384 protein-coding genes, 10 tRNA genes and 1 rRNA gene are annotated in these 436189 nt (G+C 70.1%); 216 read left to right on the top strand and 179 right to left on the bottom strand.

All coding sequences use genetic code 11. The features are described from left to right. The first annotated feature begins 42 nt into the window (after positions 1–42). Both KLK06_RS29670 and KLK06_RS29665 read left to right on the top strand, forming a co-directional pair. Positions 43–1005, top strand: coding sequence for a carbohydrate ABC transporter permease (locus KLK06_RS29670; protein ID WP_214638914.1), 963 nt, complete (start codon positions 43–45; stop codon positions 1003–1005). Between the two features lie 53 nt (positions 1006–1058). After that, on the top strand, positions 1059–1823 hold the full coding sequence (locus KLK06_RS29665; RefSeq protein WP_374197161.1) for a carbohydrate ABC transporter permease: 765 nt from the start codon (positions 1059–1061) through the stop codon (positions 1821–1823). A 1-nt stretch (position 1824) separates the two neighbouring features. On the opposite strand, the gene KLK06_RS29660 is transcribed toward KLK06_RS29665, so the two are convergent. Then, positions 1825–3276 (bottom strand): MFS transporter, encoded by a 1452-nt coding sequence (locus KLK06_RS29660; protein WP_214638913.1) that lies wholly within the window; start codon positions 3274–3276, stop codon positions 1825–1827. A 122-nt stretch (positions 3277–3398) separates the two neighbouring features. On the opposite strand from KLK06_RS29660, the gene KLK06_RS29655 reads away from it, so the two are divergent. From KLK06_RS29655 to KLK06_RS29630, 6 genes are all read left to right on the top strand, one after another. Continuing rightward, the gene (locus KLK06_RS29655; protein ID WP_374197157.1) at positions 3399–4619 is read left to right on the top strand and encodes a cytochrome P450; all 1221 of its coding nucleotides are present in this window, start codon (positions 3399–3401) and stop codon (positions 4617–4619) included. A 2-nt stretch (positions 4620–4621) separates the two neighbouring features. After that, positions 4622–5266, top strand: a complete 645-nt coding sequence (locus tag KLK06_RS29650) for a TetR/AcrR family transcriptional regulator (RefSeq protein ID WP_214639022.1) — start codon at positions 4622–4624, stop codon at positions 5264–5266. Between the two features lie 54 nt (positions 5267–5320). Further along, positions 5321–6508, top strand: coding sequence for an NAD(P)/FAD-dependent oxidoreductase (locus KLK06_RS29645; RefSeq protein WP_214638911.1), 1188 nt, complete (start codon positions 5321–5323; stop codon positions 6506–6508). Positions 6509–6522: 14 nt separating this feature from the next. Next, entirely contained in the window at positions 6523–7734 is a 1212-nt protein-coding gene (locus tag KLK06_RS29640; protein ID WP_214638910.1) for a cytochrome P450, read from the top strand. Between the two features lie 36 nt (positions 7735–7770). After that, positions 7771–7965: a ferredoxin gene (locus tag KLK06_RS29635; RefSeq protein WP_214638909.1), complete on the top strand. Its 195-nt coding sequence runs from the start codon at positions 7771–7773 to the stop codon at positions 7963–7965. 109 nt (positions 7966–8074) lie between these two features. Further along, positions 8075–8515 (top strand): hypothetical protein, encoded by a 441-nt coding sequence (locus tag KLK06_RS29630; RefSeq protein ID WP_250906179.1) that lies wholly within the window; start codon positions 8075–8077, stop codon positions 8513–8515. A gap of 19 nt (positions 8516–8534) precedes the next feature. On the opposite strand, the gene rfbB is transcribed toward KLK06_RS29630, so the two are convergent. Further along, complete coding sequence (gene rfbB, locus KLK06_RS29625; RefSeq protein WP_214638908.1) at positions 8535–9509, bottom strand: dTDP-glucose 4,6-dehydratase; 975 nt, start codon at positions 9507–9509, stop codon at positions 8535–8537. A gap of 249 nt (positions 9510–9758) precedes the next feature. Between rfbB and rfbA the strand changes: the two genes are divergently transcribed. Together rfbA and KLK06_RS29615 are read left to right on the top strand one after the other, a co-directional pair. Beyond that, positions 9759–10661, top strand: a complete 903-nt coding sequence (rfbA, locus tag KLK06_RS29620; RefSeq protein ID WP_214639020.1) for a glucose-1-phosphate thymidylyltransferase RfbA — start codon at positions 9759–9761, stop codon at positions 10659–10661. A gap of 62 nt (positions 10662–10723) precedes the next feature. Next, positions 10724–10981 carry a DUF5988 family protein gene (locus KLK06_RS29615; protein WP_214638907.1) on the top strand — a complete coding sequence of 86 codons (258 nt, stop codon included), beginning with the start codon at positions 10724–10726 and terminating at the stop codon, positions 10979–10981. A 13-nt stretch (positions 10982–10994) separates the two neighbouring features. On the opposite strand, the gene KLK06_RS29610 is transcribed toward KLK06_RS29615, so the two are convergent. Further along, a complete protein-coding gene (locus tag KLK06_RS29610; RefSeq protein WP_214638906.1) occupies positions 10995–11705 on the bottom strand; it encodes a TetR/AcrR family transcriptional regulator in 711 nt (236 codons plus the stop codon). Between the two features lie 459 nt (positions 11706–12164). Here KLK06_RS29610 and KLK06_RS29605 point away from each other — a divergent pair, with 459 nt between their 5' ends. After that, on the top strand, positions 12165–13694 hold the full coding sequence (locus KLK06_RS29605) for an MFS transporter (protein WP_214638905.1): 1530 nt from the start codon (positions 12165–12167) through the stop codon (positions 13692–13694). Position 13695: 1 nt separating this feature from the next. Here the strand turns inward: KLK06_RS29605 and KLK06_RS29600 are convergent, their stop codons facing one another. Beyond that, positions 13696–16446 (bottom strand): LuxR family transcriptional regulator, encoded by a 2751-nt coding sequence (locus tag KLK06_RS29600; protein WP_214638904.1) that lies wholly within the window; start codon positions 16444–16446, stop codon positions 13696–13698. A gap of 449 nt (positions 16447–16895) precedes the next feature. Here KLK06_RS29600 and KLK06_RS29595 point away from each other — a divergent pair, with 449 nt between their 5' ends. After that, positions 16896–17675: a thioesterase II family protein gene (locus KLK06_RS29595; protein ID WP_214638903.1), complete on the top strand. Its 780-nt coding sequence runs from the start codon at positions 16896–16898 to the stop codon at positions 17673–17675. On the opposite strand, the gene KLK06_RS29590 is transcribed toward KLK06_RS29595, so the two are convergent. The 4 genes from KLK06_RS29590 to KLK06_RS29575 are packed head-to-tail and all read right to left on the bottom strand — an operon-like array spanning position 17672 to position 22368. After that, positions 17672–18532, bottom strand: a complete 861-nt coding sequence (locus KLK06_RS29590) for a 3-hydroxybutyryl-CoA dehydrogenase (protein WP_214638902.1) — start codon at positions 18530–18532, stop codon at positions 17672–17674. The two genes, KLK06_RS29595 and KLK06_RS29590, sit on opposite strands and share 4 nt — an antisense overlap. Further along, positions 18529–19554 carry a 3-oxoacyl-ACP synthase III family protein gene (locus tag KLK06_RS29585; protein WP_214638901.1) on the bottom strand — a complete coding sequence of 342 codons (1026 nt, stop codon included), beginning with the start codon at positions 19552–19554 and terminating at the stop codon, positions 18529–18531. The genes KLK06_RS29590 and KLK06_RS29585 overlap by 4 nt, the downstream gene beginning before the upstream one ends. A gap of 31 nt (positions 19555–19585) precedes the next feature. Next, positions 19586–20950 (bottom strand): crotonyl-CoA carboxylase/reductase, encoded by a 1365-nt coding sequence (gene ccrA / locus KLK06_RS29580; protein WP_214638900.1) that lies wholly within the window; start codon positions 20948–20950, stop codon positions 19586–19588. Between the two features lie 14 nt (positions 20951–20964). Then, complete coding sequence (locus KLK06_RS29575) at positions 20965–22368, bottom strand: acyl-CoA carboxylase subunit beta (RefSeq protein ID WP_214639019.1); 1404 nt, start codon at positions 22366–22368, stop codon at positions 20965–20967. A 500-nt stretch (positions 22369–22868) separates the two neighbouring features. Here KLK06_RS29575 and KLK06_RS29570 point away from each other — a divergent pair, with 500 nt between their 5' ends. From KLK06_RS29570 to KLK06_RS29555, 4 genes are read left to right on the top strand one after another with little or no spacing between them, the layout of a single operon-like run. Then, positions 22869–23480 (top strand): dTDP-4-dehydrorhamnose 3,5-epimerase family protein, encoded by a 612-nt coding sequence (locus KLK06_RS29570; protein WP_250906176.1) that lies wholly within the window; start codon positions 22869–22871, stop codon positions 23478–23480. Between the two features lie 5 nt (positions 23481–23485). Then, positions 23486–24601, top strand: a complete 1116-nt coding sequence (locus KLK06_RS29565) for a DegT/DnrJ/EryC1/StrS aminotransferase family protein (protein ID WP_214638899.1) — start codon at positions 23486–23488, stop codon at positions 24599–24601. Next, positions 24598–25503 carry a proline iminopeptidase-family hydrolase gene (locus KLK06_RS29560; protein WP_308168503.1) on the top strand — a complete coding sequence of 302 codons (906 nt, stop codon included), beginning with the start codon at positions 24598–24600 and terminating at the stop codon, positions 25501–25503. Before KLK06_RS29565 ends, KLK06_RS29560 begins: the two co-directional genes overlap by 4 nt. 10 nt (positions 25504–25513) lie before the next feature. Continuing rightward, on the top strand, positions 25514–26443 hold the full coding sequence (locus tag KLK06_RS29555) for an ACP S-malonyltransferase (protein WP_214638898.1): 930 nt from the start codon (positions 25514–25516) through the stop codon (positions 26441–26443). A gap of 34 nt (positions 26444–26477) precedes the next feature. On the opposite strand, the gene KLK06_RS29550 is transcribed toward KLK06_RS29555, so the two are convergent. Beyond that, positions 26478–26720, bottom strand: a complete 243-nt coding sequence (locus KLK06_RS29550; protein ID WP_214638897.1) for a phosphopantetheine-binding protein — start codon at positions 26718–26720, stop codon at positions 26478–26480. Positions 26721–26812: 92 nt separating this feature from the next. Between KLK06_RS29550 and KLK06_RS29545 the strand changes: the two genes are divergently transcribed. The 10 genes from KLK06_RS29545 (at position 26813) to KLK06_RS61725 (ending at position 67283) form a co-directional block, all read left to right on the top strand. Then, complete coding sequence (locus KLK06_RS29545) at positions 26813–28363, top strand: AMP-binding protein (protein WP_214638896.1); 1551 nt, start codon at positions 26813–26815, stop codon at positions 28361–28363. Between the two features lie 99 nt (positions 28364–28462). Beyond that, entirely contained in the window at positions 28463–29971 is a 1509-nt protein-coding gene (locus KLK06_RS29540; protein ID WP_250906175.1) for an AMP-binding protein, read from the top strand. Beyond that, positions 29968–31185 carry a type III PLP-dependent enzyme gene (locus tag KLK06_RS29535; RefSeq protein ID WP_214638895.1) on the top strand — a complete coding sequence of 406 codons (1218 nt, stop codon included), beginning with the start codon at positions 29968–29970 and terminating at the stop codon, positions 31183–31185. Before KLK06_RS29540 ends, KLK06_RS29535 begins: the two co-directional genes overlap by 4 nt. Before the next feature lie 12 nt (positions 31186–31197). Further along, the gene (locus KLK06_RS29530) at positions 31198–44055 is read left to right on the top strand and encodes a type I polyketide synthase (protein ID WP_214638894.1); all 12858 of its coding nucleotides are present in this window, start codon (positions 31198–31200) and stop codon (positions 44053–44055) included. 142 nt (positions 44056–44197) lie between these two features. Further along, a complete protein-coding gene (locus KLK06_RS29525; protein WP_214638893.1) occupies positions 44198–44977 on the top strand; it encodes an ABC transporter ATP-binding protein in 780 nt (259 codons plus the stop codon). Continuing rightward, positions 44977–47544 carry an FtsX-like permease family protein gene (locus tag KLK06_RS29520; RefSeq protein ID WP_214638892.1) on the top strand — a complete coding sequence of 856 codons (2568 nt, stop codon included), beginning with the start codon at positions 44977–44979 and terminating at the stop codon, positions 47542–47544. The genes KLK06_RS29525 and KLK06_RS29520 overlap by 1 nt, the downstream gene beginning before the upstream one ends. Before the next feature lie 42 nt (positions 47545–47586). Next, complete coding sequence (locus KLK06_RS29515) at positions 47587–48879, top strand: activator-dependent family glycosyltransferase (RefSeq protein ID WP_214638891.1); 1293 nt, start codon at positions 47587–47589, stop codon at positions 48877–48879. A 3-nt stretch (positions 48880–48882) separates the two neighbouring features. Further along, positions 48883–55284, top strand: coding sequence for a type I polyketide synthase (locus tag KLK06_RS29510; protein ID WP_214638890.1), 6402 nt, complete (start codon positions 48883–48885; stop codon positions 55282–55284). Further along, positions 55274–61678, top strand: coding sequence for a type I polyketide synthase (locus KLK06_RS29505; protein WP_214638889.1), 6405 nt, complete (start codon positions 55274–55276; stop codon positions 61676–61678). The genes KLK06_RS29510 and KLK06_RS29505 overlap by 11 nt, the downstream gene beginning before the upstream one ends. Before the next feature lie 22 nt (positions 61679–61700). After that, entirely contained in the window at positions 61701–67283 is a 5583-nt protein-coding gene (locus KLK06_RS61725; protein ID WP_214638888.1) for a type I polyketide synthase, read from the top strand. Here the strand turns inward: KLK06_RS61725 and KLK06_RS29495 are convergent, their stop codons facing one another. The 3 genes from KLK06_RS29495 to KLK06_RS29485 all read right to left on the bottom strand — a co-directional run bounded on the left by KLK06_RS29495 (position 67284) and on the right by KLK06_RS29485 (position 70921). Beyond that, positions 67284–68507, bottom strand: coding sequence for a cytochrome P450 (locus tag KLK06_RS29495; RefSeq protein ID WP_308168502.1), 1224 nt, complete (start codon positions 68505–68507; stop codon positions 67284–67286). Between the two features lie 28 nt (positions 68508–68535). Further along, positions 68536–70152, bottom strand: a complete 1617-nt coding sequence (locus KLK06_RS29490; protein WP_214638886.1) for an FAD-dependent oxidoreductase — start codon at positions 70150–70152, stop codon at positions 68536–68538. Between the two features lie 82 nt (positions 70153–70234). After that, positions 70235–70921 carry a hypothetical protein gene (locus KLK06_RS29485; protein WP_214638885.1) on the bottom strand — a complete coding sequence of 229 codons (687 nt, stop codon included), beginning with the start codon at positions 70919–70921 and terminating at the stop codon, positions 70235–70237. A 119-nt stretch (positions 70922–71040) separates the two neighbouring features. Here KLK06_RS29485 and KLK06_RS29480 point away from each other — a divergent pair, with 119 nt between their 5' ends. Further along, positions 71041–72747, top strand: coding sequence for an SMI1/KNR4 family protein (locus KLK06_RS29480; protein WP_214638884.1), 1707 nt, complete (start codon positions 71041–71043; stop codon positions 72745–72747). Here KLK06_RS29480 and KLK06_RS29475 read toward each other — a convergent pair. After that, a complete protein-coding gene (locus KLK06_RS29475; protein WP_214638883.1) occupies positions 72733–73632 on the bottom strand; it encodes a hypothetical protein in 900 nt (299 codons plus the stop codon). The genes KLK06_RS29480 and KLK06_RS29475 overlap by 15 nt on opposite strands. A 130-nt stretch (positions 73633–73762) precedes the next feature. After that, the gene (locus KLK06_RS29470; protein ID WP_214638882.1) at positions 73763–74548 is read right to left on the bottom strand and encodes a DeoR/GlpR family DNA-binding transcription regulator; all 786 of its coding nucleotides are present in this window, start codon (positions 74546–74548) and stop codon (positions 73763–73765) included. A gap of 97 nt (positions 74549–74645) precedes the next feature. On the opposite strand from KLK06_RS29470, the gene KLK06_RS61715 reads away from it, so the two are divergent. Next, positions 74646–76577 carry a DUF5107 domain-containing protein gene (locus KLK06_RS61715; protein ID WP_214638881.1) on the top strand — a complete coding sequence of 644 codons (1932 nt, stop codon included), beginning with the start codon at positions 74646–74648 and terminating at the stop codon, positions 76575–76577. Here the strand turns inward: KLK06_RS61715 and KLK06_RS29460 are convergent. The 3 genes from KLK06_RS29460 to KLK06_RS29450 are packed head-to-tail and all read right to left on the bottom strand — an operon-like array spanning position 76564 to position 79248. Further along, positions 76564–77412 (bottom strand): hypothetical protein, encoded by an 849-nt coding sequence (locus tag KLK06_RS29460; RefSeq protein ID WP_250906173.1) that lies wholly within the window; start codon positions 77410–77412, stop codon positions 76564–76566. The genes KLK06_RS61715 and KLK06_RS29460 overlap by 14 nt on opposite strands. A 46-nt stretch (positions 77413–77458) precedes the next feature. Further along, entirely contained in the window at positions 77459–78070 is a 612-nt protein-coding gene (locus tag KLK06_RS29455; RefSeq protein ID WP_214638880.1) for a VC0807 family protein, read from the bottom strand. Further along, the gene (locus KLK06_RS29450; protein ID WP_214638879.1) at positions 78067–79248 is read right to left on the bottom strand and encodes a S9 family peptidase; all 1182 of its coding nucleotides are present in this window, start codon (positions 79246–79248) and stop codon (positions 78067–78069) included. Before KLK06_RS29450 ends, KLK06_RS29455 begins: the two co-directional genes overlap by 4 nt. 86 nt (positions 79249–79334) lie before the next feature. Here KLK06_RS29450 and KLK06_RS29445 point away from each other — a divergent pair, with 86 nt between their 5' ends. Beyond that, positions 79335–79892 (top strand): TetR/AcrR family transcriptional regulator, encoded by a 558-nt coding sequence (locus tag KLK06_RS29445; protein WP_214638878.1) that lies wholly within the window; start codon positions 79335–79337, stop codon positions 79890–79892. A gap of 3 nt (positions 79893–79895) precedes the next feature. Here the strand turns inward: KLK06_RS29445 and glgC are convergent, their stop codons facing one another. Next, complete coding sequence (gene glgC, locus KLK06_RS29440) at positions 79896–81131, bottom strand: glucose-1-phosphate adenylyltransferase (protein ID WP_214638877.1); 1236 nt, start codon at positions 81129–81131, stop codon at positions 79896–79898. A gap of 95 nt (positions 81132–81226) precedes the next feature. On the opposite strand from glgC, the gene glgA reads away from it, so the two are divergent. Further along, positions 81227–82405, top strand: coding sequence for a glycogen synthase (glgA, locus tag KLK06_RS29435; protein WP_214638876.1), 1179 nt, complete (start codon positions 81227–81229; stop codon positions 82403–82405). Positions 82406–82415: 10 nt separating this feature from the next. On the opposite strand, the gene KLK06_RS29430 is transcribed toward glgA, so the two are convergent. Beyond that, positions 82416–83717: a hypothetical protein gene (locus tag KLK06_RS29430; RefSeq protein ID WP_214638875.1), complete on the bottom strand. Its 1302-nt coding sequence runs from the start codon at positions 83715–83717 to the stop codon at positions 82416–82418. Positions 83718–83796: 79 nt separating this feature from the next. Further along, on the bottom strand, positions 83797–84165 hold the full coding sequence (locus KLK06_RS29425) for a PH domain-containing protein (protein WP_214638874.1): 369 nt from the start codon (positions 84163–84165) through the stop codon (positions 83797–83799). 102 nt (positions 84166–84267) lie between these two features. Here KLK06_RS29425 and KLK06_RS29420 point away from each other — a divergent pair, with 102 nt between their 5' ends. After that, on the top strand, positions 84268–85746 hold the full coding sequence (locus tag KLK06_RS29420) for an Nramp family divalent metal transporter (RefSeq protein WP_214638873.1): 1479 nt from the start codon (positions 84268–84270) through the stop codon (positions 85744–85746). Positions 85747–85888: 142 nt separating this feature from the next. Here KLK06_RS29420 and KLK06_RS29415 read toward each other — a convergent pair whose 3' ends face one another. Next, positions 85889–86359 carry an OsmC family protein gene (locus KLK06_RS29415; RefSeq protein WP_214638872.1) on the bottom strand — a complete coding sequence of 157 codons (471 nt, stop codon included), beginning with the start codon at positions 86357–86359 and terminating at the stop codon, positions 85889–85891. A gap of 80 nt (positions 86360–86439) precedes the next feature. After that, positions 86440–86847, bottom strand: a complete 408-nt coding sequence (locus tag KLK06_RS29410; RefSeq protein WP_214638871.1) for a nitroreductase family deazaflavin-dependent oxidoreductase — start codon at positions 86845–86847, stop codon at positions 86440–86442. Positions 86848–86992: 145 nt separating this feature from the next. Here KLK06_RS29410 and KLK06_RS29405 point away from each other — a divergent pair, with 145 nt between their 5' ends. Genes KLK06_RS29405 through KLK06_RS29380 form a run of 6 tightly spaced genes read left to right on the top strand, consistent with a single transcriptional unit; the run spans position 86993 to position 94332 of the window. Then, entirely contained in the window at positions 86993–87991 is a 999-nt protein-coding gene (locus KLK06_RS29405) for a LacI family DNA-binding transcriptional regulator (RefSeq protein WP_214638870.1), read from the top strand. Continuing rightward, complete coding sequence (locus KLK06_RS29400) at positions 87988–89250, top strand: sugar ABC transporter substrate-binding protein (protein WP_214638869.1); 1263 nt, start codon at positions 87988–87990, stop codon at positions 89248–89250. Before KLK06_RS29405 ends, KLK06_RS29400 begins: the two co-directional genes overlap by 4 nt. A 2-nt stretch (positions 89251–89252) precedes the next feature. After that, on the top strand, positions 89253–90131 hold the full coding sequence (locus KLK06_RS29395) for a carbohydrate ABC transporter permease (protein ID WP_214638868.1): 879 nt from the start codon (positions 89253–89255) through the stop codon (positions 90129–90131). Continuing rightward, positions 90128–90949, top strand: a complete 822-nt coding sequence (locus KLK06_RS29390; RefSeq protein WP_214638867.1) for a carbohydrate ABC transporter permease — start codon at positions 90128–90130, stop codon at positions 90947–90949. The genes KLK06_RS29395 and KLK06_RS29390 overlap by 4 nt, the downstream gene beginning before the upstream one ends. A gap of 12 nt (positions 90950–90961) precedes the next feature. Next, entirely contained in the window at positions 90962–92485 is a 1524-nt protein-coding gene (locus KLK06_RS29385) for a glucoamylase family protein (protein WP_214638866.1), read from the top strand. A gap of 26 nt (positions 92486–92511) precedes the next feature. Further along, a complete protein-coding gene (locus KLK06_RS29380; protein ID WP_214638865.1) occupies positions 92512–94332 on the top strand; it encodes a hypothetical protein in 1821 nt (606 codons plus the stop codon). 179 nt (positions 94333–94511) lie between these two features. Here the strand turns inward: KLK06_RS29380 and KLK06_RS29375 are convergent, their stop codons facing one another. From KLK06_RS29375 to KLK06_RS29355, 5 genes are all read right to left on the bottom strand, one after another. After that, positions 94512–94967, bottom strand: a complete 456-nt coding sequence (locus KLK06_RS29375; RefSeq protein ID WP_214638864.1) for a hypothetical protein — start codon at positions 94965–94967, stop codon at positions 94512–94514. An 86-nt stretch (positions 94968–95053) separates the two neighbouring features. Further along, entirely contained in the window at positions 95054–96421 is a 1368-nt protein-coding gene (locus tag KLK06_RS29370) for a glycoside hydrolase family 5 protein (protein ID WP_214639013.1), read from the bottom strand. Positions 96422–96423: 2 nt separating this feature from the next. Continuing rightward, positions 96424–97242, bottom strand: coding sequence for a carbohydrate ABC transporter permease (locus KLK06_RS29365; RefSeq protein WP_214638863.1), 819 nt, complete (start codon positions 97240–97242; stop codon positions 96424–96426). Continuing rightward, positions 97239–98201 carry a carbohydrate ABC transporter permease gene (locus KLK06_RS29360; RefSeq protein ID WP_214638862.1) on the bottom strand — a complete coding sequence of 321 codons (963 nt, stop codon included), beginning with the start codon at positions 98199–98201 and terminating at the stop codon, positions 97239–97241. Before KLK06_RS29360 ends, KLK06_RS29365 begins: the two co-directional genes overlap by 4 nt. Further along, positions 98198–99478, bottom strand: a complete 1281-nt coding sequence (locus KLK06_RS29355) for an extracellular solute-binding protein (protein ID WP_214638861.1) — start codon at positions 99476–99478, stop codon at positions 98198–98200. Before KLK06_RS29355 ends, KLK06_RS29360 begins: the two co-directional genes overlap by 4 nt. A gap of 147 nt (positions 99479–99625) precedes the next feature. Between KLK06_RS29355 and KLK06_RS29350 the strand changes: the two genes are divergently transcribed. Then, positions 99626–100648 (top strand): LacI family DNA-binding transcriptional regulator, encoded by a 1023-nt coding sequence (locus KLK06_RS29350; protein ID WP_214638860.1) that lies wholly within the window; start codon positions 99626–99628, stop codon positions 100646–100648. Between the two features lie 2 nt (positions 100649–100650). Here KLK06_RS29350 and KLK06_RS29345 read toward each other — a convergent pair whose 3' ends face one another. Both KLK06_RS29345 and KLK06_RS29340 read right to left on the bottom strand, forming a co-directional pair. Then, positions 100651–101199: a GNAT family N-acetyltransferase gene (locus tag KLK06_RS29345; RefSeq protein ID WP_214638859.1), complete on the bottom strand. Its 549-nt coding sequence runs from the start codon at positions 101197–101199 to the stop codon at positions 100651–100653. Between the two features lie 44 nt (positions 101200–101243). Next, complete coding sequence (locus tag KLK06_RS29340; protein ID WP_308168501.1) at positions 101244–101951, bottom strand: hypothetical protein; 708 nt, start codon at positions 101949–101951, stop codon at positions 101244–101246. Positions 101952–102209: 258 nt separating this feature from the next. Here KLK06_RS29340 and KLK06_RS29335 point away from each other — a divergent pair, with 258 nt between their 5' ends. Next, entirely contained in the window at positions 102210–103511 is a 1302-nt protein-coding gene (locus KLK06_RS29335) for an MFS transporter (protein ID WP_214638858.1), read from the top strand. On the opposite strand, the gene KLK06_RS29330 is transcribed toward KLK06_RS29335, so the two are convergent. From KLK06_RS29330 to KLK06_RS29300, 7 genes are all read right to left on the bottom strand, one after another. Beyond that, entirely contained in the window at positions 103491–104186 is a 696-nt protein-coding gene (locus tag KLK06_RS29330; RefSeq protein WP_214638857.1) for a hypothetical protein, read from the bottom strand. The two genes, KLK06_RS29335 and KLK06_RS29330, sit on opposite strands and share 21 nt — an antisense overlap. Beyond that, positions 104177–105577 (bottom strand): hypothetical protein, encoded by a 1401-nt coding sequence (locus tag KLK06_RS29325; RefSeq protein WP_214638856.1) that lies wholly within the window; start codon positions 105575–105577, stop codon positions 104177–104179. The genes KLK06_RS29330 and KLK06_RS29325 overlap by 10 nt, the downstream gene beginning before the upstream one ends. Continuing rightward, a complete protein-coding gene (locus KLK06_RS29320; protein ID WP_214638855.1) occupies positions 105574–106410 on the bottom strand; it encodes an ATP-binding cassette domain-containing protein in 837 nt (278 codons plus the stop codon). The genes KLK06_RS29325 and KLK06_RS29320 overlap by 4 nt, the downstream gene beginning before the upstream one ends. After that, a complete protein-coding gene (locus tag KLK06_RS29315) occupies positions 106410–107198 on the bottom strand; it encodes a zf-HC2 domain-containing protein (protein ID WP_214638854.1) in 789 nt (262 codons plus the stop codon). Before KLK06_RS29315 ends, KLK06_RS29320 begins: the two co-directional genes overlap by 1 nt. Next, positions 107195–107851 carry an RNA polymerase sigma factor gene (locus KLK06_RS29310; RefSeq protein WP_214638853.1) on the bottom strand — a complete coding sequence of 219 codons (657 nt, stop codon included), beginning with the start codon at positions 107849–107851 and terminating at the stop codon, positions 107195–107197. Before KLK06_RS29310 ends, KLK06_RS29315 begins: the two co-directional genes overlap by 4 nt. 35 nt (positions 107852–107886) lie before the next feature. Next, positions 107887–108828 (bottom strand): SPFH domain-containing protein, encoded by a 942-nt coding sequence (locus tag KLK06_RS29305; protein ID WP_214638852.1) that lies wholly within the window; start codon positions 108826–108828, stop codon positions 107887–107889. Positions 108829–108962: 134 nt separating this feature from the next. Then, on the bottom strand, positions 108963–110264 hold the full coding sequence (locus KLK06_RS29300; protein WP_250906171.1) for an MFS transporter: 1302 nt from the start codon (positions 110262–110264) through the stop codon (positions 108963–108965). Positions 110265–110361: 97 nt separating this feature from the next. On the opposite strand from KLK06_RS29300, the gene KLK06_RS29295 reads away from it, so the two are divergent. The 6 genes from KLK06_RS29295 to KLK06_RS29270 all read left to right on the top strand — a co-directional run bounded on the left by KLK06_RS29295 (position 110362) and on the right by KLK06_RS29270 (position 114957). Further along, entirely contained in the window at positions 110362–111042 is a 681-nt protein-coding gene (locus tag KLK06_RS29295; protein ID WP_214638851.1) for a GntR family transcriptional regulator, read from the top strand. A 9-nt stretch (positions 111043–111051) separates the two neighbouring features. Beyond that, the gene (locus KLK06_RS29290; RefSeq protein WP_214638850.1) at positions 111052–111414 is read left to right on the top strand and encodes a DUF2203 domain-containing protein; all 363 of its coding nucleotides are present in this window, start codon (positions 111052–111054) and stop codon (positions 111412–111414) included. A 94-nt stretch (positions 111415–111508) separates the two neighbouring features. Next, positions 111509–112510 carry a hypothetical protein gene (locus KLK06_RS29285; protein ID WP_214638849.1) on the top strand — a complete coding sequence of 334 codons (1002 nt, stop codon included), beginning with the start codon at positions 111509–111511 and terminating at the stop codon, positions 112508–112510. 4 nt (positions 112511–112514) lie between these two features. Further along, positions 112515–113486: a hypothetical protein gene (locus KLK06_RS29280; protein WP_214638848.1), complete on the top strand. Its 972-nt coding sequence runs from the start codon at positions 112515–112517 to the stop codon at positions 113484–113486. Between the two features lie 88 nt (positions 113487–113574). After that, positions 113575–114138: a CGNR zinc finger domain-containing protein gene (locus KLK06_RS29275; protein WP_308168499.1), complete on the top strand. Its 564-nt coding sequence runs from the start codon at positions 113575–113577 to the stop codon at positions 114136–114138. A 204-nt stretch (positions 114139–114342) separates the two neighbouring features. Beyond that, on the top strand, positions 114343–114957 hold the full coding sequence (locus KLK06_RS29270) for an alpha-ketoglutarate-dependent dioxygenase AlkB (RefSeq protein WP_214638847.1): 615 nt from the start codon (positions 114343–114345) through the stop codon (positions 114955–114957). A gap of 11 nt (positions 114958–114968) precedes the next feature. On the opposite strand, the gene KLK06_RS29265 is transcribed toward KLK06_RS29270, so the two are convergent. After that, entirely contained in the window at positions 114969–116030 is a 1062-nt protein-coding gene (locus tag KLK06_RS29265) for an oxidoreductase (protein WP_214638846.1), read from the bottom strand. A 239-nt stretch (positions 116031–116269) separates the two neighbouring features. Here KLK06_RS29265 and KLK06_RS29260 point away from each other — a divergent pair, with 239 nt between their 5' ends. After that, entirely contained in the window at positions 116270–116572 is a 303-nt protein-coding gene (locus tag KLK06_RS29260) for a hypothetical protein (protein WP_214638845.1), read from the top strand. 51 nt (positions 116573–116623) lie between these two features. On the opposite strand, the gene KLK06_RS29255 is transcribed toward KLK06_RS29260, so the two are convergent. After that, positions 116624–117130: a GNAT family N-acetyltransferase gene (locus KLK06_RS29255; RefSeq protein WP_214638844.1), complete on the bottom strand. Its 507-nt coding sequence runs from the start codon at positions 117128–117130 to the stop codon at positions 116624–116626. A gap of 149 nt (positions 117131–117279) precedes the next feature. On the opposite strand from KLK06_RS29255, the gene KLK06_RS29250 reads away from it, so the two are divergent. Continuing rightward, complete coding sequence (locus KLK06_RS29250) at positions 117280–117432, top strand: hypothetical protein (RefSeq protein ID WP_214638843.1); 153 nt, start codon at positions 117280–117282, stop codon at positions 117430–117432. Here the strand turns inward: KLK06_RS29250 and KLK06_RS29245 are convergent. Both KLK06_RS29245 and KLK06_RS29240 read right to left on the bottom strand, forming a co-directional pair. Next, the gene (locus KLK06_RS29245) at positions 117429–118991 is read right to left on the bottom strand and encodes a phospholipase D family protein (RefSeq protein ID WP_214638842.1); all 1563 of its coding nucleotides are present in this window, start codon (positions 118989–118991) and stop codon (positions 117429–117431) included. The genes KLK06_RS29250 and KLK06_RS29245 overlap by 4 nt on opposite strands. Before the next feature lie 10 nt (positions 118992–119001). Then, positions 119002–120345 (bottom strand): amidase, encoded by a 1344-nt coding sequence (locus tag KLK06_RS29240; protein ID WP_214638841.1) that lies wholly within the window; start codon positions 120343–120345, stop codon positions 119002–119004. A gap of 152 nt (positions 120346–120497) precedes the next feature. Between KLK06_RS29240 and KLK06_RS29235 the strand changes: the two genes are divergently transcribed. Then, positions 120498–120839 carry a PadR family transcriptional regulator gene (locus KLK06_RS29235; protein ID WP_214638840.1) on the top strand — a complete coding sequence of 114 codons (342 nt, stop codon included), beginning with the start codon at positions 120498–120500 and terminating at the stop codon, positions 120837–120839. Further along, positions 120836–121303 (top strand): hypothetical protein, encoded by a 468-nt coding sequence (locus tag KLK06_RS29230; protein ID WP_214638839.1) that lies wholly within the window; start codon positions 120836–120838, stop codon positions 121301–121303. The genes KLK06_RS29235 and KLK06_RS29230 overlap by 4 nt, the downstream gene beginning before the upstream one ends. Positions 121304–121311: 8 nt before the next feature. Here KLK06_RS29230 and KLK06_RS29225 read toward each other — a convergent pair. The 5 genes from KLK06_RS29225 to KLK06_RS29205 all read right to left on the bottom strand — a co-directional run bounded on the left by KLK06_RS29225 (position 121312) and on the right by KLK06_RS29205 (position 123198). Continuing rightward, positions 121312–121390: transfer RNA gene (locus KLK06_RS29225), tRNA-His, on the bottom strand. A 2-nt stretch (positions 121391–121392) separates the two neighbouring features. Beyond that, a tRNA-Arg gene (locus KLK06_RS29220) sits at positions 121393–121465 on the bottom strand. Positions 121466–121469: 4 nt separating this feature from the next. Then, positions 121470–121542, bottom strand: a tRNA-Met gene (locus KLK06_RS29215). A gap of 172 nt (positions 121543–121714) precedes the next feature. Further along, positions 121715–122590, bottom strand: a complete 876-nt coding sequence (locus KLK06_RS29210) for an ADP-ribosylglycohydrolase family protein (RefSeq protein ID WP_214638838.1) — start codon at positions 122588–122590, stop codon at positions 121715–121717. A 56-nt stretch (positions 122591–122646) separates the two neighbouring features. Then, positions 122647–123198, bottom strand: coding sequence for a TetR/AcrR family transcriptional regulator (locus KLK06_RS29205; RefSeq protein WP_214638837.1), 552 nt, complete (start codon positions 123196–123198; stop codon positions 122647–122649). A 101-nt stretch (positions 123199–123299) separates the two neighbouring features. Between KLK06_RS29205 and KLK06_RS29200 the strand changes: the two genes are divergently transcribed. Next, the gene (locus KLK06_RS29200; protein WP_214638836.1) at positions 123300–124292 is read left to right on the top strand and encodes an aldehyde reductase; all 993 of its coding nucleotides are present in this window, start codon (positions 123300–123302) and stop codon (positions 124290–124292) included. Here KLK06_RS29200 and KLK06_RS29195 read toward each other — a convergent pair. Both KLK06_RS29195 and KLK06_RS29190 read right to left on the bottom strand, forming a co-directional pair. Next, positions 124289–125206 carry a cation diffusion facilitator family transporter gene (locus tag KLK06_RS29195; RefSeq protein ID WP_214638835.1) on the bottom strand — a complete coding sequence of 306 codons (918 nt, stop codon included), beginning with the start codon at positions 125204–125206 and terminating at the stop codon, positions 124289–124291. The genes KLK06_RS29200 and KLK06_RS29195 overlap by 4 nt on opposite strands. A 10-nt stretch (positions 125207–125216) precedes the next feature. After that, the gene (locus KLK06_RS29190; RefSeq protein WP_214638834.1) at positions 125217–126110 is read right to left on the bottom strand and encodes a LysR family transcriptional regulator; all 894 of its coding nucleotides are present in this window, start codon (positions 126108–126110) and stop codon (positions 125217–125219) included. A 70-nt stretch (positions 126111–126180) separates the two neighbouring features. On the opposite strand from KLK06_RS29190, the gene KLK06_RS29185 reads away from it, so the two are divergent. From KLK06_RS29185 to KLK06_RS61710, 3 genes are all read left to right on the top strand, one after another. After that, positions 126181–127068 carry a PhzF family phenazine biosynthesis protein gene (locus tag KLK06_RS29185; RefSeq protein ID WP_214638833.1) on the top strand — a complete coding sequence of 296 codons (888 nt, stop codon included), beginning with the start codon at positions 126181–126183 and terminating at the stop codon, positions 127066–127068. A 102-nt stretch (positions 127069–127170) separates the two neighbouring features. Continuing rightward, on the top strand, positions 127171–127530 hold the full coding sequence (locus KLK06_RS29180; RefSeq protein ID WP_250906170.1) for a hypothetical protein: 360 nt from the start codon (positions 127171–127173) through the stop codon (positions 127528–127530). Next, positions 127515–127646 (top strand): hypothetical protein, encoded by a 132-nt coding sequence (locus KLK06_RS61710; RefSeq protein ID WP_284735158.1) that lies wholly within the window; start codon positions 127515–127517, stop codon positions 127644–127646. Before KLK06_RS29180 ends, KLK06_RS61710 begins: the two co-directional genes overlap by 16 nt. Before the next feature lie 76 nt (positions 127647–127722). Here the strand turns inward: KLK06_RS61710 and KLK06_RS29175 are convergent, their stop codons facing one another. Then, complete coding sequence (locus tag KLK06_RS29175) at positions 127723–127944, bottom strand: cold-shock protein (RefSeq protein WP_214638832.1); 222 nt, start codon at positions 127942–127944, stop codon at positions 127723–127725. Between the two features lie 62 nt (positions 127945–128006). Next, positions 128007–129266: an MFS transporter gene (locus KLK06_RS29170; protein WP_214638831.1), complete on the bottom strand. Its 1260-nt coding sequence runs from the start codon at positions 129264–129266 to the stop codon at positions 128007–128009. A 116-nt stretch (positions 129267–129382) separates the two neighbouring features. Between KLK06_RS29170 and KLK06_RS29165 the strand changes: the two genes are divergently transcribed. Both KLK06_RS29165 and KLK06_RS29160 read left to right on the top strand, forming a co-directional pair. Then, complete coding sequence (locus KLK06_RS29165; RefSeq protein ID WP_214638830.1) at positions 129383–129883, top strand: hypothetical protein; 501 nt, start codon at positions 129383–129385, stop codon at positions 129881–129883. A 187-nt stretch (positions 129884–130070) separates the two neighbouring features. Next, positions 130071–130874 (top strand): SAM-dependent methyltransferase, encoded by an 804-nt coding sequence (locus KLK06_RS29160; RefSeq protein ID WP_214638829.1) that lies wholly within the window; start codon positions 130071–130073, stop codon positions 130872–130874. Between the two features lie 211 nt (positions 130875–131085). Here KLK06_RS29160 and KLK06_RS29155 read toward each other — a convergent pair. The 4 genes from KLK06_RS29155 to KLK06_RS29140 all read right to left on the bottom strand — a co-directional run bounded on the left by KLK06_RS29155 (position 131086) and on the right by KLK06_RS29140 (position 131995). Next, positions 131086–131160, bottom strand: a tRNA-Val gene (locus KLK06_RS29155). A gap of 1 nt (position 131161) precedes the next feature. Next, positions 131162–131235: transfer RNA gene (locus KLK06_RS29150), tRNA-Cys, on the bottom strand. 14 nt (positions 131236–131249) lie between these two features. Next, positions 131250–131321: transfer RNA gene (locus tag KLK06_RS29145), tRNA-Gly, on the bottom strand. Between the two features lie 38 nt (positions 131322–131359). After that, positions 131360–131995 carry an ACT domain-containing protein gene (locus tag KLK06_RS29140; protein ID WP_214638828.1) on the bottom strand — a complete coding sequence of 212 codons (636 nt, stop codon included), beginning with the start codon at positions 131993–131995 and terminating at the stop codon, positions 131360–131362. Positions 131996–132076: 81 nt separating this feature from the next. On the opposite strand from KLK06_RS29140, the gene dusB reads away from it, so the two are divergent. Continuing rightward, positions 132077–133186: a tRNA dihydrouridine synthase DusB gene (gene dusB, locus KLK06_RS29135; RefSeq protein WP_308168498.1), complete on the top strand. Its 1110-nt coding sequence runs from the start codon at positions 132077–132079 to the stop codon at positions 133184–133186. A gap of 9 nt (positions 133187–133195) precedes the next feature. Here the strand turns inward: dusB and KLK06_RS29130 are convergent, their stop codons facing one another. Beyond that, positions 133196–133975 (bottom strand): phytanoyl-CoA dioxygenase family protein, encoded by a 780-nt coding sequence (locus tag KLK06_RS29130; protein ID WP_214638827.1) that lies wholly within the window; start codon positions 133973–133975, stop codon positions 133196–133198. 40 nt (positions 133976–134015) lie between these two features. Between KLK06_RS29130 and KLK06_RS29125 the strand changes: the two genes are divergently transcribed. Beyond that, positions 134016–134963 (top strand): helix-turn-helix domain-containing protein, encoded by a 948-nt coding sequence (locus tag KLK06_RS29125; protein WP_214638826.1) that lies wholly within the window; start codon positions 134016–134018, stop codon positions 134961–134963. Between the two features lie 3 nt (positions 134964–134966). Here KLK06_RS29125 and KLK06_RS29120 read toward each other — a convergent pair whose 3' ends face one another. After that, positions 134967–136118: an ROK family transcriptional regulator gene (locus tag KLK06_RS29120; protein ID WP_214638825.1), complete on the bottom strand. Its 1152-nt coding sequence runs from the start codon at positions 136116–136118 to the stop codon at positions 134967–134969. A 166-nt stretch (positions 136119–136284) separates the two neighbouring features. Here KLK06_RS29120 and KLK06_RS29115 point away from each other — a divergent pair, with 166 nt between their 5' ends. From KLK06_RS29115 to KLK06_RS29085, 7 genes are read left to right on the top strand one after another with little or no spacing between them, the layout of a single operon-like run. After that, positions 136285–137583, top strand: coding sequence for a glycoside hydrolase family 36 protein (locus KLK06_RS29115; RefSeq protein WP_214638824.1), 1299 nt, complete (start codon positions 136285–136287; stop codon positions 137581–137583). Continuing rightward, positions 137580–138455, top strand: a complete 876-nt coding sequence (locus tag KLK06_RS29110; protein ID WP_214638823.1) for a carbohydrate ABC transporter permease — start codon at positions 137580–137582, stop codon at positions 138453–138455. The genes KLK06_RS29115 and KLK06_RS29110 overlap by 4 nt, the downstream gene beginning before the upstream one ends. 8 nt (positions 138456–138463) lie before the next feature. Next, the gene (locus tag KLK06_RS29105; RefSeq protein ID WP_214638822.1) at positions 138464–139273 is read left to right on the top strand and encodes a carbohydrate ABC transporter permease; all 810 of its coding nucleotides are present in this window, start codon (positions 138464–138466) and stop codon (positions 139271–139273) included. 10 nt (positions 139274–139283) lie between these two features. Beyond that, entirely contained in the window at positions 139284–140624 is a 1341-nt protein-coding gene (locus KLK06_RS29100; RefSeq protein WP_214638821.1) for a sugar ABC transporter substrate-binding protein, read from the top strand. Then, on the top strand, positions 140621–142165 hold the full coding sequence (locus tag KLK06_RS29095; protein WP_214638820.1) for an alkaline phosphatase: 1545 nt from the start codon (positions 140621–140623) through the stop codon (positions 142163–142165). Before KLK06_RS29100 ends, KLK06_RS29095 begins: the two co-directional genes overlap by 4 nt. A gap of 10 nt (positions 142166–142175) precedes the next feature. After that, on the top strand, positions 142176–144113 hold the full coding sequence (locus KLK06_RS29090; RefSeq protein WP_214638819.1) for an NPCBM/NEW2 domain-containing protein: 1938 nt from the start codon (positions 142176–142178) through the stop codon (positions 144111–144113). Between the two features lie 11 nt (positions 144114–144124). Then, the gene (locus tag KLK06_RS29085) at positions 144125–145729 is read left to right on the top strand and encodes a beta-N-acetylhexosaminidase (protein ID WP_214638818.1); all 1605 of its coding nucleotides are present in this window, start codon (positions 144125–144127) and stop codon (positions 145727–145729) included. Here the strand turns inward: KLK06_RS29085 and KLK06_RS29080 are convergent. The 4 genes from KLK06_RS29080 to KLK06_RS29065 all read right to left on the bottom strand — a co-directional run bounded on the left by KLK06_RS29080 (position 145726) and on the right by KLK06_RS29065 (position 150812). Next, positions 145726–146223: a DUF2087 domain-containing protein gene (locus tag KLK06_RS29080; RefSeq protein WP_214638817.1), complete on the bottom strand. Its 498-nt coding sequence runs from the start codon at positions 146221–146223 to the stop codon at positions 145726–145728. The two genes, KLK06_RS29085 and KLK06_RS29080, sit on opposite strands and share 4 nt — an antisense overlap. A 178-nt stretch (positions 146224–146401) precedes the next feature. Continuing rightward, positions 146402–148909, bottom strand: coding sequence for an RNA helicase (locus KLK06_RS29075; RefSeq protein WP_214639008.1), 2508 nt, complete (start codon positions 148907–148909; stop codon positions 146402–146404). A 73-nt stretch (positions 148910–148982) separates the two neighbouring features. Next, the gene (locus tag KLK06_RS29070) at positions 148983–149480 is read right to left on the bottom strand and encodes a GNAT family N-acetyltransferase (RefSeq protein ID WP_214638816.1); all 498 of its coding nucleotides are present in this window, start codon (positions 149478–149480) and stop codon (positions 148983–148985) included. A 48-nt stretch (positions 149481–149528) separates the two neighbouring features. Beyond that, on the bottom strand, positions 149529–150812 hold the full coding sequence (locus KLK06_RS29065) for an acyltransferase (RefSeq protein ID WP_214638815.1): 1284 nt from the start codon (positions 150810–150812) through the stop codon (positions 149529–149531). Positions 150813–151009: 197 nt separating this feature from the next. On the opposite strand from KLK06_RS29065, the gene KLK06_RS29060 reads away from it, so the two are divergent. Both KLK06_RS29060 and KLK06_RS29055 read left to right on the top strand, forming a co-directional pair. Next, positions 151010–152245, top strand: a complete 1236-nt coding sequence (locus KLK06_RS29060; RefSeq protein ID WP_250906169.1) for a sensor histidine kinase — start codon at positions 151010–151012, stop codon at positions 152243–152245. Then, positions 152236–152883: a response regulator transcription factor gene (locus tag KLK06_RS29055; protein WP_214638813.1), complete on the top strand. Its 648-nt coding sequence runs from the start codon at positions 152236–152238 to the stop codon at positions 152881–152883. The genes KLK06_RS29060 and KLK06_RS29055 overlap by 10 nt, the downstream gene beginning before the upstream one ends. A 95-nt stretch (positions 152884–152978) precedes the next feature. Here KLK06_RS29055 and mihF read toward each other — a convergent pair whose 3' ends face one another. Next, positions 152979–153284, bottom strand: a complete 306-nt coding sequence (gene mihF / locus KLK06_RS29050; protein WP_214638812.1) for an integration host factor, actinobacterial type — start codon at positions 153282–153284, stop codon at positions 152979–152981. A 606-nt stretch (positions 153285–153890) separates the two neighbouring features. Then, entirely contained in the window at positions 153891–155150 is a 1260-nt protein-coding gene (locus KLK06_RS29045) for an ROK family protein (RefSeq protein WP_214638811.1), read from the bottom strand. 41 nt (positions 155151–155191) lie between these two features. On the opposite strand from KLK06_RS29045, the gene KLK06_RS29040 reads away from it, so the two are divergent. From KLK06_RS29040 to KLK06_RS61700, 11 genes are all read left to right on the top strand, one after another. Beyond that, complete coding sequence (locus KLK06_RS29040) at positions 155192–156406, top strand: MFS transporter (protein WP_308168497.1); 1215 nt, start codon at positions 155192–155194, stop codon at positions 156404–156406. A gap of 243 nt (positions 156407–156649) precedes the next feature. Then, positions 156650–157678: a LacI family DNA-binding transcriptional regulator gene (locus KLK06_RS29035; RefSeq protein ID WP_214638810.1), complete on the top strand. Its 1029-nt coding sequence runs from the start codon at positions 156650–156652 to the stop codon at positions 157676–157678. Then, entirely contained in the window at positions 157675–158586 is a 912-nt protein-coding gene (locus KLK06_RS29030) for a carbohydrate ABC transporter permease (RefSeq protein WP_214638809.1), read from the top strand. The genes KLK06_RS29035 and KLK06_RS29030 overlap by 4 nt, the downstream gene beginning before the upstream one ends. Further along, positions 158583–159401 (top strand): carbohydrate ABC transporter permease, encoded by an 819-nt coding sequence (locus KLK06_RS29025; RefSeq protein ID WP_214638808.1) that lies wholly within the window; start codon positions 158583–158585, stop codon positions 159399–159401. The genes KLK06_RS29030 and KLK06_RS29025 overlap by 4 nt, the downstream gene beginning before the upstream one ends. A 9-nt stretch (positions 159402–159410) precedes the next feature. Beyond that, positions 159411–160724, top strand: coding sequence for a sugar ABC transporter substrate-binding protein (locus KLK06_RS29020; RefSeq protein ID WP_214638807.1), 1314 nt, complete (start codon positions 159411–159413; stop codon positions 160722–160724). Continuing rightward, on the top strand, positions 160721–161773 hold the full coding sequence (locus KLK06_RS29015) for an ADP-ribosylglycohydrolase family protein (protein WP_214638806.1): 1053 nt from the start codon (positions 160721–160723) through the stop codon (positions 161771–161773). The genes KLK06_RS29020 and KLK06_RS29015 overlap by 4 nt, the downstream gene beginning before the upstream one ends. A gap of 6 nt (positions 161774–161779) precedes the next feature. Further along, positions 161780–162748 carry an ADP-ribosylglycohydrolase family protein gene (locus KLK06_RS29010; protein WP_214638805.1) on the top strand — a complete coding sequence of 323 codons (969 nt, stop codon included), beginning with the start codon at positions 161780–161782 and terminating at the stop codon, positions 162746–162748. Continuing rightward, the gene (locus KLK06_RS29005; RefSeq protein ID WP_214638804.1) at positions 162745–163893 is read left to right on the top strand and encodes an ADP-ribosylglycohydrolase family protein; all 1149 of its coding nucleotides are present in this window, start codon (positions 162745–162747) and stop codon (positions 163891–163893) included. The genes KLK06_RS29010 and KLK06_RS29005 overlap by 4 nt, the downstream gene beginning before the upstream one ends. Further along, complete coding sequence (locus KLK06_RS29000) at positions 163890–165245, top strand: ADP-ribosylglycohydrolase family protein (protein WP_214638803.1); 1356 nt, start codon at positions 163890–163892, stop codon at positions 165243–165245. The genes KLK06_RS29005 and KLK06_RS29000 overlap by 4 nt, the downstream gene beginning before the upstream one ends. A 23-nt stretch (positions 165246–165268) precedes the next feature. After that, complete coding sequence (gene rbsK / locus KLK06_RS28995) at positions 165269–166153, top strand: ribokinase (protein WP_214638802.1); 885 nt, start codon at positions 165269–165271, stop codon at positions 166151–166153. 60 nt (positions 166154–166213) lie between these two features. After that, a complete protein-coding gene (locus KLK06_RS61700) occupies positions 166214–166339 on the top strand; it encodes a hypothetical protein (protein WP_284735156.1) in 126 nt (41 codons plus the stop codon). An 11-nt stretch (positions 166340–166350) separates the two neighbouring features. On the opposite strand, the gene KLK06_RS61695 is transcribed toward KLK06_RS61700, so the two are convergent. Then, complete coding sequence (locus tag KLK06_RS61695) at positions 166351–166479, bottom strand: hypothetical protein (RefSeq protein WP_284735155.1); 129 nt, start codon at positions 166477–166479, stop codon at positions 166351–166353. Positions 166480–166723: 244 nt separating this feature from the next. Between KLK06_RS61695 and KLK06_RS28990 the strand changes: the two genes are divergently transcribed. Both KLK06_RS28990 and KLK06_RS28985 read left to right on the top strand, forming a co-directional pair. Beyond that, the gene (locus tag KLK06_RS28990; RefSeq protein WP_214638801.1) at positions 166724–167740 is read left to right on the top strand and encodes a proline racemase family protein; all 1017 of its coding nucleotides are present in this window, start codon (positions 166724–166726) and stop codon (positions 167738–167740) included. A 235-nt stretch (positions 167741–167975) separates the two neighbouring features. After that, complete coding sequence (locus tag KLK06_RS28985) at positions 167976–168341, top strand: hypothetical protein (protein WP_214638800.1); 366 nt, start codon at positions 167976–167978, stop codon at positions 168339–168341. A 67-nt stretch (positions 168342–168408) separates the two neighbouring features. On the opposite strand, the gene KLK06_RS28980 is transcribed toward KLK06_RS28985, so the two are convergent. The 4 genes from KLK06_RS28980 to KLK06_RS28965 are packed head-to-tail and all read right to left on the bottom strand — an operon-like array spanning position 168409 to position 172151. Then, the gene (locus KLK06_RS28980; protein WP_214638799.1) at positions 168409–169380 is read right to left on the bottom strand and encodes a PhzF family phenazine biosynthesis isomerase; all 972 of its coding nucleotides are present in this window, start codon (positions 169378–169380) and stop codon (positions 168409–168411) included. A 28-nt stretch (positions 169381–169408) separates the two neighbouring features. Continuing rightward, positions 169409–169675 carry a RidA family protein gene (locus KLK06_RS28975; protein ID WP_214638798.1) on the bottom strand — a complete coding sequence of 89 codons (267 nt, stop codon included), beginning with the start codon at positions 169673–169675 and terminating at the stop codon, positions 169409–169411. After that, positions 169672–171210 carry a leucyl aminopeptidase gene (locus KLK06_RS28970; RefSeq protein WP_214638797.1) on the bottom strand — a complete coding sequence of 513 codons (1539 nt, stop codon included), beginning with the start codon at positions 171208–171210 and terminating at the stop codon, positions 169672–169674. The genes KLK06_RS28975 and KLK06_RS28970 overlap by 4 nt, the downstream gene beginning before the upstream one ends. Then, the gene (locus tag KLK06_RS28965; protein ID WP_214638796.1) at positions 171207–172151 is read right to left on the bottom strand and encodes a DMT family transporter; all 945 of its coding nucleotides are present in this window, start codon (positions 172149–172151) and stop codon (positions 171207–171209) included. Before KLK06_RS28965 ends, KLK06_RS28970 begins: the two co-directional genes overlap by 4 nt. A gap of 45 nt (positions 172152–172196) precedes the next feature. Here KLK06_RS28965 and KLK06_RS28960 point away from each other — a divergent pair, with 45 nt between their 5' ends. The 4 genes from KLK06_RS28960 to KLK06_RS28950 all read left to right on the top strand — a co-directional run bounded on the left by KLK06_RS28960 (position 172197) and on the right by KLK06_RS28950 (position 177058). Beyond that, complete coding sequence (locus KLK06_RS28960) at positions 172197–173111, top strand: LysR family transcriptional regulator (protein WP_214638795.1); 915 nt, start codon at positions 172197–172199, stop codon at positions 173109–173111. Between the two features lie 277 nt (positions 173112–173388). After that, positions 173389–173514 carry a hypothetical protein gene (locus tag KLK06_RS61690; RefSeq protein WP_284735154.1) on the top strand — a complete coding sequence of 42 codons (126 nt, stop codon included), beginning with the start codon at positions 173389–173391 and terminating at the stop codon, positions 173512–173514. 191 nt (positions 173515–173705) lie between these two features. After that, entirely contained in the window at positions 173706–176237 is a 2532-nt protein-coding gene (locus KLK06_RS28955) for a lanthionine synthetase LanC family protein (RefSeq protein ID WP_214638794.1), read from the top strand. Continuing rightward, positions 176234–177058: a methyltransferase domain-containing protein gene (locus KLK06_RS28950; RefSeq protein WP_214638793.1), complete on the top strand. Its 825-nt coding sequence runs from the start codon at positions 176234–176236 to the stop codon at positions 177056–177058. Before KLK06_RS28955 ends, KLK06_RS28950 begins: the two co-directional genes overlap by 4 nt. An 89-nt stretch (positions 177059–177147) precedes the next feature. Here the strand turns inward: KLK06_RS28950 and KLK06_RS28945 are convergent, their stop codons facing one another. From KLK06_RS28945 to KLK06_RS28930, 4 genes are read right to left on the bottom strand one after another with little or no spacing between them, the layout of a single operon-like run. After that, entirely contained in the window at positions 177148–178413 is a 1266-nt protein-coding gene (locus KLK06_RS28945; protein WP_308168496.1) for an alpha-L-fucosidase, read from the bottom strand. 20 nt (positions 178414–178433) lie between these two features. Continuing rightward, a complete protein-coding gene (locus KLK06_RS28940; RefSeq protein ID WP_214638791.1) occupies positions 178434–179273 on the bottom strand; it encodes a carbohydrate ABC transporter permease in 840 nt (279 codons plus the stop codon). After that, positions 179266–180162 carry a carbohydrate ABC transporter permease gene (locus KLK06_RS28935; RefSeq protein ID WP_214638790.1) on the bottom strand — a complete coding sequence of 299 codons (897 nt, stop codon included), beginning with the start codon at positions 180160–180162 and terminating at the stop codon, positions 179266–179268. Before KLK06_RS28935 ends, KLK06_RS28940 begins: the two co-directional genes overlap by 8 nt. A gap of 8 nt (positions 180163–180170) precedes the next feature. Next, entirely contained in the window at positions 180171–181409 is a 1239-nt protein-coding gene (locus KLK06_RS28930) for an ABC transporter substrate-binding protein (RefSeq protein WP_214638789.1), read from the bottom strand. A 130-nt stretch (positions 181410–181539) separates the two neighbouring features. On the opposite strand from KLK06_RS28930, the gene KLK06_RS28925 reads away from it, so the two are divergent. Both KLK06_RS28925 and KLK06_RS28920 read left to right on the top strand, forming a co-directional pair. Next, complete coding sequence (locus KLK06_RS28925) at positions 181540–182709, top strand: ROK family transcriptional regulator (protein WP_214638788.1); 1170 nt, start codon at positions 181540–181542, stop codon at positions 182707–182709. Positions 182710–182894: 185 nt separating this feature from the next. Beyond that, positions 182895–184361 carry a sialidase family protein gene (locus KLK06_RS28920; RefSeq protein ID WP_214638787.1) on the top strand — a complete coding sequence of 489 codons (1467 nt, stop codon included), beginning with the start codon at positions 182895–182897 and terminating at the stop codon, positions 184359–184361. A 52-nt stretch (positions 184362–184413) separates the two neighbouring features. Here KLK06_RS28920 and KLK06_RS28915 read toward each other — a convergent pair whose 3' ends face one another. Continuing rightward, positions 184414–185109, bottom strand: coding sequence for a FadR/GntR family transcriptional regulator (locus KLK06_RS28915; RefSeq protein ID WP_214638786.1), 696 nt, complete (start codon positions 185107–185109; stop codon positions 184414–184416). A 205-nt stretch (positions 185110–185314) separates the two neighbouring features. Here KLK06_RS28915 and leuA point away from each other — a divergent pair, with 205 nt between their 5' ends. Then, complete coding sequence (gene leuA, locus KLK06_RS28910) at positions 185315–187000, top strand: 2-isopropylmalate synthase (protein ID WP_214639006.1); 1686 nt, start codon at positions 185315–185317, stop codon at positions 186998–187000. Here the strand turns inward: leuA and KLK06_RS28905 are convergent. Then, complete coding sequence (locus KLK06_RS28905) at positions 186997–187908, bottom strand: hypothetical protein (RefSeq protein WP_214638785.1); 912 nt, start codon at positions 187906–187908, stop codon at positions 186997–186999. The two genes, leuA and KLK06_RS28905, sit on opposite strands and share 4 nt — an antisense overlap. Positions 187909–188110: 202 nt before the next feature. Between KLK06_RS28905 and KLK06_RS28900 the strand changes: the two genes are divergently transcribed. Then, complete coding sequence (locus KLK06_RS28900; RefSeq protein ID WP_214638784.1) at positions 188111–188656, top strand: hypothetical protein; 546 nt, start codon at positions 188111–188113, stop codon at positions 188654–188656. 12 nt (positions 188657–188668) lie between these two features. Here the strand turns inward: KLK06_RS28900 and pyrF are convergent, their stop codons facing one another. Further along, the gene (gene pyrF / locus KLK06_RS28895) at positions 188669–189475 is read right to left on the bottom strand and encodes an orotidine-5'-phosphate decarboxylase (RefSeq protein ID WP_214638783.1); all 807 of its coding nucleotides are present in this window, start codon (positions 189473–189475) and stop codon (positions 188669–188671) included. Between the two features lie 135 nt (positions 189476–189610). Here pyrF and KLK06_RS28890 point away from each other — a divergent pair, with 135 nt between their 5' ends. The 6 genes from KLK06_RS28890 (at position 189611) to KLK06_RS62525 (ending at position 196401) form a co-directional block, all read left to right on the top strand. Beyond that, complete coding sequence (locus KLK06_RS28890) at positions 189611–190087, top strand: DUF2283 domain-containing protein (protein WP_214638782.1); 477 nt, start codon at positions 189611–189613, stop codon at positions 190085–190087. A 38-nt stretch (positions 190088–190125) separates the two neighbouring features. Beyond that, a complete protein-coding gene (locus KLK06_RS28885; protein ID WP_308168495.1) occupies positions 190126–190902 on the top strand; it encodes an HAD-IIB family hydrolase in 777 nt (258 codons plus the stop codon). A gap of 101 nt (positions 190903–191003) precedes the next feature. After that, on the top strand, positions 191004–192650 hold the full coding sequence (locus KLK06_RS28880; RefSeq protein ID WP_214638780.1) for a S8/S53 family peptidase: 1647 nt from the start codon (positions 191004–191006) through the stop codon (positions 192648–192650). Next, entirely contained in the window at positions 192650–193249 is a 600-nt protein-coding gene (locus KLK06_RS28875; protein ID WP_214638779.1) for an RNA polymerase sigma factor, read from the top strand. Before KLK06_RS28880 ends, KLK06_RS28875 begins: the two co-directional genes overlap by 1 nt. After that, complete coding sequence (locus tag KLK06_RS28870; RefSeq protein WP_214638778.1) at positions 193246–193728, top strand: hypothetical protein; 483 nt, start codon at positions 193246–193248, stop codon at positions 193726–193728. Before KLK06_RS28875 ends, KLK06_RS28870 begins: the two co-directional genes overlap by 4 nt. Before the next feature lie 18 nt (positions 193729–193746). Next, positions 193747–196401, top strand: coding sequence for a CHAT domain-containing protein (locus tag KLK06_RS62525; RefSeq protein ID WP_214638777.1), 2655 nt, complete (start codon positions 193747–193749; stop codon positions 196399–196401). Positions 196402–196417: 16 nt separating this feature from the next. Here the strand turns inward: KLK06_RS62525 and KLK06_RS28860 are convergent, their stop codons facing one another. Then, positions 196418–197461: a hypothetical protein gene (locus tag KLK06_RS28860; RefSeq protein ID WP_214638776.1), complete on the bottom strand. Its 1044-nt coding sequence runs from the start codon at positions 197459–197461 to the stop codon at positions 196418–196420. A 259-nt stretch (positions 197462–197720) separates the two neighbouring features. Here KLK06_RS28860 and KLK06_RS28855 point away from each other — a divergent pair, with 259 nt between their 5' ends. The 3 genes from KLK06_RS28855 (at position 197721) to KLK06_RS28845 (ending at position 199573) form a co-directional block, all read left to right on the top strand. Then, on the top strand, positions 197721–198137 hold the full coding sequence (locus tag KLK06_RS28855) for a hypothetical protein (protein ID WP_214638775.1): 417 nt from the start codon (positions 197721–197723) through the stop codon (positions 198135–198137). A gap of 52 nt (positions 198138–198189) precedes the next feature. After that, a complete protein-coding gene (locus KLK06_RS28850) occupies positions 198190–198561 on the top strand; it encodes a hypothetical protein (protein WP_214638774.1) in 372 nt (123 codons plus the stop codon). Positions 198562–199201: 640 nt separating this feature from the next. Next, positions 199202–199573 (top strand): hypothetical protein, encoded by a 372-nt coding sequence (locus tag KLK06_RS28845; RefSeq protein ID WP_214638773.1) that lies wholly within the window; start codon positions 199202–199204, stop codon positions 199571–199573. A gap of 54 nt (positions 199574–199627) precedes the next feature. On the opposite strand, the gene KLK06_RS28840 is transcribed toward KLK06_RS28845, so the two are convergent. The 3 genes from KLK06_RS28840 to KLK06_RS28830 all read right to left on the bottom strand — a co-directional run bounded on the left by KLK06_RS28840 (position 199628) and on the right by KLK06_RS28830 (position 201691). After that, a complete protein-coding gene (locus KLK06_RS28840) occupies positions 199628–200236 on the bottom strand; it encodes a hypothetical protein (protein WP_214638772.1) in 609 nt (202 codons plus the stop codon). Positions 200237–200317: 81 nt separating this feature from the next. Further along, entirely contained in the window at positions 200318–201019 is a 702-nt protein-coding gene (locus KLK06_RS28835) for an endonuclease V (RefSeq protein ID WP_308168494.1), read from the bottom strand. Positions 201020–201067: 48 nt separating this feature from the next. Then, positions 201068–201691: a hypothetical protein gene (locus KLK06_RS28830; RefSeq protein ID WP_214638770.1), complete on the bottom strand. Its 624-nt coding sequence runs from the start codon at positions 201689–201691 to the stop codon at positions 201068–201070. A gap of 215 nt (positions 201692–201906) precedes the next feature. Here KLK06_RS28830 and KLK06_RS28825 point away from each other — a divergent pair, with 215 nt between their 5' ends. Both KLK06_RS28825 and KLK06_RS28820 read left to right on the top strand, forming a co-directional pair. Further along, positions 201907–203553 carry an AMP-binding protein gene (locus KLK06_RS28825; RefSeq protein WP_284735153.1) on the top strand — a complete coding sequence of 549 codons (1647 nt, stop codon included), beginning with the start codon at positions 201907–201909 and terminating at the stop codon, positions 203551–203553. Positions 203554–203607: 54 nt separating this feature from the next. Next, positions 203608–204348: a sulfite exporter TauE/SafE family protein gene (locus KLK06_RS28820; protein WP_308168493.1), complete on the top strand. Its 741-nt coding sequence runs from the start codon at positions 203608–203610 to the stop codon at positions 204346–204348. Between the two features lie 125 nt (positions 204349–204473). Here the strand turns inward: KLK06_RS28820 and KLK06_RS28815 are convergent, their stop codons facing one another. Continuing rightward, positions 204474–204701, bottom strand: coding sequence for a hypothetical protein (locus tag KLK06_RS28815; RefSeq protein ID WP_214638769.1), 228 nt, complete (start codon positions 204699–204701; stop codon positions 204474–204476). A gap of 485 nt (positions 204702–205186) precedes the next feature. Between KLK06_RS28815 and KLK06_RS28810 the strand changes: the two genes are divergently transcribed. After that, positions 205187–206509, top strand: a complete 1323-nt coding sequence (locus tag KLK06_RS28810; protein ID WP_214638768.1) for a cellulose binding domain-containing protein — start codon at positions 205187–205189, stop codon at positions 206507–206509. Positions 206510–207262: 753 nt separating this feature from the next. Here KLK06_RS28810 and KLK06_RS28805 read toward each other — a convergent pair. Then, on the bottom strand, positions 207263–207925 hold the full coding sequence (locus KLK06_RS28805) for a TetR/AcrR family transcriptional regulator (protein WP_374197160.1): 663 nt from the start codon (positions 207923–207925) through the stop codon (positions 207263–207265). A 165-nt stretch (positions 207926–208090) separates the two neighbouring features. Here KLK06_RS28805 and KLK06_RS28800 point away from each other — a divergent pair, with 165 nt between their 5' ends. Further along, on the top strand, positions 208091–209314 hold the full coding sequence (locus tag KLK06_RS28800) for an oxygenase MpaB family protein (RefSeq protein WP_214638767.1): 1224 nt from the start codon (positions 208091–208093) through the stop codon (positions 209312–209314). A gap of 352 nt (positions 209315–209666) precedes the next feature. On the opposite strand, the gene KLK06_RS28795 is transcribed toward KLK06_RS28800, so the two are convergent. From KLK06_RS28795 to KLK06_RS28775, 4 genes are all read right to left on the bottom strand, one after another. Next, a complete protein-coding gene (locus tag KLK06_RS28795; RefSeq protein WP_214638766.1) occupies positions 209667–209963 on the bottom strand; it encodes a hypothetical protein in 297 nt (98 codons plus the stop codon). Between the two features lie 571 nt (positions 209964–210534). Beyond that, a complete protein-coding gene (locus KLK06_RS28785; RefSeq protein ID WP_214638764.1) occupies positions 210535–211293 on the bottom strand; it encodes a hypothetical protein in 759 nt (252 codons plus the stop codon). After that, the gene (locus KLK06_RS28780) at positions 211269–211712 is read right to left on the bottom strand and encodes a hypothetical protein (protein WP_214638763.1); all 444 of its coding nucleotides are present in this window, start codon (positions 211710–211712) and stop codon (positions 211269–211271) included. The genes KLK06_RS28785 and KLK06_RS28780 overlap by 25 nt, the downstream gene beginning before the upstream one ends. A gap of 427 nt (positions 211713–212139) precedes the next feature. Next, on the bottom strand, positions 212140–212772 hold the full coding sequence (locus KLK06_RS28775; protein ID WP_214638762.1) for a hypothetical protein: 633 nt from the start codon (positions 212770–212772) through the stop codon (positions 212140–212142). Between the two features lie 222 nt (positions 212773–212994). Here KLK06_RS28775 and KLK06_RS28770 point away from each other — a divergent pair, with 222 nt between their 5' ends. Continuing rightward, positions 212995–213267: a helix-turn-helix transcriptional regulator gene (locus KLK06_RS28770; protein WP_308168491.1), complete on the top strand. Its 273-nt coding sequence runs from the start codon at positions 212995–212997 to the stop codon at positions 213265–213267. 7 nt (positions 213268–213274) lie between these two features. Here the strand turns inward: KLK06_RS28770 and KLK06_RS62520 are convergent, their stop codons facing one another. Then, complete coding sequence (locus tag KLK06_RS62520) at positions 213275–215047, bottom strand: prolyl oligopeptidase family serine peptidase (RefSeq protein WP_214638761.1); 1773 nt, start codon at positions 215045–215047, stop codon at positions 213275–213277. Then, positions 215044–216324 (bottom strand): helix-turn-helix transcriptional regulator, encoded by a 1281-nt coding sequence (locus tag KLK06_RS28760; protein ID WP_308168508.1) that lies wholly within the window; start codon positions 216322–216324, stop codon positions 215044–215046. The genes KLK06_RS62520 and KLK06_RS28760 overlap by 4 nt, the downstream gene beginning before the upstream one ends. Before the next feature lie 249 nt (positions 216325–216573). On the opposite strand from KLK06_RS28760, the gene KLK06_RS28755 reads away from it, so the two are divergent. After that, positions 216574–216942: an ATP-binding protein gene (locus KLK06_RS28755; RefSeq protein WP_214638759.1), complete on the top strand. Its 369-nt coding sequence runs from the start codon at positions 216574–216576 to the stop codon at positions 216940–216942. A gap of 140 nt (positions 216943–217082) precedes the next feature. Next, positions 217083–217226 carry a hypothetical protein gene (locus tag KLK06_RS60220; protein WP_250906164.1) on the top strand — a complete coding sequence of 48 codons (144 nt, stop codon included), beginning with the start codon at positions 217083–217085 and terminating at the stop codon, positions 217224–217226. A 138-nt stretch (positions 217227–217364) separates the two neighbouring features. Here the strand turns inward: KLK06_RS60220 and KLK06_RS28745 are convergent, their stop codons facing one another. The 7 genes from KLK06_RS28745 to KLK06_RS28715 form a co-directional block, all read right to left on the bottom strand. Continuing rightward, positions 217365–217913: a 2'-5' RNA ligase family protein gene (locus KLK06_RS28745; RefSeq protein WP_214638757.1), complete on the bottom strand. Its 549-nt coding sequence runs from the start codon at positions 217911–217913 to the stop codon at positions 217365–217367. Further along, positions 217910–218587 (bottom strand): type 1 glutamine amidotransferase, encoded by a 678-nt coding sequence (locus tag KLK06_RS28740; protein WP_214638756.1) that lies wholly within the window; start codon positions 218585–218587, stop codon positions 217910–217912. The genes KLK06_RS28745 and KLK06_RS28740 overlap by 4 nt, the downstream gene beginning before the upstream one ends. A gap of 292 nt (positions 218588–218879) precedes the next feature. Then, positions 218880–219707 (bottom strand): bifunctional 5,10-methylenetetrahydrofolate dehydrogenase/5,10-methenyltetrahydrofolate cyclohydrolase, encoded by an 828-nt coding sequence (locus KLK06_RS28735; protein ID WP_214638755.1) that lies wholly within the window; start codon positions 219705–219707, stop codon positions 218880–218882. Positions 219708–220085: 378 nt separating this feature from the next. Beyond that, positions 220086–220691 carry a cyclodeaminase/cyclohydrolase family protein gene (locus KLK06_RS28730; protein ID WP_214638754.1) on the bottom strand — a complete coding sequence of 202 codons (606 nt, stop codon included), beginning with the start codon at positions 220689–220691 and terminating at the stop codon, positions 220086–220088. 35 nt (positions 220692–220726) lie between these two features. Further along, positions 220727–221221 (bottom strand): hypothetical protein, encoded by a 495-nt coding sequence (locus KLK06_RS28725; protein WP_214638753.1) that lies wholly within the window; start codon positions 221219–221221, stop codon positions 220727–220729. 32 nt (positions 221222–221253) lie between these two features. Beyond that, positions 221254–222258 (bottom strand): LacI family DNA-binding transcriptional regulator, encoded by a 1005-nt coding sequence (locus tag KLK06_RS28720; protein ID WP_214639001.1) that lies wholly within the window; start codon positions 222256–222258, stop codon positions 221254–221256. After that, on the bottom strand, positions 222258–223556 hold the full coding sequence (locus tag KLK06_RS28715; protein ID WP_214638752.1) for a rhamnulokinase family protein: 1299 nt from the start codon (positions 223554–223556) through the stop codon (positions 222258–222260). Before KLK06_RS28715 ends, KLK06_RS28720 begins: the two co-directional genes overlap by 1 nt. A 169-nt stretch (positions 223557–223725) precedes the next feature. Here KLK06_RS28715 and KLK06_RS28710 point away from each other — a divergent pair, with 169 nt between their 5' ends. The 9 genes from KLK06_RS28710 (at position 223726) to KLK06_RS28670 (ending at position 234640) form a co-directional block, all read left to right on the top strand. Next, complete coding sequence (locus KLK06_RS28710; protein ID WP_214638751.1) at positions 223726–225222, top strand: sugar ABC transporter ATP-binding protein; 1497 nt, start codon at positions 223726–223728, stop codon at positions 225220–225222. Between the two features lie 13 nt (positions 225223–225235). Beyond that, entirely contained in the window at positions 225236–226267 is a 1032-nt protein-coding gene (locus tag KLK06_RS28705) for an ABC transporter permease (RefSeq protein ID WP_214638750.1), read from the top strand. Continuing rightward, on the top strand, positions 226260–227216 hold the full coding sequence (locus KLK06_RS28700) for an ABC transporter permease (protein ID WP_214638749.1): 957 nt from the start codon (positions 226260–226262) through the stop codon (positions 227214–227216). The genes KLK06_RS28705 and KLK06_RS28700 overlap by 8 nt, the downstream gene beginning before the upstream one ends. Beyond that, positions 227213–228283 (top strand): rhamnose ABC transporter substrate-binding protein, encoded by a 1071-nt coding sequence (gene rhaS / locus KLK06_RS28695; RefSeq protein WP_214638748.1) that lies wholly within the window; start codon positions 227213–227215, stop codon positions 228281–228283. The genes KLK06_RS28700 and rhaS overlap by 4 nt, the downstream gene beginning before the upstream one ends. A gap of 309 nt (positions 228284–228592) precedes the next feature. Next, entirely contained in the window at positions 228593–228904 is a 312-nt protein-coding gene (locus tag KLK06_RS28690) for an L-rhamnose mutarotase (RefSeq protein WP_214638747.1), read from the top strand. Positions 228905–228916: 12 nt separating this feature from the next. Next, positions 228917–230062 carry an L-rhamnose isomerase gene (gene rhaI / locus KLK06_RS28685; protein WP_214638746.1) on the top strand — a complete coding sequence of 382 codons (1146 nt, stop codon included), beginning with the start codon at positions 228917–228919 and terminating at the stop codon, positions 230060–230062. Next, positions 230062–232104: a bifunctional aldolase/short-chain dehydrogenase gene (locus KLK06_RS28680; RefSeq protein WP_214638745.1), complete on the top strand. Its 2043-nt coding sequence runs from the start codon at positions 230062–230064 to the stop codon at positions 232102–232104. The genes rhaI and KLK06_RS28680 overlap by 1 nt, the downstream gene beginning before the upstream one ends. A gap of 76 nt (positions 232105–232180) precedes the next feature. Beyond that, on the top strand, positions 232181–233596 hold the full coding sequence (locus tag KLK06_RS28675; RefSeq protein WP_214638744.1) for an L-fucose/L-arabinose isomerase family protein: 1416 nt from the start codon (positions 232181–232183) through the stop codon (positions 233594–233596). Positions 233597–233671: 75 nt separating this feature from the next. Beyond that, positions 233672–234640, top strand: coding sequence for an SMP-30/gluconolactonase/LRE family protein (locus KLK06_RS28670; RefSeq protein WP_214638743.1), 969 nt, complete (start codon positions 233672–233674; stop codon positions 234638–234640). A 200-nt stretch (positions 234641–234840) separates the two neighbouring features. Here KLK06_RS28670 and KLK06_RS28665 read toward each other — a convergent pair whose 3' ends face one another. Further along, on the bottom strand, positions 234841–236295 hold the full coding sequence (locus KLK06_RS28665; RefSeq protein ID WP_214638742.1) for a carboxylesterase/lipase family protein: 1455 nt from the start codon (positions 236293–236295) through the stop codon (positions 234841–234843). A gap of 185 nt (positions 236296–236480) precedes the next feature. Between KLK06_RS28665 and bla the strand changes: the two genes are divergently transcribed. From bla to KLK06_RS28645, 4 genes are all read left to right on the top strand, one after another. After that, positions 236481–237431 carry a class A beta-lactamase gene (bla, locus tag KLK06_RS28660; RefSeq protein ID WP_214638741.1) on the top strand — a complete coding sequence of 317 codons (951 nt, stop codon included), beginning with the start codon at positions 236481–236483 and terminating at the stop codon, positions 237429–237431. Between the two features lie 777 nt (positions 237432–238208). Next, positions 238209–239249, top strand: coding sequence for a hypothetical protein (locus tag KLK06_RS28655; protein ID WP_214638740.1), 1041 nt, complete (start codon positions 238209–238211; stop codon positions 239247–239249). A gap of 578 nt (positions 239250–239827) precedes the next feature. Beyond that, complete coding sequence (locus KLK06_RS28650; RefSeq protein WP_308168489.1) at positions 239828–241225, top strand: MFS transporter; 1398 nt, start codon at positions 239828–239830, stop codon at positions 241223–241225. Between the two features lie 120 nt (positions 241226–241345). Next, positions 241346–241654 (top strand): cupin, encoded by a 309-nt coding sequence (locus KLK06_RS28645; RefSeq protein ID WP_250906161.1) that lies wholly within the window; start codon positions 241346–241348, stop codon positions 241652–241654. Between the two features lie 646 nt (positions 241655–242300). On the opposite strand, the gene KLK06_RS28640 is transcribed toward KLK06_RS28645, so the two are convergent. Together KLK06_RS28640 and KLK06_RS61685 are read right to left on the bottom strand one after the other, a co-directional pair. After that, the gene (locus KLK06_RS28640; protein WP_214638738.1) at positions 242301–243032 is read right to left on the bottom strand and encodes a hypothetical protein; all 732 of its coding nucleotides are present in this window, start codon (positions 243030–243032) and stop codon (positions 242301–242303) included. Positions 243033–244575: 1543 nt separating this feature from the next. Then, on the bottom strand, positions 244576–244707 hold the full coding sequence (locus tag KLK06_RS61685) for a hypothetical protein (RefSeq protein ID WP_284735151.1): 132 nt from the start codon (positions 244705–244707) through the stop codon (positions 244576–244578). A gap of 407 nt (positions 244708–245114) precedes the next feature. Between KLK06_RS61685 and KLK06_RS28635 the strand changes: the two genes are divergently transcribed. Further along, complete coding sequence (locus KLK06_RS28635; RefSeq protein WP_214638737.1) at positions 245115–246017, top strand: aminoglycoside phosphotransferase family protein; 903 nt, start codon at positions 245115–245117, stop codon at positions 246015–246017. A 386-nt stretch (positions 246018–246403) separates the two neighbouring features. Here the strand turns inward: KLK06_RS28635 and KLK06_RS28630 are convergent, their stop codons facing one another. The 4 genes from KLK06_RS28630 to KLK06_RS28615 are packed head-to-tail and all read right to left on the bottom strand — an operon-like array spanning position 246404 to position 250443. Then, on the bottom strand, positions 246404–247234 hold the full coding sequence (locus KLK06_RS28630; RefSeq protein WP_214638736.1) for a carbohydrate ABC transporter permease: 831 nt from the start codon (positions 247232–247234) through the stop codon (positions 246404–246406). Between the two features lies 1 nt (position 247235). Further along, a complete protein-coding gene (locus tag KLK06_RS28625; RefSeq protein WP_214638735.1) occupies positions 247236–248240 on the bottom strand; it encodes a carbohydrate ABC transporter permease in 1005 nt (334 codons plus the stop codon). Next, the gene (locus tag KLK06_RS28620; protein WP_214638734.1) at positions 248240–249466 is read right to left on the bottom strand and encodes an extracellular solute-binding protein; all 1227 of its coding nucleotides are present in this window, start codon (positions 249464–249466) and stop codon (positions 248240–248242) included. Before KLK06_RS28620 ends, KLK06_RS28625 begins: the two co-directional genes overlap by 1 nt. Positions 249467–249477: 11 nt before the next feature. Beyond that, complete coding sequence (locus tag KLK06_RS28615) at positions 249478–250443, bottom strand: LacI family DNA-binding transcriptional regulator (RefSeq protein ID WP_214638733.1); 966 nt, start codon at positions 250441–250443, stop codon at positions 249478–249480. A gap of 122 nt (positions 250444–250565) precedes the next feature. Here KLK06_RS28615 and KLK06_RS28610 point away from each other — a divergent pair, with 122 nt between their 5' ends. Beyond that, positions 250566–252872, top strand: a complete 2307-nt coding sequence (locus KLK06_RS28610; protein WP_308168488.1) for a glycogen debranching N-terminal domain-containing protein — start codon at positions 250566–250568, stop codon at positions 252870–252872. Positions 252873–253035: 163 nt separating this feature from the next. On the opposite strand, the gene KLK06_RS61680 is transcribed toward KLK06_RS28610, so the two are convergent. The 5 genes from KLK06_RS61680 to KLK06_RS28585 all read right to left on the bottom strand — a co-directional run bounded on the left by KLK06_RS61680 (position 253036) and on the right by KLK06_RS28585 (position 257428). Beyond that, positions 253036–254109, bottom strand: coding sequence for an SDR family NAD(P)-dependent oxidoreductase (locus tag KLK06_RS61680; RefSeq protein ID WP_214638731.1), 1074 nt, complete (start codon positions 254107–254109; stop codon positions 253036–253038). 36 nt (positions 254110–254145) lie between these two features. Beyond that, positions 254146–254907, bottom strand: a complete 762-nt coding sequence (locus KLK06_RS28600) for a chitosanase (protein WP_214638730.1) — start codon at positions 254905–254907, stop codon at positions 254146–254148. 116 nt (positions 254908–255023) lie between these two features. Continuing rightward, a complete protein-coding gene (locus KLK06_RS28595) occupies positions 255024–255629 on the bottom strand; it encodes an FMN reductase (protein ID WP_214638729.1) in 606 nt (201 codons plus the stop codon). Continuing rightward, entirely contained in the window at positions 255626–256702 is a 1077-nt protein-coding gene (locus KLK06_RS28590; RefSeq protein ID WP_214638999.1) for an LLM class flavin-dependent oxidoreductase, read from the bottom strand. Before KLK06_RS28590 ends, KLK06_RS28595 begins: the two co-directional genes overlap by 4 nt. A gap of 75 nt (positions 256703–256777) precedes the next feature. Further along, positions 256778–257428 (bottom strand): NAD-dependent epimerase/dehydratase family protein, encoded by a 651-nt coding sequence (locus KLK06_RS28585; protein WP_214638728.1) that lies wholly within the window; start codon positions 257426–257428, stop codon positions 256778–256780. Between the two features lie 178 nt (positions 257429–257606). Between KLK06_RS28585 and KLK06_RS28580 the strand changes: the two genes are divergently transcribed. Then, entirely contained in the window at positions 257607–258512 is a 906-nt protein-coding gene (locus KLK06_RS28580) for a helix-turn-helix transcriptional regulator (protein WP_214638727.1), read from the top strand. Positions 258513–258514: 2 nt separating this feature from the next. Here KLK06_RS28580 and KLK06_RS28575 read toward each other — a convergent pair whose 3' ends face one another. From KLK06_RS28575 to KLK06_RS28565, 3 genes are all read right to left on the bottom strand, one after another. Next, on the bottom strand, positions 258515–259336 hold the full coding sequence (locus tag KLK06_RS28575) for an SAM-dependent methyltransferase (RefSeq protein ID WP_214638726.1): 822 nt from the start codon (positions 259334–259336) through the stop codon (positions 258515–258517). Positions 259337–259417: 81 nt separating this feature from the next. Further along, entirely contained in the window at positions 259418–260431 is a 1014-nt protein-coding gene (locus tag KLK06_RS28570; protein WP_214638725.1) for a hemolysin family protein, read from the bottom strand. Next, positions 260428–261741 carry a hemolysin family protein gene (locus KLK06_RS28565; RefSeq protein ID WP_214638724.1) on the bottom strand — a complete coding sequence of 438 codons (1314 nt, stop codon included), beginning with the start codon at positions 261739–261741 and terminating at the stop codon, positions 260428–260430. Before KLK06_RS28565 ends, KLK06_RS28570 begins: the two co-directional genes overlap by 4 nt. 69 nt (positions 261742–261810) lie before the next feature. On the opposite strand from KLK06_RS28565, the gene KLK06_RS28560 reads away from it, so the two are divergent. Further along, positions 261811–262989, top strand: a complete 1179-nt coding sequence (locus tag KLK06_RS28560) for an acyltransferase (RefSeq protein ID WP_214638723.1) — start codon at positions 261811–261813, stop codon at positions 262987–262989. Positions 262990–263119: 130 nt separating this feature from the next. On the opposite strand, the gene KLK06_RS28555 is transcribed toward KLK06_RS28560, so the two are convergent. Genes KLK06_RS28555 through KLK06_RS28540 form a run of 4 tightly spaced genes read right to left on the bottom strand, consistent with a single transcriptional unit; the run spans position 263120 to position 264625 of the window. Then, complete coding sequence (locus tag KLK06_RS28555; RefSeq protein ID WP_214638722.1) at positions 263120–263863, bottom strand: FadR/GntR family transcriptional regulator; 744 nt, start codon at positions 263861–263863, stop codon at positions 263120–263122. 41 nt (positions 263864–263904) lie between these two features. Continuing rightward, the gene (locus tag KLK06_RS28550) at positions 263905–264093 is read right to left on the bottom strand and encodes an ACT domain-containing protein (protein ID WP_214638721.1); all 189 of its coding nucleotides are present in this window, start codon (positions 264091–264093) and stop codon (positions 263905–263907) included. A gap of 12 nt (positions 264094–264105) precedes the next feature. Continuing rightward, positions 264106–264318: a hypothetical protein gene (locus tag KLK06_RS28545; RefSeq protein ID WP_214638720.1), complete on the bottom strand. Its 213-nt coding sequence runs from the start codon at positions 264316–264318 to the stop codon at positions 264106–264108. Then, positions 264311–264625, bottom strand: coding sequence for a hypothetical protein (locus KLK06_RS28540; RefSeq protein WP_214638719.1), 315 nt, complete (start codon positions 264623–264625; stop codon positions 264311–264313). Before KLK06_RS28540 ends, KLK06_RS28545 begins: the two co-directional genes overlap by 8 nt. Positions 264626–264845: 220 nt before the next feature. Between KLK06_RS28540 and KLK06_RS28535 the strand changes: the two genes are divergently transcribed. Both KLK06_RS28535 and KLK06_RS28530 read left to right on the top strand, forming a co-directional pair. After that, positions 264846–265304, top strand: a complete 459-nt coding sequence (locus tag KLK06_RS28535; RefSeq protein WP_214638718.1) for a hypothetical protein — start codon at positions 264846–264848, stop codon at positions 265302–265304. 82 nt (positions 265305–265386) lie between these two features. Beyond that, positions 265387–265953 carry a dihydrofolate reductase family protein gene (locus KLK06_RS28530; RefSeq protein WP_214638717.1) on the top strand — a complete coding sequence of 189 codons (567 nt, stop codon included), beginning with the start codon at positions 265387–265389 and terminating at the stop codon, positions 265951–265953. A 23-nt stretch (positions 265954–265976) separates the two neighbouring features. Here KLK06_RS28530 and KLK06_RS28525 read toward each other — a convergent pair whose 3' ends face one another. Continuing rightward, complete coding sequence (locus KLK06_RS28525) at positions 265977–267548, bottom strand: membrane dipeptidase (protein ID WP_250906159.1); 1572 nt, start codon at positions 267546–267548, stop codon at positions 265977–265979. Between the two features lie 203 nt (positions 267549–267751). Between KLK06_RS28525 and KLK06_RS28520 the strand changes: the two genes are divergently transcribed. Beyond that, positions 267752–268084 (top strand): DUF4235 domain-containing protein, encoded by a 333-nt coding sequence (locus KLK06_RS28520; protein ID WP_214638716.1) that lies wholly within the window; start codon positions 267752–267754, stop codon positions 268082–268084. Here KLK06_RS28520 and KLK06_RS28515 read toward each other — a convergent pair. The 4 genes from KLK06_RS28515 to KLK06_RS28500 all read right to left on the bottom strand — a co-directional run bounded on the left by KLK06_RS28515 (position 268047) and on the right by KLK06_RS28500 (position 270900). Then, the gene (locus tag KLK06_RS28515; protein ID WP_214638715.1) at positions 268047–268436 is read right to left on the bottom strand and encodes a hypothetical protein; all 390 of its coding nucleotides are present in this window, start codon (positions 268434–268436) and stop codon (positions 268047–268049) included. The genes KLK06_RS28520 and KLK06_RS28515 overlap by 38 nt on opposite strands. 73 nt (positions 268437–268509) lie before the next feature. Beyond that, positions 268510–269580: a phosphate ABC transporter substrate-binding protein PstS gene (gene pstS, locus KLK06_RS28510; RefSeq protein ID WP_214638714.1), complete on the bottom strand. Its 1071-nt coding sequence runs from the start codon at positions 269578–269580 to the stop codon at positions 268510–268512. A 100-nt stretch (positions 269581–269680) separates the two neighbouring features. Next, positions 269681–270469 carry an SDR family NAD(P)-dependent oxidoreductase gene (locus tag KLK06_RS28505; protein WP_214638713.1) on the bottom strand — a complete coding sequence of 263 codons (789 nt, stop codon included), beginning with the start codon at positions 270467–270469 and terminating at the stop codon, positions 269681–269683. Positions 270470–270510: 41 nt separating this feature from the next. Further along, complete coding sequence (locus tag KLK06_RS28500) at positions 270511–270900, bottom strand: NAD(P)H-dependent oxidoreductase (protein ID WP_308168487.1); 390 nt, start codon at positions 270898–270900, stop codon at positions 270511–270513. A 2-nt stretch (positions 270901–270902) separates the two neighbouring features. On the opposite strand from KLK06_RS28500, the gene KLK06_RS28495 reads away from it, so the two are divergent. Then, positions 270903–271346, top strand: a complete 444-nt coding sequence (locus KLK06_RS28495; protein ID WP_308168486.1) for a MarR family winged helix-turn-helix transcriptional regulator — start codon at positions 270903–270905, stop codon at positions 271344–271346. A 13-nt stretch (positions 271347–271359) separates the two neighbouring features. Here the strand turns inward: KLK06_RS28495 and KLK06_RS28490 are convergent, their stop codons facing one another. Then, a complete protein-coding gene (locus tag KLK06_RS28490; RefSeq protein WP_214638711.1) occupies positions 271360–272238 on the bottom strand; it encodes an RNA polymerase sigma-70 factor in 879 nt (292 codons plus the stop codon). A gap of 155 nt (positions 272239–272393) precedes the next feature. On the opposite strand from KLK06_RS28490, the gene KLK06_RS28485 reads away from it, so the two are divergent. Together KLK06_RS28485 and KLK06_RS28480 are read left to right on the top strand one after the other, a co-directional pair. After that, on the top strand, positions 272394–272900 hold the full coding sequence (locus KLK06_RS28485; protein WP_214638710.1) for a carboxymuconolactone decarboxylase family protein: 507 nt from the start codon (positions 272394–272396) through the stop codon (positions 272898–272900). A gap of 27 nt (positions 272901–272927) precedes the next feature. Continuing rightward, the gene (locus KLK06_RS28480) at positions 272928–273716 is read left to right on the top strand and encodes an SDR family oxidoreductase (protein WP_214638709.1); all 789 of its coding nucleotides are present in this window, start codon (positions 272928–272930) and stop codon (positions 273714–273716) included. A gap of 109 nt (positions 273717–273825) precedes the next feature. On the opposite strand, the gene KLK06_RS28475 is transcribed toward KLK06_RS28480, so the two are convergent. Next, complete coding sequence (locus KLK06_RS28475) at positions 273826–275073, bottom strand: RNA-guided endonuclease TnpB family protein (protein ID WP_214638708.1); 1248 nt, start codon at positions 275071–275073, stop codon at positions 273826–273828. Between the two features lie 62 nt (positions 275074–275135). Here KLK06_RS28475 and tnpA point away from each other — a divergent pair, with 62 nt between their 5' ends. Both tnpA and KLK06_RS28465 read left to right on the top strand, forming a co-directional pair. Further along, positions 275136–275552, top strand: a complete 417-nt coding sequence (gene tnpA / locus KLK06_RS28470) for an IS200/IS605 family transposase (RefSeq protein WP_214638707.1) — start codon at positions 275136–275138, stop codon at positions 275550–275552. A gap of 171 nt (positions 275553–275723) precedes the next feature. Further along, a complete protein-coding gene (locus KLK06_RS28465) occupies positions 275724–276155 on the top strand; it encodes a GNAT family N-acetyltransferase (protein ID WP_214638706.1) in 432 nt (143 codons plus the stop codon). A gap of 58 nt (positions 276156–276213) precedes the next feature. Here the strand turns inward: KLK06_RS28465 and KLK06_RS28460 are convergent, their stop codons facing one another. The 9 genes from KLK06_RS28460 to KLK06_RS28415 all read right to left on the bottom strand — a co-directional run bounded on the left by KLK06_RS28460 (position 276214) and on the right by KLK06_RS28415 (position 280770). After that, positions 276214–276591: a hypothetical protein gene (locus tag KLK06_RS28460; protein ID WP_214638705.1), complete on the bottom strand. Its 378-nt coding sequence runs from the start codon at positions 276589–276591 to the stop codon at positions 276214–276216. A 215-nt stretch (positions 276592–276806) separates the two neighbouring features. Beyond that, positions 276807–277211, bottom strand: a complete 405-nt coding sequence (locus tag KLK06_RS28455) for a hypothetical protein (protein WP_214638704.1) — start codon at positions 277209–277211, stop codon at positions 276807–276809. Between the two features lie 90 nt (positions 277212–277301). Then, complete coding sequence (locus KLK06_RS28450; protein WP_214638703.1) at positions 277302–278144, bottom strand: helix-turn-helix transcriptional regulator; 843 nt, start codon at positions 278142–278144, stop codon at positions 277302–277304. Then, positions 278137–278664, bottom strand: a complete 528-nt coding sequence (locus KLK06_RS28445; protein ID WP_214638702.1) for a DUF6879 family protein — start codon at positions 278662–278664, stop codon at positions 278137–278139. Before KLK06_RS28445 ends, KLK06_RS28450 begins: the two co-directional genes overlap by 8 nt. 417 nt (positions 278665–279081) lie before the next feature. Beyond that, a tRNA-Val gene (locus KLK06_RS28435) sits at positions 279082–279156 on the bottom strand. A gap of 1 nt (position 279157) precedes the next feature. Next, a tRNA-Cys gene (locus tag KLK06_RS28430) sits at positions 279158–279231 on the bottom strand. 15 nt (positions 279232–279246) lie between these two features. Next, a tRNA-Gly gene (locus KLK06_RS28425) sits at positions 279247–279318 on the bottom strand. Positions 279319–279352: 34 nt separating this feature from the next. After that, positions 279353–279889, bottom strand: a complete 537-nt coding sequence (locus tag KLK06_RS28420; protein ID WP_214638701.1) for a hypothetical protein — start codon at positions 279887–279889, stop codon at positions 279353–279355. A gap of 131 nt (positions 279890–280020) precedes the next feature. After that, positions 280021–280770 carry an SDR family oxidoreductase gene (locus KLK06_RS28415; RefSeq protein ID WP_250906158.1) on the bottom strand — a complete coding sequence of 250 codons (750 nt, stop codon included), beginning with the start codon at positions 280768–280770 and terminating at the stop codon, positions 280021–280023. Positions 280771–281180: 410 nt separating this feature from the next. Between KLK06_RS28415 and KLK06_RS28410 the strand changes: the two genes are divergently transcribed. From KLK06_RS28410 to hutH, 3 genes are read left to right on the top strand one after another with little or no spacing between them, the layout of a single operon-like run. After that, positions 281181–281654, top strand: coding sequence for a DUF4383 domain-containing protein (locus KLK06_RS28410; protein ID WP_214638699.1), 474 nt, complete (start codon positions 281181–281183; stop codon positions 281652–281654). A 47-nt stretch (positions 281655–281701) separates the two neighbouring features. Further along, positions 281702–282415 (top strand): helix-turn-helix transcriptional regulator, encoded by a 714-nt coding sequence (locus tag KLK06_RS28405; protein WP_214638698.1) that lies wholly within the window; start codon positions 281702–281704, stop codon positions 282413–282415. 16 nt (positions 282416–282431) lie between these two features. After that, the gene (gene hutH, locus KLK06_RS28400) at positions 282432–283982 is read left to right on the top strand and encodes a histidine ammonia-lyase (RefSeq protein ID WP_214638697.1); all 1551 of its coding nucleotides are present in this window, start codon (positions 282432–282434) and stop codon (positions 283980–283982) included. A gap of 81 nt (positions 283983–284063) precedes the next feature. Here the strand turns inward: hutH and KLK06_RS28395 are convergent, their stop codons facing one another. Next, on the bottom strand, positions 284064–285218 hold the full coding sequence (locus tag KLK06_RS28395; protein ID WP_214638696.1) for a Rid family hydrolase: 1155 nt from the start codon (positions 285216–285218) through the stop codon (positions 284064–284066). A 57-nt stretch (positions 285219–285275) separates the two neighbouring features. Here KLK06_RS28395 and KLK06_RS28390 point away from each other — a divergent pair, with 57 nt between their 5' ends. Genes KLK06_RS28390 through KLK06_RS28375 form a run of 4 tightly spaced genes read left to right on the top strand, consistent with a single transcriptional unit; the run spans position 285276 to position 289693 of the window. After that, positions 285276–286193 carry a LysR family transcriptional regulator gene (locus KLK06_RS28390; RefSeq protein WP_250906156.1) on the top strand — a complete coding sequence of 306 codons (918 nt, stop codon included), beginning with the start codon at positions 285276–285278 and terminating at the stop codon, positions 286191–286193. Then, positions 286160–287173, top strand: coding sequence for a chorismate-binding protein (locus tag KLK06_RS28385; RefSeq protein ID WP_214638694.1), 1014 nt, complete (start codon positions 286160–286162; stop codon positions 287171–287173). The genes KLK06_RS28390 and KLK06_RS28385 overlap by 34 nt, the downstream gene beginning before the upstream one ends. Then, positions 287170–288000, top strand: a complete 831-nt coding sequence (locus KLK06_RS28380) for an aminotransferase class IV (RefSeq protein ID WP_214638693.1) — start codon at positions 287170–287172, stop codon at positions 287998–288000. Before KLK06_RS28385 ends, KLK06_RS28380 begins: the two co-directional genes overlap by 4 nt. 4 nt (positions 288001–288004) lie before the next feature. After that, positions 288005–289693, top strand: coding sequence for a serine/threonine-protein kinase (locus KLK06_RS28375; protein WP_308168485.1), 1689 nt, complete (start codon positions 288005–288007; stop codon positions 289691–289693). On the opposite strand, the gene KLK06_RS28370 is transcribed toward KLK06_RS28375, so the two are convergent. Continuing rightward, positions 289687–291051: an LVIVD repeat-containing protein gene (locus KLK06_RS28370; RefSeq protein ID WP_214638692.1), complete on the bottom strand. Its 1365-nt coding sequence runs from the start codon at positions 291049–291051 to the stop codon at positions 289687–289689. The genes KLK06_RS28375 and KLK06_RS28370 overlap by 7 nt on opposite strands. 36 nt (positions 291052–291087) lie before the next feature. Between KLK06_RS28370 and KLK06_RS28365 the strand changes: the two genes are divergently transcribed. Continuing rightward, complete coding sequence (locus KLK06_RS28365; RefSeq protein WP_250906155.1) at positions 291088–291747, top strand: DUF305 domain-containing protein; 660 nt, start codon at positions 291088–291090, stop codon at positions 291745–291747. A gap of 110 nt (positions 291748–291857) precedes the next feature. On the opposite strand, the gene KLK06_RS28360 is transcribed toward KLK06_RS28365, so the two are convergent. Together KLK06_RS28360 and KLK06_RS28355 are read right to left on the bottom strand one after the other, a co-directional pair. Further along, the gene (locus KLK06_RS28360; RefSeq protein ID WP_214638691.1) at positions 291858–293192 is read right to left on the bottom strand and encodes a hypothetical protein; all 1335 of its coding nucleotides are present in this window, start codon (positions 293190–293192) and stop codon (positions 291858–291860) included. A gap of 484 nt (positions 293193–293676) precedes the next feature. Further along, positions 293677–294093: an SsgA family sporulation/cell division regulator gene (locus tag KLK06_RS28355; RefSeq protein ID WP_020547189.1), complete on the bottom strand. Its 417-nt coding sequence runs from the start codon at positions 294091–294093 to the stop codon at positions 293677–293679. A gap of 425 nt (positions 294094–294518) precedes the next feature. On the opposite strand from KLK06_RS28355, the gene KLK06_RS28350 reads away from it, so the two are divergent. Then, a tRNA-Val gene (locus tag KLK06_RS28350) sits at positions 294519–294593 on the top strand. Between the two features lie 78 nt (positions 294594–294671). On the opposite strand, the gene KLK06_RS28345 is transcribed toward KLK06_RS28350, so the two are convergent. Together KLK06_RS28345 and KLK06_RS28340 are read right to left on the bottom strand one after the other, a co-directional pair. Then, positions 294672–294935, bottom strand: a complete 264-nt coding sequence (locus KLK06_RS28345; protein ID WP_214638690.1) for a hypothetical protein — start codon at positions 294933–294935, stop codon at positions 294672–294674. Positions 294936–294945: 10 nt separating this feature from the next. Then, the gene (locus tag KLK06_RS28340; RefSeq protein ID WP_214638689.1) at positions 294946–295137 is read right to left on the bottom strand and encodes a hypothetical protein; all 192 of its coding nucleotides are present in this window, start codon (positions 295135–295137) and stop codon (positions 294946–294948) included. Positions 295138–295670: 533 nt separating this feature from the next. Between KLK06_RS28340 and KLK06_RS28335 the strand changes: the two genes are divergently transcribed. Next, positions 295671–296183, top strand: a complete 513-nt coding sequence (locus KLK06_RS28335) for a hypothetical protein (protein WP_214638688.1) — start codon at positions 295671–295673, stop codon at positions 296181–296183. Between the two features lie 553 nt (positions 296184–296736). Further along, complete coding sequence (locus tag KLK06_RS28330) at positions 296737–297819, top strand: YncE family protein (protein WP_214638687.1); 1083 nt, start codon at positions 296737–296739, stop codon at positions 297817–297819. 145 nt (positions 297820–297964) lie between these two features. Here the strand turns inward: KLK06_RS28330 and KLK06_RS28325 are convergent, their stop codons facing one another. Both KLK06_RS28325 and KLK06_RS28320 read right to left on the bottom strand, forming a co-directional pair. Continuing rightward, positions 297965–300076 (bottom strand): hypothetical protein, encoded by a 2112-nt coding sequence (locus KLK06_RS28325; RefSeq protein ID WP_214638686.1) that lies wholly within the window; start codon positions 300074–300076, stop codon positions 297965–297967. A 27-nt stretch (positions 300077–300103) separates the two neighbouring features. After that, the gene (locus KLK06_RS28320; protein ID WP_214638685.1) at positions 300104–300892 is read right to left on the bottom strand and encodes a hypothetical protein; all 789 of its coding nucleotides are present in this window, start codon (positions 300890–300892) and stop codon (positions 300104–300106) included. Positions 300893–300904: 12 nt separating this feature from the next. On the opposite strand from KLK06_RS28320, the gene KLK06_RS28315 reads away from it, so the two are divergent. From KLK06_RS28315 to KLK06_RS28305, 3 genes are all read left to right on the top strand, one after another. Further along, positions 300905–301273 carry a DUF6221 family protein gene (locus tag KLK06_RS28315; RefSeq protein WP_214638684.1) on the top strand — a complete coding sequence of 123 codons (369 nt, stop codon included), beginning with the start codon at positions 300905–300907 and terminating at the stop codon, positions 301271–301273. A 94-nt stretch (positions 301274–301367) separates the two neighbouring features. Next, complete coding sequence (locus KLK06_RS28310) at positions 301368–301808, top strand: hypothetical protein (RefSeq protein WP_214638683.1); 441 nt, start codon at positions 301368–301370, stop codon at positions 301806–301808. Positions 301809–302234: 426 nt separating this feature from the next. After that, positions 302235–303899, top strand: a complete 1665-nt coding sequence (locus KLK06_RS28305) for a TROVE domain-containing protein (protein ID WP_214638682.1) — start codon at positions 302235–302237, stop codon at positions 303897–303899. A 19-nt stretch (positions 303900–303918) separates the two neighbouring features. On the opposite strand, the gene KLK06_RS28300 is transcribed toward KLK06_RS28305, so the two are convergent. From KLK06_RS28300 to KLK06_RS28270, 7 genes are all read right to left on the bottom strand, one after another. Beyond that, a complete protein-coding gene (locus KLK06_RS28300; RefSeq protein WP_214638681.1) occupies positions 303919–305226 on the bottom strand; it encodes a HAMP domain-containing sensor histidine kinase in 1308 nt (435 codons plus the stop codon). Continuing rightward, on the bottom strand, positions 305223–305912 hold the full coding sequence (locus tag KLK06_RS28295) for a response regulator transcription factor (RefSeq protein ID WP_308168484.1): 690 nt from the start codon (positions 305910–305912) through the stop codon (positions 305223–305225). Before KLK06_RS28295 ends, KLK06_RS28300 begins: the two co-directional genes overlap by 4 nt. Positions 305913–305985: 73 nt before the next feature. Further along, the gene (locus KLK06_RS28290; RefSeq protein ID WP_214638679.1) at positions 305986–307308 is read right to left on the bottom strand and encodes a cation:proton antiporter; all 1323 of its coding nucleotides are present in this window, start codon (positions 307306–307308) and stop codon (positions 305986–305988) included. A 28-nt stretch (positions 307309–307336) separates the two neighbouring features. Further along, positions 307337–308683 (bottom strand): cytochrome P450, encoded by a 1347-nt coding sequence (locus tag KLK06_RS28285; RefSeq protein WP_214638678.1) that lies wholly within the window; start codon positions 308681–308683, stop codon positions 307337–307339. Then, a complete protein-coding gene (locus KLK06_RS28280) occupies positions 308677–309714 on the bottom strand; it encodes an alpha-hydroxy acid oxidase (RefSeq protein WP_250906209.1) in 1038 nt (345 codons plus the stop codon). Before KLK06_RS28280 ends, KLK06_RS28285 begins: the two co-directional genes overlap by 7 nt. Further along, a complete protein-coding gene (locus KLK06_RS28275) occupies positions 309714–311282 on the bottom strand; it encodes an NAD(P)-binding domain-containing protein (RefSeq protein ID WP_214638676.1) in 1569 nt (522 codons plus the stop codon). Before KLK06_RS28275 ends, KLK06_RS28280 begins: the two co-directional genes overlap by 1 nt. 70 nt (positions 311283–311352) lie before the next feature. After that, positions 311353–312861, bottom strand: coding sequence for a class I adenylate-forming enzyme family protein (locus tag KLK06_RS28270; protein ID WP_214638675.1), 1509 nt, complete (start codon positions 312859–312861; stop codon positions 311353–311355). Between the two features lie 112 nt (positions 312862–312973). Between KLK06_RS28270 and KLK06_RS28265 the strand changes: the two genes are divergently transcribed. The 4 genes from KLK06_RS28265 to KLK06_RS28250 are packed head-to-tail and all read left to right on the top strand — an operon-like array spanning position 312974 to position 316200. Then, the gene (locus tag KLK06_RS28265) at positions 312974–313663 is read left to right on the top strand and encodes a sulfotransferase family protein (RefSeq protein ID WP_214638674.1); all 690 of its coding nucleotides are present in this window, start codon (positions 312974–312976) and stop codon (positions 313661–313663) included. Positions 313664–313684: 21 nt separating this feature from the next. Next, positions 313685–314095, top strand: coding sequence for a YchJ family metal-binding protein (locus tag KLK06_RS28260; RefSeq protein ID WP_214638673.1), 411 nt, complete (start codon positions 313685–313687; stop codon positions 314093–314095). After that, a complete protein-coding gene (locus tag KLK06_RS28255) occupies positions 314092–314511 on the top strand; it encodes a DUF6221 family protein (RefSeq protein WP_214638672.1) in 420 nt (139 codons plus the stop codon). Before KLK06_RS28260 ends, KLK06_RS28255 begins: the two co-directional genes overlap by 4 nt. 51 nt (positions 314512–314562) lie before the next feature. Beyond that, positions 314563–316200, top strand: a complete 1638-nt coding sequence (locus KLK06_RS28250) for an ATP-dependent DNA helicase RecQ (RefSeq protein ID WP_214638671.1) — start codon at positions 314563–314565, stop codon at positions 316198–316200. 10 nt (positions 316201–316210) lie between these two features. Here the strand turns inward: KLK06_RS28250 and KLK06_RS28245 are convergent, their stop codons facing one another. From KLK06_RS28245 to KLK06_RS28195, 12 genes are all read right to left on the bottom strand, one after another. Then, complete coding sequence (locus KLK06_RS28245; protein ID WP_214638670.1) at positions 316211–322666, bottom strand: tetratricopeptide repeat protein; 6456 nt, start codon at positions 322664–322666, stop codon at positions 316211–316213. Positions 322667–322766: 100 nt separating this feature from the next. Then, on the bottom strand, positions 322767–324080 hold the full coding sequence (locus KLK06_RS62515; protein WP_214638669.1) for an aminopeptidase P family protein: 1314 nt from the start codon (positions 324078–324080) through the stop codon (positions 322767–322769). Then, complete coding sequence (locus tag KLK06_RS28235; RefSeq protein ID WP_250906154.1) at positions 324073–325368, bottom strand: alpha/beta fold hydrolase; 1296 nt, start codon at positions 325366–325368, stop codon at positions 324073–324075. Before KLK06_RS28235 ends, KLK06_RS62515 begins: the two co-directional genes overlap by 8 nt. Next, complete coding sequence (locus KLK06_RS60200; RefSeq protein ID WP_250906153.1) at positions 325365–326189, bottom strand: ATP-binding cassette domain-containing protein; 825 nt, start codon at positions 326187–326189, stop codon at positions 325365–325367. The genes KLK06_RS28235 and KLK06_RS60200 overlap by 4 nt, the downstream gene beginning before the upstream one ends. After that, positions 326186–326998 (bottom strand): ABC transporter ATP-binding protein, encoded by an 813-nt coding sequence (locus tag KLK06_RS60195; RefSeq protein WP_250906152.1) that lies wholly within the window; start codon positions 326996–326998, stop codon positions 326186–326188. The genes KLK06_RS60200 and KLK06_RS60195 overlap by 4 nt, the downstream gene beginning before the upstream one ends. After that, the gene (locus tag KLK06_RS28225; RefSeq protein WP_214638668.1) at positions 326995–327990 is read right to left on the bottom strand and encodes an ABC transporter permease; all 996 of its coding nucleotides are present in this window, start codon (positions 327988–327990) and stop codon (positions 326995–326997) included. The genes KLK06_RS60195 and KLK06_RS28225 overlap by 4 nt, the downstream gene beginning before the upstream one ends. Continuing rightward, a complete protein-coding gene (locus tag KLK06_RS28220; protein WP_214638667.1) occupies positions 327990–328925 on the bottom strand; it encodes an ABC transporter permease in 936 nt (311 codons plus the stop codon). The genes KLK06_RS28225 and KLK06_RS28220 overlap by 1 nt, the downstream gene beginning before the upstream one ends. Before the next feature lie 6 nt (positions 328926–328931). Next, positions 328932–330617: an ABC transporter substrate-binding protein gene (locus tag KLK06_RS28215; protein ID WP_214638666.1), complete on the bottom strand. Its 1686-nt coding sequence runs from the start codon at positions 330615–330617 to the stop codon at positions 328932–328934. Positions 330618–330800: 183 nt separating this feature from the next. Continuing rightward, on the bottom strand, positions 330801–332783 hold the full coding sequence (locus tag KLK06_RS28210; RefSeq protein ID WP_214638665.1) for a beta-galactosidase: 1983 nt from the start codon (positions 332781–332783) through the stop codon (positions 330801–330803). 11 nt (positions 332784–332794) lie between these two features. Then, the gene (locus KLK06_RS28205; RefSeq protein WP_214638664.1) at positions 332795–333637 is read right to left on the bottom strand and encodes a carbohydrate ABC transporter permease; all 843 of its coding nucleotides are present in this window, start codon (positions 333635–333637) and stop codon (positions 332795–332797) included. Continuing rightward, positions 333634–334590, bottom strand: coding sequence for a carbohydrate ABC transporter permease (locus KLK06_RS28200; protein ID WP_214638663.1), 957 nt, complete (start codon positions 334588–334590; stop codon positions 333634–333636). Before KLK06_RS28200 ends, KLK06_RS28205 begins: the two co-directional genes overlap by 4 nt. A gap of 1 nt (position 334591) precedes the next feature. After that, the gene (locus KLK06_RS28195; RefSeq protein ID WP_214638662.1) at positions 334592–335803 is read right to left on the bottom strand and encodes an ABC transporter substrate-binding protein; all 1212 of its coding nucleotides are present in this window, start codon (positions 335801–335803) and stop codon (positions 334592–334594) included. A gap of 140 nt (positions 335804–335943) precedes the next feature. Here KLK06_RS28195 and KLK06_RS28190 point away from each other — a divergent pair, with 140 nt between their 5' ends. Next, a complete protein-coding gene (locus KLK06_RS28190) occupies positions 335944–337134 on the top strand; it encodes an ROK family protein (RefSeq protein WP_214638661.1) in 1191 nt (396 codons plus the stop codon). 19 nt (positions 337135–337153) lie between these two features. On the opposite strand, the gene KLK06_RS28185 is transcribed toward KLK06_RS28190, so the two are convergent. Next, a complete protein-coding gene (locus tag KLK06_RS28185) occupies positions 337154–338380 on the bottom strand; it encodes an alpha-hydroxy acid oxidase (RefSeq protein ID WP_214638660.1) in 1227 nt (408 codons plus the stop codon). 118 nt (positions 338381–338498) lie between these two features. Here KLK06_RS28185 and KLK06_RS28180 point away from each other — a divergent pair, with 118 nt between their 5' ends. After that, entirely contained in the window at positions 338499–339134 is a 636-nt protein-coding gene (locus KLK06_RS28180; protein ID WP_214638659.1) for a metal-dependent phosphohydrolase, read from the top strand. Here the strand turns inward: KLK06_RS28180 and KLK06_RS28175 are convergent. The 4 genes from KLK06_RS28175 to KLK06_RS28160 form a co-directional block, all read right to left on the bottom strand. Next, positions 339084–339347: a DUF4031 domain-containing protein gene (locus tag KLK06_RS28175; RefSeq protein ID WP_214638658.1), complete on the bottom strand. Its 264-nt coding sequence runs from the start codon at positions 339345–339347 to the stop codon at positions 339084–339086. The two genes, KLK06_RS28180 and KLK06_RS28175, sit on opposite strands and share 51 nt — an antisense overlap. Continuing rightward, entirely contained in the window at positions 339344–340096 is a 753-nt protein-coding gene (locus KLK06_RS28170; RefSeq protein WP_214638657.1) for an HAD family hydrolase, read from the bottom strand. Before KLK06_RS28170 ends, KLK06_RS28175 begins: the two co-directional genes overlap by 4 nt. A 19-nt stretch (positions 340097–340115) precedes the next feature. Then, positions 340116–341288: a cytochrome P450 gene (locus KLK06_RS28165; RefSeq protein WP_214638656.1), complete on the bottom strand. Its 1173-nt coding sequence runs from the start codon at positions 341286–341288 to the stop codon at positions 340116–340118. Positions 341289–341379: 91 nt separating this feature from the next. After that, a complete protein-coding gene (locus KLK06_RS28160; RefSeq protein ID WP_214638655.1) occupies positions 341380–341655 on the bottom strand; it encodes a hypothetical protein in 276 nt (91 codons plus the stop codon). A 188-nt stretch (positions 341656–341843) separates the two neighbouring features. Here KLK06_RS28160 and KLK06_RS28155 point away from each other — a divergent pair, with 188 nt between their 5' ends. Both KLK06_RS28155 and KLK06_RS28150 read left to right on the top strand, forming a co-directional pair. Then, positions 341844–343085 carry a hypothetical protein gene (locus KLK06_RS28155; protein ID WP_214638654.1) on the top strand — a complete coding sequence of 414 codons (1242 nt, stop codon included), beginning with the start codon at positions 341844–341846 and terminating at the stop codon, positions 343083–343085. A gap of 20 nt (positions 343086–343105) precedes the next feature. After that, positions 343106–343789 (top strand): DUF2786 domain-containing protein, encoded by a 684-nt coding sequence (locus KLK06_RS28150; protein ID WP_214638653.1) that lies wholly within the window; start codon positions 343106–343108, stop codon positions 343787–343789. A gap of 67 nt (positions 343790–343856) precedes the next feature. Here KLK06_RS28150 and pgm read toward each other — a convergent pair whose 3' ends face one another. After that, positions 343857–345494 (bottom strand): phosphoglucomutase (alpha-D-glucose-1,6-bisphosphate-dependent), encoded by a 1638-nt coding sequence (pgm, locus tag KLK06_RS28145; RefSeq protein WP_214638652.1) that lies wholly within the window; start codon positions 345492–345494, stop codon positions 343857–343859. 76 nt (positions 345495–345570) lie between these two features. Here pgm and KLK06_RS28140 point away from each other — a divergent pair, with 76 nt between their 5' ends. From KLK06_RS28140 to thrS, 3 genes are read left to right on the top strand one after another with little or no spacing between them, the layout of a single operon-like run. Next, complete coding sequence (locus KLK06_RS28140; protein WP_214638651.1) at positions 345571–346464, top strand: LLM class F420-dependent oxidoreductase; 894 nt, start codon at positions 345571–345573, stop codon at positions 346462–346464. 50 nt (positions 346465–346514) lie between these two features. Then, positions 346515–347120 carry a glycoside hydrolase family 25 protein gene (locus KLK06_RS28135; RefSeq protein ID WP_214638650.1) on the top strand — a complete coding sequence of 202 codons (606 nt, stop codon included), beginning with the start codon at positions 346515–346517 and terminating at the stop codon, positions 347118–347120. A 42-nt stretch (positions 347121–347162) separates the two neighbouring features. Next, the gene (thrS, locus tag KLK06_RS28130) at positions 347163–349127 is read left to right on the top strand and encodes a threonine--tRNA ligase (RefSeq protein ID WP_374197154.1); all 1965 of its coding nucleotides are present in this window, start codon (positions 347163–347165) and stop codon (positions 349125–349127) included. 57 nt (positions 349128–349184) lie between these two features. Here the strand turns inward: thrS and KLK06_RS28125 are convergent, their stop codons facing one another. Continuing rightward, the gene (locus KLK06_RS28125; RefSeq protein WP_138664761.1) at positions 349185–349388 is read right to left on the bottom strand and encodes a TM2 domain-containing protein; all 204 of its coding nucleotides are present in this window, start codon (positions 349386–349388) and stop codon (positions 349185–349187) included. A 403-nt stretch (positions 349389–349791) separates the two neighbouring features. On the opposite strand from KLK06_RS28125, the gene KLK06_RS28120 reads away from it, so the two are divergent. Further along, entirely contained in the window at positions 349792–350643 is an 852-nt protein-coding gene (locus KLK06_RS28120) for an LLM class flavin-dependent oxidoreductase (protein ID WP_214638648.1), read from the top strand. 151 nt (positions 350644–350794) lie between these two features. Here the strand turns inward: KLK06_RS28120 and KLK06_RS62510 are convergent, their stop codons facing one another. Then, positions 350795–351184 carry an Asp23/Gls24 family envelope stress response protein gene (locus tag KLK06_RS62510; protein ID WP_214638647.1) on the bottom strand — a complete coding sequence of 130 codons (390 nt, stop codon included), beginning with the start codon at positions 351182–351184 and terminating at the stop codon, positions 350795–350797. 982 nt (positions 351185–352166) lie between these two features. On the opposite strand from KLK06_RS62510, the gene KLK06_RS28110 reads away from it, so the two are divergent. Further along, positions 352167–352697 carry an HIT domain-containing protein gene (locus KLK06_RS28110; protein ID WP_284735149.1) on the top strand — a complete coding sequence of 177 codons (531 nt, stop codon included), beginning with the start codon at positions 352167–352169 and terminating at the stop codon, positions 352695–352697. Here KLK06_RS28110 and KLK06_RS28105 read toward each other — a convergent pair. From KLK06_RS28105 to KLK06_RS28095, 3 genes are all read right to left on the bottom strand, one after another. Continuing rightward, positions 352653–354698 carry a hypothetical protein gene (locus KLK06_RS28105; protein WP_308168482.1) on the bottom strand — a complete coding sequence of 682 codons (2046 nt, stop codon included), beginning with the start codon at positions 354696–354698 and terminating at the stop codon, positions 352653–352655. The two genes, KLK06_RS28110 and KLK06_RS28105, sit on opposite strands and share 45 nt — an antisense overlap. Positions 354699–354793: 95 nt before the next feature. After that, on the bottom strand, positions 354794–356374 hold the full coding sequence (locus KLK06_RS28100; RefSeq protein WP_214638646.1) for a glycoside hydrolase family 10 protein: 1581 nt from the start codon (positions 356372–356374) through the stop codon (positions 354794–354796). Between the two features lie 128 nt (positions 356375–356502). Next, on the bottom strand, positions 356503–358641 hold the full coding sequence (locus KLK06_RS28095; protein ID WP_214638645.1) for an elongation factor G-like protein EF-G2: 2139 nt from the start codon (positions 358639–358641) through the stop codon (positions 356503–356505). 166 nt (positions 358642–358807) lie between these two features. Between KLK06_RS28095 and pgsA the strand changes: the two genes are divergently transcribed. The 21 genes from pgsA (at position 358808) to KLK06_RS27990 (ending at position 381373) form a co-directional block, all read left to right on the top strand. Beyond that, positions 358808–359419 (top strand): phosphatidylinositol phosphate synthase, encoded by a 612-nt coding sequence (pgsA, locus tag KLK06_RS28090; protein ID WP_214638644.1) that lies wholly within the window; start codon positions 358808–358810, stop codon positions 359417–359419. Continuing rightward, positions 359416–360324 carry a phosphatidylinositol mannoside acyltransferase gene (locus tag KLK06_RS28085; RefSeq protein ID WP_214638643.1) on the top strand — a complete coding sequence of 303 codons (909 nt, stop codon included), beginning with the start codon at positions 359416–359418 and terminating at the stop codon, positions 360322–360324. The genes pgsA and KLK06_RS28085 overlap by 4 nt, the downstream gene beginning before the upstream one ends. Further along, the gene (locus KLK06_RS28080) at positions 360321–361451 is read left to right on the top strand and encodes a glycosyltransferase family 4 protein (RefSeq protein WP_214638642.1); all 1131 of its coding nucleotides are present in this window, start codon (positions 360321–360323) and stop codon (positions 361449–361451) included. Before KLK06_RS28085 ends, KLK06_RS28080 begins: the two co-directional genes overlap by 4 nt. Before the next feature lie 8 nt (positions 361452–361459). Beyond that, entirely contained in the window at positions 361460–361990 is a 531-nt protein-coding gene (locus KLK06_RS28075; RefSeq protein ID WP_214638991.1) for a hypothetical protein, read from the top strand. 77 nt (positions 361991–362067) lie between these two features. Further along, positions 362068–363075, top strand: coding sequence for a DUF3048 domain-containing protein (locus KLK06_RS28070; RefSeq protein ID WP_214638641.1), 1008 nt, complete (start codon positions 362068–362070; stop codon positions 363073–363075). A 108-nt stretch (positions 363076–363183) separates the two neighbouring features. Further along, entirely contained in the window at positions 363184–364104 is a 921-nt protein-coding gene (gene pdxS, locus KLK06_RS28065; RefSeq protein WP_308168480.1) for a pyridoxal 5'-phosphate synthase lyase subunit PdxS, read from the top strand. 663 nt (positions 364105–364767) lie between these two features. Further along, positions 364768–366450, top strand: a complete 1683-nt coding sequence (locus KLK06_RS28060; RefSeq protein WP_214638640.1) for an alkaline phosphatase — start codon at positions 364768–364770, stop codon at positions 366448–366450. A gap of 86 nt (positions 366451–366536) precedes the next feature. Next, positions 366537–366959 carry a MarR family winged helix-turn-helix transcriptional regulator gene (locus KLK06_RS28055; RefSeq protein ID WP_214638639.1) on the top strand — a complete coding sequence of 141 codons (423 nt, stop codon included), beginning with the start codon at positions 366537–366539 and terminating at the stop codon, positions 366957–366959. Between the two features lie 54 nt (positions 366960–367013). Continuing rightward, complete coding sequence (locus tag KLK06_RS28050) at positions 367014–368180, top strand: MFS transporter (protein ID WP_250906150.1); 1167 nt, start codon at positions 367014–367016, stop codon at positions 368178–368180. A 77-nt stretch (positions 368181–368257) separates the two neighbouring features. Beyond that, positions 368258–368836 (top strand): pyridoxal 5'-phosphate synthase glutaminase subunit PdxT, encoded by a 579-nt coding sequence (gene pdxT / locus KLK06_RS28045; protein ID WP_214638637.1) that lies wholly within the window; start codon positions 368258–368260, stop codon positions 368834–368836. Between the two features lie 3 nt (positions 368837–368839). Beyond that, positions 368840–369592, top strand: a complete 753-nt coding sequence (locus tag KLK06_RS28040) for a YebC/PmpR family DNA-binding transcriptional regulator (protein ID WP_214638636.1) — start codon at positions 368840–368842, stop codon at positions 369590–369592. Positions 369593–369634: 42 nt separating this feature from the next. Continuing rightward, positions 369635–371269, top strand: a complete 1635-nt coding sequence (locus tag KLK06_RS62505; RefSeq protein WP_214638635.1) for a carbohydrate ABC transporter permease — start codon at positions 369635–369637, stop codon at positions 371267–371269. Between the two features lie 11 nt (positions 371270–371280). Next, positions 371281–372438, top strand: a complete 1158-nt coding sequence (eis, locus tag KLK06_RS28030) for a GNAT family N-acetyltransferase (protein WP_308168479.1) — start codon at positions 371281–371283, stop codon at positions 372436–372438. A gap of 112 nt (positions 372439–372550) precedes the next feature. Then, a complete protein-coding gene (gene ruvC / locus KLK06_RS28025) occupies positions 372551–373108 on the top strand; it encodes a crossover junction endodeoxyribonuclease RuvC (protein ID WP_214638634.1) in 558 nt (185 codons plus the stop codon). Then, positions 373105–373710, top strand: coding sequence for a Holliday junction branch migration protein RuvA (ruvA, locus tag KLK06_RS28020; RefSeq protein ID WP_214638633.1), 606 nt, complete (start codon positions 373105–373107; stop codon positions 373708–373710). Before ruvC ends, ruvA begins: the two co-directional genes overlap by 4 nt. A gap of 37 nt (positions 373711–373747) precedes the next feature. Next, positions 373748–374779: a Holliday junction branch migration DNA helicase RuvB gene (gene ruvB / locus KLK06_RS28015; RefSeq protein ID WP_214638632.1), complete on the top strand. Its 1032-nt coding sequence runs from the start codon at positions 373748–373750 to the stop codon at positions 374777–374779. 218 nt (positions 374780–374997) lie between these two features. Then, positions 374998–375429, top strand: coding sequence for a preprotein translocase subunit YajC (gene yajC, locus KLK06_RS28010; RefSeq protein ID WP_250906149.1), 432 nt, complete (start codon positions 374998–375000; stop codon positions 375427–375429). Positions 375430–375471: 42 nt separating this feature from the next. After that, on the top strand, positions 375472–377274 hold the full coding sequence (gene secD / locus KLK06_RS28005; RefSeq protein WP_308168478.1) for a protein translocase subunit SecD: 1803 nt from the start codon (positions 375472–375474) through the stop codon (positions 377272–377274). A gap of 1 nt (position 377275) precedes the next feature. Then, a complete protein-coding gene (gene secF, locus KLK06_RS28000) occupies positions 377276–378268 on the top strand; it encodes a protein translocase subunit SecF (RefSeq protein WP_214638630.1) in 993 nt (330 codons plus the stop codon). Positions 378269–378486: 218 nt separating this feature from the next. After that, positions 378487–379005, top strand: coding sequence for an adenine phosphoribosyltransferase (locus KLK06_RS27995; protein ID WP_214638629.1), 519 nt, complete (start codon positions 378487–378489; stop codon positions 379003–379005). 175 nt (positions 379006–379180) lie between these two features. After that, entirely contained in the window at positions 379181–381373 is a 2193-nt protein-coding gene (locus tag KLK06_RS27990) for a bifunctional (p)ppGpp synthetase/guanosine-3',5'-bis(diphosphate) 3'-pyrophosphohydrolase (RefSeq protein WP_214638628.1), read from the top strand. On the opposite strand, the gene KLK06_RS60190 is transcribed toward KLK06_RS27990, so the two are convergent. The 3 genes from KLK06_RS60190 to KLK06_RS27975 all read right to left on the bottom strand — a co-directional run bounded on the left by KLK06_RS60190 (position 381354) and on the right by KLK06_RS27975 (position 384727). Then, positions 381354–382457: a cupin domain-containing protein gene (locus KLK06_RS60190; protein ID WP_250906148.1), complete on the bottom strand. Its 1104-nt coding sequence runs from the start codon at positions 382455–382457 to the stop codon at positions 381354–381356. The genes KLK06_RS27990 and KLK06_RS60190 overlap by 20 nt on opposite strands. A 95-nt stretch (positions 382458–382552) precedes the next feature. Continuing rightward, positions 382553–383782 carry a DUF349 domain-containing protein gene (locus tag KLK06_RS27980; RefSeq protein WP_214638627.1) on the bottom strand — a complete coding sequence of 410 codons (1230 nt, stop codon included), beginning with the start codon at positions 383780–383782 and terminating at the stop codon, positions 382553–382555. 60 nt (positions 383783–383842) lie between these two features. Then, positions 383843–384727: a peptidylprolyl isomerase gene (locus KLK06_RS27975; RefSeq protein ID WP_308168477.1), complete on the bottom strand. Its 885-nt coding sequence runs from the start codon at positions 384725–384727 to the stop codon at positions 383843–383845. 139 nt (positions 384728–384866) lie between these two features. Here KLK06_RS27975 and KLK06_RS27970 point away from each other — a divergent pair, with 139 nt between their 5' ends. From KLK06_RS27970 to aspS, 3 genes are read left to right on the top strand one after another with little or no spacing between them, the layout of a single operon-like run. Further along, on the top strand, positions 384867–385547 hold the full coding sequence (locus KLK06_RS27970) for an MBL fold metallo-hydrolase (protein ID WP_214638625.1): 681 nt from the start codon (positions 384867–384869) through the stop codon (positions 385545–385547). Positions 385548–385557: 10 nt separating this feature from the next. After that, positions 385558–386817, top strand: a complete 1260-nt coding sequence (gene hisS / locus KLK06_RS27965; RefSeq protein WP_214638624.1) for a histidine--tRNA ligase — start codon at positions 385558–385560, stop codon at positions 386815–386817. Continuing rightward, positions 386814–388550: an aspartate--tRNA ligase gene (aspS, locus tag KLK06_RS27960; protein ID WP_214638623.1), complete on the top strand. Its 1737-nt coding sequence runs from the start codon at positions 386814–386816 to the stop codon at positions 388548–388550. The genes hisS and aspS overlap by 4 nt, the downstream gene beginning before the upstream one ends. A gap of 56 nt (positions 388551–388606) precedes the next feature. Here aspS and KLK06_RS27955 read toward each other — a convergent pair whose 3' ends face one another. Further along, a complete protein-coding gene (locus tag KLK06_RS27955) occupies positions 388607–389500 on the bottom strand; it encodes a peptidylprolyl isomerase (protein ID WP_214638622.1) in 894 nt (297 codons plus the stop codon). A 167-nt stretch (positions 389501–389667) separates the two neighbouring features. On the opposite strand from KLK06_RS27955, the gene KLK06_RS27950 reads away from it, so the two are divergent. The 10 genes from KLK06_RS27950 (at position 389668) to KLK06_RS27905 (ending at position 399967) form a co-directional block, all read left to right on the top strand. After that, complete coding sequence (locus KLK06_RS27950) at positions 389668–390147, top strand: DUF2231 domain-containing protein (protein ID WP_214638621.1); 480 nt, start codon at positions 389668–389670, stop codon at positions 390145–390147. Positions 390148–390188: 41 nt separating this feature from the next. After that, entirely contained in the window at positions 390189–391490 is a 1302-nt protein-coding gene (locus KLK06_RS27945) for a replication-associated recombination protein A (protein ID WP_214638620.1), read from the top strand. 133 nt (positions 391491–391623) lie between these two features. After that, a complete protein-coding gene (locus tag KLK06_RS27940; RefSeq protein ID WP_214638619.1) occupies positions 391624–391845 on the top strand; it encodes an oxygenase MpaB family protein in 222 nt (73 codons plus the stop codon). A gap of 204 nt (positions 391846–392049) precedes the next feature. Continuing rightward, positions 392050–392424: a DUF948 domain-containing protein gene (locus tag KLK06_RS27935; RefSeq protein WP_214638618.1), complete on the top strand. Its 375-nt coding sequence runs from the start codon at positions 392050–392052 to the stop codon at positions 392422–392424. Beyond that, the gene (locus tag KLK06_RS27930; RefSeq protein ID WP_214638617.1) at positions 392421–392651 is read left to right on the top strand and encodes a hypothetical protein; all 231 of its coding nucleotides are present in this window, start codon (positions 392421–392423) and stop codon (positions 392649–392651) included. The genes KLK06_RS27935 and KLK06_RS27930 overlap by 4 nt, the downstream gene beginning before the upstream one ends. Before the next feature lie 17 nt (positions 392652–392668). Next, positions 392669–395341 (top strand): alanine--tRNA ligase, encoded by a 2673-nt coding sequence (alaS, locus tag KLK06_RS27925; RefSeq protein WP_214638616.1) that lies wholly within the window; start codon positions 392669–392671, stop codon positions 395339–395341. A gap of 1 nt (position 395342) precedes the next feature. Further along, positions 395343–395825: a Holliday junction resolvase RuvX gene (gene ruvX / locus KLK06_RS27920; protein WP_214638615.1), complete on the top strand. Its 483-nt coding sequence runs from the start codon at positions 395343–395345 to the stop codon at positions 395823–395825. A gap of 46 nt (positions 395826–395871) precedes the next feature. Next, positions 395872–397545: an endolytic transglycosylase MltG gene (gene mltG / locus KLK06_RS27915; protein ID WP_250906145.1), complete on the top strand. Its 1674-nt coding sequence runs from the start codon at positions 395872–395874 to the stop codon at positions 397543–397545. A gap of 241 nt (positions 397546–397786) precedes the next feature. Next, positions 397787–398926 (top strand): endolytic transglycosylase MltG, encoded by a 1140-nt coding sequence (mltG, locus tag KLK06_RS27910; protein WP_250906144.1) that lies wholly within the window; start codon positions 397787–397789, stop codon positions 398924–398926. 183 nt (positions 398927–399109) lie between these two features. After that, a complete protein-coding gene (locus tag KLK06_RS27905; protein ID WP_214638613.1) occupies positions 399110–399967 on the top strand; it encodes a shikimate dehydrogenase in 858 nt (285 codons plus the stop codon). Here KLK06_RS27905 and KLK06_RS27900 read toward each other — a convergent pair. Both KLK06_RS27900 and KLK06_RS27895 read right to left on the bottom strand, forming a co-directional pair. Then, a complete protein-coding gene (locus KLK06_RS27900) occupies positions 399939–400358 on the bottom strand; it encodes a type II toxin-antitoxin system VapC family toxin (protein ID WP_214638612.1) in 420 nt (139 codons plus the stop codon). The two genes, KLK06_RS27905 and KLK06_RS27900, sit on opposite strands and share 29 nt — an antisense overlap. Further along, positions 400355–400636 carry a type II toxin-antitoxin system Phd/YefM family antitoxin gene (locus tag KLK06_RS27895; RefSeq protein ID WP_214638611.1) on the bottom strand — a complete coding sequence of 94 codons (282 nt, stop codon included), beginning with the start codon at positions 400634–400636 and terminating at the stop codon, positions 400355–400357. The genes KLK06_RS27900 and KLK06_RS27895 overlap by 4 nt, the downstream gene beginning before the upstream one ends. 330 nt (positions 400637–400966) lie before the next feature. Here KLK06_RS27895 and infC point away from each other — a divergent pair, with 330 nt between their 5' ends. The 8 genes from infC to KLK06_RS27855 all read left to right on the top strand — a co-directional run bounded on the left by infC (position 400967) and on the right by KLK06_RS27855 (position 408430). Then, entirely contained in the window at positions 400967–401584 is a 618-nt protein-coding gene (gene infC / locus KLK06_RS27890) for a translation initiation factor IF-3 (protein ID WP_374197159.1), read from the top strand. Positions 401585–401709: 125 nt separating this feature from the next. Beyond that, positions 401710–401904 carry a 50S ribosomal protein L35 gene (gene rpmI / locus KLK06_RS27885; RefSeq protein WP_214638609.1) on the top strand — a complete coding sequence of 65 codons (195 nt, stop codon included), beginning with the start codon at positions 401710–401712 and terminating at the stop codon, positions 401902–401904. A 22-nt stretch (positions 401905–401926) separates the two neighbouring features. Beyond that, the gene (gene rplT / locus KLK06_RS27880; protein WP_214638608.1) at positions 401927–402310 is read left to right on the top strand and encodes a 50S ribosomal protein L20; all 384 of its coding nucleotides are present in this window, start codon (positions 401927–401929) and stop codon (positions 402308–402310) included. A gap of 112 nt (positions 402311–402422) precedes the next feature. After that, complete coding sequence (locus KLK06_RS27875; protein ID WP_214638607.1) at positions 402423–403226, top strand: RNA methyltransferase; 804 nt, start codon at positions 402423–402425, stop codon at positions 403224–403226. A 50-nt stretch (positions 403227–403276) separates the two neighbouring features. Continuing rightward, positions 403277–404365 carry a PAS domain-containing sensor histidine kinase gene (locus tag KLK06_RS27870; protein ID WP_308168476.1) on the top strand — a complete coding sequence of 363 codons (1089 nt, stop codon included), beginning with the start codon at positions 403277–403279 and terminating at the stop codon, positions 404363–404365. Positions 404366–404510: 145 nt separating this feature from the next. Then, positions 404511–405551, top strand: coding sequence for a phenylalanine--tRNA ligase subunit alpha (pheS, locus tag KLK06_RS27865; protein ID WP_250906189.1), 1041 nt, complete (start codon positions 404511–404513; stop codon positions 405549–405551). Next, positions 405551–408106 carry a phenylalanine--tRNA ligase subunit beta gene (locus tag KLK06_RS27860; RefSeq protein WP_214638604.1) on the top strand — a complete coding sequence of 852 codons (2556 nt, stop codon included), beginning with the start codon at positions 405551–405553 and terminating at the stop codon, positions 408104–408106. The genes pheS and KLK06_RS27860 overlap by 1 nt, the downstream gene beginning before the upstream one ends. A gap of 90 nt (positions 408107–408196) precedes the next feature. Beyond that, positions 408197–408430 (top strand): hypothetical protein, encoded by a 234-nt coding sequence (locus KLK06_RS27855; protein WP_214638603.1) that lies wholly within the window; start codon positions 408197–408199, stop codon positions 408428–408430. Positions 408431–408486: 56 nt separating this feature from the next. Here KLK06_RS27855 and KLK06_RS27850 read toward each other — a convergent pair whose 3' ends face one another. The 3 genes from KLK06_RS27850 to KLK06_RS27840 form a co-directional block, all read right to left on the bottom strand. Beyond that, entirely contained in the window at positions 408487–409779 is a 1293-nt protein-coding gene (locus KLK06_RS27850; RefSeq protein WP_308168475.1) for an MFS transporter, read from the bottom strand. Positions 409780–409887: 108 nt separating this feature from the next. Then, the gene (locus tag KLK06_RS27845; protein ID WP_214638602.1) at positions 409888–410247 is read right to left on the bottom strand and encodes a nuclear transport factor 2 family protein; all 360 of its coding nucleotides are present in this window, start codon (positions 410245–410247) and stop codon (positions 409888–409890) included. 44 nt (positions 410248–410291) lie between these two features. Beyond that, a complete protein-coding gene (locus KLK06_RS27840; RefSeq protein ID WP_214638601.1) occupies positions 410292–410690 on the bottom strand; it encodes a hypothetical protein in 399 nt (132 codons plus the stop codon). A gap of 282 nt (positions 410691–410972) precedes the next feature. Between KLK06_RS27840 and KLK06_RS27835 the strand changes: the two genes are divergently transcribed. The 6 genes from KLK06_RS27835 to KLK06_RS27810 are packed head-to-tail and all read left to right on the top strand — an operon-like array spanning position 410973 to position 418026. Continuing rightward, a complete protein-coding gene (locus tag KLK06_RS27835) occupies positions 410973–411410 on the top strand; it encodes an NADH-quinone oxidoreductase subunit B family protein (RefSeq protein WP_250906142.1) in 438 nt (145 codons plus the stop codon). Next, the gene (locus tag KLK06_RS27830) at positions 411407–413476 is read left to right on the top strand and encodes a proton-conducting transporter membrane subunit (RefSeq protein WP_214638599.1); all 2070 of its coding nucleotides are present in this window, start codon (positions 411407–411409) and stop codon (positions 413474–413476) included. Before KLK06_RS27835 ends, KLK06_RS27830 begins: the two co-directional genes overlap by 4 nt. A 5-nt stretch (positions 413477–413481) precedes the next feature. Next, complete coding sequence (locus tag KLK06_RS27825; protein ID WP_214638984.1) at positions 413482–414408, top strand: respiratory chain complex I subunit 1 family protein; 927 nt, start codon at positions 413482–413484, stop codon at positions 414406–414408. A gap of 5 nt (positions 414409–414413) precedes the next feature. Further along, positions 414414–415073: a hypothetical protein gene (locus KLK06_RS27820; RefSeq protein WP_214638598.1), complete on the top strand. Its 660-nt coding sequence runs from the start codon at positions 414414–414416 to the stop codon at positions 415071–415073. Continuing rightward, positions 415073–416557, top strand: coding sequence for a proton-conducting transporter membrane subunit (locus KLK06_RS27815; protein ID WP_214638597.1), 1485 nt, complete (start codon positions 415073–415075; stop codon positions 416555–416557). The genes KLK06_RS27820 and KLK06_RS27815 overlap by 1 nt, the downstream gene beginning before the upstream one ends. After that, positions 416554–418026, top strand: a complete 1473-nt coding sequence (locus KLK06_RS27810; protein ID WP_214638596.1) for an NADH-quinone oxidoreductase subunit C — start codon at positions 416554–416556, stop codon at positions 418024–418026. The genes KLK06_RS27815 and KLK06_RS27810 overlap by 4 nt, the downstream gene beginning before the upstream one ends. On the opposite strand, the gene KLK06_RS27805 is transcribed toward KLK06_RS27810, so the two are convergent. Next, positions 418023–419684 carry a class I adenylate-forming enzyme family protein gene (locus KLK06_RS27805; protein ID WP_214638595.1) on the bottom strand — a complete coding sequence of 554 codons (1662 nt, stop codon included), beginning with the start codon at positions 419682–419684 and terminating at the stop codon, positions 418023–418025. The two genes, KLK06_RS27810 and KLK06_RS27805, sit on opposite strands and share 4 nt — an antisense overlap. Positions 419685–419901: 217 nt before the next feature. Here KLK06_RS27805 and argC point away from each other — a divergent pair, with 217 nt between their 5' ends. From argC to KLK06_RS27760, 9 genes are read left to right on the top strand one after another with little or no spacing between them, the layout of a single operon-like run. Next, positions 419902–420924 (top strand): N-acetyl-gamma-glutamyl-phosphate reductase, encoded by a 1023-nt coding sequence (argC, locus tag KLK06_RS27800; protein WP_214638594.1) that lies wholly within the window; start codon positions 419902–419904, stop codon positions 420922–420924. A 58-nt stretch (positions 420925–420982) separates the two neighbouring features. Further along, positions 420983–422134, top strand: a complete 1152-nt coding sequence (argJ, locus tag KLK06_RS27795; protein ID WP_214638593.1) for a bifunctional glutamate N-acetyltransferase/amino-acid acetyltransferase ArgJ — start codon at positions 420983–420985, stop codon at positions 422132–422134. Further along, positions 422131–423003 (top strand): acetylglutamate kinase, encoded by an 873-nt coding sequence (gene argB / locus KLK06_RS27790; RefSeq protein ID WP_214638592.1) that lies wholly within the window; start codon positions 422131–422133, stop codon positions 423001–423003. The genes argJ and argB overlap by 4 nt, the downstream gene beginning before the upstream one ends. After that, positions 423003–424169, top strand: a complete 1167-nt coding sequence (locus KLK06_RS27785; protein WP_214638591.1) for an acetylornithine transaminase — start codon at positions 423003–423005, stop codon at positions 424167–424169. The genes argB and KLK06_RS27785 overlap by 1 nt, the downstream gene beginning before the upstream one ends. Next, entirely contained in the window at positions 424166–425137 is a 972-nt protein-coding gene (argF, locus tag KLK06_RS27780; RefSeq protein WP_214638590.1) for an ornithine carbamoyltransferase, read from the top strand. The genes KLK06_RS27785 and argF overlap by 4 nt, the downstream gene beginning before the upstream one ends. After that, a complete protein-coding gene (locus tag KLK06_RS27775) occupies positions 425134–425640 on the top strand; it encodes an arginine repressor (RefSeq protein WP_214638589.1) in 507 nt (168 codons plus the stop codon). Before argF ends, KLK06_RS27775 begins: the two co-directional genes overlap by 4 nt. A gap of 29 nt (positions 425641–425669) precedes the next feature. Then, positions 425670–426869 (top strand): argininosuccinate synthase, encoded by a 1200-nt coding sequence (locus tag KLK06_RS27770; protein WP_214638588.1) that lies wholly within the window; start codon positions 425670–425672, stop codon positions 426867–426869. A 32-nt stretch (positions 426870–426901) separates the two neighbouring features. Next, positions 426902–428323: an argininosuccinate lyase gene (argH, locus tag KLK06_RS27765; protein ID WP_214638587.1), complete on the top strand. Its 1422-nt coding sequence runs from the start codon at positions 426902–426904 to the stop codon at positions 428321–428323. Positions 428324–428330: 7 nt separating this feature from the next. Further along, a complete protein-coding gene (locus KLK06_RS27760; RefSeq protein WP_214638586.1) occupies positions 428331–429188 on the top strand; it encodes a DNA-3-methyladenine glycosylase in 858 nt (285 codons plus the stop codon). Here the strand turns inward: KLK06_RS27760 and KLK06_RS27755 are convergent. After that, entirely contained in the window at positions 429128–429529 is a 402-nt protein-coding gene (locus tag KLK06_RS27755) for a PH domain-containing protein (RefSeq protein WP_214638585.1), read from the bottom strand. The two genes, KLK06_RS27760 and KLK06_RS27755, sit on opposite strands and share 61 nt — an antisense overlap. A gap of 85 nt (positions 429530–429614) precedes the next feature. Between KLK06_RS27755 and tyrS the strand changes: the two genes are divergently transcribed. Next, positions 429615–430880 carry a tyrosine--tRNA ligase gene (tyrS, locus tag KLK06_RS27750; protein ID WP_214638983.1) on the top strand — a complete coding sequence of 422 codons (1266 nt, stop codon included), beginning with the start codon at positions 429615–429617 and terminating at the stop codon, positions 430878–430880. Positions 430881–430999: 119 nt separating this feature from the next. Here tyrS and KLK06_RS27745 read toward each other — a convergent pair whose 3' ends face one another. Beyond that, complete coding sequence (locus tag KLK06_RS27745) at positions 431000–432442, bottom strand: glycosyltransferase family 39 protein (RefSeq protein ID WP_308168474.1); 1443 nt, start codon at positions 432440–432442, stop codon at positions 431000–431002. Between the two features lie 31 nt (positions 432443–432473). On the opposite strand from KLK06_RS27745, the gene KLK06_RS27740 reads away from it, so the two are divergent. Further along, positions 432474–433070, top strand: a complete 597-nt coding sequence (locus KLK06_RS27740) for an HAD family phosphatase (RefSeq protein WP_214638584.1) — start codon at positions 432474–432476, stop codon at positions 433068–433070. Between the two features lie 451 nt (positions 433071–433521). Here the strand turns inward: KLK06_RS27740 and KLK06_RS27735 are convergent, their stop codons facing one another. Beyond that, positions 433522–433698 (bottom strand): hypothetical protein, encoded by a 177-nt coding sequence (locus KLK06_RS27735; protein WP_214638583.1) that lies wholly within the window; start codon positions 433696–433698, stop codon positions 433522–433524. 9 nt (positions 433699–433707) lie between these two features. Continuing rightward, on the bottom strand, positions 433708–434091 hold the full coding sequence (locus KLK06_RS27730) for a PPOX class F420-dependent oxidoreductase (protein ID WP_308168473.1): 384 nt from the start codon (positions 434089–434091) through the stop codon (positions 433708–433710). Between the two features lie 91 nt (positions 434092–434182). Between KLK06_RS27730 and KLK06_RS27725 the strand changes: the two genes are divergently transcribed. Next, the gene (locus KLK06_RS27725; protein WP_214638581.1) at positions 434183–434626 is read left to right on the top strand and encodes a MarR family winged helix-turn-helix transcriptional regulator; all 444 of its coding nucleotides are present in this window, start codon (positions 434183–434185) and stop codon (positions 434624–434626) included. Between the two features lie 1466 nt (positions 434627–436092). Then, positions 436093–436189, top strand: a 16S ribosomal RNA gene (locus KLK06_RS27720); the annotation flags it as partial.

The raw sequence follows: 436189 nt of genomic DNA, 5'->3' as shown, positions 1-436189 counted from the left end.
ACGACTTCCTGCGCTCCTTGCAGGTGTCGTGGGACGGACACCATGGCTCGTGATCTGACCACGTCCATCTCCCCGCCGCGGGCCACCTCGGCCCGCGGCGGGGAGCGGGCGGCCGGCAGCAGGCGCGTCCGCCGCCCCCACTGGCGCGGCGGACGGGCCCGCGGCTGGCTCTACGTGTTTCCCGCGCTCGCCGTGTATCTGGGTTTCGCCATCTGGCCGGCGCTGAACACGTTGCGCCTGTCCTTCCTGAACTGGGACGGCATCCTGCCGGCGACCTCGGCGGGCCTGGACAACTACATCAAGATTTTTCGGGATTCGGCGCTGTACGAGGCCATTCTGCATAGCCTCGTGCTGATCGTCTTCTTTTCGTTCATCCCCATCTGCGTCGGGCTGTTCATGACGGCCCTGCTGATGGGCAAGGTGCGGCGCGGGATGACGTTCTTCCGGATCGTCTTCTTCCTTCCCCAGGTGCTGCCGCTGGTGGCCGTCGGCATCACCTGGCGCTGGCTCTACAGCGACACCGGCGTCGTCAACCAGCTCCTGGACCTGGTGGGGCTGGGCGGGATCACCCGGGCCTGGCTGGGCGACTACCAACTGGCGCTGGTCGCGCTCGGGTTCATCGGGACCTGGGCGATGAGCGGGCTGTGCATGATGCTCTTCCTGGCCGGCGCGCAGAAGATCGACCCGTCTCTGTACGAAGCGGCGACGCTCGACGGCGCGAACTCGTGGCGGCAGTTCCTCCACGTCACCCTGCCCGGGGTGCGCAAGGAGATCACGATCGCCGGCGTCATCACCACGATCGCCGCGCTGGCCAGCTTCGACCTCGTCTTCACCACGACGAACGGCGGCCCGGCGGGTCAGACCAACGTGCCCGCCCTGCTGGTCTACCGGCTGGCCTTCAACGAGGGCGACATCGGCGGCGCGAGCGCGCTGGCGGTCGTGCTGACCGTGCTGGTGATCGCCGTGGTCAGCGCCATCCGATACTTCACCAGGGATGAGAGTTGAGCATGCGCGGCGGGGTCAGCATCCGGTATGGCGTACTTGTCCTGTTGGCGGTCATGGTACTGCTGCCGTTCGCCGGCATCATCCTGGCCGCCCTGCATCCGCCGGGCGCGCAGCTCAACGGGCTGAGCATCCCTGAGCACTGGTCGTGGCAGACCCTGGCGCTGGCCTGGGAGCGCGGCAACTTCACCGCCCTCATGCGGTCGAGCGTGCTGATCTCGGTGTGCGTGGTGCCGCTCGCGCTGGTGCTGGCCACGCTGGCCGGATACGGGCTGACGGTCCTGAAGGTCTGGGGCCACAAGACGGTGACGGCCGGCTTCGTGCTGGGACTCACGCTGCCGATCGAGCTCATCGTCGTGGCGCTCTACTTCAACCTGCGTGAGGTCGGCCTCACCAACTCCTACCTCGGCATCATCCTCGCCGAGGTGGCGCTGTTCATGCCGTTCGGCGTGTACTGGATGCGCTCGCACTTCTCCAACATCCCCGACGAGCTCGTCGAGGCGGCGCGCATCGACGGCGCCCGGGACATCGTCGTGCTGGCGCGGGTGCTGCTGCCGATCTCGTGGCCGGCGATCACCACCCTGTCGGTCCTGTACTTCATGTGGTCGTGGAACCAGTTCCTGCTGGTGCTGGTCATGATGCAGGACCCGGAGCGGCGCACCGCCCCGGGCGGTCTGGGACTCTTCGTCGGCCAGTACTCGACCGACATCCCGTTGCTGTCGGCGGCCGGCCTGATCGTCATCACCCCGATCGTGGTCGTCTACCTCATCTTCCAGCGCAGCTTCGTCAACGGCATCACCCAGGGCGCGATCAAGGGCTAGATCAGACCCGCGCGGCGGCGGGGTGCGTGGTCGGTGTGGCGGAAGCCGGGCGCCGGCCGGGCAGGAAGGCCGCGAAGGCGAGAGCGACGAGCGCGGCGCCCGCGCCGATGGCCATGACCAGGCGGAAGCCGTTCTGGGACGGGAGGGTGACCGAGCCGAGCGTGATGGTCATCTGGGCCAGGACCACGCCGGAGACCGCGCTGGAGATCGAGGTGCCGATGGCCCGCATCAGCGTGTTGAGGCTGTTGGCGGCGGCCGTCTCCGACACGGGCACGGCCGCCATGACGAGCGCGGGCATGGCGCCGTACGCGAGTCCGATCCCGGCCCCGATCACCGCGGAGACGAGCACCAGGTGCCAGATGGCGGACATCAGCGCGATGCTCAGGCCATAGCCGGCGGCGACCACGAGCGCACCGCACATCAAGGTCACCTTGGGGCCCCTGGCCTTCGAGATCCGCGCGGACAGCGGGGCCATGGCCATCATCACCAGGCCGGAGGGGCCCATCACCAGGCCCACGGTCAGCATCGACTCTCCCAGCCCGTAGCCGGTGGCCTTCGGGATCTGCAGGAGTTGCGGGAGCACCAGGGACATCGCGAACATCGCGAAGCCGAACACGGCGGAGGCGAGGTTGGTGAGCAGCACCTGACGGCGCGCGGTGGTGCGCAGGTCCACCAGCGGCTGCCTGTTCCGGAGCTCCCACCAGCCCCACAGCGCCAGCGCGACGACCGCCGCGCCGAACAGGCCGATGGTCAGGGCGCTGGTCCAGCCCCAGCCGGCGCCCTGGGAGATCGCCAGCAGCAGGCACACCAGCGCGATCGACAGTCCCGCCGCGCCCACCAGGTCGAAGCGGCCTCCGGTACGCACGCTGGACTCCGGCACGAGAGTCAGCACGAGCACGGTGGCGAGGGCGCCGAGGGCCGCCGCCGTCCAGAACAGCACGTGCCAGTCGGTGCGTTCGGCCAGGAAGGCGGCCGCGGGCAGGCCGAGCGCGCCGCCCACGCCCAGCGAGGCGCTCATCAGCGCGGTCGCCGAGCCGAGGCGCTCGGCGGGTAGTTCGTCGCGCATGATGCTGATGCCGAGCGGAATGACACCGGCGGCCAGGCCCTGCAGCGTCCGTCCGACGACCATGGGCGTCAACGTGCCGGCGAGAGCGCAGACGACCGAGCCGGTCACCAGCAGGACCAGGCTGATCAGCAGCATGCGTCGCTTGCCGTACATGTCGCCCAGCCGTCCCACCGTCGGCGTCGCGACGGCGCCGGCGAGCAGCGTGGCGGTGATCGCCCAGGTTGTGTCAGCGGCCGGGGCGCTCAAGAGCCTCGGGAGCTGGGGGATCAGCGGGATCACCAGGGTCTGCATCAGCGAGACCACGATCCCGGCGAGGGCGAGCACCACCACGACGGTGTTCGCCTGCGGCGGGCCGGATGCCCGGGCGTGAGCGGGGACAGCGGGCATGGGTGAAGCCTCCGTCAGAAGAGTTGGGGACGACTCGACAGGACTTAAATCAGTCGCTTGACTTAATCTAACAGTACGGGTTTACTGACCACGAACTGACCGTCGGTTCGGAGGAGGTCGTGGTGAGCCAAGGTGACGGCGAGCAAGTCCTGATCTACCCGATTCCCAGTGACGCGGCGCTGGAGCCGCCGGCGGAATGGGCGCGGCTCCAGCAGAAGTGCCCCGTGGCGCGGGTGACGCTGCCCAGCGGCGACGAGGCGTCGCTGGTGACGCGCTACGAGGACGTCAAGCGGGTGCTGTCCGACCCGCGGTTCACCCGGCCGACGCACATGGACGACGCGGCCCGGATCTCCGACAGCGAGTCGGGTGGCGTCTTCAACAGCGAGATGGCGACGGCGATACCGCAGTCCGGTGAGGCGCACCAGCGCTGGCGGCGGATGATCAGCAAGTGGTTCACCGTCAAGCGCATGGCCGCGCTGCGGCCGGGGATGGAGGCGATGGCCGAGCGGCTCATCGACGACATGCTCGAGCGGGGTCAGCCGGCGGATCTCAAGGCGAGCCTGGGCTTCCCGCTGCCGGTGTGGGTGATCTGCGATCTGCTCGGGGTGCCGGACTCGGACCGCGACCAGTTCGCGTACTGGTCTGACACGCTGCTCAACTTGACCCGCTACACGCAGGCGCAGATCGACACGGCGCAGGCCGAGTTCGTCCAGTACATGGCCGCCCACATCATCGCCAAGCGCGCCGAACCGGGCGAGGACCTGCTCAGCGAGCTCATCACGAACACCGACGCCGACGGCGGGCGGCTGTCCGACGCGACCCTGGTGGCCACCGGCATGGGTCTGCTGGTCGCCGGGCACGAGACCACGGCGAACATGATCGGCAAGATGGTGGCGATGCTGCTGGCCGACCGGAGCCGCTGGGAGCGAGTGCTGGCGGACCGGTCGCTCGTGCGCACGGCGGTGGAAGAGGCGCTGCGGTTCGACGCCAACGCGGGGTTCGGCATGCCGCGCTACCTCGGTGAGGACATGGAGGTCGCCGGGACCGTGCTGCCGGGCGGGACGACCGTGGTGTGCAGCATGGCCGCGGCCAACCGCGACGAGAACGCGTTCGAGGGCGCCGACGACATGGACCTCGGCCGCAGCCCGAACCTCCACCTGGCCTTCGGCGCCGGGGCGCACTCGTGTCTGGGACAGGCGCTGGCCCGCACCGAGTTGCAGGCGGTGCTCGAGGTGCTGCTGCGCCGGCTCCCCTCCCTGGAACTCGCCGTCCCGGTGGCGGACCTGCGGCGGGTCGAAGGACTCGCCGTCGGCGGGTTGAGCGAAGTCCCGGTGCGGTGGTGAGCGTGGCCGGCCGGACCGTCCGGGCCGATCGGGCCGGCGCGACCCGGGAGTCGATCCTGACGGCGGCGGAGCGGCTGTTCGCCGAGCACGGGGTGATGGCGGTGTCCAACCGTCAGGTCAGCGAGGCCGCGGGGCAGGGGAACAACACCGCGGTCGGCTATCACTTCGGCACGAAGACCGATCTCGTCCGCGCCATCGTGCGCAAACACGCCGAGCGGATCGAGCGGGTGCGTACGCGGATGCTGGCCGAGATCGGCGACAGCTCGGACGTACGGGACTGGGTGGCCTGCCTGGTACGCCCGAGCGCCGAGCACCTGGCCGCCCTGGGCAACCCCACCTGGTTCGCCCGGTTCGGCGCCCAGGTGATGACCGACCCCGCCTTCCGCGAGATCATGATCGAGGAGGCTCTCAGCTCGCGCGCGCTGCTCCAGATCCTCGACGGGCTCAACCGGTGCCTGCCCGAGCTGCCGGTCGCCGTGCGGGTCGAGCGCCATGACATGGCCCGTCAGCTCATGGTGCACGTGTGCGCCGAGCGCGAGCGCGCCCTGGCCGAGGGCACCCCCACACCCCGATCGAGCTGGCACGACGCCGCGACCGGGTTGATCGACGCCATCGTCGGGCTGTGGCTGGCACCGGTCACGCCGTGAAGAGGAGGAAGTCTCGATGAAGGTCAACCGCGCACTCACGCCGGGCGAGACCGCGTGAACGCTCCCTCCAGCGTCCTGGTGGTCGGCGCCTCCGCCGCCGGGCTGGCCACCGCGGAGGCGTTGCGGCGCAAGGGGTACCAGGGCGGCCTGACCGTCCTCGGTGCCGAGCCGCACCTGCCCTACGATCGGCCACCGCTGTCCAAACAGGTCCTCTCCGGCGCCTGGGACCCCGAACGGGTTCAGCTACGGCCGCAGACGGCTCTGTCCACCTTGGACGCCGAGTTCATCCTCGCCGACCCGGCCGTCGGCCTGGACGCGGCCGGACGCACCGTCCACACCGCGTCCGGGCGTGCCCTGCGGGCCGACGCCGTCGTGGTGGCCACCGGACTGCGGCCCCGGACGTTCGCCGGGCAGGCGGAGCTGGCCGGGGTCCACGTGCTGCGTACGCTCGACGACGCGGTGGCGCTGCGGGCGGATCTGCTGGCCTCCTCGCGGCTCGTGGTCGTGGGGGAGGGCGTGCTCGGCGCCGAGATCGCCGCCACGGCGCACGGCATGGGCCTTGAGGTCACGATGGCCGGTCCCCGGCCGGCCCCACTGGCCGGCCAGATCGGGCCTTCGGTCGCGGGGATGCTCGCCGACCTGCACACCGAGCGCGGGGTCCGCCTGCGCCTCGGCGCCGGGGTCAGCGGGCTGACCGGCCACCAGGGGCGGGTCACGGGTGTGCGCCTGGACACCGGCGAAGTGCTGCCCGCCGACGTGGTCGTAGTGGCGATCGGGGCCGACCCGGCGACCGAATGGCTCACCGGCAGCGGCCTGCGGCTGGACAACGGGCTGGTGTGCGACTCCCGCTGCCGCGCCGCCGAGGGAATCTACGCGGTCGGCGACGTGGCCCGGTGGCACCACGACAAACTCGGCGCGCTGCTGCGGCTGGAGAACCGGACCAACGCCTCCGAACAGGCCGGCATCGTCGCGGCGAACGTCCTCGGCGATGACCAGCCCTACTGTCCCGTGCCCTACTTCTGGACCGACCAGTTCGACGCCAAGATCCAGGTACATGGAGTGCTGCCCGTCGACGCCGAGGTGACCGTGGTGGACGGCGACCAGGCGGCCCGCCGCTTCGTCGCGCTCTACCGCCGCGACGGCAGAGTCACCGGCGTACTGGGCTGGAACATGCCCAAACAGACCCGCCTGCGCCGGCAGGACGTCGTCGACGCGCTCTCCGACCTCGTACCGGCTCCCTGACTTTGGAGGAATTCATGACAAGTACCTTGAATCCGGCTGAGATTCCGGAGTATCCGATGGCCAGGGCGAAGGGTTGCCCCTTCGATCCGCCGCCGGCTCTGCAGGCCAAGCAGGCGGAGGGCCCGCTCTCCAAGGTCCGCCTGTGGGACGGCAGCACCCCGTGGGTGGTGACCCGTTATGCCGAGCAGCGGGCACTGCTGGCCGACCCGCGGGTCAGCTCCGACATCACCCGGCCCGGTTACCCGAGCCCGGCCCCTCTCAACGGCTCGTCGCCCATCAGCTTCATCCTGATGGACGATCCCGAGCATGCGCGGCTGCGGCGGATGGTGACGGCGCCGTTCACCATCAAGCGGGTGGAGGCGATGCGGCCGGCCGTACAGAAGATCGTGGACGACCTGATCGACGATCTGCTGGCCGGCCCGAAGCCGGTCGACCTGGTGACGGCGTTCGCCTTGCCGGTGCCCTCGCTGGTGATCTGCGAGCTGCTCGGTGTGCCGTACGCCGACCACGACTTCTTCCAGGAGAACAGCAAGACCATCATCAACCGGGAGGCGAGCACCGAGCAGCGGGCGGCCGCCCTCGGCCATCTGGGCGGCTACCTGCACAACCTGCTGGACGAGAAGCTCGCCAACCCCGGTGACGACCTGCTGTCCGGGCTGACCGAGCGGATCAAGACCGGGGAGCTGTCCCAGCGGGACGCGGCCGGGATCGGGGTGCTGCTGCTGATCGCCGGGCACGAGACCACCGCGAACATGATCGCGCTTGGCACGCTCGCCCTGCTGGAGAACCCCGGCCAACTGGCCCTCCTGCGTGACACCGAGGATCCGAAGCTGGTCTCCTCGGCGGTCGAGGAGCTGCTGCGCTACCTGCACATCACGCACAACGGGCGGCGCCGGCTGGCGCTGGAGGACATCGAGCTCGACGGGCAGATCATCCGCGCCGGCGACGGGCTGATCATGGCCAACGACATCGGCAACCGCGACCCCGACGCCTTCCCCGACCCCGACCGGCTGGACATCCAGCGCGATGCCCGCCACCACGTGGCGTTCGGCTTCGGCGTCCACCAGTGCCTGGGCCAGCCGCTGGCCCGGATGGAACTGCAGGTCGTCTACAGCACGCTCTACAAGCGCATCCCCACCCTGCGACTGGCCGCGGATCTGGAAGAGATCCCGTTCAAGCACGACGGGTCCGTGTACGGGGTCTACTCGCTCCCCGTGACCTGGTGACTTTCCCCCCACTACGACGACAGGCAAGAGGATCTCATGAAGGTGACCATCGACCAGGACAAGTGTGTCGCTTCCGGACAGTGTGTGGTCGCCGCCGCGGACGTGTTCGACCAGCGCGACGAGGACGGCATCGTGGTGCTGCTGAACCCCGACCCGCCGGCCGAGCAGGCCGCCGACGTCCGGCACGCCGCGGTGGTCTGCCCGGCGCTGGCCATCCACATCGAGGACTGACGTCCACCTGAGGCCACCTCGACCGACCGAGGTGGCCTCCCCTGACCAGCAGGTTTATCCGGTTCGCCGTTCGGTAGACGACCCTGTGAAGAACGGGGGCCGACTCGTCATGAACCAGCCAATCCTGCGCGCCGGGGCTCGAGGCGCGATCGGTGCCATGGCGATGTCCGGTCTCAGGCAGTTCTCCACCGCGCTCGGCCTGGTGGAGAAGGTGCCGCCGGAGGCCGTGCTGGAACGCACCACGCCCCGGCTGTTCCGCCGCGTCCCGCCCGATCGGCGCCCCGCGGTCGTCGAGCTCATGCACTGGTCGTACGGGGCGGCGGGCGGCGCGATCTTCGGGGCGCTGCCCGAGTCCGTACGCCGCCGGCGGTGGGCCGGGCCCGCCTACGGCCTGTTGTTCTGGGCGGTCTTCCAGGCCGCCATCGCGCCCATGCTCGGCCTGCCGCACAAGGACAGGGCCCGTCTCACCGAACGCCTGTGGCTGCTCGGCGACCACCTGCTGTACGGGATCGTGGTGGCCGCCTCTCCCTGGCCGCACCGCGACCACTGACCGCGCGCGAGCATCCGGACTACGGGGTCAGGCTCTCGGCCTTGAGCGGCTGCCACCAGGCGCGGTTGTCGCGGTACCAGGCGACGGTCTCGGCCAAACCGGTCTCGAAATCCTTGCGGGGCCGGTAGCCCAGCTCGGTGCGGATCTTGGTGCAGTCGACCGAGTAGCGCAGATCGTGGCCCTTGCGGTCCTCGACGTACGAGACCTGGTCCCAGCCGGCGGCACATGCCTTGAGGAGCAGGTCGGTGAGCTCCCGGTTGGTGAGTTCGGTGCCGCCGCCGATGTTGTAGATCTCACCGGGACGGCCGCCGGCGCGGACCAGTTCGATGCCTCGCACGTGGTCGTCGATATGCAGCCAATCGCGGCTGTTGCCGCCGTCGCCGTACAGGGGAACCGGCCGGCCGTCGAGGAGGTTGGTGACGAACAGGGGGATGATCTTCTCCGGAAAGTGATGGTGGCCGTAGTTGTTGGAGCAGCGGGTGACGCGTACGTCGAGCTCGTGGGTGCGGTGATAGGCGAGGGCGAGCAGGTCGGAGGCCGCCTTCGAGGCTGAGTAGGGGGAGCTGGGCCGTAGCGGATCGGACTCCAGCGAGGAGCCCTCCGGGATCGAGCCGTAGACCTCGTCGGTGGAGACGTGCACGAAGGTCCCCAGCCCGCTGCGGACCGCCGCGTCGAGCAGGGTCTGGGTGCCGGCCACATTGGTCCGCACGAACTCGGTCGCACCCATGATGGACCGGTCGACATGGGATTCGGCGGCGAAGTGGACCACCTGGTCGTGTTCGGCGACGAGCGGGTCGACCAGTCGCTCGTCGCATATGTCGCCTTGGACGAAGGCGAATCTGTCGCTCGTGCGCACCTGGTCCAGATTCGCGGGGTTGCCCGCGTAGGTGAGTTTGTCGAGGACGGTGATCCGTGTGTCGCCGTCGGTTTCGAGCAGGGTGCGCACGTAGTGGGAGCCGATGAATCCGGCGCCCCCCGTGACCAGAATCCTCATCGCAAGATCTCCTACCTGATCCCGAGCGGAGTCGCCGTGCGTCGCTTCACGATCTGCCTTTCGCCATGGAAACCATATCGCCGGTAAACCGTGCGCAACCGTTTAGCGGCCGACATAGGGGGGCACCGGGGGCGGGGTAGGGGGCAAATGAGGGTTGTCTTGGAGTCCATTCTGATGTGATCCGGTGTGATGCTCAGGGAACGAATATCGATTCTGGCTACCCGGTTTTCCCCTGAGGAAGGGTATTTCGTGAAAGGCATAATTCTGGCCGGCGGGCACGGCACGCGGCTGTACCCCATTACCCTCGCGGTCTCGAAACAGTTGCTGCCCGTGAACGACAAGCCGATGATCTATTATCCCTTGTCGGTGCTCATGCTCGCGAATATCAGAGAGATCCTGGTGATCTCCACCCCGGAGGACCTGCCGAATCTGGCGCGCCTGCTGCGCGACGGCTCACACCTCGGACTCGACATCACCTACGCCCGCCAGGACGAGCCCGTCGGACTGGCCGACGCCTTCATACTCGGCGCCGACCATATCGGCGACGATTCGGTGGCGCTGGTGCTCGGCGACAACATCTTCCACGGATATTCGTTCTACGACATCCTCCAGGAGAACACCGCCGACGTGGACGGCTGCGTGTTGTTCGGCCATCCGGTCAGCGATCCCGAGCGCTACGCCATCGCCGAGATGGACTCGCTCGGCAGGCTCGTCTCCATCGAGGAGAAACCCGCGCATCCGCGCTCCAACTGCGCCGTCGTCGGCCTTTATCTCTACGACAACGACGTGATCGACATCGCGAAGAATGTCCAGCCGTCCGCCCGTGGGGAACTCGAGATCACCGACGTCAACCGGGTCTATCTCGACCGGGGCAAGGCGAAATTCGTCGAACTCGGGCGAGGGTTCGCCTGGCTCGACGCGGGCACGCCCGACTCCATTCTGCAGGCCAGCCAGTACGTGCACATGCTGGAGGGGCGGCAGGGCGTACGCATCGCCTGCATCGAGGAGATCGCGCTGCGGATGAACTACATCGACGCCGAGGCCTGTCACCGCCTCGGCGAGGAGTTGCTCCCGTCCAGCTATGGCCGGTACGTCTGCGCCCTCGCCGCCGAATTCGGCCACGCGCCGCAACCGGCCGGCGCATTCTCCTAGAGATCGTCCATCAGAGATCGTCGACGGCCGGCCGCCGGCCACGATCATCGGAGGTACCCGACATGACCGTTCCCTCCTTCAACGGCTCCTCGTCCGCCGTGCCGCCTCGCTCCCGGCGCGAACCCGTGGAGGTCGCGCTCGAGGGTGGCCCCGCCGATGTTCCGCGAACCCTCCACGTCATGCACGACGTGGTCTCAGCGGGAAAGATAAAGATTCCGCGCAATGGTGGATACGAGCATTTCGAGCGGGTCAGCGTATCCGTGGATTCCGCCGACCCGCCGATCTTCCGGTGGACCACCCGCACCAAAGTGGCCGAATGAGTATGGCCGTGTCTCACAGCGCCTTTCGCAGATCCGGCTCCTGTCCAGCCCGGCCGGCCTTCTCCCTCTCCTCAACGTCCCCCTCCTCGATGAAGACGGCGACCCCGTCGAGCAGGCGGCGAATGCTGAACCAGAGCCATTCGTCGATGTGGGCCACTTCCTCCTGCCTCTCCACCAGGCTCGACAGCATGGGGAAGTGGCCGGATTCGAGAATCTCCGACAGCATCGGCATCTTGGCCGCGCGCCACTGCCGCGTGGTGACTCCGGTCCGCCGTTCGGCCTCCCATTCGCTGACACGAAGCAGGGCGGCCCCTTGTACCTGAGCGCTTACCGCGATGGTCACCCAGTGCATCATCACCGGATCGAGACCGAGACCGTCCAGGGCGTCCATGGCCCGTTCGAGGTCGGCCAGAACGTTCGGCCCGAGCGGCGGCTGCGGGGTCGCGATGACCTGCAGCACCCACGGATGCCGGGAATAGAGCCGCCACTCCCGCAGCGCGGACAGTTCGAGCCGGGACCGCCAGTCGGCCGGGGCGGGCGTCAGATTCTTGTCCTCGCCGTGTACGCGATCGACCATCAATTCGATCAGCGCGTCCTTGCTCGTCACGTATCGGTACAGGGACATCGTGCCCACGCCGAGCTCGGTCGCCACCCGGCGCATGGACAGCGTCTCCAGACCCTCGGTATCGGCGATCTCGATGCCGGTGCCCACGATCCGTTCCAACGTGAGCCCTTCGCGAGGTGCTCGCGGAGCGGGTTCGGGCTTGGGTGGCCGGTTGTCTTCTCTGACGGGCTCGGGGAGAGGCGCTTCGGAACAGGGCCGTGCGCGCGCGGCCACACGCGCTCTATATGCCCGAGCCTGGCACGACCGCGAACAATATCGCGGTCGTCGCCCCCGAGGTGCGGCACACAGCGGGCTGCCGCATTCTGCGCAGGTGAGCATCTGGCCTCACAGATTTTGTCACGCGCATCTTGATATCTGGTGAAATTCTATCACATGAGTTCGTGATGAAATTGACCGCTAAGCGTGATGGAACGCGCGGAGGCTCCGCCGAAAAGGCGTGATATATATCCGCCAATGCCGCTTTGCCGGAATTTATTGCCCGGTTCGTGTCCTAAGTCCGGCCGGAGGCGGAGATGAGTACGTCGTATGCACTCATACACGGTATCTGAGGAGTGTGGGATGGAAACGGAGTCAAAGATCGCCGGACGACGAGAGTGGATAGGACTGTCAGTTCTTGTCCTGCCCGTCCTGCTGATCTCCATCACCGTCACGGTCCTCTACTTCGCGCTGCCGTTCCTCAGCGCGGATCTCCAGCCGAGCGGGGCCGAGCAGCTCTGGATCGTCGACATCTACGCCTTCTGGCTGGCGGGGCTGCTGATCGTCATGGGCACGCTCGGCGACAGGATCGGCCGCCGGCGCCTGTTGCTCATCGGCGCCGCCGTCTTCGGGATCACGTCCGCCGCGGCCGCCTACGCGCCCAGCGCCGAGATGCTCATCGTCCTGCGTGCCCTGCAAGGGGCGGCGGCCGCGACCCTCATGCCGTCCACCCTGGCGTTGATCCGCAACATGTTCCACCAGCCTCGGCAGCGCCGGCTGGCCATCGCGATCTGGGCCGCCGGCTTCTCCGGGGGCAGCGTGCTCGGCCCGATCGTGGGCGGGTGGATGCTGGAGAGATTCTGGTGGGGCTCGGTGTTCCTGATCAACGTGCCGATCATGCTCCTGCTGTTGGTGCTCGGGCCGATCCTGCTGCCGGAATATCGCGATCCGCAGGCCGGCCGGCTCGACATGGTGAGCGCCGCACTGACGCTGGTAGCCGTGCTCCCGATCGTCTACGGAGTGAAGGACATCGCCGAACAGGGCCTGAGCTCGACCGCCGTGCTCGGCGTCGTCGTGGGCCTGGCCGCCGGCGCCTCGTTCGTCTGGAGGCAGCGCACGCTGACCGACCCGATGCTCGATCTGCGCCTGTTCGCGGACAAGGGGTTCGGCATCTCGCTGATCACCAGCACGCTCGCCATCTTCGCCCTCATGGGGCTGTTCTACTTCATCGCGCAATACCTGCAACTGGTGCTGGGGCTGCGCCCGTTCGTCGCGGGGATACTGACGTTGCCCGCCGCGGGCATGGCCCTCGTCGGATCGATGCTGGCTGTGGTGGTGGTGCGATGGGCGCGCCCCGGGTTCGTCATCGGCGGCGGCATGCTGCTCGCGGGTGCGGGGTTCGCGGTGCTCTCACAGCTCGAAGGGGAACCGGGCATCCAGATACTGGTGATCGGCCTGGGGCTGCTGGGCGCCGGACTCGGCGCCGTTCAGGCGGTGGCCTCCGATCTGGTCGTCACGGTGGCGCCGGAGGAGCGGGCCGGCTCGGCGTCGGCGGTGCTTGAGGCCGGTACCGAGTTCGGCGCCGCCCTCGGCGTCGCGGTCCTGGGCAGCCTCGGGCTGGCGATCTACCGCTGGTCGTTCGACGTTCCGGCCGGGCTGCCCCCTGAGGCCGCCCAGACGGCGCGCGAAACGCTCGGCGGGGCGGTCGAGGTGGCCGCCCAGCTTCCGGAACAGGCGCGGGCGGCCCTGCTCCATACAGCGCGTACGGCCTTCACCGAGGGCATGCGGGTGGCCGCGATCTCGGGTGCGGTCGTCCTGGTGGCCACGGCCGTCATGGCCGCGATCCAGCTCCGGCACGTGACCATCGAGGAGAACGCCGATCAGGCGAGCTGAGTCAGCGTAGTTCCACATAGGAGAACTGCGCGGGCAGGTCCCTTCGGCCACGGACGTTGAGCTTGCGGTAGATCCGGGTCAGATGCTGCTCGACGGTGCTGACCGTGATGTAGATCTTCCGGGAGATCTCCCGGTTGGTGTAGCCCAGCGCCGCGAGGGAGGCCACGCGCTGCTCGGCGTCGCTCAGCAGGCCCATGCTCTCGGTGTCCTCCGTCTCCTGCTCGGCCGGATCGTCCTGCCGTACCGCCCAGCGCAGCGGTTCCGCCTGGCACTCGTCGGCCACCCGGTCGGCCCAGTAGCCGATCATCCGGGCCTTGTGGAGCTCGCCGATCTCGTTGAAGGCATGGGTCAGGTCGACGAGCGCGTAGGCCATCTCCAGCCGGTCTCCGGCGCTCTGGAGCATGTCGACGGCCTCCCTGAGCAGAGCCGGCCGCTTCTTGAGGTCGCCGGTGCCGGCCAGCAGTCGGAGTGTGGCCCCCTTCGCTCTGAGCGAGTCGGCGCCGGGCAGGTCGTACGGTTCCTCGAGGAGGGCTCGCGCCTGGTTCGGCTGGCCCATCTGCATGAGCGCGGCGGCCGCGCCCTGGCGCCAGGGCGCCAGCACGGGTGTGTCGAGGTTCCAGGCGCGCATGAGCCTCCCGCAGCTCAGGAAGTCGTTGAGAGCCGCGTGCGAAAGGCCCGTCGCCAGGTGGAAATAGGCCCGTGCCTGGAGATAGTGCAACCCGAACCGGCTCTGATAGATCGCCGCGGGGATGGGATGTCTGAGCAGTTGGGTCGCGACATCGAACTTCCCCATTTCGGTGTTGGTGCGGATCAAGGCGGCCAACGGCAAGCCGATATGAATCCCCATACTCCGACTCGGTAATACATTCAGTGCGATAGAGGCATATTTATGGGCAATCGCTAGATCCCCCTGGCGAATGGCGATGTGCGCTCGGAGGCCGGCCAGCACGGCCCGCCAGGTGGGGGAGCGTCGCTGGACGGCTTCTTCGAGCAGGACATCACAGAGTGGGGCCGCTCGATCCGCCTGATCGGAGTAGAGCAGGGTGAAAATGGAGGATTCCACGGCTTCAAGATTCGCATCGTCCAGCGTGGCGGACTGGAGGACGCGTTCGGCGGTCGCAATCTTATGCTCGTCCTCCTCCGTTCTCAGAAAACCGGACAAAAGGGCGGCTCCTTGCAGCTGCCATACGCCGGCTGCCGGTTTGGCGGTGTCAATAGAGGTGTCCGCCGCATCGAGCAGAAGCGGGGGAAAGGCCGAAGCCAGCCACTGATGAGCGACGCCGAGCCGGAAGAGGGTCTCCTTCTCGCCGGATTCGGCGGCCATGGCGTTCAGCCGCCGCAGCGCCTCTGCGGCCTCCTCGAGCCGCCCGTGCCACAGGAAGAACCTCAGCAGCATGCGGACGTCTTCGAACCCGAGGTGGCCCTCTCGCGCCATCGCCATGAGCGGGTCGAGGTGCTGGGCGGTGGCCGCGGGATTGACCAGCCACTCAGTCCGCGCGAGCGAGGCCCGCAGGGCCGCCCGCCGCGCGTCGTCGTGACACAGGTCGATCGCCAGTCTCAGGCATTGGATGGCGAACTCGTGCTCGTCGTTGAGCAGCGTCTGGTCGGCGGCTTCGCGCAGCTCCATCATCGCCCAGGGCTCCAGGCCGTCGGCGGCGTGGATGAGGTGCTCGGCGACCGCGGTGCTGGCCGCTCCCTCCGTGTGGAGGAGCTGGGCGGCGCGCCGGTGCATGTCCTTGCGCTGCTCGGGGTCGAGGTCGTCGAGAACGGCCGACCGGGTCTCCGGATGGCAGAAGCTCGCTCCATCGACGATACCGACGGCGGCGAGATAGTTGAGAGTCTGCTGAACGGTCGCCGGCGGAAGTTCCAGCAATTCGGCCAGCAGGTTCGGAAAAGCGAGATCGCCGAGTACGGCGAGGCCGCGGGCGGTGCGCAGCGAGGTCGGGTCGGTGCGATGCAGGAGGGCGCGCACCGACCGGGAGAAGGCATCTCCAATGACCAGCGAATGCGATTCGCCCGACTCGTGCAGGTAGTCCTCGACCAGCGCCTCGACGAGCAGCGGATTGCCACCGCCGGCCTTGTGGAAATCCGGGCCGAGTTTCTCCGCCGTCTCCTGGTCCATGGACTTGCAGAGCATCTTGGTGACGCCCTCCCGGGAAAGCGTGCCCAGTCTCATGTGCCGGCAGTGCGGATGGCGCATCAGGTCTATCTCAATAAGCGGATCCATCCCCTGTGGATTCTCGGTCGCCGTCACCACGACGAATACATTGGCATTGTTGAGCCGTTGTACGAAATTAAGCAGGAGCTGCCATGACAATGCGTCCGAATATTCGACGTCGTCGACGGTGATGAGCACCGGCGAGCTGGTGGAGAGCTCCAGGACTATCGACCACAGCCCCTGTACGGTGTGCAGCCAATCGGGATTGTGCGGCGACTCGCCGATCGACTTCGCGCTGAAGGCGGCCTCCTCGATCAGCCGGGCCGCCTCCGAGGCGTGCTCGATCGGCAAGGCCGCGCTGTGGAAGCTCTGACTGGCCATCCCGAGCGGAAGTGTGCGGTCGGTCCGTGAGCAGGTGGCGCTCAGCCAGGTGATGCCGGCCGCGGCCGCGCGCTGGCTGAAGGTGTAGGCCAGTTCGGTCTTGCCGACCCCGGTGGGTCCCGTGATCACCATGACCCGGCCTTTGCCGTGAATGCAGTCCCTTAGCAGATCGTCCAGATCTGTGATTTCGTGGTCACGCTCGATGAGGGTCATCGTCTTTCTCGTTCGCCCCCTTACGCCAGTATGAGGGGTCGTGCTCGTCTCAGGCCCTGGCACGAACCCTTTCTTATCATTCTCGTACCGCCGCCACGCCGCCTGTCAATACATTCGGACAAAACTCGGGAGTTTCGCGGATTTCATCACGTCGGGGTCCGCTATTTCATCACTTCGTCACGGATGCGCCTGCGGAAACGAAACCCCCCTTGGCGCCCCTTACCCGACGGGCAAAACCTAGGGGTGTGGCCTAGCCTGCGCGTCCGGACTGAATGAGTTATTCTCCTGTTCATCGTAAAGATAGCAGGGTGGAATGTGCACGGCTGTTGGCGGTGGGTAAGGGATTTCACACGCCGGTTCGGCCAAGGTGAATCAGCGAGTTCCCGCGGATATAGTCCACAGCTTTTCTTGGTTTAACCCGGTCCGAAACGATCGAGAAAGGGATTGCCGTGAGTGACGCGGTAAACACTGATGAGGCCTGGATCCGGCGTTATCATCCTTCGCCCGAGGCGTCGTCCGTACTCGTCTGCCTGCCGCACGCCGGCGGCGCGGCCAGCTTCTATTTCCCGGTCTCGGGGATGACGCCGCCGTCGGTGGAGGTCCTGGCGGTCCAGCTCCCCGGCAGGCAGGACAGGCGCGGTGAGCCCGGCGTCGAGAGCATCGGAGAACTGGCCGATCGCGTCGTGGAGACGTTGCGGCCGTGGACCGGTCTGCCCGTGGCGCTGTTCGGGCACAGCATGGGCGCGACCGTCGCCTTCGAGGTGGCCCGCAGGCTTGACCGGAGTGACACGGCCCTGCTGCTGGGGCTGTTCGCGTCGGGGCGGCCCGCGCCATCGGTGCTCCGCCCCGCCGGTCCTCAGCGGCGGTCGGACGAATGGCTGCTGGGCGAGGTGCGCACGTTAGGCGGCACCCACGCGCAGGTGCTGGGCGACGACGAGTTCGTCCGCGCGATACTGCCCGCGCTGAGGAGCGACTACCGGGCGCTGGACACCTATCGCTACCTGCCCGGGCCGAGACTGTCCTGTCCCATCTTCGCTCTCAGAGGCGAGGAGGATCCCAAGGTCAGTGTCGATGAGGCCCGGGCATGGCGCGACCACACCGCGGCGGGATTCGAGCTGCGTACCTTCCCCGGCGATCACTTCTATCTCGTGGATCACGCGAGGGAGGTCATCGCCCTCGTCGTCGACCGGATGCGCGGGGCGCTGCGAGCCTTCGATCAGCGGGTCTAGGAATAGTCGTAGAACCCGCGGCCGGACTTCCTGCCCAGCAGCCCGCCCTCCACCATGCGCAGCAGGACCGGTGGCGGTGAGTAGCTCGGCTCCTTGAACTCGTCGTACAACGCGTCGGCGATGGAGGCCACCGTGTCGAGCCCGATCAGATCGGCCAGGCTCAGCGGGCCCATGGGATGGGAGCAGCCCAGCACCATGCCGCGGTCGACGACCTCCGCGGAGGCGAACCCGGACTCCACCATTCTCATGGCCGCCAGGAGATAGGGGATCAGCAGGGCGTTCACCACGAACCCCGCGCGGTCGGCTGACTGGATCACCTGCTTGCCGAGCGTCGCGGTGACGAACGACTCGGTCCGGACCTTCGTCTGATCCGTCGTCAGCAGCGACCCGGTCAGCTCCACCAGCGAGAGCACGGGCACGGGGTTGAAGAAATGCACACCGATGACCTGGCCGGGCCGGCCGGTCGCGCGCGCGAGCCTGATGATCGGAATGGACGAGGTGTTGGACGCCAGGATGGCGTCGGGGAGTTCCACGATCTTGTCCAGCGCGCCGAACAGGTCGAGCTTGGTCGACTCCTGCTCGGGGACGGCCTCGAAGACGAGCTGCCGATCGCCGAGATCGTTGAGGTTGGCGGTGAAGACGACGCGTGCCATCGCCGCGTCCCGCTCCTCCTCGGTGATCGTCCCTTTGCGCAGGCCGCGGTCGAGTGACTTGAGCAGGCGACGCCGTCCCGGGGGCACGGACGCCTCTGTGGAGACCGCGATCCGCACGTCGAGGCCCGCGCGGGCGCACACGTCGGCGAGGCCGGAGCCCATCACCCCGCAGCCCACGATGCCGATCCTGTCGAACTGGGTCATCTCGCCTCCTGTGGCGCTCTGGCCGTCCAGCGGAGCAGGCAGGCGCCGACCGACATGCCGCCGCCGAATCCGGCGAGCAAGACGAGATCGTCCTGTTTGAGGATGCCTGACCGATTGGCCACGTCGAGCGCCACGGCCACCGAGGCGCTGCCCATGTTGCCGTACCGCTCGACTATGCGTGGGGTGTGCGTGCCGGTGAGGCCGCAGCGCTCGACCAGCTCCGTCATCAGGCGACCGTTCGCCTGATGGGGGAAGAACGCATCGATCTCGTCCAGCCCGAACCCGGTGCGGTCCACCAGGCTTTTCATCGCGGGCGGCACGTGCTCCAGCACGAACTCCGTGACGCCGCGGCCGTCCATTCTGAAGTAGTGCTCGCCGTCCGCGACGGTCTGGTGGGATGCCGGGTGCCGGCTGCCGCCCGCCTTGATGCCGATGAGCCGGTGGGCGGCGCCGTGGCTCGACAGCTCGAAGTCGATGAACCCCGACGGCTCGGGCACCGCGCCGACGATGGCGACGCCGGATCCGTCCCCGAACAGGACGGAGGTGCGGCGGTCGGAGAAGTCGAGCTGCCTGGAGTACAGATCGGCGCCGACGACCAGGGCGTAGGTGTCCGGGCGGCGCGCGATGAGACCGTCGGCGATGGCGAGGCCGTACACGAATCCGCTGCAGACGACGTTGATGTCGAAACAGGCGGCGGAGTGCGCGCCCAGCGCGTCCTGCACGAGATAGGACGTGGGCGGCTGGGGGGAGTCGCCGGTGGAGGTCGCCACGATGATGTAGCCGATCCGGCCGATGTCGATGTCGCTCCGCTTCAACGCGTCCAGGCAGGCCTGTACGGCCAGGTCCGAGGTCGCCTCGTGCGGCGCGGCGCGACGGCGGGACTCGATCTGCGTCTTGCGGAGGATCCACTCCGCGTCGACGCCCGCCTGGCTCGCCAGGTCCTCGTTGGCGATCTCTTCCGCGGGGAGATACGAACCGGTCGCCAGGATCCCGGTCGAGTGTGCGGCCGCTGTCTGAGCCACTGTCAGATCCGCCTTTTCCTGGAAGCCACGCCTATGCCGGCGTCGAGGAGGTGGGGGTGGCGTCCACCAGGTGGCGCAGCGGGTTGAGGCGGTCCGCGCCGACCTCGGCGCGCCGCGCGGGATCGGTGACGCCCATTCCGGGCTCCGGCGCCATGCAGAGCACGCCGACCTTGCCGATGTGGCCGTTGGTCTGCACCAGCCGGGTGGCTTCCGCGACCTCCTCCAGCGGGTAGACGGTGGACAGGGTCGGCACCACCTGCCCGAGGTCGAACAGCCGCACGCACTCCCGCACCTCCTCCAGGTTCGCCCCGTGGCTGCCGATGATGCGCTTGAGGTGCATCCAGAGGTACCGGTTGTCGTAGTAGTGCTGGTAGCCGGTGCTGGAGCCGCAGGTGACGACCGCGCCGCCGCGACGGACCACGAACACCGAGATGCCGAACGTCGCCTTGCCCACGTAGTCCATGACGATGTGCGGATCCTCCCCGACCGCCGAGCGGATGGCCTTGCCCAGCCGCTTTCCCAGCGTGATCGTCTGCTCGGGCGTCATCTCGACGTCGTCGGTCATGCCTATCTCGTTGCGGTTGATGACGACGTCGCAGCCGAGACTTCTCAGGACCTCGGCCTTCGACTCCGAGCCGACGACTCCGACGGGTATGCCGCCGCCGTTCTTGACCATCTGCACGGCGTACGCGCCGAGACCGCCGGCCGCGCCCCAGATGAGGACGACGTCGCCCTGCTTCATGCGGGCACCTCGGGGGCTGACCAGCATGCGGTAGACCGTTCCCGCGCACAGCGTGACGCAGGCGGCCTCCTCCCAGGTCAGGTGGGCCGGCTTGGCCGCCAACTGGCTGGCCCGGGCCAGGGTGTAGTGCGCCAGGCCGCCGAAGTTGGTCTCGAAGCCCCAGACCCGCTGCTCGGCGCCGAGCATGCCGTCGGCGTGCGTGGCCGGCTCCTGGTCGTCGGCCTGGATCGGGCTGATCACGACGTGATCGCCGACGCGCCAGCGTCGCACGCCCGCGCCGACCGCGACGATGACCCCTGCCCCGTCGGAGCCCAGCACGTGGAACGGCTGGTCGTGACGCGCCGCGAACGCGCTCGTCCGGCCGAACCGCTTGAGGAAGCCGAACGTGGGCAACGGCTCGAACGTCGCCGACCAGACGGTGTTGTAGTTGATCGAGCTGGCCATGACCGCCACCACGACCTCGTCCGGCGCGAGTTCGGGCATGGGCACCATGCCGACGCGCAGCGATTTGCGGACGTCCTTGTCGTCCATGCCGGTGAACATCTCGGTGTCCTCCACCCGGAGGTAGGAGGCCGGATACTCCTTGGGCAGCGGGATCTTCGTCAGCTCGCCGGGTGTGGCTCCGCCCAGCAAGGCGTCGGCCATGGGATCCATGTCACTCCTTAGTCTTAAAGCGGGATGTTCCCGTGACGGCCACGGGTCGCCGACGCCGCGGCGAGCGCCATGGCGAGCTTGGGCCGGGTCTGCGCGGGGTCGATCACTTCGTCGACGACGCCCAGGTCTACGGCGCGGGCGACGCCTCCTGCCACGCGGGTGTGCTCGGCGACGAGTTGCCGCCGAAGTTCCGCGCGCTCGTCGTCGTGCGCGGCGGCGAGCCGCTTCCGGTGCAGGATGCCCACCGCCGCCTCCGCGCTCATCACCGCGATCCTCGCCTCCGGCCAGGCGAACACCGCGGACGCGCCGAGCGAGCGGGAGTTCATGGCGATGTACGCCCCGCCGTACGACTGGCGCGTGACCAGCGTGACGCGGGGGACCGCCGCCTCGGCGAAGGCGTGCAGCAACTTGGCGCCCCGCCGGACCACGCCACCCCATTCCTGGGTGACGCCGGGCAGGTAACCGGGAACGTCGACGATCACGATCAACGGAATGCCGAACGCATTACACATGCGGACGAATCGCGAGGCCTTCTCGGCGCTCAGCGAGTCGAGGCAGCCGCCCATGCGCAGCGGGTTGTTGGCGATCACGCCGACGCTCCCGCCGCCCAGGCGGCCGAGGCCGACGACGATGTTGGCGGCCCAGCGCGGCTGCAGCTCCACGAAGGGAGTGCCGTCGTCGAGGATCTCGCGTAACAGCGGGCGCACGTCGTAGGCCCGCCGCGCCCGCTCCGGCAGCAGCGATCGCAGGTCCTTTCCGCCCAGCGCGGCGCGGGGGTCGACGCGGGAGCGGTGGGCCAGCAGCAGGGTCACCCGCCGGGCGGACTCGTAGGCGTCGCTCTCGGAGTCGACCACGATGTGCGCCACGCCCGACTTGCGGCTGTGCGTCTCGGCTCCGCCCAGCGACTCCATGTCGATCTGCTCACCGGTGACGGACCGCACGACGTCGGGGCCGGTCACGAACATCCGGCCGGCCTTGGCCATGATCACCACGTCGGTGAGCGCCGGACCGTAGGCGGCGGCTCCCGCGGCGGGGCCGAGGATGACCGAGATCTGCGGCACCCGCCCGGAGGCGCGGGTCATCGCGGCGAACATCCGTCCGACGCCGTCCATCGACTCGACGCCGTCCGCCAGCCGGGCGCCGCCGGAATGCCACAGGCCGATCACCGGGCAGCCTTCGCGCACCGCCATGTCGATGGCGGCCACGATCTTCTCGCAGCCCGAGGAGCCGAGCGCGCCGCCCATGATGGCCGGGTCGGTGCAGTAGGTGACCACCTGGTGGCCCGCGATGCGGCCCATGACCGCGGACACGCCGCTGGCGTCGGGGTCATGCAGTGGCGTCACCGAGTCGGCGTCGAGCAGCCGGGCCAGCCGTACGGCCGGCGCGCGCTGGTCGAGCGGAAAGTGTTCCTGGGTGATCGGCGGGGTGGCGGTCAACGCGGTCTTCCGTTCGCATTCAGGGTGGAAAAGATTGTTTCCCGCATGTTTCCTACCTCCAGCGCCAACGCTGAGGACTTATCGTATGGATTCCAGCAGAACTGCTGGAAAATAGGCTTATCCATGCTCTATCTCCACACAACCCTTACGAGTCCCCCTATGTGCCCTATAGCCTTGCCGAGGGAGGCAGAACGCCGGCCTCCCGGTGCCGTTCCCGGTCGCCGCGCCGGCGGGCGGAGCCGCCGTCGCGGCGCTCGCGTCCGCACGTCAAGCCCCGTGCCGCTCCGTATCCGGGTCGTCCCACCGGAAGGCGCCGACCCTGCGCAGGGGGAGTGAGTCGGAAAAGAATGGCTTTATCGCATATTGCGCCATAGTTGCCGCTAGGGGGGCCGGTAGGGGTTGATTCGCGCGTCTCCAGCGGCCAATCATGGTGCCGTCATTTCGACGTACGGCACCATTTCCTATGCCTGAAAGGTCAGCACATGGAGATAGCCGAGCTTGGAGTCGAGAGCGCCTTTCTGATCACGCCGGACGTTCACTCTGACCACCGGGGGCTTTTCCTCGAAGTGTTCAGCCAGCCGGTGTTCGAGCGGGCGGTGGGTCATCGGCTGTCTGTCGCCCAGCTGAACTGCTCGGTGTCCCGGCGCGGGACCATCCGCGGCATGCACGCCATCGCGCTGCCGGGCCAGGCCCGTTATGTCACCTGCGCCCAGGGGGGCATCGTCGACATCGTGCTCGACATCCGGGTCGGCTCGCCGACGTACGGCGCTCACGTCGCGGTAGAGCTGACCGCCGCGAACCGGCGGGCCCTGTATCTGGCGGAGGGGCTCGCGCACGGGTTCGCGCCGCTGACCGACGACGCCACCGTCGTCTACCTGTGTTCGAGCACCTGGTCTCCGGGCGCGGAGGTCATCATCAACGCGCTGGACCCGGAGCTCGGCCTGCCCTGGCCCACGGAGCCTGGCCCGGTGCAGTCGGACAAGGACGCGGCGGCGCCGTCCCTGCGGGAGGCCAGGGAGCTCGGGCTGCTGCCCACTCTGGCCGAGTGCCAGGCGCGGTACGCCGAACTCGCCGATCTCACGTTGGCGAGGTGACGGTGATGATCCCACTGTTCCGGGTGGCGATGTCTCCTGAGGCGCCGGCCAGGGCCGCCGAGGTCCTCGGCAGCGGCAGCATCGGCCAGGGAGCCAAGGTCGAGGAGTTCGAACGGGCCCTCGCCGGCCGGGTCGGCCGGGACGAGGTGGTCACGGTCAACAGCGCCACGGCGGGCCTGCACCTCGCCCTGCACATGGTCGCCCGCCAGGATGACGACGACGACGGCGAGGTGCTGTCCACGCCGTTGACCATGGAGGCCACCAACTGGGCGATCCTGGCCAACCGGCTGCGCATCAAGTGGGTGGACGTCGACCCGGCCACCCTCAACGTCGATCTGGACGACCTCGCACGCAAGATCTCGCCGAAGACGCGAGCCATCATGATCGTGCATTTCGCCGGTTATCCGGTCGACCTCGACCGTCTCCGCGCGATCATCGACCTGGCCGAGGCCAGATTCGGGTTCCGGCCACCGGTGATCGAGGACTGCGCGCACGCGTGGGGCGCGACCTACGGCGGCGCGCCCATCGGCAGCCACGGCAATCTGTGCGTGTTCAGCTTCCAGGCCATCAAACACCTGACCTGCGGCGACGGGGGCGCCCTCGTCCTGCCGAGCGAGGAGCTCCGGCGGCGCGCCACGCGGCTGCGCTGGTTCGGCATCGACCGGACGGCCGACCGGCTCCGCAACGCCCCGGACGTCACGGAGTGGGGCTTCAAGTTCCACATGAACGACATCAACGCCTCGATCGGCCTGGCCAACCTGCCGTGGGCGGACGACGTGCTGGCCCGGCACCGGGACAACGCCGCCTTCTACGACCGGGAGCTCGCCGGCGTCCCCGGCCTGGAGCTGACCGAGCGGGCCGCCGATCGCCGGTCCTCCTTCTGGATCTATCCGATGAAGGTGGAGGACCGCGACGGCTTCATCAAGCGCATGGACGAGGCCGGGATCATGACCAGCAACGTGCACGAGCGGAACGACCTGCACACGGCCGTGCGCCCGTACTCCGCCCTGCTGCCCGGCCTCGACCGGGTCGCTCCCCGCGTCGTGTGCGTTCCCGTCGGCTGGTGGGTCACCGAGGAGCAGCGCACGCACATCGCGGACACCATCAGGCGGGGCTGGTGACCTCGCCCGCCGCTCTCCAAACCAAGGGCACGGTGCCGTTCGGGGAGCACAAGACCTGGTACCGGGTCACCGGCACGCTGGGCGCGGGCCGGCCGGCCGTCGTCGTCCTGCACGGCGGACCCGGCAGCACGCACGACTACCTGGTCGGCCTCGCCGCGCTCGCCCAGCACGGCTGGCCCGTCGTGCACTACGACCAGCTCGGCAACGGCGGCTCCACGCACCTGCCCGACAAGGGGGCCGAGTTCTGGACTCCGCAGCTGTTCCTCGACGAACTGGACAACCTGCTGCTCAGGCTCGACCTCCGCGACGACTACGTGCTGGTCGGGCAGTCGTGGGGCGGCATGCTGGCCGCCCTGCACGCCTCGGCCAGACCGGAAGGCCTGCGCGGCCTGGTGGTCGCCGACGCCCCCGCCTCCTACCGGCTGTGGCTGCGGGAGATGCGGGTGCTGCGCGGCCGGCTGCCCGACGGCGTCGACGAGACGTTGCGCCGCCACGAAGCCGCGGGCACGACCGATTCGCAGGAGTACTTCGACGCGATGATGGTCTTCTACAACAGGCACGTCTGCACGCTGGACCCGTGGCCGCGCGAGTTCGTCGCCACGTTCATGGAGATCTACAACGACCCGACGGTCTACTACGCGATGAACGGGCCGAGCGAGTTCCACGTGATCGGCTCGCTGCGTGACTGGGGCGTGGAGGACCGCGTCGCGGACATCGAGGTGCCCACCCTGCTGATCTCCGGGCGGCACGACGAGGCCACGCCCGCCACCGTGCGACCGTACTTCGACCTCATCCCCGACGTGCGGTGGGAGGTCTTCGAGGAGTCCAGCCACACGCCGCACCTGGAGGAGCCCGAGCGGTTCAGGCAGGTGCTGATCGAGTTCCTGAAAGGTCTGGGTTAGTGAAGTGGACATGCGGACCGCGATCGTCTTCCCCGGCATGGGACCTACCCGGTTCTCCGATGTCGCCTCGTTCATGCTCGGTAACCCCGCCGCGCGGCGCCTGGTCGCGCTCGCCGACGATGTGCTCGGCTACTCGCTGGCCGACCGCTTCCGCGATTCCGGCGCCGACTACTCCGAGGCGGCACAGGTGGCGTTCCTGGTGAACTGCCTGGCCCTGGCGGAGTGGGCCGAGCAGACGCTGGACGTCAACCCGCACCTGGTCGCGGGCCCGAGCTTCGGCGGCAAGGCGGCCGCCGCCTACTCGGGCGCGCTGTCGTTCTCCGACGCCGTGCGCATGACCGCGGGTCTGGCGCGCTGCGCGGACGACTACTTCGCGCACGAGCACCGGGACATCGTCACCTGCTCCTTCGTCCGCGTGCCCGAGGCCCGGCTGGCGGACCTGCTGGCGGAGCTGCGCGAGCGGGGCGAATGGCACGACGTCTCCTGCTACATAGATCACGACTTCTTCATGGTCTCGCTGCGGGAGCGGCAGGTGGAGTGGCTGGAAGGGCGGGTCCGGGCGATCGGCGGGCTGCCGCTGTACACGATGCGGCCGCCCATGCACTCGGCCGCCTTCGGGCCGCTGCGCAGGAGGGCCGAGGAGGAGGTGTTCGGTGAGCTGCGCTTCACCGACCCGCGGCTGCCGGTCGTCGACGATCACGACGGGACGCTGCTGACCGGCGCGGCGGGGGTGCGAGCCATGGTGCTCGACGGCTTCGTCCGGCCGCTGCGCTGGCCCGAGGTGGTGGCCACGCTGCGGCGGCTCGGTGTCACGAAGCTCTGCGTCAGCGGCCAGGACGCCATGTTCGGCCGGGTGCCGATCACCACGCGGAACTTCACCGTGGTCCCGGTGAACCCGAGGATGGCGGTGCCGCCGCGGCCGTCGGTGCCCTCGGCCTGACGAGGCCCGCCGGGCCTCGTCAGGCGCCGGCCGGTCAGGCCGCGGAGATCCCCGAAAGGACCGTCCAGAGCGTGCCAGGAGTCTCGAACGTCTCCTTCGTCAGCGCGTCGTCCTTGAATCGCACCCCGTACGCCTCCTCAAGGGTGGCCAGGAGTTCGACGATGCCCAGCGAATCGAGGCCGAGGCCCGGCAGATCCGCATTTTCGAGGAGCTTCTCGGTGGCGGGCAGAAACGGCAGATGCGGCCGCAGGAGTTCTTCGAAGCGTGCATCCCACATGACAGTTGATTTCCTTTCTCAGTTTACCGAGAAAAAGCCTACGGCGCTGACGTTATCCGGCAACAATGTGAATGTCCATAATGGTGGATCAGATGAATGCAGATTATCCGCGACCCCTCTATGCGCAATTCCTGCGCGGCCTGGCCATGGCCCCCGACCGGCCCGCCTTCCGGGTCGGCCCGGACACGGCGACCTACGCGGAGCTCCCCCGGGCGGCCCTGCGCTGGGCGGGCTTCCTGCTGCGGTCGGCGCCGGGCCGGCCCGGCGCCGTGGGGGTCCTCGCGGACAAGGGGGGCACGGCGTACGCCGGCATCCTGGCCGGCCTCTACGCGGGAGCGGCGGTCGTGCCGCTCCAGCCGGACTTCCCGGCGTCCCGGACACGCCAGATGATCGAGGCCGCCGGGGTGTCGGCGCTGATCGTCGATGATCGCGGCCAGAAGCGGGCGGAGGACCTCCGCGCCCAGGGAGTGGACGTGCCGGTCCTTTCGCCCGACACGCTCGGTGGCGGGCGGGCCCTCGCCGCGCCGCGGCCGGTCGACGCCGCCGACGTCGCCTACGTGCTGTTCACCTCGGGGTCGACGGGCCGGCCCAAGGGGGTGCCCATCACGCACGGCAACACCGCGCACTACTTCCGGCTGCTGGCCGGACGCTACGACTTCACCCCCGATGACGTGTTCTCGCAGACCTTCGACCTGACCTTCGACTGCGCGATGTTCGACCTGTTCTGCGCCTGGGCCGCCGGGGCGACCGCAGTGGGGGTGCCGTCGCATGCGTACGGACACCTGCCGGAGTTCCTGGCCGAGCAGGGGATCACCGTGTGGTTCTCCACCCCCAGCGCGATCCCGCTGGTCCGCAGGACCGGTGGGCTGGCGCCGGGGGCGCTGCCGACCCTGCGCTGGAGCTTCTTCGCCGGAGAGGCGCTGAAGTGCGCGGACGCCGTCGACTGGCAGCGCGCGGCGAGCGACTCCGTCATGGAGAACCTCTACGGCCCGACCGAGCTGACGATCACGATCACCGGTCACCGCTGGTCCCCGGAGACCTCACCGGGCCGCTGCGTCAACGGCCTGTCCCCGATCGGCAGGGTGCATCCCGGCCACGGCCACCTCCTGGTCGACGACGCTGGCCGGCCCGTCCGCGACGAGGGCGAGCTGTGGATCACCGGGCCGCAGCTGACACCGGGATACCTCGATCCGGAAGACGACAAGGGCCGGTTCATCGAAGGGGACGGCCGTACCTGGTACAACACCGGCGACCGCGTCCGGGTCGCGGACAATGGCGAGCTCGTCTATCTCGGCCGCGCCGACGCCCAGGTGCAGGTGCACGGCTGGCGGGTGGAACTGGCCGAGATCGATCACGCCGTGCGCGGCGTGGCCGGCGTGGTGGACGCGGTGACGGTGAGCGCCGAGAACGACGGCACCGCCGTACCCGTCGTGTTCTACACCGGGAATCCGCTGGCGCCCACCGATTTCACCACCCGGCTCATCGAGACGCTGCCGGCCGGAATCGTGCCACGGCACTATCGCCATCTGGACGAGCTGCCGCTGAATCCCAACAGAAAAGTCGACCGGGCCGGTCTGCGCGCGCTCGCCGCGGGTCTGGTACAGAAACGCGGGCGCGCCCAGGAAGGGGGAGGGGCGCTTTAGGGGGGCGGTAGGGGTCTATTTGAAATAGGGATTCGAGATAACTTTTCAGTGATTCGATATTCGCTGATATTCCTTTCCCACATAGGCGGGAGGACGATATTGGACGGGACGCGGTTCCTTCGATCAGGCCTCATCCACGAGCTGCTCGACGAGGCCACCAACGCGAGACCGGAAGGGCTCGCGGTCCGCGACGCGCACGGTGCGTGGAGCTACCGGCGGGTCGACGAGCTCAGCCGCGCCGTCGTCGGCTGGCTGGCGGCCAACGGCGTCGGCCCGGGCGATCGGGTCATCGTTCAGCTGCCCAACCGGCGCGAGACGGTACCCATCGTCTACGGCCTCTCCCGGCTCGGCGCCGTCTTCGTGCCGCTGCACCCCGACATGAAGGCCTTCCATCTCCGCTCCGTGCTGGAAGACGCGGAGCCCAAGCTGATCATCGGTGGCGGCGAGACCATGCACGACCTCGCCACGGTGCCGGTGTACGACCTCGGCGACTTCTGGACCGAGGTCGAGGAGATGGCGGGGTGGCCGGACGCGTACGAGCCGGGCAAGATCCTGCCCTCGGACGTCGCCATCCTCATCTACACCTCGGGCAGCACCGCCGCCCCCAAGGGCGTGATGTGCCCGCACGCGCAGGTCACCTTCGCCGCCTCGGCCATCAACGCGGTGCTCGGATACGGCCAGGACGACGTGGTCTTCTGCCGGCTGCCCATGTCCTTCGACTACGGCCTCTATCAGATCTTCCTCGCCACGCTCGGCGGCGCCGAGCTGGTCCTGGCCGAGGAAGGAGCCGACCTGACCCTGCTCGGTCAGCTCCGCGAGTCCGGCGCGACCGTCGTGCCCGTCGTCCCCTCACTGGGCGGCATGATCGCGACTCTGGCCCGGCGGGCCAGCCAGGCCACGCCGAAGGTACGGATGTTCACCAACACCGGGGCCGCGCTGCCGGAGGCGACCATCCGAAGCCTCCGCTCCTGCTTCCCCGGGGCTCAGGTGGTGCGCATGTACGGCATCACCGAATGCAAGCGCGTCACGATCATGGAACCGGAGCTGGACCAGGAACGCCCCGGCGCGGTCGGCCGTCCGCTTCCCGGCACCCGGGTGGTGATCGCGGACCCCGAGGGCCGGTCACTGCCGGCCGGGGAGACCGGGGAGATCGTGGTGGCCGGTCCCCACGTGATGGCCGGCTACTGGCGCGACCCCGAGCTCAGCGCGCGCGCCTACCGCCCCGACAAGGCCACCGGTGAGATCCGCCTGCACACCGGCGACTACGGCCGGCTCGACCAGGACGGCTACCTGTACTTCGAAGGCCGCCGAGACGACATGTTCAAACGCAAGGGCACCCGGATGAGCACGGTCGAGATCGAGGCGGCCGCCATGGACATCCCGGGTGTACGCGCGGCCGTCGTGCTGCCCCCGGCCGAAGGACACGACCTCGTCGTGTTCGTCGAGGCCGACCTGACGCCCAATTCCGTGCTGCACGCGCTGAAGCAGCGGCTCGAACCCGCGAAGGTGCCCGCCGCCTGCCGCGTCCTGCCGCGCTTCCCGCTGACGCTCAACGGCAAGAACGAGCGGAAACAGATGGCCATGCTGCTCATTGGAGGCGACGCGTGAACTGGTACACCGAGCTCGTCGCCCGCTACGGCTCCCCGCTGTACGTCTACGACCTGGACCGCGTCACCGCCGCGCAGGCGGACCTGCGCCGCGCCCTGCCCGACGGGTTCTCGCTGTTCTACTCCTTCAAGGCCAACCCGCATCCGGAGATCGCGCGAGCGCTGCGCGACGGCGGAGCGCTCGCCGAGATCAGCTCGACCGGTGAGCTGAACGCGGCGTTCGCCGCCGGCTTCGACGGCTCCGAGGTGCTCCACACCGGACCGGGCAAGACCACCGAAGAGCTGGCGGTCGCCGTCGACGGCGGCGTCCGCATGTTCTCCGTCGAGTCACTCACCGACCTGTGGCACGTCGGCGAGGTCGCGACCAAGCGCGGCGTGATCGTGGACTGCCTGCTACGCGTCAACAGCGCCGAGCCCGGCGCCGCCACCAGCATCCGGATGACCGGCGCGCCCTCCCAGTTCGGCTTCGACGACGAGACGCTCCCCGGCCTGATGCCGCAGCTCCGGGCGGTGCCCGGCACGCGGCTGGCCGGAGCGCACCTGTTCTCGCTGAGCAACTCCAAGGACGAGGAGAGCCTCGTCGCCGAGTTCGCGCACACCATCTCGGTGGCCGCCCGCCTGAAGCGGGACACGGGCCTGCCGATCCGGTTGCTGGACATCGGCGGCGGATTCGCCGCCCCGTACCTCGCCTCGGGAGAGCGGCCCGTGTACGGCGGGCTCCGCGCCGGGCTGGAGACCGTCCTGGACGCGCGCTTCCCCGGCTGGCGGGCGGGCACGCCCGAGATCGCCTGCGAGTCCGGCCGCTACCTGGCCGGCGACTGCGGCCGGCTGGTCTGCACGGTGGTCAACGTCAAGGAGAGCCGCGGCCGCAGATTCGTCATCCTGGACGCCGGCATCAACACGCTCGGCGGCATGTCGGGCCTGGGCAGGCTGCTGCCGGTCTCGGTGGAGCTCGACGACGCCGCCTTCGACGGCGAGCGGCAGCCCGCGACCCTGGTCGGCCCGCTCTGCACCCCCGGCGACATCCTCGCCAGGAACGTGTCCCTGCCGCCGCTCGAACCCGGCGACGTCGTGTCCATTCCCAACGCGGGGGCCTACGGGATGACCGCGAGCCTGGTGATGTTCCTGGGCCACCCCGCGCCCATCGAGGTCGTCGCACGCGGTCACCAGGTGGTGTCCGTCTCCCGGATCGAATTCAACCGCAAGTACGAGTGAGCGGAGTGTGTCTTGAGCGAGCAGCGTCGCTTCCTCGCAGACCTGGTCAACGACCTGACGGTCGAGGTCCTGCGGACCGTGTTCCCCGATGCCCCCGACGCGGTGGACCCCCAGCGCGGCTTCAGGGAACTGGGACTCGACTCGCTGGCCGCCGTCGAGCTGCACGACCGTCTGGCCCAGGCGGTCGGCGCCGAACTGCCGATCACCATCGCCTTCGACCATCCCACCCCCGACGCGGTGGTCGACTACCTGTTCACCGAGGTGCTCGGGCTGGGCGACGCGGCGGCCGTAGAGGTCCACCCGGCCGTCGGCCGGGATGAGCCGATCGCCGTCATCGGCATCGGCTGCCGCTATCCGGGCGGAATCACCTCCCCGGAGGAGCTGTGGCGGCTCGTCGCCGAGAGCGGGGAGACCCTCACCGGGTTCCCCGTGGACCGGGGCTGGGACCTTGACCGGCTGTTCGACGACGATCCGGACGCGCCCAACTCCACCTATGTCCGGTCGGGGCACTTCCTGCACGACGCCGGTGAGTTCGACGCCGACTTCTTCGGCATCAACCCGCGTGAGGCCGTCGCCATGGACCCCCAGCAGCGCCTGGTGCTCGAGGCTTCCTGGGAGGCGTTCGAGCGGGCGGGCATCGATCCGCGCTCGCTGCGGGGCAGCCAGTCCGGCGTGTTCATCGGCGCCGAGCCGCAGGACTACGGTCCCCGGCTCGACAAGGCGCCGGAGGAGATCGAGGGCTACCTCGTGACGGGGAACGCCCCGAGCGTGGTGTCCGGCCGGATCGCCTACGCCCTCGGACTCGAAGGGCCCACGCTCACCGTCGACACCGCCTGCTCCGCCTCCCTGGTCGCCCTGCACCTGGCCTGCCAGGCGCTGCGCAACGGCGAGACCGACCTCGCGCTGGCCGGCGGCGTGACCGTGATGTCCACCCCCGGCACCTACACCGCGTTCAGCCGGCAGCGGGTGCTCGCCGCGGACGGCCGCTGCAAGGCGTTCGCCGCCTCCGCCGACGGCACCGGCTTCTCCGAGGGCGTCGGGATCCTCGCGATCGAGCGGCTGTCGGACGCGCGCCGCCGGGGCCACCCCGTGCTCGCGGTCATCCGGGGTTCGGCGATCAACCAGGACGGCGCGAGCAGCGGCCTGACCGCCCCGAACGGTCCCTCCCAGGAACGGGTGATCCGCCGGGCGCTGGCCGACGCGGGGCTGTCACCGGCCGAGATCGACGTGGTCGAGGCGCACGGCACCGGCACCAAGCTGGGGGACCCGATCGAGGCGCACGCGCTGATGGCCACGTACGGAAAGGACCGGGGCGAACGCGGGCCGCTGAGACTGGGCTCGATCAAGTCGAACATCGGGCACACCCAGGCGGCGGCCGGCGTGGCCGGTGTGATCAAGATGGCCATGGCCATGCGTCACGAGACGCTGCCCCGCACCCTGCACGTGGACGAGCCGTCGCCGTACGTCAACTGGTCGCTCGGCGCGGTCGAACTGCTCACCGAGAGCCGGCCCTGGCTCGCCAACGGTACGCCGCGGCGAGCCGGCGTCTCGTCCTTCGGCGTGAGCGGCACCAACGCGCACCTCATCCTCGAGGAGCCGCCAGTAGAAGCCACCCTGGACGGGGACGGCGGTCTGCCCCCGGCCGTCGTCCCCATGGTGCTGTCCGGGAAGGCGCCGGAGGCGCTGCGCGGGCAGGCCGCCCGGCTGGCCGCCCATCTGGCGGAACACGAGGACCTTGACCTGGCCGACGTCGCCCACTCGCTGGTGACCTCGCGCTCGACCTGGGAACACCGCGCGGTGGTCGTCGCCGGTGACCGGGCGGAACTGCTCGCCGGGCTGACCGCTCTGTCCGAAGGCGAGCCCGCCGCCGACGTGATCGAGGGCGAGGCCACCGCGGAGCGCCGCGCGGTCTTCATCTTCCCCGGCCAGGGCTCGCAGTGGGCGGGCATGGCCGTGGAGCTTCTGGACTCGTCCCCCGTCTTCGCGCGGCGCATGGACGAGTGCGCGGCGGAGATCGAGTCCTATGTCGACTGGCGGCTGCTCGATGTGCTGCGTGGCGAGCCGGGCGCCCCTTCGTTCGAACGGCTCGACGTCGTCCAGCCGGCGCTGTTCGCGGTGATGGTGTCGCTGGCCGCCCTCTGGGAGTCGCTGGGCGTGCGGCCGGCCGCCGTCGTGGGCCACTCGCAGGGCGAGGTCGCCGCCGCCTACGTGGCCGGCGGTCTGTCGCTGGCCGACGCCGTACGCGTGATCGTGCTGCGCAGCCGCCTGTTCGCCGAGCGCCTGATGGGCCGGGGCGGAATCGCCGCGATAGGCGCGTCGGCCGGTGCGGTGGAGGAGCGGTTGACCCGCTGGGAGGGACGGCTGTCCATCGGGGCGAAGAACGGCCCCTCGTCGTGCACCGCCGTGGGCGACGAAGCCGCCCTGGCCGAACTCGTCGCCCAGTGCGAGGCGGACGGCCTGCGGGCGCGCCTGCTGCCCACCACCGTCGCCTCCCACTGCGATCAGGTCGACCCGCTGCGCGAGCAACTGACCGAGATGCTCCGAACCGTGTCCCCGACCATGGGAGACGTGCCGTTCTACTCCACCGTCACCGGTGGTGTGCTGGACACCGAGGAGCTGACCGCCGACTACTGGTTCCACAACGCCCGTCAGCCGATCGAGTTCCAGGCCGTGATAGAGGGGCTGCTCGCGCGGGGACACGACGCGTTCCTGGAGATGAGCGCGCATCCGGTGCTCGTGATGAGCGTGCAGGACACGATCGAAGAGGCCGGGGCCGACGCGTTCGCCTCCGGCACGCTGCGCCGTGGCGAAGGCGATCTGCGGCGCGTGCTGGCCTCGGTCGCGCAGGCGCACGTACGCGGTGTGTCCGTCGACTGGGACAGCCTGCTCACCGGCGCGAAGCAGGTCGATCTGCCGACGTACGCCTTCCAGCGCAGGCACTACTGGCTGGAGAACCGGACCTCGGCCGGGGACGTCGCCTCGGCGGGACTGACCGCCCCCGGCCATCCGCTGCTGGGCGCGGCCGTGACGCTCGCCGAATCCGGCGGGGCGCTCCTCACCGGACGGCTCTCGCTCCAGCTCCACCCCTGGCTGGCCGACCACGCCGCCGCCGGCACGTTGCTGCTGCCCGGCACCGCCTTCGTCGAGCTCGCCATCCGGGCGGGCGACCAGGTCGGCTGCGGCCTGCTGGAGGAGCTGACGCTGGAGGCGCCGCTCGTCGTCCCCGAGCGCGGCGGCGTGTGGTTGCAGGTGTCCGTCGGAGCGCCAGAGGACGCGGGGCGCCGCCGGATCGGCGTGCACTCGCGGTCGGAGGACGCTCCGGCCGACGCGCCGTGGACCCGCCACGCGAGCGGGTACGTGGCCGTCGACGACGCGCCCGAGGTCTTCGACCTGGCCCAGTGGCCGCCGGACGGAGCCACCCCCGCGGACCTCGACGGCCTGTACGAACGGCTCGCCTCGGCCGGCTACGGCTACGGTCCGTTGTTCCAGGGGCTGAAGGCGGCTTGGCGGCGGGGTGACGAGGTCTTCGCCGAGGTCACGCTGCCCGAGCAGGCGCGGCGTGAGGCCGAGCTGTTCGGGCTGCACCCGGCGCTGCTCGACGCGGCGCTGCACGCGGGGTCGCTGCTGGACACCGCCGATGAGCGCCTGAGCCTGCCCTTCGCCTGGACCGGCGTGTCCCTCCGGGCCACCGGCGCCTCGGCCGTCCGAGTCCGGCTGTCTCCGGCGGGGCCCGACACCCTGTCGCTGTGGCTGGCCGACACCTCGGGCGTGCCCGTCGCCACCGTGCGCTCGCTGATCTCGCGCCCGGCCTCGGCACAGCAACTCTCCGCCGCTTCGGTCGCCCATGGCGACTCGCTGTTCCGCGTCGCATGGACCGCGGCGCCCGCGCTGCCGTCGGCGACAGCGGCCGGGGGTGCTGCGGTACTCGGGCCGGACCCGCACGGCTTGCGCCGGGCCGGCATCGCGAGCGCCGAGTTCGCCGACCTGACGGCGCTGACCACATCGGATCGGCTGCCCGACACGGTTTTCGTAACCTTCGGGTCGGACGGCTTCATGGAACAGGTGGGCGGCGACGTTCCGGACGGTGCGCGGGCGGCGACGCACCGGGCGCTGGGGCTCGTACAGGCTTGGCTGGCTGACGAGCGGCTGGCCTCGGTGCGGCTTGTCGTGGTGACCTGCGGCGCGGTGGCGGCGGGGACCGACGCGGAGGTGCGGGATCTGGCGAACGCGCCGGTGTGGGGCCTGTTGCGGTCCGCGCAGTCGGAGCACCCCGGCCGCTTCGTCCTGCTGGACCTCGACCACTCCGACGTACCGGTGCCCGCCGTGCTCGCGGCGCTCACCGAGCCGCAGCTCGCCCTGCGCGCCGGCGAGCTGCTGGTGCCCAGGCTGGCCCGCGCGGCCACCAACGACACGCTGACACCCCCCGCGGGCGCCCCGGAATGGCGCCTGGACGCGGCGATCAAGGGCAGCCTGGACGGCCTGTCACTGGTCCCGTGCCCGGAGGCGGCCCGCCCGCTCGGGCCGGACGAGGTGCGGGTGTCGGTACGCGCGGCCGGTCTCAACTTCCGGGACCTGGTCGTCACCCTCGGCATGGTGCCCGAACACGACGAGCCCATCGGCGGCGAGATCGCGGGTGTGGTGCTGGAGGTGGGAGCCGGGGTTGCCGATCTGGTGCCCGGTGATCGGGTGCTGGGGTTGCTGGATGGCGCGTTCGGTCCGGTGGGGGTGACGGATCGGCGGTTGCTGGCTCGTATGCCCGCCGGGTGGTCGTTCGCCGAGGCGGCATCGGTACCGGTGGCGTTCCTGACCGCCTACTACGGCCTGGTCGATCTGGCCGGGGTCCGGTCGGGCGACCGGGTGCTGATCCACGCGGCCGCCGGTGGGGTCGGGATGGCAGCGGTGCAACTCGCTCGCTGGCTCGGCGCGGAGGTCTTCGGCACGGCGAGCGAAGGCAAGTGGGGAGCGCTCGCGCTGGACGAAGACCATGTGGCCTCGTCGCGGACGCTGGAGTTCGCGGAGAAGTTCGGCCGGGTGGATGTGGTGCTCAACTCGCTGGCCGGCGAGTTCTTGGACGCCTCACTGGGACTGCTGTCCGAGGGCGGCCGGTTCCTGGAGATCGGCAAGACCGACGTCCGCGAGGCCGGCCAGGTCGCCGATGCCCACCCGGGCGTGCGGTACCTCCCGTACTCCCTGATGGAGGCCGGCCCCGACCGCCTGCGCGACCAGCTCGCCGAGGTGCTGGCGCTGTTCGAGAGGGGTGTGCTGGAGCTGCCGCCCGTCCGGGTCTGGGATGTGCGGCGGGCCGGGGAGGCGCTGCGGTTCATGTCGCTCGCCCGGCATACCGGGAAGATCGTGCTGTCGATGCCGCCCACGTTCGGCGGCGGCGGCGGGACGGTGCTCGTCACCGGCGGCACGGGCGGCCTGGGCGCGCTGGTGGCGCGCCATCTGGTGACGGTGCACGGGGTGCGGGACCTGCTGCTGGTGAGCCGGTCGGGGATGTCGGCCACGGGTGCGGCGGAACTGCTGCAGGAGCTGTCCGGACTGGGCGCGCGGGTACGCGTCGCGGCCTGCGACGTGGCGGACCGGGACGCGCTGGCCAAGGTGCTGGCAGAGGTCTCGGCACAGGCGCCGCTGCGCGGGGTGGTACATGCCGCCGGAGCGCTCGACGACGGGGTACTGGACTCGCTGACGCCGGAGCGCGTGGACGCCGTGCTGCGGCCGAAGGTCGCCGGGGCGTGGAACCTGCACGAGCTGACGCGGGAGCTGGATGTGTCGGCGTTCGTGCTGTTCTCCTCCGCGGCCGGTGTCCTGGGCGACGCCGGGCAGAGCAACTACGCGGCGGCGAACGTGTTCCTGGACGCCCTGGCGGCGCACCGGCGCGCGCACGGCCTCGCCGCGGTGTCGCTGGCCTGGGGCTTCTGGGAACAACGCAGCAACATGAGCGCCCACCTGCGCGAGGCCGACATAGCGCGGATGGAGCGGTCGGGCGCCCGTGGCCTCTCGTCCGAGGAGGGGTTGGCGCTCTTCGACGCCGCCCTGACGGTGGACGAGGCCCTGCTGGCGCCGATCCGCCTCGACCTCGCCGCGATGCGCCGCGAGTCCGCCTCGGTGCATCCGTTGCTCCGCGGCCTGGTCCACATGCCCGCGCAGCGGAACGTCGCCGCGAGCGCCGTACCCGCCGGTGCCGTCTCCGCTCTGGAGCGGCAACTGGCCGGGCTGCCCGAGACCGAACGCGACCAGGTGCTCGTCTCCCTGATCCGCGCGCAGGCCGCCACCGTGCTCGGCCACGCCGACGCCGCCTCGGTGGACGCCGGCCGGGCGTTCAAGGAGCTGGGCTTCGACTCGTTGACCGCCATCGAGCTGCGCAACCGGCTCAACGCCGCCACCGGGTTGCGGCTGTCGGCCACGCTGGTCTTCGACTATCCGACGCCCGCCGTACTCGCCCAGCACATCAAGGGCAAGCTGCTCGGCGCCGAGTCGCCGGCCGCGCCGGTCGCCGCGCCCGCCGCGCCGCTCGACGACGATCCGATCGCCATCGTCGGGATGAGCTGCCGCTATCCCGGTGGCGTCGACTCGCCGGAGGCCCTGTGGCGCATGCTGGTCGAGGGCCGGGACGCGATGGCGGAGTTCCCCGCCGACCGGGGCTGGGACCTGGAGCGGCTCTACGACCCCGACACCGAGAGCGCCGGCAGCAGTTATGCGCGGGTGGGCGGGTTCGTGTACGAGGCCGGAGAGTTCGACGCGGCCTTCTTCGGGATCTCGCCCCGCGAGGCCCTGGCCACGGACCCGCAGCAGCGGCTGCTGCTCGAAGCCTCCTGGGAGGCCCTCGAACGCGCGGGCATCGACCCCGGCGACCTCAGGGGCAGTCCGACAGGTGTGTTCGTCGGCGCTTCCGCCACCGGCTACGCCACCGGGCCCGCGCCGCTGCCCGAGGAGGTGGAGGGATACCTGATCACCGGCAATTCCAGCTCGGTGATGTCCGGCCGCGTCGCCTACGCGCTCGGCCTGGAGGGGCCCGCCATGACCTTGGACACGGCGTGCTCGTCGTCCCTGGTCGCCATGCATCTGGCCTGCGAGTCGCTGCGCCGCGGCGAAAGCACGCTGGCGCTGGCCGGCGGTGTGACCGTGCTGTCCACGCCCGAGATCTTCGTGGAGTTCAGCAGGCAGCGGGGGCTGGCGCGGGATGGGCGGTGTAAGGCTTTCGCCGAAGCGGCGGATGGTACGGCGTTCGCCGAGGGCGTGGGCCTGGTGCTGCTGGAGCGGTTGTCGGACGCGCGGCGCCTTGGCCATCAGGTGCTGGCGGTGGTGCGGGGCAGTGCGGTCAATCAGGACGGTGCGAGCAACGGGCTGACCGCGCCCAACGGCCCCTCCCAGCAGCGGGTGATCCGCCAGGCGGTGGCCAACGCCGGTCTCGGCCTGGCCGACATCGACGCGGTCGAGGGCCACGGCACGGGCACGACGCTCGGGGACCCGATCGAGGCGCAGGCGCTGCTGGCCACCTACGGACAGGATCGTCCGGAGGATCGGCCGCTGTGGCTGGGCACGGTCAAATCCAACATCGGCCACACCCAGTGCGCGGCGGGTGTCGCCGGTGTGATCAAGATGGTCATGGCGATGCGGCACGGCGTCCTGCCGAAGACGCTGCACGTCGACTCCCCGTCCTCGCACGTGGACTGGTCGGCCGGCGCGGTGTCGCTGGTGACCGAGCCGACCCCCTGGCCCGGCGGCGACCGTCCGCGCCGGGCGGGAGTGTCGTCGTTCGGGATCAGCGGGACCAACGCGCATGTGGTGATCGAGGGCGTTCCCGCCGAGGACCCGGTTCCGGATGACGCGCCGGCTCCCGCTGACGTGCCGGTGCCCGTGGTGGTCTCCGGTCGCGGTGAGGACGGCGTCCGGGCGCAGGCGGAGCGGCTGCGGGACTTCGTCGTGGGATCCGCGGCGGCCGGGCCGGCCGAGGTGGGTCATTCGCTGGTGCGAACGCGTTCACTGCTGAGCCATCGCGCCGTCGTGGTCGCGGCCGACCGGGAGCAACTGGTGGCGGGCCTGGCGCGGGTGGCCGCGGGGGCTGAGCCGGTCGACGTCGTGACCGGTCCGGAAGGACTCGGGGAGGGCTCCCGGGGCGGGCTGGGGTTCATGTTCACCGGTCAGGGAAGTCAGCGGACGGAGATGGGCCTGGAGCTGACCAGGGCGTTCCCCGCGTTCAAGGGACATCTGGAGGCGGTGGCCGCGGGCTTGGACCGCTACTTGGACGTGCCGCTGACCGAGGTGATGTGGGGGCGGCCGGAGCTCCTGGATCAGACGCTGTACGCCCAGACGGGGCTGTTCGCGGTAGAGGTGGCCCTCTATCGGCTGCTGGAGTCATGGGGCGTGGTGCCCGACTACCTGCTGGGTCACTCGGTGGGAGAGCTGACGGCCGCGCACGTGGCCGGGGTGCTGTCCCTGGAGGACGCGTGCGCGCTGGTGGCGGCCCGTGGCCAGTTGATGGGGAGCCTGCCCGCAGGCGGGGCGATGGTCGCGGTCGGAGCGGGAGAACGGACCGTGGCCGACCTGCTGTCCGAAATATCCGACCTGTCCGGGGTGGCGATCGCCTCGGTGAACGGGCCGGCTTCGGTCGTGGTCTCAGGCGACGAGCCCGCCGTGGAGCGGGTGGCGGAGGAGTTCGCCCGGCGCGGGGTGAGGTGCCGGCGGCTGCGGGTCAGCGACGGGTTCCACTCCCATCGCATGGAGCCGATCCTCGGCGCCTTCGGTGAGGTGGCCGGCGGGCTGGAGTACGGCGTCCCGGAGATCCCGGTGGTGTCGAACCTGACCGGCGAGCCGGTACGGGAGTTCTCGGCCGAGTACTGGGTGCGGCATTTGCGAGAGCCGGTGCGGTTCGCCGACAGCGTCGCCTTCCTGCGCGAACGGGGCGTGCGGACCCTTCTGGAGCTGGGTCCCGACGGCGTGCTGTCGGGGCTGGTGCAGGAGCAGGGGCCCGTGCCGGTGGCGCTGCCGGTGCTGCGGCGCGATCGGGACGAGGCCGGGCAACTGGTGACCGCCCTCGGCCGGGCGTACGCGCGCGGGACGGAAGTGAATTGGGAGGCGTTCTTCGACGGCGCCGGGCGGGCGGTGGACCTTCCCACCTACGCCTTCCAGCGTCGCCATTACTGGCTGCGGTCCTCCCACCACGGCGGTGATCCCGCCTCCCTCGGGCTGGAGGCCGCGGATCATCCTCTGCTGGGCGCCGCCGTCGAACTGCCCGACACCGGTGGATCGCTGTTCACCGGCAGGCTCTCGCTCGGCACCCACCCCTGGCTGGCCGATCATCGGATCCTCGACACCGTACTGGTGCCGGGCACGGCCTTCGTCGAGCTCGCCGTCGCGGCCGGCCACCAGGCAGGGTGCGACCTCGTAGAAGAGCTGACCCTGGAGACCCCCCTCGTGCTGGGGGAGCGGGACGCCGTCACGATCGAAGTGATCGTCTCCGGCGCGGACGACTCGGGCCGCCATACGCTGACCGTGTACTCGCGGGCCGCCGCGGGCGAGCGGCCCTGGATCCGGCACGCGACCGGGACTCTCGCAGTCGGAGCGCAACGGCCCGCCTTCGACCTGGCCGAATGGCCGCCACCCGGCGCCGAGCCCATCGACGTCGGCGGACTCTACGAGCGGCTGGCCGGCGAAGGCGTGGCGTACGGACCCGCCTTCCGGGGGCTGCGCGCGGCCTGGCAGCGCGACGGCGAGGTGTTCGCCGACGTCGAGCTGCCCGACGCCGTGGCCGCGGACGCCGGCCGCTTCGGTCTGCATCCGGCGCTGTTCGACGCCGTGCTGCACGCCATCGGGCTGGCCGAGCCGAGCGAGGACCAGCAGGTCGAGCTGCCCTTCACCTGGAGCGAGGTCAGCCTGTACGCGACCGGCGCCGCTGCCGCCCGCGTACGGGTATCCGCCGACGGCTCCGGCGCACCCCTGCTGACCGTGGCGGACGCCACAGGCGCGCCGCTGGCCACGGTGGGCTCGCTGGCCATGCGGCCGGTCTCCGGCGCCGGGCTCCGCGCCGGCCGGAACGGGACCGGCGCCTCGCCGTACCAGGTGACGTGGACACCGGTGACCACCGGCGCGCCCTGGGACGACTGGGCGGTGCTCGGCACCGAGGATGACGAGCTGCCCGGGGCCCTGCGTTCCGCGGGACTCCCCGTGCGCACCGCCGTGGGGCTGGCCGCGCTGAGCGTCACGCCGACGGTGGTGCTGGTCTCCGCCGGGTTCGCGTCCGCGTCGGCCGACCCTTCGGCGGCCGCCCGCGACGTGACCGGCCGAACGCTCGCCCTGCTGCAGGACTGGCTGGCCGACGACCGTTTCGCCGGCGCCAGGCTGGCGTTGGTGACCGGTGGCTCGGTGCGCGCCACCGCCGATGACGACGCCCCCGATCTCGTCCACGCGCCCGTCTGGGGTCTGGTACGCGCCGCGCAGGCCGAGAACCCCGGCCGGTTCCTGCTCATCGACGTGGACGGCACGGAGGCCTCCTACCGGGCGTTGCCTACCGTACTGGCCGGTCAGGAACCTGAGCTGGCCCTGCGCGAGGGCGAGGCCCGCGCGCCGCGGCTGACCAGGACCGACGACGACGGCCTGCTGAAGCCGCCGGCCGGTGCGGAGTCCTGGCGTCTGGAGATCACCGAGCCGGGCACGATCGACGCCCTGGAAGCGGCAGTCTGCGACGCGGCCCGACGGCCCCTGGGCGAGTTCGAGGTACGGGTGTCGGTGCGGGCTGGTGGACTGAACTTCCGCGATGTCCTGATGGCCCTCGGCATGTACCCCGGTGCGGCGTCCCTCGGGACCGAGGGCGCCGGCGTGATCGTCGAGGTCGGCTCCGGCGTCACCGCGTTCGCCCCGGGCGACAGGGTGCTCGGGCTGTTCGAGGAGAGTTTCGGGCCCTACACGACGACCGACCACCGGATGATCGCGCACATGCCGGCCGGCTGGTCCTTCGTGACCGCGGCCGCGATGCCGGCCGTGTTCGCGACCGCCTACTACGGCCTGGTCGATCTGGGCGGAGTGCGGTCGGGGGATCGGGTGCTGATTCACGCGGCTGCCGGTGGGGTGGGGATGGCGGCGGTGCAGCTCGCTCGCTGGCTGGGTGCGGAGGTGTTCGGCACGGCGAGTGTGGGCAAGTGGGGAGCATTGCCGCTGGATGCGGAGCATGTGGCCTCCTCAAGGACGCTGGAGTTCGCGGAGAAGTTCGGCTCGGTGGATGTGGTGCTCAACTCGCTGGCAGGCGAGTTCATCGACGCCTCGCTGGGACTGCTTTCCGAGGGTGGCCGGTTCGTGGAGATGGGCAAGACCGACCTCCGCTCCCCGGACACGATCGCGCCCGGGGTCCGCTACACGCCCTTCGACCTCTCGGACGCCGGGCCTGACCGGACCAGGGAGATCCTGACCGAGCTGGTGAAGCTGTTCGAGGGCGGCGTACTCGAACCGCTGCCGACCCGGGCCTGGGACGTGCGCCGCGCGCCGGAGGCGTTCCGCCACATGGCGCAGGCCCGGCACATCGGCAAGATCGTGCTGACCGTCCCGACGCCCCTCGACCGGCCCGGCACCGTGCTCGTCACCGGCGGCACGGGCGGACTCGGCGCGCTGGTGGCCCGGCATCTGGTCGCCGAGCACGGCGTGCGCGACCTGCTGCTCGTCGGCCGCAGAGGGCTCGAGGCCCCGGGCGCCGATCGGCTGCGCGCGGAGCTCACCGAGCAGGGCGCCCGCGTCGAGGTCGCGGCCTGCGATGTCGCCGACCGGGACGCCCTGGCCGCACTGCTCGGGAGGGTGGCGCCGGACCGGCCGCTGACCGCGGTCGTGCACACGGCGGGCGTCGTGGCCGATGGCGTCATCGACTCGCTCACGCCCGCGCAGGTGGACACGGTCTGGCAGCCCAAAGCCGAGGCCGCCTGGCACCTGCACGAGCTCACCGAAGATCTCGACCTGTCGGCCTTCGTGCTCTTCTCCTCCTCGGCCGGCACGCTCGACGCCGCCGGGCAGGGCAACTACGCGGCGGCCAACGCCTTCCTCGACGCGCTGGCCGCGCACCGCAGGGCGGCCGGTCTGCCGGCGGTCTCGCTGGCATGGGGCATGTGGGCGCCGGAGGTCGGCGGCATGACCGCCCAGCTCGGCGAGGCCGATCTGCGGCGGCTGCGCCGCTCTGGCCTGCTGCCGCTGTCGGCCGAGGCGGGGCTGGCCCTGTTCGACGAGTCGCTCGCGCGCGACGAGGCCACGCTGGTGCCGATCCGGCTGGATCTCGCGGCCATGCGGTCGCGGGAGGAAGGGCCGCCGGCGATGCTCCGTGGCCTGGTCACCGCGCCGATCAGCCGGGCGCCCGCCACCGCCCAGGTCACCGCCCCGGCTTCGCTGGCGGATCAGCTCGCCCCCCTGTCCAGGGCGGCCCGTGACCGCCTGCTGCTGACCCTGGTACGGACCCACGTCGCCGCGGTGCTCGGCCACGCCACCGGGGACCCCGTCGATCCGGTGCGGGGGTTCAAGGAGCTGGGCTTCGACTCGCTGACCGCCGTCGAGCTGCGCAACCGGCTGAGCGCGGCGGCGGACGTGCGCCTGCCCGCCACGCTCGTCTTCGACTACCCGACACCGTCCGCGGTGGCCGACTACATCAAGTCCGAACTGCTCGGCGACGACGAGGCGGCCGCCGAACCCCTGGAGGCCGAACTGACGGAGCTCGAGCACGCGCTGGACAACCTCGTACCGGACCCCGACGGGCACGCGAGGATCACCGCCCGGCTCAAGGCCCTCACCGCGAAATGGACCGAGGCGCACGGCCGGACGGCGGCCGACCCGGCGGAGCCGAGACTCGAATCGGCCAGCGCGGAAGAACTTTTCACCATTCTCGACAAAGAATTCTGAGGATATGTCACGGGCGCTGACAAAATACGAGATTTTCCGTCCCGAGTACCGTTCATGCCACCGAACCATCCCCGAAGAGGAGGGCCCGGATGGCCCTTCAGGCCGATGCGCCGAATATGAACGGGAGATTACGATCTGTTCTATGAGCAGACTGGGAGACAATCAGAGGAGCGGCGGAGACGACATCGTGCGGTTAACTTCCGTGCGAAAAACGTACAACACCCGGACGGGCAGTCTCGCGGCGCTGGAAGGCATCACCATCGGCTGCGGAAAAGGCGCGCTCACCGCGATCATCGGGCCGTCGAGATCCGGGAAGAGCACGCTGCTGCGATGCGCGTCAGGACTGGAACGGCCGACCTCGGGATCGGTGTTCCTCGACGGCGAGGAGCTCATGGACCTCGACGACGCGTCGCTGACCAGGCTGCGGCGAGACCGGCTCGGCTTCGTCTTCCAAGGGCCCAATCTGCTGCCCGCCCTGGACGTGGCGGAGAACATCGCGCTGCCCCTCCACCTGTCGGGCCGGAGCATGGACACCACGCTGTTCGACAGCGTGATCGCGCACATCGGTCTGGCGGACCGCCTGCACGACCTGCCGGACAAGCTGTCCTTCGGCGAGCAGCAGCGGGTGGCGGTCGCCCGCGCCGTGGTCGGCCGGGCGCCGGTGATCTTCGCCGACGAACCGACCTGCGCGCAGGACTCCCACGACATCGACCGGGTGCTCGGCCTGCTGCGCGAGTCGGCGCGGGCGGCCGGACAGACCGTGGTGGTGGCCACGCACGATCCGCGGATCGCGGCCTACGCCGACCACGTCTACTTCATCTCCCGCGGCCGGGTCGTGGACGAGTTGACGCTCCCGCCCAGCAAGGCGGTGGCCGAGCGGATGGCCCACCTGGCGCTGTGGGACAGGGGAGAGCAGTCCTGATGTGGCGTCTGACCCTGCGCACCCTGTCCCGTCGCAGGGGCGCGTACTCTGCCGTGCTCGCCACGGTCTTCGCCGCCGCCACCATCGTGGCGGCGTGCGGGGGGCTGATGGCGGCGGGGATCCGGGCCGCGTTCCCGCCCGAGCGGCTGGCCGGCGCCACGGTGGTGGTCGCGGGCGACCCGTCGTACCGGCTGCCGGACGCCGAGCCCGGCGGCGACGACGCCGAATGGGCGAGCCTGTCCGAGACAGTACGGCTGAAACGCTCCCTTGTCGCGACACTGCGGACGGTGCCCGGCGTCGCCGACACCATCGGTGACCTCTCCTTCCCCGTCACCCTGCTCGGCGGGGACGCGGGCGCGGGGCACGAATGGACGTCCGCGGGGCTGCTGCCCTACGAGCTCCAGGCCGGCACCGCGCCCGTGGCGGACGGAGACGTCGTGCTGGACGCGGCGCTCGCCGCGCGGTCGGGCAGCCGGGTGGGTGAGCAGGTTCAGCTCGTGGTCCACGGCACCGTCGCGGTCTTCCGGGTGACCGGTGTCGTCGCCCCGGCGGGGGGACGTACGGCCACGGCGGCCGCGCTGTTCTTCGCGCCCGCCGACGCGCGGCGGCTGTCCGGCCATCCCGACGCGGTGGACGCGATAGCGGTGATCCCCGTCGTCGGGACGGGCGAGAGGGTGCTCGCGGACCGGGTACGCGCCGCCCTGCGCGGCCAGTCCGCGGTGACGCTCACCGGGGATGACCGCGGACTCGCTGAGTTCCCGCAGGCGCGCGCCGGCCGGGACAACCTGATCACCGTCGCCGGCCTGATCGGCGGCACGACGCTCCTGGTCGGCATGCTCGTCCTGGTCAGCACCATGAGGCTGCTGGTGGAGCACCGGGCGCCGGAGACGACGCTGCTGCACGCGATGGGCACGTCTCGGCGGCGCATCCGCCTGATGATGCTCGGCGAGGTGACGACGGTCTCGGTGGTCGCGACGGCGGCGGGCTCCGTGCTCGGCTTCCATCTCGGCGGCTGGTTGCTCTGGCACCTGGTGCGCGACGGGGTCGTGCCCGCGGCCATGCGCTACGACCCGGGCCCGCTCCCGGCCGCGGGCGCGGCGGCGGTGTGCCTGTGCGCCGGGCTGGCGGCCGCGTCCTTCCCGGTCTGGCGGGCCGCGCGGCCCCGGCCCGCCACGGTTCTCAGCTCCCCGCCGCGCGACCACGGGCTCGACCGGGCGCGTTCGGCGCTCGCCCTGATCTGCCTCGGCGTGGTGGGCACGACGATCTGTTCGGGCATGCTGCTGATCCGGTCGTCCGCCGTGAGCATCACCTGCCTCGCCGCGATCGTGGTGATCCTCGGCGTGGCCGTGGTGGCCTCCAGGATGACGGAGGCGATGACCGGGCTGGTCGGCCGGATCGTGCGCGCGCGGCGCAAGACGATCGGCCGCCTGGCCCTGCTCAACAGCTGCGCCCGGCCGTTCGGCATGGCCGCCGCGGTCCTGCCCATCATGCTCGCGACCGGGATCAGCACGGCGAACATCTATCTCCAGATGACGCAGGCCGACCAGGCGCGGCAGGTCCGCATGGACGACCTGCGGGCCGATGACGTGATCACCGCCGGGCCGGGCGGGCTCGCCCCCGGCCTGCTCGGCCGGGTCCGCTCCGTCCCGGGGGTCATGGCCGCTTCGGAGCTGGCGAGCAGCAGCGGGTTCGTCGAGAGCCCGTACGACGGCTGGCAGGGCGAGCACGGCTGGCCGCTCCTGGGCCTCACGGCCGAAGGCGCGGCCGGGGTCACGGACCTCCCCCTCACCGCGGGCACGCTCACCAACCTGCGCGGCGACTCGGTCGCACTCACCCGGGAGCACGCCCGGCACCTCGGCCGGGGGCTCGGCGACGCGGTCACCATGCGGCTGGGCGACGGCGCCAAGACGGAACTCAGGGTCGTCGCGCTGCTCGCGGACAGACCCGGCGGCGAGGTGATCCTCATGCCCGCCGCGCTGCTCGCCGCCCACACGACCGCCGGGCTGCCGACCCAGATCCTCGTCCGTGCCGCCCCGGGCGGCGATCAGCGGAGGCTGAGAGCCGACCTGGCCGAAGCGGTGGGCCGCCTGCCCACGGTGCGCGTGAGCGACGCCGGCGGGCTGTCCACGACCGCGGCCGAGCAGCAGCGGACCCGGGCCTGGATCAACTACCTGTTCACCGGAGTGGTCATCATCTTCGCCGGCATCTCGGTGATCAGTGCCCAGGCGATGGGGGCCGCCTCGCGGCGCAGGGAGTTCCGCCTTCAGCGCCTGATCGGCTTCACCCGCGGACAGATCCTGCGGATGGTGGGGATCGAGGCCATGGTGGTCGCCGCGGTCGGCGTCGTGCTCGGCACGGCGGCGGTCGCCCCCATCCTGATTCCGTTCGCCATAGCGGTGAACGGCTCGCCGATGCCTTACGGGCCGGCGTGGGTCTATCTCGCCGTGATCTGCTCCGCGACGCTCTCCGCCCTCGTGGCGACGCTCTCGCCGGTGTGGGCGATGATCCGGCCCCGCACAGGGGAGCGTGAGGGGTCCCCTAGGGGTCGGGCGGTCATGCGCGCCTAGGTAGCGTCAAAATGACGCGATAAATCATTTGGAGGAATTGTCATGCGTGTTCTGTTCACTCAACACGCGGCAAACGCGCACCTTTTTCTCATGGTCCCCATCGCATGGGCGATGAAAGCGGCCGGCCATGAAGTAATCGTCGCCGGCCAGCCGGACATCGTCGACGCGATTACCCAGACCGGCTTGACCGCTTTATCGGTCGGCAGAACGGCCGATATGGCCGAGCGGCTGGCGGAAACACCCATGGATCGGCAGATCTACGGCTCCGGATTCGACATCGCGGAGGAACGGCCCGAGGTGCTCACGTATGAGTACGTCAGAGACTGTCTGGCCGCCTTCTGCTCGCCGCTCGCCCTGGACTTCATCACCGACGACGCCATGTACGACGACCTGGTCGCGTTCTGCCGCAGTTGGCAGCCCGACCTGGTGGTCTGGGACGCCATCACCTTCCCGGGCCCCGTGGCCGCCCGGGCCTGCGGCGCGGCGCAGGTCCGGACGACCTTCGGCAGAGATCACTGGGCGCGGATGCGCTCGCTGTTCCTCAAGTTGCGCGCACAGCAGGCGGGCGATCCGCGTGAGGACCCGGTGGCCGACTGGATCACGCCGAAGCTGGCGAAGTACGGCTGCGACTTCGACGAGGAGGTGATCCTCGGCCAGGCCACGATCGACTCCATGCCGGCCTGGCTGCGCTTCCCGGTCGAGCACGACTACCTGCCCATCCGATTCGTCCCCCACAACGGTCCCGCGACCTTCCCGGCCTGGCTCAAGGACGCGCCGACGCGGCGGCGGATCTGCTTCACCCTAGGGGTCTCCGGCAGGGAGGTCTGGGGTGGACGCGGCAGCGTCATGCCCAGCGAGCTGTTCGAGGCCGTGGCCGACCTGGACGTCGAGGTGGTCGCGACCCTGAACGCGAACCAGCTCGACGATACGAAGGTTCCGGACAACGTACGGATCGTGGACTTCGTTCCGCTGAACTCCCTGCTGCCCGGCTGCTCGGCCGTCGTCCACCACGGCGGCACGGGGACCACGGGCACGGCCCTCGTCCACGGTGTGCCCCAGCTCATCATCCCCGCCCAGCTCTACGACGAGGGGGGCATGGCCCAGCAACTGGCCCTGCAGGGAGTGGGTCTGCTCATCGAGCCTGAGGAGCTCTCGGCGGCGACGCTGCGCGCCGGGCTGCTGCGGCTGCTGGATGACCCGACATTCCGGGAGAACGCGGCTCGGATTCAGCGGGACATGGCGGAGACGCCGACCCCGCACGACGGCGTACGTGATCTCGAAGAGCTGGTCGCCCGCCACAAGGCGGCGCGGGCGGCCTCCCCGACCCGGAGGTAAGCCGTGGACAACGAGACCAGGCTGCTCGAATACCTCAGGCGGGCGACCGCCGACCTGCGGGAGACCCGCCGCCAGTTGCGGCAGGCCGAGGACCGGAACGCCGAGCCCATCGCGATCGTCGGGATGAGCTGCCGGTTCCCCGGTGAGGTCGGCACACCCGAGGAGCTGTGGCGGCTGCTGGCCGCGGGGACCGACGCGATCTCGCCGTTCCCCTCCGACAGGGGCTGGGACGTCGACCTCTATGACCCGGACCCGGACAGTCCAGGCAAGAGCCTTACGCGGTCCGGGGGATTCCTGCACGACGCCGCGCAGTTCGACCCGCACTTCTTCGGGATCAGTCCGCGGGAGGCCCTGGCGATGGATCCGCAGCAGCGCCTGCTGCTGGAGACCGCGTGGGAGGCGTTCGAAGGCGCGGGCATCGATCCGGCCTCCGCCCGGGGGAGTGCCACGGGCGTCTTCGCCGGCGTCATCTACCACGACTACGGATCCCGGGTCCGCACCGTGCCGCCGGACCTCGGCGGCTACATCGGCAACGGCAGCGACGGCAGCATCGCCTCCGGCCGGGTCTCCTATCTGCTGGGGCTGGAGGGCCCCGCCATCACGGTGGACACGGCGTGCTCCTCCTCCCTGGTGGCGCTGCACCTCGCAGTCCAGGCTCTGCGCCAGGACGAGTGCGCCATGGCGCTGGCCGGCGGGGTCACGGTGATGTCCACGCCGAGCACGTTCGTGGAGTTCAGCCGGCAGCGCGGGCTGTCCCCGGACGGCCGGTGCAAGGCGTTCTCGGCGGACGCCGACGGGACGGGCTGGGGTGAGGGCGCGGGCATGCTGCTGCTGGAGCGGCTCTCGGACGCCGAACGCCACGGTCACCCGGTGCTGGCCGTCGTCCGCGGCAGCGCGATCAACCAGGACGGCGCCAGCAGCGGACTGACCGTGCCCAACGGCCCTTCCCAGCAGCGGGTGATCGGCCAGGCGCTGGCGGCGGCGGGCCTGACGCCCGCCGAGGTCGATGTGGTGGAGGCGCACGGCACCGGCACGACGCTGGGCGACCCGATCGAGGCGCGGGCCCTGTTCGCCGCCTACGGTCAGGGGCGTCCAGAGGGCCGGCCCCTCTACCTGGGGTCGATCAAGTCGAACATCGGGCACACCCAGGCCGCCGCCGGCGTGGCCGGGGTGATCAAGATGGTGCTCGCGATGCGGCACGGCACGCTGCCGAAGACCCTGTACGCCGACGAGCCCTCGCCGAACGTGGACTGGTCGTCCGGCGACATCGCCCTGCTCACCGAGAACGTGGCCTGGGACACGGCGGCGGACACGCCGCGGCGGGCGGGCATCTCCTCGTTCGGAGTCAGCGGCACCAACGCGCACGTCATCATCGAGGAATTTCCGCGACCCGAGCCCACTGACGTGGAGCCGCCCCGGCTTGTCGTGCCGTGGGTGGTCTCGGCCAAGAGCGAGCAGGCACTGCGGGCCCAGGCCGGGCGACTGGCCTCCCGCGTCGAGCAGGACCCCCGGCTGTCGCCGGTCGACGTCGGCCACTCCCTGATCAGCTCGCGGACCGCCTTCCCCCATCGCGCGGTGGTGATCGGCGACGATCGTGACGCCCTCCTCGGGGGCCTGCGCGCCGTCGCGGACGCGGTCCCCGCGCCGAACGTCGTGTACGGCACGGCGACCGGCGACCCCCGAGTGGCCTTCGTCTTCCCCGGCCAGGCCGCCCTGTCCAAGGACATGACCCTCGGACTGCTCGACACCTCGCCGGCCTTCGCCGCCCGCCTGGCGGAGTGCGCGGACGCGCTGGAGAAGTTCGTGGACTGGAAGCTGATGGACGTGCTGCGCGGCGAGTCGGGCGCGTGGTCACTCGACCGGATGGACGTCAGCCAGCCCGTGGCGTGGGCGGTCATGGTCTCGCTGGCCCAGTTGTGGCGCTCCCACGGCGTGGAGCCCGAGGCCGTCGTGGGGCATTCGCAGGGCGAGATCGCCGCCGCCTGCGTGGCCGGGGGGCTGTCGCTCGAAGACGCCGCCAAGGTCGTCGCCCTGCGCAGCCAGGCCATCACCGAGGACCTGTCCGGCCACGGCGGCATGCTGGCCGTCTCGCTCCCGCCCGACCAGGCGCTCGACCGGCTCGCCCCCTGGGCGGATCACTTGTCGATAGCGGCGGTGAACAGCCCGAACGCGGTGGTGGTCGCCGGCGCCTCGGCAGCACTGAACGACCTGTTCGATCAACTGAAGGCCGAGGGCGTCCGGGCCAAGATGGTCCCGGTCGACTATCCCTCGCACACGGCCTTCGCCGAGCCCCTGCGTGACCGGCTGCTGGCCGACCTGGCCGGGATCGGCCCCTGGACGGCCGAGGTGGCGTTCTGCTCCACGGTGACCGGCGAGCTGATCGACACCGCGGAGCTCGACGCCGGTTACTGGTACACCAACCTGCGCCGGCCGGTGCGCTTCGACCAGGCGGTCCGGACCTTGGTCCAGCAGGGCTACGGAATGTTCGTCGAGGTCAGCCCGCATCCGACGCTGACCGGCGCGGTCCAGGAGACAGCCGAGGCCGCGGGCGGCACGGTGGTGGCCGTCGGCTCGCTGCGCCGCGACGAGGAGGAGACGACCAGATTCGTCACCTCACTCGCGGAGGCCCGCGCGCACGGCGCGCCGGTCGACTGGACGCCGATCTTCGCGCCGTCCCAGGCCCGGAAGGTGGACCTGCCCACGTACGCCTTCCAGCGCGAACGCTACTGGCTGGAGGCCACCGACTCGACCGACGTCGCGCACGCGGGTCTGACCGCGGCCGACCACCCCTTCCTCGGCGGCGCGCTGCCGCTGGCGGACTCCGACGAGGTCGTCTTCACCGGCCGGTTGTCGCTGCGGTCGCATCCATGGCTCGCCGGTCACGTCGTGTCCGGCACGGTGCTGTTCCCCGGTGCGGCGTTCGCCGAGCTGGCCGTCAGCGCGGGCCGCCAGGTCGGCTGCGCCCAGCTTGAGGAGCTGATCCTGGAGGCGCCACTGGCGCTGCCCGAGCAGGGCGCCGTGCTGGTGCAGGTGCGGATCGACGCGCCGGACGAGACCGGGCGGCGGTCGCTCGCGATGCACGCGTGCCCCGAGGGCGAACCGGACTGGACGCGGCACGCGACCGGCGTGCTGGCCGCCGCGCGTCCCGCCGCGGACTTCGATCTGTCCGCCTGGCCACCGCCCGGCGCCGAGGCCGTCGACGTGGCCGATCTCTACGACCGCCTCGCCGAGCGCGGGCTCGCGTACGACGGGCCGTTCCGCGGGCTCAAGGCCGCCTGGCGGCTGGCGGACGAGGTGTTCGCCGAGGTCACCGTGCCGCACCGGGAAGCGGGGGCCTTCGGTCTGCATCCGGCCCTCCTGGACGCCGCGCTGCACGCGGAGTCCCTGCTGGATCCCGCCGCCCAGGAGGTGAGCCTGCCCTTCACCTGGTCCGGCCTCTCGCTGTACGCCGAAGGCGCGTCCACCTTGCGGGTCCACCTGACCCGGTCCGGTCCCGACGAGCTGTCGCTGCGGCTGGCGGATCCCTCCGGAGCCCCGGTGGCCGCGGTGGAGTCGCTCCTGTCCCGGCCGCTCTCGACGTCGGCGCCGGACCCGCGCCGCGAGTCGATGTTCCGGATCGGCTGGATCCCCTCGCCGTACACCGGCGACCCGGCTCCGCCAAGCCGCTGCGCCGTGGTGGGCGCGGACGAGACCGGGCTCGCCGCCGCCCTGGGCGCCGCCGCGTGTCCCGACCTGGCCTCCGTGCCGTCGGCTCCCGAGCTCGTGTTCGTGACCTTCGCGGGCGGCGGCGACGTGCGAGTCGCGATCCATCGGGCCCTGGCCACGGTACGTTCCTGGCTGGCCGACGACCGGTTCGACGATTCCACGTTCGTCCTGGTCACCAGGGGATCGGTCGCCGTGGCCGGCGAGGACGTGACCGACCTGGCCGCAGCGGCGGTGCTCGGCCTGCTGCGGTCCGCGCAGTCGGAGCACCCCGGCCGCTTCGTGCTGCTGGATCTCGACGACTCCGAGGTGCCGGTGCCCGCCGTGCTCGCGGCGCTCACCGAGCCGCAACTGGCCGTGCGCGCGGGAGCGGTATGGGTGCCCAGGCTGGCACGGGCGACGACCGGCGAGGCGCTGCTGCCGCCCTGGGGTGGCGAGACATGGCGGCTCGACTCCACCGGCGGCGGCACGCTGGACCGGCTGGCGCTGGTGCCGTGTCCCGAGGCGAGCCGCCCGCTGGGAGCGGGCGAGGTGCGGGTGTCGATCCGGGCGGCGGGGGTGAACTTCCGCGACGTCGTGGTGGCGCTGGGGATGGTCCCGGAGCGCGATGTCCCGATCGGCGGCGAGGTCGCGGGTGTGGTGCTGGAGGTGGGGGCGGAGGTTGCCGATCTGGTGCCCGGTGATCGGGTGCTGGGGTTGCTGGATGGCGCGTTCGGTCCGGTGGGGGTGACGGATCGGCGGTTGCTGGCTCGTATGCCCGCCGGGTGGTCGTTCGCGGAGGCGGCGTCGGTCCCGGGCGTGTTCCTGACCGCCTATTACGGCCTGGTGGATGTGGCCGGGGTTCGGTCGGGGGATCGGGTGCTGATCCACGCCGCCGCCGGTGGGGTGGGAATGGCGGCGGTGCAGGTGGCCCGCTGGCTGGGGGCGGAGGTCTTCGGTACGGCGAGCACCGGCAAATGGGGTTCGCTGACCCTGGATGAGAGCCATGTGGCCTCGTCGCGGACGCTGGAGTTCGCGGAGAAGTTCGGCTCGGTGGATGTGGTGCTCAACTCGCTGGCCGGGGAGTTCGTGGACGCCTCGCTGGGGATGTTGCCGGCGGGTGGCCGGTTCGTGGAGATGGGCAAGACGGACATCCGGTCCGCGGACACGATCGCTCCCGGGGTCCGCTACACCGCCTTCGACCTGATCGACGTGGGTCCGGACCGGCTGCGCGAGCTGCTGGCCGAGGTCCTGGCGCTGTTCGAGGCGGGCGTGTTCGAGGCGCTGCCCGTGCGCGCGTGGGACGTGCGGCGGGCGCGGGAGGCGTTCCGGTTCATGTCGCAGGCCCGGCATGTCGGGAAGGTCGTCCTGACGATGCCGGTCGCGTTCGACGGGGACGGCACCGTGCTGGTGACGGGCGGGACGGGGATGCTGGGCGGGTTGGTGGCCCGGCATCTGGTGGCCGCGTACGGCGTCCGGGATCTGGTGCTGGTGGGGCGCAGAGGCGCCGCGACCCCTGGCGCGGAAGAACTGCGCGCCGAGCTCGTGGGGTCGGGGGCGCGGGTCGAGATCGTGGCGTGTGACGTCGCCGACCGCGCGGCGCTGGCCGGGCTGCTGGACCGCGTACGTGCCGATCGCCGGCTGTCCGCGGTGGTGCACGCGGCGGGGGCGCTGGACGACGGCATGGTGGAGTCCCTCACGGCCGAGCAGGTCGACGCGGTGGTGGGGGCGAAGGCGGAGGCGGCCTGGCACCTGCACGAGCTGACCGAGGGCCGGGATCTGTCGGCGTTCGTCCTGTTCTCCTCGGCGGCGGGCGTCCTGGGAGAGGCGGGACAGGGCAACTACGCGGCGGCGAACGCGTTCCTGGACGCCCTGGCGACGCACCGGCGCGCGCACGGCCTCGCCGCGGTGTCGCTGGCCTGGAGCTTCTGGGAACAACGCAGCGGTATGACCGCGCACCTGGACGACACCGCCCTGGCCGGCATGGCGCGGTCCGGTCTGGCCGCGCTCTCCTCCGCCGACGGGCTGGCGTTGTTCGACGCCGCCCAGACCGTGGACGAGCCCGTACTGCTCCCGATCCGGCTGGACCTCGCCGCCCTGCGGTCGAGCGCCACCCCGCCGCCGGCGCTGCTCCGCGGCCTGGTCCGCGATCAGGCCCGCCCCCACGTACGGCAGGCCGCCCAGCCCGGCGTCACCACGCTGAAAGACCGTCTCGACGGCCTGCCGGAGGACGAACGGAAGGCCGCGCTCGTACGGCTGGTCTGCGCCGAGGCGGCAGGCGTGCTCGGGCACCCCAGTCCCGACTCGGTAGCACCGGACCGGGCCTTCAAGGAGCTGGGCTTCGACTCGTTGACCGGCGTCGAGCTGCGAAACCGGCTCAGCGCCGCCACCGGTCTGCGCCTGCCCAGCACGCTCGTCTTCGACCACCCCACGCCGAACGCCCTCGCCGACCGGGTCAGAGCCGCCTTCCTCCCGGCCGCCGAGGACGCCTCCGCAGCCGTGTACGCGGAGGTCGACCGGCTGGAGGCCGCACTCGCCACGGTGACCGGCGACCGGGCCGGGATCACCGCCCGGCTGCGGTCACTGGTCCGCAAATGGAACGACCTGGAGGGCGAGGCGACCGAGGCCGAGGAGTACGAGGCGGCCACGGACGACGAGCTCTTCACGATGCTCGACAACGAGCTTGGCTCCTCGCGACGGAGGTCTGAGACTGATGGCGAATGATGACAAGCTCCGCGAATACCTGAGGCTCGCTACCGCTGAACTGCGGTCGGTCCATCGGCGGATGGACGAGATGGAGGCCAGGCGGCACGAGCCGATCGCGATCGTGGCCATGAGCTGCCGCCTGCCCGGCGGAGTCCGCGATCCCGAGCAGCTCTGGCGCCTGGTCGCCGAAGGGCGCGACGCGATGTCGGAGTTCCCCGCCGACCGGAGCTGGGACCTCGAGCGGCTCTACGACCCCGACCCCGAGCACGCCGGGACGTGCTACGTCCGCACGGGCGGATTCGTGCAAGACGTGGGAGACTTCGACGCGGGCTTCTTCGGCATGAGCCCGCGGGAGGCCCTGGCCACGGACCCGCAGCAGCGGCTGCTGCTGGAGACCTCATGGGAACTGCTCGAACAGGCCGGCCTCGACCCCGCCGCACTGAAAGGCACTGAGACAGGCGTCTTCGTCGGCGCCGCGTCCTCCGGATACGGCGTCGGCCCGGCCGGAACCCCCGACGGGGTCGAAGGCCATCTGCTGACCGGCGGCTCCACGGCCGTGATGTCCGGCCGCATCGCCTACGCGCTCGGCCTGGAGGGGCCCGCCGTCACCTTGGACACGGCGTGCTCGTCGTCCCTGGTCGCACTCCACCTGGCCTGCGAGTCGCTGCGCAGGGGCGAGTGCGCCATGGCCATCAGCGGCGGCGCCACCATCATCTTCACCCCCGAGATCTTCGTGGAGTTCAGCAGGCAGCGGGGGCTGGCGCGGGATGGGCGGTGTAAGGCGTTCGCCGAGGCGGCGGATGGTACGGCGTTCGCCGAGGGCGTGGGTCTGGTGCTGCTGGAGCGGTTGTCGGACGCGCGGCGCCTCGGTCATCGGGTGCTGGCGGTGGTGCGGGGCAGTGCGGTCAATCAGGACGGTGCGAGCAATGGGCTGACCGCGCCGAACGGTCCCTCCCAGCAGCGGGTGATCCGCCAGGCGCTGATCGACGCCGAGCTGTCCCCCGCCGACGTGGACGCCGTGGAAGCCCACGGCACCGGCACGATGCTCGGCGATCCGATCGAGGCGCAGGCGCTGCTGGCCACCTACGGACAGGATCGTCCGGAGGACCGCCCGCTGTGGCTGGGTACGGTCAAATCCAACATCGGCCACACCCAGGCCGCCGCCGGCGTCGCCGGAGTGATCAAGATGGTCATGGCGATGCGGCACGGCGTCCTGCCGAAGACGCTGCACGTCGACACCCCGTCCTCGCACGTGGACTGGTCCGCCGGGAATGTCCGGCTGCTGACCGAACCGGCCCCCTGGCCCGGCGGCGACCGTCCGCGCCGGGCGGGAGTGTCATCGTTCGGCATCAGCGGGACCAACGCCCACGTCGTCCTGGAAGGGGTCGAGGCCGAGCCCGCGGAGCCACGGGAGCTGTCACAGTCCGCCATGCCGATGCTGATCTCCGGCAGGAGCCCGGCGGCGTTGCGCGCTCAGGCCGGGCGGCTGACGACCTACCTGGAGGAGCGGGAGGACCTGGCCCTGCCGGATGTGGCGTACTCGCTGGCGACGACGCGGGCGGGTCTGGAACATCGAGCGGTGGTGACCGCGTCGGATCGCGCCGGACTGCTGGCGGGCCTGTCACAACTGACCGACGGCGTGGTGAGCGGCGGAAAGCTGGCGTTCCTGTTCACCGGGCAGGGGAGCCAACGGGTGGGGATGGGGCTGGAACTGGCCGCGGCCTATCCGGTGTTCGCCGAGCACCTGGCGGCGTCCTGCGCGCTGCTGGATCCGCTGCTGGAGCATCCGCTGATGGAGGTGATGGGGGAGCGGCCCGACCTGCTGGACCAGACGGGCTACACCCAGGCCGCCTTGTTCGCGGTGGAAGTGGCGCTGTATCGGCTGGTGGAGTCGTGGGGCATCGTGCCCGACTTCCTGCTCGGGCACTCGATCGGCGAACTGGCGGCGGCGCACGCGGCGGGAGTGCTGTCGCTGGAGGACGCGTGCGCGCTCGTGGTGGCCCGCGGCCGGCTCATGCAGGCGTTGCCGTCCGGCGGGGCGATGGTCGCGGTGCAGGCAGGGGAAGTAGAAGCCAGGCGGATCCTGGCCGAGAACCCGGACGTCGCCGATGCGGTGGTGATCGCGGCGGTCAACGGGCCGGCCTCGGTGGTCCTCTCCGGTGACGAGCAGGCGGTCACACGGGTGGCGGGCCTGTTCGCCAAGTCCCGCCGGTTGCCGGTCAGCCACGCCTTCCACTCCCCCCGGATGGAGCCGATGCTGGACGCCTTCCGCGAGGTGGCCGAGGGCCTGTCGTACGGGAGCGCGTCGATTCCGGTGGTGTCGAACCTGACCGGCGAGCCGGTACGGGAGTTCTCGGCCGAGTACTGGGTGCGGCATGTCCGCGAAGCGGTGCGATTCGCCGACGGCATCGCCTTTCTCCACGAGCAGGACGTACGTACCTTCGTCGAGGTGGGCCCCGACGGGGTGCTGTCGGGCCTGGGACAGGCGTGCGTGCCCGAGCCCCAGGACGGGCGCGGCCCGGTCTTCGTACCGTTGCTGCGCCGCGGCCGAGACGAGGCCGAGCAGGTGGTGACGGCCGTCGGGCAGGCGCACGCCGGTGGCGCGGCGGTGGACTGGGAGAGGTTCTTCGCCGGCACCGGCGCCCGCCGGGTGGACCTGCCCACCTACGCCTTCCAGCACCGGCGCTACTGGCTGAACCCCGCACAGCCGGGTGGCGATCCCTCCTCGATCGGCCTCGACGCCCCGGATCATCCGCTGCTGGGCGCCGCAGTCGAACTGCCCGACTCGGGCGGATTCCTGTTCACCGCCCGGCTCGCCCTCTCCTCGCACCCGTGGCTCGCCGATCACGCGATCGGCGAGGAGGTGGTCTTCCCCGGCACCGGCCTGGTGGAACTCGCCATCAGGGCCGCCGACCAGGTCGGTTGCGGGAAGCTCGAGGAGCTGACCCTGGAGCAGCCGCTGCTCCTCCCCGAACGCGGCAGCGTCCGGCTGCAGATCGTGGTGTCCGATCCGGACGACTCCGGCACCCGGACGATCAAGATGTACTCGCAGGCCGGCGACGCGCCCTGGGACAGGCACGCCACCGGCGCGCTCGCGCCGGCCGCCGCGCCCGCCGGATTCGAGCCGACCTCGTGGCCACCGTCCGACGCGCAGCAGGTCGAGGTGGACGGACTCTATGACCGGCTGGCCGATCTGGGACTCCGGTACGGCCCCGCCTTCCGCGGACTGCGTGCCGCCTGGATCCGTGGCGAGGAGGTCTTCGCCGAGGTCGAGCTGCCCGAGCACGTGGCGGCGGACGCCCCCCGCTTCGGCCTGCATCCCGCCCTCCTGGACGCCGCGCTGCACGCCTTCGGGTTCAGCTCCGCCTCGGCCGAACACACCGCGTTGCCGTTCACCTGGGCCGATGTTGAGCTGCACGCCGCCGGAGCGTCGAGCCTGCGCGTACGGGTGACCCCGACGGGAGAGGATTCGTTGCGCCTGGAGGCGGCCGACTCGCTCGGTCAGCCGGTGGTGTCGATCGGCTCGCTGGTGCTGCGCCAGATCACCCTCGACAAGCTCGCCAGTGCCCGCGGCGGCGCGGAGCGTTCCTTGTACCACCTGGACTGGACGCCGATCTCGGTCGAGCCGGCGTCCTCGACCCGGTGCTGGGCCATCGGCGGCGAGGTCGTCGGCGCGGAGCCGTACGACGACCTGTCCGCGCTGATCCGAGCCGTCGAGTCGGGGGCGAGCCCGCCCGAAATCGTCATCGTGCACCCCGCCATCACGGGCGGCGACGACTCCGTGGCCGTCACGGACACGGCCGACTCCGCGGCGGCTGCGGACACGGGCGACTCCGTGGCCGCCGCGGTCCACTCGGCGGTCCATCGGGCGCTCGACCTGGTGCAGGTCTGGCTGGCCGACCCCCGGCTCGCCGAGTCGCGGCTGCTCTTCCTGACCAGGAAGGCGATCGCTCCCGGCGACGGGCGCGACCTCGCGGGAGCCGCTGTATGGGGCCTGATCCGGTCCGCGCAGGCCGAGAACCCCGGCCAGTTCGCCCTGCTCGACCTCGACGACCACGTCCCCTCCGCCGACCTGATCGCCGCCGCGGCCCTCACCGGCGAGCCGCAGCTCGTCCTGAGAGAGGGGGCGGTGCTCGCGGCCCGGCTCGCGCATGTGCCCGACGTCGGCCTCACACCGCCGACGGACGCCGCCACCTGGCGGATGGACAGCCGCGCCAAGGGCACGCTGGACGGCCTGGCCTTCGTCGACGCGCCCGAGGCCGCCGCGCCCCTGAAGCCGGGAGAGATCAGGATCGCCGTACGCGCGGCCGGCATGAACTTCCGCGACGTGCTCAACGCCCTCGGCATGTACCCGGGCGAGAGCGGCGCGATGGGGCTGGAAGGCGCCGGCGTGGTCGCCGAGATCGGCCCCGGCGTCACCGGGCTCGCGCCCGGCGACCGCGTGATGGGCCTGTTCGACGGCGGCGCGTTCGGCCCGCTGATCGTCACGGATCACCGGCAGGTGGCTCGTATGCCCGCCGGGTGGTCGTTCGCGGAGGCGGCGGCGGTGCCGGTGGCGTTCCTGACCGCCTACTACGGTCTGGTCGATCTGGCCGGGGTCCGGTCGGGGGATCGGGTGCTGATCCATGCGGCTGCCGGTGGGGTGGGGATGGCGGCGGTGCAGCTCGCTCGCTGGCTGGGTGCGGAGGTGTTCGGCACGGCGAGTGTGGGCAAGTGGGGAGCATTGCCGCTGGATGCGGAGCATGTGGCCTCCTCAAGGACGCTGGAGTTCGCGGAGAAGTTCGGCTCGGTGGATGTGGTGCTCAACTCGCTGGCCGGGGAGTTCATCGACGCCTCGCTGGGGTTGCTGTCCGAGGGCGGCCGGTTCGTGGAGATGGGCAAGACCGACCTCCGCTCCCCGGACACCATCGCGCCCGGGGTCCACTACCGGCCCTTCGACCTCGTCGAAGCCGGTCCCGACCGGACCGGGCACATGCTGCGCGAGATTCTGGACCTGTTCGAGCAGGGTCAGATCCAGCCGCTCCCCGTCACGGCCTGGGACCTCCGGCGGGCCCCGGAGGCGTTCCGGTTCATGTCGCAAGCCCGGCATATCGGGAAGGTCGTGCTGACGATCCCGGCCCCCCTCGACCTTGACGGGACCGTGCTGGTGACCGGCGGCACCGGCGGCCTCGGCAAGCTCCTCGCCCGCCACCTCGTCGCCCGCCACGGCGTACGCGATCTGCTGCTGACCAGCCGTCGCGGTACCGCGGTCGAGGGCGCCGAGAAACTCCGCGCCGAGCTCGCGGAGCTCGGCGCGCGGGTCGAGATCGCGGCCTGTGACGTCGCCGACCGCGACGCGCTCGCCGCACTGATCGCGGGCCGGCCGCTCACGGCCGTGGTGCACGCCGCGGGCGTACTGGACGACGGACCGATCACCTCGCTCACCCCCGAGCGACTGGACGGCGTGCTGCGGCCGAAGGCGGACGCGGCGCTGAACCTGCACGCGTTGACGCGCGACCTCGACCTGTCGGCCTTCGTCATGTTCTCCTCGGCCGCCGGCACGATGGGCAGCGCGGGGCAGGGGAACTACGCGGCCGCCAACGCGTTCCTGGACGCGCTGGCGCACCGGCGACGGGCTCAGGGGCTACCGGCGACCTCGCTGGCCTGGGGGCCGTGGACGGGAAGCGGGGGCATGCTCGACACCCTCGCCGACGCGGAGATCGCCCGGATGGCCCGCGACGGCATCATCCCGTTCACGCCGGAGACGGGCTTGTCGCTGTTCGACACCGCCCTGCTCCGGCCCGAACCGGCCCTGGTGCCGATTCGCCTGGACACCAAGGCGATGAGCGCGCGCGGCGACTCCCTGCCGCCGATGCTCAGAGAGCTGGTACGAACCCGCCCACGCCGCGCCGCCTCCACCGACCGCGGCACCGGCCCGAGCCTGAAGGACAAGCTGGCCGGGCTCCCTGAGCCGGACCGGCGGAAGATCCTGCTCGATCTGGTGCTCGACCAGGTCACCGCCGTGCTCGGCCACACCTCCGCCGACGAGGTGGACCCGCACCGCCCGTTCGACGAGCTGGGGTTCGACTCGCTGACCGCGGTCGAGCTGCGCAACCGGCTGAACACCGCGGTCGATCGGCGATTGCCCACGACGGTGGCCTTCGACCACGCGACCCCGATCGCGCTGGCGGAGTACCTGCTCACGGAGATCGCGCCCGCCGACGGGCCGACGAACGAGCGGGCGCTGGAGGAGCTGGACCGGCTGGGGCGGCTGCTCGGCGCGCTCACGCCCGACGAGGAGACGCGGTCGACGGTCACCGCGCGGCTGCGCGGCCTCCTGGCGCAATGGCGCGGCGAACAGGCGGACCCTGGCCAGGCCGTGGACTCGGCGAGCGCCGACGAGCTGTTCGCGTTGATCGACAAGGGGCTCTGAGATTCCCGGAAGGTGGCATGACGTGGCGGACGAGCAGAAGCTCCTCGACTACCTCAGGCGGGTGACCGCCGATCTCCAGCAGACGAGGGAACGGCTCCGCGAGGCCGAGGCCCGCGAACACGAGCCGATCGCGGTGGTCGCCATGAGCTGCCGGTTCCCCGGGGACGTCAATGATCCCGAGGACCTCTGGCAGCTCGTGGCGGACGGCCGCGACGGTGTGTCGCTGTTCCCCGACGACCGGGGTTGGGACCTTTCCGCGCTGTACGACCCGGATCTGACCCGTCCGGGCACCACCTACACCCGCGAGGGCGGGTTCCTGCACGACGCCGCCGCCTTCGACGCCGGATTCTTCGGCATCTCGCCCCGAGAGGCGCTGGCCGCCGACCCTCAGCAGCGCCTGATGCTGGAGGTGGCGCTGGAGGCGTTCGAGCGGGGCGGCATCGACCCGCGGTCGCTGAAGGACAGCCAGGTGGGCGTGTTCGTCGGCGCCTTCGCCGACGGGTACGGAGGCAGCCTGGGCGTACCCGCGGAAGGCGCGGAGGGCCACCTGCTGACGGGCAACTCCACCGCGGTGATCTCGGGCCGGATCTCCTACGTGTTCGGGCTCAAGGGCCCCGCGGCCACCATCGACACGGCGTGCTCGTCGTCGCTGGTGGCGCTGCACTGGGCGTGCGAGTCACTGCGCGGCGGGGAGAGCACGCTCGCGCTCGCCGGCGGGGTGACCGTCATGCCCACCCCCGACATCTTCGTGGAGTTCAGCCGCCAGCGCGGCCTGGCGCCCGACGGGCGGTGCAAGGCCTTCTCCGATGACGCCGACGGCACCGGATGGGGCGAGGGCGCCGGCCTGCTGCTGCTGGAGCGGCTGTCCGACGCCCGCCGCAACGGTCATCCGGTCCTCGCGGTCGTGCGCGGGTCCGCGATCAACCAGGACGGCGCCAGCAACGGCCTGTCCGCCCCGAACGGGGTGTCCCAGCAGCGGGTCATCCGCCGCGCGCTGGCCGACGCCGGGCTCGCGGCGGCCGACGTGGACTTCGTCGAGGCGCACGGCACCGGCACCACCCTGGGCGACCCCATCGAGGCGCAGGCGTTGCTGGCCACCTATGGCGCCGACCGCCCCGCCGATCGGCCGCTGTGGCTGGGGTCGATCAAGTCCAACATCGGCCACACCCAGTCCGCCGCCGGTGTCGCCGGTGTGATCAAGGCGGTGCTGGCCATGCGGGCGGGCCTCCTGCCCAAGACGCTGCACGTGTCCGCGCCGTCGTCCCACGTGGACTGGTCCGCGGGGAACGTCCGGCTCCTGACCGAAGCCGTCGACTGGCCGGACAGCGGCGGCCCCCGCCGGGCCGGCGTGTCCGCGTTCGGCGTCAGCGGCACGAACGCGCACGTGATCCTGGAGCAGGCCCCGGCGGACGATGCCGCCCCGACCGGGACCGCGTCGTCGGCGGACGGCATCGCTAGCCGGCTCACGTCGCCAGCGAATGACGGCGCCCCGACACGACTCACGTCGTCGGCGGACGACGCGGCGACGGCCGGGTTCGTAGCGCCGGCCGCGGTCGCGTGGGTGGTGTCGGCCAAGAGTGCGGCCGCTCTGCGCGCTCAGCTCGATCGGCTCGGCGCGCATGTGGCGCGTCACCCCGGTCAGCCCGTCGCCGACGTCGGGTTCTCGCTGGCCACGACGCGTACGGCGTATCGGCATCGCGCCGTGGTCGTCGGCCGGGACCGTGCCGAGCTGCTGGCGGCCGTGCGTGGTCTGGCCGCGGGCGAACAGGTTCCCGGCGCGGTCGGCGGCGTGGCCGGAGTGCCGGGCAAGACGGTGTTCGTCTTCCCGGGCCAGGGCTCGCAGTGGGCGGGCATGGCCACCGACCTGCTCGACGAGTCGCCGGTCTTCGCCGAGCACTTCGCCGCCTGCGAGCGCGCTCTCACCCCGTTCGTGGACTGGTCCCCGGCCCAGGTGCTCCGCGGCGCGCCCGGCACGCCCCCGCTGGAGCGGGTGGACGTGGTCCAGCCGCTGCTGTGGGCGGTCATGGTGGCGCTGGCCGGGCTGTGGCGTTCGTACGGCGTGCGGCCCGACGCGGTGATCGGCCACTCCCAAGGCGAGATCGCCGCCGCCACGGTGGCGGGCGGCCTGTCCCTGGAGGACGGCGCCCGCGTGGTCGCCCTGCGCAGCCAGGCCATCGGCGCCGTGCTCGCCGGCCGGGGCGGCATGGCGTCCGTCGGGCTGCCCGTCGAAGAGCTGACCGCGCGCCTCGGCCGGCGACCGGGTGACTACTCCCTGGCCGCGGTCAACGGAGCACGCTCGGTCGTGGTCTCCGGCTCACCCGGCGCGCTCGGCGAACTGGTCGCGGAGCTCACCGCCGAAGGCATCCGGGCCAAGCTGATCCCGGTCGACTACGCCTCACACTCGGCCCAGGTCGACGAGCTGCGCGAGCGCCTGCTGCAGGATCTCGGGCCGATCAGGCCCCGCGCGGGCGAAGTGCCGATGATCTCGACGGTGACCGGCGACTGGATCGACACCGCCGGGCTCGACGCCGCGTACTGGCACGCCAACCTGCGGCAGACCGTGCGGTTCGACGCGGCCGTTCACGCGCTCGTCGCCCAGGGCCACGCGGTCTTCGTCGAGACCAGCCCGCACCCGGTGCTCACCATGGGCATCCAGGAGACCCTCGACGCCCTCGGCCGCGACGCCGTGGTCAGCGGCACACTCCGTCGCGAGGACGGCGGCCAGGCCCGCATGCTCACCTCGCTCGCCGAGCTGCACGTCCGCGGCGTCGACGTGGACTGGTCCGCCGTCTACCCCGGCGCCCGCCGGGTGGACCTGCCGACCTACGCCTTCCAGCGCGAACGCTACTGGCTGGAGCCCGCGAGCGCCGTCACCCCGAGCGCCGATTCCGACGAAGCCGACTTCTGGGCGGCGGTGGACCGGGGGGACGTGCCACGGTTCGCCGAGGTGGACCCGGCCGCCCTGGCCGCGGTGCTGCCGGCGTTGTCGGCGTGGCGCCGGCAGCGGCGGCAGGCGGCGACGCTGGACTCCTGGCGCTACCGGGTGGCCTGGCGGCCGGTACGGGAGGCGGCCGACGCGACGCTGACCGGGACATCATGGCTCGTCGCCCTGCCGGAGATCTACGGCGCCGACGCGCAGGCGGCTTCGGTCGTCAACGGGCTGGCCAAGGCGGGCGCCCACGTGGTGCCGATCCAGGTGGGGGACCAGGACCGGGCCGCGCTCGCGCGTACCCTACGCGACGCGCTCCCCGAGGAGCCGCTGACCGGCGTGCTCTCCCTGCTGGCGCTCGACGACCGCGCCCACCCGGCCCACCCCGTCCTCTCCCGCGGCTCGGTCATGACCGTCACGCTGGTGCAGGCGCTCGGCGACGCGGAGATCTCCGCGCCGCTATGGGCGCTCACCTCGGGCGCGGTGGCCGTGGAGCAGGCGGCCGAAGTCCGGTCCCCCTCCCAGGCGGTGGTGTGGGGCATCGGCACCGTCCTGGCCCTGGACCACCCCGACACCTGGGGCGGCCTGATCGACGTACCCGCCGAACCGGACGAACGTACCGTCGCCCGCCTGTGCGGCGCGCTGTCCGGGCGGGACAGCGAGGATCAATTGGCGGTACGGGCGGCGGGCGTCTTCGCCCGGCGGATGGAGCGGGCGCCACTGGGCGACGCGACGCCCGAGACCCCCTGGCGACCGCACGGCACGGTGCTCGTCACCGGCGGCACCGGCGGCGTCGGCGCGCACGTCGCCCGCTGGCTGGCCGCCCGCGGCGCCGAACACCTCGCGCTGATCAGCCGCCGGGGCCGGGCCGTCGAGGGCGTCGCCGAGCTGGAAGCCGAGCTGACGGCGCTCGGCGCCAAGGTCACCGTCGCCGCCTGTGACGTCGCCGACCGCGAAGGGCTGCGCCGCGTGCTCGACGCGCTGCCCGAGGGGCAACCGCTGACCGCGATCGTGCACGCGGCCGGGGTCGTACGCGACGACACGCTGCTCGCCGACAGCACGATCACGGAGTTCGCCGAGACGGCCGAGGGCAAGATCGCGGGAGCGGCGCTCCTCGACGAGCTGTCGATCGGTCATCCGGTGGAGCGATTCGTCCTGTTCTCCTCCGGCTCCGCGGTGTGGGGCCAGGCGGGACAGGCCGCCTACGCGGGAGCCAACGCGTTCCTGGACGCGCTGGCCCACTCGCGCCGGGCCCGCGGGCTCCCGGCCACCTCGGTCGCCTGGGGCGCCTGGGGCGGCGGCGGGATGGTGGACGAGTCGGTCGGCGCGCGACTGCGCCGGCTCGGCGTACGCGTCATGGAGCCCGACGCGGCGGTGGCCTCGCTGGAGAAGGTCGTGGACCACGACGAACCCCACCGCGTGGTGGCCGACATCGACTGGAGCCGGTTCGCCTCCGTGTTCACCCTCGCCAGGCCGCGGCCGCTGCTCCGCGCGCTGCCCGACGTACAGGCGATCCTGGACGCCGACGGCGAAGCCGCCGGTCAGGACGCCCACGAGCCGTCACTGGCGGCGGAACTGGCCGCACTGGCGGCGGACGAGCGCGTCGACCGGCTGCGCGAGCTGGTGCGGGCGCACACCGCGAAGGTGCTCGGTCACGCCGGTGCCGACTCGATCGACACCGACCAGAACTTCCTCGAAGCCGGATTCGACTCACTGACCTCGGTCGAACTGCGTAACAGCCTCGCCGGCGCCACCGGGCTGCGCATGCCGGCCACCGTGGTCTTCGACCACCCCAGCCCCTCCGCCCTGGCCCGGCACCTGTCGGACGAGCTGGGCGGCACGCGGACCGGCGATTCGCACTCGGGAGACGGTCTCAGCGCGCTGTTCGGGGAGGCGGCCCGCGCGGGCAAGACGCACGAGGGCCTGGCCGTGCTGCGGGCGGTGGCCGAGCTGCGGCCGTCCTTCGATGCGCCGGACGAACTCGCCGGCATCCCGTCGGCGCTCAAGCTGGCGACCGGTCCCGGCGAACCCGCCCTGTTCTGCTTCAGCACGCCCATGGCGCTGGGGGGAGCCGCCCAGTTCGCGCGGCTCGCGGCGAACTTCCAGGGGCTGCGCGACCTCTTCGCCCTGCCCGTCCTCGGCTTCGCGCCCGAGGAGAGCCTGCCCGGTACGGCCGAAGCCGCCGTACGCACCTGGGCGCGGAGCGTTCGCGACGCGGCCGACGGGAGACCGTTCGCGCTCCTCGGCTACTGCGCCGGCGGGATCTTCGCGCACGCCGCGGCCGGATACCTGGAGGAGCTGGGCGTCCACCCGGCCGGGCTGATCCTGCTCGACACCTTCCTGGCGGACAGCCAGGTGGTCGACGACCTCGGGGCGCAGATGGTCGAGGGCATGTTCGACCGAGAAGACTCCTTCGGGCCCTTCACCAACGCGCGGCTCTCGGCGATGGGCCGCTACTACAAGCTGTTCCGCGAATGCGAGCTGGGAGAGGTGACGGCACCCATCCTGTTCCTCCATCCGGACACGCCCCTGGCGCCCTCCCCCTCCGGGGAGTGGCGTGCCTCCTGGCACACGAAGCACATCGCCCAGGAGGTGAAGGGCGATCACTTCACGATGCTGGAGGATCAGGCGCCGTCCATGGCCCACACCATCGAAACCTGGCTCGAGTCCCTGTAGTCACGTGACCGGCTTGTACGGGAGCACCCGGTCGTACTCGATGACGAGGTGACGCGGACCTCTCAGGGTGGAGCTGGGACGGTAGGGCGGCGGGTCGGTGACCAGGCGCGGGTTCACCAGCCGGTGCGTGAGCTCGCGGAGCGCGATCTGGGCCTCGAGGCGGGCCAGCGGAGCGCCGAAGCAGTGGTGGACGCCGCCCCCGAAACCGAGGTGCTGGATGTAGGGGCGGTCGGGATCGAAGCGGTCGGGATCCCGTAGGTGCGCGGGGTCGCGGCTGCCCGAAGCCAGGGCGAGGACGATCGGTGAGCCCTGGGGGATGGTGACACCCGCGATGGTGATGTCGTCGAGGGCGACGCGCCGGGACAGGAAGTGCACCGGCGGCTCGTAGCGCAGCAGTTCCTCGACGGTGTGGACGACCAGGTCCGGCTCCTGGCGGAGCCGTTCGATCAGCCACGGGTTACGCAGCAGGGTGAGCATGCCGTTGGTGATGAGGTTGACCGTGGTCTCGTGCCCGGCGATCAGCAGCAGCGAGGCGGTCGAGATCACCTCGAGGTGCGACATCGATCCGTCGGGACCCTCATCGGCGACCAGTCCGGACAGGAGGTCATCGCCCGGGTTCTTGCGGTGGGCCTCGGCGAGCTCGCCCAGATACTGTCCCAGCGCGAGTACGGCGGCCTGGCGCCTCTTGACCCGCTCCGCCATGTCGCCCTCGCCGGGGCCGAGGGTCTCCACGACCTCGTCCGCCCACTTGTGGAAGCGTGGCTCGTCCTCCAGCGGCACGCCGAGCAGCCGGCAGATCACCGTGACCGGGAACGGGTAGGCGACGTCGTCGACGATGTCGGCCCGCGTCCGGTCCGCGATGCCGTCGATCAGACCCGTGACGATCTCCAGCAGCTCCCCGCGCAGGCTCTCGACCTTGCGCGGCGCATGGGGCGGCCCGAAATGACGCATGGCCAGCCGCCGGAGCCGGTCATGCTCGGGCGGATCGGTGGAGATGAAGGAAGGCGGCAGCCCCTCGTAAGGGGGCGGATCAGCGAGATTGCGGGGGTCCGAGCTGACCCGCGGATCGTGCAGCAGCGCGACGATCTCCTCGTACGTGCTGACGACGTAGCTGCCGTCCTCCTGCCGCGCCACGGGTGTCTTGCGCAGCTCGGCGTACAACGAGTACGGGTCGGCCCGGTTGGCGAACTGGTGAATCTGCGCGTAGATGCTGGCCGGCTCCACGAGGTTGCCTCCCTTTTCCGAGATGGTCTTACCGTTGGGGGCGTACGAGCGTGACGCGGCGTTCGGCCGGATCATGACCGGTCACGACCACGGTCGCTCCTTCGGCGGGCTTGATCCGCTGCGGGACCTCGGCCGGCACGGGCCGTATCCCGTCGCGCCGGTCGACCGTGCGGAAGTCCGGCGGGAACGGCGCGGCCTCTTCGATCAGGCGCCGGTAGAAGTCCAGCCACATCGCCTGGTCGAAGGTGACCGCCGCGGTGATCCGGCCCCGGTAGCCGTAGACGGCGACGAACCGGCGCTCGGCCACCGAGCCCTGCGCGATCACGAGCTCGTCGGCGAAGCTCGGTACGCCGACCGACTTGATGTTGGTGCCGAACTGGTTGGACCAGAACACCGGCAGCGACAGATGCGGCCAGCGATGAGCCTGGTCGCTGATCATGTTGTGCGCGGCGACCTCGGCCTGGGCGACGGCGTTGCCCCAGTGCTCCAGCGCGACGAACTGGTAGTGGTAGACCGGATGCGGGAACCGCGCCACGTCACCGGCGGCGAACACGTTGTCGGTGACCAGGCCGTTGATGTCGAAGGCGCGGCAGCCCGCGTCGGTGGCCACCCCCCACACGCCGGCCGCCAGCCCCGAGCCTCGCAGCCATTCCACGTTGCGGATCGCGCCGAGCGCGACCACCGCCATGTCGGCCTCGACGGTGCTGCCGTCGGACAGCCGTGCCCCGATCAGCCGCCCGTCCGCGTCTCCTTCGAGCGAGGCGACGGTGAGCCCGCAGCGCAGGTCCACGCCGGCCGCGCGCTGCATGTCCGCCGCGACCGCGCCGATCACCCTGCCCAGCGCGCCGCCCAGCGGAACGGGCCCGTGGTCGACGACGGTCACCGGCAGGCCGAGCTCGCGGCAGACCGACGCCACCTCCGACCCGGTGAATCCCGCCCCGATGATCAGCACCCGGTTGACCCCGGCGGCCAGCCGCTGCCGCATCCGCTGGGCCTCGTCCAACGTGCGCAGGACGTACACGCCGTCGAGCGCCGCCTCCGGCTCCGTCGGCCACGGCCTGGCACGTGCGCCGGTGGCGATCAGCACCTTGTCGAAGCCGATCTCCCGGCCGTCGGCGAGCCGCACCTGCTGGGCGGAGAGGTCCAGCCCGGTCGCCGTGGTGCCCGGCAGCCATTCGACGTCCGGTTCGCGAAGGTGGGGGAGCAGGGTGCGTTCGGCGGGCACCTTGCCGGACAGCACCTGCTTGGACAGCGGCGGCCGGTCGTACGGCTGGTACGGCTCGTCCCCGATCAGCGTCAGCGAGCCCGTGAAGCCGTCTCTCCGCAGCACCCCGGCGGCCCGGGCGCCGGCCAGGGAGGCGCCGACGATGACGATGCGGCCGTTGCGCTTGAACTCCTCGTCTCCACCCGTCGCGGCCGGGGCCATCTCGGGCCGCAAGGTTCGGTGCTGGGTGGTCATCCGGCCGACGTGAATGGCCTGGACCGGGCAGGCCGCGGCCGCCCGCAGTACGTGCTCGCGCTGGTCGTCGTCCGGGCCGGTGTCGTACATGAGCGCTTCCTGGCCGGGCATCGTGAACACGTCCGGCGCCAGGAAGACGCACTGCCCGTACCCCTGACAGCGCGTGAGATCAACGACAACTCTCACAGCAACACTCCCCGTCGAGCTGGGCGGTCATCTGCCGCCGGGCCGACCTGAAAGGCCCTACCCAGCTCCTCGTGGCCGAGGGTCATGAGGTGGGCATCTTGCCGGAGATCATCCGGAACCGGCCGTGGGCGACGATCAGGTAGCAGCCGACGATCAGGACCCAGACCGGGAACGCGAGCTCCGACCAGGCGACCCTGCTGACGACCAGGAGGAGCACCAGCCCGACGAGATAGCCGAGCCAGGACAGCCAGCGGGGAAGGAGGCCGAGGCGGGTGCCGATGGTCGTGGTCGTCAGGGTGAACACGGCGGCCATGCGCGGCGCGTACTCGGTGAGCAGCGACAGCGTGAGGTGCCGCCCGTAGGGCCAGAAGGCCGTGGGCTGGGGCGTGGCCCGCATCGTGTCGATCATGGCCAGATAGGCGCTCGCCGTCGCGCCGAAGACGAAGAGCATCGCCACGAAGAGCAGCCCGGCGCCGAAGAAGACCGTGGCGAAGAACCGGTCTTCCCGCGCTCCGATGGAGTCCCGTATGGCGCCCATGAACCACAGGAAGAAGATCCCGCCGAACGGCAGGAGGATCAGCGCCACCCGCAGGGCGTTGTGACTGGCGGTGTCGGCGAGATAGGCGGCCGCGTCGAGCGGCTGGGCCGGCACCGCCTTGCGCACCAGGATCATGGCACCGCCCAGCGGCAGGGCGGAGAGGATCCCCGCCGCGCCCGCGGCGCGCGGCGTCCGCAACGCCTTCGCCGGCGGTTCGGGAACGCCTTGCATGGGGCCCTTCTTCCGATGGTACGACATCTTGTATGACGCTACGTGTCCACTGGATACGCTCGGTAATCATCAAGCGCCATGTGGCAGAGGGGGGTGTTTCCGATGATTAGGTATGTCGTGTGACCGATGATCGTGACGCCGAGATCGCCGATGTGCTCCGTACCATGGCAGGGAAGATCGCGGCCGGGGCGCCCGCGGCGTGGCGGCGGGCCGAGCTGCGGGGGTTCGCGACAGGCTCGGACGGGTCCGGCCACCGCGGCTTGAGATTCGAGCCGAGCGGAGCCGGTGCGAGCGATATCGACCTGCATCCGGAGTTGTGTGCCATCTATGCCCTGACCGGGGCGACGGGCGATCACCTCACCATCGAGGTGACGGTCGAGGCCAAAGGGCGGTTCGAGGCGGTGATCAGCGAGTCGCTGGACCGCATGGATCACGAAGAGCGCGGCTTCCTCTACGTGCTTGATCGGAAGGTGCGGCCGGTCGAGCCCGCGGAGTTCCAGCAGGGCCGGCCGGATCGCCGGCCGGCGGGCGACCCGAAGGAGGCCGTCGCGCTGCTCGGCGCGTACTTACGCGAGCGCGACCGGGTCCTGGGCGGTCCGAGCGGGGACAAGTACGCGCCACCGCCCGCGATCCCCGAAGCGCGCCGCGCCTGGCTCGAGGCTCAGCTCCGGGTCCGGTACGGCGTGACGCTGCCCGACGACCTGCGCGCCCTCTACGAGCTGGTCGACGGCGACGGCGGTGAGGGCCTCCTGGACCGGCACCCGTGGTTCGGCCTCGAACAGCTGGAAAGCCAGAGCCGTCCGGAGAACCGCTGGTGGGCCGCCGGGCGGAGCTGGCGCCATCATCTGTTCCAGCCGCTCATCACTGAGGTGGGTCCCCCGCTGGCGATGCGGCGGGCGTCGGACCACCCGTGCTGGATCCCGTTCGCCACCAGCACCGGAGGCGACTTCCTGGCGGTGGACATGGCGCCCGGCCCGGCGGGGCGGCCGGGTCAGGTCATCCGCATGGGCCTGCACCACGACGAAGGCCCGGTCTACGTCGCCGACTCGGTGACCAGCCTGCTGCGGCGGCACGTCGCCGCCCTGGAGGCCGGCGCCTACTCGGCCGAGCACGGCGAGCTGTGGATCGACCTCGGCGACATGGAGCAGCCGAACCGGCACGCCTACGAGGAATCCCACTCACTGACGGTCGCCGGTCCCGACGCGGCCTCCATCCGGGGCTGGCACCCGCGGATCCGGCGCCTGTCGGTGGTCAACGCCCCCTGGGTCGACTTCGGGGCCGTGCGCGGCGCGCCGGTGCTGTGGAAGGTGACGGTGGACAACTGCCCGGGCGCCGACCTGACGCCGCTATGTGACACTCCGGTCGAGCTGCTCGACCTGGCCATGGACGGGATCGACCTCGCGCCGCTGGAGGGCCACGCCGCGCTGCGGTCGCTGACGCTGCGCACCGAGCGGCCCGTGGACCTGACGCCGCTGCTGTCCTGCCCGCGGGTGTACGCGCTGGATCTGTCCCGCGCCGCCGTACGCGATCTCGGCGTGGTCAGTGAGCTGAAGGGCCTGCTCTACCTGTGCCTGCGCCGGGGGCAGTGGGCGGAGCTCTGGAAGCGGGCCGGTCACCCGGCGGGGCTGGCGGCGGCCGGGCTGGCCGGCGAGCCGCGCCGGGAGAAGGCCTGGTGGTGGTCGGCCGACCGGGCCTATCACGCCCCTGAACCGTCACTGAAGACGGCGGTCAGATGGGCGGCCGACCTGGCCGGCGGGGCAGGGAACATGCGGGTCTTCACCGGCAGGTTCCCGCGACGCCGGGGCCGAAGCTCAGCCTCGGGTTGAGATCAACCGTAGGGCGCGCTCGTGCTGCTGCTGCGACGGGGGCCGGGTCCAGGTGATGCCGGGCCGCTGCTCGGCGAGCATCCGCGCCAGGGCGGCGGACATGACGTCCACGGGCTGGGCATGCGGCAGTTGCGGGCGAATCTGCTGATACTCGGCGAGCACTCGGCCGTAGTCGTACATCAGCGTGTTGGTGAACCGGCTCTGCTCGGCGTCGGCGCGCTCGAGCCCCGCGACGAACTCGGGCTCCGGCTCCTCGATCACCGCCTTGTAGACGTCGAGGCGGTTGCGGATCTCACTGGGCGCGGCGTGGCTGTGCGCGTCGTCGTACATGCGCCGCACATGCTCCGGCACCTCGGTCAGCACGGTGAGCATGCCGTAGCCGGAATCCTCGTCCCCATAGCCGCCGACGCCGCCGTCGACGCCCTGCGCGTGCGTGGCCATCCCCATCTCGCGGGTGAAGTCGTACTTGTCCATGCCGTCGACCGGCTCCTCGATCCAGTCGTCGTCGAGGTGCAGCACGCCCGCGATCTCCGCCTCCCCGGCGCGGCCGATCAGCTCTCGTACGGCGCCCGCCGGGTCCGCGAGCGCCCCCGGGCCCATCGCGGCGAACTGCTCGGTGAGCAGGAACAGCGAGACCATCATCGACGGGTGGTAGACGTGCAGCGCCCCGGCCTCCCGATGCGGGAAGACGGTGCTCTCGTCGTCATACGCCTCGAGCCCGGTCATGAAGGCCCGCTCCTGCTCCTCGGTGAGCACGAGTTCCCAGGCCCACCTGCGCTCCACGTGGAACTTGTAGAAGTCCTCACCTCTGAGCGGGTCGCGGAACTTCCACCACAGAACGACCCCGACGATCAGCGCGACGATCACGCCGAGCGCGATCAACATCCGGATTCCCCCTATCCCCTGACTTATCCCGTTTCTTGGCGTCAAGCACAGAGCGGGAAGCCTAGCGGTGAGAGTCCGCGGGGATGCGGGAAACGATCAGATCTCGGCGGGGGACGGCGTCGCGTCCGTCTCAGACCCGGATGACCCGGATGCCGACGTCCTCGAACCCGGCGGTCAGCTCGGCCGGGGCGGCGGAGTCCGTCACCAGGATGTTGATCTGCTTCAGCGGGCAGACCAGGGCGAACGCCCGGCGGCCCAGCTTCGAGCTGTCGGCCACCACGATCACCTGGCGGGCCTTCGCGGCCATGAGCCGGTTGACGGCCGCCTCGCCCTCCCCGTGGGCGCTGGCGCCGTGCTTCACGTCGAGCGCGTCGACACCGAGCACCGCCACGTCGAGCGCGACGTCCGCCAGCATGCCCGTCGCCACCGGGCCCACCAGCTCGTACGACTCGGCGCGGGCGGAGCCGCCCGTGGTGACCACGTGCAGATGCGGCCGCACGGCCAACTCGTGGGCGATGTTCAGGGCGTTGGTCACCAGGGTGAACGCCGGGCCGCGGCGGCCGGAGGGCGGGTCGGGGCGGTTGGCCAGCACCCTGGCCACCTCCGTCGTGGTGGTGCCGCCGTTGAGCCCGATCGTGGCCCCCACCGGCACCAGGGCCGCCGCGGCCGAGGCGATGCGCTGGTTGTCCGGCGCGTGCTGGGCGACCTTGTAGCGCTGCGGCAGGTCGTACGAGACGCTGTGCGCGATGACGCCGCCCCTCGTCCTGCTCAGCAACTGCTGGTCGGCGAGCTCGTCGAAGTCGCGCCTGATCGTGGCGGAGGACACGCCGAGCTTCCGCGCCGTCTCCGACACGTCGAGTCGGCCGGCCTCGGCGACGAGCTCTAACAGCAAGTTCCAGCGTTCGTACCGGTTCACTGTTCAATCATGCCCGAAACCCGACGGAAGCTCTTATAGGACGGTTTTATGGGAAAATACTCGCCAAATGCTACGGACATCCTCGGTTGTGCTCCCCGTGTCCCCGCTAGGCCCGGAGAACCCGCTGCCGCCGCTGCGCACGCTGCCCGATCCCCGCGGTGGGCTGAAGACGGCCGCGGCCGACGCCGAGATGGCGGCCCAGTTGGCTTATGGGCACGCCGACTCGCTCCTGCCGTACACCTTCCAGGACGGCTACGGCCGCGAGCGCGAGGAGCGGGAGCTGAAGACGGCGGTGCTGGAGAACTCGCTGCTGCGCGCGGAGTTCCTGCTGGAGTTCGGTGGGCGGCTGCGCTCGCTGGTGCACCTGCCGACCGGCCGCGAGCTCCTGCACAAGCCACCCCACCTGCAACTGGCCAACCTCGGGCTGCGTAACGCGTGGTTCGCCGGGGGAGTGGAGTGGAACCTTGGCACGTTCGGGCACACCGCCCTGGCCTGCGCGCCCGTCCACGCCGTCCGGGTGGACAGGCCCGACGGGGTGCCGGTGCTGCGGATGTACGAGTGGGAACGGATGCGGCGGCTGGTCTACCAGCTCGACGTATGCCTGCCGCCCGACTCGCCGGTGCTCCTGGTACACGTCCGGATTTATAACCCTTCGGCGGTCGATGCCCCGGTCTACTGGTGGTCGAACGCGGCGGTGCCGCAGACGCCGGGCAGCCGGGTGCTGGCGCCCGCCCGTCAGGCGTACCACTTCTCCTACGACGGGATGCTGCGGCGAGTGCCGGTGCCGCGCTGGCGCGAGGCCGACCAGTCCTACCCGGCCCGCAACGAACAGGCCGCCGACTTCTTCTACGAGCTGCCGCACGCCGCACGCCGCTGGATCGCCGCCCTCGACCAGGACGGCGGCGGGCTCGCGCAGGTCTCCACCGACCTGCTGCGCGGCCGCAAGCACTTCCGCTGGGGCACCGGCGCGGCGGGCCGCAACTGGCAGGACTGGCTGTCCGGCCCCGACCGGCCGTACCTGGAGATCCAGGCCGGACTCACCCGCACCCAGTTGGAGCACGTACGGCTGCCCGCCCGCTCCTCCCTCGCCTGGACCGAGGCGTACGGCCTGCTCCAGGGCGACCCCGCGCGCGTCCACGGCCCCTGGCCCGAAGCGCTCGGCCACGTGAGCCGGGCCGTGGACCGGCTGATCTCCCGCGACCGGCTCCAGGCGGCGCACGAGCAGGCCGTACAGCTGGCTTCGGCCGTGCCCGTGGAGGTCCTGCACGTGGGCAGCGGCTGGGGCGCGCTGGAGCGCCGGGCCCTGGCCAAGCGGCGCAGCCGGGTGCTCAACCTGCCGGGCACGCCCTTCGCCGACTGGACGATCGGCCGCGACCAGCAGTCGTGGCTCGCGCTCGTGCGCAAGGGTTCGATCCCCACACCCGCCCCCGCCCTGCCCCCCTCCTCCTACACCGTCGGCCCCGAATGGCGCGCGCTGCTGGAGAAGTCGGTCGCGGAGTCGGGCGGCACCTGGTTCACCCTGCTCCACCTGGGCGTGAACCTCTACCACGACGGCGACCACGCCGGGGCGCGGGCCGCCTGGGAACGTTCCCTGGCCTGCGCCGAGAACGCGTGGGCGCTGCGCAACCTGGCCGTGCTCGACCCCTCGCGGGCCGCGGACCTGTACGAGCGGGCCCATGCACTGTCGCCCCGGCTGCGCCCCCTCACCATCGAGACCCTCGCCGCCCTCCTCGCCGCCGGCCGCCCGGACGCCGCCCTCGTCCTGATCGACAAACTGGGCTCCAAGGACCGCTGGCACGGCCGGATCCGCCTGCTGGAATGCCGCGCGGCCCTGGACGCGGGAGATGTCGGACGGGCCGGACGGGTGCTGGAGACGGGGCTGGTGGTGGACGATCTACGGGAGGGGGAGGACACTTTGGACGAGCTCTGGTGGGATTACCACGAGCGGCTGAATCCGACGGGGCGGGCGCGGGTCAGGGCGGAGCATCCGTTGCCTTGCCGGTATGACTACAGCGTCAAGCAGTATTAGGGGGGAAGACTTCGCCGAGGGTTGTCGCGGTGGCTGCTCGGTCGATCCACTCTTCTATTTGGTCGCGGTCGGTGCATTGGGCGATGCGGTCGTGAGCGTCTTGGGGGACGCTGATGCCGCGCGCTTCGAGCACCCTGATCAGGGCGGTGAGTTCGCCTTTGCCGAAGTGCTCTTTGGCGAAGGGGCTGTATACCGGCCATGCGGCAGACGACATGATCTCCTCCATAATGCGCCGGGCGGGGAGTGAAGCTAGTCGGTATCCGTATTCATAATACTGCGAAGCGTGACCATCGGCGAGCTTGCCCACGGCCGTCATGAAGGCCTCCGTCACGACTCTTTGGTGGCCATGCATCATGACGGACATGGCGGCGAGTTCGAGACAGTCTGCTGCCTGGACGTGATCGGTGATCACGGGGATCCGGTCCGGGCCGAAGACGCTGGGCTGGAGGACGAAGCCGGGCAGGCTGGTGACGATCGGCTCCGTCGCCCACGTTGCGACGCGGGCATTAGGGCAGAGGGCCAGCACCACGACCGGACACTTCAGCTGCAACCAAAGCGCCGCCGCATAACGGGCCCAGGCCGTGCGTTTGTGTTCCTTGATGTCTTGCTGGATCTCGACGATCACCCCGAAGATCGGGTCCTGGCGCGGCCCCACGGTGATCACCGTGTCGGCCTGGAAGTCCAGGGAGGGGCGGTCGTTGAAGTCGCCTCCGGCGACCTCTATCAGAACGTCCGTGGGCAGGTCGACGTCGAAGACATCCCGGAGGATCTCGACGGCGAATGCCGGACGGCTGCGGAAGAGCGCATTGAGTGTGTCATGCGCAGGGGATGGCATGTCACGGAACGATATCGATCATGCGCATTCCGTGATCGGTTTTTGGTCAACTCGCGGACAAGGCCGCCTCGCCGCGCTTGCCGTACCAGGCGCTCCAGACCGCGATGAGCGCGAGGGTGCCGAGCAGCAAGGCCGTCGATAAGCCGGCCATCACGTCCACCGGCAGCAGATAGACGAGCGGGATTCGGATCACCGACTCGGCGAGGAAGGCCGCCGCCCAGGTCAGGGTCATGACGTAGTAGATGCGGCGGAACGCGGGCTCGGCCAGGTAGAGGGCGTCCCAGCGGGCGGCGGTGGCGGCGTCCTCGGCGCCGAAGCGTTTGGCGAGGGGGTAGCCGGCGGGGCGGCCCGCCACGCAGGTGGCGACGAGGACGGCGGCGATGACGGCCGTGGTGATCGACTTGACCGCCAGCAGGAGGCGCTCGTCCCCGGTGACGAAGGACAGGAGGAGGCCGAGGCCGAAGATCAGGCACATGAACGCCGCGTATCCGTCCAGGCGGCGTTCCCTGACGCCGACATAGGCGGTGCGCAGGACGCCGACGGCCGTGGCCGAGAGGAGGGCGGCGTACTCGCCCACGTTCAGCGCGCGCAGCAGGTAGTAGGCGGCGACGGTGGGGAGTACGTCCCAGAGCGCCACTTTCAGCACGGAGCGGTTCATGCGAAGGTCCTTTCCAGCCAGTCGGAGATGCGGGCCAGGGCCAGGCGCTGGGCGCCGGACTGGCAGTGCGCGTCGGCGCCCTCGGTCTCGGTGAACTCGATGAGCGTCTTGTCGCAGGTCAGGTGCTTGTAGAGGGCCTCGGGCTGGCCCTGGAAGGCGAAGTCGTCCGGTGCGGCGCAGACCAGTGTGGGGCAGGTGATCCGTTCGGCGATGCCGTCACGCAGGTGGTAGTCGAGCATCGCGGCCGAGTAGCCACGCGGGGAGGACGCGCCGGTGACCCAGGTGCCGTGGGTGATCGCCCAGCGGATGGTGGGGTTCTGGGTCATCAAGATGCGCAGGTGCTCGTCGGCCTGAGGGTCGGCGAGTGCCTGCCTGGCGGCCTCCCGGTCGCCGCCGAAAATCTCGGCGACGATCGCGCCCATGTCGTAGACGCCGTCCAAGGCGATGACCGCCTTGATCCTGGGGTCGAAGGCGGCGGCGCGGGGTGCGAGCAGCCCGCCCATGCTGGCGCCGAGCAGCGCCACCCGTGACGGGTCCACGAACGGCAGGGCGAGCGCGAAGTCGAGCACCGGGCCCACGACATGCTCCCAGTCGGGCCGGAACGGCAGTCCCTTGCGGATGGCGCCCGGCTGCCCGGGGCCGTCGAAGGTCAGCACGTTGTATCCGCGTTCGACCAGGGCGGCGGCCGCGTAGAAGTGCATCTCCTCGGCGCTGCCGTCGAAGCCGTTGTGCATGATCACGGTCGCGCCGCCGGTGCCCCGGTAGAGGTAGCCGGGCAGCGTGGTGCCCTCGTACGGGATCTCGACGGGCTCGATGCCCGACATTCCGGCGAACGTGCGGAAGCAGGCCACCTGGCGGTCGTAGGCCGAGTCGACGCGCGGGTCCGAAGGGTCGCCGTGCAGGAAGAACTCCGCCGAGCGGTAGTAGTTGGACGCGCGAAGAAAGCCATCGCGGGCGCTGACCTCATGCCCCGCTGCCAGGCTCCGCTCGGCCTCGGCCGCCACGCGGTCCGCCGTGACCAGCCACTCGTCGTGCCAGCTGTCGTAGTCGCTCTCGGTGATCCGCTGCGCGGTCACGAGGACCTCGCCGAAGTCGGCGCCGCCGTACGCGATGTGGCCGAAGGAGCGCAGCGTCTCGAACCAGAACGTGGGGTCCTTCTCGAAGATGATCGGGCGCATGCCCAGCTCCTTAATGCGAATAATTTCGCTTCAAAGTAACAGGGCGAGAGTGCTAACGCAAGAGAGTTCGCGTTAAGGTAGGTGGCATGGAACCTGCACGCAGACCGGGGGGCCGCAGCGCGAGAGTCCGCACGGCGGTGCATGAAGCCGTCCTCGACCTGCTGAGCAAGGAGGACTGGGGCAGCCTGAGCCTCGCCCAGGTGGCGGAGCGTTCCGGGGTGCACCAGGCGACCCTCTACCGGCGTTGGCGCACGCTCGGCGCGCTCATCGACGACGTGGTGACCGAGCAGCTTTCACGGGGTTCACCGGTGCCCGACACGGGCACGCTGCGCGGCGACCTGGAGGCCTACGCCGTCCAGGTCGCGGCGGATGTGGCGGGGCCGCTGGGGCCTCTTTACGTCAGGGCCGCCCAGGTCGGCACCCGGGTCCAGGATGACAACCAGCTGTACATGATGGACCGGGCCGTGCGGCTCCAGGGCATGCTGGAGCGGGCGGCGGCGCGCGGCGAGAGCCCGCCGACCCTGCTGGAGCTGATGGAGGTGGTGATCGCGCCGCTCTACTATCATGCGATCTTCTTCAACCGGCCGGTCGGCGCCGACCACGCCAGGACGCTGGTCGACCGGTTGCTCAGCCTGCCCCGGTGAGGGTCAGCGGTCGACGATCTCGTTCTTGCCGATGACCACGATGCCGCCCCTGGTCAGCGCGAACCGGGTGCGGTCATAGTCCAGGTCGAAGCCGATCCGCGCGCCGTCGGGGATCACCACGTTCTTGTCGATGATCGCCTTGCGCACGATCGCGCCCCGGCCGACCTTGACGTTCTCCATCAGCACGGAGTCCTCGACCAGCGAGTGCGAGTGCAGCACGACCCTGGGCGACAGGACCGACCGGTTCGCCGTGCCGCCGGAGACGATCACGCCGGGTGACACGAGCGAGTCGAGCGCCCGGCCCACCCGGTCGCCGTCGTTGTGCACGAACTTGGCCGGCGGCAGCGGGTCGTGCCCGGTATGGATCGGCCACTTGTCGTTGTAGAGGTTGAAGATCGGGTGCGCCGAGATGAGGTCCATGTGCGCCTCGTAGTAGGCGTCGAGCGTACCCACGTCGCGCCAGTAGCCCCGGTCGCGCTCGCTCGAACCCGGCACCACGTTGTTCGCGAAGTCGTACACGTCCGCCCCGCCGGACTTGACGAGCATCGGGATGATATTTCCGCCCAGGTCGTGCTTGCTCGTGGGGTCGAGGGCGTCCTCCCGCAGCGCGTCGATCATCGCCTGGGTCTTGAACACGTAGTTGCCCATCGAGGCGAACACCTCGTCGGGGGAGTCGGCGAGCCCCACCGCGTCCTTGGGCTTCTCCCGGAACGCGACGATCCGCCGCCCCTGAGGATCGGTCTCGATGACGCCGAACTGGTCGGCCAGCGACAGCGGCTGCCGGATCGCCGCCACCGTCACGTCCGCACCGGAGTCCTCGTGCTGCTCGACCATCTGCCGTGGGTCCATGCGGTAGATGTGGTCGGCCCCGAACACGATCACGTGCTCGGGCATCTCGTCGTAGATCAGGTTCAGGTTCTGGAACAGCGCGTCGGCCGAGCCGGAGAACCATCGCGGGCCCAGCCGCTGCTGCGCGGGGACCGGTGTCACGTAGTTGCCGAGCATCGCCGTCAGCCGCCAGGTGCGCGAGATGTGGCGGTCGAGACTGTGATTCTTGTACTGGGTCAGTACGACGATCTGCAGGTATCCGCCGTTGGCCAGGTTCGACAGCACGAAATCGATGAGCCGATACATGCCGCCGAACGGCACCGCCGGTTTGGCTCTATCCGCTGTGAGCGGCATGAGCCTCTTTCCCTCTCCACCTGCCAGTACGACCGCAAGAACCCTCCGGGACCTCATATCCGTGACGCTACCCTCAAAATGGCGATCTATCGACGAATCGCCCATCGAACACCGCACGTGCCTGAATCGTCCGGGGATCGTAAGGTCGTCTCATGCGCGTTGATCTGCTCACCCGGGAGTATCCGCCAGAGGTGTACGGCGGTGCCGGGGTGCACATGGAATATCTGGCCAGAGAGCTGCGGCGGCTGGCCGACGTCCGGGTGCGGTGCTTCGGGGCCGCACGGGACGAGCCGGGCGTCTCCGCCTACCGGGTGCCCGCCGGGCTCCAGGAGGCCAACGCGGCCCTGCAGGTGCTCGGGGTGGACCTGGAGATGGCCGCCGCGTGCGAGGGCGCCGGGGTGGTTCACTCCCATACCTGGTATGCCAACTTTGCCGGGCATGTCGCGAAGATGCTGCACGGAGTCCCGCACGTCATCACCACCCACAGCCTCGAACCACTGCGGCCGTGGAAGGCCGAGCAACTGGGCGGCGGCTACACCATCTCCTCCTGGGCCGAACGGACCGCCCTGGCCGGCGCCGACGCGGTCATCGCGGTCTCGGAGGGGATGCGGCGCGACGTACTCGCCGCCTATCCCGAGATCCCGCACGACCGGGTGAGCGTCATCCACAACGGCATCGACACCGCCGAATACGCCCCGGACCGGGGCGACGACGTCCTCAAGAAGCACGGCGTGGACCCGGCCAGGCCGTACGTCATCTTCGTCGGGCGCATCACCCGGCAGAAGGGGCTGGTCCACCTCCTGCACGCGGCGCGGTCCTTCGACGCCGGCGCGCAGATCGTGCTCTGCGCGGGCGCGCCCGACACGCCGGAGATCGAGGCCGAGGTGACGGGCCTGGTGCGCGACCTCGGCCGGGAGCGCGACAGGGTGATCTGGATCTCCGAGATGCTGCCCAAGCCCGAGGTGATCCAGTTGCTCACGCACGCGTCGGTGTTCGTGTGCCCGTCGGTGTACGAGCCGATGGGGATCGTGAACCTGGAGGCGATGGCCTGCGAGACGGTCGTGGTGGCGACGGCGACCGGCGGCATTCCCGAGGTGGTGGCCGACGGGGAGACGGGGCTGCTGGCACCGATCGACCAGGGGGCCGACGGGACGCCGCACGATCCCGGGCGGTTCGCCGCCGACTTCGCCGAGCGCGTCAACGAACTGCTGGCGGATCCGGAGCGGGCCGCGCGGATGGGGGTGGCCGGGCGGGCCAGGGCCGTCGAGCACTTCTCCTGGGGACGCATCGCCCAACGCACCATGGACCTCTACACCTCGCTGCGCACCTGAGAGAGCGGGGTCAGCGGGTGCGCCAGAGCATGGCGCGGGCCAGGCCTTTCTCGGGATGGGAGGAGCCGGCCGCGTAGACCTGGGTCGTGCCGGGGCGCTGGGCGAGGGCGTCGATCGTGCCGTCGAGGGTCTGCGACGTCCAGCGTCCGCCGGCGAAGTGCAGGATCCGCGACCCGGTCGAGTCGAGCACCCACATGCCGTCCCGGCCGTCCGGCTCGGCCTGGGTGAACGTGGAACCGGGCGCCCCCCACCGGCACTGCCACGTGCCGCCGTCCCAGTGCAGGGCGACCGGGCGGGAGCGCTCCAACGGCTCGTTGTTCTTGGTGAACTCATCGGGCACCAGCCACGACACCCCGCCGACCACCCACACGTCGGCCGGCCCGAGCACCACGACGTCGCTGAGCCGGACGCGCGGGGACTCCGACCTGGGCGGCAGGCCGAGCGCGGGCACGCCGACCTGCTGCCAGGCCGCGCCGTTCCAGTGGGCGGCCGGCCCCTGGTCGATCAGCGGCCCGCTGACCGTCCACACGTCGCCGCCGCGTTTGTCACCGCCACCGTTGCCCGAGCCGCCGCCGCTCCCGCTGCCACCGCCCACCGCACCGGCGGGGGCCGGCAGATCGTAGTGCTGCCAGGTGGAGCCGTTCCACCACAGCGCCGAGCGGCCGCTGACCGCCCACGCGCCGCGCGCCGCCGTGCCGCCCGCGCCGAAGGTGTCGCCGAGCCGCCCGGTGAGCCGCAGCGCCGCCCACGTGTCGTGCTGGAACGCGCCGACGAGCCCGGACCTGCCGTCCGCCAGGCCGAACACCCAGGCGTTGGTCGCGGACGTCGCGCTGAGCGCGGTGACCTGGACGCCCGGCAGCGAGTACGACGTCCACCGCGTGCCGTCCCACCGCCGCAGGCCCGCGAAGGTCGTCTCCACAGACTCGGCCGCCAGGCGCTGGGTGAGGTGGGTGGCCCAGACGGCGCCGTCCCGGCCGACGGCGAGATCGTGGAGGCTGCCGTACTCCCCGGCGGCCGACTCGTCGGTGGGCAGGGCGCGCCAGCCGGGCTCGGCCTGCACGGCGCGGATGTCGTCGGTGCCGGCCGGCGGCTGGGCGCAGCCGGCGGGCTTGGCGGGGAGCGCGGGCAGGCCGCCGCCGATCACCGGCACCGGCGACAGCGACGTGCCCGGGGTCGGGGAGGCTGTGCCGGGACGTGAGGTGGTGGCGGCGCCCGTGCCGGGCACCAAGGTCGGAGCCGGTGGGGTGGCGGTGCAGGCGGCGACCGCCAGCACGGCCAGGCTCGCCGTACAGGCACGTGCGACTCGGCTCACCCAGCCCGCCCCCTTCGCGTGACCCCGTGATCTCCGCAGGATAGGTCAGTCCGGGCCGCCGCGCCTCTTACGGCAACGGTCAGGTTCGCGATATGTGATGCAGGATCACGTTGTGTACGTGATGCGCCTTGTTGTCGCCGCGGAAGTCGACTTCGTACGTGTGCGTCCCGACGTGGATGGCGATCGCGCCCGAGGAGAAGAACCCGCCGGCGAACGACTTGTTGCTCACCACGCTCACCGCCGAGATCTTGCTGTAGGGGATGCTGGTGATCGCGACGCGCTTGCCTACGAACGACTTGTCCTGGACGATGACTCGCCGATCGGTCAGCCCCAGGAATCCCGTCCCCGCGCCGATGGCGTCGTACACCGCGATGATCTGTTCGCCCGGCATCAGCCCGCTCTCGATCTGCTTGAGCTGTTCTTTTCTGTCATAGGGGATGTCAGCCATGCCTGGGCAACGACCTGGGCCTACGAAAGCGTTCCGGATGCGTGGATTGGGTCTTGTAGCCGGTGGGGTTCTGGATCACCCTGAACGGCAGGAGGCCCTGACATGTCGCATCCACTCGGAGTAAGCCGCCCAGATCTCACCGTCACAGACCTGCCCACCCCGGAAGAGGTGTTCAAGGTCTCCAAGATCGGCCCGAAAGAGCTGGTCAAGTACGCGATCGGGCCCAGCCTGATCGCCCTCGGCATCTCCATAGGCAGCGGCGAGTGGCTGCTCGGGCCGCTGAACGTGGGGCAGTACGGTTTCGTCGGCGTCGGCTGGGTGATTCTGGTCTCCGCCCTCCTCCAGACGTTCTACAACGTCGAGTGCTCCCGCTACGTCGTCGCCACCGGCGAGACCCCTGTGGTCGGCTGGGGCCGGGTACCGCCGGGCTGGAAGCTCTGGGTCCCGTTATCCGTACTCGTAGTGATTTTTGCCTTCATCGCGGGCGGGTGGGCCGCCTCGGCGGGACAGGGCGTCTACGCGCTCGTCCACGGCACCGTCGCGCCCGCGGACGCCGAGGAGCCGCGGCTGTGGGCCATCGCGCTGCTGGTGCTGGTCTTCCTGATCACCGCGCTCGCCAAGCGGATCAGCCGCGTGCTGGAGCTGGCGAACTGGATGATGGTCAGCGCCATCCTCCTCGCCCTGCTGGCCGTGGACCTGCTCATCGTGCCGTGGAGCCAGTGGTGGGAGGGCATCCGCGGCTTCGTCACCCCGGCCGCCCCGCCCGCGGGCATCACGGCGACCCAGCTCGGCGGCCTGGCCGGGTTCACCGCCCTGGCCTCCGGCCTGAACTGGTACGTGATGGGCCACTACCGGGACAAGGGCTACGGCATGGGCTATCGCGCCGGATTCCTCTCGGGCATGCGCGGCGAGCGCAGCGAGATCCTGGCCAGCGGCGTCACCTTCCCCGACGACGACCGCAACCGCGGGCTGTGGCGCAGGTGGTACCGGCTGCTGCTCACCGACATGTGGGGCGTGTTCTTCGTCGGCGCCATCCTCGGCATGCTGCTGCCGACGCTGCTCATGTCGCAGGCGGTCACCATGTCGGGCCAGAAGCCCACGCGGGCGAACGTGCCGACGTTCGTGGCCGGGGTGCTCGGCGACGAGTACGGTCCGGCGCTGTTCTATGTGGCGCTGGTGCTGGGGGTGCTGATCCTCTTCTCCACCCAGTTAGGCATCTTCGAGGCCATGGTCAGGGTGACCACGGACGCGGCGCACGCCACCAGCCCCCGGCTGCGCGGGCTGATCGAGGGCGACCCGCGCCGCTTCTACTACCCGTTCATGATCGTATTGCTGGTGATCATCTCGGTCATCATCCACCTCTCGCTGCCGGTCGGGCTGGTGGAGTGGTCGGCCAACATGTCGAACCTGGGCGCGCTGATCTACCCGTTCCTGCTGATCTACCTGAACAGCAGGCTGCCCCGGCCCGCCCGTCCCCGGCCGTGGCACTACGTGATCCTGATCTTGAACTTCCTGTTCTTCGGCTTCTTCTTCATCAACTTCATCGCCGACTTCGTCGGGGATCCGTTGGTGACGTTCTAGGTTTTTTCGGATTTCTTTTACGGCCGGCATGGGCCGGCCCCACCCGCCGACCCGGGTGGCCGGCCCTCCAGGGACACGCTCCTCCGCCTCACCGGCTTGCCGCCGTTACGCGCGTCTCGTTGACCGTGGCTTCCGTGTGGGCTCAGGCGTCGAGGATCACCGGCTCGTGGTGGATGGGGAAGTTGGTCGAGTTGGCGATGAAGCACAGCTTGTTCGCCTCGGCGTGCAGTTCCATGGCCTTGTCGTGCAGGCTCCGCGTGGTGATCATGACCGTGGGGTGCAGGGTGACCTCGGAGAAGCGGCCGCCGCCGCTGGAGTCCACGACCATGGTGCCCGTCGGCTCGTCGACGTAGGAGGTCACGACGATGCCGTTGAGCGAGCACAGGTGGAGATACCACAGCATGTGGCACTGCGACAGCGACGCCACCAGCAGCTCCTCCGGGTTCCAGCGCGCGGGGTCGCCCCGGAAGGCCGGGTCGGCCGAGCCGTGCAGGGCGGGCTTGCCTTCGGCCGAGACCTCGTGGTCGCGGCCGAAGGAGCGGTAGCCGGAGGTGCCCTCGCCGCGGTTGCCGGTCCAGGTGACGGTGACGCTGTAGTGGTGTTCGCGACTCATGCGATCCATCATCGATCACGCCCCTTTCCGGCGGCCCACCCGCCCCGCCTCGCCGTAGGAGGACGGGGCGGTCTCAGCGGTCAGGTGGTGATGCGTTCGAGGACGACGATCGGGATCTTCCGATCGGTCTTCTGCTGGTAGTTGTCGTAGTCGGGCCAGGTGGCGGCCATCAACCGCCATAGTTCGGGCCGTTCCTCGTCCGTGGCCGTACGGGCGCGAGCCCTGAACTTGTCGGCCTTCACCTGCACCTCGACCTCGGGATCGGCCTGTAGATTCTTGTACCACTCGGGGTGGTCCGGATCGCCGCCCTTGGAGGCGACGACGATGTAGTCGCGTCCGTGCCGCTGGTAGATCAGCGGCGTCGTGTACGACTTACCGGACTTGCGACCCTTGGTGGTCAGAAGAAGGGTCGTCGTGTTGTTCCAGTCGTGTCCCTCGGCGCCGTCGGTCTCCTGATAGCGCTGGACATGTTCCTTGCCGTAGAGCATGCCTGCCGTCTACCCCACGTCGGCGTAACCTCACCGTTACCGGGCGGGGTCTGTACGAGATGTTGACACGCCTGACACACTGCCTTTCTGTAAGCGCTTACATAAGCTGGTTGTGGAAGCGCTTACAGAAAGTGGAGCAGCCTGGATGGACGTGACGATCTACGAGGTGGCGCGGCGGGCGGGCGTGTCGATCGCGACCGTGTCGCGGACCCTGCGCGGCACCGGGCCGGTGGCGCCCAAGACGCGGGAGAAGGTGCTGAAGGCGGTCGAGGAGCTCCGGTTCACGCCCAGCCGCCTCGGCGTCAGCCTGGCCGAGGGCCGCCACGCCGCCAACGGCATCGTCTTCCCCAACCTCTCGGGCCCGTACTACACCGAGGTGCTCCTCGGCTACGAGGAGGTGGCCTCCGAGCTGGGCCGGTCGGTGGTGATCCTGTCCACCAAGGGCCGCACCCGGGTGCACGACCTGGTCAAGGACCTCGCGGGGCGGGTGGACGGCCTGATGGTGTTCGGCCACACGGCTCCGGACGACCTGGTCGCCGAGCTGGTCCGGATGGGGATGCCGCTGGTGTTCGTCTCCCGCGAGCCGCTCGCCGGGGCCGACACGCTGCGCAGCGAGAACACCGAGTCGGCCCGCGCGCTGGCCCGGCACCTCCTGGAGCACGGCTACCGGCGCTTCGCCTTCCTCGGCGCGCCGATCGCGACCGGCGATGACGTGGACGAGCGCTGGCAGGGCGTCAGGTCGGTCCTCGGCGGCGCGATCGAGGCGGTGCCGACGGAGCACTACACGGTCGAGTGCGGCTACCAGGCCGCCAGGACCCTGCTGCGCGCCCCGGCCCGGCCCCAGGCGATCGTCTGCTCCGACGACGAGGTGGCGCTGGGCGCCCTGCTCGCCGCGGAGGAGCTCGGACTCGCCGTACCCGACGAGCTGGCCGTGACCGGGTGGGACGACATCATGGCCGCCCGCCACGCCCGCCCGGCGCTGACCACCATCCGCCAGCCGATGCGCGAACTGGGCGCGCGCGCCGCGCGGGCGCTCGACGAGCTGATCACCGGCGCCCGCGACACCCCGAGACACCTCGTCCTGACCACCGAGCTGGTGCTGCGCGCCAGCTGCGGTCACCACCCCCAGGAGGAACCCCGTTGAACACCTCGTCCCGGCGCTCCGCCGCCGGTCTGCTCACCCTCGCGATACTGGTCACCGGCTGCGGGCGCAGTGCCGACAAGGCGCCGGAAAAGGCGCAGGACGTCAAGTCCGGCGCGGTCTCCGGCGACATCACGGTCTGGGGGATCGGGGAGGAGGGCAAGGCGCTCGGCGCGTTCGCCAAGGACTTCGAGACCGCCAACCCGGGCGTCAAGGTGAACGTGACGCCCATGGGCTGGGACATCGCCCACGACAAGATCACCTCGGCCATCGCGGGCAGTGCCACCCCCGACATCAGCATGATCGGCTCCACCTGGGCGGGCGAGCTGTCCAAGACCGGCGTGCTCGACCCCACACCCGGCAACCTCATCGACAAGGCCGACTTCTTCCCCGGCGCCTGGCAGACCGTGGACGTGAACGGCACCGCGTACGGAGTGCCGTGGTACGTCGAGACCCGCGTCCTGTACTACCGCACGGACCAGGCCGAGAAGGCGGGCGTCAAGCCGCCGGCGACCTGGGCGGAGATCAAGACGTTCGCCAAGGCGCTGAAGGAGAAGGGCGGCGCCAAGAAGGGCTTCAACCAGGGCTACACCGAGGGCTCCTGGCAGGAGCTGGTGCCGCTCATCTGGCAGGCCGGCGGCGAGATCGTCAAGGACGGCAAGTACACCTTCGACACCCCCGAGGCGGTGACCGCGCTCAAGCAGTACGCCTCGCTCTTCCAGGAGAAGCTGGCCCCGAACGACACCCCCAAGGGCGCCTTCCCACAGAACTTCATCAAGGGCGAGGTCGGCGGCTTCTTCTCCGGCCCGTGGATGATCGGCGTGCTGGACAACGACGGCGGCGCGGGCTTCAAGGACAAGTTCGACGTCGCGCCCTACCCGAAGGGCCCGGTCTCGGCCACCAGCTTCGTCGGCGGCTCCGACCTGGTCGTCTTCAAGCAGGCCAAGAACCGCGACGCCTCGTGGAAGTTCATCCAGTGGCTCACCGACCCCAAGGTGCAGGCCAAGTGGTACACCACGGTGAAGGCGCTGCCCAGCGTGCGGTCAGCCTGGCAGGAGCCGGAACTGGCCGCCGACAAGCAGCTCGCGGTCTTCGGTGAGCAGCTCAAGGACGCCAAGACGCCGCCGCCGTACCCGACCTGGGAGCAGGTGTCGAAGGTGTTCGAGACCGAGCTGGAGAAGCTGGCGCTGGGCAAGCAGACGCCGGAGCAGACGGCCAAGGCCATCCAGGCGCAGGCCGACACGATCGGCACCGGCCTTTAGTGATGGGGCTCCTTCGCAGGGGCGGGCTCGGCTGGGTGTTCGTGCTGCCGTTCATCCTCATGTTCGTGGTGTTCTACCTCGGGCCGCTGCTGGCCGGGCTGGGCATGAGCTTCACCGACATGCGGAGTACGGACGTCGCCGATCCGCTGGCCGTCGACCTGGTCGGCGTCGAGAACTACATCAGGCTGGCCGGCGACGAGGCGATGCGCGAGGCGGCGGTGAACACCGCGATCTTCGTGGTCACCGGGCTGCCGCTGACCATCGGACTCGGCCTGGCCGCCGCCGTGACGCTGAACTCCGGCATCGCCCGGCTGCCCGCCGCGTTCTTCCGGCTCGGCTACTACCTGCCGCACATCACCAGCATCATCGGTGTCGCGGTCGCCTGGAAGTTCCTGCTGGAGCCGGAGGCGGGACTGGTCAACCGGCTGCTGGAGCTGGTCGGCCTCCAAGGGCCCGCCTGGCTCCAGGAACAGGCCACCGCGCTGCCGTCGATCATCGTGATGACCGCCTGGCGCAGCTTCGGGTTCGACATGGTGGTCTTTCTCGCGGCGCTCCAGGGGATCCCACGGGAGCTGTACGAGGCGGGGGAGGTGGACGGGGCCGGGCGGTGGGCGCGGTTCAGGTCGATCACGCTGCCGCAGCTACGGCCGGTGATCCTGTTCTGCACCGTCTACAGCTCGGTCGGGTTCCTGCAGTTCCTGGAGGAGCCGCTGATCATGACCGGTGGCGGGCCGCTGAACTCCACGCTGTCGGCCTCGCTGGCCATCTTCAAGCAGTTCGGGGTGGGCAACTACGGCTACGCGGGGGCCGCGGCGACCGTGCTGTTCACGGTCATCATCGCGTTGGCCGTACTGCAGCTCAGGATCGGGAGGGCACGGTGAGGCGGACCCGTGGGCAGCGCCTGATCACCTACCTCGGCCTGAGCGTCGGGCTGCTGCTGGTCGTCGGGCCGTTCCTATGGGCGGGGCTCAGCTCGGTCAAGCCGGAGGCGGAGATCCGGCGCGATCCGCCGACGTTCTGGCCCGAGACGTTCACGCTGGACAACTACACCGAGCTGCTGCACCGGGTGCACCTCGGGCAGGCGTTCGTGAACAGCGTGTCCGTGGCGTTGGTGATCGTCGCCGGGAACCTGCTCTTCTGCTCGATGGTCGGCTACGGCTTCGCCAAGCTGCGCTTCCGCGGCAGGGACGCCGTCTTCGGGCTGGTGCTGGTGCAGATGGCGGTGCCGGCGATCGTGCTGATGATCCCGCAGTTCGTGCTTATCGCGAAGCTCGGCATGGTGAACACGTTCCTCGGCATCATCCTGCCGGGGCTGATCACGCCGCTGGGCGTGTTCATGATGCGGCAGTTCATCGCGGAGCTGCCCGACGAGCTCATCCACGCGGCGCGGGTGGACGGGGCGGGGGAGTTCCGGATCTTCGCAAGGATCGTGCTGCCGCTCTGCAAGCCCGCGATGGCCACGCTGGGCCTGATCACCTTTCTCGGAGCGTGGAACAACTTCCTCTGGCCGGCCGTGGTGGCGCAGTCGGAGGACGTCTACACGCTGCCCGTGGCCCTGAACATCCTCAACGGCCACGAGGGCACCCACTACAACCTGCTCGTCGCCGGGGCGATGATCGTGGTCGCGCCGATCCTCGTCCTGTTCGTCTTCCTGCAGCGCTTCTTCATCCAGGGCATCTCCACGTCCGGGCTCAAGTAGAGGAGCACTCCCATGCGCAAGACCGCCTTGCTCGCCGGCCTGCTGGTGCTGGCCGCCGCTGTGCCCAGCCCGGCCAGCGCTTCATCCGGAAATGACACGTTATATCGGTACGCGAAGGACACGTGGCGGTCGATGGCCGCCATGGTCGACCCCGCCACCGGCATCCCGTCCGACAAGGTCACCGGTGACCTGAAGACCAGGGCCAAGGTCACCTCACCCACCAACATCGGCACCTACCTGTGGAGCACGCTCACCGCCCGCGACCTGCGCCTCATCGACTCCGGCGAGGCCACGGCCCGCGTCGGCAAGGTGCTCGACGCGCTGGAGCGGATGCGGCGCGACACCCCGACGGGCCAGTACTACAACTGGTACGACCCGGCGACCCTCCAGCTCGTCCGCACCTGGCCCGACAACGGCGACCCCGTGCAGCTGTTCGCCTCCAGCGTGGACAACAGCTGGCTGGCCACGGCCCTCATGATGGTCCGTACCGCCATGCCTCGCCAATCGGTGCGCGCGCAGCGGCTGGTCACGTCCATGAACTTCAAGTCCTACTACGACCCGGCCGCCCGCCCCGACGCGGGCACCGGGCTGATCCGCGGCGGCTTCTGGCCGGAGAAGCCCGAGGGCTGCTCGGTGGAGAGCGACTACGCGGGCACCGGCACCAAGGTCTGGTCCACCTGCCACCACTACGGCGCGCCCGCCGAGACCCGGATCGCCCAGTACGTGGGCATCGCGCTCGGCCAGATCCCGCGCGAGAGCTACTTCGGCCCCTACCGGACCTTCCCCGACAACGGCTGTGACTTCGGCTGGCAGGAGCAGAAGCCGGTTGGCGCGTGGAAGACGTACCTGGGCGTCAACGTCTGGGAAGGCACGTACGGCTATCGCGGTCTGCGATTCGTCCCCAACTGGGGTGGTTCGATGTTCGAAGCGCTGATGCCGGATCTGGTCGTCCCCGAGGCGTCATGGGCGCCCCGGAGCTGGGGCCGCAACCACCCGGTGTTCGTCAAGGCGCAGATCGAGCACGGCCTGAGCGAGGCGAAGTACGGCTACTGGGGCTTCTCGCCGTCCAACGACCCGCACGGCGGCTACCGCGAATACGGCGTGGACCCGCTCGGCATGGACACCCCCGGCTACACCTCCGACGAGGAGCGCACCAGCACCGATCCCGGCTACGAGGGCTGCCGCCCGGCCCAGCCCGAACCGACCGCCTACGGTGACGGAGTGGTCACTCCGCACGCCAGTTTCCTGGCTCTGCCGTACGCGCGGGCCCAGGCGATGGATAACCTGGCCAAGATCCGCAAGAACTTCGACGCCTACGGGCCCGGCGGTTTCTACGACTCCGTCGCGGTCCGCTCGGGCGCCGTGTCGAAGTGGTACCTCGCGCTCGACCAGGGCATGGTCATGGCCGCCCTGGGCAACGTGCTCGCCGGAGGCAACCTGCACCGTTACTTCGGCGGCGCCGGCGTCGAGGCCAAGCTCCGGCCGGTGATGGAAATCGAGGAGTGGGCCGTTCAGGGGGCTCCTCCCGCCAACTGATCCTCCAACAGATCGGGGAACCCTAGATGAGTACGGCTGATGCCGCACGCCGTGACTGGCAGGACCGGATCCACCAGGCGTCGGGGGAGGCGGTCCCGGCCGCCGAGCCGACCCTCCAGGCGCCGGCCGGGCTGCGGGCCGTCTCCGGCGTGGGCCACGTGACGCTGACGTGGGAACCCGTGCCGGAGGCGATCGGCTACCTGGTGCACCGGGACGGCGTGCCGGTGTCGCAGCCCGACGTGGACGTGCCGGCCGTACCCGAGTGCCGCTACGTGGACACGGGACACGGCGCGGCCTCGTACACGGTCGCGGCGATCGCCACCATGGAGACCGTCGGCCCCGCCTCGGACGCGGTGCCGGCGGCTCCGCTGGACGGCGGACCGGCGGCGGTCACCGTGCGGGTCGACGCCGCCGCGGTCGCCCGCGACCTGCCCCGGCCGTGGCGGTACATGATCGGCTCCGAGCACCTGTCGTACCTGCTGAGCAAGGACGAGACGGGCGGCCGGCCCATCGGCGCGGAGCTCACCGAGGCGCTGCGCACGGTGCGCGAGGAGTTCGGTGTCGAGACGGTCCGCGCCCACGCGATCCTGGGTGACGACCTCGGGGTCTACAAGGAGGTCGACGGTCAGGCGGTCTACGACTTCGCCAAGGTCGACGAGGTCTACGACACGATCATGGCGCTCGGCCTGCGGCCGATCGTCGAGCTCGGCTACATGCCGCGCGACCTGGCCGCCGACCCGTCCAGGACGGTGTTCGGCTACGAGGCGATCATCTCCCCGCCCAAGGACTTCGAGGCGTGGAGCGACCTGGTCAGGGCGCTGGTCGAGCACCTGGCCGAGAGGTACGGGATCCACGAGCTGATCGACAACTGGGCCTTCGAGGTGTGGAACGAGCCCAACCTCGCCGTCTTCTGGACGGGCACGCCCGAGGAGTACTTCCTGCTCTACGACGTCAGCGCCGCCGCCGTGAAGAACGTGCACCCCGCACTGCGGGTCGGCGGGCCCGCCTCGGCGGCCAACGGCTGGGTGGAGGAGCTGCTGGCGCACGTCGACGAGTCGGGCGCGGAGCTGGACTTCCTCTCCACGCACACCTACGGCAACGCCCCGCTCGACTGGCGTCCCGCCCTGGCCCGGCACGGCCGGCCGGACACGCCCGTCTGGTGGACCGAGTGGGGGCCCACCCCGACCCACTTCCACGGCATCGGTGACGGGCCGTTCGGGGCCGCGTTCCTGCTGCACGGCATGAAGTCGGCGGCCGGCCGGCTGGCCGCCGTGTCGCACTGGGTGGCCTCGGACCACTTCGAGGAGCTGGGGCGGCCGCCGCGGCTCTTCCACGGCGGCTTCGGGCTGCTGACGGTCGGCAACCTGCGCAAGCCCCGCTTCCACGCGCTCACCCTGGCCGCCCGCCTCGGCGACGCCGAGCTGGCGACCGTGGTCGAGGGCGACGCGGGCGGGGTCGAGGTCTGGGCGGCGCGGCACGAGGACGGGCGCGTCGGCGTGCTGGCCTGGAACGGCACGCTCAACCAGGCGCAGGCCGACGGGGCCCCCGAGCTGTCGCGGGCGGTCTCCCTGACCGTCGCGGGCCTCGTCGGAGACTACGACGGGGACTACACGGTCACCCATCACCGCATCGACGGGGAGCACTCCAACATCGAGGCGGGCTGGCGCTCGATGGGCGGCGGCGACTGGCCCGCCGACGGGCAGTGGGACAAGCTGCGCTCGGTCAACACCCTGGACGAGCTGACCCCGGCCGCCGTGCTCACGGCCGCGGACGGCACGGTGACGGTGGCCTTCGACCTGCCGATGCCGGGCGTGTCATTTGTCGAGCTGACCCCCATTCGGCGCTGACTCCAGCACGGCGCCGATCCCGTTGCGGCGCTCACGCCGGTGCCGCGCGCGCTGACCCCCGCTGCCTCTGACACACCGCTGGGTGTGACCCCCGTTGGGTGTAACCCGCGTTGGGTGTGACCCCGCGTTGGGTCTGGCGTCCGAGCCACTGGCGCCCGCGCCTTTCCCGGCGGGTGGTGTCAGAGGTAGGGGCGGGCGACCGTGACCAGGTCGGCGGCGGCGTCGCGGGTGTCGACGTAGACGGCAGTCTCGGGGGTGCGCTCGCGCACGTCGCGGTCGCGGATCGCGAACACCGCGGGCGCCGCCTCCACGTCGCCGTAGCGGGAGGTGACGGCGGCGCCGATCGCCCGGCGCACGTCGGCCACCACGTCGCGGGAGGTGTGCCCGGCCCCGGAGGCGGCCAGGTAGCCGAGCAGCGCCGCGAACCGCGGCTCGACCTCGGCCGCGGGCCGCTGCCGGGGCAGGACCGGGCGGTCGAGCCAGAACACCTTGCCCGCCAGGAACGCGGCGTAGCTCACGTCGTCATGGTCGAGCGTCCGCGCCGTCTCTGCCAGCAACTCCCCGAACTCGGCCAGCTCCGCCTCGGGCGGCAGGTCCGTGGTGACGAACAGGGGCACGATCAGCGAGTCGAGCATCTGGGTATCCCTCCGTGAGGAGCCTCATCGTAGGGTGCGCCACCGACAATTCCGCGTGACACCGCAGCCGTGTCGCCGAAGCCGGATCACCCGCCCAGGTTGTCGGCCAGCAGGTCGAGCAGCGGCTGCCGCCGTACGCACCGCTCCAGCGCGAAGGAGTCGGCCAGCTCGACCACGTCGTCGTCGGACAACCCCCTGAACAGCTCGGCGTACTCGGGCAGCAGCGCCTGCGCGATCAGGATGTGCCTGATCAGGTCGTCGGTCTGGTAGCGCGCCCCCCACGGGTAGGGGGCCCAGCCCGGGGCCTCGGCGTCGAGCATCGCGTGCAGCGGCGCCAGCACGTCGGCCGACTCCTCCATGGTCGAGCCCCACCGGTCCGCGCCGAGCCGCCGCTTCTTGCCGATGAACGCCCCGAACCTGTCGAGGTAGGGCCCGGCCGCGTGCACCAGCCCCTGCAGCCCCACGTCCTTGTACGTCCACAGCGACCAGCCGGCCCCATGGGCGTCGTAGATGTCGAGCTGGTCGCGCAGAATCCGGTAACGCTGCTCGTCGAGCTCGGGATGACCGGTGTAGACGGGCCCGAACTCGCCCACCCACAGCGGCGTGCCCGTCTCGCGCTGGAACCGCGACCGCTTCTCGAAGGTCCGCTCCAGCTCCCTCCGGTCGCACCACTCGCCCCGGGTGTAGCCGGGGTACGGCCCGCCGTGCGCGAACCCGGCCAGGGCGTAGTCGTGGCAGACGAACACCGTGTTCCCGTACACCTCGCGGAAGATCGAGAAGTCCGTGGCGTAGGTGTTGCCGTCGAGGAACAGCACGTGCCGCGGATCGGCGGCGCGCATCGCCTTCACCAGCCGGTCGTAGAACGGCCCGACCACCTTGCCGCTCGGGTCGCCCGGCTCGTTGACCGGGTTGTACCCGGCCACCCACGGGTGCTCGCGGTAGCGGTCGGCGATGGCCTCCCACAGGTGGATGGCCCGGTCCTGGAAGTGGCGATGGTTCCAGAAGGCGGCGACGTGGGTGGGGTTGTCGGAGTGCCAGTGCTGGTTCTGCGCGCCGGGCAGGGCGTGCAGGCCGATGACGCTGTACACGCCGTACGAGCCGAGCAGGTCGACGACCCGGTCGAGGTGGCGGAAGCCGTGCTCGATGACCTCGAAGGGCCGCTGGTCGGACTCGAGGTGGCGGTAGTTGACCGGGATGCGCACGCAGTTCACGCCCAGCCCGGCCAGCAGCGCCGCGTCCCGCTCGGTGAAGAACGAGGTCAGCAGCCGCTCGAAGAACAGCTCCGCCCGATCCTCGCCCAGCACCTCCCGTACGGCCTCGCGCATCGAGGTCTCGTCGGCGGGGTAACCGGTGATGAAGTTCTCCATGTTCAGCCAGCCCCCCAACCCCACCCCGCGCAGGCGTACCGGAGTGGAGTCGGCGGTGACGAGCTGGGTTCCGGACACCTGCAGCATGTTCACCCTTTCGTGGCTCCTGCGGTGAGGCCACCGATCAGGTGGCGTTCGGCGATGGCGTAGAACCCGAGGGCGGGCACCATTGCCAGGACGAGGTAGGCGAGGATCCGGGCGGTGTCGGAGCTGTACTGGCCCTGGAACTGCTGGATGCCGAGCGGCAGCGTCCACCCCGACTCGTCGCTGAAGACGACCAGCGGCAGCATGAAGTTGTTCCAGCTCCCGACGATCGCCAGGACGGACACGGTGGCCAGCGCGGGCCGGGCCATCGGCAGCAGGATCCGCCAGAAGAAGCCGAAGGCGGTGCAGCCGTCGAGGATGGCCGCCTCCTCGATCTCGCCGGGGATGCTCCGGAAGAAGCCGCGCAGGATGAGGATCGTCAGCGGCAGCCCGAAGGCGCCCTGCGTCAGGATCACGCCGAGGGGGCTGTCGAGCAGGCCGAAGGTACGCAGCAGCACGAAGATCGGCAGGATCGCCACCGCGAACGGGAACATCAGCCCCATCGTGAACAGCGTGAACAGCAGCTCCCTGCCGCGGAAGGCGAACCTGGCGAAGACGAAGGCGGCCAGCGCCGACAGCGCGACGACGAGCACGGTCGAGGCCAGCGCGATGAACGTGCTGTTCCACAGCTGCCGCCAGAACGGGCCGTCGGCGAGCACGTCGGTGTAGTTCGACGGAACCCATGGATCGGGCAGGCCGAACGGGTTGGTGGACAGCTGGGCGGTGCTCTTGAAGCCGCCGAGCAGGGCGTAGATCACCGGGATGAGGATGAAGGCGCCGACGATCCACGCGATCGCGTGCAGAGGCAGGGTCGGCCGTCTCATCGGTGGTCTCCCATTCTGGTGGTCGCGCCCTCCAGGTCGCGCCGCATCACGAAGCGCTGGTAGGCGAGGGCGAAGACGAGGCTGAGCGCGAACATCACCACGCTGATCGCGCTGGCGTAGCCGGCCTGGGAGCGCTTGAACCCGAACTCCAGCATCGTGACGGCCATCGTCTCCGAGGAGTGCGAGGGCCCGCCCTGGGTGAGGATCCAGACCAGGTCGAACAGCTGGATCGTGTAGATGACCGACAGGAACACGCTGATCCGGATCGTCGGCCCCAGCAGCGGCAGCGTGACGTGCCAGAACACCTGCCTCGGGGTGCCGCCGTCGATCTGCGCGGCCTCGATCAGCTCGTCGGGGATGTTCTGCCGCCCGGCCAGGTAGATCATCATGTGGAAGCCGAAGTACTTCCACGTCATGACCAGGAAGAGCGAGAGCATCACGGTGTCGGGGTCGGCGAGCCAGTCGGAGTTCAGCCCGACCACGCCCAGGATCCGGTTGGCCACCCCCGCCCCCGGCGAGAGGATCAGCGAGAACAGCACGCCGGTGATCACCTCGGAGAGCACGTACGGCGCGAAGAACACCAGCCGGTACACCGTCCGCCCGCGGATCCGCTGGTTGAGCAGCATGGCGATGCCCAGCGAGATGGGCAGTTGCACCACGACGGACAGGACGACGAGGACCACCAGGTGCCAGACGTCGTCCCGGAAGACCTCCGTGCCGAACAGCCGGGTGAAGTTGTCCAGCCCGATGAAGTTCTTCGGCAGCCCGCCGAAGCCGTTCCACTTGAACACGCTCGCGTAGAGGGCGATGAGGATCGGCGCCACGACGAGCAGCAGGAAGAGCACCAGCGCGGGCAGCAGGAACAGCCCGATGGTCACCCAGCCGCGCCGCCGCCCCCGGGAGGGGGACACGGGGGCGGCGAGCGCGGGCGCCTGCGGCCCCCGGGTCAGCGTCGTCATTCGCTCTTGGCCACTTCCGTGATGGCGTCGACGACCTGCTGGGGTGTCTTGGTGCCGCCGATGAGCTGCGCCACGCTGTCGTTGACCTCCTGGCCGACCGCGGGCGGGTACGCCTGGTCGAGGTAGAGCTGGAAGCCGGTGGCGGAGGCCAGAGACTGGGCCACGACCTTCAGGTTGGCGTCCTTGACCGCGCTCTCCTCGCCCTTCAGCACGGGAAGCACCCCGCCGGACTCGACGACCTTGGCGTGATTGCCCTTCTCGGTCATGAACTTCACGAACTCCACCGCCTCCGGCGGCGCGTCGGCGCCCACGGCGATCCCGCCGCCGCCGCCGAACGCCTCGGTGATCGCGCCTTTGCCGCCGTCGACCGTCGGGAAGGGGAAGAAGCCCAGGTCGTCGCCGAGCCCCTTGCCCGAAGAAGCCTGCACGTTCGGCGCCCACTGGCCCATCAGCTCCATCGCGGCCTTGCCGTTGGACATGGTCGCGGCCTGGCCGTCAGGGGTGGAGTAGGCGGCCCCGAGGAACCCCTTCTGGAACGGCTGCAGGTCGACCAGCGCCTTGAGCTGCTGTCCGGCGGTGACGAAGTCGGGTTTGGTGAAGTCGTGGTCCACCCCGGCCTGCTGCAGGGCGGGCAGCCCGCCGATGCGCATGGCCAGATAGGCCCAGTAGTAGTGACCGGGCCACTTCTCCTTGCCGGCCAGCGCGATCGGCGTGGTCCCCGACGCCTTCAGCTTCTTGACGTCCTCCAGGAACTCCGCCCACGTGGCCGGCGGCGCGGTGATGCCCGCCTTGGTGAAGAGCCGCTTGTTGTACCAGAATCCGACCATCCCGATGTCGGTCGGCAGCGCGAACGTCTTCCCGTCGAACTGGTAGGCCGCCAGCGCCGCCTTGGTGAAGTCGCCGAGAACCGGCGCGACGTCGTCGCTGATGTCCTTGACCAGGCCCGCGTCGAGCTCCTGCTTCAACACTCCGCCGCCCCACGTGGCGAACAGGTCGGGCGCCTTACCCGACTGCGTGAGCGTGGTCAGCTTGGCCTTGTACGCGTCGTTCTCCAGAACGGTCAGCTTCATCGTCACGTTGGGATGCGCGGCCTCGAACTCCTTGGCCCGGGTCGCCCAGATCGTCTTCAACGGATCAGCGGTCGACAGGTGCCACCATTCGAGCGTCACCTTCGCGGGCGAGGCCGGTTGACCGCTCTGGGCGGGCTCCGCGGTCCCGCCGCCGCCGCAGCCGGCGAGGAGTACGGCCGTGGCGATCAGTACGAGACTGCGCCTCATAGGGGATCCCTTCTCCGCTTCTGAAAGTTTCGTAAACCCCCCGATAATTTCGCTGCCCGGAGCATAAGTATCCTTCCTGTAATGCGTCAATAGCCGCCGTGGGAGCGATTCCAACTCGTCGCCGAAAGTTTCGATAGACTCCGGCTCATGCCAGCGAAGAGGCGGGTGACGATCGCCCTGATAGCCGAGGAGGCCGGGGTCTCGATCCCCACGGTTTCCAAGGTCATCAACGGCCGTCCCGAGGTGGCCCCGGAGACGCGCCACCGGGTCGAGCGGTTGCTGCACGAGCACGGCTACCAGCGGCGCACCAGCCAGGACGACACGCCCTCGGGCCTGGTGGACCTGGTGTTCGCCGAGATCGAGTCGCCGTGGGCGATGGAGATCGTCCGCGGCGCCGAGTCGGCGGCCCGCGAGGCGGGAGCCAGCGTCGTCATGTCGGTCCTGCACACCCACGCGGGTCCCGGCCGTGACTGGCTGGACCGCCTGGCCTCACGGCGGACGGACGGCGTGGTCGTCGTGGCCTCCAAGCTCTCGACCGGTGTCCAGGCGCAGCTCAGCGCCCGCTCGCTGCCGTTCGTCGTGGTGGACCCGGAGGGCGAGCCGGCACCCGGCGTGGTCTCGGTGGGCGCCACCAACTGGCACGGCGGCCTGGCCGCCACCCGCCACCTCCTGGAGCTGGGCCACCGCAGAGTCGCCATGATCAGCGGCCCGGCCGACATGCTCTGCAGCCAGGCGCGCGTCGACGGCTACCGGGCGGCGCTGGAGACCGCGGGCGTCGAGGTGGACCCCATGCTGATCCGCAGGGGCACCTTCCTGGTCGACTCGGGCCACGACCAGGGCCACGCCCTGCTCTCCCTGCCCGACCCCCCGACGGCCATCTTCGCGGGCAGCGACCTCATGGCCTTCGGCGTCTTCGAGGCCGCCCGCCAGCGCGGCCTGCGCGTCCCGGAAGACCTGAGCGTCGTCGGCTTCGACGACCTGCCCCTGTCGAAGTCGGCCTGGCCCCCGCTGACCACGGTCCGCCAGCCGCTCCAGGAGATGGCCGCCCTGGCGACGCGTACGGTCCTGGCGATGAAGCGCGGCGAGGCCCCGGAGAGCAGACGGGTGGAGCTGGCAACGGATCTCATAGTCCGGGAGAGCACCGCGGCGTTGGTCAAGCGCGAAGCCTGACCCTAACGGTCCGTCCAGTCGTCCTCGATGATCGAGTGGATGATCGAGTCGCGCCAGCCCGACGGTGTCAGCACGTGGTGGCGGACCCGGCCCTCCTCGATCATCCCGGCGGTCAGCATCGCCAGTTGGGCGGGCAGATTGCCGGGTGCGCGCGCGCCCCAGATCCGGTGCAGCCCCAGCTCCTTGAAGCCGAACGACTGCACCAGGCGGAACAGGTCCGTGCCGATGCCGCGCCCCCACTGGTCGGGCCGGAGCCCGAGGCCGATCTCGGCGCTGTGCGGGTGGTCGGCCTCGATGTGCAGCCGCGCCACCCCGACCACCTCGCGGGTCTCGGCGTCGGTCACCGCCAGCGCGTACAGCCGCCGCGGTTGGGCCGCGGCGGCCTGGATGGCGTCGTCGACGAGCGCGGCCACCTGCTCCAGTGTGCGCGGCTCGAACGGCATGTGCGCCGTGGCCTCCGGGTTGCCGTAGACGGCGTGCAGGGCGGCCACGTCGGCCTCCGTGACGTCACGGAGGCCCAGACGCGCACCTTTCCACTGCACGCGGGGCATGCGGAGAAAGGTAACGCGACTTCAGTGATCTCTACAAGCCCTTGTCAAGTCGCGAGTTGACTACCGTAAGCTCGCGCGACAAGTTCGGCCACCGCACTGTGCGCGCCGAGCGGCTCGGCGTAGCCCGCGCGGACCGCCGCGGCGGCCTGCTCGACGATCGACGCCGGGGCCTCGTGGCCGATCAGGCAGGGGGCGATGGCCAGGCGCTGGGCGCCGGCGGCCCGCAGCCGTTCGGCCGCGATCGGCACGCCCGGGTCGCTGTCGAGCGAGGCGGCGACCACGGGCAGCGTGAGCCGCGAGGCGAGCAGCACCGCCGTCGCCTGGACGGCGTGCACGGCCCGCTCGCCGCCGACCGTGCCCAGGATGATGGCGTCGACGGGGCTGGAGACGTTCAGCAGCCGGACCCGGTCGGCCCTGGCCAGGCCGCGCTCGGCCAGCCTGATGTGCAGCGCCTCGGCCAGCAGCGGGTGCGGGCCGAGCGCCTCCGTCACGACCGCGGTCGACCCCGCCGCCGCGACGGCCTTGCCGATATCGGCGAGGACGAGAGGATCGTCCCAGGTCAGCAGCGGCACCACGATCGCTTCGCGGCCCGCGGGCAACGAATCGGCGAGGTCCGTAACGGTGGTGAGGCGTACCTCGATCTGCGGGTTGTCGACGCGTACCACGGCCGCGATCTCCGCTGCCACGCCCGAGGTGCTGCCCGGCACCGCGAGGACGAGGACAGGGGCGTCCGGCGGCAGGGACGTGGGCACGGGACGGCGGTGTCGACCGCCACCCGGCCGGGGGGAACGTTCACGTACAGGCAGGCTCACAGGCGCGCAGTTTATGCCTATAAAGGGGCGCGTGTTCTGGGAAATGGCAGCGATTCAATCACAACGCTCCGCCTGTGATCGAGATCACATCGTGATAGCCACAAATCTTGACTTATCCGGATAAAACGGCAAACTCAACAGCAACTAGAAACGCGTTCTAGAGCGACAGTCAGGCACCGTCCCCACTAAGGATCGGTAATGAAGCCGTTCTATGTCCGCGAGTTGAGCGTGTACCCCGTCGGCCGCCGTCGGGTCTGGCTCCTGGCGATAGCCGTGCTGGCGAGTCTGATCGCCAACTTCGAGACGACGATCGCCACCATCTTGCCGTTGCTGCAGCGCGACCTGCACATGTCACTCGAGGTCTACGGGCTGATCGCGGCCGCGTCCGTGCTGGTGGGCGGGTTGTCGGCGGGGTTCGGCGGCATCCTGTCCGACCGGTGGGGCCGGGTCACGATCCTGGTGCCCACGCTGACCGTCACCGCCGCCTGCAACTTCCTGCTCGCCACCGTCGACTCGATCAGCGGGCTGTTCGTGGTCCGCTGCCTGATGCTGTTCATCGAGGGCGCCGGGATCACGATCACCGCGTCACTCGTCCGCGACTTCTCGCCGCGCCTGGGCCGGGCGCAGGCGTTCGCGTTCTGGACCTGGGGGCCGGTCGGCGCCTCGTTCCTCGCTTCGTTCATCGCCGGCTTCACGCTGCCGATGTTCGGCAACGCCTGGCAGTCGCAGGCGATCATCATGGGCATCGTCTCGCTGCTGCTGTGCGGGGTCATCATCTGGCAGATCGCCGAGCCGTCGGCGGCCCTGCGGGCCCAGGTCATGCAGCAGGAGGAGGCGGTGGTCTCCGAGGAGAAGATCGATCCGGGCAAGGTGAAGGAGCTGTTCCGGCACCCCCACCTCTGGGCCCACGTGCTCGGCAACACCGGCTGGCAGGTGCTCTACTGGACCTTCGCGATCTTCGGCCAGACGATCCTGGCCAGCAGCGCGTTCAGGATGGAGACCGCTCAGGCCAACCGCGTCGTCGCCCTGGGCATCCTGCTCAACGCGCTGGCCGTCATCGTGGTCGGCCGCATCTCCGACCGGTTGCGCCTGCGCAAGCCGTTCACGGCCGTGGGCATCGTGCTGACGATCGCGACGCTCGCCTACTTCATCAGCCTCGTCGGCACGGGCGCCACGATCGGCCGCGTCACCCTGGTCTACGCGATCCTGTTCCTGGTCCTGGGCGTCGCCTACGTCCCCTGGATGGCGAACTTCTCCGAGGACGCCGAGGACGTCGACCCCCGGCTCCAGGGCGCGGCGCTGGGCCTGTGGGGCATGGTCGTCCGAATCATGATCGTGGCCCTGCTGGTGATCTCACCGATGGTGGTGAAGGCCGGCGGGTGGGGGACATGGCTGTGGGTGGCCCTGGCCGGCCAGGTGGTCTTCCTGGCGTCGCTGGCCGCCTTCAAGGGCTCCTGGCGGCGCTCGCGCCTCGGCGACTCACCGAAGGTCCCGGCCTGAGACCACTAGCCACAGGTACGGCACGGGCAAGGCGAACAGCCAGAACCGGTGTGCCTCATCCCAATAACCGAACCCACATGTCGGCGGCCACAGCCTGACCTCCGGCGGCAGCAGGATGGTGGCCAGCACCAGGGCGAGCTGGACGACCACGGCGGCCATGGCGGCCTGCCGTCCGGGAGCGTACCGGACGGCGGTCGCCGCGGCGGCCAGCCCGATCCCCAGACAGACGCCCACCTCCACCAGCATGTCCCCCACGGGGAACAGGGCCCCGTCCGGCAGCCTCGACAGTACGTAGGCGAAGGCGCCCAGCCAGACCGCGACGGCTACGCCGCCGGCGAGCAGGCACCGCTCGGCCTGCCGCAGCCGGTGCGACACTGGCTCCGCGCCGCCGGACATGGCGTCGACCAGAGCGAAGGCGGCGGCGGAGCCCAGGAGCGTGCCTGAGATCCGCAGCAGAATGAGCCCCATGCCGGCGGTCAGCGGTTGCCCGAAGTCGGCCAGTGTGACCAGGGCCGCGGTGAAGAGCGTGACCACCGCCAGAGGGGCCCAGCTGATGGCCCGGACGAGCGGGCGCAGGAGCAGGAGCGGCAAGGTCCGCGGTGCCCTCGTCGGCGTGGTCGTCAGCGGGGTCGTCGCTATGACCCCGTACTCGGTTCGTTGCGCGGTTATGGGCATGGAGTCCCTTTCGGCGTGGACGTGGGGTAGCGCAGGGGGAGCCCGAGCAGGGGTAGTGCCTGCTCGACGGTGGTGGCGGGGCGCATGAGCGTGTCCCAGTTGGCCCAGACGCGTTCCCGGGCTGCGGGTGACTGGAGCAGGAGCTTGGCGTAGCCGACCTCGGTATCCCCGTAGTCGACGCCGGGTTTGGCGGCCATCTGCCCATCCAGGTCCAGCATTCCCGGACGGGCGATCGTCGAGGACTGCCCCATCAGCCACAGGGTGACGACCATGCGGGCCTGGCCGTGGGCGGAGCAGGCCTTGTTGAAGCCGCCGATGTTGAGCGCGAAGAACTGCGCCAGCAGCTTGCGCTGGTCATCCGCTCCCCACGCCATGGGTGCGATGGCGGCACCATCCTCGTACGTGTACGACCAGGACGAGGTGTACTGCTTCACCACGGGGACGCGATCGCGTGCGCTTGGCGGCATCGCGCGGACTATGGGCGCGACCACTCCGGCCCACAGCGAGATCCACGGTGTGTAGTCCGACAGAGCGCAGTAGCGAACTCCCTCGCGCTGCTCGCACCGGTAGGCGTCCCGGCCGAAGTACTTCTCCCGTACGCGCGCGTCGACGTCGTCGAGGGTCAGCGTCTTTCCGATCGGGAATCGGGCCGCTGGACGTACCGCCGCCGCGGTGGCCCCCGCGGGCACCGCCACGGCCAGCGCGACCACGGCCGCTACCAGGACGACCGGCCGTCGCCCGTGCCGCAGCAGCGCGGCGAGTCCCGCCAGCATGGCCAAGGCCAGCACGTAGACCAGGTGGGGGCCGGACGGCCGGTCGGGCCAGTCCATCCAGTGCGTCGGCACCACCGGCAGCCACCAGGAGCCGGGGTTGGTGTTGAACAAGGTGAGCAGTCCCAGCCCGCCCACGACCACCGGCCCCGCGATCAGCCATCCGGCCCACCGGCCCACGGCCACGCCGAGCGCGGCGCCCAGCGCGCCGACACCGAGCGCGGTCAGCGGCTCGAACACGTCCAGCCGCCCGCCCGCGGGCCCGCTCAGCACCCGGACCAGCAGGTAGCCCCCGACGACCACCGCCTGTCCCACCACGGAGACCACGACGGCCGCGAACAGCACCGCCCTGGTCCGCGCCTCGGCCCGCCCCGGCAGAGCCGCGAGGAGCTCCGGCATCCCGTGCCGCCCGTCACGCGACACGGCCAAGCTCGCCACGATGAGCAGCGCCCCGGCAAGGCAGGTGGCGATCCCGGTGGCATGGACCGGATCGACGGTGAGGTCCGGCTGCTGGTCACGGCTCAGGTGAATCTGCACGGCCAGCACCAGCGCCGCCATGCCCCACACCAGCGGATGCCTGACCATCCTGCGCAGCTCGACCCGGAACAGCTGTCCGGTCATGCCGCCTCCCCGACCAGCAGCAGGTATCCGTCCTCCACGCCTGGCTCGGCGGGCTCGGCCCCGGGCGGGCGGTCGCCGAGGGTGCGGTAGCGGCCGTTGGCGGTGCGCCAGAACAGCCGCGACTCCGCCGGCGCCTGGTCCGACAGCCACACCTGCCCGGCCGCGGTGGCGGCCAGCCCGCCCGGGGTCCCGTCGAAGACGACACGGCCGCGGACCATGGTGACCACGCGCTCGCAGAGCGCAGCGACGTCCTCCGTCTGATGGGTGGAGAGCAGCACCGTACGGCTCTCGCCGAGTCGCGAGACGAGCGCCCTGAACAGCATCCGCTGCTCCGGGTCCAGGCCCACGGTCGGCTCGTCCAGGATCAGCAGCTCCGGCTCGCCCAGCAGGGCCTGGGCCAGGGCCAGCCGCTGGCGCATGCCGCCGGACAGCTTGCGGACCTTCGTCCTGGCCTGGTCGGTGAGGTCCACCTCGGCCAGCACCCGCCGCACCTCGCTGTGGCGGTGCTTCCTGTCGGTCAGCTCTTTGAGTATCGCGACGTAGTCGACCAGGTCGAACGCGGTGAAGTGCGGGTAGTGGCCCGGGTCCTGCGGCAGGTAGCCGAGCCTGCGCCGCAGCGCGGTGCGCTGAGCGGCGTGCGCCGGGTCCAGGCCGAAGGCGTCGACGCGGCCGCCGTCGTACGAGAGCGTGGTGGCGAGGCAGCGCAGCAGCGTGGTCTTGCCCGCGCCGTTCGGACCGAGCAGCCCGGTCACGCCGGGCCCGACCGACAGGGTCAGCCCGTCGAGCACCTGCTTGCGGCCGTACTTCTTGGTCAGGTCATGGATATGGAGCATCAGGCGTTCACCTTGGAGTAGAGGCGTAGGGAGATCAGCAGGGCCGCGCAGCCGTACCCGATCTGCGCGGCGAGCCCGAAGGCGGCGAGCAGGTCACCGGTGGCGCCGCCGGCGGCGGCCACCCCCAGCAGCCAGAGGCCGCCCGTCGCGAGCGCGGACACCGGCACCGGCAGCCGCGACGACAGGAGGAGGCAGCAGGACGTCGTGGCGAGCGACGGCAGCAGCCAGGCGGCGCTCAGCCATGCGGGGGCGGGCAGGAGCGGCGAGGCCCCGGCGGCCAGCACCACGGCCACGGCCAGCGTGCCGGCCGCCCTGACCAGCAGCAGGCGCGCGCCCGACAGCGGGGTCGAGGCCAGCAGTTCGTGTACCGGGTCCACCCGCGGCCCGTACGCCAGGGCGATCCCGGCCAGCGGCAGGATCGGCGCGACGGCCAGGAAAACCGGCAGGTACGCGGCCGACTCTCTGGCCGCGAGCACCGCGAACGCCAGCGCCGCCACCACCGCGGCGACCCACGCCCCGCTCATTGTGGGCGTGGCGGTCAGCAGCCTGGCCACATGCTCGTGGACGCCGCCGGACCGCAGCAGCCGCTCCACCGGCGATGGGCGCGGACTGAGCACCTCGGCCTCCAGCCGCTGCCACGAGTCCCGCAGCCGGTCCTCCTCGTACGGCACCGCCGCCCGGCAGTCCGGGCAGCCGCCGAGATGCGCGTCCACCGACATGGCCCGGGCGGGATCGAGCCCGCCCGACAGATAGGCGTCCATGAGGTCGGCCGTGATGTGCCAGCTCATGCGAGTTCCTCCCTGAGCCGAGCCCGCGCCCGCATCGCCCGGGTCTTGATGGTTCCTTCAGGGACGCCGAGCAGCCGCGAGGCCTGCTTGACCGTCAGCCCGTCGAGGACGGTCGCCTGGATGACCGCGCGCAGCTCCGGCGAGAGGCGGTTGAGGGCGGCGCCGAGGTCCCCGTGCTCGACGCCGAGAAGCGCGACGTCCTCGGCCGACGCGTTGACCGGCTCTTGAACGGCCCGCTCTTCGAAACCCCGCCGCCGGCCGTCCCGCCTCCCGACGGCCTGCCTTTCGATGGCCCGCCGTTCTGCCGCCCGCCTCTCGACCGGATCGCCGCCGAGCCGGTGGGAGCCGCGGCCGCGCAGGGCCGAGACGAGGCGGCGCATCGCGATCGTCCACAGCCAGCCCGCCGGGTTGCCCCCGTCGAAGCGGCGCGCCGTCTTCCACACCGCCAGGAACGTGTCCTGCAAGGCGTCGTCCACCGCGTCAGGGTCGGCGCAGCGGCGGGCCAGCCGGGCCCTGAGCCAGGGGACGTGCCGGTGGTGGAGCAGGCGCAGCGCCGTCACGCTCTCCGCCGCGATCGCGGCGATCAGCTCGGCGTCCGTGCTGTCCGGCCCGACGTCCGGGGGCTCACGTCTGCTGAAGGGGAACCGTCTCACACCTCAGCTATCGCACAGAGGCCCGGGGACGGTTCTCACTTGGCCGGGATCACGATGGACTGCGGGTTTCCCGGGGCGTAGACGGTGATGCCCTGGGGGAGCGACTTGAGCTTGTCGATCTCGGCGCAGGCGGGGCACTTGTCGTAGCCCTCCTGCCGGGCCTGGTTCGCGGCCGACTCGGCCTTGGCCTGGGCCACCCGTGCCTGGGCCTCGGAGACGGCGGCGCCGGCGGCCAGCGATCTGTCGACGGCCTGCTGCACCTCGGCCGGCAGCGTCACCTTGGCCAGGGTGAACCGCAGGCCGGTGAAGAACTCGCCGCCCAGTGCCTGGGGCAGGTCCCGGGCCAGTGCGGCGTTGACGGCGTTCTGGACCCTGGTGATGTTCGTGTTGCTGTCCTGCGGCTTGAGCGCGCTGCTCTCCAGCAGCGAGCACGAGGGGACGAGCTCGGCGCAGCGCATGTTGCCGAGCTGGCTGCGCAGCGCGTTGTCGATCACCGGCCGGACGGCCTGGCCGAAGAACGCCGTCCAGCCGTCGTCGCCCTCCCACGCGGCCGGCGAGCTGTCGTCCTGGGCGCGGTAGGTGCGGGTGCCGTACTTGTCGTCGAAGCTCTTCAGCGTGTCGTGGTCGAGGTTGAGCGTGAAGTACAGGGTCCCCTCGATGCCCAGGTTCACGCCGTCGCTGCTCGGTACCGTCACCACGTCCACGCCGAGCCTGGTGGCGCGCTTGGCGTCGGCGGTGATCGTGTAGAAGCGCTGCTGGGCGGGGTAGGCGTGGACGGAGGACCACATGCCCGTCCAGGTCAGCCCAGAGCCCGGGTCGATGACCTGGCGGACCTGGTTGTCGTCGAACCAGCCGCCGTCGCGGACGACGGCGACCTCGCCGCCTTCGGTGCTCTCCAGGCCGCCGACGACGCCGATGAGGGTGGGGACCGCGATCAGCGCGGCGATGATCAAGGCGATCGACAGGGTGATGCGCATGGATGCCTTCCCGCGCGGGCGGCGGTGGCAGCCGCCGCCCGCGCTTTCGCGGCAAGACCTACGGGGGTACGGCCGATCACCGGCCGAGCGTGGGGCACTCGGGCCCCGTCGAATGACGTCGGAGTATGGCCTGCTCAGACCCGCTGCGGGAGCTCGGCGGCGATGTCCAGGTCGCGGGTCTCCGGCGCGATGGCCAGGCCGAAGGCCGTGACGGCCAGCGCGACCACCACGTAGATCGAGACCGCCGTCGTGGTGCCGTACGCGGTGAACAGCTTGAGCGCGATGATCGGGGCCAGCGCGCCCCCGACGATCCCGGCCACCTGGTATCCCATGGACGCGCCGCTGTAGCGGAGCCTGGTGCTGAACAACTCGGCGATGAAGGCGGCCTGCGGGCCGTACATCGCCGCGTGGGTGACCAGCGCGATGATCGCGGCGAGGGCGATCAGCGGGAACGACTTGGTGTCGAGCAGCGGGAAGAAGACGAACGCCCACACCGCCGCGCCGAGCACGCCCGCGAGGTAGACGGGCCGCCGGCCGACCCGGTCCGACAGCGCGCCGAACAGCGGGATCAGCGCCAGTTGCAGCGCGGAGGCGATCAGCACCGCGTTCAGCCCGACCGAGCGGTCCAGCTTCAGCGGGCCCGTGATGTAGACGAGGATGTAGGCGGTGAAGGTGTAGAAGGCCACGTCCACGCCGATGCGCGCGGTGAACGCCGACAGCAGCGCGCGCGGGTGCGTGCGCAGCACCTCCACCAGCGGCATCTTCGCCTTCGCGCCCTGCTGCGCCAGCTCCGCGAACAGCGGCGACTCCGTGATCTTCAACCGGACCCAGAGCCCGACCAGCACCAGCACGCCCGACAGCAGGAACGGCACCCGCCAGCCCCACGACAGGAACGCCGAGTCCGACAGCGTGAACGACAGGATCGCGAGCGTCCCGGTGGCCAGCACGTATCCGGCGGGCACGCCCACCTGCGGCCAACTGGCGTTGAAGCCGCGCCGGCGGTCGTCGCCGTGCTCCAGCGACATGATGACCGCGCCGCCCCACTCGCCGCCCAGCCCCAGACCCTGCACGAACCTGAGCGTGGCCAGCATGATCGGCGCGAGCGCGCCGACGCTGTCGTAACCGGGCAGCACACCGATGAGGAACGTCGAGACGCCCATCACCAGCAGCGTCACGACCAGCACGGTCTTGCGGCCGGTGCGATCGCCGAAGTGGCCGAAGACGATCCCGCCGAGCGGCCTGGCCACGAACGCCACGGCGTTGGTCGTCAGCGCCAGCAGGGTCGCGTTGAGCGGGTCGAAGGTGGGGAAGAACAACTTGCCGAAGACCAGCGTCGCCGCCGTGGTGTAAAGGAAGAAGTCGTACCACTCCAGGGAGGTGCCGATCAGGCTGGCGAGGATCACCCGCCGGGTCTGCCGCGTGGAGCCTGTCATCATCGCTCCTTCGATCAGGGGGTTCATTTCAACATAAGGATCGTTGAACAATTCGACAAGAGTTTTGTTGGATGATTCCCTGGGAAATGTGGAAGACGCGGTGGACAGTCCTCTCTCAGATCTTGAACACGACCGGTCCAGGCTGGGCCGCAGCAGCACGGCCGAGCGGGTGGCCGACATCCTGCGCGACCGCGTCACCGAGGGCTTCTTCGAGCCCGGCCAGCGCCTGTCCGAGGAGGCCATCGCGGACGCGCTCGGCGTGTCGCGCAACACGCTGCGCGAGTCGTTCCGGCTGCTCGGCCACGAGGGGCTGCTGGACCACCGGCTCAACAGGGGAGTGTTCGTGCGGGTCCTGTCGGCCGAGGACGTCGCGGACCTCTATCGGGTACGCCGGGTCATCGAGGGCGCGGCCGTCCGGCGCCGCCCGTCCGGCGAGGCGCTGACCGTGATCAGGGAGGCCGTGGCGGACGCCGAGCGGGCCGCCGCCTCAGACGACTGGCGCGGCGTGGGCACCGCCAACATCCGCTTCCACCAGGCCCTGGTGACGCTCAACCAGAGCCCCCGGCTCGACGAGTCGATGCGCCAGCTCCTGGCCGAGCTGCGCCTGGTCTTCCACGTGATGAAGAATCCCCGCGCGTTCCACGAGCCGTTCGTCGCCCGCAACCGCAAACTGCTCGCACTCCTCGAAGCCGACCGGCCGGAGGAGGCCGCCGCCTTCCTCGACGCCTATCTCGACGAGGCCGAGCAACTGCTCGTCCGCGCCTACGAGCCGAACCGGTAGCGTTCGGGCATGGCCAGGATGTTCAGCGCCGACGAGGCGCGCTCGCTCATGCCGTCGATCATCGTCGACGCCGGCGAGCTGATCGCCGCCCGTGCCGACCTGGCCGAGATCGCCTTCGACCGCCAGAGCGCCGGCGCCTCCGCGCTGGGCGGTATCCCCGAGATCAAGGGGCTCGAGGCGCGCATCGAGGAGATCGTGAGCGCCTGGGCCGAGCAGGGCATCGAGGTGAAGGGGATCGCTCCGGTCCTCGTGGACTTCCCCGCCGTGCTCGACGGGGTGTCGGTGCGGCTCTGCTGGATCGAGGGCGAGACCGCACTGGGCTGGTATCACCGTACGGACCTGGGCTTCCCCGGCCGCCGCCCGCTGCCCTGACCGCCCACACCGTCCAGGCCGCGTTTGTGGCTGACCTGTGATCAACCCCTTTCGCTCGGCCGGTATCTAACCGGACGAGTGAAAGGAATTCGCCATGAGGCACACCTCAGCGACCGCCGCCCTCCTCGCGACGGCGGTCATCGGCGGGCTGGGGATCATTCCCACCGCCGCCCACGCCCAAGCAGGCCCATCCGAGGCCAGGGCGGTCTGGATCAAGTCCTGCACCGACAAGAAGAACGACACCACCTACCCCTGCGGCCACTGGCAACTCATCCTGCGTGACGGCAGGAAGATCGCGGTCAAGGACGCCGCCGCCACCGGGGTCGACGGCAAGGGCAGGAAGGTCGAGGACGCCGGCCTGTTCGCGATCAGCGGCGACGGCCACGTGATCGCCTACGAGCGGGCCCGCGACCATCGCATCGTCGTACGGGGGACGACGGGCGGCCCGGTCAAGGTGCTGGCCGCGTCCCTGGTGCCGAAGCGGTACGGGACGGAACCGCTCGCCCTGTACCTGTCGCCCCAGGGAGACAGGCTGCTGATCGACTCCACCGACGATCGGGACCGCGTTCCCGGCAAGGTGGTCACGGTCGCCACCGGCAAGGTCGTCGAGCTGCCCGCCAAGGACACGCCCCAGGGCTTCAGCGGCGACGGGGGCGAGGTGCTGGTCCAGCACTCCGCGGGCGACAACACCTCCTCGCTGGTCGCGTACCGGGGCGACGGCACCTCGGTCAAGCGGACGCCGCCGCAGGTCGTGGCGAACGCGGCCCTCACGGCGCTGGCCGCGGACGGCAAGACGGTGGCCGCGATCGTCTCGGGGGACGAGGACGCCAAGAAGGCCCCGCGGCTGCGGATCTACGACCTGGAGACCGGGGACCTCTCCGCGGGCGTGGATCTCGCGCTGAAGCCGGGACAGACGCCGTCCTTCGTCCGGTGGACCGGGGACGGACAGCTCACGGCGCTCGTGCAGTCAGGCGACGACGGCTCGACGGCGGTGGTACGGGTGCTCACCGTCGACGTGGCGACCGGCGCCGTCACGCAGACGGACAGGTACTCGATCAGCAAGACCAGGTACGCCTTCGGCTCGGCAGGGGAGTGACGACATGAAGATCAGGATCGCCGTGGCGATCGCGGCAGGGCTGGCCGCCCTGATGACCGCGCCGACGGCCGCCCAGGCCGCGCCACATCACGAACACGACGGCATCCGCTACGCCTCGGTCAAGGGCTGCACGGTCAAGGGCGAGCAGCGGCCGTGCGGCACGTGGCGGCTGATGATGCACAGCGGGGAGAAGGGCTCCCTGCCCGACGCCGAGACCATCGCCCGCGAGGCGAACGGCAAGTCGTCGGTCACCCAGGTCGCGCCCATCGCCGTCAGCGGTGACGGGCAGCGCGTCGCGTACTTCACCACGTCCGGGCGGCTGGCCGTACGGACCATGGGCGGCAGGGTGAAGGTCTTCGCCAAGGACGCGCTGCCGCGCGTGGCCCAGTACAACGTGACGCTCAATCTCTCCGACGACGGCGGCCGGCTCGCGGCCGTCTTCAACACCGACAAGGCGGTGAAGACGCGGATCTTCGACACCGCCACCGGCACCCTGCTCGGCACGACGCCCGGCCACCAGACGATGCTCGGCTTCAGCGCCGACGGAGGCGAACTGCTCACCGACGTCGCCGGCGACGAGGCCGTCACGGACCTGATCGCCTACAGCGAGTCCGGCGAGCAGTTGTTCCGGGCCACGCCGCCGCAGATCGTCTCCTCGAACGCCCCGCAGGCCCTCGCGGGCGACGGCCGGACCACCGCGAACGTCGTCCTGGGCGCCAAGCCCCAGCTCATCCTGTACGACCTGCAGACCGACGAGGTCACCGCCCGCCGGAAGCTCAAGCTGCCGGCCGGCGAGCTGCTCATGATCGACTGGACCGGCGAGCAGCAGGTGACGCTGCACCTGGTGCAGTACCCCGAAGGCAAGGCGAACAAGATGACGATCGTCCAGATCGACACCGGCACCGGGGCCGTCAAGGTCAGGGACCACTACTCGCTCCTGAAGGACAGCTACGTCTTCGCGGCCTGCGGCGGCTGAGCTCCGTCCGGTTGGACACTGTTCGATACGGTACGGCGGGGCTGGGGGAGCCCCGCCGTACTCGTGTGTCCGGGCTTACGCTGCTGGGGTGGAGGTTCACTCGACCAAAGCGATGGCGGCGCGGGCCGTGGACCTGTGCGTGGCGCTGCTCCACGAGGAACCGTCACCGGAGTCGGTCACGCGGGTGCTGCGCGGCCACGGCGAAACCGCCGGCCCGGACCTGGGCGAGGCCGACCTGGCGGCGATGCGGGCCGCGGCGGAGCGGCTCGTCGCCGTCCTCGCCGCCGCCGACCCCGCCACGGCGGCCGCCCGGCTGAACGACCTGCTCGCCACGGTCGCCCGGGCACCCCGCCTCACCAGCCACGAGGGCACCACCCCGTGGCACCTGCACGTGGACGGCGACGACGACGCGCCGTGGGGGGAGTGGTTCCTGGCCTCCTCCGCGCTGGCGCTGGCCGTCCTGCTGGCCGATCATCAACGCGTGCCGGGCGGGCTGTGCGCCTCGGCCACCTGCCGCCGGCCGTACCTGGACCTGGGGGGCGGCAGCCCGCGGCGCTACTGCAGCACCCGCTGCGCCACCCGTGAGCGGGTCGCCGCGCATCGCAGCCGGACGTCGGCCGGTTCCGCCGCCGCAAAGGCGCAGCGTCAGTAACGGGCGTGACGGGCGGGAATGTCGGATACTGAAGGCGTGGGGATCGGCGGCCTGCGTGGCCGCCCCGGTCTGTACGGGCTGCGTGCCGTACAGACCGGGCGGGTGGGACGACGAGCCGCGCGCCCGGCCGCATCGGCGGCCGGGCGCAGCCGGTCTGCGGCGGCACTCGAATGGATGTTTGAACGATCGCCTACACTTGATGTCATGACGGCTGTTTTCCAAGCTTCTCTGCTCGGTGCCGATGAGATCGTCGGCTCGGCGATCCGCAGGACGCAGCTCGACCGCGGGGCGTGGATCGACGTCGGGCCCGGCTGGCTGGCGGGGGCGGACGAGCTGTTCTCCCGGCTGTCCGAGGTGGTGCCGTGGCATGCGGAGCGGCGGCGGATGTACGACAAGGTCGTCGACGTGCCGCGGCTGCTCGCCTACTACGACGAGGACGATCCGCTGCCCGACCCGGCGCTCGACGACGCCCTGCGCGCGCTCAACGACCGCTACGGGCCGGAGCTCGGGGAGCCGTTCCGTACGGCCGGCCTGTGCTTCTACCGCGACGGCCGGGACAGCGTGGCCTGGCACGGCGACACCATCGGCAGGGGCGGCACCGAGGACACCATGGTCGCGATCATCTCGGTCGGCTCCCCGCGCCCGCTGCTGCTCCGCCCGAGGGGCGGCGGCGCGTCGATCCGGCACGACCTGGGGCACGGCGACCTCATCGTGATGGGCGGCAGTTGCCAGCGCACGTGGGAGCACGCGATCCCCAAGACGTCCCGCCCCACGGGGCCGCGCATCAGCATCCAGTTCAGACCGCGCGGCGTCCGCTAGGGGCACTGCGGTCAGTGCCGGCGCACCGCCAGGCGTGCCACGCGTCCCTGCTCGCCGGAGGCCCAGCAGGCCAGGTCCGGTGCGCAGGACACGGTGTCGAACGAGCCCGTGTCGAACGTCTGCCACGCCGTCCCACCCGTATACGTGACATCACTCCCGGACGGCCCCACCGCGATCGCCGCCACCGGCAGGTACGGCACCCAGGCCACCCCCGACCGGTACGCGGGCGGCGGCGTAGCGGAGGCCCGCCAGGTCGCGCCGCCGTCCCCGCTCACCGCCGACGCGCTGGGCGACTGCTGGTCGGCCCGGTAGTCGCCGCCCACCGCGAGACCCTTGCGCGGATCGCGGAAGGCCAGCGCGAAGACGCCCCGCGCCGGGTCGCCCGCCGGGATCGGCGTGTCCGCGACGGTCCAGGTGCGGCCCCGGTCGGCGGAGTGGAACACCCGCGAGCGCTCCGCGCCGCCGGTGGCCAGCCGGGCGTCCCGGCCGCCCGCCGTGACCAGGCACTGGCCGCTCGCCGCGAACCCGGCCTCGCCCGGCAGGGCCGCCGGCATGCCGTCCGCCGGGAGCACCCGCCAGCTCGCGCCGCCGTCCTCGGTGGCCAGAATGCGGAACTTGCCGTCCACCGGGTCGCTCATCGCCAGCCCGTGCCGCCGGTCGAAGAACGCCATGCAGTCGTAGAACGCCTTCTGCTCGTCGTTCCTGAAGGTCTCGGTCCAGGTACGGCCGGCGTCCTCGGTCCGGTAGACCCGCGCGTCGGTGCCCTCGCCGATCGACAGCACCACGGCCCGGCGCGCGTCGAAGGCCTCCACGTCGCGGAACTGCAGGGCCGCCGTGCCGGGCGGGGAGACGTTCTGCCAGCTCCGCCCGCCGTCCACGGTCCGCAGCACGGTGCCCTCGCTGCCCGAGGCCCAGACCACGTCTCGGCTGACGGGTGACAGTCCGCGCAGCCGCGCGGTCACGCCCGTCTGCTTGAGCTCCCAGGAGAGTGCGGGCACGTCGGCGTGGGCGGGCAACGGGGTGGCGAGAACGCAGGCCGCCGACAGGGCGGACAGCGCGAATCGAAGCCTCATGCCGGGCAAACTAGCCCAATAGATCAAGCACCACAACGCTGGCGAACCGGTTAGTCCGCCTCGCCGGAACCTGGTGCCGTCTTGACCCGAATGTCCCTGGGCTATTGACGCGCACGTCCCACAAATTTACGTTCGCGGTAGTTACCCGGTTCAGTTCGGGACCCTCCGCCGCGCGCCGGCGGGGGAAGGAGGACCCGCGGCGCGAGCTGGTCGTCGCCCGGCTCGGCGACCGTCGCACGGTGTCGTTCTTCGCGGAGGACACGGAGGTCGCCTTTCCCGAGGCGGCCTGGGAGGCGCGCGCCGAACGCGGGGACTCCGGCTACCTGGTCACCGTGACGGCCCGTACGCTGCTGCGCGAGCTTGCCCTCTTCCCCGACCGGCTGGATCCGGCGGCGTCGGTGGACGACATGCTGGTCACGCTGCTCCCGGGAGAGACGGCGACCTTCCACGTCACCGGCGCCGCCGACCTGAACATCGAGGCGCTCACCCGCCACCCCGTCCTGAGATGCGTCAACGAGCGTCAGGCGGGCGGCCCGGAGTAGCGGAGCCGGCCGCGTCAGAGGCGCGACACGGAGTAGCGGAGTCGGCCGTGTTCACGGGCGCAGCACGGAGTAGAGGACCTGGTCGTGCCAGCACCCGCCGCGCCACTGGGCCCGCCGGATCACCCCTTCACGTTCGAACCCGGCATTGGCCAGCGCACCCTGTTCGGCGAGGTTGGTGACGTCGGTGATGGCCTCGATCCGTTCGGCCCGGGTGTGGGCGAACAGGTACTGCACGAGCTCCCGCTGCGCCCGGCTGCCGATGCCCTTGCCGCGGTGACGAGGGAACACCACGATGGCCAGCGTCCAGCACCAGGAGGTGTGCGCCGGACCCCAGAGCCGCTGAGACCAGCGCACCCACCCGGCCACCTCGCCGCGGGCGTCGACGGTGAGGTAACCGCCGTCGGGTCCCAGCAGCCCGTTCGCCTCGAAGTCGCGGCGCATCGCATGAAGGCTGCGATGGCCGAACCACTGCAGCTCACCGCCCCCCTTCGGGCCGGCCCCCTGCTCCTCGAACACATCCAGATCCACCTCGCGGACCGGACGCAGACTCACGTTCACTCGGCTTCCCTTTCCATGGTGCGAGCCGTACAGGATAGGGGAGCGCCCGGCCGGGTGATCAAGGAGGGGTGGCCTCCGGCGCAAGCGATCTTCAAGGCGATCGCAACCAGGGTCGTCGCATAATCAACGACCACTCCAAGGAGGCCTTCATGAGACGGAAGTTGTCCTACCTGTTCGGTGCTCTTACGTCGATCGTCTTGGCGGCCTTCGCCCTGGGCGACCCGGCGTCCGCCATGATCGCCACCGAAGGACCCCGTCCGGAGGAGCCGGACGCTCCGGCGACCGATGAGCGAGCCGCCTAGAAGGACTTGGATCGACGCAGTGACGCGGGGCGCCCGTCGGGATCGATCGCGACGCGGTAGAGCGGCGCGGCGAGCAGCCCGCGCACCAAGGGCAGCTCAGGGCGAGGATGCGGGCGCAGCCGCCCCGGCGGCCGCGGCCCCTCGCAGCCGCCGGCGTGCCAGGCCTCGAGCCGCGCCGCGGACTCGGTGAAGGCGTCGAACGCGGCCACGGGATCGCACAGCTCATCGCGCTCGGCGCCGTCCTCGGCCAGGTCCAGATGCTCGGCCATCAGCGCCAGGCGCAGTTCGCGGGCGAACCGCCCGGCGCCGTACGGCTCGCGCGGATCTTCCTCCTCATCGAGTACGGCACAGCTCAGCTCCGAGTCGTAGCTCCAGGAACGCAGGTTGACGTTGTCGGAGCCGACGCTCGCCCACACGTCGTCGACCACGCAGACCTTGGCGTGCACGTAGACGGGCGTGCCCTGATGGTTCTCCAGGTCGTACAGCGCGACCCGGTCGCCGCCCGCCTGCCGCAGCCGGTCCAGCGCGTGGACCCGGCCGACCAGGCTCGCCGGCCCGGCCAGCCAGCCGTCCTGGTCGGGATGGCGGGGCACCACGATGATCATCCGCAGGTCGGGCTCGCGTTCCAGCGCTTCGGCGAACGGCTCGACCACATCCGTGGACCACAGATACTGATCCTCCAGATAGACCAGCGAACGGACCCGCCCGAGCACCTTCTGGTACGCGTGTGCCACGCTCCGCTCGCCGTCCGGCGCGAACGGGTAGCCGTTGCGCCTGGCGGGATAGGTACGCAGGATCTGCACGGCGTGCGTGCCCGCCGGAGGCGGCGGCGGCCCCGGCTCGGGCAGCGGGGGAACGTCGTCCATCTTGGCGAAGTGGTCGCGCAGCCGCCTGAACGGATCCCTGGTCTCGGGCGCGGGGTCCTCCCACCGCTCACAGAACACCTTCTCCACCTCCGCCACCGCGGGGCCGTGGATGGCGACCTGGATGTCGTGCCACGGAGGCCGCCGGCCGTACTCGCGGGGCATCGGGCAGGCCTGCGGGTCGCCGAGGTGGGCGGCGGTGTCACGGCGACTGTGGCACAGGTCGATGCCGCCGAGGAACGCCACGTCGCTGACCGGATCCTCGTCATGGCGGAGAATGACGAACTTCTGGTGGTGCGAGCCGCCCGGCTTGGTCCGCGTGTCGAGGACGGCCTGCCCGCCCGCGGCCTCGATGTCCTCGCCCAGGTGCCGGTTCTCGGCCGAGCTGAAGCGCAACCGGTCCAGGTGCGAACGCCAGATGAGCCCCCTGACCAGCGCACCTCTGTGCGAGGCCGCCGCCATCGCGTCACCCAGGGAGGGCCCGTCGTCGGTGAGCCGCTCGTCGGGATCGCCGCGCCAGTCGGCGAACAGCAATAAGTCGTCCTTGTTCAGTGCCTCAAGGCAGGTCTTCAGCTCGGCGAAGTAGGTCGCGCCGTGGATGAGCGGGCGTACGTCATTGCCCGTGGACCAGGCGTCGAGCTTGGTCGCCGGATTGCCTCTTTCCTGGTCCGTGAGGAACCAGTCCTGGATCCGCATTCGCTCCCGGCTACCCGGACAGCGCGCCTCCATGCGTGGCCCGGGCTTCGAACAGCAGATGTTCCCGCCCAGGACGGCAGATGAGCTGCAGCCCGACAGGCAGGCCGTGCACCGTTCCGGCCGGGACGCTCAGCGCCGGAAAACCGAGCACGTTCCACGGACTGGTGAAGGCCAGCAGCGCGGCCCGCACGCCGACGGGCTCGCCGTCGACTTCGGTCGCGCGCTGACCGAGGAACGGGGCGGTGATCGGTACGGTCGGCAGCGCGACCACGTCATGCCGGTCGAACAGCGCACCGACGACCTCGGCGTGCCGGGGCCGGGCCCGCATGGCCCGCACATACCTCCAGCCCGGCATCTCGGCGGCGACACGCAGGCGTTCGAGCACCTCGGGATCGAACAGCTCGGGCGCCTCGGCCAGCCGGGCGGCATGCACCGCCGCCGTCTCGCTGCTCTGCAGGGCGACGTACGTCTCGCGCAGTTCGTCCGCCTCCTTCGCCGATATCCCGAGCTCCTCCAGCGGGCCGGTTCCCGCCTCCAGGGCCTGGCGGGCCGTCCGGGCCACCTGCGGGTCGCAGGCGAACAGGCCGGTGGGATCGAGCCAGGCGACGCCTCTCGACGGGCGGCCGTCCATCCGCGCGCCACCCGGAACCAGGGACCGGTAGGCGATCAGACAATCCTGCTCGTGGCCCGCGAGCAGGCCGACGTGGTCGAGCGTCTCCGCCAGGGGAAAGACACCGTCCGTCGGAATCGCCCCGTACGCGGGCTTGAAGCCGGCGACCCCGCACAGAGCCGCCGGAATCCGGACCGAGCCACCGGTGTCGGTGCCGAGGGCCAGCGGGACCATGCCCGCCGCCACGGCGACCGCGCTGCCGCCGCTGGAACCGCCCGACATGCGCGCGGGATCCCACGGATTGCGCGACGGCCCGGCCGCGGAGCGATCGCCGGTGGGACCGTACGCGAACTCGTGGGTGTTCGTCTTGCCGACGATGACGGCGCCGGCCTGACGCAGGCGCGCCACGCAGGCGGCGTCGGACACCGCGACGTGGCCGGCGAAGTGCCGCGAGCCCATGGTCGCGGGCAGTCCGCCGACCATGATGAGATCTTTCACCCCGACCGGCACACCGTGCAGCGGGCCGCGGTCGACGCCGCCGCCCAGCTCCTCGTCCGCCCGCCGCGCCGCGGCCCGCGCCCCGGCGGCGTCCACGGTGACGAACGCGTTGAGCAGCGGGTCCAGCTCGGCGATGGCGTCGAGCGCGAGCCGTACGAGCGCCGTCGAGGTGGTCCGGCCCTCGCGCAGGTCCCGCGCGAGGTCGGCGATGGTACGGCCGGCGAAGGGGCCGGGGGAGGTCGGCATGGGCGGCCCTTCCTGGAGAGGTCGGTCGGCGTCCAGCCTGAAGACCGACGGCCCGCTCAGGGCGGAAACTCGAAGATCGTGACAAACCGGTAGCCCTCGCCGCGGAGGGCCGCGCCACGCGGATCCTTGCTTCGCAAGGTAGCATGCACAGCATGGAAATCCCGACTGGTCTCGCCACGGCGCTCCGTCGCGGAACCCTGGAGTTCTGCGTCCTGGCCCTGCTCGAAAACGAGGAACGCTACGGCGTGGAGCTGGTCACCCAGCTCGGCGCGGAGACGGCCCTGACGACCAGCGAAGGAACGCTCTACCCCCTGCTGTCGCGGCTGCGCAGGACCGGCTTGGTGGCCACCACCTGGCAGGAGTCACCCGCCGGGCCACCCCGGCGCTACTACGCGCTGACCAGCCACGGAAAGGCGGCCTTGGCCCACTTCCGGTCCGAATGGGTCACCTTCCGCGACTCCGTGGACCACATCGTCGGAACGGAGCACCAATGACCTACTCAACCGATCCGTTGGACCGGCTCGTCGAGGACTACCTGGCCGAGGTCGCCCGCGCGACCGCCGCGCTACCCGCCGGACAGCGCGAGGACCTCATCGCCGACCTGCGCGAACACATCACGGTGGCCCGCGCCGACCTGGACCCCCCGACCCAGGCCGGAATCCGCACGATCCTGGACCGACTCGGCGAACCCGCCGCCATCGCCGAGGAGGCCCGCCAGGGCGAACCGGTCACGGCCGCTTCGAGCACCTATTCACCCGCGCCGCCCACGTTCTCCCAGTCCGCAGCCCCGCAGCGGAGCTCGCCGAGCACTCCGGCGCTGATTCTGGGCGTCGTCCTCGTCCTCATCGTGATCCTGGTCGGCGCCTGCGCGGTGACCCTTTTCGCGGACTCCCCGGACGACGACGCATTACCGGTGATCAACTCCCGGACTTCGCAGACAGCCCCCGCCCCCAGGTAAGGCCGACGTGGGGTGGCCGACGGGACTCGAACCCGCTTTTTTACCAAGATCACAACTTGGTCCCTCGATCGCTTCGGGATCGGCCACAGTGCCTTCGGCCGGATTCGAACCGGCGTCCTCCTGCTCCGCAAGCAGGTGCGCTCTCCGCTGCGCCACGAAGGCCCGGTAGCGGGTGTGGGGATCGAACCCACCTGGAGCGGCTTATGAAACCGCCGGGCACACCAGCACCCTCACCCGCCATCGGGGAAACAAAAAGCCGCCCAGACCGTGTGGTCCTGGGCGGCTCGCAGACTAAGACGTCAGTGACCCCAGGGCATACGGCCATGGCGGCGGACCATGTGTCGCATCTTGTCGCTCGTGAGGTTCTTCATGTCCTGAAGAATGCCGGACGGATCATCGTCGGGCAACACATTATTTACCGAGCCAGCTCGGCAGTGGCTCGCAGGAGTCCAGCCAGCCGCGCGGCAGCGGGGTGCGGGCGGCGACGATCCCGCCCACGATGGCGCAGGTGGTGTCGATGTCGCCGCCGGCTGTGGCCGTGGTCCAGAAGGCCTGCTCATAGTCGTCGAGGTGGCGGGCGGCGGACCACAGCGCGAACGGCACCGTGTCCTGGGCGGAGACGTTGCGGCCATTGCCCAGGGTCCGGGCGGCGAGCACCGGGTCGCTGATGGTCAGCAGGCGCCGGGCTTCGCCGATTCCGTAATGGACCAGGCTGAGCGGGGTGTGGTCGAGGATCTGGTCGAGGAATCGTCCGGGCGTGAGCTCAGGCTGGGTGGTGGCGACGGCGGTCGCGATGGCCACGGCGATGGCGCCCGCGACGGCTTCGGAATGAGTGTGCGTGACCTCGGCGGAGGCTCGCGCCTGCCGTACGACCTGCGGCAGGTCATCGCCGAACCACGCGCCCAGCGGGGCCACGCGCATCGCCGCCCCGTTGCCCCACGAGCCCTTGCCGTCGAACAACTCCCTGGCCAGTGTGCGCCAGTCGCCGCCCTCGCGTACCAGGCGCAGCATCCGGTTGGTGGCCGGGCCGTAGCCGCGGTCGAAGTCATGGCGGGCGGCGAAGCCGGCGGCGAGGTCGTCCTGGTCGATGGCGCCCCGGCCGGCCAGGGCCAGGTAGATGGAGCAGGCCATCTCGGTGTCGTCGGTCCATTGCCAGGGCGCGGGTGGCAGGGTCCGGTCAGTGAGGGCCTGGCGGTTGGCGGGGACGAAGAACTGGGAGCCGAGCGCGTCGCCCAGGGCCAGGCCGTACAGCGAGGCGGTCGCGCGAGTCCGGGAGTCAGACAGCATTACCGCCCATTGTGGCACCGATCGCCGCCTTGAGATCCATAGACGGGGAAGCGGTCTCAGGCCCGGAGCAGGCGCAGGCAGAGTCGCTTGAGGGTGGCACGCAACTCGTCGTCGGACAGGTGCGTGAGGGGCCGGATCGCCGGGCCCAGGTCGTTGGCCATGAAGTACGCCGCCTGCTCGTCCGCTGTCGGTTGTTCGCCGAACAGCAGGTGGAGGCCGCGTCGGGCCTGCTCGTCGAGCGTGCGCTTGATCCGGTCGTGCCGGCGCGTGCCCGGATCGGTCTGGCTCAGCGGCGCGATCGAGCGGTTGGCGATGACCTGGTCCACGAACCCGTCGACGAGGTACTCCATCCGTGCCCGCTTGCCGCGGATCGTTTCGGCTGTGTCCAGCATCGCGTCGAAGGCGGCGATGCTGACGTCGAGGAGCGCTTCCAGGATCTCGATCTTGGTGCGGAAGTAGTAGTAGACGTTGGCCTTGGTCACGCCCATCGTGTCCGCGATCATCTGCAACGACGTCGCGTCGAACCCGTGCTCGACGAACAGCCGCCGAGCGGTGTCGAGGACCGCCTGCCTGGTCCTCTCGGCCTGCTCGGCTCGGGTCGGCGACATGCGGCGATGTTAGCCCACCTGTTGACGGCCGCGCCGCTCTGTGTTGTCATCGATTTCATTAGCCGATCGGCTAATGAAATCGATGACAGGGGAGGGGAGCTATGACGGAGACCGTTCTGGTGACAGGTGGGACCGGGTTCGTCGCCGGCTGGTGCGTCGACGAGCTTCTGCGGCGCGGTTATGCCGTGCGCACCACCGTACGCAGCCCCGAGAAGAAGACGGCCGTTGCCGAGAGCGGCCGGTTGTCGGTCTTCGTCGCCGACCTGACGTCCGATGCCGGCTGGGACGCGGCGGTGGCGGGCTGCGACTATGTGCTGCACGTGGCCTCGCCACTGGGCGGGGGCGACTCCAAGGACCCGGACGAGCTGATCGTGCCCGCTCGTGACGGCGCGCTCCGGGTCCTGAAAGCGGCCACCAAGGCCGAGGTCAAGCGCGTGGTGATGACCTCCTCGTGCGCCGCCGCCACCCCGCCGGTCGCCGACGAGGGCGGCGTCATCGACGAGACCGTCTGGACCGACCTCGAAGGCGAGCGGCTCAACGCGTACCGGAAGTCCAAGGTGATTTCCGAGCGCGCCGCCTGGCGGTTCATGGAGACCTACGAAGGGCCCACCACGTTGACCACGGTTCTGCCGGGGGCGGTCTTCGGGCCGCTGTTGTCGGCGGACAACCTGGGTTCCGTGCAGGTGATCGGACGGCTCGTACGGAGGCGCCTGCTCGGCGTTCCCCGTCTGGGGTTCGACATCGTGGATGTCCGTGACCTGGCCGATCTGCACCTGCGGGCGATGGTCTCGGTGGAGGCGGCTGGACAGCGGTTCATCGCGGTCAGCGAGTTCATGTGGCTGGCCGAGGTCGCGAAGGAGCTGCGCTCGAAGCTCGGTACGCCGGCCGGCCGGGTTCCCACGCGAGTGCTGCCGGACGTACTGTTCCGGTTGATCTCGCTGGTCGATCCCGGGGTTCGGGCGGTGCTGCCGAACCTGGGCCGGAAACACGTACACACCTCGGAGAAGGCCCAGCGCCTGCTGGGCTGGCGCCCACGACCTGCCGCCACGACCGTTGTCGACTGCGCGGAGAGCCTGCTGACGTCAACGATTTAGGAAGCCCGGCGCGGCGGATTCGGCTGCAGGTACACCGCCGACGCGATCGACACCCGCTCCCTGATCCGCCGTTCCGTCTCCGCCAGCGCCTGCGCGGCGCCCTCCACGTCGTCCGACGGGTGCATCGTGACCCGGGCGGCCACCAGCAGGTCCTCCGGGCCCAGGTGCAGGGTGCGTACCTGGGTGAACTCCTGGATGGACGGGTCGCCGTCCAGTATGTCCTCGATGGCGTCCTGGACGGCGGGCGCGGCCGCCTCACCGATGATCATGCTCTTGGTCTCCCGGGCCAGCGTCACGGCCACCGCCACCAGCAGCAGCCCGATCGCGATCGAGCCGAGGCCGTCGAAGGCGGAGTTGCCGGTGATCACCGTCAGCCCGACGCCGATCAGCGCGAACACCAGCCCGGCCAGCGCCGCCGTGTCCTCCAGCAACACCACCGGCAGCTCGGGCGCCTTCGCCTCGCGGATGAACCCGGGCCATGACCGGCCACCGCGCACGCGATTGGAGTTGCGTACGGCGGTGCGCAGCGACAGGCCCTCCATGACGATCGCCGCCAGCAGCACCCCGATCGCCCACGGCCAGCTCTCCAGCGGCTGCGGATGAGCGATCTTCTCGTACCCCTCATACAGGGCGAACAGCCCACCGCCGAAGAACAGCACGAGCGACACCAGGAACCCGTAGAAGTAGCGCTCGCGCCCGTAGCCGAAAGGGTGGTCCGGACTGGGCCCGCGCCGGGCCCGCCGGCGGCCGAGCATGAGCAGACCCTGGTTGCCGGTATCGGCGATGGAGTGGATGCCCTCGGCGAGCATCGCCGAGGAGCCGGTGAAGAAGAATGCCACGAACTTGGTGACCGCCACTCCCACATTGGCGGCCAGCGCCGCGAGAGTTGCCTGATGTGATCCGTCGCCGCTCATGACGCCCCCTCTACCCCGTCAGAGGGAATCTCTCAGGCGCGTCTTGGGCGGCGGCCCGCCGCAGGAGGCGCTCCAAGCTGTTGAGGGCCTGATCGGTGTCGGTGCCGGCGCGCCGGGAGATCGCGATGTCGACCATGGGCACCAGCGGCAACCCGTGCTGCTCCGCCGGGCGTACAGCGCCCGCCGGCACGTTGCCCACCAGCAGCGCGCCGACGCCGATCCCGGCTGCGATGGCCGCCTGTACGGCATGCGCGCTGGTGCTCTGGAAGGCGATCCGCCATTGACGCCCATGGCGGCTGAGCGCGTCCAGGACGGGCTGGCGCCATTGGCAGGGCTGCGAGAACAGCACCAGCGGCAGCGGATCGGCGAGCGGGTCGAAGGCCGGCGCGTACGCCCAGGTCAGCGGGACCTGACGCTGCCAGCGTACGGACGCCTCGGGCATGACCGACGGATCCCCGAACACCAGGTCAAGACGCCCCCGGTCGGCGAGCCTGCGCAGGGGCGCCGCCGAGCCGACGATCACTTCGAGATCGACTCGCGGATGGAGTACGGCGAAGTCGGCGAGGGCCGCGGGAAAGGTGGTGATCGCCAGATCCTCGAGCAGCCCGATCGTGCGCCGGCCCGACGGCGCGGCGCCACGCCCGGCGATCGAGGCGCGGGCCTCGTCGTGCAGGGCCAGCATGCGTTCGGCGTAGGCGAGGAGCGTCTCACCCGCGGGCGTGAGCCTGGCACCCTGCGGGTCCCTGATGAGGATGCGCTCCCCGGCGGCCTGCTCCAGGCGCTGGATCCGCTGGCTCACGGCGGGCTGACTCACCTTCAGCGCCGCCGCGGCCCGCGTGATGCTCCCGGCGCGCACGGTCGCCGCGAACGAGCGCAGATCGGCGATGTGGAAATCCTTCTCCATAAGCGTTCATTATTCTGCCCACGCTGATATCGCCATTCTCAATGACGGATGCCGCTCCTAGGCTGGTCACATGGCTATTGGCTACCACCACGTGGACGTCTTCTCCGACCGCCCATTCAGCGGCAACAGCCTCGCCGTTTTCGTCGATCCTCCGCCGCTGGGGGAGGCCCAGATGGCGCGGCTGACCCAGGAGCTGCGGCATTTCGAGACGATCTTCGTCCGGACCACCGAGGAGCCGGACGTCGTCCACGCGCGGGTCTTCGACCTGATGGGGGAGCTCGACTTCGCCGGGCATCCGGTGCTGGGCGCGGCGGCCGTACTCCACGAACGCAGCGGGGCCGCGTACGGCGAAGCTCGGCACTGGACATTCTTGTTGGGCGCCAGGAAGGTTGACGTCACCACGCGCGGCGACACCGATGGCCAGGTATCGGCGTCGCTGGACCCGGGACGGCCCGAACTCGTGCGGACAACCGTCCCTCTGGAACCGGTCGCCGCGGCGTTGGGCCTCACCCCCGCCGACCTCGACGACACGTTGCCGCTGGAGATCATCTCCACGGGCCTGCGCTATCTCGTCGTACCGGTGCGCGACGGTGACGTGCTCGCCCGGGCCCGCATCACGCACCCCGACTTCGAGGGCTTCCTCGGCGGGCTCGGCGCGCAGTACGTCTACGTCCTCGACGCGGGAGCGCTCGAAGGCAGGCACTGGAACAACGACGGCGTGCTCGAAGACGTCGCGACCGGCAGCGCCGCCGGCTGCGTGGCCACCTACCTGATGCGCCACGGCCGGGCCCGCGACGGCGTGGAACTGTCGCTGGCGCAGGGCCGCTTCACCGGACGGCCCAGCAGGATCGCGATCACCGCCTACGGCACGCCCGACGCCGTGGAACGGGTCACCGTCGGAGGCGGAGTGTCGATGGTCGCCACCGGCACCCTGCGCGCCCTCCCCGAGACGTCATGAAGGGCGGCCGCGAGGTCTACCGCTACGGCGCCGGAGAACATGCACAAAACCTCGACAGTCACCCGTAGGGTTTGCGCACAATCCGTTCGTACGGTGAGTCGCATGAACGATGGTGCCGACTTCGCCATCTGGGTGGCGAGGTTCGAAGCGGAGGCCGTACGACGGCGCGCCGACGGCGATCCCGGCTGGGGGCGGGGTGCGTGTCTCCACCGGTCGGTGCTCGCGAGCATCCAGCGCTTCCAGGTCGGCGAGAGCGGCGACGGCGCCGATCTGATCGCCAAAGCGGACGAAGTCGGAGACGACGCCTACAGCGCGGCAGTCCGGCTGTTCGTCGGAGAAGAGCAGAAGGTGATCGCGCTGCGCTACTACCGGGCCCTGCGCGACGGCGCGGGCGATCCACTCGCCGCCGACGTCGCCGCCCGGATCCTGGCCGATGAGGAACGTCAATGCTCGGCACGGTGACCGTGGTCGCCGTCGATCACGCTCTGGCCCTGCGCTGCCTGGGCCTGTCTCGAAGCCGCTTCGTCCGCGACGTGTGCGCCTTGTTCAGGGCGGCGGTTTCGGCGTGCGTACGGTAAGGCGGCCTCGCCAGCCGATCAGGACTTGATCGCCTTCCAGATTTTGTCGGCGAGGTGTCCGTATCGGGGGCGGATGTCACAGCTTGCGGACGTTGCGGGCGCGGAACTGGAAGCTGTCCTGCTGGCCTTCCTCGATGTCGAATTCCACGACATCGCCAGGGTGGAGCTCCCGGAAGCCGTTGCCGACGACCTCGCTGAAGTGCGCGAAAGCGTCACCACGCCCCTCGGGGAGGTCAGGGGAGGAGATCGCCCCCCAGCCCTTCTCGGCCTTCCAGAACTTCACCGTCCCGCGTGCCATGCCCCCAGTGTGCCACCGGCCGCCTGATCCACTTGTGTTGTCGGGAATGTCGCCCGATGGAGTTAGCGCCTGGTGAGGGCGTGATGCTTGCCTTTTGGAGACGGCTGGCCGAGCAGCCGCAGCCGCTCCAGCAGCGTCATGGTCAGGGCGCAGCCGCCACCGATCACGACCAGGGCGGCCCAGGGCAGCCAGGCCAGGTCCCAGCGCAGGGCGGCGTCCCAGATCGTACCGGTGGCCAGGGTGCCGACGGTGACGCCGAGGCCGGACAGGGTCGCGTACACGCCGTAGTGGGTGGCGATCAGCCGTCCGCCCGACAGGGCGACGATCACGTCCATCTCCCACGGGCAGATCAGCATCGTGCCGAGGGCGAGCAGGGCGGCGCCGACCAGCATCGGCGCTGTGGCCAGGTGCTCGGCGAGTTCCTCGCCCATGCCCGCGAAGACCGGCGGCAGCGGGCTGGGCCAGACCACGAGCGGTGTGAACGCCAGCGCCATCACGGCCAAGCCGGCGGCCATCGAGCGCGGCGCCGTCATCCGGCGGGTCGCCCACGCGCTCACGCGGCCCTGCAGTGTGATGACGAGTAGCGCCGAGAGCGCGAACATCTCCCCGACGCCGAGATCCTGCTCGGCCCCCAGCGTCCGTCCCATCACCAGCGGCAGCGCCAGATAGACCTGGAACGACAGCACGTACGAGCCGGTCATCGCCAGCGCGAAGCACCAGAAGGGCCGGTTGCCCAGCACGATCCGAAACCCTGAGCGCTTCTGGCGCGGCTCGGGCGGCAGCGCCGGCAGCCCGATCCCCTGCAGGACGGTCAGCAGCACGAACACCCCGGCCGCGGCCAGCGCCACGACGCGGAAGTCCAGCCCCGACAGTGCGAGTCCGGCCAGCGGGCCGAGCAGCAGCCCCGCCTGCCCGGCCATGTTGAACCAGCCGAACGCCCGCACCCGGTCATCCGCCGTCACGGCCAGCAGCGAGCGCACGCCCGGGTCGAACAGCGCACCGGCGAACCCGGTCACCGCCGACGCCACCACCAACGCCGTGACCCCGTCGGCGAACCCGAGCAGCGCGAACCCGGCCGCCCGCAACCCGCATCCGGCCAGCACCGTGACCCGGCAGCCCAGCCGATCCGCCAGATAGCCGCCGACCAGTGCCATCCCGCGCTGGCTGGCGTTGCGCACCCCCATCACCAGGCCGACCGCCCAGGCCGCCAGCCCGAGCCCGTGGGTCAGGTGCACGGCGAGGTAGGGCATGAGCAGATTGAAGCCGAGCTTGATGGTGAACTGATTGAGCAGCAGCAGCCGCACGAGGTGTCGTTCGCTCATAGTGATGGACACAATACGGAGCGTCGCATGCCCGCCGACCTCACCACGGCGCCGAGTGAGACGCGTTCAGCATGCTCGCGCTCTCCGCGCTTGTTTCGCCGGCGGAGGTGGGAACGGTGATGGCCACGCTGGCCGACCTTCACGTACCGGACTGCGAAGAACTCGACGCGGACACCATCGTCGGGCGCCTGCTGGAGCAGGACGCCTTGATCGCACCAGGCGGCCTGGAGCTGCACGACCTCTCCACCGGTGTGACCATCATTCCCGGCTGCTGTTCGGGGCTGGAGGACTGGCGCGCCTGGTCGGAGGCGCTGAGCGGCGACGATGTGTGGCTGGGCCACGATCCGGCCCCGTCGATCGCGGTGAACGGCGATCGGATGCGGATCCGGCAGGACGGGGGGCTCGGTGAAGGCAGCGACTCCGTCGACGTGCCCGTCGCGCTGTTCCCCGCGCTTCTGCGGACCGTTCAGCAGGACCTGGTGGGCTTCCTCGGGCGAGTCGGGGAGTGGGCCGATGGCGTCACGCCGTCGCCGGCGGCGGCGTTGGTACGCAAACTGGATGAAGCGCTGAGCATCTCCGGACCGTTGAAGATATTCGGTCAGGAGTCGATCGGGTAGGCGCAGAGACGCCGCGGCGGACACTGGAGATCCATGTGCCGCGTAAAGATTTTTGTCAATGCCCAATACGCCCTGGTCGAAGCGTTTGTTCTGCCTCGCCGGAATCGCCCGTCGACCACCGCTTGATGCGCCATGTCCAGTGTTTGCGCTAATTTTAGAGAAATGATCTAGGTGATGGAGGTCGTTCATGACGGAGCAGGACGCAACCGGACCTAGCGGCATCGACGTCACCAGGCCGAGCGTCGCCCGGATGTACGACTACTACCTGGGGGGCAAGGACAACTTCGAGATCGACCGGGAAGCCGTCGGTCGAGTCGAGAAGGCCATGCCCGAGATCCGCCAACTGGCCCTGGAGAACCGGGCGTTCCTGCGCCGCGCCGTACGCCACATGGCAAGGCAGGGTATTCGGCAGTTCATCGACATCGGTTCCGGCCTGCCCACGGTCGGCAACACGCACGAGATCGCCCAGGAGATCATCCCCGACGCCCGCGTCGTCTACGTCGACAACGACCCCGTCGTGCTGCAACACGGCCGCGCCCTGCTCGCGACCGACGAGAACACCACCGTGGCCGCCGCCGACATGCGGCGCCCCATCGAGGTCCTCGAACACCCGCAAACCATCAAGATCCTCGACTTCAACCAGCCGGTCGGCGTCCTGATGATCGCTATGGTGCACTTCCTGACCATGGATGAGCGGGGCACGGTCATGACCCAGCTGCGCGACGCCCTGCCGTCCGGCAGCTACCTCACGCTGACGCACGTCACCCGCGACGGCCACCCGACGGATGCGGTGGACGCGATCGAGGCTGTCTACGCGGCCACGCCGACGCCGATCTACTTCCGCGAGCACGCGGAGGTCGCGCGCTTCTTCGACGGATTCGAGCTGGTGCCTCCCGGCCTGGTCACCATCGACACCTGGCACCCCGACCCGGACGACCTGGCCCCCGAGGCCACGCGATGGCTCTACGGAGGCGTCGGCCGCAAGCCGTGACCCCGGTTCCAGGCCGGCCCTCGCGGATATGCGTGTGATGAGGCCGGCGACGGTGCGGACGGTGCCCTCCGTGGTCAAGACCGACCACCGGGTGACCGCGCGGCGGTGACTGAGGTCCGGCGGTCGGCGCTCGCCTGGGCTGTCAAACAAGAAGCCCCAGACTCCCGGCATGTGCCGTGAGCTGGGGCAATGACTCCTGTTTGACCAGGTCTGGTGGACGATACTGGGATTGAACCAGTGACCCCTTCCGTGTCAGGGAAGTGCTCTCCCGCTGAGCTAATCGTCCTTGGAGGTGGAGACGGGATTTGAACCCGTGTGGACGGCTTTGCAGGCCGCTGCCTCGCCTCTCGGCCACTCCACCGAGTCGCCAATCCGAGCGGAAGACGGGATTCGAACCCGCGACCCTCACCTTGGCAAGGTGATGCTCTACCACTGAGCCACTTCCGCGTTGCCCCATAACTCTAGCGGGTTTTCCGACTGGATGCTTACTTGCGGAGCTGGCGAGCCACGCTCCGCTCTGTGGCGGGCAGGCTCAGGAAGATCTCCAGGATGCGGGTGAGGCGGTGTACCTCGATGCGGTGGAAGGCCGGGCCGTCACTCCTGGCCAGGATGAGGGTGAGAGCCAGGGGTGGTAGCGGGGCGTGGATGACGTGCAGGTCGCCGTCGAGCGTGATCGCCATGGGGCGCGCCGGTATGGCCTGCGGCAGTGCCACGTGCTGTGGCGCGCGCCAGCTCGCGTAGATGACGCCCTTTTCGGCGACCGTGGCCGCCCAGTCGGCGCTGAACAGCACCGGCAGCGAGTCGACCAGGGTGGTCAGCGCCCTGTCACCCGCCGTGGTGATGTATTTGAGAATTTCCAGCTCCGGGTAGGTGCCCGGGGCCTCGCGGGTGGTCCAGATGCCTTCGACTGTCACGTCGGCGACGCTCTGCAGGCTCTTGAGGAGCGTCTGCTTGGGGGTGCCTTCTGGGCAGAAGACCGTGATGTCGTCGACGGCCCGGCCCGCGCCCCTGTCGAGGACCGTGAACTGGGTGATGTCGGCTCCGACGCTGCCGAGGACGCTGGTGATCTGCGCCAGCGAACCTGGCCGGTCGGGCAGTGCGATGCGTACTCGCAGAAGCATCCGTCCCCTCCCCACTAGATGCCAGTTCACAGCCTATCCGCGAATACCCGTCAGGGCCTGACCTGCGCTACAACTGACTGAGTGAAGATTGGACCGATAGGCGTGTGGCCGCCGGTCGTGCTCGCGCCGATGGCGGGCATCACCAACGCGTCGTTCAGGGTGCTCTGCCGCGAGCAGGGCGCCGGGTTGTTCGTGTGCGAGATGATCACGACGCGGGCGCTCGTGGAACGCAACCCCAAGACGTTCAGGATGATCAGGTTCGCGGAGTCGGAGCGGCCGAGGAGCATCCAGCTGTATGGCGTCGACCCCGCCACGGTGGGGCGCGCGGCCAAGATGATCGCCGAGGAGGACCTGGCCGACCACATCGACCTGAACTTCGGCTGCCCCGTCCCCAAGGTCACCAGGCGTGGCGGCGGCTCCGCGCTGCCGTACAAGAGGAACCTGCTGCGGCGGATCCTGCACGAGGCCGTCGCGAACGCGGGCCCGCTGCCCGTCACGATGAAGATGCGCAAGGGCATCGACGACGATCACCTCACCTACCTGGACGCCGGCCGGATCGCGGTCGAGGAGGGGGTCGCGGCGATCGCCCTGCACGCCCGCACGGCCAAACAGCACTACGGCGGCGTGGCCGACTGGGACGCGATCGCCCGGCTGAAGGAGGCGGTGCCGGAGGTGCCCGTGCTGGGCAACGGCGACATCTGGTGCGCCGACGACGCGCTGCGCATGATGGCGGAGACCGGATGTGACGGCGTGGTCGTGGGGCGGGGGTGCCTGGGTCGGCCGTGGCTGTTCAGGGATCTGGAGAACGCGTTCAACGGAAGTTCGGAGCGGGTACGACCGAGCCTCGGCGAGGTGGCCGCGATGATGGCCAGGCACGCCGAGGGGCTCACCGAGTGCTTCGACATCGAGCGTTACGCGATCGCCGACTTCCGCAAGCACGTCGGCTGGTATCTCAAGGGGTTCACGGTCGGCGGCGAGCTGCGCCGCGAGCTGGCCACCGCCGAGTCGCTCGACGGGCTGCGCGAAGGGCTGGCCAGGCTGGAGCAGGACCAGCCGTGGCCGTCCAACACCGACACCCCGCGCGGGAAGTCGGGTGAGCGCGGCAAGGTGCAGCTGCCGGACGGCTGGCTGGACGATCCGTGGGACTGTGTCGTTCCTTCGGACGCCGAGTCGGATATATCCGGCGGCTGACCGCTTGCCTCAGTGTGGGCCGGTGGCCTCTGTGCCGCAGGGGCCGCCGCCGATGGCGGGCTGTAGCTGGACCGGGTCGCCCGACATCGTGAGCGTCGGGTAGTAGGCGGAGATGCGTTCGGCGGAACGGCCCGTGTAATGGCAGATGAAGCTGCGCCTGAACCGGTCGGCCGTGCTGTTCGGCTCGGAGCCGTGCACCAGGCTGCCGTTGAAGAACAGCACGTCGCCCGGGTCCATGTCGACCGGCACGCGTTCGAGGCCCGGCGGCGGCGGGACGTAATCCTTGGTGAAGGAGACGTCGCTGTCGGCCTCCTCGGGACAGAACAGGTCCATCAGATGCGTGCCGGGCACCACCTCCAGGCCGCCGTTGGCGCGGTCGACGCGGTCCAGCGCCATCCAGGCGGCCACGCACGTGCCCGGTTCGACGCGCAAGTAGAAGTTGTCCTGATGCAGCGCCTGCCCGCGCGCGCCGGGCGGCTTGAAGTAGAACATGCTCTGGGCTGCTATCGGCTCCTCGCCGAGCAGGTCGCGGAGTACGGCGGCGATCCTGGCGTCGAGCAGGTACCGTAGCGCCACGTCGTTGACCTGGTGAGGGTGCATGACGCGTGGATAGTCCCGCAGGATGTCGTACGGTCCGCCGGGTTCCTGCGGCTTCGGGGAGAAGTGGCCGGGGATCGGGCCGCGGGCATGCAACGCCATGAACTCCTCCCGCAGCTCCGCCACCTCTTCTGCGGCCAGGAGACCGGGCACCAGGACGAATCCTCGATCATGGAAGTCTGTGAGCCTCATACCTTCACGCTAAGGAGCCGGATCGGTGAAGGGTATGCCTATGACCGCTGAGGAAATGTCTGTTCCTGCTGCCGAGCTGACGATCGTGGGCCACTTCGACAACCGGCCCGGGTACGTCACGCGGCGCGTCACCGGGTCGCCGAGCTGGCTGCTGATGTGGACGCAGGACGGGGCGGGGCTGGTCGAGCAGGCGGGGGTGTCGTTCACGGCCGGGCCGGGGGATCTGGTGGTGCTCGGGTCCGGCGCCGCGCAGCACTACCGGGTGGCGCCGGGGGCGGAGCGGTGGTGCTTCTGGTGGGCGCACTTCCAGCCGCGCCCGGCCTGGCTGGGGTGGCTCGCGGAGTACGCCCGGGCGACGGGCTGCCACCTGGTCCACGGCGTTCCCGACCCGACCCGCGACCAGATCGACGAGGCCTTCGACCGCGCCTCCAGAAACGCCCGCTGGCTCCCGCCCGCCATCACCGCCGTCCGTCCCACCGCCACCCACACCCCGCCCGCCGTCGGCCCCGCCGCCGTCCGGCCCCTGCGCGAGTACGCGCCCGCCGTCGCCGTCTCAGGTCCCGCGCGGGACTTGGTGCTGAACGCCGTCGAGGAGGTGATCCTCCTGGCCACCGCCGCCGCTCGGCCGTCCGGGGACGCCCGGCGCGCCGAGGAGCGCGGGGACGCGCGGGTTCACCGAGCACTCGCCCTCATCGCCGCCGAACCGGGCGCGCAACACTCCGTCGCCTCCCTGGCCAGGGCCGTCGCCCTGTCGCCGTCCCGGTTCGCGCACCTGTTCACCGAGGAAACGGGCCACACGCCCATGCGGGCCGTCCGCAGGGCGCGGATCCAGCACGCGGCCCGGCTGCTGGAGGTGACGGACATGGACGTCGGCCAGGTCGCGGCGGCCTCGGGCTTCGTCAGCCCGTTCCACTTCAGCCGGGCCTTCAGTCACGAGTACGGCATGCCGCCCCGCGACTTCCGCTCCCGTCTGAGGCCGAACGCCTGAAGATCAGCGCATCGGAGTCAGGGGAGAGTCGGAGGTGAACAGCTCGCGGCTCAGGTGGTCGGCGGCGTAGTCGATGGCGCCCATCACCACGCATTCGTCCCCCAGCGTGGAAGCCCGGACCTCCGGCATCCGCATGCAGGTCCGCTCCAGCCGTTCCCGCAGCGGCGCCAGCAGGACGTCGGCCGAGCGGGAGAAGCCGCCCCCCAGCACCACCATCTGCGGGTCCAGCACCAGCACCATGGCCGCCGTGCCCACCGCGAGGTCGTCCACGTAGCGGTCGACGGCGGCCAGGGCGACGGGGTGGCCGTCGCGGGCCGCCGCCAGCGTGTAGCCCGCCGCGTCCTCGGGCGCCGTGCCCTCGGGCACGACCTCGCAGCCGTTCAGGTGTTCGGGGGCGTCGTACCAGCGGGCCTCCGGCAGCATGACGATCTCGCCGGCGGCGGCGCCGAAGCCTCTGTGCACCTTGCCGTCGATGATGAGCCCGGTGCCCATGCGCCGCCCGACGTGCAGGAACACCACGTCCCGAGCCCCCTGCGCGGCGCCGCGCCGGGCTTCGGCCAGTGCGGCCAGGCGGCTGTCGTTCTCGATCAGCACCTGGCACGAGAACATCTCGCGCAGCTTGCCCGCCAGGTCGAGACCCGTCCAGGCGGGGATCGCGGCCGAGAACGTGACGCGCCCCTCCGGCGTGAGCACGCCCGTGGTGCCGGCGGCCACCGTCCAGAGGTCGGCGGCCGTCCTGCCGCTGAGCGCCAGGCAGCCGGAGACCGCGCGGTCTATGGCGGCCAGGCGCTCCTCCAGCGGCGCGCCGGGCAGGACCGGCTGCCGGGTCTCGGCCAGGATCTCGCCGTCGAGGTCGGACAGCGCGGCCCGTACGTTGTGCCCGCCTATGTCGATGCCGACCAGGCAGCCGCTGTCGGCGCGGAACCGGTAGCGCCGGGCCGGTCTGCCCATCGTGCCCGGCGAAGGCGGCACCTCCTCCACCCAGCCCAGCTCCACGAGCTCGTCGGCGACCTCCTTCATGGAGGGCCGCGACAGCCCCGTCCGCTCGGCGAGCGCCGAGAGGGTGAGCGGACCGGCCCCGCGCAGCGCCCGTATCGCGGTCAGCGAGTTGAGCTGCCTGAGCCGGGACAGGTCGCCGCCGCGGAGGTTCGCCATCGCCGTCCCTAATGTAGGTGTCCTCTGTAACTCGCCATTATGCCAGCGTTCGTTTCTGCTTAAGCACCGGCACTTCCGCGCGGAACCGGGCATTGACCCCCGCGAACTCCTGATGCTACTAATGAAGCGCTCCTTCGTAAGTAGATCAACAGGAATAGAGGGTCTGATGTCGTTCGCAGACGTGGGCGAGGTCGTCCATCAGCCAGGGCAGGCCCGGGTCTTCGAGCACGGCTGGCAGTCGTGGAGCCCCACCGGCGCCTACCGCCTCGGCGAGACGCCGCCCAGGCCCGCAGACGGCAACATCCAGATTCTCGCCTACCGCCCCGAGACCCCGGTGCCCGCCGGTGTGTTCCAGGGCGAGGGCCTGCTCGCGATCGACCCCGGCGGCGGCGCGCCGATGGAGCTGTGGTCCGCGCCGAACCCCTTGGAGGTGCCCTCCATCCGGGCGCGCGAGGAGGGCGGCCGCCTGATCGTGAGCGCGAACGGGCCGGTACGCCACCTGATCGGTGCATCCCTAGAAGACTGGGCGGACGGCATGGCCGAGGGGTACGCGCCCGCCGCGTTCCCGGCGGTCCCGCCCATGTGGTGCACCTGGTACGGCTACTGGGGCAAGGTCACCGAGCAAGACGTCCTGGACAACCTCCACCTGTCGGAGCGGCACGCCCTGGGCGCCGACATGTTCCTCATCGACGACGGCTACGAGGCCGAGATCGGCGACTGGCTCGACCCGCGCCCCGGCTTCGGCTCCCTGCGCAAGCTGGCCGGGGCCCTGGGAGAGGCGGGCAGGCGGACCGGCGTGTGGACCGCCCCCTTCCTGGTCGGCCAACGCAGCCGGATCTTCCGCGAGCACCCCGACTGGCTGGTCGGCGGCGCCCACGCGGGCCACATGTGGGACCAGGAGCTGGCCGTCCTCGACGTCACCCACCCGGACGCCGCCGCCCACCTGATCGAGGTGTTCCAGACCTTCAGCGCGTACGGCATCAGCCACTTCAAGCTCGACTACATCTACGCCGGGGCGCTGGCGGGCAGCAGGCACGAGGACCTGGACCCGATCGCCGCCTACCGGCGCGGGCTGGAGCTGATCCGCGAGGGCGCCGGCCCGGACGCCACTCTGCACGGCTGCGGCGCGCCCATGCTGCCCAGCCTCGGCCTGGTCGACATCATGCGGGTCAGCCCGGACATCGCGCCCACGCTGCACCCCAAGTCGGGCGACATCAGCCAGCCGTCGCAGCTCGGCGCCAGGCTCACCGGCGCGGCCCGGGAGTTCCTGCACGCCCGCTGGTGGGTGAACGACCCCGACTGCATCATCCTGCGCCCCGAGGTGGAGGCCCGACAGGAGTGGGCCGACCACATCGAGGGCACCGGCGGCCTGCGCGGCTCCAGCGACCCGATCGCGGCGCTCGACGACTGGGGCCTGGAGACGACCAGGCGCCTGATGGTCCCCACCAGGACGGATCCGTCGTGAGGTGGCGGCGCGACTGGCACGCCTACCTGTTCATCGGCCCGAGCCTGCTGGGCGTGCTCGCCTTCCTGCTACTGCCGATGGTCATCGTCTTCGTGCTGAGCTTCTTCCACTGGGAGCTCCTGTCGCCCCCGACCTTCGCGGGGCTGGACAACTACCGCCGCCTGGCCGGCGACGGGGAGTCCTGGCACTCCCTGTGGATCACCGTCGTGTACGTGCTGCTCTGCATCCCCCTGCAGACGGTCCTGGCCCTGGTGCTCGCCCTGCTGCTCAACCAGCGGATCAAGGGCGTCAGGGTGTTCCGCTCGCTGTTCGTCGTGCCGTGGATGGCCACCCCGATCGTCATGGGCCTGGTCTGGAACTGGATCTTCGACCCGCGCGACGGCGCGATCAACAGCGCGCTGGCCGTGATCGGCGTCACCGGCCCCGACTGGCTGTCGGACGCCACCTGGGCGCTGCCCGCCGTCGCGCTGGTCAACGTCTGGCAGTACACCGGCTACAACATGCTGTTCTTCCTGGCCGGGCTGCAGGGCATCCCGCAGGAGCTCTACGACGCCGCCGCCACCGACGGCGCCACCCCGCGCCAGCGGTTCTGGCGGGTGACGCTGCCGCTGCTCAACCCCACGATGTTCTTCGTCATGGTGACGAACCTGATCGGCGCGTTCCAGGTCTTCGACACCGTCTTCGTGATGACCAACGGCGGGCCGAGCAAAAGCACCGAGGTCATCAACTTCAAGATCTTCGGCACCGCGTTCAGGGAGTTCGACTTCGGCTACGCCTCGACGCTGTCGATGCTGCTCTTCGCGGTCATCCTGGGCGTGACGCTGGTGCAGGTCAGGTTCTTCGGCAAACGCACCACCTATGACATGAGCTGAGGGACGACATGACCAAGCGCATCCTGCTCTACGGCACGCTCACCCTGGGCGCCTTCGTCGCCGTCTTCCCGTATCTGCTCGTGGTGTTGACCGCGTTCAAGACCCAGAGCCAGCTCAACTCGACCGAGCCGTGGGTGCCCGGCCTGCCGCCCACCACGGCCAACCTGACCAAGCTCCTCGGCGGCGACTTTCCCCGATATCTGGTCAACACGGTGCTGATGACCGCGCTGCTCACGCTGGGCCAACTGGTGTTCACCACGTTCGCCGCCTACGCCTTCGCGCGGCTGCGCTTCCGGGGGCGCGAGGTGCTCTTCTGGCTGTACGTGGCCACGATGATGGTGCCGAGCGCCGTCACGATGATCCCGCTGTTCCTGATCATGCGGGAGCTGCACCTGGTCAACACGTGGTACGGCCTGCTGGCGCCGTACGTGCTGGGCACGCCGTACGGGATCTTCCTGATGCGGCAGTTCTTCCGCGGGCTGCCCGCCGGGCTCGAAGAGGCGGCGCGGATCGACGGCGCCGGGCCGCTGAAGATCCTCACCCGGATCCTGCTGCCGCTCTGCCGTCCGGCGATCGGCACGCTGACGATCATCACGGTGATCTCGTCGTGGAACAGCTTCCTGTGGCCGCTGATCATCACCAGCGGTGACGACACCAAGGTGATGACGGTCGCCCTCGCCACCCTCAACCGCGGCATCGGCGTGGACTACAACCTCATCATGGCCGGCGGCCTGATCGCGCTGGTGCCGATGATCGCGATCTTCATCTTCTTTCAGAAGTACATCGTCCGGTCGGTGGTCCTCACCGGCCTCAAATAAGAGAGGTCATATGCGATCCCCCCGCATACGCGAGCTCCGCCATGCCGTGACACTGCTGGCCGCCGCCACGCTCACCCTGACCGCCTGCGGCTCGGGCGGCGACGGTGGCGACGGCGGAGGCACCGGCGGCGGCAAGGTCACCTTGACCTACCGGCTCTGGGACGACCAGCAGAAGGTGGGTTACGACAAGGTCATGGCGGCCTTCGAGAAGGCCAACCCGAACATCGACGTCAAGATCGAGCTGCTGCCGTACGACGAGTACTGGACCAAGCTCACCGCCGACGCGGTGGCCGGCACGGCGCCGGACGTGTTCTGGATGACGCCGTCGCAGTTCCCCGAGTACGTCACCAAGGGCGTCCTGGCCGACATGTCGCCCCTCAAGCTCGACACCACGAAATTTCATCCAACGGTGGTCGGGTCGTTTACCTACCAGGACAAGCTGTACGGCGTTCCCAAGGACTGGGGCATCGTCGGCCTGCTCTACAACAAGGATCTGTTCAAGAAGGCCGGTGTCGAGATGCCGGCCAGCCTCACCTGGAAGCCCGACGGCTCCGGCACCTTCCTGGAGACCGCGCGCAAGCTGACCGTGGACGAGGCCGGCAAGCACCCCGAGGACCCCGGATTCGACCCGGCCAAGGTCAAGACCTACGGCTTCGCCTCCTGGAACCACTACCAGACCCAGTGGATGAACTGGGTCAACTCCAACGGCGGCAAGCTGCTCGACAAGCCGTTCGGCAAGTACACCTTCAACGACGACGCCTCCGTGCAGGCCCTGCGGTTCGGCGTCGACCTGGTGAACAAGTACCACGTCTCGCCGCCCGCGACCCAGACGAACCCGCCCACCGGCAAGGTCACCGACATGTTCAAGGCGGGCGAGGTGGCGATGTTCCCGGCCAACAACGCGCTGCTGCCGTACGTCGCGCCGGAGGCGAACTTCGAGGTGGGCGTCGCCCTCATGCCCGAGGGCCCGGCCGGTCGCGCGGTCAACCTCAACGGCCTGTCGGAGGCCGTCTACGCCAAGAGCCAGCACCCCCAGGAGGCGATGAAGCTGGCCGCCTACCTCGGCACCGAGGAGCCGCAGAAGCTGATGGCCGCCGACGGCTACATCTTCCCCGCGCTCAACGGGCTCACCCAGGGCTACGTCGACTACTGGCAGAAGACCAAGAAGCTCGACGTCTCCCCGTTCGTCGAGGAATCGAAGGGCACCACGTTCCCGCTGCCCGTCACCACCGGGTTCACCGGCTTCGAGACCAAGCTCAACCAGATCTTCAACGAGATGTACCTCGGCAAGCTCGACCCCAAGCAGGCCGCGGACCAGGCCGTCACGGAAGGGAACGCGACCGTCAAATGATCAGCCGGCGCTCACTCCTCGCTGGGGGCGCCGGACTGGGACTGACCGCCGCACTGGGTGCCTCACCCGTGCGCGCGGTGGCCCGCCGTGCCCCGATCTCCGACCCCTTCCAGCTCGGCGTCGCCTCCGGCGAGCCGGCCCCCGACGGCGTGGTCCTCTGGACCCGCCTGGCCATGGACCCCGTGGCCCTCGACGGGCTCGGCGGCATGCCGTCGCGTCCGGTCCCCGTCGAATGGCAGCTCGCCAAGGACGAGAGCTTCCGCCATGTCGTACGACGCGGCGTCGAGACCGCCGGGCCGGAGGCGGCCCACAGCGTCCACGTCGAGCTCGACGGCCTGAACCCCGGCACCGAGTACTTCTACCGCTTCAAAGCGGCAGGCGAGATCTCCCCGGTGGGCCGTACCCTGACCACCCCCGCCCGCGGCACGCGCGGCCGCGCGCTCAACCTGTCGTTCACCTCCTGCGCCGACTACCAGACCGGCTGGTTCACCCCGTACCGCCGGATGGCCGAGGACCAGCCCGACCTGATCGCCTTCCTCGGCGACTACATCTACGAGTACGGCGACTACAAGTACCCGGTGCGCGACCAGGCCGGGGGAGAGTGCCTCGACCTGGCCGGATACCGGCTCAGGCACGCCCAGCACAAGGCCGACCCGGAGTCGCAATTAGCCCACGCCATCGCCCCCTGGGTGGTGGTGTGGGACGACCACGACATCGAGAACGCCTGGGCCGGCGACGTGCCCGAGCAGCCCGACCCGCCCTTCCTCAAGCGCCGGGCGGACGCCTTCCAGGCGTACTACGAGAACATGCCCCTGCGCCGCGCCCAGAAGCCGAACGGGGCCTCGCTCAAGCTGTACCGGAGCATCCGGTGGGGCGCGATCGCCAACCTGCACCTGTTGGACACCCGGCAGTACCGCGACATCTACGCCTGCACCGGCAAGAGCGGCACCGTCGGCGCCGACTGCCAGGAGCGCTTCGCCCCCAACCGGACCATCCTCGGCGCCGACCAGGAGGCCTGGCTCGACGGCGAGCTGCGCGGCTCCAAGGCCACCTGGGACCTGCTCGGCCAGCAGGTCTTCTTCATGGAGATGGACTGGACCAACGGCGAGGGCAAGGGCTACTCCAACGAGGGCTGGGACGGTTACGTCGCCTCCCGCAACCGCCTGGCCGCCGCCATCGACGACTACAAGCGCAACGGCGTCGTGCTCACCGGCGACGTGCACTCGCACTGGGCGGGCGAGATCAAGCGCGACTACCAGGATCCCGGGTCCAAGTCGGTCGCCGTCGAGCTCGTCACCACCTCGGTCACCAGCGCCGGCAACGGCCTGGACGAGTACCCGAACACGCAGGTGCTGCTCAACGAGAACCCGCACGTGAAGTTCTTCAACGGCCGCCGCGGCTATGTGCGGGCCAAGCTCACCGAGCAGGAGATGAAGGTCGACTTCCGCTCGCTCTCCCGCGTCACCGAGCCCTACGCCCCCGCCTACACCTCCGGCTCCTTCGTCATCGAGCCCGGCGATCCGGCGCTCCACCCAGCCTGACGGGACCCTCATGCGCACAACCACGGCCGCCCTCGCGGCGGCCCTCCTCACCCTGCCCTTAGTGCAGTTACCCGCCTCCGGTGACGCCGTGAGCGGGCCGCCGATGGGCTGGAGCAGCCGTTCGCTCGGCTGCTCGGTCTCGGAGGCGTCCGTACGGCAGGCGGCCGATGCCCTGGCCCCGCTCGCCCCGGCCGGCTACCGCCACGTCATCATCGACGACTGCTGGCTGGCCGCCCAGCGTACGGGCGGCGCGCTGGCCCCCGACGCCACCCGCTTCCCCTCCGGCGTCAAGGCGCTGGCCGACTACCTGCACGGCAAGGGGCTCAAGCTCGGCCTGAGCCTGTCGGCGGGCACCAAGGCGTGCTCCGGCGGCGGCCCCGGCTCCTACAAGAGCGAGACCGCCGACGCTGAGCAGGTCAAGGGCTGGGGCGTCGACTACGTCAAGTACGACTGGTGCAACATCCCGGCCGCCGACTTCCCCGGCCAGAACGTCCAGCAGATCGCCCAGACCCTCTACCCGCGCATGCGCCAGGCTCTCGGCGACGCGATCGCGTTCGCCATGAACAACGAGGACGGCAGCACCGTGCCGTGGCTCTGGGGCAAGGACGCGAAGGCCACCACCTGGCGGACCAACGTCTACAACAAGCCCATCTCCGATAGCTATTCGAACATGGTCGACATCTGGGAGTTCAACCAGCTCAGAGCCGAGTACGCGGGCCCCGGAAGCTGGGCGGACCCCGACCTGATCCAGGCGGGCCGGGGCGGCATGACCGACGCCGAGTACCGCACCCAGGTCAGCCTCTGGGCCGTCGGCGCCTCCCCGCTCATCCTCCAGGCCGACCCGGCCAAGGCGCCGCCGGCGATCGTCGCCAACCCCAAGGTGATCGCCGTCGACCAGGACACGCTGGGCGTCCAGGGCCGGTTCGTGACCTCCGACGGCTGGTACCACGTGCTGGCCAAGCCCCTGGCCAACGGGGATCAGGCGATCCTGCTGTTCAACGAGAGCGACCGGGCGGCGACGATCTCCACCCGGCTGAAGCCCGCCCGCTACCGCGTCGAGGAGCTGTGGACCGGCGCGGTCACCACCACGGCGGGCGACCTGGCGGCCCAGGTGCCCGCCCACGGATCCGTGCTGTACCGGGTGGGCGTGAGCCGGGAGCAGGCCCCGCCCGCCGTGCTGGTGGAGACGGACCCGGCCACCGGGCCGGGCGAGGACCACCTGTCCGTGCTGGAACCGGGCGTGGAACGGGAGGTCGTCACCAGGGTCACCAATACCGGGGGCACGGACCGGCTGCGCGACGTCGAGGTGGCGCTGGCCGTACCGGAGGGGTGGCGGGCCAGGGCGCGGACGGCCACCAGGACCGGGCGGCTGGACGGTGGCGAGACGTTCACCGTGAAGTGGGCGGTCACCCCGCCCGCCGCAGCGGAGCTCAAGGACTACGAGATCACCGCGACCGCCGCCAAGACCGCGGCCACCGCCGTCGTCAAGGTCGCGCGGGCGCCCGGATCCGGCCGTACGTACCTGAGCGACCTGCCCTGGACCCGCGTCGCGAACTACTTCGGCCCGGTCGAGAAGGACACCAGCAACGGCGAGAAGGCCGCCGGAGACGGCAAGCCGATCACCATCGAAGGGGTCAAGTACGCCAAGGGGCTCGGTGCCCACGCGCCCGCCGACATCGAGTTCTACACCGCCGGCCGCTGCTCGACCGTGGAGTTCCAGGCCGGGATCGACGACGAGGTGGGCACGGCGGGGTCGGCCGACCTCGAGGTCTGGGCCGACGGCGGCCGGGTCGCCCATTCGGGCGTCGTCACCGGCGCGCAGCCGGCCAGGAAGGTCACCGCGTCGGTGAAGGGCGCCACCTACGTCCGGCTGGTCGCGACCAACGGCGGCGACAACGCCACCTCCGACCATGCCGACTTCGCCGACGCCTCCATAACCTGCCAGTAGGAAGAGAGCTCATGATCGTTCCCAAGCCCGTCCGGTACGAGGTCCGGCAGGGGCGGTTCGTCCTCGACCGGGACACCGCTCTGACCGCGGAACCGGCGCTCGGCGGAGTCGCCTCCTGGCTGCGGGGCGAGCTGAGCCCGGTCGCCGGCGGCGAGCTGCTGCCGGGGCCGGGCTCGGGAACGATCACTCTCCGGCTCCGCGACGATCTGGCACCGGAGGCGTACCGGCTGAGCGTGGCCGACGACGGCGTCGTGATCGAGGGGGGCGGCCCGGCGGGGGCGTTCTACGGGGCGCAGACGCTGCGGCAACTGCTCCCGGCCGCCGCCTTCAGGAAGGCGTCAGCGGGCGGGCCGCTGGTGCTGCCCGCCGTCCTGATCGAGGACGAGCCGAGGTTCGGGTGGCGCGGCTGCATCCTCGACGTCGCCCGACATTTCATGACCAAGCATGATTTGCTGCGCTTCATCGATCTGATGGCGCTGCACAAGCTCAACATGCTGCACCTGCACCTCACCGACGACCAGGGCTGGCGCGTCGAGATCAAGCGCTACCCCCGGCTGACCGAGGTCGGCGCTTGGCGCAAGGAGAGCCAGACCGGCTGGAACGGCGCCATGGACGGCCGCCCGCACGGCGGCTACTACACCCAGGACGACCTGCGGGAGATCGTCGCCTACGCGGCACGCCGCTACATCACGGTCGTGCCGGAGATCGACCTGCCCGGCCACACCCAGGCCGCCATCGCCGCCTACCCCGAGCTGGGCAACCTCGACACCCCGCTGGAGGTGCGCACCACCTGGGGCGTCGGCGTGAACGTGCTGAACGTCGAGGACAGCACGGTCGCGTTCTTCCAGAACGTCTTCGACGAGGTGCTGGAGCTGTTCCCGAGCCCGTACGTGTGCGTCGGCGGCGACGAGTGCCGCAAGGACCAGTGGCGCGACAGCCCCGCCGCGCAGCGCCGCATCGGCGAGCTCGGGCTGCGGGACGAGGACGAGCTGCAGAGCTGGTTCATCCACCGCTTCGACGACTACCTGGCCGCGCGGGGACGCCGGCTGGTGGGCTGGGACGAGATCCTGGAAGGCGGCCTCGCGCCGGGCGCCGTGGTGGCCTCCTGGCGCGGCGACCTGGGGGCGGTGTCGGCGGCCCGCTCCGGGCACGACGTGATCACCTGCCCCAACACCTCCGTCTACTTCGACTACCGGCAGGGGCCGGGCGAGGACGAGCCGGTGCCGTTCGGGACCGTGCTGACGCTGGAGGACGTGTACGCCTTCGACCCGGTTCCGAAGGAGCTGCGCGACGATCCGGCCGGGGCGCGGGTCCTCGGGTCGCAGTGCGGTCTCTGGACCGAGCTGATCGACTCCAACCGGCGCCTGGAGTACATGGCCTTCCCGCGGGTGGCGGCGTTCGCGGAGACGGTGTGGAGCCCGGCCGCCCGGGACCTGGCCGACTTCCGCGTCCGGCTGGCGGCCCACCTGCCGCGGCTGGCCGCGATCGGGGTGGAGTACCGGCACGAGTCGGGGCCGCTGCCGTGGCAGACCCGGCCGGGCGTCCCCGGCCGGCCGGAGGACCCCGAGCGGTGGCAGGCCAAGATCGACGCCTGGACCAGCAACCTGCAGCGTTAGAGCTCCACCGGGCCGCCGCTGCGCCAGTAGACGTTGTCCTCCCTGGACAGCAGGCACTCGTCCACCAGATACCGCCGCAGAGCCGCGTAGTCATCGTGGAAGGCCCGCAGCGCGACGTTCACGTCCTTCTCCGGATAGCGGACACCGGGCTCGAACACCCGCGAGATGTACCGCAGCACCACGACCCGCTTCTCATGCTTCATCGGCATGGTCTTCAGCCGCCCGTCCACCAGGAACGTCTGCAGCAGCCGCTCCTCGGCGCTCACCTCGGGCTCGGGCTCGGCGGCCCGCGCCCGGAGCAGCTCGCGGAACTTCTCCGGCGTCGCCCGCCACTTGCCGTCCTCCTCCTGCACGGCCAGCCCGCCGGCGGCCAGCCGGGCCAGGACCTTGGGCGACAGCCCGTCGGTGACGCCGAGGACCAGGGAGGCGAATGCCCGCAACGTGTCGTCCTGGGCGAGCAGCCCGAGCACCCGCCTGTTCTCTCTGTCGCTCATTTGTATATTTTGTCCCATGATCCGTGAGCGAAGCGGGACGAGATCTCGGATAGCCCGCCAAATGTCCCGATCTTGAGACATTGCCATGACGGGATGACGAACTTAGCTATCGGAGACTTAGATAACAGGCGTGTGCCGGGGCGCCCTTGCCAGTCCGCTCCGGCACACGACTTATTTGTCAGAGCCTGTTGAGGCCCTGCACGTGCACCACCGCGCGGCCCTCCTCGTCGGAGCCGGCCAGGTCGATCTGCGCGTCGATGCCCCAGTCGCCGTCACCGGCCGGATCCTTGATGGTCTGGCGCACCTTCCACAGGCCGTCCTCCTCCTCGATGCGCAGCAACGCGGGACCCCGCGCGTCGGCGTCGGTGAAGATCTCCTCGTGGTCGGCGTAGTAGGCGTCGAGCGCCGCGCCCCAGTCGACGTCGGGCGCCAGCTCCGCCAGCTCGTCCTCCTTCTCGATGGCGCAGAGCTCGACCAGGCGGAACATCGCGTTGCGGACCAGCACCCGGAACGCCCGCGTGTTGGCGGTGACCGGGCGGACCTTGGCCTCGAGCTGGTCCTTGCGCTCCAGCGCCTCCTCGGGGTTGGCCAGCTTCTCCCACTCGTCGATGAGCGAGGAGTCGACCTGCCTGACCAGCTCGCCCAGCCACTCGATCAGGTCGATGAGGTCCTCGGTCTTGAGGTGCTCGGGGACCGTGCGTGACAGCGTCCGGTAGGCGTCGGCCAGGTAGCGCAGCACCGTGCCCTCCGACCTGGCCAGCTCGTAGAACTGGATGTAGTCGGCGAACGTCATCGCGCGCTCGTACATGTCGCGCACCACGCTCTTGGGGCTGACCGTGTAGTCGCCCACCCACGGATGCCCGCGCCGGTAGGTCTCGTACGCCCCGAGCAGCAGGTCTTCGAGCGGCATCGGGTACATGACCTCGGCGAGCTGCTCCATCCGCTCCTCGTACTCGATGCCGTCGGCCTTCATCTGCCCGATGGCCTCGCCCCTGGCCTTCTTCAGCTGGGCCGACAGGATCTGGCGCGGGTCGTCGAGGATGGACTCGACGATCGACACGATGTCGAGGGCGTAGCTCGGCGAGTCGTGGTCGAGCAGGTCGAAGGCGGCCAGCGCGAACGTGGACAGCGCCTGGTTGAGCGCGAAGTCCTCCTGCAGGTCGATCGTCAGCCTGGCCCGCCGGCCCTGCTCGTCGGCCTCGGCGAGCTGCTCGACGATGCCGCCCGCCAGCAGCGACCGGTAGATGGCGATGGCCTGGCTGATGTGCCGCCGCTGCCACTTGCGGTCCTCGTGGTTGTCGGTGAGCAGGTGCTTCATCGCCTGGAAGCAGTCGCCGGGCCGGTTGATGACCGCCAGCAGCATGGCGTTGGTGACCTTGAACCGGGAGTTGAGTGGCTCGGGCTCGGCGGTCTGCAGCTTCTCGAACGTCTCCTCGCTCCAGCCGACGAACCCCTCCGGCGGCTTCTTGCGGGCGTAGCCGCGCCGCCGCTTCGGGTCGTCGCCGATCTTCGCCAGCGCCTTGGCGTTCTCGACGTCGTGCTCGGGCGCCTGGCAGGCGACGTAGCCGATCGTGTCGAAGCCCGCCCGCCCGGCCCGCCCGGCGATCTGGTGGAACTCGCGGGCGCGCAGGCGGCGCACCTTGTTGCCGTCGTACTTGGACAGCGCGGTGAACAGCACGGTCCGGATCGGCACGTTGACGCCGACGCCGAGGGTGTCGGTGCCGCAGATGACCTTCAGCAGCCCGGCCTGGGCCAGCCGCTCCACCAGCCGCCGGTATTTGGGCAGCATCCCGGCGTGGTGGACGCCGATGCCGTGCCGGACGAGCCGGGACAGGGCCCGGCCGAACCGGGTGGTGAAGCGGAAGCCGCCGATCAGCGTGGCGATGGCCTCCTTCTCGGCCTTCGTCGCCATGTTGATCGACATCAGGGACTGCGCCCGCTCCATGGCGGCGGCCTGGGTGAAGTGCACGACGTAGACCGGGGCCTGGCCGGTGCGGAGCATCTCCTCCAGCGTCTCGTGCAGGGGCGTCATCCGGTAGGAGTAGATCAGCGGCACCGGCCGCTCGGCGTGCTTGACGACCGCGGTGGGCCGCCCGGTGCGCCGGGTCAGGTCGCGCTCGAACATCGAGACGTCGCCGAGCGTCGCCGACATCAGCACGAACTGGACGTTCGGCAGCTCCAGCAGCGGCACCTGCCAGGCCCAGCCCCGGTCGGGCTCGGCGTAGAAGTGGAACTCGTCCATGACGACCTGGCCGATGTCGGCCGCCGCGCCGTCGCGCAGCGCCACGTTGGCCAGGATCTCGGCCGTGCAACAGATGATCGGGGCGCCCGGGTTGACGCTGGCGTCGCCGGTCATCATGCCGACGTTCTCGGTGCCGAAGACGGAGACGAGGTCGAAGAACTTCTCCGAGACCAGCGCCTTGATCGGCGCGGTGTAGAAGGTGCGGATGTCCCTGGTCAGCGCGGCGAAGTGGGCACCCGCCGCGACCAGGCTCTTTCCGGAGCCCGTCGGGGTGGCCAGGATCACGTTGCTCCCGGAGACGACCTCGATGAGCGCCTCCTCCTGAGCGGGATAGAGCGTGAGCCCCCGTTCGGAGTTCCAGGTAACGAACGCGTCGAAAATGGCGTCCGGGGCGGCGTCGATCTCTTCCGGCAGGCGGTCAACGAGGAGGCTCACACCCTCTATCCTGCCGAAGTTTGCTGGATGGTCGAACCCAACCCGGTCCGATAGTGCCCGGTGGCCGTCCTATATCGCCGTGCTAGGCGAGTTCGAGCTGGTAGAGGATGGTGTCGATCCACCGCCCGTGCTTGAACCCGACCGCCTTCAATCGGCCTGCCTCCGCGAACCCGAACGCGGCGTGCAGCTTCAGCGACGCCGGATCGCCGCCGTCGGCGATCACCGCGATCATCTGCCGGGCACCGGCCTCGGAGGCAAGGGAGATCAGTTCGGCGAGCAGCCGCCGGCCCAGTCCGCGCCCGGTCGCGCCGGGAGAGAGGTAGATCGTGTCCTCGACGGTGTGCCGGTAGGCGGGCTTGGGGCGGTAACGCCCGCAGTAGGCGAACCCCAGTACCCGATCGCCCTCCTTGGCCACCAGGAACGGCAGGCCCACCTCGGCGATCGCCGCCGCCTTCAGCCGCCACGCCTCGGTGTCGAGGGGCGTCTCGTCGAAGGTCGCCACCGAATCCATCACATAGTGCGCGTAGATCTCGGCGACAGCGGGCAGGTCGGCTTCGGACAAGGGCTGGATGAGCGTCATGTGACCATATTCTTCGAGGATTCGGATGACCGCCGTGTTTCCGAATCCTCACACGCGGGTCCTCGGACCCGTAAGCAGCAGCCCGCCCAGGATCGCCAGGACCGCCAGGAACGGCGTGTTGCCGGGCGCGAACCCCGCCACGGTCAGCGCCAGCAGCCCGCCGCCGACCAGCGCCGCCGAGGTGAGCGCGCCGCGCCACGTGGCCTCGCCGTACGGCAGCGCCGGCGGCTCCTCGAACCGGGAGAAGGCCTTCAGCAGCGGCCACATCACCAGGCAGAGCGCTCCGAACCAGATCGGCCACCCGGCGAACCAGCCCAGGCCGCCCGGCGCCGGGGTGTCGATGCCGAGGCCGACGACGACCACGCCGGTGACCGCGAACAGCGCCGGCATGTGCCACAGGTAGACGGTCATGATGCGCGGCCCCGCCCAGGCCAGCAGCTTCTCGGTCCGCAGCCGCAGGATCCACGGCCGCAGCAGCGTGGCCAGCCCGATCTGGCCGACCGAGACGGCCAGCATGGCCAGCGTCGGCGGGGCCATGTTCGACACCTCGGCGCCGGGCAGGCCGATCATGCTGCCCGGGTACGGGCCGAACGCCACGAGCAGCGCCGCGGCCCCGAACCCGCCGATCGCCATCAGCCCGGGGCGCGTCAGCCGTCCTTCGGCGTACCGGAAACCGAGCTGGTGCACCGCCAGCCAGACGAACACGATGTTGAGGTAGCCCAGCGCGTCCAGCCCGGTCGAGAACCGCAGCACGTCCGTCAGCACCGCCCCGGCCCCCAGGACGACCGGGACGAGCAGGCCGTACCTGTCGTGCAGCCTCATCATGTACGGAGTGGCCGTGACCGCGATCAAGTAGACGGCGAGGAACCACAGGAGCTGGCCGGTGATCGTCGAGCCCACCTCCAGCGGCTGCGTGGGCACGCCCAGAGTGACCAGCAACTGGGGGAGCGGGATCCAGACCGCGGCCAGCGGCAGGATGGGCCAGGCCAGCCGGCGCAGCCGGGTGGCCAGCCACCGCGGCCCCCCGTGCGCCGCCCGGCCGAAGCTGATGGCGTTGGCGGCGCCGCCCGCGAAGAACACCAGCGGCATCACCTGGCTCACCCAGGTCACCACCCACACTCCCGGCGTCGACAGGGCGTTGCCGGTCGTCAGGCGGGCCCCGTCGAAGGCGAGCACCGGGATCGTCCAGTGCTGCAGCACCACCAGCGCCATGCCGAACACCCGCAGGATGTCGATGAACGGGTCCCTGACCGTCGCCCTCTTCGCCGGGGCGGGGCGGACCGGTACAGCGGCCGCCGGCAAAGGTGCCGGGTGGTCGAGCAACGCGGTCATGGGGGGCCTCGATTCATCCGGGAAGGTGAGGCCTCAAGACTCCCGCCGCGCCCGCTCCGGCACAGTGCCGTGAGCCGCCGTATTGGAGGCAAGATCACACCACCACGGAAGGTAGGGCAGGCCCTACCGCCATATACCGGCGCACCGGGTCGATCCGGGCGTGCCAGAGTCGTACCGTGAACGCCATGCGCTCCCTCATGAGACGTGTCCTCCTGGACACCCGCTACACGCTGGTCGGCTTCCCCACGGCCGTCATCGCCTTCGTGCTCCTGGTCGCCGGCATGGCCGCCGGTGTGAGCACGACGATCGTGTGGATCGGCGTGCCGCTGCTCGCGGGGACGCTCATGATCGCCCGGGGTTTCGCGGACGCGGAGCGCGGCTGGCTCTCCGACGTGCTCAAGCGACCGCCGGTACGCCCCCGCTACAAGCCCGCGCCCGCCGGGGCCGGCCGGTTCCGCCGGCTGGTGAACCCGATGACCAGCGGGCAGTCATGGCTCGACCTGCTGCACGGGATCATCAACTTCCCGCTGGCCATCGTGTCGTTCGTGCTGACCGTGGTGTTCTGGGCGCTGCCGATCGCCGGGCTGACCTACCCCCTGTACGGCCTCATCACCTCGCGCATCCCCGACAACGTCGAGCTGCCCGAGCTGCTCGGAATCGGGCGGGGCTACTGGGTGAACTCGGTCTTCTACGTCGTCCTCGGCCTGATCGGCCTGCTCATCATGCCGATCATGACGCGCGGCTCCGCGCTGCTGCGGTCCGGGATCGGCCGGGCGCTGCTGACCGGCGTCGCCGAGCTGCAGGAGCGCATCGACGACCTGGCCGAGGGCCGGGCCGCGGCCGTCTCCGCCGAGGCCAACGCGCTGCGCAAGCTGGAGCGCGACATCCACGACGGCCCACAGCAGCGCCTGGTCTCGCTGGCCATGGAGCTGTCCAGGGCGCAGCGGCAGATGAGTAAGGACCCCGACGCCGCGCAGGCCACGATCAGCTCGGCGATCACCGCCACCCGCGAGACGCTCGACGAGCTGCGCGCCCTGTCACGCGGCATCGCGCCGCCCATCCTGTCCGACCGCGGCCTCGCCCCGGCGCTCGCCGCCCTCGCCGGGCGCTGCACCATCCCGGTCGATCTCGACGTGCAGACCGTCCAGCGCTACCAGGCCGCGGTCGAGAACGCCATCTACTTCGTCGTCGCCGAGACGCTCACGAACGTCGCCAAGCACAGCCGCGCCACCATCTGCACGATCCAGCTCATCCGCATCGGTGACATTCTCATGCTCACCATCGGGGATGATGGGGTCGGCGGCGCACACGTCGCCAAGGGACACGGTCTCGCCGGTCTGGCCGACCGGCTCCGCGCAGTCGACGGGGAGCTGGCCGTGCAGTCACCGGACGGCGGGCCGACTGTGATCGTGGCGGAGGTGCCGTGCGCGTAGTCGTGGCCGATGACGCGGTATTGATCAGGGAGGGCCTGGTCAGGCTGCTCGAAGAGTTCGGCTGCGAGGTGGTCGCGACCGTCGGTGACGGGGACGGGCTCGTCGAGGCGGTGGCCGAGCACCGGCCGGACGTGTCGGTGGTCGACGTGCGGATGCCGCCGTCGTTCACCGACGAGGGGCTCAGGGCCGCCGTGGAGGCGCGCCGCCGGGTCCCGGGGGCGCCGGTGCTGATCCTGTCGCAGTACGTCGAGGTCTCCTACGCCGACGACCTGCTCGCCGACGCCCGGGGCGCCGTGGGCTACCTGCTGAAGGACCGGGTCGTGGACGTGGACGAGTTCATGGAGGGCCTCCGGCGGGTCGCCGCAGGGGGGACCGTGTTCGATCCTCAGGTGGTGTCCCAATTGATGGTGCGCAGGCGCAGGGACGACCCGTTGGCGCAGCTCACGCCGCGCGAGCGGGAGGTGCTCGAGCTGATGGCTGAGGGGAAGTCCAATCCCGCCATCGGCAGGCAGCTCGTCATCAGCGACGGGGCCGTGGAGAAGCACATCAGGAGCATCTTCAGCAAGCTCGGACTCTACGCCGACGACAGCGATCAGCATCGGCGCGTGCTGGCCGTACTCGCCTATCTGCGGTCCTGACCCGGTCTGCGGCCCTGACCCGCTCGCTCGATCTCCGCGCGCCGGAGCGCTGGCCGGTCCGCGCGGCGTCGCGCGCGGACCTGGCCGCCCGGTGGTCAGCCGAGCGCGTCGACCAGCTTCTTGCGCTGCTGGGCGCCCAGGCCGCCGAGGCGGCGCTTCTCGTCGACGCCGGCCTCCTCCATCAGCGCGGTGGCCTTGGCCGGGCCGACGCCCTTGACCGCGCGCAGGGCCTGCGACACCTTGATCTTCTTGGCGATGTCGTCATCGCGCTCCAGCAGCTGCGCGAAGGTCAGCTCACCGGCCTTGACCTTGGCCAGCAGAGCGGTGCGAGCCGCGCGTGCCTCCGCGGCCTTCTCCAGAGCCGCCTTGCGCTGCTCGGGGGTGAGAATGGGAAGTGCCATCTCGGTTCTCCTTGGGGAATGTGGGATCGGGGATTCTGTAACCCGTAGTGCAGTGGCTAATCATGGCGGATACCAGCGGTTCGTGTTGTGGAAAGCGCCCGCTCAGCGTGTGTGCCACGTCGAAGCGGCCGCCTCGGCGCGCGTCACGTCCCGCGTGACCATGCCGCCGCCGGCTCCTGTGCCGCCGACCACGCGTTCCTCCACACCGTAGCCCGCCTGGGGGGAGAAGCCACCTCAGAGGGGACCTGAAATGGTCTCTTACCAGGTCGTACGGCTCCCCGCCAGCCGGTGCCGGCTCGGCCGGGGCCGCCGGGCCGGCTCAGCAAGATCACGAATCGTATGGGTGGTTTGCGCCCTTGCGCGTGGTATCCGTCACATTCGCCGTTCGGGCGTGTCGTGGGCGGTGAAAGCGGGCGGGCGACGCTCCGGCGAGGCGGGGCTGCAGGACGTCGACCAGCACCTCGACGTACGATGACGGCATGGGGGTGTCCTTAAAGCGGGAGGTCAGGATGCTGAACCAAGCCTTCCCCTACCTCGCGAACCCGCGGCCGAGCCCGTCGGCCGGGTCGCTCTCGGCTGCCTTAGGCGGCCCGGTGGGCGGGGTGTCTACCCGCCGCCGTGCCAGGATTCGACGCCGGAGACGGTGAGGAACATGTCGAACACCGACTCCATGGCGCCGACCAGCGGACCGTGCCAGCCCAGGGCCGAGGGGCCTATCACAGGTGGCCGCTCGCCGCGGATCGTCATCAGACCGCGGCCGAATGACTCCATCAAGGTGGGGAGCGCTCGATCGTACAGGTCGACGCCCAGGCCGGACAGGGTCACCACCGCCGGATCGTGCGCGTTCACCAGCGCCGCCAGCCCTCGGCCGAGTGCCCGCGCGTTCGTCGCGACCGCACGCAGCGCCGCCCCGCCATCCGGCCGGCCGTCCGAGACCGGGACCTGGCCGCTCTTCGAGCCGCCGTTCGTCACGGCGTCCGTTTCAGCGCCTGTCTCGGCTGCGGCGAGGATGCGGCGGGCGTCGTCGCGGCCCTGGCCGCCGCCGTACGCCAGGCCCATGTGGCGCAGGAGCGCGTTCGCTCCGACCTCCAGCCCCCAGCAGCCGTGCGCGCCGCACATGCAGGGCGCGTCGCCGCCCGTGAGCGGCATGTGGCCGAACTCGGCGCCCATCCCGCCGGCCCCCTCCAGCGGGCGGCCGTCCACCACGAGCACGCCGCCCAAGTCGAAGTCCACATGGACGTGCAGCCCCACCCCGATCCCACGCAAGCGCCCCCGCCGCGCCTCGGCCAAAGCCGCGAAGGCCGTGTCGTTCCCCACCCGCGGCCCGCCCGGGACCGCGGCACCGAGGTCGAGCAGCGCGGGTACGTCCACCGAGCGCCAGCGCAGGTGTGCCACGTCCACCAGGCCGCCGTCGCGCACCGGCCCCGCCACGGCCACGCCCACCCCGATCACCCGGGACCCGAGCCGCCCGAGCTGCTTGCGCAGCACTTCACCCAGCGGCCCGAGGGCCCCCTCCGGCGTGCCGTCGTGCCGCCGTACCTCCAGCACCGTGGCCCGGCCGCCCAGCTCGCACGCCGCGACCTCCCACGAGTCCTCCCGGACGTCCACGGCCAGCGCCAGCGGCCCCTCGGGGTGCGGGCCCGGCACCTGCGTGGGCCGTCCTCTGCCGTGCTCGGCCGACGGCTCCTCATGCAGCAGCCGGTCGTCGACCAGGCCACTGACCAGCACCGACGCCGTACCTCGGGCCAACCCCAGGTCCTGGGTCAGCTTCGACCGGGTGCGGGTCGCGCCGCAGTCGTGGACCGCCCGCAGCAGTCGCACCCGGTTGTACGCCCGTAGGCCGGCGCTGGTCGTCGCACCGTTCATCACCATTGTGTGCGCCTCATCCGGGTTATTATGCTCTAGCCGTGAACAAAAGAGACGCCAAGCGCGCCCGTATTGCAGTCTTCTCCTTTTTCTTTCTCAGCGGGTTGGTGATGGGCCTGTGGGCGGCGGGGTTGCCGTCGCTCAACGACCGCTTGGAGCTCGGCCCGGCCAGGCTCGGCAGCGTCCTGCTGCTGGTGTCGTGCGGCGCGCTGGTGTCGATGCTGGTGGCGGGGCCGCTCGTGGACAGGTGGTCGAGCCGGGTCGTCTGCTGGGTCGGCGGCCCGCTGTCGGCGGCCGTCCTGCTCGGGCCCGCCCTCGCCTCCTCCTACCTGGCGCTGGCCGTGCTGGCCGTGGTGTTCGGGATCGGCCTGGGAGTGACCGAGGTGGCCATGAACTCCCACTCGGTCGAGGTCGAACGCGTCTACGGCCGGCCGATCATCTCGGCCTTCCACGGCACGTGGAGCCTGGGCGGTGCCGCTGGCGGCGCGCTGACCGCCGGGGCGCTGAAGGCCGGGCTGGACCCGCAGGCGCTGCTGGTGGGGGCGGCGATCGTGGTGCCGTTCCTGTACGTGCCGGCCGCCCGGCTGCTGCTGCCGGACCCGCCCCAGCACGTCACCGGGGACGCGGCCACCGCACCCGAGGCAAGCCCGCTGCGCTGGGGGTTGGTCGCGCTGCTCGGTGTCGCCGCGTTCGCCGGGCACCTGAGCGAGGGCGCGGCCATCGACTGGGCCGCCCTGCACGCTCGCTGGGTGCTGCACACCGACCCCGCCGCCGCGCCGCTCGCCTACACGATCTTCTCGGTGGCCATGACGACCGTGCGGCTGCTGGGTGATCCGATCCGGGCGCGTCTCGGCTCCGTGCGCACGATCCAGCTCGCCGGGCTGGTCGCCACCTTCGGATACGCGCTCGTCCTCGTCGCGCCGCTCGCCGGTGACGGGCTCCAGGTGGTGTGCGCGTGGACCGGCTGGGCGCTCGCGGGCGTCGGGCTGGCCACCGTCGTTCCGGTGATCTTCAGCGCGGTGGGCGCGGCGGGCAACCGGGTCGGCCGCGCGCTGGCCCTGGTCACGGCGTTCGGCTACAGCGGGCTGCTGGTGGGGCCCGCGCTGCTCGGCTTCCTCGCGCAGACCTGGTCGCTGCGGGTCGCGCTGATCCTCCCGGCCCTGCTGGCCGCCGCCGTCGCCCTCGCGGGCACGCCCGCCATCCGCGCCCTGATCCGCACCTCCGCCTCTGCCCCCGTCCCGGCCGAAGCGCCCTGATCCGCACCCCCGCTCCCGCCCCCGTCCCGGCCTGCGCGCGCTGATCCGACCCGATCCGGTACGGAGGGCGGGCCATTCCTCCACGGGCCGTCCCTCCACCGGCCGGAGCCCCAGGTGGGGGCTTGACCTGGCGTTATGTGATCGTGACTTGACCCCATACGTAACGTGCATGTTTCATGTGCCACACGCCGTAAACGTTTACAGCGATTTTACGGAATCATCGACGCGCATGGAAGGAGAGCGGTGGCCGACGGACCCACGATCACCACGATCGCCGAGCGCGCGGGCGTCTCCATCGCCTCGGTCTCGCGGGTGCTGAACGGCCTGCCGACCAGGCAGGAGACCGTGCGCAAGGTGATGGCCGCCGCCGATGAGCTCGGCTACGTACGCAACGCCGTGGCCAGATCGCTCAAGTCGCGCCGCACGCACCAGGTCGCATTCGCCATGGCCGACGTCGGCAACCCGGCCTACCTGGCCATGCTGCGGGAGATTCAGCCCGTGCTCAAGGCGGCCGGCTACCGGCTGGTGCTGCACTCCACCGACGCCGTCGCCGCCGACGAGATCGACGTGCTGCACAGCCTCGGCGAGCGCTACGTCGACGGGCTGATCATGAGCCCGCTGCGCGTCACCGAGACGCACCTGCGGATGCTCGCCACCGCCCGGGCGCCCGTCGTGATCATCGGCTCGGTGCCCGAGGGGACGCGGGTCGACAACGTACGCGCGGACTCGCGCACCGGCGTCCGGCTCGCCATCGACCACCTGTACGCCCTCGGCCGCCGCCGGATCGGGATGGTCAACGGCCCGCTCGACACCGTGCCCGGAGCCGCCCGCGGCGCCGCCTACCGTGAGGCGCTGGAGGCGGTCGGCCTGCGGTACGACGAGCGACTGGTGGAGATCGGCGACTTCTACCGCGAGGAGGGCCGGCGCGCGGTGGCGGCGCTGCTGCGGCGGGTGCCCGACATCGACGCGCTGATGTGCGCCAACGACCTGATCGCGCTGGGCGCGCTCGACGTGCTGCGCGCCGCGGGCAAGCGGGTGCCGCAGGACGTGGCGGTGGTCGGCATGGACGACACCGACCTGGCCGCCGCCTCCTGGCCGTCGCTCACCAGCGTCTCGCTGGGCTCCGCCGAACGCGGCAAGGCCGCCGCCGAACTGCTGCTCGACCGGCTGCGACACGGCGACCGCGAGCCCCGCCTGGTCACCGTCCTGCCCCGCCTGGTGGTCCGCGCGTCCACCGCGGGCGAGGCGTCCGAAGGAGGAAGGTCTTCATGACGGTGACCGCGACCAGGCCCGCGCAGGCGCCGCGGCGCAGGCGTAAGGGCGGCGTCTCGCGGCAGAACCGCGAGATGTGGGTGCTCATGCTGCCCGCGCTGGTGCCGGTCCTGCTGTTCAGCGTGGGCCCGCTGCTGTACGGCATCGGCCTGGCCTTCACCGACGCCGAGTCGGGCCGCAACCACGTCACCAGCTTCGTCGGCCTGGAGAACTTCGGCACCCTGCTCGCCGACGAGGACTTCTGGGCGTCGATCAGGATCGGCCTGATCTGGGCCGTGTCGGTGACCGTGCTGCAGTTCCTGGCCTCTCTGGGACTGGCGCTGCTGCTCAACCAGCAGCTGTGGTTCAGGGGGCTGGCCCGGGTGCTGGCCGTGGTGCCGTGGGCGATGCCGCCCGTGGTCATCGGCCTGATGTGGCGGCTGGTCTACCACCCCGACGCCGGGATCGTGAACACCACGTTCGGCACCGACATCAACTGGCTCGCCGACTTCAACTGGGCCCTGCCCGCCATCATCGTCATGGGCGTCTGGAGCGGCATGCCGCAGACCACGGTCGTGCTCCTGGCCGGCCTGCAGGGCATCCCCAGGGAGCTCTACGAGGCGGGCGAGGTCGACGGCGCGGGTAGCTGGCGGAAGTTCTGGAGCATCACGCTGCCGCAGTTGCGGCCGGTCATCGTCACCATCACCTCGCTCGACTTCGTGTGGAACGTCAACCAGTTCACCCTCGTCTACGTGCTCACGCAGGGTGGTCCCGGAGGGCGGACGAGGCTGCCGATGCTGTTCGCCTACGAGGAGGCGTTCCGCTACGGCTTCTTCGGCTACGCGGCGACCATGGGCGTCACCATCGTGATCGTCGTGCTGGGCCTGCTCGGCTTCTATCTCTGGCGGCAGATGCGGGAGGCGTCATGAAGAAGATCCCGCAGTACGCGGCACTCCTGGCCTACATGGTCTTTCTGGCGTTCCCGCTGGTGTGGCTGCTGTCCACGGCGCTCAAGACGCCGCAGGAGATGGCCAACCTGCACCCGACGTGGATCCCGGACCGGCCGACGCTGGCCAACTTCACCGACGCGTTCGGTGAGCAGGACCTGGTGGGGGCGGGACTGCGCAGCCTGATCGTGGCCCTGTCCAGCTCGGTGCTGACGGTGGCCGTCTCCCTGCCGGCCTCCTACGCGCTGGCCCGTTACCAGGGCGTGCTCAAGCGGGTGGCGCTCGGGTGGGTGCTGGTCAGCCAGGTGTTCCCGTTCATCCTGATCATCATCCCGCTGTTCATGGTGCTCAAGCAGCTCGACCTGGTGAACACCCTGTTCGGCCTGGTGGTCGTGCACGTGACGTTCACGCTGCCGTTCGCGCTGTGGATGCTCCAGGGGTACGTGCGGTCCGTGCCGCGCGAGCTGGAGGAGGCCGCGGCCATGGACGGCGCGACCCGCGTCCGGTCGATCATCAGCATCGTCGCGCCGCTGCTCGCGCCGGGCGTGGTGGCGACGCTGCTCTTCTCGTTCATCTCCTCGTGGAACGAGTTCCTGTTCGCGCTCGTGGTCCTCAAGGACCCCGATGTGATGACGCTGCCACTGACGCTGGTGAGGTTCACCGGCCCTGAGGGAGTGTCGAGGCTCGGCCCGCTGGCCGCGGCGTCGCTCATGGCGACGATCCCGAGCCTGATCTTTTTCGCAATCATCCAGCGACGGCTGAGGTCCGGCCTGATGGCCGGCGCTGTGAAGGGCTAGGAGGCTCTTATGCGTATCAAATCCGCGTTGGCGGCGGCGGCGATCGTCGCCTTGGCCGCCGGGTGCGGTGGGGGCGGTGGCGGCGCGAGCTCCGGCGAGTCCGCCAAGCCCGGAGAGCCGGTCAAGCTCAACTTCCTCAGCCTCGCCTGGCAGAAGGAGTCGGTCGCGGCCAACAAGCAGCTCGTCGACGAGTGGAACAAGGCCAACCCGGCCATCCAGGTCACCTACGTCCAGGGCAGCTGGGACAACGTCAACGACCAGCTCGTCACCTCCTTCGAGGGCGGCGACCCGCCGGACGTCATCCACGACGACTCCCCGGCCCTGTCGGGCTTCGCCTCCAAGGGCTACCTGCTCGACCTCAAGGACAAGGTGCCCGCCGACCTCAAGAGCGACATCCCGCAGCCCGCCTGGGACACCGTCACCTTCGACGACGGCAAGGGCAACCAGGGCGTGTACGGCGTGCCGTTCCTGCAGGAGTCGCAGGTCATCATCGCCAACAAGAAGCTGCTCGACGCCGCCAAGGTGCGCGTCCCCACCTCCGACAACCCCTGGACGTGGGACGAGTTCGCCGAGATCAGCAAGAAGCTGACCAAGAGCGGCGCGTACGGCGTCGCCTGGCCGATGAAGTCGCCGGTCAACAAGACGCTCAACCTGGCGCTCAACTTCGGCGGAACCTTCTTCCAGACCACCGACGGCAAGACGACCGTCAAGGTGGGCCCGGAGGAGAAGCAGGTACTCCAGCGCATCCACGACCAGCTCTACAAGGACAAGTCCGCCGACACCTCGGCGCTCGGCATGGGCACCGCCGACCCGCTGCCCGGCTTCTTCGCCGGCAAGTACGCGATGCTGCCGGTCGGCGTCTACCTGCGTCAGCAGGTCGTCGAGCAGGCGCCCAAGGGCTTCGACTGGGTCACGCTCCCGCCGCTGAAGGGCACCACCAGCGACCAGGGCGCGGTCTCGCAGACCCTGTCCGTCGCCGCCGACAGCAAGCACCCGGACGAGGCGCTGAAGTTCATCTCCTTCTTCCTGAACGGCCCCAACCAGGCCAAGCTCGCCAAGGGCGACTGGCTGCTGCCCACCTCCACCAAGGCCGCCGCCGACCCGGCGATGACCACCAAGGAGAACGGCTGGGACGTGGCCACCGCCTCCGGCAAGAACCTCGTCGTGGCGCCGTTCCTCAAGGTCAACGGGTTCGACGAGTGGAAGAGCAAGGTCGCTACGCCGGTCCTGCAGCAGTACTACGCCAACAAGATCTCGATCGACGACGCGGCGGCGAAGCTGGTGGCGGACGGTAACAAGGTGCTGGAGCGGTACCAGCGGTGACTTATCGCGACAGGGCCCGGGGGTGTCTGCTCGGCCTCGCGGCCGGCGACGCCCTCGGGGCGCCCGCGGAGAACCTCACGCCGGCGGAGATCCGCCGGCGCTGGGGCCGGCTCACCGAGATCGAGGGCGGCGGGACCGACGACACCGAGTACGCCATCTTCGCCGCCTCGCTGCTGGTCCGGCACGGGCACGCACTGACCTCGGCCGACGTGGCCCACGCCTACCGGACGGAGATCATCCCGCTGGTGACGGGGCCGATGCGCGGCGCCGGGTTCTCCGAACTCGGCACCATCGAGGCGCTCAGGCGCGGGCTGGAACCGCCGCTGACCGGGCTCGTGCACCAGCACGGCTGGTCCGACGGGCTGGCCATGCGGGCGGCGCCGTACGGCGTGTTCTGCCCCGGCGACCCGGCGGAGGCCGCCCGGCTCGTCGAGCAGGACGGGCGGGTCAGCCAGTCGGGGGAGGGCGTGCTGGGCGGGCGGGCCGTCGCCGGGGCGGTGGCCGCCGCGATGACCGGCGCCGCGCCGCAGGAGGTGGTGGCCGCCGCGCTGTCGGTGATCCCCGCGGACTCGTGGACGGCGCGCGACATCGTACGGGCCCGCGATGTGGTGCGGGCCTCCGACGTTGTGCGAGCCCGCGATGCGGTGCGAGGTGGCGACGTCGTGCGAGGCCGCGACAGTGTGCCGGGCGGCCAGGTGGCCGTCTCAGGTGACGACGAGCTGCCGGTCGTCGAAGCGCTTCACCAGGCCGTCGTGGTCGAGCATTATCCCTGGACCGACGTGGCGCCCGAGGCCGTGGCGCTCGCCCTGGCCGCGTACCTGGTGGGCGGCGGCGACGTCGAGACCACCGTCACGTTCGGGGTGAGCCTCGGCCGCGACGCCGACACCATCGGTGCCATCGCCGGTGCCATCGCGGGTGCCGGGCAGGGGCGGGACGGCGTCCCGGAACGCTGGGCGAGCAGGATAGGCCCGGTGACGGGTAAATGCCTGCCCGTCGTGGCGGGCAGGCACGTGCTGGACGTCGCCGACGAACTGGCGGAAGGACTGTAGGAACTCATGTCGGGGGACAGAATCGCGGGAGCCTTCGTCGGGCTCGCCGTGGGAGACGCCGCGGGCTGGCCCGCCGCCAGGCACCGGTCGGTCCTGCACGCGCCGTGGAGCAGACGCCTGCTCCGCGAGCTGGACACGTTCGCGGAGGAGCACCGGGTCACCACGCTGCCGGTGCCGTTCGCGCTCAACCAGCCCGTGGCCCCGCTGGCCGTCGGCCCGTCCGACGACGCCGAGTGGCTCGCCTGGACGGTGCTCACCATCGACCGGCCGCGCGCCGAGGCGTTCCGCGACCTCACGGGCCGCGAGGACATCCGGGCGCGCATCTCGGTGGCCACCGCGCTCGGCAACCTGGCCAAGGGCGTCGAGCCCCCGGCCAGCGGTCACGACAACCCGCACCACTTCGACGACGCCGCCGCCGTCAGGGCCGTCGCCTTCGGCGCGCTCGGCCGGGACCCGACCGAGGACGCCCAGGTCACCAACGCCAACGACGGGCTGCTCGGGGCCCTGGCCATGGCGGCCGCGGTGGCCGAGGCGGTGGCGACGGGCTCGGCGGCCGCGGCGGCCGGGGCGGCGCTGGCCGTACTGCCGCCCGACACCGCCATCGGGCACAACGCCCGGCTGGCGCTGGACGTGGCGCGCAAGGCGGGCGACCCGTTCGCCGCCGTGCCCGCGCTCGACGCCGCGCTGCTCGACCACGTCTACAGCTACGGGGTGGGCGCCGCGCAGACGGTGCCCGTGGCGCTGGCGCTGGCCGAGGTGGCGGGCGGCTCCCTGAGCGCGGCCGTACCGGCCGCCGCGTGCCTGGCCGCGCTGGCCGACTCCGCGCCCGCTCTCACAGGCGCGCTCACCGGGGCATGCGGCGGGCTCGACGCGATCCCAGAGGGATGGATCACGTCGGCACGCACTCTGGCAGGGTGCTGTCTGCCGGAAATGGCAGGAAAAGATGTCATCGAACTTATGGAGGAACTCGCATGACGCCGCTTGAAGACAGGGCGACCGGCTGCGTGGCGGGGGCGGCTGTCGGTGACGCGCTGGGCGGCGCCACCGAGGGCTGGACTCCCGAACAGATCGCCACCAGGTACGGCGGGTACGTCGAGGGCATCGTGCCCCCGTACAACGAGGACTGGGCCAACGCCCGGCCCATCGCCCCGTACCACAAGGGCGACGGCCACATCACCGACGACACCTTGATGACGCACGCGCTCATCCGCGTCTACGAGAAGGCCGGAGGTCATCTCGGGGCGTACTCGATGGCCGAGTACTTCGTGCCCGAGCTGATGGGCGAGCGCCGGTGGATCCCTGAGCTGGAGGCCGAGGCGCTGCCGCTCCAGCGGATCTTCCTGGCCGAGAAGTGGATCGTCGCGCGGCTGCACTACGGCCACGTGGACCCCCGCGAGGCCGGGGTCGGCAACATCGTCAACTGCGGCGCGGCCATGTACGTGGCGCCGGTCGGCATCGTCAACGCCGCCGACCCCGACGCCGCCTACGCCGAGGCCATCGACCTGACCGGCGCCCACCAGTCAAGCTACGGCCGGGAGGCCGCCGGTGTCATGGCGGCGGCCGTCGCCGAGGCGATGCGGCCGGGCGCGACTTTCGACTCCGTGGTGGCCACCTGCCTCAGGCTGGCCAAGGACGGCACCAGGGCCGCCATCGAGGCGGTCTGCGAGGCGGCCGCCGGGCTCGGCCACTGGGACGGCTCGTTCGAGACGCTGCGTGCGGCCGTGCGGCCGTTCGACACGGTCGCCGACACCTACCGCGACCAGGGCCTCGGGGCGCGGCGGCCGAGCCGGGTGCACAGCATCGAGGAACTGCCGCTGGCGCTGGGCTTCCTCGTGGTGGCCAAGGGCGACTACCGCGACACCGTGCTCGGCGGCGTGAACTACGGCCGCGACGCCGACTCGATCGCCTCCATGGGCGGCGCCATCGCGGGCGCCCTGGGCGGGCTCGGCTCGATCCCGCGCGAATGGGTCACGCAGGTGGCCGAGGCGAGCCGTACCGACCTGGAAGCACCCGGACGGGTGATCGCCGACGTCGCCCGCCGGGTGCACGCCGACGACACCGCCCGCCGCCGCGCCGTCGAAGCCGCCTTCACCACCCTCGACGCCTTCGCCGACCGATGATCCGCCTCACCTGGGTGCAGCCCGAGGACCTCGTGGGCCACGAGCTGCGCCAGGCCGTCGAGGACGGCCGGGACGTGCGCGGTATCGCCGAGCGGTGGCACGCGGCGGGCGGCCACGACGCCCCGCCGCGCGCCGGGGCCTCCGAGCCCGGCGCGCTCAGGCTGCGACCGCTCGCCGAGCGGCTGCTGGACGAGCTGGCCGCGATCCCGTCGCCGCTCGACGAGCCGTCCGAGCTGGCCGCCATCATCGCCGCCTGCCCGGACTGGCCCGCTCCGGCCGCTCTCGGCGCCCCGGGCGCTCCTGGAGTTCCCCGGCAGGCGGATCCGGCCCGCGTGCTCGGGGCCTGGCAGGGCCGGGCCGCCGGGTGCGTGCTCGGCAAGCCGGTGGAGAAGATCCCCCGCGCGGGCATCAGGGAGATCGCCGAGGCTACCGGCAACTGGCCCATCACCGGCTGGTTCACCGCCCGGGGGCTGCCCGACGCCATCGCCGAACGGTGGCCGTGGAACCGGCGCAGCGCCGTCAACTCCCTGGCCGAGAACATCGACGGCGTCCCCGAGGACGACGACCTGAACTACCCGCTGCTCGCCCTGTCCGTCCTGGAACGGCACGGCCGCGGCTTCACCACCGACGACGTGGCCAAGCTGTGGCTCGACGAGCTGCCCGCCGGCCGGACGTTCACGGCCGAACGCGTCGCGTACCGCAACCTGCTGGCCGGTGCCGAGGTGCCGGAGACGGCGACGTACCGCAACCCGTTCCGCGAATGGATCGGCGCGCTGATCCGGACCGACGTGTACGGGTGGGTCAATCCCGGCGATCCGGCCACCGCGGCCGAGTACGCCTGGCGCGACGCCCGCCTCACCCACACCGCGAACGGCATCTACGGCGCCATGTTCGCCGCCGCCATGTGCGCGAGCTCGCTGGTCGCCTCCTCCGCCGCCGAGGTGGTGGAGGCCGGGCTGTCCGTCGTCCCGCCGCGATCACGGCTCTACCAGGCGGTACGGCAGGCGGTCGAGGACGCCTCGAAGGAAGCCGACTTCGAGCGGGTCGTCGACCGGCTGCACGAGCGGCACGGCGCCCTGCACTGGGTGCACACGATCAACAACGCCGCCCTCCTGGCCGCCACGCTGATCCACGGCCGGGGCGACTTCACCGCCACCATCGCCGGAGCGGTCGCCGGCGGCTGGGACACCGACTCGGCCGGCGCCACGGCCGGATCCGTCGCGGGCGCGCTGAACGGCGGGGTGCCGGAGCGGTGGATGATGCGGGACAGCCTGGCCACCAGTCTGACCGGGTTCGACGGGATCGGGCTGGGCGAACTGGCCCGCCGCACGCAGGCGATTCAGCAGTCTTAGGAGACTCAGGAGATGATGAGGGCATGATCTCGGTCTTCGGCAGCGCGAACATGGACCTCGTCGCCTACGTGTCCCAGGCCCCCAAGCGGGGCGAGACGGTCACCGGGCGTGAGTTCCGTACCATTCCCGGCGGCAAGGGCGCCAACCAGGCGATCGCGGCGGCCAGGGCGGGCTCGGTGGTGGCGTTCCTGGGCGCCGTGGGCGACGACGGCTTCGGCGCCGAGATGCGCACCAGCATGGCCGAGGCCGGCGTGGACGTCGAACGGCTGCGCCAGGTACCCGGCCCGAGCGGCATCGCGCACATCGTGGTCGACGACGACGGCGGCAACTCGATCATCGTGGTGCCTGGCGCGAACGGCACCGTCACCGGCCCCACCGACGACGACGTCGCGGTGATCGCCGACTCGCAGGCGCTCCTGCTTCAACTGGAGCTGCCCATGAACGCGGTGATCGCCGCCGCTCAGGCCGGGCAGGCGTCGGGCGTACCGGTGATCCTCACCCCCGCGCCCGCGCAGCCCCTGCCGGACGCGTTGCTCGAGGCCGTCACGCTGATCGTGCCGAACGAGCACGAGGCCGCCGCCATCACCGGCGCCGCCTCCGCCGACGCGGCACTGGAGGCACTGCTCGAACGGGTGCCGGAGGTTGTCATCACGCTGGGTTCCGAAGGGGCGCTGTACGGCTCGCGGTCCGGCGAGCGGCTGCGCGTGCCCGCCGTACAGGTGAAGGCGGTGGACACCACGGCGGCGGGCGACACGTTCGTCGGCGCGCTCGCGGTGGCCCGCACCGAGGGCCTCCCCGCCGCTGCCGCACTCCGCTTCGCCTCGGCGGCGGCGGCGCTGTCGGTGCAGCGCGAGGGCGCGAGCACGTCGATGCCCAGCCGCGCGGAGATCGACGACTCGCTCGCCTGACTTGGCGGGCGGTACGCCTCAGACGTCGGCAGCCGGCCTTGAGCCCGCGCTGACCTGCTCGTGGTCGATGGCGACCCGCTCGAGGACATCTCCGTGCTGACCGATCCGGAACGCAGGCTGGCGGCGATCATCGCCGATGGGCGCGTCGTCAAGGACATCACCAGCGAACTGGCCATCACGCCATGATGGGCGTGCGCTCATTCCTGCTGCTGCGGCCGGCGCGCGGCAGGGTGCCCGACGTCGTCGGTTATTACCTGAAGCACGGCGTCCTGGAGGCCGCGATTCCCTACGGCCTGATCGAGGGTCAGATCCTGCACCCGCGTCACGACCCTGAGGATCTTCTCATCACCTCCGTGTGGCCCGACCGCGCCGGATATGAGGCATGGCGCCGAGCGCCGGAGCGCGCCGGCCTGCTCGACGGTCTCACCCGCTCGACGGGCCCGAGCCCGTACGAGCATGGACCGGCCGTGCCGACGCCTCCCCTTGCGAGATCTACCACCCTGGTCGACAACTGGTCGTGGCGCACCAAGTCGACGCCTCATGACCCGCCCTATCGCGAACGGAACGAGCATGATCACCGAAGCCATCACCACGACCGACTACCACGCTGGTGGCGAGCCGTTCCGGATCGTCACCAGCCCGCCCGAGATCGCCGGGGAAACAGTGGCGGAAAAGCGCGTCGCGGCCATGAAGGATCCCGAGGTCGACGGACTGCGCCGGCTCCTCTGCTCGGAACCGCGTGGTCACGCCGACATGTACGGCGGCTTCATCGTGGCGCCGGACGACCCGGGAGCGCACTTCGGCGTTCTGTTCTGGCACAAGGACGGGTTCTCCACCGCCTGCGGGCACGGCACCATCGCCCTCGGTGTCTGGGCGATCCAGAGCGGCTTGGTGCCGGTCGATCCCACGGGCGTCACCGACGTCGTGATCGATGTGCCGTCCGGCCGGGTCGTCGCCCGGGTCTCGACCGCCGCCACCAAGGTCACCGCGGTCGACTTCGTGAACATCGCCAGCTACGTCCTGCATGACGAAGTCGAGGTGCCGACGTCTCGCGGGCCGGCCCGGTGCGCGATCAGCTTCGGTGGCGCGATCTACGCCCAGGTGCCTGCTTCGGCGTTCGGGCTCGCGGTCGATGTGGCCTCCCTGACCGCCATCATCGATCTCAGCCGCGAGATCAAGGCGTGGCTCAACGCCACCGACTACGCCGCACACCCCCTTGACCCTCGGCTCAGCGGCATCTACGGCGTGATCTTCTTCGATGACCTCGGCTCGGCTGCCGACGGGAACCTCCAGCACCGCAACGTCACTGTTTTCGCTGATGGCGAGGTCGACCGCTCGCCTTGCGGTTCCGGAACGTCGGCACGTGTCGCCACCTTGCACGCGACCGGCCAGTTGCCGAAGGGGAAGGCTCTCGTTCACTCCTCGATCGTCGGTTCGACGTGGATCGCCCGAGTGGCGGATACTACCGAGATCGCCGACCGGCACGCTGTGATACCAGTGGTGACTGGACGGGCCTTCCGCACTGGGGAGCACAGATTCATCGTCGACCCCGACGACGACATGGTTCCGGGCTTCGTCCTTCGCTGAAGGCAGAGACACGACCGGATCGAGAGGCGACCGCGCCGAGAACCACCTGATCGAGCTGGGAACCGCCCTCACAGAGGGCGCACCCTCCAGTGCGGGGCGCACTGTCTTCAAGACCGTCGGTATCGCCATGCAGGACTGGGCGATCGACCGGCTGCTGGCCCAGCGCTACCTATAACGGGTTCTGGTGGCGCGGGAGCGCACTGTTGGAGCGGAATTCGGTGGGCAGGTGAGGGTGATGAATGAAGATCTGCCTGATGCGGTGAACCGGGACGGTGGCGAGAGCGACGTGGTGGCGGAGCGGTCAGGGGCCGACACCCCGAAGGCGCGCCGCCCCATCCCCGCCGACTGGCCCGACACCGAGACGAACCCCGCGATCCCAACCCCCGACATAACCGCCCCCGCCACTGAGGCCAGTACCGAGACCGACAGTGACACTGCTCCCGAGAGCGAAGACAAAGCCGGTAACGAGCCCGAGAGTGACGTCGCTCCCGAGACTGAGGCCGAGGCCACGGCTGACGCCGAGAGGCGTGCCGACGTCGGCGACGAGGCGGGCGACGGCGGCGAAAAGGAGGTGCGGCCCGACGCGGGTCCCACCGGCTGACGGCAGCCCTTGTTGTGTCCCCGCCGTCAAAGAGGCCAGGTCCGACGGCGGGGATTAGCCGTGCGCTTCAGCGGAATGAAAGACCCGGCTCGCTCAGCGGTCCGGGCGCCGTAGTGCCGACTGGACGCCCGTCCGGCGCGGGACTGTGCAGCTCGGCCCTGAATGCCGTTGCCGCATCACCTGTGATGGACACCAGGAGTTCGCCGTCGGACTGGGTCTCGACATGCACGCGAACATCGCCGGGCCGTCCCATCGCTGCTCCCTGTCTCCCGGTGAAGATGAGTCGCCCGCCGGGTGCCGGGACGATGCCGTGTCGCACCAGATACGCGCCGAGCGGCCCGTGTCCATTGCCGGTTACCGGGTCCTCGGTGATGCCGATCGCGGGTGCGAACATCCGCGACCAGGTGAGCAGACCGGCGTCACCGGTGGCACGGGAGAAAACGAAGAAGCCGTTGCTGCCCACTTCATGGCTGAGCTCCGTCAACGCGGCGGGATCCGGTTTCAAGGCGTCCACCGCGACGTGGTCACGCAGTTCGACCAACACTTTGGAGTGCCCGGTCGAAACGACCTGGACCGGTCCGTTGTCGGCGAGGTCGCGGACGCCGGCGCCCAGACCTCGCAGCAGCCGGTCCACCTGGTGGCGATCCAACTCGGGGCCGAAGCCGGCCACACCCTGGTGCATCCCGATCCGCACCCGGTCGCCGTCCCGGTGGACTTCTACCCGCTGGAGCAACCCAGTGCCCGTCTTCTGCACCAATGAGCACGACGGCAAGTCATACTCAACCGCTCGGGCGTAGTGGGCCCCCACGGTGGCGTGCCCACAAGTCGGAACCTCTGTTGTCGGGGTAAAGAAGCGGACTCGCACATCATGGTCAGAACCATCCGGGGGCAACACGAAGGCCGTCTCGGAGTTGTTGAGCTCGCGCGCGACCGAGAGCATCTCGGCGTCCGTCATGCCCTGTGCCGTCAGCACCACACCGGCCGCATTGCCGGTGAAGGGAGTGAGAGTGAAGGCATCGACCTGGTAGAGGACCCTCATGGCCGCCCGCCCTTTCGATCGGGAGTCTTCATGGCGTTCGCCAGGAAACAGCGTCTGCCGCTACCCGAAAGCCATGGTGCAACCCGCCGACTTGGAGCACGGTCCGCGCTGGGCGACGTTCGCCGAACACCTCAGCGAAGACGGCGTCGACCGCGCGCGTCTGCCGCGGAACGGGGGAATGGGCGGAGATTCCGCTGCCCATCGGAAGCTGCGCGGACACCCAGATGGTGCCGTCCGGCGTGACTGTGGCCGGCGAATAGTGGCCGAAGGGTGCGGTGAAGTCGAGAAGGGTCATACGGTCCCCGTGCGTCGTGGATGGTCATCTGTCGGCCGGCGATCGCCCGCGATGTCTTCTGCCAGCTGAACCAGGGTTCGCACCGCGGATCCGGTACCGCCCTCGGGGGTGTAGCCGTAGGAGGCGCCCTCGTGGAAGGCCGGTCCGGCGATGTCCAGGTGGGCCCAGTCGGTGCCGTCCGGCACGAACTCCCTGAGGAACAGGCCGGCCACCAGGCCGCCTCCCATCCGCTCGCCGGTGTTGGCGATGTCGGCCACCCGGGAGTTCAAGCTCTTGCGCAGCTGGGCAGGCAGCGGCAGTGGCCAAGCCTGCTCGCCGGCCCGCCGGGCGGCGTCGAGGACTCGGTTGCGGAAGTCGTCGTTGTTGGACATCACGCCGAAGATGCGGTTGCCCAGTGCCATCCTCATGGCCGCGGTCAGGGTGGCCACGTCCACGATGGCGTCAGGCTTCTCCTCGCCCGCGCGTACCAGGGCGTCGGCGAGCACCACCCGTCCCTCGGCGTCGGTGTTGAGCACCTCGACGGTCTTGCCGCCGTACATCCGCAGCACGTCGCCGGGGCGGGTGGCGGACCCGGACGGCATGTTCTCGGCCAGCGCCAGCCAGCCGGTGACGTTGATCCGCAGGCCGAGCCGGGATATGGCGGCCACGGCTGCGAACACGGCGGCGGCGCCGGACATATCGCGCTTCATGATTTCGTTGAAACCGACCGGCTTCAACGAGATGCCGCCCGAGTCGTAGGTGATGCCCTTGCCCACGAAGGCCAGGTTGGTCTGCGCCTCCGGGTGGCTGTAGGCGATCTTCACCAGCCGCGGCGGGTTGGCCGACCCCTGACCGACACCGAGGATGCCGCCGAACGAACCTTCCGTGAGCGCCTTGTCGTCGAGGACCTCGACCTCGAGCCGGTACTCCTCACCGACTGCCCGCACGGTAACGGCGAAGCTCTCCGGGGTCAGGTCGTTCGCCGGCATGTTGACGAGGTCCCGGCAACGGTTCACCTCCCGGTGGATCACCGTGGCGCGCTGTGCCCCGACCTTGGCGCTCGTGTGACCCCGGTGATCGGTGAGGATCGTCAGCTCACCGACAGGAGCCTTGGCGTTGCCGATCGTGCGGTACGCGGTGAAGGCGTAGGCGCCGAGGAGAGCGCCCAGGGCCACCGCCTGCGCGGCTTCGGCGGTCTCGACAGGAAGGGCCAGGGCGGCTTTCCCCATGCCGGCCAAGCTCCGGGCGGCCACACCTGCGGCCTCGCGAAGGTTCTCGGCATCGTACGCGCCGCTGTTGACGGCCTCGCCAAGGCCGACAGCGAGGACCACGCCGGCCTCGACGCCGTCGGGGGACGGCAGCTTGACCACCTCGCCCTCAGCACCGCTCACGCCGAGCCTGCCGAGGATCTCCACCAACGCACCGTCGAACGCCTCTGCTACTGTCTCCGCTCCGGGTGCCAGCACCGGCCCCTGAGGGCCCTTGGCGACACCGATCACGATGGCGTCCACTCGCAGCGACACCGCCGGGGAGGTGCTCACTGTCACTGTCGTCACTGAAGGACATCCTCTTCTTTCGTAGTCCGCGAGTTTTCGACGGCCGGATTCCGTCTACGCGTCATGCCGACACCGATGAGTACGACGACCATTCCGGCCGCGACCCGGACACTGAAACCCTCGTCGAGCACAACGGCCCCCAGCACCACCGAGACCACCGGCAGCAGGTAGCCGACTGTCGCGGCATTGGTCGCGCCCTCGTCCGCGATGATCCGGAACGTGAGGTGGAAGGTGATTCCGGTGGCGAAGATCCCCAGGATGACGACGGCGATCAAGCCCCGCTGGTCGGCCTGGACCGGCGCCAGGCCATCGATCGGCAAGGCCGGCGCCGTCAGCGCCGCCGCCGCGAAGAGTTGAGCCGTGGAGAGGGAGATCGTGGTGGCACCCTTCCCGACAAGATTTCGTCCCATGTAGACGAAGCCGATGGCATAGCTGGCCGCCGCGGCGACGATGGCGAACACCCCCCAGCCGACAGAGCCGGCATGCTGCCATGGAGCGAAGATCACCACGACTCCCGCGAACCCGAGAAGCAGCCCGCCCAGGCGGACCGGGTGGACCCCGCGTTCGGTGCCGATGACGATCCCGATCAGCAGTGACCACAACGGAGTCGTCGCGTTCAACACGCCGGCCACCCCAGAGTCAACGCTCTGCTCACCGATACTGAACAGGAAGAAGGGCAGAGCGTTGCAGAAGAAGGCGGCGACGAAAAGGTGTCCCCAGATTCTGCGCCCACGGGGGAGACGCTGACGCGCCCCAAGGCACAACGCCATCAAGGTGAGCGCCCCGAGTACACAGCGAGCGAAGGTGAGCTGGCCAGGAGACAGCGCCGTCAGAGCCAGTTTGATCCAGAGGAATGTCGATCCCCACAGCAGGGCGAGTACACCCACACGGGCCCATGCCCAAGTTCGTGCCGTCACCTGATCAGTCTCGGTAAGCTGCATGGATGAAGCAAATAAATCAAGTTCATCGATGCATGAGGTAGATACATGAGCGTGACCCTGCGCCAGCTTGAGGTGTTCACGGCCGTGATCGACCACGGTGGCTTCGGCGCGGCAGCCGACCACCTCCGGATGAGCCAGTCAGCCGTCTCCCACACACTCGCCGCGTTCGAACGCGCCACCGGAGCCCCGCTCGTGCGCCGTTCCCCCGCCATCACCGCAACCGTGCTCGGCGAGCTCCTCCTCCCGCACGCCCGCAGCGTGCTCGCGGCGGCACGCGCCCTGGAAGCCGCCATCGAGACCCACAACGAAAAGGACGCCACCGGCCTCGTTCGGGTGGCAGCGTCGCCGACCGTCTCCCACCGGCTCATTCCCGAACTGTTCGCGCTGTGGAGTACGGAGATCCCCGGAGTCGACATCCGCCTCTTCGAAGGCAGCGACGCCGAGCTCCAGGAATGGCTGGCGACCGGGGCCGTCGACGCCGCCGTGCTCATCGACCCCGACCCGTTCCCAGCGGGCGGTCTGCTGCTGGCCAGCGACGACTTCCGGGCCGTGCTCCGACGGGATCACCCCCTGGCGGCCAGCGGGCGCATCGAACTCGAGGACCTTCTGGCGGACCCGCTACTGGTGACCTCCAGCGGCTGCGAGCCCCAGATCAAGCACATGCACGCCACAATCGGCGCCCGCTACGCCCCCGCACAGAGGGTCCACGAGGTCACCACCCTCCTCGCCATGGTCGAAGCACATCTCGGCGTCGCGATCATGCCTTCGCTCGCCACCGCCATGCTCCCCGACACCCTCATCATGGTCGAGCTCGAACCGAGACTCGGCCGTCGGCTCGTGCTCACCGGCCCCACCGACCGGCCTTGGCATCCCCACGTCACACGGATGCGAGACATCGCTCGAAAGTACGCGGGGAGTCGCCGCGAGGCAGAGAGGGAAGACTCGAGCGCTAGTACGTGAGGTGGCGGGCCGGAACAATGGTCAAGACCTGTGGTTCGAATCGGCCGGTCACCGCTGGAGATGCTCGGCGACCTCGGATTCGTAGTGGCGCTGGTAGTCGTCGGCTGTCGTTGTCGAGGCCCATCCTCGCCATATCCGCGCGATCATGCGTTGCACCTGACCCTTCCAGCTACACATAGACGAACAAAAGTCAAGAATAGTGACGAAGATCGTCAAATGCTATACAAGGGGAGATCGTCGGAAGCGCCGTGGCGGCGCCCACGGAGAGGGAGTTACGTTGAACAATCTGCTTGCTCTGGAACCCCGTGAAGCAGGAACGAACGTGCTGGAGCCGACCATCGGCTTCCTCGAGACCGTCAGGGCGCAGGACGGGCGGCTGCAGATCGACAGCACCTGGACGTAGGCGGCTGACGGCACCCGGCCCGCTGTCGAGGCCGTGCTGAACTTCCTGGAGAAAGAGGTCGGGCATGCTCTTCCGGCGTGATGGCATCAATGTCTGAGGTGTCAGCAAGGGACTCCGAAGCCATCGAGAAAATCGTCGAAGAGCATGTCCGGACCGGCCATCGCACAAGCCTCGGACAGACGTGGCTGACGGTGTATCCCCATGGTGTCCCGCTGCTCGAACATGGCTGGAAACTGCATGTCTCCTCTCGGTCGGCAACCTACTCGGAGCTGGTCGAGAAGCTTGTTCCCCTGCTTCTGGCCGAGGGCTGCGTGTTCAAGCTCGCACGCTCGCACCAGGTCCTCGACCGGCTGAACAACGGATACAGTGCCCCGGCGAGCGTCGGGAAGGCGTTCACGATCTACCCGGACCAGCGGCGGATCCGTGGGCTGGGCCTGCAGTTGGCCGAACTCCTGCGTGGCCATCTGGGGCCGCGAGTGCTCAGCGATCGGCGGGTGGACCAGGACTCCCCGGTCTATTACCGCTATGGCCCGTTCAAGAAGGCCGACGATTCCGACGCGCGTGGACGGTTCGTCGCCCGGATCGATGGGCCTGGCGGGGAAGAGTTCGAAGGGCTCGCCGGCCTGCACTACGAGCAGCCGGCCTGGGTCGTCGATCCGTTCACCGGCCTGCGGCCGGATGAAGAGAGCACTCTGGAGGAACCGGCGGTTCTCGGCCACCACTACCGGGTTGTCGCGGGAATCTTCGAATCCGCGCGTGGCAACGTCTATCGGGCCGTCGACCAGCGCGACGGGACGAACGTCGTCATCAAGCAGGCCCGTGCTCTGGTGGACGAAACCGCGACCTCGGGCGACATCCGCATGCGGCTGCGCAACGAACGCCGTGTCCTGCAGGCACTCAAGGATTGCCCTGGTGTCCCGCGATTTCTGGATCACTTCCGGCACGGCCAGGACGAGTTCTTGGTGACGTCCGACGCCGGCCCGGTCAATCTCGCCGAGGACATCGCCCAGAACGGTCCGTATCCGATCGATGCGCATCATGGCGCCGGAGATCGGCGTCGCCTCGAAACGCTCGGCAGGCGACTCGCCCAGATCCTCCTAGATCTTCATGCGCGCGGCATCATCATGCGCGACCTCGCACCGAAGAACGTGGTGATCGACGGTGACCGGGTCAGCGTCGTCGACTTCGGCGTGGCCTGCTACGACGGCCTGCACCTCCCCGGAGGGACGCATGGCTACGCGCCGGCGCGGCAGCGGCGCGACGAGCCGCCACGAGACACCGACGACCTTCACGCCCTCGCCATGACGCTGCTGTTCGCGATGTGGCACATACGGCCGGTCACGCTGGGAGACGACTCCGGTCTGCCCCGCGAGCGTGCGCTCCAGGCCATCCGGTCCGCCTATGGCGAGGAACCGACCGGAATGATCGCCATCATCGCGGACCTGCTCGGCGACGAGCACGCCGCCCGAACCGCACTGCGGCGGCTCGCGGCGGGGGAGATCCCGATCCGGCGCACCACCGAGGTCGGGTGCACCGCCGTGGAGAGCACGCGACGGTTCCGGGGCCTGCCCGCGCCGCCGAACGTCACCCCCGAACTCGCCGCGGACATCGCCGGGAGCGTTCTCGCCGACGTGCTCGCCCAGGCCCGCCGTATCCTGGCCGACCCATCGGCATCCGCCTACGGCGCCGATGTCCACGCCGGGACGGCAGGCATCGGCCTCGAACTGCTGGAACATCTGGGCGAGCCCGGTGTCGCCGACTGCGTACACGAGCTGGCCGCCGTCACCGTCCGTGCCATGCCCGCGCACCCGCGGCCCGGTCTGTTTCGCGGCCGGACGGGGATCGACGTCTTCCTGATGCGGGCGCGCGAGCACGGCATCGCGCCACCCGAGGAGTATCTCGGCCCGTATGTGCCGGGCGCGGAGTGGGCCCCGGACGGGCTCGGGCTGATCACCGGGGCCGCCGGGGTCGGGATCGGCCACCTGTTGCTGTCGCGGCACGACGCCGACCCAGCCCATCTCGCCGTCGTCCGGCGATGCGCGGAATTCGTCATGGACGGCGGCGACCTCGGCTCGGAGGCCGACGATGCCCCGCCGCGCGACTGGGCGGCCATCGACTCATCCATGGGCCCGGCGCGCGGGCGCGCGGGCGTCATCGAGTTGCTGATCAGCGCCGGTACGCGTATCGGAGACCATCGTCTGCAGGCGGAGGCCGTCAAGCGCACCGAACGGCTGGCCGAACACGCCGGAATGTGGGCACGGCAGGCGCGCGAACGATCCGCGCCGGCGCCCGCCCTCTCCTGGTGCCGGGGCCTGGCCGGCATCGTGCCCACGCTGCTCCACGCAGGAACGGCGTTCGGCGATCCGGCGCTGATCCACCGCGCCAGGGATATCGGCACGGCGATGGAGCTCTTCATGCCTCGGATCGGCGTACTCGATCAGTGCTGCGGCGCGGCCGGCATCGGCAACGCGCTCATCGACATCGCCGTTCGCGACGGGGATCCACGAAGCTGGGACGCGGCACGCGCCGTCGCCGTGCAGATGCTGCTGCGCAGTGCCGGTCCGGCCGACCACCCGGTCTTCATCAAGGATCCGGGCGAGGCCGGAGCCGTCTCGCTGATGACCGGGCTGGCCGGAATTCTGGGCTTCTTCCGCCGTCTCGCCGTGCAGGGCGGCGACACGCCCCTTCTATCTGCCCCAGTTCCGGCCAAGGAGAGACTTTGAACGCACCCGACTTCCGCACTCTTGGAGGTCTCGACCGCCAAGGAACCGAAGACCGCCAGGAGGATCGTTTCGGTCCTCGCATCGGTGACGCGATCGGGGACATGCTGCGCGATGCCTACCGGGCATCTCTGACCTCGGACGCCGCCCCGATCCTCCAGATCATGGAACGCGACGACGGCCTGGTGAAGTCCCTTCCCGTCGCACCCTGGCTCGCGCCGATCGAGCAGTGGCCGAACGCGGAACGCCGAGCATTGGATCTGGTCAAAGGCAAGGTCCTGGACGTCGGCGCCGGCGGAGGACGAGCCGCGCGCGCGTTGCTCGAGCGAGGCCACGCCGTCACCGCGCTCGACACCTCCAGTGGCGCGCTCGAGGTGTGCGGGCAGCAAGGGATACGGTCAGTCGTTCTCGCCACGGTTGACGAACACGCCGCGACCGGGGCGCGTTACGACAGCTTCCTGCTCCTGGGCGCCAACCTGGGCCTGCTGGAAAGCCGCGAGCGGGCACCGCGGTTCCTGCGGGCTCTGGCCGCGATGGCCGCACCCGGTGCCGTGATCGTCGGCCGAGGCAACAACACGACCGATTCCGTCGATCCACTGCACCTGCCCTACAACGAACGGAACCTGCGGGCAGGCCGCATCGCCGGACAGCGCACCATGCGGATCCGCTATCGCGACGTGGCGACACCCTGGTTCCATTACCTGTGCCTGGCACCACGCGAGCTCGCCGAACTCGTCTCCGGCACCGGCTGGGAACTTACCGACGCCACGTATGACAAGAACTCGACGGCCGACTACATCGCCATCCTCCGCCGCGAGGGCTGACCGGTTTGTCCCAGGGTTGGGGGTCGCGAAGCGCGGTGACGGACGAGGCCCCGGTTCCGGCGGGTGCCGGGAACCGGGGCCGGTGGGGGCTAGTCGGTGAGGAACAGTTCGATGACCGGTACGGCGACGTCGGGGCGTTGAACCGGCAGGTCGAGGGTCAGGACGTCCGGGGCCGGGGCACCGATCGCCGTGTTCGCGGCCGTCTGGGTGGGGTCGATCACGCGCGAACGGATCTCCGACGCGTCGTGCAGGAACTGGGCGTACTTCACCCGCCCGGCCAGCCCCGGCAGGTGCAGGTGGCGGAACGGCCAGGCGAACACGTGCAGATAGAGCCGATCACCCCGCTGCGTGTAGCGGCAGTCGGGAGGCGCGGTGAAGCCGCTGGGGCCGCAGCCGTAGATGGAGCGGGAGTTCAGCCGCATCCAGTCGCCGATGTCGCCGAGGGTCTGGCGGGCGCGCGGGTCGATCTGGCCGCGGCCGTCAGGGCCCACGTTGAGCAGCAGGTTGCCGCCCTTGGCGACGCTGTCGACCAGCATGCGTACGAGCAGGTCAGGGGACTTGTAGTCGAGATTGTCCCGGTCGTATCCCCAGCTTCCGTTGAGGGTCTGGCAGGCCTCCCACGGCACCTCGTGGCCGTCGACGGTCATCGGGCCGGCGGGCTGGTACTGCTCAGGGGTGACGAAGTCGCCGGGGATGTCGAGCCGGTCGTTGACGATGATCCCCGGCTGGAGCTCTCGCACCATCTCCAGCAACTCGGGGGAGCGCCAGTCGTCGGCGCCCTTGCCGCCCCACTCGCCCGGCCTGTCCCGGTAGGAGAAGTCGAAGAACAGGTAGTCGATCCGGCCGTAGTCGGTCAGGAGTTCGCGTACCTGGGCATGCAGGTAGTCGGCGTACTTGGAGACGTCGCGGCCCGCGGTGGCGGCCTTGTACGCCTCGTCATCGCGCTGCGGGTGGCGGGAGTCGACGGGGAACTCGGGGTGGTGCCAGTCGATCAGCGAGTGGTAGAAGCCGACCTTCAGCCCTTCGGCGCGTACGGCCTCCACGAACGGCGCGACCAGGTCCTTGCCCCAGGGGGTACGGGTCACCTTGTAGTCGGTGTGCGCCGAGTCCCACAGGCAGAAGCCTTCGTGGTGCTTGGTGGTGAGGACGATGTAGCGCATGCCGGCCTCCTTGGCCAGCCGCGCCCACCGCGCCGGGTCGTACAGGTCGGGGTCGAAGTGGTCGAAATACCGCTGGTAGTCCTCATCGGTCAGCTGCTCGCGGTTCTTCACCCACTCGTGGCGGGCGGGCAGAGCGTAGAGGCCCCAGTGCACGAACATGCCGAACCGGGACTCGGAGAACCAGGCGTGGTCCACGACATTCCTTTCAAGAGTTTTCACCGGCCGCCGAAACCGCTGGTCGCGATCCCGCGTACGAGATGTTTCTGCAGGAGGATGAGCAGCCCCGCGGTGGGCGCCATGGAGATCACCGAGGCGGCCATGATGAGGTTCCACTGGGTGCCCTGCTGGCCGAAGAACATCTGCAGGCCCAGCGGCACCGTGGCCTTCTCGTCCACCGAGTTGATGATGATCAGCGGCCACATGAAGCTGTTCCAGAAGTTGATGAACGTGAAGACCGCCAGCACCGCGAGCGCGGGCCTGATCAGCGGCAGCATGATGCTGGTGAAGACGCGCACCGCTCCCGCGCCGTCGATGCGGGCGCTCTCGGACATCTCTTCGGGGATGGTCAGGAAGAACTGGCGCAGCATGAACGTCCCGAAGGCGGTGAACGCCCAGGGGAAGATCAGCGCCTGGTAGGAGTCCACCCAGCCGAACCACTTCATCAGCATGAACATCGGCACGACCAGCACTTCCTGGGGGATCATCAGCGTGGCCAGGAAGACCAGGAAGACGCCGTCGCGACCGCGCCAGCGCAGCCGCGAGAAGGCGTACGCCGACGTGGCCGACGCCACCAGCACCACAAGGGTGCCGCAGACGGCGACGGCGAACCCGTTGAGCACGAACCGCCCGAACGGCAGGTACTCGAACGCCTCGGTGTAGTTCTGCCACCGGAACACCGACCCGAACAGGCTCGGCGGCGACCCGAACACCTCGTCGGGGCGCTTGAACGAGGTGGCCAGCATGTACACCAGCGGCGACAGGAACGCGGCGGCCACCAGGTAGAGCGCGATGTGCGAGATGACCAGCCTGACGCGGCGGACGGCGTGATCAGACATCGTAGTTCACCCACTTGCGCTGGCCGGCGAACTGCACCGCGGTCACGCCCAGGATCAGCACGAACACGATCCAGGCCCCGGCGGACGCGAGTCCGAACTGATAGATCGAGAACCCCTTGTCGAAGACGAACATCATGAGGGTCTCGGTGTCGTTGCCGGGCCCGCCGCCGGTCATCAGGAACGGCTGGGTGAAGATCTGGAACGACGTGATGAGCGTCATGGTCGTGGCGAAGAACAGCGCCGGGGAGATCATCGGCAGCATGATGCGGAAGAACTGACGCCATGGTCCCGCCCCGTCGATCTGCGCCGCCTCCAGGAGGTGCCGGGGGATGGCGTCCAGCGCGGCCGAGAAGACCAGCATGTTGTAGCCGAACCCCTGCCACACGCTCATCGCGACGACGGCGAACATGGCCCAGCCCTGCTCGCCGAGGAAGTTCGGCGCGTGCGTGCCGGTGGCGGCGTACAGCGAGCCGTCGATGAGCCCGTTCGGCTGGTAGATCATCCGCCAGACGACCGCGTTGGCCACCATCGGCGTGACCACGGGCAGGAAGAACACCACGCGCAGCGCCTTGCGGCCCTTGATGCGCGGGCCCATCCACACCGCCAACCCCACCGACACGATGAGGTTGAGCGGCAGGTAGAGCACCACGAACAGCAGCGTGTTGAGCAGCGCCCGCCGGAAGACGGGATCGGTGAACAGCGTCGCGAAGTTCTCCAGCCCGTTGAAGGTGCGCTCGCCCACCGCGGGCCACTGGAAGAACGCCATCACCAAGGACAACACGATCGGGAAGAGGGTGAACAGCGTCAACCCGATGAGGCTGGGCCCGGCGAACAGGGCCGCGGCCCGCCCATCACGGCGCAGACGGGGGGGTTTGGCGTCGTGGTGCACGTCGCTCCCTACGCCGGTGCCTGCTGTTGCACCTGGCTGAGTACTTCCGCCCCCGTGGACTGCCCGTTGAAGGCCTGGATGCCGTACTGGGCCAGCAGCTTCTCCACCGGGTCCCAGTTACTGGTCGTCCGGAACGGCTTCGCGGAGGCGTTGGCGGCGTCGAGGACCGGTTTGGAGCCCTCGAAGGCGTTCTCGTACCACTTGTTCTGTACGGACTTGCGCGCCGGATAGGCGCGCCCGACCGAGCCGAGCTGCCCGAGCACCTCGGCGCTGGTCATCGTGCTGACCGCCTTGAACGCCTCGTCAGGGTACGGGCAGGACTGGGAGATGCCGAAGCCGGACCCGGCCGAGTAGCTCTTGGTCCCGTTCGGACCGGCGGGGATGGTGGCCAGGCCCACATCGAACTTGGCCTTCGCCTTGAGCTCCAGAACCGACCAGGGGCCGTTCACCGACATCGCCACGTTTCCGTTGAGGAACTGGGTCTCGGTGAAGTTGTTGTCCACGCCGGGCACCTTGGGCGCTACGCCCTGCTTGGCGACCAGGTCCGCGTACCACTGGAAGCCGGCCTTCATCGGCTCGGTGGTGAGGGTGAGCTTGCCGGAGGCGTCCATCGGCTCGGCGCCCGTCTTGGAGAGGATCATCGAGAACATCCCCAGGGCCGAGGGGTAGGCCACGAAGCCGTACTTGCCGCCGGTGGTCAGCTTCTTGGCCGCCGACTCGAAGTCCGCCACGCTCCAGCCGACCTTCGGGTCCGGCACGCCGGCCGCCTTGAACATGTCCTTGTTGTAGGTGAGGATCAGCGAGCCGACGTCGTACGGCAGCGCGTACTGCTTGCCGCCCGAGGCCAGCCCGGCCATGATCGAGGAGTCGAAGTCGGCGATGTCGAGGCCGTTCTTCTTGATCAGGTCGTCCAAGGGGCGCATGCCGCTGACGTAGCCGCCCGTACGCAGGCTCTGCATGGAGACGATGCACGCCGCGCTGCCGCCGGCCAGTCGGGTGCCGAGTTTGCTGAAGTAGTCGGCGAAGGGTGCCGTCTCGAGGGTGATCTTGATGTTCGGGTACTTCTGGGTGACCTGGTCGGCCACCTTCTGCCAGGCATTTCGGTCCTCAGTTCCGGACGCCCACATCGACCAGGTGAGCGCCACCGCGCCGTTGCTCGCCTTGCTGCCTCCTGCCGAGTCCTGGCCGTCGCCCCCACAACCGGCCGTTAATCCCCCCGCGATGACCACCGCTGTTGCGATCGCCAATGATCTCCGACCGCCATGCATCTGCCTGCCCATCGCAGCTCCACTCAATAAGCTCGGGGCCGAGTTAATTGATTTGAAACTAGGGCGTAGCAATCCGTAATGTCAATGAGCTTGTGAGAGGAAATATCCGATGACTGCTCGCCGAACGGCCGGTCGCGGCGATCTGACTCGCGTGGAGATCCTGGCGCTTCTCGGCACGGCCGGCGCCCTGGACCGCCGCCAGATCGCGGCCCGGCTCAAGCTCGGCGACGCGACCGTGCACGAACACACGCGACGCCTATTGGCCAGCGGTTATCTACGGATTCTCGCCCCGCAGACCGGGGTGGTCGGCCGGCCGCGCATCCCCCTTCAGGTGGTGCCGGAGGCCGCCGCGACCATCGGCGTACGGGTGGCGACCGACCACCTCGTCACCGTCGTGGCGGGGCTGGATGGAGGGATGCTCACATCCGATGTATCGTCCTTCGACTGTCACGCAGACCCGATCCCTCAGCTACTCAGGGTCATCGGCCGGCCGCTGGCCGACCCCGCCGTGGGCCCCAGGCTCAAGGCCGCCGGCGTGGCCGTGCCGGCTGCCGTCGATGCGGGTTATATCCGGTTCTGTCCCCGCTTTGGGTGGAGCAACCTTCCTCTCGGTGAACGGCTGCGTGCCGCGCTGCCGATCCCGGTGCTCGTCGACAACGACCTCACGGCCAGCACCACCGCCGAACTCCTGTATCGGACGGGACGTGAGCACGACGACTTCCTGGTGCTCGGCATCGGCGACGGGGTGGGGATCGGGGCGGTCCTGCGGCGGCGGGTGCACCGCGATCCGAGCGGGCTGTCCGGCGAGTTCGGCCACACGCCGGTCGCCGCCACCGGCCCGCGCTGCGCCTGCGGCGCCCGGGGCTGTCTGGAGACGTTCACCGGCGACGACGGGATCCTGCGCGCCGCCCGTCGCGAGGGCCTCGCCGAGGCGAGCACCACCATCGAGGAGCTCCGCTCGCGATGGGTCTCCGGTGAGCGGTCACTGGCCGGAGTGCTCGCCAAGGTCGGCACCATACTCGGGCGGTCCGTCGCCGGCGTCGTCAACCTGCTCGGCACGCCCACCATCGCGGTCATCGGCGAGAACCACGTTCTCTGGCCGGGCCTGGAGCCCGGGTTCTCCGCCGTGATGCGGACCAGCCAGGTCACCGCGGCCTACCGCGCCCAAGTGATCGTCCGTCCTTGGAGCGACGCCCAGCACGCGCTCGGCGCGGCCAGTCTGGCGCTCGCCGCTCCGGAAACGCTTGCCATCGGGCCGCCCGGTACGTCGGGCGGGTGACCAGGCGGGAGCCCGAGGGCTCGCCTGTCAGACGCGGCTTGCGGATTTGTCATCATCGGCAGTGATCATTCGGCAGACGAAACTGATCTTGCGCCGGTAATCTTCCTTCGTCGTTCGCCGGACGCCGGGGAAACCCCGGTAGGCCGGTGACGTCTTCATCAACACAACGAAGATGAGGAATGCTCGTGATCCGACCCTTCAGGGCTTTGTTACCCGCAGCGGCCATCCTGCTGGCCGGCACCGTCGCGCTGCCCGCTGCCGCCGACGACGCCGCGAAGGCCGAAGCCGCCGTCGTACGGCCGGTCTCCGGCATCAGCCCGCTGACCGCGGGCTGCGGACTTCCCCCGGCCGACGGCTACACCCTGAACCCCAACACCGAAGTCCTGCCCACCGTGGCGCGGGACCCGAACCGTCCGCAACACCTCGTCACGGTGTACCAGCAGGATCGCTGGAACCGGTACGGCAGCAACGGCGCCGTCACCGCCGTGTCGGACGACTTCGGCCTGACCTGGCAGCAGTCCACGAACCTGCCCGCCTTCTCCCAGTGCAACGGCGGCACGAGTGCCAACGGCGGAGACTACGCCGTCACGACCGACAACTGGGTCACAGTCACGCCATCGGGTGCCGCGGTGGCCGCCTCGTTGTCGATGTCCCGCGCCGGCGACGTGACCGCCATCCTGGTGGCCCGCTCCGGCGACGGCGGCCGGACCTGGGACGCGCCCACCACCCTGCAGCGGGACGACAACCCGCAGTTCTTCAACGACCGCCCGACGGTGACCGCGGACCCGTACCACGCGGGCGTGGTCTACGCGGTGTGGGACCGCATCGACGACCAGTCGACCAGCACCACGCCGAACTGGGTACAGCCGATCTACCTGGCCAAGTCGACCGACGACGGACGTACCTGGACCAGCAGCAAGGTGTACGACGTGCCCACCAACGAAGGCGCCATCGGCACCCAACTGGTGCCGCTCCCGGACGGGACGCTGCTGATCGGCACGCACTACGAGACGAACACCGACGGCTCCACCCGGGTCATCCGCTCGACCGACGGCGGCAAGACCTGGTCGGCGCCGACGCTGAACGTCCCGGCCCCGCTCGCGGTGGGCCCCCGCATCCCGGACCCGGACAACTCGGGTGACCCGGTACGCAACGCCTCCCTGCCGCTGCTGGCCGCCCAGCCGGGCACCCAGGTGGTCAACGCCACCTGGCAGAGCCAGGAGGCCGACGGCACCTTCCACGTGGCCTACTCGCGCTCGGCGGACGGCGGGCAGACGTGGTCCGCCCCGATCCGCCTGGACAAGACGCCCACCGGTTCCGCCGCCGTGCCGGTCGTCGCCGCGTCCAAGACGGGCGCCGTGGCGGTCACGTACTACGACTTCCGCAACAACACGGCCGACCCGGCCACCCTGCTCACCGACATGTGGGCCGTGACCTGCTCGAGCAACTGCGCGAAGGCGGGGTCGTGGCGTGAGCAGCACATCGAGGGGCCGTTCGACACGCGGAAGCTCCCGTTGACGAGCGTGGGACGCCTGCTCGGTGACTACACCGGCCTCGTCTCGGTCGGCAACGCCTTCACGGCCGTGTACGGCGTCTCCACCGGCGATGCCGCCAACCCGGTGGACGTGCACAGCGCGATCTTCCCCGGCTGAGCGGTCGTACGCCGGCGGCGGGGTCCGGGCGAACCGGGCCCCGCCGCTACCTTCAGGTCACGTCGCGATGGAGCAAGGCCAGTGTCTGCTCCAGCTCCGCCTGCAGGATGCCGCTCGCCGCCTCCCCGTCCCCCCGCCTGATGGCGTCCACCAGCGCCGCGTGCGCGTCATCGCCCGGGTTGGGGTCGGTGTGCCGCAGGCCCAGCAGCTCCACCAGGTCCACCAGCCGTCCCCGCAGCCTGGGGGCGAACTCGGCGAACAGGTCGTCGAGCACCGGGTTGCGCGCCGCCGCCACCACCGCCGCGTGCAGCGCGATGTCCGCGTCCACGAAATCCCCGTCGTCGCCTCCGGCCGCCGCCCGCCGCGCCTGCAGGGCCGCCTCCAGTGAGGCGAGGTCATCGTCGGTACGGCGGGTCGCGGCCAGGCGGGCGGCCTGGGTCTCGACCATCATCCGCACCTCGTACACGTCCGTGATCGCGGCCCGCCGGAGCCGGGTGGCCCAGTCGTCGGCCGGTTCGGTGGCGATGACGAACACGCCGCTGCCCTGACGGGCCTGCACCAGCCCGGCGCCGGCCAGCGCGCGCAGCGCCTCGCGGACGGTCGAGCGGCCCACGCCGAGGGTCTTGGCCAGGGCGTTCTCGCCGGGGAGCCGGGTGCCGATCGGCCAGTGGCCGCCGGTGATCTGCTCGCGCAGGTGCTCGGTGGCCTGTTCGACCAGGGGAGTGGCGCGGAGCATGCCGAGCGGCATCGAATCAACCTCTCAGGTTGTCTGAGGACCTGTGTTGTGGTTAGTGTACCCGGCATGACATCACGCGGTCTCCTTCTCGGCTGCCGCGGCGGGGCCTGAATCGACCGGCACCCCGCCGCGGTGGCTCCGCGATGCCGGTCGAACCCCGTAGAACGACCGGGAAGGAAACCCCGTGCACGACTGGAACAGGCAACGCCCCAGCGCCATGCCGTACCACCGCTACCAGCCCGCCCACCGGCGCGTCGAGGTGCCGCTGACCGAGCGCGGCTGGCCCGCGCGGCGCATCGAGCGGGCCCCGCTGTGGGTGCCCGTGGACCTGCGCGACGGCAACCAGGCGCTGGCCGAGCCGATGGACCCGGGGCGCAAGCGGCGGATGTTCGAGCTGCTGGTGGCCATGGGCTTCAAGGAGATCGAGGTCGGCTACCCGTCGGCCAGCCAGACGGACTTCGACTTCGTCCGCGACCTGGCGGTGCCGGGCGCGGTGCCGGAGGACGTGACGATCGTCGTGTTCACGGCCGCCAGGCGCGACCTGATCGAGCGGACCTTCGCCTCCGTCGAGGGGCTGACGCGGGTCGTCGTCCACCTCTACACGGCGACCGCCCCCACCTGGCGCAACGTGGTGCTCGGCCAGGACCGGGAATCGTTGCGCGCCCTCATCAGGGACGCGGCCGGGCACGTCGCCCGGCTGGCCGACGCCCGTCCCGGGCCGCCGATCAGGTACGAGTTCTCGCCCGAGGTGTTCAACCTCACCGAGCCCGACTACGTGCTGGAGGTCTGCGACGACCTGACGGCCCTGTGGGACGCCTGCCCGGACCGCCCGGTGATTCACAACCTGCCCGCCACGGTCGAGATCGCCACCCCGAACGTCTACGCCGACCAGATCGAGTACATGCACCGCCACCTGGCCCGCCGCGACTCGGTGATCCTCTCGGTGCACCCGCACAACGACCGCGGCACCGGCGTCGCCTGCGCGGAGCTGGCGCTGCTGGCCGGGGCGCAGCGAGTCGAGGGCTGCCTGTTCGGCAACGGCGAGCGCACCGGCAACGTCGACCTGGTCACGCTCGCGCTCAACCTGCACTCGCAGGGCGTGGACCCGATGCTGGACCTCTCGGACATCGACGCGATCCGCCGTACGGTCGAGCACTGCAACCGGCTGCCCGTGCCCGACCGCCACCCGTACGCCGGTGACCTGGTCTACACCGCCTTCTCCGGCACGCACCAGGACGCCATCGGCAAGGGTCTGGCCCACCATGCCAAACGGGCCGCCGAGCTGGGCGTGCCCGTGGAGCAGGCGCCCTGGGAGGTGCCGTACCTGCCGATCGACCCCGCGGACGTGGGCCGCGACTACCAGGCGGTGATCCGCGTCAACAGCCAGTCGGGCAAGGGCGGCATCGCCTACCTGCTCAACACCCACCAGGGGCTCGACCTGCCGCGACGGTTGCAGATCGACTTCTCGTCGGTGGTCCAGCGGGCCACCGACGGCAGTGGTGCGGAGATGACGGCCGAGGAGCTGTGGCGGCTGTTCCAGGCCGCCTACCTGGATCCGGCGGACGACGGGCCGTACGCGCTGGCGGACTGGAGCACCGCGGAGAGCGGGCCGGGGGTCCACGAGTTCGCCGGCACCCGGCGTGACGGCGGCGGCGAGCTGCGGGGGACCGGCAACGGCCCGCTGTCGGCGCTGGCCGGGGCGCTGGGCGGGATCGACATCCTGCACTACGCCCAGCACGCCACCGGGCCGGGCCAGGACAGCCAGGCCGTCGCCTACGTCGAGGCGCGCGTGGGCGAGACGGTCCAGTGGGGAGCGGGCCGCGACACCTCCGTACTGACCGCCTCCGTCCGCGCGCTACTCGCCGCCGCCAACCGAGCCTCTGTCGGCCAGGAGGTCCCCTAAGCGACGCGGCGCGGCTTGGGGACCAGGGTCAGCGTGGGGACGAACCGCCCGTCGCAGCCCGGCACCGCGGTCACGTGCGCGGAGACCTCCCTGTCGCTCCGGACCCTGATGCTCGCGATGTAGAACGGCGTGAGCAGCGCCTGCGGTCGCCGCCGCCCGAGGCTCAGGTAGCCGAAACGGAACCACTGCGGCGTCAGCCAGGCCTCCATCCCGGCGAAGGACTCCGCCAGCCGGGCCACGACGTCCCGCGCGGCCTGGATCGGCGTCCGCACCCGCGGCTCCGCGACCACCGGGCCGCCCCCGTCGTCGGCGAAGCGGCGGGTCGACACGCCCAGCGACGTCACCCCGCCGCTCGCGCCCAGCTCCACCGTGGCCGACGCCCTGCCGTACACCGGAAGATCACGTACGTAGTGGCGGAACGCGCCGAGCGCCCGGCACAGACCGGGCTCGGTCCTCATCCCCGGCAGGTGGTCCCCGCCCGCCTTGATGCGCCACAAGCGCTCGAACAGCAGCTCGTCCTCGGCCGGGACGAGGGACGGCAGCCCGATCCGGTCCGCGGCGGCCCGGAGCATGCCGGTCAGTTCCGCGTCGCCGGGGTCGTTGTCGAAGACGTCCTCGAACGCCGGCAGGTCGAGATGGACGGTCATCGAGCCCGACGCGTGGAACCCCACGGCCCGCAGCCGGCCCGGCAGCCACACGGTGGTCCGGTCCTGGTGGGTCACCACCTCCAGGCGTTCGGCGGTGTCGTCGCGCAGGCCGGCGACGGCCAGGACGAAGTCCTCCAGGCGGCGCTGGACCGTGCTCGGCTCGGGCGCGGCGAGCCCCAGCACGCCGACCGTGGCCGGCACCTCCCCGGCCATCGAGGCGAGCTCTTCGGCGAGATCGTCGGCGTAGGGCAAAGCGGGCATGAAGGCTCCTCGACTCCGGCTGTTCTGATCAGCCCGGGGCAGGCGGGGCTGAGGTCACCGCGTCAGACCCTCAATGATCAGTACGCCGGAGCAAGGGCCGCGTCAGGACGGTACCTAGGGATGTCCCTAGTCCAACGGCCGCGGGCACCATGCCGAGGCTTCTTTCGTTCTCCGAGTATCCGGCGGGGGAGGTCACTGAGCCATGGATCTCGATGATTTTCTGGATCGCCACCCACATGCGGCTTTTCCGGTCGCCGCCACGTTCATCGGACTTGCTCCCGCGGTCAACCTGCCCGAGCTGGCCTGGTACGGCTCCCGGTTCTGGACGGGCGCGGTGATCGGAACAGTCCTCGCGATCGGGCCGACGGTGTTGATATGTGTGCGCCGGACGCGCGCCTGGGGAGGGGCCGTCCTCTTCCTTGCCGCCGCAACCGCCGCCTTCGTATGCCTGGCGCCGAGCGAGAACCCTTATGCCGAAGCGGGCGTCGTGGAGTTACGGAGCTCGGCTGCCACATTCCTGGTCTGGAGCAGTGCCGTCCTGTTCGGCATCGGCATCGCCGCGGCCCTCAGGACGGATCGTGGCGCGGGGCACCTGGCCTGGGTGGAGACTTCCGGGACGGACTACAGGGCAGCGTGCGGCTGCGGCTGGCGCGGCGAGATCGGTGCGGAGACGGCGGCCTTCGGTGCGGCGGGCGACCACGCCAACCGGGTTTCGCTCCAGGTGCAGCCACCTCAGGAGCCCTGGTAGAGGATCGCTTCGTCAGGGAGACAGGTGGCGGGCGCAGTCGTCGCGATAGCGCAGCACCAGCTCGCGGATCCGCTCGGGGTCGGCGAGCACGGCCCGCGACACCGAGGGGACGACCGCCTGCCGTACGGGAGCGAACAGCCGGGCCAGGTCGGCGGGAGCGGCGCCCTGCGCGCCCAGGCCCGGCGCCAGGATGGGGCCGTTGAGGTGCTCCAGCGGATGGTCGAGCGCGGAGAGGTTGGCGCCGATGACGACGCCGACCGGGCCCAGCGGGGTGCGCCCCGCGTTCGCCGCCGTGGCGCCCGCGAAGATCTCGTCCGCGACCGCCGTCTGCAGCGCGACGGCCTCCGGATTGGAGGTGCGCGCCAGGACGAAGACGCCGGCGTCGTTGGCGATCGCCGACGTGATCGCACCCTCCAGCGAACCGAAGCCGAGGTATGGACTGAGCGTCACGGCGTCGACCGCGAGCGGGCTGCCCTGGTCGAGGTACGCCTCGGCGTAGGCGGCCATCGTGCTGCCGATGTCACCCCGTTTGACGTCGAGGATCACCAGCGTGCCCGCCTCGCGCAGGTCGGCGATGACGCTCTCCAGCACGGCGATGCCCCGGCTGCCCCAGCGCTCGTAGAACGCGGACTGCGGCTTGACCACCGCCGCCACGTCGCCCACCGCGTCCACCACGGTACGGCTGAACCGCTCCAGTCCGGCCGGGGAGTCGTCGAGCCCCCACGCGGCGAGCAGCGCTGGACTGGGGTCGATGCCGACACAGAGCGGGCCGTACTTCTCGAGCCTGGACAGCAACCGGATCCCGAACGACTCATTCACCACTGGACTCCCCTCGCGACGTACGCAGACTATTCGCGCCGGTCGAAGGCAGGAAGCTTTTCGACCATGGCGATATGGGTTGCCTCTTCCCGCCGTCAGTCTTCCAGAGTCCGCCTCCGGGGTAGATCAGCAGACATGTACGAGATCGCCCACCGCACGCTGACGCTGCGCACCGAGCCGCTACGCGAGGTCGTCGTCACGATCGGGCTGCCGATCGAGGAGCCGACGGGGGAGTGGTCGTGCCCTTACCGGATCGACGGGCTCGCCGGGTGGGAGCACGATCGCAAGGTCACCGGCGTCGACTCGCTCCAGGCGCTCGAACTCGCCATGGCCATGGTCCGCGCCGCGCTCGGCGGCTCGCACGAGGCCAAGGAGGGGTGGCTGAGCTGGGACGACGAGCCCGCCGACAGGCGCCCGCACACGGTGTACGTCCGGTGGGAGAAGGAGCACGACGTCGCCTACATCGCGATGAAGCACGAAATAGTGCCAGGAGAGGCGGTACGGCAGACCGTATCGGAAGACGTCGTGCTCGACTACGGAGAGTCGGGAGAGCTGCTCGGCGTGGAACTGCTCAACGCGACCACGTCGATGCCGTCCGAGATGCGCATCTGAACGCCCGATTTAATAGTGGGGTGACCCCACCTCGTATCGTGGCAACAGATCTGGACGGCACCCTCCTCGACTCCACCGGCACCGTGTCCGCACGCACCCGCCGCGCCCTGCGCCGCGCGCGCGAGGCCGGAGCCGACATCGTGTTCGTCACCGCCAGACCGCCACGCAGTGTGGACCCGATCGCCGCGATGGCCGACGTCACCGGCACCGCGGTCTGCAGCAACGGGGCGATCGTCTACGACCTGGACACCCGCGAGGTCACCAGCACGTACGCGCTCGACCCCGCCGCCGCCAGGAAGCTGACCGAGACGCTCCGCGAGGCCCTGCCCGGTGTGGCCTTCGCGGTGGAGACGGGCCGGCAGATCCTGGTCGAGCCCGGCTACACCAGGCGCGTCCTGCCGGACCTGCCGTACACGCGGGAGGTGCTCGTCGCCTGCGACGAGGACGAGCCGATCGTCAAGCTGCTGGCCTGGTCGCCGGCGCACGCGGTCGACGAGATGTTCACCGCCGCGGTGGCGGCCGTCGACGGCGAGGCCGAGGTGACGCACTCGGGCGGCACCGGGCTGCTGGAGATCAGCGCTCCCGGGGTGACGAAGGCGGGCACGCTGGCCGGGCTGTGCGCGGAGCGGGGCGTGGATCCGGCCGAGGTGGTGGCGTTCGGCGACATGCCCAACGACCTCGCGGTGCTGGCCTTCGCCGGGGCGGGGTACGCGATGGCGAACGCCCACCACATGGTGATGGCGGCCGTCGAGCGGCGCACCTTGTCGAACGACGACCACGGGGTGGCCGCGGTTCTGGAACGCCTCTACGCCTGACAAGGCGCCTCCGTACCGTGACCGGCTTGTTATGCCTCGCGTGTATCACCGCAGTAGGGCGTGACTCTTTCTCCATACGGGAAAGAGACGGAGGCCACCGGATGCTGACCATCGACTACGAGAGCGAACCGTACGCCGCGGGTGACCGGGACGGGCTGCCGTCGCGCGACCTGATCTTCCCCCAGCCGCTGCTGGACCGCTACGGAGCCAAGGTCCTGGACCCGGCCACGGCCGAGCTCGACGCCGGCGAGAGCCGTCCCGCCCCGACCGTCTACCGCTCGGACGTGCTGCTGATCCCCGTCCAGGTGCTGAACTCCGACGCGGGGTTCGCCTGGATCACCAGCACCCTCGCGCAGATCCATCTCACGATCGAGGTCTCCGGCCTGCGGGACGGTCACCGTCCCGGTGAGGAGCACGATCGCGGTGGCGAGGCGCCGAGCTGGCATCCCGCCGTGCTCAAGGTCGCCCCCGGCGAGACGGACGTGGTGATCGACGCGTGGCGGGCGCTGCGGACGCTGCGCCGCGCGCTGCCGGGCTTCTCCGACGCCCCCGGGCAGGCGCCCGTCAAGAACCTCCTGTCCAGGATCGCGCTGGACCACCTGCTCGTCGGGTCCGCGTTCGTCGGCGTCGGCGCGGCCCTGGACATCGGCGGCGAGCCCGCCACGAGCGGCCACGGAACGACCGGCGGCGCCTACGCCACCCCCATGGCCGGATACGCCAGAACCCCGGTGAACGTCGTGGGCGGCCCACCGGCACGCAGACCCGCCGCGAACATAGGCGGCCGGCGCCCCGTGATGGTCATCCCCGACACCGGCCTGCCGAAGCAGTGGCACGCCTGGTTCCGGCCGGTGACGGACCCCGACGCGTTCCTGTCCGTCAGTGACGCGGCACAGCAGCGCATCCAGCTCGCCGTCGAGGCGAGCCAGCCGAACCCGGGCGCCGAACTCGTCGGGTACAAGGAGAACGCCGACCCGCCCAACCCCCTGCTCGGCACGCTGAACACGCACACCGGGCACGGCCTCATGGAGGCGGGGCTGGTGTGCCAGGTCGCCCCCGACTCGCGAGTACTCATGATCAGGGTCATGCAGGCCGACGGCGTGGTGCCGGAGGAGGCGCTGCACGCCGCCCTGGACCACCTGCTGGACGAGATCGCGCAGGGCGGCTTCTACGACGTCGTGTCCCTGTCGCTCGGATACACGCACGAGACGGCCGACGACCCGCTCCACACGCCGCCGCTGCTGGCCAAGCTCACCCAGCTCCGGCGGCGCGGCGTCATCGTGGTCGCCTCCGCGGGCAACTACGCGTCGAGCCGCGCGTTCTGGCCCGCCGCGGGCGCCCTCGACGGCGAGAACGACCCCGACCTCGCGCCGATGCTGGGAGTGGGCGCCGCGAACCCCGACGGGACCATCGCGATCTTCAGCAACGAGCACGAGGCCATCCGGTGGCACGTCTCGGGCGCGGTGCTCGTCAGCACCTTCCCGCCCGGCGTCAAGGGCGCCAGGACCGCCTCGCTCGAACTGACCGGCCGGGCCTCCTACGACAGCGACAACCACCAGAGCCAGTTCGCCACGTGGAGCGGTTCGTCGTTCGCGGCGCCCGTACTCGGAGCCACGATCATGCAGCTGTTGATCCAGGACCACCAAGCCGTCGACCTGGCGAACACCGACCGGCAGGTGGCGCTCAAACGCGCGCACGCCGTGGTCGCCAGGCTGAAGAACGGCGACATCCCGACGATCACACCGGTGTGATGGCCGCCGACCTGAGACCGGAGCCCGTTCCCGCCGATCGGCGGGAACGGCTGGCGGGCCTGCTCCAAGAGGCCAAGGACGGCCGGCGTGAAGCACTGAACCTGATCGCCGCCGACCTCACACCGCTGCTGTGGCAGGTGGTCAGGCGCCAGGGACTGGACCGGGAGGCCGCCGAGGACGTCATCCAGACGACCTGGCTGAGGCTCCTGCGCCACCTGAAGTCGATCACCGCTCCCCGCGCCCTGATCGAATGGCTGGTCACGACCGCGACCCGCGAGGCGTGGCGGGTCCAGGCGACGCAGCGCGACGCCCAGCCGGTGAGCCCCACGGCGTTCGACGACGTACCGGATTCCGACACCCTGCCGGAGGAGCTCGTCCTGCGGAACGAGCGGCACCAGGCGCTCTGGAACGCCATGGCGCGGCTGTCGGACTCCTGCCGCGATCTGCTGCGGCTCGTCGCGTTCGTCCGCCGCCCGAACTACGAGGCCGTGGCCCTCACGCTGGGCATGCCGAAGGGCAGCATCGGCCCCACGCGCGGCCGCTGCCTGGCGAAGCTGCGCCGACTGCTCGCCGAGGACCGTGGCTGGAGCGTGTCATGATCCCTCCGGATGACCTTGACCCCACTGACGAGTTCATCCTCGATGAGATCAGGAGGATGTTCTCGGTGCTCGACCCCGTGCCCGAGACGCTGGTGGAGCGGGTCCAGTTCGCCCTGGACCTCGAATCGGCCGACGCCGAGATCCTGCGGCTGAGCGAGGAACTCGGGCTGCGGGCGGGCGTCCGCGGCGGCGAGGAGAGCCGGACGATCACCTTCGAAGGCGACGCCCTCACGATCATGATCAGCGTCAGCGTCCAGACCCAGCGCCTGGTACGCCTGGACGGCTGGCTGGCCCCGCCCGGCGACCACCTGGTCGAGCTGCGCACCGCCGAGGGTCCGGTCGTGGTCAGGGCTGATGAGCAGGGCAGGTTCGTCGTGGACGAGGTGATCCGGGGCCTGGCCCAGCTCGTCGTACGACCGGCACTGGACGTTTCGGGGGAGGCCGCGATACTGGCGGTGACGCCCTCCATAGTCCTTTGAGCGCTGGTGAATCCCTCCGTGAGCAAGGTCACCGCAGACGGCTCTGAGATCTACGAGCGGGTGGCCCGCCTGCACGGGCTGGCCGTCGCCGCGACCGACGACGGCCACCCGGGGCTGGCCGCGCGGCGGCTGCGGCAGGGCTTGGCGCTGCTGCGCTGGGAGACCGGCGCGCCCCCTGAGACCGGGGATCCGGAGCGGGCGGCGCTGCTCGCCCGCCTCCTGACCAGCCTCGCCCACGCCGAGGCCGAACAGGGCCACTCCGCCCGCGGCACGGAGCTGCTCGACGAGGCGCAACGATGGGCGCCGCCCGCCGAGCTGGCGATCGTGCAGGGTCAGCGGGGGCTGATGTACCTGCGTACCGGCCGTACCGCCGAGGCGCTCGAACTGCTCGACCTCGCCGTGCCGCGGCTGGCCCGCGGCGTGGAGCTGGCCAGAGTGCTGCTCAACCGGTCGGTCATCCACCTCATGACGGGCAAGGTCGGCCTGGCCCGCGCGGACGCGCGCCGCAGCGCCGAGCTCGCCAGGGCCCAGGGCCACGAGGTCATCGAGGCCAAGGCGCAGCACAACGACGGCTACTGCGACCTGCTGCTGGGCGACATCCCGACGGCTCTGGCGGTGTTCGGCGAGGTGGAGCGCGCCTACCGCCGGGTCAACCCGGGGTTCCTGCCCGTACTCGCGCTGGACCAGGCCAGGGCGCTGCTGGCCGCCGGTCTCGCCGACGAGGCCGGCCGTACGCTCGACGGGGCGCTCGACGGGTTCCGCAAACAGCGGCTGATGCAGGACTACGCCGAGGCGGAGCTGGCCCGCGCGCAGGCGGCGCTGCACGCCGGGCGGTTCGCGGAGGCGCGCGCCTGGGCACGGCGGGCCGAGAACCGCTTCCGCCGCAGACGCAGCCCGGCCTGGGCGCTGCGAGCGGAGCTGATGCGACTGCGCGCGGACCTCGCCGGCCCCGCCAGACCGGGGTCGCGTGGCGCGCCCGATCAGATTGCCAGGCCAGGGGCGGTCGCGCGGAAGGCGGGGGATCTGGCGGCTAGGTGTGCCGAGCTCGGCCTGCGGGACGAGAGCGAGATGGCGGCGCTGCTGGCGACCAGGGCGCTGGTCGCCGCCGGAAACTTCGCCGAGGCGGAGGCGCTCTGGAGCCGAGCCGAGCCCGTTGTAGCGCGGCCGGGTTCCGGTGACGCGCCGCTGGAGGTGCGGCTCGGCTCCGGTTCCCGCGCCGCGCCGCTGGAGGTGCGGTTGATGCGGCGGCTGGCCGAGGCTGAGCTCGCCAGTGCGCGGGGGCTGCGCGGTCAGGCGTTGCGGCGGGTCCGTTCGGGGCTGGCGCTGATCCACGCGCATCGCGGCCGGCTGGGCAGCCTGGACATGCAGACCGGCGTCACCGCGCTGGGGTCCGACCTCGCGGCCGCGGGCCTGGCGGCGGCGCTGGCGAACGGCTCGGCGCGGCTGGTGTTCGAGTGGTCGGAACGCTGCCGGGCGCAGGCGTTCCGCTTCCCGCCGATCCGTCCCCAGCACGACGAGCCGACGGCCGAGGCGCTGGCCGAGCTGCGCCACCTCGCCCAGCAACTGCACGCGGGCGAGGCGGCGGCGCGCCGCGACCCGGAGATCCGCAGGCGCTGCCTGGAGCTGGAACGCCTCATCAGGGAACGCGGCTGGCAGCTTCCCGGAGCACGCGAGAGCCTGGCCCCCGCCTCGACCGGCGTGGTCGAGGCCGAGCTGGCCGCCGCCGGTCTCGCGCTGGTGAGCCTGCTGAACGTCCGCGGCAGGCTGCTGGCCCTCGTCCTGGGTGCCGGGCGGTGCCGTCTCCTGGAGCTCGGGGCGTACGCGCCGCTCGCCGAGGCCGTACAGCGGCTGACCGGCGACCTCAACGCCCGCGCCGGGCGCAACCTCCGGCCGAACCTGGCGGCGGTGATCGACGCGTCCCTGCGACGGCAACTCGCCACCATCGCCGACGGGCTGCTCACGCCGCTACTGCCGTCGCTCGCCGAGGCACACGGGATCGTCGTCGTCCCGACCATGGCCCTGTCGGCGATCCCCTGGGGCACGCTGCCCGGCCTCGTCGGCAAGCCCGTGGTGGCGGCCCCCTCCGCCCAGGTCTGGGCCGCCGCGCAGCGGGCCCGCCTGTCCAGCGTCGCCGACGGCGAACCGCCGCTCCTGGTCGCGGGCCCCAACCTCACGGCCGTGGAACCCGAGATCGAACAGATCGCCGCCCTCTACCCCAAGGCGCAGCAGCTCACCGGCTCCGCGGCGACCGTCGCGGCCACCCTGGAGGCGCTCGACGGCGCGTCCATCGCCCATCTGGCCGCCCACGGGCACCACGAGCGGGAGAACGTCCTGTTCTCCCGACTCATACTGAGCGACGGACCGCTCATGGCCCACGACGTTCAACGCCTGCGTACGGCGCCGCGCCACGTCGTCCTGTCCGCCTGCGACATCGGACGGCTGGTGGTACGGCCCGGCGACGAACTGCTCGGTTTCACCGCCGCCCTGCTCTACATGGGCACGCCGACCGTCGTCTCCAGCGTGGCCAAGGTGCCCGACGAGACGGCCATAGCGGTCATGGCGGCCTACCACCGGCAACTCGCGCTCGGCCTGTCACCGGCGGCCGCGCTGGCCGCCGCGTCGGCGTCAGTGGGGGAGTCGTCGTCCACGTTCGTGTGCTTCGGCGCGGGCTGACGCGCCGCGTGTGAACTCACTCGACCCTCCAGTCCTCCTCCCGCGGTGGATAGGTGAACGTCTGGGTGTCGGCCCAGCCCTGCGCGACGATGTGGTAGTCGTGCGCGGCCTCGCTGGCGGTGTGGTCAGGGCCGATGTCGACCGTGTCGGCGATCGCCCAGGCTCCGTTGATCTTCTGCTCGATGACGTAGAGGAACTCGTTGAAGCCCAGGGAGGAGGACACGAACGTGTTGACGATGGTGAGAGAGCGGCGACCCGCGGTCAGGGTTCGCGGGATTTCGACGATCTGCTCCCGCCATTTGTAGGTGCTGTCGCCGGGCAGTTGCCGCCACGTCCCGGCCGGGTCCCCGTTCACGGTGATGGTGGCGTATTGCCGGGCGACGCCCGCGTCCAGGCGGCGGATCAGCCGCACTCCGCTGTTGGCGGGATCGACGGTCGCGGTGAACCGGCTCGACCCGCCGGCGCTGAACGCACGGCCATCGTCGCTGACGATGCGACCGGGACTCACAGGGCTGCCGGAACCGTCGGACGCGATGCCTTGTGACGCTCCCCGCTGATCGATGATGACGCTCAGGCCCCCCGCGGTCGCCAGCGCGGCCAACGCCGCCGACACCGCGGCTTGGCGCCAGCCTCGGCGGGGGACAGAGGTCGGCCCTGCCTCGCTCGGCCCGGCTGTCCGGGTGGCGGGCGCCGCGTAGCCGGGGGTGGGATCCGGCTCCGTCCCGGCGGGCATCCGGGCGACCCGTACCCGCTCCCATGCTCTTTCCCACGCTGGAAGCTGATGTTCGGGCACCCGGCACGCCCGTAGGAAAGCCACCATCAACGCCTTCTTGGGGAAGCGCCGACCGGCCAGCATGTCCGCACAGGTCGCTCGTGGCAGCCGGGTGCCGCCCGCCTTGTCCGCCCGCAGTTGCAGCTCCCGCAGTGACGTATCGGCCCGCGCGAACTGCTCGGCCAGTAACCTCACCAGATCCTCGTGACAGGTCACCGCGTCCAGCCCGGATCGGGACGCCTGCCTGACGATTCGGGGATCCTCGTCACCTTCCGGATAGTCGCTCATCGCCTCCAACCCTTGCCCTCCCTTGCCCGGGCCGTTCAGCCTCACCGACCTGTTCCTGTCGCAAAGTGTACGAGCGATTACTGAGCGTGTCCGAGGGATGGCGGCGGCGGCGATCTGCCGTCCGGGCCTGGCCGCCGGGTGGCTCGATTCCGTCCGAGTCCGTCCGAGCTCCTGTTGGACACCTCCGTTGTGCGGCTTCGCTGGCTCTCAACGCGGCGAACCCGCCGCACCTGACGGAGCAGAAAGGCAGACCACCACCATGATGATCCGCAATGTCGCGGCCAACGCCCTCCTGAGCGCGGCCCTGTTCGGCGCCCTCCCGGGGGCCGCGGCCACCGCCACCCCAGCCCAGGCGGCGGCCGAGGAGTGTGGCGTCCGGAGCGACGGCAGGCTCTACTGCGGCAACACTCCGAACGTCACCCTGTCCTACGACGCCTCCTACCAGACCGCGGAGACCGGCGTACTGACGAGCGGCTTCAGCTGGTTCCAGTGCTGGGTCGAGGGAGGCCCGCACGCCGGCGGCAACAGCATCTGGTACCTCGCCGCGGGCGACAAGGCGGTGCCGCCCTACCGGGGCTGGGGCTTCCTGCCCGCCGTCCATGTGGCCACCGCCCACGACCCCGCGCCGGGCCTGCGCGAGTGCACCCTGGCCGACTACGAACTCGTCGGACCGTGACGCCGCCGAGGTTGTTCTCGAAGATCCAGACTTCACCGAAGGAGATATACCGATGAACAAGCGTCAGGTCATCGCCATGACCATCGCCACCGCGGCATTCGCGCTGCTCGGGCTCGCCCCGCCCGCCGCCTCCGCCGACGCCTGCGGGGTCGATCCGCACGATGGCAGGCTGCACTGCACCAACGAAGGCGGAGCCCCCGTGTTCCACGAGCCCCGGCCCGTCGACGACGTGGACTTCCTCGACACCACGCAAAGCTGGTTCACCTGCTGGACACAGGGAGAGCTCCATCCGGGGGGCAACACCACCTGGTACGGAACCGTCGGCGACAGGTTCGGCGCCTTCGGGTACGTGCCGGCCTCCGTGGTGCACACACCAAGCGCCTTCGACGCCGACCCCAGCAGGTACGGCCTGCGCAGGTGCTGAACCTGCTCCCCTTTAACCGGTAAGTGAGCAGACCGGCGGCTGGTGAGCTGGCCTGAGCCGAACCGCTCAGGTTCACCAGCCGCCCTGCTCCACACGGGCACGCCGACCGTCGTCTCCAGTGTGGCCAAGGTGCCAGACGAGAGGCCGGCCAACGCGGCCACTACCTCGTCACTCACCTCGCGGACGACGTCTTCGCATTGATGTTCGTCACGTTTTGGACTCTCTTTATCGTTGCGTTGGTTAGGGGCCTCCGACAGCGCCGTGTTCTTAAGTACACGGACGCGGTGAGAGCCACGGAACTCACCGGCCGTGTCCGCCAACTCAAGGTGCGTGGGCGTGAGGCGTACGCGATCCAGCTTGTTCAGGACGAACTCGCGATGCCGGCGAAGCTGGCCCGTTCATAGGTGAAATCCATCTAAGAGCACAGTTGGTCATCGGCGCGGTCTGCGAGGCCGGTACTGCGCTTCGGTGGTGGCAGGCAAACGCGTTGGGCCGTTTGACCGCGAATTCTGTTAGCTCGATGACGGCGGGCTGTCGCGGCGTACAACTCCTGGGGTAGAGCCGATGGCGACGAGCGTCGGATGCCGAGGCGCCGTGACGGCAAGATCCTTGAGACCTCACAAGGTCGAAGGAGAGTCGAATGGTCACCCAGGTCGCCAAGGGCAGCGGGTATCTGACCGCGTTCAAGGTCATCGCCACGCTGAACACGCTGTCGGTGCTCTTCCAGGCCGTAACGGCCGGCCAACTGCTCAGCGGGGGATCGGCGGGGTCGCACGGGATGGGGGCGCTGGCCGTACACGTGCTGGAGCTGGCGCAGCTCGTCGCGGCCGTGCTGGTCTGGCGGCCGGGACGCGGCGCGGGGTGGCCCGCGCTGGTCGGGCTGGCGATACTGCTGCTCGGGTTCGTACAGTCCGCGATGGGAGGGTCGGGTGTACTGACCGTGCACGTGCCGCTCGGGATGGCGGTCTTCGGGCTGAGCGTCTGGCTGCTGGTCTGGGCTTGGCGCCGCTGACGCTCAGCACGAACTTTCCGTTCCGGCGGCGGGTGGGAATCAAGGAGCAGAGGTTCAGCGGCGCTTTCGCCACGCGAACGGCGTGATTTCGATACGCGTGTGAACGGAGCCGTCCCACTTCACCTGCACGCCGTGAGCGGCGAGGGTGTCACATACCTCTCGTGCGATGCTGATGCTCGCCGCTTCGCTCTTTGTCTCGTCGTCCTCAAAGGCGCCGAACGCCAGCATCAGCCCTTCGCCTTGAACCCCGGACTCGAGGTCCTGGCCGTGATAGAAGACCGCGCCGCGTGGTTTATCCGGCAACTCCGAGGCGGCCTCGTGCGCGTCGCTCCAGCCGTCGGACATCGTGTAGCCCGCGTTCTGCAACGCGACTATGCCGCGTTCGTTCAACTGCTCGAATGCCTCGTCGATGGCATCGTTCACGGTGGGGGTATGCCAGGTGTCCTCACGCGCCTGTTGCTGCCGGAACAACTCTTCCGCGTACGCCTTCAGCTCATTCAACAGGTCTTCGTCGGTCGTTTCGTCCGCCAGCCAATCCTCTATATCCCATTCGTCATCAAAACCACCTAAAACCGCAAGTTCGATCTGCTCCCGCAAGAATGCGGTTTCCGAGTCTGACGCATCCAAGCCGTCGTCGCCGGTTTCACTGCTGTCGTCATGCATGCCAGGAACCTACATGATCACGCCGACCATCCGCGTCCGTGCCGTCGAGGAGACGCAGGGGAGCGTGCTCTGGGGCGGCGGTCACAGGTCGCCGTGTCTGGCCAGGTGGTCGGCCTTGCGGATGGGCTCCGGCAGGCGGTGGTACGGCGAGAGCCGCAGGACCTCGGCGCAGGCCGTGTCGAGGGTGATGCGGTGCCCCTGCGACACGTACACCGGCTTGACGTCCTGCTGCGTACGCAGGGCGCGGCCAACGGTCGAGCCGTTCAGGTCGATCGGCGTCCACGCGCCCCGAGCGGGGGCCGGGGCGTCGTGGGTGCCGACGAAGTGGGTCTTGCCCACGCCGATCGCGGGCAGTCCGGTCAGTACGCCCAGGTGGCACGCCAGGCCGAACCCGCGCGGATGCGCCAGACCGTACCCGTCGCAGACCAGCAGATCAGGGGTGACGGTAAGCCGCTCCAGCGCCTCCACCAGCGCGGGCAACTCGCGGAAGGCGAAGAGCCCCGGCACGTACGGGAACCGCGCCTTGCCGCGCACCACCACTTGCTCGACCACCACGAGACCGCCCGCTGCGCGACCGTCCGTGGCGCTGCCTGTGGGTGCGGTTGCGGAGAGCACCACCACGGCGGCGGCTACGTCGTCGTCGCCGTGGTAGTGCACGTCAAGGCCCGCCACCAACGTGAACTCGGTCGGACCGGTCAGCTCGACGTGAAGCCGGAGGCGCTCCTGGATCGCCTCTGCCTCCTCGACACTCGTTGGCCAGGGGTGAAGCTGGTTTACACGCACGCGGCCCAACCTATGCCGCATCACACAGGGATGCTGGATCTTGAGAGGCTATCCGCGGCTGATGGTCCATGCCCCGTCCGCTGTGACGGTGGCATACCGGGTACCTGACGGCAGGACGACCCGGCCCTTGTAAGTGCCGATCTTGTTGACCAGCAGGTTCAAGTACTGGCCGCGATTGTCGAGCGCCCACACCGCGAAGTTGGATTCGCCGCTGTGGCGGATCGTCAGGCGACGCAGGCCCTTGCTGGCCGTGGTGAGTCGCAGGACGTCCGAACCGGACCCCTTAGCATTGATCGTCCAGTAGCGGGCCTTGCTGATCGGGAGGACCTGGAGGGTCCAGGCACCGTCGGCGGTGACGCTCAAGGAGCGGATCTTGTTGAGGCCGTTGACGTTGAACGCGGCCGTGCCCTTGTAATCGCCGATTGCGTTGGCGAGGAGGTCCACCTGCTTGCCGCTCGTGGTGAGCGTCCATACGGCGAAGTTGCTGTCGCCCTGGTGGGTCAGCTTCACGATGCTCGGCTTGGACGTCGCGGGGATACGGACCACGTCGTCGCCCTCACCGCGATAGGTTCCTGCGGTCGTGAGAGCGGCTTGAGCGGGGACCGGCGTTGAGAGCAGGAACGCTCCAGCGAGCGTGGCCAGGCCGACGAGAGCACGTAAATGGAGACGCATCTGTGACTCCTGAGACGAGAAATGTGAACGCGGTAAGACGTGCGATCTGGGGAAAAGGTGTACAGCCCGCCGGGACGCCGTGACAGCACATCCTTATCAGCAGTAGACATACAGTCCGTGCCCGGCCGATTACCGTCGTGGTATACCCGCGAAGGACCGGTCCGCGGCAGCTGCTCATGCCGGACGCCAGCCATAGGGCGATCCGCCGTAGCTGAATGCGGGTCTGGTGCGTACGGCAGGACGAGGCCGACACTGTGGACATGCAGTCGTACTCCAGCGCCACCGCGCCGACCCCCCTCCTGGGCGAGACCATCGGCGAGAACCTCGAACGGACCGTCGCGGCCTTCGGCGACCGGGAGGCCCTGGTCGACGTTCCCAGCGGACGCCGATGGACCTACGCCCAGCTCGACGCCGACGTGAACCGTCTCGCGCTCGCCCTGCTGGCCAGGGGCATCGCGAAGGGCGACCGGGTGGGCATCTGGGCGCCCAACCGCGCCGAGTGGGTGCTCGTGCAGTACGCCACGGCGAAGATCGGCGCGATCCTGGTCAACGTCAACCCGGCCTACCGAAGCCACGAGCTGGAGTACGTGGTCAAGCAGTCGGGCATGCGGCTGCTGGTCAGCGCCCAGGCGCACAAGACCAGTGACTATCGCGCGATGGTCGAGGAGATCGGCTTCGCGAACGCCGTCTACCTGGACGACCCGGGCTGGGACGCGCTCCTGGCCGAGACCGTCGAGGAGGACCGGCTGCGGGCCCGCATGTCGGAGCTGTCCTTCGACGACCCGATCAACATCCAGTACACCTCCGGCACCACCGGCTTCCCCAAGGGCGCGACCCTGTCGCACCACAACATCCTCAACAACGGCTACTTCGTCGGCGAGCTGATCCACTACACCGAGGCCGACCGGGTCTGCCTGCCGGTGCCCTTCTACCACTGCTTCGGCATGGTCATGGGCAACCTCGGCGCCACCTCGCACGGGGCCTGCGTGGTGATCCCCGCGCCGAGCTTCGAGCCGGAGGCGACGCTGCGCGCCGTACAGGACGAAAGATGCACATCGTTGTACGGCGTGCCGACCATGTTCATCGCCGAGCTGGCGGTGGCGAAGGGGTACGACCTGAGCACGCTCAGAACCGGCATCATGGCCGGGTCGCCCTGCCCGGTCGAGGTGATGAAGCGCGTCGTCAGCGAGATGAACATGCGCGAGGTCGCCATCTGCTACGGCATGACCGAGACATCCCCGGTGTCCACGATGACCAGGTCCGACGACGATCTGGCCCGCAGGACCGAGACCGTCGGCCGGGTGCTGCCGCACGTCGAGGTGAAGATCGTGCACCCGGAGACCGGGCTGACGGTGTCGCGCGGCGAGCCTGGTGAGCTGTGTACACGCGGGTATTCGGTCATGCTCGGCTACTGGGACGAGCCGGACAAGACCGCCGAGGCCATCGACGCCGCCCGCTGGATGCACACCGGCGACCTGGCCACCATGGACGACGAGGGTTACGTCAACGTGGTCGGGCGGATCAAGGACATGGTCATCCGCGGCGGGGAGAACGTCTACCCGCGCGAGATCGAGGAGTTCCTGTACCGGCATCCGGACGTCGCGGACGTACAGGTGATCGGGGTGCCCGACGAGAAGTACGGCGAGGAGCTGATGGCCTGGGTCATCATGCGGGCGGACGCCGAGCCGCTGACGGCCGAGGCGGTCAGGGAGTTCTGCGCGGGGCGGCTGTCGCACTTCAAGATCCCGCGGTACGTGCACGTGACGGACGCCTTCCCGATGACCGTCACCGGGAAGATCCGCAAGGTGGAGATGCGCAGGCGGTCGGTCGATCTGCTCGGGCTGGGCGGGACGGAGGCCTGACCGGCCCGGATACCCGGCGTCGGGGACAAAACGGACACGGCCTAGCATGGCCAGGTGATCACCGGTGAGGTACTCGGCCTGCTCGTGGCGGGGGTGGTCGCCGGGGTGGTCAGTACGGTGGTGAGCCTGGCGTCGATCGTCTCCTACCCGGTGCTGCTCGCGTTCGGCCTGCCGCCGCTGACCGCGAACGTCACCAACACGGTCGCGCTGATGTTCACCGGCGTGGGCGCGGCGGTCGGGTCGCGGCCCGAACTGGCGGGGCAGGGCGGCCGGGTGCTGCGCCTCGGCTGGGTGACCGCGCTGGGTGGGGCGGCGGGCGCGTTGCTGCTGCTGGTGACTCCGGCGCGGACGTTCGAGCTGATCGCACCGTGGTTGATCGCCGGCGCCTCACTGCTGCTGATCCGGCGGCCGTCCGTCCACCCGGCGGGTGAGCACGGGGTGTTGTTGCGGGTGGCGCTGTTCATCGTGTCGATCTATGTCGGGTACTTCGGGGCGGCGGGCGGGATCCTGATGCTCGCGGTGCTGTCGGGCTTCCTCGACCAGCCGCCCGCCAAGCTGAACGCGACGAAGAACGTGCTGTCCGGGCTGGCGAACGCGGTGGCCGCGCTGGGGTTCGCGCTGTTCGGGCCGGTGGACTGGGGGGCGGCGCTGCCGCTGGCGGCCGGGTTCCTGCTGGGCGGGTGGCTGGGGCCGAAGATCGCCCGCCGGTTGCCCGGTCAGAGTCTGCGGTATCTGGCCGCGGGGTGCGGGGTGGCGGTCGCGATCAAACTCGGCTACGACTCGTACGTGAGCTGACGTGCCGGGGAGCGCGAGAATCTGATCACCACCGACCTGCCGCCGAGCCGGTACGGGGCCTCGGTGGCGGGCGCACGCGCCCCCGGTTCGATCCTGACGGCCGGGGGTGCGTGCGTTTCACCGGGTCACGCGTAGAGGAAGTAGTAGCCGTACCGGGGCTCCCATACGCATGAATAGTCGTCCCACCAGTCCTGGGTGATGCCCTTGGTTCCGATCCGCTCGCACTCCGAAAGGTCCGTGAAGACACCGGACAGTTTGGCGGCGCCGGCGGCATGCGCCGGGGCGGAGCCGATCGTCAGCGACACTCCGAGGACCATGACGGCCGAGACGAGAACAGCGCGTACCTTTCGCATTCATCCTCCTGAGGCTGGGGAGATCATGAAGCTGGACACTAGCACTCAAGAACCGCCACGAAAATTGTCAGGGCCGAATCGGTCGCGGAAGGAGCTGAAACTTCCATCGGCGTTATCGCGGAGCTGTGCAGGTTTCACCGACGTTTACCGTCGGTAAGGCCGCAGTTACTTCCTGGGGTCGCTTTTTCTGGCTGCCTGGGCGTGCCACGGATGATCTGAGCCTGTCGTCGCTCTATCTGCCCATAAAGTACGTTTTATGCTTCTTTTACTGGTCGGTTAGCGCGATGCGGCGAAGCCTTTGACCATCGTTACTTGCGTGCCATATCGTCTCCCCGTCCATATCGATGTGAGCCACGGCACTCGAGCGGGACGTTCGTTCTCGCAGGCGCTACGGTCGGCGTGCTGATCGCGGCTGCCCCGCCGTCACAGGAGACACGGACGGCCACCGGGGAAGCGGCGATCATCCGACTGACCGGAGTCGCACCATGCAAGCTCGAACCCGCACGGCCATGCTCGTCGGCGTGGCGATGACCGTGCTGGCCGCCGTCGGTGTGCCGGCAGCCTTCGCGCCGCCGGCCCACGCCATGCAAGCGATCACCGACATCGCTTACGCGCCCGCACAACCGGCCGGTAGCAGGGGGCATCTCCTGGACCTCTACCTGCCGTCCACCGGCATCACGCCCCGGCCGCTGCTGATCTGGCACAAGGGCTCGGCGTGGACGGGTGACAACGGCAAGACCGAAGCGGACACGATCGCGGCCGTCTTCAACCCGCTGGGCTTCGCCGTGGCCGGCGTCAGCGTCCGGTCCAGCTCCCAAGCCGTCTTCCCGGCCCAGGTGCACGACATCAAGGCGGCCATCCGCTGGCTGCGTGCGAACGCCGCCACGTACAACCTCGACCCTGATCGTTTCGCGATCATGGGCGAATCCTCGGGCGGCTGGCTGACGGAGATGGCGACCCTGTCCGGCGGCGTGGCGGCGCTGGAGGGCACCGTCGGCACGACCGGCGTCTCCAGCGCCGTGCAGGCGGGGATCGCCTTCTACAGCCCGACTGACTTCCTGCAGATGAACGCGCAGAACCTGCCGACCGGCGGGCTGGACCACAACTCTCCCGCCTCCCCGGAATCCCTCCTGGTCGGCTGCCCGATCCAGACGTGCCCGGCCGCGGTGGCCCAGGCCAATCCGATGACGTACGCCGACGCCAACGACCCGCCGCTGATGTTCCTGCACGGCCAGGCCGACTTCCTGGTGCCGCACGGGCAGAGCGTCCTGCTCTACGACAGGATCAAGGCTCAGTGCGGTGACGCCACGTTCGTCTCGGTGCCCGCTGCGGACCACCTGATGGTCCAGATCATGGACCCCGCCCATTACGGCTTGCAGACCGTCCGCACCACCACCGACTGCGGCGAGAGCGTCGGCACCGGCACGCTGAATCCCACCTGGGCCAACTTCGCGACCTTCCTGCGCGGCGGGCTCAAGATGGGCACGTCCTGCGAGGTCGCCTATGCCACCGGCGTCTGGGACGGCGCCTTCAACGGCAGCGTGACCATCAGGAACACCGGCACGACCCCCATCGACGGCTGGACCGTGACCTGGGCCTGGTCGGGCAACCAGCAGATCACGACCGCCTGGAACGCCACGGTGGTCCAGACCGGCGCCGAGGTGACCGCCCGCGACGCCACCAACAACCGTTATATCGGCCCCGGCTCCAGCCAGAGCTTCGGCTTCTCGGCGACCGGCACCGGGACGAACTCCATGCCGGCCGAGTTCAAGCTCAACAACACCGTCTGCACCAAAGTGCCCGCCTGAGCCGACGTGCGCCGGGCCTGAGCCGAATGGCGAGGCCCGGCGCCGTTCTTCCGTCATCCGTATTGCGTTCGGAAATGCCGTGACGTGGAGCGGGAGGGCGCATTACCAAAATTAAACACGTTCCGTTCGGCTGCGATCACGGAATGTCGCTGACCATGATCTTGCCCTATTTGATGAGCCGACCCTATCCTTGCCTCTGGCGGCGCGCCGGTCTATTTCCCGGTTCTTTCTTTGAAAGGCCGGAGTACGCATATTCCGAGACCCAAACAAAGGACGTGTGCGTTCACCCAACATGTTCGTCAGGAGCCTCGGCGTCTATGCGTCTGACAGCGTGAACGCCGAGCAGGCGGTTCGTGAGGGCTGGTACCCGGAGGGGGAGGCCGAGAAGTTCCAGCAGATCGGCGGGGCGGTGGCCGGCGACAAGCCCGCGCCCGAGATGGCGCGGCTCGCGCTCCTGGACGCGTACGACCGTTGGGGTGAGTCCTCCCCTCACGATCTCGACCTCGCCGTGGACGGCCGCTCGGTCGTCTGGAAGAACCGCGACCACTGGTCCACGCCCGACGGATGGAAGGTCGTCCCCTTCCACCAACCGGCCGACGGCAGCAGCTTCGGCAGCGGCTTCCCCGTCTCCCAGGACCTGTCCCCTCACCTGTCGCGGCCCCTCCGGATCACGGGACAGAGCCGATCACTGAACAGATTGCCCTGTACCGCGTCGAATGCCGTCACAACGGCTCTGACCTGTGGTCTTGAAGCTCAGGCTGGTGGCTCCAGCATGGGCACGAGGAATCGCCGGGCCACCGCGGCCAGTTGCTCGTCGTCATCCAGGTTGACGACGGCGCTGGGGATCGTCAGGAAAGAGGTGGAGATCCGCACCATCATCTCGGCCACGAGGTCGACGTCGAGGCCGCTCGACACGTTGCCCGCGCGTTGCTCGCTGCGGAGTTGGCCAGCCACGAAATGCCGCACGGTGGCGAGGGTCTGGCCCCCGTCGGCCATCATGGAGGGGACGAGCAGGTCCGGTTCCGTGGCGATGAGTCCGCCGATCAGCGGATTGCTGCGAATTGCCCGCAACGAGGTCACGAAGCCCAGCACCACTCTGTCGGCAGCGGTGCCGGCTTGTTCTATGTCGATGAGGAACTGGTCGAAATAGCGGCGGAACTCCCGGCGCACCACATGTTCGATCAGCGTGTCCTTGGTGTCGAACCGGCGGTAGACCGTGATCCGCGACACCTTCGCCAGTCGGGCGACGTCCTCCATGGTGGAGCGCCTGATGCCCATCCGGCAGAACTGCTCGTACGCCGCGTCGAGGATGCGCGCCCGTAGCTGGTCGCTGTCGTCGACACGCTCGACGGCATCGACATAGGCGCGCTCCAGCAACGAATCAGAGTCCGACGGCGTCACGAATCCGGACAGCACAGATTCCACGACCACCTCCTGTAGAGATTCTGCCTCAAACGCGGTCTTGTGATGCTCGTCACACTGTGCTCTGATGATGATACACAGATTCATGACTTGTTTCTCAGTATCAAAACCATTTCTCGCATGCCCTGAGCAGAACCCCACCTCGAAGGAGTGCGGAGCATGGCAGAGTTGAGCAGGCGCGAAGTACTGATCTCGGGCACCGCCTTGGGAGCGCTCGGCGCGTTAGGGATGGCCTCCCCGGCCCAGGCGGATTCCCTGTCCGGCGACTGGGGCTGGCCGGCCAGTGGTTCGATCGCGGGTTCCGGCAGCGGCGCCGACCCTCGATGGGTGTGGGACGACGTGGCCGATCCGCTCCTCGCCTCCCTGCTCGACCGCGGTGCCATACCCGAGGTCAACCGGCTGCTGTACGACTGGAACCGCAACGACCAGCCCCTGCCCGCGGGATTGCCGGAGGATCTGCGGGCCTTCATCGAGCAGGCGCGTCAGCTGCCGCCGTGGGCCGACCCCACCAAGCTGGACGCCGCGGCGCGGTTCCACGCGCTCAAGGGGAACTACATCGTCGTCCTCACCATTGTCGGCGCCGGGATGCTGGCCACCGCCATCCCCAAGGAGGCGCGCGCTGTCTATTACTCCGCGGGCGGTGCGGATCTGAAGGACCGGATCGCCAAGACGAACATCCTGGCGTACGCGGTCAGACCCCAGAACGCCTGGGGTCCCGGCGGCACGGCCGTGGTCGAGGCTGTGAAGACCCGGCTGGTGCACGCGGCGGTGCGGCACCTGCTGAAGTCGTCTCCCCACTGGTCCGGCCCTATCCCGATCAGCCAGGAGGACATGCTCGTCACGTGGCACACCCTGGCGACCTACTCCATGCGCGGGATGCGGGAATGGCAGGTACGCATCTCCTCCACTGAGGCCGCGGCGTACCTGCACTCGGTGCAGATGCTGGGGCACATGCTCGGCATCAGGGACGAGTTCCTCCCCGCCACCTGGGACTCCTCCTACACTCAGTCGGATCTGGTCCTGCCCAGGAACATGGGGCCGACCTCGGAGGGGGTGGAGCTCAACGCCATCCTGCGGGACATGCTCGCGGAGCTGACCAGCCCCGGCGGCGTCGACAAGCCTCTCGTCAACGCGTTCGCCAGGTACCTCACCGGCGAGCAGGTGGCCGACTGGAACGGCGTCCGGCGCGAGCCGCTGTGGGACCCGGTGGTCAAGACCGCGTGGCCGCTACTGGTGCGGTTCCGGGAAGGTCTGATCGGGCTGCCGCTGGTGCCCGCCGCCGCCTGGCTCCTCGACGAGATGGTCAAGAAGTGGACCACGTACTACCTCACCAAGGGGGCACAAGCCAAGATCGTGATTCCGACGGGTAACCGGCCCAGCTGATCACGGTCCAGGGGTGCCGCTTGCACCGACCAGGCAGCCGCCACCGGCCGGTGAGCCCCCGGCTCCGGGCTCTCGGGAGCGGGCGAACGCGCCCGCGCCGTGTCCGGCACCTACGCCACCGTCGTCCGGAACGGCCGGTACCGGCTGTCCCTCGAAGTACCCGAGGGAACCCTGCGATCCGGGTAGTCATCGCCGAAGACATGCACATGATCAGGTCCGCCCTGGTCACGCTGCCGTCGCTGGAGGATGACATGGAGGCGTCGCCGAGATCGAACGCGGCGACGAGGTGCTGGAGGCCGCCCTATCGATGGGTGCCGGCCATCGAACGCCACTCTGGGCGGCCCCGGCCCTGTCAGCAGTAGGCGACCGCTGGCCCGAGGAAGGAGTAGTTGTGGTACGGGGTGTACTCCGAGCGCTGCCCGGGGTAAACGCAGGGGCCGTACTCGGGCCAGGAGCCGGTCGGGGGGTTGATGACGTAGATGCTCACGCGGTATTGGCCGTAGCCGCCACTGCAGTAAACCCAGACGGTCTTGCCGTCCCGGCCGGTGGAGCAGTCGGTGGGCGCGGCGTGAGCGGGGGTGGCGATGCCGACGAGGGCGGCGGTGAGGAGGGCTGTGGCGGCCAGAGCCGCAGGCTTTCTCGTGCGCATTCGCTGTCCTCCAGCAGGTGGGCAGTGCACTTTCAGGAAAGCTTCTTAAAGAAAGATGGCTGGCCTTCCCCGCGTCGTCAAGACCGCGAACGGCTCGATGGGCGACGGCGGGATCGGCGTCGGGCCGTACCTCGGACAGGCCGCACCGCACACGCCGCGATCGGTGGGGCTGTTACCCGCTCGCCTTCGCCCGCATCGCATCGTGACGCCCGGCACGCTGCTCGCCTGGCATCGCGGGCTGGTGAGGAAAGAAAGCGGACCTACGCCACCAAGCGGGGTCGACCCCAGTCTCTTGCCGGCGAGCGCCCGACGAGTTCACCCGCGATGTCGGTGGTCCGACGTGTGCCTAGACCGGCGGATCCGTCGCTGCCAACGGGAAGCCCGCGACCGTCCGCCAGACCCCGCCGTCGTACGCCATCAGTTGGACCGCCCCCACCCGCGCCGTGACCGGCAGCCCTGGTCGCGGGTGCGCGAGTGGCAGACGGTCACCGTCGCGTTCCGGTCGAGCAGCAGGTGCGCCAGAGGCTTTCTGGGGTTGCATGACAGCACATTCACCGAGTCAGGACACCCCTCACGCACGCAGGACGGTGACCTGGCGGCCGGAGGGGGTGGTCGCCTGCTCGAAAGCGCCGCGTTCCTTCCAGGGTGACGCTTCGGGGCGGCGGTCGAAGATGACCAGGACGCCGGTGGGCAAGGTCAGCCGGTCGAGGTAGCGGTCGAGCTGGGCCAGACCCTCAGGCTTCGGGTCGTCGGCGCCGGGTCGCCACACCTTCAGTTCCATGGCCTCGCGTTGCATCAGCCGCCCACCGTCGGGGCCGCTGTACGGCCAGCGAACGAGGACGTTCAGGCGTTTGGTGCCGGCGGCGTATTCACGGTCGAGATAGCCGCCGCCGTTGACCAGGCGGTGCAGGAAGGCCATGAGGATGATCTGGCAGGCGGCCTCGTGGTATCCCTCCTGCTGAATGAGGACTTCGCCGTGCTCGCGCCAGAACACGACGAACTCCTCCAGCAGGCGTGGCAGGTCGAATCGGCCATCGGGGAGCACGAAGCTGCGCGGGTCGGCGTGTATGTTCTGTTCCGTAAGGTCGCCCAGCACACGCAGGATGACCTCCCGGTAGATCGGGTTGGCCACCTGCGGCGGGGGCTTCTGCGTGATCAGGCCCAGATCACGGGCGTAGGACAGGGCGTCGGAGTTGCTGCGGTCAGTGTAGGGGCCGCCGGCCACGATCGGTTCCATCACCCGCTTGACCCGGGGCTCGTGCAGCCGGGCCGCCAGGGAGTCCAGGTGAGTGGCGCGGGCCCGGATCAGCCGCTCCTTGGCGTCCTCCACCGACTCGGCGGTGAGGTGCCAGTCACCCCCATTTCGGTGATGATCTCATCGGCGAGGGCGTTGACCAGCCAGGGTTGTCCCTGGGTCAGTTCAAAGGCCCACTCCACCGCGTCCTTGGTGAACTCCTGGCCGGTCGCCTGGGTGTGCTGGTCGTAGAGTTCGGCGATCTGGTCGGCGGTGAAGTCACCCAGGCGTAGCGAGTCAGCAAGGATGTTGAACGGGCTGGCCGGGTTCGACCCATCGGGTGCGCCGCCCGAGGCGACCTTGTAGTCACGCACGTCGCGCAACCCGCACAGCACCACGGACGCGGGGAACGGACGCCCCTTCGGCCGCACGTTGTGGCCGTCGCGGAGCTGACTGAGGATGCTGACCATGCTGCTGCCTTGCAGGGCGTCGATCTCGTCGAGGAACAGCACCACCCGGCGTGGGCAGCGGCGACGCCACTCACGCAGCGCCGCACGGAGTCGGCTGCCCGGGGAGGACTGCGGCCAGAGATCCGGCCCTCCTCCGGCCATCCCGACCCTTCGGCAGCCTCGCGGAGGGAATCCAGCAGAAGCGACTCCGCCCAGCCGACGTCGTCGCCGGCCGCCTTGGCACTCTCGCAGGAAAACATCAGGGCGGCGGTGTCGCCCTGGGTGTTCAGCTCGGAGGCCAGGGTGCCTGGTGTGGTCGTCTTCCCGGTCTGCCGGGGCGCGTGCAGTACGAAGTAACGGTCCATCTCGATGAGCTCGCGCGCCTGCGGGAGCCGCTCGCTGGGGGGCAGCATGTAGTGGTGGTGCTGGGGGCCGTAGGGGCCAAGGCCACGTAGTTAAGTGGCGGGAGTGGGCTGTCAAGTCGGAGATACGGCTAGTTGTGGTACCCGGTGGGGAGGCCTGGTATGCCGAGAGCGGCTAGGAGTTGGAAGAGCACGTCCTCGGCGAAGATGCCTTTGGCGTCCAGGGCGGTGGTTACGGCGGCGGGGTCGGGCGTGAGGCCGGCTTCTCTGGCCCATGCGAGGGCTGATGGTACGGCTGCGGAGCCGGGCGGCCCCGCAGCGGTGTAGAGGTGGTCGAGGGCCGCTTGGCGGCGTCGCTGGTACTCGGCGGGGTCCTCGGCATGTTGCTCGCCGTTCTCGTCCCAGGACCGGGCCGGTCCGTCGGCGGGCAGGGAGCGCCAAGTGATGCCGTCGGCCATGAGCCAGCCGCCCCAGTGGCCGGCCACGGGGCTGCGGCCGAGGAGCTGGGCGCCCTCGCTGTGCTTGATGACGGCTGCCAGGACCGGGTGTCCTGCCTGCTGCATCAGTCCTGTGAGCAGGCCGTCCCAGGCGTGGGGAAGGGTCGGCGAGTCCCAGCCAGCGGGGCCGCGGTCGACCTGCACGGCACGCCATCGGTCTGGTCCCTGCCAGTGCCAGCTGGCGTTGGCCGCCGAGTGCCGCAGCGCCGGGAGCCCGGTCAGCGGCTGGTTCGCACGCGCCACGATGTAGGTGCCCCAAAAGCCCATGTGTCCCCTTCGAGTCTGCCCGGCATGCCCGCATGGTGAGTCAGCGTTGACCGTCAGCTGAAGGACTCACATTCGTGGTCGAGGTCCACGACCGTCGCCTGACGGTGACTATACCATTACGCTAAGTTGACATGGCGGGCGTGTTGCGGATCGGCGGACGGACACTCGCTGCCCGGCTCCACGCAGCGCGGCGCTGTTCCTAGGCAACTCGGGCTCACCCTCGTGGCGGCGGGTGGCGGAGCCGCGTATGAGGCGGCACGTCTGCGCTTCGACCTGGGCGCGGCCGTACGCAGGCGCCGCGAAGCGCTCGGTCTGACCCAGGCTGAGTTGGCAGGGCGGGCCGGGCTCAAGCAGCCAGCTGTGGCGCGGTTCGAGGCTGGCGGCACGATGCCCACCATCCCCATGCTGGAATGTCTCGCCGAGGCCCTTGACTTGCGTCTCGGCGTTCGTCTTCACCCGCTTCGGAAGGCAGGTCAGATAGCGGTCTTGACCTGAATGGCGGTTACAGCAGGGGAAAAAGGCTGTCGAGTTCAGCGGCGAGAATGCGCGCAATGTCTCTTGCCCGGCGGAACGAGTGGCCGGCCCCCGGAATGACCATCAAACGTGTGATGTCAGGATTCCGGTCGGAGAGTGCGCGAACCTGATTGAGGGGAGTGACGGGGTCCGCATCTCCATGGATCAAGAGCAGTGGGCGCGTGGAGACGAAATCGTCGAGATGGCCTGCCAGGAGTGCCGCGTGATGTGCCTGGAATTTGGGCGCGCCCTGGCCCCAGGCATTCGGGTCGATGATCGCGGATCTGGCTATTCCGGCTTGGAACACCTCTGTCGAGGACAGCGCGGACAGCACCGTGAATCCACCCGCGCTGGCGCCCCAGATGGCGATCCGGTCGCGGTCGGCCAGCCCCGCCGCCGCTAGGTGAAGGCCGGCATCGGCGCAGTCCGTGGCATCGATCCTGCCCCAGCGATGGCGCAGTTGAAGCCGGTATGCGCGTCCGTATCCGGTACTCCCGCGATAGTCGATGTCCGCGACGGCGAACCCATGGCTGGTGAAGTACTGGGCGTGGAGGTCCAGCCGTAGCGGCCAATTCGAGGTGGGCCCTGGGTGCGCTCGGACGAGGAGAGGCGAGCGCTGATTGGTCGCGGTCGCTGGAGGATGGTAGAGCCCGTGTGCTACAGCCCCGTCCCGGGTGGGGAACGTGAAACGCTGTGGTTGGGAGAACGAGCGGCGCCCCTCTGACCACCCCGCCGACGCGAGCGTACTGATCGAGGTTTCCTCCGCACTTACTCTGGAGATCTCCGGAAGCCTGTTGGGGCTGGAGGCGATCAGGATGACATCCTTCCCGGTCACGCCCATGTAGGGCTTCATCGAGGTGTACGGCATCGCGACCCGGTTCATGACCCCGCTTCGCGACCACGTGGCGAGGTAGTGCTCGGGTCCTTGCTGGACAATGGCTATGATCCCGTTCTCTTGTACGGCGTACGTTCGATAGCCGAACTCCCATGGGGCGGCGGCGAGCTCGAATTCTCCGCTGACTACGGGAACGCATTCGTCGTCTCGCCACGCGTACAGGTTCCACCAGCCTGATCGGTCAGACACGAAGTACAGAACCCCGTCGGGTCCCCACTGCGGCTGGCAGACCGATTCGTTCTCGCCTCCCGCGATGAGCTGCCGGTTCACGAGCGTTCCATCGGGCTTCATCTCGGCGAGCCACAGCCAGGAGCCGTCCCAGGGCATCAACGGGATGTCCCACGACACCCATGCCAAGAGCAGGCCGTCCGGGCTCGGCGTGGGGGACATGTAGAAGTCACGCCCAGAGGCGATGACCCGAGGTTCGGCTGAGCCGTCGATCGGCAAGGAGATGAGCTCGTTGTGGACGGCGTCGGGTTCGTGCCGTTCGCGGACGCATACCAGCCTCCCAACCTTTCGAATCAGCCGCAGGTCCGCATAGCGCAGCGCGTGAGGCGTTTCGGGGACGGGCGTCACCGGGAGAGGAGTCCGACCCTCCTGACAGTGGTAGATCCGCTGGTCGGCAGCGTTGCAGAACCACATCCCACCCCAGTCGGCGACGTACGCGCCCCCTCCGTACTCGTGCACGTAGGACGCGGCATGCCAGCCTTTCGGCAGCACATCCCGCCGACCGGCCCTCGGAGACCACCTGACCAGGACGTCGCCCTCCGGCCTGCCCTCGATCCAGTAGACGGTGTCGCCCACCGACTGCAGCGCGTCGAAGGACACGGCAGCATGCGCGACGAGATCCGCCGTAACCCGGCTCACCCTTTCCACGATCGGACGAACTCATCCAGATCACGAACCGCAGTCGCGTGGCCGTCAGCCGCCATCCGATCCCGGAACTGCTTCACTCGCCCGACGCCGGAGACCGAGCCGCGCTGTATGAGCACGCTGGCCGCCTCCCGCGCGATCCGGACGGCTTCCTCCGTCTCTCCCCGGCGTGCCAGGGCTTCTGCCAGATCCACGCTGATCTCGGCCCGTCGGCGCACGCAAGCAGGTGGCACTCCATCGAGGGCTTCCTCGAAAGCCTGTACCGCTCCGAGCGGGTCCCCGAGCGTCAACAGGCAGGCGCCCTGATACCCCAGCAGGCGCTGGCGATCGAAGAGGTACATCCACTCGTCGCGGGCTTCACCGGCGAGGTCCATGGCGTCGTGCGCGTGCCCCAACTCCACGCGCGCCTCCTTGCCCTTGCCCGCACGAGCCAGGGTCGTGGCATGTACGGAGTGGAACCATGACATCGTCACCGCGCTCACCGTGCGGCATGCCATGTCCAGCGCCGTCGCCGCGTGCCGGATCGCGTCATCGGTGCGTCCGGCGGCGTCCGCGGTGAGGGCCTGATATGCGACCACGTACGCACGCAGGCCGAGGTTGTGAGCTTCGGCCAGCGCGTGTGCCGCCGTCGCATAGCGATGTGTCATCTTGTAGTGGTCACCCAGGTCGTACCAGATCCAGGCGGAGAAGCCGGCCGCTTCTCCGGCAGCGGAGGCGACGCGTCGGCGGAGAGACTCGGTACAGGGCGTGCCGAGGAGAGAGAGCAGCACGCCGAGATGCCCGTCGACCGAGGCCAGCATCTGCGCGGAGGTCAGTTCGTGGTAGAGGTGGCGCTGGTGTGCGGTGATGGCCTCGACGTCGTCGACCACGGCAGAGGTGATCGTCGAGACTTTATTGCTACAAGCTAGGAGCCGTCCCCAGTCCGCCAGGAGTTCTGAGCCTGCGCATCCGGCCCGGCGGGCTGCCTCGTTGCTGTGCCGTACGTGAGCCTGCTCTCTGATGACGCCCGGCAGCATGCCGCAGAGGAGACCACCGGTTCCCAAGGCCGAGTCGCACGAGTTGATCACGGATTCAGAGGGAGTGACATCGCCTCGTTCCACCGCACCCAGATGCTGCCAGGAGTAGCCGGTCATCTCGGAGAGCCGCATCAGCGTGAGGCGGCGCGCTTTCCTCAGCTCACGCAGCTTGGCACCGAGCGCGGAGAGGAGGGACGCCCCCGGGTCGAGTTCCTTCCCCGGGCGTCCGCGACTCTGCTCTCTATGTGTAGTCACCCGTGTACCTTCCGTTGTCTTTGCTGCTCGTTGCAAGCAAATCAGGCGTTGCGATGTGCTGTCAGCACGTTAAACAGGCCCGATTCCCGGAATTGTCGCTGTGGTCACCGATGTCGTCGATCCGTTGATGGCTACGTGGCGCCTGTGTGGACGAAAGCGAGAGTGAACATGGCGGAGACGGCTGTGGCGGAGCACTCAAGCTCTGTTGGTCAGAGCATGGTCTGGCGGCTTCGCGACGACGCTCGGGCGGTGGGTGACGCCCGGAACCTCGCCCGGCGCGCGCTCCTGCTGATAGGTCTGCAGCGGGATCTCGTGGAGGACGCCGTTCTGATGGTCAGCGAGCTGGTCACCAACGCGGTTCTGTACGGTGACGCGCCGTACGAGCTGGTGGTACGGGTCGATCCGGTCGAAGTGGTCTGCATGGTGGTCGACGCAGGAGCCGCCCGCCCGAAGCCGCGGAGTACGGACACTCAAGCCGAGAACGGCCGGGGACTGCTGATCGTGGCGGAGCTGTCAGCCGGGCTGTACGGCTGCCTCCCGCAGGGGTTCGCCACGTGCCCTGGACTGGCGGGCAAGGCGACCTGGTTCGCGCTGCCTCATACGGAGGGTCGGCGATGAGCGGGGTCCAGGACCCGCTGGAGGGGTGTCACGGCCTCCACGTGGCCCCTCTCCGGAGGGGTCACGAGCAGCTCGCATGGATGAGCCCGGCCGCTCGGTGCGGGCGGGTTCGGGTGCGCCGGCACACGTGCAGTCATTGCGTGCCCTGGTACGAGTTCTGCGTCGCGGGCGGGCTGGCGTTCGTCCGGCGTTCCGCCGATGGCGTGATCCACGAGACGGCGTGGACGATGGCGGCCGAGGCGGAGCGGGTCTGGGGGGCGCTGCTCAGAGGTGCAGCTCGGTGAGTTCGTCTGTGCCTGGGCGGGTGGGACTCGAACCCATGACCCACGGATTATGAGTCCGTAGGTGAGCTGACGGGTCAGAGAGCGAGAGGCCGTACGTGAGCTGACGCGCCTGTGCGGTGTCGGTGGCCTGATGTGTGCCTAGGGAGGCGAGCCTGCCGCCGTCAACGGGAAGTCCTCGACCACCTGCCAGACCGTGCCGTCGTACGCCACCAGTTGGACCGCCCCCACCCGCGCCGTGACCGGCAGCCCTCGCTCGATCGCCGTCCCCGCCTCGTCGAGGGCGGCGCCGTCGTTCTCGTACCCGATCGAAAGGTGTGGCATCACCGTTTCGTACTTGCCTCCGTACGGCCGGGCCTCCGGCCAGCGCCCGGTCACCGCGTGCGTGAGCCGGACGAACGGCTCGCCGGGCACTGGCTCCAGATACAGCAACGTGGGCAGCCGCGCACACCTGGCGAACACCACATCGAACGCCGCATACCCGGCGAACAGCTCAGCCAGCGCCTCCCGGTCAACAGCATCAAGCGGCAGGAAGGGGTACATCACCGTCACATGCGCCGGCACCCCGTACGCCGCGGCTGGATCGAGCGCCGCCCGCCAGCGGCCCACAACCGGTTCGGCCTCCGGCACCGGCACCACCAGCGCCGTGAGCCCGGCCGGGTAGCGGCCCGTCACCCGAGCCTCGCTCATGCGAGCTTGGCGAAGCGGGTGGCCACCTCGCGCCAGATCGGCGTCGACACCGGCTCGTCGGCCACCGCCTGGGCATAGACCGCGTCCGGGTCGAAACCGTCCACCCGCCACTCGCGGATGCGCGCCGGCAGCACCTCGGGATGGAACTGCACCCCCCACGCCAGCTCCCCGACGCGGAACGCCTGGTACGGGCAGTCCGTGGTCTGCGCCAGCCAGGCGGCCCCCGGCGGCAAGGCGGTGATCGCGTCGATGTGGTGCTCGATGGCGGGCACCACCTCGGGCAGGCCGTAGAAGAGCACGTCGTCGGCCGCCTCGGGCCGCAGGGTCACGGGAAGGCTGCCGTTCTCCGGGGCCCCCGCGTCAGGGGTCACCTCGCCGCCCGCGACCTCGGCGATCATCTGCCCGCCCAGGCAGATGCCGAACAGCGGCACCCCCTCATCCAGCGCCTGCGCGACCAGGCTCCTGGCCGTGGCCAGCCACGGTGCCCGGTCGTCGTCACTCGGCAGGAAGCCGCCGCCCAGCATGATCATGGCACCGTGCGACAGCCGCGCGGGCAGCGGGGTGCTGTCATAGGCGGGTACGACGTCGAGCCGCAGCCCCGCCTCCTCCAGCCAGCCGCCTAGGCGGCCGGGGCCGCCGCTCCTGCTGTTCTGCACGATCAGCACGTCACGCATCGACACCCTCCAGCGTCGCTATCTCGGTCGTCTGGCATGTCACGGATCGGACGTCCTTCGGGGTCGTCTGGCATGTCACGGATCGGACGTCCTCCGGGGGGCGTCTGGTACGTCACGCATCGGACGTCCTCCCGGGCCGTCTGGTACATCACGCATCGACCCGTTCCGGAGCCTTCTGGTACGTCACGCATCAACGCTCTCTGGGGCCGGATGCGTCGACGTCCTCCAGGGCGCGGTTCCGGCCGTCTGGCACGTCACCTTCCGGTGTCGGCATTTTCGGTCGTCCACCCGCTCACATCAGGTCCGCCGCCTGAGCGGTGTGCCGCAGCAGGAGTGCGGTCGTCACCGGGCCGACGCCGCCCGGCACCGGCGTCAGTGCTCCGGCTCGGTCCGTGACTGCGGCGGAGTCCACGTCGCCGGCCAGGCCGCCGTCTTCGGTGGGGTTGGTGCCGACGTCGATGACGACCGCGCCGGGCGCCACGTGCTCCGCCCCGATCAGCCCGGCCCGCCCGACGGCCGCGACCAGCACCTCGGCCGTGGACGTGACGGCCGCCAGGTCGCGGGTTCGCGAATGGCAGACGGTCACTGTCGCGTTCCGGTCGAGCAGGAGGTGGGCCAGGGGCTTGCCGACCACGGTCGAACGGCCGACGACCACGGCCCGGCGGCCCGCCAGCTCGACTCCGTAGTGATCGAGCAGCGCCAGCACGGCGGCCGCGGTGGCCGGGGCGAACGCGGGCAGCCCGGCGGCCAGGCGGCCCAGGGACAGCGGGTTGGCGCCGTCCACGTCCTTGGCCGGGTCGATGGCGGCGGCCAGCTCCTGCGCCGACGCGCCCGGGGGGAGCGGGGTCTGCAGCATGACGCCGTGTACGCCCGGGTCGGCGCTGAGCCGTTCGAGCGTCTCGCGGATGCCGGTGGCCGTGGCGCCAGGGCCCAGGTCGGCGAGGTCGCAGGCGATGCCCACGCCTGAGGCGGCCTTGGCGATCGACCGTACGTACCAGAGACTCGCCTCGTCTGCGGTCGCGACCACGACGGCCAGCTTCGGCTGCGGCCCGGCCGCCACCCGCTCCGCCGTCTCCGCCCTGATGGCGGCGGCCAGTTCCTTACCCGTCAGCGTCTTCACCCGTCGATCCTCTCGTACGCCCCGGCGACCCCGTGACCGTCCCCCCCGCACAACGTGGCGCGCATGGCGGTGGGCGCGCTTCCAGGGGCGTGGACTCGGGGGTTGCGGGTCGAAGGTAGTGCGCGCCTGGGTGGCGCGGGTGCGGGAGCGCGGTTGGGTGGCGGAGGTCTAGGTGGTGCGCGTTCGGGTGGCGCGGGTCCGGGAGTGCGCTTGGGTTGCGCGGCTGTGGGAGCGCGGTTGGGTGGCGGAGGTCTAGGTGGTGCGCGTTCGGGTGGCGCGGGACCGGGAGTGCGCTTGGGTGGCGTGCGTCAAGGTCGTACGCATGCGGCGCGTCCGGATAGGCCGCGTCCTGAGGGCGTAGATCGGGAAGGTGGACGGTCACGTGGTGAGGCTCTCGCGGACGGTGGCCGTCACCTGGTCCGCTCGGGCGACTGTGGCGTCCACGTCGGCTAGGCGGGTGCGGAGCGTGTCGCGGGCTTTTTCGTCCTTGATGCCGCTCAGGTTGATCTCGACGTTCACCCGTGCGGTCGTGAGTGCGGCGCGTGCCGCGTCGGCGGCCGCCGCCACGTCCGTGATCACGTTGGGGTTGCCGATCGGCAGCAGTTGCTCGCAGAGCTCGACCAGGCGCGTGGCCGTTTCGACGACCCTGGCGGGTGGTTCGGCCGCGCCGACGAGGGCCGAGGCGATCGCCGCGCTGCGTTCCGGGCCCTTCGGCAGGCGGTAGGCGTCGCTCACCGCGGTGAAGGCCACCGCGTCCTCCTCCAGCAGCCGCAGCGCCCGTGCGCGCATCGTGTCGGTCTCGGCGATCAGCGTGACGATGGCCTCGGCGTGGTCGGTGTACTTCTCGCCGGTGGTGTAGCGGGCGACCATGCCGAGCAGCGCGGCGGCCTGTGCCGCGTGCAGCGCCGCGGTGGCCCCGCCGCCCGGCGCGGGTGTGTGGGCGGCGAGCTGGGCGAGGAAATCGACGATCCTGGAGTCGCGCATGGCGGCATTCTGCCAGGCCACGCCCGCGTCGACGATCAATCGCGGTGGATCGGCCGGGTCGCGTCCTCCGGTCCCTGGTACGGCGGGATCACCCCGTACACGGGTCCGGCCGGGACGGCGCGCGGGGTCGTCCGCCAGCGGGACGGGAAGGCCGAGCTCACCAGCAGCATCACGCCGAACATCAGCAGCAGCCCGGTGTAGGCCACAGTCAGGAACCCGGACCAGAGCACATCGCCGAACAGTCGATCGGGGATCAGATGAAGTCCGATGATGTCCAGGAACGGCAGGACGCCGAACGCGGTGAACTCCAGCCCGCCCACCAGCGAGGCGACGGGCGACAGCCGCGAGCTGAGCAGGAACGTGAGCAGGACCCCCGAGACCAGCAGCACCCCGAGCCCGACCCAGGAGACCATGAACTGCTGGTAATTACGACTGACCTGATCGACGCCGTAGAACAGTCCGACGGCGATCAACGGAGGGAGGAGCAGTCCCGCGACCACCCCGAGCGCATGACGGGCACCATTTGGCATGATCAACCCCGTTTGTCGGTTTGCGCCACAACCTACCGCGTGGACTCCCTCACGACGAGATCAGGTTGGAACATGATCTGCTGGTGCGCGTGCGTCGCCGGGTTGTCGCACTCGTCGAGCAGCAGCTCGGTGGCCACCCGGCCGAGCTGGTACGTGGGCTGCCGGATCGAGGTCAGCGACACCGTGGAGGCCGAGGCGAAGTCGATGTCGTCGTACCCGATCAGCGACACGTCGTCGGGCACCCGTACGCCCGCCTGGAGCAGGCCGCGCAGCATGCCGAGCGCGAGCAGGTCGTTGGCGCAGAACAGCGCGTCCGGCAGCGACCCCTCGGCGAGCAGCTTCTCGGCCGCCTGCTGGCCCGCCTTCGCCGTCATGGCGGGCATCGCGACCTCGAGCAGTTCGCGCGGGTCGCGGCCGCCCGCGGCCATCGCCTGCTCGGCGCCGCGCTTGCGGTCCTGGCACTGCCGGATCACGGCGGGTCCCGTGACGTAGCCGAGGCTGCCCGCGCCGCCGTCCAGCAGGTGCGCGACGGCCATCGAGCCGCCGGTCACGTCGTTCACGGCGACCGCGCACTGGTCGGAGCGCTCGGCCGGATGGTCGACGAGCACCACGCAGATGCCGCGCCCCCGTAGCTGGTCGAGCCGGCCCGGGTCCTCGTCGGACGGGGTGATGAGCACTCCGCGCACCCGCTGTTCGGCGAACACCAGCAGGTTGCGCTCCTCCTTCATCCGGCTGCCCGAGGAGTTGCCGAGGATGACGGCGTAGCCGCGCTCGCTCGCCACGTCCTCCACCCCGGCGGCCACGTCGGTGAAGAACGGGTTGCCGATGTCGATCACGGACAGTCCGACGGTCCGGCTGTGGCCGGCCCGCAGGGTCGACGCCGAGCCGTGCCTGACGAAGCCGAGCTCCCTGATCGTCGATTCGACGCGGATCCGGGTGGAGTCGGCCACTTTCTCCGGACGGTTGAGCACGTTGGACACCGTGCCGGGCGACACCCCGGCCCGGGCCGCGACGTCCTTGATGCTCACCGTCGTCATCATTGCCCCCGTGGCTCGTAGGTGCGCAGGCTCTCGCTTCGTCGTACCAGATCTCGCATGTCGGCCAAATCACCGACCACGCCGCGGGCCCGCGCCTGGACCAGCGCGTTGCCCAGGGCGGCCGCCTCCACGGGCCCCGCGACGACCGGCAGGCCGGTCGCGTCGGCGGTGAGCTGGCACAGCAACGCGTTACGCGATCCGCCGCCCACCAGGTGGACGACCTCGACCGGCCGCCCGCTCAGGCGGACGGCGTCGGCGACGGCCCGCTGGTAGGCGAGGGCGAGGCTCTGCAGGATGCATCGTACGGCCTGCGCCCGATCCTCTGGAGCCGTCTGCCCGGTACGCGCGCAGTAGTCCGCGATCCGGGCGGGCATGTCACCCGGCGGCAGGAACGACGGATCGTCGGGATCGATGACGGCGTCGGTCCTGGCCTCAGCGGCGGCGGCGAGCAACGACTCCAGCGAGGGGTTGTCCCACACGCGCAGGCACTCCTGCAGGATCCACAGGCCCATGACGTTGCGCAGGTAGCGGGTGGTGCCGTCGATGCCGGCCTCGTTGGTGAAGTTGGCCAGGCGGCTCTCCTCCGTGAGCACGGGGGCGGGCAGCTCGACTCCGACCAGGGACCAGGTGCCGCAGGAGATGTAGGCGAAGCGGTCGCCGGTGGCGGGCACGCCGACCACGGCCGAGGCGGTGTCGTGCGAGCCCACCTGGGCCAGGGAGGTGGTGTAGCCGATCTCGGCGGCCACGTCGGACCGCAGCGCCGCCACGCCGCCATCCGAAATTTCGGGGAAAATCCGGCTTGGCAGCCCGAGGCGGGCGATCAGCTCCCAGGCCCAGTCCCGCTTGGTGACGTCGTACAGCCCGGTCGTCGAGGCGTTGGTGCGCTCGGCCCAGCGCTCGCCGGTCAGCCAGTACCCCAGGAGGTCGGGGATCAGCAGCATCGTCTCGGCCCGGTCCAGCCGGTCGCAGGCGAGCTGGTTGACCGTGTTGAACCGGAGGAACTGCAGCCCGGTCACCTCGTAGGGGTCGATCCGCTCGGTGACCTTCTCGGTGCGGCCGTCGCGGTAGTGCACCGGGTTGCCGATCAGCGCCCCGTCACGGTCGAGCAGGCCGTAGTCGATGGCCCACGCGTCGATGCCGACCGACTCGGCCGGCCCGGCCTTGCGCAGCCCGTCGAGCAGGCCCTGGTAGAGGGAGAGGATGTCCCAATGCAGCGTCCCGGCCACGCGTACGGGCCGGTTGAGGAAGCGATGTTCCTCCACGAGCCGCACGCTGTCGGCCGATACGTCGGCACTCATGACTCGCCCGCTGGAGGCGCCAAGGTCAACGGCAGTGAATCGCACCCCCTGATTAAAACGTAACAATCACAAAGACGCCATAAGCGGGGTGAAGGCATTGACGACTGCTGGTCCAGCGCCTAGATTCCGGGTTCGTCGCTATTAAAACGTTTGTTGTCCGGAGGGATGCATGAGTGTCACCCCCACACTCGCGCTCGCGAACGTCAGCAAGTCGTTCGGAGCGGTCAGAGCGCTGCGCGAGGTCTCGCTCGACCTGTTCGCCGGTGAGGCGCACGCTCTGGCGGGGGAGAACGGCGCGGGCAAGTCGACCCTCGTCAAGACCCTCGCCGGCGTCCACCGGCCGGACACCGGCCAGGTGCTGCTGAACGGCGAGCCGGTCGTCTTCGCCGGACCGGCCGACGCCCAGCAGGCCGGAGTGGCCGTCATCTACCAGGAGCCGACGCTCTTCCCCGACCTGTCCGTCGCCGAGAACATCTTCATGGGCCGCCAGCCCCGCCGCGGCCTCGGCCGCATCGACCGCAAGGCGATGCACGGCCAGGCGCGGGAGCTGTTCGAGCGGCTCGGCGTCGCCCTCGACCCCGAGCAGCCGTCGCGCGGCCTGTCCATCGCCGACCAGCAGCTCGTCGAGATCGCCAAGGCCCTCTCCCGCGACGCCCGCGTCCTGATCATGGACGAGCCGACCGCCGCGCTGTCCGGCAACGAGGTGGCGCGGCTGTTCTCGGTGGTCGAGGCGCTGCGCGAGCACGGCTGCGCGATCCTGTTCATCTCGCACCGGCTGGACGAGATCTTCTCGCTCTGCCAGCGGGTCACGACGCTGCGCGACGGCGCGTGGATCGCCAGCGAGCCCGTCTCGGGGCTCACCCACGACGACCTGGTACGCCGCATGGTGGGCCGCGAGCTCGGCGCGCTCTACCCCAAGGAGGAGGCCCCGCTCGGCGAGGTCGCGCTGCAGGTGGAGCGGCTGACCCGCGAGGGCGTCTTCACCGACGTCTCCTTCCAGGTACGGCGGGGCGAGATCGTCGCGCTCGCCGGGCTGGTGGGCGCCGGGCGCAGCGAGGTGGCCAGGGCGGTCTTCGGCGTGGACCGCTGGGACGCGGGCTCGGTGTCCGTGGACGGCCGCCGGCTGCCCGCCGGGAGCCCGACGGCGGCGATGGGCGCGGGCCTGGCCCTGGTGCCGGAGGACCGCCGCCAGCAGGGGCTGGTCATGGAGCTGTCGATCGAGCGCAACATCGGCCTGACCGGGCTGCGTTCGCTGCGCCGGGGTGTGACGATCTCGCGGCAGGCTGAGCGGGACCGGGCCAAGGACTGGGCTGTGCGGTTGCGGCTCAAGTTCGCGCGGCTCAGTGACGGGGTGGGCGTGCTGTCCGGCGGCAACCAGCAGAAGGTCGTGCTGGCCAAGTGGCTGGCCACGAAGCCGTCCGTGCTGATCGTGGACGAACCGACCCGCGGCATCGACGTCGGCACCAAGGCGGAGGTACACCGGCTGCTGTCGGAACTGGCCGGGCAGGGCATCGCGGTGCTCATGATCTCCTCCGACCTGCCGGAGGTGCTGGGCATGGCCGACCGGGTGCTGGTCATGCACGAGGGACGGCTGACCGCCGAGATCTCGCGCGCCGACGCGACCGAGGAGAGCGTGATGAACGCCGCCACCGGGAGGGCCGCATGACGGGGAGAGTCGCGTGACCACCGCCACCGCTCCGCCTGAGCAGACGACGTCGGCGCGCAGCGCCCGAGGGCTCGTCGACCTGGTGTTCCGCGCCCGCGAGCTGAGCCTGGTCATCGCGCTGGCCGCGCTCGTCGGCGTCACGGCCAGCGTCAACGGCAACTTCCTGTCCGGGCAGGGCATCGAGGACATCCTGCTCAACACCGCCATCCTCGCGCTGCTGGCCGTCGGCCAGTCCCTGGTGGTGATCACCCGCAACCTCGACCTGTCCGTGGGCTCCGTGGTCGGCCTGGTCGCCTTCGTGACCGGCGACCTGCTGGCCGGCGGCTGGGGCATCGTGCCGGGCGTCCTGCTCGGCGTGGCGATCGGCGCGGCCTGCGGGCTGCTCAACGGGCTGCTGGTCAGCTTCTGCCGGGTGCCCGCCCTGGTGGTGACGCTCGGCACGCTGTACGTGATCCAGGGCGTCGACCACTACATCGCCCACGGCCGGCAGATCAACGCGGTCAACCTGCCGCCGGGGCTGCTGTCGCTGGGCAACGGCTCCGTGCTCGGGGTGCCGTACCTGCCGCTCATCACCCTGGTGATCATGGTGGCGATCGGCTACTACCTGCGGTCGTACCCGAGCGGCCGGGAGTTCTACGCCATCGGCTCCAGCCCGGAGGCCGCCCGCCTGGCCGGCGTGCCCGTCAGGCGGCGGATCCTGGTCGCCTACCTGGTCAGCGGCTGCCTCGCGGGGCTGGCGGGGGTGCTCTGGCTGGCCAGGTTCGGGACGGTCATCGCCGACTCCGCGCACGGCTGGGAACTGCTCGTGGTCAGCGCGGTCGTGGTCGGCGGCGTCGCGATCACCGGCGGCGTCGGCAGCGTGTACGGCGCGGCGCTCGGCGCGCTGCTGCTCACCACGATCGGCAGCGCGCTGGTCGTGCTCCGGGTCAACCCGTTCTGGCAGCAGGCCATCACCGGGGCGCTGCTCCTGCTGGCCATCAGCGTCGACCGGGTGCTCGCCCTCAGACTGGCCCGTCTGCTCAGGAACAGGAGCCGTCATGGCTAGGGTCTTGCGCTGGGACGTGCTGGTCGGCGCGCTGCTGATCGCCGTGTTCGCCGCGGGTTCGCTCACCTCGCCGAGCTTCGCGACCGTCGACAACCTGTCGTTCGCGCTCGGCGACCTGGGCGAGATCGCGCTCATCGCGCTGGCCATGACCATGCTGGTCGTGGCCGCCGAGGTGGACCTGTCGGTCGCCTCCGTGCTCGGGCTGTCGAGCGCGCTGGTCGGCTCGCTCTGGGACGCCGGCATGGCCATCGAGACGATCATCCCGCTCGCCGTGCTGACCGGGGCCGTGTGCGGGCTGGTCAACGGGTTGCTGGTGACCCGGCTCGGGCTGCCGTCTCTGGCCGTGACGATCGGCACGCTCGCCCTCTATCGCGGCCTCGCCTACGTCGTGCTCGGGGACCGGGCGATCGCCCAGTTCCCGCCGGACTACGCCGCCCTCGCCCTGAACGACGTGCCGGGGACGCCCATCCCGTACCCGATAGCCCTGTTCGTCCTGCTGGCCGCCATCGTCGGCGTGGTCCTGCACGCCACCGGCTTCGGCCGGGCGTTGTACGCGATCGGCGCGCAGGAGCAGGCCGCGTTCTTCGCCGGGATCCGCGTCAAGCGCGTCAAACTGCTGCTCTTCGTGATCTCCGGCACCGTCGCCGGCTTCGCCGGCGTCGTCTTCACCCTCAGGTACGGATCCGCCCGCGCCGACAACGGCGTGGGCATCGAACTCGCCGTCATCGCCGCCGTGCTCCTCGGCGGCGTCGACTTCGACGGCGGCAAGGGCACGCTCGGTGGCGTCATAGCCGGCGTGCTGCTCATCGGGCTGCTGCGCAACCTGCTCATGCTCGGCGACGTCTCGACCGAGATCCAGTCGATCGTCACCGGGCTGCTCCTCATCGTCTCGGTGCTCACGCCCCGTCTCGTCTCGCTCGTCAGGCCAGCTCTGAAAGGATCCCCATGACCCCGATGCGCCTGACCGCTGTGACCGCACTCCTAGCTCTTGGCGTAGCGGCTTGCAGCGGCACGACCAAGTCCAGCGTGACCTCGGCGCCCGCGCCGGCGCCCGCCTCCTCGTCGGCCGCCAAGGCCGACCCGAACGCCCCGATCAAGCAGGGGCTGAAGCTCGCCTTCCTGCCCAAGGCGATCAACAACCCCTACGAGACGATCGTCGACAACGCGGGCATCGAGGCGGCCAAGGAGTACCAGGGCGAGGCCAAGGAGGTCGGCCCGTCCGACGCGTCGGCCTCGTCGCAGATCTCCTACATCAACACTCTCACCCAGCAGGGCCACGACGCGATCCTCATCGCCGCCAACGACGCCAACGCCGTCTGCGGGCCGCTCCAGCAGGCCCGCGCCAAGGGCATCAAGATCGTCGCGTATGACTCGGACGCCGCGCCGGAGTGCCGCGACCTGTTCATCAACCAGGCCAGCTCGGAGGAGGTCGGCCGCAGTCAGGTCAAGCTGCTGGCCGGGATGATCGGCAACAAGGGCGACATCGCCATCCTGTCGGCCACCGCGAACGCCACGAACCAGAACACCTGGATCAAGTTCATGAAGGACGAGCTGGGCAAGCCCGAATACAAGGACATGAAGCTCGTCAAGGTGGCCTACGGCGACGACGACGACCAGAAGTCGTTCACCCAGACGCAGGGCCTGATGCAGGCCTATCCCAACCTGAAGGGGATCATCTCCCCGACCACGGTCGGCATCTCGGCGGCGGCCCGGTACATCTCCGGCTCCAAGTACAAGGGCAAGGTCGTGCTCACCGGGCTCGGCACGCCGAACCAGATGCGGCAGTTCGTCAAGGACAAGACCGTGGCGAAGTTCGCGCTGTGGAACCCGAAGGACCTCGGCTACCTGGCCTCCTACGCCGCCGCGGCGCTGGTGTCGGGGCAGATCACGGGGGCTGAGGGGGAGACGTTCAAGGCGGGCAAGCTGGGCGAGCGCACGATCGGCAAGCAGGGCGAGGTGATCCTGGGTCCGCCGTTCACGTTCGACGCGGCGAACATCGACCAGTTCGATTATTAAAGACGCTTTTGTTTTACGGCACGGCCAAGTGGGCCCCAACCGCCGACCGGGGCTGGTCCCTGTCCAGGGGCATGCTCCTCCGGTGGAGGTGGTTGGGCGCCGTGACGTGCGTGTTCTTGGCCGTGTTCCGTGAACCAGGTCCGGCGCCGTCATGGGCGCCGGGCTCGGCCGCACGTCGTCCCGCCGACGCGGCGCCTGGAGAAGCGCCAGGAGAAGCGCCTAGGTGTCTGGAGAGGCGTTTGGAGAGGCGCCTAGGCGTTTGGAGAGGTGCCAGGAGAGCGGTGGTGGGTCAGTTGAGAGGAGGTTGGTGTGGAGCGGGTTTGTTTTGTGTTGCGGGTGCGGCCTGAGCGGCTCGAGGAGTACAAGGAGCGGCATCGGGCCGTCTGGCCCGAGATGCTCGATGCGCTGACGAAGACCGGGTGGCGTAACTACTCGTTGTTCCTGAGTGATGACGGGCTGCTGGTGGGCTACCTGGAGACCGATGACTTCGCGGCGGCTCAGCAGGCGATGGCCGAGACCGACGTCAACAGCCGCTGGCAGGCGGAGATGGCTCCCTTCTTCGAGGCCGGACGGCCCGACGAGGGGCTGTTCACGCTGGCCGAAGTTTTCCATCTGGATTGAAATCGGGGAAAAATGATCAAGGATCAGCTGCGGCAGCAGCGCATAGAGACGCCCTCCTGGGCGTACGGCAATTCCGGCACGCGGTTCAAGGTGTTCGCCCAGCAGGGCGTACCGCGCGACCCTTACGAGAAGCTGGCCGACGCGGCGCAGGTGCACCGCTACACCGGCGTCGCGCCGACCGTGGCGCTGCACATCCCGTGGGACAAGGTCGATGACTACGAGGACCTCGCGCGGCACGCGACCGAGCAGGGCGTGACCATCGGGGCCATCAACTCCAACGTGTTCCAGGACGACGACTACAAGCTCGGCAGCGTCACCCACCCCGATCCCGAGGTGCGGCGCAAGGCGCTGCGGCACCTGCTCGACTGCGTCGACATCATGGACGCGACCGGATCGGACACGCTCAAGCTGTGGTTCTCCGACGGCACCAACTACCCGGGCCAGGACGACATCAGGGCCCGCCAGGACCGGCTCGCCGAAGCGCTCGCCGCGGTCTACGAGCGGCTCGGCGAGGAGCAGCGGTTCCTGCTGGAGTACAAGCTGTTCGAGCCCGCCTTCTACATGACCGACCTGCCGGACTGGGGCACCGCCTACGCGCACTGCCTCAAGCTCGGCCCGAAGGCGCAGGTCGTGGTCGACACCGGGCACCACGCGCCCGGCACCAACATCGAGTTCATCGTGGCGTTCCTGCTGCGGGAGGGGAAACTCGGCGGGTTCGACTTCAACTCGCGCTTCTACGCCGACGACGACCTGATGGTGGGCGCGGCCGACCCGTTCCAGTTGTTCCGCATCATGTTCGAGGTCATCGGCGGCGGTGGGTACACCAACGAGACGGCCTTCATGCTCGACCAGTGCCACAACATCGAGCCCAAGATCCCCGGTCAGATCCGCTCGGTGATGAACGTGCAGGAGGCCACCGCCAAGGCGCTGCTCGTCGACCGCGACGCGCTGGCCGTCACCCAGCGGGAGGGCGACGTGCTGGGCGCCAACGCCGTCCTGATGGACGCGTACAACACCGATGTCCGCCCGCTGCTCGGTGAGCTGCGGGAGGAGATGGGGCTCGCGCCCGACCCGATGGCGGCCTACGCCAAGTCCGGATACTTCGAGAAGATCGCCGCCGACCGCGTCGGCGGCAACCAGGCAGGCTGGGGGGCCTGATGTCGAACGCCAAGAACGAACTGCTCGAAAGAGCGCACACGCTCGGCTCCGATCCGCGCAACACCAACTACGCGGGCGGCAACGCCTCCGCCAAGGGCAGCGAGAACGACCCGGTGACGGGTCAGGACGTGGAACTGCTCTGGGTGAAGGGCTCCGGCGGCGACCTGGGCACACTCACCGCCGGCGGCCTGGCCGTCCTGCGCCTGGACCGGTTCAGGGCGCTGGCCGGCGTCTACCCGGGCGAGGAGCGCGAGGACGAGATGGTGGCGGCCTTCGACTTCTGCCTGCACGGCAAGGGCGGCGCCGCGCCGTCGATCGACACCGCCATGCACGCCCTGGTCGACTCCGCCCACGTCGACCACCTCCACCCCGACTCCGGCATCGCGATCGCCACCGCCGCCGACGGCCCCGAGCTGACCGCGCGGATCTTCGGCGACCGGGTCGTCTGGGTGCCGTGGCGGCGCCCCGGCTTCCAGCTCGGCCTCGACATCTCCGCCATCAAGGCCGCGAACCCGCAGGCCATCGGCTGCATCCTCGGCGGCCACGGCATCACCGCCTGGGGCGAGACCAGCGCCGAGTGCCAGGCGAACTCCCTGGAGATCATCCGTACCGCCGAGCAGTACATCGCCGACCACGGCCGCCCCGACCCGTTCGGCCCCGTCGTCCACGAACCCCTGCCCGAGGAGGTCAGGCACCGCCGCGCGGCCGAGTTCTTCCCCGCGATCCGCGGCCTGGCGAGCACCGACGCCCGCCAGGTCGGCCACTACACCGACTCGCCCGAGGTGCTCGACTTCCTGGCCCGCGCCGAGCACCCCAGGCTCGCCGCGCTCGGCACCTCCTGCCCGGACCACTTCCTGCGCACCAAGGTCGCACCCCTCGTCCTGGACCTGCCGCCGGACGCGCCGCTCGCGGACGCCCTGACCCGGCTCGGCGAGCTGCACACCCAGTACCGCGCGGACTACGCCGCCTACTACCAGCGCCACGCGGCCCCCGACTCGCCCCCGATGCGCGGCGCCGACCCGGCGATCGTGCTGGTGCCCGGGGTCGGCATGTTCAGCTTCGGCAAGGACAAGCAGACCGCCCGGGTCGCCGGTGAGTTCTACGTCAACGCGATCAACGTGATGCGCGGCGCCGAGGCGCTGTCCAGCTACCGGCCGATCGAGGAGTCGGAGAAGTTCCGCATCGAGTACTGGGAGCTGGAGGAGGCCAAGCTGCGCCGCCTGCCCGCGCCCAAGCCGCTGGCCGGGCGCATCGCGCTGGTCACCGGCGGCGGCTCCGGCATCGGCGCCGCCACCGCCAGGCGCCTGGCCGCCGAGGGCGCGTGCGTGGTGGTCGCCGACCGCGACCTGGCCGCCGCCGACAAGGTCGCCGCCGAGCTCGGCGGCGCCGCGTACCGGTCGCAGGACGTCGCGATCGCCGTACGCGTGGACGTGACGTCCGAGGAGCAGATCATCGACGCGGTACGCCAGACGGTCCTCGCCTTCGGCGGCCTCGACCTGGTCGTCAACAACGCGGGCCTGTCCCTGTCGCGCTCGCTGCTGGAGACCACCCTCGACGACTGGAACCTGCAGCACGACGTGATGGCCCGCGGCTCCTTCCTGGTCTCCAGGGAGGCCGCGCGGGTCCTGCTGAGCCAGGACATGGGCGGCGACCTCGTCTACATCTCCTCCAAGAACGCCGTGTTCGCCGGCCCGAACAACGTCGCCTACGGCGCGGCCAAGGCCGACCAGGCCCACCAGGTACGGCTGCTCGCGGCCGAACTGGGCCCGCACGGCATCCGGGTCAACGGCGTCAACCCCGACGGCGTCGTACGCGGCTCCGGGATCTTCGCCTCCGGCTGGGGCGCCAACCGGGCGGCCGTCTACGGGGTCGAGGAGGAGCGCTTGGGCGAGTTCTACGCCCAGCGCACGCTGCTCAAGCATGAGGTGCTGCCGGAGCACGTGGCCGCGGCAGTGTTCGCGCTCACCGGCGGTGATCTGTCGCTGACCACCGGGCTGCACATCCCGGTCGACGCCGGAGTGGCCGCCGCCTTCCTCCGCTGACCCCCGTACCCCTCCCCCAAGGCTTCAGCCGTCAACGGCGGGACACCTCACCCGCAACCGAAGAGGAGATCAAGACATGACGCTCGAACGGATCCCCGCCCGTCCCACCCGGGTCGGGCTCGTCGCGGGCGGGCTCGGCGCGTACTGGCCGCAGTTCCCCGACCTGCTGCCGCAGCTGGAGCGTTCGTCCGCGCGAGTCTCCGAACGCATGGGCACACTCGGCTGCGAAGTGGTCGACGTCGGCTTCATCTCCGACGCCCAGCAGGGCGCGGCCGCCGCGGAACGGCTGCGGGAGGCGGGCTGCGACCTGATCGTCGGCTTCCTCACCACCTACATGACCGCCACCATGCTGCTCCCGATCGCGCAGCGCAGCGGCGCGCCGGTGCTGCTGATCAACCTGCAGCCGTCGGAGTCGATGGACCACGAGACCTTCGACACCGGGCAGTGGCTGGCCTACTGCGGCGCGTGCCCGCTGCCGGAGATGGCCAACACGTTCACCAGGGCCGGGATCCCGTTCCGTTCGGTGTCCGGCTACCTGGAGGACGAGCGGGCCTGGGCGCGGATCGAGCGGTGGGTGAAGGCGGCGGGCGTGCGGGCCACGCTGCGCGACGGGCGGCACGGGCTCATGGGCCACCTGTACCCGGGCATGCTCGACGTCGCCACCGACCTCACGCTGGTGCCGGTCAACCTGGGCGGGCACGTGGAGGTGCTGGAGTTCGACGACCTGCGCGTACGGGTGGAGAAGGTCACCGACACCCAGGTCAAGGAGCGGATGGAGCTCGCGCGGGAGGTGTTCGAGCTGGCCGACACGGTCGTGCCCGAGGACTTCGAGTGGGCGGCGCGCGTGTCGGCCGGGCTGGACCAGTTGGTGGCCGACTTCGAGCTCGACAGCCTGGCCTACTACCACCGCGGGCTCGACGGCGAGATCCACGAACGGCTCGGCGCGGGCATGATCCTCGGCTCGTCGCTGCTCACCGCGCGGGGCGTCCCGGCGGCGGGGGAGTACGAGCTGCGGACCTCGCTGGCGATGCTGATCATGGATCGGCTGGGCGGCGGCGGCTCGTTCACCGAGCTGCAGGCGCTCGACTTCCTGCGCGGTCATGTCGAGATGGGTCACGACGGGCCCGCGCACCTGGCGATCAGCTCGCGCAAGCCGCTGCTGCGCGGCCTGGGCGTCTTCCACGGCAAGCGCGGGTGGGGCGTGTCGGTCGAGTTCGACGTCGCGCACGGGCCGGTAACGGCGTTCGGGCTGCTCCAGCGGCGCGACGGCCGGTTCGGCTTCGTCGTGTCGGAGGGGGAGACCGTGGACGGGCCGCACCTCAAGATCGGCAACACGACGTCCCGCGTCGACTTCGGCCGCGATCCCGGCGAGTGGACGGACGAGTGGAGCGCCACCGGCATCTCCCACCACTGGTCCCTCGGCATCGGCCACCGGGCCGCTGAGCTGCGTGCCCTGGCGGACCTCATGGGGGTGGAGCTGATCGAGGTCTGACTGTTTCTCAGAGGTGGCTGTGAACCCGCCCTTTGGGCCTTTGCTCGGCTCGGGGGCGGGGGCATCGTGGGGCGCATGAGATCAGCGATCCTCACGACCGCACTCTGCGCCCTCCTCGTCGCCGTACCCGCCGCGCCCGCTCTGTCTGGGTCGGCTCTGTCCGGGTCGGCTTTGTCCGGTACGCCCGCGCATGTCGCTACTTTGCCGGATACGATCGCGCTCCCCAACGGCTTCCGGCCGGAGGGGATAGCGATCGGCAGCCGGCCCGTGGCCTATCTCGGCTCCCTGGCGAACGGCGACATCTACCGCGCCGACCTGCGCACCGGACAGGGCGCCGTCGTCAGCAAGGGCCCCGGCACCCCTTCGGTCGGCCTCAAGCTCGACTCGCGGAACCGCCTGTTCGTGTCCGGTGGCACCGCAGGGACCGCCCGGGTGATCGACGCTCGCACCGGAGCGGTGCTCAAGTCGTACACGCTGGCCACCGGGGCGTCGTTCGTCAACGACGTCGCGGTCACGCGAGACGCGGCCTGGTTCACCGACTCCACCAACCCGGTCCTGTACAAGCTGGCACTCGGCCGCCACGGCGCGCTGCCCGACCAGGCCGTCTCGGTCCCGCTCACCGGCGCCATCGTGTACACGACCGGCAACAACGCCAACGGCATCGCCCCGACCCCCGACCGCAAGGGCCTGCTCATCGTCCAGTCCAACGTCGGCAAACTCTTCAAGGTAGACCCCGCCACCGGCGTCACCACGGAGGTGAACCTGGGCGGCGAGTCACTGGTCAACGGCGACGGCCTGCTACTGGACGGCCGGACGCTGTACGCGGTGCAGAACCGGCTCAACACCGTCACCGTCATCCGGCTCAACGCCGACGGAACCTCCGGCCAGGTCGTGAACCGGCTGACGGACCCCCGCTTCGACGTCCCCACAACCGTGGCGTCCTTCGGCAACCGGCTCTACCTGCCCAACGCCCGCTTCACCACGACCCCGACCCCCGACACGCCGTACGCGGTGAACGCGATCCCAGCACCACACAACCACTGACCCGACCGGCCCTGCGCTCAGCCCGGGGCCTTGGTGTGGCGTGGTCGGGCCTGATCCGGCCCTGCTGTGCCTGGCCTGGCCTGGCCTGGCCTGGCCTGGCTCAGCTCAGCTCAGCTCAGCTCAGCTCAGCTCAGCTCAGCTCAGCTCAGCTCAGCTCAGCTCAGCTCAGCTCAGCTCGGGTCGCGCTGGAGCGAGGCCGTTCAGGTACGGCCGTCGAGGCGCCACCAGGTGCCTGAGGGCCAGGTGCGGCCGTCCCAGGCGCGGCGCTCGATCGGGCGTGGATCGGGCTCGACCCGGCTCCGACCGGAGTCGAAGATCATGGTCTGGCGGTGCGCGGCGTCGTAGGGCGCCCAGCCGGGCGTGTCACCGCTGGCGAAGCGCCCCCAGGTGTCGTGCAGCTCCGCCGACAGCGCCCGGTCGGCGGCCTCGGTGAGCGGGACCGACCGCCAGATCATCGGCCCATCCGCACCGTGCCCGCCGCGCAGCAGCCTGCCCAGGTGCGTCGTGGCGGGCACCCCGGCGAAGGGCCCGTCGTAGCGAGACCGCCACACCGGAGCGTGCCGCGCCTGCGCCTCGGCCAGCCGGGTGGTGGGGATGCCGTACCTCTCGTCCCCGAGGACGGCCAGGCCGAGCGCGGTGTCGTCGAGCTCCGGCCGGCTCTCGCGGTACGCGGCCAGCATCGTGTCCGCCTCGCCCACCCCGAACAGCTCGGCCAGCACCCGCGGCGCCTGCGCCGCCGTACTGCCGTCCATCATCTGAAAGGTGCCGCCCTCGTTCCCGCAGGTCTGCGCGAGCAGCGGGATGCCGGCGGCGGCACCCGCGGCGATGGCGTCGATGGGCCGCCCGGCCAGCACGGTCCCGTCGATGACCGGCCGCCAGACCCAGAGCGCCCGCACCCCGGTGGCGATGGCGTCCTGCGCCGCGACCATCTCGGCGGCGGGCACCTCGCGCACCCGGTCGGCACCCACGCCGAGCTCCCGCAGGAACCGCCCGGCCACGGCCTTGGCCTGCGCCTCAGTGGCTACATGGTCACCGCCGCCGCTGCTGGACGCGGCCCGGTGGATCAGCCCACGGGTGAGCGGGGTGGCCAGCAGATTAGCCACACTCTTGGCTCCGGCCGACAACCCGTACAAGGTCACCCGCTCGGGATCCCCGCCGAACGCGGCGATGTTCTCCCGCACCCACCGCAACGCCTGAACCTGATCGAGCAGCCCAGACACCCCGGAGGAGTCGCCGATGTCGAGGAACCCCAGGCTGCCCAGCCGGTAGTTGAAGCTCACCACGACAAGACCGTGGCTACGCACGAAATCCCCGCCGTAGCCGTACATGTCAACACCACTGCCGGTGAGATAACCACCCCCATGCACCCAAACCAGCACCGGCCGCAACCGCCCGTCGGAAGGAGGCGCCGCCACGTTCGCGTACAGGCAGTCCTCATCCATGACCGGCACCGGCATGCCCGGCAGGACGGACTGCATGGCCGCGTTCCCCGGCTCGGTGGCATCCCGCACGCCCTGCCAGGGCACCGGAGGCTGCGGCGGCCGCAACCGGAGCCCGCCCACCGGGGGAGCGGCATAGGGGATCCCCTGCCAGACGAGCACATCACCGAGATCGACGCCACGGACCGTACCGGCTTGCGTCGCAACAATAGTCACGCCCACCTTCATAGCAGCTGGGGAAGGGCCCCTGGACCTGCTGGAAGACCTGCCCCCTTGGTACTACTCTGACCAGCACTCATATGGAAACCGATATCGATCGATTCCCGATATCGCTATTAGACAGCGCGTGATCACATCTGCTTGGCTCCTGAGCTCCGACAGATGACAAGCAAGGATTTGACATGCGATACCCCCGCGGCCGCCACGTCGCCTCGGTGCTACCCGCGGCCGCCTTGGCGGTCTCCCTCCTGTCCGGTGGCGCCCTCGGTGCGGGCCCGGCCTCGGTCGCAACGGCGGCGACGTCTCCGGCGGTCGCGGGTTCGGGTGCGGCTCAGGCCAGGAAGGATCTGCGCGAGCTGGAGGTGTCCTTCAAGGGCCGCATCGGTGCGTACGCCATCGACACCGCCACCGGCAGGACGGTGACGTATCGGGCGGGCGAGCGCTTCCCGTTCTTGTCCACCTTCAAGGCGCCCCTCTGCGCGGCCGTGCTGCACAAGGCACGCACCTCCGAGCCCGGCCTGATGGGCAAGCACATCAAGTGGACGGCCGCCGATATGAAGCCCAACTCGCCGGTCACCGAGAAGCACATCAAGGATGGCCTGACCGTCGCCCAGTTGTGCGAGGCGGCCATGACCCAGAGCGACGGCACCGCGTCCAACCTGCTGCTCAAGCAGATCGGCGGGCCCTCCGGCCTGACGAAGTACTTCCGTACGCTGAAGGACCCGACCTCCCGTATGGACCGTTGGCACCCCGAACTCAACGACTGGACCCCCAAGGAGAAGCGCGACACCACCACGCCCGCGGCCATCGGCCGCGACCTGCGCGTGCTCACGACAGGGACGGCGCTGCACGCCAAGGACCGGGAGCAGCTCAACGCCTGGCTGCTCGCGAACAAGACCGGCGACGAGCGCATCCGGGCGGGCCTGCCCAAGACCTGGACGATCGGCGACAAGACCGGCACCAACTCCGACGGATTCGGCGGCGGGAACGACATCGCCGTCATCCGGCCCGAGAAGGGCGCCGCTCCCATCTTCCTGGCGATCTACACCCACCGCACTCCGGGCCTCGCCACCGACAACAAGACCATCGCGAAGACCGCCACCATCCTGGCCCGCGGGCTCGGCAAGCTCTGACGTCCAGTCCGGGAGCGCACGGGCTCCCGGACTCCGTAGTGACTCGGCTGGACGCGGCGCTGAAGGACCTGGCCACCGCCTTCCGTGGCATGGCGCAACTGCGAGTACGACCTGGGGCAGCGCCGAAGACCTCTGAAGGTGCCGGACGCGCGGCTGAACTTGGACCCCTGGTCAGCGTCCCTGCGGCGAACCGACCTCCCATCTCCGGCGCCAGAACGACGCGACCGCAGGAGGCGGAGAGGTTATGCGCCATCACTGGCACGTGGAGGCGTACCAGGCATGAAGTCGCGCACATTTCGCTCATAGTCGTGACGGGTCGCTACCAGGTGGCGCCCCGCCCGCCTGAGCCGCGCCCGTTCCCCGGGATCGGCGTCGACCGCCCGCCGGATCTACGACCTGGACGCCCCGCACGAGCAGTCCACAGTCGGCTCTTCGCCGATGGTTGCCATGTCCATCGGCCGCGTCGACTCGCGCGCATCAGTGCGCTGCTGGTGCGCGCAAAGGGGACCTGCCGGGAGAGCCGCCTGGCGGGATGAGCATGGAGCCCGCCGATCACGGGCTCGGCCGCTCCTTGCTGCCACACCCACCGTGACGACCATTCCTGCCACGCCGCCGACCCATGCGCAGGTGGTATCTACGGGTAATGAACGAGCCGGACGCCGAAGTGGTTCAGCCTGCGATGCTCGTACGTCCCGTGGATCCAGCCCGTTACGGGGGTGTCGTCCGGCCGGACAAGACCGTGCGGTGGGCGGCGGACGAGCTTGAGCTGGTCAGGCGATGCGTGGGCGATCCCCGGATACGTGGCCCTCGCCGGCCGCCTTACCCAAGTCGCTGGACCAACTTGCCACGTGGCTGACCGAGCTGGGATGGGACGATCTCGCCTGCCTGGCTCGCCGGGAAGAACTGGCGGTCTATCGGACATTGTCCGCCGACCAACCGGGCTTGTTCGGTGACCAGATCGTCCGCGCTTTGGCCGCGTTCCGCCGCAGCCTCATGGAGTGCGAGCGGTATGAGGAAGCACTCGAGGTTGTCGAGGAGCTCCTGCGGCTGTCGGAGACCAACCGAGCTGCGCGGGCGGAGGCCCCGGATGCGCGCTACTGGCGGACGCTGCTCCTCGCCAGCCTCGGCCGCGACCAGGAGGCGGTGGAGTCCGCGGCCGAGGCGGTGACCGAGACCCGCGGACGACTACAGCACGCTAGGGGCACATCGGCCGGATTCGAGCTCATCCACGCGCTGACGGCCTATGCGGATCGCCTGGACAAAGTCGGCCGCGTCGCCGAAGCCGCCGAGGTGAGCGCCGAGGTCATGGCGGCTTGGTGGCAACAGGCCGACTCGACGGTGCAGTTCCTCCTGACGCTCGACCAGTGCAGCGAACGGCTCGTCCGGAGCGGGCAGACCGAACAGGCGCGCACGTGCATCGTCGAGGCGATGCGAAAGGTGCGGCGCCGCAAGCGGGCCACTGAGCAGGCAAGGGCCTGGCACAACCTCGGCGTCCGCCTGCTCGCGCTGGGGACGCCGGAAGCGGCGCTGACCGCCGGCGAGATAGCGGTACAGCTCTACCGCGACAGGGCGCGCGCTCATCAGAGGCGGCACCGGGAGCTGGTGGCGGAAGACGACTGGGACGACGATCACCTCTACTCCGAGGCGTACCTGCTCAAGCGGCGACGCGAGGAGCTGACGTCCTCGCGGAAGCAGGTCCGTCGAGCCGAGCGGGACCTGCACGACGCCCTGCTCGCCCTGAGTGCCTGCCTGCGGCAGCTCGACCGCGCCGACGAGGCGACGGCGGCCAGCGCTGAAGCCGCCACACTCCCCGGCTAGGGCCTTTGACGGCACGTCGCCCATGAGTCGCGACGATGATCACGGCTGCCGTCCAATCAACTGACGAATGGACCACCCAGACGGTGCCCGTGCGCGCGTAACGACGCCTGGCCCTGTGCGGGGTCAGCGGCCGTATTCCTGGAGGTCCTGAGCCCTGTGCGGCGGGTGGCGGTGGCTGTGCCGTACAAGAAGGTCGTTTGTGTCGCACGCTCAAGGGGCTCGTCGCCGATGGTGGCCAGTCGGCCGCTGGCTTCACCTGAAGAGCCAGGCGAACCCGCTCATCCCTGCGATGCCGTGCGGCGGGACTACTCCCGGCGTCGTAGTCCGGCCGGTCGCTGATCCCGACGCGGTAGTGGCAGATCACTCCGCTTGTACGACGCCCCTGAACAGCCGTTGGACGACGATTGCCGTCATAAGAACCCCGTCAAGTACATCCACGGGGCTGCCATCGACGACGCGCTGTCGACCCGCTACCAGCAAGCGCAGTGCGGCAACGGAAACGCCGATTTGAGGACTGATTTGTGTTGAAAAGTAGACGATTCGAGCCGGGTCCTCGGCCGGGACTCATCCTCGCCGTGGTGGCCGTCGTGCAGCTCACGGTGTCGCTGGACCTGTCGGTCGTGAACGTAGGACTCCCACAGATCGCGGCCGGCCTCGGCTTCAGCGCGGTGGGCCTGACCTGGTTGATCCACGCCTACGCTCTCTCCTTCGGCGGGTTGCTCCTGCTGGGCGGCAAGGCCGCCGACCGGTACGGCCGCAAGCGCGTCCTGCTGCTCGGGCTCGGCCTGTTCGGCCTCGCCTCTCTCGTCGGCGGCCTCGCCCAGGTACCCGGCCATCTTGTCGCCGCCCGAGCCGCGCAGGGCATCGGGGCCGCCGCGCTGGCTCCGGCCGCGCTGGCGCTGCTGACCGAGACGTTCCCCACGGGCAAGGCCCGTGTCCGGGCCTTCGGAGTATGGAGCGCGATGAACGCCGCAGGAGGCGCCCTCGGCGTCCTGATGGGCGGCCTGCTCACTGAGTACGTCAGCTGGCGCTGGGTGATGTTCGTGAACGTGCCGATAGTCGCCTGCGCGCTGGCCCTGGCCTGGCGCGGCATCGCCGCCGGTCCGCGGACCGCTCGCGGCGGCCGTCCGGACGTGCTCGGCGCCGTCCTGGCTACGGCTGGCATGACCCTGCTGGTGTTCGGCGTCGTCCGCACCGATCAGTACGCGTGGACCTCGCCGGTCACCCTGACGACCCTGGCGGTCGCCGCCGTACTGCTGGCCGCGTTCATCTACGTCGAGCGGACCACCACTCGCGAACCGCTCGTCCGGCTCGGCCTGTTCGTCAACCGCTCGGTCGCCGGTGCGAACGCCTACAACCTCCTGGTCGGTGCGGCCATGGCCGCGTCCTTCTACTTCATGTCCCTCTACCTCCAGCGAGTCCTGGGGACGGGGCCGGCGCTGACCGGGATCATGTTCCTGCCGTTCGCGTTCGGCGTGGTCGCCGGTGCCGTGCTCGCCGTCAAACTCGGCTACCGGCTCGCTCCCCGGACCCTTCTGGTCATCGGCGGGCTCCTGACCGCGACCGGGTTCGCGTGGTTCGGCCTGATCAGCCCCGACGGCGCCTTCATCACCGACGTCCTGGGGCCCTCGATCATCGCCAGCGTCGGCTTCGGGCTCTGCCTCGGACCGGTGGTCTCCATCGCCACCGGCGGCGTCGCGCCCCACGAGGCCGGAACCGCCTCCGGCCTGCTCAACAGCTCACGCCAGATCGGCGCCTCACTCGGCCTCGCCGCCCTCGGCACCGCGGCCCACCACCGCACCGGCCTGATCGCCACACCCGAGACCCTCACCGACGGATACGCGTTCGGCCTGACCCTCGGCGCCGCGCTCCTGGCCGCCGCCGCCCTCATCGCCCTCACCGTCCTGCGCCGTACCAGCCCACCGTCGCGGGTTGAGCGGGCCGATGACCGCGAGCTGCTCCCCGCCCGGGATTGACCAGCAGTTGAAAGATCACCACAGGAAGGTCGTTTCGGCATGACTGTTACCTCGATCGAGCTCTTGGCGTCCTCCATCCGCCTTCACCAAGGCGGCAAGATTCACGCCGGGAAACGAACAATGGACTCCGACCAGGACGGCTGGCGGCTGACGGCCTTCCATGCGAAGACCGACGCCGACGTCCATGCCGATCACTGGGAGGTCCATCCCGAGGCCGAGGAGGTCGTGTCCTGCCTTATCGGGAAGATCCGCCTCTACCTCCGTCCGGAGCGGGCGGGGCAAGAGGAGGAAGAGATCAGGCTGGTGGCCGGAACCGCCGCCATCGTCCCGCGCGGGCGGTGGCACCGCATCGAGCTGGACATCCCCAGCAACATCATGGTCGTCACCCTGCCGCGTGGCAGCCGACTGGAGAAGCGGACCGAAGCCTAGGCCGGTGACCTGGGCTGATTGCTCATTTCAAGGACGCCGCACTTGCCTGCGCTATAACGTCCGTGTTCTGAATGGGGCTGGAACCTGAGGTTCGACAAGTGGTTCGACTCACAAGATCAGGAAACGGCGGTCTTCTTTGTCGTTTTGCCGGCGTGCCTGCTGACGGTGTTCCGCAAGCAGCGGGTGCGGGAGACGGCCGAGGTCGAACGAGCTGTGCGAGCGCCGGAGCCGCTATGGGATGGGCCATACGATGTCAGCGGTAGCCATCGGCTTGGAGGGAACCGTGAGCTGGGTCGGGGGCCAGTCTGCATTCTTGGTACGGACTGCATACTCACCTGGCGCAAGCCGGACGGTGTAGTTGCCGGCAGCGTCTGTGTCAACCGTAGTGACGATCTTGCCGCGAGCAGAGAACATCAGGATGTCCTTCGTCACTGGAAACTTACCGCCAGGCGGAGGCCCGCCAGCCATATAAGCGAGACCTGACATGGCCGTTTTGGGCGCAAAGTCCCCGGCTGCATCCTGACGGGCGCAAGCAGCAGAGATAAGAACTAAGAATGCCGCAAGGGCTATAATCGGCTGTTTCATTTCTTTTACCGTTAATAATTTGGGTTGGACAACAAGGTGGCGCTCATGTCTGCTGATATCGCTACCTATCGCCGGTGATCTGCTGAGGCGGATAGACCGATGCGTCGATGAGAACACGGCCGCCGAGCGGCTCGTCGAGCTCGACGGTGAACGGCGTCGGGGGGTTCCCCTGGCAAGTCTGGGCGTTTCCTGAGCGCGGCTCCACACCGATGACCAGACGTATCTCCGTTGCGGTCGGCTCGATGTCGATCAGGCGTACACGGCCGTCTGCACGCTGTCCGCTGGCGCACCCTCGCTCAGTGACCAGCACGCGTATCTTCCGCGCGTCCCTACCCGGTGGCACGACAGGATCCAAAGTCACATCGGCTACCCGCAGACCACCCAGGTCCTTCCGCAGATCGCAGTGGCTTGAGGCCCTCATGTGCCAGCCGGGGCGGCCGTCCTGGCCAGGAGTACCAAACCGTTCAACAGCCAGGAACTCATGAGTGAACACCCTGCCCTGCTCCTGCCTATGTGGTGCGTCAAGTGCTCGGATGAGCGCCACCCGCGTGTCACTCTCCTCGACGATCCTCCAAGCGGACAGATCGTCGAGCCGCCGAACCTCCTGTCCCTTCAACGCAGCCTGGCCGTTCGGACCGAGTTCGGTCGCCGTCCTCGCTTCGGTCAGGACCCTCAGCGAGACTTCCTGATCATGACATCTGTAGGTCGTATCAGCGGCTCCGAGGATGCCACAGCCCGTAACTCCCAGAACTACCAAAAGGACTAAACCAGCCGCCGGCGTCCTGCGATACATCGCTACTCCACCCTTGAGGTGCTTTATCCGAACAGAAGGTGCAACGTCTGCGATGCAGAACTTGGTTCACCGAGATCGCCGACCCGCACGAGTCCGACGCCGTGTTACTGACGCAGCTCGACCGGTCGCCGGGCTATCTATCTGAATCCATGACCCGGTCCGCCAACGCCACTGACCGTTCCGTCGTTGCTCAAGCCCCGGCCCCTCGAGACCCCCTGGTGGTGTGTTCTTCCCTTGACGCGATGACGGTGGCCGCTCCTCCGAGCGGCGGGCCTGGCGCGTTGTCGAGGAAAGAACAGAAGGTGGTCAGCCGTTCGGCGCCGTGCCGATCAAGCTCCATGTAGCCCAGCTCGTCGATCTATGCGGATATCCGCATAGCTGGACCTATGCCGACATCGCGACTATGCCGAGCCTCGGGAGCTGGCTAAGCAAGGACGCCGCCGCCCGCGGCTCGGCATGGTCACAGGCTTTCGAGGAACGCGAGGACCTGGTCGCTTGGGCGGTAGCGGCCTGGAGGAGCTTCCTGGGGAGTGGTGAGGGCGAGGGTCTTCTCCTTGATGCTCATGTCAGCGTGAAGGTAGGCGTCGGTGGAGCGGATGCCGGCGTGGCCAGCCTTCGCGTTCGGCCTCGGCGATGCGGGTGATCAGGTTGGCCCGGATCTCTTCCAAGCGCGGCCGCTGATCTGCCGAAATTCTCAAAAGTGGACATCTGACGCAAGATTCTCTGAACTAGCTAGTCGCCAACCTTGACCGGCATCCGCTGGCCGAGGGACAGGGGTCGTGGACCATCTCGATCGCACCGGCCGCGGTGAGGATCTCGCGCGGGGCATGGGAGCCGTTGCGCACCACCAGGCGGCGGCCGCCCTCGTCGCGCTCCTCGGCGGCGAAATGTCCTATGAATGTCCTGCTGATTACCTGGCGCCAAGTTTTCTTGGACATTAGCGTGAATGGCATACGGGTGACGAAAATTGTCGGCACCTCCAGACATGCGTCTGTCTTCAATCGCGTGGAACCGAAGTGGCGGTCGCTTCACTGCTGGGCAAGTAGTGGTCGCCTATGCCGGTTCCGCGCTTGACGTAGCCGGCCGTATGACGACGAAAAGGAAGCGGAGCAATGAAGCGAAACGTCACCGGAAGAATTGCCATTACCGCGATCGGCGGCCTCGCGGCTCTACTGCTCTCCGTCAGTCCCGCACAGGCTAAGGAAACGGCGGGTCACTGGTACGGCCCCTACTCCACTCAGGGAATTTGCGAATACTGGAGGAACGGTGTGCAGGCAGGTGGGACACAGACCCATCCCTGCTTTGATGACCAGGGCTGGTACTTCTGGGCAGCGTCCTGAGTGGTCAGTACTCCCAACCGCACGCCCATCGCTAGGCAGGCAGATTCCAGGAAGGTCCCTCCGGGGCACTGAGCCATCACCGTTGTTCCTCGTGTGTCACGGTGAGCCCCTGAAGTCTGATTGGTGAGGGGAACCCGCGCGCGGGTCGAAATCGCTTCCTCCACGGCATGCCATAGTTTCAGCGAGCCGTGCCGCCGGCCCAGTCACCACTCGCCCTTTGGGTTACGGCGAGTGGTGACTGGGGGGCCGGTCGCCACGTCGAGCAGGGTGACGTTGTCTCCGAACCCCAGTTTCTCGACGACGGCGCGCCGAGTTATCCGTTCCAGCGTGGTCATGATGGGGCTCCTGGGCGGGCGTCGGGAAGGCTTGCGGTGCGGCCGACAATGTCCGGGAAGGCCGGCATACCGAGGTTGATCGTGGTCGCGCGGCGGGTCCGCTCGTCGAGCTGGGCGAGCTTGGTTTCGGCGGCGGCCAGGCTGACCCGGAGGCCCTCGATTTCGCCGAGCCAGCCCTCGCGTTCGGCTTCGGCGATGCGGGCGATGAGGTTGTCCCGGATTTCTTCCAGGCGTCCTTGCTGTTTGGGGTCCGGCCGTAGAAGTGAGCACCTAATACCAGCTTCTCTGAACTATGGGCCGTTCCGTCCCAAAGCCTCTGATCTGGCGCTCTCTGAAGCCGAATTGGTGATGCCAGAGGAATGACAGCGAGAGCCGCTCCGCCTGCCGCCTCAGTACTGTGACTTCGCATGACCGACACTGAGATCGAGATCACCGCAGACCTGGTCCGCGACCTGCTGCAGGAGCAACATCCAGACCTTGCAGGGCTGGCCATCCGCGAGGTGGTGGGCGGTTGGGGCAACCAAATGTGGCGCCTCGGGGACGAGTTGGTCGTGCGCATGCAGCGCATGGACCCCACCCCGGAGCTCCAGCTCAAGGAGCGGCGGTGGCTACCCGTGCTGGCCCCGCGCCTGCCGCTCCCGGTGCCGACCCCTGTGCGGTTCGGCGAACCGTCCGAGCGCTTCCCCAAGCACTGGACCGTGATGACGTGGGTTCCCGGCGTGCCGCTGGACCACGGCTCGATCAGCCGCGGCGCCCACGCGGCCGACACGCTGGCGGGCTTCCTCAGGGCGCTCCATGTGGAGGCGCCCGCCGAGGCCCCGGCCAGTTCGGACCTCGGCGCTCACCCCAAGAGGTGCACGGGCGGCTTCGAGCAGTTCTTGCAGGCCATTGACCCCGACGCCGTCGGCGATGTCCGCGCCGTCCGGGCCGTCTGGGACGATGCCGTCGCGGCCCCCGAGTGGGAGGGCCCGCCGATGTGGGTGCACGGTGACCTCCATCCTGCGAATGTCGTCGTCTCGGACGGGACGCTCTCGGGCGTGATCGATTTCGGTGCCTTGTTCGCCGGCGATCCCGCGTGGGACCTCGGCGCCGCATGGGTGCTGCTCCCCGCGGGCGCGGGCGCACGGTTCTTCGACGCGTACGCGCACGCGGACGAGGCAACGATCAGGCGCGCCCGCGGGCTGGCCGCTATGAAGAGCCTCTTCCTGATGCTCATGGGGCAAAACGGAGATCGGGGCCTTCCCGGCGGCAAGCCAAACTGGGGACCTGCAGGCCGGGCGGCACTTGATCGTGTTCTGCAGGGCGTTTGATGCACACTTCGTATGCTGCCCGTGGCCCCGATCGAGCCGGCGGAGCTTCTCCTCGGCGCCGGCCAGGCTGACCCGGAGTCCTTCAACCTCGCCGAGCCAGCCTTCGCGCGAGAACGTCGAACTCGCCAATGGCGCCTGGCATTGAGGGGATGTGAGGGTGGCCAGGATAGATCAGGGGCTGCTGTCAGCAGCAGCCGCGACGGTGATCATGCTTGCCGTCCGATCAACTGACGAATGACCACCCAGATGGTGCCCGTGCGCGCGTAACGGCGCCCGGCCCTGTGCGGGTTCAGCGGCCGTGTTCCTGGAGGCCCTGAGCCCTGTGCAGTGGGTGGCGGTGGGGGTGGCTGTGCCGTACAAGAAAAGAAAAAGGTGGTTGTTGTCGGTTAGCCCTTGTCGCTGCCCTCGTTGGCGCCGCGGACGAATCTGCGCTGGAAGATCACGAAAATCACCGCCACCGGAATCGTCGCCAGCAGCGCCGCCCCCAGCTTGAGCGGGTACTGCGTGCCGCCCCCCAGCGACCCGCTGACCAGGTCGGCCAGCCCCCGGGGCAGCGTGAACAGGGCCGGGTCCTGGACGGCCACCAGCGTGTGGGGGAACTCGTTCCACGTCCCCTGGAACGAGATGATCGTCAGCGTGATCAGCGCCGGTCGGGCCATCGGCAGCACCACCGACCAGAACGTGCGGAACGCGCCCGCGCCGTCGATCCGCGCAGCCTCCTCCACCCCTGCCGGGATCGAGTCGAAGAACTGCTTCATAATGAACACGCCCGCCGCGTCCACGATCACCGGCAGGATCAACGCCAGATAGCTGTCATACATCCCCAACTGGTTGAGGACCAGAAATTTCGGGATAAAGAGGACGACGCCTGGCACGGCCATCACCGCGATGACCGCCCCGAACAGCGCCGACCGCCCCCGGAACCGCAGCCTGGACAGCGCGTACCCGGCCAGCGAGTCGAGGAACACCCGCCCGACCGTCACCACGACCGTCACCAGCAGCGAGTTGCCCAGCCACACCGGCAGGTCGGTGCCGCTGAACACCCGCTCGAACCCCGCCAGCGTCCCCGGGTGCGGGATGGGCGAGAGTGGGGAGGCGGCGGCGTCCGGCTCGGTCTTGAACGAGTTCGCGATCTGGATGACGAACGGGTAGATGAACACCAGCGCGAAGAAGATCAGGATCGCGTAGCCGGTGAAGACGCTCGCGAGCTTGCGCACCTCAGCCCCTCCTCTCCCGCATCACCCGGCGCTGGAACAGCGTCAGCAGCACGATGATGAGGAACAGCACGAACGAGATCGCCGTCCCCGCCCCATAGTCGAAGTCCCGGAACGCCGTCCGATACGACAGGAACGCCGGGGTCAGCGTGGTCTTGGCCGGAGCGCCCTGGCTCATGACGTAGATCTGGTCGAACACCTGCCAGGTCCCGATCAGCCCGAGCGTCAGCACCAGGAACATCGTCGGCCTGAGCATCGGCAGCGTCACATACCGGAACCGCTGCCACCGCCCGGCCCCGTCGAGCACGGCCGCCTCCTCCAGCGTCACCGGGATGTCCTGCAACGCCGCCAGGAACATCAGCATGAACGTCCCCGACGTCGTCCACACGACCAGCGCGATGATCGCGCACATCGCCACGCTCGGCCCCGACAGCCACTCCCACCACGACAGCCCGAACGGCCCCGCCCCGGCCAGCGCCGCCGGGGGCGTGTCCATGCCGAGCAGCAGATGGATGACCCCTCGGGCGTCGGAGAACCACTGCGGCCCCTGAATGCCGAAGAAGCCGAGCAACTGCGTGAGCGCCCCCGAGTTGCTGAAGATGAACAGGAACACCACGCTGACCGCCACCGAGCTGGTGACCGACGGGAAGTAGAACGCGCTCCTGAAGAACGACTTGCCCTTGAGCAGGCGGCTGTTCACGATCAGGGCCAGGCCGAGCGCCAGCGCCGTCTGCAGTGGTACGACGATCGCCACGTAGTAGGCGTTGTTCCGGATGCTGATCATGAAGTTCTCGCGGGCCAGGTCGTCGCGGGTGAACAGCCGGCCGTAGTTGTCCAGCCCGACGAACGGCACGCCGCTCTTGAACGGGCTGCCCTGGCCGTTCCACGAGGTGAGGCTGACCCACATCGCCATCAGGATCGGCAGCAGCAGGAACACCCCGAGGATCACCACGACCGGCGCGACGAACAGCCACCCCGTCACGTCGTCCCTCACGCGGCTGCGGCGCATCAGTCGCCCAGTGCGGACTGCGTGTTCTTCTGCAGCCTGGCCAGCAGCGCCTTCGGGTCCTGCGTGGTGAGCTGCTGGAGCCCCGCGTCGAAGTCGGCCAGGACGCTGTCCATCTTGGCGGCGTTCACCGGGCCCTGGGCGTAGGCGGCGCCGTCCACGAACGCCGTGTCCGTGGGGAACTCCTTGACGTAGGCGTCCTTGGCCGACTGCCGCGACGGCATCACCCCGAACGCCTTGGCGAACGTCAGCTGCTGGTCGGCCTTGGTCATCGCCTCGACGAAGGCGATCGCCGCGGTCTTGTTGGTGCTCTTGGCGGCGATGCCCCAGCAGTTCGTGAACGACAGCGTGCCCTGCTTGGCCCCGGCGGGCAGCGGGTGGGCCGTGTACTTGATGTCCGGATAGTCGGCCTTCAGCGCGCCCTTGATCCAGTTGCCCTCGATCGTCATCGCGGCCTTGCCCTTGCCGAACGCCTCACCGGCCCACGATGCGCCGAGCTGCTTGGGGTACTCGGCCAGCTTGTCCTTGAGCAGCGTCTTGACGTACTCGAGGGCCTTGAGGTTCTCGGGGCTGTCACCGGTGGCCTGTTTGCCGTCGGCGCTGGTGATCCAGCCGCCCGCCTGGACCATGAACGCGCCGATCCGGTCGCGGGTGTCGCCGATCGCCAGCGGGGTGATGCCCTTGGCCTTGAGCTTGCCGGCCACGGCGGTGAGCTGTTCCCAGGTGGTCGGCACGTCGGACGCCGCCAGGCCCGCCTTCTTCCACAGTCCGTCGTTGACGATCAGCGCCAGCGTGGAGAAGTCCTTCGGCGCGCAGTAGAACGTGCCGTCCCGGGTGAACGTGGTGCGCAGGCTCGGGTAGAAGTCGTCCGGGTTCGAGATCTTGTCCCCGTACGGCTCCAGCGCGCCGACGCTGGCGTAGTCGGCGAACCGCGAGGCGTCCACGTAGAAGACGTCGGGCGGGGTGCCGCCCGCGAACGCCTGGCCGAGCTGCTGGTGGATGTCCTGCGCCGGGGTGACCGTGGCCTGGTTGCCACTCGCCTTCGCCCACGCGTCCGCGGCCTGCTTGACCGCGGCCGTCTCCGGGTCGCCGGAGGAGGCGATGAGAATCCGCAGCGAGGCGGGGCCGCTGCTCTGCGGCGCGGCCGCCGGCTTGTCCTCGAAGCCGCTGCCGCACGCGGTCGCGGCCATCGCCAGTACGGCCAACGCCGCCAGGGGGAGGTGTTTCATCGCGCTTCCTTTCACGCTGTACGCCGGATGACCAGGGAGGGCTCAAGCAGGACGTGATCCGGCTTGTCCGGGCTGTCGTCTTCGAGGAGCCGGGTCAGAACGCGGACGCAGCGCGCGGCGGCGTCCGACAACGGCTGGCTCAGGCTGGTCAGGCCGATCGCGGCCGCCACGGGCGTGTCGTCGAACCCGATCACGGGCACCGGCCCGGCCTGCAACGCGCCCAGGGCGACCGAGTCGCTCACGCACACCAGGGCGGTGGCGCCGGCCGCGATCAGCTCCCTCGCCGCCGCCTCACCCTCGGCCGCCGACCCGTCGGTCCGCCGCTCCAGCGCGCCCGTGTCTTCGAGCGCCCGAGCCCATCCGCTCCTACGGTCGTCACCGACGCCGGAGCCCTCGGGCCAGCCGATGAACCCGATCCGCCGGTGACCCGCGCCGAGCAGATGCCGAGTGGCGGCGGCCGTCCCCGCCGCGCCGTCCACGTCCACCCACGGATGGACGCCGCCCTCCGGCATGCCCCACGGCCGCCCGAACGTGACGAACGCCAGCTCCCGCTCAGCCAGCCACGAGGTGCGCACATCGCCGTGATGCGTGCTGGTCAGCACAAACGCATCCGGTTCGTACGCCCCCAGCAGGTCGTCGAACGTGGCGATCTCCGACCGGTCGTCGTCGGCCGTGTAAAGAATCACCCGATACCCCGCCTGGGCCGCCGACTCGGTCAGCCCGTGCAGGAACCGGTCGAACACGTTCATGCCATCCTGGGTCTGCTCGATCCGTATGGCCAGCAGCCGCGACCGGCCGGTCCGCATGCGCCGGGCCGCCTGGTTCACCCGGTAGCCGAGCTCTTCGACCGCCTGCCGTACGCGTTCGCGGGTCTCTTCGCGGACGAGGTCGGGGGAGTTCAGTACGTTCGAGACGGTCTGCCGGGAGACGCTGGCCCGCCGCGCGACGTCGGCGATCGTCACCTTTTCTGGCATCATGTCGCTTTCTAATGGTTTGAACGTTCAAATCGCTGTATGGCAGGATTGGATCGTTCAAGTAAACGGAGTGTTACGCACTATCTCCCTTGGACGATTCGCCTGTCAAGATTTGGGGGCCGCTTGTGCTCGACCAAGCCACGCACCGCCTGCAGCCGCTGCTGCACGACCTCGTCAGCACCGTCCTGGCACCGACGACCGCGCTGAGCGGCACCGACGGGCAGATCAGGGCGGCCGGGGTGCAGGGTCTGTTCCATGCGGACGCGCGGGCATTGTCCCAGGTCACGCTGGCCGTGGACGGCTGGGAACCGGAGGCCGTGGGGCACGCCGCGCAGGCCGCGGGCCGTACCAGGTTCGTGTCGCTGGTCCGCCGGCTGGGCGATCCGATCGCGGACCCCACGGTCCGCGTCGACCGTACCCGCGAGGTCGCCCCCGGGCGGATGGCGGAGCTCATCGAGATCGCCTCGACCGCGACCCGCCCCGTGACGGCCACCGTCACAGTGGACCTGAGCTGCGACTTCGCCCCGATCGAGCTGGTGAAGTCCGGCGGCACCGCCTCCCCGGCCGCCGCCTCGCTCGTCCCGTCCGCTGACGGCGAGGCCCTGGAGTGGCGCTCCGGCCGCATCCGGGTGCGAGTGACCGGCGAGAACGCGACGGTGGAGCCGCACCCCGAGGGGCACGGCCCGCTGGGAGACGGCCCGCTGGGAGACGACGGCTCCCTTGGGGACGGCGACCCGCACCGGGGCGGCGGTTCGTGCGGGGATGGCGGTTCGTGCGGGGATGGTGGTTCTTCCCGTGCCGCCGGTGGGCGGCTGCGGTGGGAGATCTCGCTCGCGCCCGGCGAGCGCGTCACGCTGCGATGGGCCGCCGTGATCGACGACCCGGACGCGGTGGTCACCACGCCGTCCAAACCGCTGGAGTGGAGCGTCCCCGAGGTGACGGCCGACGACACCCGGCTCGTACGGCTGGCGGCGCGCTCGCTCGAAGACCTGCGCTCCCTCAGGCTGGCCGAGACCGGGGAGCCGGGGGATACGTTCCTGGGCGCGGGGGTGCCGTGGTTCCTGACGCTGTTCGGGCGCGACAGTCTCTGGGCCGCCAGGATGCTGCTGCCTCTGGGCACCGACCTGGCGGCGAGCACCCTCCGCGTACTGGCCAGACGGCAGGGCACCCGCGTCGACCCGGCCACCGGCGAGGCGCCCGGCAAGATCATGCACGAGCTCCGCCGCCACGAACACAGCGGCGGCGGGCTGCGGCTGCCCGCCGCCTACTACGGCACCATCGACGCCACCCCGCTCTGGATCGGCCTGCTGTACGACGCCTGGCGCTGGGGCATGCCCGCCGCCCAGGTCGAACCTCTGCTCCCGGCCCTGGAGGCGGCGCTCGGCTGGCTCGGCGACCACGCGGACCCGGATGGCGACGGCTTCCTGGAGTACATCGACCTGACCGGCCACGGCCTCGCCAACCAGGGGTGGAAAGACTCAGGCGACGCCGTCCGCTTTCACGACGGCCGCCAGGCCGAACCGCCCATCGCACTGGCAGAGGTCCAGGGGTACGCCTGCGCCGCCGCCCACCAGGGGGCCGCGCTACTGACGGCGTTCGGCCGCAAGGGGGCTGAGCGGTGGCTGGACTACGCGGACACGATGGCCGACCGCTTCCGCGCCCGCTTCTGGGTCACCCACCCCGCGTCGGCCACAGACAGGGGGAGCGGCCGGTCCGCGTCGGTCGTCAGCGGTTTGCACGGCCGTCCCGCGTCGGTCGCCGGTCGCGAGGGCGGCTATCCCGCGCTGGCTCTCGATCGCGACAAGCGGCCGGTCGACTCGCTGACCAGCAACATCGGCCACCTGCTCGGCACGGGGCTGCTGTCGCCGGGGGAGGAGGCGAGGGTGGCGGAGCTGCTCGGCGCCCCGGCGATGTCCGGTGCCTTCGGGCTTCGGACGATGTCGGCCGATGACGGCGCGTTCAGCCCGCTGTCCTACCACTGCGGGTCCGTCTGGTCGCACGACACCGCCATCGTCCTCGTCGGCCTGGCCAGGACGGGTCATGGGCGGCTGGCGGCGGACCTGGCGCAGGGCCTGCTGGCGGTGGCGGAGGGCTTCGACTACCGCCTGCCCGAACTCCACGCCGGCGACGACCGGGACGCGGTCGGCCGCCCGGTGGCCTACCCGGCGGCCTGCCGCCCCCAGGCGTGGTCGGCCGCCGCCGCCGTGACACTGCTGCACGCGGCCGTGGGCCTGTACCCGGACGTACCCGGCGGCAAGGTGCTGCTGCGTCCACTCGCGGGAGCCCCGCTCGGCGCGGTCACGGTGCGTGGCCTGAGAGTGGCGGGCGCCGACGTCACGGTGTCGATCGACCGCTCAGGCAGGGCCGAGATAACGGGCCTCCCACCTGGTCTGTTGGTCGAGGTGGCGGACGGCCCGCACGCTCTGGGCTGATGGGCCCGCCGGCCGAGGTGGCGGACGGGCCGTACGCGGCGGGCTGATGGGCCCGCCGGTCGAGGCGGCGATGGACGGGCCGTACCCCCCGCACTCGTGGCCTGCCCCGTCAATGTGGCGGATGGGCCGTGCGCCCGGAGTTGAGGGTCTCTGCGGTGATCAGTCAGTCGGCGGAGCCGACGGAGAGTTCTGTGAGGTGGGCGTCCGGTGAGGTGGTGAGGGCGGTCAGTACCAGCGAGGCGATCGTGGACGGGCGGAGGCACTGGTCCGGGTCGTACGGCGAGCCGAAATCGGCCCTGACCTTGCGTAAGAGCTCGGTGGCCGTGCCGCCTGGGTAGATCGTGGTGACCCGGATGCCGTGCCGGCATTCCTCGTCCCGTACGGCGTCGCCCAGCTCGCGCAGGGCCGCCTTGCTGGCCGCGTAGGCGGGCCAGCCTCTGGGGCTCAAGCCGGGGGCGGCGTTGATGAGGACCACCCGGCCGCGGCGCGTGCGCAGGGCGGGCAGGAGGAGGCGCAGGAGTTCGGCGGCCGAGGCGACGTTGACGTTGAACGTGTCGCGCCACAGTTCCACCGAGCTGTCGGCGGTTGGCACGACCTCGGCGATCCCCGCGCAGTGGACGAACGCGTCCAGCTCCCCGATGGCCGGCAATGCCGCGGCCAGCGTTTCCGGCCGAGCCAGATCCGCCACGATGACGATGACACCGGCGGGGGTGACGCTCCCAAAGGGGACGCCCCCAGGGGTGACGCCGGCGCGGGTGGCGCCGCCGGGGATGTCACTGGCGGGAATATCGGCGGGGATGACGCCGGTGGTGGCGGTGGCCGTGGGGGTCGCGGTGCCAGGCGTGCCACCAGCGCGGGTGACACCAGCAGAGGCGACACCAGCGGAGGTGGCACCAGCAGATTTGACACCGGTGGGGGTGACGTCGGCGGAGGTGCCACCCGTGGGGGTGACGTCGGTGGGCAGGGCGGTTGCGGTCATCATGTCCGGCCAGGGGAGGTTCGCCGCCATCGGGGTGATCTCCCCCAGGCCGACGATCGCATCCATGGCACCGGGCCCGCCCGAGCCGGCGAGCTCGTCCATGGCGCCCGGCCCCGCGTTCGCGGCAAGGGAGCCGAGGTGGGAGGGGTCGCGGACCAGGGCCAAGACCTGGTAGCCCGCCTCCAGCAGCGCCCTGGCGATGGCCGAGCCGATGCCACCCGTCGCCCCCGTCAATAAGACCGTCCCAGCGTGGGTCATGGTCAGAGAGTGGCAGAGGCGCCGGTCGTCCGTCTATTAGGACTTGATCGTGTAGCTGTCGCCGTACACCTTCCAGGTCAGCGGCGGGTTCAGGTCGAGGTTGCCGTTCTTGAGGAAGACGCGCTGCTCAGTGTCGACGCGGGTGGTGTCCTCGTGCGCCTCCTCGGCCTTCATCGCGGCCTTGCGGGCGTCCAGGAACGCGTTGAGGTACGTCGTCTCGTTGCCGCCCTGCGCGGGGGTCTTGGCCTTGGACAGCGCGGTCTTCCTGATGCCGCCGAAGCTGAGCTTGTCGCTGCCGGGGCCGTGCATGACCATCGCGTCGTAGTAGATGAACTGGCCCAGCGCCCGCAGTCCGTCCGTCTTGGCCTGCTTGACCGACGGGTTGAAGTACACGCGGTCGCGCTCGTCGTTCTGCGCCGTCTGGAAGGCGGTGTCCTTGGCGGCGGTCTTCCAGTCCTTGGTGAAGTTCGGGTCGAGGCCCGTGTGCGAGTCGCTGCCGTTGACCTTGCGGAGCGCGGGCAGGTATTTGGCCAGGACGTTGCCGGGCTTGCGGGTGGTGTAGAGCTCGACGAGTGCCAGCATGTCGCTGGTGCCGGAGCAGAAGCCGATGATTCCGGCCGTGTAGCCGCGGCCGTCGTCGATGTCCTCGATGTAGCCGTACTGGGCCTTCCAGTCGAGCGAGGAGTTCTCGGCACTGGACACCAGCTGCATGGCGATGTCCTTCTTGTGCGGGTCGGTGAGGTCGACCGCGGCCTGGCTGGTGCCCGTGAGTGCGAGAGTGGTGGCTAAGGTGACCATGGCGACGAGAGTGGTTCGGAGCAACGCGATCTCCTGCTCTTCGTTAGGAAAGATTCCTAACGAACCATACTCACAGGAGTCATCTTGTGGGACCTATGTTGTGAAATTTGGGCCCCTTACCGCCGTAGTGCGGCGAGTTGCTGTTCGAAGGGGACGACCGGCTCGATCGGCTCTCTGGCCGGGGTACGGCTGCGCATCAGGTCGGCCAGCTCGGCCGCGGCGCGGTCGATCCGCTCCGCCAGGCCGTCCGTGAACTCGTCACCACCGCCGCCCCAGTCCTCCGACGCCGCGTAGACGGCGGTCGGCGCCACGACGGCCCGCAGGTACGCGAACAGCGGGCGCAACGCGTGCTCCAACGCCAGCGAGTGCCGCGCCGTCCCGCCGGTCGCCGCGATGAGCGCCGGCTTGCCCGCCAGCGCAGTGGGGTCCAGGACGTCGAAGAACGACTTGAACAGGCCGCTGTAGGACGCGCTGAAGACGGGGGTGACCGCGATCAGGCCGTCGGCCTCCGTCAGCGCCTCGATCGCCTCGCGCAGCCGGGCGCCGGGGAAGCCGGTGACGAAGTTGTTCGCGATGTCGACGGCGAGGTCGCGCAGTTCGATCACCCGCACCTCGGGCGCGGGGTCGTCAAGCCGACGGACGGTCGCCTCGGTCAGGCGATCGGCGAGCAGGCGGGTGGACGACGGCTGGGTCAGACCAGCCGTTACGACGACGAGCTTCATGAACTCACCTCAGCGACGCGGGTGGTGTGGACGGGGCTATCGGGGACGTCGGCCGGCCGGTTCGCGGCGAACTCCCGCCGCAGCACCGGCACGACCTCCTCCCCGAGGATGTCGAGCTGCTCCAGGACCGTCTTCAGCGGCAACCCCGCGTGGTCCATCAGGAAAAGCTGCCGCTGGTAGTCGCCGAACGACTCCCGGAACGTCAGCGTCTTGTCGATGACCTGCTGCGGGCTGCCCACCGTGAGCGGCGTCTCCTCGGCGAACTCCTCCAGCGACGGGCCGTGTCCGTACACGGGCGCGTTGTCGAAGTACGGGCGGAACTCGCGTACCGCGTCCTGCGAGTTCTTCCGCATGAACACCTGGCCGCCGAGCCCCACGATGGCCTGCTCGGGCGTGCCGTGCCCGTAATGGGCGTACCGCTGGCGGTAGAGGGTGATCAGCCGGATGAAGTGGTCCTTCGGCCAGAAGATGTTGTTGGCGAAGAACCCGTCACCGTAGTAGGCGGCCTGCTCGGCGATCTCCGGGCTGCGGATCGAGCCGTGCCACACGAAGGGCGGCACCCCGTTCAACGGCCGCGGCGTGGAGGTGAAGCCCTGCAGCGGCGTACGGAAACGGCCCTCCCAGTCGACGACGTCCTCGCGCCAGAGCCGGTGAAGCAGCGCGTAGTTCTCGACGGCCAGCGGGATGCCCTGCCGGATGTCCTGCCCGAACCACGGGTACACGGGCCCGGTGTTGCCCCGGCCCAGCATCAGGTCGACCCGGCCGTCGGCCAGGTGCTGCAGCATCGCGAAGTCCTCAGCGATCTTGACCGGGTCGTTGGTCGTGATCAGCGTCGTGGCCGTGGACAGCGTGAGCCGCTCGGTCCTGGCCGCGATGTAGCCGAGCATGGTGGTCGGCGACGACGGCACGAACGGCGGGTTGTGATGCTCGCCGGTCGCGAACACGTCCAGCCCGACCTCCTCGGCCTTGAGCGCGATGGCCACCATCGCCTTGATCCGCTCATGCTCCGTCGGCGTCCTGCCGGTGGTGGGGTCCATGGTCACGTCGCCCACACTGAAGATCCCGAACTGCATATCGCTCACCGCCCCTTACTATTGAAAATTCAACAACCACCCAAGCAGCAGGCGGTCCGAGGTTATTCCGTACGTTCAGAGAGCGTTGATCTCCAGCGGCCCGAGCACCCGTTGGGGCGCCCCGCGCTCGGCCACGGTGATCATGGCTCTGCCGATCTGCTCGGTCGTGGTCACCGCCGTGGGGAACAGTCGCCGCAGCACCGGATAGAGCGGCGCCGTCACCACGTACGCCAGCCGATACCAGGTCGTCCGCGACGTGACGCCGTGCATGGGCTGGATGTAGCCGGGCCGGAACATGTACGCCTCGAGCGGCAGTGCCAGCAGCGCGTTCTCGGTCTGGCCCTTGACCCGGGCCCACATCGCCCGGCCGTGCTCGTCGGTGCCCACCCCGGACACGTAGACGAACGTCGAGCCGGGGCTGAGCCGCGCGAGGGTCTCGCCGGCCGCCAGCGTGTAGTCGTACGTGACGCGCCGGTAGTCCTGCTCGCTCATGCCCGCCGAGGAGACGCCGAGGCAGAAGAAGCACGCGTCGTAGCCGGACAGGTCGGCCTCGATCGGGGTGAGGTCGAGCAGGTCGCCGTGCGTGATCTCGCGCAGTTTGTCGTGGGTGCGGCCGGTGGGGGTGCGGCCGACCGTGAGAACGCCCTCCACCCGGTCGTCGACGAGGCATTCCCGTAGCACGCCCTGCCCGACCATGCCGGTGGCGCCGAAGATGATGACTTTCATACGGCCCGCATGCTATCGCCCATGCGCAGTCAGGGCGCTCATCGAGGGTCGTACCGTCTATCTGGCGCCGCGACCTGGTATTCCCGCTATTAACCCGCCTCATGGCGGCGAAGCTGGCTAGCGTGGCAGGATTGTCTGACGCGTCAGACCGCCACAGTTTGTCGATCTAGGAGCGTATATGCCGAATGCTCGGGATATTGACGACCTGACCGAAATATCCGGTTTGGAGTCTCGTCAGTCCGGGCCGACAGCGCTGCGGATATTGGTGGGCAGGCAACTACGCCGACTGCGTGAGTCACAGGGGATCACCCGTGAAGCCGCGGGATACGCGATCCGTAGTTCGCATTCCAAAATCAGCCGCCTGGAATGCGGGCGGACCAGTTTCAAGCTGCGCGATGTGGAGGATCTGCTCACCCTGTACGGGGTGGCCGAGGCGGCCGAACGCGCGGTCGTGCTCTCGCTGACCAGGCAGGCCAATGCTCCCGGCTGGTGGCACGACTATCGCGACGTGGTGCCCGACTGGTTCGAGGACTACCTCGGGCTGGAGCAGGACGCGGCGATGATCCGTACGTACGAGGTCCAGTACATCCCCGGCCTGCTCCAGACGGAGGACTACGCCCGCGCGGTGATCACCTGCGGCAATCCGGACAGCCCGGAGGAGGAGATCGAGCGCCGGGTCGCGCTCCGGATGCGCCGCCAGCGGCTCCTCCTGGCGTCTGCGGCGCCCAAACTCTGGGTGGTGCTGGATGAGGCGGCGCTGCGCCGTCAGGTCGGCAACGCCGCCACGATGCGCGCGCAGCTCGAGCACCTCAAGAAGATGGCCGACCGGCCCCTCATCACCATCCAGGTGCTGCCGTTCAGCTACTGCGGTCACATCGGCGGGGTCGGCCCCATCACCATCCTGCGTTTCGCCCAGGCCGAACTCGACGACGTGGTCTACCTCGAACAGATCGCCAGCGCGCAGTACCTCACCAGGCAATCCGACGTGCATCCGTACCACCATCTGATGGACGAGCTGGGCATCCACGCGCAGTCGTCGGCCGCGACCCGGGCGATCCTCGACCAGATCATCGGCGAGCGGTAGGTCTACGGCTTGCGGGCCACGCCGCAGAAGGCGTCCACCTCGTCGGGGACGCCGAACACGGAGGCTTCCACCCGCCAGCGGGAGACCGAGACGACGCCCGGATCCACCAGTTCGAGGCCGTCGAAGAAGCGGGCGATCCCCTCGGGGGTGCGCAGGTTGTAGGAGTACGACTGCTCTTCGTCGTGGAGCCGTCCGGCTTCCGCGGCCGCCTGGGGTTTGATGGTGTTCGTGCCGTCCTCGAACACCAGGTAGCTGCCTGACGGCAATGCGTCCAGCAGCCGCCGCGTCAGGGCGTGCGCGTGGTCGTCGTCGAAGATCGTGCCCATGACGCCGAGGAGCATGAGTGCGGTGGGCCGGGTGAAGTCCAGCGTCTTGGCCGCGTAGTCGAGGATCGTGTCGGGGTCGCGCACGTCGGCCTCGATGTAATCGCAGGCGCCCCGGGGGTCGCTGGTCAGCAGTGCCTGCGCGTGCACCAGCACCAGGGGATCGTTGTCGACGTAGACGACGCGGGAGGCCGGGTCGACGCGCTGGGCGACCTCATGGGTGTTGTCGACGGTCGGCAGTCCGGTGCCGATGTCCAGGAATTGCCGGATACCTGCCTCTTCGGCTAGATATCGGACAGCGCGTCCCAGGAAAGCACGTGCGTGGCGGGCGATGTCCTCCATGCCCGGGTAGATCTGCCGGAGTTGTTCAGCGTGCTCGCGGTCTACCGGGTAGTTGTCCTTTCCGCCCAGCCAGTAATTCCACACCCGGGCCTGATGCGGCTTGGTGGCGTCGATTTTGGAGGGCAGCGCCGGGTCGGCCGGCGATCCTTCGTCGGGCACGAAACCTTCTCCTCTTTTGTCGCCTATATGGTGTCCAAGCCCAGTCTTCCGGCGTTATATCCCGCTGTCACCTACAAAACATCACAAATTCGGAGGTTGGCGGACGATACCGCTGAGTATGTCGTCCAGAGTGACCACGCCGAGCACCTGCCCGCCGGCACCCGTCACGGCGGCGAGCTGGGCCCGTCGCTTACGCATGGTCGCCAGGACGTCCGCGAGCGTCCCCGTCTCGTCGATCAGCGGCAGGGCGCGGATCGGCAGCGGCTGACGCGTGCCGTGCCCGTTGAGCGCGTCCAGGACATGCAGGTAGCCGCGCAGCTCGGCGGGGTCGTCGCCGTGCACCGGGAAGCGGGAGTGGCCGTAGCGGCCGGCGTACTCCTGCAGCCCGAGGCTGTCGATCGTCGCGGGGACGCTCACCACCTCCTCGATCGGCACCATGACCGTGCCGACCGGGCGAGCGTGCAACGCGAGCGTGGCGATCATCCGGTCGTGCTCGTCCTGGCGGAGCAGTTTGTGCTGGCGAGACTCCTCGATCAGCACCGGGAGTTCCTCCGAGGTGTAAACGGTGTGGATCTCGTCGGTCGGCGGGATGCGCAGCAACCGGAGCACCACATCCGACATGGCCTTGACCAGGGTGAGCAGCGGGCGTATCGCTCGGGCGAGGACGAACAGGGCGGGCACCAGCCACAGCGCCGCCGTGTTCGGGCCGGACAGCGCGAGGTTCTTCGGCACCATCTCACCGATGATCACGTGCGCGGAGACCACCAGGAGCAGCGCCAGGGCGAAGGCGACCGGGTGCACCATGTTCTCGGGCAGGCCCACGGCCGCGAAGAGCGGCGCCACGGCACGTGCCACGACCGGTTCGCCGAAGGCGCCGAGCATCAGCGAGGCCAGCGTCACGCCCAGCTGGGCCGCCGCCAGCATCGTGGGCATCGTGTTCATGGCGGCGAGCACCGCCTGCGCCCGGCGCGAGCCCGCCTGCGCCTGCGGCTCAAGCTGGGTACGGCGCGCGGAGATGAGGGCGAACTCGGCGGCCACGAAGAACCCGTTGACGGCCAGGAGCAGCACGAGGACCAAGCCGTCGGTGATGGTCATGAGGGTTCCTGACTCGGCGCGGTGAGGGTGATCTGCTCGATGCGCCGGTTACGCATGGACTCCACCCGGAGCGTCCATCCGTCCACCTCGACTTCGTCCCCCGGATCGGGGATGCGGCCGAGCCGGGCCATCACCAGGCCCGCGAGCGTCTCGTAAGGCCCCTCCGGCATGCGGAACCCGGTGCGTTCCTCGACCTCGTCCGCCCGCAGCACGGCCGGCGCGCTGATCGAGTCGCCCGGCGCGAGCAGCGCGGCCGTGGGCTCCGCCGACTCCTCCTCGGGCAGGTCGTACTCGTCGGCGATGTCGCCGATCAGCTCCTCCACCAGGTCTTCCACGGTGACGATGCCCGCGAAGCCGCCGTACTCGTCGATCACCACGGCCATCTCGACACCCGGCGGGCTGAGCCGTTCCTGAACCACCTCCAGGTTCACCGACTCGGGCACCGTGACCGCCGGCCTGGTGATCGCGGTCACCGGCGTCCGGTCCCGCTCCTCCACCGGCACGGCGCACGCGCGCGGGACGCTGGCCACGCCGAGGATGTCGTCCAGCTCCTCGCCGCACACCGGGATGCGCAGGTGCCGGGTGCGGCGGGCCAGCTTGAGGAACTCGGCGACGCTGCTGGATCCGGCTATGGTCACGCAGTCCGTACGCGGGGTCATCGCCTCGGCCGCGTTCTTGCCACCGAAGCGCAGCGCCCGCTGGAGCATGGCGGCCGTGCTCGGCCGCAGCACCCCGGCCTCGGCCGAAAGCCGCACCAGCAGGCCCAGCTCCTCGGGGGAGCGGGCCGAGGCGAGCTCCTCCTGCGGCTCGGCGCCCAGACGGCGGACGATGCCGTTGGCCACCGCGTTGCACGCCTTGATCAGCGGTCCGAACGCCGCGGAGAACACCCGCTGCGGCGGCGTCGCCAGCCTGGCCACGGCCATCGGCCTCGACAGGGCGGCGTTCTTGGGCACCAGCTCGCCCAGGACCATCTGCGCCACCGTGGAGATGACGATCGCCAGGACGACGGCGGCGCCACGACCGGCGGGAACGTCGTCCAGCAGCGGTTCGAGCAGGTCGGCGATGGCCGGCTCGGCCACGACGCCGAGCAGCAGGGACGTGACGGTGATGCCGAGCTGCGCCCCGGACAGGTGAAACGACAGCCGCCGCACCGCTGCCTCGATCCCCTGCGCGCCCCGGTCCCCGGCCTGCGCCAACTGGTGGACCCGTACGCGTTCGACGGTCACCAGGGAGAACTCCGCCGCGACGAAGACCCCGTTGGCCAGGATCAAGGCCAGCGCCCCGAGCAGGAACACCACATCCAGGACCATGGGCGAAAGCTAGCACCAGAGGAGGACAAGTGTGTTTGGCGGACTCACCGTTTCGATACGTTGGAGCATATGGCGACTTCTCATCTAGAGGCCCCCCAAGTCGTTCAACCGGCGCTGCCCAGACTCGCCTGGCTGGACGCACTGCGCGGCATCGGCGCGCTCGCGGTCGTGGGTGAGCACCTGCTGACCTGGGCCATGCCCTGGTTACGGCCCATCTCCTTCAACCTCGGCATGTACGGCGTGCTGGTGTTCTTCCTGGTCAGCGGGTACGTCATCCCGATCTCGCTGGAGCGGCACGGTGACGTGCGGGCCTTCTGGATCGGCCGCCTGTTCCGCCTGTATCCGCTCTACCTCGCGGTCGTCGGCCTGGTCCTGGCCATGTCGTGGTGGATACCGGTGCGAGCCGAGGTGCCCCGGGATCCCTCCTCGGTGGCCGCGCACGCGACCATGCTGATGGACGTGGTCGGCTCCGGTGCCGTGGTGAACACCATGTGGACGCTGTCGTACGAGATGGTCTTCTACCTGCTGGTCGCCGCCCTGTTCGTGACCGGGGCGCGGGGCGGTCGCGGGCTGCTCGCGGTCGGGTTCGGGCTGGTCGCCGTCATCGCCGGCCTCGTGCTGTCCAGGACGCCGCTGACCGGCGGGTGGCTGGCCTGGGCGTCGTTCGCGGTGTTCGCCGTCGGGCTGGTATGTGTGATCTCCGGCCGCATGCGGACGGCCGCGGGCTGCGCGCTGGGGGTGATGGCGCTGGCTCTGCTGCTGCTGAGCAGCCGCGTGCCGTGGTTCGGCGCCGCGATGCTCGCGGTGATGTTCATCGGCACGGCGATCCATCGGTGGGAGCGTGGACAGGGCGGTCTGTGGCCGGTGGCGCTCGCCGCGTCGCTGGTGACGCTGTCCCCTTTCTGGGCGATCAACGCCGGGTGGTGGTGGGTGCGGCCTCAGGTGTGGGCGCTGACCGTCGTCCTGGCGGCCGTGACGTTCGCGGGTGGCATGGCCTGGCGAAGGCGGCGCGTTCCGTACGTCCTCACCTGGCTCGGAGTGATCAGCTACTCCCTTTATCTGATGCATCTGCCGATCCTCACCCTCGTCATCCAGGTGGTGGGCGAGATGCGCTGGTCGCCCTGGCCGATGCAGATCGGCATCGGCCTGTTCGTCATGAGCGTGGTCCTGCCGGGTAGCTGGCTGACCTACCGATTCCTGGAGCAGCCCATGCAGCGCCTCGGCCGCCGGCTGGCTCGCGCACGATGATCGGCGCTCCGGCAGGCGCTGTGAGTCAGTCCGGCGGTCGCACCCGAGGTTCGGGCGTCGATTGCTCTGCGTATGTAATTGAACGCCGTAAGTGATGTCCATGGACACGCTGGCGAGCCGCCGGATGCCCTCAGGAGCCGGACGCGTCATCCACGGGCAAGGGGCGTGCTTTGAGGCCGGCGAGCATCTCGTCGCGGAAGAACCTCAGATGCTGCCGCCAGATCTCGCCCGCCTGCTCGGCGTCGCCGTCCTCGATGTACTGGATCACCATCCGCGCCTCGTCCATGTGGCCCTTGCGGGTGTGGTCGGGGATCAGCGCCTGGGAGCGCAGCGCCACCCAGCGTGGCGATTCGGTGTAGCGCAGTGCTTCCTCCAAGGCCCGCTCCAGGATCGGGTTGCGAGCGGCGCGGGCGATGGCCCGGTGCACCGGCAGGTCGCTCTGGTAGTGGCCGGTCGTGCGGAACTCCTCTTCGAGGGCTCGGCCCATGGCCTTGAGCTGTTCGATGTCCTCGGGGTAGCGCTTGGCCGCGGCGAGCTCGGCGAGCTGGGGTTCCACGGCGAGCCGGGCTTCGAAGACCTGGGTCGGCAGCACCTCGATGCCCCAGTTCTCCACGTGCGACGCGGTGGCCACGACGACGTTGCCCCGCCCCTGATAGGACTGGATGATGCCGGCGAGTTCGAGGGCGGCGAGCGCCTCGCGGAGCGTGGGGCGGCTGACCCCCAGCCGCTGGGCGAGGTCGCGTTCCGAGGGCAGGCGCTCATACCGCTCGATCGGCTGGTCCCGGATGGCCGTGACGATCCGGTCCGCGACCTGCGCGGCCGCACTGCGTACCACGACCGGGGCGAACAGATCGTCAGGGGGTTCGGAGTTCATCTCACATCCATCGTGAAGGGAAGGTAGGCCCGGCAGGTCGGCTATACCGGGGTGACGGTGTGACCCGCCGCGGCGAGGGTCGCGAACGCGGCGTCCGCCCGTTCGGACCTGACCAGAACGTAGTCCGTGTCATAGGTCGAGACCACGAAGATCGGAATATTGGCTGCGGCGAGCGGCCCGGCGATCGACGCGAGGATGCCCGTCAGGGAGAAGTCCAGCGGACCCGCCACCACCAGGCAGGTTCAGCCGGGCTCGACCCTGGCCTCCGCCCGTGGGGCGAGAGCCTCGGGGCAGACGAGGGACAGCTCGTCGGCCGTCCTGGTGAGGCAGTAGAGCGAGCCCGTTCCCGCGACCGGGACGGTGTGCTCGGCCGCGGGGTCCATGCGGCACACCGCGTACGTCTCGGGAAGCACGCGCAAGGTCACGCGCGGCGGGGCCGGCGGGGTCTCAGTCATGGGCGGGATCCTGTTCGGCCATGGCGCGCACCACCGGCGTCATGGCGTCAAGTGCCTGGGCCACGTAGTCGCGGCCGAATCCGACGTTCATCCGGAGATAACCTTCGCACCCGAAATACACCCCCGGGCAGATCAGCGTGGAGGCGTCGATACGTAGCCGATGCCCGACCTCGACGGAGTCAAGCGCGGTGGCGAAGCGGACGAAGGCCAGGGGAGTGGCCACCGGCCGGTGCGCCGTGACCCGACCTCGGGCGGACCGGCCGCCCAGCCGAACGCGCAGGCCCGACAGGCCGTACGACTTGGACATGTTGTTGACGCCGATGACCCGGTCATAGCGGCCGACGAAGGTCCCCCAGACCGGAGCAGTTGCCAGGTGGCCTGACCAATTTCTTGGACGCAGACTTCCACTGGCCAGGCCACCTGTCAAGAGGCCGTCGAGATGATCTCCGGCTGAGCGGGTGGCGCATCGCGGGTCTGTCGTTCACGATGAAGGCCGGATCCACCATCAACAAGGAAGGTCAAATTTCATGCGTTTATCTGTTCTCCTGACGCTGGGCGCCGTGGTCACCGCCGGTCTGCTGGCGGTCCAGCCCGCGGCGACGGCCCAGGCGGCGGTGACGTTCTACGCCGACTCCGGCGACTCATGCTTCCGCGGGATCACCCAGGGGACGCTCGACTGGCTGACGGGGCCCGTGATCCGGCCGACCGTCAAGGTCGACGGGTACCTGTCCGACGACGCCAACCTCTCGCCCTGCACTCGGGACGGCATGTACTCCACTGCCGTCTTCAACGCCTACAACGGCACCACCCTCGTCGACTCGGAGACCTACAAGGCGGACGACGCCCAGGTCCCGCTCTCCTTCACGCTGTCGGATCCGGCGGGAGTCGCCGCCATCGATCGCGTGGTCGTCCAGGTGTGCCGGTTCAGCGGCTCGCCGATCGGGGTCAGCTACTGCGGCAAGGCCGCGGAATACAAGACGCCCTGAGTCTCCGGCCGGATGTCAAGAACGGATGCGCGGCTCCGACCCTTCCACGAAAGCGAAGGACGCTGAAGCCGAGGAGCCGGGCATGCGCAAGATCATCTACTGGGTGCACACCTCGATCGACGGGCACATCGACGGGCCGCAGGGCGAGTTCGACTGGCCGGAGATGGGTGACGAACTGTCGGCGTACTCCGAGGCGCTGATCGACAGGGTCGACACCTTCCTGTACGGGCGCGGCGTGTGGGAGGGGATGGCGAGCTTCTGGCCGGCCGCCGAGTCGCTCTCGGACCACCCGCACGTCCTGAAGTTCGCGCCCGTCTGGCGCAACACTCCGAAGATCGTCTTCTCGACCACGCTGAAGGAGGACGGCTGGGCCGCCAGGATCATCGGCGAGAACCTCGCCGCCGAGGTCTCCGAGCTCAAGCGGCAGCCCGGCAAGGACCTGCTGCTGACCGGCGGCTCCCGCCTGGCCGCCGCCCTCACCGACCACGGCCTGATCGACGAGTACCACGTCGCGGCGCACCCGGTCGTGCTGGGCGGCGGCAAGCCGCTGTTCGTGCCCCGCGAGGACCGGATCAAGCTGCGGCTCGTTGCGTCGCGCACCTGTGACTCCCGAGTGGTGGTGACGCGGTACGACCGCGCCCATGGCTAGCGGGGCGGTCGGGAACCCGGCGGCTATGGGGCGCGCCGGGCTGTGGCGGCAGCCCACGTACGCAGGTAGGACTCGGCGCCCGCGGCCATGTCCCGGACGATGTCCGGGCCGGCGATGACCCGCATGTCCTCGATCCAGTCGGGCACCAGGCCGTAGTTGGCGACGCCGTCCGTGTTGACGTCCCAGACCCGGTCGCCGGTGCGTAACCGGTCCAGGGCCACGCTCCCGTCGAAGGACGTGAAGGGGTACGTCACCGGGTTCGCGGAGTTGCCGGCACGGGGTCCGGGCAGCTCGCCCAGGCCGTTGACGTCCAGGCCGTAGCCGTACCCGGGGATCTGGTGCGCCTGCCGGAGCGGCTGGGTGCGGCGCCACTCCGCGACGAAGTCCTGCGCGTCGTGCCCGTACTGGGTGATCATCCCCCCAAGGGCGTAGATCCGGTCGAAGTAAGTCGGGTCTGCCCAGCTATGGGAGGAGATCACGCCCGGGTAGCCGGCCGCTTCGAGGAGGGTGAGCGTACGGCCGGCGGCCTTCGCGCTCATGTGGTCGATCTCCACCAGCATGCCCCGGCGGATCATTCCCTGGACCATGTACTCGCCCAGGGCGGTCAGCCCTTTGGTGTTGCAGTGCGGCGCGGGGGGATAGACCGGCAGCGAGACCCCCGGAGGCAGCAGCCCGACGAGCTGGTCGGGCAGAACCCCGCCGGGATCGATGGGATTGTCGTGCTCGGGCCCGGTGCAGGTACGCGCTTGCCAGAAGGAGCCGGTGCTGAGCAGGTTGCCCAGGTTGACGATGGCGCCCTGGGTGCCGGAGTCGAAGCGCACACCGCACAGGGCGTTGTCGTACTTGTGGCAGACGAACATGCTCCGTACGCCGAGCGCGTACATCTCGTCCAGTCCGCGGTCGATCTGCGCCCGGGTGCACTGCGGGATGCCGAGGATCTGGCGGCAGCCGAACGGCTCGGAGGTCTCGACACCCAGGACGACGGCGAGCTTGCCCGCCTCGACCGTCCGTCTGGCCTCGGCCGGGTCGCGCACGATCCTGAACCAGCCCTGTCCGGGCCCGCCGTACTGGGCGTCGATGTAGTCCTGCAGCTCAGTGGCCCGCTGCGCCTCCAGCCTGAGCGTGGCCATCTCGTCGCAGGAGTTCTTCCTCAGCGGGTAGATCGCGCACAGCTGGCGGTTGGCCACCAGGTCGTTGACCATGATCCGGAGCCCGCCGCGCCAGGCCCGCTCCACCCACGTGTAGTACGCCTGCTGGTGGGTCAGCGAGTCGTGCGCCGGCCAGTCGCGGAACGTGGGCCAGCCCACCGGGTCGTGAGTGCCGGTGGGGGAGCCGGTCCGGGTGAAGTTCTCGAACCAGGCCAGCTCGCCGTGGGGGTAATGATCAGGGCAGTCCTTCAGAGCCTGGGCGATGCCGCCGGGGTCGAACGGCTTGCCGCACAGCAGCATGCCGCCGAACGCCTCGTAGGAGAACAGGTGACTGTGCGCGTCGACGAACCCGCGTACATCGGATGCCGCAGACGATCTGCCCCCCGGAGAGATCAGGGAGGCGGTCAGCAGGAGGAGGACGACGGCGATGGATCGGCGGCGCATCATGGACACCTCACACGGCTGGGGGGCCTGCCGTCAGCATCCGTCGCCTACGCCCCGCGAACAAGGCCCAAACGTGAGTGCATCTCATCAATGTCGTCATTTCCGTCGCATGGAGCGCGACCTGCACATGCTGTGAGCTTTGAGGGGCAGGGGTGCATCCATCGGGCCGACACGGCCACCGGTAGGCAGAAACGGGATGAGGTGCGATGACCCTGCTCTACAAACCACTGTCACTGCTGGCCGGCGTGCTGGGCGGGATGATCGCCGGCATGCTGTTCAAACAGGCGTGGAAGATCATCGCGCGGGAGGACAAGGCCCCTGACGTCGACGACCCGGACTTCACCTGGCGGCAGGTGCTGCTGTCCGCCATGCTGCAGGGCGCCGTCTTCGGCCTGGTGAAGGCGGCCGTTCAACGCGCCGGCGCACGCGGCGTCCGCAAGGCGACCGGCCGCTGGCCGGGCGACGACCGGCGCCGCGGGAAGCCACCGCGAACCAGCTCGCTCAGACGCGCCCGGAGATCAGGGCGAACAACGTCTTGATGTTGGCCTCGGCCGAGCCGGCCTGGCCGATGAAGCTGTTGCGTGGATTGAAGGTGACCGTGCTGCCGTTCGCGCGCCGGATGCGGACGTAGGCGTTGCCGGTGTTGAGGCCGGACTTGAGCCACACGGAGTAGGAGCCGTGCAGGGCGACCTGGTCGATCGGGTCCGCCCATAACAATCCCTTGTCGGACAAGGAGAAATACCCGCTGCGGACCACGATCAGTCTGCGGTCGGTCGCGCCTATGACGCGTCGTCCCAATCCAGCGTTGACGTATGCGTTGAATGCCGTCCGTACGGACTCACCCGGCTCGATATGGGAGGCGATGATCGTTTCGGGGTCGATCGTCTGCATGGTCGGTGCCCCTTCGCGGTCGTAGTCGGTGATGAGTATCTCTGACTGTTCGCCCGGCTATCGCCGCTTTCGTTCAGCTCGGGACGTCGAGCCGGGCACGTACCTTGGCGAGGAGATCGCGCGGGAGCGGGGCGTAGCCGTACAGGGAGAGGTAGGACTGGCCGCCGTCGCCCGCGGTGTAGCGCAGGAAGGAGCGCACCAGCGGGTCGGAGGTCTTGGAGCAGGCGATCTCGTAGGTGATCAGGATGATGGGGTAGGCGCCCTCGCTTTCCGTCAGGTAGTCGAACTTCACCACGAGATCGTCATCCTTGCCGACGACCCGGGCGCCTTCCAGGGCTTCGGTGGCACTCTGGGGCGAGAGCGCGACGAACTGGCCGGAGGCGTTGCGCACCTTGGCGGTGCGCAGGCGGGCATTGCTGGCGAACCCGTACTCCACATACCCGATGGAACCGGTGGTGCGCTGGACGGCGTCGGCGATTCCGGAGGAGCCCGCAACACCTTGCCCGGAGCCGGTCCAGTCTCTGGACGGCTGGTACGGCCAGCGGCCCGCCGCCTTGAGATAGGTGGTGAAGTTGTGGGTCGTGCCCGACTCGTCGGAGCGGTGGAAGAGCCGGATGCCGGCGTGCGGCAGGCGCCTGCCACGGTTGTCGGCGGCGATCTCTGAGGCGTCCCAGGTGGTGATCCGCCCGCTGAAGATGCCGGTCAGGGTGATGGGCGAGAGCTTCAGATCTGGCGTGGACGGCAGGTTGTAGGCCAGTGCGATGGGGCCGACCACCATGGGCAGGTGCACCGCGCGGCTGCCGCAGCGCCTGTCGGCCAGCGTCTGTTCCCAGGGTTGCATCGCGACGTCCGATCCGGCGAACGCTGTGGTGCCCGCGATGAAGTCGCGGATGCCGGCTCCTGACCCGTTGGCCTGGTAGTCCACCCGCAGGTCGGGGTGGATCCGGTGGAACTCGGCACGCCAGGCGTCCATCGCGCCTTTCTGCGCGGTCGAGCCCGAGCCAGAGATGGACGCGGTGATCGGCGGGCTTTCGGGCACTTCGTCGCGGGCCAATATCGCGGTGCCGCCCAGGCCGGCGGCGGAAGCGGCCAAGGCGAGGGCGACGAGCACGACCAACCCTGCGATCCCTGTCAGCTTCTCCATCTCATCGAGGATATGAAGCGGACGTGACCGTAGCATTGACTATCCGTCAAACTTCCGCCGACAAACGGTCATTGAACCGCCAAGCTGGGCAATGTACCTGTTATCCGCCGATATGCGGTGCGCGTGCGGCGGCGGAGCCGTCCCGGATCACCTCGCCGGTGAGGTTGCCGTTGGCTCCCGAGCCCAGGAAGACGATGAGGTTGGCCACGTCGTCGGAGTGGGAGAGCCGGTGTGTGGGGGTGGCGGCGGCGAGGGCATCGGTGACGAACGCCGGAATGTCGGGGCGGCTGTCGGTAAGGGTGAAGCCCGGCGCCACGACGTTGACCAGGATTCCGTCCCGGCCGCCGTTCCAGGCCAGGCTGCGCGCGAGCCCGTACAGGCCTGACTTGGCGGTCCCGTAGGGGCCGGGCCCGGGCAGGCCCTCCTCCGCGACGCTCGAGGAGATCAGCACGACGCGGCCCCAGCCCCGGGCGCGCATACTCGGCAGGACGGCGCGGACCGAGGCCGCCGTCCCGATCAGGTTGGCGCTGATCATCGCGTCCCACTCCCGCAGTGGCACGTCCTCGAACCGCAGGCTGGGGTCGGGCGGGCCGTCGCCGCCCCAGCGCACGGCATTGGCGACGAGGACGTCGATCCCGCCCCAGCGCTCGACGATGCTCGCGACGGCGTGGTCGATGGTCGGCAGGTCCTCAAGGTCGAGCCGGACGACGTACGCCTGGCCGCCGGAGGCCTCGACATCCGCGGCCACCTTCTCCGCGCTGTCCGGGTGGTTCCGATACGTGATCGCCACCCGGGCGCCTTCGCGCCCGTAGGCGCGGGCGGTCGCGGCGCCGATCCCGGTCGACGCGCCGGTGATCAGAACCACGCGGCCGTTGAGATCTGTGTTCATGGTGTGTCCTCTTGTCTTCGCTGATCGGGTGGGGGTCGCGGTCAGGACGGTGTCTCGGCGCGCACCCGGGTCGCCAGGGTGTGCACCGCTTCGAGCGCCGCTGCGTGGGAGGCCTCATGCTGCTCGCGGAACTGCGCGAGGAAGGGCATGACCGTGGCATGCGTGAGCTCGGCGTGGACGAACTCCACGTCGTCCAGTCCGAGCACGGAGAAGTAGGCGCGCAGGTAGGGCTCCTGGAAGTCGAACTGCTCGCGGGGTGTTCCCGGCCCGTAGCCCCCGCCGCGCGCGCTGAGCACCACGGCCGACTTTCCCTTGAGCGGCAGCCAGGGCAGGGTCACGCGGTCGATCCATGCCTTCAGTGCGGCGGGCACCGAGAAGTTGTACATCGGTACACCCAGGAGCAGGACGTCGGCCGCGAGTAGCTGCTCCACCAGTGGGCGGGCTGAAGCAAGGCCTGGCCACCGCCGAGACGGCGGCCGTGCGCGAGCACGGCATGACGCTGTGGGGCTACACGGTGTTGATGGCGATCGTTGAAGTCCCCGCCCGCACCCAGCTCGTCCTCGCCCAGGCCGTATCGGTCGACAAGAGCAAGCTGGTCCTCATCCTCGACGAGCTGGAAAGCGCCGGCCTGGTGCGTCGTCGGCCGGACCCCGCCGATCGCAGAGCGCGCATCATCGAGGTCACCCCCGAAGGCAGCCGCGCCCTCAAATCCGCCCGCGGCGACATCGAGGCCATCGAGGACCGGCTCCTGGCCGACCTCGCCCCTTCGCTCCGGACCGCTCTGAAGGGCGCGTTGCAAGATCTCGTCGGTGAACCGATCGCGAGGGTCGAGGACGGCCGGCCACACGAAACCGCCTGCGCACCCGACCAAGCATGACCACGCCTCGGACTCAGCGGCTCACGGTGGTCTCTTGCTCCACCCGTGACAGCTTCTCGGGATTGCGCACGTGGTAGACGCCGGTGACGTAGCCGTTCTCGACCCGCACCGCCAGTACGCCGTCGATCTCCCCGTCGATCCGGACGAGCAGCCCCGGGCCGCCATTGATCTGTACCGGCTCGACCGATCTTTCGGCGTCGCGGTTCCACCAGCCGATGGCCAGCAAGCGAGCCACCTGGCCGATCCCCACGATGGGCCGCGGCAGGGCATGTCTGATTCCGCCGCCGTCGCTCAGGGCGACGACGTCCGGCGCGAGGATGTCGAGCAGATCCTGTAGATCGCCGGTTTCGACCGCGCGTTGGAAGGCCCTGAGCGCATCTCGGGTCTCAGCCGGGGAGGCGATGCCGCGTGGGCGGCGGGCGGCGACGTGCGCCCGTGCCCGGTGCGCGATCTGCCGGACCGCGGCCGGGCTCTTGCCAACGGCCTCGGCGATCTCGTCGTAGACCAGATCGAACACCTCACGCAGCACGAACACCGCCCGCTCGGTCGGCTGAAGCGTCTCCAGCACCAGCAGCATCGCCATCGAGACACTGTCGGCCAGCTCGACGTCCTCGGCCACATCGGGCGCGGTCAGCAGCGGCTCGGGCAGCCAGGGACCGACATAGGACTCCTTGCGCCGGCCCAGCGTACGCAGCCGTTTGAGCGCCTGCCGGGTGGTGATCCGGATCAGGTACGCGCGCTGGTCCAGCACCGTGCCGAAGTCGACGCCCGCCCACCGCATCCAGGTCTCCTGCAGGACGTCCTCGGCGTCGGCGGCCGAGCCGAGCATCTCGTAGGCGACGGTGAACAGCAGGCTGCGGTGGGCGACGAACGCCTCGGTGGCCGAGTCCATGATCTGTACGATCCCGGTCCCCACCGCTTTGTGACACCCACGAAGGGTGAGGCATGTCACATAGGTCTCGCTGTCACAAGGAGCGGGTCGCCGGGATCTGTTGCTCGTCAGGATGCCGCGCCAACGAGTTGACATTGAGAAGGGAAGGCCCGGATATGTCCACACCCACGACGGCCAAGCAGGAGGATCTGCGGTCGCGGATGCCCAACCCCCTCCGCTTCGTCCCCGACATGGCGGGAGTCGCCGAAGGACTGCACAAGGCCATCCGGAACGGCGCGATTCCGCAGACCACCATCAGCCTGCTGCAGCTGCGCGCCGGGCAGCTCCTCGGCAGCACGTACTTCACCATCCGGGAAACCGGAAACCTGCGCAAGGCCGGGGAATCGGAGGAGCGCATCACCGGCGTGGCCACCTGGCGGGACGCCACGTACTTCACCGATGCCGAACGGGTCGCGCTGGAGCTCGTGGAGGCTGTCCTCACCCCGAACCCATCCGGGGAGCGCGTCCCCGACGAGCTCTACGCCAAGGCGTCCGCGCACTACGACGACAAGGCGCTCTGGGCGCTCATCATGGCGATCGCCCATATCGGCTTCTTCACCCCCGCCGCGCTCATCGCCAAGCCGATCCCCGGCATGCCCCCAGGCCAGAACTACAGCGACTGACCCGCAGCGTCCACGAAAGGCCTGAACATGAGCATCAGTAAGTTCGCAGTGGCAGGAGCGACCGGGCGGCTGGGACGCCACGTCGTCGACGTCCTCGCCGAACGGGGGCACCAGGTCGTGCCGATGTCCCGAGCCGCCGGCGTGGATATCATCACCGGTGAAGGCCTCGCCGAGGCCCTCACCGGGGTCGATGTCATCATCGACGTCGCGTCGTGGCACGCCTCCGACGAGGAGGCGGCGACGGAGTTCTTCCGTACGGCGGCCCGCAACCTGCACGAGGCCGGCCAGAAGGCAGGAGCCGGCCAGATCGTCATCGCCTCCATCATCGGCATGGACAAGGCCACCGCCGGTTTCGGCGTCGCCAAGCAGGTGCACGAGGAGGTCAACCTGTCAGGCCCGCTGCCCGCTCGCATTCTGCGGGCCGCGCAGTTCCACGAATTCGTCGGCCAGCTCCTGGACTGGCAGCAGGGCGAGGTCGCCTACATCCCGGCCTGGCCCAGCCAGCTCGTGGCGTGCCGCACCGTGGCTGAGGAGCTGGTCGACCTGGCCACCGCCCCTGACGCGCCCGCCCAGCCCGCTCCCGGAACGCCGATCCCCGAGATAGCCGGGCCCCGCAAGGAGATCATGGCCGAGGCGGCCAGACTCCTCGGCGCCCGCCGGGGCATCCAGGTCGTCGGCGTCGACGGCTCCGGCATGCCCGATGCCGAGTACGCCGCCGGCGGCGGGCTCCTGCCCAGCCCGCACGCCAAGCTCGCTGGCCCCACCTTCCAGGAGTGGCTCGACACCCAACCTGGAGGCTCTCTTCCAGACGCCTGAGGTAGCGGCGTAACATCCGACTGGTGGTTGTCTTGACATCCTCCCCGGCCTGAAGGCCGGGGATTCCCCTACATCGCCGTAGGGTTCTTACTGCTTCCGTCTATGCCGCTCACGCGGCGTAGGTTTCGGGCGGTGCCGGGATCGGAGTTGCCTCACCCGGTCTTACCCGCTCTCCACAGTCGTTTTGGGTGTCCGCCAGCCCGGCGGCCACCTGCTTTCGGTGCTGCTCCCGTCGGAGGCGGTGGCCTTCGGCGAGGATGTTGAGTGCAGCGGCGATGTCCCGGTCGTGGTGTTCGCCGCAGGACTGGCAGTCCCACTTGCGGACGTCCAGGGCGAGTTTCCCGACCTTCCAGCCGCAGCAGGGGCAGGTCTGAGAGGAGGGGAACCACCGATCGATGCGGATAAGGGTCCGCCCGTATCGGTGGGCTTTGCCATCCAGCAGGGTCAGGAACGCACCCCAGGAGGCGTCGTTGACAGACTTGGCCAGCATCCCGCGCGCCAGGCCCCGCACGGCCAGATCCTCGATGTACACCGCTTGGTTCTCACGGATGATCGAGGTTGTGGCCTGGTGCAGGAAGTCCTTGCGCGCGTCGCCCACCTTCGCGTGCTGGCGGGCTACCTTGACCCGAGCCTTGTCCCGGTTCGCCGATCCCTTCTTCTTGCGCGACAGCTCCCGCTGGAGCTTGGCGAGCTTCTTCTCCCGCCGTCGCAACCACTTCGGGTTCGCGATCTTGTCCCCGTTCGACGGGATCGCGTAGCAGGTCAGCCCGAGGTCGATCCCGCTCTCGGGGTCCGCGTCGAGTCCGGGCAGGATCTGAGAATCGTCGGGCACTTCGACGACGAACGAGGCGAAGTACCGCCCGCCCGCGTCCTTGATGACCGTCACCGACGACGGGGCCACCGGGAGCGGGCGGGACCAGCGGACCTCAACCTCGCCGATCTTCGCGAGGTACAACATCCCGCTGTCACGCAGACGGAAGGCGTTGGCGTTGAACCGTGCCGTCTGCCGATGGTCGCGCGCGGTCTTGAACCGGGGCAGTCCCATCTTCGGGCCGCGCCGCTTGCCCGAGACCGAGTCGAAGAAGTTCTTGTACGCCGCGTCCAGGTCGCGCAGCGACTGCTGCAACGGGACCGGGGAGACCTCGCCGAGCCACTCCCGTTCCGGGGTCCTCTTCGCGGCGGTGACGCAGATCTTCTGGATGTCTGTGCCACCGATCCACGGCAGGCCCGCCTTGCGGGCCTGCTTGCGCAGCGCCAGGGCGTCGTTCCATACCACCCGCACGCACCCGAAGGTCCGGGCCAGCAGCTCCCGCGCCGGGGCGTCCGGGTACAGCCGGTAGTTGTAGCGCAACCTCACCGGAACCACCCCCCTCACCCCGAACACCTGACACCTGACTCGAACACACTATCGTCAGGTCTATGGCCATAGAAGATGAATACAGAAGAGGCCGACATGTAGTTTCCGCACTGCACGTCCATCTGGTCTTCGTTACGAAATACCGCAGGAACGTGTTCGACAACGCCATGCTGCGCCGCTGCGAGGACATCATGATCGAAGTCTGCGACAGCTTCGAGGCCGAGCTGCGGGAGTTCAACGGCGAACACGACCACGTCCACCTCCTGGTGAACTACCCGCCCAAGGTCGCGATCTCCAAGCTCGTCAACTCGTTGAAAGGCGTCTCCTCGCACTACCTGCGCAAGGAGTTCACCGGCCGTGTCAACCGCGCCCACATGGGTGGGGTGTTCTGGTCCCCGTCCTACTTCGCCGCCTCCTGCGGCGGCGCACCACTCACGATCATCAAGGCGTACATCGAACAACAACGCCGACCCACCTGACGCCCGGAGCGGACCCGACGGGTTCCGGGTCCGCGCTACGCGCTCCGGCCTGCCCCGCCTCCGGCGGGCCATCCCCTAAAGGGGACCGCATTCATCCCCGGCCTGAAGGCCGAGGCTTTCTGCGGACCTTTGGTAAAGGTCCGTCCTGCGACGCCAGATGACGCGGCCACGTTGGCGCAACTGAACGACTTCGTGCATGCCCCTCACGTCAATGAGCGGCCTGACATCTTCCGTGCGCCCTCATCGGCTGAAGATCTGGTGTCCCTGTACAGCGCCTTCCTGGCGCGCGAGAACGCTCTTGCGTTCATCGCGGACTCTCCGGAACGTCCTGTCGGCTATGTCACGGCGACCATTCACAAGCGCCCAGGGGACGCGCTTATGCGTCCCCGGAGCTTTGTCTTCGTGGAACACATCGCAGTAGCCCCCACCATGGCGCGTACTGGAGTAGGCACAGCCCTGGTCGAGTCAATCCGCGTGGCTGGCAAGGAGGCAGGCTGTACCAGCCTTCTGACCGACGTGTGGGACTTCAACAAGCGCGCGTTGGCCTTCTTCGAAGCCGCAGGTCTCGTGCACATGCGGCATTGGCTGGAGCAGCCGCTGTAGCGAGCCTTCAGTCGTGAAGATTTGATACGTCCATTCGCAGGAAGGTGGGCGGCTGGGGCTACACAGATGCCGGTTGCACGTCGGACAGGCGAACCAGCAGTTCACGAGCAAGAGCATGATGCATGTCGTACTCATCGAATCTGAGGACGGCGTTGCGTTCGAACGGCACCAGCGGCGGCAAGTAAGGAACAAACACATCTGCCCGCACCCCGAAGGGTGAGCAGTCGCCCACGGTGAAGACAGCCGCGTTGCGCCGCAGGTGCGAACACTGGGAGATCGCTTCCGGGATGCAGGTCGGGCATGTGGGGGGCGCATTGGTGTAGCCGTCGCCATCACCGCCACAACCAGAGGACAGCAGCCACCAAATCCGCCCCGTGGCCCAATCCACAGCAGAGCGGGCGCATACCTGGCACAGCGCGTTTCCATGCAGCGCCACTGCCGCAACGTGTTGACCGTCCTGAAGTCTGGCCGCCCCGCGCGGTTCTGGCTCTGCCGCAGAAGGAGGACGCCGTTGCGGATGGGACACGGCGTAGCTCAGTCGCAGCCCGCCACGGCGCGGTACCCACTTCAGCGGAGGGTTCTGAGCTTCTCCTGTCCACCCGATCACGTAGGGGTAGCGGAACCTTGTTTCTCTGGCCTTGGCAACAGCGCTCATGAGGCGCCCTCCCAGGAGCCGGTGATCAGCGTCGCTACCCATTCGGGACGGCTTCCTGAGATCACCTCGATCTTGTCCGGTCGCGGCTCGTTGTCCTCGCCCCACTGCGCCAGCTCGACCATGTAGCTACCGGAGCGGGGGCCGATGCTGATCGTGGCGACCCGCCAGCCCTCGTCCGCATAAATCTTGAGCTCTGGGGGATGCCAAAACGTCGCGGCGGACGGATCCGGGTTGATCTCGCACTCGACCACAAGTCGCTTGATCAGCTCAGCGTGAACCCCCGCGGCCGTCAGATGCTTCAGAACCCGATCTAGGGCCGCGTTCTGGGCTACTGCCTTCTCCTCCGATATCGGCTGTCCCAGCAGGTCATCGGCCGATGCCGTCGTGTGTGTGCAGGCCATGTCTCGACGTTAGGAGCAACGGCGAGAGGTCGCAAGGAAGTTGCTCGAAATTGCTCGAAGAGGTACGTCTCTGGCTGAAGGGTGGGAACCTCAAGCATCCCTGGCGCGAGCCTCCATGGACTTGGTGATGATCTGCCGTGCCTGATGTCCGTATTGAGCAGCCTTGGCGAACCAATCGAACAGGCGCACATACTGCGCTACTTCCTCGGGAAGCGTCAGTGTCAACTCTGCGGCCACCGTCTCAACATGAACCGCGCGCTCATCGAAGATCCAGAACCCGTGCTGGGGTGCGAAAGGTAGTTGGGCGTTCAATGGCACGATGCCGAGCCGGACTCGGGGCATGAGCGACAGGGCTATGAGTCGCTCCAACTGATCGAGCATGATGTCGGAGGGAGCCATGCCGAGACGGAGAGCGGCTTCCAAGATGACGAAGTGGAAGGACTTGTCTCGCGCGTAGAGGATCTCCTGACGGCGCATCCGAGTAGCCAGGCCGTCTTCGAGGTCGTTCGGGATGTCGTGGAAGGCGATCACCTGGGAGAGACGGAGACGTGCGTATTCACTGGTCTGGAGGAGGCCAGGAATCAGTACCGACTCGAACACTCGGAAGTGTTTGGTTTCGGCTTCCATCTCAGCCCAGGACTTCTGCCGGGTCGCTGTGCCGAGCCTGAGCTGCCGCCGCCATTCGCCGTAGAGAGTCTCCATGGCACGGAGCGAGGAGATGAGAGAGGCCGCCTTCTCGGGTCGACCGGTCGCTTCGCACCAGGCCCGAATGTCGTCCTCTGACGGGGTCTGCTTGCCACCTTCGATCTTAGAAATCTTGGACGCCTGCCAGTCGAAACGGGCGGCAAGCTGCCGCCCGGTCAGCCGTGCGTCCAGTCGTAGTTCTTTGAGCTCTTGCCCCATTGCAAGGCGGGCTCGGGCTATGTCACGCACCGAGGTTCACGAACTCCTCAGGGGGGACCGCGTTGCGCCATGCAACGTCACGCCACTTGCGGTGCCTCGCGATGATCTCCGGATCGGTGATGATCTCTGCGCCATGGAGAACATCTTCCTCGTCCAGGTGGAGAAGCGCGAGACGCTGGTCGTCGAACAACCACCAGTCGGAACAGGGGAGGCCGAGTCGTTCGGTCTCCGTACGGTCGAGGTAGTGGATCTGGTCGCCAGCCGGGATGCTGTGGCGGGCCACGGACATGCTGAACCGTGTGTATTCGGAGAACGGGCGTGACACCACCCGAACACGCCGGACGGTTCGACCCTGTCCAGCGTGGTGCCTCATGAGGTCCAGCCATCCGCTCATCCACGCCAGGTCGTCGGGTTCGCCGGCGAGGAAGCGGCGAAGCGGCTCCTCCTCATCCTTGGCCAGGTGGTACCGCTCGCGCGTTTCGAGGCGGAACGCAGACACCTCGAACGAGGTGAACAGTTCCTCGAACTTTTCACCAGATACCAGAGTCATCCGGTCACCTTAGGAACTCGAACAACTCCCTGGGAACCTCGACGAACGCTTCACCATCGAGGATGTCTCGCGCGTCGGCCAGGGTGGTGGGGTGCATGACTTGGAGACCTTGGACCACGATGGTTCCCCGATCTGTCTCGTACAGCGTCGGACATCCGCCCTGATTGGACGTGCTGCCGACGAACCGTAGCCGCATGGGTTGGCCGTCCGAGCTAGTTGCTAGGGATTTCTCGTCCATAACCTAGGATGTTCAGCGCTGTGCTGCCCGGCGTCAAGAGTTTGCCTCGCAGGCGCTCCCAGGGTCAGCACCGGTGCTGACAACCATGATCAACCCAGCACAACAAGAAGCCCCAGACTCCGGGCGTGTGCCGTGAGCTGGGGCTATGTCTCCGGTCGGACCGGATCTGCTGTGGAGCGTGGTGGACGATACTGGGATTGAACCAGTGACCTCTTCCGTGTCAGGGAAGCGCTCTCCCGCTGAGCTAATCGTCCTTGGAGGTGGAGACGGGATTTGAACCCGTGTAGACGGCTTTGCAGGCCGCTGCCTCGCCTCTCGGCCACTCCACCGAGCCGGAAGCTCCGAGCGGAAGACGGGATTCGAACCCGCGACCCTCACCTTGGCAAGGTGATGCTCTACCACTGAGCCACTTCCGCGTCGTCTCCGCTGGTGTGCGGCGACGAGAGAACTCTAGCGAATCCTGGCCGAGTCCCCAAACCGGAGTGCTCCCACCTGTTCGGCGTACCAGGTGATCCCGGCCACGTGTTCGGCGATCTCGCGCAGGGTCCAGTTGGGGGAGCGGGGCAGGTCCCAGGCGTCCGGGGCCGTGGCGTAGCGGTTCACGTACGCCTGGCCCAGGCGGGTCCAGCGGGAGCGGGCCTCGGCCAGGTCCAGTTCGGTGAAGCGGGCCCAGTCGGCGTCCAGCGTCACCATCCGGCCGTGCCAGTGGCTCTCCAGCGGGGTGGCGCCCGCCAGGAGCGCCTCGACTTCGGCGAGGTGGTCGATGAGGTGGTCCTGGACGCGGCGTACGGCTTTCGCCGGGGTCCACAGGTTCGCGCCGTCGGTGACGATGGGGGTGCCGTCCCAGGCGAGCCAGGTTTCGGCGAGGGTGAGACAGCGGTCGACCGCTTCGGCGACGAGCAGTGCGGGGTTGTCCGTCGCTTCGGAGATGGGGAGCGCGGCGTTGTCGGTCGCTTCGGCGTTGATGAGCGTGGGGTTGTCCGTCATGTGGTCGATCGTGGCCGAGTAATGGTTGGGCCGGTGTCTAAGTGTGGTCGCCTCTGTGGGGCCGAGACGGGCTGGTCTGAGCGCGGGAGTCCGGCGACGGGCGGTGGGGGTTCGCGGACGGCGATGGTGTGTCAGCCGATGGTGTGGCCGCCGTTGACGGTGATGCGTTCGCCGGTGACGAACGCCGCCGCGTCCGAGGCCAGGAAGGACACCGCGCCCGCCACGTCGTCCGGCGTGCCCATCCGGCCGAGCGGGACGTGCGCCCGGTAGGTCGCGAGCTCCTTCGCGCCGATGTCGGCGTGCCGTTCGACGGGGATGAAGCCGGGTGCGACGAGGTTCACCGTGACGCCGTACGGTCCCAGCTCGCGGGCCCATGCCCGGGTGAGCTCGAACTGGGCGGCTTTTGCGGCGATGTAGGCGGACATGCCGGGCAGGGCGCGGTCCATGATGTCCGAGCCGATCTGGATCACGCGGCCACCGCCCCGCGCCTTCATGCCCGGCAGTGCCGCCTGGAGGAGGAGCGTGGGGCTCTTGACGAAGAAGTGGAGCTGGTCCAGGTGTGTCTGCCAGGTGAGATCCTCGAACGCCACCTTCGGCTGCGGGCCGGTCGCGTTGAGCACCAGCACCTCCACGGGGCCCAGCCGGTCGGTGACCTGGGCGACCAGTTCGGCCGTCGCGGCCTCGTCGGTGACGTCGCCCGCGAACGCCTCGGCGGACCCACCGGCGGCGCGGATGTCGGCGGCCACCTGCTGGGCGTTCTCGCGGTCGGAGTAGTAGTTCACGGCCACGGTACGGCCGTCGGCGCCCAGCCTGCGGGCGATCACGGCGCCCAGGCCGCGAGACGCTCCGGTGATCAGCGCGACGCCATCTCCTGCTGCCAACGGGACCCCCATGGTTAGGCTCACCCGGGAGCCTAACCGGGCGAGTCTCACTCCGAGCGGGCCGTGCGGCAGGTAAGAGTCGGCTCTCCGCGCCCAACGGTGAGCGCGGCGGTGCGGCGCGGACGGGGAGCCGTGTCGAGGGCCCCGGTCTACGCCGACCGGCGGGCAAGTGGGCGGTGGTGCCGGCCCCAAGGAGCGCCTAGGCGGCGGTGCCGCCCCCGAAGGGCGGGTACGCGGTGGTGCCGCACCCCGAGGGAGACCGCACCTCGAGCAAGCACGTACAAGGCGGCGCCGCGCGCCGAGGCAGGCCGTACCGGCGTGGATGAGATTTGGTCGCACGGAGAGCATTCCGTGACATCAACGGGGGTAGCCGGAGAAAAACCAGAATCTACCGGGGGAGGGTTTCGAACATGAACACCCCGCACACCGGGACGGCACGATCGCCCGTGCAAGTCGCGGCGCTCATCGTGGGAGCGGTATTCCTGCTGGCCGGCGTGCTGGGATTCATTCCCGGCATCACCACCGCCTACGGCTCCATGGGGTTCAGCGGTCACCACTCCGGCGCGATGCTGCTGGGCATCTTCCAGGTCTCCATCCTGCACAACATCGTTCACCTGATCTTCGGCATCGCCGGCATCGTGTTGTCGCGCACCTGGTCGGGCGCCCGGTACTTCCTCATCGGCGGTGGCGTGATCTACCTGCTGCTGTGGCTCTACGGCTTGATCATCGACCGGGCGAGCGCGGCCAACTTCGTGCCGGTCAACACGGCCGACAACTGGCTGCACTTCGTTCTCGGGCTCGGCATGGTCGTGCTGGGGCTCGCGCTGGCCCGCGGCACCACGAAGAGCAAGATCGGGCACACGGGCGGCCCGGGCACTCTCTGAGGGGATGCTTCGACGGGCGGCGAAATGTTCGTGGGTTAGCGTCAGGTATGGCCGCCGAATACATCGCGCACGACTCCGACATCGCGCCCGTCGCGGCGCTCATAGCCGATCCCACCAGGGCGGCCATCCTCACCGCCCTGCTGGGCGGTCGCGCGCTGGCCGCGGGGGAGCTGGCCAGGCTCTCCGGTGTGAGCGCCGCCACCGCGAGCGCGCACCTGTCCCGCCTGCTCGACGGGCACCTCGTCGATGTCGTACGGCAGGGCCGCCACCGCTACTACCGCCTGGCCGGGCACGAGGTCGCCGAGGTGCTGGAGGTGCTGGCCAGGGTGAGCGCCCGGCCGCCCATCCGGTCCCTGCGCCAGTCGCGCCAGGCCAGAATGCTGGAGGACGCGCGGACCTGCTACGACCATCTGGCCGGACGGGCCGGGGTGGCGCTGCTCGACCAGCTCGTCCAGGGCGGATTCCTGGTGAACCAGGAGGTCACGGACAAGGGCGAGCGGCTGCTGGGCCGGCTCGGGGTGGACGTGGCGGGGGTGCGGAAGGCCAGGCGCCGATTCGCCGCCGAATGCCTCGACTGGACCGAGCGCCGGGCCCACCTCGGCGGGGCTCTCGGCGCGGCGGTGACCGGCGTGCTGTTCGAGCGCGGGTGGTACCGGCAGGGGACGGTTCCCCGGGCGGTGGTGCTGACCGAGGAAGGCAAGGAGGGGCTGGCCGCGCTGTTCTCCGGTAAGGAGCTAACATCGCATACGCCGGTTACCTAAGCGAGAGAGTCACATCATGCGCGACAACGGAGTCGTGAACGTCGGTCCTGAGCCCCTCACCTTCGACGACGTCATCAGAGTGGCCCGTCACGGCGCCGCCGTGGAGCTCACCGACGACGCCATGGCCGCGATCTCCGCGGCCCGTCAGCGTGTCGACGAGCTGGCCGAGAGCCCGGTGCCCTCCTACGGGATCTCGACCGGGTTCGGAGCGCTGGCCACACGGCACATCGACCCGGCGCTGCGCGCCCAGCTCCAGCGCTCGCTGGTGCGCAGCCACGCCGCGGGCAACGGCCCCGAGGTCGAGACCGAGGTGGTGCGCGCGCTCATGCTGCTGCGGCTGCACACACTCGCCACGGGTCACACCGGCATCCGGCCGACCACCGCGAAGACCCTGGCCGCGCTCATCAGCGAAGGCATCACGCCGGTCGTGCACGAGTACGGCAGCCTCGGCTGCTCGGGCGACCTGGCGCCGCTGGCGCACGTGGCGCTCACGCTGATGGGTGAGGGCGTAGTACGGGATAAGTACGGAAATGTCACCCCAGCGGAGGAGGCGCTCAAGCAGGCGGGCATCGAGCCCGTCGAGCTCGCCGCGAAGGAGGGACTCGCGCTCATCAACGGCACGGACGGCATGCTCGGCATGCTCATCCTGGCCATCGACGACCTGACCAGGCTCGTCAGGACCGCCGACGTGAGCGCCGCGATGAGCGTCGAGGGGCTCCTGGGCACCGACCGCGTCTTCGCCCCCGAGCTGCAGGCGCTACGGCCGCAGCCGGGCCAGGCCCTCTCCGCCGCCAATATGACGAAAATTCTGGATAACTCGGGCATCATGGCGAGCCACCGCGACCCGGCCGCGTGCACCCGCGTCCAGGACGCCTACTCCCTGCGCTGCGCTCCCCAGGTGGCCGGAGCCGCCCGCGACACGATCACCCACGCCGCGAACGTGGCCACCTGGGAGCTGGCCAGTGCCGTGGACAACCCCGCCGTGCTCTCCGACGGCCGCGTCGAGTCGAACGGCAACTTCCACGGCGCCCCCGTCGCCTACGTGCTGGACTTCCTGGCCATCGTCGCCGCCGACCTGGCCTCGATGTCCGAACGCCGCACCGACCGCTTCCTGGACGTGGCGCGCAACCACGGCCTGCCGGCGTTCCTGGCCGACGATCCCGGCGTCGACTCCGGCCACATGATCGCCCAGTACACCCAGGCGGCCATCGTCTCCGAGCTCAAGCGGCTGGCCGTACCCGCCAGCGTGGACTCGATCCCCAGCTCGGCCATGCAGGAGGACCACGTCTCGATGGGCTGGTCGGCGGCCCGCAAGCTGCGCAAGTCGGTCGACGGCCTGACCAGGGTGCTGGCCGTCGAGGTGCTCACCGCCGCCCGCGCCCTCGACCTGCGCGCCCCGCTGGAGCCCGCCCCCGCCACCGGCGCGGTGGTGCAGGCGCTGCGCGAGACCGTCCCGGGCCCCGGCCCCGACCGCTTCCTGGCGCCGGAGATCGAGTCCGCCGTCCGCCTGGTCGCCGACGGTGGCGTGGTCGCCGCCGCCGAATCCGTCACGGGCCGCCTGGCCTAATTTTTCGCGATTTTTCGCCCCGACGTACGGCGCCCGCGGTCTCGGACCCGGGCGCCCGCGCGATTCCGGCGGCGGCCCGCGCTACGGCAGCGCGACGATCGCGTCCACCTCCAGTAGCAACCCGGGCATGAACAGCTTCGACACCTCCACGGTCGTGCTCGCGGGCGGCGTCCCCGGGAAGTACTTCCGGCGCACCTGCCCGTACGCGACCCGATCGTCCATGTTCGTGAGGTACGTCCGGACGAACACCACATCCTCGAACCCCGCCCCCTGATCGGCGAGGATCCGCGCCAGGCCCTGGAACACGTGCTCGGCCTGCACCGTCATGTCCCCTGCCCCGACCACCTCCCCGCGCGAGTCGACGGCCGCCTGCCCGGAGACGTACAGCATGTCGCCGACCCGTACGGCATGGGAGTAGAAGCCGTTCGTGGCCGGAACGGTCGCGGGGTTGACCGGCACGGCCCGGTGCGCGGACCGCCCGCCCACGTACGCGGCGATCGCCGTCACGTCCTGGTCGCCGAGCCCGGCCGCCTCGGCCTCCTGCAGGCGCCGGCGCGCCGCGGTGGCCAGCGCGGCGTCCGGCCAGGCCGCCAGCGCCAGGTCCTTGGCCGCCAGCCCGAGCGCGTAGCGGGTCTCGGGGGCGGGCGTCCGCAGCCGTTCGGCCAGGACGCCCAGGGGAGTGCCCGACAGCACGTCGGCCAGCGCGTCGCGGTCCACCCCGTGCGCCTCGCCGTACGCGTACGTCTCCGCGACCAGCACCTGGGCCGGCACGAGGGCGCTCATGACGGCGACCTTCATCGCCGCGCCCGCCCCCAGCGGCCCGCACTCGCGTACGGTGCCGAACACCGACAGCACGTCGCCCAGGCCCGACAGGTCGCCGCCCGCCAGCACGGTCAGCGTGCCGTCGGCCGCCGGAGCGACGCTGCCCAGCACGGGCGCGTCCACGAGCCTGACGGAGGCGGGCAGCAGCGCGCGCAGCTCCCGGATCGCGTCCGGGCCGATCGTGGACATCTCCACCACCGTCGCGCCGGGCCGCAGCCCCGGCAGCGCGGCCGTCAGCACCTCGCGCACGGCGACCGGGTCACGCAGCATCGTGATGACCAGATCCGCTCCGGCGACCGCCTCGGCGACCGAGACCCCGGTCCCGCGCCGCCATGTCGTCACCTTGTGCCCGGCCTCGGTGAGCCGCCGGGCCATCGGGACGCCCATGCGTCCCTGTCCTAGAAATGCAATCACATGCCCAGTTAAGCGATATGCGAGACATTCCGCCAGCGACTAGATTGCATGCCAGCCATGACAGATATGAATGCCTTCGACACCAGCGCGCTCCGCCTCTTCGACGAGGTGGCCAGGAGCGGCTCCTTCACCGCGGCCGCCGAGCTGCTCGGATACACCCAGTCGGCGGTCTCCCGGCGCATCGCCGCCCTTGAGCGGGCCACCGGAGGGCCGCTCTTCGAGCGGCTGGCCAGGGGCGTACGCCTGACCCCGGCCGGAGTGTCGCTGCACCGGCACGCCATCGCCGTGCTCGACCGGCTCGAACGCGCGAGCGAGGAGCTGGCCGCGATCCACGGCGGCAGCGGCGGCACGCTGCGGGTCGGCGCGTTCGCCACGGCCAACGTCGATCTCGTGCCCAGGACGCTCAAACGGTTCGCCGAGCGGCGGCCCGAGGTCGGCCTGCGGCTGGTCGAGGGGCTGACGACCCGGCTGATGGAGCGGCTGCGGGCCGGAGCGCTGGACGTCGCGGTGATCAGCGACTACCCCGCGGGGCTGCCCGCCGACGGCGGCCGGATCGTGCCGCTGCGCGAGGACCGGCTGCTGGTGGCGCTGCCGCAGTCGCACCGGCTGGCCGCCGAGCCTGACGTGGACCTGCGCGACCTGGCCGGCGAGACGTGGATCGAGGCCGCGCCGCGCGGGCAGCCGACGCTGCTGGTCACCGCCTGCGCCGCCGCCGGGTTCACGCCGCGCAGCGGGCTGCGGGTGGCGGAATGGACGGGGAAGTTCGGGTTCGTCGCCGCCGGGCTCGGGGTGACGCTGGTGCCGGAGCTGGCGGCGCGGGCCGTACCGGCGGATCTGGTGTTACGGCCCCTGCGGGGGCTGGCCCCCGTGCGGAAGGTCTACGCGGCCCTGCCCGAAGCGCCTTTGGCCGCCGCGCAGGAGTTCGTCCGTTTACTGGGAGAATGGCAGGTGTGTACGACGGCTTCGCCCGTGTAGGCAACCTCCTCGCCACCGGCCTGCGCGACCTGACGACCGACCTCGCCGCCCTCGACGGCGACGGCTGGTGGGCGGTGGTGGTCGGCTACGAGGGGAAGGTGACGTGCGCCCGGTTCGACCACGTACGCCAGGCGCCCCTGCCCACACCCAGGACCCCCTGGCACGGGCCCGCCCCCGACCGGTGGCACAGCTCCCTGGACCAGGCCGCCTACGAGCGCGGTGTCCAGGCCATCCGCGACTACATCGAGCAGGGCGAGGTCTACCAGGCGAACCTCTGCCGCGTCCTGACCGCGCCCGTGCCCCACGACGCCGACCCGCTGGCCCTGGCCGCCCGCCTGGCCATCGGCAATCCGGCCCCCTACGCGGCCGTCGTCCAGGTGCCCGGGCTGAGCGTGGTGTCGGCCTCGCCCGAGCTGTACCTGTCGCGTGACGGGGACCTGGTCGAGTCCAGGCCGATCAAGGGCACCGGGGTGACGGCGGACGACCTGCTGGAGAAGGACTACGCCGAGAACGTCATGATCGTCGACCTGGTCCGCAACGACCTCGGCCGGGTCGCCGCCGTCGGCTCCGTCGAGGTGCCGTCGCTCTGCGCCGTCGAGGAGCATCCCGGGCTGGTCCACCTCGTGTCGACCGTACGGGCCAGGCTGGCGCCGGGGGCGGGCTGGCCGGAGCTGTTCGCGGCGACGTTCCCGCCCGGCTCGGTCACCGGCGCGCCCAAATCGTCCGCGTCGCGGATCATCAATGAGCTCGAACCGGAGCCGCGCGGGCCATACTGTGGAGCAGTGGGCTGGGTCGACGCCGACCGTCGCAGGGCGGCGCTGGCCGTGGGCATCCGGACGTTCTGGATCTCCGCCGGCGAGATCCGCTTCGGCACGGGCGCGGGCATAACCTGGGGCAGCGATCCCCGGCGTGAATGGCTCGAGACCGAGCTGAAGGCGTCCAGGCTCATCGCACTGGCATCCTCAGGAGGAAACAGATGACTATCCCTGTATGGGTCAACGGGGAGCTGCTCGACCCCGCGGCCGCGACCGTCTCGGTGTTCGACCACGGGTTGATGGTCGGCGACGGAGTCTTCGAGACCATCAAGATCGTGCACGGCGAGTCGTTCGCGCTCACCAGGCACCTCGACCGGCTCGCGCTGTCGGCGCAGCGCATGGACCTGCCCGAGCCCGACCTCGGGGCCATCGCCGACGGCATCGGCAAGTGCCTGGCCGCCGCCCCCGACTGGCCGCTCGGCCGCATCCGCGTCACCTACACCAGCGGCCCGGGCCCCCTCGGCTCCGACCGCGGCGACCAGGGCACCACCTCGGTCGTGATCGTCGACGAGCAGAAGCCGTTCCCCGGCACCGCGAACGTCACCGTCGTCCCCTGGCCGCGCAACGAACTCGGCGCCTTGTCCGGCGTCAAGAGCATCTCCTACGGCGACAACGCCAAGGCCCTGGCCTACGCCAAGGCGCGCGGTGGCGGCGAGGCCATCTTCGGCAACCTCGCGGGCAACCTGTGCGAGGGCACCGGCTCCAACATCTTCATCGTCCGCGACGGGCAACTGCTGACCCCGACGCTCGAGTCCGGCTGCCTGGCCGGCGTCACCAGGGCGCTGGTGCTCGAATGGTGCGGCGGCGAGGAGACCGACGTGCCGATGTCGGCGCTGTACACCGCCGAGGAGGCGTTCCTCACCTCCACCACCCGCGACATCCAGCCGATCAAGCTGGTCGACGAGACCGAGCTGCCGGTGGCGCCGGGGCCGATCACCGCGAAGGCGATGCGGATCTTCGCCGAGCACGCCGCCGCCGACCTCACCCCCTGATCTGGTGGGTGCCGGTGCGCTCCGGCCGGGCGATCCGCCGCGGCTCGGCGACTACCTGATCACGGGCCGTCTCGGCCAGGGCGGTCAGGGCGTCGTCTACCTCGGCACGGGTCCTGACGGTGAGCAGGTGGCGATCAAGGTGATGGCGGCCGGCCGGGCGGGCGGCATCGACCGTTCGGCCCAGCGGGAGATCGCCGCCGCCAGGCAGGTCGCCGAGTTCTGCACGGCCCGGGTGATCACCGCCGACCTCGGCTACGACCCGCCCTACGTCGTGAGCGAGTACATCGACGGCCCGTCCCTGGCCGACGTCGCGCCCCTGCGTGGCGCGGACCTCATCCGGCTGGCCATCAGCACGGCCACCGCGCTGACCGCCATCCACCGGGCGGGCGTGGTGCACCGTGACTTCAAGCCGGGCAACGTGCTGATGGCCAAGGACGGGCCGCGGGTCATCGACTTCGGCATCGCCCGGCTCGCCGGGCTCACCGCGACCAAGAGCGGGCTGGCCGGGACACCGCCCTACATGGCGCCCGAGCAGTTCGGCGACGGGCCGGTCGGGGCGGCCGGCGACGTGTTCGCCTGGGGCTCCACGATGGCGTACGCGGCCACGGGGCGGCCGCCGTTCGGCGGCGACACGATCGCCGCGGTCGCCTACCGGATCCTCCAGGCGGAGCCCGACCTGGGCGACCTGCCGGAGCCTTTGCGCGCGATCGTGGCGCGCTGCCTGGCCAAGGACCCCGCCGCCCGTCCCACGGCGCGTGACGTCCTGCTGGAGCTGCTCGGCGAGGACCGGCGCGCGGGGGAGTCCGACGTGCTCGAACAGGGTGCGCTGGCGGCCACCGTCGTGGTGGAGCCGGAGGAGCCGACGATCACCGCCACCCGGGTGCTGATGGGGCGCAGGAACGTACTGACCGGGGCGGGCCTGGCGGCGACGGGTCTGGTGGTCACCGGGGCGCTGCTCTGGGCGCGCTCGGCCGGGCGGACGAACATCACCTCCACCACGGCCGCCGCCACCGGCTCGCCGAGCACGTCTTCCTCCGGCACGCCCGAGCCCGCGGTCGGCCCGCCTCCCGCCAAGCCCGCGGAGCTGGTCGCGGCCGTGGAGGCGGCGACCATCGTGACGCCCCTGGCCGACTTCACCTACGAGGGCGGCCTGAGCCAGAGCTCCTACTACGGCGAGGCCCGGGGCCAGCTCGTCTTCGGCGCCAACGACGACATGACCACGGACTTCAACATGCGGGTCGAGTCGGTCGGCGACACCCGGCAGGTGATCGTCATCGAGAGCGTCGACGAGCCGAAGGTCTACATGGACGGCAAGCCGGTGACCGGAAAGGAGACATCGGAGGCGCTCTACTTCGCCGAGATGGTCCCCGTGACCGCCGGGATCGGCGTCCTGCTCGACGTGATCAGCGTGACGCCGCGGATCGGCGGGGAGGCGCGGTCCTACTCCGGGTCCCTGGTGACCACCAAGGGGCCGCAGATCGTACAGGACAAGATCTCGGAGATCACCGGCGGGTGGACCGCCGACGAGCTCGCCGACACCCAGCTCACCTGGAAGCTGAAGCTGGACGCGCGCGACAGGCCGATCTTCTTCGACCTGTCCTGGCGCGCGGTCAACGAGACCGGCCGGGTGGCCTCCTCCTTCGTCACCACTTACGTCAACTGGCGGGCGGGGAGCATCACGGCACCTCAGTAGGACTTCTGGGTCTGCACGTTGAAGTCATCCATCTTGACCTGCTTGGCCGGGTCGGTCAGCGGGTCGTCGATCTCGATGACGTCCAGGCCGCCGCGGATGTCGCTGGAGTAGATATAGCCGTTGTAGTAGTAGGCCGACCAGGAGCCCGCGACCCCGTCGTACGGCGCCGGGTCGTAGTAGCCGATCTCCTTGGGGCTGGAGGAGTCGGTGAAGTCCCAGATCGACACGCCGCCCTGATACCACGACTGGACCATGATGTCCTTGCCCGGCACCGGGAGGAGCGAGCCGTTGTGGGCGACGCAGTTCTCGTTCTCCTCCTGCTCGCGCGGGATCTTGAAGTAGCCGCGCCGCTCCAGTTTGCCGTTCACGAGGTCGTAGATCGCGTCCGCGCCCTTGGTCTGCGGCGTCTGCCGGTCGCAGGTCGGCGCGGAGCCGCCGCCCAGCTCGTCGCCGAACACGACCTTGGTCGCGTCGTTGTTGAACGTCGCCGAATGCCAGAGCTGAAAGTTCTCCTCGTCGCGTATCTGCTGCAGCACCCTGGGGTTGACCGGGTCGGAGATGTCGAGCAGCACGCCGTCGCCGAAGCACGCGGCCGCGGCCAGCTTCTTCTCCGGGTACGCCGTGATGTCGTGGCAGCCGGCACCCGTCTCCTCACGGTCCGGGAAGAAGTTCGGCCTCGCCACGACCTTGGCGGCCTTGGGGTTCTTGGTGGGGATCTCCACCACCTGGAGGAGTTCGTGCGGCGGCGGGCAGGTCTCCGACTCCGGCTCGGGGCCGGGCGACGACACGTACACGTACAGCGTCTCCCCGTCGGGGATCATCGTGTGCGTGTGCGACCCGCAGTCGGTCGCGACGGCCGAGACGTACTTCGGGTTCTTCTTGTCGCTGACGTCGAAGATCCGCAGCCCCTCCCAGGAGTGGCCCTTCGTCGTGGAGGCGCAGCTCGCGTCGCTGCGCGGCTCGTCGATCGACAGGATCAGCAGGTCGCCGTAGATCGAGACGTCGTTCTGCTCCGCCGGGCAGTCGACCTGGCTGACCGTCTTCGGCTTGGCCGGGTCGCTGATGTCGTAGATCGAGAACCCGCCGAAGTTGCCCACGTACGCGTAGTCGCCCTGGAAGGCCAGGTCGGTGTTCCAGTCCATGGCGCCGTTGAGCGGCGCCGTGCGGGGCATGTGCGCGATCCTTTTGACGTTCGGGCTCGTCTTCGCGTCACCGGTCGGCTGGGAGGTGTTGACCGGCTCGCCCGCGTCTCCGGAGGGATCCTCCCCTCCCGGACCCGCCTGCGGCCCGGCGCTGCACGCGGCCACCAGCAACACCGCCGCACACACCACCGCCCCCCGTACCTTTCCGAAGATCACGCGCTTCCCTCTCGTTCGTGGCTCAGTATGGAAGCTATGTCAGTGATGTCCCGGTCGCGTGCGCTCATCGTCACAGTCTCGGCGGCACTCGTGCTGCTCGCGCTGTCGGCGTGCGCCCGGGAACCGGAACAGCCGTCCGCGATCGGCACCGACGCTCCGGTGATCGTCCCACAGGGCCCGGGAACCCCCGCTCGCACGGCCACGCCCGGCGAACGCCTCGGCCAGCCGCCGCCCTCCCCGGCTGCCGCCGACGTCCGCTTCGCCGAAGGCATGATCCCGCACCACCGGCAGGCCCTGGAGATGACCGGCCTGGTCAAGGACCGTACGACGACACTGTCCGTACGCCGCTTCGCCGACCAGATCGCCGGCGCGCAGCGTCCCGAGATCACCGCCATCTCCTCCTGGCTCGCCTCCCTCGGCCGCCCGATCCCCGCCGACCACGCCCACGGCCCCGAGGGCTACGGCATGGCCACCCTGGAGGAGATGAACGCCCTGCGCACGGCCCGCGCAGCCGCCTTCGACCGCCTGTTCCTGCAACTCATGATCAGACACCACGGCGGCGCCCTGAAGATGGCCGAAGAAGAACGCTCCACCGGCACGGATCCGCAGATGAGACGCATGGCGAGAGACGTCTACTCGGGCCAGAGCATCGAGATTACGAGAATGAAAGCAGCCCTGACCTCGATACCCCAATAATCCCAGCAAACGTCCAGAAAACCGACATACCCCCTACGGGGCGGGACCGAGCCACTGCCACCGCAGGCGTGTGCCGTGGGAACTCCGGCATCCACCGCCCGTTCTTGGTCTCAGCAGCTGAGATCCGGGCAGCTCAACGCCAGCACCAGGCGATCGCTCGCGTATACGCCGTCAGTGTCCCCGCGGAATTCGTTGACCAGCCACGCTTCCCCGCTCGCCGGCCAGTACGAGATGTTCTGCGCGTTGCCGGGAGCGGTCGTCAGGTAACGGACGTCGAGCGTGCTGTGGTCGGCGGAAACCGTGACGCGGTGGAGGCAGGACTTCCTGAACTCTCCGGAAACGCTTGCCGTACCACCCGGCATGTAGGTGACGGAAGGCGAGCCCTCAGGGCATAACCCGACAAAGATGCCCTCGTTGCCGGTGAACACGCCGCCTTGGAGGTCCCAGATGGGACTGGTCCATCCCTCGGTTGGGTGAACGAGCCCGTCGGAGCCGGTCTTGAGCAGGGCCGTGGACGCATCGAGGGGCCAGCGGAGGATCTTCCCTCCGGAACCGCCTTTCCGGTATTCGACAGTGGTCAGGTGGTCGGTGCCGCTCCGATCGAGCGAGACCCCGTTCAGACATGGCCTCGCCAGGTCGAGGCTGACGCACACCGCCGGCGAGCTGAGCCGGTAGTAGCCGATCTGTGGCAAGGCGTACCTTGAGTACGCTGCCGAGCAGACACCGCCGAGGCAGCCGACGTTTCCTGACGCGGTGGAATTCATCTTCCATACATGGGTGAGGTCGAAGACGCGTACCAGCCGGTCGCCTCCGGACACGTCCGGGTCGCCGCCGGTGACGAGGAAGAGCTTGTTGCCGTACCACGAGATGCCGTCGGCGTGACTGGCGATCTCGCGGAAACCCTCGGCGCTGTCATCGGGTTCGACCAGCAGGACATGTCCGTATGGGGCGCCCGCTGCCCCGTTGGTGACATCGACGAAAGTGACCCTGGCCAGCCGGTTGGCTCCATATTCGTGGGACGCGCCGCTGCGCCAGCTCACCGCCACGATCTTCCGGCCTGCGCAGCCGTCGCAGGGCGGGTAGAGCACCGAGCCGTTCATGCCATCACCGCTGCCGGTGATTCCTTGCGGGAACCAGTTCGCGGTCGTGTCGTCGGTGCTGTTCCAGCAGAATCCGCTGACTTGCGCCGAGAGGTGGAGGTTGGTGGGGTGGCAGATCGCACGGGTGAGGTAGCCGCCGGCAATGACGGCGTCCATCCTGACCTTGGTCACCGGCAGGGTGGAGACCACCGAGTCACGCGCGGCCATGGTCGAGGTGAATCTCAACGGTCGCACCGAAGCCAGTTCCGATGCCGTCAGCGCGTAGCCCGTGGCGGCGTCGGCGGGGGCCGGGACGATGAGCACGGTGATGAGGAGCAGGACCACGGCGGTTAATCGCGCGATCATGGTGGTTCTCCTGAAGGTACGGTCGCCGGCGCTCTGCCGTAGGCGCGAGGCACTGAGCGCACGGTGTCGGGCGATCTCTGTGTCCGAAACCTCGGCCAAGGTCAGCGCCTGTCGTCCGCAGGTGGCATGAGGGCTTCTTGCTTTATGAAGGGGTCCTTCATTACTAGCATCAGATAGATGGAAGATCAACGAAAAACTCGGAGAGCGTGGCGAGGCTTCGTGGTCTTCGGTGAAAACCCCTCGGGGGGGCGAAACCGCGGCGGGACGCGTCAAGGGGCGCATGGCAGGAGCGGGGTACGGCAAGCTCCCGACGAGGCAGAGCCTAGATCACAAACATCAGCCCAATCCCCGGACCGGGGCCAAGAACACGCACGTCACGGCGCGAAACCACCTCCACCGGAGGAGCGTGCCCCTGGACAGACCTCAGCCCCGTACGGCGGGTGGGGCCCACCGTGCTGAGCCGTCAAAGATCAAAAAGAGGGTTTTAAGAAGGCCAGAGCATGTTGGTGAGCTCGGCATCCAGGTCCATGAAGTCGGTCTCGCGACCAGCGGGCACCTTCTCGTAGGTGCGGTGGAGGAACTCGGTCAACGGCGCCAGCGGCACTTCGAACAGTGCCTGCCCGAACGGTGACGTCAAGCTGATGTGCAGGGTGCGTTCGCCGTCGGCGCGTGCGGGCCATACCTGCACGTCGCCGTCGCCGACGCGTCTCACGATGCCAACTGTCAGCAACTCTCGGGCAAAGATCCACTCGACCGGTTCGTCGTTCCCTACGTGGAAGGCCATGCGGATGGCGTACGGGTCGTCGGCTGTGTAACTCAGTCCGGCGAGCAGGGGGACGGTAGTACGGTCGGGGACCACAAGCCGAAGGCCAAGCTCGGCGGAGACGGTGGTGCTGTTCATCGTCAGCCAAACCTTTTCGTCGAAGGTCCCCTCTTCGGGGCTATCACTGCTCTGACGGACTTCGTCCTGAGCTATCACGCGGAACGAAGAAACCTGTAGGAAAGATTCCGCTCCTAGGCCCTTCTGTAACGCACATCACAGCTGGACATTTAGGCATCTACCAGGCTAAACGGCATCAATCGGGTCGTATTTACAAGGGTTTTGCGTGTTCGTGGAGCCTGTTCCGGGGGCCCACCAAGAACGTTCCTTGAGAAAAGATCACGATCGGCACCTACCGGAACACGACGATGGTATGCCAACGAGCCACCACGCCGATGGGCAACCGCACCCTTTCCCCGAATCCCATCCGAGCCTCCCGCCGCTTCGCCACCAGGTGCCGGAGTGCGGTATGGTTTTCCCGTCGGCGCCGCAAGGGGCCGCAGGGCGGGCGATTAGCTCAGCGGGAGAGCGCTTCGTTCACACCGAAGAGGTCACTGGTTCGATCCCAGTATCGCCCACCAGCACGTCAGAGGCCCCATCACCCACCAGGGCGATGGGGCGTTTTTAATGATCGTGCGTCACCCATGCGGCAAGATTGCTCATTTGTGGTCGCGCACGAGGTGTAGCGGCGGCCCTTGGGCAGGGCGCTTGTCGGGCAGCCCGGTGGTTGTCGTCAGGATGGGGAGCGCGCCGACGACGATGCGCAGGGCGCGGGCGGAGATCAGGCCGTCGCAGGCCAGCGGCTTCGTCGTCATGTCGCCCAGCGACCGCGTGTCCCCCGGCGGCGAGGGCGGCGCGGAGGAGCAGGTGGCGGACACCACGAGCAGCAGCACGGCGGTGAGCGCGGGTCCTGTACGGCGCATGGTGACCGCCTCAGCTCGGCGCACCGCTCGCGGGCGGCCGGGATGGAGTCGGCGCGGCGCTCGCGGCGGGTCGGGACGGGTGCGCCCCGGGTGTCGCCGACCGCAGCACGTTGCGCAGCACGGCCGCGTAGCTCCGCCGCGACACCCCCTCGCGCCGCAGCCGCTCCACAACCTCGACGTCCGGCCTGTCCATGGTCTTCATGCCGCGACTGTCCCAGGGCATGTTTCGCCTTGTCCCGGCTTATGTCAGAACGGCTATCCCTCAGCCAGATGGTGCCGACTTTCGGAGACGATGCCACTGATGACCTGGAGCCGAGCCGACGTCCTGGGCGCAGCCCGAACGATGGGCACCAGGCCACGATGAAGACAGGAGCCGCACGGACGTGCCGGCGTTCACCGCAACCGGCCGGCAGGACGAGGCGCGACATGCGACGGCCCGCCCCAACCGCCCAGGGGACATAACGGACAAGACCGCGAACTCGATGAACGTCAACAAGCCCCTGACGAATCGAGGCCCAGAGAGGCCCAAGAAAAACCGAAGGGACTCAAGGAGTGTTAGTCAGATCTCCCGGAGCTGCCTGATGGCGCCACGAACCCGCAGGCCAGCGGCCACGAACGGGTTTTGGCGCCAGGCATGGCGGGCCGCCCATTCTGCTTACTGGAATGGCCTGGAACGCCTTTCTCCTTGGAGCGCCGTTCCCATAAACGGCGCAAGAACAAGAGGGGAACACCCACATGTTCAGAAGGATCATCGGACTCCGTAGTCGTGCCAAACACATCATCCTGAGAGCGTTCGCCGTCATCATGGCGCCCGCTCTCGCGGTCGTTCTCCTGGCGGCGCAGCCCGCCGCCGCCGAGCAGCGGTGCACGGGCGAAGTCGCCAGCAACGTGTGCCTGACGATCGAAAGCGCGGGGTCCGGGATCTACAGAGTCACCATCGGCATCGACTTTCACATGAGCAAGCAGGAAGCCGACGGGATCATCAACGCCACGAACGGCGCGCCCTACTCGGCTTCGGTGTTCGCGGACGACACCACCGGATGGCTCTTCAGCGTTCCCGTCGTCGGCATCGGGTCCTCGGATCTGAGCGGGCTCAGCGCCGACTTCGTGATCACCGTACCGAGGGTGTGGCTCGATGAGGACTTCGGCACCTCCGTGGACGAGGTATTCGGCAGGATCAAACTCAACGACACCCGTATGGGGCTGATCCGAACCTTCAACACGCCTCAGATCGTTCAGGCCTTCTAGAGGCGGCCTCCTTGAACAGGCGCGGGCGGCCCGGCGTTAGCGTGGCCGGTGGCAGCCGTCCGCGCCCAACGGACGTGGGTACGGCGGCCGGGCTGTTGACGGTGATGGAGCGGAGGTCGCCAGCCGGGCTCCTGGCGGACATGGACCCGCTTAACTGATCATCCCGCCCGCGAGCCGTACGTGAGCGCGCCTATGAGCCCCCGTCCGTGAGCTAGTTTCATGAGCCCGACCGAGAGCCCGTTTCCCAGGAGCTTGATGAGGTCGACTGTTCTTCCTGACAGATGCAGATCGGCATATCCGGGCCACGATCGATCAAGGTAGGTCCGGACGTCGCAAGGTTCGCGCGGACTGGACAAAGGACAGCCGGTCGGTCTCCGGGTCGGCTCCGGTGGCAACATATGGGCGAAATCTGCGTTCGCCCTCTGTCCGGGACGAAACAGCGGCCCATTGGCGGGTCAAGGTTCCGTTCTGGAGGGCCAAGATGGCGTGCTGGTTGGCGGCCGCCGTGCCTGGACGGGATAGGGAGGGACCTGTCCGGCGGATGGGGGTTGCGATGTTCACGGGGTTGATCAGGATGGGCTGCTCGCGTCGCCACGAGCGGCGGCGCGGCGTGCGGCCGTCCGGTATGCGGCGTCTCGCGGTCGGGTCGGCCATTGCCGTGCTGCTGTTGCCATCGGCCGTACCCGGCCCGTCTGCTGCCGCCGCGCCGCTGGTGGAGTTCGCGTACGTCACTCTCAAGTCCGGCTTCGTGGCGGTGATCGACACGCAGACGGACACCGTCATCGCCACCATCCCCGTCGGGAACTCTCCAGGCGATGTGGCGATCACGCCGGACGGCCGTCACGGCTATGTCGTCAATGCGGGTTCGAACACCGTATCGGTGATCAACAACGTAAAGGCCACCATCCCCGTCGGTAACTTGCCCAGCGGGGTGGCGATCACCCCGGACGGCAGCCGCGCCTATGTCACCAATACGCAGTCGGATTCCGTGTCCGTGATCGACACGGGCTCCAACACCGTCGTAGCCACCATCTCTGGTGTGCAACAGCCGCAGCACGTGGCGATCAGTCCGGATGGTGGCCGCGCCTACATCACCGGCAGCGGCGTAGACGTGTTCGACACGGCGACCAACACTCCCATTGACCACATGGGGATGTTCATCGGCGACCCGTTGGACGTGGCGATCAACCCGGACGGCAGCCGGGTGTACATCTCGATTCCCGACATCAACGACAGCAGCAGCAGCTACGTGCTGGCGTTGGACGCGGCCACCAATTCCGAAATCGCCCAAATCCCCGGCGACGACTGGCCCGGCAGCGTGGCGATCACGCCGGACAGCAGCCGGGCTTACGTCACCAACACCCATGACCCAGGCGGGGGCGGGGAGGAGGGCGGGCAGCCGGAGCCCGGACCGGGCACCGTACAGGTGATCAACACCGCGACCAACACCGTCACCGCCACCATCACTGTCGACACGCCCTTGGACGTGGCGATCACGCCGGACGGCAGCCGCGCCTATGTCACAGACCTGTCGTCCAAAAGTGTGGTGGTGATCGACACGGCGACCAACTCCATCACCGGCACCATCCCCCTCGGCGCGGATCCCAACAGTGTGGCGATCGGGCGCTACCGGTGACGCGCCGAGCGGCCGACGCGCTTGCCTTCGCCAGCCCCGCCGCAGTCGCTGGCCAAGGAAGCGTTCTCAGTAGGCGTGGCCAGAATGGAACATCGTCCACACTGCGGCAACGATACGACCGTGGCACGGCGGGATCCCCCCTTCCCTAGTCCGAGGCGAGGTTGAGCGGGGTGGTGACGTGCAGGTTCCAGCTGAGGCCGGGCGGCGTGAGCGCGTGGTCGATCCAGGCGATCACCGGGTCGCCCGCGGCGTTCAGCGTCATGGCCAGCCTGTCTCCGAAGCCGCCCCTGTTCTTGGACACCGGGATGCTCACGCAGCGGCTGCCGGTGCAGACGGCGAGCATGAGCCGCTGGTGTTCGCGGCTCTCGAACGCCACCAGCGGGTGCCCCTCTCGGTCCAGGACCAGTGCTGGGACCGCGTGGTGCTCACTCCCGGCGCCCAGCATGCGTATGTCGGCCTGAGAGCAGTCGGGGGTGCGGCAGTCGAGCAGTTTGTTCGCCTGGTCGCGCAGGTCCCGGTAGGCGATGGCGGGGCGGCCGTCGGGACGCACCGCCATGGCCAGGCCGGCCGTCCACGGCAGCTTGTCGCCATTCGCCGGAGCAGGGGGCACAGGCCTGGCCACGCTCGGCCGGTGGCAGGCGGCGTCCAGACAGGAGATCACCTGGATCTGACCTGTGGCGGGGTCATAGCGGGCGGCGACCGGACGGTCTCCGGGGCCGACGGCGACCGCCAGATTGTGGTCGTAGGCGGAGTACACTCCCGCCTCCAGACGGGCGACCTGGCGAGGCTCTGAGCGGGCGCAGGTTGTATCCGGGCAGAAGATCAAGGAGACAAAGTCGTGGGCCGGCCTGTCACCGCCCGCGGGATCCTCGTCGGCGTAGGCCACGACCAGGCCGCCGCCCCGCTGTGCGGCCAGCGCCACCCCTACCGATTCCGGCGGTCTGCGCGTCGTAGCGATCGCCCCGCTGGTCCGTACGCACGTGGCTGCCTCGCAGGTGAGCAGTTCGAGCCCGGCGGAGTTCCAGGTGGTCAGCAGGAGACGCCCGTCAGGCAGCGGTGTACTGGCCGCGCTCGCCCGCCAACTGGTGCCGGAGTCGTGCGGCTCGGCCCAGGTGAAGCTCGTCGTCCGGCACGAGAGGTCGGCGCAGGCCAGCAGGCTGGAGCGGTCCTCGAAGCCGTCCATCACCACCACCAGCCGCCCATCGCGGCCGGTGTGCAGGTGTTGCAGGCTGAAGGGCCCTATCTCCGGCTTGCGGTCGCTGGAGGAGACGGAGAACTTCTCAGGTGCCCAGGACTCCGTCACGTTCGTTTCCGCGACGTCCGGCCACCCGAACGGGTTGACCAGCACGACTCCGCTGAACAGCAGGCCGGGCAGCAGCGCCGCTGGCAGGAGCCTGAACCGTATCGGGCGCGGCGGGGGAGTGTCGGGCAGGCCGTGCGTCAGGTCCGCATCGTCCACCTCGGTACGCCAGGCCATGCAGTGGAGGAACTGGCGCGCGACCACGGCTGCCTGGAAAGGCGTGATGGCCAGCGCCAGCACGGTTCCGGCCAGGCACCATCCGAGGGTGGCGAGCGGGCCGGGGAGCAGGCGCAGCCCTGACCCGAGAGCCCACGTCGCGGCGCCGGGCACTAGGACGACCCCGAAGGCCAGCGTCAACGCGGTCGCCAGGAAACGCAGCTCGGTCAACCGGTAGGCGCGGCGGATCGAGTCGAGCCCCGAGCAGCCGTGCAGCACGATGCCGGGCACTGCCAGCAGGCCCGGCATCGCCGTGTACGCGGCGACCACCAGCACCGCCTTGGCCGGCCACTGCTGGCCGGTCGCCATCAGCACGCCGGTTTGCGCGGCCCACACCGCCCCAAGTGCCAGCGCGCCTGTCAGGAGCAGGACGAGCAGGGACGGCAACCGTCGTACCGTCTCTCGCAGCGCCTCGACAGGCGACACGTACCGGTCGACCAGGTGACCCGTGGCCATGATCACTGTCGCGGGGAACACCACGATCTCCCCGGCGAGAGATGCCGCCGTCAGCACGACCGTCCAGATCAGCAACGGGGCATCGGACGTCCCGATCAGCTGGAACCGCTGGTTGACCAGCGCCGCCGAGTCGCCGGCCGCCACTGTTAGGGCCAGCAGAGACAGTGCGGCGAGCGGCACGTGCACCAGCACTCCGGGCAGCGCGAGCCGGACCAGATGGCGCCCGGCATCCAGATACCCCCGGAACGGCACCCCGTCCTTGCGCAGTCGTTCGACGTGCTCCATCGAGATCACCTAGTCGGCTGTCGCGGGTCAGGGGAGATTGAGCGGCGTAGTCACGACCAGATCCCAGTCGTTCCAGACGTCCATCCAGGCGATCATCGGCCCACCGTGGCCGTCCAGCGCCATGGCCAGGCCGTCACCACCGCCGCGCTGGATCGTCGTGACCGGAGTACGCGTGCAGCGTGTTCCTGAGCAGGCGGCGATGACGATCCGTTCGCGGTCGAGGTCCTGGTAGGCCACCAGCGCCCGCCCGTCCCGGTCCAATGCCATCGCCGACGCCGTGTTGTGACCGGGTTCGGACAGCGTGGCCGTGTCGGCCCGCGAGCACTCGCGGGTGTGGCAGTCCAGCAGCTTGATCGCGCCGTCGCTCACGTCCCGATAGGCGATCAGAGGCAGGCCGTCAGCCCGGACCACCAGGGCGGTATCGTCTCGGTGAGCGCGGCCGGAGTAATCGGGCGAAACTTCCCGGACGGGCTGTCCCATGCGTGCCTGGGCGCAGGCGGGATCGTCGCAGGAGATCACGAAGATCGAGCCGGTGTCGCGGTCAAAGCGCAGCTCCAGCCGCGCAAGGCACGGACCGTTCCGCGGCAAGGCGAACTCCTTCAACAAAGCGAGGGCCTGCCTCTCCAGGAACAGGACCGAGATCGGTATCCGGCTCAGGCATGGTGTAGTGGGGCAGGCCAACGCGGCGGACGTGCTGGCCCTCATGAAACTGATCGCACCGACGTTGATGCCGCGCTCGGGCGACGGATCGCCGACCTGCCGAGGGGCAACGCCGCTCTTCGGCTCTACGATGACGCAGACGACAGCCCCGATCATGGAGAGCCTGAAATGAACGAGCTGATCGCCTTTCTCCGCGCCAGGCTCAACGAAGACGAGCGGGGAGCGCTTGCCGCGTCGCCGGTGTCGTGGCCGTCGAACGTCGAGGAGGGCGAGGGCGGGATCACCGTCGCAGGTTCGAGCGGCGATCAGTCGCGCGCCGCTGTCGCCCATCTGGTTCGCTACGCTCCGGCCCGCGTGCTGCAGGAGATCGAGGCCAAACGGCGGATCCTGGATGAGCTGACGGGGTTCGTCGCCGAGGCCGAGTTCCTGCCCGTGGATGAGGGCAACACGACCAAGGCGATGGCGTTCGGGGTCGTTCGGCTCCTCGCCCTCCCGTACGCCGACCACGCGGCATATCTGGCGAAGTGGCGACCGTGAGCAGATTTCCCGGCACCTCGCGACGGCATGTTCGCCTCACGGAGGCCAAGCCTGGAGGAGACTGCGACGGACAAACCGAACTTCTGGAGCGAACATGACCTGGAAAGACCACGACTTACCCGTACTCAAGGCGATCGTCCAGATGACGGATGAGGGCGCGGCGCTGATCCAGCCGCACCAGATCGTCGAACGGCTCGGCATGGACCCCGAGGAAGTGCGACGGGCGCTCGCCGCACTTGCCGGTGAACGGCCGCCGTTCTTCCGGTTCACCGATGTCACGGGCGCCGATTCGGCCGGGCGGGAGATCGACGGTATCCACAGCCCGACCGGTGAGGCCCGCCGGGTCGTGGGAGGGTGGCCGGCCGAACTGCTCGCCAGGCAGATCATCGCCGGCCTCGAAGCCGCCGCCGAGAGGGAGCCTGACGAGGAGAAGCGCGGCCAGCTTCGGCAGACGGCGCAGTTCCTTGGCAGCGCTGGATGGGGGGTTCTGCTCGGGGTGGTGGGGAACGCCGCGTCCGCGGTCGTCGAGGTTTGAGGTCGCCGACAACGGGGTCCCGATAATCAGGTGTGGCTCGTCACGTTGATCAGTAACGTGGGAACCAGTTCATCGGGTCTGGTGCCGGCACGGGTCGAAGTCCGTCGGTTATCCACTTCCAATGGGGTTGTCGCGGGTTCGACTCCCGCCACAGGCTTCGGTCTGTGTAGCTCAGCTGGCCAGAGCACCGAACGCCGGTGGGCATCCCCACATCCGTGCCGGTTCCAGGCCTGATGGGCAAGGGGAGCGGGTCGAAGGTCGTCGGTTATCGGGAACAGAAGATCGCAGGTTCGAATCCTGCCCTCCCGGCTGGTCGGGAGGTGGCGCAGTCCGGATAGCGCATCTGTCTAAACTCGGCGGCCATCACCCCATCCGCTCCCCTTTCGCATATCCGCTTTCGGGCGGGTCGAACGGAAGGAGCGCACCATGGCACGTGACCCCCTCGCCGCGGTCTCAGCGATCGCCACTCCGCAGACGCGGCGCGTTCCCGGCCGCACCGACCAGGTGGAGAACGCCGCCGGCGGCTACGTCTTCGACAAGGACCTGTGGAACAAGCTGGAGGATTTCCTGATTCTCGGCACCACGGGCGGCACCTACTACGTGAGCGAGGCCAAGCTGACGGCGGAGAACGCCGACGTGCTGTTCCAGGCGATCGCCGAGGACGGCCCGCGCGTCGTCGCCCTGCTCACCGCGGTCTCGACCGCCCGGCCGCCGCGTGCTCCGAAGCAGCGGCCCGCCCTGTTCGCGCTCGCGGCCTGCTACGCGAAGGGTGACGCCGACACCAGGCAGGCGGCGAAGGTGGCGCTGGCGAAGGTGGCGCGTACGACCGATCATCTGGCCCAGTTCTTCGGCTACCACAAGAACCTGGGCGGCAAGGCGACCGGTCAGGGGACCTCGCCCGTGGTGGGCCGGTCGCTGCGGACCGCGCTCGGCTCCTGGTTCCTCACCGGGAGCGCGGACGACGTCGCGTTCAAGGCGTGCAAGGCCGCTCAGCGCAGGACGCCGCAGGGCGAGGCGTTCAGCCTGCGGGACATGCTGCGGGTCGCCCATCCGGTCGCCGACGATGAGCAGCGCAAGACCTTGTTCGGGTGGATCGCCGGGAACGTCGCGGACGAGCGGGCCCGTGAGGTGCTGCCCGCTGTGCACCGGTTCCTCACGGCGAAGGCGGTCACCGGCGTCGACGAGGCGATCCGGGTCGTGAACGAGTCGCGGGTGCCCTGGGAGTTCCTCCCGGACGCGATGCTGCGCGAGCCGAAGGTGTGGGACGCCCTGGTCGACACGGTCGGTATGACCGCGCTCATCCGCAACTTGGCCCGCATGACCCGTCTCGGCACGCTGACGCCGCTCGGCGACGCCACCCGGCGCGCCGCGGCCCGGCTGACCGATCGGGACGCGCTGCTGCGTGCCCGGATCCATCCGATGGACGCCTGGCTCGCGATGCGGGTGTACGCCTCCGGCCGGGCCCAGCCGAACCCGCGTGCCGACGCCCAGACGTGGGCGCCGGTCCCGGCGGTCCTGGACGCGTTGGAGGAGACATACGAGTTGTCCTTCGGCCATGTCGAGCCGACCGGGAAGCGGTTGCTCGTCGCCGTGGATTCGTCCGGGTCGATGAGCGGCAAGTGGTCGGACGGTGTCAGGGTGGGTGGCTCGCCGGTCGGCAGTCCGTACGAGGTCGGCTGCGCCATGGCCGTCATGCTCGCCCGCATTGAGCAGAACGTGCACGTCATCGACGTGGACACCGCCGTGCACGCCTCCAAGGTGACGCCGCGCACCAACCTGCGGGAGATCGCCTCCTGGGAGCCTTCGGGCGGGGGCACCGACCTGTCGCTGCCGTTCACCTGGGCGGCCAAGGAGCGGATGACCGTGGACGGGATCGTCGTCCTGACCGACAACGAGACGTGGGCCGGCCGCTCCCACCCGAGCCAGGCGCTCGACGGCTACCGCCGGCGGGTCAACCGGGACGCCCGCGTGGTGGTCGCGGCGATGACCGCCGCCGGCTACTCGATCGCGGACCCGAAGGATGCGGGCGTGCTCAACGTCATCGGGTTGGACGCCTCTCTTCCGCTGATCGTCAACGGGTTCGTGCGCTGACCGGATCCCTAAGCCGAGGTCAGAAGCGCCGCTCCGGCTCGCGGTCTGAACGGTCTGAGCGGTCGGCGTGGCCGGGGTGGCCGGGGTGGTCGGCGGGTTCGCTTCTGGGCGCCGGGCGGTGCGGGATGGCGGGGTCGGCCGGGAGGCGGACGGTGAAGACCGCTCCGGCTCCCGGACGCCCGTCCGCCGTGATCGTCCCGCCGTGCCCGTCCACCACTTCCCGTACGAGGGCCAGCCCCAGCCCGAAGCCCCGGCCCACGAACCGGGTGAACAGCCGCTCGGAGTCCTCCGGATCCAGGCCCACGCCGTCGTCCCGCACCTTGAGCTCCACCACCTCCGAGTCGCCGAAGACCGTTACCCAGATGTGACCCCCCATGCTCGTATGGCCGAGCGCGTTGTCGAGGAGCGCGGCGATCACCCGGCGCAGCGCCGACTGCGCCCCGCGCACGATGTGGTCCTCGAGCCCCTGGCGGCGTACTTCGATCGTCACGCCGAGCGCCGCGGCGCGCGCCGCCTCGGCGACGGCCAGTTCCTCGGCCAGCGCGGCCAGGTCGACCGGGACGAACGGCCGGCGCAACTGCTTGAGCTGGGCCGACACCAGCAGGTCCTCGACCACCTCACCCAGTTGCCGGGTGCCGGTGACCAGTTGGTCGACCTCGTCGATGACCAGGATCCGGTCGGTTCCGCGCCGCAGTTGGCGGGCGACGAGCTGGGCGCGGGTGTGCAGGCGGGTCAGCGGGGTGCGCAGCTCGTGGCTGACGTCGGCGGCGAACCTGCGCTGACGGGCCAGGGCCTCGCCCAGCGGCGCGATCGCCCGGCGGGCGAGAACCTGGCCGATCAGCAGCGCGGCCAGCAGCCCGGCGAGCTCGGCGGCGGCGAGCGTGCGGAGCAGCCGGTGCCGCTCGGCCGCCTGGTAGCGAAGGTCCATCACCGCCTGGGTCGCCACGTCACCGTGCCGCTCGGTGCGTACGAGATAGGTCTGCCCGGCCAGCTCGACCTGGTCGACCTGCGGCGCGCTGCCGGCGGCCAGGTACAGCGCGGTGTCCAGGGGCAGCGCCTCCGGTGCCCCTGGAGAGCTCTGTAGGGTGCCGTCACGCAGCTCGAACAGCCAGACGCAGGGGGGAGGGTGGGTGACGGAGCCGTGACGCGTCGCGGCGGCCAGGTCGCGCCGCGCGGAGTCGTGCTGGTCGCTCACGGTGACGCCGTAGACCACCGCCCCGAAGAGGGCGAGCACCAAGGAGATCGCCCCCGCCACCTGTACGGTGATCCGGCGGCGGGCCCCGATCAGCAGCCGTCGCTCCGGATCGGCTGCCGCCCGCCCCCTCACAGCCTGCCCAGGCGGTAGCCCACGCCCCGTACGGTGCTGACGATGCCCGGTCCCAGCTTGCCGCGCAGATAGTAGACGTAGGTGTCCACGATCGCGTCGGTGCGGGCGCCGTCGAACACCCGCTGCCGCAGCGAGGCCCGCGTGTGCACCTGCCGCGGCCGGGTCGCCAGCGCGTGCAGCAGCCGGCACTCCTGGCCGGACAGCGAGACCTCCTCGCCGGTCGGCAGCCGTACGGTGTGGGCCGCCGGATCCAGCCAGCCCGTGCCGACGGGCAGCAGCCCGGCCTGGTCCAGGTTCCTGCGGTGCAGCGCCCGCACCCTGGCCAGCAGCTCGTCGATCTCGAACGGCTTGACCAGGTAATCCTCGGCGCCCGCGTCCAGCCCGGCGACCCGGTCGGCGACCGTGCCGAAGGCGGTCAGCAGGAGCACCGGCACGGTGACGGCCTGCCGGCGCAGCCGCCGCAGCAGATCGATGCCGTCGACCACCGGCAGGCCCCGGTCGACGATCATGGCGTCGTAGGCGCGGCTCAGCCCCAGGTGCAGGCCGCGCTGCCCCTCCAGGGCCAGGTCGACCGTGTATCCCTCGTCGGTGAACAGGTCTACCAACATGCCCCCGAGCTCGCGGTCATCTTCGACGAGTAACAGCCGACGGGAGGGTGAGCCGGCTGTACCCGATGTCCCAGCCACGGACCCACCGTGGCATCACTGCCGCAGAATTACCAGGGTCCCAACAAGCATTGACATTTCGCGAAAATGAAGATCAAGCCGAGGCTGCCTCCTCCAAGGGGCGTGGCTCTTCGGGTTCGGTTCTCCTGGTCTGTTCGAGGCGTTCCGGCAGCGCCAGTTTGTACAGCGGCAGGGCCCCCGCGGTCGTGATCACGGCCACGAGCACCAGCATGGCGAACAGCTCCTGCGTGATCATGCCCTGTGCCAGGCCGATGTTGATGAAGATGAGGATCATCAGCCCCCGCGCGTTCATGAGCGCGCCCACCGCGTACGACTCGCGCCAGCTGAACCCCAGTGTCCTCATCGCCAGCGAGCAGCCGAAGTACTTCCCGCTGAAGCCCGCCGCCAGGATCAGCGCGAACGCCAGCAGCATGGCGCCACCGGCGATGCCGTTGAGATGGGTGTTCAGCCCCGAGAACGTGAAGAACACCGGCAGCAGCAGCGTCGAGACGACGTCCATCATGCGGCCGTGCAGCACCTTGCGGAAGGCCGGATCGCGGGGCATGGTCAGCCCGGCGACGAAGCCGCCGAAGACGGCGTACACGCCGATCCAGTCGGTGAGCCAGCCCGCGGTGAGCGGTACGAGGATGACCACGTACATGGCGCCGGGACCGAGCTGCCCGGTGCGTGCGAGGCTCCGGCCCAGCGGCCGCAGCAGCGGGCGGACCACCGTCAGCATCACCACCGCGAACAGCGCGGCCAGGCCGATGGTGCGCAGGGCGCCGCCGGTGCCCGAGCCGAGGTGGATCGCCGACAGCAGTGCGAGGATGCACCACGCCAAGGCGTCGTCGATGGCGGCCGCGATCAGCGTGAGCCGCCCGAGCGGGGAGTTCTCCAGTCTCCGCTCGTACAGGATCCTGGCCAGCATGGGGAAGGCGGTCAGCGACAGCGCGCCGCCGAGGAACAGGGCGAACTCCCACCGGCTGATGTCCGGGCGGGAGAGCAGGTCCCACAGGACCAGGCCGCTGCAGAAGCCCAGGACCAGGGAGGGGATGATGCCCGAACCGGCCAGGATCGACCCCCGGCGGACCTCTCCAGGTGACCGGGCGCTGTGGTCCAGCCCGGCGCCGACCAGGAACATGTACAAGGTCAGCCCGATGGTGCTGAGCACGTACAGGACCGGTCTGACCTCCTTGGGGAACAGGGCGGCCTGGGCCTCCGGGAACAGCCAGCCGAACAGCGTCGGGCCGAGCAGGACGCCGGCCACCATCTCGCCGAGCACCCGCGGCTGCAGCACCATCAGCGCCAGCCGGCCGCAGACGCCCGCGACCAGCAGGATGACGACCAGGGCGGGTAACACCTTGAGGATCAGTTCGAGGTTCGGGTCACCGGCGGCGACCAGGGCCATAGTGGGCATACCATTTCTCCGCTCGTCATCCGGATGGTCAGTGGGAGACCGGCTGGCCGTCCTCCGCGAAAAAGCGCTCGCACAGCCGCTGCCTGCGCGCGTCCCAGACCATGTAGCTGCCGAGGACGAGCTGGACGAGGCTGCGCCAGACGTCCTCCCACCGGTCACGGAACCGCACGAACAGCAGCAGCGGCCGGTGGGCGGCACTCCTGGGGGCGTACCTCGGGGTGAGCAGGCACGGCCCCCGGTTGGGCAGGGATCGGGTGTGGGCGGCGGAGGAGTCCAGGGCGTACAGGCGCAGGATCTCCTCCGCCGCGACCCGCATGGCGATCGGCGCCAGCCGCCAGGCGGGGCAGGGCCGGTTGGCGGCGATGCCGAACGGGATGTGGTTGAGCTCCCGGGCCGAGGCGCGGTCGGGATGGAAGCGGCCCGGGTCGAAGCGGCCGGGGTCGGTGAAGCCCGCGCGGTGGAAGTCGGGGTAGTTGAAGCACAGCACCGAGCCGGCCGGGATCGCCGTGCGCTCGTCGAGCGGGATGTCGCCGGTGGTGACGCGGTGCGCGACGCCGAAGAGCGGGTAGAGCCGCAGCGTCTCCGAGATCACCTGGTCGAGGTAGCGGGGGCCGTTCGACAGCGCCCTGGCCTGTACGTCCGGGTGCTGGGCGAGGACCATCAGCAGGTGGGCCATGGCCTCCGACAACTGGACGACCGCGGTGTTGAAGAAGGCCCCCTGCAGGTACAACGCCTGCTCCCTGGCCGACAACCCCTCGGGAAGCGGGTGCCGCACCCGCGGCAACTGCTCCACCAGATACCGGGTGAGCCGGTCGCGCCGGTCCATGTGCCGCAGTCCGCAGCCCTTGAGCGCGGTGACGACGTCGTTCGCGTTACCGATGATCAGCTCCCGGGCCGCCCACGGGCACCGCCTGCCGAAGACGAGCTCGTAGGAGAACTCCGCCCAGAGCGGCATCATCAGGTCGCGCAGCCGGACCAGCCCGCGCGCGTCCCGCAGCGTCCGCGCGACGCAGCGGCGGGTCAGCTCCTCCGCTTCCGTCCGCGATACGGACAGGAAGCCGCGGGTGGCCCGGGCGACGGCGTCATATCGTTCCCCCGCCTCCAGGTGCTCCTGGTGCATCTCGGGGCCGGGCGCCAGCCAGTACCAGAACAGGTCCGACAGGGCGGCGCCCTTGCTCCGGCCACCGGCCGCCGGGTGGGAGTAGACCTCCCTGAACCGCTCGACGCCGACCAGCTCGCCGGGCACGGGGATGCCCTCGTCCCCGTTGACCCGGTTGAAGACGCGTACCCGCAGCGCCACGACCCGGCCGGGCAGCCACCACGGCAGACTCAGCACCACGCCGGCGGCGAGCGCCACGGCCATCACGGTCAGCATGCGCGTCGCACCATCCCCGGTTCGAGCTCGTCGATCGACGCGCAGCCGCACAGGGTGAGCGCCCGCTCCACCTCCGAGCGCAGCAGGCTGAGCACGCGGCCCGCGCCCCGCTCGCCGTCCGCCGCCAGGCCCCAGATCACCGGCCGGCCGACCGCGACCGCCGCGGCGCCCAGCGCCAGGGCCTTCAGCACGTCGGTGCCCCGCCGGACGCCCCCGTCCAGCAGCACGGGTACGGCTCCGCCGACGGCGCGCACGATGTCCGGCAGCAGGTCGACGGCCGCCGGGACCGTGTCGAGCTGCCGCCCGCCGTGGTTGGAGACCAGCAGCGCCGAGACGCCGTGCTCGAGCGCCAGGCGCACGTCGACGGGATGCGCGACGCCCTTGAGCGCGATCGGCAGCGCCGTCATCTGCCTGAGCAGGTCGATGTGCGCCCAGGAGAGCTCCGGTGACATGACGATCGGCCGCACCCGCGCGCCGTCGCGCAGGTTCTCGCAGCACATGCCCTCGGGCAGGTCGTGGAAGCCGTGGCGCCGGTCCCGGGCCCGCGCCCCCAGGGTGGGGGAGTCCACCGTGACGACCAGCGCCTTGCAACCGGCCGCCTCGGCCCGCCGGACGAGCGTCTCGGTGAAGGCCGCGTCCGGCTGGATGTAGAGCTGGAACCAGAGCTCGGCGCCGGGCGCCGCCGCGGCCACGTCCTCGACGGCGACCGTGGACGCCATGCTGACGATCATGATCGTCTCGGCGGTCGCGACCGCCCGCGCCGTGGCCCGCTCGCCCTCGGGGTCGGCGAGCCGGTGGAACGCGGTCGGCGCCACCAGCACGGGCATGGCCGCGTGGCTGCCGAGCAGGGTGACGTCGAGCTGGAGTTTCCCGGCGCCGCGCAGCACCCGCGGCAGCAGCGCGAGCCGGTCGAAGGCCGCCTCGTTGGCCCGCAGCGTGACCTCGTCACCGGCGCCGCCGGCGAAGTAGTCGTAGTGGGCGGGATCGAGGCGAGAGCGGGCCGCGGCCTCGAAATCGCCCAGTGTGTCCATCACGCCGGTACCGAGGCGGCCTGGCGGGCGAAGAAGGCCCGCAGAGGCTCGACGTGCACCTCGGGGGAGGTCCACTCGTTCTCCAGGTTCTCGGTGATGTGGTGGACGGCGGGCGGCGAGCCGGGCCGATGATGCCGCACCACTGGGTGCAGGTAGTGGCCCTCGTGGGCGCGCGCGGAGTCGCTCTGCCGGATCCGGCCGATCGCGATGTCGAAGGGGTCGACCTTGTCGTGTTCCGGGCCGTACTCCAGCGTGATCGCGAAGTGGCCGCCGTCGCCGATCGGCGGGCCCTGCAGATCGACCGGCAGCTCCTCCAGGTAGCGCGCCCCGCCCCGGCCGTCGGGGACGATGACGTCGGCCATCAGGCCGAACTGCTGCCACAGCGCCGAGGAGCGGTTGACCCGTTCGAGCACCGCCGCCGCCATGGCCTCCGGGGTGGCCGCGAGCTCGCGGGCCGGCCACGGGACGCCGTGGTAGCGGTGCTCCAGGATGCGGTGCAGCGAGCGCGTGCCGTACCGGAAGCCGTGGATGAAGCCGCTGGTGCCGCGCTTGAAGTCGCGGGACTGCGTCAGCGTCCCGGCGAAGTGGAGGCCGGGCACGCTGACCGACTCGTAGGCGGGGGTGAGCGCCGGGAACCTGTCCTGGATCATCAGCTCCGGACGGCACCCGTCATCGAAGATCGAGGCGTCGAACCGGAAGCCGGTGCAGACGATCACCCGGTCGTACGGGATGTCCTTGGTGACCTCGTCGGCGCGGGCGAAGCTCACCGTCACCAGGTACGAGCCGTCGGCCTGCCGCTCGATCCGCTTGACCGAGCCGTCCAGCACCGCGTTCTGGGACTTGAGCTGGTAGGTGTCGAGGAAGTTGTTGTTGACCGCGCGCAGGTGCCCGACGAAGTGGGTGCGCCACGCCATCCGTACGGAGTTCGGCCCCGCCACGTGGATCACCGCGGCGGTCTCGACCAGGTTGCCGGCCGTCTCGAAGGCCGAGTTGCCCTTGCCGATGACGAGCACCCGCTGGTTCACGTAGCCGGACGGGTCGGTGGCGGCGGTGCCGTAGGGCTCGGCCGTCTCGATGCCCGGTATCTCCGGGATGTTGGGCCGGGTGACCCCCGCCGCGACGATCAGGCGCTTCGCCTCGTATGTCCGGCCGCGCTCGTCGGTCACCTGGAAGGGGCCCTCGCCGGGCGCGCGGGTGATGTGGGCGGCGCGGGCGTCGTAGACGATCCGCAGGCTCCAGGCAGCGGCGAAGTCGGCGAGGTAGCGGACCATGTCGTCGGCGGCGGGGAAGTACCGGTCGCTGTAACCGGTGAAGAGCAGGTCCGGGTCGTCCGACAGCAGGGAGTTCCAGTCCATCCGGAGGTTGAGCTCCGGGTCGGAGGATCCGGTGTGCTTCTTGTTGATCGAGATGAGTGTGCGATGCCGGGGGAAGGTCCGGAAGAACATGCCCGGCGTGGGGCCGGCTTCGAGGATCAGGTACGACCGCCCCGCCTTTTCCAGGAAATATCCCAACTGCAGCCCCGCCGGGCCGGCGCCGATCACCAGGTAGTCGAGGGCGTTGTCCGGCACGGATGCCTCCGTCACAGCGATGTGGTTGAACGGACAACAGCAGTGTTGGCCGGCAATTCTCAGAGAATGCTCAGAACAGCCGCCCGCCGTGCTGGTCCAGCAGGGCGCGCTTGTCCGGTTTGCCGCTCGCGGCGACCGGGACGGCGGACACCACCGTGATCGTCCGGGGAACGCTGTCCGCGCCGAGCTCGGCGCGGACCAGGGCGGCCAGCGCGTCGCGGTCCGGGTCGCGCCCGGCGGCCGGCACCACGAACGCGTGGACGGCCTCCCCGGTCAGCTCGTCCGGCGCCCCGGCCACGTACGCCTCGTCCACGTCGGGATGACCGGTCAGCACCTGCTCGATCGGCCCCGCGTACACCACCATCGCGTTGACCATGATCACATCGCGGGTCCGGCCGACCAGGTACAGGTAGCCCTCCTCGTCCAGACGGCCGAGGTCGCGGGTGCGCAGCCAGCCGTCCCGCAGCGTGTCGCGGGTCTCCGCCGGCTGCCCCCAGTAGCCGGACATCAGGTACGGGCTGCGTACGTGGATCTCGCCGCTCCCGCCCGCGGCCACCTCCCGGTCCTCCTCGTCCCGGACGCTGATCTCGACCCCCGGATGCGGCCGGCCGACCGAGGCCAGCAGGCGGGCCGGGCCGTGGGCGATGTCGTCGGGCGTGAGCATCGCGATGTTGCCCGCCTCGGTCTGGCCGTACCCCTGGTAGATCACGGGACCGAGCCGCTCGGCCGCGGCCGCCAGCCGGGACGGGCTGATCGGCGACCCGGAGACCATCAGCGCGCGCAGGCTGCCGACGTCCACCGCCTCATCGCGCAGCAGGCCGAGCATCTGGTAGAGCCGGGGCACGGTGATGATGGAGCCGGTGATCCGGTAGCGCTCGATCGCGTACGGGAAGACGGGCCGCCCGTCGTCCTCGGGGATCACCGCCGTGCCGCCGCCCAGCAGGCACGGCGCCAGGAACTCCAGGACGACCATGCTGGCCAGGGTGCCGAACAGCAGGTAGCGCTCGAAGGCCGCGGCGAGTTCGGCCGCGACCGGGCCCCAGACGCGGGGCTGCCACGCCCAGTGCTCGCTCAGCGCGCGGTAGGTGATCGCGCAGCCCTTGGGCTGCCCGGTGCTGCCACTGGTGAAGGTCAGGGCGGCCACGTCGTCCGGACGGGCCGTGACGGTGAGGGGCCGGCCGCCGTCGGGGCGGGCCAGCAGCTCCTCCAACGGCAGCACGGGAATCGGCCCGGCGGCCGTGAGCAGTTCGGGCGTCGCGGTCGACTCATCGACCAGGAGGGCGTCGATCTCCATGCCGAGCACGTGGGCGAGCTGCCCGGCCGGGTACCCGGGCCGGACGCCCACGACGCGGCAGCCGAGCGTGTGCGCGGCCAGGTGCGCGGCGAACGCCTCCGGCGAGACGCCGGTCCGGATGGCGACGCCCCGGCCGGGCCCCAGCCCGGCCTCGGCCAGCGCGCCCGCCAGCCGCCGGATCAGCTCCAGCAGCGCACCGCGCGACACGGTCCGGGGACCGTGCTCGAAGGCCGGGCTCCCGGGCGAGTCCCGCAGCGCGTCGAGCAGAGGATGCGGGAACAACATGATCGGCTCCTCACCCTTGCAGTGATCGTTTATTGGTCATATAACCGGCTTGTCGTCCCACCGAGACGTTAGGCAGCGCACATCAGAGACCGATCAGAGGCGGGAGCGCGATGTGAAGGTGATCGGTGCGGGTTTCGGCAGGACGGGCACGGCGTCGCTGAAGGCGGCGCTGGAAATGCTGGGGTACGGCCCCTGCTACCACATGTCCGTGGTCATCGCGGAGCCGTACCGGGTCCGTCAATGGCTCGACATCGGCGAGGGCCGCGCCCGTGACTGGGACGAGGTGTTCGCCGGCTTCCAGTCGGCGGTGGACTGGCCCGCCGCCTCCTACTGGCGGGAGCAGGCCGAGCACTATCCCGAGGCGAAGGTCATCCTCACCGTCCGCGACCCGCGGCGGTGGTACGACAGCGTCAGCGACACCATCTTCGCCAGCGCCCTGGCCGAACGCCGCCCGTTGCCGGTGCGCCGCCGGATCATCCGCTGGCTGGTGGCGCACCGGGCGCCGGACTTCGCCCTCTACCCGCGCATGGCCAGGGCGACCGTCATGGACCGGATCTTCGACGGCCGCATCGACGATCCCGCGTACGTCGTGGAGGTCTTCGAACGGCACGTCGCCGAGGTGCGGGCGACGATCCCGGCCGGGCGGCTGCTGGTCTTCGACGTGCGGGAGGGCTGGGGGCCGCTGTGCGCCTTCCTCGGGGTCCCCGTACCGGACGAGCCCTTTCCCCAGGTAAACGAGCGGGAGACGTTCCGCCGCAAGAGGCCGGGCAGGCAGTTGCGCCTGATACTGCGCGGGCGCTGAAGGTCCCCGGCAGCAGGCAGAATGAGAGGCGTGCCCCGACGTGACGTGAAACGCGCCTCCGCCCCGTGCCCGTGCGGGCTGCCGGCGACCTACCAGGAGTGCTGCGGGCGGCTGCACCGCGGCCAGGCCGCCGCGCCCACGGCCGAGGCGCTCATGCGGTCACGATTCAGCGCCTTCAGCGTCGGCGATGCCGGATATCTCCTGCGCACCTGGCATCCGTCGGCCCGCCCGCCGCGCCTCGACCTGGACCGGGCGACGCGCTGGACCCGCCTGGAGATACTCGAGAGCACCGGGGGCACCGTCGTCCACACCGAGGGCACCGTCCGCTTCCGTGCCCACTACACCGACCACGGCGAGACGGGATGCATGGAAGAGCACAGCCGCTTCGTCCGGCACGAAGGTTTCTGGACCTACACCGGGGCCGAGCGTTGACCGACGATCTGCTGTCCTGGCTCCGCGCCACGATCGAGGCCGACAACACGACGGCCGAGGCGGCGACTCCCGGCCCGTGGTCCTACGACCCCATCAGGGAGTGGTACGACGGCGACGACTTCGTCACCATGACCAACGGGCAGGAGTTCGTCGGCTTCGGTGACCCGTCGGCCTTCCGCGGCGCGGTCTGCATCACCGGCGACGCCGGTGACGGCCCGTCCATGCGGGACGCCGTGCACATCGCCCGCCACGACCCCAGCGACGTGATGGCCCGCTGCGCGGCCGAGCTGCGACTGCTCGCCGAGCACGGCCATGGCGAGACCTGTGACAGGGGCCCGGCCTGCGACGTTCTCCGGCTCCTCGCGTACGGCTACCGCCACCGGCCCGGCTGGCTGCCCGAATGGGCGCCGCGCTGAGTTCGGTGAGCGCGCCTGGGGGTACTGGCCGCGCACAACCAGGAGGGGTGCATGGGATTACGGGCGAGGCTCAACAGCAGGTTCGGGCGGCGGGGACGGCGGCTGCGGGCGACGGCCCGGCAGACCTTCGACTGGCAGGACCTGCGGCCGGGCCAGCAGGAGGCGATGGAACACCTGCTCGACGGACGTGACGTGCTGCTGGTCATGCCGACCGGCGCCGGCAAGTCGGCGGTCTACCAGGTGCCCGCGCAACTGCGCGACGGTCCGACCGTGGTCGTCTCGCCGCTCATCGCGTTGCAGCGGGACCAGGTGATGGGCCTGCAGAAGGCCGACGCGGGCGGGGCCGTGGCGGTCAACTCCACCTCCTCGGTCAAGGCGGGGCTGGAGAAGGTCACGGCGGGGGAGGCGGAGTTCGTGTTCCTGTCTCCCGAGCAGCTCGCCAAGCCCGACGTCGTCGCCCAGCTGGCCAAGGCCAAGCCGTCGCTCATCGCGGTCGACGAGGCCCACTGCGTCTCCTCATGGGGGCACGACTTTCGCCCCGACTACCTGCGGCTGGGCAAAGTCATCGAGCGCCTGGGGCACCCGCCGGTGGTGGCGATGACCGCCACGGCGGCGCCGAATGTCCGGGAGGAGATCGTCCGCTCCCTCGGCCTGAAGGACCCGGTGCAGATCGTGCGGGGGTTCGACCGGCCCAACATCCGGCTGGAGGTGCGCCGGTTCGTCAGCGACGACGACAAGAGCCAGGCCCTGGCCGAGCACGCCGCGTCCCTCGCCGGGCTCGGCCTGGTCTACGTCGCCACCCGGCGCGAGGCCGAGGAGTACGCCGCGCTGCTGACCGGGCTGGGTCGCCACGCCGAGCCGTACCACGCCGGAATGCGGACGGCCGAGCGGACCCGCGTCCACGGGCTCTTCACGGCGGGCGAGGTGGACACCGTGGTGGCGACGTCGGCGTTCGGGATGGGCATCGACCGGCCCGATGTCCGGTACGTGCTGCACGCGGCGCCGCCCGAGTCGCCCGACTCCTACTACCAGGAGATCGGCCGGGCGGGCCGCGACGGCCAGCCCGCCTCGGCCGTGCTGTTCTACCGCTCGGAGGATCTCGGCCTGCGCCGCTTCTTCGCCAGCGGCCGGGCCGACGCGGACGCGTTGCTGCGGGTGGCGACCCTGGTGAAGGAGCACGGCGGCACCGTACCCGCCACCGAGCTGCGCGCCCTGCTGGAGGTGAGCGCCTCGCAGCTCACGAGCCTGGTCAACCTGCTGGAACAGGCCGAGGCGGTGACCGTCACCGACTCCGGCGACCTGCGCTATGCGCGCGGCGGCCCGCCGCCGGAGCAGGCGGCCGCGCGGGCGGTCGAGCTCGACGAGATCCGCCATCGCGTCGACGACTCGCGGATCGACATGATGCGCGGCTACGCGGAGACGACCGGGTGCCGCCGCCGCTTCCTGCTGGAGTACTTCGGCGAGCCGTACGACGCGGCCTGCCGCACCTGCGACACCTGCCGGGACGGCGCGGAGCCCATCGCGACCGGTGACGGGCCGTTCCCGCTGCACGCGAAGGTCGAGCACAACGCGTGGGGGCGCGGGACGGTCATGCGCCGCGAGCCGGACCGGATCACGGTCCTGTTCGACTCGGTGGGCTACAAGACGCTCTCCCTGGGCGCGGTGGAGGGCGTCCTGCGTCTCGCCTGAACCCTACGCGTCAGGCTCCCTCGCCGAGCTTGGCGAGCAGGGTCCGGGCCTGGGCGGCGAAGCCTTCGTCGCCTGATTCGACCGCTCGCCGCAGGTGCTTTCTGGCCAGGTCCAGGTCGCCGTCGCCGTGCCGGATCTCGCCCAGCCGGTACGCGGCCTCGCCCACCAGGTCGGGCTGCCGCGTGTCGGTGGCCAGGGTGAGCTCGTAGTAGCGCACCGCCGAGCCGCGGTCGCCCAGCCAGTACGCCAGCTCGCCCAGGTGCGCGGCCGCCAGGGGCGCCTGGTTCTCGTTGCCCGAGTCGATCACCTGCTGGTACCAGCGCAACGCCTCGGGCCAGTCACGCTCCCGCTTGGCCAGCGCCCCCAGGTACATCTTGGCGACCACCGTCGCCATGCCGCCGGCCTCACCCGCCATCTCCACGACGCGCAGGTACAGCTCGCGGGCCCGGCCCGCGTCCTCGTCGTGATAGGTCTGGCCGAGCAGGACCAGGGCGCGGCGGCTGAGCCTGCTGTCCACGTCGGCGACGCGGCCCAGCACCTCGCGGGCCTCCCCGACCTCACCCGCGTCCACCAGCGCCTGCCCCAGCGTGACCAGGGCGGCGGGCTCGCCGCTCTCCGCGGCCTGCCGCAACGTGCGCAGCGCGCCCTCACTGTCGCCGTGCTCGTTCTGCATCAGGCCCAGCACGCTCGCCAGCAGGGCCTGCGCGCCCGGGTCCAGCTCGGTTTCGGCGGAGTCGTCCGTCAAGCGCTGGGTGACGTCCGCCAGACCGGCGGCGTCGCCCGCCACGCGCAGCAACGGGACCAGCCGGCCGCCGGCGACCAGCCGTACGTGGGCGTCGGGGTGGTCGACCAGCCGCTCGTACCTGGCCCGCGCCTCGGCGACCTCGCCGGCGGCGGCGTACAGGTCGGCCAGCTGGATCTCCAGGTCGGGGTCGGGATCGGGCAGGAAGCCCACGGCGCTCTCGATGTACAGCACCGCGCTCGCGCGGTCGCCCGCCTCGGCCAGCTCGGTGGCGCGCTTTCCGGCCACCTTGAGCGCCTCCTGCGCCTCGCCGGCCCGGGCGGCCAGCGCCAGCGCGCGTACCGCCACCTGGTGGTCGCCCTCGGTGAAGGCCCGGTTGGCGACCACGATCACGTTGTCGGCGGCCATCTCCACCAGCTCCGACAGCAGGTCAGGGTCGTCCGGGCCCACCTCGATGGCGGCCACCCGGCCGAACGCCTCGGCCGAGGCCGCCAGGTCGCCGTCCTCGAAGGCCCACTTGCCGAGCAGGTTGCCCGCCTGCGCGCGGACATCGGTGTCGCCGATCTCAGCCGCGCCTCCGAGCTCGGCGCGGGCCGCCTCGCCCTCGCCACGGTCGCGCAGCGTACGGGCCAGGTCGACGCGGATACGCGGGCTGAGCTCCGCGGACCCCGTGCCGATGCCCTGCCGGTACAGCCGTATGGCGGCGTCGGTGTCGCCGCGGTGCCGGCGCGCGTCGCCCCACATCCAGTAACCGGCGGCCATCGTCTCCATGTCGCCGCTGGTCACCGCGCGCTGGGCGGTCGCCGCGACGCCGTCGAAGTCCTTCACCTGCAACTGCGCCAGCATCAGGCTGCGCAGCGGGGTCAGCGCGGCCGGATGATCGACCTCGGAGCCCTTCCGGTAGGCGGCGACGGCGGCTTCCATGTCGTCCTCGTGATAGCAGGCGATGTCGCCGAGGTCGTCGTAGGCGGTGGCCACCTCTTCCGGATCGCCGTACGCGACGACCAGCTCCAGCATCGCGCGCGCCTCGGCGGGGTCGTCCGCGACGCTCTCGCGGGCGGCCCGGATGACCTGCCGTCCCGCGGCGCCCGCGGTGGGGGTGCCGGACTGGTTGCGCATCAGCCAGCGCAGGGAGTCGAGCGTGCTCGGGCCTTCCTCGTCGCCGTACGCCTCGAGGATCGAGAGCAGCTCGTCCTCCTCGACCCCTTCCGTGCTGCCCGGCAGTCCGGCGGGGACGACGATGTCCAGTTCGGGGAACGCGCCGATGTCTTCGGGTTCGGAATCCTCTTGGACCGGGGGCTGTACGGTCTCCGGCAAGGGGAGGGGCGATGGGTGGCCGGCGGCGCGGGCGGCGAGTTCCAGGGCCAGGTGCTCCTCGCCCATCTCTTGGAGCAGCGGCAGCAGTTGTGTGGTCGCCGCGAGCCGTACGCGCGGGTCGCCCGCGGTGGTGAGCGGCTCCAGCAGCGCGCGGGCCTCGGCCGGGGCGCCGTGCTCGGTGAGGAGTCCGGCGAGCTCCATCAGCAGGCGCGGGTCGCCGTCCGGGAGGAAGGCGGCGGCGCCCTTGTAGTACGTGCGGACGGCGTCCAGGTCGCCTCGCTCGACGGCGGCCGACGCGTGCTCCTTGGCGAGCTGCACGGCGTCGTCGTGCGCCCCGCCCGCGGCCCCGAGGTGCAGTGCGCGGACGGCAACGGCGTGGTCGCCCGCCTCGGCGGCCTCGTAGGCGACGGCGGCCAGGTTGTTCAGGGCCATCCCGTGGTACTCGCGGTCGTGCTCACCCGGATTCGGATGACGCAGACCGGCGGCCGCGGCGGCCCCGAACGCCTCCGCGGCGCCCGCCAGCCGCCCGTCGTCGGCCAGCCAGGCGCCCAGCTGGATGCCCGCCAGCAGGACTTGGCTGGGGTTGTCGCAGGTCAGCACCGCTTCCAGCTCGCGGTGCGCGGCCGTCGTGTCGCCGAGTCGGTGGAGTGTCTGGCCGAGTTCGACCCGGATGTAGGAGACGGTGTCCGGGTCGGCGCCCTCGATCGCCTCGCGGTAGGCCGCCGCCGCCCCCGCGAGGTCGCCCCGGGTCTTGGCCACGTCGCCCAGCGTCCAGACGCCCAGGGTGACCGTCTCGGGGTCGCCACTGCCGACCGCGCGCCGCGCGGCCGCCTCCAGGGCGTCGACGTCCTCTTGCAGCGCCAGTACGCCGAGCAGGCGGCGCAGGCAGGCCAGCGCGGCCGGATGATCGACGGCCGCGCCCAGCGTGAGCGTCTCGGCGGCGGCGTCGATGTCTCCGGCCAGGTCGTAGGCGAGGCCGAAGCTGTCGCAGGCCATGGCCACCTGCTCGGGCGTGCCGAACTCCAGCACCAGCTCGTACAGCTCGCGGGCGCCGTCCGCGCCGGCGCGCAACCGCTCCAGCGCGGCGCCGAGGATGAGGTCGGTCGCCTCCGCCCGGTTAGCGGTCGTCGCGCGTTCCAGCAGGGGCCGGGCCTCTGTGAGGTTGCCTTCGTACAGGGTGATGTGCAGCTCGGCGACCTCCGGTGAGCCGTACGCCTGGGTGAAGAGCTCCAGCGCGCCCGCCCGGTCGTTCTCGTCCAGCCGGAGCATGGCCAGTTCGTTCGGGCTCGCGGTGCCGAGACGCTCCTTGGCGGGTAGCCGGATGGAGGGGTCGTCCGCGGTGGCGGCCCGCTCGTACGCCGTACGCGCGGCCTCGGTGTCTCCGGCTTCGGTCAGGTAGTCGCCGAGTTCGTACGCGATGAGCGGGATGTTCTCCCCGGAGGACTCGTCACCCGCCGCGGCGAGCTGTTCGAAGGAGGCGATGGCCCGTGCGGCGGCCTCGGCGGCCCGTCCCGCCTCGCCCCGGCGGCCGAGCAGCCGGGCCAGCATGACGCCCGCCGTGGCGGCGACCTCGGTGTCCGGCCCAGGGCCGGCTTCGGTGCCGAAACCAGCACCGGGCTCGGCGTCGGGCTCGAAGTCGGGATCGCCATTGATCGCCTGCTCGTACTGCGCGGCAGCCGCGTCGAGCTCGCCGGCCTCTTCGAGTGCGGCGCCGATCACCAGATGCACGTGCGGTCCGTCGCCGGTCGCGGACACCTGGAGCTCGCGAGCCTCGGCCACCCGGCCCGCGGCCACGAGTACCCCGGTCAGGACGTCCAGGAGCCGGACGTAGTCGTCGTCGTCCGAGTCCAGGGCGTCCAGCGCCCGCCGGTAGGCGGTGGCGGCGCCGGCCAGGTCGCCGAGCGAGGCCAGCGCCTTACCGAGCCCCTTCGCGCCCAGTATCGCGTTGTGCTCGCTGTCCCCGTCGGCGGCGACGGTCCACGCCTCGACGGCGCCGGCGTGGTCGCCCCCGTCGTTGCGCAGCGCGCCGAGGTACAGCGCGGCCTCCTGGACGCGCTCCGGGTGGCCGCACGCGATCGCCAGGGACAGCGCGGCGTCGGCGGCGGCCACGTCCCCGGCGCGCTGCCAGGCGTGGGCGGCCTCCAGCATGAGCCAGGTGTTCATGAACGAGCGATGGTCGTCACCGCGCTCCCCGATGGCCGCCAGCACGGCGGAGGCGCCCGCGAAGTCGTGGTCGAGGAGCCCGCGCGCGAACACGCCGTCGTCGGCGAGCTCCGGATGGTCCTCATCGACCTGGTCGAACGCGTGGCGCGCGGCCTCGAAGTCGTCCATGCGGACCCGGGTGAACCCGAGCAGCCAGGCGCTGCGCGGCGCCCGGAGCCGGTCGCCGCGGGCCATGATCCGCTCGTGTACGGCCGCCACGCCGGGCAGGTCGCGACGGTTCTCCAGGATGTGCAGCAGCTTCGCCTCGGCCTCGGCGCTCAGGCCCGGATGCTCGCAGACGGCCGCGTAGGCGGCCAGGGCTCCGTCGGCGTCGTCCCGGCCTTCGAGCGCCGCGCCGAGCGCCTGGGCCACCCACGGCGCCAGCGCCGGATGGCCGTCCGCGTGGGCGCGGCGCAGCAGCTCGACGACCTCCTCGTCCTCGTCGCCGTCACGGATGATCGAGGAGATGACGGCGGCGTGCGAGAGCGCCAGCGGATCGCCGGCCGCGGCGGCCTCGTCGAGCAGCTCGATCCCCTGCGAACGCGGCACCCCGAGCGACACGTACACCTGCGCGAGCATGCTCTTGGCCAGCGCCGACACGGCCGGATCCGGATGCCTGGCGCACTCCTGGTAGGCCGCGATCCCAGCCTCCCGGCCGAGCCGCTGGTAGCTGACAAGAGCGGCGAGCATCGGATGTGGGGCGCCGATCCCGGCGATGAGGTGCCGGTTCACGGCGGCGGCGAAGCCGTTGACATAGTCGTCGCCGTCCGCGACGTACTCGAGCAGCTCGTACGCCTGCTCCACGTCGCCCTCGCCGTACTCGAGGGTGGCCAGCATGGCGCAGGCGCGCGCGGACTGGACCGGGAGGCCGGCGTCGATCACCCGGCGCAGCAGCGCGCGGGCCTGGGCGAGGTCGTCCGCGCGGATCAGCTCCAGGGCGGTGTCGCAGTCGTCGACGGCCTGCTCCAGCGCCTCGTCCGGGCCGCGGACGGCGCCCTCGGCGTACGCGAGCGTCATCTGCGCCTGGAACGCCACGTCGGAGTCGTCGAGCTCGGCGGCCTGCCCGAGCAGCGCGACGACCTCGGCCCGCCGCGGGTCGTCCCCGGCCAGCCCGTGCAGCAGCAGCCCCAGGCAGGCCACAGCGCCCTGGTGGAACTCCGAGTCGCTCCCGAGCACCACCCGCCAGCAGGCGACGGCCTCGTCCACCTCACCGGCCTCGGAGTACACCTGTCCCAGGCAGGCCCGCGCCTCCAGGGCGAAGCGCGGGTGGCCCGACTCGACCACGCGCCACAGGATGGCCCGGGCGCCCTGCTCGTCGCCGAGTTCGCGGGTGAACTTCGACTCCTGGATGAGCGCGTCGAGCCGGACCTCCGGGCGGTGATCCTCGGCCGCGCGCCTGTAGGCGTCCCGGGCCTCGACGAGCTCGCCCAGGTCGAACAGGACCGCGCCGAGCAGCTTCTCGGCCAGGCCGCGCTCGGCCGGATCGCCGACCGCGATCGCGTGCTCCATGACGCGGCGGCAGTCCTCGAACTCCGCCCGGTCCGCGTAGATCGAGTACAGCCGGAACGCCGCCTGGGAGCAGAGCCCGGGCATCCCGTGGGCGAGCATCTGGTTCAGGCCGGTCAGAATGATCTCGTCGTTGGACCCGTCGTAGTCCTCATCGTCGAGCAGTCCGGTGATCGCGTCGAAGGCGTCCCAGGCCTGGCGCTCGCGTTCGCCGCCGTCGTCCGGCCACCGCGTGTCCTCCAGGCCCTCCGTGAGCTCGGCGACCCCAGGGTGGTCAGTGCGCCTGGCCCGCGCCAGCGCCTCCGCGGCGCCGTCGAGGTCGCCGAGCCTGCGCAGCACGCGTACGAGGGAGACGTCGGCCATCACAGAGAGGTCGGCATCGGCGCCCGTGGCGGCGAGCCGCAGGGGGCGGCAGGCCAGCGCCCACTGCTCGGCGTCGACCAGCATGAGGCCGAGGGAGATCGCGGAGCGCTGCGCGAACACCGGATGCCCCGAGGCGATCACCGAGCGGTGCGCCGCCCGCGCGCCTTCCAGATCACCCCTGTCCTGCAGGAGGCGGCCGAGCAGATGCGAAGCCTCGGGGGCGACGGTTCCGTCGCCGGAGACCACGACCTCCCGAAGCACCGCCGCCGCTCCGTCCAGGTCCCCCTGCCGCCACATGCCGATCGCCGTTTCGAGCCGCTCGGGCCACGAAGACATGCCTTAACCCCTACTGCCGGAATGTGATCAGTGCCGTGCAAACGATGGAACGTACACGATCAGGCTTCGGAGTTTCTGTGGTTTCGTATGATTCGCGGTTTTATGGCCAGTTCTCCAGGTCACTCGCGGAGAGGGGCAGCGCGGCGGAGAGCACCTCGGTGCCGTCCGCCGTGACCAGCAGGTCGTCCTCGATGCGCACGCCGATCCCGCGCAGCTCGGGCGGCACGGTCTGATCGTGGGCGTGGAAGTACAGGCCGGGCTCGACGGTGAACACCATGCCCGGCTCGATGAGCGCCCCGTGGTAGGCCTCGGGCGCGGCCTTGGCGCAGTCGTGCACGTCCAGCCCGAGATGGTGGCCGATGCCGCAGATCAGGTAGCGGCGGTGGTGCTGGCCGCGCTCCGACAGCGCCTCGTCCACCGAGACGGGCAGCATGCCCCAGTCGTCGAGCCCGTGCGCGATGACCTCCATGGCGGCGTGGTGGAAGTCGGTGAACCGGTGGCCGGGGGCGGCCTGCGCGAGTGCCGCCCGGTGCGCCCGTTCGACCAGGTCGTGCACCTGGCGCTGGGCGGGTGAGAAGGTGCCGGAGGCGGGGAAGGTGCGGGTGACGTCCGCGGTGTAGTGGCTGCGTACCTCCACGCCCATGTCGAGCAGCAGCAGCTCGTCCGGCAGCACCGGGCCGTCGCAGCTCACCCAGTGCAGGGTCGGGGCGTGCGGGCCGCTGCCCACGATCGTCGCGTAGCCGGGGCCGTTGCCGTACGCCCTGGCGTACCGGTCGAACGTGCCCTGCAGCCAGCGCTCGCCCGCCCCGGCGATCGCGGCCGGGATCTCGGCGAGCACGGCGGCGAAGCCCTCGACCGTCCGGTCCACCGCCTCCCGGAGCTGGCCGATCTCCCAGGCGTCCTTGATCATGCGCAGCTCGGCCAGCGTCCTGGCGAGGTCCTCATCGGTGCTGACCGTGCCGTCGAAGTCCGCCAGCGGCCTGACCTCGACGCCCAGCGCCGCCGACCACTCGCCCAGACCGGGGGCCGCGCCCACCCACAGCTCTCCGTGGGCGGCGTCGGCGAAGAACCCCGGCTCACCCGGATAGGCGGGGACGGGCAGATACACGACCGCGTCACCGTCCCTGACCACCGCCACGGCGTCCTCGGCCACGCAGCCGGTGAGCCAGAAGAAGTCGCTGCCGGGGCGGAAGCCGTAGGCGGTGTCGTTGCTGCGTACCGGGGCCCGGCCCGCGGACACCACGACGGTCCGGCCGGGGAGCGCGGCGGCCAGCCGTAACCGGTGGGCGGCGGCGGCCTCGGCGGCGCCGGGGACGACGGGCGGAGTGCGGTCGGGGACGTCCCAGTCCTTGGCGATGTAGTCGGCGAATGCCGGGATATCCGAGAGTTTCGGCGGCTTGTGGTCGTCAGTCACCTGTGATGCCTCCTCCGAGGTCCCGCACCAGTCCGGTCAGCCTGGCGAAGACGCGGTCCTCGCCCAGGCCGTCGTGTTCGTACTCGTTGGTGACCCATGCCTGGGCGTTGCCGATCCGGGCGGCGGTGTCCAGTTGCAGGCCGGAATCCACGTACATGTCGTCGTAGTAGACGGCGGCGGACAGCGGCACCTCATTGGCGGCCAGCCGTGCCGGGTCATAGAGCGGTGGCCAGTCCGTCCGCGAGGCCAGCAGCTCCACGGCCGCGCGGAACGGGCGCAGCGCGCGGATCTCCTCGAACATCCAGGGATACATCATCTCCCCGGTGAACAGCAGCGGTCTAGCCGACTCCGCGAAGGCGGGATGGCGGGCGCGCTCGCGCTCGGCGGCCCAGCCGGTGGCGCCCGGGCCCGAGCCGTAGATGCTCTCCTGGAGCGCGGCGAACAGCGGGTTGTCGCTGTAGGAAGAGCGGGCCAGGACCTGGTGCAGGAAGGTCTCCGTCAGGTGCTCGCCGTCGAGCGCCTCGTCGAGCAGCCAGTGCATGCGCTCGTACCCCGGCTTCATGCCGAAGTCGATGCCGAGCGACCGCAGCCGCCGCACCGTGAGCACGTCGCCGTCCGGCAGCAGGACGTCCCCGGCGGCCAACCGGTCGGCGAGGCGGGCCACGGTCTCCACATGGTGCGGGTAGCGGCGGTAGAACTCGGCGTTCTTGGCCGCGACGCGGGGATAGGTGCGCCGGTAGACCTCGGCGGCGTCCGGCTCCAGGGCGGGCAGGCCGCCGGTGACGTAGCAGGCGCGCAGCCCCTGCGGCGCCTTCGACAGGTACGTCAGCGTGATGAACCCGCCGTAGCTCTGGCCCAGCGTCTCCCAGCGACGGCCGCCGAAGACGGTCGTCCGCAGGTGCTCGGCGTCGGCGACGATCGAGTCGGCCCGGAAGTGGCCGAGATAGGCGGCGGCCTCCCGCGCGCTCCCGAACGCGCTGATGACCCGCCCGTCGATCCTGGAGCTGCGGCCGGTGCCGCGCTGGTCGAGCAGGATCACCCGGTGCGTCTTGAGCGCCTGGCCGAGCCAGCCGTTCGTGCCGATCGGGCGCGGGCCCTTGCCGCCGGGACCGCCCTGCAGGTACAGCAGGCACGGCAGGTCCTCGGCGGCCCGCACCGGATCGGCCAGTTCCCGGGCGAACACCGTGATCGTGTCCCCACCGGGGTCGGACCAGTCGAGGGGCACCGGCACCACGTGGTCGCGCACGCGCATCCCGGGGATCGTGCACGCGGTCGTATGCGCGGTCAACGGAGGCTCCCTTCACGGCGCCTGCGGTCCCATTCGGGATTGATGCGGGGGATGGCGGCCAGCAGCGTGCGGGTGTACGGGTCCTGGGGGTCGCCGAAGACCTGGGCGGCCGGGCCCTGCTCGACGATCCTGCCCTCGCTCATGACCGCCACCCGGTGCGCGATCTGCCGGACGACCGCCAGGTCGTGGGCGATGAAGACATAGCTGAAGCCGCTCTCCGCCTGCAGCCGCCGCAGCAGCTCGATGACCTGGGCCTGCACGGAGACGTCCAGGGCGGACACCGCCTCGTCGCAGATGACCAGCTTGGGGTTCACGGCCAGCGCGCGGGCGATGCCGATCCGCTGGGCCTGACCGCCGGAGAACTGAGCGGGGTAGCGCTGGGAGTGGTCCGGGTCGAGCCCGACCCGCTCCATCAGCTCCCGGGCGTGCGCCCGCTTCCCGCCGGTCGGCGGGATCCCCTGGTACACCAGCGGCGCCATCAGGATGCGCTCGACCGTGTGACGGGGGTTGAGCGAGGAGTACGGGTCCTGGAAGACGACCTGCACGTTGGCGCGGTAGCGGGCCAGCGCGCTCCCCTTGGCGGTGGTGATGTCCTCGCCCTCGAACGCGAGGGTGCCCGCGCTCGGCTCCGTCAGCCGGGCCACCATGCGGGCGGTCGTCGACTTGCCGCTGCCCGACTCGCCCACCACGGCCAGTGTCTCGCCGAGCCGGACGTCGAAGCTGACCCGGTCGACCGCGGTGAACTCGGCCTTGCGGCCCACCGGCCCGCGGGTGACGAACCGCTTGGTCAGCTCGCTCGCCCGCAGCAAGGGCTCGCTCATGACATCACCTCGTCGATGGGGGAGTCGTCGATGCGCGGGACGCTGTCCAGCAGCATGCGCGTGTAGGCGTGCCGCGGCCCGGAGAAGACCTGCTCGGCGGTGTCGTACTCGACCTGCTCGCCCCGGCGCATCACCAGGACGCGGGTGGCGATCGAGCTGATCACCGCCAGGTCGTGCGTGATGAACACCATCCCCGTGCCGCTCTGCCGCCGCAGGTCGGCGAGCAGGCGCAGGATCTGCGCCTGCACGGTCACGTCGAGCGCGGTGGTCGGCTCGTCGGCGATGAGCAGGGCGGGGGAGCAGACCAGCGCCATCGCGATCATGACGCGCTGCCGCTGCCCGCCGGAGAACTGGTGCGGGTAGTAGTCCACCCGCCGCTCCGGATCGGGCAGGCCCACCTGTTCCAGCGCCTCGATCGCGACCTTGCGCGCCGCCTTGCGCGAGCGCCCCCGATGGGCCCGGTAGACCTCCTCGATCTGCAGGCCCACGGTGTAGTACGGGTTCAGCGACGACAGGGGGTCCTGGAAGACCATCGAGATCCGGTCGCCCCTGATCCGGCGCAGGTCCTTGTCGGCCCGGCCGAGCAGTTCGGTGCCGTCCAGCCGGATGCTGCCCCGCGTCACGGCGCCCCGGGGCAGCAGCCCCATGATCGCGAGGCTGGTCATCGACTTGCCGGAACCGGACTCGCCGACGATGCCGACGGTCTCGTCGCTCCCGACGGTGAAGGAGACGTCCTTGACCACGTCCACCGGTCCCCGCGTGGTGGGGAAGGTGACGGTGAGGTCCTCCACGACAAGCAGGTCGCTCATTGCGCGGTGATCCTCACTCTCGGGTCCAGCCTGGTGTAAACGACATCCACCACCACGTTGCCCACCACCACGAAGAACGCGGCGAGCAGCGTCACCGCCATGATCACCGGCTGGTCGTTCTTGTTGATGGAGTCGGCGGCCATCTTGCCGACCCCGTTCAGGCCGAAGACCGTCTCGGTGATGAGGGCGCCGCCCAGCAGGGCCGCGAAGTCCATGCCGAAGATGGTGGCGATCGGGGTGAGCGCGGGCCGCAGCGCGTGCCGCCGCAGGGTGAGTGCGGGCGGCAGCCCCTTGGCCCGGGCCGTGCGCATGAAGTTCTCGGCCAGCGTGTCGATCACGTTGGCCCTGGTCAGCCGGGCGTAGAGGCAGGCGTAGCCGGTGGCCAGCACGACCCACGGCATCAGATACGACTGGAACCACAGCACCGGGCCGTCGGAGAAGGCGACGGCCGACGGGAAGGGCAGGATCTGCAACCACACCACCAGCACGTACTGCAGCGCCAGTGCCAGCACGTAGTTGGGGATGCTCGACCCGCCGAGCGCCAGCCCCATCGCGGCGCGATCCCACCAGGTGCCCTCCTTGACCGCGCTGACCAGCCCGGCCACGATGCCGACCAGCAGCCAGAGCACCGCGGCGCCGATCGCGACGGTGGCGCTGACCGGCAGCCGGTCCACGACCATCTGCCAGACCGACTGATTGGTCTGGAAGCTGTAGCCCAGACACGGGGCCGCGCAGTGGACGAGGTTGGCCCCCGAGCCGTAGTCCCGCCCGGCGAAGATGCCCGCCAGAAATGTCCAGAACTGGGTGAAGAACGGCCGGTCGAGCCCGAGCACGTCGCGGATCTGGTCGATCCGCTCGGGCGTGCACGTCTTCCCGCAGATCATCACCGCCGGATCCGGCGACAGCGTGAAGAAGATGATGAAGGTGAACAGGCAGACCAGGAACAGGATCAGCACGACCCCGGCGACCCGCCCGGCCAGATAACGGGCCATCAGGAGGCCTCCCCGGCATCGAAGGCGGCACGCAGGCGGTCCCCGAGCACGGTCAGGGACAGCACGGTGCAGAACAGGAAGGCGCCGGGCACCGCGAAGTACATCGGGTCCACGGCGTACCAGCCCACCGAGCTGGAGATCATCTGCCCCCATGACGGGGTCGGCGGGGCGACGCCGACGCCCAGGAACGACAGGCCCGCCTCGGTGCCGACGTAGCCGGGCACGGCCAGCGTCGTCATCACGATCAGCGAGCTGCGCAGGTTCGGCAGGATCTCCTTGAACACCAGGGCCCCCGTGGAGGCGCCCGAGGCCCTGGCGGCCTCGACGAACTCCCTGTTCACCAGCGTCAGCGTCTGTCCGCGCACCACCCGGGCCAGGTAGGGCCAGCCGAAGACGGTGATCACCACGACCAGCAGCACCGACCGGTTCCCCGACGGCAGCGAGGACAGGATCGCGATCATGAAGATCAGCGCGGGGAAGGCCATCAGGAAGTCCATGACCCGGCAGATCACCTGGTCGACCCAGCCCTGGTAGAAGCCGGCCAGCATGCCGAGCACCACCCCGAGCAGGGTGGTGAGCACGGTGGCCGCGGCCGCGATCAGCAGCGAGACGCGCGCGCCGTACGCGACGCGCGCCAGGATGTCGCGGCCGTTCTGCGGCTCGACGCCGAGCGGGTGGCCGGCGCTGATCCCGCCCAGCGAGCCGCGTGGCAGCCCGCCGAGGTCGGTGTCGATGGCGGCGCTGTCGAAGTCGTTCGGCCCGTGGCCGGTGATCGCGGAGATCAGCGGCGCGCAGATCGCCATCAGCAGGATCAGCACGAGGAAGGCGCTGCCGAGCACGGCGGCCCAGTCGTGCAGCAGCGCGCCCGCGATCCGCCGGGCCGAGGTGGCGGGTGCCACGGGGGCGCCCGCCGGAGGGAGAGTGGTAGTCGTCATGATCGGCTACTTGGTGGGCTTGGCCAGTCCGACGGAGACCAGATCGATGCCGCCGGAGAACGAGGCGGACTGATACGCGCCGGCGATGTTGGCGCCCGAGATGAGGACGTACTTCTCGTAGGCCAGGGGCACGATCGGCGCCAGCTTCATGATCTGCTTGTCCAGCTCGCCGTAGGCGGCGTTCGCGGCCGTGACGTCGGGCATCGCGGCGATCTCGTCGATGCGGGCGTTGATCGCCTTGTCGTTGATCTGGGCGAGGTTCGCGTTGCCCTTGTCGGTGATGTTCCGGCCGTCGAACAGCGGCGGCAGGAACGTCGCGCCGGACGCCCAGTCCGGGCACCAGCCGGTGACGGCCGCGTCGTGCTGCTGCGCGGGGGTGCCGATCACCTCGTAGTAAGTGGAGGTGTCGATGGGGTTGATCTTCACGTCGATCTTCACGGCCTTGAGGGCCTCCTGGATGGCCACGGCGACCGCCGCCATCTTCGGGTCCGACTGCCGGGAGTCGAGGGTGAGGCTGAAGCCGTTGGCCTGGCCCGCCTCGGCGAGCAGCTTGCGGGCGGCTTCGACGTCGGTGGGATAGAGATCGTAGTCCACCCGGCCGGCGACCGTCGGCGGCTGGATGGAGGTGCCCTTGGCCGCCAGGCTCGTACCGCCCATCCCGGCCACCACGGTGTCCTTGTTGATGGCGTAGTTGATCGCCTGGCGCACCCGTACGTCGTCCAGCGGCTTCTTGGTGGAGTTCAGGCCCATGTAGGTGGTGCAGCCGTTGAGCCCGCTCAGCGTGCGCGTCTTGAGCTGCGGAGTCTGCACCCGCGCCACGGTCGCCGCCTGGATCGTGCCCGCGACGGCGTCGGCGTCGGCGCCCTGCCCGGCCAGCATGCGCTCGTCGATGGTGGCCGGGTCCAGACCGAACGTCCACTCCCACGCGTCCGGCTTGGCCGCCCTGACATTGTCGGTAGTGGCCTTCCACTGCGGGTTGCGCACCAGCTTGAGCGAGGAGCCGCGCTGGTAGCTCGCCACCTTGTACGGCCCCGACGCGATCGGCTTGGTGTCGAAGGCGGCCGCCGCGCCGGTCCCCTTGGGGAAGGGGGTGAAGTTGGCCATGGCCAGGGCGCTGGGGAAGTCGGCGAAGGGCTTCTTGAGGTGGAAGACGATGGTCTTGGCGTCCGGGGTCTCGATCGTGTCGAGGTCGCCGGAGAGGTACGGCCCCTTGTAGTCCTTGGGCGCGTCGAGGAGCAGCTTGGCGTACGGCGAGCCGATCCCGGCCTCGGGGTCGAAGCCGCGCGAGGCGCCGAACTTCACCGCCTCGCTGTTGATCGGCGTGCCGTCCTCGAAGAACAGGCCGTCCCTGAGGGTGAAGGTCCAGGTCTTGGCGCCGTCGGACGGCTTGCCCGTGTCGGTGGCGAGATCGGGCACGATCTTCGTGCTCTCCGCGCCAGGGCCCGCGCCGAATGTCGTCAGGCCCCGGTAGATGAGCCGGAAGAAGTTGTTGACGCCGCCGTCCCAGCCACGCGCGGGATCCAGGTGGGAGAAGTCCGCCTTGGCCAGGAAGTGCACGGTGCCACCCGTGGCGGCCGCCTGCGCCGACGACCCGGACCCCGAGGTGGGCGCGGCGCCGCCGCCGCCTCCACAGGCCGCGAGCGCCAGCACGGTGGTCACCGCGACGCCCGAAAGCGCAGCCGATCTCCTCATGTCGCCTTCTTTCTGAAGATCCCTCGACAGCCAGCCATCCGTCCCGCGCGACGCCGTTCGGCCACCGTCGGTTCGTCAGTAATGTGTGGCATTGCACTGAACCATAGGTGTCTGCTGGGTTGACTGCCAAGGGTTACGGCCGGGAATTCATCGACCGTAACCAGACCGTAAAACGGGAAACGGTCAATCCGGGAGGCGGTCCGCGATCCGTACCAGGTCCGCGGGGTGCGGCGCGGAGACCGTGCGGCCCGCGAACGTGGCGCGGGCGGTCACCGAGGAGTCCAGCCACCCGTTGACGCCCTTCACCACCAGGTCGCCGAGCTCACCATCGGTCAGGCGGAGCACCGCCGCCCCGCCCCGCGCGGCCACGACCTCGACGTCTCCGAGCGGGGTTCGCACGCCGACCGGGCCGTCCTGGTCGTCCTGGACGAGCACGGTGAGGTAGTGGACGTCCCGGTCCGGGTGGCTGCGCAGGAACGCGTCCGCCCGGCCGTACCGGATGGACAGCGGGCCGGGTGTGGCGGGCAGTGGCTCGGAGGGGCGGAAGAGCGAGCAGGGCTCCATGTTCTCGTCGAGGGTGGGCACCGGGCCGTCCACCAGCACCCGGCCGCCGCGGGCGAGGTGGCCGGCCAGCAGTCGCTGCACGTGACGGTGCATGAAGGGCCCGCCGGGCACGGTCACCGTCGCGAAGGCGGCCAGCCGGTCCGGCGTGACCGTCTCCAGGTCGAGCAGCGCGTAGTCGCGGCACTCCGCCCGCATCCGGTCGTGGAAGGCGCGCAGCGTCCGGCCGCACTGCGGGCCGTCGGGGCCCGACAGGGCGGCGATCCCGGCATAGGGCAGGTACAGCCCGAAAGCCTCCGACGTCACCGGGACGCACTCCAGGAACTCGGCTCCGTGGCGCGCGAAGAAGCCCGCCAGCGCGTGGACCACGGGTGCCTTCTCCGAGGCCGAGCCGTCCGCCGCGATCGGCGCGCAGTCGGGATAGCTGCCGGTGTGAGCGGAGTCCAGGTCGGGCAGCCAGCCGGAAGTGGACACTCCGGTGTAGACGTTGACGCCGGTGGCTCCGGCGGCCAGGGCGAGCAGGCTCTGGTGGAAGCTCGTCGCCGCGTCGGCGTAGGCGGGGTCGTAGAGCTGGGAGAAGCCCCAGTTCTCCTCCATGTTGGGGCCGGGAGCGCGCTTGGCCGCGATCACGTAACGGGCCTGCGCGTCAGGGTCGGCCGAGACGACGCCCATCCAGTTGGTGAAGCCGTACGCGATGCCGCCCCACAGCTCGGGGCGGACGCGGGCCAGCCAGTCGTCCAGCTCCGCCACAGTCGGCGGGTTGAGGTTGACCACCACGGGCAGCTCCGAGCCGATGGCCTGCACCGAGACGCGGTAGACCGCCGCCAGGTACTCGGCGTGGCAGCGACCCCAGTCGGCCTGCGCCCGCACACCGGACCCACCCGGACGCGGCGGCTCGATCTCCGCCCACCCGCCGAACGACGTCTGATGGACGCGGTTGTACGCGTCGAGCGTGCCGTACCAGGCACGCAGCCGGTCACGGAAGAAGGCCAGCCCGGACGGGCTGTAGTCGTAGGCGGTCAGCGGCAGCGCGCCGTTGGTGTAGATGCCTTCGTTCACGACCTGCAGCGCGACGACCGGGCCGCCGTCCACGAGCACCTCCTTGCCCACCGCCGACAGCCACTCGCCGGCCCTGGCCAGGAAGGCGGCGCCCAGCGGCGCGGGCAGCGGGCGCCCGGGGACGTGAGCGGGGGAGTCCGACCAGCGGGAGGGGGCGCCCGACGCGTCGAGCAGCGCCTCGATCGCCGGGTCCGCGTCGGGGCAGACCCAGTCGGGCAGCCCGCCGTAGGTGACCTCGGCGTGGATGAACGGGCCCGGCTTGGCCACCACCTTCAGCCCGAGGTCCCGGCAGAGCGCCAGGAAGCCGATGACGTCCCTGGACGGATGGGTCGCGCCGGTGAAGTCGGGCGCCGTGCCCGGCTCGGGCTGGTGGTGGCGCCAGGGCAGGTAACAGGTGATCACCTCGATGCCCAGCTCGTCGCGTACGGCCCGCAGCCGCTCCGCCCAGACGGCGGGGTCGTCGCGGTAGTAGGGATAGTCGGCGGTGACGAGCACCCGCGGCTCGCCGTCGACCACGGCGACCCCGTCGCGGAACTCGATGGACACGCTCACACTCCTCATGCCTTGAGCCCGGTGAAGGCGATGCCCTGCAGGATGCGGCGCTGGAACACCAGCAGCACCCCGATCACCGGAATGACGGCGAGCGTGGCGCCCGCCATGATGTAGTACGCCCGGCCGCCGTCAGGGCTGGCCACGAGCTGCTGCAACGCGAGCGGCAGCGTGTAGAGGTCCGGGTCGTTGAGCACGACCAGCGGCCAGACCAGGTCGTTCCAGTGGAACAGGAAGCTGGTGATCGTCACGACGGCCAGCACCGGCTTCGACAGCGGCAGCACGATCCGCCAGAAGATCTGCATCCGGCTCGCGCCGTCGATCAGCGCCGCCTCCTCCAGCTCGGACGGGAGCGACAGGAAGAACTGCCGCAGCAGGAAGATGTCGAGCACCGAGGCGATGTTGGGCACGATGAGCCCCCACCCGGAGTCGAACATGCCGAGTGACTGGGTGACGTGGATCCGCGGCACCAGCAGCGTGATCGTCGGCACCATCATGCCGCCCAGCAGCACCACGAACAGCTTGTCGCGGCCCGGGAACGGGATCCTGGCGAAGGAGTAGGCGGCCAGCGCGTCGATGAGCAGCTTGGCGGGCACCAGGATCAGGCAGACCCACACGCTGTTGACGAAGGCCCGGCCGAGCCCGCCGACGTTCAGGACGTAGTCGTAGTTCTCCAGCGTCGCCGCCCACTCGCCGGTCTTGCGGTCCACGGGCAGCAGGTTCGGCACCTTGGTGTAGATGTCGTGGCCGTGCTTGAAGGAGGTGGCCAGCATCCACAGGAACGGCACCACCGACACGGCCGCCAGCAGCACGAGGGCGACGTAGATCGACGCCTTGCGGGCCCTGGTCATGACGCCTCCTGCTTGACGAACCTGAACTGCAGAGCGGTGATGATCATGATGAAGATCAGCAGGATGAACGACATCGCGCAGGCGGCGCCCATGGCGTCGTACCGGAAGGCGAACAGATACAGGTGGAGCACATAGCTGAGCCCCGACTGCTCGGGCCCGCCGGTGACGCTCCGCCCCGACCCCGAGAAGATCACGTACACCAGCCCGAACACCTGCAGCGCCGCGATCACGCCCGTCACCAGCAGGTAGAACGTGGTCGGGCGGAGCATGGGCACGATCACCCGCCAGAACCGCTGCCACGGCCCCGCCCCGTCGATGATCGCCGCCTCGCGGATGGTCCCCGGGATGCCCTTGAGCCCCGCCAGATAGATGATCATCGAGATGCCGCACTGCCAGGCGGAGATGAACGCCAGGGCGGGGATGACCAGCTCGGGGGTGTTCAGCCAGTTCTGGCCGGGGATGCCGACCAGGCCGAGCACCGAGTTGATCAGACCGTACTGGGGGTCGTACAGCCAGCGCCAGATCGCGCCCACCGCCGCCTCGGCTGTCACCACCGGCAGGAACAGCAGCAGCCGGAACAGGTTCGCCCCGCGCCGGATCGAGTTCACCAGCAGCGCCTGCACCAGTGCCGCCACCATCGTCAGCGGCACGGCGATCAGGGTGTACTGCAGGGTGACCTGCACGGACTTCCAGAAGTGCGGGTACTTGACGTCGTTGAACAGCAGGTCCGAGTAGTTGGCCAGCCCCACCCAGGAGGCCGCCGAGCGCAGGTTCCAGTCCGTGAAGCTGTAGTACAGCGCCGACAGGGCCGGATACAGCAGGAAGACCGCGAAGTAGGCGACCGCGGGGGTGACCAGGAGCCACCCCACCAGACGGTCGTTCGTGCGGCGGCGCGGACGCCTCCTGGGACGGGCCGCCACCTCCTTCCGGCCCTCCAGTACGGGTGCCGTCACCTCAGCCGGTCCAGCCCAGGAGGGAACGGGTCTTGCCGGCCGCGTCCGTCAGCGCCTGCTGGGCGGTGGCCTTGCCGGTCAGCGCCGACTCCAGGGCCGGGGCGATGATCTCGTCGTTGACCTGGATCCACTGCGGCACGGCCGGCCTGGCGTGCGCCACCTTGAGCTGCTCCAGGAACGCCGCCTGCTCGGGCCCGCTCGCGACGACCTGCGCCTTGAGGTTGACCGGGAAGCCGCCGAACGCGTCGGCGATGACGCCGTTGTTCTGGGCATCGGTCAGGAACACCAGCCACTTCCAGGCCAGGTCGGCGTTCTTGCTGGTAGAGAAGACCACGGAGTCCTCGCCGCCGATGTTGCCCGCCGCCTCGGTCTTGTACGGCAGGGGCGCCACGCCGAAGTCCAGGTCGGGGAACTGCTCGTGGATCGTCGGCACGTCCCACGGCCCGGAGATCGTCATGGCGGCCAGGCCGTTCTCGAAGGGTTTGTCCGAGTCGGTGATCTTGCGCGGCGACGACTTCAGCAGATCCACCCAGAGCTGCAGCGCCTCGACGGCCGGCGGCTGGTCGAACAGCACCTTCTTGCCCGCGTCGTCGACCATCTGGCCGCCCGCGCCGTGCACGACCCCGGGGAACATCCAGGCGCCGTAGCCGTCGCCCTTGGGCACGTTCATCCCGGCCACGTTGGCGTCGGCCTGGTGCACCCGGGCGGCCGTCGCCTTCATCTCCTCCCAGGTCTTGGGCGGCGTCGGGACCAGCTTCTTGTTGTAGAACAGCGCCACGCAGGTCTGGTCGGCGGGCAGGCCGTAGAGCTTGCCGCCGGCCCGGTTGGTGTCGAGCGCGCCCTTGTAGAAGGCGCTCTCGTCGATCAGCCCGGCGGGCACCTCCTTGATGGTGCCGTCCAGCGCGTACTTGGACACCAGGGGCTGGTCGAGTATCCCGGCGTCGGGCGCGCTCTTGCTCGCCACCGCGCCGCCCAGCTTGGTGTTGTAGTCGTCCTTGGGGATCTTGACGAGTTTGACCGTGACGCCGGGGTTGGCCTTCTCGAAGTCCTTGCGGACCTTCTCGATGACCTGGCCGGCCTGCGGTGTGCGGTCCTGGTACATCCAGAAGGTGAGCGTCTTCTCATTGCCCGACCCCTGGCCACCGCCGCCACAGGCGGCGAGACCGGCCACGAGTACCGCCACCGCGGCTCCTCGGACGACTACTCGGCTCATTGTCTACTCCTCATCGGGGGGATGGGCAGACCATAATCTAAGTCTTGAATAAAGTCAGGAGCACCGAAGAAACACTTCGGTAACACCGGGCTTCGCACGTTGAACTAACATGACGGAGCACTCGGGAGAGGACGGGGACGATGGGCACGCCACAGCGCAGGACGGTGCGGGACCTCCGCAGGGGAAACCGCGCGATGCTCCTGCGGGCGCTGTACTTCGGCGGCCCGGCCAGCCGCAACGACCTGTGCGGCGTGACCGGGCTGAGCGCGGCGACGGTCAGCACCATGACCGGCGACCTGCTCGCCGACAACGTCGTGGTCGAGGCGGGTCAGGTCGACTCCGACGGGGGCCGCCCCCGCGTGCTGCTCCGCGTCAACCCCGTCTACGGCTACGCGATCGGCGTGGACGTGGGGGAGACGCAGGTCCGGGTCGAGCTGTTCGACCTGGAGATGAAGGAACGCGCCAGGGCGCACTACGCGGTGCGCTCGGCCAGGCACGACCCCGAGCTGGTCGCCCGCCACATCCTCACCGGCGTCGACGCGGTGATCGCCGAGGGCGGGATCTCCGCCGGTCAGGTGCTGGGCATCGGGGTCGGCGTGCCGGGCATCGTCGAGCCGGGCCCCGACGCGCTGGTGCGCGCCAAGACGTTCGGCTGGGAGGCCGTGCCGCTCGGCGCACTGCTGCGGGCGGGCACCTCGCTGCCGCTGTACGTGGACAACGGCGCCAAGACGATGGGCCAGGCCGAGCTCTGGTTCGGCTCGGGCCGCGGCACCCGCGACGCGATCATGGTGCTGATGGGCTCCGGCGTGGGCGGCATGATCGTCGCGGACGGGAGCATCTACCGGGGCGCGGGCAAGGCCGCCGGCGAGGTCGGCCACCTCAAGGTCGTCGCGGGCGGCCGGCCCTGCCGCTGCGGCGCGCGCGGCTGCCTGGAGGCGTACGTGGGCGCCGAGGCCATCCTGGAGCGGGCGGGCGTCGTCGCCGACTCGGCCGATGAGGAGTCGGCGCTGGCCGGGGTGCTGGAGTCGGGGTCGCCGGTGGTCAGCGAGACCGTCGAGATGCTCGGGGCCGGCCTGTCGAGCCTGGTCCACCTGTTCAACCCGGAGCGCATCGTGATCGGCGGCTGGGCGGGCCTGATGCTGGGCGGGCGGCTGCTGGCGGAGATCCGCGCCGCGACCGCCGCCAACACCCTGGCCCAGCCGTTCCACGGCGACTCGATCGTGCTCGGCCGCCTCGGCGCGGACGCCGTCGCGCTGGGCGCGGCCACGCTCGTCATCGAGGCGTTCTTCCGGGAGGCCGCCTTCCGGCAATCTGTCACGACTATTGCCTAAGTATTGAATAAAGTCGCTTTTAGCGCAGTCGTACGCAGTCGGGGTCGAGCCCCTCCACCCCGCCCACGCCCAGGAGTTGCAGCGTGCGGACCAGCTCGGCGCGGAGCAGGGCCAGCACCCGGTCCACGCCCGCCTCACCGCCCGCCATCAGCCCGTACAGGTAGGCCCGGCCGACGAAACAGGCCCGAGCGCCCAGCGCCACCGCGATCGCGATGTCCGCGCCGCTGCGCACCCCGCCGTCCAGGAACACCTCCGTACGGTCGCCGACCGCGGCCACCACCTCCGGCAGCAGCTCCAGCGGGGTCGGCGCGCGGTCGAGCTGGCGGCCGCCGTGGTTGGAGACGACCAGCCCGTCCACCCCCACCGCCGCCAGGTCCTTGGCGTCGTCCACCCGCTGCACGCCCTTGACCAGCAGCGGGCCCGGCCAGACCGACCGGATCCACTCCAGGTCCGCCAGCGTCACCGTCGGATCGAACATCAGGTTCGTGATCCCCGCCAGGTCGTCCGGCGCGCCGTCGACGGTGGCGAAGCGGAGCGGCTCACTGGTGAGGAAGTCGAACCACCAGGCCGGCCGGCTCAGCGCCTGCAGGACGCCGCGCCAGCGCAGGGCGGGCGGCATCGTCATGCCGTGCCGCACGTCACGCAGCCGCGCCCCCGCCACCGGCACGTCCACGGTGACGACCAGCACCTCCATGCCCGCCTCGCGGGCTCGGTCGAGCGTCTCGCGGCTGCGCCCTCGGTCGCGCACGACATAGAGCTGGAACCAGTTCCAGCCGTCCGGCGCCGCCGCCATCACGTCCGCGGCCGTCGTGGTCCCCATCGTGGACAGCGTGTACGGCACGGCCGCCCGGGCCGCCGCCCTGGCCACGGCCCGCTCGCCGTCACGGTGCATCATCCGGGTGAACCCGGTGGGCGCGAGCACGATCGGCATCGCGATCCGCTTGCCGAGCACCTCCACCGCCGTGGGCGCCTCGGACACGTCCCGCAGCACCCGCGGCCGCAGCTCGGCCCGCGCGAACGCGGCCACCGACCTGGCCAGCGACCGCTCCGCCTCGGCCGCGCCGTCGACGTAGTCGAACACCACCCGCGGAGCGCGCCGCCACGCCAGCCGCCGCACGTCCGCGAGATCGGCCGCCTCGGCGAGCCGCCGCTCCCTCGACGGGAACGGCCGCGGCCGGGGCGGCAGCACAGCGCGCAACTCCCGCCAACGCGGCAGACGCCGGGGATCCCTCGCGCTCGGCTCCATGCCCAGAACGCTATCAAGCCGGTAGATCCCGGTACACGCCCTCACTCACACGCCGCCCGGCGAGTTCACGCCCGCCGCGCTCGTGAGCCGTCGCGTGGGGTGATCTACCGTGGTCCCCATGCGCGACGACTGGCTCACCCTGGTGGCGGACTCGCCGGCGGCCAGGGCCACCGGTGCCGAGCTGGTCGCCCGGTGGGCCGAGCCGCATCGCCGCTACCACACGCTCGCCCACCTCGCCGCCGTGCTCGCCGCGATCGACCGGCTGGCGGGCGCCGCCGACGATCCCGTCGCGGTGCGGCTGGCCGCCTGGTTCCACGACGCCGTCTACGACGGGCGGCCGGGCTGGGACGAGGAACGCAGCGCCCAGCTGGCCCAGGCGCGGCTGCCCCGCTGCGGCGTGCCCGCCGACAGGGTCGCCGAGGTGGCCAGGCTGGTACGGCTGACGGCCGCGCACGACACGCTGGCCGAGGGCGACCGCGACGGCGCCGTCCTGTGCGACGCCGACCTGGCGGTCCTGGGCGGCCCCGGCTACGAGAGCTACACGCGCCAGATCCGCCAGGAGTACGCGCACGTGCCCGACGAGCTGTTCCGCCAGGGCCGGGCCGGGGTGCTGCGCAGGCTCCTGGCCGTACCCCGGCTCTATCGGACGGACGAGGCGCACGAGCTGTGGGAGCGGCGCGCACGGGCCAACATGAGCGCTGAGCTAGCGGCGCTTGCGGCGACGCAGCCCGGCGCCGATGAGGCGGCGCAGTAGCTCGCGCGAGCTGACCGCCTCCGCGCCCAGCTCCACGGCCCGGGCGTGCACGGTCTCCGGCACGTCGTAGTGGTCCCGGTCGAAGGCCCGCTCCGGCACGCCGAGCCGTAGCGCGAAGGCGTGCAGTTCGTCCAGGGAGCTGTCGCTGACCAGGTGCGACCACATGAGGCCGCGCGGCCCCGGCCAGGCGGGGGGATCGATGAGCACCGTCACGAGGTCAAGGGTAGGACCCGGCCGCGCACGGCCAGCTCCACGAGGTCCTTCACCACCACGTCGGCGCCCTGCGAGCTCAGTTCGGCGGTCTCGCCGTGCCGGTCGACCGCGATGACGAGCCCGAAGCCGCCCTTGCGGCCCGCCTCGATCCCCGGCAGCGCCGCCTCGACCAGGGCCGCCTTGGCCGCGGGCAGGGCCAGGCGGCGGACCGCCTCCAGGAACTGCGCGGGGTCCGGTTTGCCCGGCAGGTTCATCAGGGCCGCGTCGTTGCCGTCGACCAGCAGATCGAACAGGTGCATCACGCCCGCCGAGCCGACCAGCTTGCGGCCGTGCAGGCTGGCGGAGACGGCTGCGGTGCGCGCCCCCCTGCGGCGCAGCTCGTGCAGCAGCGCCACGGTCGAGGGGAAGGCGGCCACCCCGTACTTGTCCACCTGCGCCATGAACAGCCGGTCCTTGGCCAGGCCGAGCCCGTGCACGGTGGGCGCCCCCGCCTCGTCGTCGGGGGCGCCCTCCGGCAGCGTGATGCCGCGGGAGGCCAGGAACGTACGGACGCCGTCGAGCCGCGGACGGCCGTCGACGTGCCGCAGGTAGTCGTCGCGGATGTCGAACGGCGCCGAGCGTCCGCGCAGGAACGCGTCGAAGACATGCTTCCAGGCGGCCGCGTGCCCCCGGGCGGTGTCGGTGACCACGCCGTCGGTGTCGAAGACGACGGCGCTGATCGCGGTCAGATCGATGACGGGCTCGTTCACACCTGTGAACGTAACCGCTCTACCACGCTACGGGTAGCTTCTCCACGCCATAGACGATGGCGAGCTTTCTGAACGGCACCTCGCCGGCCACATGGAGCCCCGGAAAGCGGCGCAGCAGCGCGGGGAAGGCGATGCGCATCTCCATCTGGGCCAGGGGTGCCCCGATGCAGCGGTGGATGCCGTGGCCGAAGGCCAGGTGCGAGCCCGCCGTCGCGCGCTCCGGCCGGACCTGCTCGATCCCTTCGCCGAGGTGGGGGTCGCGGTTGGCCGCCGTGAGCGAGCAGAGCACCATCTCGCCCTTCTTGATCGTGTGGCCGAGCAGCTCCAGGTCCTCGCGGGCGAAGCGGGGGAAGGCCACCTGCACCACGGTCATGTACCGCAGCAGCTCCTCGACCACCTGCTCGACGTAGCCGTCGTCCTCGCGTACCCGGGCGGCCTGCTCGGGGTTCTCCAGCAGCCAGAGCGTGCCGAGCGCGAGCATGCTCGTGCTGGTGTCGTGGCCGCCGGTGAGCAGGCCGTCGGCCATGCTGGCCAGCGTCCGGTCGTCGAGGTCGTCGCCGTGCTCGCGCAGCAACTGCCCGAGCAGGCCGTCGCCGGGGTTCAGCCGCTCGCGGGCGACCAGGTCCGTCAGGTACGCCATCGCGTCGTTGACCGCCTGAAGCGACGCCTCGGGCCCGGCGGTGAGATCGAAACGGTTCGTGCTGATCTTCAGGAAATCGGACCGTTCCTCGTACGGCACACCCAGCAGCTCGCACACGACCAGGGACGGGATCGGCAGCGCGAACGACTCCACCAGATCGGCGGACGAGCCCTTGGCCGCCATCCGGTCCAGGTGCTCCTCGACCATGGCCTCGATGCGCGGCACCAGCCTGCGCAGGCGGCGCATGGTGAACTCCGGCGTCAGGTACTTGCGCAGCCTGGTGTGCTCAGGCGGATCCCGGAAGCCCAGGCCGCCCGGGTCCTCCTGGCTGGTGCCCAGGCCGATCACGTTGCCGAAGTCGTTGCTGAACCGTTCGTGGTCGGCCAGCACGCCACGCACGTCCTCGTACCGGGTCACCAGATACACCGTCTGGTCACCCGGGATCCGCATCGGGAACACCGGCTGCTCGGTACGGATGCGGGCGAGCTCGGCCACGGGATCGAAGCCCTCGCGCATGAACTGGACGAGGGGGAAGTCGTCTGTGTCTGACATCGAAATCCGTCCTGCTGGGGATACATCACACGTTGTTGGGATAAATCCCTACATAGATGGTCCCATCTGGCAGGACGCGATCTGGCCAGCGTCAGTCGAGCGCCAGCATCCTGGTGACCTCGTCCGGGGGTGGGACCGACCGGTCGCGCGCCCACAACGGCGGCTCGGGCAGCGGGGCCTCCGCCACCAGGGACGGCGGTGCCGGTTTGGGCCGGCGCGGCTCGCGCACCCCGCCTTTCCCTCCGCCCGGTTCGTCGAACGGAAAGTCGTCGTCGTCCGGGCCGTGCGGCTCGCCCGGCCCGAAGCCGGGCAGCCAGCTCGGAGTCCCACCGGTGAGAACGCGGCGCCTGCGGGATCGCTTGCTCACGAAGCCTCCTTCGCCAACCGGCTCCATTGTGCGTCACCACCTCCAGGAACGCGAGGTCTCCTGCGATGGGGGAGGATTGTGGTAAACGTGGGCAAAGCGGGGCGGCAGAGGCTGTTTGGCGTACAGGTACGCCGTATTCTGCGATGATCTCGCTATAAGCGGAGTTTGAGCCTCACGGATAGTGACTGATGCCCACATTCGAGGAAATTGCTGCCTTCGTCGCCGAAAAGCCGTTCGCCACCGCGGTCATCGCGCTGCTGGGCCTGGCCGGGCTGGTGCTCGCCTACCTGATACTCAGGGTCACCTGGCGGGCCCTCTCCTGGCTGGTCACGCGCTATATCGCCCCCCGTCCCATCGAGGACGTACTGACCGTCGTGGCCGCGTCCATCGCGACCGGCGTCTCCGCCCAGGGCATGTGGCGCTTCTCCGGTGACGTGCTCGGCCTCGACGGGCCGCTGCGGCTGCTGCTGTTCGCGTTCATCGAGGTCGCGATCATCACCTCGGCCGTACGAGCGCGCCGCAACATGCGCGAGAACTTCTCCGCCGGGATCGACGGCATCGCGGTGTGGGCGCTGACCTGCCTGACCGCCGTCCTGTCCAGCATGGACGCGCGCAGCCTGCCCGAGGCCGTCTTCCGGCTCGCCGCGCCGCTGGTGGCCGCCTGGCTGTGGGAGCGCGGCATGGCCATCGAGCGCCACCGCATCAGGGGCACGGGCCGCATCAACTGGCGGCTCACCCCCGAACGCCTGCTGGTCAGGGTGGGCCTGGCCGAGGTGAGCGACCGCACCGCGAGCGAGGTCGACGCGCACCGCAGGCTCACCCGCGTCGCGCTGGCCGCCAAGCGGGCCAAGGCGCTGCGCGAGGGCGGCGGGTCGGAGCGCAAGATGCGCGCCGCGCTGGCCAAGCTCGACAAGGCCATGGACCAGGCCGTCGAGCACACCGGGCTGGCCGTCGACCAGGGCCGCCAGGAGGCGCTGCTCGCCCAGATCGCCGCCCTGTACAACACCTCCGCCCTCATTGACGCCGACCCGCGCGTGCCCTGGGAGCCCGAGGCCGACCACCACCCCGTCCCCGCCCGCCCCGCCCTGCCGCCCGCGCTGGTCGAGCTCGTCCAGGACGACGACGAGGACATCCAGGTCTTCGACACCACGCCGCAGGTCGTCGACACCGCCCAGCGGGCCGCGCTGATGCGCTCCGCCCGCGACTACTGGGACCGGCAGATCGCCAAGGGCATCGTGCCGCGTACGGTCGACATCGCGCAGGAGATCGGCCTCTCACTGATCGCCGCCCGCCAGTATCGTGCCCTGTGGAAGCTGGAGCCCGAGGCGCACGCGCTCATCGAGGCTCTGTACCAGCAGCATGGCATCGTGGACACCGGCGCCTTCCCGGCCATCGCCGACGACGGGCGGATGCTGACCACGAAGTTCTAGAGCACGTTCGGGGGGAGCGGTTGAGGGAGCGCACGCTCGAACGGGTCAGGAAGCTCCTGGCCAAGGCCGAACGCACCGACAACGAGCACGAGCGGGCCACGTTCATGGCGGCGGCGGCGTCGCTCATGGCCAAGTACGGCATCGACTCCCTCGACCCCGCCGACACCCGCCAGGCGCCGGGCGACCGGATCGTCACCCTGCCCAACCCCTGGGCCAGGGAGAAGGCGCGGCTGGTCAGCCTGGTCGCGCAGGCCCTGCGCTGCCGCCCCCTGCTCATCGGGCGCGGCGACGGCGGGCAGCGGGTGCACGTCTTCGGCTTCGCCGCCGACCTGGAGCGGGCCGACGTGCTGGCCACCTCGCTGCTGCTGCAGATGGCCACGGGACTGGCCCGGGTACGGCCGCCCGACACCGCGATGCGGGCCTACCGGCGGTCGTGGCTGCTCGGGTTCACCGACGAGGTGTACCGGCTGCTGCGCGAGGCCGAGACGCGGGCCGAGGAGCAGGCGCCCGCCGCGAGCACCGCGCTGGTCCTGGCGGACCGGCGGGCGGAGGTGGAGCGGGTGGTGGCGGCGCACTACCCGCGCATCCGGCTCACCGTGCCGCGCACCAGCGGCACCGGCTACCGCGCCGGCGTCGAAGCGGGCCGCCGCGCCGACCTGGGCCGCACCCGCGTGGCCGCCCAGCCGGGCCGCGAACTGACCTGACCGCGGACTGATCCGGCCCCAGCCCCACCCGGCCTCAGCCCGAGGCCGGGCGCCAGCCGGCCGGGCGTCAGCCCAGGGTGGACGAGACCAGGGAGCGGGCCTCCTCCTGGACCTCCGCCAGGTGGCCGGGCCCCTTGAAGGACTCGGCGTAGATCTTGTACACGTCCTCGGTCCCCGACGGCCGGGCCGCGAACCAGGCGCTCTCCGTCGACACCTTCACCCCGCCCAGCGGCGCCCCGTTGCCCGGCGCCGCCGTCAGCACCGAGGTGATCGGCTCGCCGGCCAGCGACGTCGCCGTGACCTGGTCGGCCGACAGCTTGCCCAGCAACGCCTTCTCCTCCCGCGTCGCCGGCGCGTCCACCCGGGCGTACGCCGGCTCGCCGTAGCGGGAGGTGAGGTCCCGGTAGTGCTCGCTCGGCGAGCGCCCCGTGACCGCGAGGATCTCCGACGCCAGCAGCGCCATGATCACGCCGTCCTTGTCCGTCGTCCACACCGACCCGTCGCGGCGCAGGAACGACGCCCCGGCGCTCTCCTCGCCGCCGAACCCGAGCGAGCCGTCCAGCAGCCCCGGCACGAACCACTTGAAGCCCACGGGGACCTCGTAGAGCCGCCGCCCGAGCGAGTCCGCCACGCGGTCGATGACCCCGCTGCTGACCATCGTCTTGCCCACCCCGGCGTCCGCGGGCCAGCCGTCGCGGTGCGCGTAGAGGTAAGAGATCGCCACGGCCAGGTAGTGGTTGGGGTTCATCAGCCCGCCGTCGGGCGTGACGACGCCGTGCCGGTCGGCGTCGGCGTCGTTCCCGGTGGAGATCTGGTACTTGTCGCGATTGGCGATCAGCGAGGCCATGGCGTACGGCGACGAGCAGTCCATCCGGATCTTGCCGTCCCAGTCGAGCGTCATGAACCGCCACGTCGGGTCCACCAGCGGGTTGACCACGGTCAGGTCGAGCCGGTGCCGCTCGGCGATCTCCCCCCAGTAGGCCACGCTGGCCCCGCCGAGCGGGTCCGCGCCGATCCGTACGCCCGCCGACCTGATCGCGTCGAGGTCGAGAACCGAGGGCAGATCGTCGACGTACGCGCCGACGAAGTCGTAACGCCCCGTCGTGTCCGCCCGCAGCGCCTTCGTGTACGGGACGCGCGGGATGTTCTTCATACCATCGGCCAGCAGGCGATTGGCCCGGTCCTGGACCCAGGTCGTGGCGTCGGTGTCGGCCGGCCCGCCGTGCGGCGGGTTGTACTTGAAGCCGCCGTCGGCCGGCGGGTTGTGCGACGGCGTGATCACCACCCCGTCCGCCAGCCCGGTGGAGCGGCCTCGGTTGTAGGTGAGGATCGCGTGCGAGACGGCGGGCGTCGGCGTGTAGCCGTCACGGCTGTCGATGAGCACCCGCACCCCGTTGGCCGCGAACACCTCCAGCGCCGACACCCTCGCCGGCTCCGAGAGCGCGTGCGAGTCGATGCCGAGGAACAACGGCCCGTCGGTGCCCTGAGCGTGGCGGTACTCGCAGATCGCCTGGCTGGTGGCGAGGATGTGATCCTCGTTGAACGCCGTGTTCAGCGACGAGCCACGATGCCCGGAGGTCCCGAACGCCACCCGTTGCGCCACCTCATCGGGATCGGGGTGGAGGGCATAGTAGGCGGTGACCAGCTTGGCGACGTCGACCAGGTCGGCGGGCTGGGCAGGCTGTCCGGCGCGTTCGTGGCTCATGGGGCCACTTTACGAGTGGCCGCCCCGACACCGTCGGCTAGACTCGCGTCAGTCACTAGAATGGAGTTCGGTTGCCATGCGTATCGGACTGCTCCTCAACGAATCCAAGGATCCGGACCCGCTCGGCGGGCTCCGCGACACCCTCGCCCAGGCGGCCGACGACGGCTTCGCCTCCGCCTGGCTATCGCACATCTTCGGCCTCGACGCCCTTACCGCGCTGGCCGTGGCGGGCAGCCAGGTGCCCGGCATCGAGCTCGGCACCGCCGTGGTGCCGACCTATCCACGCCACCCTCTCGCGCTCGCTCAGCAGGCCATGACGGTCAACGCGGCGGTCCGCGGACGGCTGTCGCTGGGCATCGGCCTGTCGCACCAGGTCGTCATCGAGCACATGTTCGGCTACAGCTTCGAGCGGCCCGCCAGGCACATGAAGGAGTACCTGAACATCCTCATGCCGGCCACCCGCGCCGAGCAGGTCGACTACGACGGCGAGACCCTCAGGGCCCACGCCCGGCTCACCACTCCGGGAGCCGGGGTGCGGGTGCTGATCGCGGCCCTGGGCCCGCGCATGCTCAAGCTGGCCGGCACCGTCGCCGACGGCACCGTGCTCTGGATGACCGGCCCCAAGACCGTCGCCGAGCACGTCACGCCCGTCATCACCGCCGCCGCGAGCGAGGCCGGGCGGCCCGCGCCGCGCGTGGTCTGCTCGCTGCCGATCTGCGTCACCGACGACGCCGACGCCGCCAGGGCCCGCGCCAACGAGGTCTTCTCCGTGTACGGCCAGTTGCCCTCCTACCGGGCCATGCTCGACCGGGAAGGCGCGGCCGGGCCGGGTGACGTGGCGATCGTCGGCGACGAGGACAGCGTGGGCGCCCAGATCGACGCGCTGGCCAAGGCCGGGGTGACGGAGTTCGTGGCCTCCGAGTTCGCCAAGCGGGACCGTACCAGGGCATTCCTCAAGACGCTTCTCTGATCGGCGCGTCGGCCGAGGGACCGGGAGGCATCCGAATAAACTCCCGCAAGGTGAAGCGCGAGCTGCATGGCATAGACGTGTCCAACTGGCAGGGCTCCGTCGACTGGACCGACCACGCGGGTGCGGGGGTCAGCTTCGCCTTCGCCAAGGCCACCGAGGGCGGCGACTACACCGACAAGTACTTCGCCCGCAACTGGCAGGGCATGCGGGAGAGCTGGATCGTCTGCGGCGCCTACCACTACGCGCGCCCGAAGGGCGACGCGGCCGAGCACGCGCGCCACTTCCTGCGCGCGATCACGGCGGCGGGCGGGCTGCGCCGTGGCGACCTGGTCGCGCTCGACCTGGAGAACAACGACGGGCTCCGGCCCGAGCAGGTCGCCCACCACGCCCGCCGCTGGTGCCGCTACGTGGAGCGGCACGGCGGCGTGCGGCCGTTCATCTACACGTTCCAGTGGTTCGCCCGCGCGGGCAACTGCACGGGGCTCGGCGACTATCCGCTGTGGATCGCCAGCCCGGAGAAACCGCGCGGCGAGCCGCTGGTGCCCAGGCCCTGGCGGGACTGGACGATTCATCAGTATGCGAACAGTCCGCTCGACCGCAACGTCTTCCACGGAAGCCGGGAAGACCTGACAAGGCTGGGGTTTCACCCGCGATAGCATCGGTGTTCACCACCGACAGTGCTATCCAAGGGAGTCACCGTGTCAGCCGAGCTACGCATCACCCTCGCCGGAGCCGAGCGTGTGGTCGCGGCCGGCACGACGGCCGGTGACGCGCTGGAGGCCGACGGCCGCGCCGTCATCGCCGCCAGGGTCAACGGCGAGCCCCGCGACCTGGCCCACCAGGTCGCCGAGGGCGACGTCGTCGAGCCGATCGAAGTCTCCAGCGACGAGGGCCGGGCCATCGTCCGCCACTCCACCGCCCACGTCATGGCGCAGGCGGTGCAGGAGCTGTTCCCCGGGGCCAGGCTCGGCATCGGGCCGCCGGTCGAGAACGGCTTCTACTACGACTTCGACGTCGAGCAGGCCTTCCACCCCGACGATCTCAAGCGCGTCGAGAAGCGCATGCGCGACATCGTCAAGCAGGGGCAGCTGTTCTCCCGCCGGGCCGTCTCCGACGACGAGGCCCGCGAGGAGCTGGCCGCCGAGCCGTACAAACTCGAGCTGATCGGGCTCAAGGGCGGCGACTCCGACGATCACGCCGGTGTCGAGGTCGGCGCCGGGCAGCTGACCATCTACGACAACCTCGACCCGAAGACCGGCGAGCTGTGCTGGAAGGACCTGTGCCGCGGCCCGCACGTGCCCTCCACCAGGTCCATCCCGGCCTTCAAGCTGATGCGCTCCGGCGGCGCCTACTGGCGCGGCAGCGAGAAGAACCCGCAGCTCCAGCGCATCTACGGCACCGCTTGGGAGTCGCGGGACAAGCAGGACGCCTACCTCAAGATGCTGGAGGAGGCCGAGAAGCGCGACCACCGCAAGCTCGGCGCGGAGCTCGACCTGTTCTCCTTCCCCGACGAGCTGGGCTCCGGGCTGGCGGTCTTCCACCCCAAGGGCGGCGTGATCCGGCGGGTGATGGAGGACTACTCGCGGCGCAAGCACGAAGAGGCGGGCTACGAGTTCGTCAACACGCCCCACATCACCAAGGAGACCCTCTACCAGGTCTCGGGGCACCTCGACTGGTACCGCGACGGGATGTTCCCGCCCATGGAGCTCGAGGGCGCCCGCTACTACCTCAAGCCGATGAACTGCCCGATGCACAACCTGATCTTCCGGGCGCGCGGGCGGTCCTACCGGGAGCTGCCGCTGCGGCTGTTCGAGTTCGGCACGGTCTACCGCTACGAGAAGTCGGGCGTCGTCCACGGCCTGACCCGGGTGCGCGGCATGACGCAGGACGACGCGCACATCTACTGCACCCGCGAGGAGATGCGCGACGAGCTGACCTCGCTGCTGCGCTTCGTCCTCGACCTGCTGCGCGACTACGGGCTCGACGACTTCTACCTGGAGCTGTCCACCAAGGACCCGGAGAAGTTCGTCGGCTCCGACGACGTGTGGGAGGAGGCGACCGAGACGCTGCGCGAGGTCGCCGAGGCCGAACGCCTGGAGCTGGTGCTCGACCCGGGCGGCGCCGCCTTCTACGGGCCGAAGATCTCCGTGCAGACGCGTGACGCGATCGGCCGCACCTGGCAGATGTCGACGATCCAGCTCGACTTCAACCTGCCCGAGCTGTTCGAGCTCGAATACCAGGCGTCCGACGGCACCCGCAAGCGGCCCGTCATGATCCACCGGGCGCTGTTCGGCTCGATCGAGCGCTTCTTCGGCGTCCTGGTCGAGCACTACGCGGGCGCCTTCCCTCCGTGGCTGGCCCCCGTGCAGGTCGCCGGCATCCCGATCGCCGACGCGCACGCCCCCTACCTGCAGGACGTGGCCAAGAAGCTGCGCGAGCGCGGCATCAGGGTCGAGGTCGACACGGCCGACGACCGGATGCAGAAGAAGATCCGCAACGCGCAGAAGGCCAAGATCCCTTACATGCTGCTGGCCGGCGACGACGACATCGCCAACGGCGCGGTCTCGTTCCGCTACCGCAACGGCGAGCAGAAGAACGGCGTGCCCGTGGAGCAGGCGATCGCCGAGATCGTCAACTCCGTGGAGCGCCGCGTTCAGGTCTGACTTTCGGCTGGACATGATGAAGGGGTACGGCGGGTGTCCGCCGTACCCCTTCATGCGTTACTTGGCGAGCGGCTGGCCCTGCTTGTCGGTGAACTTACCGATGAGGATCATGATGAAGTCGATCAGCACCCAGACGCCCAGACCGCCGAGGGTGATGAGCTGGAGGATGCCGGTGCCGATCTTGCCGACGTAGAAGCGGTGGACGCCGAGCGCGCCCAGGAAGAAGCAGAGCAGGACAGCGACGATCCATGACTTGGCCATGAAATGGTCCCTTTCGATGGGGGAGTTGGGCCGGGCGTTGAGGGCATGGTGAGCCCGGTCGGTGTTCATCCGCGGGAGTGATCACCGCGAAGCACGAACGCTAGCAACAGGAGCCACGGGCCACCAGTGTTTCGGCGCTTTGTCAGCCGACGCGCGCCATATGCCGAAATATCCTTCCATCTCGGTAAATATCCGCTAAAGCGGGATAAAAAGGTGGGTGGTTCGCCCGGCCGCGATGCGCCCGCGGTTGGGGGGCCAGGGCGTGCGGTACGCTGACCGTACTCTGAAGATCACGCTTCCCAGAGAGATGCCGCAGAGCGGAAGCAAGGCCCGCACATCGCGTGTGAGGACCCGGAGGGGCGGTGCGAATGTTCGCATGCCCTTTCGAAGGAGTGTTCTCCCGATGAACGTAGGTCTCGGCCTTCCCATCAACGACCCCGCCAAGCTGCTGACCTGGGCCCGCCGCGCCGACGCCGGCCCCTTCAGCTCGCTCGGCCTGCTCGACCGGCTCGTCTACGACAACCCCGAGCCGTTGGTCACCCTCGCCGTCCTGGCCGGCGCCACCTCGCGCGTCCGCGTCCAGACCGAGGTACTGATCGCGCCCCTCCACAACACCGCCGTCCTGGCCAAGCAGGCCGCCACGCTCGACCGCCTGTCCGGCGGCCGGTTCACGCTCGGCATCGGCACGGCCGGGCGCGAGGACGACTACCTGGCGGCCGGCGCCGACGTCCACCGGCGGGGGCGCCGCCTGGATGAGCAGCTAGCCCTCCTGCGACGCGCTTGGTCCGGCGAGCCGTACGGTGACGGCGCCGGCCCGATCGGCCCCGCGCCCGCCCGTCCAGGCGGCCCCGAGGTGCTGTTCGGCGGCTTCGTCCCGGCCGTGTTCGACCGTGTCGCCAGGTGGGGAGACGGCTTCCTCGGCGCGGGCCTGGGGCCCGAGTGGATGGACACGGCCTTCCGCGACGTGGAACAGCGCTGGGCGCTCGCCGGCCGCGAGGGTCGTCCCCGGCTGGTCGCCCAGGTCAACGTCGCCCTCGGCCCGGAGGCGGTGCTGGCGGAGGCCCGGAAGGAGATGGGCGGCTATTACGCGTTCACCGGCCGCGCCGAGCACATGCTGAACGGCCTGCTCACCACACCCACCCGGATCCGGGACGCCGTCACGGCGTTCACCGGCATCGGCGCCGACGAGGTGATGCTCTACTGCTGGGCCTCCGACCCGGACCAGATCCACCGCCTAGCCGACACCCTGCCCTGACACGCCGAGCGCTCCGCCGGTGTCATGAGGCCGGGGTGGTTGGCCCGCTGGCCCGCCGCCCCGGCCCGGCCGGTGCTCGGGCCCCCGGCTTCGGGTCGGTGCTCTGGTGTCGCGTCCGGGGCTCGGGGGCTTGCGTGGGTTCCCTCTCTGTTCAGAAGGGGTCTGGGTCCGGGGGGTCTGTGGTGGGTTTGGGCTCGCCCGGGAGGCGGACGTCGTCGACCGTGACGTTCACCTCGGTTACCCGTAGGCCGAGCATGCGGCTGACGCTGCGGGCCACGTTGGTCTTGACGGCGGTGGCGACCTCCATCACCACGTGGCCGTACTCGACCACGATCGTCAGGCTCACCGCCACCTGGCGGTCCTGGATCTGGGCGTTGATGCCCTGGGTGCCGCGCCGGGAGCCGATGCCGATGCGGTCGCGGACCGACTCGAAGGCTCGGGCGAGGTCGCCGCCCAGGTCCGCCACGCCCGGCACCTCCATCACCGCGAGGAAGGTCACCTTCTCCACCACCTCGTCCGCGACCTTGATCCGGCCCTTCACCACGGCTGCGGTGGCAGACGGCTGCTCGCCGGCGAACGTCGGCGCGGCCGCGTCTCCGTACGGAGCGGCACCGGAGTAGGGGGCGGCGCCGGTGTACGGCGAGGCGCCGGATCCGACGGCTGTGGACGCAGCGGTGCCAGGCCCAGCGGCGGCGCCAGGCCCAGTGGGCCCGAGTCCAGCGGGCCCAGAGCCGGCGGGCCCAAGCCCAGTGGGCCCAGAGCCAACGGCACCAGATGCATTGGGCCCAGGGTCAGAGAGGCCGGATCCAGTGAGCCCGGATCCAGTGGGCCCAGAGCTTGCGGCTCCAGAGCCAACGGCACCAGACGCATTGGGCCCAGGATCGGAGAGGCCAAGTCCGGTGGGCGCAGGGCCGGTGAGGTCAGGGCCGAAGGCGGGGCCGGATCTGGCGGCCTCAGATCCGGCGGAGTCAGATCCAGCAGTCCCATGGCCGGCGAGACCAGATTCGGTGGTGCTGATTCCAGAGAGGCCAGTTCCAGCGGTGCCAGTTGCAGATAGGCCAGGTCCGTTGGGGTTGGGCTCTACGGTGCTGGCGCCGATATCGCGGACTCCGGCGCCGATGTCGCGGACGCTGGCGCCGCTGGAGTCGGCGCTGACACCGCGAACCCCGCGGCCAGAGCGACCAGAGCCGCCAGAGCCGATGGCGCGGACCGGGTCGACGCCGTACGTGTCGGTGCCTCGTCCTGGGGTGTCGGCTTCGGTGTCGCTGTATCCCGTGGCACCCGTCCCGGCAGCACCGGTCCCGGTGTCGCCGTATCTCGTGGTGCCGGATCCTGCGGTGCTGTATCCCGTGGAGTTGGTTTCTGCGGTGCTGTATCCCGTGGTGCTGGATTCTGTGGTGCCCGGTGTGGTGGCGTCGTCGGCTAACGGGTCGGTCATCGCGGCCCTCCTCTGGGCGGTGCTCAGGATTCTGCCGGAAGCATGTGCCGTTTGTCCCCGGACCTGGGGCCCTATGCTGCTAGATATGCACGATCAGGCAGGGGCCGGGGCACCCGATAACTTCCAGCGTCTGTGGACTCCGCATCGCATGGCCTACATCAAGGGTGAGGGCAAGCCGACCGGGACGGGCGCCGACGACGGGTGTCCGTTTGACGCCATTCCCAAGATGAGCGACGAGGATGGGCTGGTCGTGGCCAGGGGCGAGGTCGTGTACGCGGTGCTCAACCTCTACCCCTACAACTCCGGCCACCTCATGATCGTGCCTTATCGGCACGTACCGGACTATGACTGTCTCGACGGCGCGGAGCTGCTGGAGCTGGCGGAGTTCACGCAGCGGGCGGTGCGCGCGCTGCGCAAGGCGAGCGGCGCCCAGGGGTTCAACGTCGGCATGAACCTCGGCCAGGTCGCGGGCGCGGGCATCGCCGCGCACCTGCATCAGCACGTGGTGCCGAGGTGGGGCGGCGATACCAACTTCATGCCGGTCGTCGCGCAGACCAAGGTGTTGCCGCAGCTACTTCGTGACACCCGCGAGCTGCTCGCCGACGCTTGGGACTGACGGCCTCGGCAGCGCGCCGATGCCCGCCGACAGCAGCAGCGGGATCGCCAGGGCCAGGGCCATCGAGAGCACGGCCGCGCCCGAGTCGTTGACCAGCATGCCGATGACGCCGCTGACGAGCGTGCCGATCAGGCCGGCGCGCAGCGCGGGGGAGTAGGTGAAGGCGGCGGGCACCACTCCGGCGGAGGCCTGTTCGGGGCGCAGGATCGCGTAGACGAGGAACGCGACGGCGGCGATCACGATCGGCATCAGGTTGGGGCTGAGCAGCGTGTGGAGCATGGCGTTGAGCTTGCGCAGGATGACGTCGAACGCCTCGCCGGTGAGCACCTGACCGACGAACCGGCCCAGGTGGGTCTGCTTGTCGGGCGGCTGCAGGTAGTTGACCACCGCGAACGTCATCACGATCACCGCCCCCGCCACGCAGAACGCCCCCAGCTTGACGATCGACACCCGCTTGCCCGCCAGGATCAGCGCGGTCACCGCGATGCCCGGCACGAACGCGATGACGCCGCCGAAGTCGCTGCCCATGCCCGAGCCGCCGAGCACCATCGCGAACGCCCCCAGCACCGCCACCGCCGCCACCCCCACCTTGCCCGGGAAGCGGTGGGCGATGGTCGTGGTGGCCAGCAGCGTGCCGGTGGCCAGCAGCGCGAACGGGATGTTGCCCAGGCCGTAGTAGCGGGCGCCCACCTCGGCGCTGTAACCCATGATGCTGTTGAGCTGCAGGGTCGTGCCGGTCAGCAGGTCGCCGGCGAGCGTGAGCGCGGTGATGCCCGCCACGACCGCGAGCGGGCCGAGCGGTGCGCGCCGCCACGGCCCCGCGAAGGACAGGACGGTGATGGCCGCGACCCAGCCGAGTACGCCGCCGATCAGGCCGGGCAGGGTGGACCACGGCAGCAGGTTGACCAGGTAGCTGGAGACGGGCAGCGACGCCAGGGCGACCGCCGCCAGGCGTACCCCCGGCAGGCCCTTGCGGCGGCGCAGCAGCAGGAACGCGATCAGGTAGAACAGGACCTGCAGCACGGCGATGACGGTGAAATAGATGCCCTTGACCGAGCGGATCGTCTGGGCGGTGGCGTCGGCGCGGCGCAGCCGGTCGATCGTCGCGCCCTGCGGGCCCACCTGGAGCGGCACGCCCACGACCGTGTCGGGCACCGCAACGCCCGCCGTGGTCAGCGCGGTGGCGGTCAGGTCGGGCAGGATCGAGATGTCGTCGCGGTGCGTGGAGGCGGCCCCCAGCAGGTGGCCCTGGGCGCCCGGCCGGCGCAGCATCGCGACCCGCAGGTGCGGCACGGAGCCGTGGTCCGACAGGCCGGCCAGGATGACGGTGGCGTCGGCGGGCAGGGCCGACAGCAGCGCGCCCGTCTTCGCGTCGGCCTGCCGCAGCGCGTCGCGGCGCTCGCGCGCGCCGAGCTGGTCGGGTACGCGCGGCAGCGTGCCGGTGGTCAGGTAGGGGCGGATCAGGTCGTCGACCTCCACCGCCACCATCCGGCACCGCGCCAGGTCGGCGGCCGGGACCTGATCGGGGGAGGCGTGATAGCTGGACACGGCGCCGTTGCGGTCGGCCAGCGCCAGCGCGGCGCCGGGGCCGACCGCGACCGAGCACTGGCCGGCGGCCTTCAGGGCCTCGCCGAGCGTGCCCGCGTTGCGCTGGCCGGCCACGTCGATGAGGTAGCGGTAGTCGGGGATGACGGCGCCGTCGCCGCGCGCCTCCGGCGTCGGGGGCGCGCCGCAGCTGTAGCCGGCCGCCGACCTGGTGCCCGCCGACACGGTGAGCCACCCGTCGTAGGGGCAGGTCAGGCCGCCGACCGTGCGTACGGACAGCGATCCGATCGCGCTGGCGCCGGCGAGCCGCCACAGGTTTGGCGTGTCGTTCGGAGTGATGTCGTTCCAGTGGAGCCCCGGCACGCCGATGAGCGCCACCCGCCCGCCACCGACCTCGGCCTGCCCCGCCTGGGCGAACCCCCCGGCCAGCAGGAGAACCGCCAACACGACCAGCACGCGCCTCACGGGAATGTCCCCCTACGATCTACGGCTACCGTCCGCAGCATCGTCTCACCTCGCCGTGGGTGGCGAGACCGTTCGGCACCAGCCTCTCAGGCCGGGGCGACCGTCACCTTGGCGGGCTCGCTCTCGTTCTGGAGACGGTCGAGGGAGGTCACCAGATAGGTGCCCGGGGTCTTCGTGGTGAAAGTGGGTGATGCGACGACGGCCACGAGATTGCGGGCGTCGGTGGTCCGGCAGTCCTGGCCCGACTTCGGGACCTGGTAGACCGCGTACGAGCGGGCGCCCTGGCTGGCGTTCCACGAGATGACGGTGCCGGCCGCCTTGGCCCCGGCGGGTTTGGCCGGGGCGACGCCGCCGCGGTCCTTGATGAGCGGCAGCAGCGCCGGGCGGCTGTAGTGGTCCTTGGCCAGGCGGTCGATCGCGCTCAGCGGGTTGCTGAGCAACTGAGCGGCGCTGAAGAAGACGTCGCCGTCGACCCGCTCGTATTCGCGGTTGAACGTCAGATGGGCGGCTAGCTCGCCGGGCTTGGTCCAGGCCTTGTCGTCCGTGGTGCCCACCCGGTAGAGGGCCTGGCCGATGTAGAGGTCGACGCCGGTGCCCTTGACCTCGTTGTTCCACCAGGGCACCAGGGCCCGGTAGTCGGCCAGCCGGAAGCCGCGCGACCAGTAGAGCTGCGGCATGATGTAGTCGACCGTGCCCGACTTGATCCAGTGCCGCGCATCCGCATAAATCGCGTCATAGGCCGACATGCCCGAGGTGCTGGAGCCCGTCGGATCGTCCGACTTGTTGCGCCAGATGCCGAACGGGCTCACCCCGAATTTGACGTGTTTTTTAACCGCGTGGACGGCCACGTCGACCTGGGCGATCAGTTTGTCGACGTTCTCGCGCCGCCAGTCGGCCAGCTTCTCGCCGTCACCATACTTTGTAAAGGCGGCCGCGTCGTTGAACGCGCCGCCCTCGCCCGGATACGGGTAGAAGTAGTCGTCGAAGTGCACCCCGTCGATGTCGTAACGCCGCACCACATCGGTGACGACCTTGGTGACGTGCTCGCGGACCTGCGGCAGACCGGGGTTGTAGTAGAGGCGGCCGTCGTACTTGACGGTCCAGCCAGGGTGCTGGCGGGCCGGGTGGCCGGCGGGCAGCTTGGCCGTGTCGGCGTCATAGGCGGCGCGGTAGGGGTTGAACCAGGCGTGAAACTCCAGGCCGCGCTTGTGGGCCTCGTCGATGAGGAACGGCAGCGGGTCCCAGCCCGGGTCCTTGCCGGGCGTACCGGTCAGATACTGCGTCCACGGCTCGATCGAGGACCTGTAGAGCGCGTCGGAGGCCGGCCGTACCTGCACGAAGACCGCGTTGAAGCGGCGCTTGACGGCCGCGTCGAGCAGCTTGACGTACTCGGCCTGCTGCTTGGCCACCGGAAGGCCGGTGCGCGAGGGCCAGTCGATGTTCTTGACCGTGGCGATCCAGACGCCGCGCAGCTGGCGCTTGGGGTAGCGGGCGTCGGCGGTGCAGACGGTCTTCGCCTGCGCGGAGCTCGCCGTCTTCGTGCCGGACACGCCGGTCGAGGCGGTCGCCGCGGGCGTCTCCTTGGCTCCCGGGCCGAAGAGGTAGGCGGCGCCGGCTGTGACGGTGGCGAGGGCGGCAGCGGCGATGAGAGGGCGTCCGGTTCGCATGATGCTTCAGTCTTGCATTGCCTCTGACGTGCTTAGGTCGAAAAAAAGAAATCGATTCGTGATGTTCGTGTGCTGAAAGTGACGGCTGGGCCGGGAGGGACGGCGCTCCTCCCGGCCCGGACCGGTCGTCAGTCCCCGGCGGCTACCTTGTCGGCCACGTGCGTCGGCAGCGGCTCATAGCGCAGGAACGCGCGCTGGAAGGTGCCGGTGCCGTGCGACATGGACCGCAGGTCGATCGCGTAGCGGGTGATCTCCAGCTCGGGCACCTCGGCCTTGACCAGGGTGCGTCCCGTGCCCACCGGCTCGGTGCCGAGCACCCGGCCGCGCCGCGACGACAGATCCGACATCACCGAGCCCACGTAGTCGTCGGCCACCAGCACCGACAGCTCGTCGACCGGCTCCAGCAGCAGCGTCGACACCTTCGACGCGGCCTCTTTGAGCGCCAGCTGCCCGGCGATCTGGAAGGCCATGTCGGAGGAGTCGACCGAGTGCGCCTTGCCGTCGTACAGCGTGACGCGCACGTCCACCATCGGGTAGCCGGCGACGACGCCCCGCTCCATCTGGGCCCGCACGCCTTTCTCGACCGACGGGATGAACTGCCTGGGCACCACACCGCCGACGATCTTGTCCACGAACTCGAAACCCCCGCCGGAGGGCAGGGGCTCCACTTCCAGATGGCAGATCGCGAACTGGCCGTGACCGCCCGTCTGCTTGACGTTGCGGCCCATCGCCTGACACTTGCCGCCGAACGTCTCACGCAGCGGCACCCGCAGATCGACGCGCTCGACCTCGACGCCGTGCCGCTTGGACAACCGGTCGAGCAGTACGTCGGTGTGGGCCTCGCCCATGCACCACAGGACGAGCTGCCGGGTCTCGGCGTTGTTCTCCAGCCGGAGCGTCGGATCCTCGGCCACCAGGCGGCCCAGCGCCTGCGACAGCTTGTCCTCGTCGGCCTTGGACTTGGCCTGGATGGCGACGGGGAGCAGCGGCTCGGGCGTCTCCCATGCCGTCATGAGCAGGGGCTTCTCCACCTCCGACAGTGTGTCGCCCGTCTCGGCCCGGGAGAGCTTGGCCACGGCGATGATGTCGCCCGCCACGCCCTTCGCGGCGCTGCGCTGCTGCTTGCCCAGCGGGCAGGTGAGGGTCCCGATGCGCTCGTCCACGTCGTGGTCCTCGTGCCCGCGCTCGGCCAGGCCGTGCCCGGACACGTGCACGGTCATGTCGGGGCGCAGGGAGCCGGAGAAGATGCGCACCAGGCTGATGCGGCCCACGTACGGGTCGCTGGTGGTCTTGACGATCTCGGCGACCAGCGGGCCGTCGGGGTCGCAGGTGATGCCCTTGACAGGCTTGCCGTCGAGGGAGGTGATCTCCGGCATCGGGTGTTCGAGCGGGGAGGGGAAGCCCTGCGTCATGAGTTCGAGCACCTCTTGGGCGCCCACGCCGATGCCGCTGCAGAGCACGGGGAAGAAGCTGCCCCGCGCGACGGCCTTCTCGAGGTCCTCGATGAGGACCTTGGTGTCGATCGGCTCGCCCTCCAGGTAGCGCTCCATGAGCGACTCGTCTTCGCTCTCCTGGATGATGCCCTCGATCAGGACACCGCGGTGCTCCTCGATCTGCGACTGGTACTCGGTGCCCGGGTCCTTCTCGGTGCGCGTGCCCGTGGCGTAGTTGTAGAACTTCTGCGACAGCAGCCCGATCAGGCCGTTCACGTGCCCGTTGGTGATCACCGGCAGGTAGAGGGGGGCCACGCCGTCGCCGAAGATGTCCTGGCAGGTGGCGAGGGCCTCGTCGAAGTCGGCCCGCTGGTGGTCGATCTTGGTGATCACGACGGCTCTGGGCATGCCGACCTGGCTGCACTCCTCCCACAGCATCTGGGTGAGCCCGTCGATGCCCTCCGAGGCCGACACGACGAACAGGGCGGCGTCGGCCGCGCGCAGCCCGGCGCGCAGGTCGCCCACGAAGTCGGCGTAACCGGGGGTGTCCAGAAGATTGATTTTGATGCTGTTGTGCACCAGTGGCGCGAGTGACAGGTTCACCGAGCGCTGCTGCCGCACCTCCACCTCGTCGAAGTCGCTGACCGTATTGCCGTCCTCCACCCGGCCGGCCCGCTGGATGGTGCCGGTCGCGGCCAGCAGCTGCTCGACGAGGGTTGTCTTACCCGCTCCTGAGTGGCCGACCAGCACGACATTGCGTATCGCATCCGCCCTGTCGGCCGCTGGTGCCCTGCCCGCGGCTCCCATGGCATGGCCAGGGTTCTTCTCTGCCACATTCGCCTCCCGCGTCGTCGGTTGAGGTTGCCAACGCCGCGCCCGAGCGAGGGGACAGAAACCGCATGGACGCGGTGTGTTCACCAAATACCCCTGTGGCGAATATCACAAGGGGGATGGGGCAAAGAAAGTCGTCGGCTCGTTAATGGCCTACGATCAGACGGCGATGTTGAAACTCCTGCGCCCGGCCATGACCCGGATACTCACCCCGCTGGGCAGGGCACTCGCCGCCCGCGGGATCGGCCCGAACGTCGTCACGGCGATCGGCACGCTCGGCACCGTCGTCTGTGCCCTGCTCTTCCTGCCTCTGGGCCAGTTGTCGTGGGGCGCCCTGCTGATCACGGTGTTCGTGCTGTTCGACCTGCTCGACGGCCTGGTGGCCCGGCTCGGCGGGAAGGGGGGCAGCACCTGGGGCGCGTTCCTCGACTCGACGCTCGACCGGGTGGCCGACGCCGCCATCTTCTCCGGGCTGATTCTTTACTTCATCTCGAAGGACGACACGCTGATGGCCGCGGTGACGCTGGCCGGCCTGGTCGCCGGGGCCCTGGTGTCCTACGCCAAGGCCAGGGCGGAGGGGCTCGGGCTCACCTGTGACGTAGGTCTTGCCGAGCGGCCGGAGCGCTTGGTCGTCGCGCTGGTGGCCACCTTCTTCGCCGGGCTCGGCGTGCCGTACATTCTCCCCGCCGGGATGTGGCTGCTGGCGATCGCCAGCGCGATCACGGTGGTGCAGCGAGTGGTCCACGTTCATGGGCAGACGAGGCAGGCTGGGGAGCGATGAGCCAGAAGACGTCCGTCACCGATCGCGTCGTCGCCGCGGGGTTCGCGGCCGGCTGGAAACTGGTCCCGCTGCTGCCCCAGCGCGCGACCGCGGGGGCCTTCAGGCTCCTGGCCGACCGGGTGTGGCGCAGGCGTGGAAAGTCGGTACGCCGCCTGGAGTCCAATCTGGCCAGGGTGACCGGGCTCGATCCCGACAGCCGCGAGATGCGCGAGCTGAGCAGGGCGGGCATGCGCTCCTACTTCCGTTACTTCCACGAGGTGTTCCGGCTGCCGTCGATGCGCCGCGAGGACATCGTCCGCCGCACACACGTCACCGGCGCCGAGCACATCCACGACACGGTGGCCGCCGGGCGCGGGGTGGTGCTGGCGCTGCCGCACATGGGCAACTGGGACCAGGCCGGCGCGTGGCTGGTGGGCGTGGGCCATCCGTTCGCCACCGTCGCGGAGCGGCTCAAGCCCGAGTCGCTGTTCCGCCGCTACGTCGCCTTCCGCGAGGGGCTGGGCATGGAGGTGCTGCCGCTCACGGGCGGTGACGGCCACAACTTCGGCAGCCTCGCCACGCGCGTACGGCGGGGCGGCGTCGTCTGCCTGCCGGCCGAGCGCGACCTGACCAAGAGCGGCGTCGAGGTGCGCTTCTTCGGCTCGGCCACCAAGGTGCCCGCGGGGCCGCCGCTGCTCGCCGTGCAGACCGGGGCGGCGCTGCTGCCCGCCACCGTCTACTTCCACGGTGACGACTGGGGGATCGACATCCACGAGGAGATCCCCGTGCCCGAGGAGGGCACCAGGCAGGAGAAGGTCGCGGTCGTGGCGCAGCGCCTGACGGACGTCTTCGAGAAGGGCATCTCCGAGCACCCGGAGGACTGGCACATGCTGCAGCGGCTCTGGCTGGAGGACCTGGCCAGATGAAGGTCGGTATCGTCTGCCCCTATTCCTGGGACATGCCCGGCGGGGTCAAACAGCACATCGACGACCTGGCCCAGGCGCTGATCGCGCAGGAGCACGACGTCTCGGTCATCGCGCCGGCCGCCGACGACGAGGAGCTGCCGCCGTACGTGACGGGTGCGGGCCGGGCCATCCCGGTGCCGTACAACGGGTCGGTGGCCAGGATGTCGTTCGGCTTCATCTCGGCGGCCCGGGTGCGGCGCTGGGTGCGTGACGGCCGCTTCGACGTGCTGCACATCCACGAGCCGCTGGTGCCCAGCCTGGGCGTGCTGGCCTGCTGGGCGGCCAAGGGGCCGATCGTGGCCACCTTCCACGCCTCCTGGACGCGCTCGCGGGCCATCGCGGTGGCCGAGCCGCTGCTGCGCAGCGCGCTGGAGAAGCTCAGCGGGCGCATCGCGGTCTCCGACGCGGCCCGCAAGAGCCTGGTCGAGCAGTTCGGCGGCGATACCGTGCTGATCCCCAACGGCGTCACCGTCAGCCGCTACGCCCACGCCGAACCGCTCGACGGATGGGGGCCCGACGGCGCCACGCTCGGCTTCCTCGGCCGGATGGACGAGGAGCGCAAGGGCCTGCCGATCCTGCTGGACGCCTTCAAGCCGCTGGCGGCCGAACGTCCGGGGCTCAAGCTGCTCATCGCCGGTCCGGGCGACGCCAAGGACGTCTACGACCGGGTGCCCAAGGCGCTGCACGACCGGGTCACCGTGCTCGGCCAGGTGAGCGAGGCCGACAAGATCCGCGCCTATCACTCGGTCGACGTGTTCTGCGCGCCCAACACCCGGGGCGAGAGCTTCGGCATCGTGCTGGCGGAGGCGATGGCCTCCGGCGCGACCGTGCTGGCCAGCGACATCCCCGCCTTCCGCAGGGTGCTGGGCGACGGCCAGGCGGGCGCGCTGTTCACCAACGGCGACCCCGCCTCGCTCGCCCGCGAGGCGGCCGCGCTGCTCGACGCCCCGGAGCGCCGCGCCAAGCTGGCCGAGGAGGCGCTGGTCGCGGTCGGCAAGTACGACTGGTCGACGGTCGCCCGTGACGTGGTCCGGGTCTACGAGACGGTGACGGCCAGCGGCGTGGGCGGCGTGGAGGAAGACCTGTGACCTCGACCATGATCGTGCTGATCGCGGGCCTCGTCGTGGTGCTCACGGCCGTCTACATCTCGTGGCGGGCCGGCCGTCTCGACCGGATGCACATCCGGCTGGAGCTGGCCCACGAGGCGCTCGAGGCCGCGCTCATGCGACGCAGGGCCGTGGTGCTGGAGCTGGCCGGCTCCCGGCTGCTCGACCCGGCGACCTCGCTGGTGCTGGCCGCGGCGGCGCACGAGGCCAGGATGGCCGGGCCCGAGGAACGCGAGCACGCCGAGAGCGACCTGTCGGGCGCGCTGCGCGCCGCCGTCGACCAGGAGCGCTTCACCGAGAAGCTGTCGGAGTCGCCTGGCGGCCAGGTCCTGCTCGAAGAGCTCGGCGCGGCCGTGGCCAAGGTCGTCTACTCGCGCCGCTTCTACAACAGCGCCGTGGGAGTCACCCGTACGGCCCAGCGCCGCTGGCTCGCCAGAGTTCTGCGCCTGGCCGGGCACACCGAATACCCGCAATTCTTCGAGATTGATGACAATCCGCCCGCGACTATGGCAACTGAATGACCTGATTTGGAGAGCGCCGGTAGGCTTCTTCCGTTTCTGGGCCCATGCGGAGGAGTACACAGGTGCGGCTACCTCGGATGATTACCGTGACGCTGGCCGGGGCGGCTGTCCTGCTGCCGGTCGCGGCCTGCTCGTCGGACGAGCCCGCTGCGGGCAAGGCGCCGCAGGCCGCCACGGCGTCCCCGACCGAGGAGCCCACGGCGGAGGCGGGCGAGACCCATCCCTTCACCGGACTGCCGATGAAGGGGGCCGCCAAGCCGGTGCTCGCCGTGAAGATCGAGAACACCGCGGCCGGCAAGCCCCAGCTCGGGCTCAAGAGCGCGGACATCGTCTACGTCGAGCAGGTCGAGGCCGGTCTGACCCGCCTGATGGCCGTCTTCTCCTCGAAGCTGCCGGCCAAGGTGGGGCCCGTGCGCAGCGCCCGCATCTCCGACCTGCACATCGTGCCGCAGTTCGGCAAGCCCGCCTTCGCCTACTCGGGCGTGCAGTCGCTGATGCTGCCGTTCATGGCCAAGGCGTCGCTGTACGACGTCGGCGACACCCGCAACCCGGGCGCCTTCTTCCGCCAGCCGGGCCGCTTCGCCCCCTACAACCTGTTCGCCACCACCAAGAAGCTGCTGACCCGCGCGCCGGGCGCCGACAAGGCCAAGGACATCGGCTTCACCTTCGGCGACGCCCCGGCCGACGGCGGCGTGGACAAGAAGTCGTACACCGTCAAGTGGCCCGCCGCGCGCTTCACCTTCGGCTGGTCCGAGGCGGACAAGAAGTGGCTGATCTGGCAGGACGGCAAGAAGGACATGGCGGCGGAGGGCGGCCAGCTCGGCGCGCCGACGATCGTCGTCCAGTACACCAAGACCGAGCGCTCCCAGTTCCACGACAAGAACCAGAGCTACACGCCCCTGGTGCACAGCGTCGGCAAGGGCTCGGCGGTGGTACTGCGCGACGGCAAGGCGTACAAGGCGAAGTGGGAGCGGAAATCCGAGGAGAGCGGTACGACGTTCTCCACGGAGAGTGGCGAGCCGATGAACTTCGCGCCCGGCCAGGTCTGGGTCGCGCTCGCCAGCCGCAAGCCCGTTATCCCGTGAAAAGCCCACCTAGATGTACAAGAGCCTTGATAAATCCTGACATCGTGGTGTGTCGGGGGAGAGGTCTTCAGGACCTACCATGGGCTTGATAACTTACCGTTCGCCTTTGTGAGGAAGACCGTCGTGTCCAGCACGCCCGAAAACACCCCCGTCACCGGAACTGCGCGCGTCAAGCGCGGCATGGCCGAGATGCTCAAGGGCGGCGTCATCATGGACGTCGTCACCCCCGAGCAGGCGAAGATCGCCGAAGACGCCGGCGCCGTCGCCGTGATGGCCCTGGAGCGCGTGCCCGCCGACATTCGCGCGCAGGGCGGCGTTTCCCGGATGAGCGACCCTGACATGATCGACGGCATCATCGCCGCGGTGTCGATCCCGGTCATGGCCAAGGCCCGCATCGGCCACTTCACCGAGGCCCGCGTGCTGCAGGCCCTGGGCGTCGACTACGTCGACGAGTCGGAGGTCCTGACCCCGGCCGACTATGCCAACCACATCGACAAGTGGCAGTTCACCGTGCCCTTCGTGTGCGGCGCGACGAACCTGGGCGAGGCCCTGCGCCGCATCACCGAGGGCGCGGCCATGATCCGCTCCAAGGGCGAGGCCGGCACCGGCGACGTGTCCAACGCGGTCACCCACATGCGGACGATCCGCGGCGAGCTCAAGCGGCTCACCTCGCTGCCCGAGGACGAGCTGTACGTCGCCGCCAAGGAGCTGCAGGCGCCGTACGAGCTGGTGGCCGAGGTGGCCCGGGCCGGCAAGCTGCCCGTCGTGCTGTTCACCGCGGGCGGCATCGCCACCCCGGCCGACGCGGCGATGATGATGCAGCTCGGCGCCGAGGGCGTGTTCGTCGGCTCCGGCATCTTCAAGTCGGGCGACCCGGCCAAGCGCGCCGCGGCCATCGTCAAGGCCACGACGTTCTACGACGACCCGGACGTCATCGCCAAGGTCTCGCGCGGGCTGGGCGAGGCGATGGTCGGCATCAACGTCGACGACATCCCCCAGCCGCACCGCCTCGCCGAGCGCGGCTGGTAACAGGGCCACTGGCTCTTGGCGTGGGCGACGGCGCGCGCGACTGACGCGGGCGCCGTCGCGCCTTACGCCGTCGCGGGCGACGCACCCCTGCGGTTTCGCGCCGCAGGAGGGCACGCACGTTGTCGTGCGCCGTCGCGCGCGATGTCCCCCGCGCGTTTGCGTGCCGCAGGTGGGCGGCGTCCGCCCGCCTCTTGCGCGCTGGCAACGAGACGCGCCATGCCGTGCGTGTCGCGCGCTGCCATTGCGCGCCGTCGCGGGTGACGCGCCCTGTGGTTTTCGCGAACTACAGAGGCTGACCTCCGTCTGTGCCTTGCGTGTTGCCGTCGTGCGATGTGTCCCCGCACCTTTGCGTCCCGCAGGTGGGGCGCGCGAGGCACGCTCGGTCCCCTTGCGGGTCGCCTGCCCTTTCTTTGCGCTCCGGCGCGGGCGGCGTGTCCGCCGCGGCGAGGCGTTTCCGCCCCGGCGCGTCGTCGCAGGCCGCGGGGGCGTGGGGTGAGATGATCTAGGACGCCGGGTGCGCCGCCGGGACGGCGGAAATTTCCGAATGGGGCGATATCCGTGAAGGATGTCGCCTTTTTCATGTTAGGTGGTGTTCATCGGGGCGTCATGATCCTCCGTCAGGTTATCGAGACGTCCCCTCGCCAACCTCCCCAGGAGCCCCCCTTGTCCAAGCTCAACCGCCGCCACTTCCTCGTCGCCGGGTTAACCGCGGGCGCCGCCGCGGCCATCCCGGCCACCGCCGCGAACGCCGACCCCGTCAAGGACCCCGCCACCGAGACCGCCCAGAGCCTGGCCTCGCGGGGCCTGACGACCGACCCGTTCACGCTCGGCGTCGCCAGCGGCGACCCGGATCACGAGGGCTTCGTGCTCTGGACCCGCCTGGCCCAGCAGCCGCTGGCCGAGGACGGTTTCGGCGGCATGCCGCAGCGGCCGTTCCCCGTGCTGTGGCAGATCTACTCCGACGAGCGGTGCCGCCGCGTGGTCCGCAGCGGCGTCGCCGTGGCCGCTCCCGAATGGGGCCACACCGTCCACGTCGAGGCCGACCATCTCAGCTCCGACCGTGAGTACTGGTACCGCTTCCGCGTCGGCCCGTACATCTCGCCCGTCGGCCGGGCCAAGACCGCCCCGCACCCCCTGTCGTACGGCGGCGCCCTGTCGATGGCGTTCGTCTCCTGCGCCCAGTACGAGCACGGCTACTTCACCTCATACCGCAGGCTGGCCGAGGAGCACCCGGACCTGATCCTCCACCTGGGCGACTACCAGTACGAGTACACCAAGGACATCTACAACATCCCCGGCGGCAACGTACGCGACCACGAGGGCCCCGAGACCGTCACGCTGGCCAACTACCGCCAGCGCCACGCCCAGTACAAGGCCGACCCCGACCTGCAGGCCGCCCACGCCGCCGCCCCCTGGCTGGTCGTCTTCGACGACCACGAGGTGGACAACAACTGGGCCGACGAGATCCCGGAGCACGCCGAGGACCAGCCGACCTTCCTGCAGCGCCGCGAGGCCGCCTTCCGGGCCTACTACGAGAACATGCCGCTGCGCCGCACCTCCATCCCGCGCGGCGTCGACATGCAGCTCTACCGGCGCGTGCGCTGGGGCAGGATGGCCAGCTTCCACATGCTCGACACCCGCCAGTACCGCGACGACCAGGGCTGCGGCGACGGCTACAAGGACTGCCCGGCCGCCGTCGACCCCAGCAGGTCGATCACCGGAGCGGCCCAGGAGGAATGGCTGGTCGACGGCTTCCACAAGTCGCGGGCCCAGTGGGACATCATCGGCCAGCAGGTGTTCTTCGCCCAGCGTGACAACAACGCCGGCCCGGCCAAGGTCACCAGCATGGACGCCTGGGACGGCTACGTCGCCTCGCGCCAGCGGATCACGCAGGGCTGGGTCGACGCCAGGGTACGCAACCCGGTCGTGCTGACCGGGGACGTGCACGCGCACTGGGCCAGCGACCTCAAGCTGAACTACGACGACCCGACCGGCCCGACGGTGGGCTCCGAGCTGGTGGCCACCTCGATCTCCACCGGCGGCGACGGCGCCGACTCCGACCCGGCCACGCACCCGTTCCTGGCCATCAACCCGCACCTGAAGTTCTACAACAACCAGCGCGGCTACGTGCTGACGAAGATCGAGCGAGACGCGCTCACCGCGGACTTCAAGGTGGTGCCGCACCTGAGAGAGCCCGGCGCGGAGGCGTACACCAGGGCGACGTTCGTGGTCGAGGACGGCGTGCCCGGCGTGCAGCAGACGTACCTGCGCCCGCTCGACCCGTCCGTGCTCGCACGGCGCGTCACGGTGGACGAGACCGTCCGCCTGGAGACCGAACGCCCGTAACACCCGGAAAGGCGGCGTCCGTGAGGGCGCCGCCTTTTTTTGCATTTCGGAATATTAGCCAGGCTAAGTTAGTTAGGCTAAGCATCATGAAGGACGATCCCGCCGAGCTGGCCGAACAGGTTTCCGCGGTGCTCCGCCACCTGGTCCTGCTGCTCAGGCGCACGGTGGCGGGCCAGCCGGTCACCAGCCAGCAACTCTCCGTCCTCGGCTCTCTGGAGGCCGGCCCCCGCCGGATGACGGAACTGGCCGAGGAGCACGCCGTACAACTGCCCACCATGACCGTGCAGATCAACCGCCTGGCGGACGCCGGGCTGGTGGCCAGGGGCGCCGACCCGGCCGACGCCCGCGTCAGGACGGTCGAGCTCACGGACGAAGGCCGCGTCCGGCTGCTGGCCGTGCGCCAGGCCAGGATCGCCCACCTCAGCCGCGAACTGGCGGCGCTCACCGATGAGGAACGAGCCGCTCTGGCGGTCGCTCTGCCGGCGCTGGCGAAGCTCGGCCACAGGTGAAGCGCACGTGAAAGGAGCAATATGTCGTCCGGTGGCGGAATCCTTCGTCAGCCGATGTCCGTCTGGGCCACCGCCTTCGCCGCGGTGGTCGCGTTCATGGGCATCGGTCTCGTCGACCCCATCCTGCCGTCCATCGCCCAAGGTCTGAAGGCCACCCCCAGCCAGGTGTCGCTGCTGTTCACCAGCTATTTCCTGGTGACCGCCGTCGCCATGCTGCTGACCGGCTGGGTCTCCAGCCGCATCGGCGGCAAGCGCACGCTGCTGGCCGGGCTCACCCTGGTCATCGTGTTCGCCGCGCTCTCGGGCACCTCCACCAGCGTCGCCGAGCTCGTCGGCTTCCGCGCGGGCTGGGGCCTGGGCAACGCGCTGTTCGTGGCCACCGCGCTGGCCGTCATCGTCGGCGCGGCCAGTGGCGGCGGCTCCGCGGCCATCATCCTGTACGAGGCCGCGCTCGGCCTGGGCATCTCCGCCGGACCGCTGGCCGGAGCGCTGCTCGGCGACTGGAACTGGCGAGCCCCGTTCTTCGGCACCGCCACGCTGATGGCCCTCGGCTTCGTGCTGATCGCCACGCTGCTGAAGACGACCCCCAAGCCCCCCGTCAGGACCAAGCTCAGCGCGCCCATCCGGGCCCTGGCCCACGGCGGCCTGTCCACCACGGCCTTCACCGCGCTGTTCTACAACTTCGCCTTCTTCACGGTCCTCGCCTTCACCCCGTTCATCCTGCACATGACCGCCTACGGCATCGGCGCGGTGTTCTTCGGCTGGGGCGTGTGCGTGGCGCTCGCCTCGGTGTTCGCCGCGCCGCCGCTGCAGCGCCGGCTCGGCTCGGTGAACGTCCTGCACCTGGCGCTGGGCCTGCTGGCCGTCCTCCAGGTCGGCATCGCCGTGTCGGGACACGCCGGGATCATCGTCTTCACGATCCTGTCCGGCATCCCGATCGGCCTGAACAACACCGTCTTCACCGAGTCGGCCATGGAGGTCTCCGACGCGCCCAGGCCCGTCGCCTCCGCCGGCTACAACTTCGTCCGCTGGATGGGCGGCGCGCTGGCCCCGTTCATCGCCACCAAGCTGGGCGAGGAGCTCGGCGCCCCGGTGCCGTACGCGGTCGGCGCCCTCTGCTGCCTGATCGGCATGGGCATCCTGTACGGCCGGCGCCACCACCTCGGCGCCCTGACACGCGTGGACGACCTCGCGGTCCAGGAGGCCGCCACGGTCGGTTGATCGCGCCCCGTAGGAAGATCCGAGGCCGTCCTGGTGTTGAATTGTCCGAAACCCGCATCCGGACGGAAGGATTCACCGTGCCCACGATCGGTGTACTCGCTCTCCAGGGAAGCGTGCGCGAGCATGTGCGCATGCTCCAGGAGGCCGGCGCGTCGGCCATCGCCGTACGCCGGCCCGCCGAGCTGGACGCGGTCGACGGCCTGGTCATCCCCGGTGGCGAGTCGACCACGATGTGGAAGCTGGCCGACACCTTCGACCTGCTCGACCCGCTGCGGATACGGATCAAGGAGGGCATGCCCGCGTACGGCTCCTGCGCCGGCATGATCATGCTGGCCGACCGGATCGAGGACGGCGTCGACGGCCAGCAGACCATCGGCGGCATCGACATGGTCGTCAGGCGCAACGCGTTCGGCCGCCAGGTCGACTCCTTCGAGGCCGATCTCGACTTCGCCGGCGAGCCGGTGCACGCCATCTTCATCCGGGCCCCCTGGGTCGAATCGGTCGGCGCGGACGTCGAAGTGCTGGGTACCGCCGAGCCTGGGGATAGGATCGTCGCGGTCCGTCAAGGGCCGCTGCTCGCGACCTCGTTCCACCCTGAGCTGACGGGTGACACGCGCGTGCACCGATACTTCGTAGACATGCTGAGGGAGCTCTAGGTAATGTCCGGCCACTCCAAATGGGCGACGACGAAGCACAAGAAGGCCGCGCTCGACGCCAAGCGCGGCAAGCTGTTCGCGAAGCTCATCAAGAACATCGAGGTGGCGGCCAGGACCGGCGGCCCCGATCCGGACGCCAACCCGACGCTCTTCGACGCCATCTTCAAGGCCAAGAAGAACTCCGTGCCCAACGACAACATCGAGCGGGCCCGCAAGCGCGGTGGCGGCCTGGAGGCGGGCGGCGCCGACTGGCAGACCATCATGTACGAGGGCTACGCGCCCGGCGGCGTCGCGGTGCTCATCGAGTGCCTCACCGACAACCGCAACCGCGCGGCCTCCGAGGTGCGCGTCGCGCTCACCCGTAACGGCGGCTCGCTGGCCGACCCCAACTCGGTGTCCTACATGTTCAACCGCAAGGGCGTCGTGCTCGTGCCCAAGGACGGGGTCGACGAGGACGACGTGCTGGCGGCCGTGCTGGAGGCGGGCGCCGAGGAGGTCAACGACCTGGGCGACTCCTTCGAGGTCGTGTCCGAGGCCGGCGACCTGGTGCCGGTGCGCAAGGCGCTCCAGGAGGCGGGCATCGACTACGACTCCGCCGAGTCGAGCTTCCTGCCCACGATGAGCGTGCAGCTCGACGAGGACGGCGCCAAGAAGGTCTTCCGCCTCATCGACGCGCTCGAGGACAGCGACGACGTGCAGAACGTCTTCGCCAACTTCGACGTCTCCGACGAGATCATGGAGAAGCTGGAGGCGTGAGCGTTCACGCCTGATCGCCAGTCCGCTGTAGGGTCGGGCGTCGTGACCTCCCCCCGAACCCCTACCGAGACCTCAACCGACTTCGCGTCTCCGGCCCTGGGCTGGCTGCTTCTTCTGCCGGCGCTGCTGGGCACGCTGATCTCTTTGGTCCTGCCCACCGTCCAGACGATCCTGCTCAGCCTCCAGTCGGTCAGGCTCACCGGCCCGAGCGACTTCGTGGGTCTCGCCAACTTCGGCCGGGTGCTGGGCGAAGGGGCGTTCTGGAAGGCACTGGTCTTCACGCTCTCCCTGGCGGTCATGCCGCTGCTGGTGGCCGTGGTGGTGGGGCCGCTGCTCGCGCTGGCGCTCGACCGGTCGGGCGGCTGGCCCAGGCGGGCCGGGCGGATCGTGCTGTCCCTCGCCCTGGTGACGTTCTCCCCGGTGGCCGTGGCGATCTCGTGGATGCGCGGGCTGAGGCCCGACGCGTCCGGCCTGGTCACGCTGGCCGAAGGGCTGCGCGACCCCGCCACGGCGCCGGGAACGCTCCAGCTCGTCATCGTCGCCGCCACCTTCGGCGTGGTCTGCGCGCTGGCGACGCTGGCGTTCCTGCCCGCGCTGCGCGGCGGCACCGTCTCCACGGCCATGCTCGCCGTGGGCGCGCTCGTCGCGCTGGCGATGATCGCCGCCGGGCTGCAGACGTTCTCGATCGGGCTGACCATGACGCACGGCGGGCCCAACGGGTCCACCCAGACGCTGAGCCTCGTCCAGTACACCTACACGTTCATGATGGTCAAGGTCGAGCTGGGCGCCACGGTGGCGACCGTCATCGGGGTGATCCTGGGCGTCCTGGGGATCGCCGCGGTCTGCGTGGCGGCGGCGAGCGGCATGCGCATCACGATCGTGCCCCGCGAGAACGCGCAGGACCCCGATGCGACCCGGTCCGGCTCCGGCGCGAAGGCGGCCGTCGGCGTGGTGGCGCTGGTCGTCGTCGCGGTCGTCGGGCTCGTCCTGGCCTGGCCGTGGCTGTCGGCGCTGTTCGCCCCCGCCCAGCCGGGCTCCGCGGCCCCGTCCGGGCTGCGTACCGTCGTCAACACCTGGGCGCCCGCCCTCATCGGCGCGCTGGTGTCGGTCGGCGTCGCCTACCTCGCCGCGCTCGGCATCGGCGGCCTGCGACCCCTGGGCCGCAGGAGCGAGTGGCTGCTGCTCGCTTTCGCCCCCTGGCTGTTCGTCGGGATGGGCCCGCTGAGCGTCGCCGACTGGCGGACCATCCGCAGCATGGGCATGATCGACTCCTTCGTGGCCCTCGTCCAGCCGATCCTGGTCAGCGTGCCCGCCCTGCTGATCCTGACGCTGCTGTGCAAGGGGCTGGCGGCGCGCACCGGCAAGGACTTCCTGAGCGGAGTGGTCCTGCCCTCACTACCGATGGCGGGCATCCTCGCCCTGGCCGTCACGCTGGTGAACGGCCATGACCTCCTCTGGCCCCTGCTGGTCGCCCAGGAGCCCGGCCTGGCCACCGCGCCGGTCGCGCTGCTCACCCAGACGACCGGCTACACCTCGGCGTGGCCCGACATCGGCCTGGCCACGCCGCTGGCCGTGGTCGCCGTCGCCCTGATCGGCATCGTGGCCGCGCAACTGCTCTACCTCGACCGGCTCGCCATCACCGTGGGCGGTTCGCGGGAGGACGCGCTGCCTGCGTAAATTGTGGGTTCGTGGACATCCGTGATGTGACCTCCGACGACCTCGACGCCGTCCTCGACCTTCGCAGGCGCGCCTTCGGCCCGATCCCGGCCGCCGCACGGGAGCGCTGGCGCGAGGGGACGCTGCCCGCGCTGACCGAGGGCCGCTACGTGGGCGTCTTCGACGGCCCCAGGCTGGTCGCGGCCGCGCGGCTGCGACCGTTCACCCAGTGGTGGCACGGCAAGCCGCAGCCCATGGCCGGGGTCGCGGCCGTCACCGTCAACCCGGAGGACCGCGGCAAGGGCGTCGGCGGCCGGCTCATGCGGGCCACCGTGGAGCGGGCCGTCGCACTCGGCGACGCCGTGTCCGCGCTCTATCCGGCGACCACGCCCCTCTACCGCTCGGCCGGCTACGAGCACGCGGGAGCCCGGCACCACGTCAAGCTCCGGGCCGAGTCGCTGCGTACGATCCCGCCGTCCGGCGAGGTCAAGCTCCGCAGGATGGGCCCCGGCGACGCGGCGGACCTGGTCTCCGTGCTGCGGCAGGCACACGGCGCCGCGCGTGCCTCCGGGCCCGTCTCGTGGGACGAGCGCACCTGGGGGCGCCTGCTCGAGGCGGAGGACGACTTCCTCTACCTGGCGCCGGACGGCTACGTCATCTACCGCTGGGACGGTCAGGACATCGAGGTCGACAACCTCGTCGCCGGATCCGAGGAGACCTCCAGGGCGCTGTGGTCGCTGGTGGGCTCCGCCTCGTCGATGGCCGAGCACGTCACCGCCAGCGTCGCGCCCGACGACCCGGTGCTGTGGCAGCTGCGCGAGCGGTCGACGGAGCAGGTGCGGCAGGTGCGATGGATGCTGCGCGTCCTCGACGTGGCGGCGGCCGTGGAGCGCAGGGGATATCCGGCCGTCGTCGCCGGCGACGCGGTCGTCGAGGTGGCCGACCGGCTCCGGCCGGGCAACACGGGGCGCTGGCGGCTGGAGTTCGCCGGCGGCGCCGGGGCCGCCACACCGCTCGGGGACTCGGCGGAGTCCGGGCCGGTGCTGTCTATCAACGGCTTCTCCGCCCTGTACGCCGGGATCCCGGCGGCCACGCTGCGGCGCAGCGGCCTCATGTCCGGGCATGAGCGGTACGACGAGCTGCTCGACGCCGCTTTCGCCGCCAGGCCATACATGCTGGACTACTTCTGACGGGCTCGCCCTCGTCCGCCGGTCCGGCCGGGCGTTTCCCGATGCGCGGGCACGTCAGCCGGGGTAGAGTCTCGTGCCGAACAGATGTTCGGCGGCGCGGGGAGGCAGGCCGGTGCGGGTGATGGGCGTCGATCCGGGGCTGACCCGGTGCGGCCTGGGCGCGGTCGAGGGGCGGCCGGGCGCGCCGCTGTCCCTGGTGGCCGTCGGGGTGGTGCGCACCGGCGCCGACGAGGAGCTGGGCGCCCGGCTGGTCGGCATCGAGGCCGGCATCGAGCAGTGGCTCGACGACGTGCGGCCCGACGCGGTGGCGGTCGAGCGGGTGTTCAGCCAGCACAACGTCCGCACGGTCATGGGCACCGCCCAGGCGGCGGGCATCGCGATCCTGTGCGCGTCCAGGCGCGGCCTGCCCGTCGCGCTCCACACCCCCTCCGAGGTCAAGGCCGCCATCACCGGCAGCGGCACCGCCGACAAGAAGCAGATCGGCGCCATGGTGACCCGCCTGCTGCGGCTCAGCGAGATGCCCAAGCCCGCCGACGCCGCCGACGCGCTCGCCCTGGCCATCTGCCACGTATGGCGCGGCGGGGCCCAGCTCCGCCTGGCCGAGGCCATGGCCAAGGCCCAGGGCCGCACCGCACGGGCCCGTACGACACGGAAGGACGTGGCGCTGTGATCGCGTCGGTGGCCGGACAGGTGACGGCGATCGCCCCCTACGGTGCGGTGATCGAGGTCGGCGGGGTCGGCATCCTCACCCACTGCACACCCGCCACCCTGGCCACGCTCAGGGTGGGCGAGGAGGCGCGGCTGGCCACGTCGCTGGTGGTGCGCGAGGAGTCGCTCACCCTCTTCGGCTTCGCCACCGCCGACGAGCGCACCGTTTTCGAGCTGCTCCAGACGGCCAGCGGCGTCGGCCCCAAGCTGGCGCTGGCCATGCTCGCCGTCCACTCGCCCAACGCGCTGCGCGTGGCCGTCGCCTCCGCCGACCTCAAGGCGCTCACCCAGGTGCCGGGCATCGGCCAGAAGGGCGCCCAGCGCATCGTCCTGGAGCTCAAGGACCGGCTCGGCACACCCGACGAGGCGGTCGACGCGGCACTCAACGGCGGCCGGCGGGTGGCGGCCTGGCGCGACCAGGTCCACTCGGGGCTGGTGGGGCTGGGCTACTCCAGCAAGGACGCCGACGAGGCCATCGCCATCATCGAGCCGGAGGCCGGTGACGACCCGCAGATCGCCGTCCTGCTGAAGTCCGCCCTGCGATCGCTGAGCAGCGCGCGATGAGCGGGCCGGTCCGGTCCCCGCTGGGGGAGGTGGCGGCGTGAGCCTCGAGCGTGATCTCGTGTCACCCGACGCCGAGGGCGACGAGGTGCAGATCGAGGCGGCGCTGCGGCCCAAGCGGCTGAGTGAGTTCATCGGCCAGGCGCGGGTGCGGGAGCAGCTGTCGCTGGTGCTGGAGAGCGCCATGCGGCGTAATCGGCCGCCGGATCATGTGCTGATGAACGGTTCGCCGGGTCTGGGCAAGACGACACTGGCTATGATCATCGCAGCCGAGTTGAGCGTTCCGCTCCGCATCACGTCAGGGCCGGCCCTGGAGCGGGCCGGTGACCTCGCGGCCATCCTGTCGACGCTGGCCGAGGGCGAGGTGCTGTTCATCGACGAGATCCACCGGATGGCCCGCCCCGCCGAGGAGATGCTCTATCTCGCGATGGAGGACTTCCGCGTCGACATCATCGTCGGCAAGGGCCCAGGAGCCACCGCGATCCCGCTCGACATCGCGCCGTTCACCCTGGTCGGCGCCACCACCAGGGCCGGGCTGCTGCCCGCGCCGCTGCGCGACCGGTTCGGCTTCACCGCGCACCTGGACTTCTACGAGGTCGAGGAGCTGGAGCGGGTCCTCTACCGCTCGTCCAGGCTGCTCGACGTGCGGCTGCCGGCCGAAGGCGCGCACGAGATCGCCCGGCGCTCGCGCGGCACGCCCCGCATCGCCAACCGCCTGCTGCGCCGGGTCCGCGACTTCGCCGACGTCCGCGCGGACGGCGTCATCGACCGTGACATCGCCTCCGCGGCCCTCAATCTGTACGAAGTCGACGCCGAAGGGCTCGACCGGCTCGACCGGGCGGTGCTCGGGGTGCTGCTGCGCAAGTTCGGCGGCGGTCCCGTCGGCCTGTCCACGCTCGCCGTGGCCGTCGGCGAGGAGCCGGAGACCGTCGAAGTGGTGGCCGAGCCCTTCCTCGTACGCCAAGGACTGCTGGCCAGGACCCCGCGCGGCCGGGTCGCCACCGCCGCGGCCTGGCACCATCTCGGGATGACACCGCCGCCCGACGCCTTCGGAGCCACGCTTTTCGACTGATCACAGAACGGTTGCAACCGTTTCAATATGGGAACTTCCCCGCGCGCCGAAACGCTGCCTCGTTGCCGCGTTTCGCAACAACGGCCTACACTCCGTGGCTTGGCTGGCTGTGTAGGCTGACGGGCTGAGCGGCGCGGCCCCGACGTTACGCACGGAATTTCCGGCGCGAGGCCGGTGTCAACTTCTTGTACGACAATGGAAGGTCGCTCCTTATGGACATGGGACAACTCGGAAGCATCCTGCCGCTGATCCTTCTGGTGGTGGTGTTCTACTTCTTGCTGATCCGCCCCCAGCGCAAGCGCCAGCAAGAGGCGACCGCCATGCAGAACTCACTGGCGCCGGGTGCTCGGGTCATGACGACGACTGGCCTGTTCGCCACCGTGGTCGCAGTAGAGAATGAGGACGTGGTTCTTGAGGTCGCTCCCGGGATCGAGACCCGATGGGTGAAGGCCGCCATCGGGCGCGTCGTCACTCCCGGCGACGCTCCGGCTGACGAGCCCCTCGCTGACGAGCCCGTGGTGGACGCCGCCGCTGACGACACGGCCGCCCACGAGGCCAAGGTCGACGACAAGGACGACACCCCCCGCGAAGAGACCGAGCCGACCGTGGAGCGCAACGGCGGCAAGGACTCCAGCTCCAAGCAGTCCTGACTAGGCTCTGCCTCAAACCCCTATCGGAAAGACTGACGACCAGTGGCCCGACCGACCAGCCGCCACAGCCGACCGGGGCGAACGCTCCTGGTGCTGCTGGCGCTCATCATCGCCCTGGGCGGGACGATGTTCCTGCAGAAGGCGTTCACGCCGAAGCTGGGGCTCGACCTCGCCGGCGGCACGACGGTGACTCTCTCACCGGTGACCCTGAACGGTGCCGCTCCGCCCGAGGAGATCCTTGACCGCGCGGTCAACATCATCCGCGACCGGGTCAACGGCAACGGCATCTCCGACGCGGAGGTCACCAAGTCCGGCGCCAACATCATCATCTCCGTTCCGGGCGCGGGTCAGAAGGAGGTCATCGAACTGGTCGGCACCACAGCGGAGCTCCGCTTCCGCCAGGTGCTCGCCATAGCGGCCACGCAGACTCCGCAGGAGCTCGCCACCGAGGCGCCCAAGCCGGGCACCTCGCCGTCCTCCACCCCGTCCACGGCTCCGTCCTCCGCCCCCACGCAGTCGGGCAAGCCGTCCCAGTCGGCGGGGGCTCCCAAGCCCAGCACCTCGCCCACGGGCAAGGCCCTGTCGTCCGCGCTGGTCGCGCCGTCGGCCACCCCGTCGGCGACCGCCTCGCCGAAGGCCAAGGAGACACCGAAGGCGCAGAAGACCAAGGACGGCAAGGCCACTCCGACGCCCACCCCGACGTCGAGCGGCCAGCCCACTCAGGACCCCAGTACGGCGATCAACACCCAGGGCATCGACAAGGACGTGCTCGCGCAGTTCAACAAGCTCGACTGCAGCGACCCGAAGAACCGCGGGAAGGGCGTCCAGGACGACCCGGCCAAGCAGTTCGCCGCCTGTGAGTCCGACGGCAGCCTCAAGTACGTCCTCGACGTGGCCAAGGTCGTCGGCACCGACATCTCCTCGGCCAGCGCCGGCGTCCAGCAGGGCACCACCCAGTGGCTCGTCCAGCTCGACTTCAAGAGCCAGGGCGCGAGCGCGTGGAGCAAGCTGACCTCCACCGCCTACAACTCGCAGGCGCCGCGCAACCAGGTCGCCGTCGTCCTCGACGGTGTCGTGATCACCGCGCCCAACATCATCGGCCCGATCCCGGGCGGCCGCGCCGAGATCACCGGTGGCTTCACCCAGCAGAGCGCCACCGAGCTGGCCGACCAGCTCAAGTACGGCGCGCTGCCGCTGAAGTTCAACCCCAGCTCGATCGAGACCGTGTCCTCGACCCTCGGCCAGGACCAGCTCATGGGCGGCCTGATCTCCGGCGTCTTCGGCCTCGGCCTCGTGGTCCTCTACTGCTTGCTGTACTACCGCGGTCTCGGCATCGTCGCCGTCCTCAGCCTCGTGGTCGCCACGATCCTCACCTACACGACCGTGGTCGTGCTCGGCCACAACGCCGGGTTCCGGCTGTCGCTGCCGCACATCATCGGCCTGGTGGTCTCGATCGGCATCACCGCCGACTCCTTCATCGTGTACTTCGAACGCATACGAGATGAGATGAAGGAAGGGCGGCGGACGCTGCGTGCGGCCGTCGAGGTGGCCTGGGTGCGTGCGCGGCGCACGATCCTGATCGCCGACGCCGTCATGTTCATCGCCGCGGTCGTGCTGTACGTGCTCGCCGTGGGCGGTGTGGCCGGGTTCGCGTTCGCGATGGGCCTGACCACGCTGATCGACATCGTGGTGGTGTTCCTGTTCACGAAGCCGTTCATCGCGGTGCTGGCCAAGCTCAAGTTCTTCGCCAAGGGGCACCCGCTGTCCGGCCTCGACGCCGAGCGCATGAGGGAAGACCCTGGCCACACCACCGGCCGCACCACGACCACCCCGCAGGAGGCCTGACATGGGACTGGGGCGTCGCCTCTACCGCGGCGAGATCGACGTTGACTTCGTCGGCCGCTGGAAGCTCTGGTACAGCCTTTCCGGCTTCCTGCTGATCGTGTCCCTCGCCGGGCTGCTCATCAACGGGCTCAACCTGGGCGTTGAGTTCAAGGGCGGGTCGGTCTTCTCCTTCAAGGCGTCGCAGACCAGCTCTGTGGTGCAGGTCCGCGAAAGCTTCCTGCAGGAGGGCGTGCACCAGCCGATCGTGCAGACGGCCGGCGACCGTTGGCGGGTCACCACCGAGAGCCTCGACACGGGCGCGGTGACCAAGGTCCAGAACGCCATCTCGAAGGACTTCGGCGTCGCGGTCAAGGACGTCGACATCCAGTCGATCGGCGCGACCTGGGGCGGCGAGGTGTCGCAGAAGGCCTGGATGGGCCTGGGCGTCTTCATGCTGGCGATCATCCTGTACCTGTCGATGGCGTTCGAGCCGAAGATGGCGCTGGCCGCGATCGTCGCGCTCATCCACGACCTCGTCATCACGGCGGGCGTCTACGCCTGGTCGGGCTTCGAGGTCACGCCCGCGACGCTGCTCGGCTTCCTGACCATCCTCGGTTACTCGCTCTACGACGCGGTCGTGGTGTTCGACATGATCAAGGAAGTCACGGCCAAGCTGGGCACCACGTCGAAGCAGACCTACTCGATGGCGGCCAACAACGCCCTGAACCACACGCTGATCCGGTCTCTCAACACCTCGCTGGTCGCGATCCTGCCGGTGGCGGCGATCCTGTTCATCGGCACCACGCTGCTCGGCGCGGGCACGCTGAAGGACCTGTCGCTGGCGCTGTTCGTCGGCATGATCGTCGGCACCTACTCCTCGCTGTGCGTGGCCACGCCGCTGCTGGTGACGCTGAAGGAGCGGGAGCCGAAGTACCAGGCCATCGCCCGGCGGCTCTCCTCCACCGGCACCAAGGCCGTCAAGGGCGGCAAGAAGGCGGCGACGGCCAAGGGCTAGCCCACACGGCCCCGTACGCGCACGAACGACGCCTCCGCCCACCCCGGGCGGGGGCGTCGCTCTGTAGAGGCTCTGAGAGCCCTCACAGAGGCGGACATAACCGGGTGAATGCCACCCAACCCCCACCTGACGCCGGTGGTGCCCAGGATGGGCCATCATGGAGGCCGTCAGTCGTGGAAAGCAGCGACCGCCCGGCGGTCAACCGAAGGAGTGCCGTCATGAGCGACCTGAGCTCGTTGATCTGCGACCGCATCAGGGACGTGCCCGACTATCCCCAGCCGGGAGTCGTCTTCAAGGACATCACCCCGCTGCTGGCCGACCCGGCGGTGTTCACGGCTGTGGTCGACGAGCTGGCCGGGGCGTACGATGTGGACAAGATCGTCGGAATCGAGGCCCGGGGCTTCATTCTGGCCGCTCCGGTGGCCTACCGGGCGGGGGCCGGATTCGTGCCCATCAGAAAGAAGGGCAAACTGCCTTCCGAAACTCTTGAAGAGTCCTACGATCTGGAGTACGGCTCCGCGACCATCGAGGTGCACCGCGACGCCTTCACCGAAGGTGACAGGGTGCTCATCGTCGACGACGTGCTCGCCACCGGCGGCACGGCGGAGGCGACCGTGGAGCTGGTGCGCAGGGCCGGAGCCGAGGTCGTCGGCGTCGCCGTGCTGATGGAGCTGGCCTTTCTCAAGGGACGCGAGCGTCTTGTGGGAGTGGATTTGCGCTCCCTTGTGATCGTCTGAGCCCGCCCCGAGACAGGCCAGGTTTCTCACCTGGATACACTGGGGGGCCTGGACTCGAAGGTAAGGAGTCTGTGTGCCCCGCGATGTGGTCGTGCCCGACGCAACTGACGCAGGGAATGCCGAGACGGCGCCCGGCGCTCCGGCGGCGCGTCGAAGGCGGTTTGGGGGTGGGGCCATGAATCCGGTGCTGGAGCCGCTGTTCAGGACGGTCCGTGCCACTCATCCCAAGGCCGACCTGCGCTTGATCGAGCATGCCTACGACGTGGCCGCCTACCATCACCGCGACCAGAAGCGGAAGAGCGGCGACCCGTACATCACCCACCCGCTGGCCGTCGCGACGATCCTGGCCGAGCTCGGCACCGACGACGAGACGCTGTGCGCGGCGCTGCTGCACGACACCGTCGAGGACACCGCCTACGGCCTCGAGGAGCTGCGCGGCGACTTCGGCGACACGATCGCCTCCCTGGTCGACGGCGTCACCAAGCTCGACAAGGTCAAGTTCGGCGACGCCGCGCAGGCCGAGACCGTGCGCAAGATGGTCGTGGCGATGTCGCGCGACATCCGGGTGCTGATCATCAAGCTGGCCGACCGGCTGCACAACATGCGTACGATGCGCTACCTGCCCGAGCACAAGCGCCACCAGAAGTCCCGCGAGACCCTGGAGATCTTCGCCCCGCTGGCCCACCGCCTGGGCATGAACACCATCAAGTGGGAGCTCGAAGACCTGGCCTTCGCCATGCTCTACCCCAAGCGCTATGACGAGATCGCGCGCATGGTGTCGGAGCGGGCCCCGCGCAGGGACCTGTTCCTTCAGGAGGTCATCGAGAAGGTCTCCGGCGACCTGCGCGAGGCGAAGATCCGCGCGGTGGTCAAGGGCCGGCCCAAGCACTACTACTCGGTCTACCAGAAGATGATCGCCAGGGACGTGGCCTTCGACGACATCTACGACCTGGTGGGCATCAGAGTCCTCGTCGACAGCGTGCGCGACTGCTACGCGGCCCTCGGAACGATCCACGCGCGCTGGAACCCGGTCCCCGGCCGGTTCAAGGACTACATCGCGATGCCCAAGTTCAACATGTACCAGTCGCTGCACACCACGGTGATCGGTCCCGAGGGCAAGCCCGTCGAGCTGCAGATCCGCACGCAAGGCATGCACCACCGGGCCGAATACGGCGTGGCCGCCCACTGGAAGTACAAAGAGGAGGTCGGCGCGCCGGGCCCGGCCGGCAAGGTCAAGCCGGGCAGCGACATGGCCTGGCTGCGCCAGCTCCTCGACTGGCAGAAGGAGACCTCCGACCCGGGCGAGTTCCTCGAGTCGCTCCGCTTCGACCTGTCGGTCTCCGAGGTCTACGTCTTCACCCCGCGCGGCCAGGTGGTGGCGCTGCCGGAGGGGGCCACCCCGGTCGACTTCGCCTACGCGGTCCACACCGAGGTCGGCCACCGCTGCATCGGCGCCCGCGTGAACGGCCGCCTGGTGCCGCTGGAGTCGCGGCTGGGCAACGGCGACACGGTCGAGATCTTCACCTCCAAGTCACCCGACGCCGGCCCGTCGCGCGACTGGCTCAAGTTCGTCAAGTCCGGCCGCGCCCGCAACAAGATCCGGCAGTGGTTCTCCAAGGAGCGCCGCGAGACCGCGATCGAGGCGGGCAAGGAGGCCATCGGCCGGGCCATGCGCAAGCAGGGGCTGCCGCTGCAACGCCTGATGTCCGGCGAGTCGCTGCTGGCACTGGCCCGCGACCTGCGTTATCCCGATGTCTCCGCCCTCTACGCGGCCGTGGGGGAGAGCCACGTCGCCGCCCAGACGGTCGTGCAGAAGCTCGTGGCCTCCATCGGCGGCGTCGACAGCGCCGAGGAGGACATCGCCGAGACCTCGCTCCCGACGCGCCTGCGCGGCCGTCCCCGGGGCGGTGGCGGCGCGGGCGTGGTCGTCGCGGGCGACAGCGACGTCTGGGTACGCCTGTCGAAGTGCTGCACCCCGGTGCCCGGCGACGAGATCGTCGGCTTCGTCACCCGGGGGCACGGGGTGTCCGTGCACCGCGCCGACTGCACCAACATCACGCAGCTCAAGTCGCAGCCCGACCGCCTGGTGGAGGTGAGCTGGTCGCCGGGCGACGACTCGGTCTTCCTGGTGGCCATCCAGGTCGAGGCCCTCGATCGGCCCCGCCTGCTGTCCGACGTCACCAGGACCCTGTCCGACCAGCACGTCAACATCCTCAGCGCCTCGGTGACCACCTCACGAGACCGGGTGGCGATCAGCAAGTTCACCTTCGAGATGGGCGATCCCAAGCATCTCGGTCATGTGCTCAAAGCCGTCCGCAGCATTCAGGGCGTCTTCGACGTCTATCGGGTCAGCGGCGCCAGTACGTAGACAGATCGGGCAGGTTGACCACGATCGCGTCCTGGGTGCTGCGGGCGATGACCACCACGGCCTCCTGATCGGGGTCGGGGTTCTCCTCGCGGTGCGGCACGTAGGGCGGGACGAAGATGTAGTCACCCGGCTTGGTGTCCAGCCGGGTCTCACGTGAGCTGCCGGGGTCCAGGAACACGAACGACGGCGTGCCGCTGACCACGTAGATGGCCGTCTCCGACTCCCCGTGATGGTGATCCGCCGAGCGCGTGGCGGGGGCGACGTGGGTCTGGCCCATCCACAGCTTGCCGGACCCGGCCGTACGCCCGCTGACGGCCGCCAGGCGGTGCATGCCGGAGCTCTGGGCGGTCTCGGACGTCAGATCGCCTGAGGTGATGTGACGCAGCCGTTGGTGGAACGGGTCCCCGTCTGCCCGGTAGCCCTCCCACAGGCGCCCTCCGGCCCGCTCCAGCACGCTCGTGGCCGTGGCGGCCAGGCGTACCGGATCGTCGTGGGCGGAGAGCAGCGCGTCGGCGAGCGCCGCGTCGTGGGAGCGCAGCTCGCGCAGCAGCCACTTGCCCGAGCCGTGCCAGCGGCCGGCGGTCGTCAGCGCCAGCCGGGCCGACTCCTGGACGATCTGCCAGCGGATGAACGTCTGCTCGCCCGGGTCCGTCGCGCCCGCCAGGTCGTCGAGCAGGTCCGACAGGACGTAGCGGGCCCGGTCCAGCATCCCTGGCGCGGCGGGGCCGGGACCGGCGGAGAGGCGCTCGCGCATGACTGCCTGGACCTCGGCGGCCCGCCCCGCCCGGTCGGTGAGCACCACGCCCTCCGCGCACATGCGCGGCAGGGTGGGCCGTCGGCCGGCCAGATCGCGGTCGGCGTAGGCGATCAGGCTCAGCTCGTTGTGCACCATCAGGTCGACCGGCCACTCACGCCACCGCGACGATTCGCGGTAGGGCACGGCCAGGCCGTCCAGCACCACGACCACGTCGAGATCGGACCGGCTCGTACGGTGGCCGCTCAGCGCACTGCCGCCCAGAAAGGCGTAGAGCGCGTCCGGGAACAGCTCGGCGACCAGGGCGCGCGCGGCGGGCACGGGATCCATGTCTGCCACCCTAAAGCTCCCGCGCCCTCATCGGCCCGGCACCCTGAAGGCCGGGCACGCAGGCGACCCCCTTCGCCCGCGGACTGGCGGAGACCTCAGCTGAACTCGGCCAGTGTCCGCTCGGCCTCCTCCAGCCACGAACGGCGCGCCGTGATGGCCTCCTCGGCCTCCTTCACGTCCTTGGCGCGTCCGGCGGTCTGGGCCTTGGCCAGGCGCTTCTCCAACTGCTCGATCGAGGTGCGCAGCTGGTCGACCGTGCTCTGGGCGCGGGCCCTGGCCTCGGGGTTGGACCGCTTCCACTCGGCGTCCTCGGCCTTGCGCACGGCGTCGTCCACCTTGCGCAGGCCGCCTTCGAGCCGGTCGCGCTGCTCGCGCGGCACCGGACCGGCCGCCTCCCAGCGCTCCAGGATGTGGCGCAGCGCCGCTCTGGCGGTGCGTACGTCGGTGACCGGAAGAATCTTCTCGGCCTCCGTCAGCAGCACCTCCTTGATCTCGGCGTTGGCCGCCAGGGACGCGTCACGCTCGGCGAACACCGCCGAGCGGGCCTGGAAGAACAGGTCCTGGGCGCCCTTGAAACGCGCCCACAGCTCGTCCTCGGCCTCCCGCGACGCCCGGCCCGCGCTCTTCCAGCGCTGCATCAGGTCGCGGTAGACGGCCGCCGTCGTGGCCCAGTCGGTCGAGTCGGCGATCGCCTCCGCCTCGGCGACGATGCGCTCCTTCTCGGCGCGTACGCCCTCGCGCTGCTCATCGAGCCCCGAGAAGTACTGCTTACGCCGTTTGGCGAAGGCAGTGCGGGCGGCCGACAGCCGCTTCCACAGGGCCGCCTCGGTGACCCGGTCGATGCGGTCGGCAGCCTTCCACTCCTCGACCAGCTGGCGCAGCCGCTCGCCACCCGACTTCCAGTGGGTGGTCTCGTCGGCGATGCGCTCGGCCTCGGCGACGATGCGCTCCTTGACCGTCTTGGCCTCGGCCCGCGCGTGCTCACGCGCGGCCTTGACCTCCTCGCGCCGCTGCGCGACCACCTCCGTCAGCCCGTCGAGACGGGCCGTCAGCGCGGCGAGGTCGCCGATGGCGTGTGCCTCGGCGACCGCCTCGCGGAGCTTGACGATGCTGGCCTCGGCCTGTGCCGGAGCCAGGTCGGTGCCCTTGACCCGCTGCTCGAGCAGCGTGATCTGGCCGGCCAGCTCGTCGTACTTGCGATGGAAGTAGGCCAGTGCCTCGTCCGGTTCACCGGCCTGCCAGGAACCGACGGCTCGCTCTCCCTCAGCCGTACGCACGTAGACGGTGCCGTCGTCGTCTACCCGGCCCCACGGGTCGGTGCTCACCGTGTCCTCCCGCACTATCCATCAGACCCTTCGGGACTACTGTCCCTAGTTTGTATTACGTCAGCTCTTGCCAGAGAATGTCACGTCTTTGATTACGACGGTTTCCTTAGGTGCCCCGGTGCCATCCTGTCCGGGAGCGATGACGCCCGCTTTGTTCACCTTGTCGAGGATGTCGAGACCCTTGGTGATCGTACCCACTGGCGTGTAATCCGCGGTGAGGTCGAGGTCGCCGAAGACCAGGAAAAATTGGCTTCCGGTGGTGCCCGGCGCCTGTGTCTTGGCCATCGCCATCACGCCGCGCTTGTAGGTGGCGCCCGTGAGGTTCTCCTCGCCCATGACGTAGCCGGGGCCGCCCGCGCCGTCCGACTCGCCCTTGCCGTCGGCCTTGGCCTGCGGGTCTCCGCACTGCAGCATCGGGAACTGCGCGCTGCCCAGCCGGTGGCACTTGCTGCCGTCGTAGAACTTCTTCTCCGCCAGGTAGGCCAGAGAGTTGACCGTGCAGGGCGCCTTGGCGTTGTCGAGCTGCACCACGATGTCGCCCAGGTTGGTGTTGAGCGTCATCGTCTTGGTCGCCGGCTTGAGCTTCACCTTCTTCGGCGGGAGACCGACGTCCTTGACCACGCCGCCGCTCTTGTCGGCGACGTAGTCGCACGTGCCGGTCTTGGCGTCGTACGGCTTGGGGCCCGCGGCGGGCGTCGCCGAAGCCGAGGCCGAGGGCACCGCCGTGTCCGAGGGCTGCGCCGTCGCGGCGGCGTCGGTCTTGGAGTCGCCGCCACCCAGCAACGCGACCGCGGCCACGATGCCTCCCACCACGACGATCACGCCCACCGTGGAGCCGATGATCGCCATGCGCTTGGCGCGCTGCTCGCGCTCGAGTCGGCGTGCCAGCTGCCGCTCGTGGTGCTCGCGTGCCAGCTGTTTCTGCCGGTCCTTCCCCGTGGCCACCGCTTTGCCTCCCATAGTCAATCAACTGAGGTGGGCGAATCGTATCGGCCAACGGGTAATGATTCGCAGCCCGGCGACCCGCACCGGTACCCTTCGGTTACATTCCCATTGGCTTTTTTGACGAGATCAGCTGAGGCAGATGCTCATCGCAGGCTTCCCCGCAGGGGCCTTCCAGACCAATTGTTACGTCGTCGCGCCCGCAGCGGGCGAGGAGTGCGTGATCGTCGATCCAGGTCAGGACGCGGTCGACGGAGTCGACGAGCTGCTGAAAGAGCACCGGCTCAAGCCGGTGGCGGTCCTGCTCACGCACGGTCACCTCGACCACGTCTGGTCGGTGGCCCCGGTCTGCGGCGCGCGCGACGTGCCCGCCTGGATCCATCCCGACGACCGGCACCTGCTGAGCGACCCGGCCGCGGGCTGGTCGCCGACGAGCTCCTCGATGTTCGGCGGCATCACGCTGAGCGAGCCCGACGACGTACGCGAGCTGTCCGACGGGGCCGTGCTGCCGCTGGCCGGGCTGGAGATCGTGGTCGACCACACACCCGGCCATACCAGGGGGTCGGTGAGCTTCCGGTTGCCTGACGACGAGGTGATGCTCTCGGGCGACCTGCTGTTCGCCGGCTCCATCGGCCGCTCCGACCTGCCGGGCGGCGACTACCCGACGATCCTGCGCAGCCTGGCCGACAAGTGCCTGCCGCTGCCTGACGATACGGTCGTCCTGCCGGGCCACGGACCACAGACCACGATCGGCCGCGAGCGCGCCACCAATCCATATCTGAAGGAAGCCGCGCCGCACGCCGGTCCCACACGAGGCATCTAACAGGGATCTCATGAGTTTCCAAGCGCCAAAGGGCACCTTCGACTGGCTGCCGCCCCGCTCCGAGCAGGTCCTCGCCGTCCGCGAGGCCCTCGTCGGCCCGGCCCGCCTGGCCGGCTACGGCTACATCGAGACGCCGGTGTTCGAGGACACGCAGCTGTTCGCCAGGGGCGTCGGCGAGTCGACCGACATCGTGTCCAAAGAGATGTACACCTTTCCCGACAAAGCAGGCCGCTCCCTGACGCTGCGGCCCGAGGGCACCGCGTCGGTCGTACGCGCGGTCCTGCAGCACGGCCTGCACAACGGCCAGCTCCCGGTCAAGTTGTGGTACTCCGGCAGCCAGTTCCGCTACGAACGCGCCCAGAAGGGCCGTTACCGTCACTTCTGGCAGGTCGGCGCCGAGGCGCTCGGCTCCGAGGACCCCGCGCTCGACGCCGAGGTCGTCTTGCTGGGCGCCCAGGGCTTCGCCTCGCTCGGCCTGACGGGCGTCCGGCTGCTGATCAACTCGCTGGGCGACAAGACCTGCCGGCCCACCTACCGGGCGGCGCTGCAGGAGTTCCTGCGCGGGCTCGACCTCGACGCCGACACCAGGGCCCGGATCGAGATCAACCCGCTGCGGGTGCTCGACGACAAGCGGCCCGAGGTGCAGGCGCAGCTGACCGGCGCGCCCCTGGTCATCGACCACCTGTGTGCCGCGTGCAAGTCCTACCACGAGGAGGTCCGGGCGCTGCTGAGCGCCGCGGGCGTCGCCTACGAGGACGATCCGCGGCTGGTGCGCGGGCTCGACTACTACACGCGCACCACGTTCGAGTTCGTCCACGACGGGCTCGGCTCGCAGTCCGCGGTCGGCGGCGGCGGGCGCTACGACGGGCTCAGCGAGATGCTCGGCGGGCCGCCCCTGCCCAGCGTCGGCTGGGCGCTCGGCGTCGACCGCACGGTCCTCGCCATGGAGGCCGAGGGACTGATCGACGACACCGCGCCGGGACGCGTCCAGGTGTACGGTGTCCCGCTGGGTGACGAAGCCCGCCGCCGGATGTTCCTGCTCGTGACCGAGCTGCGCCAGGCGGGCGTCAGCGCCGACCTGGCCTACGGCGGCAAGGGGCTCAAGGGCGCGATGAAGGGCGCCGACCGCTCGGGTGCCCGGTTCGCGCTGATCCTGGGCGAGCGTGACCTGGCCGCGCAGGCCGTACAACTGAAAGACCTGACCACCGCTGAGCAGACCGAGGTGCCGTTGGCCCAGGTCGTCGATGTCTTGAAGGGGAAAGTGCAGTGATGCGCACGCATACCGCCGGGTCGCTCCGCGAGGAGCACGCCGGGCAGCAGGTGACGCTCGCAGGATGGGTGGCCCGGCGCCGTGATCACGGCGGTGTGGTCTTCATCGACCTGCGCGATGCCTCCGGCTCGGCGCAGGTGGTCTTCCGCGAGGAGGACCACGCGCACGACCTGCGCGCCGAATACTGCGTGCTGGTCGTGGGCCAGGTCCGGGTCAGGCCGGAGGGCAACGAGAACCCCGAGCTGCCCACCGGCGCGATCGAGGTCGTCGCCGAGCGGGTCGAGGTGCTCAGCGAGTCCGCGCCGCTGCCGTTCCCGATCGAGGGCGGCACGGCCGTCTCCGAGGAGGCCCGCCTTAAATACCGCTATCTCGATATCCGCCGCCCGCAGGTGGCCAACGCCCTGCGGATCCGCTCGAAGGCCACCTACCTGGCCAACGAGGTCATGCACGAGCTCGGCTTCGTCTACGTCGAGACGCCGACGCTGACCAGGTCCACGCCCGAGGGCGCGCGCGACTTCCTGGTGCCGGTGCGGCTGCAGCCGGGCAACTGGTACGCCCTGCCGCAGTCGCCGCAGCTGTTCAAGCAGCTGCTCCAGGTTGGCGGGCTGGAGCGCTACTACCAGCTCGCCAAGTGCTACCGCGACGAGGACCTGCGGGCCGACCGGCAGCCGGAGTTCACCCAGATCGACGTCGAGATGTCGTTCGTCGACCAGGAAGACGTCATCGAGGTCGGCGAGAAGCTCATCGGCCGCGTGTGGCGCGAGACGCTCGGCTACGAGATCCCGACGCCGCTGCCCCGCATCACCTACGCCGACGCGATGTCCCGCTACGGCTCCGACAAGCCCGACCTGCGCTTCGGCCAGGAGCTCGTCGAGATGACCGGCTACTTCGCCGGCACCTCCTTCCGCGTGTTCCAGGCCGACTACGTGGGCGCGGTCGTCATGCCGGGCGGCGCCTCGCAGACCCGCAAGGAGCTCGACGGCTGGCAGGAGTGGGCGCGCTCGCGTGGCGCCAAGGGTCTGGCGTACGTACTCGTCCAGGAGGACGGCACGCTCGGCGGCCCGGTGGCGAAGAACCTCTCAGAAGAGGAAATTTCCGGACTCGCGGCGAAGGTCGGCGCTCAGCCGGGCGACGCGGTCTTCTTCGCGGCCGGCGCCCGCAACGCGGCGCGCGACCTGCTCGGCGCGGCCCGGCTGGAGATCGGCCGGCGTTGCGGCCTCATCGACGAGTCGCTGTGGTCGTTCCTGTGGGTCGTCGACGCGCCCATGTTCGAGGAGGACGGCGAAGGCGGCTGGACGGCCGTGCACCACCCGTTCACCGGCCCCAAGCCCGAATGGGCCGACAACTTCCAGGACCACCCGGGCGAGGCTCTGGCCTACGCCTACGACATGGTCTGCAACGGCATGGAGATCGGCGGCGGCTCCATCCGTATCCACCGGGCGGAGATGCAGCAGCGTGTCTTCGACGTGCTCGGCATCTCCAAGGAGGAGGCCGAGAACAAGTTCGGCTTCCTGCTGGAGGCGTTCAAGTACGGCCCGCCCCCGCACGGAGGCATCGCCTACGGCTGGGACCGCATCTGCATGCTGCTGGCCGACGGCGAGTCGATCCGCGACGTGATCGCCTTCCCGAAGACCGCCTCCGGGTTCGACCCGCTCACCGGCGCGCCGACGCCGATCACGGTCGAGCAGCGCAAGGAGGCGGGCGTCGACGCCAAGCCCAAGACCGAGGGCTGACATACAGCAGGGCGCCCCGCCTCTCCAGGAGAGTCGGGGCGCCCTGTCGTTTACGGCTAGCTGACCGTGACCTTCTCGATGATGATCGGGTTCTTCGGGGCGGTCGAGCCGCCGTCACCGGTGATGTCGTCGTTGCTGACGATGACGCCGTCCTTGGCGACCTTCTCGATGATCTCCAGACCCGAGCGGACCATGCCGAGCACCGAGTACTGGCCCTCGATCTGCGCGTTCTCATCCGACAGCGAGATGGCGAACTGGCTGCTGTTCTGGCCGGCCGCGTCCTGCGGCTGGGTGAGGAACACCACGCCGCGCGTGTACGGAATCGCGCCCGCGGCCTCGTCCCCGAAGACGTAGCCCGCCGTGCCCTGGCCGTCGGTCGGGTTCTTGCCGTCGGCCTTGGCCTTGGGGTCGCCGCACTGCAGCAGGAACACCCCCGCCGTCTCCGGCGTCACCAGGCGGTGGCACTTGGTGTTGTTGTAAAAGTTCTTCTTGGCCAGGAAGTCCATCGAGTTGACCGAACACGGCGTCGCGGCCGGGTCGACGTCGATGACGATCTTGCCGTGGTTGGTGAAGACGGTCATCGTCTTCAGCTTCAGGTTCGGCTTGCTGCCGGGCATGCCCACGTACTTCATCGGCACGTCGGCGGTCTCCCGCTTGTATGTGCAGGTCACCTTGCCGGCCTTCTTCGGCAGCGAGGACAGCGACGGGGTCGGCAAGGGAGCGGCGCTGGTCGAGGCCGACGGACTGCTCTCGGCCGAGACCTTCGCGGCCGAGTCGTCCTTGCCGACCAGCGTGGTCGCGGCGTAGATACCGCCCGCCACCACGACGACGGCCAGGCCCGCCCCGATGAAGATGTTCCGCCTCGCCTTGGCGGTGTCCGCGGCCGCGCGCTGTTCCTGCCGCTCCTTGTGCTCCCGAGCCAGCTGGCTCTGGCGGTCTTCGCCGCTCACCGGTATGCCCTCCACTTTTGCCTGTACATGACCAAACAACTCCGCGAATGCTACCGGCCCTTCGATGTGCCGGACGTAAGAGGCGGAAACCACTCAGAGTGACGAGATTGGCGGCGAACCATATCGTGTCGCTATTCGTAGTTGAAATGAGAACTAGGAGCGCTGACATGTTCGACGAGATCTTCGGCCTGCCCGCCCATCCACTGATCATCCACTTCGCGGTGGTGCTGACCCCCCTTCTGGCCGGCGCCTCCGTGGCGTACGCGGTGCTGAGCCGCTGGCGGCCGATGCTGGCGTGGGCGGTGGTGCTGCTCGCCGTAGGGGCGCCCGCGGCCGTCTTCGCGGCCAAGGAGAGCGGCGAGAGCCTCAAGGAGGCCCGCTTCGCCGGCGTCGACGGCACCCTGAGCCAGCGGATCTCCACCCATGAGAGCTTCGCCAACCCGTTGCTCCTGTCGGCCGCCGGACTCGGGGTCGCCGCGCTGCTGCTCGTCTACGCCACCAGCTCGAGCCGTGGCTCGCTCGGCGACCGGTTCGGCCGTCCGGTCACGCTCGTGCTGTCCGGCGTGACGGTGCTGCTGGCCGTGGTGGTCGGCTACTTCGTCTTCCGCGCCGGCGACTCGGGAGCCAGAGCCGTCTGGGGGGCGTAGGCGTGGACCGCTGTACCCGGTCCACCCTGTAATCTCACGTTGTGGAGAGCCTGTTCGATTCGGCGGCTGCGGACGCCACGCCTCAACCCCTCGCGGTCCGGATGCGGCCGCGCACGCTCGACGAGGTGATCGGCCAGCGTCATCTGCTCGGCCCGGGCACCCCGCTGCGCAGGCTCGTCGAGAGCGAGGCGCCGATGTCGCTCTTCCTGTGGGGGCCGCCGGGCACCGGCAAGACCACACTGGCCTACGTCGTCTCCAACGTCACCAAGCGGCGCTTCGTTGAGGTCTCCGCCGTCTCGGCCGGAGTCAAGGACGTACGCGCCGCCATCGACACCGCCAAGCGCGAGCTGGGCATGACCGGCCGGCAGACCGTGCTCTTCGTCGACGAGGTCCACCGCTTCAACAAGGCCCAGCAGGACGCCCTGCTGCCCGCCGTCGAGAACCGCTGGGTCACCTTCATCGGCGCGACCACCGAAAACCCGTTCTTCTCCGTCATCTCACCCTTGCTGTCGCGCTCGCTGCTGCTCACGCTCGAGTCCCTGAGCGACGACGACGTCCGCGTGGTCCTGAATCGCGCGGTGTCCGACGAGCGCGGTCTCGGCGGCCGCGCCACCGTCGCCCCCGAGGCCCTGGAGCATCTCGTACGACTGGCGGGCGGCGACGCCCGCCGCTCCCTGACCTACCTCGAAGCCGCCGCGCTGCTGTCCGACGACATCACGGTCGAGGTCGTGGAGAAGGCCGTCGACAAGGCGGCCGTCCGCTACGACCGGCAGGGCGACCAGCACTACGACGTCATCAGCGCGTTCATCAAGTCGATGCGCGGCTCCGACGCCGACGCCGCGCTCCACTACCTGGCCCGGATGATCGAGGCGGGCGAGGACCCGAGGTTCATCGCCCGCCGCATCGTCATCTTCGCCTCAGAGGACGTCGGCATGGCCGACCCGACCTGCCTGCAGACCGCGGTCGCCGCGGCTCAGGCGGTGCAGCTGATCGGCCTGCCGGAGGGCCAGATCAACCTGGCCCACGCGGTCATCCACTGCGCGCTGGCGCCCAAGTCCAACGCCGTCGTGAAGGCCATCGGGGCGGCGATCGGCGACGTACGCCGCGGCCTGATCGGGCAGGTGCCCGGCCACCTGCGCGACGCCCACTACCCGGGCGCCGCCAAGCTGGGCCACGGCGACGGCTACAAGTACCCGCACGACTTCGACCACGGGCTGGTCCGCCAGGATTACGCGCCCGAGCAGGTCCGCGACAAGCGCTACTACGAGCCCACCAAGCACGGCGGCGAGGGGGTTCTGGCCGAGCGGTGGGCGCGTATACGTGACTTTCTGCGTGGGTCTTAGCGGGCCTTAAAGATCAACTTGTTTTCTTTTTTACGGCACAGCCTGGTAGACGCCAGACGCCGACCGGGGCTGGGGGCCTCCGGGGAGACGGCCTCTGACCCCGCACGGGGTTGGCCGCCGATACGGCGTCTTCTTGGCCGGTGGCGTGGTCAATGCCTGTGGGAGGTTGCGGCGGCAGCTCGGCTTCGTCGCCGTGCGCACCTTCGGCACTCGCGAGCAGGTCGGCCAGCGAATACGGCGGGCGCATGCGATGCTGATCGGGCTCGATTCCGACACCGGCACTCGCCTGGGTCGGGCGCATGTACGGCTGCGGCGGCGACCGGGGACCGAATACGCGATGAACCTGATCGTGTGAGGCCCTGCGCGCGGTGGCCATGGTCATGCCGGAATGGCTGGTCGTGCCCGAGGTCGGTGCCGTTCGCGGGCTCATGTGGTCGAGTGGGGAAAGGTTCGCCACCGACGTGGCGGCCTGATCGAGCCTGGTGTCCCCAGTAACCTGGGCCCTCGAACGCGATAGGGTTCTTGCCGTTCCGGCCCAGCGTATGAGGGAGATGAGCGGATGCTTACCGCTGGAGAGGTCGCCGGGCTGATCGCCGCCACCGGCTGGATCGTCCTGGTCTGCGTGCTCGTCATGGTGCTGGTCAAGCTCACCAGGCTGATCACCGAGACCGGCAGGGCGGTGGCCGACCTGAGCGCCCGCATGGCGCCGCTGCTCGACGACATGAGCCTGACGGTCAACGAGACCAACAGGCAGTTGGTGGCCGTCGAGGCCATCACCAAGGACGTCAAGCAGGTGAGCTCCCACGCCGCCAAGCTCAGCGCCGTCACCCAGACCGTGTTCACCGGACCGCTGATCAAGGTCTCGGCCATCGGCTACGGTGTGCGCAGGGCCATCGAGGTCCGCAGGCCGCGCAAGGCGGGGCGGCGGCGATGATCAGACGGTTGTTCTACCTGTCGCTCGGCGCGCTGCTGACCCTCTGGGTGATGCGCAGGCTGCAGGCGCTCCACCCCAACCACGTGGCCCGCCGGACGATCGGCGGCGCCTCGAGCATGCTCGGCCGGGTGAGAGACTTTACTTCTGACGCGTTCGGCGAGGCCGCGGAGCGTGAAATGGAGTTGCGGGCCCGCTTCGGGCTCGACAACCCTGACAGCAACCACTAACGCAAAGGATGGCCCCCATGGAGTCGGCAGAGATCGCCCGCCGCTTCCTGCGCTTCTTCGAGGAGCGTGGGCACAAGGTAGTGCCCTCGGCCAGCCTGATCGCTGAGGACCCGACGCTTCTCCTGGTCAACGCGGGTATGGCGCCGTTCAAGCCGTACTTCCTGGGGCAGCGCAAGCCTCCGGCGGTCCGGCTGGCCACCGCGCAGAAATGCGTGCGCACCCCCGACATCGACGAGGTCGGCAAGACCACCCGGCACGCGACGTTCTTCCAGATGCTCGGCAACTTCTCCATCGGCGACTACTTCAAGGCCGACGTGATCCCGTTCGCCTGGGAGCTGCTGACCAAGCCGGAGTCCGAGGGCGGCTTCGGCTTCCCGGCCGACCGGCTCTGGGCGACCGTCTACCTCGACGACGACGAGGCGCTCGACATCTGGCACAACAAGGTCGGCCTGCCCCTCGACCGCATCCAGCGCCGCGGCCTCGAAGACAACTACTGGCACATGGGCGTGCCCGGCCCCGGCGGCCCGTGCTCGGAGATCTACTACGACCGCGGCCCCGAGTACGGTCGCGAGGGCGGCCCCATCGCCGACGAGAACCGCTACCTCGAAGTCTGGAACCTGGTCTTCATGCAGGACCAGCTGGGCGAGGTCCGCAGCAAGGTCGACTTCGACATCATCGGCGGCCTGCCCGCCAAGAACATCGACACCGGCATGGGCCTGGAGCGCATGGCGGCGATCCTGCAGGGCGTCGACAACATCTACGAGATCGACACCACCTACAAGATCCTCGACAAGGCCGCCGAGCTCACCAAGACCCGCTACGGCCGCGACCACCGCTCCGACGTCAGCCTGCGGGTGATCGCCGACCACGTGCGCACCGGCACCATGCTCGTCGCCGACGGCGTCATGCCCGGCAACGAGGGCCGCGGCTACGTGCTGCGCCGCATCCTGCGCCGCTCGGTCCGCAACCTGCGCCTGCTCGGCTCCGGCGACGAGCGCTACATGCACGCGCTGACCGCCGTCGCGATCGAGGTCATGAGCGAGCAATACCCGCAGCTCAAGGCCGACGCGCCGCAGATCCACGGGGTCATCGACGCCGAGGAGGCGTCCTTCCTCGGCACGCTCCGCACCGGCACCGCCATCTTCGACGTCGCGGTGGAGGAGACCAAGCGCAAGTCCGGCACCACGCTCTCCGGCGACCAGGCGTTCCAGCTGCACGACACCTACGGCTTCCCGATCGACCTCACTCTCGAAATGGCGTCCGAGCACGGACTCCAGGTCGACGAGGAGGGCTTCCGCCGCCTGATGAAGGAGCAGCGCGACCGCGCCAAGGCCGACGCGGCGGCGAAGAAGACCGGCAACGCCGACATCTCCGTCTTCGGACAACTGCTGGAGAAGGCGGGCCGGGTCGAGTTCCTCGGCTACGACCAGACAGAGGCCGACACCGGCATCGTCGGCATCCTGGTCGACGGCGTCCCGGTCCCCGCGGCGGGCGCGGGCACCGACGTGGAGGTCGTGCTCGGCCGCACCCCCTTCTACGCCGAGGGCGGCGGCCAGCTCGCCGACCAGGGCGTGATCCGCACCGGCGGCGCCGAGGTCGAGATCCACGACGTGCAGACGCCGCTCGCGGGCCTCGTCATCCACCGCGGCAAGATCCGCAAGGGCGAGCTCAAGGTCGGCGACGACGCCCAGGCGGAGATCGACCTCGAGCGGCGCCGCGCGATCTCGCGCAGCCACAGCGCCACCCACCTCGTCCACCGCGGCTTCAAGAACGCGCTGGGCGAGACGGCGGCGCAGGCCGGCTCCGAAAACTCGCCCGGCCGCTTCCGCTTCGACTTCACCGCGGCGGGCGCGGTGCCGCCGAGCGTGCTGCGCGACGTCGAGGACGAGGTCAACGCGGTGCTCATCAACGACCTCAAGGTCAACGCCTTCTACACCTCCCAGGCGGAGGCCCGGGCGATGGGCGCGCTGGCGATGTTCGGTGAGAAGTACGGCGACGAGGTCCGCGTCGTGGAGATCGGCGACTACTCGCGCGAGCTCTGCGGCGGCACCCATGTCCACAGCTCCGGGCAGCTCGGCCTGGTCAAGGTGCTCGGCGAGCAGTCGGTCGGCGCCGGTGTGCGCCGGGTCGAGGCGCTCGTCGGCATCGACGCCTTCCGCTTCCTGGCCCGCGAGAGCGTCCTGGTCGCGCAGCTCACCGAGCAGCTCAAGGCACGCCGCGAGGAGCTGCCCGAGCGCGTCGAGGGCATCGTCACCCGCCTGCGCACCGCCGAGAAGGAGCTGGAGCGGCTCCGGTCCGCACAAGTGCTCCAGGTGGCGGGCGAGCTGGCGGCCCAAGCCGGTGACCTGCACGGAGTCTCCGTGGTGACGCACCGCGCGCCTGACGGCACTGGCGCCGACGATCTGCGTAAGCTCGCACTTGATGTGCGTGGCAGGTTCCCAGCTGACCGACCGGCGGTCATCGTGATCGCGGGTGTCCCCTCCGACCGGCCCGTGGTGGTTGCCGCGGTCAACGAGGCGGGACGCGAGCGCGGGCTCAAGGCCGGACGACTGGTCGGCGTCGCCGCCAAGGCGCTTGGGGGTGGCGGTGGCGGCAAGGACGATGTCGCGCAAGGCGGCGGCACACGACCGGAGGCGATCGACGACGCGCTGCGACTGGTCGAGCAGGCCATCGCGGAGCAGCTCGGCTGATATGCGGTTCGGTTCACGGATCGGCGTGGACGTCGGGTCCGTACGCATCGGGGTGGCCCGCAGCGACCCTTCGGGTCTGCTGGCCACCCCGGTGGAGACCGTCCGGCGAGGCCAGGGCGACCTCGACCGCATCGCCGCGATCGCCGACGAACACTCGGCGATCGAGGTCGTGGTCGGGCTGCCCACCTCGCTGTCGGGCCGCGAAGGGCCGGCCGCCGCGCTGGCCCGGGAGTTCGCCACCTCGCTGGCCGTACGCCTGGCGCCCACCCCCGTCCGCCTCTTCGACGAGCGGCTGACCACGGTCGCCGCCCAGCAGGGGCTCCGGGCCAGCGGCGTGCGGGCCAAGAAGCAGCGCGCGGTCGTCGACCAGGTGGCGGCGGTCGTGCTGCTGCAGGACGCGCTCGACGTCGAGAGAGCCACGGACAGACCACCCGGCAGGCCCGTCGATCCGCCTTCCACGGCGGCCGACGGACCCGCCTCATGACCGGGCTGCCTTTCGGGGACGGCGGGGATCGGCCGGGGGTGGCCGCATGAGCAACCCACCGGACGACGACGACCTGATCCCGTTCGCACAGGACCCGGACACCGCTGCGCCACCGGCTGTTGCCTCAGCGGATGCGGTGCCGGGCGGCATGGGATCTCCGGGGGAGCACACGCACCGGACGGCCGACCCGGCAGCGGAGGGCCGGGAGTGTCACGCGGACGACCTCGGCCCGACCGCCCCGTCCGACGGGGACATGTTTGGCGGTATGTCCGGCGGTGGCGCGCTTGTTGACGGCGGTATGTCCGATGGCGGTACGTCCGACGGCGGCATGCGTCCTGATGGCGGTGCATCGGAGGGCGGCGCGCTTTCTCGTGGCGCTACGTCTGATGGCGGCGTCTCCGGCACGGATCCGGGCGAATCACCCGGCGGCGGTGACCCCACATCTGCGGCAGGCGGTTACGCGTGCGCAGCGGACGGCAGCGCGGCCGAGGCCGGGCCGAGTGGTGAGGCAAAGGGCGGGAGTGCGTCCGGGGACGCGAGCGAGGTCGAGGCCGGGCCTGGTCGCGAGGCTGAGGGCGGGAGCGGGTCCCGGAAAGTGGCCGAGGGCGGTGCTGAGGCTGAGGGTGGTGGCGCGGCCGGGAGTGAGGTCGCTGGCGGGGGCACGGGTGGGGTCGGGCGGCGGGGGAAGCGGGGGGCTCTGCGTAAGGCGGCGCTGTTGGGCCTCGTGGTGGCGGCGTCGATCGGCGCGATCGGTGCCGGAGCGTACGGGGTGCTCAAGCCGTACCTGGCCCCCGACGACTTCGAGGGCACCGGCAGCGGGACCGTGACCGTGCGGATCCCGCCGGGCGCCAACGCGGGGGACGTCGGCGCCGTGCTGGCCGACGCGGGGGTGGTGGCCAGCGCGCGGTCGTTCGTGAACGTGACCAAGGAGCGCGCCGTGGCGGGACGCCTGCGGCCGGGGCACTACCGGCTGCGCAAGGGCATGGCCGCCGGCGCCGCGCTCGATCTGCTGCTCGCGCCCGCCTCCCGGGTGCTCAGGCGCGTCACCGTGCCCGAGGGCATGAGGGCGGGCGAGACACTCGTACGGGTGGCCGCCCAGTCCGGGCTGGCGCTCAAGGAGCTGCAGGAGGTCGACACGGCTCTCGTCGGGCTGCCCAAGTATGCCCGGGGCCTCGAAGGGTTCCTGTTTCCCGCCACGTACGAGGTCGAGCCCGGCGACAAGGCCGTCGACCTGCTGGCCGCGATGGTGGAGCGGTTCCGTGCGGCGGCGCGCAAGCTGAAGCTGGTGGAGAAGTCCGCGCGGGTGCATCTGACGCCACTGGAGGCCGTCACGGTGGCCAGCATGGTGCAGGCCGAGGGCGGAAGGGACGAGGACTATCCCAAGATCTCCAGAGTGATCTACAACCGGCTCCAGCGCGGCACGCCGCTCCAGATCGACAGCACCGTCCTGTACGCCCAGGGCAAGCGGACCCCGAAAGTCACCGAGAGCGACACCAAGGTCCGCTCACCGTACAACACCTACGCCCATACCGGGCTGCCGCCGGGCCCCATCGCCAATCCCGGAGAGAAGGCGCTGATAGCGGCCTTGCACCCGGCGAAAGGCGATTGGCACTGGTTTGTGACCACGGATCCGGCGCATAGAATCACCAAATTCACCAACAAAGAGAGCGAGTTCGTGAGATACCGGGAAGAGTTGAACCGTAACCTCAGGACGAAATGATGCTTGCCGGGACCCCCTTCGTCCCGCCGGGGATCTTCGAAATCCCCGTGCGGAACCCCCGAGCAGGGGGCCGCGCGCTCTTCCCGTCCTCTAGCATGGCTACCCAGAGTGATATCCGCCGGTCGTGGGTGCACGCCCGGCGGTCCCCCCGCTCGGTGACCCCCAACGGTTCGGCAGCTCCGCTTGACGCCGGGCCGGACGTACCGGGAGATTGGCCTGCGCACCTATGAACGATCTCGACATGGATTTCCTGCTAGGCGCCGAGGACGACGAAGGCTCCTCCCGGCGCCGCGCCCGCGGTAACGGCAAGAACGGCAGCCGCAGGCGCCGCAGGCGCCGAAACCGGGGCGGTTTCATCGCGCCGCTGCTGGCCTTCATCGTCCTGGCGGGCATTCTCGGCGGCGGCGGCTACTTCGGCTATCAGTGGATCAGTGGCGCTCTGGTGCCCGACGACTTCACCGGTCCAGGCAAGGGTGAAGTGACCGTAGAGATCAAGGACGGCCAGAGCGCCTCCGACGTGGCGGTGGAGCTGGAGCGGCAGGGGGTCGTCGCCAGCGCCAGAGCGTTCACCAACGCGATCGCCAACGCGAACAAGAGCGGCGCGCTCCAGCCGGGCCAGTACACCCTGCGCAAGGGCATGTCGGCCGCCTACGCGGTGACGATGCTCGACTCGGCCAACAAGCTGCTCGTCAAGATCACGTTGGAGGAGGGGCTGCGCCTCACCGACGTCCTCGCCCGGCTCGCCCAGAAGACCGACAAGCCGCTGAAGGACTTCGTCGCCGCCGCCAAGGACACCGGCGACATGGAGCTGCCCCAGTACGCCAAGGGCAAGCTCGAGGGCTACGCCTTCCCCGCCACGTACGAGTTCCAGCCGAAGACCACGCCGGCCGAGATGCTGTCGCAGATGGTCGACCGGTTCAACCAGACGGCGGACAAGGCCGACCTCGTGGGCGGCGCCAAGGCCCTGCGGCGCACACCCGCCGAGATCATCACGATCGCCAGCATCGTCCAGGCCGAGGCCGGCCGCTATGAGGACATGCCGAAGATCGCCCGCGTCATCTACAACCGGCTCGACCACCAGCCGGCGATGCAGCTGAAGATGGACAGCACGGTGTTCTACGGGCTGGGCAAGCGCGGCACGTCCGCGACGCACGCGCAGCTGCAGAGCACGTCCAAGTACAACACCTACAAATACCTCGGCCTCCCGCCCGGTCCCATCTCCAACCCGGGCGACCACGCGATCGAGGCGGCGCTCAACCCGGCCAAGGGCGACTGGCTCTACTTCGTCGCCACCGACCCGAAGAGCAAGATCACCAAGTTCGCCGTCACGGACGCGGAATTCCAGGTATTGCTCAACGAATACCGTAAGAACGGCGGCTGAGGCCTCGGGCTGGGCGGCGGAAGCCGGCCACGCCACCGGTCTCACCGTCCCGTAACGGTGCCCAGCCCTGTGCGGGCTCAGCGGCCATCTCCCTGGAGGCCCTGAGCCTTGTACGGCGACTGGGGCCTGCCGGGCATGCCGTACAACAGAGAAAGTCAGTAAGGGCTTTGAGAGGAGAAGCACGTGCGGGCAGGGGTGCTGGGGGCGCCGATCGGGCATTCGCTGTCGCCCTACCTGCATCGGGCGGCCTATCGGGCGATGGGGCTCGACGGGTGGCGTTACGAGGCCCTGGAGTGCGACGAGGCCCGGCTGCCCGGCCTGCTGCGGACGCTCAGGCCGCTACGCGGTGAGGTGCCGGGGGACGAGGGGGCCTGGGCGGGGTTGTCGCTGACCATGCCGCTCAAGCGGGCCGTGCTGCCGCTGCTCGACAGCGTTTCAGACCTGGCCGTGGAGGTGGGCGGCGCCAATACCGTGGTGTTCCGCGACGGCGCGAGCCATGGGGACAACACCGACGTCTACGGGATCGAGCGGGCGCTGGCCGAGGCGGGGGTCCAGGCGCCGAGGTCGGCGACCGTGCTGGGCGGCGGCGCCACCGCCGCTTCGGCGCTGGCGGCGCTGCGCGGTCTGGGGCTGTACTCCGCGACCCTGCTGGTCCGCGATCCCGCCAGGGCGGGGGAGACGGCAGGGGTGGCCGAGCGGCTCGGGGTGGCGCTGGCGGTGGAGACGTTCGACAAGCTCGACGTCTCGACGCGGGTGGATCTGGTGGTGTCCACGCTGCCGGGCGGCGCGGCCGACGCCTTCGCGGCGCGGCTGGCGGGGGTTCCCGCACTCTTCGACGTGGTCTACTCGCCCTGGCCGACCAGCGCGGCGGCGGCCGTCCAAGCTGCGGGCGGCACCGTGGTCGGAGGGTTCGCGATGCTGCTGCACCAGGCGGTGCGGCAGGTGGAGCTGATGACGGGCCGGACGGATGTGCCGGTGGAGGCCATGCGCGCGGCCGGTGAGGCGGAGATCCTCAGACGGGCGGCCAGTCGAACGGGTTGATCAACTGGACGTCGAGGCCCACGAAGTCCTTCACATTGCGGGTGACGAGGGTCCAGTCATGCGCGCGGGCGGTGGCGGCGATGAGGCCATCGACGATCGGGAGCGGCCGCACGGCATGCATCCGCCCCCATTCCTCGGCCACGGCGGCGGTGACGGGCAGCACCCGAGTCCTGAACTGGTGCTGGAGACGATCCAGCCAGGACTCGTAGCCACCTGCCTGGAGTGGGTCGCGGCGGCGCAGCAGCTCGACACCTTTGCGGATCTCGCCGAACACCATGACACTCACATAGAGGCTGGGCCCGGTGATGGTGTCGAGCCACCCCTGCACGCTGTCGTCTCTGACACGCTTGGTCATTTCCGACACGACGTTGGTGTCGAGAACGTAGCTCACTCGATGCCCTCGAAGTCGATGTCCCGCATCACGCTGCTCTTGTCGCGGGTAAGATCGAGCGCGCTCAGGTCGGGACCTGAGAGCAGGAATTCCTTGAAGTCGGGCTGCTCGCCCTTGAGCTGGCGGTATTCCTCCATGTCCAGGATCACCGCCACATCCTGCCCGTGCCTGGTGACGATCTGCGGTCCCTCGTCATGGGCCCGGCGGACGACCTCGCTGAAGCGCTGCTTGGCCTCCTGCAGCTGCCATTTGGTCTCTTCGAGCTGTTCTACGGTCATATGCCCGCCTTCTGGCTAGTTTTCTGGACAGAACTTTAGCGCAGAGACTCTGGCCAGCAGGGATGATTCGAGGAACTCTCGTGGTTGTGGTAACGTAGCTCACTGATCGGTCCGGCATGCCTTGCTGGACGCGCAAGCGGAGGTCTCCCTCCCACCTGTGTCACCGAGAGGTGGCCGGGTCCAGGATCACGCCGGACTTACTCCGGGGAGCTTACGGCCACGATGCCAATGAGCTCAGTGGCCCCGCATGCGCGACGTGCGGGGCTTTTCGCGTTTGCGCGGAGTTCCTCGGCACCGAGCACGTACGGGATCGCAAACCTAGGAGGCCCCATCAGCACTGAGCCCCGCATCAACGAGCGTATCCGAGTTCCCGAGGTGCGCCTCGTGGGCCCGAACGGCGAGCAGGTAGGCATCGTCTCCATTCATGATGCCCTCAAGCTCGCTCAGGAGGCCGACCTCGACCTGGTCGAGGTCGCGGCCACGGCTCGACCGCCCGTGTGCAAGCTCATGGACTACGGCAAATTCAAGTACGAGTCCGCGATGAAGGCGCGCGAGGCGCGCAAGAATCAGGCGCACACGATCATCAAGGAGATCAAGCTCCGGCCGAAGATCGACCCGCACGACTACGAGACCAAGAAGGGTCACGTGGTGCGGTTCCTCAAGGCAGGGGACAAGGTCAAAGTCACGATCATGTTCCGTGGTCGCGAGCAGTCCCGGCCGGAGCTCGGTTTCCGGCTGCTGCAGCGGCTCGCGGACGACGTCCAGGAGCTGGGATTCGTCGAGTCCCACGCCAAGCAGGACGGCCGTAACATGATCATGGTGATCGGTCCGCACAAGAAGAAGGCCGAGGCGAAGGCGGAAAAGGCCGCAGCCAAGGCCCAGCGTGGTGGCGAGGAGCCTTCCGCGGAGGAGTCTTCCGAGCAGGAAGCCTCCATACAGGAAGCGTGACCCGCGGTTCGGGTTAGCCTTAACAGCACACCCCGAACAGCCACCCCACCAGACGAAGACGCCGCGACCGGGTCGGCCAGCACCGGCCCGGCCACCGGCACGGACGAATTGAGGAGAGACGGCGAATGCCGAAGATGAAGACGCACAGCGGTGCGAAGAAGCGGTTCCGGCTGACGGGCACCGGCAAGCTCGTGCGTCGCCGTGCCAATCGCGCGCACTACAACGAGTGGAAGTCGTCTACGTTGACGCGCCGTCTCAAGAACGAAGTCGTCCTGTCCGACGCTGATTCCAAGAAGATCAAGAAGCTGCTCGCCAAGTAGCGCGACCCCCGGGGAGAAGAACATGGCACGCGTGAAGCGGGCGCTCAACGCCAAGAAGAAGCGCAAGGTCGTCCTCGATCGGGCTTCCGGTTACCGTGGCCAGCGGTCACGTCTGTACCGCAAGGCCAAGGAGCAGATGCTCCACTCGATGACGTACGCCTATCGGGACCGGAAGGACCGTAAGGGTGCCTTCCGCCGTCTGTGGATCCAGCGGATCAACGCCGCGGCCCGCCAGAACGGCATGACGTACAACCGCCTGATCCAGGGTCTGCGACTGGCCAACATTGAAGTCGACCGCAAGATCCTCGCCGATCTCGCGGTGAACGACAGCCAGACCTTTGCCACGCTCGTCGAGGCCGCCAAGAAGGCGCTGCCGGCGAACGTGAACGCCCCGGCCGCGAGCTGAGGCGATTGAGGACCGAGCCCGGCGAGGCTCTAGCCGAGGGCCCACCTGACGGTGGGCCCTTTGCTGTGTGCCCAGCCGGTACGCCCGGCCGTACAGACCATCAGGGGAGAGCATGGCGGGATCCGAGCTGACCAACGTGAAGTCGCCGCGCGTGAAGGCCGCCAGGAGGCTCGCCAAGCGCGCCTACCGGGAGCAGGACCGTAAGTTCCTGGCCGAGGGGCCGCAGGCCGTGCGCGAGGCGCTCAAGCTCGACGGGGTGACGCTGGAGCTGTTCGCCACCGCCGAAGCCGAGCTCCGCCACTCCGAGCTGATCACCGACGCGACGCTCAAGGGCATCCCGATCCACCGGGCCAGCGGCGAGGTCATGTCGGAGCTCTCCCAGACCGTGACCCCGCAGGGGCTGCTGGCCGTCTGCCGGCTGGTGCACGTGCCGCTCGACGACGCCCTGTCCGGCGAGCCGCGCCTGGTCGCGGTCCTCGCGCACGTGCGCGACCCCGGCAACGCGGGCACCGTCATGCGCGCCGCCGACGCCGCGGGCGCCGACTCCGTGATCTTCACCGACGCTTCGGTCGACCCGTACAACGGCAAGTGCGTACGCGCCAGCGCCGGCAGCCTGTTCCACCTGCCCGTCACCATCGGTGCACCGGTGACCGCCGCCGTGCGTCAGCTCAGAGAGCGCGGACTGCGCGTGCTGGCGGCTGACGGCGCGGGCAAGCACACGCTCGACGACGTCGACCTGTCGGGCCCCACCGCGTGGATCTTCGGAAACGAGGCATGGGGCCTGCCCGAGGAGGTTCTCGCCGAAGCCGACGATGTGGTCAGAGTGCCCATCTACGGACAGGCCGAAAGCCTCAACCTGGCCACCGCGGCCGCGGTATGCCTTTACTCCTCCGCGAGGGCTCAGCGAGTGTCCTAGGCGGCTGGAAACCCGCTATTGTCGGCCTTGTAGGCGGAGGAGGCGAGTTCGTGCACGGCGCAGACACCGATGGTCGAGTGGTCGCCTCCGCGTGCACGATAGCCATCGACGATCTTCCCGACGGCCTCATCGTGTCCGACAGATTCGGCCGCGTGCTGGCCGTCAACCGGGCCGCCGCGCGGCTCACCGGCGTCACCGCCGAGCGCGCGGTCGGCAAGGACATGAACGAGGTGTTCCCCTTCCGCGACCACGACGGCCGCGAGTGGTGGAAGGCCCTCGACCCCGAGGGCGGCCTGCGCACCCGCAGCAGGGTGCCGGAGCGGCCGCTGCACCTGCCCGGCGGGCAGGAGCTCTACGTCGCGGCCCGGCTGTCCCGCGAGCCCGAGCGGTGCGGCGACGTCGAGCGGGTGACGATCACCCTGCGTGACGGCGGCGCCCGCGCCCGGCTGGAGCGCAGCCGCGCCGACCTGGTGTCCACGGTCGCCCACGAGCTGCGCTCGCCGCTGACCAGCGTCAAGGGGTTCACCGCGACCCTGCTGGCCAAGTGGACCCGCTTCACCGACGAGCAGAAGCGCGTCATGCTCGAGACCGTCAACAACGACGCCGACCGGGTGACCAGGCTGATCACGGAGCTGCTCGACGTCTCCCGCATCGAGTCGGGCCGGCTGGAGCTGCACCGCCAGGTCGTCGACGTGCCCGCCAGAGCGCGGCGCATCGTCGCCGGCCGCGTCGCGGCGGGCGAGGCCGAGGGCCGCTTCCGCCTCGTCGCCGGTGACGACCTCCCCGAGATGTGGCTCGACCAGGACAAGATCGACCAGATCCTCGGTAACCTGATGGAAAACGCGGTGCGCCACGGACGCGGCACCGTCACCATAGAGATCGAGTCCGTCGGATGGGGAGTTGCCGTGTCGGTGCGCGACGAGGGCGAGGGCATCACGCCCGAGCTGGCTCCGCGCGTCTTCCGGCAGTTCTGGCGCGGCAACAGCCGCCGGCGCGGCGGCACCGGGCTCGGCCTGTTCATCGTGAAGGGCCTGGTCGAGGCGCACGGCGGCACGATCATCGTGCAGCGCGCGCCCGAGGGTGGGGCGGAGTTCCGATTTACCGTGCCCACCGGCACCCCTGACTTCGCCACTGTGTAGCCCCTGCGGCAGGCGGGCGCGAGTCGGGCCCGGTGGGCGGATCCCACTAGACTCTGTCAAGCTCAAGCCCTGGATACGGAGCTCACTCTTGTCTGACTACGACCCCGTCGAGGTGACACCGTTGCATGCCGACGAGGTGTCCCGCATGGAGGCCGACGCCCTGGCGGCGATCAAGACGGCCGGCGATCTCGACGCACTCAAGCAGGCGCGGCTGGCCCACGCCGGTGACCGCTCGCCCATCGCGCTGGCCAACCGCGAGATCGGCGCCCTGCCTCCCGCGGCCCGTGCCGAGGCCGGCAAGCGCGTCGGCGGCGCCCGCAAGGCGATCAACGAGGCGCTGGCCGCCCGGCAGGCCGAGCTGGAGGCCGAGCGCGACGCCCGGGTCCTCGTCGACGAGGCCGTCGACGTCACCCTGCCGTGGGACCGGCAGCCGCTCGGCGCCCGCCACCCGCTGACCACCATGCAGGAGCGCATCGCCGACACGTTCGTCGCGATGGGCTACGAGGTGGCCGAGGGTCCCGAGCTCGAAGGCGAGTGGTTCAACTTCGACGCCCTCAACATCGCCACGGACCACCCGGCCCGCTCCGACCACGACACGTTCTTCGTCGAGTCCACCGAGTCGGGCATGGTGCTGCGCACCCAGACCTCGCCGGTGCAGATCCGCGCGCTGCTGCAGCGGGGCGCGCCGTGCTACGTCATCTCGCCGGGCAAGGTGTTCCGCACCGACGAGCTCGACGCCACCCACACCCCCGTCTTCCACCAGGTCGAGGGCCTGGCGATCGACGAGGGGCTGACGATGGCCCACCTCAAGGGCACGCTCGACCGGTTCGCCGAGGTCATGTTCGGCGAGGGCATCTCCACCAGGTTCCGGCCCAACTACTTCCCGTTCACCGAGCCGTCGGCCGAGATGGACCTCAAGTGCTTCGTCTGCCGCGGCGCCTCGGCGGTCCCCGGCAACCCGCCGTGCCGCACCTGCAAGTCCGAGGGCTGGATCGAGTGGGGTGGCTGCGGCATGGTCAACCCGCGCGTGCTGATCGCCTGCGGCGTCGACCCGTCGACATACTCGGGCTTCGCCTTCGGCATGGGCATCGAACGTACGCTGATGTTCCGCCACAACGCTGAGGACATGCGCGACATGGTCGAGGGAGACGTGCGCTTCACGCTTCCGTTCGGAATGGAGATCTGATGAAGGTCCCGCTCTCCTGGCTGCGGGAGTACGCCGATCTCCCGGCGGTCACCGCCCAAGAGGTGGCCGACAAGCTCACCGCGGCAGGGCTCAAGCTCGAGTCGATCAGCTCGCACGGTCACGACGTGAAGAACGTCGTGGTCGGCGAGGTGCTCGAGATCGAGGAGCTGACCGGTTTCAAGAAGCCGATCAGGCACTGCAAGGTCGAGGTCGGGGAGGCGATGCCGCGCGAGATCGTCTGCGGCGCCACCAACTTCGCCGCCGGAGACCGTGTGCCGGTCGTCCTGCCGGGTGGCGTGCTGCCCGGCGGCTTCGAGGTCGGCTCGCGCAAGACGTACGGGCGGCTGTCCGAGGGCATGATCTGCTCCGAGCGCGAGCTCGGCCTCGGCGACGACCACGGCGGCATCATGGTGCTGCCCCCCGGCACGCCGATCGGCGCCGACGTGGTCGAGCTGCTCGGTCTCCGCGACGACGTGATCGAGCTGGAGATCACCCCCGACATCGGCTACGCGCTGTCGATCAGGGGCGTGGCGCGCGAGGCCGCGACCGCGTTCGAGGTCCCGTTCCACGACCCGGCCGACGTCGAGCTGCCCACCGCCGACGAGCAGGCGTGGCCCGCCTCGATCGGCGACCCGGACGCCTGCGACAGGTTCGTGCTGCGCGAGGTCACCGGCTTCGACCCCGCCGCCCAGAGCCCGCTCTGGATGCGCGTACGGCTCACGCGGGCCGGGATGCGGCCGGTGTCGCTGGCCGTCGACATCACCAACTATCTGATGCTGGAGCTCGGCCAGCCGCTGCATGCCTTCGACCGGGCCAAGCTCACCGGCGAGATCGTCGTACGCAGGGCCGTTCAGGGCGAGACCCTCGAGACGCTCGACCACGTCACCCGCAAGCTCGACCCCGACGACATCCTGATCACCGACCAGTCGGGCCCGATCTCGATGGCGGGCACGATGGGCGGGCTGGAGACCGAGATCTCCGGCGCGTCGACGGACATCGTCATCGAGGCCGCGCACTTCTCGGCGACCGGCATCTCCCGCGAGTCCCGCAGGCACAACCTCGTGTCCGAGGCGTCCAAGCGGTTCGAGCGCGGCGTCGACCGCGAGCTGCCGCTGGTCGCCTCGTGGCGGGCCGTGCGGCTGCTGGCCGAGCTGGGCGGCGCCACCGTACGACCGGGCCTCACGCACGCCGAGGTCGACGTCGCGCCGGCCCGCATCGCGATCCCGGCCGGCCATCCGGGCGACGTGGCCGGTGTGCCCTACGCCAAGGAGACCGTCGTACGGCGGCTGGAGCAGGTCGGCTGCGTCGTGACCGACGGCGACGACCCGGCCGTGCGCACGGGCGGCGTCGACCCGACCGGGGTCGTGACCGGCGGCGAGCTGGCGGCCAAGCTGGCCGTCACCGGCGACGACATGATCACGGTCACCCCGCCGTCCTGGCGGCCCGACCTCACCGACCCCAACGACCTGGCCGAAGAGGTCATCCGCCTCGAAGGCTACGAGCGCCTGCCCTCCATCCTGCCCAAGGCCCCGGCCGGAGCCGGGCTGACCGAGGGACAGCGGCTGCGCAGGCGCGTCGGCAGGACCCTGGCCGCCGCCGGTTACGTCGAGGTGCTCGCCTACCCGTTCATCAGCGAGGGCGACTTCGACGCGCTGCAGCTGCCCGCCGACGACGCGCGCCGCCGCGCGCTGCGGCTGGCCAACCCGCTGGCCGAAGACGAGCCGCTGATGCGCACGACGCTGCTGCCCGGGCTGCTCAAGACCCTGGTACGCAACGCCGGGCGCGGCTTCACCGACGTGGCGCTGTTCGAGTCGGGACTGGTCTTCCGGCCCCGCGAGGGAGCGCCGGCCACCGCGCCGGTGCTGCGTGTCGAGGACAGGCCGAGCGGCGACGAGCTGGCCTCGATCGCCGCCGCTCTGCCCGACCAGCCGCACCGGGTCGCGGTCGTGCTGGCCGGCGAGTTCGAGCGGTCCGGCTGGTGGGGTCGCGGGCGCCAGGAATGCTGGGCCGACGCCGTACAAGCGGCCCGGCTGGTGGCGGCCGAGGCGGGAGTCGAGCTGTCGGTCATCGCCGACCAGCACGAACCCTGGCATCCCGGCAGGTGCGCCGCCCTCTACGTCGGTGACACGCTCGTCGGCCACGCCGGTGAGCTGCACCCGCGCGTCGCCGAGGCCTACGGGCTGCCGCCGCGTACCTCGGCGATGGAGCTGGAGCTGTCCAAGCTGGAGTCGGCCATGCCCGGCCCGGCCGAGGCGCCGGCCGTCTCGTCCTACCCGGTCGCTACCCAGGACGTGGCGCTGATCGTGCCCGACTTCACGCCGGTCGCCGACGTGGAGGCGGCGCTGCGTGACGGGGCGGGAGAGCTGCTGGAGTCGATCCGGCTGTTCGACGTCTACGCGGGGGAGCAGGTGGGCGAGGGGCACAAGTCGCTCGCGTACACGCTGCGCTTCCGCGCGGCCGACCGCACGCTGACGGTGGAGGAGACGACGGCGGCTCGCGACGCCGCCGTGGCCATGGCCGCCGACCGCGTCGGCGCCCAGCTCCGCAGCGCCTGACCACCTGTTACGGCCGCGTCCGATGGCCGATCGCTGTTCCGAGGTCCGGTACGGTCCGCCGTGCCGGACCTCACGCGTGAAAGGCCGGAGATGAGGCATCTGCTGGTGTTCGCCGAGCGCGACGACGCCGAGGAGGTCGCGGAGGCGCTGGGCGAGCGGTTCCCCGCGCTGGGGATACCCCAGGTCGTGCGGGAGACGCTCGCCGGCGAGGACGACGCCGAGGACGCGCAGTGGCTGGTCGTCCTGGAAGGGCTCGACGAGGACGGCCTGCCGGAGGTCGACGCGCTCGTGGAAGACCACGACGGCTGGCGCGAGCCGGGCTGACCCGCGCCGCCGCCAGTGGCGTCGGGCGGAGAGCTGGGCGCAGCGGCGTCAGAGCGTCAGGCGGGGAGCTGGGCGGCTCGGCGGGCCTTTTCGGCCAGGGCGTGCTCGTCGGTGCGCGAGTCGTACCGGCGGAACTTCGGCAGCACCGCCGCAAGCCCCGCCACCGCCGCGACGCACAGCACGCCGCCCGCTCCCAGGGAGAATCGGGCGCCACCCACCTGCGCCATCAGCCCGGCGCGCGCGTTGCCGAGCATCGGCCCGCTGGCGTAGGACAGCAGCTCGATGCCGGCCAGCCTGCCCCGCAGCTCGTTGGGGATCGTCTGGTTCCACATCGTCATGCGGAAGATAGCGCTGATCATGTCGGCGGCCCCGGCCAGCGCCAGGCAGAAGAAGATCGCCCAGACGTTCGGGATCGCCGCCGCCAGTGCCATCGCGGCACCCCACAGCGTCGCCGCGATGATCACGCCCAGGCCCTGCCGGTGGACGCGCGCCGTCCAGCCGCCGGTCAGCGAGGCCACCAGAGAGCCGACCGCACCCGCCGAATAGAGCAGGCCGAGTGCCTGGGGCGCGCCCAGCTGGTCGGCCAGGAACGGGAACAGCGCCGTCGACATCGCGAACAGCATCGCGGCGATGTCGACCAGGTAGGTGCCGATCAGATCGCTGCGCCCGGCCGCGTAGCGCACGCCCTCGACCAGCGAGCTCAGCGACGCGGGCGCGGCGTCCTCGGCGGGTGGCACGGCCTTGATCCGCCAGAGCAGCACCAGGGACAGCACGAAGCTCACCGTGTCGATGCCGTAGGCGACGGCCGTGCCGAACGCCGTCACCAGCAGCCCGCCGAGAGCCGGGGCGACGATCGCGCCGAGGTTCCAGCGCAGGCTCGCCAGCACCGCGGCCGCGCCGAGCTGGTCGTGCCTGACCACCTGCGGGATCAGCGCCTCCAGGCTGGGCCGTTGCAGGCACGCGACGCCCATGGCCAGCGCGCCGACCACGTAGAGGACCCAGGTCTGCGGGTGGGGGAGGAGCGAGTTGACCATGAGCAGGCCCGAGGTCACCATCAGCCCCAGCTCGCTGAGCAGGATGACCGTGCGCCGGTCGAGCGCGTCGGCGATGGCGCCGCCCCACAGCCCGCACACCACCATCGGCACGAACTCGGCCAGGCTCACCAGACCGACCGCCACGTAGGAGCCGGTGAGCTCCTTCATCTGGTACGGCACGGCCACCATGGTGATGAACGTGCCGAACATCGTGATGACACCCGAGGCCATGAGCAGCCGATAGTCTCGCGAGTCGCGCAGCGGGCCCAGATCGGGCACCAGCCCGCGAAGCAGGCGTTTCAGTTGATCGGCCACAGGGTGTGATTCTGCGCTGCGGCCCTCGGCACGGGCAAGCGGTTTTCCTCCGGCACCCGGCTGGGCCCCCGGAGAGAACTCCGGGGGCCCAGGGAGACATCGGCGTTTTCAGGCGGCGGGCACCTTGTCCAGGAAGCCCAGGACCCGGGCGATCCTGCCGTCCGCGGCCAGCTGCACCACGTCGAACCCGACCACCACCGGCTCCTCGCCCGCCGGGCCCAGGTGCCAGGTGAACCTGGCGATGTCGTGGTGGGCGTCGTACACCTCGCCGGGGCTGAACACGAAGCCGGGGAACATGCCCTGCGCGCCCTCGATCAGCGCGGCGAGCCCGGCGTGACCGGCCACCTCGGCCAGCGGGTCGGTGTACGTGGCGTCCTCGGTCCACAGCGCGGCCACGGCCTTGGCGCGGGCGTCGGCGTCGGTCTCGTTCCAGGCGGCGATGTAGCGGTCGACCAGCTCGTTGCTCATGATTTTTCTACCTTTCAGATGATTTTTCGACTTAAAACTGGGGGCTAGCGGAGCCGACGGAGGCCCACGATCTGCAGCTCGGCGAAAACGCCGACCACGAGGGCCTGGGCGATCGCCCACACCGCGCCGATCGTGGTGAACTCCGCCGCCCCGGTGACCACGGCGAGCACGCTGCCCAAGGTCCAGACGACGTTGAGCGCGATCACGGCCTTGGTCGCGGCCGGGTTGATCACACGGCGGCTGGCCAGCAGGCCGACCGCCGCGCCGTACACGAGAAGGAAGACGCCGATCTCCCTGAGCAGCCCCGCGTCCGGACCGAGCAGATCGCTCGCGGGACCGGCGGCGGCGAGGTAGACCAGCCCGTTGACACCGGTGACGACGGCGTCGAGAACCAGCGTCAGGCGCAGGAATTTGGCGTGGTCGGTCATGGTGAGAACGGTCATTTCGGCGCTTCCTTCCAGGGGTTTCGTTCGGACATGAGAAACATGTCAGCCGGGGTGGGGGCGCCGCGATTACGCCTGAGGTAATGCGGGCGCTTATCTCCCGCTCCACCTGGGATGAAAGCGCAAAAAACGGCATCCCCGGCAAGATCTTTGGGGATCGACGCCGCATGTCGCCCACGGGCGCGGCATAGTGGTCAGCCCGGCAAGGGGCGGTGTTTCCCCAGGTCGGAGCGATGGGGGGTCGCAGTGGGTCTGTGGCGAAAAATCAGGAAGACGGGGCGGATGGCCGAGCCGCCGCTGGAACGTGCCAAAAGTCCGGGCGTGCCGGAACTGGCCGGGTCGGTGCAGATCCGCCACGTCGACGCGGGCTCGTGCAACGGGTGCGAGGTGGAGATCGCCTCGGTGTTCGGACCGGTGTACGACGCGGAGCGCTACGGCGCCCGGCTGGTCGCCTCGCCGCGGCACGCCGACGCGTTGCTGGTCACCGGGCCGGTGACGCGCAACATGGAGATGGCGCTGCGCCGCACCTACGAGGCGGTGCCGGAGCCGCGCCGGGTGATCGCGCTGGGTGACTGCGCGCGTGACTGCGGGGTGTTCGCGGGCGCGTACGGCGTGGCGGGCGCGGTCGGCGACGTGGTGCCGGTCGACGTCGAGGTCCCCGGCTGCCCGCCGCCACCCGAGGCGATCATCGAGGCGCTCCGCGGGATGACCGGTCGATGACCCTCTACGCGTGGGCCCTGGGCCTCTGCCTGGCCGCCGCCCTCGTCGCCCTGCTGCCCACACGTGCGCCCGCCGTCCTGCGGCCCACAGGCGCACCCGCCGCCGGGGGCGCGGTGGCGGAGCGAGTGCGTGCGGCGACTCCGACGGTGGGAGCGATCACCGTGGTGGGCGGTGCGGTCACTGCGGCGGCCGGGGCCCTGGCGGCCGTGGCGGGGGTGCGGGCGATGCTCGGCCACGGCTGGTCGGCCTGGCTGCCCGACCTGCTGCCCCTGGGCGGCGTACGGCTGGCGCTCGACCCGCTCGGCGGCCTGTTCACCGCCGTCACGGGCGGGGTGACGGTGTGCGCGGCGATCCACGGCATCGGCTCCGGCCCGGCCAGGGCCACGCGGGTGGTCGTGCCGCTGTTCGTGGCCGCCCTGCTGCTGGTGCCCGCGGCCGACGGGGTGGGCGCGTTCCTGTTCGGCTGGGAGCTGATGGCGATGACCTCGCTCCTGCTCGTGCTGGCCGAGCACCGCGAGAGGCCGTCGGTCAGGAAGGCCGCGCTCTGGTACGCCGTCATGACCCACCTCGGCCTGGTGACGATCCTGTGCGGCCTGTGCTATCTGGCCGCCGGAGCCGTGGGCGACGGCTTCGACCAGCTACGCGTCGCCGAGCTGTCGCCTGCCGCCAGGAATGTGATCTTCCTCACCACCCTGGCCGGGTTCGCCGCCAAGGCCGGCATCGTGCCGCTGCACGTGTGGCTGCCCAGGGCCTACCCGGCCGCCCCCGGCCACGTGTCGCCGCTGATGAGCGGCGCCATGGTCAACATGGGCGTCTACGGCGTCGTCAGGGTCGGGCTCGACCTGCTGCGCGGCGGTCCCGTCTGGTGGTGGTGGATCGTCCTGGCACTCGGCGCCCTCTCGGCGCTGTACGGCGTGCTCCACGCGGCCATGGCCACCGACCTGAAACGGCTGCTCGGCTACTCCTCGACCGAGAACATGGGCCTGGTGCTCATCGGCGTCGGCGCGGCCGGCTTCTTCGCGGCCGACGGCGCCGGCCCGCTGGCCGCCCTCGCCCTCACCGCGGCCCTGCTGCACGTGGTCAACCACGCCGCCTTCAAAACGCTGCTGTTCCAGGCGGCCGGCTCGGTCCAGCGGGCCACGGGCACCAGGGATCTGGACGCGCTCGGCGGCCTGCGCACCCGCATGCCGTACACCACGGCGCTGTTCGCCATCGGTGCCCTGTGCGCGTCGGCGCTGCCGCCCGGCAACGGCTTCGTCAGCGAATGGCTGCTGCTGCAGAGCCTCATCCACGCGCTGCCCGCCTCGGGCGTGGCGGGCGCGGTCACGATGCCGCTGGCCGTGGGCGCCATCGCGCTCACGGCGGGGCTGGCCGTGGCCACGTTCGTGAAGGCGTTCGGCGTCGGCTTCCTGGCCCGCCCGCGCGGTCCGGGCGCCGAACGGGCGGCGGAGAGCCCGCGTACGGCGATCTACGGGATGGCGCTGGCCGCGGCGGCCTGCCTGTTCCTCGCGCTCAACCCCACGCTGGTGCTCCCCGCGCTCACCGAGGCCGTCACGGAGGTGATCCCCGCGGGCCGGCCGGTCACGGGAGAGGTGACGCTCCGGCTCACCACGATCACCGGCTCGATCTCGCCGATCCTCATCGCGCTGGCGCTGGCCGGAGCCATGGTGGCGGTGCCGGCGCTGGTCGGCGCGGTGGCCACCCGGCGCGTACGGCGGGCGGCGCGCCTGTGGGACTGCGGCGCGGGCCCGGTGTCGGCCCGCATGGAGTACACCGCCACCTCCTTCGCCGAACCCCTCCAACGGGTCTTCGTCGACGCCCTGCAACCGGAGAGCGCCATCGACGTGACGGCCGTCAAGGAGTCGGCCTACCTGGTACGGCGGGTCCGGTTCCGGGCCAGGGTGCCCGACCGGGTCGAACGACGCCTGTACGAGCCGGTGCTGGCCGCCGCGGTCCGGCTCGGCACAGGCGCGCGCCGGCTCGCCGACGGCAGCGTCCACCGCTACCTGTCCTACGGCTTCTACGCGCTGACCGGCGTGCTGATCGTGCTGGCGGTGATCTCGTGATCGCCATGGTGCTGCAACTGCTCGTGGTGGCCGCCGGAGCACCGCTGCTCGTCGGCCTGATGCGCCAGATCAGGGCCCGCCTGGAGGGCCGCGCGGGCGCCGGGGTGCGCCAACCGTGGCGCGACCTGCGCAAACTGGTCCGCAAGGAGGCCATCGCTCCGCACGGCACGGGCTGGCTGTTCAGGGCCGCGCCGCCGCTGCTGGCCGGGACCACGCTGGTGGTCGCGGCGGCGGTGCCGCTGGTCACCGCCGACTCGCCGCTCGACGGCGTCGCCGACCTGTTCGCGGTCGCCGCGCTGCTCGCGCTCGGCTCGGTGGCGCTGGCGCTGGGCGGGCTCGACACGGGCACCGCGTTCGGCGGGATGGGCGCCAGTCGTGAGATGACCGTGCTCGCCCTGGTCGAGCCGACGATCCTGCTGGCGGTGTTCGCGCTGTCGATCCGGGTGGGCACCACCGACCTCGGCGCGATCGTCATCGCCACCGCGAGCAGCCCGCTGTCGCTCATCTCCCCGGTGAGCCTGCTCGCCGCCGTCGCGCTCGCGGTGGTCACCATCGCCGAGTCGGGCCGGATCCCGGTGGACAACCCGTCGACCCACCTGGAGCTGACGATGATCCACGAGGCGATGATCCTCGAGTACGCGGGCCCGGACCTGGCGCTCATCGAGTGGGCCTCGGCGATGCGGCTGACGGTCATGCTGGGGCTGTTCGCCGGGCTGTTCGCGCCGTTCGGCATCGCCACCGCGGGCGCCGGGCCGATCGCGCTGCTGGTCGCCGTGGTGGCGTTCGCCGTGAAGGTGGCGCTGCTGGGCGGCGTGCTGGCGGCCGGCGAGGTGTTCATGGCCAAGCTGCGCCTGTTCCGCATCCCCGAGCTGCTGGCCGGCTCGTTCCTGATGGCCCTGCTGGCGGTCGCCGCCTCCTTCTTCCTGGCGTGAGTGAGATGACTGATCCCCTGTACGTGCAGACCCTCGACCTGGCCTGCGGCGCCTTCCTGCTGACCGGGGTGCTGGTCCTGTGGCGGCGCGACCTGGCCGCGATCATCTGGCTGTTCGCGCTGCAGGGGGTGGCGTTGGGCGCGCTGATCGCGGTCAGAGGGCTGCACGAGGCCGACGTGGAGCTGACCGTGCTCGGCCTCGGGGTGGGGCTGCTGCGCGCGGTGCTCCTGCCGTACCTGATGCGGCGCGCGCTGGCGGCCGGCGAGGAAGGGCGCGAGGCCCGGCCGCACGTCAGCGTCGCCGCGTCGCTGCTGGTCACGGCCGTCCTGACGATGATCGCGTACGCGGTCTCCCAGCCCCTGGTACGGCTGGCGCCCACCCCCGCCACGCAGGCCGTGCCGATCGCGCTGACCGTGCTGCTGGTGGGCTTCTTCGTGCTGGTCACCAGGAGGCGGGCGCTGTCGCAGGTGGTCGGGTTCCTGCTGATGGACAACGCCATCACCGCCGCCGCGTTCCTCACCACCACCGGGGTGCCGCTGGTGGTGGAGCTGGGCGTCTCCCTCGACGTGCTGCTGGCCGTACTGGCGCTGCAGGTTCTGACCACCCGGATGCGGGCCGCGTTCGGCGGCACCGACCTCGACGAGCTACGGGAGCTGCACGACTGATGATGATCGTCCCGGTGGCGCTGCCGCTCGCGGCCGCCTGCCTGTATGCCCTGTTCGGCTGGAACCGCGTGACGGCCTGGCTCGGCGCCCTGTCCGCGGGCGGGCTGCTCGCCGCCGCCATCCTGCTCGCGCGGGCCGGTGAGGGGAGCGGGCTGTGGGGGCTGTTGCGGGTGGACGCGCTCAGCGCGTACATGCTGATCGTGATCGGCGTCGTGGCGCTGCTGGCGATGCTGGCCAGCCCCGGCTACCTGCGGGCCGAGGCGGTCGCCGGACACGCGGGGCCGGCGGCCGCCCGCCGCTACGGGATCTTCACCCAGTGCTTCGTCGCGGCGATGGCGACGGCCGTGCTCGCCGCCAGCCTCGGGATGCTCTGGGTGGCGGTGGAGGCGACCACGATCCTGACCGCGTTCCTGGTCGGGCACCGCCGCACCAGGAAGGCCACCGAGGCGGCCTGGAAGTACGTGGTGATCTGCTCGGTCGGCATCGCGCTCGCGCTGCTCGGCCTGGTGATCGTGCACTACGCCGCCGTACACGCCGGGCTGTCCACGCGCGAGGGGCTCGACTGGGTGTCGCTGGCCGGGCACGCCGGGCGGCTCGACCCGGGGGTGACGCGGATCGCCGTGGTGCTGCTGGTGCTCGGTTTCGGCACCAAGGCGGGGCTCGCGCCGCTGCACGCCTGGCTGCCCGACGCGCACAGCCAGGCGCCCGCGCCGGTATCGGCGCTGATGTCCGGGGTGCTGCTGTCGGTGGCGTTCTACGCGATCCTGCGGGTCAAGGTGATCTCCGACGGGGCGCTCGGGCCGGGGTTCTGCCGGCTGCTGCTGATCGTGGTGGCGCTGGCGTCGCTGGCCGTGGCGGCGGCGCTGCTGATCGGGCAGCGCGACTTCAAGCGGATGCTGGCCTATTCGAGCATCGAGCACATGGGGCTGATCGCGCTCGGCGCGGCCATCGGCAACGGCCTGGCACTGGCGGCCGTACTGCTGCACATCCTGGGGCACGGGCTGGGCAAGTCGGTGCTGTTCCTCGGCTCCGGGCGGATCCAGCAGGCGGCCGGGAGCAGCCGGATCGACGAGGTACGCGGGCTGGGCGGGCAGGCGCCCGGACTGGCCACGATCTTCGGTCTCGGGCTGCTGGCGCTGCTGGGGTTGCCGCCGTTCAGCCTGTTCGCCAGCGAGCTCGCAATCGTACGGGCGGGCTTCACAGCCGGGCTCGGATGGGCGGTGGCGCCCGCGCTGGTGCTCATGCTGGTGATCGTCGCGGGAGTGGGCGGGACGGCCGGCCGCATGCTGCTCGGCCAGGCGCCACCGGGCGCGGCGGGCGGGCTGGCGATCCGCCTGCGGGGAGCGGGAGTGCCGCTGGTCGCGGGGCTCGTCGCGTGCGCGGCGCTCGGCGTGACGCTGGGGCCGCTCCGGCCGCTGCTGGAGTCCGCGGCCACCATCGCCACCATCGGACCGCCGGCCGGCCCCGTGGGAGGCGCGCGATGACCGCTGTGATCGGAGGAGAGCCGACGGTCGCCGACATCGAGCCCGGCGAGCTCGTCGAGCGCGCCGCCGAACTGTTCGCCCTGGGGCACCGCGTCGCGCTCGTCGCCGCGCACGCCGAGGACACCGGCTTCCGCCTCGTCTACCTGTTCACCGCCGCCCGCCCGGCGCGGCGGGCCGAGCTGCACGTACGCCTGACCGAGCCCGCCGTCCCCAGCCTGGCCGCGCTCTCCTTCCCCGCCGGGCGCTTCGAACGGGAGATCCGCGACCTGTACGGCATCACGCCCGAAGGCCACCCCCTGCCCCAGCGCCTGGTCAGGCACCACCACTGGCCCCGAGGCTGGTACCCGATGCTCCCCGACGCGGGCCCGCCACCGTCGTTCGGCGACCCCGAGGGCCCCTACCCGTTCGGCGATGTGGAAGGCGACGGCGTCTACGAGATCCCGGTCGGCCCCGTGCACGCGGGCTGCATCGAGCCGGGCCACTTCCGCTTCTCGGTGGTCGGCGAGACGATACTCAAGCTCAAGGCCCGCCTCTGGTTCGTGCACAAGGGCCTCGAACAGCTCTTCGAGGGCCGCCGCCCGGAAGACGGGCTGGCGCTGGCCGAGCGGGTCAGTGGCGACACCTCGGTCGGCCACGCCCTGGCCTACTGCCTGGCCGTCGAGGAGGCCACCGGCACGGCCGTCGATCCCGACTCGCAGCGCGCCCGAGCGGTGCTGCTGGAGCTCGAACGCCTCTACAACCACGTCACCGACCTGGGCGCGCTCTGCAACGACGTGGCCCACAGCGTCCTGCAGGCCCACTGCGGAAGTGTCCGCGAACACCTGCTGCGCATCAACGCCGAGGTCACCGGCCACCGCCTGCTACGCGGCGCGATACGTCTCGGCGGCGCGGAGCCGCGGGCCATGCCCGACCCGGTCAGGCTGGCGGCGCTCGGCGCCGAGGTGGCCGAGATCGCCGGCCTCGCCCTCGGCCACGGCGTGGTGTCGGACCGGTTCACCGGCACCGCCGTGCTCACCGAGCGGGCCGCCGCGGACCTCGGCACGCTCGGCTACGTGGCCAGGGCCAGCGGGCTCGACATCGACGCCCGCCGCGACCACCCGTTCATCGACCTGGGCCCGTTCCCGGTGGCGACCCGGACGGGCGGAGACGTGCTGGCCCGCTTCCAGGTCAGGGCCGACGAGATCGCCGCCTCGATCGGGCTGATCGACCGGCTGGCGCACACCTCGGCTGACTGGAGCCTGCCGGACGGGCGGCGCGGCTCGGGCGTGGGCATCGTCGAGGGCTGGCGCGGCACCATCGTCCACCGCGTCGAGCTGAACGGGGACGGGAGGCTGGCCAGAGTGAAGATCGCCGATCCGTCGTTCTTCAACTGGCCCGCGTTGCCGGTCGCGCTGGGCGGCGCGATCGTGCCCGACTTCCCGCTGGTCAACAAGAGCTTCAACCTGTCCTACGCGGGCAACGATCTCTAGCCGCCCAGCACCTCACGGCGCAGGTGGGTCTTGAGGATCTTGCCGCCCGGGTTGCGCGGCAGCTCCGAGTCCCTGAACCAGACGTGAGACGGGATCTTGAACTTGGCGATGCGCTCCACCAGGAACGACTGGAGCTCCTCAGAGGTGGTCGAGGTGCCCGGCTTGAGCCGGACCACCGCGCCCACCTCCTCGCCCAGCTCGTCGTGGGGGATGCCGATCACCGCCGCGTCGTCCACCGCCGGGTGCTCGAACAGGGCCGCCTCCACCTCGGCGCAGTAGACGTTCTCGCCGGCCCTGATGACCATGTCCTTCGCCCGGTCCACGATGTAGACGAAGCCGTCCTCGTCGATCTTGGCGAGATCTCCGGTGTGCAGCCAGCCGTCGACGAAGGTCTGCGCCGTCGGCTCCGGCTTGTTCCAGTAGCGCATGATGACGTTCGGGCCGCGTACGCACAGCTCGCCCACCTCACCGCGCGGCAGCTCGTCACCCGTCGGGGCGACCACCCGGACGTCGACCACGGCCGTGGGCAGGCCGATGCTGTCGGGCCTGGCCTGGTAGTCGGGGCCGCCGTTGCCCACCGCCAGGCCGGTCGTCTCGGTCATGCCGTAGCCGTTCGACGCGGCGCGGTCGGGCAGGTTCTCGCCGATGCGCGCCAGCAGCTTCGGCGGAGCCGGTGCCCCGCCGTAGCCGAGGGTGGTCAGCGACGACAGGTCGTACTTGCCGAAGTCGGGATGGGACATCAGCTGCCACGCGTTGGTCGGCACGCCGATCATCGCGGTGATCCGCTCGCGTTCGATGAGCCGCAGCGCCTGCTCGGGGTCCCACTTGTACATCAGGACCAGCCCGCCGCCCGCGAACATGGTGGTGGTCAGCGCGGAGAAGCAGCCGGTGACGTGGAACAGCGGCACGGTCAGCAGCGTCACCCGGCGCGCGCCCGCCGCCGCGGCGGCGTCCTTGCCGGCCAGCGCGACCGCCCGCATCAGCCCGTAGGCGACGGTCATCGGCGACTGGCCCAGGTTGCGGTGGCTGCCCAGCGCCCCCTTGGGATGCCCGGTGGTGCCGGAGGTGTAGAAGATCGTGGCCGGATCCTCGGGGGAGAGCTCGACGTCGGGCAGCGTCACGTCCGCGCTGACCTCGCCCAGCACGTCGTCGAACGAGCGCGCGCCCTCGGGCGCCTCGCCCCTGGCCACGATCATCGGCACGCCGGTGGCCGCAAGCCTGACGGCCCGCTCGCCGTCCGCGATCAGCACCTTGGCGTCACAGTCGCGCACGCCGTACGCCAGCTCGGGCTCGGTCCACCAGGCGTTGAGCGGTACGGCTATCGCCCCGGCCGCGAGCGCGGCGGAGAAGGCCACCACCCACTCCGGGTAGTTGCGCATGGCCACGACCACCCGGTCGCCCTTGGCCACGCCGTACTCCGTCACCAGGCGGTTCGCCAGCGTCGCCGCCCGCCGGAAGTGCTCCTCGAACGTGATGTGCTCGTCCTCGTAGACGAGGAACTCCTTCTCGCCGTGGAACCTGCTCATCTCCAGCAGGGCGCGGAAGTGGCCCGGAGCGTGCTTCCAGGTTCGTACGCCGCTGTCGCCGATCTCCTCCATCTCGAAAAGCTGGCCAGGACCAGTGAGCTGGGCTTGGACCTGGGCATGAGAAAGAGTCATGCGAAGCACTCCCACAGTGGACGGCAATCCCGGATAAATCACAGTACCGACCGGTAGGTACGTCGCGCTAGAGCGCGAAATCCGGGCGAAACAGGCGATTTACCGTCTCGGTATGTGAGCGCAATGGCGCGCCCAGGTTGCGTGTTCATCCTCTGGAGGGCATCATCGTCACAGTAAGAGCATGAGTTGAGATGCATAACTATGCAGGAGGTTCGGGATGAGAGCGGCGATCGCGGGAGCCAGCGGCTACGCGGGCGGTGAGCTGCTCCGCCTGCTGCTCGCGCACCCGGAGCTCGAGATCGGCACGCTCACCGCGGCTTCCAGCGCGGGCAGCGCGCTCGGCGCCCACCAGCCACATCTCCCGCAGCTCGCCGACCGGATCATCGAGGCCACCACCCCCGAAGCGCTCGCCGGGCACGACGTGGTCTTCCTGGCCCTGCCGCACGGCCACTCCGCGGCCGTCGCCGCCCAGCTGCCCGAGGACACGATCGTCGTGGACTGCGGCGCCGACCACCGGCTCACCGACCCGGCCGCCTGGCAGGAGTTCTACGGCGGCGAGCACGCCGGCACCTGGCCCTACGGCCTGCCCGAGCTGCCCGGCCAGCGCGAGGTGCTCAAGAGCGCCAAGCGGATCGCGGTGCCCGGCTGCTACCCGACCTCCGTCATCCTCGCCCTGCTGCCCGCCTTCGCCGCCGGCCTGGCCGAGCCCGACGTGGTCGTCGTCGCCGCCAGCGGCACCAGCGGCGCGGGCAAGTCGCTCAAGCCCAACCTGCTCGGCAGCGAGGTCATCGGCTCGGTCAGCGCGTACGGCGTGGGCGGCGTCCACCGGCACACCCCGGAGATGGAGCAGGCCCTCGGCACCGTCGCGGGCACGCCGGTCCGTGTGTCGTTCACCCCCACGCTGGCCCCGATGAGCCGCGGCATCCTGGCCACCTGCTCCGCCCCCGCCGCGCCAGGGCTGACCAAGGCCGCCGTGCGAGAGGCGTACGAGAGCGCGCTGGCCAAGGAGCCGTTCGTCACCCTGCTGCCCGAGGGCACCTGGCCGGCCACCGCGATGACCTACGGCGCCAACACCGCCGCCCTGCAGGTGACGCTCGACGAGCGCGCCGGCCGCCTGGTCGCCGTCATCGCCATCGACAACCTCACCAAGGGCACGGCCGGAGGCGCGATCCAGAGCGTGAACCTCGCACTCGGCCTGCCGGAAGAGCTCGGCCTTCCCCTGACAGGAGTTGCTCCGTGAGAGAGCGCAACGTACGAATCGATATGCAGGTGTGTCCGGCACTCACGGAGGAGGCCGCATGAGCGTGACCGCCCCCTTGGGGTTCAGAGCCGCGGGTGTCGCCGCCGGCATCAAGTCCGGCGACGCGCGCGACCTGGCCCTGGTCGTCAACGACGGTCCGAACCACGCCGCGGCCGGTGTCTTCACCGCCAACCGCGTCAAGGCCGCCCCCGTCCTGTGGTCGCAGCAGGTCCTGCGGGGCGGGCGGGTCCGGGCGGTCGTCCTCAACTCGGGCGGCGCCAACGCTTGCACCGGCCCCGAGGGCTTCCAGGACACGCACGCCACCGCCGAGAAAGCGGCCGAGGTGCTCCAGGACTCGGCGGGCGAGATCGCGGTCTGCTCGACCGGCCTGATCGGCGAGCGGCTGCCCATGGAAGCCCTGCTGGCCGGCGTGGAGGGCGCCGCCGCGCAGCTGTCCCGCGACGGCGGCCTGGCCGCGGCCGACGCCATCCGCACCACCGACACCGTCTCCAAGATCTCCTTCAAACGCGGCGGCGGCTACATGGTGGGCGGTATGGCCAAGGGCGCGGGCATGCTCGCCCCGGCCCTGGCCACCATGCTCTGCGTGATCACCACCGACGCCGACCTGAGCGCGGAAGAGCTCGACGCCGCGCTGCGCGAGGCCACCTCCAAGACCTTCGACCGGCTCGACGCCGACGGCTGCATGTCCACCAACGACACCGTCCTGTTGCTGGCCAGCGGCGCCTCCGGGGTCAAGCCGGACCTGGCGGAGTTCCAGCAGAAGGTCACCGAGGTCTGCGCCGACCTGGCCAGGCAACTGCTGGTCGACGCGGAAGGCGCGTCCAAGGCCATCGCCATCGAGGTGGTCGGCGCCGTGTCGGAGGACGACGCGGTCAAGGTCGGCCGTGCCGTCTCCCGCTCGAACCTGCTCAAGTGCGCCATCCACGGCGAGGACCCCAACTGGGGCCGCGTGCTGGCCGCCGTCGGCACCACCGACGCCGTGTTCGAGCCCGACCGGCTGAACGTGGCCATCAACGGCATCTGGATCTGCCGCGGCGGCGCGGTCGGCGACGACCGGACCAAGGTCGACATGCGCCCCCGCGACGTGACGATCACCATCGACCTGTCAGCCGGCACCCATTCGGCCACCGTCCACACCACCGACCTGACCGCGGACTACGTCCACGAGAACTCGGCGTACTCCTCATGAGGACCATCACCGCCCACACCAAGGCCGACACGCTCATCGAGGCCCTGCCCTGGCTGGCCCGCTTCCACGGCGCCATCGTCGTCATCAAGTACGGCGGCAACGCCATGATCGAGAAGTCGCTCATGGAGGGCTTCGCCGAGGACATCGGCTTCCTGCACTACGCCGGCCTCCGGCCGGTCGTGGTGCACGGCGGCGGCCCGCAGATCAGCAAGCACCTCGACCGGCTGGGCATCGAGTCGACGTTCACGGCGGGGCTGCGGGTCACCACACCCGAGGCCATGCAGGTGGTCCGAATGGTGCTGGTCGGCCAGGTCAACCGCGACGTCGTCGGCCTGATCAACAGGCACGGCCCGCTCGCGGTCGGCATGTCGGGCGAGGACGCCCACCTGTTCACCGCCGAGCGCAAGCACGCGCTCGTCGACGGCGAGCTCGTGGACATCGGCCAGGTGGGCGAGATCGTCAGGGTCGACCCCGGCGCCGTGCAGGCCATGATCGACAATGGCCGCGTCCCCGTCGTCTCCAGCGTCGCCCGCAGCGAGGACGGGGAGATCTACAACGTCAACGCCGACACCGCGGCCGCCGCGCTGGCCGTCGCCCTCCAGGCGGAGAAGCTCATCGTCCTCACCGACGTCGAGGGCCTGTACGCCGGCTGGCCCGACGACACCGACGTGATCGACAAGCTCGACGGCGCCGCGCTGGAGGCCATGCTGCCCTCACTGTCGAGCGGCATGAAGCCGAAGATGGAGGCCTGCCTGACGGCGGTCCAGGGCGGCGTGCCCCAAGCGCACATTCTCGACGGCCGGGTGTCGCACTCGCTGCTGCTCGAGATCTTCACCGACCAAGGAATCGGAACCATGGTGATGCCCTGATGAACCTTCGTGACAGGTTCGAGCAAGCCTTCATGCCGAACTACGGCGTCCCGCCGATCGCCCTGGCCCGAGGCGAGGGCACCCGCGTGTGGGACGTGGACGGCAACGAATACCTCGACTTCATCGGCGGCATCGCGGTCACCTCGCTCGGCCACGCCCACCCGGCCCTGGTCGAGGCGGTCTCCAAGCAGGTCGCGACGATCGCGCACACGAGCAACCTGTTCCTGCACGAGCCGGAGGTGCTGCTCGCCGAGAAGCTCCTCGGCCTGCTGAACGCCCCCGGCCGCGTCTTCTTCGCCAACTCCGGCACCGAGGCCAACGAGGCCGCCTACAAACTGGCGCTCAAGTACGGCAGGCGCGACGGCCGCACCTACTTCGTCGCCGCCGAGAACGGCTTCCACGGCCGCACGATCGGCGCGCTCTCGCTGACGGGCAAGAAGTCGATCCGCGACCAGTTCGGGCCGTTCCCGGTCGAGGTCCAGTTCGTCCCGTACGGTGACGCCGCCGCCCTCAAGGAGGCCGTGACCGGCGACTGCATCGCGGTGTTCCTGGAGCCCACCCAGGGCGAGGCGGGCGTGGTCCCGCCGCCGGACGGCTACTTCGCGGCGGCCCGCGAGATCTGCGACTCGACCGGCGCGCTGCTGGTCGCCGACGAGATCCAGTCCGCGATCGGCCGCACCGGGCACTGGTTCGCCCACCAGGCCGACGGTGTCATCCCCGACATCCTGACCCTGGCCAAGGGCCTGGGCGGCGGCCTGCCGATCGGGGCGTGCGTCGGCTTCGGCGACGCGGGCCGGCTGTTCGACAAGGGCGACCACGGCTCCACGTTCGGCGGCAACCCGGTCTCGTGCGCCGCGGCGCTGGCCGTACTCGACAACCTCGACCTCGACCACGTGAAGACGATCGGCGCCCGGCTGCGGACCGGCCTCGAAGCGGTCGGCCACCCGCTGCTGAAAGGCGTGCGCGGGCGCGGCCTGTGGCTGGCCGCCGTGCTGACCGAGCCGGTCTCCGGCAAGGTGCAGCAGGCGGCGGCCGACGCGGGCTTCCTGGTCAACGCGCTGCAGCCGGACGCCATACGGATCGCGCCGCCACTGGTCGTGACGGCCGAGCAGGTCGACGCGCTCGTCGCCGCCTTCCCTGGGATCCTGGCCGAGGCGGCGAAATGAGGCCCGGCGCGGGCACGGCGCCCGTCAGACCCGGCGCGGACTCGGCGCAAATCAGACACTTCCTGCGAGACGACGACCTCTCGCCCGCCGAGCAGGCCGACGTGCTCGACCTGGCCGCCGCGATGAAGAAGGACCGCTACGGTTACCGCCCCTTCGACGGGCCGCAGACCGTCGCCGTCCTGTTCGACAAGCCCTCCACCAGGACCCGGGTCTCCTTCGCCGTCGGCGTCGGCGAGCTGGGCGGGATCCCGCTGGTCATCGATGGCGGCAACTCCCAGCTGGGCCGGGGCGAGCCGATCGAGGACACCGCCAGGGTGCTCGAACGGCAGGTCGCCGCGATCGTCTGGCGCACCGGCGGCCAGGAGCGCATCGAGGCCATGGCGGCCGGCACCACGGTGCCGGTGGTGAACGCGCTGACCGACGAGTTCCACCCCTGCCAGATCCTCGCCGACCTGCTGACCGTCCGCGAACGGTTCGGCAGGACGGCCGGGCTGACGCTCACCTACGTGGGCGACGGCGCCAACAACATGGCCCACTCCTACCTGCTGGGCGGCGCCACGGCCGGCATGCACGTGCGGATCGGCGCCCCGGTCGGCTACCAGCCGGACGCCGTCGTCCTCGACCGCGCCGCCGCCATCGCCGCGAAGGCCGGCGGCTCGGTGATCTCGCTGACCGACCCGGCCGCCGCCGCCCAGGGCGCGCACGTCGTCGCCACCGACACCTGGGTGTCGATGGGCCAGGACGGCAAGGACGAGCGGGTCCACGCGCTCATGCCGTACCAGGTCAACTCCGAGCTCATGGAGTACGCCGCGCACGACGCGATCGTGCTGCACTGCCTGCCCGCCTACCGCGACTACGAGATCACCGCCGACGTGCTCGACGGCCCGCGCAGCGCGGTGTGGGACCAGGCCGAGAACCGGCTGCACGCCCAGAAGGCGTTGCTCCACTGGCTGGCGAGCAACCCATGACGATCCCGATGACCAAGGTCGCGCGGCAGGCGAAGATCACCGAGCTGCTGCAGCGGCAGGCCGTCCGCTCCCAGCCGGACCTGGCCAAACTGCTCGCCGAGAGCGGCGTGGAGGTCACCCAGGCCACGCTCTCCCGCGATCTGGACGAACTCGGCGCGCTCAAGCTGCGCGCCGAGGACGGCTCGCTGGTGTACGCGCTGCCCGGTGAGGGCGGCGGCCGGATCCGGCTGGCCAGGCTGGGCACCGGCGAGTCACCGGCCGCCCGGCTGCACCGGATCGCCGAGGAGCTGCTGGTCTCCGCCGAGGCGTCGGCCAACCTGGTCATCGTCAGAACCCCGCCGGGCGCCGCCCAGTTCATGGCCTCCGCCATCGACCACGCCGACTGGGAGTCCATCCTCGGCACGGTCGCCGGCGACGACACGATCCTCGTCATCAGCCGCGATCCCCAGGGCGGGCACCACGTGGCCGAGGCGCTGCTGAGGGTCGCGGCCCGACGCGCTTAGCCCGTTTTCTGAAGAACTTGGAGAAACTCATGACGCAGAGAGTGGTACTCGCATTCTCCGGAGGTCTCGACACCTCCGTGGCCATTCCGTTCCTGGCCGAGAAGATGGACGCCGAGGTCATCGCCGTCGCCGTGGACCTGGGACAAGGTGGCGAGGACATGGAGGTGATCCAGAAGCGGGCCATGGACTGCGGAGCGGTCGAATCCGTCGTCGTGGACGCCAAGGAGGAGTTCGCGGCCGACTTCTGTGTGCCCGCGCTGCAGGCCAACGCCCTCTACATGGACCGCTACCCGCTGCTGTCGTCGCTGTCGCGGCCGCTCATCGTCAAGCACCTGGTGACCGCGGCCAAGCAGTTCGGCGGCACGATCGTCTCCCACGGCTGCACCGGCAAGGGCAACGACCAGGTACGGTTCGAGGCCGGCCTGGCCGCGCTCGCGCCCGACCTGAAGGTCGTCGCCCCGGCCCGCGACTTCGCCTGGACCCGCGACAAGGCGATCGAGTTCGCCGAGCAGAAGGGCCTGCCGATCGAGACCTCCAAGAAGAACCCGTTCTCCATCGACCAGAACCTGTGGGGCAGGGCCGTCGAGACCGGCTTCCTCGAGGACATCTGGAACGGCCCCACCGAGAACGTCTACTCCTACACCGCCGACCCGGCCGTCACCCGCGACGCCGACGAGGTCGTCATCACCTTCGAGCAGGGCGTCCCGGTCAAGCTCGACGGGCGGTCGCTCACGCCGTACCAGGTGATCGACGAGCTGAACACGCGCGCCGGCGCGCAGGGCGTCGGCCGGATCGACATGGTCGAGGACCGGCTCGTCGGCATCAAGTCGCGCGAGGTGTACGAGGCGCCCGGCGCGATCGCGCTGATCACCGCGCACATGGAGCTGGAGAACGTCACCGTCGAGCGTGACCTGGCCCGCTTCAAGCGCGGCGTCGACCAGCGGTGGGGCGAGCTCGTCTACGACGGCCTCTGGTTCTCGCCGCTCAAGACCGCCCTGGACGCGCTCATCGCCGAGGCCCAGAAGCACGTCAGCGGCGACGTCCGGATGACCCTGCACGGCGGCAAGGCGACCGTCACCGGCCGCCGCTCCGAGCAATCGCTGTACGACTTCTCGCTGGCCACCTACGACACCGGCGACACCTTCGACCAGTCGCTGGCCAAGGGCTTCGTTCAGCTCTTCAGTCTGCCCTCCAAGATCGCCGCCGCGCGAGACGCGAAGCAGGGCTGATGTGCACTATGGTCGCGGGGGACGATAAGGAGATGACGGTGAGTGATGGCAAGCCGATGCGGCTGTGGGGCGGGCGCTTCGAAGGCGGCCCCGCTGACGCGCTGACCCGGCTGTCGGTGAGCGTGCACTTCGACTGGCGGCTCGTGCCGTACGACCTGGCGGCGTCCAGGGCGCACGCCCGGGTGCTGCACAAGGCGGGGCTGCTGAGCGACGACGAGCTCGATCGGATGATCGGCGCGATCGACGACCTGGAGCGCGCCTGCAAGGCGGGCGAGTTCCGGCCGACGGTCGCCGACGAGGACGTGCACACCGCGCTCGAACGCGGCCTGCTGGAGCGGCTCGGCTCGCTCGGCGGCAAGCTGCGCGCCGGCCGGAGCCGCAACGACCAGATCGCCACCGACCTGCGCCTCTACCTTCGTGATCATGCTCGCACGATCGTCTCCCGGCTGGTCGAGCTGGAGACGGCGCTGATGGCTCAGGCCGAGCAGCACGCCGACACCGCGGCGCCCGGCATGACCCACCTGCAGCACGCGCAGCCGGTCTCGTTCGGCCACCAGTTGCTCGCGCACGTGCACGCCTTCGCCCGCGACATCGACCGGCTCACCGACTGGGACCGGCGCGCGGCCGTCTCGCCGCTCGGCGCCGGCGCGCTCGCGGGCTCGTCGCTGCCGCTCGACCCGCAGGCCGTGGCCGCCGAGCTGGGCTTCTCCTCCGCCGCGCCCAACTCCATGGACGCGGTGGCCGACCGTGACTTCGCGGCGGAGTTCCTGTTCGACGCGGCCCTGATCGGCGTGCACCTGTCGCGGCTCGGCGAGGAGATCGTGCTCTGGGCCTCGCAGGAGTTCCGCTGGATCGAGATGGACGACGCCTACTCCACCGGCTCGTCGATCATGCCGCAGAAGAAGAACCCCGACGTCGCCGAGCTCGCGCGCGGCAAGTCGGGACGGCTCATCGGCAACCTCATGGCGATGCTCACGACGCTCAAGGGCCTGCCGCTCACCTACAACCGCGACCTGCAGGAGGACAAGGAGCCGGTGTTCGACTCGGTCGACACGCTGCTGCTCGTCCTGCCGGCGATGGCCGGCCTGGTCGCCACCATGCGGGTCAACACCGCGCGCATGGAGGCATCGGCTCCCGACGGCTTCGCGCTCGCCACCGACCTAGCCGAGCTGCTCGTCCGCCGCGGCGTGCCGTTCCGCGACGCGCACGAGGCGGTCGGCCACCTGGTGGTGTGGTGCCAGGTCAACGACAAGGACCTGGGCGATCTGACCGACGACGAGCTGGCCAAGGTGTCACCGCACCTGACGCCCGACGTCCGTGACGTGCTGAGCGTGCCCGGCGCCCTGGCCGCCCGCAAGTCCCACGGCGGCACCGCACCCGACCGGGTCCGTGACCAGCTCGTCGCGCTGCGCGAAGCGGTCGACGCCCAGGCGGCGTGGGCCGCGGGCGCCTAGCTTCCGCATGCCTTCCGGGATCCTGTGCTCGGCGCCGCTGCCGCGGCGCTTCTTCGACCGGCCGTCGCACGAGGTCGCGCCCGACCTGCTCGGGCGTGTGCTCGTGCACGGTCCGGTCGCGGTCCGGCTCACCGAGGTCGAGGCGTACGGCGGGCCCGGCGAGGATCCGGCGGCCCACACCTACCGGGGACGGACCGCCAGGAACGCGGTCATGTTCGGGCCACCTGGGCACCTGTACGTGTACTTCACCTACGGCATGCACTTCTGCGCGAACCTGGTGTGCCTGCCGGAGGAGTTCGGGTCGGCGGTGCTGCTGCGCGCCGGTGAGGTGGTGGCACGGGCCGACCTGGCCCGGTGGCGCCGCTCAGGCGGCGGCTTGGGCGACGGTGGCCCGGACGGTGGTGGGTTGGCCGGCGGAGGCTTGGGTGCACCTCGGCGTAAGCCGATCGCGGACCGCGACCTCGCTCGCGGGCCCGCCCGGTTGGCGGTCGCGCTCGGGTTGGCGCGCGAGCACAACGGGCTCGACGCCGTCTGGGAAGGCTCGCCGGCCGGGCTGCCCCAGTTCCCCGACCCGACCCCAGCCCAGGACGGCGGCCGGCTCGACCATGCGACCGGGCCCGCCGGCCACCCTGACCATGCGGGCCGGCTTACGGGCTTCCCCAAGGGGACCGCGGCCGTGCTCGAAGGGTGGCCACCCGAGGCGGACGCGATCAGGTCTGGGCCGCGCACCGGGATCTCGACCGCCAAGGACACGCCCTGGCGGTTCTGGATCGACGACGACCCGACCGTCTCGCCGTACCGGCCTCACACCCCGCGCCGCCGCAGCGCCGCGGCCACCTCGGTCGGGGAGGTCCCCAGATCGTGAGCACTGAAGATGTGCAGGTGGTCGCCGGTGTCGATCTCCAGCATCTCGCTGCGCAGACCATACCTCCTGCGTACGTCCACCTTGACGTCCTCGATCGCCTCCCACGGCACGTGCCGTCGGCCCGCGAAGCCGTGCACCACGGTGATGCCGCTCTCGTCGGCCGCCAGCCGTACCGGGACCAGGACGTCACGGAGTCCCATGGCGCCCACCAGCACGGCCGCCGGAATGGCCAGTATCACCCCCCGCACGTCATCCTGGACGTACCAGAACAGGGCGAGACCGGCACACGCCACAGCCCCTAGGATCTTGAAAACAGCCAGCTCGCGACGGACCTTCCACATGGCGACAGAGAGTATCCAAGTGGCGGTCATCCGGCGTGATCCGGCACTCTGTAACCAACTCGACGTCTCCTGGAAAGCCAGCACCGTGACCGACATTCTCGATGAGCTCGAATGGCGCGACGTCCTCGCGCAGACCACCGACATCGACGCCCTGCGCGGGGCGCTGTCGAAGGGTCCGATCACGGTTTATGCGGGCTTCGACCCGACCGCGCCGTCCCTGCACATGGGCAACCTGGCCACGCTGCTGATCCTGACCCGCTTCCAGCGGGCCGGCCACAAGCCGATCGGCCTGGTCGGCGGCGCCACCGGCCTGATCGGCGACCCCAGCGGGCGCAGCACCGAACGCGTCCTCAACACCACCGAGGTCGTCGAGGAATGGGTCTCCAGGATCCGGGTGCAGGTGGAGAAGTTCCTGACCTTCGACGAGGGACCCGCCTCGGCCGAACTGGTCAGCAACCTCGACTGGACCGCCGAAATGTCGGCCATCGACTTCATGCGCGACATCGGCAAGCATTTCCCCGTCAACCGGATGCTCGCCCGCGAGTCGGTGGCGGCCCGGCTCGGCGGTGAGGGGCTCAGCTACACCGAGTTCAGCTACCAGATCCTGCAGGCCAACGACTACCTGGAGCTCTACCGGCGCCACGGCTGCACGCTCCAGATCGGTGGCAGCGACCAGTGGGGCAACATCACGGCCGGCGTCGACCTGATCAGGCGCGTCGAGGGTGGCCACGTGCACGCCCTGACCGGCAAGCTGATCACCAAGGCCGACGGCACCAAGTTCGGTAAGACCGCGGGCGGGTCGATCTGGCTCGACGGGGCGCTGACCTCTCCCTACGCCTTCTACCAGTACTTCCTGAACGCCGACGACCGCGACGTGGTGCGCTTCCTGAAGGTGTTCACCTTCCGCGAGCGCGAGGAGATCGAGGCGCTGGAGAAGGCGGTCGCCGACCGCCCGTTCGCCCGCGAGGCGCAGCGGACGCTGGCGGAGGACCTGACCACGCTCGTGCACGGCGCAGGCGAGCTCGCGGCGGTCGTGGCGGCGTCCAAGGCGCTGTTCGGCCAGGGGTCCCTCGAAGAGCTGCCCGGGGCGACGCTGGCGGCGGCGCTGGCCGAGGTGCCGAAGGCGACGGTTGCGGCCCTCGGGGCGCCGTTCGTGGACCTGCTGGCGGACAGCGGCCTGGTGGAGTCGAAGTCGGCGGCCAGGCGGGCGGTCAAGGAGGGCGGCGCCTACCTGAACAACGTCAAGATCACTGACGAGTCGTACGTACCGGAGGCATCGGACCTGCTCCACGGGCGGTTCATGGTGCTACGGCGCGGCAAGAAGGCGGTCGGCGGCGTCGAGGTCGGCTGACCCGCCCGCGGGCCATGCCCTGAGCGCGACGGGCCTTCCTCGGAACGGAGCGGCTTTGCCGAGACGGAGCGGGGCCTTCCCCGGAACGGAGCGGGCCTTTCCCGGAGGGGGAGGGCCCGCTACTTGCGGGTAAACAGAGCCACGGTGAGGCCGGGCGTATCCGCCGAGTGCCAGGCCCCGGCCTGCTCGTACCCCGCCTCCTGAACCGCCTTCACCCGCGGCAGCTTCTGCCCGGCGGACTTGACGCCGCGCCACACGACCCAGACCCGCTCCCAATCGGCCAGCGCGGCGGTGACGTCATCGCGCTCCGGAAAGCCGAACCCCTCCGCCTCCGGTTCGGGCCCCAGCCGCAGCGGGTCGGCCGGCGTCGTCCCGTTGTCGTAGTAGTCGAACCCCGCCCGCACAGAGCTCTGCCCGAACACGATCGCGTCTCCCGGCCGGGCGTCCACCTTCCGCACGGCCCACGGAAAGTCCTCGAACCGCCCGTTGGCCTCCCGAACCTCCGCATGCTGCGGCAAGCCCACCACCACGGTGACCACCACCAGCCCGCAGCAGGCCACCACCCCCGCCCGCGGAACACTCGCCACCGCGATCCCCGCCAGCAGCGCCAGAGCGGGCGCGGCGACGAACAGGTACCGATCCACGTAGACCGGCGTCACCAGGTGCGACACGGCCAGCAGCAGGACGGGCGGCAGCACCAGCCAGCCCAGCAGCGTCCCCGCCCACGCCCGGTTCCGCAGCAGCACCACACCGGCCAGCGCCACCACGAACAGCAGCACCCCCACCTCGGTGCCCCCCGCCACCATCTTCGGGAACTTCAGCAGCACCTCCGCCCCCCGCTGCGGGATCCAGCTGATCGCGTGCCGCTCGCCGTACCCGATCAGACCGAGAACGAGCGCGGGCAGGCAGCCAACGGCGATTGCAGGCGCCCACCTCAGGAGCACGGTACGGCGGGGCAGCAGCGCGACGGCGGCGATCAGTTGGGCCGGCAGCACGAGCACCGCGAACAGATGCGTGCAGCAGACCAGCCCCACCGCCGCCCCATAGAGCAACCGGGGGGCGCGTTCCGTCTCCTGTGCGCGCGTGGCGCGGTGGAGGGCCCAGAACGAGAAGACCACCGCCGCGGCAGCGGGTGCGTACGAGCGGGCGAAGGCGCCGTAGTACGACACCGACGGCAGCGCCGCGAACAACGCGCCGGCCGTCACCCCCGCCCACGCGCTGTGCAGCCGCCGCCCCAGGTCCACCAGGAACCACGCGGCGACCCCGATCGCCAGCGCCGACGGCAGCCGCAGCCACAGCTCCGTCGTCCCGGCCTGCACCCAAAGCTGCATGAACAGGTAGTACGGCAGGAAATGACCATCGATGTGCCGCGCCAGCTCCCACAGCCCCGGCAGCGACCGGGACGCGGCGCTGATCGTGGCCAGCTCGTCACCGTTCAGCGAGGCGGAACCCGAGCCGGTGAACGCCACGATTCCGGCGATTCCGGCCATCCACCATGGGCTTGACCTGCGCTGACGTATGGCCGGCCGGGCTGGAGGGGCGAGGGTGGAGGCGGTGGTCACCGGGGCAGGATACGCGCATAAGCTCGGATTTATGCCTGAAGTGATCGTGTTCGACCTGTACGGGGTAATCGCCCGTGTTCAGACGGCTGAGGCCAAGCAGGGCCTCGTCGACCTCGCAGGGGTTTCGGGGGAGCGGTTCTGGGAGGCGTACTGGGGGTGCCGGCCCGAGTACGACGCCGGCCAGGACGCCAAGGCGTACTGGGCCGCGGTCGCCGGACGGTTGGACACGCGGTTCGCCGACGTGGGCGCGCTGATGGCGGCCGACCTGGAGAGTTGGTGTCACGTGGACGCCGAGATGGTCGCCGTGGTGCACGAACTGGCCGACCGGGGACGAACGCTGGGGCTGCTGTCGAACATCATCGCCGACCTGGTGCCGGTGTGGGAGGCGCGGCATGGTGACTGGCTGGGGCGGTTCGCATCGCTGACGTACTCGTGCGAGATCGGGGTGGCGAAGCCGGATCGGCGCGCTTACGAGATCTGCGCGCAGCGGCTGGGTGTGGAGCCGGGGGAGGTGCTGTTCTTCGACGACAACGAGGTCAATGTCGTGGCGGCGCGGGAGGCTGGGATGGCGGCGGAGCTGTTCACCTCCCCGGCCCAGGTACGCGCGCTCACGCTCACCGCCCTCTGACCGAGGACCGGGATGGCCGCCTCAACGAGCGATCTTGACGTCGGTCGCCAGCTCGAGATCTCGGTGCGTGCCTCGAGATAGGGCTTGCCCTTTGCCTGTGCAGCTCTGGGGTGATGTGCTTGCTCAGCACCTCACCCCAGCTCGCCGGGCAGCACCATCCGCCCCGCATCCACCACTCGGACATCGACAGCTCCTCCCGCATCGGGCCGTCGAGGTCGACAGCCACTCGCTCGCCTTCCTCGAGCCGAGGTCGACAGCCACTCGCTCGCCCTCACCGGGCCGGGATGGACGGCCACCTCGCTGCCCCTTACTGCGCCGGGATCGACAGCCACGCCGCCGGGTTGGTGCTCGAGTTGGCTGGCCTACCGCCCGGGCCAGGGCGGTCGCGCGCGGTCGTACGTGCCGACCGCTACACACGTATACGCACACAGCGGTTCGGTGCCGCGCCCAGCTAGAGACCCGCGGTGGCGTGGTGCGGCTGGTCAGGCCGCGTCAGGTCGCCGAGCAGGGCGATCCGTTCGCGCCGCAGTAGCCGGGGCGTCGCCAGGTCGCCGGTGAGCTCAACCAGCACCGCGCACCCGCAGTAGTGGTCACGCACTCCGAGAGCCACCCGGGCCGTGGCGGCCACTTCCGGGCTTCACTGACTGGTCGTACGTGTCGGCCGGGCGACAATGACCACCCGCCGCTCCGCGTCTCCCACCGGCGGGTCGTACGGCAATCCGTAGCGGGTGGCGAGCACATCGAAGAAGTCACCCGACGGGTCCGGGTCGATCCGCTCCACCACGGCGCGGATCTCCAGGTATCGGTATGGCTTGTCAGGATCGTTGATGGAGACCGCCAGATCACCATTTTCCACGACATTTCGATACTTCTGGCGGTCTGTGGTGGTCGTGAAGCGCAGGTACTGCCCGTCCCACACCGTCCAGACGGGGTTCACGTGTGGCTTCCCGCCGGGCCCGATGGTGGCCAGGTGCGCGAACAGTGGCCGACTCAGCAGGTCCAGGTGGCTCTCAGGGATCACTTTCCGGCTCCTCATTCCAGTTGTACGGCTTCGGCACACTATCAAAGCTTTGATAACAGTCAAGGTTGGATTGCTTGTACCATCTCTTGGCATGGGAATGCCCGCGGAGGAACGTCTCGGCCTCGACATCAAGCGGGCCGAACAAGAACTCATCGCCGCCAAGCAGATCGCGGTCAGGCCCGCCGGGTTGACGGTCCCGCAGTACGCGACGCTTTACGTGTTGGCCGCCAATCCCGGCATCTCGGCCGCCGCCCTCGCCCGAGCCTGCCTGGTGACCCCGCAGGCGATGACGGTGGTGCTGAAGAACCTCGACGCGCGCGGACTGGTGGAGCGTACGCCGCACCCATGGCACCGCAACGTCCTGGAGACCCAGCTCACGGCCGCCGGCCGCATCGCGCTGGAGGCGGCGGACGAGCGGGCGGTACGGATAGAGCAGGCGATCGCGGACGAACTCACCACAGAGGAGCGAGACACCCTGCGATCCCTCCTCAGCCGGTGCGGCGCGGCGATCGAACGGGCATCCACACAACTGTGAATGCCGAGCTCACCTGTAGGGCTCGGTCGTCGCGCCAGGTGCCATGGAGCCCGGCCATACCCCGACACCTTGACCTCGCCAACTGCCTCGGCGCCTGGTCAGATTCCGTACACCTGGCTCTCGTCAGGTGCCTCGGCGCCCGGCCACATGGCCCCCGCCATCTTGGCAACCCCGCTCCGGTCAGCCCGGTACGCCCACGCCAGCCCATGACCCGCTACCTCGCCAGCCGACTTGTCGGCCAGCGCGCACCAACGCCGGTCCGCTAGCTACGCCCACGCCGGTCGGCTGCGCCCACGCCCCATGCCCCTCGTCACTCGCTACCTCGTCTGCCCGTGCCTCGTCCAGCGCGCACTACACCAGTCCGTCACTGCCGCCAGCGCAGAAACCGGGTCTCCATTTCCCATGTCTGGTTGCTCGGCCCACCCCGTGTGGCCTCCCCCGGTGTACTCGCACTCGGCGTCCGACCTTCACGCTTGGCTTCCGGGAGTGCCCACAAACCCGGCTGCCTCGCCTCCGCGGCCGATATGCCGGAGCCTCCGCAACCCGGCTACCTGACCTCCACGTTCGCCTCCCGAACGCCCGCATTCGGCTGCCGACCGCCTCGGGCGGCACGCCGCAGTACACCCATCCAGCGCTCCGGCCCTCACTGGCCTTGGGCCCAGGAGTCGCCCACCTCGACCAGGAGTCGCCCACTCGAGAGGTTGCTCGGCCTGAGCCAGAGTCGCGCACGAGGGGGCGCTCGGCCTGAGCCCAGAGTCGCTCACTCCGAGGGGGTGCTCGGTCCGGACGTCCCGTGGCCTCCGAACTACGACATGTTCCGTGGGGTCCTTCCCATCCACGCCCTCGATGCTTCGAAGTCCCGGTCAGCGGACTCTCCGGCCCGCGTTCCCGCAGGTGGAGGCCTGTCTTGTCGGGCGGTTGGCAGAGACAGTCCAGGGACCTGTAGAGGCGCGGTGAACCGCGATTTGACGTAGGGCCAACGGCGACCTAATCTTTCACTTCGCCCCGGGAGTGAGCCGGACGCCGATCAGGCGGACGGGCCCCAGGGCAAACCCCTTGAGATAACGAGCCACTCGGCCAGGTCGCTTCAACGCGCTCTTCGGTACGAGTCGTCTTGGGTGCGCTCAGATCGCCGGAAAATCGGTTGATTCGACAAGTCCAGGATGGCACGGTAAGTTACGAGGGTTGCCCCGGAGACGAGGCGCACCATCCTAGCTAGATTTGATCGACTTCACACAAATCTACGATTTGACACGAAGTAGGCAAGTCTGGTAAAGTTAAAAGGCGAGATGTACGCCTCTGAGCGAGAGTCCAGACGGACTTGAGTGAGGATGTACGCGTCCGTTTCTTGAGAACTCAACAGTGTGTTAAAAGCCAGTGCATGATGCACAACCCCGTCATGTTCATGCTTTCGGGTGTGGATGACGGATTCCTTTTTTGGTTGGGATTTCTTTCCCTTCAGACATTGTTTGGAGAGTTTGATCCTGGCTCAGGACGAACGCTGGCGGCGTGCTTAACACATGCAAGTCGAGCGGAAAGGCCCTTCGGGGTACTCGAGCGGCG

The organism is Nonomuraea sp. NEAU-A123, from assembly GCF_018603905.1.
Taxonomy (GTDB): Bacteria; Actinomycetota; Actinomycetes; order Streptosporangiales; family Streptosporangiaceae; genus Nonomuraea.
Note: the sequence above shows the minus strand (reverse complement) of the source record. Positions and strands in the feature narration are given on the sequence as shown.

Excerpts from the sequence above, each read along its gene's own strand:
- KLK06_RS29670 (WP_214638914.1), top strand. The coding sequence starts at position 43 with ATGGCTCGTGATCTGACCACGTCCATCTCCCCGCCGCGGGCCACCTCG.
- KLK06_RS29665 (WP_374197161.1), top strand. The coding sequence starts at position 1,059 with ATGGTACTGCTGCCGTTCGCCGGCATCATCCTGGCCGCCCTGCATCCG.
- KLK06_RS29660 (WP_214638913.1), bottom strand. The coding sequence starts at position 3,276 with ATGCCCGCTGTCCCCGCTCACGCCCGGGCATCCGGCCCGCCGCAGGCG.
- KLK06_RS29640 (WP_214638910.1), top strand. The coding sequence starts at position 6,523 with ATGACAAGTACCTTGAATCCGGCTGAGATTCCGGAGTATCCGATGGCC.
- KLK06_RS29635 (WP_214638909.1), top strand. The coding sequence starts at position 7,771 with ATGAAGGTGACCATCGACCAGGACAAGTGTGTCGCTTCCGGACAGTGT.
- KLK06_RS29630 (WP_250906179.1), top strand. The coding sequence starts at position 8,075 with ATGAACCAGCCAATCCTGCGCGCCGGGGCTCGAGGCGCGATCGGTGCC.
- rfbB (WP_214638908.1), bottom strand. The coding sequence starts at position 9,509 with ATGAGGATTCTGGTCACGGGGGGCGCCGGATTCATCGGCTCCCACTAC.
- KLK06_RS29615 (WP_214638907.1), top strand. The coding sequence starts at position 10,724 with ATGACCGTTCCCTCCTTCAACGGCTCCTCGTCCGCCGTGCCGCCTCGC.
- KLK06_RS29605 (WP_214638905.1), top strand. The coding sequence starts at position 12,165 with ATGGAAACGGAGTCAAAGATCGCCGGACGACGAGAGTGGATAGGACTG.
- KLK06_RS29600 (WP_214638904.1), bottom strand. The coding sequence starts at position 16,446 with ATGACCCTCATCGAGCGTGACCACGAAATCACAGATCTGGACGATCTG.
- KLK06_RS29590 (WP_214638902.1), bottom strand. The coding sequence starts at position 18,532 with ATGACCCAGTTCGACAGGATCGGCATCGTGGGCTGCGGGGTGATGGGC.
- ccrA (WP_214638900.1), bottom strand. The coding sequence starts at position 20,950 with ATGGATCCCATGGCCGACGCCTTGCTGGGCGGAGCCACACCCGGCGAG.
- KLK06_RS29570 (WP_250906176.1), top strand. The coding sequence starts at position 22,869 with ATGGAGATAGCCGAGCTTGGAGTCGAGAGCGCCTTTCTGATCACGCCG.
- KLK06_RS29565 (WP_214638899.1), top strand. The coding sequence starts at position 23,486 with ATGATCCCACTGTTCCGGGTGGCGATGTCTCCTGAGGCGCCGGCCAGG.
- KLK06_RS29555 (WP_214638898.1), top strand. The coding sequence starts at position 25,514 with ATGCGGACCGCGATCGTCTTCCCCGGCATGGGACCTACCCGGTTCTCC.
- KLK06_RS29550 (WP_214638897.1), bottom strand. The coding sequence starts at position 26,720 with ATGTGGGATGCACGCTTCGAAGAACTCCTGCGGCCGCATCTGCCGTTT.
- KLK06_RS29545 (WP_214638896.1), top strand. The coding sequence starts at position 26,813 with ATGAATGCAGATTATCCGCGACCCCTCTATGCGCAATTCCTGCGCGGC.
- KLK06_RS29525 (WP_214638893.1), top strand. The coding sequence starts at position 44,198 with ATGAGCAGACTGGGAGACAATCAGAGGAGCGGCGGAGACGACATCGTG.
- KLK06_RS29520 (WP_214638892.1), top strand. The coding sequence starts at position 44,977 with ATGTGGCGTCTGACCCTGCGCACCCTGTCCCGTCGCAGGGGCGCGTAC.
- KLK06_RS29515 (WP_214638891.1), top strand. The coding sequence starts at position 47,587 with ATGCGTGTTCTGTTCACTCAACACGCGGCAAACGCGCACCTTTTTCTC.
- KLK06_RS29505 (WP_214638889.1), top strand. The coding sequence starts at position 55,274 with ATGGCGAATGATGACAAGCTCCGCGAATACCTGAGGCTCGCTACCGCT.
- KLK06_RS29485 (WP_214638885.1), bottom strand. The coding sequence starts at position 70,921 with ATGCAAGGCGTTCCCGAACCGCCGGCGAAGGCGTTGCGGACGCCGCGC.
- KLK06_RS29475 (WP_214638883.1), bottom strand. The coding sequence starts at position 73,632 with ATGTTGATCGCGCTCGGCGTGATCGTCGCGCTGATCGTCGGGGTCGTT.
- KLK06_RS29460 (WP_250906173.1), bottom strand. The coding sequence starts at position 77,412 with ATGCCATCCCCTGCGCATGACACACTCAATGCGCTCTTCCGCAGCCGT.
- KLK06_RS29455 (WP_214638880.1), bottom strand. The coding sequence starts at position 78,070 with ATGAACCGCTCCGTGCTGAAAGTGGCGCTCTGGGACGTACTCCCCACC.
- KLK06_RS29450 (WP_214638879.1), bottom strand. The coding sequence starts at position 79,248 with ATGCGCCCGATCATCTTCGAGAAGGACCCCACGTTCTGGTTCGAGACG.
- KLK06_RS29445 (WP_214638878.1), top strand. The coding sequence starts at position 79,335 with ATGGAACCTGCACGCAGACCGGGGGGCCGCAGCGCGAGAGTCCGCACG.
- glgC (WP_214638877.1), bottom strand. The coding sequence starts at position 81,131 with ATGAGGTCCCGGAGGGTTCTTGCGGTCGTACTGGCAGGTGGAGAGGGA.
- glgA (WP_214638876.1), top strand. The coding sequence starts at position 81,227 with ATGCGCGTTGATCTGCTCACCCGGGAGTATCCGCCAGAGGTGTACGGC.
- KLK06_RS29425 (WP_214638874.1), bottom strand. The coding sequence starts at position 84,165 with ATGGCTGACATCCCCTATGACAGAAAAGAACAGCTCAAGCAGATCGAG.
- KLK06_RS29420 (WP_214638873.1), top strand. The coding sequence starts at position 84,268 with ATGTCGCATCCACTCGGAGTAAGCCGCCCAGATCTCACCGTCACAGAC.
- KLK06_RS29415 (WP_214638872.1), bottom strand. The coding sequence starts at position 86,359 with ATGAGTCGCGAACACCACTACAGCGTCACCGTCACCTGGACCGGCAAC.
- KLK06_RS29410 (WP_214638871.1), bottom strand. The coding sequence starts at position 86,847 with ATGCTCTACGGCAAGGAACATGTCCAGCGCTATCAGGAGACCGACGGC.
- KLK06_RS29405 (WP_214638870.1), top strand. The coding sequence starts at position 86,993 with ATGGACGTGACGATCTACGAGGTGGCGCGGCGGGCGGGCGTGTCGATC.
- KLK06_RS29395 (WP_214638868.1), top strand. The coding sequence starts at position 89,253 with ATGGGGCTCCTTCGCAGGGGCGGGCTCGGCTGGGTGTTCGTGCTGCCG.
- KLK06_RS29385 (WP_214638866.1), top strand. The coding sequence starts at position 90,962 with ATGCGCAAGACCGCCTTGCTCGCCGGCCTGCTGGTGCTGGCCGCCGCT.
- KLK06_RS29380 (WP_214638865.1), top strand. The coding sequence starts at position 92,512 with ATGAGTACGGCTGATGCCGCACGCCGTGACTGGCAGGACCGGATCCAC.
- KLK06_RS29375 (WP_214638864.1), bottom strand. The coding sequence starts at position 94,967 with ATGCTCGACTCGCTGATCGTGCCCCTGTTCGTCACCACGGACCTGCCG.
- KLK06_RS29370 (WP_214639013.1), bottom strand. The coding sequence starts at position 96,421 with ATGCTGCAGGTGTCCGGAACCCAGCTCGTCACCGCCGACTCCACTCCG.
- KLK06_RS29365 (WP_214638863.1), bottom strand. The coding sequence starts at position 97,242 with ATGAGACGGCCGACCCTGCCTCTGCACGCGATCGCGTGGATCGTCGGC.
- KLK06_RS29360 (WP_214638862.1), bottom strand. The coding sequence starts at position 98,201 with ATGACGACGCTGACCCGGGGGCCGCAGGCGCCCGCGCTCGCCGCCCCC.
- KLK06_RS29355 (WP_214638861.1), bottom strand. The coding sequence starts at position 99,478 with ATGAGGCGCAGTCTCGTACTGATCGCCACGGCCGTACTCCTCGCCGGC.
- KLK06_RS29350 (WP_214638860.1), top strand. The coding sequence starts at position 99,626 with ATGCCAGCGAAGAGGCGGGTGACGATCGCCCTGATAGCCGAGGAGGCC.
- KLK06_RS29345 (WP_214638859.1), bottom strand. The coding sequence starts at position 101,199 with ATGCCCCGCGTGCAGTGGAAAGGTGCGCGTCTGGGCCTCCGTGACGTC.
- KLK06_RS29335 (WP_214638858.1), top strand. The coding sequence starts at position 102,210 with ATGAAGCCGTTCTATGTCCGCGAGTTGAGCGTGTACCCCGTCGGCCGC.
- KLK06_RS29330 (WP_214638857.1), bottom strand. The coding sequence starts at position 104,186 with ATGCCCATAACCGCGCAACGAACCGAGTACGGGGTCATAGCGACGACC.
- KLK06_RS29325 (WP_214638856.1), bottom strand. The coding sequence starts at position 105,577 with ATGACCGGACAGCTGTTCCGGGTCGAGCTGCGCAGGATGGTCAGGCAT.
- KLK06_RS29320 (WP_214638855.1), bottom strand. The coding sequence starts at position 106,410 with ATGCTCCATATCCATGACCTGACCAAGAAGTACGGCCGCAAGCAGGTG.
- KLK06_RS29315 (WP_214638854.1), bottom strand. The coding sequence starts at position 107,198 with ATGAGCTGGCACATCACGGCCGACCTCATGGACGCCTATCTGTCGGGC.
- KLK06_RS29305 (WP_214638852.1), bottom strand. The coding sequence starts at position 108,828 with ATGCGCATCACCCTGTCGATCGCCTTGATCATCGCCGCGCTGATCGCG.
- KLK06_RS29300 (WP_250906171.1), bottom strand. The coding sequence starts at position 110,264 with ATGATGACAGGCTCCACGCGGCAGACCCGGCGGGTGATCCTCGCCAGC.
- KLK06_RS29290 (WP_214638850.1), top strand. The coding sequence starts at position 111,052 with ATGGCCAGGATGTTCAGCGCCGACGAGGCGCGCTCGCTCATGCCGTCG.
- KLK06_RS29285 (WP_214638849.1), top strand. The coding sequence starts at position 111,509 with ATGAGGCACACCTCAGCGACCGCCGCCCTCCTCGCGACGGCGGTCATC.
- KLK06_RS29280 (WP_214638848.1), top strand. The coding sequence starts at position 112,515 with ATGAAGATCAGGATCGCCGTGGCGATCGCGGCAGGGCTGGCCGCCCTG.
- KLK06_RS29270 (WP_214638847.1), top strand. The coding sequence starts at position 114,343 with ATGACGGCTGTTTTCCAAGCTTCTCTGCTCGGTGCCGATGAGATCGTC.
- KLK06_RS29265 (WP_214638846.1), bottom strand. The coding sequence starts at position 116,030 with ATGAGGCTTCGATTCGCGCTGTCCGCCCTGTCGGCGGCCTGCGTTCTC.
- KLK06_RS29250 (WP_214638843.1), top strand. The coding sequence starts at position 117,280 with ATGAGACGGAAGTTGTCCTACCTGTTCGGTGCTCTTACGTCGATCGTC.
- KLK06_RS29245 (WP_214638842.1), bottom strand. The coding sequence starts at position 118,991 with ATGCGGATCCAGGACTGGTTCCTCACGGACCAGGAAAGAGGCAATCCG.
- KLK06_RS29240 (WP_214638841.1), bottom strand. The coding sequence starts at position 120,345 with ATGCCGACCTCCCCCGGCCCCTTCGCCGGCCGTACCATCGCCGACCTC.
- KLK06_RS29235 (WP_214638840.1), top strand. The coding sequence starts at position 120,498 with ATGGAAATCCCGACTGGTCTCGCCACGGCGCTCCGTCGCGGAACCCTG.
- KLK06_RS29230 (WP_214638839.1), top strand. The coding sequence starts at position 120,836 with ATGACCTACTCAACCGATCCGTTGGACCGGCTCGTCGAGGACTACCTG.
- KLK06_RS29210 (WP_214638838.1), bottom strand. The coding sequence starts at position 122,590 with ATGCTGTCTGACTCCCGGACTCGCGCGACCGCCTCGCTGTACGGCCTG.
- KLK06_RS29205 (WP_214638837.1), bottom strand. The coding sequence starts at position 123,198 with ATGTCGCCGACCCGAGCCGAGCAGGCCGAGAGGACCAGGCAGGCGGTC.
- KLK06_RS29200 (WP_214638836.1), top strand. The coding sequence starts at position 123,300 with ATGACGGAGACCGTTCTGGTGACAGGTGGGACCGGGTTCGTCGCCGGC.
- KLK06_RS29195 (WP_214638835.1), bottom strand. The coding sequence starts at position 125,206 with ATGAGCGGCGACGGATCACATCAGGCAACTCTCGCGGCGCTGGCCGCC.
- KLK06_RS29190 (WP_214638834.1), bottom strand. The coding sequence starts at position 126,110 with ATGGAGAAGGATTTCCACATCGCCGATCTGCGCTCGTTCGCGGCGACC.
- KLK06_RS29185 (WP_214638833.1), top strand. The coding sequence starts at position 126,181 with ATGGCTATTGGCTACCACCACGTGGACGTCTTCTCCGACCGCCCATTC.
- KLK06_RS29180 (WP_250906170.1), top strand. The coding sequence starts at position 127,171 with ATGAACGATGGTGCCGACTTCGCCATCTGGGTGGCGAGGTTCGAAGCG.
- KLK06_RS61710 (WP_284735158.1), top strand. The coding sequence starts at position 127,515 with ATGCTCGGCACGGTGACCGTGGTCGCCGTCGATCACGCTCTGGCCCTG.
- KLK06_RS29175 (WP_214638832.1), bottom strand. The coding sequence starts at position 127,944 with ATGGCACGCGGGACGGTGAAGTTCTGGAAGGCCGAGAAGGGCTGGGGG.
- KLK06_RS29170 (WP_214638831.1), bottom strand. The coding sequence starts at position 129,266 with ATGAGCGAACGACACCTCGTGCGGCTGCTGCTGCTCAATCAGTTCACC.
- KLK06_RS29160 (WP_214638829.1), top strand. The coding sequence starts at position 130,071 with ATGACGGAGCAGGACGCAACCGGACCTAGCGGCATCGACGTCACCAGG.
- KLK06_RS29140 (WP_214638828.1), bottom strand. The coding sequence starts at position 131,995 with ATGCTTCTGCGAGTACGCATCGCACTGCCCGACCGGCCAGGTTCGCTG.
- KLK06_RS29130 (WP_214638827.1), bottom strand. The coding sequence starts at position 133,975 with ATGAGGCTCACAGACTTCCATGATCGAGGATTCGTCCTGGTGCCCGGT.
- KLK06_RS29125 (WP_214638826.1), top strand. The coding sequence starts at position 134,016 with ATGACCGCTGAGGAAATGTCTGTTCCTGCTGCCGAGCTGACGATCGTG.
- KLK06_RS29120 (WP_214638825.1), bottom strand. The coding sequence starts at position 136,118 with ATGGCGAACCTCCGCGGCGGCGACCTGTCCCGGCTCAGGCAGCTCAAC.
- KLK06_RS29115 (WP_214638824.1), top strand. The coding sequence starts at position 136,285 with ATGTCGTTCGCAGACGTGGGCGAGGTCGTCCATCAGCCAGGGCAGGCC.
- KLK06_RS29105 (WP_214638822.1), top strand. The coding sequence starts at position 138,464 with ATGACCAAGCGCATCCTGCTCTACGGCACGCTCACCCTGGGCGCCTTC.
- KLK06_RS29100 (WP_214638821.1), top strand. The coding sequence starts at position 139,284 with ATGCGATCCCCCCGCATACGCGAGCTCCGCCATGCCGTGACACTGCTG.
- KLK06_RS29095 (WP_214638820.1), top strand. The coding sequence starts at position 140,621 with ATGATCAGCCGGCGCTCACTCCTCGCTGGGGGCGCCGGACTGGGACTG.
- KLK06_RS29090 (WP_214638819.1), top strand. The coding sequence starts at position 142,176 with ATGCGCACAACCACGGCCGCCCTCGCGGCGGCCCTCCTCACCCTGCCC.
- KLK06_RS29085 (WP_214638818.1), top strand. The coding sequence starts at position 144,125 with ATGATCGTTCCCAAGCCCGTCCGGTACGAGGTCCGGCAGGGGCGGTTC.
- KLK06_RS29080 (WP_214638817.1), bottom strand. The coding sequence starts at position 146,223 with ATGAGCGACAGAGAGAACAGGCGGGTGCTCGGGCTGCTCGCCCAGGAC.
- KLK06_RS29070 (WP_214638816.1), bottom strand. The coding sequence starts at position 149,480 with ATGACGCTCATCCAGCCCTTGTCCGAAGCCGACCTGCCCGCTGTCGCC.
- KLK06_RS29065 (WP_214638815.1), bottom strand. The coding sequence starts at position 150,812 with ATGACCGCGTTGCTCGACCACCCGGCACCTTTGCCGGCGGCCGCTGTA.
- KLK06_RS29060 (WP_250906169.1), top strand. The coding sequence starts at position 151,010 with ATGAGACGTGTCCTCCTGGACACCCGCTACACGCTGGTCGGCTTCCCC.
- mihF (WP_214638812.1), bottom strand. The coding sequence starts at position 153,284 with ATGGCACTTCCCATTCTCACCCCCGAGCAGCGCAAGGCGGCTCTGGAG.
- KLK06_RS29045 (WP_214638811.1), bottom strand. The coding sequence starts at position 155,150 with ATGAACGGTGCGACGACCAGCGCCGGCCTACGGGCGTACAACCGGGTG.
- KLK06_RS29030 (WP_214638809.1), top strand. The coding sequence starts at position 157,675 with ATGACGGTGACCGCGACCAGGCCCGCGCAGGCGCCGCGGCGCAGGCGT.
- KLK06_RS29025 (WP_214638808.1), top strand. The coding sequence starts at position 158,583 with ATGAAGAAGATCCCGCAGTACGCGGCACTCCTGGCCTACATGGTCTTT.
- KLK06_RS29020 (WP_214638807.1), top strand. The coding sequence starts at position 159,411 with ATGCGTATCAAATCCGCGTTGGCGGCGGCGGCGATCGTCGCCTTGGCC.
- KLK06_RS29010 (WP_214638805.1), top strand. The coding sequence starts at position 161,780 with ATGTCGGGGGACAGAATCGCGGGAGCCTTCGTCGGGCTCGCCGTGGGA.
- KLK06_RS29005 (WP_214638804.1), top strand. The coding sequence starts at position 162,745 with ATGACGCCGCTTGAAGACAGGGCGACCGGCTGCGTGGCGGGGGCGGCT.
- KLK06_RS29000 (WP_214638803.1), top strand. The coding sequence starts at position 163,890 with ATGATCCGCCTCACCTGGGTGCAGCCCGAGGACCTCGTGGGCCACGAG.
- rbsK (WP_214638802.1), top strand. The coding sequence starts at position 165,269 with ATGATCTCGGTCTTCGGCAGCGCGAACATGGACCTCGTCGCCTACGTG.
- KLK06_RS28990 (WP_214638801.1), top strand. The coding sequence starts at position 166,724 with ATGATCACCGAAGCCATCACCACGACCGACTACCACGCTGGTGGCGAG.
- KLK06_RS28985 (WP_214638800.1), top strand. The coding sequence starts at position 167,976 with ATGAATGAAGATCTGCCTGATGCGGTGAACCGGGACGGTGGCGAGAGC.
- KLK06_RS28980 (WP_214638799.1), bottom strand. The coding sequence starts at position 169,380 with ATGAGGGTCCTCTACCAGGTCGATGCCTTCACTCTCACTCCCTTCACC.
- KLK06_RS28975 (WP_214638798.1), bottom strand. The coding sequence starts at position 169,675 with ATGACCCTTCTCGACTTCACCGCACCCTTCGGCCACTATTCGCCGGCC.
- KLK06_RS28965 (WP_214638796.1), bottom strand. The coding sequence starts at position 172,151 with ATGCAGCTTACCGAGACTGATCAGGTGACGGCACGAACTTGGGCATGG.
- KLK06_RS28960 (WP_214638795.1), top strand. The coding sequence starts at position 172,197 with ATGAGCGTGACCCTGCGCCAGCTTGAGGTGTTCACGGCCGTGATCGAC.
- KLK06_RS28940 (WP_214638791.1), bottom strand. The coding sequence starts at position 179,273 with ATGTCTGATCACGCCGTCCGCCGCGTCAGGCTGGTCATCTCGCACATC.
- KLK06_RS28925 (WP_214638788.1), top strand. The coding sequence starts at position 181,540 with ATGACTGCTCGCCGAACGGCCGGTCGCGGCGATCTGACTCGCGTGGAG.
- KLK06_RS28915 (WP_214638786.1), bottom strand. The coding sequence starts at position 185,109 with ATGCCGCTCGGCATGCTCCGCGCCACTCCCCTGGTCGAACAGGCCACC.
- leuA (WP_214639006.1), top strand. The coding sequence starts at position 185,315 with ATGCCGTACCACCGCTACCAGCCCGCCCACCGGCGCGTCGAGGTGCCG.
- KLK06_RS28905 (WP_214638785.1), bottom strand. The coding sequence starts at position 187,908 with ATGCCCGCTTTGCCCTACGCCGACGATCTCGCCGAAGAGCTCGCCTCG.
- KLK06_RS28900 (WP_214638784.1), top strand. The coding sequence starts at position 188,111 with ATGGATCTCGATGATTTTCTGGATCGCCACCCACATGCGGCTTTTCCG.
- KLK06_RS28890 (WP_214638782.1), top strand. The coding sequence starts at position 189,611 with ATGTACGAGATCGCCCACCGCACGCTGACGCTGCGCACCGAGCCGCTA.
- KLK06_RS28880 (WP_214638780.1), top strand. The coding sequence starts at position 191,004 with ATGCTGACCATCGACTACGAGAGCGAACCGTACGCCGCGGGTGACCGG.
- KLK06_RS28875 (WP_214638779.1), top strand. The coding sequence starts at position 192,650 with ATGGCCGCCGACCTGAGACCGGAGCCCGTTCCCGCCGATCGGCGGGAA.
- KLK06_RS28870 (WP_214638778.1), top strand. The coding sequence starts at position 193,246 with ATGATCCCTCCGGATGACCTTGACCCCACTGACGAGTTCATCCTCGAT.
- KLK06_RS28860 (WP_214638776.1), bottom strand. The coding sequence starts at position 197,461 with ATGAGCGACTATCCGGAAGGTGACGAGGATCCCCGAATCGTCAGGCAG.
- KLK06_RS28855 (WP_214638775.1), top strand. The coding sequence starts at position 197,721 with ATGATGATCCGCAATGTCGCGGCCAACGCCCTCCTGAGCGCGGCCCTG.
- KLK06_RS28850 (WP_214638774.1), top strand. The coding sequence starts at position 198,190 with ATGAACAAGCGTCAGGTCATCGCCATGACCATCGCCACCGCGGCATTC.
- KLK06_RS28845 (WP_214638773.1), top strand. The coding sequence starts at position 199,202 with ATGGTCACCCAGGTCGCCAAGGGCAGCGGGTATCTGACCGCGTTCAAG.
- KLK06_RS28840 (WP_214638772.1), bottom strand. The coding sequence starts at position 200,236 with ATGCATGACGACAGCAGTGAAACCGGCGACGACGGCTTGGATGCGTCA.
- KLK06_RS28830 (WP_214638770.1), bottom strand. The coding sequence starts at position 201,691 with ATGCGTCTCCATTTACGTGCTCTCGTCGGCCTGGCCACGCTCGCTGGA.
- KLK06_RS28825 (WP_284735153.1), top strand. The coding sequence starts at position 201,907 with ATGCGGGTCTGGTGCGTACGGCAGGACGAGGCCGACACTGTGGACATG.
- KLK06_RS28815 (WP_214638769.1), bottom strand. The coding sequence starts at position 204,701 with ATGCGAAAGGTACGCGCTGTTCTCGTCTCGGCCGTCATGGTCCTCGGA.
- KLK06_RS28810 (WP_214638768.1), top strand. The coding sequence starts at position 205,187 with ATGCAAGCTCGAACCCGCACGGCCATGCTCGTCGGCGTGGCGATGACC.
- KLK06_RS28800 (WP_214638767.1), top strand. The coding sequence starts at position 208,091 with ATGGCAGAGTTGAGCAGGCGCGAAGTACTGATCTCGGGCACCGCCTTG.
- KLK06_RS28795 (WP_214638766.1), bottom strand. The coding sequence starts at position 209,963 with ATGCGCACGAGAAAGCCTGCGGCTCTGGCCGCCACAGCCCTCCTCACC.
- KLK06_RS28775 (WP_214638762.1), bottom strand. The coding sequence starts at position 212,772 with ATGGGCTTTTGGGGCACCTACATCGTGGCGCGTGCGAACCAGCCGCTG.
- KLK06_RS28745 (WP_214638757.1), bottom strand. The coding sequence starts at position 217,913 with ATGAGCGAGGCTCGGGTGACGGGCCGCTACCCGGCCGGGCTCACGGCG.
- KLK06_RS28740 (WP_214638756.1), bottom strand. The coding sequence starts at position 218,587 with ATGCGTGACGTGCTGATCGTGCAGAACAGCAGGAGCGGCGGCCCCGGC.
- KLK06_RS28730 (WP_214638754.1), bottom strand. The coding sequence starts at position 220,691 with ATGCGCGACTCCAGGATCGTCGATTTCCTCGCCCAGCTCGCCGCCCAC.
- KLK06_RS28725 (WP_214638753.1), bottom strand. The coding sequence starts at position 221,221 with ATGCCAAATGGTGCCCGTCATGCGCTCGGGGTGGTCGCGGGACTGCTC.
- KLK06_RS28720 (WP_214639001.1), bottom strand. The coding sequence starts at position 222,258 with ATGACGACGGTGAGCATCAAGGACGTCGCGGCCCGGGCCGGGGTGTCG.
- KLK06_RS28715 (WP_214638752.1), bottom strand. The coding sequence starts at position 223,556 with ATGAGTGCCGACGTATCGGCCGACAGCGTGCGGCTCGTGGAGGAACAT.
- KLK06_RS28710 (WP_214638751.1), top strand. The coding sequence starts at position 223,726 with ATGAGTGTCACCCCCACACTCGCGCTCGCGAACGTCAGCAAGTCGTTC.
- KLK06_RS28700 (WP_214638749.1), top strand. The coding sequence starts at position 226,260 with ATGGCTAGGGTCTTGCGCTGGGACGTGCTGGTCGGCGCGCTGCTGATC.
- rhaS (WP_214638748.1), top strand. The coding sequence starts at position 227,213 with ATGACCCCGATGCGCCTGACCGCTGTGACCGCACTCCTAGCTCTTGGC.
- rhaI (WP_214638746.1), top strand. The coding sequence starts at position 228,917 with ATGATCAAGGATCAGCTGCGGCAGCAGCGCATAGAGACGCCCTCCTGG.
- KLK06_RS28680 (WP_214638745.1), top strand. The coding sequence starts at position 230,062 with ATGTCGAACGCCAAGAACGAACTGCTCGAAAGAGCGCACACGCTCGGC.
- KLK06_RS28675 (WP_214638744.1), top strand. The coding sequence starts at position 232,181 with ATGACGCTCGAACGGATCCCCGCCCGTCCCACCCGGGTCGGGCTCGTC.
- KLK06_RS28670 (WP_214638743.1), top strand. The coding sequence starts at position 233,672 with ATGAGATCAGCGATCCTCACGACCGCACTCTGCGCCCTCCTCGTCGCC.
- bla (WP_214638741.1), top strand. The coding sequence starts at position 236,481 with ATGCGATACCCCCGCGGCCGCCACGTCGCCTCGGTGCTACCCGCGGCC.
- KLK06_RS28655 (WP_214638740.1), top strand. The coding sequence starts at position 238,209 with ATGCGTGGGCGATCCCCGGATACGTGGCCCTCGCCGGCCGCCTTACCC.
- KLK06_RS28645 (WP_250906161.1), top strand. The coding sequence starts at position 241,346 with ATGGACTCCGACCAGGACGGCTGGCGGCTGACGGCCTTCCATGCGAAG.
- KLK06_RS28640 (WP_214638738.1), bottom strand. The coding sequence starts at position 243,032 with ATGTATCGCAGGACGCCGGCGGCTGGTTTAGTCCTTTTGGTAGTTCTG.
- KLK06_RS61685 (WP_284735151.1), bottom strand. The coding sequence starts at position 244,707 with ATGACCACGCTGGAACGGATAACTCGGCGCGCCGTCGTCGAGAAACTG.
- KLK06_RS28635 (WP_214638737.1), top strand. The coding sequence starts at position 245,115 with ATGACCGACACTGAGATCGAGATCACCGCAGACCTGGTCCGCGACCTG.
- KLK06_RS28625 (WP_214638735.1), bottom strand. The coding sequence starts at position 248,240 with ATGCGCCGCAGCCGCGTGAGGGACGACGTGACGGGGTGGCTGTTCGTC.
- KLK06_RS28620 (WP_214638734.1), bottom strand. The coding sequence starts at position 249,466 with ATGAAACACCTCCCCCTGGCGGCGTTGGCCGTACTGGCGATGGCCGCG.
- KLK06_RS28615 (WP_214638733.1), bottom strand. The coding sequence starts at position 250,443 with ATGATGCCAGAAAAGGTGACGATCGCCGACGTCGCGCGGCGGGCCAGC.
- KLK06_RS61680 (WP_214638731.1), bottom strand. The coding sequence starts at position 254,109 with ATGACCCACGCTGGGACGGTCTTATTGACGGGGGCGACGGGTGGCATC.
- KLK06_RS28600 (WP_214638730.1), bottom strand. The coding sequence starts at position 254,907 with ATGGTCACCTTAGCCACCACTCTCGCACTCACGGGCACCAGCCAGGCC.
- KLK06_RS28595 (WP_214638729.1), bottom strand. The coding sequence starts at position 255,629 with ATGAAGCTCGTCGTCGTAACGGCTGGTCTGACCCAGCCGTCGTCCACC.
- KLK06_RS28590 (WP_214638999.1), bottom strand. The coding sequence starts at position 256,702 with ATGCAGTTCGGGATCTTCAGTGTGGGCGACGTGACCATGGACCCCACC.
- KLK06_RS28585 (WP_214638728.1), bottom strand. The coding sequence starts at position 257,428 with ATGAAAGTCATCATCTTCGGCGCCACCGGCATGGTCGGGCAGGGCGTG.
- KLK06_RS28580 (WP_214638727.1), top strand. The coding sequence starts at position 257,607 with ATGCCGAATGCTCGGGATATTGACGACCTGACCGAAATATCCGGTTTG.
- KLK06_RS28570 (WP_214638725.1), bottom strand. The coding sequence starts at position 260,431 with ATGACCATCACCGACGGCTTGGTCCTCGTGCTGCTCCTGGCCGTCAAC.
- KLK06_RS28565 (WP_214638724.1), bottom strand. The coding sequence starts at position 261,741 with ATGGTCCTGGATGTGGTGTTCCTGCTCGGGGCGCTGGCCTTGATCCTG.
- KLK06_RS28560 (WP_214638723.1), top strand. The coding sequence starts at position 261,811 with ATGGCGACTTCTCATCTAGAGGCCCCCCAAGTCGTTCAACCGGCGCTG.
- KLK06_RS28555 (WP_214638722.1), bottom strand. The coding sequence starts at position 263,863 with ATGAACTCCGAACCCCCTGACGATCTGTTCGCCCCGGTCGTGGTACGC.
- KLK06_RS28545 (WP_214638720.1), bottom strand. The coding sequence starts at position 264,318 with ATGACTGAGACCCCGCCGGCCCCGCCGCGCGTGACCTTGCGCGTGCTT.
- KLK06_RS28540 (WP_214638719.1), bottom strand. The coding sequence starts at position 264,625 with ATGTCCAAGTCGTACGGCCTGTCGGGCCTGCGCGTTCGGCTGGGCGGC.
- KLK06_RS28535 (WP_214638718.1), top strand. The coding sequence starts at position 264,846 with ATGCGTTTATCTGTTCTCCTGACGCTGGGCGCCGTGGTCACCGCCGGT.
- KLK06_RS28530 (WP_214638717.1), top strand. The coding sequence starts at position 265,387 with ATGCGCAAGATCATCTACTGGGTGCACACCTCGATCGACGGGCACATC.
- KLK06_RS28525 (WP_250906159.1), bottom strand. The coding sequence starts at position 267,548 with ATGATGCGCCGCCGATCCATCGCCGTCGTCCTCCTCCTGCTGACCGCC.
- KLK06_RS28520 (WP_214638716.1), top strand. The coding sequence starts at position 267,752 with ATGACCCTGCTCTACAAACCACTGTCACTGCTGGCCGGCGTGCTGGGC.
- KLK06_RS28515 (WP_214638715.1), bottom strand. The coding sequence starts at position 268,436 with ATGCAGACGATCGACCCCGAAACGATCATCGCCTCCCATATCGAGCCG.
- pstS (WP_214638714.1), bottom strand. The coding sequence starts at position 269,580 with ATGGAGAAGCTGACAGGGATCGCAGGGTTGGTCGTGCTCGTCGCCCTC.
- KLK06_RS28505 (WP_214638713.1), bottom strand. The coding sequence starts at position 270,469 with ATGAACACAGATCTCAACGGCCGCGTGGTTCTGATCACCGGCGCGTCG.
- KLK06_RS28490 (WP_214638711.1), bottom strand. The coding sequence starts at position 272,238 with ATGGACTCGGCCACCGAGGCGTTCGTCGCCCACCGCAGCCTGCTGTTC.
- KLK06_RS28485 (WP_214638710.1), top strand. The coding sequence starts at position 272,394 with ATGTCCACACCCACGACGGCCAAGCAGGAGGATCTGCGGTCGCGGATG.
- KLK06_RS28480 (WP_214638709.1), top strand. The coding sequence starts at position 272,928 with ATGAGCATCAGTAAGTTCGCAGTGGCAGGAGCGACCGGGCGGCTGGGA.
- tnpA (WP_214638707.1), top strand. The coding sequence starts at position 275,136 with ATGGCCATAGAAGATGAATACAGAAGAGGCCGACATGTAGTTTCCGCA.
- KLK06_RS28455 (WP_214638704.1), bottom strand. The coding sequence starts at position 277,211 with ATGGCCTGCACACACACGACGGCATCGGCCGATGACCTGCTGGGACAG.
- KLK06_RS28445 (WP_214638702.1), bottom strand. The coding sequence starts at position 278,664 with ATGACTCTGGTATCTGGTGAAAAGTTCGAGGAACTGTTCACCTCGTTC.
- KLK06_RS28420 (WP_214638701.1), bottom strand. The coding sequence starts at position 279,889 with ATGACGGACAACCCCACGCTCATCAACGCCGAAGCGACCGACAACGCC.
- KLK06_RS28410 (WP_214638699.1), top strand. The coding sequence starts at position 281,181 with ATGAACACCCCGCACACCGGGACGGCACGATCGCCCGTGCAAGTCGCG.
- KLK06_RS28405 (WP_214638698.1), top strand. The coding sequence starts at position 281,702 with ATGGCCGCCGAATACATCGCGCACGACTCCGACATCGCGCCCGTCGCG.
- hutH (WP_214638697.1), top strand. The coding sequence starts at position 282,432 with ATGCGCGACAACGGAGTCGTGAACGTCGGTCCTGAGCCCCTCACCTTC.
- KLK06_RS28390 (WP_250906156.1), top strand. The coding sequence starts at position 285,276 with ATGACAGATATGAATGCCTTCGACACCAGCGCGCTCCGCCTCTTCGAC.
- KLK06_RS28385 (WP_214638694.1), top strand. The coding sequence starts at position 286,160 with ATGGCAGGTGTGTACGACGGCTTCGCCCGTGTAGGCAACCTCCTCGCC.
- KLK06_RS28380 (WP_214638693.1), top strand. The coding sequence starts at position 287,170 with ATGACTATCCCTGTATGGGTCAACGGGGAGCTGCTCGACCCCGCGGCC.
- KLK06_RS28365 (WP_250906155.1), top strand. The coding sequence starts at position 291,088 with ATGTCAGTGATGTCCCGGTCGCGTGCGCTCATCGTCACAGTCTCGGCG.
- KLK06_RS28360 (WP_214638691.1), bottom strand. The coding sequence starts at position 293,192 with ATGATCGCGCGATTAACCGCCGTGGTCCTGCTCCTCATCACCGTGCTC.
- KLK06_RS28355 (WP_020547189.1), bottom strand. The coding sequence starts at position 294,093 with ATGAACAGCACCACCGTCTCCGCCGAGCTTGGCCTTCGGCTTGTGGTC.
- KLK06_RS28345 (WP_214638690.1), bottom strand. The coding sequence starts at position 294,935 with ATGCGCCGTACAGGACCCGCGCTCACCGCCGTGCTGCTGCTCGTGGTG.
- KLK06_RS28340 (WP_214638689.1), bottom strand. The coding sequence starts at position 295,137 with ATGAAGACCATGGACAGGCCGGACGTCGAGGTTGTGGAGCGGCTGCGG.
- KLK06_RS28335 (WP_214638688.1), top strand. The coding sequence starts at position 295,671 with ATGTTCAGAAGGATCATCGGACTCCGTAGTCGTGCCAAACACATCATC.
- KLK06_RS28330 (WP_214638687.1), top strand. The coding sequence starts at position 296,737 with ATGTTCACGGGGTTGATCAGGATGGGCTGCTCGCGTCGCCACGAGCGG.
- KLK06_RS28325 (WP_214638686.1), bottom strand. The coding sequence starts at position 300,076 with ATGGAGCACGTCGAACGACTGCGCAAGGACGGGGTGCCGTTCCGGGGG.
- KLK06_RS28320 (WP_214638685.1), bottom strand. The coding sequence starts at position 300,892 with ATGATCGGGGCTGTCGTCTGCGTCATCGTAGAGCCGAAGAGCGGCGTT.
- KLK06_RS28315 (WP_214638684.1), top strand. The coding sequence starts at position 300,905 with ATGAACGAGCTGATCGCCTTTCTCCGCGCCAGGCTCAACGAAGACGAG.
- KLK06_RS28310 (WP_214638683.1), top strand. The coding sequence starts at position 301,368 with ATGACCTGGAAAGACCACGACTTACCCGTACTCAAGGCGATCGTCCAG.
- KLK06_RS28305 (WP_214638682.1), top strand. The coding sequence starts at position 302,235 with ATGGCACGTGACCCCCTCGCCGCGGTCTCAGCGATCGCCACTCCGCAG.
- KLK06_RS28290 (WP_214638679.1), bottom strand. The coding sequence starts at position 307,308 with ATGCCCACTATGGCCCTGGTCGCCGCCGGTGACCCGAACCTCGAACTG.
- KLK06_RS28285 (WP_214638678.1), bottom strand. The coding sequence starts at position 308,683 with ATGCTGACCGTGATGGCCGTGGCGCTCGCCGCCGGCGTGGTGCTGAGT.
- KLK06_RS28280 (WP_250906209.1), bottom strand. The coding sequence starts at position 309,714 with ATGGACACACTGGGCGATTTCGAGGCCGCGGCCCGCTCTCGCCTCGAT.
- KLK06_RS28270 (WP_214638675.1), bottom strand. The coding sequence starts at position 312,861 with ATGTTGTTCCCGCATCCTCTGCTCGACGCGCTGCGGGACTCGCCCGGG.
- KLK06_RS28260 (WP_214638673.1), top strand. The coding sequence starts at position 313,685 with ATGAGAGGCGTGCCCCGACGTGACGTGAAACGCGCCTCCGCCCCGTGC.
- KLK06_RS28250 (WP_214638671.1), top strand. The coding sequence starts at position 314,563 with ATGGGATTACGGGCGAGGCTCAACAGCAGGTTCGGGCGGCGGGGACGG.
- KLK06_RS28245 (WP_214638670.1), bottom strand. The coding sequence starts at position 322,666 with ATGTCTTCGTGGCCCGAGCGGCTCGAAACGGCGATCGGCATGTGGCGG.
- KLK06_RS60200 (WP_250906153.1), bottom strand. The coding sequence starts at position 326,189 with ATGAGCGAGCCCTTGCTGCGGGCGAGCGAGCTGACCAAGCGGTTCGTC.
- KLK06_RS60195 (WP_250906152.1), bottom strand. The coding sequence starts at position 326,998 with ATGAGCGACCTGCTTGTCGTGGAGGACCTCACCGTCACCTTCCCCACC.
- KLK06_RS28225 (WP_214638668.1), bottom strand. The coding sequence starts at position 327,990 with ATGGCCCGTTATCTGGCCGGGCGGGTCGCCGGGGTCGTGCTGATCCTG.
- KLK06_RS28220 (WP_214638667.1), bottom strand. The coding sequence starts at position 328,925 with ATGACGACTACCACTCTCCCTCCGGCGGGCGCCCCCGTGGCACCCGCC.
- KLK06_RS28215 (WP_214638666.1), bottom strand. The coding sequence starts at position 330,617 with ATGAGGAGATCGGCTGCGCTTTCGGGCGTCGCGGTGACCACCGTGCTG.
- KLK06_RS28205 (WP_214638664.1), bottom strand. The coding sequence starts at position 333,637 with ATGACCAGGGCCCGCAAGGCGTCGATCTACGTCGCCCTCGTGCTGCTG.
- KLK06_RS28195 (WP_214638662.1), bottom strand. The coding sequence starts at position 335,803 with ATGAGCCGAGTAGTCGTCCGAGGAGCCGCGGTGGCGGTACTCGTGGCC.
- KLK06_RS28190 (WP_214638661.1), top strand. The coding sequence starts at position 335,944 with ATGGGCACGCCACAGCGCAGGACGGTGCGGGACCTCCGCAGGGGAAAC.
- KLK06_RS28185 (WP_214638660.1), bottom strand. The coding sequence starts at position 338,380 with ATGGAGCCGAGCGCGAGGGATCCCCGGCGTCTGCCGCGTTGGCGGGAG.
- KLK06_RS28180 (WP_214638659.1), top strand. The coding sequence starts at position 338,499 with ATGCGCGACGACTGGCTCACCCTGGTGGCGGACTCGCCGGCGGCCAGG.
- KLK06_RS28165 (WP_214638656.1), bottom strand. The coding sequence starts at position 341,288 with ATGTCAGACACAGACGACTTCCCCCTCGTCCAGTTCATGCGCGAGGGC.
- KLK06_RS28155 (WP_214638654.1), top strand. The coding sequence starts at position 341,844 with ATGCCCACATTCGAGGAAATTGCTGCCTTCGTCGCCGAAAAGCCGTTC.
- pgm (WP_214638652.1), bottom strand. The coding sequence starts at position 345,494 with ATGAGCCACGAACGCGCCGGACAGCCTGCCCAGCCCGCCGACCTGGTC.
- KLK06_RS28140 (WP_214638651.1), top strand. The coding sequence starts at position 345,571 with ATGCGTATCGGACTGCTCCTCAACGAATCCAAGGATCCGGACCCGCTC.
- KLK06_RS28125 (WP_138664761.1), bottom strand. The coding sequence starts at position 349,388 with ATGGCCAAGTCATGGATCGTCGCTGTCCTGCTCTGCTTCTTCCTGGGC.
- KLK06_RS28120 (WP_214638648.1), top strand. The coding sequence starts at position 349,792 with ATGAACGTAGGTCTCGGCCTTCCCATCAACGACCCCGCCAAGCTGCTG.
- KLK06_RS28110 (WP_284735149.1), top strand. The coding sequence starts at position 352,167 with ATGCACGATCAGGCAGGGGCCGGGGCACCCGATAACTTCCAGCGTCTG.
- KLK06_RS28100 (WP_214638646.1), bottom strand. The coding sequence starts at position 356,374 with ATGCGAACCGGACGCCCTCTCATCGCCGCTGCCGCCCTCGCCACCGTC.
- pgsA (WP_214638644.1), top strand. The coding sequence starts at position 358,808 with ATGTTGAAACTCCTGCGCCCGGCCATGACCCGGATACTCACCCCGCTG.
- KLK06_RS28085 (WP_214638643.1), top strand. The coding sequence starts at position 359,416 with ATGAGCCAGAAGACGTCCGTCACCGATCGCGTCGTCGCCGCGGGGTTC.
- KLK06_RS28080 (WP_214638642.1), top strand. The coding sequence starts at position 360,321 with ATGAAGGTCGGTATCGTCTGCCCCTATTCCTGGGACATGCCCGGCGGG.
- KLK06_RS28075 (WP_214638991.1), top strand. The coding sequence starts at position 361,460 with ATGATCGTGCTGATCGCGGGCCTCGTCGTGGTGCTCACGGCCGTCTAC.
- KLK06_RS28070 (WP_214638641.1), top strand. The coding sequence starts at position 362,068 with ATGATTACCGTGACGCTGGCCGGGGCGGCTGTCCTGCTGCCGGTCGCG.
- KLK06_RS28055 (WP_214638639.1), top strand. The coding sequence starts at position 366,537 with ATGAAGGACGATCCCGCCGAGCTGGCCGAACAGGTTTCCGCGGTGCTC.
- KLK06_RS28050 (WP_250906150.1), top strand. The coding sequence starts at position 367,014 with ATGTCCGTCTGGGCCACCGCCTTCGCCGCGGTGGTCGCGTTCATGGGC.
- KLK06_RS28040 (WP_214638636.1), top strand. The coding sequence starts at position 368,840 with ATGTCCGGCCACTCCAAATGGGCGACGACGAAGCACAAGAAGGCCGCG.
- yajC (WP_250906149.1), top strand. The coding sequence starts at position 374,998 with ATGGGACAACTCGGAAGCATCCTGCCGCTGATCCTTCTGGTGGTGGTG.
- secF (WP_214638630.1), top strand. The coding sequence starts at position 377,276 with ATGGGACTGGGGCGTCGCCTCTACCGCGGCGAGATCGACGTTGACTTC.
- KLK06_RS27995 (WP_214638629.1), top strand. The coding sequence starts at position 378,487 with ATGAGCGACCTGAGCTCGTTGATCTGCGACCGCATCAGGGACGTGCCC.
- KLK06_RS27990 (WP_214638628.1), top strand. The coding sequence starts at position 379,181 with ATGAATCCGGTGCTGGAGCCGCTGTTCAGGACGGTCCGTGCCACTCAT.
- KLK06_RS60190 (WP_250906148.1), bottom strand. The coding sequence starts at position 382,457 with ATGGATCCCGTGCCCGCCGCGCGCGCCCTGGTCGCCGAGCTGTTCCCG.
- KLK06_RS27970 (WP_214638625.1), top strand. The coding sequence starts at position 384,867 with ATGCTCATCGCAGGCTTCCCCGCAGGGGCCTTCCAGACCAATTGTTAC.
- hisS (WP_214638624.1), top strand. The coding sequence starts at position 385,558 with ATGAGTTTCCAAGCGCCAAAGGGCACCTTCGACTGGCTGCCGCCCCGC.
- KLK06_RS27950 (WP_214638621.1), top strand. The coding sequence starts at position 389,668 with ATGTTCGACGAGATCTTCGGCCTGCCCGCCCATCCACTGATCATCCAC.
- KLK06_RS27935 (WP_214638618.1), top strand. The coding sequence starts at position 392,050 with ATGCTTACCGCTGGAGAGGTCGCCGGGCTGATCGCCGCCACCGGCTGG.
- KLK06_RS27930 (WP_214638617.1), top strand. The coding sequence starts at position 392,421 with ATGATCAGACGGTTGTTCTACCTGTCGCTCGGCGCGCTGCTGACCCTC.
- alaS (WP_214638616.1), top strand. The coding sequence starts at position 392,669 with ATGGAGTCGGCAGAGATCGCCCGCCGCTTCCTGCGCTTCTTCGAGGAG.
- ruvX (WP_214638615.1), top strand. The coding sequence starts at position 395,343 with ATGCGGTTCGGTTCACGGATCGGCGTGGACGTCGGGTCCGTACGCATC.
- mltG (WP_250906145.1), top strand. The coding sequence starts at position 395,872 with ATGAGCAACCCACCGGACGACGACGACCTGATCCCGTTCGCACAGGAC.
- mltG (WP_250906144.1), top strand. The coding sequence starts at position 397,787 with ATGGATTTCCTGCTAGGCGCCGAGGACGACGAAGGCTCCTCCCGGCGC.
- KLK06_RS27895 (WP_214638611.1), bottom strand. The coding sequence starts at position 400,636 with ATGACCGTAGAACAGCTCGAAGAGACCAAATGGCAGCTGCAGGAGGCC.
- rpmI (WP_214638609.1), top strand. The coding sequence starts at position 401,710 with ATGCCGAAGATGAAGACGCACAGCGGTGCGAAGAAGCGGTTCCGGCTG.
- rplT (WP_214638608.1), top strand. The coding sequence starts at position 401,927 with ATGGCACGCGTGAAGCGGGCGCTCAACGCCAAGAAGAAGCGCAAGGTC.
- KLK06_RS27875 (WP_214638607.1), top strand. The coding sequence starts at position 402,423 with ATGGCGGGATCCGAGCTGACCAACGTGAAGTCGCCGCGCGTGAAGGCC.
- pheS (WP_250906189.1), top strand. The coding sequence starts at position 404,511 with ATGGAGGCCGACGCCCTGGCGGCGATCAAGACGGCCGGCGATCTCGAC.
- KLK06_RS27860 (WP_214638604.1), top strand. The coding sequence starts at position 405,551 with ATGAAGGTCCCGCTCTCCTGGCTGCGGGAGTACGCCGATCTCCCGGCG.
- KLK06_RS27855 (WP_214638603.1), top strand. The coding sequence starts at position 408,197 with ATGAGGCATCTGCTGGTGTTCGCCGAGCGCGACGACGCCGAGGAGGTC.
- KLK06_RS27845 (WP_214638602.1), bottom strand. The coding sequence starts at position 410,247 with ATGAGCAACGAGCTGGTCGACCGCTACATCGCCGCCTGGAACGAGACC.
- KLK06_RS27840 (WP_214638601.1), bottom strand. The coding sequence starts at position 410,690 with ATGACCGTTCTCACCATGACCGACCACGCCAAATTCCTGCGCCTGACG.
- KLK06_RS27835 (WP_250906142.1), top strand. The coding sequence starts at position 410,973 with ATGGCCGAGCCGCCGCTGGAACGTGCCAAAAGTCCGGGCGTGCCGGAA.
- KLK06_RS27830 (WP_214638599.1), top strand. The coding sequence starts at position 411,407 with ATGACCCTCTACGCGTGGGCCCTGGGCCTCTGCCTGGCCGCCGCCCTC.
- KLK06_RS27825 (WP_214638984.1), top strand. The coding sequence starts at position 413,482 with ATGGTGCTGCAACTGCTCGTGGTGGCCGCCGGAGCACCGCTGCTCGTC.
- KLK06_RS27820 (WP_214638598.1), top strand. The coding sequence starts at position 414,414 with ATGACTGATCCCCTGTACGTGCAGACCCTCGACCTGGCCTGCGGCGCC.
- KLK06_RS27815 (WP_214638597.1), top strand. The coding sequence starts at position 415,073 with ATGATGATCGTCCCGGTGGCGCTGCCGCTCGCGGCCGCCTGCCTGTAT.
- KLK06_RS27810 (WP_214638596.1), top strand. The coding sequence starts at position 416,554 with ATGACCGCTGTGATCGGAGGAGAGCCGACGGTCGCCGACATCGAGCCC.
- KLK06_RS27805 (WP_214638595.1), bottom strand. The coding sequence starts at position 419,684 with ATGACTCTTTCTCATGCCCAGGTCCAAGCCCAGCTCACTGGTCCTGGC.
- argC (WP_214638594.1), top strand. The coding sequence starts at position 419,902 with ATGAGAGCGGCGATCGCGGGAGCCAGCGGCTACGCGGGCGGTGAGCTG.
- argJ (WP_214638593.1), top strand. The coding sequence starts at position 420,983 with ATGAGCGTGACCGCCCCCTTGGGGTTCAGAGCCGCGGGTGTCGCCGCC.
- argB (WP_214638592.1), top strand. The coding sequence starts at position 422,131 with ATGAGGACCATCACCGCCCACACCAAGGCCGACACGCTCATCGAGGCC.
- KLK06_RS27785 (WP_214638591.1), top strand. The coding sequence starts at position 423,003 with ATGAACCTTCGTGACAGGTTCGAGCAAGCCTTCATGCCGAACTACGGC.
- argF (WP_214638590.1), top strand. The coding sequence starts at position 424,166 with ATGAGGCCCGGCGCGGGCACGGCGCCCGTCAGACCCGGCGCGGACTCG.
- KLK06_RS27775 (WP_214638589.1), top strand. The coding sequence starts at position 425,134 with ATGACGATCCCGATGACCAAGGTCGCGCGGCAGGCGAAGATCACCGAG.
- KLK06_RS27770 (WP_214638588.1), top strand. The coding sequence starts at position 425,670 with ATGACGCAGAGAGTGGTACTCGCATTCTCCGGAGGTCTCGACACCTCC.
- argH (WP_214638587.1), top strand. The coding sequence starts at position 426,902 with ATGACGGTGAGTGATGGCAAGCCGATGCGGCTGTGGGGCGGGCGCTTC.
- KLK06_RS27760 (WP_214638586.1), top strand. The coding sequence starts at position 428,331 with ATGCCTTCCGGGATCCTGTGCTCGGCGCCGCTGCCGCGGCGCTTCTTC.
- KLK06_RS27755 (WP_214638585.1), bottom strand. The coding sequence starts at position 429,529 with ATGTGGAAGGTCCGTCGCGAGCTGGCTGTTTTCAAGATCCTAGGGGCT.
- KLK06_RS27740 (WP_214638584.1), top strand. The coding sequence starts at position 432,474 with ATGCCTGAAGTGATCGTGTTCGACCTGTACGGGGTAATCGCCCGTGTT.
- KLK06_RS27725 (WP_214638581.1), top strand. The coding sequence starts at position 434,183 with ATGGGAATGCCCGCGGAGGAACGTCTCGGCCTCGACATCAAGCGGGCC.